Origin of the sequence: Streptomyces halobius (genome assembly GCF_023277745.1) — a bacterium.
GTDB lineage: Bacteria > Actinomycetota > Actinomycetes > Streptomycetales > Streptomycetaceae > Streptomyces > Streptomyces halobius.
In genome coordinates, this window is the sequence record NZ_CP086322.1 from 1,148,642 (window position 1) to 1,606,764 (window position 458,123).

The 458,123-nt window shown below is 68.8% G+C and carries 391 protein-coding genes, 2 tRNA genes and 55 pseudogenes (2 of these 448 running past the window's edge); 231 read left to right on the top strand and 217 right to left on the bottom strand.

Going from position 1 to position 458,123, the window contains the following annotated elements; genetic code table 11:
- Nucleotides 1-172, top strand: the end of a protein-coding gene (locus K9S39_RS05495; RefSeq protein WP_248862235.1) for a hypothetical protein. The gene continues 458 nt to the left of window position 1, outside the view; 172 of the gene's 630 nt are visible here — the last part of the coding sequence; its start codon lies beyond the left edge, outside the window; the stop codon is at nucleotides 170-172.
- A gap of 1,241 nt (nucleotides 173-1,413) precedes the next feature.
- A complete protein-coding gene (gene uppS, locus K9S39_RS05500) occupies nucleotides 1,414-1,914 on the top strand; it encodes a polyprenyl diphosphate synthase (RefSeq protein ID WP_248862236.1) in 501 nt (166 codons plus the stop codon).
- Nucleotides 1,915-2,547: 633 nt separating this feature from the next.
- Here uppS and K9S39_RS05505 read toward each other — a convergent pair.
- Entirely contained in the window at nucleotides 2,548-3,069 is a 522-nt protein-coding gene (locus K9S39_RS05505; RefSeq protein WP_248862237.1) for a hypothetical protein, read from the bottom strand.
- Nucleotides 3,070-3,341: 272 nt separating this feature from the next.
- Between K9S39_RS05505 and K9S39_RS05510 the strand changes: the two genes are divergently transcribed.
- A complete protein-coding gene (locus K9S39_RS05510; RefSeq protein WP_248862238.1) occupies nucleotides 3,342-3,506 on the top strand; it encodes a hypothetical protein in 165 nt (54 codons plus the stop codon).
- Nucleotides 3,507-3,772: 266 nt separating this feature from the next.
- Nucleotides 3,773-4,399, top strand: coding sequence for a transposase family protein (locus tag K9S39_RS05515; RefSeq protein ID WP_248862239.1), 627 nt, complete (start codon nucleotides 3,773-3,775; stop codon nucleotides 4,397-4,399).
- A 143-nt stretch (nucleotides 4,400-4,542) separates the two neighbouring features.
- Here K9S39_RS05515 and K9S39_RS05520 read toward each other — a convergent pair whose 3' ends face one another.
- From K9S39_RS05520 to K9S39_RS05525, 3 genes are all read right to left on the bottom strand, one after another.
- Nucleotides 4,543-4,719: a hypothetical protein gene (locus K9S39_RS05520; RefSeq protein WP_248862240.1), complete on the bottom strand. Its 177-nt coding sequence runs from the start codon at nucleotides 4,717-4,719 to the stop codon at nucleotides 4,543-4,545.
- 104 nt (nucleotides 4,720-4,823) lie between these two features.
- Nucleotides 4,824-4,949 (bottom strand): hypothetical protein, encoded by a 126-nt coding sequence (locus tag K9S39_RS41990; protein WP_283112285.1) that lies wholly within the window; start codon nucleotides 4,947-4,949, stop codon nucleotides 4,824-4,826.
- A 340-nt stretch (nucleotides 4,950-5,289) separates the two neighbouring features.
- Entirely contained in the window at nucleotides 5,290-5,781 is a 492-nt protein-coding gene (locus K9S39_RS05525; protein WP_248862241.1) for a hypothetical protein, read from the bottom strand.
- A gap of 298 nt (nucleotides 5,782-6,079) precedes the next feature.
- Here K9S39_RS05525 and K9S39_RS05530 point away from each other — a divergent pair, with 298 nt between their 5' ends.
- The gene (locus tag K9S39_RS05530; protein WP_248862242.1) at nucleotides 6,080-7,111 is read left to right on the top strand and encodes a hypothetical protein; all 1,032 of its coding nucleotides are present in this window, start codon (nucleotides 6,080-6,082) and stop codon (nucleotides 7,109-7,111) included.
- Between the two features lie 248 nt (nucleotides 7,112-7,359).
- Nucleotides 7,360-7,809 (top strand): annotated as a pseudogene (locus K9S39_RS05535) (transposase); the annotation flags it as partial.
- Between the two features lie 55 nt (nucleotides 7,810-7,864).
- On the opposite strand, the gene K9S39_RS05540 reads toward K9S39_RS05535, so the two are convergent.
- Nucleotides 7,865-8,251, bottom strand: coding sequence for a recombinase family protein (locus K9S39_RS05540; protein WP_248862243.1), 387 nt, complete (start codon nucleotides 8,249-8,251; stop codon nucleotides 7,865-7,867).
- Nucleotides 8,251-8,634, bottom strand: coding sequence for a DUF6415 family natural product biosynthesis protein (locus tag K9S39_RS05545; RefSeq protein WP_248862244.1), 384 nt, complete (start codon nucleotides 8,632-8,634; stop codon nucleotides 8,251-8,253). The genes K9S39_RS05540 and K9S39_RS05545 overlap by 1 nt, the downstream gene beginning before the upstream one ends.
- Nucleotides 8,635-9,207: 573 nt before the next feature.
- On the opposite strand from K9S39_RS05545, the gene K9S39_RS05550 reads away from it, so the two are divergent.
- Nucleotides 9,208-10,440, top strand: a complete 1,233-nt coding sequence (locus K9S39_RS05550) for a helix-turn-helix transcriptional regulator (protein ID WP_248862245.1) — start codon at nucleotides 9,208-9,210, stop codon at nucleotides 10,438-10,440.
- Here K9S39_RS05550 and K9S39_RS05555 read toward each other — a convergent pair.
- From K9S39_RS05555 to K9S39_RS05570, 4 genes are all read right to left on the bottom strand, one after another.
- A complete protein-coding gene (locus K9S39_RS05555) occupies nucleotides 10,421-11,083 on the bottom strand; it encodes an HAD family hydrolase (RefSeq protein WP_248868598.1) in 663 nt (220 codons plus the stop codon). The two genes, K9S39_RS05550 and K9S39_RS05555, sit on opposite strands and share 20 nt — an antisense overlap.
- A gap of 228 nt (nucleotides 11,084-11,311) precedes the next feature.
- Entirely contained in the window at nucleotides 11,312-15,298 is a 3,987-nt protein-coding gene (eccCa, locus tag K9S39_RS05560; protein ID WP_248862246.1) for a type VII secretion protein EccCa, read from the bottom strand.
- A gap of 9 nt (nucleotides 15,299-15,307) precedes the next feature.
- Complete coding sequence (gene mycP, locus K9S39_RS05565) at nucleotides 15,308-16,534, bottom strand: type VII secretion-associated serine protease mycosin (RefSeq protein ID WP_248862247.1); 1,227 nt, start codon at nucleotides 16,532-16,534, stop codon at nucleotides 15,308-15,310.
- Nucleotides 16,535-18,200: 1,666 nt separating this feature from the next.
- A complete protein-coding gene (locus tag K9S39_RS05570) occupies nucleotides 18,201-18,509 on the bottom strand; it encodes a hypothetical protein (protein WP_248862248.1) in 309 nt (102 codons plus the stop codon).
- 445 nt (nucleotides 18,510-18,954) lie between these two features.
- Here K9S39_RS05570 and K9S39_RS05575 point away from each other — a divergent pair, with 445 nt between their 5' ends.
- From K9S39_RS05575 to K9S39_RS05595, 5 genes are all read left to right on the top strand, one after another.
- Complete coding sequence (locus tag K9S39_RS05575; protein ID WP_248862249.1) at nucleotides 18,955-19,455, top strand: hypothetical protein; 501 nt, start codon at nucleotides 18,955-18,957, stop codon at nucleotides 19,453-19,455.
- 21 nt (nucleotides 19,456-19,476) lie between these two features.
- Complete coding sequence (locus K9S39_RS05580; RefSeq protein ID WP_248862250.1) at nucleotides 19,477-21,708, top strand: DUF6571 family protein; 2,232 nt, start codon at nucleotides 19,477-19,479, stop codon at nucleotides 21,706-21,708.
- Nucleotides 21,701-22,294 (top strand): hypothetical protein, encoded by a 594-nt coding sequence (locus K9S39_RS05585; protein ID WP_248862251.1) that lies wholly within the window; start codon nucleotides 21,701-21,703, stop codon nucleotides 22,292-22,294. Before K9S39_RS05580 ends, K9S39_RS05585 begins: the two co-directional genes overlap by 8 nt.
- 51 nt (nucleotides 22,295-22,345) lie before the next feature.
- Nucleotides 22,346-22,807, top strand: a complete 462-nt coding sequence (locus K9S39_RS05590) for a hypothetical protein (RefSeq protein WP_248862252.1) — start codon at nucleotides 22,346-22,348, stop codon at nucleotides 22,805-22,807.
- 456 nt (nucleotides 22,808-23,263) lie between these two features.
- Nucleotides 23,264-23,632: a hypothetical protein gene (locus tag K9S39_RS05595; protein WP_248862253.1), complete on the top strand. Its 369-nt coding sequence runs from the start codon at nucleotides 23,264-23,266 to the stop codon at nucleotides 23,630-23,632.
- A 42-nt stretch (nucleotides 23,633-23,674) separates the two neighbouring features.
- Here the strand turns inward: K9S39_RS05595 and K9S39_RS05600 are convergent, their stop codons facing one another.
- From K9S39_RS05600 to K9S39_RS05610, 3 genes are all read right to left on the bottom strand, one after another.
- Complete coding sequence (locus K9S39_RS05600) at nucleotides 23,675-24,055, bottom strand: DUF6907 domain-containing protein (protein WP_248862254.1); 381 nt, start codon at nucleotides 24,053-24,055, stop codon at nucleotides 23,675-23,677.
- A 174-nt stretch (nucleotides 24,056-24,229) separates the two neighbouring features.
- The gene (locus K9S39_RS05605) at nucleotides 24,230-25,135 is read right to left on the bottom strand and encodes a phosphotransferase family protein (protein WP_248862255.1); all 906 of its coding nucleotides are present in this window, start codon (nucleotides 25,133-25,135) and stop codon (nucleotides 24,230-24,232) included.
- Between the two features lie 32 nt (nucleotides 25,136-25,167).
- Nucleotides 25,168-26,547 (bottom strand): helix-turn-helix domain-containing protein, encoded by a 1,380-nt coding sequence (locus K9S39_RS05610; protein WP_406707871.1) that lies wholly within the window; start codon nucleotides 26,545-26,547, stop codon nucleotides 25,168-25,170.
- 222 nt (nucleotides 26,548-26,769) lie between these two features.
- Here K9S39_RS05610 and K9S39_RS05615 point away from each other — a divergent pair, with 222 nt between their 5' ends.
- Nucleotides 26,770-26,976 carry a hypothetical protein gene (locus K9S39_RS05615; protein WP_248862257.1) on the top strand — a complete coding sequence of 69 codons (207 nt, stop codon included), beginning with the start codon at nucleotides 26,770-26,772 and terminating at the stop codon, nucleotides 26,974-26,976.
- A 696-nt stretch (nucleotides 26,977-27,672) separates the two neighbouring features.
- Nucleotides 27,673-28,242 carry a GntR family transcriptional regulator gene (locus K9S39_RS05620; protein ID WP_248862258.1) on the top strand — a complete coding sequence of 190 codons (570 nt, stop codon included), beginning with the start codon at nucleotides 27,673-27,675 and terminating at the stop codon, nucleotides 28,240-28,242.
- Between the two features lie 284 nt (nucleotides 28,243-28,526).
- Here the strand turns inward: K9S39_RS05620 and K9S39_RS05625 are convergent, their stop codons facing one another.
- Complete coding sequence (locus K9S39_RS05625; protein ID WP_248862259.1) at nucleotides 28,527-29,996, bottom strand: peptide deformylase; 1,470 nt, start codon at nucleotides 29,994-29,996, stop codon at nucleotides 28,527-28,529.
- Between the two features lie 294 nt (nucleotides 29,997-30,290).
- Here K9S39_RS05625 and K9S39_RS05630 point away from each other — a divergent pair, with 294 nt between their 5' ends.
- The 7 genes from K9S39_RS05630 (at nucleotide 30,291) to K9S39_RS05660 (ending at nucleotide 38,331) form a co-directional block, all read left to right on the top strand.
- On the top strand, nucleotides 30,291-31,514 hold the full coding sequence (locus K9S39_RS05630) for a class I SAM-dependent methyltransferase (RefSeq protein WP_248862260.1): 1,224 nt from the start codon (nucleotides 30,291-30,293) through the stop codon (nucleotides 31,512-31,514).
- A 128-nt stretch (nucleotides 31,515-31,642) separates the two neighbouring features.
- Nucleotides 31,643-32,359 carry a uracil-DNA glycosylase family protein gene (locus K9S39_RS05635; protein ID WP_248862261.1) on the top strand — a complete coding sequence of 239 codons (717 nt, stop codon included), beginning with the start codon at nucleotides 31,643-31,645 and terminating at the stop codon, nucleotides 32,357-32,359.
- A gap of 96 nt (nucleotides 32,360-32,455) precedes the next feature.
- Entirely contained in the window at nucleotides 32,456-33,235 is a 780-nt protein-coding gene (locus K9S39_RS05640) for a nucleoside 2-deoxyribosyltransferase (RefSeq protein ID WP_248862262.1), read from the top strand.
- 172 nt (nucleotides 33,236-33,407) lie between these two features.
- Nucleotides 33,408-35,189: an AMP-binding protein gene (locus K9S39_RS05645; protein WP_248862263.1), complete on the top strand. Its 1,782-nt coding sequence runs from the start codon at nucleotides 33,408-33,410 to the stop codon at nucleotides 35,187-35,189.
- Nucleotides 35,186-36,322, top strand: coding sequence for a beta-ketoacyl synthase N-terminal-like domain-containing protein (locus K9S39_RS05650; protein WP_248862264.1), 1,137 nt, complete (start codon nucleotides 35,186-35,188; stop codon nucleotides 36,320-36,322). The genes K9S39_RS05645 and K9S39_RS05650 overlap by 4 nt, the downstream gene beginning before the upstream one ends.
- Complete coding sequence (locus tag K9S39_RS05655; RefSeq protein WP_248862265.1) at nucleotides 36,319-37,290, top strand: beta-ketoacyl synthase N-terminal-like domain-containing protein; 972 nt, start codon at nucleotides 36,319-36,321, stop codon at nucleotides 37,288-37,290. Before K9S39_RS05650 ends, K9S39_RS05655 begins: the two co-directional genes overlap by 4 nt.
- A gap of 39 nt (nucleotides 37,291-37,329) precedes the next feature.
- On the top strand, nucleotides 37,330-38,331 hold the full coding sequence (locus K9S39_RS05660) for a thioesterase domain-containing protein (protein WP_248862266.1): 1,002 nt from the start codon (nucleotides 37,330-37,332) through the stop codon (nucleotides 38,329-38,331).
- Nucleotides 38,332-38,408: 77 nt separating this feature from the next.
- Here K9S39_RS05660 and K9S39_RS05665 read toward each other — a convergent pair whose 3' ends face one another.
- Complete coding sequence (locus tag K9S39_RS05665) at nucleotides 38,409-38,798, bottom strand: hypothetical protein (protein WP_248862267.1); 390 nt, start codon at nucleotides 38,796-38,798, stop codon at nucleotides 38,409-38,411.
- A gap of 529 nt (nucleotides 38,799-39,327) precedes the next feature.
- Between K9S39_RS05665 and K9S39_RS05670 the strand changes: the two genes are divergently transcribed.
- Nucleotides 39,328-40,428 carry a phosphotransferase enzyme family protein gene (locus tag K9S39_RS05670; RefSeq protein WP_248862268.1) on the top strand — a complete coding sequence of 367 codons (1,101 nt, stop codon included), beginning with the start codon at nucleotides 39,328-39,330 and terminating at the stop codon, nucleotides 40,426-40,428.
- Between the two features lie 269 nt (nucleotides 40,429-40,697).
- On the opposite strand, the gene K9S39_RS05675 is transcribed toward K9S39_RS05670, so the two are convergent.
- From K9S39_RS05675 to K9S39_RS05690, 4 genes are all read right to left on the bottom strand, one after another.
- Nucleotides 40,698-40,859, bottom strand: a complete 162-nt coding sequence (locus K9S39_RS05675) for a hypothetical protein (RefSeq protein WP_248862269.1) — start codon at nucleotides 40,857-40,859, stop codon at nucleotides 40,698-40,700.
- Nucleotides 40,860-40,940: 81 nt separating this feature from the next.
- A complete protein-coding gene (locus tag K9S39_RS05680) occupies nucleotides 40,941-41,222 on the bottom strand; it encodes an NUDIX hydrolase (RefSeq protein WP_248862270.1) in 282 nt (93 codons plus the stop codon).
- A gap of 686 nt (nucleotides 41,223-41,908) precedes the next feature.
- Nucleotides 41,909-42,691, bottom strand: coding sequence for an aminoglycoside phosphotransferase family protein (locus tag K9S39_RS05685; RefSeq protein ID WP_248862271.1), 783 nt, complete (start codon nucleotides 42,689-42,691; stop codon nucleotides 41,909-41,911).
- Nucleotides 42,672-43,391, bottom strand: coding sequence for an SGNH/GDSL hydrolase family protein (locus tag K9S39_RS05690; RefSeq protein ID WP_319949627.1), 720 nt, complete (start codon nucleotides 43,389-43,391; stop codon nucleotides 42,672-42,674). The genes K9S39_RS05685 and K9S39_RS05690 overlap by 20 nt, the downstream gene beginning before the upstream one ends.
- 485 nt (nucleotides 43,392-43,876) lie before the next feature.
- On the opposite strand from K9S39_RS05690, the gene K9S39_RS05695 reads away from it, so the two are divergent.
- The 13 genes and pseudogenes from K9S39_RS05695 (at nucleotide 43,877) to K9S39_RS05750 (ending at nucleotide 52,259) form a co-directional block, all read left to right on the top strand.
- Complete coding sequence (locus tag K9S39_RS05695) at nucleotides 43,877-44,233, top strand: helix-turn-helix domain-containing protein (protein ID WP_248862272.1); 357 nt, start codon at nucleotides 43,877-43,879, stop codon at nucleotides 44,231-44,233.
- A gap of 333 nt (nucleotides 44,234-44,566) precedes the next feature.
- Nucleotides 44,567-45,934: a site-specific integrase gene (locus tag K9S39_RS05700; RefSeq protein ID WP_248862273.1), complete on the top strand. Its 1,368-nt coding sequence runs from the start codon at nucleotides 44,567-44,569 to the stop codon at nucleotides 45,932-45,934.
- A gap of 2 nt (nucleotides 45,935-45,936) precedes the next feature.
- Nucleotides 45,937-46,068 (top strand): annotated as a pseudogene (locus K9S39_RS05705) (undecaprenyl-diphosphatase); the annotation flags it as partial.
- Nucleotides 46,069-46,448: 380 nt separating this feature from the next.
- Entirely contained in the window at nucleotides 46,449-46,748 is a 300-nt protein-coding gene (locus K9S39_RS05710; RefSeq protein ID WP_248862274.1) for a hypothetical protein, read from the top strand.
- A 317-nt stretch (nucleotides 46,749-47,065) separates the two neighbouring features.
- Nucleotides 47,066-47,211: pseudogene (locus K9S39_RS05715) on the top strand (substrate-binding domain-containing protein); the annotation flags it as partial.
- A gap of 406 nt (nucleotides 47,212-47,617) precedes the next feature.
- Nucleotides 47,618-47,671, top strand: a pseudogene (locus K9S39_RS42775) (VOC family protein); the annotation flags it as partial.
- Between the two features lie 130 nt (nucleotides 47,672-47,801).
- Nucleotides 47,802-47,963: a VOC family protein gene (locus K9S39_RS42780; protein WP_406707872.1), complete on the top strand. Its 162-nt coding sequence runs from the start codon at nucleotides 47,802-47,804 to the stop codon at nucleotides 47,961-47,963.
- A gap of 180 nt (nucleotides 47,964-48,143) precedes the next feature.
- Nucleotides 48,144-48,329, top strand: a complete 186-nt coding sequence (locus tag K9S39_RS05725; RefSeq protein WP_248862275.1) for a hypothetical protein — start codon at nucleotides 48,144-48,146, stop codon at nucleotides 48,327-48,329.
- Nucleotides 48,330-48,812: 483 nt separating this feature from the next.
- Nucleotides 48,813-49,238 carry an NHL repeat-containing protein gene (locus K9S39_RS05730; protein WP_248862276.1) on the top strand — a complete coding sequence of 142 codons (426 nt, stop codon included), beginning with the start codon at nucleotides 48,813-48,815 and terminating at the stop codon, nucleotides 49,236-49,238.
- Between the two features lie 85 nt (nucleotides 49,239-49,323).
- Complete coding sequence (locus tag K9S39_RS05735; RefSeq protein ID WP_248862277.1) at nucleotides 49,324-49,533, top strand: hypothetical protein; 210 nt, start codon at nucleotides 49,324-49,326, stop codon at nucleotides 49,531-49,533.
- A 398-nt stretch (nucleotides 49,534-49,931) separates the two neighbouring features.
- Nucleotides 49,932-50,213: a hypothetical protein gene (locus K9S39_RS05740; protein ID WP_248862278.1), complete on the top strand. Its 282-nt coding sequence runs from the start codon at nucleotides 49,932-49,934 to the stop codon at nucleotides 50,211-50,213.
- A 625-nt stretch (nucleotides 50,214-50,838) separates the two neighbouring features.
- Nucleotides 50,839-51,774, top strand: a complete 936-nt coding sequence (locus K9S39_RS05745; RefSeq protein ID WP_248862279.1) for a right-handed parallel beta-helix repeat-containing protein — start codon at nucleotides 50,839-50,841, stop codon at nucleotides 51,772-51,774.
- A 138-nt stretch (nucleotides 51,775-51,912) separates the two neighbouring features.
- A pseudogene (locus tag K9S39_RS05750) lies at nucleotides 51,913-52,259 on the top strand (mycothiol transferase).
- Nucleotides 52,260-52,274: 15 nt separating this feature from the next.
- Here the strand turns inward: K9S39_RS05750 and K9S39_RS05755 are convergent.
- Nucleotides 52,275-53,155 (bottom strand): IS5 family transposase gene (locus tag K9S39_RS05755; protein WP_406707873.1). Its coding sequence is split into 2 segments (ribosomal slippage): nucleotides 52,275-52,813 and nucleotides 52,813-53,155, totalling 882 coding nucleotides; the frame shifts between segments, so codons are not numbered across the junction.
- A gap of 303 nt (nucleotides 53,156-53,458) precedes the next feature.
- On the opposite strand from K9S39_RS05755, the gene K9S39_RS05760 reads away from it, so the two are divergent.
- On the top strand, nucleotides 53,459-53,740 hold the full coding sequence (locus K9S39_RS05760; RefSeq protein ID WP_248862281.1) for a hypothetical protein: 282 nt from the start codon (nucleotides 53,459-53,461) through the stop codon (nucleotides 53,738-53,740).
- Between the two features lie 79 nt (nucleotides 53,741-53,819).
- Here K9S39_RS05760 and tpg read toward each other — a convergent pair.
- The 4 genes and pseudogenes from tpg to K9S39_RS05780 form a co-directional block, all read right to left on the bottom strand.
- Nucleotides 53,820-54,378, bottom strand: a pseudogene (tpg, locus tag K9S39_RS05765) (telomere-protecting terminal protein Tpg).
- A 9-nt stretch (nucleotides 54,379-54,387) separates the two neighbouring features.
- The gene (gene tap / locus K9S39_RS05770) at nucleotides 54,388-56,529 is read right to left on the bottom strand and encodes a telomere-associated protein Tap (protein ID WP_248862282.1); all 2,142 of its coding nucleotides are present in this window, start codon (nucleotides 56,527-56,529) and stop codon (nucleotides 54,388-54,390) included.
- Between the two features lie 185 nt (nucleotides 56,530-56,714).
- A complete protein-coding gene (locus K9S39_RS05775) occupies nucleotides 56,715-57,812 on the bottom strand; it encodes a hypothetical protein (RefSeq protein WP_248862283.1) in 1,098 nt (365 codons plus the stop codon).
- Nucleotides 57,727-58,671 carry a phosphotransferase gene (locus K9S39_RS05780; RefSeq protein WP_248862284.1) on the bottom strand — a complete coding sequence of 315 codons (945 nt, stop codon included), beginning with the start codon at nucleotides 58,669-58,671 and terminating at the stop codon, nucleotides 57,727-57,729. Before K9S39_RS05780 ends, K9S39_RS05775 begins: the two co-directional genes overlap by 86 nt.
- 236 nt (nucleotides 58,672-58,907) lie before the next feature.
- On the opposite strand from K9S39_RS05780, the gene K9S39_RS05785 reads away from it, so the two are divergent.
- Nucleotides 58,908-60,119 carry an IS110 family transposase gene (locus tag K9S39_RS05785; protein WP_454894870.1) on the top strand — a complete coding sequence of 404 codons (1,212 nt, stop codon included), beginning with the start codon at nucleotides 58,908-58,910 and terminating at the stop codon, nucleotides 60,117-60,119.
- A gap of 37 nt (nucleotides 60,120-60,156) precedes the next feature.
- Here K9S39_RS05785 and K9S39_RS05790 read toward each other — a convergent pair whose 3' ends face one another.
- Together K9S39_RS05790 and K9S39_RS05795 are read right to left on the bottom strand one after the other, a co-directional pair.
- Complete coding sequence (locus K9S39_RS05790; protein ID WP_248862285.1) at nucleotides 60,157-61,311, bottom strand: hypothetical protein; 1,155 nt, start codon at nucleotides 61,309-61,311, stop codon at nucleotides 60,157-60,159.
- Nucleotides 61,312-61,322: 11 nt separating this feature from the next.
- Nucleotides 61,323-62,006, bottom strand: a complete 684-nt coding sequence (locus tag K9S39_RS05795; RefSeq protein WP_248862286.1) for a histidine phosphatase family protein — start codon at nucleotides 62,004-62,006, stop codon at nucleotides 61,323-61,325.
- A gap of 251 nt (nucleotides 62,007-62,257) precedes the next feature.
- Here K9S39_RS05795 and K9S39_RS05800 point away from each other — a divergent pair, with 251 nt between their 5' ends.
- Complete coding sequence (locus K9S39_RS05800) at nucleotides 62,258-63,127, top strand: helix-turn-helix domain-containing protein (RefSeq protein WP_248862287.1); 870 nt, start codon at nucleotides 62,258-62,260, stop codon at nucleotides 63,125-63,127.
- On the top strand, nucleotides 63,124-63,333 hold the full coding sequence (locus K9S39_RS05805; protein ID WP_248862288.1) for a DUF397 domain-containing protein: 210 nt from the start codon (nucleotides 63,124-63,126) through the stop codon (nucleotides 63,331-63,333). The genes K9S39_RS05800 and K9S39_RS05805 overlap by 4 nt, the downstream gene beginning before the upstream one ends.
- Nucleotides 63,334-64,005: 672 nt before the next feature.
- Here K9S39_RS05805 and K9S39_RS05815 read toward each other — a convergent pair.
- The 3 genes from K9S39_RS05815 to K9S39_RS05825 form a co-directional block, all read right to left on the bottom strand.
- Nucleotides 64,006-64,326 (bottom strand): hypothetical protein, encoded by a 321-nt coding sequence (locus tag K9S39_RS05815; protein WP_248862289.1) that lies wholly within the window; start codon nucleotides 64,324-64,326, stop codon nucleotides 64,006-64,008.
- A gap of 137 nt (nucleotides 64,327-64,463) precedes the next feature.
- Nucleotides 64,464-64,904, bottom strand: a complete 441-nt coding sequence (locus K9S39_RS05820; RefSeq protein ID WP_248862290.1) for a hypothetical protein — start codon at nucleotides 64,902-64,904, stop codon at nucleotides 64,464-64,466.
- A 133-nt stretch (nucleotides 64,905-65,037) separates the two neighbouring features.
- Nucleotides 65,038-65,697 (bottom strand): restriction endonuclease, encoded by a 660-nt coding sequence (locus K9S39_RS05825; protein ID WP_248862291.1) that lies wholly within the window; start codon nucleotides 65,695-65,697, stop codon nucleotides 65,038-65,040.
- Between the two features lie 131 nt (nucleotides 65,698-65,828).
- Here K9S39_RS05825 and K9S39_RS05830 point away from each other — a divergent pair.
- A pseudogene (locus K9S39_RS05830) lies at nucleotides 65,829-66,125 on the top strand (DUF3574 domain-containing protein); the annotation flags it as partial.
- A gap of 41 nt (nucleotides 66,126-66,166) precedes the next feature.
- Here K9S39_RS05830 and K9S39_RS05835 read toward each other — a convergent pair.
- The 3 genes from K9S39_RS05835 to K9S39_RS05845 form a co-directional block, all read right to left on the bottom strand.
- Nucleotides 66,167-67,375, bottom strand: a complete 1,209-nt coding sequence (locus tag K9S39_RS05835) for an alpha/beta hydrolase (RefSeq protein WP_248862292.1) — start codon at nucleotides 67,373-67,375, stop codon at nucleotides 66,167-66,169.
- A 3-nt stretch (nucleotides 67,376-67,378) separates the two neighbouring features.
- Nucleotides 67,379-68,536 carry a baeRF2 domain-containing protein gene (locus K9S39_RS05840; protein ID WP_248862293.1) on the bottom strand — a complete coding sequence of 386 codons (1,158 nt, stop codon included), beginning with the start codon at nucleotides 68,534-68,536 and terminating at the stop codon, nucleotides 67,379-67,381.
- A gap of 102 nt (nucleotides 68,537-68,638) precedes the next feature.
- Nucleotides 68,639-68,878, bottom strand: a complete 240-nt coding sequence (locus K9S39_RS05845; RefSeq protein ID WP_248862294.1) for a PP2C family serine/threonine-protein phosphatase — start codon at nucleotides 68,876-68,878, stop codon at nucleotides 68,639-68,641.
- 129 nt (nucleotides 68,879-69,007) lie between these two features.
- On the opposite strand from K9S39_RS05845, the pseudogene K9S39_RS05850 reads away from it, so the two are divergent.
- A pseudogene (locus K9S39_RS05850) lies at nucleotides 69,008-69,775 on the top strand (transposase); the annotation flags it as partial.
- Nucleotides 69,776-69,819: 44 nt separating this feature from the next.
- Here K9S39_RS05850 and K9S39_RS05855 read toward each other — a convergent pair.
- Nucleotides 69,820-72,492, bottom strand: coding sequence for a YfgM family protein (locus tag K9S39_RS05855; RefSeq protein ID WP_248862295.1), 2,673 nt, complete (start codon nucleotides 72,490-72,492; stop codon nucleotides 69,820-69,822).
- Nucleotides 72,493-72,730: 238 nt separating this feature from the next.
- Here K9S39_RS05855 and K9S39_RS05860 point away from each other — a divergent pair, with 238 nt between their 5' ends.
- The gene (locus tag K9S39_RS05860; RefSeq protein WP_248862296.1) at nucleotides 72,731-73,003 is read left to right on the top strand and encodes a hypothetical protein; all 273 of its coding nucleotides are present in this window, start codon (nucleotides 72,731-72,733) and stop codon (nucleotides 73,001-73,003) included.
- Here the strand turns inward: K9S39_RS05860 and K9S39_RS05865 are convergent.
- The 4 genes from K9S39_RS05865 to K9S39_RS05880 form a co-directional block, all read right to left on the bottom strand.
- Nucleotides 72,961-74,448 (bottom strand): zeta toxin family protein, encoded by a 1,488-nt coding sequence (locus tag K9S39_RS05865; RefSeq protein ID WP_248862297.1) that lies wholly within the window; start codon nucleotides 74,446-74,448, stop codon nucleotides 72,961-72,963. The two genes, K9S39_RS05860 and K9S39_RS05865, sit on opposite strands and share 43 nt — an antisense overlap.
- Before the next feature lie 143 nt (nucleotides 74,449-74,591).
- Nucleotides 74,592-75,734 (bottom strand): Fic family protein, encoded by a 1,143-nt coding sequence (locus K9S39_RS05870; protein WP_248862298.1) that lies wholly within the window; start codon nucleotides 75,732-75,734, stop codon nucleotides 74,592-74,594.
- Between the two features lie 632 nt (nucleotides 75,735-76,366).
- Complete coding sequence (locus K9S39_RS05875) at nucleotides 76,367-76,663, bottom strand: hypothetical protein (RefSeq protein WP_248862299.1); 297 nt, start codon at nucleotides 76,661-76,663, stop codon at nucleotides 76,367-76,369.
- A gap of 333 nt (nucleotides 76,664-76,996) precedes the next feature.
- Entirely contained in the window at nucleotides 76,997-77,068 is a 72-nt protein-coding gene (locus tag K9S39_RS05880) for a DUF6233 domain-containing protein (protein WP_248868601.1), read from the bottom strand.
- Between the two features lie 38 nt (nucleotides 77,069-77,106).
- Between K9S39_RS05880 and K9S39_RS43315 the strand changes: the two are divergent.
- Nucleotides 77,107-77,187 (top strand): annotated as a pseudogene (locus K9S39_RS43315) (nucleotidyl transferase AbiEii/AbiGii toxin family protein); the annotation flags it as partial.
- Between the two features lie 30 nt (nucleotides 77,188-77,217).
- On the opposite strand, the gene K9S39_RS05885 reads toward K9S39_RS43315, so the two are convergent.
- On the bottom strand, nucleotides 77,218-78,492 hold the full coding sequence (locus K9S39_RS05885) for a cation:proton antiporter (protein ID WP_248862300.1): 1,275 nt from the start codon (nucleotides 78,490-78,492) through the stop codon (nucleotides 77,218-77,220).
- A gap of 384 nt (nucleotides 78,493-78,876) precedes the next feature.
- Here K9S39_RS05885 and K9S39_RS05890 point away from each other — a divergent pair.
- Nucleotides 78,877-79,199: pseudogene (locus K9S39_RS05890) on the top strand (helix-turn-helix domain-containing protein); the annotation flags it as partial.
- 390 nt (nucleotides 79,200-79,589) lie between these two features.
- Nucleotides 79,590-79,784 carry a hypothetical protein gene (locus K9S39_RS05900; RefSeq protein WP_248862303.1) on the top strand — a complete coding sequence of 65 codons (195 nt, stop codon included), beginning with the start codon at nucleotides 79,590-79,592 and terminating at the stop codon, nucleotides 79,782-79,784.
- Nucleotides 79,785-79,836: 52 nt separating this feature from the next.
- Here the strand turns inward: K9S39_RS05900 and K9S39_RS05905 are convergent.
- Both K9S39_RS05905 and K9S39_RS05910 read right to left on the bottom strand, forming a co-directional pair.
- Nucleotides 79,837-80,040 (bottom strand): annotated as a pseudogene (locus K9S39_RS05905) (IS6 family transposase); the annotation flags it as partial.
- Between the two features lie 64 nt (nucleotides 80,041-80,104).
- Nucleotides 80,105-80,443 (bottom strand): helix-turn-helix domain-containing protein, encoded by a 339-nt coding sequence (locus tag K9S39_RS05910; RefSeq protein ID WP_248862304.1) that lies wholly within the window; start codon nucleotides 80,441-80,443, stop codon nucleotides 80,105-80,107.
- A 1,169-nt stretch (nucleotides 80,444-81,612) separates the two neighbouring features.
- Between K9S39_RS05910 and K9S39_RS05915 the strand changes: the two genes are divergently transcribed.
- The 5 genes and pseudogenes from K9S39_RS05915 (at nucleotide 81,613) to K9S39_RS05935 (ending at nucleotide 85,821) form a co-directional block, all read left to right on the top strand.
- The gene (locus K9S39_RS05915) at nucleotides 81,613-82,365 is read left to right on the top strand and encodes a TnsA-like heteromeric transposase endonuclease subunit (RefSeq protein ID WP_248862305.1); all 753 of its coding nucleotides are present in this window, start codon (nucleotides 81,613-81,615) and stop codon (nucleotides 82,363-82,365) included.
- A 48-nt stretch (nucleotides 82,366-82,413) separates the two neighbouring features.
- Nucleotides 82,414-83,150, top strand: a pseudogene (locus K9S39_RS05920) (IS5 family transposase); the annotation flags it as partial.
- Nucleotides 83,151-83,210: 60 nt separating this feature from the next.
- Nucleotides 83,211-83,765, top strand: coding sequence for a YcxB family protein (locus K9S39_RS05925; RefSeq protein ID WP_248862306.1), 555 nt, complete (start codon nucleotides 83,211-83,213; stop codon nucleotides 83,763-83,765).
- Nucleotides 83,766-83,876: 111 nt separating this feature from the next.
- A protein-coding gene (locus K9S39_RS05930) for an IS3 family transposase (protein ID WP_248862149.1) occupies nucleotides 83,877-85,057 on the top strand; the annotation gives its coding sequence in 2 pieces (ribosomal slippage) (nucleotides 83,877-84,144 and nucleotides 84,144-85,057; 1,182 coding nt in all).
- A gap of 395 nt (nucleotides 85,058-85,452) precedes the next feature.
- Nucleotides 85,453-85,821, top strand: coding sequence for an ATP-binding protein (locus tag K9S39_RS05935; protein ID WP_248862307.1), 369 nt, complete (start codon nucleotides 85,453-85,455; stop codon nucleotides 85,819-85,821).
- 69 nt (nucleotides 85,822-85,890) lie between these two features.
- Here K9S39_RS05935 and K9S39_RS05940 read toward each other — a convergent pair.
- From K9S39_RS05940 to K9S39_RS05965, 6 genes and pseudogenes are all read right to left on the bottom strand, one after another.
- Nucleotides 85,891-86,153, bottom strand: a pseudogene (locus tag K9S39_RS05940) (SOS response-associated peptidase family protein); the annotation flags it as partial.
- Between the two features lie 84 nt (nucleotides 86,154-86,237).
- Nucleotides 86,238-86,816 carry a Uma2 family endonuclease gene (locus K9S39_RS05945; RefSeq protein ID WP_248862308.1) on the bottom strand — a complete coding sequence of 193 codons (579 nt, stop codon included), beginning with the start codon at nucleotides 86,814-86,816 and terminating at the stop codon, nucleotides 86,238-86,240.
- A 361-nt stretch (nucleotides 86,817-87,177) separates the two neighbouring features.
- The gene (locus K9S39_RS05950) at nucleotides 87,178-87,504 is read right to left on the bottom strand and encodes a DUF6233 domain-containing protein (protein ID WP_248862309.1); all 327 of its coding nucleotides are present in this window, start codon (nucleotides 87,502-87,504) and stop codon (nucleotides 87,178-87,180) included.
- A gap of 372 nt (nucleotides 87,505-87,876) precedes the next feature.
- Nucleotides 87,877-88,548, bottom strand: coding sequence for a hypothetical protein (locus tag K9S39_RS05955; RefSeq protein ID WP_248862310.1), 672 nt, complete (start codon nucleotides 88,546-88,548; stop codon nucleotides 87,877-87,879).
- Between the two features lie 417 nt (nucleotides 88,549-88,965).
- Complete coding sequence (locus K9S39_RS05960; protein ID WP_248862311.1) at nucleotides 88,966-90,498, bottom strand: serine/threonine-protein kinase; 1,533 nt, start codon at nucleotides 90,496-90,498, stop codon at nucleotides 88,966-88,968.
- Nucleotides 90,499-90,601: 103 nt separating this feature from the next.
- The gene (locus K9S39_RS05965) at nucleotides 90,602-90,739 is read right to left on the bottom strand and encodes a hypothetical protein (protein WP_248862312.1); all 138 of its coding nucleotides are present in this window, start codon (nucleotides 90,737-90,739) and stop codon (nucleotides 90,602-90,604) included.
- Between the two features lie 240 nt (nucleotides 90,740-90,979).
- Between K9S39_RS05965 and K9S39_RS05970 the strand changes: the two genes are divergently transcribed.
- From K9S39_RS05970 to K9S39_RS05985, 4 genes and pseudogenes are all read left to right on the top strand, one after another.
- Nucleotides 90,980-91,345, top strand: coding sequence for a hypothetical protein (locus K9S39_RS05970; protein ID WP_248862313.1), 366 nt, complete (start codon nucleotides 90,980-90,982; stop codon nucleotides 91,343-91,345).
- Nucleotides 91,342-92,010 (top strand): annotated as a pseudogene (locus K9S39_RS05975) (nucleotidyl transferase AbiEii/AbiGii toxin family protein). Before K9S39_RS05970 ends, K9S39_RS05975 begins: the two are co-directional and overlap by 4 nt.
- Before the next feature lie 138 nt (nucleotides 92,011-92,148).
- Nucleotides 92,149-92,895 (top strand): annotated as a pseudogene (ku, locus tag K9S39_RS05980) (non-homologous end joining protein Ku); the annotation flags it as partial.
- A 460-nt stretch (nucleotides 92,896-93,355) separates the two neighbouring features.
- A complete protein-coding gene (locus K9S39_RS05985) occupies nucleotides 93,356-94,189 on the top strand; it encodes an RNA polymerase sigma factor (RefSeq protein ID WP_248862314.1) in 834 nt (277 codons plus the stop codon).
- Between the two features lie 172 nt (nucleotides 94,190-94,361).
- Here K9S39_RS05985 and K9S39_RS42785 read toward each other — a convergent pair whose 3' ends face one another.
- Both K9S39_RS42785 and K9S39_RS05995 read right to left on the bottom strand, forming a co-directional pair.
- Nucleotides 94,362-94,568 (bottom strand): hypothetical protein, encoded by a 207-nt coding sequence (locus tag K9S39_RS42785; protein ID WP_406707874.1) that lies wholly within the window; start codon nucleotides 94,566-94,568, stop codon nucleotides 94,362-94,364.
- Nucleotides 94,565-95,956, bottom strand: coding sequence for an IS4 family transposase (locus K9S39_RS05995; protein WP_406707875.1), 1,392 nt, complete (start codon nucleotides 95,954-95,956; stop codon nucleotides 94,565-94,567). Before K9S39_RS05995 ends, K9S39_RS42785 begins: the two co-directional genes overlap by 4 nt.
- A gap of 121 nt (nucleotides 95,957-96,077) precedes the next feature.
- Between K9S39_RS05995 and K9S39_RS42790 the strand changes: the two genes are divergently transcribed.
- From K9S39_RS42790 to K9S39_RS06005, 3 genes and pseudogenes are all read left to right on the top strand, one after another.
- Nucleotides 96,078-96,374, top strand: coding sequence for an integrase core domain-containing protein (locus K9S39_RS42790; RefSeq protein ID WP_406708125.1), 297 nt, complete (start codon nucleotides 96,078-96,080; stop codon nucleotides 96,372-96,374).
- 22 nt (nucleotides 96,375-96,396) lie between these two features.
- Complete coding sequence (locus K9S39_RS06000) at nucleotides 96,397-96,813, top strand: hypothetical protein (protein WP_406707876.1); 417 nt, start codon at nucleotides 96,397-96,399, stop codon at nucleotides 96,811-96,813.
- 23 nt (nucleotides 96,814-96,836) lie between these two features.
- Nucleotides 96,837-97,739, top strand: a pseudogene (locus tag K9S39_RS06005) (IS701 family transposase); the annotation flags it as partial.
- Between the two features lie 208 nt (nucleotides 97,740-97,947).
- On the opposite strand, the gene K9S39_RS06010 reads toward K9S39_RS06005, so the two are convergent.
- Nucleotides 97,948-99,228 carry an IS701 family transposase gene (locus K9S39_RS06010; protein ID WP_248862315.1) on the bottom strand — a complete coding sequence of 427 codons (1,281 nt, stop codon included), beginning with the start codon at nucleotides 99,226-99,228 and terminating at the stop codon, nucleotides 97,948-97,950.
- Nucleotides 99,229-99,438: 210 nt separating this feature from the next.
- Between K9S39_RS06010 and K9S39_RS06015 the strand changes: the two genes are divergently transcribed.
- Nucleotides 99,439-100,137: a hypothetical protein gene (locus tag K9S39_RS06015; RefSeq protein ID WP_248862316.1), complete on the top strand. Its 699-nt coding sequence runs from the start codon at nucleotides 99,439-99,441 to the stop codon at nucleotides 100,135-100,137.
- A gap of 154 nt (nucleotides 100,138-100,291) precedes the next feature.
- On the opposite strand, the gene pqqE is transcribed toward K9S39_RS06015, so the two are convergent.
- The 5 genes from pqqE to pqqA all read right to left on the bottom strand — a co-directional run bounded on the left by pqqE (nucleotide 100,292) and on the right by pqqA (nucleotide 103,709).
- A complete protein-coding gene (pqqE, locus tag K9S39_RS06020; RefSeq protein ID WP_248862317.1) occupies nucleotides 100,292-101,443 on the bottom strand; it encodes a pyrroloquinoline quinone biosynthesis protein PqqE in 1,152 nt (383 codons plus the stop codon).
- Nucleotides 101,440-101,751: a pyrroloquinoline quinone biosynthesis peptide chaperone PqqD gene (gene pqqD, locus K9S39_RS06025; RefSeq protein ID WP_406707877.1), complete on the bottom strand. Its 312-nt coding sequence runs from the start codon at nucleotides 101,749-101,751 to the stop codon at nucleotides 101,440-101,442. Before pqqD ends, pqqE begins: the two co-directional genes overlap by 4 nt.
- Complete coding sequence (gene pqqC / locus K9S39_RS06030; protein ID WP_248868604.1) at nucleotides 101,748-102,464, bottom strand: pyrroloquinoline-quinone synthase PqqC; 717 nt, start codon at nucleotides 102,462-102,464, stop codon at nucleotides 101,748-101,750. Before pqqC ends, pqqD begins: the two co-directional genes overlap by 4 nt.
- A 65-nt stretch (nucleotides 102,465-102,529) precedes the next feature.
- Nucleotides 102,530-103,543: an MBL fold metallo-hydrolase gene (locus K9S39_RS06035; protein ID WP_248862318.1), complete on the bottom strand. Its 1,014-nt coding sequence runs from the start codon at nucleotides 103,541-103,543 to the stop codon at nucleotides 102,530-102,532.
- A gap of 10 nt (nucleotides 103,544-103,553) precedes the next feature.
- Complete coding sequence (gene pqqA / locus K9S39_RS06040; RefSeq protein WP_248868605.1) at nucleotides 103,554-103,709, bottom strand: pyrroloquinoline quinone precursor peptide PqqA; 156 nt, start codon at nucleotides 103,707-103,709, stop codon at nucleotides 103,554-103,556.
- A 734-nt stretch (nucleotides 103,710-104,443) separates the two neighbouring features.
- Here pqqA and K9S39_RS06045 point away from each other — a divergent pair.
- The 6 genes from K9S39_RS06045 to K9S39_RS06070 all read left to right on the top strand — a co-directional run bounded on the left by K9S39_RS06045 (nucleotide 104,444) and on the right by K9S39_RS06070 (nucleotide 107,890).
- Nucleotides 104,444-104,665, top strand: coding sequence for a hypothetical protein (locus tag K9S39_RS06045; protein ID WP_248862319.1), 222 nt, complete (start codon nucleotides 104,444-104,446; stop codon nucleotides 104,663-104,665).
- Between the two features lie 23 nt (nucleotides 104,666-104,688).
- The gene (locus tag K9S39_RS06050) at nucleotides 104,689-105,288 is read left to right on the top strand and encodes a PQQ-dependent sugar dehydrogenase (RefSeq protein ID WP_248868607.1); all 600 of its coding nucleotides are present in this window, start codon (nucleotides 104,689-104,691) and stop codon (nucleotides 105,286-105,288) included.
- Nucleotides 105,285-105,722: a hypothetical protein gene (locus K9S39_RS06055; RefSeq protein ID WP_248862320.1), complete on the top strand. Its 438-nt coding sequence runs from the start codon at nucleotides 105,285-105,287 to the stop codon at nucleotides 105,720-105,722. The genes K9S39_RS06050 and K9S39_RS06055 overlap by 4 nt, the downstream gene beginning before the upstream one ends.
- Complete coding sequence (locus K9S39_RS06060; RefSeq protein WP_248862321.1) at nucleotides 105,719-106,501, top strand: alpha-ketoglutarate-dependent dioxygenase AlkB family protein; 783 nt, start codon at nucleotides 105,719-105,721, stop codon at nucleotides 106,499-106,501. The genes K9S39_RS06055 and K9S39_RS06060 overlap by 4 nt, the downstream gene beginning before the upstream one ends.
- 267 nt (nucleotides 106,502-106,768) lie before the next feature.
- Nucleotides 106,769-106,939 carry a hypothetical protein gene (locus tag K9S39_RS06065; RefSeq protein WP_248862322.1) on the top strand — a complete coding sequence of 57 codons (171 nt, stop codon included), beginning with the start codon at nucleotides 106,769-106,771 and terminating at the stop codon, nucleotides 106,937-106,939.
- 795 nt (nucleotides 106,940-107,734) lie between these two features.
- Entirely contained in the window at nucleotides 107,735-107,890 is a 156-nt protein-coding gene (locus tag K9S39_RS06070) for a hypothetical protein (RefSeq protein WP_248862147.1), read from the top strand.
- A gap of 267 nt (nucleotides 107,891-108,157) precedes the next feature.
- On the opposite strand, the gene K9S39_RS06075 is transcribed toward K9S39_RS06070, so the two are convergent.
- Complete coding sequence (locus K9S39_RS06075) at nucleotides 108,158-108,487, bottom strand: hypothetical protein (RefSeq protein ID WP_248862148.1); 330 nt, start codon at nucleotides 108,485-108,487, stop codon at nucleotides 108,158-108,160.
- Between the two features lie 294 nt (nucleotides 108,488-108,781).
- Here K9S39_RS06075 and K9S39_RS43320 point away from each other — a divergent pair.
- Nucleotides 108,782-110,186, top strand: a pseudogene (locus K9S39_RS43320) (IS701 family transposase).
- Between the two features lie 132 nt (nucleotides 110,187-110,318).
- On the opposite strand, the gene K9S39_RS06085 reads toward K9S39_RS43320, so the two are convergent.
- From K9S39_RS06085 to K9S39_RS06120, 8 genes and pseudogenes are all read right to left on the bottom strand, one after another.
- Nucleotides 110,319-111,596: an IS701 family transposase gene (locus tag K9S39_RS06085; RefSeq protein ID WP_248862323.1), complete on the bottom strand. Its 1,278-nt coding sequence runs from the start codon at nucleotides 111,594-111,596 to the stop codon at nucleotides 110,319-110,321.
- Nucleotides 111,597-111,677: 81 nt separating this feature from the next.
- Nucleotides 111,678-111,893 (bottom strand): annotated as a pseudogene (locus K9S39_RS06090) (IS630 family transposase); the annotation flags it as partial.
- A 74-nt stretch (nucleotides 111,894-111,967) separates the two neighbouring features.
- Nucleotides 111,968-113,773, bottom strand: a complete 1,806-nt coding sequence (locus K9S39_RS06095) for a reverse transcriptase domain-containing protein (RefSeq protein WP_319949533.1) — start codon at nucleotides 113,771-113,773, stop codon at nucleotides 111,968-111,970.
- A 630-nt stretch (nucleotides 113,774-114,403) separates the two neighbouring features.
- Nucleotides 114,404-114,790, bottom strand: a pseudogene (locus tag K9S39_RS06100) (transposase); the annotation flags it as partial.
- Between the two features lie 95 nt (nucleotides 114,791-114,885).
- The gene (locus K9S39_RS06105; protein ID WP_248862324.1) at nucleotides 114,886-115,566 is read right to left on the bottom strand and encodes a group II intron maturase-specific domain-containing protein; all 681 of its coding nucleotides are present in this window, start codon (nucleotides 115,564-115,566) and stop codon (nucleotides 114,886-114,888) included.
- A gap of 33 nt (nucleotides 115,567-115,599) precedes the next feature.
- Nucleotides 115,600-116,157 carry a group II intron maturase-specific domain-containing protein gene (locus K9S39_RS06110; RefSeq protein ID WP_248862325.1) on the bottom strand — a complete coding sequence of 186 codons (558 nt, stop codon included), beginning with the start codon at nucleotides 116,155-116,157 and terminating at the stop codon, nucleotides 115,600-115,602.
- Nucleotides 116,158-116,184: 27 nt separating this feature from the next.
- Complete coding sequence (locus K9S39_RS06115; protein ID WP_248862326.1) at nucleotides 116,185-116,745, bottom strand: reverse transcriptase domain-containing protein; 561 nt, start codon at nucleotides 116,743-116,745, stop codon at nucleotides 116,185-116,187.
- Nucleotides 116,746-117,512: 767 nt separating this feature from the next.
- Complete coding sequence (locus K9S39_RS06120) at nucleotides 117,513-118,181, bottom strand: reverse transcriptase domain-containing protein (RefSeq protein WP_248862327.1); 669 nt, start codon at nucleotides 118,179-118,181, stop codon at nucleotides 117,513-117,515.
- Between the two features lie 131 nt (nucleotides 118,182-118,312).
- Between K9S39_RS06120 and K9S39_RS06125 the strand changes: the two genes are divergently transcribed.
- On the top strand, nucleotides 118,313-119,641 hold the full coding sequence (locus K9S39_RS06125) for an IS4 family transposase (protein ID WP_248862328.1): 1,329 nt from the start codon (nucleotides 118,313-118,315) through the stop codon (nucleotides 119,639-119,641).
- A 926-nt stretch (nucleotides 119,642-120,567) separates the two neighbouring features.
- Here the strand turns inward: K9S39_RS06125 and K9S39_RS06130 are convergent.
- Together K9S39_RS06130 and K9S39_RS06135 are read right to left on the bottom strand one after the other, a co-directional pair.
- Nucleotides 120,568-120,873: a hypothetical protein gene (locus K9S39_RS06130; protein ID WP_248862329.1), complete on the bottom strand. Its 306-nt coding sequence runs from the start codon at nucleotides 120,871-120,873 to the stop codon at nucleotides 120,568-120,570.
- Between the two features lie 64 nt (nucleotides 120,874-120,937).
- Complete coding sequence (locus K9S39_RS06135; RefSeq protein WP_248869225.1) at nucleotides 120,938-121,261, bottom strand: hypothetical protein; 324 nt, start codon at nucleotides 121,259-121,261, stop codon at nucleotides 120,938-120,940.
- Between K9S39_RS06135 and K9S39_RS06140 the strand changes: the two are divergent.
- Nucleotides 121,167-121,427: pseudogene (locus K9S39_RS06140) on the top strand (glycosyltransferase); the annotation flags it as partial. The gene K9S39_RS06135 and the pseudogene K9S39_RS06140 overlap by 95 nt on opposite strands.
- A 148-nt stretch (nucleotides 121,428-121,575) precedes the next feature.
- On the opposite strand, the gene K9S39_RS06145 reads toward K9S39_RS06140, so the two are convergent.
- Nucleotides 121,576-121,770, bottom strand: a complete 195-nt coding sequence (locus tag K9S39_RS06145; RefSeq protein ID WP_248869226.1) for a hypothetical protein — start codon at nucleotides 121,768-121,770, stop codon at nucleotides 121,576-121,578.
- Between the two features lie 163 nt (nucleotides 121,771-121,933).
- Nucleotides 121,934-122,403 (bottom strand): annotated as a pseudogene (locus K9S39_RS06150) (transposase); the annotation flags it as partial.
- 204 nt (nucleotides 122,404-122,607) lie between these two features.
- Between K9S39_RS06150 and K9S39_RS06155 the strand changes: the two are divergent.
- Nucleotides 122,608-123,810 (top strand): IS110 family RNA-guided transposase, encoded by a 1,203-nt coding sequence (locus K9S39_RS06155; RefSeq protein WP_248862330.1) that lies wholly within the window; start codon nucleotides 122,608-122,610, stop codon nucleotides 123,808-123,810.
- Between the two features lie 11 nt (nucleotides 123,811-123,821).
- Here the strand turns inward: K9S39_RS06155 and K9S39_RS42795 are convergent.
- Nucleotides 123,822-124,288: pseudogene (locus K9S39_RS42795) on the bottom strand (helix-turn-helix domain-containing protein); the annotation flags it as partial.
- 149 nt (nucleotides 124,289-124,437) lie between these two features.
- On the opposite strand from K9S39_RS42795, the gene K9S39_RS06170 reads away from it, so the two are divergent.
- Nucleotides 124,438-124,818 carry a CPCC family cysteine-rich protein gene (locus K9S39_RS06170; protein ID WP_248862332.1) on the top strand — a complete coding sequence of 127 codons (381 nt, stop codon included), beginning with the start codon at nucleotides 124,438-124,440 and terminating at the stop codon, nucleotides 124,816-124,818.
- 5 nt (nucleotides 124,819-124,823) lie between these two features.
- Here the strand turns inward: K9S39_RS06170 and K9S39_RS06175 are convergent, their stop codons facing one another.
- From K9S39_RS06175 to K9S39_RS06190, 4 genes are all read right to left on the bottom strand, one after another.
- Nucleotides 124,824-126,002 (bottom strand): tyrosine-type recombinase/integrase, encoded by a 1,179-nt coding sequence (locus K9S39_RS06175; RefSeq protein ID WP_248862333.1) that lies wholly within the window; start codon nucleotides 126,000-126,002, stop codon nucleotides 124,824-124,826.
- Between the two features lie 1,074 nt (nucleotides 126,003-127,076).
- Nucleotides 127,077-128,240, bottom strand: coding sequence for an alpha/beta hydrolase family protein (locus tag K9S39_RS06180; protein ID WP_248862334.1), 1,164 nt, complete (start codon nucleotides 128,238-128,240; stop codon nucleotides 127,077-127,079).
- A gap of 48 nt (nucleotides 128,241-128,288) precedes the next feature.
- The gene (locus K9S39_RS06185; protein WP_248862335.1) at nucleotides 128,289-129,143 is read right to left on the bottom strand and encodes an ABC transporter permease; all 855 of its coding nucleotides are present in this window, start codon (nucleotides 129,141-129,143) and stop codon (nucleotides 128,289-128,291) included.
- Complete coding sequence (locus K9S39_RS06190) at nucleotides 129,140-130,060, bottom strand: ABC transporter ATP-binding protein (RefSeq protein ID WP_248862336.1); 921 nt, start codon at nucleotides 130,058-130,060, stop codon at nucleotides 129,140-129,142. The genes K9S39_RS06185 and K9S39_RS06190 overlap by 4 nt, the downstream gene beginning before the upstream one ends.
- 207 nt (nucleotides 130,061-130,267) lie before the next feature.
- Between K9S39_RS06190 and K9S39_RS06195 the strand changes: the two genes are divergently transcribed.
- From K9S39_RS06195 to K9S39_RS06210, 4 genes and pseudogenes are all read left to right on the top strand, one after another.
- On the top strand, nucleotides 130,268-131,443 hold the full coding sequence (locus K9S39_RS06195) for an ATP-binding protein (RefSeq protein WP_248862337.1): 1,176 nt from the start codon (nucleotides 130,268-130,270) through the stop codon (nucleotides 131,441-131,443).
- Nucleotides 131,440-132,111, top strand: a complete 672-nt coding sequence (locus tag K9S39_RS06200; protein WP_248862338.1) for a response regulator — start codon at nucleotides 131,440-131,442, stop codon at nucleotides 132,109-132,111. The genes K9S39_RS06195 and K9S39_RS06200 overlap by 4 nt, the downstream gene beginning before the upstream one ends.
- 199 nt (nucleotides 132,112-132,310) lie before the next feature.
- Nucleotides 132,311-132,559, top strand: a pseudogene (locus K9S39_RS42800) (hypothetical protein); the annotation flags it as partial.
- A pseudogene (locus K9S39_RS06210) lies at nucleotides 132,543-132,908 on the top strand (sugar phosphate isomerase/epimerase); the annotation flags it as partial. The pseudogenes K9S39_RS42800 and K9S39_RS06210, both read left to right, overlap by 17 nt.
- A gap of 122 nt (nucleotides 132,909-133,030) precedes the next feature.
- Here K9S39_RS06210 and K9S39_RS06215 read toward each other — a convergent pair.
- From K9S39_RS06215 to K9S39_RS06230, 4 genes are all read right to left on the bottom strand, one after another.
- Nucleotides 133,031-134,419: an OFA family MFS transporter gene (locus K9S39_RS06215; RefSeq protein ID WP_248861829.1), complete on the bottom strand. Its 1,389-nt coding sequence runs from the start codon at nucleotides 134,417-134,419 to the stop codon at nucleotides 133,031-133,033.
- Nucleotides 134,420-134,589: 170 nt separating this feature from the next.
- Nucleotides 134,590-136,722: an acetate--CoA ligase family protein gene (locus tag K9S39_RS06220; protein WP_248861830.1), complete on the bottom strand. Its 2,133-nt coding sequence runs from the start codon at nucleotides 136,720-136,722 to the stop codon at nucleotides 134,590-134,592.
- Between the two features lie 3 nt (nucleotides 136,723-136,725).
- Complete coding sequence (gene frc, locus K9S39_RS06225) at nucleotides 136,726-137,955, bottom strand: formyl-CoA transferase (RefSeq protein ID WP_248861831.1); 1,230 nt, start codon at nucleotides 137,953-137,955, stop codon at nucleotides 136,726-136,728.
- Nucleotides 137,956-137,976: 21 nt separating this feature from the next.
- Nucleotides 137,977-139,686, bottom strand: a complete 1,710-nt coding sequence (locus tag K9S39_RS06230) for a thiamine pyrophosphate-binding protein (protein WP_248861832.1) — start codon at nucleotides 139,684-139,686, stop codon at nucleotides 137,977-137,979.
- A 569-nt stretch (nucleotides 139,687-140,255) separates the two neighbouring features.
- Between K9S39_RS06230 and K9S39_RS06235 the strand changes: the two genes are divergently transcribed.
- From K9S39_RS06235 to K9S39_RS06275, 10 genes and pseudogenes are all read left to right on the top strand, one after another.
- Nucleotides 140,256-140,726: a hypothetical protein gene (locus tag K9S39_RS06235; RefSeq protein WP_248861833.1), complete on the top strand. Its 471-nt coding sequence runs from the start codon at nucleotides 140,256-140,258 to the stop codon at nucleotides 140,724-140,726.
- A gap of 13 nt (nucleotides 140,727-140,739) precedes the next feature.
- Nucleotides 140,740-142,149 carry an ATP-grasp domain-containing protein gene (locus tag K9S39_RS42805; RefSeq protein ID WP_248861834.1) on the top strand — a complete coding sequence of 470 codons (1,410 nt, stop codon included), beginning with the start codon at nucleotides 140,740-140,742 and terminating at the stop codon, nucleotides 142,147-142,149.
- On the top strand, nucleotides 142,079-142,801 hold the full coding sequence (locus tag K9S39_RS06245) for a helix-turn-helix domain-containing protein (RefSeq protein ID WP_248861835.1): 723 nt from the start codon (nucleotides 142,079-142,081) through the stop codon (nucleotides 142,799-142,801). Before K9S39_RS42805 ends, K9S39_RS06245 begins: the two co-directional genes overlap by 71 nt.
- Nucleotides 142,798-143,286, top strand: a complete 489-nt coding sequence (locus K9S39_RS06250) for a hypothetical protein (protein ID WP_248861836.1) — start codon at nucleotides 142,798-142,800, stop codon at nucleotides 143,284-143,286. The genes K9S39_RS06245 and K9S39_RS06250 overlap by 4 nt, the downstream gene beginning before the upstream one ends.
- A gap of 369 nt (nucleotides 143,287-143,655) precedes the next feature.
- Nucleotides 143,656-144,612 carry an ATP-binding protein gene (locus tag K9S39_RS06255; protein ID WP_248861837.1) on the top strand — a complete coding sequence of 319 codons (957 nt, stop codon included), beginning with the start codon at nucleotides 143,656-143,658 and terminating at the stop codon, nucleotides 144,610-144,612.
- Entirely contained in the window at nucleotides 144,609-144,977 is a 369-nt protein-coding gene (locus K9S39_RS06260) for a hypothetical protein (protein ID WP_248861838.1), read from the top strand. The genes K9S39_RS06255 and K9S39_RS06260 overlap by 4 nt, the downstream gene beginning before the upstream one ends.
- A 187-nt stretch (nucleotides 144,978-145,164) precedes the next feature.
- The gene (locus K9S39_RS06265) at nucleotides 145,165-145,764 is read left to right on the top strand and encodes an ASCH domain-containing protein (protein WP_406707864.1); all 600 of its coding nucleotides are present in this window, start codon (nucleotides 145,165-145,167) and stop codon (nucleotides 145,762-145,764) included.
- Nucleotides 145,761-145,940 (top strand): annotated as a pseudogene (locus K9S39_RS42810) (WhiB family transcriptional regulator); the annotation flags it as partial. The gene K9S39_RS06265 and the pseudogene K9S39_RS42810, both read left to right, overlap by 4 nt.
- 74 nt (nucleotides 145,941-146,014) lie before the next feature.
- A complete protein-coding gene (locus tag K9S39_RS06270; RefSeq protein WP_248861839.1) occupies nucleotides 146,015-146,308 on the top strand; it encodes a hypothetical protein in 294 nt (97 codons plus the stop codon).
- Between the two features lie 281 nt (nucleotides 146,309-146,589).
- Nucleotides 146,590-146,889 (top strand): annotated as a pseudogene (locus K9S39_RS06275) (hypothetical protein); the annotation flags it as partial.
- On the opposite strand, the pseudogene K9S39_RS06280 reads toward K9S39_RS06275, so the two are convergent.
- The 7 genes and pseudogenes from K9S39_RS06280 to K9S39_RS06310 form a co-directional block, all read right to left on the bottom strand.
- Nucleotides 146,852-147,642: pseudogene (locus tag K9S39_RS06280) on the bottom strand (IS5 family transposase). The pseudogenes K9S39_RS06275 and K9S39_RS06280 sit on opposite strands and share 38 nt — an antisense overlap.
- A gap of 1,288 nt (nucleotides 147,643-148,930) precedes the next feature.
- On the bottom strand, nucleotides 148,931-149,944 hold the full coding sequence (locus tag K9S39_RS06285; RefSeq protein WP_248862339.1) for a protein-L-isoaspartate O-methyltransferase family protein: 1,014 nt from the start codon (nucleotides 149,942-149,944) through the stop codon (nucleotides 148,931-148,933).
- A gap of 14 nt (nucleotides 149,945-149,958) precedes the next feature.
- On the bottom strand, nucleotides 149,959-150,378 hold the full coding sequence (locus K9S39_RS06290; protein ID WP_248862340.1) for a lasso peptide biosynthesis B2 protein: 420 nt from the start codon (nucleotides 150,376-150,378) through the stop codon (nucleotides 149,959-149,961).
- Nucleotides 150,375-150,662: a PqqD family protein gene (locus K9S39_RS06295; RefSeq protein WP_248862341.1), complete on the bottom strand. Its 288-nt coding sequence runs from the start codon at nucleotides 150,660-150,662 to the stop codon at nucleotides 150,375-150,377. Before K9S39_RS06295 ends, K9S39_RS06290 begins: the two co-directional genes overlap by 4 nt.
- The gene (locus tag K9S39_RS06300; protein ID WP_283112286.1) at nucleotides 150,655-152,454 is read right to left on the bottom strand and encodes an albusnodin/ikarugamycin family macrolactam cyclase; all 1,800 of its coding nucleotides are present in this window, start codon (nucleotides 152,452-152,454) and stop codon (nucleotides 150,655-150,657) included. Before K9S39_RS06300 ends, K9S39_RS06295 begins: the two co-directional genes overlap by 8 nt.
- A gap of 76 nt (nucleotides 152,455-152,530) precedes the next feature.
- Nucleotides 152,531-152,677, bottom strand: a complete 147-nt coding sequence (locus K9S39_RS06305) for a hypothetical protein (RefSeq protein WP_248862343.1) — start codon at nucleotides 152,675-152,677, stop codon at nucleotides 152,531-152,533.
- Entirely contained in the window at nucleotides 152,674-153,234 is a 561-nt protein-coding gene (locus tag K9S39_RS06310) for an ATP-binding protein (protein WP_248862344.1), read from the bottom strand. The genes K9S39_RS06305 and K9S39_RS06310 overlap by 4 nt, the downstream gene beginning before the upstream one ends.
- A gap of 188 nt (nucleotides 153,235-153,422) precedes the next feature.
- Between K9S39_RS06310 and K9S39_RS06315 the strand changes: the two genes are divergently transcribed.
- Together K9S39_RS06315 and K9S39_RS06320 are read left to right on the top strand one after the other, a co-directional pair.
- Nucleotides 153,423-154,589 (top strand): helix-turn-helix domain-containing protein, encoded by a 1,167-nt coding sequence (locus K9S39_RS06315; RefSeq protein WP_248862345.1) that lies wholly within the window; start codon nucleotides 153,423-153,425, stop codon nucleotides 154,587-154,589.
- Between the two features lie 11 nt (nucleotides 154,590-154,600).
- Nucleotides 154,601-155,332 (top strand): 5-formyltetrahydrofolate cyclo-ligase, encoded by a 732-nt coding sequence (locus tag K9S39_RS06320; RefSeq protein WP_248862346.1) that lies wholly within the window; start codon nucleotides 154,601-154,603, stop codon nucleotides 155,330-155,332.
- A gap of 77 nt (nucleotides 155,333-155,409) precedes the next feature.
- Here K9S39_RS06320 and K9S39_RS06325 read toward each other — a convergent pair whose 3' ends face one another.
- The 5 genes from K9S39_RS06325 to K9S39_RS06345 form a co-directional block, all read right to left on the bottom strand.
- Complete coding sequence (locus K9S39_RS06325; protein WP_248862347.1) at nucleotides 155,410-157,125, bottom strand: relaxase/mobilization nuclease domain-containing protein; 1,716 nt, start codon at nucleotides 157,123-157,125, stop codon at nucleotides 155,410-155,412.
- Nucleotides 157,125-157,640, bottom strand: a complete 516-nt coding sequence (gene mobC, locus K9S39_RS06330; RefSeq protein ID WP_248862348.1) for a plasmid mobilization relaxosome protein MobC — start codon at nucleotides 157,638-157,640, stop codon at nucleotides 157,125-157,127. The genes K9S39_RS06325 and mobC overlap by 1 nt, the downstream gene beginning before the upstream one ends.
- 250 nt (nucleotides 157,641-157,890) lie before the next feature.
- Nucleotides 157,891-158,787, bottom strand: coding sequence for a DUF2637 domain-containing protein (locus K9S39_RS06335; protein WP_248862349.1), 897 nt, complete (start codon nucleotides 158,785-158,787; stop codon nucleotides 157,891-157,893).
- Between the two features lie 209 nt (nucleotides 158,788-158,996).
- Complete coding sequence (locus K9S39_RS06340) at nucleotides 158,997-160,325, bottom strand: DUF3631 domain-containing protein (RefSeq protein ID WP_248862350.1); 1,329 nt, start codon at nucleotides 160,323-160,325, stop codon at nucleotides 158,997-158,999.
- 266 nt (nucleotides 160,326-160,591) lie between these two features.
- Nucleotides 160,592-160,822, bottom strand: coding sequence for a hypothetical protein (locus tag K9S39_RS06345; RefSeq protein ID WP_248862351.1), 231 nt, complete (start codon nucleotides 160,820-160,822; stop codon nucleotides 160,592-160,594).
- A 97-nt stretch (nucleotides 160,823-160,919) separates the two neighbouring features.
- Here K9S39_RS06345 and K9S39_RS06350 point away from each other — a divergent pair, with 97 nt between their 5' ends.
- Together K9S39_RS06350 and K9S39_RS06355 are read left to right on the top strand one after the other, a co-directional pair.
- Nucleotides 160,920-161,615, top strand: a complete 696-nt coding sequence (locus tag K9S39_RS06350; RefSeq protein WP_248862352.1) for a helix-turn-helix domain-containing protein — start codon at nucleotides 160,920-160,922, stop codon at nucleotides 161,613-161,615.
- Nucleotides 161,612-163,313 (top strand): annotated as a pseudogene (locus tag K9S39_RS06355) (site-specific integrase). The gene K9S39_RS06350 and the pseudogene K9S39_RS06355 overlap by 4 nt, the downstream one beginning before the upstream one ends.
- Nucleotides 163,314-163,393: 80 nt before the next feature.
- Here the strand turns inward: K9S39_RS06355 and K9S39_RS06360 are convergent.
- From K9S39_RS06360 to K9S39_RS06375, 3 genes are all read right to left on the bottom strand, one after another.
- Nucleotides 163,394-163,945 carry a hypothetical protein gene (locus tag K9S39_RS06360; RefSeq protein ID WP_248862353.1) on the bottom strand — a complete coding sequence of 184 codons (552 nt, stop codon included), beginning with the start codon at nucleotides 163,943-163,945 and terminating at the stop codon, nucleotides 163,394-163,396.
- Nucleotides 163,945-164,967 (bottom strand): tyrosine-type recombinase/integrase, encoded by a 1,023-nt coding sequence (locus tag K9S39_RS06365; protein WP_248862354.1) that lies wholly within the window; start codon nucleotides 164,965-164,967, stop codon nucleotides 163,945-163,947. The genes K9S39_RS06360 and K9S39_RS06365 overlap by 1 nt, the downstream gene beginning before the upstream one ends.
- Before the next feature lie 809 nt (nucleotides 164,968-165,776).
- The gene (locus K9S39_RS06375; RefSeq protein WP_248868613.1) at nucleotides 165,777-167,366 is read right to left on the bottom strand and encodes an ISL3 family transposase; all 1,590 of its coding nucleotides are present in this window, start codon (nucleotides 167,364-167,366) and stop codon (nucleotides 165,777-165,779) included.
- A gap of 145 nt (nucleotides 167,367-167,511) precedes the next feature.
- Here K9S39_RS06375 and K9S39_RS06380 point away from each other — a divergent pair.
- The 3 genes and pseudogenes from K9S39_RS06380 to K9S39_RS06390 form a co-directional block, all read left to right on the top strand.
- A pseudogene (locus K9S39_RS06380) lies at nucleotides 167,512-167,679 on the top strand (IS701 family transposase); the annotation flags it as partial.
- A gap of 183 nt (nucleotides 167,680-167,862) precedes the next feature.
- Complete coding sequence (locus tag K9S39_RS06385) at nucleotides 167,863-169,542, top strand: ISAzo13 family transposase (protein WP_248861314.1); 1,680 nt, start codon at nucleotides 167,863-167,865, stop codon at nucleotides 169,540-169,542.
- 31 nt (nucleotides 169,543-169,573) lie between these two features.
- Nucleotides 169,574-169,888, top strand: a pseudogene (locus tag K9S39_RS06390) (NF041680 family putative transposase); the annotation flags it as partial.
- Between the two features lie 454 nt (nucleotides 169,889-170,342).
- Here K9S39_RS06390 and K9S39_RS43325 read toward each other — a convergent pair.
- Nucleotides 170,343-170,502 (bottom strand): annotated as a pseudogene (locus tag K9S39_RS43325) (phosphotransferase); the annotation flags it as partial.
- A gap of 235 nt (nucleotides 170,503-170,737) precedes the next feature.
- On the opposite strand from K9S39_RS43325, the gene K9S39_RS06395 reads away from it, so the two are divergent.
- Together K9S39_RS06395 and car are read left to right on the top strand one after the other, a co-directional pair.
- Nucleotides 170,738-171,097: a hypothetical protein gene (locus K9S39_RS06395; protein ID WP_248862355.1), complete on the top strand. Its 360-nt coding sequence runs from the start codon at nucleotides 170,738-170,740 to the stop codon at nucleotides 171,095-171,097.
- Nucleotides 171,098-172,231: 1,134 nt separating this feature from the next.
- Complete coding sequence (car, locus tag K9S39_RS06400; protein ID WP_248862356.1) at nucleotides 172,232-175,723, top strand: carboxylic acid reductase; 3,492 nt, start codon at nucleotides 172,232-172,234, stop codon at nucleotides 175,721-175,723.
- A gap of 112 nt (nucleotides 175,724-175,835) precedes the next feature.
- On the opposite strand, the pseudogene K9S39_RS43330 reads toward car, so the two are convergent.
- Nucleotides 175,836-177,240: pseudogene (locus K9S39_RS43330) on the bottom strand (IS701 family transposase).
- Nucleotides 177,241-177,366: 126 nt separating this feature from the next.
- Between K9S39_RS43330 and K9S39_RS06410 the strand changes: the two are divergent.
- From K9S39_RS06410 to K9S39_RS06420, 3 genes are all read left to right on the top strand, one after another.
- Nucleotides 177,367-178,605 (top strand): IS4 family transposase, encoded by a 1,239-nt coding sequence (locus tag K9S39_RS06410; protein ID WP_248862357.1) that lies wholly within the window; start codon nucleotides 177,367-177,369, stop codon nucleotides 178,603-178,605.
- A gap of 630 nt (nucleotides 178,606-179,235) precedes the next feature.
- A complete protein-coding gene (locus K9S39_RS06415; RefSeq protein ID WP_248862358.1) occupies nucleotides 179,236-179,694 on the top strand; it encodes a CBS domain-containing protein in 459 nt (152 codons plus the stop codon).
- A 70-nt stretch (nucleotides 179,695-179,764) separates the two neighbouring features.
- Nucleotides 179,765-181,285 carry a potassium/proton antiporter gene (locus K9S39_RS06420; protein WP_248862359.1) on the top strand — a complete coding sequence of 507 codons (1,521 nt, stop codon included), beginning with the start codon at nucleotides 179,765-179,767 and terminating at the stop codon, nucleotides 181,283-181,285.
- A 259-nt stretch (nucleotides 181,286-181,544) separates the two neighbouring features.
- Here K9S39_RS06420 and K9S39_RS06425 read toward each other — a convergent pair whose 3' ends face one another.
- The 6 genes and pseudogenes from K9S39_RS06425 to K9S39_RS42815 form a co-directional block, all read right to left on the bottom strand.
- Complete coding sequence (locus K9S39_RS06425) at nucleotides 181,545-182,792, bottom strand: cation:proton antiporter (RefSeq protein WP_248862360.1); 1,248 nt, start codon at nucleotides 182,790-182,792, stop codon at nucleotides 181,545-181,547.
- Between the two features lie 4 nt (nucleotides 182,793-182,796).
- On the bottom strand, nucleotides 182,797-183,282 hold the full coding sequence (locus K9S39_RS06430) for a cation:proton antiporter regulatory subunit (protein ID WP_248862361.1): 486 nt from the start codon (nucleotides 183,280-183,282) through the stop codon (nucleotides 182,797-182,799).
- Nucleotides 183,283-184,074: 792 nt separating this feature from the next.
- Nucleotides 184,075-185,067, bottom strand: coding sequence for a thioredoxin-disulfide reductase (trxB, locus tag K9S39_RS06435; RefSeq protein WP_248862362.1), 993 nt, complete (start codon nucleotides 185,065-185,067; stop codon nucleotides 184,075-184,077).
- On the bottom strand, nucleotides 185,064-185,483 hold the full coding sequence (locus K9S39_RS06440) for an arsenate reductase ArsC (protein WP_248862363.1): 420 nt from the start codon (nucleotides 185,481-185,483) through the stop codon (nucleotides 185,064-185,066). Before K9S39_RS06440 ends, trxB begins: the two co-directional genes overlap by 4 nt.
- A 56-nt stretch (nucleotides 185,484-185,539) precedes the next feature.
- Nucleotides 185,540-185,716: a low molecular weight phosphatase family protein gene (locus K9S39_RS06445; protein ID WP_248862364.1), complete on the bottom strand. Its 177-nt coding sequence runs from the start codon at nucleotides 185,714-185,716 to the stop codon at nucleotides 185,540-185,542.
- Between the two features lie 107 nt (nucleotides 185,717-185,823).
- A pseudogene (locus K9S39_RS42815) lies at nucleotides 185,824-185,985 on the bottom strand (arsenate reductase ArsC); the annotation flags it as partial.
- Nucleotides 185,986-186,059: 74 nt separating this feature from the next.
- On the opposite strand from K9S39_RS42815, the gene K9S39_RS06455 reads away from it, so the two are divergent.
- The 4 genes from K9S39_RS06455 (at nucleotide 186,060) to K9S39_RS06470 (ending at nucleotide 189,180) form a co-directional block, all read left to right on the top strand.
- Nucleotides 186,060-186,368, top strand: a complete 309-nt coding sequence (locus tag K9S39_RS06455; RefSeq protein WP_248862366.1) for an ArsR/SmtB family transcription factor — start codon at nucleotides 186,060-186,062, stop codon at nucleotides 186,366-186,368.
- Complete coding sequence (gene arsB / locus K9S39_RS06460) at nucleotides 186,365-187,456, top strand: ACR3 family arsenite efflux transporter (RefSeq protein ID WP_248862367.1); 1,092 nt, start codon at nucleotides 186,365-186,367, stop codon at nucleotides 187,454-187,456. The genes K9S39_RS06455 and arsB overlap by 4 nt, the downstream gene beginning before the upstream one ends.
- Nucleotides 187,453-188,505 carry an ArsO family NAD(P)H-dependent flavin-containing monooxygenase gene (locus K9S39_RS06465; protein WP_248862368.1) on the top strand — a complete coding sequence of 351 codons (1,053 nt, stop codon included), beginning with the start codon at nucleotides 187,453-187,455 and terminating at the stop codon, nucleotides 188,503-188,505. Before arsB ends, K9S39_RS06465 begins: the two co-directional genes overlap by 4 nt.
- Before the next feature lie 270 nt (nucleotides 188,506-188,775).
- A complete protein-coding gene (locus K9S39_RS06470; RefSeq protein WP_248862369.1) occupies nucleotides 188,776-189,180 on the top strand; it encodes a MerR family transcriptional regulator in 405 nt (134 codons plus the stop codon).
- A gap of 8 nt (nucleotides 189,181-189,188) precedes the next feature.
- Here K9S39_RS06470 and K9S39_RS06475 read toward each other — a convergent pair whose 3' ends face one another.
- Nucleotides 189,189-189,545: an ArsR/SmtB family transcription factor gene (locus tag K9S39_RS06475; protein ID WP_248862370.1), complete on the bottom strand. Its 357-nt coding sequence runs from the start codon at nucleotides 189,543-189,545 to the stop codon at nucleotides 189,189-189,191.
- A 179-nt stretch (nucleotides 189,546-189,724) separates the two neighbouring features.
- Here K9S39_RS06475 and K9S39_RS06480 point away from each other — a divergent pair, with 179 nt between their 5' ends.
- Nucleotides 189,725-191,083, top strand: a complete 1,359-nt coding sequence (locus K9S39_RS06480; RefSeq protein ID WP_248862371.1) for an NAD(P)-binding domain-containing protein — start codon at nucleotides 189,725-189,727, stop codon at nucleotides 191,081-191,083.
- Nucleotides 191,084-191,118: 35 nt separating this feature from the next.
- Here K9S39_RS06480 and K9S39_RS06485 read toward each other — a convergent pair whose 3' ends face one another.
- From K9S39_RS06485 to K9S39_RS06495, 3 genes are all read right to left on the bottom strand, one after another.
- Nucleotides 191,119-192,111 carry a hypothetical protein gene (locus tag K9S39_RS06485; protein ID WP_248862372.1) on the bottom strand — a complete coding sequence of 331 codons (993 nt, stop codon included), beginning with the start codon at nucleotides 192,109-192,111 and terminating at the stop codon, nucleotides 191,119-191,121.
- A 219-nt stretch (nucleotides 192,112-192,330) separates the two neighbouring features.
- Nucleotides 192,331-193,404: an ATP-binding protein gene (locus K9S39_RS06490; protein ID WP_248862373.1), complete on the bottom strand. Its 1,074-nt coding sequence runs from the start codon at nucleotides 193,402-193,404 to the stop codon at nucleotides 192,331-192,333.
- Nucleotides 193,401-194,024, bottom strand: coding sequence for a Mu transposase C-terminal domain-containing protein (locus K9S39_RS06495; protein ID WP_248862374.1), 624 nt, complete (start codon nucleotides 194,022-194,024; stop codon nucleotides 193,401-193,403). The genes K9S39_RS06490 and K9S39_RS06495 overlap by 4 nt, the downstream gene beginning before the upstream one ends.
- Nucleotides 194,025-194,234: 210 nt before the next feature.
- Between K9S39_RS06495 and K9S39_RS06500 the strand changes: the two genes are divergently transcribed.
- The 3 genes from K9S39_RS06500 to K9S39_RS06510 are packed head-to-tail and all read left to right on the top strand — an operon-like array spanning nucleotide 194,235 to nucleotide 198,609.
- The gene (locus K9S39_RS06500) at nucleotides 194,235-195,386 is read left to right on the top strand and encodes a tyrosine-type recombinase/integrase (protein ID WP_248862375.1); all 1,152 of its coding nucleotides are present in this window, start codon (nucleotides 194,235-194,237) and stop codon (nucleotides 195,384-195,386) included.
- A complete protein-coding gene (locus K9S39_RS06505) occupies nucleotides 195,383-198,025 on the top strand; it encodes a tyrosine-type recombinase/integrase (protein WP_248862168.1) in 2,643 nt (880 codons plus the stop codon). Before K9S39_RS06500 ends, K9S39_RS06505 begins: the two co-directional genes overlap by 4 nt.
- Nucleotides 198,022-198,609, top strand: coding sequence for a DUF6262 family protein (locus K9S39_RS06510; RefSeq protein WP_248862167.1), 588 nt, complete (start codon nucleotides 198,022-198,024; stop codon nucleotides 198,607-198,609). Before K9S39_RS06505 ends, K9S39_RS06510 begins: the two co-directional genes overlap by 4 nt.
- Nucleotides 198,610-198,784: 175 nt before the next feature.
- Here the strand turns inward: K9S39_RS06510 and K9S39_RS06515 are convergent, their stop codons facing one another.
- The 5 genes from K9S39_RS06515 to K9S39_RS06535 all read right to left on the bottom strand — a co-directional run bounded on the left by K9S39_RS06515 (nucleotide 198,785) and on the right by K9S39_RS06535 (nucleotide 203,399).
- Nucleotides 198,785-199,219, bottom strand: coding sequence for a VOC family protein (locus tag K9S39_RS06515; RefSeq protein WP_248862166.1), 435 nt, complete (start codon nucleotides 199,217-199,219; stop codon nucleotides 198,785-198,787).
- Between the two features lie 122 nt (nucleotides 199,220-199,341).
- Nucleotides 199,342-200,724, bottom strand: coding sequence for a hypothetical protein (locus K9S39_RS06520; RefSeq protein ID WP_248862376.1), 1,383 nt, complete (start codon nucleotides 200,722-200,724; stop codon nucleotides 199,342-199,344).
- Nucleotides 200,721-201,482, bottom strand: a complete 762-nt coding sequence (locus K9S39_RS06525; protein WP_248862377.1) for a TnsA-like heteromeric transposase endonuclease subunit — start codon at nucleotides 201,480-201,482, stop codon at nucleotides 200,721-200,723. The genes K9S39_RS06520 and K9S39_RS06525 overlap by 4 nt, the downstream gene beginning before the upstream one ends.
- A gap of 288 nt (nucleotides 201,483-201,770) precedes the next feature.
- The gene (locus tag K9S39_RS06530; RefSeq protein ID WP_248862378.1) at nucleotides 201,771-202,097 is read right to left on the bottom strand and encodes an Lrp/AsnC family transcriptional regulator; all 327 of its coding nucleotides are present in this window, start codon (nucleotides 202,095-202,097) and stop codon (nucleotides 201,771-201,773) included.
- Between the two features lie 198 nt (nucleotides 202,098-202,295).
- The gene (locus K9S39_RS06535; protein WP_248862379.1) at nucleotides 202,296-203,399 is read right to left on the bottom strand and encodes a DNA alkylation repair protein; all 1,104 of its coding nucleotides are present in this window, start codon (nucleotides 203,397-203,399) and stop codon (nucleotides 202,296-202,298) included.
- Between the two features lie 618 nt (nucleotides 203,400-204,017).
- Here K9S39_RS06535 and K9S39_RS06540 point away from each other — a divergent pair.
- Nucleotides 204,018-205,499, top strand: a complete 1,482-nt coding sequence (locus K9S39_RS06540) for an MFS transporter (protein WP_248862380.1) — start codon at nucleotides 204,018-204,020, stop codon at nucleotides 205,497-205,499.
- A 122-nt stretch (nucleotides 205,500-205,621) separates the two neighbouring features.
- Here K9S39_RS06540 and K9S39_RS42820 read toward each other — a convergent pair whose 3' ends face one another.
- Nucleotides 205,622-206,245: an ImmA/IrrE family metallo-endopeptidase gene (locus K9S39_RS42820; RefSeq protein WP_406707878.1), complete on the bottom strand. Its 624-nt coding sequence runs from the start codon at nucleotides 206,243-206,245 to the stop codon at nucleotides 205,622-205,624.
- 57 nt (nucleotides 206,246-206,302) lie between these two features.
- Nucleotides 206,303-206,470: pseudogene (locus tag K9S39_RS42825) on the bottom strand (IS630 family transposase); the annotation flags it as partial.
- Nucleotides 206,471-206,632: 162 nt separating this feature from the next.
- On the opposite strand from K9S39_RS42825, the gene K9S39_RS06550 reads away from it, so the two are divergent.
- From K9S39_RS06550 to K9S39_RS06565, 4 genes are all read left to right on the top strand, one after another.
- Complete coding sequence (locus tag K9S39_RS06550) at nucleotides 206,633-206,860, top strand: transposase (RefSeq protein WP_406708126.1); 228 nt, start codon at nucleotides 206,633-206,635, stop codon at nucleotides 206,858-206,860.
- Between the two features lie 64 nt (nucleotides 206,861-206,924).
- Nucleotides 206,925-207,518, top strand: a complete 594-nt coding sequence (locus K9S39_RS06555; RefSeq protein WP_248862382.1) for a carbonic anhydrase — start codon at nucleotides 206,925-206,927, stop codon at nucleotides 207,516-207,518.
- A gap of 73 nt (nucleotides 207,519-207,591) precedes the next feature.
- Nucleotides 207,592-209,049: a SulP family inorganic anion transporter gene (locus K9S39_RS06560; RefSeq protein ID WP_248862383.1), complete on the top strand. Its 1,458-nt coding sequence runs from the start codon at nucleotides 207,592-207,594 to the stop codon at nucleotides 209,047-209,049.
- 153 nt (nucleotides 209,050-209,202) lie between these two features.
- On the top strand, nucleotides 209,203-209,391 hold the full coding sequence (locus K9S39_RS06565; protein WP_248862384.1) for a hypothetical protein: 189 nt from the start codon (nucleotides 209,203-209,205) through the stop codon (nucleotides 209,389-209,391).
- A gap of 234 nt (nucleotides 209,392-209,625) precedes the next feature.
- On the opposite strand, the pseudogene K9S39_RS06570 reads toward K9S39_RS06565, so the two are convergent.
- A pseudogene (locus K9S39_RS06570) lies at nucleotides 209,626-210,510 on the bottom strand (IS701 family transposase); the annotation flags it as partial.
- A gap of 56 nt (nucleotides 210,511-210,566) precedes the next feature.
- On the opposite strand from K9S39_RS06570, the pseudogene K9S39_RS06575 reads away from it, so the two are divergent.
- Nucleotides 210,567-211,526, top strand: a pseudogene (locus K9S39_RS06575) (ISAzo13 family transposase); the annotation flags it as partial.
- A gap of 17 nt (nucleotides 211,527-211,543) precedes the next feature.
- On the opposite strand, the gene K9S39_RS06580 reads toward K9S39_RS06575, so the two are convergent.
- Nucleotides 211,544-212,902: an IS4 family transposase gene (locus tag K9S39_RS06580; RefSeq protein WP_283112287.1), complete on the bottom strand. Its 1,359-nt coding sequence runs from the start codon at nucleotides 212,900-212,902 to the stop codon at nucleotides 211,544-211,546.
- Nucleotides 212,903-212,972: 70 nt separating this feature from the next.
- On the opposite strand from K9S39_RS06580, the pseudogene K9S39_RS42830 reads away from it, so the two are divergent.
- Nucleotides 212,973-213,556: pseudogene (locus K9S39_RS42830) on the top strand (ISAzo13-like element transposase-related protein); the annotation flags it as partial.
- Here the strand turns inward: K9S39_RS42830 and K9S39_RS06590 are convergent.
- The 11 genes and pseudogenes from K9S39_RS06590 to K9S39_RS42320 all read right to left on the bottom strand — a co-directional run.
- On the bottom strand, nucleotides 213,494-214,813 hold the full coding sequence (locus tag K9S39_RS06590) for an ISL3 family transposase (RefSeq protein WP_248862387.1): 1,320 nt from the start codon (nucleotides 214,811-214,813) through the stop codon (nucleotides 213,494-213,496). The pseudogene K9S39_RS42830 and the gene K9S39_RS06590 overlap by 63 nt on opposite strands.
- 576 nt (nucleotides 214,814-215,389) lie before the next feature.
- Nucleotides 215,390-216,913, bottom strand: a complete 1,524-nt coding sequence (ltrA, locus tag K9S39_RS06595) for a group II intron reverse transcriptase/maturase (protein ID WP_319949534.1) — start codon at nucleotides 216,911-216,913, stop codon at nucleotides 215,390-215,392.
- A 123-nt stretch (nucleotides 216,914-217,036) separates the two neighbouring features.
- The gene (locus K9S39_RS06600) at nucleotides 217,037-218,860 is read right to left on the bottom strand and encodes a reverse transcriptase/maturase family protein (RefSeq protein WP_248861435.1); all 1,824 of its coding nucleotides are present in this window, start codon (nucleotides 218,858-218,860) and stop codon (nucleotides 217,037-217,039) included.
- A gap of 1,090 nt (nucleotides 218,861-219,950) precedes the next feature.
- Nucleotides 219,951-220,265, bottom strand: a pseudogene (locus K9S39_RS43335) (transposase); the annotation flags it as partial.
- Nucleotides 220,266-220,821: 556 nt separating this feature from the next.
- Nucleotides 220,822-221,391, bottom strand: a complete 570-nt coding sequence (locus K9S39_RS06610; RefSeq protein ID WP_248862388.1) for a hypothetical protein — start codon at nucleotides 221,389-221,391, stop codon at nucleotides 220,822-220,824.
- A 2-nt stretch (nucleotides 221,392-221,393) separates the two neighbouring features.
- Nucleotides 221,394-225,269, bottom strand: coding sequence for a polymorphic toxin-type HINT domain-containing protein (locus K9S39_RS06615; protein ID WP_248862389.1), 3,876 nt, complete (start codon nucleotides 225,267-225,269; stop codon nucleotides 221,394-221,396).
- Nucleotides 225,270-225,433: 164 nt separating this feature from the next.
- Nucleotides 225,434-227,470: a glycerophosphodiester phosphodiesterase family protein gene (locus K9S39_RS06620; RefSeq protein ID WP_248862390.1), complete on the bottom strand. Its 2,037-nt coding sequence runs from the start codon at nucleotides 227,468-227,470 to the stop codon at nucleotides 225,434-225,436.
- Between the two features lie 203 nt (nucleotides 227,471-227,673).
- A complete protein-coding gene (locus K9S39_RS06625) occupies nucleotides 227,674-230,790 on the bottom strand; it encodes a LamG-like jellyroll fold domain-containing protein (RefSeq protein WP_248862391.1) in 3,117 nt (1,038 codons plus the stop codon).
- A gap of 529 nt (nucleotides 230,791-231,319) precedes the next feature.
- Nucleotides 231,320-232,229, bottom strand: a pseudogene (cas7e, locus tag K9S39_RS06630) (type I-E CRISPR-associated protein Cas7/Cse4/CasC); the annotation flags it as partial.
- A gap of 107 nt (nucleotides 232,230-232,336) precedes the next feature.
- Nucleotides 232,337-232,741, bottom strand: a complete 405-nt coding sequence (casB, locus tag K9S39_RS06635; protein WP_319949631.1) for a type I-E CRISPR-associated protein Cse2/CasB — start codon at nucleotides 232,739-232,741, stop codon at nucleotides 232,337-232,339.
- A 217-nt stretch (nucleotides 232,742-232,958) separates the two neighbouring features.
- A pseudogene (locus tag K9S39_RS42320) lies at nucleotides 232,959-233,078 on the bottom strand (hypothetical protein); the annotation flags it as partial.
- 462 nt (nucleotides 233,079-233,540) lie between these two features.
- Here K9S39_RS42320 and K9S39_RS06640 point away from each other — a divergent pair.
- A pseudogene (locus K9S39_RS06640) lies at nucleotides 233,541-234,456 on the top strand (NAD(P)-binding protein).
- Nucleotides 234,457-234,783: 327 nt separating this feature from the next.
- On the opposite strand, the gene K9S39_RS06645 reads toward K9S39_RS06640, so the two are convergent.
- Entirely contained in the window at nucleotides 234,784-235,371 is a 588-nt protein-coding gene (locus K9S39_RS06645; RefSeq protein WP_248862392.1) for a hypothetical protein, read from the bottom strand.
- 822 nt (nucleotides 235,372-236,193) lie between these two features.
- Between K9S39_RS06645 and K9S39_RS06650 the strand changes: the two are divergent.
- Nucleotides 236,194-236,873, top strand: a pseudogene (locus tag K9S39_RS06650) (chitinase); the annotation flags it as partial.
- Between the two features lie 65 nt (nucleotides 236,874-236,938).
- On the opposite strand, the gene K9S39_RS06655 reads toward K9S39_RS06650, so the two are convergent.
- The 3 genes and pseudogenes from K9S39_RS06655 to K9S39_RS06665 form a co-directional block, all read right to left on the bottom strand.
- A complete protein-coding gene (locus K9S39_RS06655) occupies nucleotides 236,939-239,962 on the bottom strand; it encodes a helix-turn-helix transcriptional regulator (protein ID WP_248862393.1) in 3,024 nt (1,007 codons plus the stop codon).
- Between the two features lie 478 nt (nucleotides 239,963-240,440).
- Nucleotides 240,441-240,551: pseudogene (locus K9S39_RS42840) on the bottom strand (ATP-binding protein); the annotation flags it as partial.
- A 571-nt stretch (nucleotides 240,552-241,122) separates the two neighbouring features.
- Complete coding sequence (locus K9S39_RS06665) at nucleotides 241,123-242,430, bottom strand: MFS transporter (RefSeq protein ID WP_248862394.1); 1,308 nt, start codon at nucleotides 242,428-242,430, stop codon at nucleotides 241,123-241,125.
- Nucleotides 242,431-242,575: 145 nt separating this feature from the next.
- Here K9S39_RS06665 and K9S39_RS06670 point away from each other — a divergent pair, with 145 nt between their 5' ends.
- The 4 genes from K9S39_RS06670 (at nucleotide 242,576) to K9S39_RS06685 (ending at nucleotide 248,985) form a co-directional block, all read left to right on the top strand.
- The gene (locus K9S39_RS06670) at nucleotides 242,576-243,388 is read left to right on the top strand and encodes a (Fe-S)-binding protein (RefSeq protein WP_248862395.1); all 813 of its coding nucleotides are present in this window, start codon (nucleotides 242,576-242,578) and stop codon (nucleotides 243,386-243,388) included.
- A complete protein-coding gene (locus K9S39_RS06675) occupies nucleotides 243,385-244,881 on the top strand; it encodes a lactate utilization protein B (RefSeq protein WP_248862396.1) in 1,497 nt (498 codons plus the stop codon). Before K9S39_RS06670 ends, K9S39_RS06675 begins: the two co-directional genes overlap by 4 nt.
- A 144-nt stretch (nucleotides 244,882-245,025) precedes the next feature.
- Nucleotides 245,026-245,670, top strand: a complete 645-nt coding sequence (locus tag K9S39_RS06680; RefSeq protein WP_248862397.1) for a LutC/YkgG family protein — start codon at nucleotides 245,026-245,028, stop codon at nucleotides 245,668-245,670.
- Between the two features lie 102 nt (nucleotides 245,671-245,772).
- Complete coding sequence (locus K9S39_RS06685; protein WP_248862398.1) at nucleotides 245,773-248,985, top strand: glycoside hydrolase family 2 TIM barrel-domain containing protein; 3,213 nt, start codon at nucleotides 245,773-245,775, stop codon at nucleotides 248,983-248,985.
- A 208-nt stretch (nucleotides 248,986-249,193) separates the two neighbouring features.
- On the opposite strand, the gene K9S39_RS06690 is transcribed toward K9S39_RS06685, so the two are convergent.
- On the bottom strand, nucleotides 249,194-251,104 hold the full coding sequence (locus K9S39_RS06690; protein WP_248862399.1) for an ABC transporter ATP-binding protein: 1,911 nt from the start codon (nucleotides 251,102-251,104) through the stop codon (nucleotides 249,194-249,196).
- A gap of 125 nt (nucleotides 251,105-251,229) precedes the next feature.
- Here K9S39_RS06690 and K9S39_RS06695 point away from each other — a divergent pair, with 125 nt between their 5' ends.
- Both K9S39_RS06695 and K9S39_RS06700 read left to right on the top strand, forming a co-directional pair.
- Entirely contained in the window at nucleotides 251,230-251,688 is a 459-nt protein-coding gene (locus K9S39_RS06695; RefSeq protein ID WP_248862400.1) for a MarR family winged helix-turn-helix transcriptional regulator, read from the top strand.
- 88 nt (nucleotides 251,689-251,776) lie between these two features.
- Entirely contained in the window at nucleotides 251,777-254,707 is a 2,931-nt protein-coding gene (locus K9S39_RS06700) for an FAD-binding and (Fe-S)-binding domain-containing protein (RefSeq protein ID WP_248862401.1), read from the top strand.
- Nucleotides 254,708-254,724: 17 nt separating this feature from the next.
- Here the strand turns inward: K9S39_RS06700 and K9S39_RS06705 are convergent, their stop codons facing one another.
- Complete coding sequence (locus K9S39_RS06705; RefSeq protein WP_248862402.1) at nucleotides 254,725-256,095, bottom strand: alpha-amylase; 1,371 nt, start codon at nucleotides 256,093-256,095, stop codon at nucleotides 254,725-254,727.
- A gap of 311 nt (nucleotides 256,096-256,406) precedes the next feature.
- Here K9S39_RS06705 and K9S39_RS06710 point away from each other — a divergent pair, with 311 nt between their 5' ends.
- Nucleotides 256,407-257,855: a Gfo/Idh/MocA family protein gene (locus tag K9S39_RS06710; protein ID WP_248862403.1), complete on the top strand. Its 1,449-nt coding sequence runs from the start codon at nucleotides 256,407-256,409 to the stop codon at nucleotides 257,853-257,855.
- 280 nt (nucleotides 257,856-258,135) lie between these two features.
- Here the strand turns inward: K9S39_RS06710 and K9S39_RS06715 are convergent, their stop codons facing one another.
- On the bottom strand, nucleotides 258,136-258,882 hold the full coding sequence (locus K9S39_RS06715; RefSeq protein ID WP_248862404.1) for a L,D-transpeptidase family protein: 747 nt from the start codon (nucleotides 258,880-258,882) through the stop codon (nucleotides 258,136-258,138).
- A 204-nt stretch (nucleotides 258,883-259,086) separates the two neighbouring features.
- Complete coding sequence (locus K9S39_RS06720; protein WP_248862405.1) at nucleotides 259,087-259,878, bottom strand: metal-dependent hydrolase; 792 nt, start codon at nucleotides 259,876-259,878, stop codon at nucleotides 259,087-259,089.
- A 133-nt stretch (nucleotides 259,879-260,011) separates the two neighbouring features.
- Between K9S39_RS06720 and K9S39_RS06725 the strand changes: the two genes are divergently transcribed.
- The 3 genes from K9S39_RS06725 (at nucleotide 260,012) to K9S39_RS06735 (ending at nucleotide 264,840) form a co-directional block, all read left to right on the top strand.
- Nucleotides 260,012-262,525, top strand: a complete 2,514-nt coding sequence (locus tag K9S39_RS06725) for a DEAD/DEAH box helicase (RefSeq protein ID WP_248862406.1) — start codon at nucleotides 260,012-260,014, stop codon at nucleotides 262,523-262,525.
- Nucleotides 262,526-262,577: 52 nt separating this feature from the next.
- The gene (locus tag K9S39_RS06730; protein WP_248862407.1) at nucleotides 262,578-263,495 is read left to right on the top strand and encodes an acyl-CoA thioesterase; all 918 of its coding nucleotides are present in this window, start codon (nucleotides 262,578-262,580) and stop codon (nucleotides 263,493-263,495) included.
- A 994-nt stretch (nucleotides 263,496-264,489) separates the two neighbouring features.
- Complete coding sequence (locus tag K9S39_RS06735; protein ID WP_248862408.1) at nucleotides 264,490-264,840, top strand: four-helix bundle copper-binding protein; 351 nt, start codon at nucleotides 264,490-264,492, stop codon at nucleotides 264,838-264,840.
- Nucleotides 264,841-264,955: 115 nt separating this feature from the next.
- Here the strand turns inward: K9S39_RS06735 and K9S39_RS06740 are convergent, their stop codons facing one another.
- The 4 genes from K9S39_RS06740 to K9S39_RS06755 all read right to left on the bottom strand — a co-directional run bounded on the left by K9S39_RS06740 (nucleotide 264,956) and on the right by K9S39_RS06755 (nucleotide 267,159).
- A complete protein-coding gene (locus K9S39_RS06740) occupies nucleotides 264,956-265,237 on the bottom strand; it encodes a hypothetical protein (protein ID WP_248862409.1) in 282 nt (93 codons plus the stop codon).
- A 17-nt stretch (nucleotides 265,238-265,254) separates the two neighbouring features.
- Nucleotides 265,255-265,413 carry a hypothetical protein gene (locus K9S39_RS06745; RefSeq protein ID WP_248862410.1) on the bottom strand — a complete coding sequence of 53 codons (159 nt, stop codon included), beginning with the start codon at nucleotides 265,411-265,413 and terminating at the stop codon, nucleotides 265,255-265,257.
- A 355-nt stretch (nucleotides 265,414-265,768) separates the two neighbouring features.
- Entirely contained in the window at nucleotides 265,769-266,671 is a 903-nt protein-coding gene (locus K9S39_RS06750; RefSeq protein ID WP_248862411.1) for a DUF6397 family protein, read from the bottom strand.
- A 74-nt stretch (nucleotides 266,672-266,745) separates the two neighbouring features.
- Complete coding sequence (locus K9S39_RS06755; RefSeq protein WP_248862412.1) at nucleotides 266,746-267,159, bottom strand: roadblock/LC7 domain-containing protein; 414 nt, start codon at nucleotides 267,157-267,159, stop codon at nucleotides 266,746-266,748.
- A 166-nt stretch (nucleotides 267,160-267,325) separates the two neighbouring features.
- On the opposite strand from K9S39_RS06755, the gene K9S39_RS06760 reads away from it, so the two are divergent.
- A complete protein-coding gene (locus tag K9S39_RS06760; protein ID WP_248862413.1) occupies nucleotides 267,326-267,754 on the top strand; it encodes a PPOX class F420-dependent oxidoreductase in 429 nt (142 codons plus the stop codon).
- A gap of 62 nt (nucleotides 267,755-267,816) precedes the next feature.
- Here the strand turns inward: K9S39_RS06760 and K9S39_RS06765 are convergent, their stop codons facing one another.
- Nucleotides 267,817-268,431, bottom strand: coding sequence for a GTP-binding protein (locus K9S39_RS06765; protein WP_248862414.1), 615 nt, complete (start codon nucleotides 268,429-268,431; stop codon nucleotides 267,817-267,819).
- A 412-nt stretch (nucleotides 268,432-268,843) separates the two neighbouring features.
- On the opposite strand from K9S39_RS06765, the pseudogene K9S39_RS06770 reads away from it, so the two are divergent.
- The 3 genes and pseudogenes from K9S39_RS06770 to K9S39_RS06780 all read left to right on the top strand — a co-directional run.
- Nucleotides 268,844-269,008: pseudogene (locus K9S39_RS06770) on the top strand (cytosine permease); the annotation flags it as partial.
- A 61-nt stretch (nucleotides 269,009-269,069) separates the two neighbouring features.
- On the top strand, nucleotides 269,070-269,393 hold the full coding sequence (locus tag K9S39_RS06775) for a hypothetical protein (RefSeq protein WP_248869227.1): 324 nt from the start codon (nucleotides 269,070-269,072) through the stop codon (nucleotides 269,391-269,393).
- Nucleotides 269,371-269,982 carry a class I SAM-dependent methyltransferase gene (locus tag K9S39_RS06780; RefSeq protein ID WP_248862415.1) on the top strand — a complete coding sequence of 204 codons (612 nt, stop codon included), beginning with the start codon at nucleotides 269,371-269,373 and terminating at the stop codon, nucleotides 269,980-269,982. The genes K9S39_RS06775 and K9S39_RS06780 overlap by 23 nt, the downstream gene beginning before the upstream one ends.
- Before the next feature lie 24 nt (nucleotides 269,983-270,006).
- Here K9S39_RS06780 and K9S39_RS06785 read toward each other — a convergent pair whose 3' ends face one another.
- Nucleotides 270,007-270,813: an oxygenase MpaB family protein gene (locus K9S39_RS06785; protein ID WP_248862416.1), complete on the bottom strand. Its 807-nt coding sequence runs from the start codon at nucleotides 270,811-270,813 to the stop codon at nucleotides 270,007-270,009.
- Nucleotides 270,814-270,902: 89 nt separating this feature from the next.
- Between K9S39_RS06785 and K9S39_RS06790 the strand changes: the two genes are divergently transcribed.
- The 19 genes and pseudogenes from K9S39_RS06790 (at nucleotide 270,903) to K9S39_RS06870 (ending at nucleotide 278,167) form a co-directional block, all read left to right on the top strand.
- Nucleotides 270,903-271,061, top strand: a complete 159-nt coding sequence (locus K9S39_RS06790; RefSeq protein ID WP_248862417.1) for a hypothetical protein — start codon at nucleotides 270,903-270,905, stop codon at nucleotides 271,059-271,061.
- A complete protein-coding gene (locus K9S39_RS42015) occupies nucleotides 271,058-271,186 on the top strand; it encodes a hypothetical protein (RefSeq protein WP_283112288.1) in 129 nt (42 codons plus the stop codon). Before K9S39_RS06790 ends, K9S39_RS42015 begins: the two co-directional genes overlap by 4 nt.
- Entirely contained in the window at nucleotides 271,186-271,923 is a 738-nt protein-coding gene (locus K9S39_RS42020) for a WhiB family transcriptional regulator (RefSeq protein WP_283112289.1), read from the top strand. Before K9S39_RS42015 ends, K9S39_RS42020 begins: the two co-directional genes overlap by 1 nt.
- Nucleotides 271,920-272,756, top strand: a complete 837-nt coding sequence (locus tag K9S39_RS06800) for a RecB family exonuclease (RefSeq protein ID WP_248862418.1) — start codon at nucleotides 271,920-271,922, stop codon at nucleotides 272,754-272,756. The genes K9S39_RS42020 and K9S39_RS06800 overlap by 4 nt, the downstream gene beginning before the upstream one ends.
- A gap of 132 nt (nucleotides 272,757-272,888) precedes the next feature.
- Nucleotides 272,889-273,068 (top strand): hypothetical protein, encoded by a 180-nt coding sequence (locus tag K9S39_RS06805; protein ID WP_248862419.1) that lies wholly within the window; start codon nucleotides 272,889-272,891, stop codon nucleotides 273,066-273,068.
- Nucleotides 273,068-273,295: a hypothetical protein gene (locus K9S39_RS06810; protein ID WP_248862420.1), complete on the top strand. Its 228-nt coding sequence runs from the start codon at nucleotides 273,068-273,070 to the stop codon at nucleotides 273,293-273,295. Before K9S39_RS06805 ends, K9S39_RS06810 begins: the two co-directional genes overlap by 1 nt.
- 62 nt (nucleotides 273,296-273,357) lie before the next feature.
- The gene (locus K9S39_RS06815) at nucleotides 273,358-274,047 is read left to right on the top strand and encodes a hypothetical protein (RefSeq protein WP_248862421.1); all 690 of its coding nucleotides are present in this window, start codon (nucleotides 273,358-273,360) and stop codon (nucleotides 274,045-274,047) included.
- The gene (locus tag K9S39_RS06820) at nucleotides 274,047-274,364 is read left to right on the top strand and encodes a hypothetical protein (protein ID WP_248862422.1); all 318 of its coding nucleotides are present in this window, start codon (nucleotides 274,047-274,049) and stop codon (nucleotides 274,362-274,364) included. The genes K9S39_RS06815 and K9S39_RS06820 overlap by 1 nt, the downstream gene beginning before the upstream one ends.
- Entirely contained in the window at nucleotides 274,364-274,642 is a 279-nt protein-coding gene (locus tag K9S39_RS06825; protein ID WP_248862423.1) for a hypothetical protein, read from the top strand. The genes K9S39_RS06820 and K9S39_RS06825 overlap by 1 nt, the downstream gene beginning before the upstream one ends.
- Nucleotides 274,643-274,722: 80 nt before the next feature.
- Nucleotides 274,723-275,466, top strand: coding sequence for an AAA family ATPase (locus K9S39_RS06830; protein WP_248862424.1), 744 nt, complete (start codon nucleotides 274,723-274,725; stop codon nucleotides 275,464-275,466).
- The gene (locus K9S39_RS06835; RefSeq protein WP_248862425.1) at nucleotides 275,460-275,738 is read left to right on the top strand and encodes a hypothetical protein; all 279 of its coding nucleotides are present in this window, start codon (nucleotides 275,460-275,462) and stop codon (nucleotides 275,736-275,738) included. The genes K9S39_RS06830 and K9S39_RS06835 overlap by 7 nt, the downstream gene beginning before the upstream one ends.
- Nucleotides 275,735-275,962, top strand: a complete 228-nt coding sequence (locus tag K9S39_RS06840; protein ID WP_248862426.1) for a hypothetical protein — start codon at nucleotides 275,735-275,737, stop codon at nucleotides 275,960-275,962. Before K9S39_RS06835 ends, K9S39_RS06840 begins: the two co-directional genes overlap by 4 nt.
- Entirely contained in the window at nucleotides 275,959-276,372 is a 414-nt protein-coding gene (locus tag K9S39_RS06845) for a PDDEXK family nuclease (RefSeq protein ID WP_248862427.1), read from the top strand. The genes K9S39_RS06840 and K9S39_RS06845 overlap by 4 nt, the downstream gene beginning before the upstream one ends.
- Before the next feature lie 95 nt (nucleotides 276,373-276,467).
- Nucleotides 276,468-276,524, top strand: a pseudogene (locus tag K9S39_RS42845) (hypothetical protein); the annotation flags it as partial.
- A gap of 40 nt (nucleotides 276,525-276,564) precedes the next feature.
- The gene (locus tag K9S39_RS06850; RefSeq protein WP_248862428.1) at nucleotides 276,565-277,206 is read left to right on the top strand and encodes a toprim domain-containing protein; all 642 of its coding nucleotides are present in this window, start codon (nucleotides 276,565-276,567) and stop codon (nucleotides 277,204-277,206) included.
- Nucleotides 277,207-277,217: 11 nt separating this feature from the next.
- On the top strand, nucleotides 277,218-277,457 hold the full coding sequence (locus K9S39_RS06855; protein WP_248862429.1) for a hypothetical protein: 240 nt from the start codon (nucleotides 277,218-277,220) through the stop codon (nucleotides 277,455-277,457).
- Complete coding sequence (locus tag K9S39_RS06860) at nucleotides 277,408-277,725, top strand: hypothetical protein (protein ID WP_248862430.1); 318 nt, start codon at nucleotides 277,408-277,410, stop codon at nucleotides 277,723-277,725. Before K9S39_RS06855 ends, K9S39_RS06860 begins: the two co-directional genes overlap by 50 nt.
- Entirely contained in the window at nucleotides 277,722-277,952 is a 231-nt protein-coding gene (locus K9S39_RS06865) for a hypothetical protein (RefSeq protein WP_248862431.1), read from the top strand. Before K9S39_RS06860 ends, K9S39_RS06865 begins: the two co-directional genes overlap by 4 nt.
- Nucleotides 277,949-278,167 carry a hypothetical protein gene (locus tag K9S39_RS06870; RefSeq protein ID WP_248862432.1) on the top strand — a complete coding sequence of 73 codons (219 nt, stop codon included), beginning with the start codon at nucleotides 277,949-277,951 and terminating at the stop codon, nucleotides 278,165-278,167. The genes K9S39_RS06865 and K9S39_RS06870 overlap by 4 nt, the downstream gene beginning before the upstream one ends.
- A gap of 311 nt (nucleotides 278,168-278,478) precedes the next feature.
- Here the strand turns inward: K9S39_RS06870 and K9S39_RS06875 are convergent, their stop codons facing one another.
- From K9S39_RS06875 to K9S39_RS06980, 22 genes are all read right to left on the bottom strand, one after another.
- Complete coding sequence (locus K9S39_RS06875; RefSeq protein WP_248862433.1) at nucleotides 278,479-278,736, bottom strand: hypothetical protein; 258 nt, start codon at nucleotides 278,734-278,736, stop codon at nucleotides 278,479-278,481.
- Nucleotides 278,737-278,738: 2 nt separating this feature from the next.
- On the bottom strand, nucleotides 278,739-278,972 hold the full coding sequence (locus tag K9S39_RS06880) for a peptidoglycan-binding domain-containing protein (protein ID WP_248862434.1): 234 nt from the start codon (nucleotides 278,970-278,972) through the stop codon (nucleotides 278,739-278,741).
- A complete protein-coding gene (locus K9S39_RS06885) occupies nucleotides 278,969-280,879 on the bottom strand; it encodes a hypothetical protein (protein ID WP_248862435.1) in 1,911 nt (636 codons plus the stop codon). Before K9S39_RS06885 ends, K9S39_RS06880 begins: the two co-directional genes overlap by 4 nt.
- Nucleotides 280,880-280,888: 9 nt before the next feature.
- Nucleotides 280,889-282,019, bottom strand: coding sequence for an H-type lectin domain-containing protein (locus K9S39_RS06890; RefSeq protein ID WP_248862436.1), 1,131 nt, complete (start codon nucleotides 282,017-282,019; stop codon nucleotides 280,889-280,891).
- An 83-nt stretch (nucleotides 282,020-282,102) separates the two neighbouring features.
- Complete coding sequence (locus tag K9S39_RS06895) at nucleotides 282,103-283,011, bottom strand: phage adaptor protein (RefSeq protein WP_248862437.1); 909 nt, start codon at nucleotides 283,009-283,011, stop codon at nucleotides 282,103-282,105.
- Between the two features lie 174 nt (nucleotides 283,012-283,185).
- Nucleotides 283,186-283,467 carry a hypothetical protein gene (locus K9S39_RS06900; RefSeq protein ID WP_248862438.1) on the bottom strand — a complete coding sequence of 94 codons (282 nt, stop codon included), beginning with the start codon at nucleotides 283,465-283,467 and terminating at the stop codon, nucleotides 283,186-283,188.
- The gene (locus K9S39_RS06905) at nucleotides 283,436-283,597 is read right to left on the bottom strand and encodes a hypothetical protein (protein WP_248862439.1); all 162 of its coding nucleotides are present in this window, start codon (nucleotides 283,595-283,597) and stop codon (nucleotides 283,436-283,438) included. Before K9S39_RS06905 ends, K9S39_RS06900 begins: the two co-directional genes overlap by 32 nt.
- An 82-nt stretch (nucleotides 283,598-283,679) precedes the next feature.
- Nucleotides 283,680-283,964, bottom strand: coding sequence for a hypothetical protein (locus K9S39_RS06910; RefSeq protein WP_248862440.1), 285 nt, complete (start codon nucleotides 283,962-283,964; stop codon nucleotides 283,680-283,682).
- A gap of 2 nt (nucleotides 283,965-283,966) precedes the next feature.
- Nucleotides 283,967-284,908: a N4-gp56 family major capsid protein gene (locus K9S39_RS06915; RefSeq protein ID WP_248862441.1), complete on the bottom strand. Its 942-nt coding sequence runs from the start codon at nucleotides 284,906-284,908 to the stop codon at nucleotides 283,967-283,969.
- 86 nt (nucleotides 284,909-284,994) lie between these two features.
- On the bottom strand, nucleotides 284,995-285,537 hold the full coding sequence (locus K9S39_RS06920; RefSeq protein ID WP_248862442.1) for a hypothetical protein: 543 nt from the start codon (nucleotides 285,535-285,537) through the stop codon (nucleotides 284,995-284,997).
- A gap of 141 nt (nucleotides 285,538-285,678) precedes the next feature.
- On the bottom strand, nucleotides 285,679-286,830 hold the full coding sequence (locus tag K9S39_RS06925) for a hypothetical protein (RefSeq protein WP_248862443.1): 1,152 nt from the start codon (nucleotides 286,828-286,830) through the stop codon (nucleotides 285,679-285,681).
- Nucleotides 286,831-286,839: 9 nt separating this feature from the next.
- Nucleotides 286,840-288,135, bottom strand: a complete 1,296-nt coding sequence (locus tag K9S39_RS06930) for a hypothetical protein (protein ID WP_248862444.1) — start codon at nucleotides 288,133-288,135, stop codon at nucleotides 286,840-286,842.
- Complete coding sequence (locus tag K9S39_RS06935) at nucleotides 288,128-289,435, bottom strand: C40 family peptidase (protein ID WP_248862445.1); 1,308 nt, start codon at nucleotides 289,433-289,435, stop codon at nucleotides 288,128-288,130. Before K9S39_RS06935 ends, K9S39_RS06930 begins: the two co-directional genes overlap by 8 nt.
- A gap of 3 nt (nucleotides 289,436-289,438) precedes the next feature.
- The gene (locus K9S39_RS06940) at nucleotides 289,439-290,329 is read right to left on the bottom strand and encodes a hypothetical protein (RefSeq protein ID WP_248862446.1); all 891 of its coding nucleotides are present in this window, start codon (nucleotides 290,327-290,329) and stop codon (nucleotides 289,439-289,441) included.
- Nucleotides 290,329-295,272: an AAA family ATPase gene (locus K9S39_RS06945; protein WP_248862447.1), complete on the bottom strand. Its 4,944-nt coding sequence runs from the start codon at nucleotides 295,270-295,272 to the stop codon at nucleotides 290,329-290,331. The genes K9S39_RS06940 and K9S39_RS06945 overlap by 1 nt, the downstream gene beginning before the upstream one ends.
- 3 nt (nucleotides 295,273-295,275) lie before the next feature.
- The gene (locus tag K9S39_RS06950; RefSeq protein ID WP_248862448.1) at nucleotides 295,276-295,476 is read right to left on the bottom strand and encodes a hypothetical protein; all 201 of its coding nucleotides are present in this window, start codon (nucleotides 295,474-295,476) and stop codon (nucleotides 295,276-295,278) included.
- A gap of 148 nt (nucleotides 295,477-295,624) precedes the next feature.
- Nucleotides 295,625-296,086: a hypothetical protein gene (locus tag K9S39_RS06955; RefSeq protein WP_248862449.1), complete on the bottom strand. Its 462-nt coding sequence runs from the start codon at nucleotides 296,084-296,086 to the stop codon at nucleotides 295,625-295,627.
- A gap of 14 nt (nucleotides 296,087-296,100) precedes the next feature.
- Complete coding sequence (locus K9S39_RS06960; RefSeq protein WP_248862450.1) at nucleotides 296,101-296,313, bottom strand: hypothetical protein; 213 nt, start codon at nucleotides 296,311-296,313, stop codon at nucleotides 296,101-296,103.
- A 3-nt stretch (nucleotides 296,314-296,316) separates the two neighbouring features.
- Entirely contained in the window at nucleotides 296,317-296,595 is a 279-nt protein-coding gene (locus K9S39_RS06965) for a hypothetical protein (protein WP_248862451.1), read from the bottom strand.
- Nucleotides 296,592-298,424, bottom strand: coding sequence for a hypothetical protein (locus tag K9S39_RS06970; protein WP_248862452.1), 1,833 nt, complete (start codon nucleotides 298,422-298,424; stop codon nucleotides 296,592-296,594). Before K9S39_RS06970 ends, K9S39_RS06965 begins: the two co-directional genes overlap by 4 nt.
- Before the next feature lie 33 nt (nucleotides 298,425-298,457).
- A complete protein-coding gene (locus K9S39_RS06975) occupies nucleotides 298,458-299,351 on the bottom strand; it encodes a peptidoglycan recognition protein family protein (protein WP_248862453.1) in 894 nt (297 codons plus the stop codon).
- Nucleotides 299,351-301,342, bottom strand: coding sequence for a hypothetical protein (locus tag K9S39_RS06980; protein ID WP_248862454.1), 1,992 nt, complete (start codon nucleotides 301,340-301,342; stop codon nucleotides 299,351-299,353). Before K9S39_RS06980 ends, K9S39_RS06975 begins: the two co-directional genes overlap by 1 nt.
- A gap of 2,271 nt (nucleotides 301,343-303,613) precedes the next feature.
- Here K9S39_RS06980 and K9S39_RS06985 point away from each other — a divergent pair.
- From K9S39_RS06985 to K9S39_RS07075, 20 genes are all read left to right on the top strand, one after another.
- Complete coding sequence (locus K9S39_RS06985) at nucleotides 303,614-303,886, top strand: hypothetical protein (RefSeq protein WP_248862455.1); 273 nt, start codon at nucleotides 303,614-303,616, stop codon at nucleotides 303,884-303,886.
- 90 nt (nucleotides 303,887-303,976) lie between these two features.
- On the top strand, nucleotides 303,977-304,462 hold the full coding sequence (locus tag K9S39_RS06990; protein ID WP_248862456.1) for a hypothetical protein: 486 nt from the start codon (nucleotides 303,977-303,979) through the stop codon (nucleotides 304,460-304,462).
- A 69-nt stretch (nucleotides 304,463-304,531) separates the two neighbouring features.
- Nucleotides 304,532-304,759 (top strand): hypothetical protein, encoded by a 228-nt coding sequence (locus tag K9S39_RS06995; protein ID WP_248862457.1) that lies wholly within the window; start codon nucleotides 304,532-304,534, stop codon nucleotides 304,757-304,759.
- Between the two features lie 2 nt (nucleotides 304,760-304,761).
- Nucleotides 304,762-304,953, top strand: a complete 192-nt coding sequence (locus K9S39_RS07000) for a hypothetical protein (RefSeq protein ID WP_248862458.1) — start codon at nucleotides 304,762-304,764, stop codon at nucleotides 304,951-304,953.
- 2 nt (nucleotides 304,954-304,955) lie between these two features.
- Nucleotides 304,956-305,300 (top strand): hypothetical protein, encoded by a 345-nt coding sequence (locus K9S39_RS07005; protein ID WP_248862459.1) that lies wholly within the window; start codon nucleotides 304,956-304,958, stop codon nucleotides 305,298-305,300.
- A gap of 86 nt (nucleotides 305,301-305,386) precedes the next feature.
- Complete coding sequence (locus K9S39_RS07010; protein WP_248862460.1) at nucleotides 305,387-305,599, top strand: hypothetical protein; 213 nt, start codon at nucleotides 305,387-305,389, stop codon at nucleotides 305,597-305,599.
- A 126-nt stretch (nucleotides 305,600-305,725) separates the two neighbouring features.
- Nucleotides 305,726-305,977, top strand: coding sequence for a hypothetical protein (locus tag K9S39_RS07015; protein ID WP_248862461.1), 252 nt, complete (start codon nucleotides 305,726-305,728; stop codon nucleotides 305,975-305,977).
- Between the two features lie 2 nt (nucleotides 305,978-305,979).
- The gene (locus tag K9S39_RS07020) at nucleotides 305,980-306,600 is read left to right on the top strand and encodes a hypothetical protein (RefSeq protein WP_248862462.1); all 621 of its coding nucleotides are present in this window, start codon (nucleotides 305,980-305,982) and stop codon (nucleotides 306,598-306,600) included.
- A gap of 86 nt (nucleotides 306,601-306,686) precedes the next feature.
- Nucleotides 306,687-306,818: a hypothetical protein gene (locus K9S39_RS42025; RefSeq protein ID WP_283112290.1), complete on the top strand. Its 132-nt coding sequence runs from the start codon at nucleotides 306,687-306,689 to the stop codon at nucleotides 306,816-306,818.
- A gap of 2 nt (nucleotides 306,819-306,820) precedes the next feature.
- Nucleotides 306,821-307,048 carry a hypothetical protein gene (locus K9S39_RS07025; RefSeq protein ID WP_248862463.1) on the top strand — a complete coding sequence of 76 codons (228 nt, stop codon included), beginning with the start codon at nucleotides 306,821-306,823 and terminating at the stop codon, nucleotides 307,046-307,048.
- A 92-nt stretch (nucleotides 307,049-307,140) separates the two neighbouring features.
- The gene (locus K9S39_RS07030; RefSeq protein ID WP_248862464.1) at nucleotides 307,141-307,569 is read left to right on the top strand and encodes a hypothetical protein; all 429 of its coding nucleotides are present in this window, start codon (nucleotides 307,141-307,143) and stop codon (nucleotides 307,567-307,569) included.
- 70 nt (nucleotides 307,570-307,639) lie between these two features.
- Entirely contained in the window at nucleotides 307,640-307,891 is a 252-nt protein-coding gene (locus K9S39_RS07035) for a DUF7848 domain-containing protein (RefSeq protein ID WP_248862465.1), read from the top strand.
- Nucleotides 307,888-308,088, top strand: coding sequence for a hypothetical protein (locus K9S39_RS07040; protein ID WP_248862466.1), 201 nt, complete (start codon nucleotides 307,888-307,890; stop codon nucleotides 308,086-308,088). Before K9S39_RS07035 ends, K9S39_RS07040 begins: the two co-directional genes overlap by 4 nt.
- A gap of 81 nt (nucleotides 308,089-308,169) precedes the next feature.
- Nucleotides 308,170-308,568 carry a hypothetical protein gene (locus tag K9S39_RS07045; protein ID WP_248862467.1) on the top strand — a complete coding sequence of 133 codons (399 nt, stop codon included), beginning with the start codon at nucleotides 308,170-308,172 and terminating at the stop codon, nucleotides 308,566-308,568.
- A 259-nt stretch (nucleotides 308,569-308,827) separates the two neighbouring features.
- Complete coding sequence (locus K9S39_RS07050; RefSeq protein WP_248862468.1) at nucleotides 308,828-309,196, top strand: hypothetical protein; 369 nt, start codon at nucleotides 308,828-308,830, stop codon at nucleotides 309,194-309,196.
- Nucleotides 309,197-309,258: 62 nt separating this feature from the next.
- Nucleotides 309,259-309,462, top strand: a complete 204-nt coding sequence (locus K9S39_RS07055; RefSeq protein ID WP_248862469.1) for a hypothetical protein — start codon at nucleotides 309,259-309,261, stop codon at nucleotides 309,460-309,462.
- Nucleotides 309,462-309,713, top strand: a complete 252-nt coding sequence (locus K9S39_RS07060; protein ID WP_248862470.1) for a hypothetical protein — start codon at nucleotides 309,462-309,464, stop codon at nucleotides 309,711-309,713. Before K9S39_RS07055 ends, K9S39_RS07060 begins: the two co-directional genes overlap by 1 nt.
- A gap of 199 nt (nucleotides 309,714-309,912) precedes the next feature.
- Complete coding sequence (locus K9S39_RS07065) at nucleotides 309,913-310,500, top strand: hypothetical protein (RefSeq protein WP_248862471.1); 588 nt, start codon at nucleotides 309,913-309,915, stop codon at nucleotides 310,498-310,500.
- Nucleotides 310,497-310,646, top strand: a complete 150-nt coding sequence (locus K9S39_RS07070; RefSeq protein ID WP_248862472.1) for a hypothetical protein — start codon at nucleotides 310,497-310,499, stop codon at nucleotides 310,644-310,646. Before K9S39_RS07065 ends, K9S39_RS07070 begins: the two co-directional genes overlap by 4 nt.
- Before the next feature lie 12 nt (nucleotides 310,647-310,658).
- A complete protein-coding gene (locus K9S39_RS07075; RefSeq protein WP_248862473.1) occupies nucleotides 310,659-310,895 on the top strand; it encodes a hypothetical protein in 237 nt (78 codons plus the stop codon).
- A 65-nt stretch (nucleotides 310,896-310,960) separates the two neighbouring features.
- On the opposite strand, the gene K9S39_RS07080 is transcribed toward K9S39_RS07075, so the two are convergent.
- Both K9S39_RS07080 and K9S39_RS07085 read right to left on the bottom strand, forming a co-directional pair.
- The gene (locus K9S39_RS07080) at nucleotides 310,961-311,158 is read right to left on the bottom strand and encodes a DUF397 domain-containing protein (protein ID WP_248862474.1); all 198 of its coding nucleotides are present in this window, start codon (nucleotides 311,156-311,158) and stop codon (nucleotides 310,961-310,963) included.
- A complete protein-coding gene (locus K9S39_RS07085; RefSeq protein ID WP_248862475.1) occupies nucleotides 311,155-311,991 on the bottom strand; it encodes a helix-turn-helix domain-containing protein in 837 nt (278 codons plus the stop codon). The genes K9S39_RS07080 and K9S39_RS07085 overlap by 4 nt, the downstream gene beginning before the upstream one ends.
- A 1,451-nt stretch (nucleotides 311,992-313,442) precedes the next feature.
- Between K9S39_RS07085 and K9S39_RS07090 the strand changes: the two genes are divergently transcribed.
- The 7 genes from K9S39_RS07090 to K9S39_RS07120 all read left to right on the top strand — a co-directional run bounded on the left by K9S39_RS07090 (nucleotide 313,443) and on the right by K9S39_RS07120 (nucleotide 318,041).
- A tRNA-OTHER gene (locus K9S39_RS07090) sits at nucleotides 313,443-313,518 on the top strand.
- A gap of 130 nt (nucleotides 313,519-313,648) precedes the next feature.
- Nucleotides 313,649-314,494, top strand: coding sequence for a hypothetical protein (locus tag K9S39_RS07095; protein WP_248862476.1), 846 nt, complete (start codon nucleotides 313,649-313,651; stop codon nucleotides 314,492-314,494).
- Nucleotides 314,491-314,721: a hypothetical protein gene (locus K9S39_RS07100; protein ID WP_248862477.1), complete on the top strand. Its 231-nt coding sequence runs from the start codon at nucleotides 314,491-314,493 to the stop codon at nucleotides 314,719-314,721. Before K9S39_RS07095 ends, K9S39_RS07100 begins: the two co-directional genes overlap by 4 nt.
- A 209-nt stretch (nucleotides 314,722-314,930) precedes the next feature.
- Nucleotides 314,931-315,158 carry a helix-turn-helix domain-containing protein gene (locus K9S39_RS07105; RefSeq protein ID WP_248862478.1) on the top strand — a complete coding sequence of 76 codons (228 nt, stop codon included), beginning with the start codon at nucleotides 314,931-314,933 and terminating at the stop codon, nucleotides 315,156-315,158.
- Nucleotides 315,115-315,747: a hypothetical protein gene (locus K9S39_RS07110; protein ID WP_248862479.1), complete on the top strand. Its 633-nt coding sequence runs from the start codon at nucleotides 315,115-315,117 to the stop codon at nucleotides 315,745-315,747. The genes K9S39_RS07105 and K9S39_RS07110 overlap by 44 nt, the downstream gene beginning before the upstream one ends.
- Nucleotides 315,748-315,779: 32 nt before the next feature.
- The gene (locus tag K9S39_RS07115) at nucleotides 315,780-315,947 is read left to right on the top strand and encodes a hypothetical protein (RefSeq protein WP_248862480.1); all 168 of its coding nucleotides are present in this window, start codon (nucleotides 315,780-315,782) and stop codon (nucleotides 315,945-315,947) included.
- A 69-nt stretch (nucleotides 315,948-316,016) separates the two neighbouring features.
- Nucleotides 316,017-318,041: a recombinase family protein gene (locus K9S39_RS07120; protein ID WP_248868617.1), complete on the top strand. Its 2,025-nt coding sequence runs from the start codon at nucleotides 316,017-316,019 to the stop codon at nucleotides 318,039-318,041.
- Here the strand turns inward: K9S39_RS07120 and K9S39_RS07125 are convergent.
- Nucleotides 317,981-318,106, bottom strand: a pseudogene (locus K9S39_RS07125) (oxygenase MpaB family protein); the annotation flags it as partial. The gene K9S39_RS07120 and the pseudogene K9S39_RS07125 sit on opposite strands and share 61 nt — an antisense overlap.
- A 621-nt stretch (nucleotides 318,107-318,727) precedes the next feature.
- Between K9S39_RS07125 and K9S39_RS07130 the strand changes: the two are divergent.
- Nucleotides 318,728-319,510 carry a hypothetical protein gene (locus K9S39_RS07130; RefSeq protein WP_248862481.1) on the top strand — a complete coding sequence of 261 codons (783 nt, stop codon included), beginning with the start codon at nucleotides 318,728-318,730 and terminating at the stop codon, nucleotides 319,508-319,510.
- A 366-nt stretch (nucleotides 319,511-319,876) separates the two neighbouring features.
- Here the strand turns inward: K9S39_RS07130 and K9S39_RS07135 are convergent, their stop codons facing one another.
- Nucleotides 319,877-320,059, bottom strand: coding sequence for a hypothetical protein (locus K9S39_RS07135; protein ID WP_248862482.1), 183 nt, complete (start codon nucleotides 320,057-320,059; stop codon nucleotides 319,877-319,879).
- Nucleotides 320,060-320,217: 158 nt separating this feature from the next.
- Between K9S39_RS07135 and K9S39_RS07140 the strand changes: the two genes are divergently transcribed.
- The 6 genes from K9S39_RS07140 to K9S39_RS07165 all read left to right on the top strand — a co-directional run bounded on the left by K9S39_RS07140 (nucleotide 320,218) and on the right by K9S39_RS07165 (nucleotide 328,741).
- Nucleotides 320,218-323,469, top strand: a complete 3,252-nt coding sequence (locus K9S39_RS07140; RefSeq protein WP_406707881.1) for a DEAD/DEAH box helicase — start codon at nucleotides 320,218-320,220, stop codon at nucleotides 323,467-323,469.
- Nucleotides 323,466-324,755 (top strand): SWIM zinc finger family protein, encoded by a 1,290-nt coding sequence (locus tag K9S39_RS07145; RefSeq protein ID WP_248862484.1) that lies wholly within the window; start codon nucleotides 323,466-323,468, stop codon nucleotides 324,753-324,755. The genes K9S39_RS07140 and K9S39_RS07145 overlap by 4 nt, the downstream gene beginning before the upstream one ends.
- Nucleotides 324,756-325,027: 272 nt before the next feature.
- A complete protein-coding gene (gene mmuM, locus K9S39_RS07150; RefSeq protein WP_248862485.1) occupies nucleotides 325,028-325,948 on the top strand; it encodes a homocysteine S-methyltransferase in 921 nt (306 codons plus the stop codon).
- Between the two features lie 207 nt (nucleotides 325,949-326,155).
- Nucleotides 326,156-326,950, top strand: coding sequence for a basic amino acid ABC transporter substrate-binding protein (locus K9S39_RS07155; protein ID WP_248862486.1), 795 nt, complete (start codon nucleotides 326,156-326,158; stop codon nucleotides 326,948-326,950).
- Nucleotides 326,951-327,053: 103 nt separating this feature from the next.
- Nucleotides 327,054-327,839: an amino acid ABC transporter permease gene (locus K9S39_RS07160; protein WP_248862487.1), complete on the top strand. Its 786-nt coding sequence runs from the start codon at nucleotides 327,054-327,056 to the stop codon at nucleotides 327,837-327,839.
- Nucleotides 327,840-327,898: 59 nt separating this feature from the next.
- The gene (locus K9S39_RS07165) at nucleotides 327,899-328,741 is read left to right on the top strand and encodes an amino acid ABC transporter ATP-binding protein (RefSeq protein ID WP_248868619.1); all 843 of its coding nucleotides are present in this window, start codon (nucleotides 327,899-327,901) and stop codon (nucleotides 328,739-328,741) included.
- Between the two features lie 193 nt (nucleotides 328,742-328,934).
- On the opposite strand, the gene K9S39_RS07170 is transcribed toward K9S39_RS07165, so the two are convergent.
- On the bottom strand, nucleotides 328,935-329,747 hold the full coding sequence (locus tag K9S39_RS07170) for a hypothetical protein (RefSeq protein WP_248862488.1): 813 nt from the start codon (nucleotides 329,745-329,747) through the stop codon (nucleotides 328,935-328,937).
- 135 nt (nucleotides 329,748-329,882) lie between these two features.
- Here K9S39_RS07170 and K9S39_RS07175 point away from each other — a divergent pair, with 135 nt between their 5' ends.
- The 6 genes from K9S39_RS07175 (at nucleotide 329,883) to K9S39_RS07200 (ending at nucleotide 338,328) form a co-directional block, all read left to right on the top strand.
- Nucleotides 329,883-330,848 (top strand): acetylxylan esterase, encoded by a 966-nt coding sequence (locus K9S39_RS07175; protein WP_248862489.1) that lies wholly within the window; start codon nucleotides 329,883-329,885, stop codon nucleotides 330,846-330,848.
- Nucleotides 330,849-331,189: 341 nt separating this feature from the next.
- Nucleotides 331,190-332,617, top strand: coding sequence for a xylulokinase (gene xylB / locus K9S39_RS07180; RefSeq protein ID WP_248862490.1), 1,428 nt, complete (start codon nucleotides 331,190-331,192; stop codon nucleotides 332,615-332,617).
- A gap of 341 nt (nucleotides 332,618-332,958) precedes the next feature.
- Nucleotides 332,959-334,371, top strand: coding sequence for a family 2B encapsulin nanocompartment shell protein (locus K9S39_RS07185; RefSeq protein ID WP_406708127.1), 1,413 nt, complete (start codon nucleotides 332,959-332,961; stop codon nucleotides 334,369-334,371).
- A 193-nt stretch (nucleotides 334,372-334,564) separates the two neighbouring features.
- Nucleotides 334,565-335,980, top strand: a complete 1,416-nt coding sequence (locus K9S39_RS07190; RefSeq protein WP_248862492.1) for a family 2B encapsulin nanocompartment shell protein — start codon at nucleotides 334,565-334,567, stop codon at nucleotides 335,978-335,980.
- Nucleotides 335,981-336,213: 233 nt separating this feature from the next.
- Complete coding sequence (locus K9S39_RS07195; protein WP_248862493.1) at nucleotides 336,214-336,891, top strand: N-acetylmuramoyl-L-alanine amidase; 678 nt, start codon at nucleotides 336,214-336,216, stop codon at nucleotides 336,889-336,891.
- A gap of 243 nt (nucleotides 336,892-337,134) precedes the next feature.
- Nucleotides 337,135-338,328 (top strand): phosphodiester glycosidase family protein, encoded by a 1,194-nt coding sequence (locus K9S39_RS07200; RefSeq protein WP_406708128.1) that lies wholly within the window; start codon nucleotides 337,135-337,137, stop codon nucleotides 338,326-338,328.
- Here K9S39_RS07200 and K9S39_RS07205 read toward each other — a convergent pair.
- A complete protein-coding gene (locus K9S39_RS07205) occupies nucleotides 338,317-339,510 on the bottom strand; it encodes an MFS transporter (protein WP_248862495.1) in 1,194 nt (397 codons plus the stop codon). The genes K9S39_RS07200 and K9S39_RS07205 overlap by 12 nt on opposite strands.
- Entirely contained in the window at nucleotides 339,507-339,701 is a 195-nt protein-coding gene (locus tag K9S39_RS07210) for a hypothetical protein (RefSeq protein WP_248862496.1), read from the bottom strand. The genes K9S39_RS07205 and K9S39_RS07210 overlap by 4 nt, the downstream gene beginning before the upstream one ends.
- Nucleotides 339,702-339,976: 275 nt before the next feature.
- On the opposite strand from K9S39_RS07210, the gene K9S39_RS07215 reads away from it, so the two are divergent.
- From K9S39_RS07215 to K9S39_RS07225, 3 genes are all read left to right on the top strand, one after another.
- Nucleotides 339,977-341,179, top strand: a complete 1,203-nt coding sequence (locus K9S39_RS07215; protein WP_248862497.1) for a L,D-transpeptidase family protein — start codon at nucleotides 339,977-339,979, stop codon at nucleotides 341,177-341,179.
- Between the two features lie 26 nt (nucleotides 341,180-341,205).
- Entirely contained in the window at nucleotides 341,206-344,523 is a 3,318-nt protein-coding gene (gene lysX, locus K9S39_RS07220; RefSeq protein WP_248862498.1) for a bifunctional lysylphosphatidylglycerol synthetase/lysine--tRNA ligase LysX, read from the top strand.
- 138 nt (nucleotides 344,524-344,661) lie between these two features.
- On the top strand, nucleotides 344,662-346,335 hold the full coding sequence (locus K9S39_RS07225) for an IS1182 family transposase (RefSeq protein WP_248862499.1): 1,674 nt from the start codon (nucleotides 344,662-344,664) through the stop codon (nucleotides 346,333-346,335).
- A 47-nt stretch (nucleotides 346,336-346,382) separates the two neighbouring features.
- Here the strand turns inward: K9S39_RS07225 and K9S39_RS07230 are convergent, their stop codons facing one another.
- The 5 genes from K9S39_RS07230 to K9S39_RS07250 are packed head-to-tail and all read right to left on the bottom strand — an operon-like array spanning nucleotide 346,383 to nucleotide 352,612.
- Nucleotides 346,383-347,420, bottom strand: coding sequence for a 2-hydroxyacid dehydrogenase (locus K9S39_RS07230; protein WP_248862500.1), 1,038 nt, complete (start codon nucleotides 347,418-347,420; stop codon nucleotides 346,383-346,385).
- A 41-nt stretch (nucleotides 347,421-347,461) separates the two neighbouring features.
- Nucleotides 347,462-348,088: a histidine phosphatase family protein gene (locus K9S39_RS07235; RefSeq protein WP_248862501.1), complete on the bottom strand. Its 627-nt coding sequence runs from the start codon at nucleotides 348,086-348,088 to the stop codon at nucleotides 347,462-347,464.
- Nucleotides 348,085-349,596: an FGGY-family carbohydrate kinase gene (locus K9S39_RS07240; RefSeq protein ID WP_248862502.1), complete on the bottom strand. Its 1,512-nt coding sequence runs from the start codon at nucleotides 349,594-349,596 to the stop codon at nucleotides 348,085-348,087. Before K9S39_RS07240 ends, K9S39_RS07235 begins: the two co-directional genes overlap by 4 nt.
- A complete protein-coding gene (locus K9S39_RS07245) occupies nucleotides 349,589-351,277 on the bottom strand; it encodes an FGGY-family carbohydrate kinase (RefSeq protein ID WP_248862503.1) in 1,689 nt (562 codons plus the stop codon). Before K9S39_RS07245 ends, K9S39_RS07240 begins: the two co-directional genes overlap by 8 nt.
- A 12-nt stretch (nucleotides 351,278-351,289) precedes the next feature.
- Nucleotides 351,290-352,612: an MFS transporter gene (locus K9S39_RS07250; protein WP_248862504.1), complete on the bottom strand. Its 1,323-nt coding sequence runs from the start codon at nucleotides 352,610-352,612 to the stop codon at nucleotides 351,290-351,292.
- Nucleotides 352,613-352,895: 283 nt separating this feature from the next.
- Here K9S39_RS07250 and K9S39_RS07255 point away from each other — a divergent pair, with 283 nt between their 5' ends.
- Nucleotides 352,896-353,690, top strand: coding sequence for a DeoR/GlpR family DNA-binding transcription regulator (locus tag K9S39_RS07255; protein ID WP_248862505.1), 795 nt, complete (start codon nucleotides 352,896-352,898; stop codon nucleotides 353,688-353,690).
- Between the two features lie 71 nt (nucleotides 353,691-353,761).
- Here the strand turns inward: K9S39_RS07255 and K9S39_RS07260 are convergent, their stop codons facing one another.
- Entirely contained in the window at nucleotides 353,762-354,994 is a 1,233-nt protein-coding gene (locus K9S39_RS07260; RefSeq protein ID WP_248862506.1) for a S1 family peptidase, read from the bottom strand.
- A gap of 118 nt (nucleotides 354,995-355,112) precedes the next feature.
- Between K9S39_RS07260 and K9S39_RS07265 the strand changes: the two genes are divergently transcribed.
- Nucleotides 355,113-355,634 carry a cell wall hydrolase gene (locus K9S39_RS07265; protein ID WP_248862507.1) on the top strand — a complete coding sequence of 174 codons (522 nt, stop codon included), beginning with the start codon at nucleotides 355,113-355,115 and terminating at the stop codon, nucleotides 355,632-355,634.
- A 123-nt stretch (nucleotides 355,635-355,757) separates the two neighbouring features.
- On the opposite strand, the gene K9S39_RS07270 is transcribed toward K9S39_RS07265, so the two are convergent.
- The 6 genes from K9S39_RS07270 to K9S39_RS07295 form a co-directional block, all read right to left on the bottom strand.
- Nucleotides 355,758-357,101: a hypothetical protein gene (locus K9S39_RS07270; RefSeq protein WP_248862508.1), complete on the bottom strand. Its 1,344-nt coding sequence runs from the start codon at nucleotides 357,099-357,101 to the stop codon at nucleotides 355,758-355,760.
- A gap of 190 nt (nucleotides 357,102-357,291) precedes the next feature.
- Complete coding sequence (locus K9S39_RS07275; RefSeq protein ID WP_406707882.1) at nucleotides 357,292-358,503, bottom strand: acyl-CoA dehydrogenase family protein; 1,212 nt, start codon at nucleotides 358,501-358,503, stop codon at nucleotides 357,292-357,294.
- Nucleotides 358,500-359,684, bottom strand: coding sequence for an acyl-CoA dehydrogenase family protein (locus tag K9S39_RS07280; protein ID WP_248862509.1), 1,185 nt, complete (start codon nucleotides 359,682-359,684; stop codon nucleotides 358,500-358,502). Before K9S39_RS07280 ends, K9S39_RS07275 begins: the two co-directional genes overlap by 4 nt.
- On the bottom strand, nucleotides 359,681-360,679 hold the full coding sequence (locus K9S39_RS07285; RefSeq protein ID WP_248862510.1) for an NADPH:quinone oxidoreductase family protein: 999 nt from the start codon (nucleotides 360,677-360,679) through the stop codon (nucleotides 359,681-359,683). The genes K9S39_RS07280 and K9S39_RS07285 overlap by 4 nt, the downstream gene beginning before the upstream one ends.
- A 315-nt stretch (nucleotides 360,680-360,994) precedes the next feature.
- Nucleotides 360,995-361,477, bottom strand: a complete 483-nt coding sequence (locus tag K9S39_RS07290; protein ID WP_248862511.1) for a phosphatase domain-containing protein — start codon at nucleotides 361,475-361,477, stop codon at nucleotides 360,995-360,997.
- Nucleotides 361,478-361,633: 156 nt separating this feature from the next.
- Entirely contained in the window at nucleotides 361,634-362,242 is a 609-nt protein-coding gene (locus K9S39_RS07295; RefSeq protein WP_248862512.1) for a winged helix-turn-helix transcriptional regulator, read from the bottom strand.
- A 136-nt stretch (nucleotides 362,243-362,378) separates the two neighbouring features.
- On the opposite strand from K9S39_RS07295, the gene K9S39_RS07300 reads away from it, so the two are divergent.
- From K9S39_RS07300 to K9S39_RS07325, 6 genes are all read left to right on the top strand, one after another.
- A complete protein-coding gene (locus K9S39_RS07300; protein WP_248862513.1) occupies nucleotides 362,379-363,590 on the top strand; it encodes a pyridoxal phosphate-dependent aminotransferase in 1,212 nt (403 codons plus the stop codon).
- 279 nt (nucleotides 363,591-363,869) lie between these two features.
- Entirely contained in the window at nucleotides 363,870-365,243 is a 1,374-nt protein-coding gene (gene egtA, locus K9S39_RS07305; RefSeq protein WP_248862514.1) for an ergothioneine biosynthesis glutamate--cysteine ligase EgtA, read from the top strand.
- Complete coding sequence (gene egtB, locus K9S39_RS07310; protein ID WP_406707883.1) at nucleotides 365,240-366,562, top strand: ergothioneine biosynthesis protein EgtB; 1,323 nt, start codon at nucleotides 365,240-365,242, stop codon at nucleotides 366,560-366,562. The genes egtA and egtB overlap by 4 nt, the downstream gene beginning before the upstream one ends.
- Nucleotides 366,563-366,599: 37 nt before the next feature.
- A complete protein-coding gene (gene egtC / locus K9S39_RS07315; protein WP_248862515.1) occupies nucleotides 366,600-367,355 on the top strand; it encodes an ergothioneine biosynthesis protein EgtC in 756 nt (251 codons plus the stop codon).
- The gene (gene egtD, locus K9S39_RS07320; protein WP_248862516.1) at nucleotides 367,352-368,314 is read left to right on the top strand and encodes an L-histidine N(alpha)-methyltransferase; all 963 of its coding nucleotides are present in this window, start codon (nucleotides 367,352-367,354) and stop codon (nucleotides 368,312-368,314) included. The genes egtC and egtD overlap by 4 nt, the downstream gene beginning before the upstream one ends.
- Before the next feature lie 404 nt (nucleotides 368,315-368,718).
- Nucleotides 368,719-369,810, top strand: coding sequence for a trypsin-like serine peptidase (locus tag K9S39_RS07325; protein WP_248862517.1), 1,092 nt, complete (start codon nucleotides 368,719-368,721; stop codon nucleotides 369,808-369,810).
- Between the two features lie 41 nt (nucleotides 369,811-369,851).
- On the opposite strand, the gene K9S39_RS07330 is transcribed toward K9S39_RS07325, so the two are convergent.
- Complete coding sequence (locus K9S39_RS07330; protein WP_248862518.1) at nucleotides 369,852-370,886, bottom strand: phosphatidylinositol-specific phospholipase C domain-containing protein; 1,035 nt, start codon at nucleotides 370,884-370,886, stop codon at nucleotides 369,852-369,854.
- A gap of 247 nt (nucleotides 370,887-371,133) precedes the next feature.
- Here K9S39_RS07330 and K9S39_RS07335 point away from each other — a divergent pair, with 247 nt between their 5' ends.
- Nucleotides 371,134-371,649: a DUF2165 domain-containing protein gene (locus tag K9S39_RS07335; RefSeq protein WP_248862519.1), complete on the top strand. Its 516-nt coding sequence runs from the start codon at nucleotides 371,134-371,136 to the stop codon at nucleotides 371,647-371,649.
- 454 nt (nucleotides 371,650-372,103) lie between these two features.
- Here the strand turns inward: K9S39_RS07335 and K9S39_RS07340 are convergent, their stop codons facing one another.
- Nucleotides 372,104-375,295 (bottom strand): cytochrome P450, encoded by a 3,192-nt coding sequence (locus K9S39_RS07340; RefSeq protein WP_248862520.1) that lies wholly within the window; start codon nucleotides 375,293-375,295, stop codon nucleotides 372,104-372,106.
- A gap of 129 nt (nucleotides 375,296-375,424) precedes the next feature.
- Here K9S39_RS07340 and K9S39_RS07345 point away from each other — a divergent pair, with 129 nt between their 5' ends.
- The 4 genes from K9S39_RS07345 (at nucleotide 375,425) to K9S39_RS07360 (ending at nucleotide 378,775) form a co-directional block, all read left to right on the top strand.
- Entirely contained in the window at nucleotides 375,425-376,156 is a 732-nt protein-coding gene (locus K9S39_RS07345) for a PAS domain-containing protein (RefSeq protein ID WP_248862521.1), read from the top strand.
- Nucleotides 376,157-376,372: 216 nt separating this feature from the next.
- Nucleotides 376,373-376,834, top strand: a complete 462-nt coding sequence (locus K9S39_RS07350; RefSeq protein ID WP_248862522.1) for a universal stress protein — start codon at nucleotides 376,373-376,375, stop codon at nucleotides 376,832-376,834.
- 107 nt (nucleotides 376,835-376,941) lie between these two features.
- A complete protein-coding gene (locus K9S39_RS07355) occupies nucleotides 376,942-377,157 on the top strand; it encodes a dodecin (RefSeq protein ID WP_248862523.1) in 216 nt (71 codons plus the stop codon).
- Between the two features lie 139 nt (nucleotides 377,158-377,296).
- Complete coding sequence (locus K9S39_RS07360) at nucleotides 377,297-378,775, top strand: amino acid permease (RefSeq protein ID WP_248862524.1); 1,479 nt, start codon at nucleotides 377,297-377,299, stop codon at nucleotides 378,773-378,775.
- 90 nt (nucleotides 378,776-378,865) lie between these two features.
- Here K9S39_RS07360 and K9S39_RS07365 read toward each other — a convergent pair whose 3' ends face one another.
- Nucleotides 378,866-379,333, bottom strand: coding sequence for a hypothetical protein (locus tag K9S39_RS07365; RefSeq protein WP_248862525.1), 468 nt, complete (start codon nucleotides 379,331-379,333; stop codon nucleotides 378,866-378,868).
- A gap of 432 nt (nucleotides 379,334-379,765) precedes the next feature.
- Between K9S39_RS07365 and K9S39_RS07370 the strand changes: the two genes are divergently transcribed.
- Nucleotides 379,766-382,147, top strand: coding sequence for a GH92 family glycosyl hydrolase (locus K9S39_RS07370; protein WP_248862526.1), 2,382 nt, complete (start codon nucleotides 379,766-379,768; stop codon nucleotides 382,145-382,147).
- A gap of 106 nt (nucleotides 382,148-382,253) precedes the next feature.
- Here the strand turns inward: K9S39_RS07370 and K9S39_RS42850 are convergent.
- From K9S39_RS42850 to K9S39_RS07395, 6 genes and pseudogenes are all read right to left on the bottom strand, one after another.
- A pseudogene (locus K9S39_RS42850) lies at nucleotides 382,254-382,631 on the bottom strand (hypothetical protein); the annotation flags it as partial.
- 383 nt (nucleotides 382,632-383,014) lie between these two features.
- Nucleotides 383,015-384,406, bottom strand: a complete 1,392-nt coding sequence (locus K9S39_RS07375) for an NAD(P)/FAD-dependent oxidoreductase (RefSeq protein ID WP_248862527.1) — start codon at nucleotides 384,404-384,406, stop codon at nucleotides 383,015-383,017.
- Nucleotides 384,403-384,597 carry a ferredoxin gene (locus tag K9S39_RS07380; protein WP_248862528.1) on the bottom strand — a complete coding sequence of 65 codons (195 nt, stop codon included), beginning with the start codon at nucleotides 384,595-384,597 and terminating at the stop codon, nucleotides 384,403-384,405. Before K9S39_RS07380 ends, K9S39_RS07375 begins: the two co-directional genes overlap by 4 nt.
- Before the next feature lie 134 nt (nucleotides 384,598-384,731).
- Nucleotides 384,732-385,952: a cytochrome P450 gene (locus K9S39_RS07385; protein ID WP_248862529.1), complete on the bottom strand. Its 1,221-nt coding sequence runs from the start codon at nucleotides 385,950-385,952 to the stop codon at nucleotides 384,732-384,734.
- 260 nt (nucleotides 385,953-386,212) lie between these two features.
- Nucleotides 386,213-386,830, bottom strand: a complete 618-nt coding sequence (locus K9S39_RS07390) for a TetR/AcrR family transcriptional regulator (RefSeq protein ID WP_248862530.1) — start codon at nucleotides 386,828-386,830, stop codon at nucleotides 386,213-386,215.
- A 107-nt stretch (nucleotides 386,831-386,937) separates the two neighbouring features.
- Nucleotides 386,938-388,101 carry a CapA family protein gene (locus K9S39_RS07395; protein ID WP_248862531.1) on the bottom strand — a complete coding sequence of 388 codons (1,164 nt, stop codon included), beginning with the start codon at nucleotides 388,099-388,101 and terminating at the stop codon, nucleotides 386,938-386,940.
- A gap of 233 nt (nucleotides 388,102-388,334) precedes the next feature.
- Between K9S39_RS07395 and K9S39_RS07400 the strand changes: the two genes are divergently transcribed.
- From K9S39_RS07400 to K9S39_RS07435, 8 genes and pseudogenes are all read left to right on the top strand, one after another.
- On the top strand, nucleotides 388,335-389,306 hold the full coding sequence (locus K9S39_RS07400) for an aminoglycoside phosphotransferase family protein (RefSeq protein WP_248862532.1): 972 nt from the start codon (nucleotides 388,335-388,337) through the stop codon (nucleotides 389,304-389,306).
- Between the two features lie 446 nt (nucleotides 389,307-389,752).
- On the top strand, nucleotides 389,753-390,559 hold the full coding sequence (locus tag K9S39_RS07405; RefSeq protein ID WP_248862533.1) for a triose-phosphate isomerase family protein: 807 nt from the start codon (nucleotides 389,753-389,755) through the stop codon (nucleotides 390,557-390,559).
- Nucleotides 390,560-390,693: 134 nt separating this feature from the next.
- Complete coding sequence (locus K9S39_RS07410) at nucleotides 390,694-391,155, top strand: RpiB/LacA/LacB family sugar-phosphate isomerase (RefSeq protein WP_248862534.1); 462 nt, start codon at nucleotides 390,694-390,696, stop codon at nucleotides 391,153-391,155.
- Between the two features lie 138 nt (nucleotides 391,156-391,293).
- Nucleotides 391,294-391,497, top strand: a complete 204-nt coding sequence (locus K9S39_RS07415) for a hypothetical protein (RefSeq protein WP_248868625.1) — start codon at nucleotides 391,294-391,296, stop codon at nucleotides 391,495-391,497.
- Nucleotides 391,413-391,711 (top strand): annotated as a pseudogene (locus K9S39_RS42330) (transketolase); the annotation flags it as partial. The gene K9S39_RS07415 and the pseudogene K9S39_RS42330, both read left to right, overlap by 85 nt.
- Before the next feature lie 182 nt (nucleotides 391,712-391,893).
- On the top strand, nucleotides 391,894-392,907 hold the full coding sequence (locus tag K9S39_RS07425; protein ID WP_248862535.1) for a zinc-dependent alcohol dehydrogenase family protein: 1,014 nt from the start codon (nucleotides 391,894-391,896) through the stop codon (nucleotides 392,905-392,907).
- A gap of 580 nt (nucleotides 392,908-393,487) precedes the next feature.
- A pseudogene (locus K9S39_RS07430) lies at nucleotides 393,488-393,634 on the top strand (PA14 domain-containing protein); the annotation flags it as partial.
- A gap of 198 nt (nucleotides 393,635-393,832) precedes the next feature.
- Nucleotides 393,833-394,408, top strand: coding sequence for a TIGR03086 family metal-binding protein (locus K9S39_RS07435; RefSeq protein WP_248862536.1), 576 nt, complete (start codon nucleotides 393,833-393,835; stop codon nucleotides 394,406-394,408).
- A gap of 13 nt (nucleotides 394,409-394,421) precedes the next feature.
- On the opposite strand, the gene K9S39_RS07440 is transcribed toward K9S39_RS07435, so the two are convergent.
- Nucleotides 394,422-394,592, bottom strand: a complete 171-nt coding sequence (locus K9S39_RS07440; RefSeq protein ID WP_248869228.1) for a hypothetical protein — start codon at nucleotides 394,590-394,592, stop codon at nucleotides 394,422-394,424.
- A gap of 329 nt (nucleotides 394,593-394,921) precedes the next feature.
- Between K9S39_RS07440 and K9S39_RS07445 the strand changes: the two genes are divergently transcribed.
- A complete protein-coding gene (locus tag K9S39_RS07445) occupies nucleotides 394,922-396,343 on the top strand; it encodes a lipase maturation factor family protein (protein WP_248862537.1) in 1,422 nt (473 codons plus the stop codon).
- Here K9S39_RS07445 and K9S39_RS07450 read toward each other — a convergent pair.
- Nucleotides 396,237-397,325, bottom strand: coding sequence for a tetratricopeptide repeat protein (locus K9S39_RS07450; protein WP_248862538.1), 1,089 nt, complete (start codon nucleotides 397,323-397,325; stop codon nucleotides 396,237-396,239). The genes K9S39_RS07445 and K9S39_RS07450 overlap by 107 nt on opposite strands.
- Before the next feature lie 686 nt (nucleotides 397,326-398,011).
- Here K9S39_RS07450 and K9S39_RS07455 point away from each other — a divergent pair.
- Nucleotides 398,012-399,241 (top strand): lactonase family protein, encoded by a 1,230-nt coding sequence (locus K9S39_RS07455; protein ID WP_248862539.1) that lies wholly within the window; start codon nucleotides 398,012-398,014, stop codon nucleotides 399,239-399,241.
- Between the two features lie 385 nt (nucleotides 399,242-399,626).
- On the opposite strand, the gene K9S39_RS07460 is transcribed toward K9S39_RS07455, so the two are convergent.
- The 3 genes from K9S39_RS07460 to K9S39_RS07470 all read right to left on the bottom strand — a co-directional run bounded on the left by K9S39_RS07460 (nucleotide 399,627) and on the right by K9S39_RS07470 (nucleotide 404,298).
- Nucleotides 399,627-400,859, bottom strand: coding sequence for a GNAT family N-acetyltransferase (locus K9S39_RS07460; RefSeq protein WP_248862541.1), 1,233 nt, complete (start codon nucleotides 400,857-400,859; stop codon nucleotides 399,627-399,629).
- Nucleotides 400,860-401,686: 827 nt separating this feature from the next.
- Nucleotides 401,687-402,376, bottom strand: a complete 690-nt coding sequence (locus K9S39_RS07465) for a LysM peptidoglycan-binding domain-containing protein (RefSeq protein WP_248862542.1) — start codon at nucleotides 402,374-402,376, stop codon at nucleotides 401,687-401,689.
- 1,172 nt (nucleotides 402,377-403,548) lie between these two features.
- Nucleotides 403,549-404,298: a PaaX family transcriptional regulator C-terminal domain-containing protein gene (locus K9S39_RS07470; RefSeq protein ID WP_248862543.1), complete on the bottom strand. Its 750-nt coding sequence runs from the start codon at nucleotides 404,296-404,298 to the stop codon at nucleotides 403,549-403,551.
- 81 nt (nucleotides 404,299-404,379) lie between these two features.
- Here K9S39_RS07470 and K9S39_RS07475 point away from each other — a divergent pair, with 81 nt between their 5' ends.
- From K9S39_RS07475 to K9S39_RS07485, 3 genes are all read left to right on the top strand, one after another.
- Nucleotides 404,380-406,038 (top strand): acyl-CoA dehydrogenase family protein, encoded by a 1,659-nt coding sequence (locus K9S39_RS07475; protein WP_248862544.1) that lies wholly within the window; start codon nucleotides 404,380-404,382, stop codon nucleotides 406,036-406,038.
- The gene (locus K9S39_RS07480; protein ID WP_248862546.1) at nucleotides 406,038-406,790 is read left to right on the top strand and encodes a crotonase/enoyl-CoA hydratase family protein; all 753 of its coding nucleotides are present in this window, start codon (nucleotides 406,038-406,040) and stop codon (nucleotides 406,788-406,790) included. The genes K9S39_RS07475 and K9S39_RS07480 overlap by 1 nt, the downstream gene beginning before the upstream one ends.
- A 248-nt stretch (nucleotides 406,791-407,038) precedes the next feature.
- Nucleotides 407,039-408,274 (top strand): metallophosphoesterase, encoded by a 1,236-nt coding sequence (locus K9S39_RS07485; protein WP_248862547.1) that lies wholly within the window; start codon nucleotides 407,039-407,041, stop codon nucleotides 408,272-408,274.
- 90 nt (nucleotides 408,275-408,364) lie between these two features.
- On the opposite strand, the pseudogene K9S39_RS07490 reads toward K9S39_RS07485, so the two are convergent.
- Nucleotides 408,365-409,878: pseudogene (locus K9S39_RS07490) on the bottom strand (glycoside hydrolase family 30 protein).
- Between the two features lie 418 nt (nucleotides 409,879-410,296).
- Between K9S39_RS07490 and K9S39_RS07495 the strand changes: the two are divergent.
- Nucleotides 410,297-412,438, top strand: a complete 2,142-nt coding sequence (locus K9S39_RS07495) for a SpoIIE family protein phosphatase (protein ID WP_248862548.1) — start codon at nucleotides 410,297-410,299, stop codon at nucleotides 412,436-412,438.
- Between the two features lie 77 nt (nucleotides 412,439-412,515).
- Here the strand turns inward: K9S39_RS07495 and K9S39_RS07500 are convergent, their stop codons facing one another.
- The 5 genes from K9S39_RS07500 to K9S39_RS07520 form a co-directional block, all read right to left on the bottom strand.
- Complete coding sequence (locus tag K9S39_RS07500; RefSeq protein WP_248862549.1) at nucleotides 412,516-413,913, bottom strand: NADP-dependent succinic semialdehyde dehydrogenase; 1,398 nt, start codon at nucleotides 413,911-413,913, stop codon at nucleotides 412,516-412,518.
- 436 nt (nucleotides 413,914-414,349) lie between these two features.
- A complete protein-coding gene (locus K9S39_RS07505; RefSeq protein ID WP_248862550.1) occupies nucleotides 414,350-416,755 on the bottom strand; it encodes a dipeptide ABC transporter ATP-binding protein in 2,406 nt (801 codons plus the stop codon).
- 17 nt (nucleotides 416,756-416,772) lie between these two features.
- The gene (locus tag K9S39_RS07510; RefSeq protein ID WP_406707884.1) at nucleotides 416,773-417,663 is read right to left on the bottom strand and encodes an ABC transporter permease; all 891 of its coding nucleotides are present in this window, start codon (nucleotides 417,661-417,663) and stop codon (nucleotides 416,773-416,775) included.
- The gene (locus K9S39_RS07515) at nucleotides 417,660-418,610 is read right to left on the bottom strand and encodes an ABC transporter permease (RefSeq protein ID WP_248862551.1); all 951 of its coding nucleotides are present in this window, start codon (nucleotides 418,608-418,610) and stop codon (nucleotides 417,660-417,662) included. Before K9S39_RS07515 ends, K9S39_RS07510 begins: the two co-directional genes overlap by 4 nt.
- Nucleotides 418,607-420,415: a peptide ABC transporter substrate-binding protein gene (locus K9S39_RS07520; protein ID WP_248862552.1), complete on the bottom strand. Its 1,809-nt coding sequence runs from the start codon at nucleotides 420,413-420,415 to the stop codon at nucleotides 418,607-418,609. The genes K9S39_RS07515 and K9S39_RS07520 overlap by 4 nt, the downstream gene beginning before the upstream one ends.
- Nucleotides 420,416-420,779: 364 nt before the next feature.
- On the opposite strand from K9S39_RS07520, the gene K9S39_RS07525 reads away from it, so the two are divergent.
- Together K9S39_RS07525 and K9S39_RS07530 are read left to right on the top strand one after the other, a co-directional pair.
- Nucleotides 420,780-421,964 (top strand): ROK family transcriptional regulator, encoded by a 1,185-nt coding sequence (locus tag K9S39_RS07525; protein ID WP_248862553.1) that lies wholly within the window; start codon nucleotides 420,780-420,782, stop codon nucleotides 421,962-421,964.
- Nucleotides 421,961-423,550, top strand: coding sequence for a M81 family metallopeptidase (locus tag K9S39_RS07530; protein ID WP_248862554.1), 1,590 nt, complete (start codon nucleotides 421,961-421,963; stop codon nucleotides 423,548-423,550). The genes K9S39_RS07525 and K9S39_RS07530 overlap by 4 nt, the downstream gene beginning before the upstream one ends.
- A gap of 54 nt (nucleotides 423,551-423,604) precedes the next feature.
- On the opposite strand, the gene K9S39_RS07535 is transcribed toward K9S39_RS07530, so the two are convergent.
- Both K9S39_RS07535 and K9S39_RS07540 read right to left on the bottom strand, forming a co-directional pair.
- Entirely contained in the window at nucleotides 423,605-423,868 is a 264-nt protein-coding gene (locus K9S39_RS07535; protein ID WP_248862555.1) for a hypothetical protein, read from the bottom strand.
- Nucleotides 423,869-424,116: 248 nt separating this feature from the next.
- Nucleotides 424,117-424,860, bottom strand: coding sequence for a hypothetical protein (locus K9S39_RS07540; RefSeq protein WP_248862557.1), 744 nt, complete (start codon nucleotides 424,858-424,860; stop codon nucleotides 424,117-424,119).
- Between the two features lie 631 nt (nucleotides 424,861-425,491).
- Between K9S39_RS07540 and K9S39_RS07545 the strand changes: the two are divergent.
- Nucleotides 425,492-426,248 (top strand): annotated as a pseudogene (locus K9S39_RS07545) (lipase family protein).
- A 284-nt stretch (nucleotides 426,249-426,532) separates the two neighbouring features.
- Here the strand turns inward: K9S39_RS07545 and K9S39_RS07550 are convergent.
- On the bottom strand, nucleotides 426,533-426,922 hold the full coding sequence (locus K9S39_RS07550) for a VOC family protein (protein ID WP_248862559.1): 390 nt from the start codon (nucleotides 426,920-426,922) through the stop codon (nucleotides 426,533-426,535).
- A 204-nt stretch (nucleotides 426,923-427,126) separates the two neighbouring features.
- Nucleotides 427,127-427,602, bottom strand: a pseudogene (locus K9S39_RS07555) (isochorismatase family protein); the annotation flags it as partial.
- Nucleotides 427,603-428,273: 671 nt separating this feature from the next.
- Between K9S39_RS07555 and K9S39_RS07560 the strand changes: the two are divergent.
- Nucleotides 428,274-428,426 carry a hypothetical protein gene (locus K9S39_RS07560; protein ID WP_248862560.1) on the top strand — a complete coding sequence of 51 codons (153 nt, stop codon included), beginning with the start codon at nucleotides 428,274-428,276 and terminating at the stop codon, nucleotides 428,424-428,426.
- Nucleotides 428,427-428,839: 413 nt separating this feature from the next.
- On the opposite strand, the gene K9S39_RS07565 is transcribed toward K9S39_RS07560, so the two are convergent.
- From K9S39_RS07565 to K9S39_RS07580, 4 genes and pseudogenes are all read right to left on the bottom strand, one after another.
- Nucleotides 428,840-430,129: an MFS transporter gene (locus K9S39_RS07565; RefSeq protein ID WP_248862562.1), complete on the bottom strand. Its 1,290-nt coding sequence runs from the start codon at nucleotides 430,127-430,129 to the stop codon at nucleotides 428,840-428,842.
- A gap of 171 nt (nucleotides 430,130-430,300) precedes the next feature.
- Nucleotides 430,301-431,437, bottom strand: coding sequence for an amidohydrolase family protein (locus K9S39_RS07570; protein ID WP_248862563.1), 1,137 nt, complete (start codon nucleotides 431,435-431,437; stop codon nucleotides 430,301-430,303).
- Nucleotides 431,437-432,939: a glutamine synthetase family protein gene (locus tag K9S39_RS07575; protein ID WP_319949538.1), complete on the bottom strand. Its 1,503-nt coding sequence runs from the start codon at nucleotides 432,937-432,939 to the stop codon at nucleotides 431,437-431,439. Before K9S39_RS07575 ends, K9S39_RS07570 begins: the two co-directional genes overlap by 1 nt.
- Nucleotides 432,915-434,977 (bottom strand): annotated as a pseudogene (locus K9S39_RS07580) (SpoIIE family protein phosphatase). Before K9S39_RS07580 ends, K9S39_RS07575 begins: the two are co-directional and overlap by 25 nt.
- A gap of 212 nt (nucleotides 434,978-435,189) precedes the next feature.
- On the opposite strand from K9S39_RS07580, the gene K9S39_RS07585 reads away from it, so the two are divergent.
- From K9S39_RS07585 to K9S39_RS42855, 5 genes and pseudogenes are all read left to right on the top strand, one after another.
- The gene (locus tag K9S39_RS07585) at nucleotides 435,190-435,525 is read left to right on the top strand and encodes a DUF427 domain-containing protein (protein ID WP_248862564.1); all 336 of its coding nucleotides are present in this window, start codon (nucleotides 435,190-435,192) and stop codon (nucleotides 435,523-435,525) included.
- A 124-nt stretch (nucleotides 435,526-435,649) separates the two neighbouring features.
- Nucleotides 435,650-436,645, top strand: a complete 996-nt coding sequence (locus tag K9S39_RS07590; RefSeq protein WP_248862565.1) for a metallophosphoesterase family protein — start codon at nucleotides 435,650-435,652, stop codon at nucleotides 436,643-436,645.
- Nucleotides 436,646-436,797: 152 nt separating this feature from the next.
- A pseudogene (locus K9S39_RS07595) lies at nucleotides 436,798-438,127 on the top strand (MFS transporter).
- Between the two features lie 111 nt (nucleotides 438,128-438,238).
- The gene (locus K9S39_RS07600; protein WP_248862566.1) at nucleotides 438,239-439,327 is read left to right on the top strand and encodes a TolB-like translocation protein; all 1,089 of its coding nucleotides are present in this window, start codon (nucleotides 438,239-438,241) and stop codon (nucleotides 439,325-439,327) included.
- A 76-nt stretch (nucleotides 439,328-439,403) separates the two neighbouring features.
- A pseudogene (locus tag K9S39_RS42855) lies at nucleotides 439,404-439,556 on the top strand (IS5 family transposase); the annotation flags it as partial.
- 560 nt (nucleotides 439,557-440,116) lie between these two features.
- On the opposite strand, the gene K9S39_RS07610 reads toward K9S39_RS42855, so the two are convergent.
- Nucleotides 440,117-440,314 carry a hypothetical protein gene (locus tag K9S39_RS07610; protein WP_248862568.1) on the bottom strand — a complete coding sequence of 66 codons (198 nt, stop codon included), beginning with the start codon at nucleotides 440,312-440,314 and terminating at the stop codon, nucleotides 440,117-440,119.
- A gap of 575 nt (nucleotides 440,315-440,889) precedes the next feature.
- On the opposite strand from K9S39_RS07610, the gene K9S39_RS07615 reads away from it, so the two are divergent.
- Entirely contained in the window at nucleotides 440,890-441,462 is a 573-nt protein-coding gene (locus K9S39_RS07615) for a DUF309 domain-containing protein (protein WP_248868628.1), read from the top strand.
- A gap of 21 nt (nucleotides 441,463-441,483) precedes the next feature.
- On the opposite strand, the gene K9S39_RS07620 is transcribed toward K9S39_RS07615, so the two are convergent.
- The 6 genes from K9S39_RS07620 to K9S39_RS07645 all read right to left on the bottom strand — a co-directional run bounded on the left by K9S39_RS07620 (nucleotide 441,484) and on the right by K9S39_RS07645 (nucleotide 447,860).
- Nucleotides 441,484-442,875 carry a D-alanyl-D-alanine carboxypeptidase family protein gene (locus tag K9S39_RS07620; RefSeq protein ID WP_406707885.1) on the bottom strand — a complete coding sequence of 464 codons (1,392 nt, stop codon included), beginning with the start codon at nucleotides 442,873-442,875 and terminating at the stop codon, nucleotides 441,484-441,486.
- Nucleotides 442,876-443,071: 196 nt separating this feature from the next.
- Nucleotides 443,072-444,316, bottom strand: coding sequence for a cytochrome P450 family protein (locus K9S39_RS07625; protein WP_248862569.1), 1,245 nt, complete (start codon nucleotides 444,314-444,316; stop codon nucleotides 443,072-443,074).
- Nucleotides 444,317-444,510: 194 nt separating this feature from the next.
- Entirely contained in the window at nucleotides 444,511-445,731 is a 1,221-nt protein-coding gene (locus K9S39_RS07630; protein WP_248862570.1) for an MAB_1171c family putative transporter, read from the bottom strand.
- The gene (locus tag K9S39_RS07635) at nucleotides 445,724-446,434 is read right to left on the bottom strand and encodes a hypothetical protein (protein WP_248868632.1); all 711 of its coding nucleotides are present in this window, start codon (nucleotides 446,432-446,434) and stop codon (nucleotides 445,724-445,726) included. Before K9S39_RS07635 ends, K9S39_RS07630 begins: the two co-directional genes overlap by 8 nt.
- Nucleotides 446,424-446,921, bottom strand: coding sequence for a helix-turn-helix domain-containing protein (locus tag K9S39_RS07640; protein ID WP_248862572.1), 498 nt, complete (start codon nucleotides 446,919-446,921; stop codon nucleotides 446,424-446,426). The genes K9S39_RS07635 and K9S39_RS07640 overlap by 11 nt, the downstream gene beginning before the upstream one ends.
- Nucleotides 446,922-447,783: 862 nt before the next feature.
- Nucleotides 447,784-447,860: transfer RNA gene (locus tag K9S39_RS07645), tRNA-Pro, on the bottom strand.
- A 166-nt stretch (nucleotides 447,861-448,026) separates the two neighbouring features.
- Between K9S39_RS07645 and K9S39_RS07650 the strand changes: the two genes are divergently transcribed.
- The 3 genes from K9S39_RS07650 to K9S39_RS07660 all read left to right on the top strand — a co-directional run bounded on the left by K9S39_RS07650 (nucleotide 448,027) and on the right by K9S39_RS07660 (nucleotide 450,165).
- Nucleotides 448,027-448,320, top strand: coding sequence for a YiaA/YiaB family inner membrane protein (locus tag K9S39_RS07650; protein ID WP_248862573.1), 294 nt, complete (start codon nucleotides 448,027-448,029; stop codon nucleotides 448,318-448,320).
- 127 nt (nucleotides 448,321-448,447) lie between these two features.
- On the top strand, nucleotides 448,448-449,170 hold the full coding sequence (locus K9S39_RS07655) for a transketolase (protein WP_248868634.1): 723 nt from the start codon (nucleotides 448,448-448,450) through the stop codon (nucleotides 449,168-449,170).
- Nucleotides 449,171-449,262: 92 nt separating this feature from the next.
- Complete coding sequence (locus K9S39_RS07660) at nucleotides 449,263-450,165, top strand: transketolase family protein (protein ID WP_248868636.1); 903 nt, start codon at nucleotides 449,263-449,265, stop codon at nucleotides 450,163-450,165.
- 404 nt (nucleotides 450,166-450,569) lie between these two features.
- On the opposite strand, the gene K9S39_RS07665 is transcribed toward K9S39_RS07660, so the two are convergent.
- Nucleotides 450,570-451,484 carry an alpha/beta fold hydrolase gene (locus tag K9S39_RS07665; RefSeq protein ID WP_406708129.1) on the bottom strand — a complete coding sequence of 305 codons (915 nt, stop codon included), beginning with the start codon at nucleotides 451,482-451,484 and terminating at the stop codon, nucleotides 450,570-450,572.
- 238 nt (nucleotides 451,485-451,722) lie between these two features.
- Between K9S39_RS07665 and K9S39_RS07670 the strand changes: the two genes are divergently transcribed.
- Nucleotides 451,723-454,968: an amidohydrolase family protein gene (locus K9S39_RS07670; protein WP_406707886.1), complete on the top strand. Its 3,246-nt coding sequence runs from the start codon at nucleotides 451,723-451,725 to the stop codon at nucleotides 454,966-454,968.
- A 307-nt stretch (nucleotides 454,969-455,275) separates the two neighbouring features.
- On the top strand, nucleotides 455,276-456,580 hold the full coding sequence (locus tag K9S39_RS07675; RefSeq protein ID WP_248862576.1) for an acyl-CoA dehydrogenase family protein: 1,305 nt from the start codon (nucleotides 455,276-455,278) through the stop codon (nucleotides 456,578-456,580).
- Nucleotides 456,581-456,623: 43 nt separating this feature from the next.
- Here K9S39_RS07675 and K9S39_RS07680 read toward each other — a convergent pair whose 3' ends face one another.
- The 3 genes in view from K9S39_RS07680 to K9S39_RS07690 are tightly spaced (each overlapping or abutting the next) and all read right to left on the bottom strand, a layout consistent with a single transcriptional unit that may run on beyond the window.
- Entirely contained in the window at nucleotides 456,624-457,265 is a 642-nt protein-coding gene (locus K9S39_RS07680; protein WP_248862577.1) for a GAF domain-containing protein, read from the bottom strand.
- Nucleotides 457,262-457,882: a GTP-binding protein gene (locus K9S39_RS07685; protein WP_248862579.1), complete on the bottom strand. Its 621-nt coding sequence runs from the start codon at nucleotides 457,880-457,882 to the stop codon at nucleotides 457,262-457,264. Before K9S39_RS07685 ends, K9S39_RS07680 begins: the two co-directional genes overlap by 4 nt.
- Nucleotides 457,860-458,123, bottom strand: partial view of a DUF742 domain-containing protein gene (locus K9S39_RS07690; protein WP_248862581.1) — the 3' portion only. The gene runs 141 nt beyond the window's last position; the window shows 264 of its 405 coding nt (coding positions 142-405); its start codon lies beyond the right edge, outside the window; it ends in the stop codon at nucleotides 457,860-457,862. Before K9S39_RS07690 ends, K9S39_RS07685 begins: the two co-directional genes overlap by 23 nt.

Genomic DNA, 458,123 nt, shown 5'->3' on the forward strand with positions numbered 1-458,123 from the left:
CGGCATCACGGGCGGCATCACCGAGGGTTCCATCACCAGTGGTGCCTACGCTGGAGCCGTGTTGGACGGAATCGGGACAGCGCTCGAAGAGGTCCAGGCCAACTGTGTGGAACAAGGGACCTTCGACGGTGCCAGCGGTACAGGCTCGGGATCGGCCACCGGGGCCTCCTGATCCGCCGCCATGGGGCGTGTGCCGGGCGCCGGCGAGCCGACGCCCGGCACCGCCGGCACACGCTTCGGTGCCCAGCGACGCAAACCGGCTGGTGAGGTCAGCAGCGACGTCTTCCTCAAAGAAGGTCTGCCATGCCTGAGGACAGCAGCGTGCGTGCGGCCGACCCAGGGCTGGAGCGGTGCTCTCGTTCTGCTGCTCGTTGACCGGGCCAGGGCTGGATCCGCTCACGGTCTCTGTGACGTTTCTCAGGGGACGGCCAAAGAGGCCGCCGGCGAACGGCCGTCGCGTGGCACGCGCTGCAGTGGCCCTGAGCGGGACTGGACGGCAGGCGCCTGTTGCCGGCCCGTGGCTGGATGACACGGCGGTCGTGGCCATACGGGCGGTCACAGCGGATGATGTGGTGATGGACGCACGGATTCGGGCGGCCTTGCTCGAAGCACTCGCCGACGGGCGACCGATACCGCCTGATGCCTGCAGCCCTGCTGCCCAGGTCCATGGCCGTGGAACGCGAGCGACTGGAAATCGGCTACAGCGGCATCGGCGCGCTGCGCAAGCAGCACAACGGTTCCTGCCAGATCGTGCTGTCGCCGGACGACGTCCATCACGTGGATGTGGAGTTCCACCCCGACAAACGTCCAGGTTCCTATAGGGAGTTGGACGGCCTGGGCCGGGGGGGTACGCGTTCGCCCGTTGCGCCGTGCGCGGCACGATCACTCCTCCGAGAGTGGAGCGGTCAGCGTGGACGGCGGCGGTGTGTACGAGCGGGCGGTCACCGACCGCCGGTCGCAGACGCGTATCGGCCGTGGCCCCCACAGACACGGGCTGGAGCCGACTGGTCGTTCAGCTAGACAACAGCTGGGAGACGGTCGTCCGGCATGTGGAGCACTCGGACATGCGATCCCGCCAGGTGGTGGCACGGCAGACCGCTGCGGTTGCCGCGCCCCGAGGGCACGACGGCCGATGTCGAGGTGGGGTTGACTACCGCGGCGCCGTGGACCTCGAGGTCCAGCCACAACCACAGGGCCCGTACCGGGCGCTGACCGCGCCCGGCACGGGCCCTGTGAACGAACTCCTCGTCAACTGTCGAGGCTCATAGCGTTGTCCTCCCTCATCATGCGGGGTGCACTGTGCGACGGAAGCCATCAGCCACAACCGAATCGATATCACCGGGCAATCCGGCGGTAGCGCCCCACCCCGCGTGGACACCCCGTTCCTCGGCGGATCCCCCCGCTGCCCAGCCGGTGCCGGCACCGCCCCGCCATGTCGCCATCATCATGGACGGCAACGGCCGCTGGGCCACCTCCCGCGGGCTGCCCCGCACAGCGGGCCACACCGTCGGGGAACGGGCTTTGGCGGATGTGGTCGAGGGCGCCACTGAGATCGGCATCCGCTACTTGACGGTATTCGCGTTCTCCACCGAGAACTGGAACCGCCCGCCGGCGGAAGTCCGCTTCCTCATGACGTTCATTCGGCGCATGCTGCGCCCGCGCCGGGACGCACTGCACGCCCAAGGAGTGCGGATTCGTTGGCTGGGGCGCATTTCCGAGTTGCCCCCTGAGCTGGTCACCGAAATTGAGGCAGCGGAGCGGCTGACCGCCGGCAATACCGGACTCACCCTCGCTGTGTGCATCAACTACGGGGGGCGCTCGGAGCTGGTGGACGCGGCGCGCCGCATCGCCGAAGCCGCCGCTGCCAGGAGCCTCGACTGGACATGCCGCGCTGATCGACGCAGCTGCCCATGACGCTGGCCGGTTCGACGCGGCGCTGGACGCGTACCTGGAGGGTTCCGGGTTCTCCCGGCCCGTCGGCATCGCCATCTGATCCACCTCTCCCACCGGCCCCGCCTGCTGCCACGCTGTCGGGCGGGGCCGGCCCATGCCTGGAGCATCTTGTGACGGACACGACCGCTGCACGCGTCGTGCGGCTGACCGAAGACCAGCACGCCTGGCTCACCTCCCCCCTCCCCTCCGGCTGTATCGCGACCCTCCGCACCAGGTGATCAACAAGGGTGTCCCGCAGGAGGTCGTCCGCCGGATCCTTGACCACACCTCGGCCCAGATGACCGCCACTACGCCTCACCCATGTCCGCCCGTAACGAAGAAGACGTCACGTCCCACCCCATGGCCTCCCCTGTAACTCACCTATGTCTTTCGCTATTTGGCATGAAATCGGCAGGACAGGCGTTGGAGATGTCGCGCCTAGCCCTCATGGGTGGGGAGGCACACTAACCACACCCCAAGGCACAAGAAACTGCGACCAGCCATCTGGCGATCCCCACGCAATGGCCCTGTGGTCACGTCCGTGACCACAGAGCCGCGTTCGGTTTCAGGTGCGGTGTTCCTGAGGATTCCAGAGTTTGCTGAACTTGGTTCGGTTCAGGCCGGTGTCGTGCTCATGGTGCCAGTACCAGCGATAGACTTCACGCCGTTCGGCTGGGTGCACTCGGTCGGATCCGCTCCAGCCCCGAATACCCCGCGAAATGTCTCCCCCTTGAATTCACCGGACTTGACGGTTCCTTCCATGAGGACTCCGCCGGTCACGTTCCTGAGGGTCCATTCCACCGTGGATTTCGACTTGTTGTTCCAGAAGATGGTGCCTGTGCCCTTGATCTCGCCGGTGGTACAGCTGAAGCGACCTGATCCCTGGCCTTCCATCCGGCCGGAAGTGATGGCCGGGTTGGAGGTGGTACAAGAGATGCTGGTGATAGTGACCTTCAGCGACTGGTTGTCCATGTCCAGGGCATCGATACCCGGCGTGAAGGTCCCGTTGAGGGCCGAACCGTTGCAGGTGCTCGCGGCATGGGCCGGTGCGGCGGTAACCAGCATCGACAACGCGCCGAGCAGCAAGGTGAGAATGGTCAGGAGTGCTGTACGAGGGCGTAGTCGCGATCGTGCCATCTTGGCCTCCTTACGGGGCGAGCGCAGACATCGGCGATGCCTGCCAACCCGTCACTTCATAAAGACACATGATCCGGTGTACCGTCAACGGTCGGCCGAATATTGCTGGCGAGGCCAATTTAAAACAGGGCGGCATTACTCCTTTCGCACCTTCGATATCCGATTGAATGAACGCACAGCGGAAATTAATTCGAATATCCGTCGCTCGTGTCAGCCACACGGTGGCACCGGCGACGGCCAACTACAGTAGTCACAGTCGTTACGGGATTGTGGTGCGGCGGGCAGATGCGCCGGTCACGGTCAAGCAGGTCTGCGGTGAGCTGGGAATCTCCTTGGAGCCGGCCCGCTCGGAGGCGATGCGTTCGAAGCTGAACCGGCTCGCCGAGCAGGGCTGGCTGCGCAAGCTGGCCGACGGGAAGTTCACCACCACGCGGTGAGCACACTTCGGCAGCAACGGCATGCGGCCCCGACCGTAACGTGCGTGCTCCCGACGGGAGTTGATAGTGCACGTCAAACAGAACCAGCTCCGCCGGGGGAACTGAGACAGTTGTCTACCAGTCCAGCCTGCAGCTGTCCACGGCCACCCTGACCTTCATCGGCGACCTGCTGCGCGGCCATCCGCTCGCGATGGCGCAAGCTCCCGCCCGGACAGATCGCCACGATCCTCCTCGCCGTCCTCCGTCATGACCAGCGGCTTGCCGACATGGCGGGCGACAACCGCATCTCCGCGAGCACGGTGCGCCGCTGGGTGATGGAAGTGATCGACTTGCTCGCCGCGCGGGCCCCGCGCCTTGACCGCGCGCTGAAGAAGGTCACCCGAAAGGGCGGCCACGTCGTCCTGTTCGATGGCACCCTGATCCGAACCCGGCGCCGCACCGGAGCGGACAACCGACGCAACTACAGCGGCAAACACAAGGCCCACGGCCTGCTCTTTCTCGCACTCACCGATGACAAGGGCCGTCTTCTGTGGCTGTCCGCAGCCCGCCCGGGACACTCCTCGGAGATCACCACCGCCCGCTACAACCGGTTCGTCGAGCAGCTACGCGCCCACAAGCTGGGCGCCATCGGCGACCTCGGCTTCACGGGCCTGGACAACGACCCGAACAACCTCGTGGTCATCACCGGTTACAAAGCCGCCCGCACAAAACCGCGCACCCCGGCGAAGAAACAGGTCAACAAGCTGATCGCGTCCGTCCGAGCCGTCTGCGAGCACGCCTTCGCGCACCTGAAGAACTGGAGGACTCTCACCAAGCTCCGCCTGCACGCGCGTCACGCCACCACGCTCCTGAGCGCCCTGCTCGTGCTGACCAACACCGAAGTCTCGCGCTGACAGACGATCTTGATTCCAGACGACCGCTCCTGACCAGCACGAGTACACGAACCGACCCCCCTGCCACCCCCGTGAGCAGCAATTTCAGGTTGAACAAGACTCATTGAGACAGCCGGCCGGGGGTTCGAGGGGCCGGGGCAATGTCAGACGAGACTGATTCCGGCCTGAGCCTTGATGGTCTCCACGGCGTCACTGGTGAGCCAGCGAAGGGGTACGGCCGTCCAGCGGTCGCTACCGGGCTTGCGCATGACGACGGGCTTTCCGTCCTGTGTGACCTCGCACCGCATGAATCCGTGATCGCGCATGAGGTCATCCGCCAAGTGCTCACCGTGGACCATCGCTGCCTACTCCTGTTCGCGGTCCTTGTCGTCCGCCATGGCGCTGTGCACGTCGCCGAAGTGGATGATCCGACCGGGGCGGGAGTTCACGAGAGCTTTCCCGCAGCGATGAGGGTGACGAAGAGAATTACCGTTCCCCATGCGCACAGGAGGAGGATTCCGCCTACGAAAATGCCGTCCTCGTGGATCCGGCGGCGTTCTCTTCCAGTCATCTGCGGGACTCCTTCTTGACGCAGTGACCGCACGGTTTCCGGCCGTCGCGCTCAGCTTTGCTACGGGATGTGACAGATATGACCGGCGCGGGGCACTTGCCGAGGATGTAGCAGCTCGGTACAGAGTGGAAGCGGCCGCCGCTGCTCTTGGCGACGTATACCCGGTCATCTGGACCCGCCCCGCGGGGGGAGCCCGATGCAACGGTCCGGGAACAGGGCGGGGGTTCACTGGCCGGACCGGGAGCGTGGAACACGAGCGTCACACCATGCGTCTGACACTGGTAGGTCCATCGACTCAGCCGCTGCATCTCGTGAGCGATCTCCATAGGGCAGCGCATGGCTACCCCTTCCGGCCGGTGTTCTTGCCCGAATCGGAGCTGCCCGACGACTCTTTGTTCTTGTCGCGGTTCTTCTTGCTCACCTCGTCGGTGGTGCCACTCATCGCTGCCTCCTCGATGATCCTTACGAGTAGCTCAGACTGGGCGTGATCCATCGACGGAGGGATGATCCGGGTAGCCGTCCAGGTGTTCCACAGGACCGCCGAGGGCGTATCCGTGTCGATCCCGGCCGTGTGCAGTGCGGCGTCCAGCGCCTTCGCTACCTCGCGCCCCAGGGTCCCGGGTACCCGTCCGCCGATAGCCTCAACAAGCCTGACGGCGCGGGTGATTGAGAGCGTGGAGAGGCGGATTCGATTGGTGATAACCCCCTCGACCATGTTCTGGGTGATCACAGAGGGTCCAGCATCGAGCCCCACAAGGTCCAGCGCATCATCCAGGCGCTGGCGTACATCCCTCACAGCCTGATGCGGCGTCCGGATCATCGGGGCAGCCATGCGTCGTCACTCCTCGGTTGTGATGTCGATACATGGAGTGAACCGAAGGCGACCAAGATCAGTTGACACAAAAGTGACACAACTGCGCTTTGGGGGAAGGAACTTGTTGGCGCCTACCCCATCCAGCCAGGCAGAGTGACGATATGGACAGCACACGCACGCCGGCCGCAGGCGAGAACATCCAGGTACTACGCAAGGCGCGGGGGCTTGGGCAGGACAGGCTAGCCCGCACTGCGGGCATCTCTGTGTCTCTCTCCGCAAGATCGAGAACGGAGACAGGGCAGCCACGCCGCCCAACGTGGCATCCATCGCCAAGGCCCTTCGCGTCAGTACGGCGAGGATCTATGGGCAGCCGTTCCTGGGGCCGTCCGAGCAGAGTGACCTTCTCGAAGATGTTCGGAACGCTGTCCGGCGTCACACTCTCCCCAAGGAAGAGGTTCCGCCGCTTGACGAGTTGCAAGCAGACCTCCGCAAGGCTGCGGAACTGAGGTCCAACACCAAGTACCTCGAACTTCTGCGGATGCTTCCCAAGCTTCTGGGACAGGCAACCGCCACAGCCATGGCGGCCGGCGGTGACGCGGTTGCCTGGGGGAATGTGGCTGACGTATATGGATGCGCTTACGCCGTTGCCCATCGCCTTGTCCAACCGGACTTGGCTGACATGATTGTGTCTCGCCAGCAATGGGCTGCACGGCAGACCTGGAACCCGGTAGCAGAGGCGGCTACCGCATGGAACGAAGCCGGAACATATCAATCAGCAGGCCAATATGACGACGGGTTGGCAATTATCGATCGGGCTATCACTCAATTCGAACCTGTGATGACTGACGAGATGACCTCCGTTGTCGCACTGGGTTCACTCCACCTTCGTGGAGTAGTGCTTGCTTCCAGGTACAAGGACAAGGCAGTCACAGAAGCGCACTCGCAGAAGGCGAATGCTCTCGCCAAACGACTTCCCAGCGGGGATGTCCTCGCCCACAACCTCACGTTCGGATCTGGCAACGCCGCTCTGTACGATCTCGCCGCGCTCGTTGAATTGGACAAGCCTGATGAGGCTTCCCGGATGGCTCAACCGCTGATCGACACTCCCCCGCGGGGCCTCCGACCTTCGAGGCTGGGCCGACTCTACATCGACACAGCTCGTGCCCGCATGGCGCTCAAGGACTACTCCGGAGCCGAGGAAGCACTAAAGGCGGCCTTCAACGTTGCTCCTCAGATGGCAGAGATACATCCCATGAGCCGGGAGGTTCTTCGAGTTCTGTTCATCCTTCACCAGCGAAGCAGGCCGGATCTGATGGACATGGCGAAGAAGGCCGGCCTGGCTGCCTGACTCTTGCGGCGGCTCTGGCACCGGAGTAGCGCTGTCCAAACGCAGCGAAGGCCCCCTCCAAAGAGGGGGCCTTCTAGGCAGCGTCCGACGGGGCCCGGTGCCGACCAGGCTGGCACCGGACCGCTTGCGGAGCAATGCTCAGTACCTGTGGATCACTCCTGACGGAAGGAGGCGTATCTTCCCGATGGATCGATCGATAGGTCATCGAGCAAGGCCGACATTGCCGCGTCGGTCGGGAAGGCACGCCCGTGCTTGCGGTTGTCAACGAGGACGGCACCACGCCAAGCGGCAGTTCGCTTCTGGATGAGATTGTTCGGGAAGGCGCACGGCGGATGTTGGCCGCTGCGCTGGAGGCCGAAGTCAACGCCGACATAGCTGAGTTAGCTGACGAGCGCGACGACACGGGGCGCCTGCTGGTGGTCCGCAACGGCTATCACCACCCCCGGCAGGTCATCACCACGGCTGGCGTGGTCGAGGTGAAGGCGCCGCGGGTGAACGACAAGCGCGTCGACGAGGCCACCGGCGAGCGCAAGCGGTTCGCCTCCGCGATCCTGCCGCCCTGGTGCCGCAAGTCCCCGAAGATCAGCGAAGTGCTGCCCCTGCCCTGTCTCCATGGCCTGTCCTCCGGCGACTTCGTGCCTGCGTGCGAGGTCCCGGTCGTCCGCGTCATGAGCGTGACCGCTCGTACGGCCCGGCGCCAGGAAGCACCTGGTGGGCATGTCAGGTAGATGACGATGCGTCGATGCTGAGGAGTCACTGGGTCCCCCTGATCCACACAGGACTCTGGATGGGCCGGTCGGACTCGTCGAACGTCGTCACTGTCCAACCGCCGGCCTCGATGACGCGCTGTTGGAGCAGCCGACGGTGTGTGGCGTCGGCTGCCAGCCTCTCCCACGTGTGAATCAGGCACATCACTTCGCGATGTTCCGCCTCAGCCCGCATGGCGCTCAGCAGCGCAGCAAGCTGCGGCCGGTGCGCGCTGAGCGCATCGTCGCCGAGGTCGTACCAATGGCCGGCAAGGGCCCAGCCCCTGCGATCGGCGTAATGGCGGCAGCCCGCCAGCCGCATGCCCAGCTGACGACGGGAGCGACTGGCGCACCGGTCGTAGACGAAGGCCAGCGGGGGTCCGATAGCTCTCATCACCGGGTCTCCGCTGTGTGCCGAGCCAACAGGTACTGACAACCTCGCGCGAGCTGATGCACCTGGACGTGAGCGGCGAGCGCGCCCTGCCCGGGACCCTGCCGGGTAAGTCGCTCGATTGCATCGAGCCGGGCCGTCAGCCGGTGCTCCTCGATGCTGCCGAGTCCCAGATGCCGTGTCGGCTTACGGGCCTCGGGGAGAAGGCGCGCGATGTGTCCACGCAACTCCTCTTCCAACTCGGACAGTTCATCAGCGCAAGGAGAGGCGTCGCGCAGCTCCTGCGCGCGGTCGATCGTGGATTGGATCGTTTCCTCGTCGATCGGGTCAGGTGCCGAGAGGTCGGCAGACATGACAGTCGATGTTTCGATGCGGTCGGTGGTCATGAGCGCATCGCCGCCTCGCCACACGCCTCTTGGAGAGCCGCCTTCAGTGGTTCAGGGGTGGTGATCCAGTTGTTGTCGCCGGGGCAGACACGCCAATGCGGGCCGGGACCCACCACACGGCGAGGCGGCGGGAGGGCGACGGCCCCGCGCGAGAGAATTCGCGTGCTGGTGCAGCCCCATCCATTCGCCGCACCAACAGGCACGAACCAGTACAAAACCCGTTCGTACGGGTCGTCGACCACCGCCCCACACCGTGACCCGAGGGATCTCATCACGGAGAGGCCGATGGTGTGTTCTACGCGAATGGCATCCCAGTTGATGCCGGCGGCGTGAAGCACACAGTCGACGGCTTGCGCAGGGCATACGGCGGGGGTGGGCATAGAGCGGCTCCTGGTCGCACCTTGCTCGACTGAACGTGCGTCAAGAGTTGCCCTGTCACCCACCGATAGCGAGGGCTTCTAAAGGACTTTTCACTGCGTCAAAGCGGACTTCCATGGCGCCATTTGGGTGACGGGTGGCCATAATGAGGACTCTGGAGCGACACTGTCCAGAGACCCCCGATTGAGGTGCAGCATGGTGCGACGTGCAGGAAACACCCGACTCAAGTCCGCCCGCGTGGCCGCTGGTTACCACACCCAGCAGGCATTCGCCGAGGCGCTCGGCGTAGACGTACGCCAAGTACGCCGATGGGAATCTGACACACCACCCTGGCCGCACCCCGACATGCAAGAACGCCTCACGAACCTCACCGGTCAGACCATGGAAGCGCTGGGATTCACCGTCCCCGCCGGCCGCGACCAGCCGTCAGCGCAGCGGAGCGCCGCCGTGCCTCCACGGAGCGGGGTCGGCCATCTACCGGCCGTACCCTCACAGTCCGGCGCAACCATGCAGCCCGCGTCCGTGGCGGCCGACTACGAGAACGTCACCCGCTCCCATCGACACTTGTATTGGTCGGTAGCCCCTACCACCCTCCACCCGGCCGTCGGCGCCCATGCAGACCTCGGCTGCACCCTGCTCGCCGAGACCGCCGGTCGAACCCGCCGCGCTGTGGCGGCCGCCCTCGCCGAGACATGGCTGCTCGCAGGACGCATCGAGTTCTTCGACCTTCGAGAGCCTGACGACGCCGGACCCACGCTGCTTCGCGCCCTTCAAGCCGCTGGTGAGGCGAACGATTCCCTGCTCGGGTCCGCGATCCTCGCCCACAGCGCCTTCATCCCCGGATGGGCAGGCGACCGTGACACCGCGATGGAGCGCATGGTGGCCGCCCGGACCTACGCCCGGCGCGCCCCTGCCCCAGCGGAATTCCTGGCCTGGCTGAACGCCGTCGAAGCAGAGTGCGAGACCAGGTGCGGGAATACGCGCACCGCACTGCACCTGATCGCACACGCCGAAGAAACGCTCGCCCAGTGCTCCGAGCACCCCACCCCGGTATGGATGGACTGGTTCAGTCCCGCGCGACTGGCCGCGTTCAAGGGCAACACCCAGCTCAAGGCCGGCCACCTGCCACAGGCACGCACAACACTCGCTGGCGTACTCGACCAGATGCTGGCAACGGAGGACAAACAACGCACCGTCATCTACGGCGACTTGGCCGCCGTCGAAGCCGCATCCGGACAGCCGCAGGAAGCCTGCCGGTACGCCTGCCTCGCGCTCGACCAGCTGGAGATCACCTGGTACGCGACCGGCATGGACCGCATCCGAGAAGTACGCCGAGCACTCACCCCACACCAACACGACCAGTGTGTGCGAGACCTCGATGAACGCCTTTACGGCTGGGCGACGACCGTCAACGCTCTGTCGCGTTGAACTTCCCAATCGCCTCCGGAAGCTCCGAGAGCGACTCGATGCGGAACGTCGGCAACTCGCGCGCCTCCGGGCTGTTCCACTGGATAGTGGCCCACGGCCCGCGGTGCACAAGAACAGTACGCATCCCGGCAGCCGCACCAGGACGCAGGTCGTTGTCCACACGATCACCGACGTAGAGGATCTCATCCGGCCGGAACGGGACCGCGGCGGCGACGCGGACGAAGAACTCGGGATCCGGCTTACTGGCGCCCCAGTCGTCCGACGTACCGATCAGATCGACGTCCTCCGCGAAGAGGCCGCGCAAGATGCCCCCGGCGCGCACGGTCTGGTTCCCGGCAATCCCAAGCCACAGCCCCTCACTCCGCAGCTGCGCCAACGCCGGACGGACGTCCGCGTACAGGTCCGACTCATCGAAGTACTCCGGCTGCCCCGCAGCAGCGCGCGCCTCACGCTGCTTGTAGAGGTCGAAGCCCGGCTGGAACTCCTGAAACACCTCGCGGTAGTCCCGCCCCTGCGCGATCACTGCCCCGAACATCGCCGCAAAGGTATGCCGCGGCACACCGAGCCAGTCAGCCCACGTGCCGTACTCCCGGGTCTCGTCGACCAGGCACTCACCGACATCGAACACCACAGCACGAATCATGCGAACACCATACTGACCGGCCAAGCCAAGCGGTCACACGCCGTGCTCGCGGAAGCCACACCTCCAGCCCCGCTCCGCTCACCCGAACTCGTCTGAACGACCACCCCATCTCCACGGTCCGGGCTGACTCGTCGGCCAGAGCCTGCCCAAAGGCTGTCCGGCAGGGCTGATCTTTCAGCGGTGGACGGGAAGCAGCCTGGTCCGAGGGGGCACAGCAGGTCCGGTGGCTCAGTCAGGGGCGTACCAGCCGATTTGGATGATGCGGGGGCGCTGCCGGGGAGTGACGAGTTGAGCCCGTCCGGGCGGCATGGCCATGGCCTTGGTGTTGGCTATCAGTGGTCCTTCGTCGGGTTCTCCGGACAGGATGATGCCGGTTGCTCCGAGTTCTTTGAGGCGTCGGGTGACGGGGTCGAAGGATGTGCGGGCTGCGCCGGCGGTGCTGCGGGCGATGATCACGCGGAGACCGATGTCTCGGGCGTAGGGAAGGTATTCGGTCAGCGCTTCGAGGGGGTTGCCAGACGGGAGGGCGACGAGGTCGTAGTCGTCGATGACGATGAAGATCTCGGGGCCGTGCCACCAGTTGCGGGCACGCATCTGCTCGGCGGTGACCTCTCCGGTTGGCATCCGGGCCTGGAGGAGCGGGACGAGGCGGTTGAGGCCGTCTTCGAGGGATGCCGACGCGGGAGCGTAGTGCAGCACATGCTCCTCGGGGAGTTGGCCGTGCAGTGCGCGGCGGTAGTCGCCGACGATCGCCAGGGCTTCATGGGGCTGGTGTCGTTCGGCCAGGCGCTGGGCGAGCAGGCGGACAAGCGCGGTCTTCCCGGACTCGCTTTCCCCGTAGATGACGAGAAGCGGGTCGGTGTCGAAGGTGACGTAGACGGGTGCCAGGGCCGCTTCGTCGAGGCCCACGGCGAAGCCGAGATCGGGGGTTTCGCTTGCCTTGGGGAGGGCATCGGCGTGCAGCCGGTCCGGGAGCATGCGTACAGGCGGGCACACCGGGCCGGACCAGTGGGACGCGATGGCTGCGATCAGCTCGGCGGAGCTCGCGGCGCTGTCTGTGTGCTCGTGGGGGACGTCGGGGCTGTCGGCGTGGGGGAGGGCTGCCACGTAGTGCAGTCCGCCGCGGGCGAGGCCGTGGCCGGGACGGTTCGCGGGGACGTTGCGGGCGCGTTTGCGGTCGTGCTCGGAATCGAGGGGATCGGCCATCCGCAGCTCCAGCCGGGTGCCGAGCTGGTCTTTGAGTGCGGGGCGGATCTCGTTGTAGCGGCCGGCGGCAAGGATGACGTGGATGCCGAAGGCGAGCCCGCGCACGGCCATGGCCTCGATGTCGGGGATCAGCTGCTCGTGCTCCCGTTTGAAGGCGCCCCAGCCATCGATCACCAGGAAGACGTCCCCCCAGAGGTGTTCGGGGTAATGTCCCACGGCCCGCCGTCCCCGGTAGGTGCGGATGGAGTCGATGTGGTGGGCCCGGAAGAACCCCTCCCGTTCATCGAGGATCTCCCGTATCTCGGCGACGGTCCGCCGCGCCTTGGCCCCATCCAGCCGGGAGGCGACGCCCCCGACATGCGGGAGCTCAGCGAGGGTGGACAGGCTGCCGCCGCCGAAGTCCAGGCAGTAGAACTGCACTTCGCGGGGCGTGTGCGTCAGGGCGAAGGACGTGACGAGGGTGCGCAGCAGGGTGGACTTGCCGGAGCGCGGGCCGCCGATGACCGCGGCGTGGCCCTGCGCGCCGGAAAAGTCGTAGTGGAGGATTTCTCGGCGCTGCTCGAAGGGCACATCGGCGATGCCGAGCGGGACGACCAGCGACATCTCCCGCCATTCGGCGGGGTGCAGGCCACGTTTGTCCGTAGTGGTGAGAGCGGGAAGCAGATCGCCGAGGGAAGGCGAATCGTCCAGCGGGGGCAGCCATACCTGCTGGACCGGCGGCCCCTGATCCCTCAGGCGCCCCACCAGGATGTCCAGGACCGAAGGCCCCGTACCGTCGTCTTCATGCGGGGGATTGTCATGGTCGGGAAGGGCCAAGCCGGGGTCGGCGAGGGCGGACTCGGCGGTGAACAGCACCGGTGAAAGGCCGTCTGGGCGCTCGGAGGCAGTGGTGCGCCGGGGGCGGTACGGGCCGGAGACGTACGCGGCCTTGAATTGCGTCGGAGCATCCGTCCCGTGGCTCAGGAGCCCGGCGCCCGGGACGTTGGGCAGGTGGAATGCGTCCGGGGAGCCGAGTGCGATCCGGGATTCTTCAGCGGAGAAGGTCCGCATCACTAGGCGGTAGGACAGGTAGGTGTCCAAGCCGCGCAGGCGGCCTTCTTCCACCCGCTGTGAGGCAAGCAGCAGGTGTACTCCGAGTGAGCGTCCGATGCGTCCGATCTGCAGGAACATGTCGATGAATTCGGGCCTGGCCGTCAGCAGCTCGCTGAACTCGTCCAGGACGATCAGCAGGGTCGGCAACGGCTGAAGCGGGGCACCTGCTGCCCGCGCTCTTTCGTAGGCGCTGATGTTGGCGAAGTTGCCGCTGGCGCGGAGCAGTTCCTGACGGCGGAGGAGTTCGCCGGCGAGGGCGTCTTCCATCCGGTCGACGAGGGTGAGGTCCTCGGCGAGGTTGCTGATGAAGGCGGCTACGTGCGGCAGATCGGCAAGGCCGGCGAAGGTTGCTCCGCCCTTGAAGTCGGCCAGGATGACATTCAGCGTCTCGGAACTGTGGGTTGCGGCAAGGCCGAGGACCAGGGTGCGCAGCAGCTCGGACTTGCCGGACCCGGTAGCACCGACGCACAGGCCATGTGGCCCCATTCCTCCTTGCGACGCTTCCTTCAGGTCGAGGACGACGGGCTTGCCCTCTGCGTCGACCCCGACCGGTACGCGCAGGCGGTCTTGCAGGGCTCGCTGCGTCGAGGGGGGATCGAAGGTGGTGGGGTCGTCGATGCCCATCAGGTCGGTGAATCCGAGATTGCCCACGAGCGGGTCTTCGTCTTCGTCGTCGCTGGTCCTCAGGGGCGCCAGCACGCGAGCCAGTGCCGTGGCTTCGACTGCGGTCAGGGCATCCGGAATGCCGGTGTAGACGGAGCCGGCGTTGGAGATGAGGCTGAGGGCCTTCGGTTCGACAGCCAGGCCCGGCCGGCGATCTAGTCCGTGGGACCTGCGTGTGCGCGTGTGCGGCTGCTGCTCGGCGCCGGCGGTCGATTCGAGCTCGATGACGGTGACGCCCAGATATCCGTCGCGGTCGAAAGGCCAATGAAAGGTCGTCGTGGGATCGGGATCCACAAGGATCACCACGTGGGGTCGGTCCAGAAGGGGCTGGGCGTCCCCCTCCCATCCAGGACGTGTGGAGATGTACCCGTCGAGCCCCTCTTCGAGGGCATCGAAGGAGGGGTACATCAGCAGCCCGGGGCCACGCCGGTTGCCAGCACGGCCCTGGTCGGTGGGGCGGGCGTGCGGCAGCCACTTGATCCAGTCCCACTCCGCGGCCGTACCAGGAGCTGTGACGACTGCGATCCACAGGTCGTCCGGCGAGTGCAGCGCTGCCAGCTGACAGACCACTGTCCGAGCGGTTGCCTGGACGGTGTCGGCATCGCCCCGGATCGTGAGCCGCGGGAACGCGCGCAGGGACAGCGCCAGGGGCAGCTCTTCGAGGTACTCGTACGCTTCTACGAAGCGTTGCAGGGCATGCGCGGACAGCGGCTCCCACTCCTCCGCGGGCCCGGCCTGCGGCACCATGAGCCGGGTCGCCAGGGTCTGTGGACCCAGCCCCACACGCACTTGGGCAAAATCGTCGTCCGTCGGCCGCCGCTCCCACAGTCTCTTGCGTTCAGCGACCACCGCCCACAGCTGCCCCGGCTCGGGGAACGTACGGCACTCGGCCAGGCGCTGAGCGCGTGCCGTCTCCCGCACCGCCTCGCGGGTACGGGCCAGGTACTTGAGGTAGTCCTGACGCGCCTCACGCACACCTGACGCGGCGCCACGCCGAGCACGCACGATCTGGACTACGCCCATGGCCGCGGCGGAGCAGAGCATGATGCCGCCCATGATCTTCATGAACGGCGGTGAGCCAGGCAGGAAGAAATAGACCGCGCTGCTGCCCATGCCCATCATGGGCAGCAGCGTCAGAACAGCAGATTCGCCCTTGCCTTCCGGCAGTGTCGGCGGAGCCTTCAGCTGAAGCTCCGCCGTGGGGTAAGCAGGGGGCGTCGAGCGCGGCGGGCGCTTGATGATAACGGTTGCCAACGGTCCCAGTTACTGCCGGAACGGAGGGCCGGGCTGCTGCTCGCCGAACGGAGAGGGCGGCGGCACGACGGGACGCCGACGCCGGACAACGACCACCGCCACCACGGCCAGAAACCCAAGCACCACTACGCCGACGACACCCCAAATGACATACGACAAAAGGTCCTTGCTGGAAGACGCGCCTGGATCGGCAGGGGACGAAGGATCAGCTGCCGCGTCGGGCGAGGAAGACGACGGAGCGGGCAGCGGACCGTTCTTCGAACCGGCAGGAATGTCCTCGGTCAGGGCACTGTAGGGGCGGATGAAGCCATACCCGTAGTGTTTGTCTGGAAGCTTCGTACCCTTCAAGGACTTCGGCAACTTGGCTGTCTTCACAAGGCGGTTGACGATTTGGCCGGCCGTGAGATCCGGGAACTTCGAACGGAGCAGCGCCGCAGCGGCTGATACGAAGGCTGTGGAATCAGAGGTTCCCGAACCGGTCTGGTACTGATGGTTCAACCCCGCCGTGTAATTATCCACCCCTGGCGCTGCGAGCAAGTTGTTCGAACCATAGTTGGACTTTTCCCAGATCCTGCCTGACACGTCGACGGCACCCACCGAGACCACCCCTGGATAACTCGCAGGATAGTTCGGCTCGTCAACGCCGTCGTTCCCAGCCGCGGCGACCACGATGGCGTCCTTCTGGCGCGCATACTGAACAGCATCTTCTGTGTCTGGGTCTTTGAAGGAGGTGTCCCCTAGGGACAGGTTGATGACTGAGGCGCCGTGGTCAACGGCATAGCGGATGGCTTGTGCGATTTTTTTGGCAGATCGAAATTGCAGTTCGCCGTCCACGTTGACGCGCAGTGGCAGGATCTTCGCAGCGGGAGCAAGCCCTTTGATGCCTGCGACGTTGCCTGGCCCGTGTCCATGGCCTGCGATCAAGGAGGCCATGGCGGTGCCATGAAAATTGTCAGTTTCACGGTCAGCCCGCCCGCTGCCCCAGAGGAAATCTTTGCCGGGCAGCACATTTCCTACGAGATCGGGATGGGTCCCGTCGACGCCAGTGTCGATGACGGCGACGGTTACCCCCTGACCTTTCGATACCTTTTCAACTGAATTCGCATCGAACGCTGACAACGCCCACTGGTGATCGCGAATGGAATCCGCGGCCGCTGGGGGCGCTAGCTGCGCGAGGCTGACCACGCACAGCAGCGCTGCCCCACCTGCCGATCTCATCCATCGCTTGAGTGTCACGCCTTGCCGCTTCCTTCCGAACTGTCCGGCCCTGGCTCGGGGCTTCGCTGTTCTGGCACCTCAGTGTCGTCGTTCCCCTGAGAAGCCGACGCACCGACGACTCCGGGCACAACGTCGCGCTGCGAAACCCACGTGTCCTCATCCTCGACCAAGTAGTCGGGACGCGACGACTGCTTCTTCTTCTCCTCGCGGGCCGATCGCCCGCCAGGCGGCGGCACGGCCATCGGCCCCCGAGCGCGAGACGCTCCTTCCGGACCGCTGTTCAAAGCGCCGCCGCGGCTGCGATGCAGACCGGAGCCGCCTTGCGCGCCCCGCCCCGGAACTGCGGGCTTGCTTGGCTCTCCGACGACACCGCCAGGCCGTCGGGCGAACCCTCCCTGACGGCCACGCGTTCCGCCCTTGCCAGACGAACCCGGACCACCGGCGCCGCCGATTGGCGGTCGACCTGTCTGACCTGGTTGGCCGGGGGCGCCTGGCACTGCGGACTTTCCTGAACCTGCGCGGCCCCCCGGAGGCGTGCTCGGAACGCCCGGTGTGCCGGGGCGTGGCGTTCTGCCACCCAGTGGACCGCGGCCGCCGATCGGCGGCTGAGCACCAGGAGGCATAACTGGCCCACCAGGGCCCGAACCGAAATCGCCGGGATTCCTGCCGATTACCGCGCCGCCAGGGCCTGCGCCGGGAGGATTGGTGGGGTTGGGCACACCGCCACGCACCCCGTCCAACGCCGTACCAGGAAGCGGTGCCTTCGGCGCGGAAGGACGTGTTCCAGGTCCGGCAGAACCGTCCGCAGCGCCGCCCGACCGCCCGGAGCGTGGGGAAGTAACTCCGCCATCCGCAGACGACGAACCGCGAGCTGCCCTCCGACCTCCTGAAACCGGCCCGGTATTCCGGGGACTCGCCACAACTGGAAACATGGCAGCTGCCACATCCGGCGGCGGCACCGTCGTGTCCGGCGCAGCGACAGGCTCACCTGGGTTGGTCTTCCCCGGTCCCCGCATGGTTTGTGCCTTGACGTTGTACGACGCCCCGAGCTTCTCCATGTGCGCGGCTGCCTGCAAGGCGATCTCCCGCCCACGGGAGAGCGTGTCGGCATGCTTCGCCTGTGCCTCGGAAGCGCTCATCCCCTTGGCAATGTCGCGCTTCAGCCCGGTGTCGTCACGGCCGCTGACCCAATCCTCCGCCTTGTCCCATCCATCTTTCAGGCCCGAGATTGTCGCCCCGAGAACGTTCCCGGACTTGCGCTCGCTTTCGGTGTCCTGCAGGGCTGTGACAGCCCTTTGGGCTTCTCGAAGGTCGATCGCGGCAGCCTTCAGCGTGTGCGACGTGTTCTTCGCGTATAGAGAGCCGTTCTTGAGGCTCGTGCTCAAGGTCTTGGCCCGCGCAGCGAAAGCATCCGCAGCGGCTCCGTGCCAGTACTCCAGGACATCTGCCACGGCCTTGTCCAGCAGATCCCGCACACTTCCGTCCGGCGCATCACCGGCCAGCTGATCATGTACGTTCATCCAATGGTCGGCGATTTCATCGACCTTGTCCGGCTGCGCGTCGCGCACCATCGCCTTCAGCGACTCAAGCGTATGACTTGAAAAGTCGGTGCTGTGCCCGCCCCCGCTACCCATCTCAATCCTCCCCCTTGCGCCGACTCACCTACGCGAGACAGTAATTCACCTCAGCGCATAGATTCGCGGACCTCTTGCTCGCGACTGTCGTAGTCATCATGCGCGGTCTTCGTGTTCTTGCCGGCCTCGGCGATCATCTGCTTCAGCTCGGTGACCATGCCGGCGATCTGCTGCTTCATCGTGCCATGCGCATTCCGCAGCCCAGCCTCTTCGTCGAAGCGCTGCCCGAGGTAGCCCTCCGGCAGCTCCGTTTTGTACTCCGCGGTTGCTCCGACCCCGTCCATCGTGTCCACAAGCGCGTTGAGCCGCGTGATGACCTGTTGCAGTGCGCTCAGGTCGACTTGATATTCCTTGGCCATCTGTATCTCCCCCCGGTGTCGCACAAGTGCTGCGCCTGGCGCCTGACGCCACAGCGGACCATGTAACCCTCCAGTAGAAGCCCAGGTCAACCGGCTTCCCGATGGCGGGCACTGCTTCGCAGATCTGTCCTGAACGCGACGCTGATCTGGCTGATGCGAGACGCGGGAAGTCGGCCCACGTGCGAAATCCGGGTGTTCGGCCCACGTGCGAAATCCGGGTGTACAGGGTGGTGGTGTACAGCTTAATCGTGGCCTTGGAGGAAGTGCGGCTCGCCTCGCGTCGCGGCCGACCGTCTTCGGCGGTGCATCCACCGATGTCCCTCGCCCTCATCTGGGCAGCTCGGCCCCAGGTTGAAACAAACCGCTCCGCCAATTTGTCGTGGCCCGTGCAGCGCCATACCCTGGTTGGGTTTGTGTTCGATGGCACCACCATGGGGGGACGTGCATGAGCTACGACCAGGACTGGGACCGCCAGCTCAACCCTTTCCGCTATAAGGCCGACGGCACGCTGACTGATGCTGCCAAGGAACAGAATGTCGCCATGCAGCTCAATTCCGCCAACGGGAGTGGCGCATCGGGCGGGGCCAAGACGTCACCCGGGAGCGGCACGGGGACGACACGCATTGAGGAACCGGCATCGCTGAAGCGAGCAGCACGGGGTGCCAGTGAACTTGCCGGTGACATCAAGACCACCGGGTCGCGGGCGGAGGATTCCACACGGACTGCCGCTCGCGCGCTGAAAGGGGACTCGTGGAACGGCTCGCTGGGGGCTGCCATGGACCACGTGGTCGAGACGTGGCACAGCCAGACCGCTGCCTTGGTCAGCAGATGCCGTTCGCTCCATGACAGATGCGCCGCCACTGCGGACAACTACACGCAGGCTGAGACGGCCAATGCGCAGGCGATGGGTTCACTGCGTTCCGCCGAATCCGGCCGCTTCGGGTAAGCCGACACGGAAGGTCCAGCAGTGCCTACTTACGAGCAGCTTTACAACCTGGATCACGCCAAACTGGCCGAGGCGGCCGAGGCGTGGGGGGAGATGGCTCGGCGATTCACGTCGCTGATTCAAGAGATGTCCGACAGCGTCGAGCGGCCTTTCCGACAAGCCGGATGGCAGAGCTCCGATGGGGCCGCCGCGTCTGCCGGGGACTTTGTGAAGGCGACGGCCCAGGAGATATCCGACGCGAGTACTGAGGCTAGAGCGATCCGGACAGCGCTGGTAGAAGCGCACGCCGGCCTGAAGAAGTGCCAGGAGAGCCTGCACAAGCTGGTCAATGAGGACGCGAAGAAGCAGAAACTGCATGTCAGTGGCACGGGCGAGGTCACCGACACGGACGACAGTGATCCGGAGCTCTTCGAAAACCGGCAGCTGAAGGTGCAGATGTTCGCACTCCGGATCGCCGCCGTCCTCAACGAGGCCGACGAGATCGACGCCAGCGCCACGCGGGCGCTGCGACGTGATGTGGGCAGTGACAAGAGCGACTTCAACTCCAAGGTCGCCACATCCTTGGAATCGGCCGACGCCGACTACGCTGCAGGGCTCATGAAGAAGGGCTCGAAGATGTCTGACGCGGAACTGAGGGAGCTCGACAGAATCCTCGGGCACCACCGCAACGACCCGGCCTTCTCTACAGCCTTCTACAACAAACTGGGCCCCAAGCAAGCACTGAAGCTGTACGGCGATGTGAGCCTGGATACAGATGCAGACGCTGAGCGGAAAGCGCTCATCCAGGACCTGCAACGGAACATGGGTGAGAATCTGGCCACGGCGACTGATCCGGACAACAAACCGCATCTGTCAGACCGCTGGTCGGCTGAATTGCGGAAGGTGGGCGCCGAGCGTATCCACCTTGATCGCAGTATCACCCTCGACATGTTCCAGCCGGGCAAGGAGGGTGTCTACGGTTACCAGCTCATGGGCGGTCTCCTGCGGTACGGCAACTACGATTCGCACTTCCTGACACCGGTCGCCGAGCACGTGACCCAGCTCAATCAGAAGCACCCGGATATGTTCCGCTACAGCTCGCTCGCCATCGACAGGCCGGACTTCGATCCCAGCCACCGCAGGGGCGGCGACAACGATCCGCTGAATGGCGTCATGGAAGCCCTGGGCCACAGCCCCGAAGCAGCCACGGACTACTTCACCGGCCCCATGCATGAGTACAGCGACGACGGCACGCTCAAGGGGCCACTGGACAAAATCGGGGACCGCAGCAGCTACCTCGACTTCCTCACCCACAAGGATCCCGGCGAGATTCCGGGTATGAACACCAACCGCGACGGTTCACCCGACAGCTTCCCCGAATCCTTGGGCCACGCCCTTGAGGCCGCTACCACCAGCCATCCTTACGACGATGCCGACGCCCCGCCCGTCAAACACTCGCCCGAGCAGGCCAAGCTCGTGGAGCAGGTGGTCGACAGGTTCGGCGAGAAGGACGGACCTGGGCTGCTGAACGGCCACGACAGCGCACCGTACAAGGCCATACGGGGCAGCCTCGGCCATATCACCTCGGAGTACATGGGCGACTTCCAGCGGACCCTGTCCGCGCACGGCGATCTGCCCTCGTTCGGCGCTCGTGCCGACCTGGACGCCGACGCCGCGCGCACGTTCATGGGCCAAGTGGGGCAGGACCCGGAGGCATACGCCTCCATCAGCGCCTCCCAGCAGGCCTATACCGCCGTCCAGGTCGACCAGGCCATGAATGCCCACACCGACTCCACCGTGAGCATGGAAGGCCGGGTCTCCAATGCCGTCCACCCCGGCGCGACCATCGCCGGAATTATGAGCCAGGCACGCGCCGAAGCCGCCCACGACACCCACACCGCCGAGGACAAGGAATTCAACGACCGCGTGGACGCGGTGAACAGGGGTGTGAGCAAAGGCATCCTGATAGGCACCGGCTCGCTCCCGGGAAATGTCGCCGGAAACGTGGTGGGCTGGGGCGTGGGAGAAATCCAGGAGCAGGTCGTAAACAGCATCAAACAGGACACCACCACGGACGCGCAGTACGAAGCCGGCCAGCACTACAGCAAGGGAATGCAAGCTGCGCAGATATCGGCGCAGCAGGCCGTAGAACGGGCTGCAGACCGAGGCCATTTCAATCCGTCAACGGTGACGGACCTGAAGAACAGTGCCTCGGACACTGCTATGGATGGGCACACCTCAGGGGCCCAGTGGGAGGACTCTCGTCATGGCTGACCACTTCGACGGGCCCAAGGACCGCACACCGCATGCGACGGCTTGGCGCAGAGCAGCGGCGTCTGCCGCTGTTCTCTCACTTGTCCTGCTCGCTTCTGGTTGCGGAGGCCCTCAAGTCAACTACGCCATACCCAAGGACCTCTGCGGCGTCACCGTGGACCAGAACCTGCTTCGTCCCTTCTTCCCCCCGGGAGACCGGATCCAGTTCGACGGGGAGATCTTCTCCGACGACAACAAGGCCAGGTCCATCTGCCAGTACTACGTGGACGGGAACACCGCTCTCCTGGTGAACGGCACACGGAGCTCGGAGAAAGTAACAGCGGAAGAACTCGTGACGCGCTTCGCCAGCCATGCACACCTCAAGTCCTGGGCGCGGTCCGACGGACGCATCGCGGGCTACGACGGAAGCGTCTTCGGCACCTCCACCTGTTCCGGAACCCCGTCCGACAGCCATGGGCAGCCAGCCCACACTTTCACCCTGGAGATCTCCGTCAACCATTTCACCAGTGCGGAATCGGTGCGCTCCCACCTGCAGAAGCTCATGTCCACGCTCCTTCCCAAGGCAGCTCGTTCACGAGGCTGCTAGATGTCGACGGCTACGCACGTCACACTCCCTAGAAAGCCGAAACGAGTACGCATGACCAGGGAAGACCTGACAGAGCTCACCACGACGTTCTATGTGGCGGCGCCCGAGGGCAAGCCCTGGGGACTCGATGGAGAGCAGTTCGCCATCGGGCTGCGGCAGCTGAGCACCCAGGCCGTGACGGCACCTCTGAGAACATCGCAGGACATGACCGAGCAGCTTGCATTCGACGGCCACTCAACGATGTTCGCGGTGCACGTGGGGGACGTACCGATCGACGGACAGTTCATGGAGGCATCACAGAGCCTCAATATCGGACCCTGCACAGCCGCCGAGGCGGCAGCGTTCATCGAATGGTTCCAGAACCTGCTACCCGAGGGCGCACGCTTGCGCTTCAACAGCGAAAAGGGCGTCGAGAGCGGCGATATGGAGGACTACTGGATCCCGGCCGGTGCCCGGTGCGACGCTATCGCCAAGGAACTGCTCAACCACCTGGACGAGGCAGTCGACGAGTGACGGCCGACGCTCGACCGACCCTGCGCCCGTGGCCTTCTGTTCCGGCCGATGGCGTAGTCGTTGGGGTGGCGCGAGCGATCCAGCGGCGAATGTCGAGCAGGCCAGGGGTTGGCCGGCGGGCTGAGCGCCGAGCATGCAGCACAAGACCTTTCAACAGGAGGCATCCGCAGGGGCCAGCCCGCAAGCGCTGGACCGGGAGACGGGCACTCGGTGGTTGTTCCCGGTGCGATGGGCGTCTGGGGGCCGGTCCGCTTGTCGGTGCCGACCGGCGGCCGTACGGACCTCGCCCCAAGCTCTCCGGTCACTGGCGAGCACCCTAACGGCCGAATCCCGCGCGTAGTCTGCTGTCTGCGCGCCCGGCTCACCGGCCGCGAACGCATGCTCCCGTCCGACTTTCCCCAGACCCGCAGCAACTACCCCGTCTCATAACGCGCTTGACAGCGAAGAGCTGCGGCGGTGACGCTGATGCGGATGGATGCTGCCGTGAATCACGACGCGTTAACGCAAGCGAGCGCAGCTCGAGCCTTGGCATCGGCATGCAGCCAGGTAGGACTGCACTCCGAGAAGGTCGAACTGCTGCGGCTGGGCGAAAACGCGATCTATGCGCTGCCCTCTGAGGGCACTGCTGTTCGGGTGGCCCGCGCCGATACCGAAGACATCAAGGAGAAGGTTGCCAAGGAGCTGGCGATCTCGTGTTGGCTCACTTCTCAAGACTTCCCGGCGCTTCGCCCCCGCGATGACCTACCGCAGCCAGTCCAGGCGGAGGGCAGGCTTGTTACGTTCTGGGAGATCCTACGGGCACAGTGCTGCGAGCTAAGACGTTGACGGCGGTGACGTGGCTGCCCCGCCGCTACCGGTAGGTGAGGATCACGCGGCCGAAGGCAGGCGGTCGCGCCACTGCTCCAGGGCGATAGTCGCCTGCCGCAGGTTGTGGATCAGGGTGTCCAGGTCGCCGGCTGTCGCTACGGGCACATAGTCCTGGGTGGGGACTCGCAGCTCGTTCTCCGTCCCGAGTTCGACTCGCACAGGGCGGCGGCCCTCGTCCGCAGTCATGTAGTCCTCGCTGCACGAGGTCGTGAACGCGAGGTGGATGCGCTTCCCGTTCACCATCGGGGGTAGCGGGACCGTGATCGGAGCGGACTCGTGGATGATCGAGTCGTACTCAGGGTCTTCATCGGCGTGCTCTCCAGCACACCATTCGGGGCAGTTGTCACCCGTCACGGACAGTTTCCAGTCTTGCGCGTTCATGGACCGAATTTTGTCATATGGTCCGAAAAGATCATTTCTGGTGAGGGTCCCGCCCGCCCCGGCACCGAGAGGAATGGCGAGGCGGGGCCAGGCCACAGCGGTGACGTGGCTGGCCCCCGCGCGCCGCTACCGGTAGCCGAGCAACGATGGGATCGCTGATGCTCGCGACCTGCGCTAAAGGATGTTCCATGTGAGTGATGTGTCCTCGCGATGAAGCCCCGTAATCCTGCGATCAATCTCGGCACGGCTCCCCGGAGCGTGGCGGATTTTTCGGGCATTGGTTGTGATCATGCGGAGCTCACGTATGTCGCGAAGTACGGGGAAGTGGGGCCAGAGGGTGACGTCGAAGCCGTAAGTGTCGGCGAATTCCTTGTAGTGACCAGGGCTGTACCCGAATCGCCGGCAATGGATTTCGAGGGTCACGAGGTCCCACTCCGGCTGGCCGATGGCCACCGTGTCCCAGTCGCAGAGAACGGTGTCGTCGCCATCGAACAAGGCGTTCCGATGCTGCGGGTCACCTTGCACTACGCCCGTGGGCAAGACGTATTCAACAGCTCGGAGGGCATTTTCCAAACGGTCTGCACGTTCGGCGAGAAAGTGCTTCGTTTCGTCCGGTAGAGCGGTGATGCTGCGGATCGAGGCCCGGATAGCTCCCAGGTTGTCCATGGCCGGGAGGGCGAATGGAGGGATAGGGAGTGAGTGGAGCGCGTAGAGCGGTTTGGCGATCTGGGCCGCTGATAGGGAGTGCTCCGGTTGGGGGAGATAAGTCCAGTAAGTCACTGCATGCCCGTCGACCTGAACTGGTTGATCGGGCACCGGATGTAGAGGGGCTGTGGGGAACCCGCGATCCATGAGCCACTGGACGAATCTGGCCGTGCGTCGTACGTTCTCGAACTTCGACCCCCGTCGGGCGACCTTGACCACCACCGGCGCAGTACTGAGCTGTACGACGGCGTTGGTGTGGCCGCGCAGGAGCCGGGCACCCGTTGAGTTCAGCCCCACAGCCGAACACGCTTGGTCGAGGACGTGCTGAAGTTCGGCCTCGCCGAACCCACCTGGCAGAAGTGCGGGTGCAGTCATGGCTCAAGGCTGGCCGACGATCGACCTCACTGTCACCTTGAGCCCGTAGGGAGCTCCAGTAATTCGCGTAGGTCCTTTGCGGCTGGCGTGGCCTGGTTCGTGCCAGGTAGCCCCTCGATTACACGGCGCGCTCGCGCCCCCAGAATCGGTGTGCGGTGGGCCTCCGGCACACGCAAGTAGGTGGCCGCAGCGAGCTGGCATGCCTCGGTCGCGCTGTGATCGTGCACGAGGCAGAGAGCGGCTTCCAGACGGAGGAGTGCGGGGTCGATGCCGGTGACCGCAGGGTAGAGGGACAGCGCCTCTTCCTGGACTCTTCGCGCTTGGGAACTCCGGCCCAAAGCCGTGAAGGTGCCGCTGAGATAGAGCAGGAACCGCCGTAGAGGAAAGGCGAATGCGTCCTCCTCCGAGGTATCGGGAAGCTGGTCGAAGATCAGCTGTGCGTCTCTGATGCGCGCCTCGGCGCTGGCCTTGTCTCCCTGCTGAGCCAGAGCCCGTGCTTCAGCAACAGCGGCAAACGCTGCTGTATGGGAGGGCCTATTCCGCGTCATTATGCGAGCCTCGCGAGCGAGCGTGACGGCTGACTCCAGGGGACCGTAGTAGTACGGCAGCATCGCCGCCTGCGCTCGCACACGTGCCCGCAGCTCCAGGACTCCGCTTTCGTCAGACGCGTGCCGCGCGGTGTTGTACCAAGACCGAGAACGCGACAAGTCCCCGAGCTTCATCAGAGAGTCAGCGACGAGGGTGGCCAGTACGGCGGTCATCTCTGCGAGACGAACCTGCACCGAGGCCGGCTGGCGATCTTTGGCCAGGTCCTCCACTTCCTGCAAGTCGAGGAGGAGTTGCTTGAGCATCGGCGCTGGGGATTTGGAGATGTATTCCTGTCGAGCAAGCAGGATTCGCTCCTCGATGAGATCTAACTGCCCGAGACTGACGCTTCCAGCGGCGAGCGTCCGGTCCACGGAGCGACGCACGGTGTCAATGTGGTCGGCGAGGTCTGCCACTGGGTGGGCCTCCGGCAGCGACGAGGCGCGAAGCGACGTCGGCGCCGGGACAGCCTGGGTTGGTGGTCCATCGTCCCCGAGCCCAAGCTCGTACGAGGTGGACCCGTAGTACTCGCACAGCAAGGCGACCATCGCGGGCCTGGGAGTTCGCCCCCCGGTCTCCCACAGGCCAAGCTGATCAGCGTCTGCTCGAAGACGGTTCGGACCACGGCTCTCGCCGAGGCGCCGTAGGTCTTCTCCTGCTTGCTTAAGAGTCAGGCCATGAGCCAGTCGGTAGGCGCGAAGCCGTCTGACAGAGCAGCACTCGCGGATCGCCGCAGCGGTTTGCGGCACAGACCATCCCAGGGCCGCCCCTCGCTGGCGGATGCGCCGAGCGCACGAGGGCTTGTGGACTTCTGAACTGTCAGCCACGGAAACCTCCCTAGGTCGATGGCTCAATGTAGGGGCGAGACCGGAGCGTCGCCACGCTTACCGACGCTTTCCGTCGGTTCTTGAGACAGGACAGTCAACTACCCCCCGATGGACGCCGGTTCCGACAGATACGCCGGTTGAGCCAAAACTCAGGCCCGGCGAACGTTGCCTCCACGAACACTCCAGCCTTTCGTCATTGTCTGCCGAAACGGGGAGGTCGTGATGACCGCCGAACACCAGCGATACCGGCCGAGCGAGGGTGACCGCGCTTACGACACCAAGAGCGGCTGCAACGTCAAGGTGAAGACCGACCCCGGGATCTACGCCCAAGACCGCGTCTGGGTACAGCCCGTCAGAGGGGGTCCGGGATGGCCCGCCAAGTGCGCGGACCTGGAACCCGTGACGCTCAAGGAAGCGAGCGCCGAATGACGACCACGGATTCCATCATCACTGCGGTGATCGTGACTGTCATCGGCTTTCCGACCGTCTACGGACCCGAATGGAGACAGCCATGAAACCCCGTCTGTACAGACGGAGACGGCTTCCTCGCCTTCGCTGGGCCATCCGTCACCCGCGTAAGACCCTCAGGCGGAACCACGCAAAGGCGAATGCCGCGCTCGACCGCGAAGGCTTTGGGCTCTTCCAGATCGTGGGAATCTGCGCGTTCGTTGCCGTGGTCATCGGTTGGCTCACTGTTCAGTACATATCGCTCGCCCACTGATCCGGTTGCCGTGGCCAGCCCACATTCCTGTGCCAACCGGGCACGGCTACACCCGGCAGCCTCACGAACGGTCATCTCCGAGGGGCTCGACCCCCGTCGCCCCAAGGAGGTGACCACCAGTTGGGGCCCCTCCGGCCACCGAGGCCGACGTGTGCCGATAGCGCGGGCGAGCCCGTGGATACGCGACGGAGGGACCGGCGCCGCTGCTACCCCGGGCCGCCGTCACCTGTCCGACGGCGCGAGCAGCGCGCGCCCCGGCCGCCCTCGCTGGGGAGGGGGCGGCCGGCCCGCCGCCCATCGGATTGTCGGCCCCCCCGCAGGGCGAGCGCCGCCAAGCCCAGGAAGAAGACCACGGTATGAATGTCCAAGCACAGAAGCCACGGCCCACGAACAACCCTGCGCCCGTGACAGGAGACGCAGCAGAAACCCTCCGCATGCTCCGCTCGGACACGATGCGCCTGGGAAAGATCGACGGAGCGAAAGCCGCCGCTTCTCCTGCCGCCGTCAGCAACGGATACGACAGCGTCGACCAGTGCGTTCGCAAGTGGCTGCCCCTTGCCACGCGTCGCCGGAAAGCCGCCGAAAGATCACCGGCCGACCAAGCCCGCTGGGACCGCCTCATCGAAGCGGTCACGCGCCCGAGACGGCCATCAGACGTGACGTACGAAGGACTGGTCGTCCTGGTGAGCAGCGCGAGAGAGCTGCTGTGTGCGCTGCGCCGCACACAGCCGCCGTTCGTGTCCGTCGCCGAAGTCGCCGAGCGAATCGATCGCAGGATCAAAGTCGGCCTCTACCCTCCCGGCACCAACCTGTCCCCGAGCAGCATCGCCGCGGACCTGGAGCTCCCGCCCGACAGCGTGACCCTGGCCCTGATCGATCTCGCCGACAGCGGCGCGATCGAGCGGCGGCCGAACGGCCGGGCCCGAGTGCCCAAAACAGATCCCACCGTGCCTCTCCCGGCTGCCGGTGAGTAGGCATGACGCCGGGAGACACCAGCCCGTCGTCGGGACCGCCGGGGAACCGGTGCCGGGACATCGAGCACAAAGGCCGCGGCCGGAGCGGAGACGGCGACCACCGTGACCAGGCCCGCGACGTCCTCGCCGCCCTCGAACGGCCCATCGAGCTGCGACAGGAACTGACCGGCGCCCGGCGACCTTCCGCGCTGCTCGGCGAGCCCAGCTCTGCCCCTTGTGCCCTTCGAGAAGGGGTCATGTCCGACTTCACGCCTGCCACTAAGCTCACCGCGCCACGCTGTTGCTCAGCCGTACGTCCAGCGCTGGCCGGTCCCGCGGTACTCCTCTACAGGGATCGGTTGCACACCCGGTCGCATGCGCTCGCGGTACAGCACGCCGCCCAGGTGGTCGACCTCGTGGTGGACGAGCCGGGACAGGCCGTGGGTGAACCGCGACAGGTGGGTGGAGCCGTCGAGGCTGCTGTGAGCGACGACGATGCTCAGCGGGCGAGGCACGAGTCCTCGGACGTCGAAGAAGCTGAGGCAGCCTTCGTACTGCTCGTCCTCGTCCTCGGAGGCCTCGGCGACGTGGGCGTTCAGCAGCACGATGGGCTCTGTCCCGGCATCGGGTGGGAAGACGACGGCGGCGGAGCGGTCGATCCCGATCTGGGGGGCGGCGATGCCCATGCCCTTGCCGAACGTGTGAAGTTGGCGGACGCGGCCGACTGCGTCCATCAGCGAGGTGATGACCTCCTGGGCCTCTTCAGCCTCGGTGGGCAGGTCGAAGGGACGGGCGGCGCGGGTGAGGACGGGGTCGCCGTCCTGGACGATGCCGGCGTTGGCCATGGCCTGGCTCGCGGACAGGGTGCTCACGGGGTTGTTCGCTTTCTCGTCGGCTGCGTTCTTCAGGCGCCATTCGAGGCGGAAGCGGGCGTGCAGGGGCGGGTCCAGGGTGGCCCAGGAGAAGACGCTGTGCTCGCCTCGTTCCGTGCGCTGTGGTGGTGTGCGCAGTGGGGCGAAGTCGGCGCTCATGGAAGTCTCGGTTCCCCAGACGGACGGTTCACTGTCTCGGGGGAAAGACAGTTCCACAGCCAGACGCCGGGTGGGCAGTCGCACCGCGCGCTGGAACCAGGGACCCCATTTCTCGGCGCCGACGCAGTACGAGTAGGAGATCTCGGCTTCCTGGCCGGGGTAGAGAGGGAAGCGGCTCGTGGGGTTCTGGAACTGGAGCCACACCTCCTTGAACGCGTCCCGGTCGTGTTTGACGGTCCAGCCCATCGGCTCGTCCGCGCAATGCGCCGTGAGCTGGAGCTCTTCCCAGGTCAGAGGGTTGCGGCGGTAGAGGGCGTTGGACCGTTCCGGTTCGGAGGGGTATCGGTCGACGGCGATTCGTACGAGGTAGCGGGTGACGGGCTCGGTGCCGTTGTTGTGCAGGAGCCTGCGCATGCTGAGGTGGAAGCGTCCGTCGTCGTAGCGGAGCGCCGCCTCGTCCTCCAGAACCAGCAGGCCAGTGCCGGACGGCGGGTCGTTCTGCTCGGCCGCCTGCGGGGAAGCGTCGGTGCGCTGCCATGCCCGCCACAGTGCTCCGCCGGCGTCGAGTTCGGTGTCCGCCCGGCGGGCGAGCTGGGAGCTGCCGTGTTCCCGGCCGGCCTCAAGGTGGCTCACGTACGAGGGGTCGATGTTCAGGCGCTGGGCGAGAGCTGCCTTCGACAGGCCCCGCACGCTGCGCCAGTGCGTGAGTTCCGCAGCGAACGTCGCCCGCTCCTCCCTCTCCAAGGTGGCTTTCCTCTCCGAGAGTTGCTGACGATCGTGAGTGAGCGCTCCTCATGGTCGCCTCATCCTGCCCGGTTGAAGCCCAATGGTGCTAGGCAGCGGCCCCGGCGAACCTCCAGGACGGCGTACTCGTCGTCCTCCAACCGTTGCCACGGCGACCTCATCCGAAGTTCACGTTCCGTGTCACCACGAAGGATGCCCCGTGAAGGTGATCACCCGCTTGGTTCTGCAAACCAACAGGAGGCGCAGTGCCGCCGAGGGACAGAGGCCCACATGAGCCCAAACAGTACCTATTGGATGAACTACGTCATTGGCATCGCACAAAGGGCGCCACAATCAGGTCGGCGGGTGGGCGTTGCGCTCGTTTCTGAGCACAACGAGTTGATTTGCTCCGCCTTCGAGGGCGAAGCACGCGGCGCATCCTGGTATCGCATTCTGCGGCGCAGGATGCAAGAACTCGGAGCCTTCAGCGCACACAGCGTATACCTGACGATCAACACCCTGTCCGCGGCCGGGTCGTTTGAGCTCGCCGAGCTCCTGAAGGAAGTGCGCATCGACAGGATCTATATCGGTCTGCCAGACCCCGCGCTGATGAGTTACCTCGACGACGATCCCGTCACTGCACGAGGTCTCATACACCGCTTCCCCGACGATTTGCAGCGCCAGATCCTCGAGCAGAACCGACACTTCTACGCAGCGAGCGAGCAAAATATCGAATGCAACCCCCACTACTCCGCACATCGCATCAGTGAAGCCGTCTCCACCCGGCTAAAGTCAAAGGGTTTCGCGCTTTCCAGGAGTGATGTCAATGCGAACAGGGGGAGGATCGCGCTCGCTTCTCTAATCTGCCAGAGATATGGGATCGAGTGCAAAGATGCTGACCGCGCCGTAAACGACGCACTGTCCGAAGCCTTTGACGCGAAGTACGGCACCTATGACTACGCGTACGACGCTCGTGCCGCCAACTTGAAGTGGACCGACGACTTCATGTCGGTTTACAGGAGCTCGTCCACAAGGTCTCTGTCTACCGTTAACATCCTCAACGTCGGCGTCGGAGCCGGTTACGAAGCAGCAGCTTTGTTTTCAGATTGCCCGCAGATCACCTTCGTTGACATCGCGGAACGTGGACTTACGAATATAAGCGGTCGCATTCCCTCGTCGAGAACCGTCGTCTCCAGCGCCGAAGACCTGTCTGCCCTACCGGAAAACAGTTACGATCTGTATGTCTCCTTGAGGACGTACAACTCGTCGTTCTTCGATACATCCGCAGCGGCGTCAGAGGCGCACAGAGTACTGAAACCCGGCTCGGTCATTATCGTCTCCGTAGCCAACGGATTTCTGTATACTCAGCGGGGCTGCGTTGCGCCAGGACTGATCATCCCCGGCACTGACTTCGTCGACCTCTATCGCGGGATGGACACAGCCAATCTGATTGGCGCGGAGCTCGACTGTGCCGGATTCAAAGATATCCGAATGTTCCCAACAAGCACCGAGATCTACCTGTCAGCTGTCACCACCTAACGTTTCCACCGCCCCTCCAGCCGGCCACGTTCGCGACGTCCCATCAGTTCCGCGGGAAGGCTGAACCGCAGACAGCCGGGCGCGACCGAACTGTTCAGAGCGACCAGCGCGAAGGAAGGACTTCTGCCATGACCGGGCGAACGACTGTTGCCCATCGGATCCTGCAGTTCAACGAGGAACTTGCGGAAACGACGCTTGAACTGCCCCCCGGATTCACGGTCATCAACCCGTTCAACGGCCCCCAGAAGGAGCGTGTCCGCGAGGTCACGACGGCGTTCTACCACAAGTACTACGACGACGATAGGCCGCGCCGTCTGGTACTGGGCAGCTCGCCCGCCCGACGCGGAACGGCCGTGACCGGGGTCCCGTTCGAAGATGCCAAGCTCCTCGAAGACGAAACGGGAGTCGATGTCGACGGCTACGCGGTGAGCCGGCCTTCCGCCGACTTTCTGCACGACGTCATCAGCCGCTACGGGGGCCGCGGCAAGTTCTATGCCGACTTCGTCATGAGCTTTGTGTGTCCCCTTGGCCTGGTGAGAACGAACTCCAAGGGGAAAGAGGTCAACTGCAACTACTACGAGAACAAGAAGCTGCTGGAACTCCTGGGGTCTTTCCTCGTGGACGCCCTGAAACGCCAGCTGGCATTCGGTGTTGACGCCTCGGTGTGCTACTGCATTGGCAGTGGCGAAAACTTCGCATACCTGACGAAGGTGAACGAGGGCCAGCGCTTCTTCCGAAGGATCGTGCCCTTGGAGCACCCGCGTTTCATCACTCAATACAACCGGGATAGAGAGGAAGAGTTTGCCGAGAAGTATCTCAGCGCCTTCCGTGGACAAGGTGATTAGTCGTTGCGTCGTCCGGAACGCTTGCCCACCTCTCAGCTGAATAGACGAAAGTCTTAGATCCGAACGCGCTGGAACGAGAAGAAGGAGAGCAGTACATTGGCGGCAGAAGGCAGGCTCCTGGTCCACTTCAACCCGGAACGCGTGAGCGTCTACCGCTTCCAGGGCGGCGAGTTGAAACTACTCAAAAGGGAGCGGCTCGCGCTCGAAGGCAGCCGCGCGCACGAGGTGCTGGCAGAAAGGGTGGGCGAGTTCTGCGTCGGGCTCACGGAGTTCAGCGACGTCGTTGACAACAAGACCACGCGCCTGCACGCCACCGGGGTCTTTCAGCAGCTCCCGCAACCGGAAGCGGCCGCACTGGTCAACAGCCTCTATGTCGACACTGGCCTCTACTTCAACATAGTCGGGCCTGAGCTGGAGCAGTTCTACCTGGAAACAGGTATGGCCGCGTGCGGGTCGAACGACATGTTGGAGGGCCTGGCCCGTCGGGAATTCCGGAATGTTGTTGTCTGCGGCAGCTTCCAGCAGTCTCTGGGGTACATCGAGGACGTCATAGCCCGTCTGCGCGAAAGCGGTACCGCGGTGCTGAGCCCTCCTTCCACGAGGGTCAAGCCGGAGACCGTGGGTACCGACTTCATCCTCTTCGACTACCAGGATGTTCTGAAGAACGAACGCGATACGTGGCGGCACAAGTACGTGCACATGGACGCGTTCAGGCAAGCCGACGCTGTTGTCGTATGCAACCCCGGCGGTCTCGTCGGAAACGGCACAATCTTCGAGCTCGGCTTCATGTCCGCGCTTTCCAAGAGGGTCATCTTCACGGAGGAGCCCCTGGGCGTTTCTGTCTTGTTCCCCTGTGAGGTCGGACTGGAAGCCTGAGCACTCCCGCTGAGGGCTGCGGCATCCCACCCCGTTCTTGCATCCACGACCGAAACCCAGCGACGTTTCGGCGAACAGGCACAGGCCGGGAGCAGGTCTCCGGCTCACTCTCGCTCTCTGTCTAACCAGATCTCACTTCTCGGCTACGAAGATGCGGAAAGGACCCCAGCCGGTGCGTGATGCAGAACCCATCGATACAGTCCTCGACAGGCTGCGAGAGATCGTGGCGTCTGTCCTCGAAGTCGAGAAGGAGGGCATCGAGTCCAGTGCCCTGTTCTACGAGGAACTCGGGATGAGCTCCCTGGAGAAGGTTGCGATCACGGTCGCGATCGAGCGCGAGTTCGGAGCCCTGGACGCCGAGGAAGCAGCAGCCCTCACCAACCTGGACGGCGCAGCGTCCGTACTCTGCGAGCGTGCGACAAGCCTCCGCGCGGTCGACCTGCTCGACCACCTGGTGGCGGGTCATGTCTCCGCCGGCCGGGGCGAAAGGATCAGCTACCTCGACCCTCAGGCCGGGGAGATCACCTACGCCGCCCTCCTGGAGGCGGCACGTGGGTACGCGGGGGCCCTCAGGGCGGCAGGCGTGCCTGAGGGGGCCCGCGGCCTCCTGGTAGCCGATGACTCCGTGGCGACCGTCGTCGCCGTCCTCGGCCTGTGGTGGCACGGCTGTGTCCCCGTGGTGATCAGCCCGATGCTCACGGACGACGAAGTCCGCTACATCGCCGAGAACTGTGCCGCCGCGATGGTGCACCTTGACGCAGCCCCCGCGCGGCAGCGCGCCCTGGAGGAACTGTTCGGGACGACACCCCAGTTCGCCGGCGCGGACGTCCTCGCCGCTCTGGCCACGGCCGAGCCCGGCCCCGCACGCTGCCCGCAGGACGCCGGGCCCCCGGCCGCCTGGAGTGCAGGGCGTGAGGCGCTCGTGCAGTACACCTCCGGAAGCACCGGCATGCCCAAGGGAGTCCGGCACTCGGCGGGAGCGATCGCGGCCATGGTCGACGGCATCGGCACCGTACTGGCGCTGACTCCCGAGGACACCGTGCTCTCCAGCGCCCGGATGTCCTTCGGCTACGGATTCGGCAATTCCGTCCTGTGCCCTCTGGCGGCCGGCTCCCGCGTTGCGCTCATCAGCGGCACGGCCGACGTCTACTCACTCACCGCCGCTCTGCAACACCACCAACCCACCGTGCTGTTCTCCGTCCCACGGCTGTACGCCGCGCTACTCAACACATCCGAGACGGCGGCGGTCGACTCCGTGCGGCTGTGCGTGTCGGCGGGTGAGAATCTGCCCGCTCCGCTCAGCGAGCGGATCCGCACCGTCTTCCAGGCCGAGCTGCTCAACGGTCTCGGCGCCACCGAGGTGCTCTACACAGTCGTCGGCACCCCGCCGGGAAACGAGCGTCCGGGCACCTTCGGATTACCGCTGCCCGGGATAACCGCGACCATCCGCGCTGCGGACGGCACGCCCGTCGCCGATGGGGAGGAGGGCCGACTCCACATCGCCGGCCCGACCGTCGCCCTCGGCTACATCGGCCGCCCGGAGGCCGCAGCAGCCACCTTCGCCGACGGCGGCGCCTACACCGGCGACATGGTGCGCCGTGCGCCGGACGGCACGTTCACCCATCTCTGCCGCGCCGATGACCTGCTCAACCTGGGCGGCTACAAGGTCGCGCCGGGTGAGATCGAGAACGTCATCCGCGGCGCTGATGGGGTCCAGGACTGCGCGGTGGTCGGCGGCCGCGATGCTGACGGCTTGGAGCAGGCCGTGGCGTACCTGGTGGCCCGGCCGGGACTCGACACGGCCGTGGTGCGGCGCGCGGTGAACGCCGCGATCCGCAGCGGTCTCGCCGCCTACAAGCGGCCCGCCCGTCTGGAGTTCCGCGACGAGCTCCCCACCACGTCGACCGGCAAGCTGGCCGCCTTCAAGCTGCGGAAGGCGGCTACCCAACCGTGACCTGGGACATTACGGGCATGGCCGCCGTCGCCAACATCGGTGCCAGCCCCGAAGAGATATTTGCCGCGCTGTGCGCGGGCCAGGAGAGCCGTACGCCTCTGCGAGCATTCGACCGCGACCAGTACAGGGCGGCATATGCCTACGAGATCGACGACCGGCCCGAGGGCGGTGGCGACATCCCGCGGCGCGCCACCCGCTGGCTCACCACCGTGGTCCGTCAGGCAGTCGCTGACGCGGGCCTGGACGAGGACCTGTCCCAGGTACCCGTGCTCGTCGGGACCACCATGCGCGAGCAGCGCAGCCTCGAACTGTGGTGGCGTGATGACGCGGAAGTCGCCCTCGAAGACCTGTACTTCGGCACCGCTCTGCGGGCGGCCTTCGGAGCGTCCACCACGTACACCTTCGCCAACGCCTGCTCCGCCACGCTGTACGCGCTCGGCATGGCCACCGACATGATCGAGGCCGGCATGGCCGACACGGTCGTCGTCGCCGGCACCGACGCCGTGACCGAGAGCGGCTTCGGCATGCTCGACCGGGTGCAGAACGACATCCCCGACGCGCTGTGCCCTTTCGACGCTTCGCACAAGGGCATGCTGATGGGTGAGGGCGCGGCAGCCGTCGTCGTCCAGCGCGCCAGCACCGGGAGAGGGCTCGTGCACGCCCGGGTGCGCGGTGTGTCCATGAACTGCGACGCCCACCACGCCACCGCGCCCGACCCCGACGGCATCACCCGCGCGGTCCAGGACGCCTACCGCAGGGCCGCGGTACGGGCGCAGGACATCGACCTGGTGATGCTGCACGGCAGCGGCACCCCCCTCAACGACGCGACGGAGTCGAGCGTCCTGCACCGCATCTTCGACGGCTCCGGACCCGGTCCGCGGATGACCGCCATCAAGGCGATGACCGGCCACACCCTGGGCGGTTCGGGACTGCTCAGCCTCGTGATGGCGGTGCTCGCCATGAAGGAAGGGACGGTACCTCCGGTCCTGGGACTCACCGACCCGATCCCCGAGGCCACGGGACTGGGCCTGGTGCAGGGCACCCCCGCAACCGGCGACCTGATCATCGCGCAAGTCGATGCCTTCGGCTTCGGAGGGATCAACGCCGTCGCGATCGTGGAGGCAGCCCGATGAGCACGACGAGCACCGCGCACATGAGGAACCCGAACGTCCGGGAGGTCGCCGTCACGGGCATCGGGCTGGCGCTCCCAGGGGTCGCGACCTACGGCGACCTCCTCGGACCGCTGCCCGGCGAGGGCGGCTTCGACCCGGCAACCGGACTCAGCGGACGCGAGCTGCGCCACAAGGACCGCGCGTCCCGGCTCGCCCTGCGGGCCGCCGAGTTCGCCCTCCACGACGCGGGTCTGACCGACGCCGACGCCACGTTCACGGGCGTGGCCGATGCGACCGCCGTCGTGGTCAGCACCAACTTCGGCAATGCGGACAGCATCTGCGAAGCCACCGACACCATCGCCCGGGAAGGCGTCAGGGGCCTCAGCCCCTTGGGCCTGCCCCAGACCTCAAGCAACGTCATCGCCGGCTGGGTGGCCATCCGCTACGGGCTGCGCGGCCCCAACCTCACCATCTGCAACGGCACCACGAGCGGTCTGGACGCCCTCGCCTGGGCCCGCAACCTCATCGTGGCCGGGCGCGCCGAAGCAGCCGTCGTCGTCGGCGTCGAACCGGCCAACGAGGTGGCGACGAGGCTGCTCGGCGAGCAGTCAACCGACGCGGCGGTCGCGATCGTACTCGAGTCAGCGGACGCAGCCGCTTCCCGTGGCGCGCGGCCGCGCGCCACGATCGCCGGGTACGCACGGGCCCGGGACCTCGCTGCGGCGCTGACCTCCGCCGGAGTGACGGAGGAGAAGTCCGTCGGACTGTGGCTCGTCGACGAGGCGGGTGCCGACGCGTGCCAGCTGCTCGCAGCCACTCGCCAGATCGACCTGGAAGCCCAGCTGGGCCCGCTGTCCGGAGCGCTGGGCGTCCTGCAGTGCGCTGCCGCGGCTGCCCATCTGGAGAGCGACGCCACCACCGGGAACGTGCTCGCCACAGCTGGAGGCCCTCACCACGACGCGGCAGCCGCTCTGCTGCTGACCCCTTGACCGCAGTCGTCCATCCACGTAGGAGCCAGGGGAACACCAATGACCACTGCGTCCGTGAACATCGAGGAGCTCCGCGCTCTGATAGCCGGAGCACTGGAGATCGAACCCGAGGAGGTCACCGACCAGGCGCACTTCACCGACGAACTCGAGATCGACTCGCTGCTGATGCTCGAGATCTCTACCCGCGTGGAGAACGCGTACAACGTCCCGGAGAACACCGTGGTCATCAGCGGTGCCAGGACCCTCGCCGAACTGCACGCCTTCGTCATCTCGAAGCGCGTCGGAGAAACGTCGGCCGACCCGGTCATCCGCCCGAAGCCGCTGAGCGCCCCAGCGGCGCGCCTGTTCCTGTTCCACCACGCCGGCGGCTCACACCTGCTCTACCGAGGCTGGCCGGAACACTTCCCCCAGGACTGGGACCTCTGCCTCCTGGAGGCCCCCGGCCGCGGCCAGCTGCAGACACTCCCGCTGATCGACGACTGCGACCGGCTGGTCGACTACTTCCACAACGCCATCGCTCCCCTGCTCGACCGGCCCTTCGGGTTCTTCGGCCACAGCCTGGGCGCCCTCATCGCCTACCAGCTCACCCGCCGACTCCACCACGAGGGGAGCCCGCTCCCCACCTGGCTGGGTGTGTCCGCCTTCGGCGCCCCGCGAGTCGAGGCCGGCACCGACGACCGCCCTCACCTGATGTCCGACGACGAACTGCGCAGCTGGCTGCGGAACATCGGCGGCAGCACACCGCAGCTCCTCGACAACGACGCCGTCTGGCCCACGTTCGCCCCTGTGTTTCGCAGCGACTTCAAACTCCTGGACACCTGGGCGCCTCCCCACGACCCCGAGCCGCTGCCCGTTCCGCTCTCGGTGTTCGGGGGCCGCCACGACAAGCTGACCGGCGAGGACCGCCTGCTCTCCTGGCAAGCGTTCACCACGCACTTCCGCGGACTCGAGAGGTACGAGGGCGACCACTTCTACGTGATGGACCGCCGGCAGCCTCTCGCTGCCGCCATCACGGCCGCGATGCGTTCCGCCGCTGCATGAGCTCCCTTTCACCACCACGCCACTCGCTGGGTGATCAATCCCAACGGGGTTCCCGCGGAGGGCGCGGCGGCGGGCCCTCAGGCGTCGGGATCGACTTCGGGGTGCGTGAACCGCACAGGCCTGCCCAGCGCCCGGGCGTAGGCGATCTCGGCCCGGGTGCTGTCTCCGATGTAGTCGCCGACCACGAGCACCTCATCAGCGAGCCGGATCTTCGACCGGTGCAGTTCGTCGAGTCGAACCTTCAGCGCCTCAGCCTCGACAGGATCGGACCACAGCGCGTGCGGCGACTTCAGATCGCAACCCGGCTTGACGACAATCCTCCCGGCCTTGGTCTCCCGCAGATCGGCCTCCGCCATCTCGGCCATGAAGCGAGTGGAGCCGCAGATCGCGACGATACGCGGGAAGCCCAGCTGCCTCTTCGCATCGGCGAGCATCTCCTCGGGGGTGATCACTTGCGGGGACGACACTGGTTCCTCCTGGTGGTGCGGCCCGAGGGGTGCCCGCGGAGACGAAAACGAAGGCATCCAAGATCATCTCTTGGCGAACGACGTGGACACCCGCGCGCCCGCACTCTATGCGACGAGCACCCCTACCTGGTGCCGCGCCGCCCGCCGGCCAGCCCTACGCCCCGCCTCTGCGATGCCGAACCGGTCACCCTCACCACGAGAAGCCGGTGTCGGTTACCGCGTTCAACGCCTCGATCAGCCGATTCACGCGGCAGGGCGCTGCGGTGTCGGCTCGACCGGCCGGTCCCCCGCCGGCAGCTGGTGGTGGTGCCGGGTCGGGCTCGGGTACTGCCACAACCCGAACGAGGGTGGCGCAAGCAGATGACCGCATTGACGGAGCGTTGTCCGCCGGCGACCTTGCGGCGCCGCGCTGCACCCGGCGCGGCCCGCCGCAGCTGGCGGCCGCGGTTCATGCCCGCGTCCTGATCGACCCGACCACCTGCCGCCCGCTCAGCATCTGAGCACTTCGCTGCGCTTCGACGAGGAGACCATGTCCACCGCATCTCACCAACCCCCCACCAACCCTGTCGCCGCGCCTTCCACACCCGGCCGCACCGCGGAGGGGGCACAGATCAAGGCGGTCGCCGACACGCTCGTGCTCGCGTACGGGATGCACCCGGTAGACATCACGCGTATCCCGGAGGGCACCGCGACGAACAACTACGCCGTCGTGGACCAGGCGGGCCGGCGGCACTTCGCCAAGGTCTACCGAACTCGGGAGCACTTGGATCTGGAGCGGGCGTCGGTCGAACTGTCCGAGTACTGCGCCGACGGAGGTGTCGCGACCGCGCGGGCAACCCGCACGCGCGAGCACGAACTCATCGCGACCCAAGGCCCCCTGCCGATGTCCCTGTGGTCGTACGTGCCGCACACCGCGACCGCCGAAGGCGGCCTGAGGGGTGCACGGTGGGCAGCCGTCGGCACAGCGATGGGCCGCCTCCACAGTCGGCTCGCCGCTCACCCCGCCGCCGCACCCACCCTGAAACCTGGCGCCGCTGTGTGTGACGTGGCTACCGCACGAGACAGCTATGAGGGTCTGATTCTCGCGTTCCAGAGCAAGCCCAGGCTTGGGGAGTTCGAGGCATGGTCGCTGCAGGCGACGCGTGAACGGCAAGCTCTCTTCGGTGGCGTCGATCGCATCCTCGCTTCGCTTCCACCGCTGACGGTCCAGATCCTGCACGGCGACCTGTCCGGCCCCAACGTCTTGTTGAAGGACGACGATGCTGCCGCGTTCGTGGACTTCCGACCGCCCACACCCTGGTACCTCGCCTGGGAAATCGCCCGTCTGGGCTGTGACCCCAGCAGCGTGCTGGCCAACGGTGTGGAGGGCTGGCTCACCGGATACACCGATCTCACCCTGGCCTACCGGGACGCCAACCCCAAGGCGTCCGTGAACGACCTCGTGTCCTCGCTCCGTGTCGGCTGTGCAGCCGTGCTCTGCTCGACGTTTCCGTTCTCGGCACCAGTGAAGCGTCCGCACATCGTCGATGCCGCACTTGAGTCCTACGGCAGGGCGCGGCACGAGGCCGATCTGATGCTGCTGGACCAGCTACCTGTCTTGGAGGAGGCCCTGCGTGACGCTCTTCGCTGAGTTCATGACTCTCATGGCCACGCAAACCGAAGCCCTGGACAGCGCACCCGACAGTCCGGGCCTGCTGTAGCAGCATGGCAGGCCGGAGGCCTCCATCTGGTGGGCGCGGTAGTGCAGCCAAGGTCGCACGCGGCGAGGTGTCTCGTCGGTGGTGGGCTGGTTGCCGAAGCCGTCGTAGGGACCGGGTGCTGCGCATGCGGAAGGCGCGGCCGCTGCGCCCCAGAGAGCGGAGGTGGCGGCCGCGGCGGGTCAGGAGGACTGGGCGGCGATCATCTGGTGAGCTGGTCCACCCGAAGCAGGTCGTCCGGGCCGATGTGGATCGCGGCGACGTCGGCGAGCCACTGCATCCATACCGGCTCGATGCCGGGCGCAGCCTGGAACTCAACTTCCGTGATGCGCCCCTTGGCGTAGGCGACCGTCCGGTCTGCCAATTCCTGCAGGGCGTCGGGCGTGATCCAGCGGACGTTCTTCGTCTCGCGGGCGCTCGGGGTGAGGTCACCGGTGACGGTGGCCTAGTAGATGGTCCAGTCGTGGCCGGTGCCGCGTGCGCCGGGGAGGCGGCGGCATGGGTTGCCCCGCCAACAGCCGGTGACGTGGGTGAGGCCGGTGACGGTGAGGCCGAGTTCTTCCTCGACCTCGGCGCGGCCCGCGTCCTCGGCGGTCCCGTGGTCGTCGATGTGGCCGGCGGCTGGTGCCGTGCCGGGCGGGAAGGTGGCGCGGTCGAACATCAGGAAACGGCCCTCGTGATCGGTGATGACGATGCCGACCGAGGTGTTGTCGCAGGGGGTCTTCATGGTCTCGCTCCTCGTGGGTCCTGAACGTCACCGGCGCACGGTGGCACGCCCTGCTTCGCGGAAATCCTGCCAGGGCCAGCGCACCTCGTACGTGGACCACTCCATGCTGGCCCGACCTCCCAGGTCCGGCTCGCCGGGGAACGCGGGAGCCGGCGCCGAGGCCGTCGCGCCGAGCTCGGGGTGGGGCAGGGGTCACAGGGTGTCGGCCTCGGGGTGCGGGGCGAAGGACAGGGTTGGGACGGCGTGTGGTCCGCACAGCGGTCGCAGCGTCGTGCCGCTCCCGTACGAACCGCAGGACTTGCCCGAGCTCCCGGTGCGCTGGGTGGACCGCGACGAACTCGCGGTCCTGGACACCCCCGCCAACACCAAGGTCCTCGGAACTCACCTCTTCGACGTCATCGATGCCGCCACACGACCGAACTCCGCAGCCGCAGAGAGGAGCCGTCCGCTTACGGCGTATGCGGATCCACCCACGCCCGGCTACCTCGCCTGGGACATCGCTCGTCTTGGCTGTGACCCCAAGAGCGTGCTGGACGACAGTGCGGAGAGCTGGCTCACCGGATACACCGCGCGGGGGCGACCGTGGCCATGCCCTCATCCTACCCGAGGAACCCGGGGCGGCACCGCGTTCCGCCATCGAATCCGTCGCGGACACGCCCCGTCTGTGAGCTGCGGTGATGGTGAGGTCACAGGCCGGTGAGGATCCGCGCCAACTCGTCAACGAGCACGATGAGTCCCGTACGTTCGGCTCCGTGACGGCCGCGGCGAAACCCGCGTCGGCGGCCGCCGTAGGCGGCCTGGACCGCACTGAGCTGCGCCCACCGCCGTGCGCGTTCCCGATCGAGCTCGGCGGCACTGGTGAAGGCGTCGAGGGTGCGGTCGATTCCCCTGGCCAGGTCCCCCTGCTCGGCGAGGACGACCGACCGGGACTTGGTCAGCGTGCCGCAGTCGTACGCCCGGTCACCCACCCAGCCCTTCGGGTCGACGGCCAACCAGGGCTCTCGGGTACCCGCCAGGATGTTCCGCGCGTTCAGGTCGCCGTGGATGAGGGTGTCCGGCTGGTGGAGCGCGAGCTCGCGAACCGTCGCCGTCGCGGCCTGCACCGTCCAGGACGGCAGAGCGTCGGGGAAGTCCCGGGCGTCCTGACGCAGTTGCTCCTCCCACTCGGCGGCCCGGTCTTGAAGCCGGGGCAGTCCGGCTGGCGCGGGGACGGCGAGGCGACTGCTGACGCTCCCCGCGATCGCCGCCACCTCTTCGCCCTGCGCGGCCTGGGCCAGCGTCGTGAGGTGCGCCCGCTCCAGGAGCATGGCGTACCGGTCATCGTCCCGCTCGTGCAGCAGGACCGCTCCGCGCCCGCCCCAGGCCGAGAGCGCGTCCGGCTCGAACCGATTCTCGGGATGGGTGCCGGGGCGTCCGGCGGTGGCCGACCAGCGCCGGACGCCCGGCGGTTCAGGCGCCGGCCGCGGCAAGCGCGGCGTCGCGCTCCAGGAGCGGGTAGTCGAGGAGCTTGTTGACGATCTGGTGTTCGGCGAGGAGCCGTTCGGCCTGCTGGAGCAGGACAGTGTCGCCGAGCTCGGTCAGGTGTACCCCATCGCTCCACAGGCCGCCCGGGTCCTCGCCGCCGGCGACGGCACCAGCAGGGGCAAGGTGCCGGGCGGCTGCGGTGAAGGGCGTCCAGACGTCCGGGAACTGCGCGCCGTGCGCGGCGGCGGCCGCGCGGGCGGCGTCGTTGTAGAGGGCGAGTTCGGTGTTCATGGCGGCCACGGTGCCGGGGTCCTCGACGGGCCCGAACGGGGTCTCGCTCACGACGATGATCGTGCGGGTGTAGCCGCCGAGCCGGTCGAGCATCGCGTCGAAGTGGCGGGTGTACTCGTCGAGGTCGACCGCCTCCGGCATCCGGTTCTGGAAGCGGCGCCAGACGTCGTTGATCCCCGCGCCGAGGAAGGCCAGGTCGTAGTCGGTGCCGGTGGTGGCCCGGTCGCCTTCGACGATGCGGAGGCCGCTGGTGAGGGGGCGGCGCCGTGCCGGGGCGCAGTCGGAGCGCCACCGCGAAGAGGTGGCGCTCCGGCGTGATGGGGTCTGGATCCGCGACGCCAGAATCGAGTGACCTGCTTCTTGGTCAGAGCCTCGACCGTCCCGGCCCCGATGACTTGGGCCTGGGGCCGCCAGTCGGCCCCAGTTCCTGACCTACGCGCGCACAGGATGCGATCGCATAGGGCCCAAAGGTCTATTCCACGGCGCGCGGTGCCCACCAGCATGCGACCGAGGCTGACATGCATGGCGAGCTACAGACATTCAGGAGCTAAGGGATTCGACAAGATGTCGATAGCGATCGACTGGGCAAGTGAGTGGCGGCTCACCCCAAAGAGCGGAAGATCCTGATTGACGAGTCGATACGCCAGTCGTTAGGCTTTCAGAGTGAGCTTTGATAGGCGAACCGGAGCATCACCCATGAGGACTTGACACACACCAGGAACCGACTCGACATCATCGCTGCAGCACAGCGTCGGCAGTGCCGCAGCTTCAAGGTGCACTCCGCGCTGACACGCAAGGTCCAGCCGTCTACGAGTTCGTACAAGTTCCTGCGCTCGCTTCATGCCCGGGTGCCTCCCAGCTGACGCAGCACCCCAACAGCCCCAGAAGGAAGAGGTGCCATGACTAGCCCCGAAACGAAGCGCACCGGTGCCGAGCGCGAGGCCATGATCGATGCGGCCATACGGGCCCTTGCGCAGGGCGAGGTGACGCTCGACCCGGGGGAAGCGGCCCGCGTCATCGGCTGCGGCGAGAGGTGGCTACGGGATGGGGCCAACCAGCGCGGCTTCCCTCACCACCGCTTCGGCAAATTTCTGCGGTTCAGCCTCCAGGACTGCCGCGAAATCCGGGAGATGAACGCCGAAAAGGGTCGGCCGTCGGCACTGGCCAAGGCCCGCCGCCGCAAGGCCACTCCACGTAAGCCCACTGGCAGCGGCCCGGCTACGCCGGCCACCGTCCGGTTCAAGCCCGCCGCGTGAGGTGATCCCTAAGGGTATGCCGCGACCGGCAGCCTCACCCCGACTCGCTTCTCCCGACCCGCCCTGACGTGAGAAAACTCCCGGACCAGGGCGGGTTTTCCCATGCCCGGCAACCTGCACGTCACCCCAACGCGGCTTCCGTGACTCACCAAGTGATGGTGTGTCCGTTGCGGACGGTCCGAGTCATGGGGGGGTATCCCGGCCGTTCCACGCCAGGCTCCGGGCCGCGTCCAAGGGGTGCATGCCTGATCCCCGCAGTCCCACACCCCGCGACACATCTGCCTCATTCAACTGCCGAACTCTGCCCCTACCGCCCAGAAAGAGAGACACCTGATGCCCTACACCGAGTGGCGCGGCAACTTCTGCCGCGTCCGCTGGAAGACCGGCCGCATCAAGCCGAACGGGAAGCCCGAGTACGACAGCCAGGGTGGCTTCACCGACGAGGAGGTCGCCTACGCGTACGGACTGGACCGGGAATCCGACGTTCGCAACGCGCGCTACATAAGCCGCCGCGACGGAAGCATCCTCATGTCCACCTACTGCCCCAAGTGGCTCAAGACGCAGGACGTCGGGCACCTGCGATGGCGAACGATCGACGGCATCCTGCGCAACCACATCGTGCCCTACTGGGGCGAGACCTCCGTGGGCGACATCAAGGCCTCCGACTACCGCGCATGGAGTCTCCATCTGGACGCCCAGCCCGGTGTCGGTGACGCGTACGCCAGAGAGATTCGGCTCGTGTTCAGCATGATCATGGACGATGCGGTCGATGACAGCCTACGGGCCGAATCACCGGTGAAGAAGAAGTCCCGACGCGGCAAGTACACGAAGAAGCCCCGGGAGAAGAAGCAGGACATGCAGATAAAGGAGGTGCACCAACTTGCCCTCAATGCACTTACCTTCTGGGGCTTCGCCGGTTATGTCTTTTTCCTGACGATGCCGTTCACGGTCATGCGGCCTGCCGAGCTCTACGCTCTGCGCCGCGAGTTCTGCCACCCGAACTGGCCGGCCTCAGACCCCGACCTTGAGCGGCGGAAAGAAGCCCTGGAGCGCTACGGGCCAACGGCACTGCCCGCGTTGCGCGTCCAGTGGCAGTTCCAACGCGAGTTCGGCAAGGGACCGGTGAAGCTCTTCCCGCCAAAATATGAATCCCATCGAAGTCTCTCCCTCCCCGGATTCCTTGCGGAGCTGCACACGGCGCTCCTCGCCACCCATGATCACGAGTACCTGTTCCCGGCCATTGGCGGCGGGCTACTGGCCAACGCAAACTTCAGCTACTCCTACTGGCAGCCGGTCTCGCGCGGTCGACCGGCCTCCGAGGAGTTCGAGAGGGTTCGCCTGGGCCAGCCCCAACTGGTCACCTCCCGCCGTCCCCTTCCGGAGGTCCCTGCGACCGCGTACGCCGGGAAGCGGCTGTACCTGCTTCGTCACGGCGGCAAGGAGTGGTTGGACGAAGATCGACACAGTCGCATCGCCGTGGAGACCCGCATGGGCCACGAGGTCGCCGGCGTGGAAGGTCTCTACTCGCACGTTACCCTGACCATGGAGCAGGAGATTGCCGATTCGCTGCAAACCAGGTGGCTGCGCTTCGTGGCCAGCGAGGGAGAGCACTGGAAGGTGCCATCTCCCACTGCTCTCCCATTCGATCTTGAAGAGTGGTGGAAACAGCAGGTCAAAGCCGCTCAGGACCTCGACGCTTGAACTGGTTCATGAAGTTCATCTCCACCAAGAGCTTTATGCCTTTCGTCATCTACCGCATCGTGCTGGGCATCGTCCTCTTCGTCCTGATCGCGGCCGGTGTGCTGGCCCCGGACGCGGGCGAAACGGCGGGCTGAGGGGCGGTCAGCCCCTGCGTGAGCGGGGTCGGGCGTGGCACCGGGTTCCACTCGCTCCACGAGGCGGTCAGCCCGTGCGTGAGCGGGGGGGCAGGGGCCGGATACGACGGCGTGCGCACGGCGGTGCAGCGGCTGCGCGAGGCCGCCGCGCGGGACAGGATCGAGCTGTCCTCGTCCGCCGAGACCACGGGTAGCCGATGTCCAGCAGCCCCAGCGACGTACCGACTCCCCCGCCGGCCGGTGCCGGCAACGGTCCCGCCGTCTCCCGTCCGGAGTTCGACGCGCTGTTCGCGAGGGCCGTACGTGGGGCCGCTGGGCTCCCGCCGACCGCGGCACCTGGAACCGGGTGACCGCGGACGGCGTACGGCGGGCCACCGCGCTTGCGGTCCGCAACGGTCGTCCCGCTGGGGCGTCCCTGGAGCACGGCGCCCGGACCGGACAACAGCAAACCCGCTCTGCACTACATGTCGGGCTTCGGGGACACCGCGGCTCCGGCCCCTGAACCCACCACCTACAAGGACGTCATCGCCGCCGACTACCACGGCACGGCCGTCAGCCATCTGGACGCGCTGTCCCATATCGCCTATCGCGGACTGCTCTACGACGGCCGCCCGGCGCGCGAACTTGTGGACGCCCACGGTGCCCGCTTCGGTGACGTTGCAGCGCTCGCGCGCTCGTGACAAGAGCCGTGCTGCTCGACCTGCCCGTCGTCCTGGGGGCCGATGGCTGGAACCCGGGCGGGCTGTGCACGCCCGGATTCCAGGGCGGGCTGTGCACGCCGAGGACATCGTGGCCGCGGAACGGGCACTCGACGTCACGATCGGCGAGGGCGATGCGGTGCCGTTCCGGTCCGGGAGCCTCCGCCGCCGCCGGGAGCTGGGGCTGGAATCCCGACGAGGCGAGCGCGGGGCCGCATGTGGACGCCGTGCCCCTGCCGGCCGAGCGCGGCATCGTCCTGCTCGGCGGCGACGGCGACAGTGACGTACGGCCCTCGCCCGACGAATTCAACCGCGCATTCTCCGGCAGGCCAGCCAGCGGGTATGTCGCGCCCGTGCCATCGCCACGGCCGCCAACAGCGGTGCGAAGACGACGTGGGATCCGCCCGGCTACCGCGCGGCGTACCGGAAGATCTGGGGAAGATGAGCGCCCAGAAAAACCCACGGCCTCCGCTCACCTCACCCACCCCACCTCACCAACGTCGCTTCTCCCAGCGCCACTTCGCATCACGCCCGGCCTCCAGCGGCGGCACCGTACGGAATGCCTGGTCGGAGCCCGCCGAACGTATGGCGATGCGCGCCGCCGGACGGAGCCGCGCCCGCCATCCGGCCGGTCGAGCAGCGGCGCGCGTTGCTCGACGGTCCAGTCGGCGAGCGTGGCACGCGTCCGGAGGAGCAGCTCGGATATTGACAGGAACGACGGTAAGGGCGACCACTGACAATGGCGGCACTCAACGGGACAAGGCGGTGGCCGGCCCTACGCTCCCGCCGGTCGTCTGACGAGGGGGGACGTAGTGTCGGCACGACCTCGGTTCTCACTGGCGACGGTGGTCATGGATTGTCGCGACGCGCACGCGCTCGCGGACTTCTACCGGCGGCTGCTGGGGTGGCAAGTGCAACTGAGCGAACCGGACTGGGTACTCCTCAGATGCCCGGACGGCGGTGTAGGGCTGTCGTTCCAGTCCGCCGGACTATCGGCCCCCGGTGTGGCCGGAACGTCCAGAGGAGCAGCAGAAGATGCTGCATCTGGACATCCGGGTCGACGACCTGGAGGCGGCAGGGGCATACGCGATCACGTTGGGGGCGACGCGGGCGGAGACCCAGCCACAGGACGACGTCTGCGTGTTCTTCGATCCGGCCAGCCACCCGTTCTGTCTCTTCCTTCATTCCGCTCCGTAGCCTCCGTTGGAGCGTGTGGGACCGGACACATGCGGACGACGCGACGCGGTCCAGGCGTCGACGGTCCTTGCTGGTCAGTGTGTTGAGACGACGGGGGATGCCTCGCTGGGTACGCGCCGTGGGCGTACGCCGGGCGCACGAGGTGATGCGATGTCAGTGCCTGCCCCTAACATGTCTCACATGTCCCCAACTCCCCTTCCCGCTACGGGTGCGCCCGTTCCTGCCTCTGACGCGAATGAGTCGATTCGGCGCTTCGTGTGCGCCCGGGGCGGCCGGCCGTGGACGACGCAGGACATGACGGAGTACGCGGTGCTGCTGGAGATCTGGACGCTCGCGGTGCGTGCGGAGGTCGTTGAGGCGGCGTAGCACCGGCTTCGGCAGCTGTCGTACCAAGGCCCCGTCAGTCGCCCCTCGTCATTCGGGTGGTCGGCTGACAGGGCCTTCGGATGTCCAGAGATTGCGTCAACCGGGACGTTGAGGTCCGGCGGCCGGGGCACGGATACGGGCAACCCTCGGCCGAAGCGCCGGAGGTCCGCCGGCCACCGGGCAACCTCACGGGTCTGTGATTGCCCGGCCCAAAACCAGCGGCGTACGGCAGGGTACGCGGGCCCGGCCGCCGAATCCAGACTAGCCGTGCGACGTCCGGTGAGTCGGGCGTCTTCCGGCGCCAGCTGGGCCGCGAGGGCCTGTGCCTGGGCGCGGTCCATGCGCATGCCGGGCGGGCGGACACGCCGACCGCCGCGTCGGCGGCCATCAGGCGGGCGTACAACTTCGCCCGTTTCCGCGCCCGTTCGGCGTCGTCGTCCTCCGCGGTCCATCTCCGACCGGAGCGGCCAAAAGCTGCACGCGGTGGATCTCACATCCGGCGCCAGGCGCGAGGTCGCGAGCAAACTGGGCGACATCAACGATGTGGCGCTGGACGGGAACGGCACGCCATACGTCGCCGACTACAGCGGCGGGCGCCTGCTCAGGGTGGACCTGTCCGACGGCTCCCCCCACAAGGTCGCCAGCGTCACAGGCGCGTATGGCGTCGCGCTGGACGGGACGGGCAAGGCCTACATCGCCGACCGGCACAATGGGCACCTGCACGAGGTCGACCTGGCTGACGGGGCATGGCGCGTAGTGGCCACCGGTCTCGGCAAGGCCATGGGCGTCGGGCTGGAACACGGCAACGGCCAGATCTACGTCAGCAATCAGGCCGGTGAACTGTGGCGGATCTCCCAACGTGCTTTCCAGGGCCCCGGCAACGTCGTCAAGGCCCCGACAGAGTCGTAGCGTAGGGCCTCTTTTCGCGGGTGAGCGGGCATGAGTGCCTTGATCATGTGGGCTGTCGAAGCTCAGGTGATCGAAGGGGTTGCCCATGCCCACCTGTGTCAGGGCCTCGCATCCCGGGCTGGAGCGGCTGCACCATGCCGGTGAGACCGGGACCGTCCAGCCCGAGGAGAGCGGGCTGCTACGGCGGCTGGCGACGGTGCCGGATCCCTGTCGGCGGCATGGGGTGCCGCGTGAGTCGACGATCTGTCGGATGCTGGAGCCGGTGGACGGCGACGCGTTCGACGCGGCGGTGTGAGACTGGCTCGCCGAGCAGCAAGACCAACCGGCGGCTCAAGCGACGCAGAGGCTGCGGCCGGCGGTCGCGGTCGACGGGAAGCCCCTGCGCGGGGCCCGCACCGAGGCGGGGCAGGTCCACCTCCTGGCCGCGCTCCGGTCTCCAACGCCTGCTGCTCGCCGAGCGCGAGGGATGCCTCCGCGTGCGCGCGGGCTTCCTCGTAGGACCAGCCGAGGGCGGAGCACTCCGCCCCTGTACACGGTGATCGACCGGGCGTGCTGGGACTCGGGCCTGCAGAACTCCTTGACGGGCGGAGAGCCAGGCGACTCCTCCCCGGGCGGCTCTCCCCCGGGGCACTTCTCGTCACAGGGGTCAGGCCGTCCCGTACGGGGCAGTACGCTACCGGCGGCGCGGAGTACGTGGGAGAGGTCGAGCGCAAGGCGGGTGACGAGGGACGCGTGGCGGACGCGGCCGACTCCTCAGATTCGGGCTCCGGCTCGGCGGCGGCCGTCTCCGCCGGGGCGTCGTCCTCGTGCTCGGCGGTGGGCTCGGCTTCCGTGTCGCTGCCGCGGACCTGGGCGGCGAGCGCGTCGTTCTCCGCGGCGGCCTGCTCGGCCGCCTCGGTGCGCACGGCCTGTTCGGCGCGGATGTCGTTGACGGCGGTCGCGAGCGCCGGAGCTGTTCGAGGTCCCGCGACGTGACGGTGGAGGACGAGGACTTGGCGTCGGAGGCGGCGACCGGGCCCTCCAGGAGCTCGGAGGGCTCGGTGTCGTGGCATGTGGTTATCCGCTGGACAGCCGGTTGGATAGCCGTGGACAGCCGTCCGGTCCGGACAACGTCTGTGGCGAGACGCCAGCAAGTCGGTAGATCGACGGGGTCGGTAGATCGGCAGGCCGATGAGTCGGCAGGTCGGCAGGTCGGCAGGTCGGCAGGTCAATGGAACGTTAGCCGTGAGTTAGGGGCTGTCCGGTGAATCACCCACGACCCACCGGACAGCCCCTAACCCGCCTCTACGCCTGGCTCACCGGCAGACCACTCGCCCGCGCCCGCGTCTCACCCTTCGCAGCGTCCCGAGACCGGTCAGAGCACAACCGCATACCCACAACTGTGATCGCAATACCAGCGGGTCGATTCAGAAAAGGGTTCGGAAGCCACGGCCCTAAGGGCTCCAACGCCCCACATTCCAAGGAGAGACCGCCCCCGCTTGCGTCAGCGCGCTCAGGGCTCCGTCTTTGCGCCCTCGCTCAGGGGGCGCACTTGACATGCCTCCTGACGCAAACTCATGCCACCCGGACTGATGGGCACTCAGCGACTGGAGATACGGGCATGAGAGTTCTGCACACGATCCGGCGCAGCAGGATCGCACAGAGGCTGGGGATCAGGACGGCCCGCCGCACCCCCGACGGTGGCGTCATCCGGCGCATCCGCACCGTACCGGTCCTTGCCGGGGCCTTCGTCCTGGCCACGGGAATGACCGTCTTCGCCCCGACCACCGCACAGGCGGCCGTGGCATGCAATGAGACGGCGCTGGTCGACGCCATCAACACCGCCAACTCCGCCGGTGGGGGCACCGTGGTCCTGACAAAGGACTGTACGTACACCCTCACCACGTCCCATGGCAGCGACGCCGACGGGCCGGACGGACTGCCGATCATCACCACCGCCATCACCCTGTCCGGCAACAACAACATCATCACCCGCTCAACGGCCGTGGGCACCCTCCCCTTCCGCATCGCCAAGGTCGCCTCCACCGGCAGCCTCACCCTCAAGGGGGACATCACCCTCAGCAACGGCCTCGCCGGAACCGACGGCGGCGGCATCCTCAACCACGGCACGGTGACCCTCACCAAAAGCGCCCTCACAGGCAACACCGCCCTGGGCAAAGGCGGCGGCCTGTCCAACACCGACATCAGCGAGCCCGCCACCGGGGCAACGGCGACGTTCACCGGCAGCATCGTGTCCAACAACACCGCCATTGGCCGGGGCGGCGGCATCTACAACGGCCTCCGAAGCACGCTGACGACCACCAGCAGCTTCGTCAACGGGACGAACTCCGGGTCGCAGGGCGGCGGCATCGCCGCCATCGAATCCACCGCGACCACCCTGACCAGCACCCCGATCAGCACCAACCACGCCACCTCCAATGCCGGCGGCGTCTACCGCCTGGGCGGCACGATGACGGTCACCTCCTCCCCGATCTCCGGCAACACCCCCAACAACTGCACCGGCAGCACCCCCGCAGTCCCCAGCTGCACCGACTGACCACACAACCACCAGCCCTCACCAACAGGTAAGAGAACCGGCCGGGCCGCCCGCCCCCGCGGGCGGGCGGCCCGGCTCCCTTGTGTCCAGACAGGACCTGGCTGTTCCCGGTTGGCGGCCTGTGACAGGGGGACGTGTATGGGTCTGACACCGGACGGGCGTCCTATACAGCCCCCGCACGCCGATGAACGCGCCATGCTAGAGAGCTGGTTGGAGTTCACCGTGCGACCCTCGCGTTGAAGTGCACAGGGCTCGACGAACGTCAGTTGCGCCTGGCCTCGGCGGCCCGTCGCCGATGACGCTGTTGGGCCTGGTCCAGCATATGGCGGAGGTCGAACGCAACTGGTTCCCAGCTGGCCTTTCACGTCGGGGACCAGGGAGTTTCCTTGCGCTGGATCCTGATCCACATGATCGAGGAGTACGCGCGCCACAACGGCCACGCGGATCTGCTCCGAGAGCGCATCGACGGTGTCACGGGGGCTTGAGGCATGGCTGGTGAATTATCTCCAGAGCCATAGCCGGATCGCGGCGACAGTCACAGTGCCGTGAAAGACATACGCCCGCTTGTCGAACCGCGTGGCTACGGCCCGGAATGCCTTGAGGGCATTGATGGTGCGCTCGACTTCGTTCCTGCGTTTGTACGCGGCGCGGTCGAAGCCGGGCGGGCGGCCACCGGCGGAGCCGCGGGCCAGGCGGTGTCGGGCCTGGTCCTTCTTCTCTGGGATGGCGTGCGGGATCTGACGTCGTCGCAGGTAGGAGCGTATGCGGCGGGAGGAGTATGCCTTGTCCGCGCTGATCGCGTAGGGTCGAGTGCGGGGGTGCCCGCCGCCCTGACGGGGCACACGGATCCGCTCGACGACGGCCTCGAAGACGGTGCCGTCATGGGTCTGGCCCGGCGTGACGAGCAAGGCCAGCGGGCGGAGTCCGCCCTCGCAGGCGAGATGGATTTTGCTGGTCAGGCCGCCGCGTGAACGCCCGAGTCCCCCGTCCTCACGGTGCTGGGCTGGCACCCCTTTTTTGGACCGTTGGCGGGCGCGGCCTTGCGGGCGCCGGCGGCGTGCTGATGAGCGCGGCAGGAGGTGGAATCCACACCGGTCTGGCTCCAGTCCAGCCGCTCCTCGGCGTCCCCATCGGCCTGGACCGCCGAAAGAATTCGGTCCCAGGTGCCGTCCGCCGACCAGCGCCGATGACGGTCGTGGACGGTCTTCCACTTCCCGAAACGCGCAGGTAGGTCGCGCCACGGCACCCCTGTCCGCTCCCGGAAGTAGATCCCGTTGACCACTTTGCGGTGGCTCTTCCACTGCCCACCACGCTTGCCGTTCGTCGGCAGGTACGGCTCCAGTCGCGCCCACTCCGCCTCGCTCAGATCACCACGTCCCATATCCGCCTGAACGATCAAGAACAGGGCGCCGTTCCAAGATCTACTGACGATTCGTCGGACACGACCTAGTTGCCACCGGCCGGGCGCTGTGGACTGGCCGCTTGCGGCGTGCGAAGCAGGCTTGTTGTCACCAGCGAGGCGCCCTGCTTGTCACTTGCGGTGATTTTGCAGTCAAGTTGTCACCCGCACGGACGCCGAATGGGTCGGTCTCCAGCGCTACCCCTTGGGCATCCTCCGGGCGCTTCGCTTCCTGATGGAGATCACACAGCGTGCGCCCTCGCCGTTGGTGGCTGAGGGTGAGGTATGGACAACTTCTTGCCCACGCTCTTCGGCACCCTTGTCGGTGGCGCGATTGCGATCTTCGGGCAGTGGATCAGCTCGAAACAAGCTGACCGAGCCGCACAAAAGGCCTGGCGTAACGAGTTCGAACGCCAGAACATCCAAGGTGTGCAAGAGGCTATGGCCGATCTCTGGCGGTTTGTGAACGCGGGTAGGCCGGGAGGAGCCCCGTCTGACCAGGGCCAGGCCATGGGCAAGCTCGTACTCCAGAGCAATGCTCATGACCTGTGGATCGGCCTCGGGTAGGACGCGAAGGGCGTACCTTCCCGAGTGATCGACTCCTGGTCATCGAGTAGGCCGCAAGTCCCCGAAGCCCCTCGGCGAATCAGAAGTCCAGTTCGACGTAGTCGATGTCGGTGAACTCCACCAGGAGCCCGTCCGCTCGACGGCCGCGGTCCTTGAAGTAGATCTCCTGCAGGCCCTCGGCGGCGATGTCCCGCAGCTGCTGCTCGGTGGCGCCGGCGGCCTGGGCGTCGAAGATACGGGCCGCGTATGTGGGGGGGCAGGGCCTGGGTGATGAGTCGGATACGGCCGTCGTCGGTGGTACTGGGGGCAGCGGTGAAGCCGAAGCGGGCGCGGGTTTCGATGACGATGCCGCCGGTGGTGGCCGCGCGCTTCTTCGCCTGCTCGCGCACCCGGGGCTGCCACCTCTTGCGGACCTCGCGCTCTATGCGGGCCGCCAGGTCCTTGCGAGGCCGCTTGATCTGCGCCTTGAGGTAGCGCTCAACGGTGCGCTGGGAGACGCCCAGCAGCTCGGCCACGGCCTTCGTGGAGCCCTTGTGCTGCTTGACCAGGAACCGCATCTGCGCCGGCCCGGACTTCGGGATCGGGCGGGTGGCGGTGTTCTGCGCGGCCTTGTCGAGGCTGTCGCCGATGATGCCCATGGCGTGTCCCTACTCTCCGCTGTCGGGGGCGTCGTCGCCCTTGATGTGGCGGGCCGGGTTGATCTGGTCGTCCTCGATGGTCTGGGCGAGCCAGAGGAAGTCGCGAGTGCCTTCGTGCTTGACCATGCCGGGGCTGACGCCGAGGCGGAATCCGCCGGGCAGCGGCTTGCCGTCGGGAGTGTGTGGCATGAAGTCCAGCGGGCTGGGGCCGTGGGAGAGGTAGACGGCGCAGTCGGACAGGATCGCCACCGGGAACAGGTCGGCACGGGCCCACGCCATGAGCTTGCGGTGCTGGTTGGTGCGCGCCTTGCCAATCAACTCCGCCCTGGCGTGCGGGCTCCAGGTCGGGCGTTCCAGGGCCGGCCATCGCTCCCCGAACTTGTGCTTGATGCTCTGGGGGCGCTCGCGCAGCTTGCCGATGCCGCCCTTGACCGTCGACTTGATCGCGGAGAGGACCGCGGCTTGCCCGGGGTCGGCGTCCTTGTGGTGCGCCATGGCGGCGAGGAAGTCGTCCTCGCTCATGCCGGCTTCGACGCCGAGGTCGGCCATGGTGGCCATGTAGGCGTCGCGCAGGTGGGTGTACCAGGCGTCGAAGTAGGCCGCGCTCTCGTAGCGGACGTACGCCTCGGTCGGTTGTACCTGTGCGCCGAGCTCGACGGCGTAGGCGACGGTCGAGGTCGAGTACCAGGCCGGCCCGGTCGGGCGGGTGCCCTTCGGCGTGAAGGGGCTGGGCAGGCGGGGGGCGATCTCGATGTGGGAGAGGTCGACCAGCCAGGAACCGGGCAGCTTCGGATCGAACGCCGGGTTCTTCACGTGAGTGGCCGGACCGGTACCGATCACGAGGCGGTTGGCGGCCGCGGCGAACGCCATGTTGACGTCGATGCCGACCGCATGGGTGTAGCCCTGAGCGCACTCCTCATCGGTCAGCGACCGGAACCAGTCGTACGCCTCCTCATCGATGACCTGGTCGGGCGTGCGCACGTGATGCCGAGGGTAGAGGGCGGCGACCAGCGGGTGCTCGGCCGGCGCCTCCGGCGGTGCGGGATCGATCGGCGCAGTCAGCGCGCCGGGGTTCGGCCCGGACACCCACGCGCCGGTCTCGTCCTTGACCGCGCGGGTCGGCGGGCGCAGCGCGCTCATCAGCTCCAGCCCGCACACGGCGGTCGAGCCGCGCGGGGTGATGACGCGGGTGGCGTACGTGCCGAGCACCGCGGCGACGTCGGCCGGCGGCAGCTGGCCGGTGTCCCCCCAGGAGCGGGTATCGAGGGCGCCCCAGGGCAGGATCGCGAACTGCACGCACTGCCGCTTGCCGCCCTCGGCAGGGCGGTAGATCCGGGGCCACGGGCCGAATCCCCGCTTGGTCAGCTTCCAGTTGGCCTTGGTGAGCTGCTTGATGATCTTGTGGTCCTCAGACAGACGCAGGCCGCGCCGGTCCTCAAGGACGGCCGGGAGCCCGAGGCGTTCGGCAGCCGCGTCAGTGATGACGATCAGCGGGTCGGCGTCCTTGCCGTTGCGGTTGAGCCTTGGAGAACCCAGCTTCGCGTCGGTGAGGGCCCATTCGACCAGCGCGGGGAGCGTCTTGGCCGGGCAGTCCAGAACCAGACCGCCGACGCAGTACGCCGATCCGTCGCCGTCCAGCACCGCCAGCGGACCGTTGGCGAAGCGCGGGTCCACCTCGGCCGCAGGAGATGCCGGCTTCTTCGCCACAGCCTTCTTCGCGGCCGGGCGCCGCGACGTCGAGGGCCTGGTGGCGCGCGCCGAGCGGGCCGGCACCGGAGCGGGATCGACGCCGGGGGCCAGCGGCGGGGTAGCTGGACGGGCGAGGGAGGCAGGGACAGTCGGGGATGGAGCTTCGACTGTCACGGAAGCGGTGGCCTCGGATGGCGGGGCCGGGGTGGTGGCGGGGTGGATCTGGGCGAGGCCCTCCAGCAACCGCAAGTACTTGACCCGCCCCGGCGGCTGCGGGTCGGTGGTGCCGTCTTCCCAGTTGGCGATGGTCTGACGGCCGACGCCCACCGCCGCAGCCACCTGAGCGCGCGAGAGGTCAGCGGCCTTGCGCAGTCGCAGACGCTCGGCCGGCTCCGGCATCCGGGCCGTCAGCCGCGCTTCCTCCAACAGGGCTTCCACGCTGTCGAATTGCTCATCACTCATACACCTAACTTATACGAAGCTAGGCGAAAACTGGAAGTAGATTGGGCATTCATTGGACATATTTTTGCATGCAAGATTGCTCGGTGCACGGTCAGGGTCGGTCCCCGTTCGAGCGCAGTCGCTCACGGCGCGGGGAGGCCGCCACCTGATGGTGACGGCCTCCAGCTGCGGCACTCGGCTGCCGGTCAGCGGGCGAGGTTGGCGAGGAAGGACTCGGCGGCGGACCAGGGCGTCAGCTCGATGCCGAAGGTGCTGTCGTTGTCCGGGCCGTGGACGTGGACCAGCCGGCCGGAGAGGTAGACGACGTCGCCTTCGCGGAAGGCTCCGGTGTATGCGCCCAGGTAGGACCGCATCTGCGTGATCCGCCGGGCGAAGATGTCGGCCTCGTCGATCGTGGAGCCGATGACGGTGTCCACCGCGATGCCGTAGACGGCGGGCGTTGCGAGGCCCTCGGTGTGGTCGGTCACGCGGGCCAGCACGCTGATCGCGCCGACTTCCTGGGCGACCACCCTGGCGAGGGTGCGGTCGCCGTCGGCGCGCAGGGGCTCGCAGTTGATGTGTGCGCCGGCGCCGGTGGTCAGGCCCTGCAGTTTGCGCGCTTCCTGCCGCATCAGGGCGTCGAACGAGCTGCCTGTCATGTACTTCGCCCGCCGGATGTACAGCCGAGTCTGGGCGTCACCCTCGTACGGCTGGATCAGCGCCCGCTCGGCGAACAGGGCCTGGGCGGCTTCGTATCCGCGGGATCCGTAGCAGACCAGGTCGATGTCGGAGCGGGCGTTGCACGCCCCGACCAGGAACGAGCCGGTGACGCCGATGACGTCGGCGGCGCCGGCGTCCACGACCCAGTCGATGATGGCCAGCAGGTCTTTGCTGACCGCCGAGCCGTCCAGCAGTTCCGGGGACTGGTGCAGTGCGGTCAGGGCGCGTCGGCAGGAGTAGTGGGTGACGACGTCCTCGCGGGGCACGCCGGTGATGACGCAGCCGACGGCGGGCGAGTAGACGTAGCACTCGGGCCGGTCGGCTAAGAGGCCGAAGGCTTTGGATACGACGGTGTTTTGCCGGTACGTGCGGCCGAACAGCGTCCGGTCGCCGCGCGAGTCGGGGTAGTACTTCACATACCCCAACCAGTGTGTGCCCGGGTGGACATCGCCGATCACCTTGAAGATGACGCCCGCGCGGTCGAGGAGGTAGTCGCGGTCACGGATGGCCGGGAGCGCTGTGCCGAGCGGCGAAGTCGTCGAGGGTGGGGAAGCGGGCGGGGTCGATTGCTCCGGTGCGCTCATACTGCTCCAGTCCTTCCATGAATAGGTGCCGGCGGTATTGCCACTTGAGGTGCTTGTCGGTGCGCGCGGGGTCGGTGGGCTTCATCAGCGCGAGGAAGAACAAGCCCTTGACCAGGAGGTAAGGGCCCAGATGCTGGCTGAGGGGCTGTCCGGTGGTGGCGCGGGCCGCCTGGTTCAGCGCCTCCAGGTACCGGCGCCGCTGCTCGGGACTGGCCAGGTAGCCCTTGGTGCCGCCCTTGAACGGGATGATCTCCAGGGCCAGGGCGGTGTCGTAGCCGAGCGGCACCAGGCCGTGGTGCTGCCAGTCGATGACGCCGACCGGCAGGACGTTGGGCAGGCCGTAGTCGAGATGTCCGCGCACCATCGGAACGCCGGCGAGCTGGGCCACCGCCCGCTCCAGGGCGGCTCGCACCCGGGGGGTGTCGAGGTCGGGGTTTTCACCCAGGACGTTGTCCGTCCACCCGGCCTCCCGCACCCACGCGCGCAGCGCCTGCGGATCGGAGGTCACCGCGTGCGCGGCCTGGGCCCGCAGCAGCCGGCCCCCGACCTCGGCGGCCAGATCGACCACCGTGTTGGACAGGGTCCGCGTGCCGTCCAGGCTTTCCAGGGCCATGTCGTGCAGCGACCGCTCACCCAGTGACTCCTCCACGACGAAGAGGTGGCCGTCGTCGTTCACGCCATCGGCCAGGACGCGTGGGACCGGGTATCCGAGCTCGGCGAGCTGCTGCTGGTAGGCGGCCTCTGCGGCGAGTGCCTGTCCGCCGGTCCGCCGGTAGCGGGTGCCGTCCTCGGTGACGTACACCGCGCCGCCGGCCGGATCGGCGGTGCGCTTCTTCACGAAGCGCCAGTCATCCATCATCACGTTCCATACCTTTCTTCTTGGGTTCGTTCCGGTCATTCGTAGGATCGGGACACCCAGGGGAGCTGGGTGTGGCTGTCATCTCGTCGCGGATGTTGTGGCTCAAGGAGATTGGCCGCCCGGCTCCCCGCGACGACTCGGCCACTCATTGGGATGCGCGAACTGAATCGCTTGTATGGACACGTCGGCGAGGTCGTCTGCTGGGAACAAGGACACGTACGACTTCGGAGGTGGGCGTGCCTGAACTGTGGGCCGGCACGGATGCGGGCAAGGGCGAGCATCACTGCACGGTGATCGACCAGGACGCCACGGTGTTCCTCACGCGCCGGGTGCCCAACAGCGAGACCGAGCTGCTGGAACTCCTCAGCGACGTCCTGGACCTGGCCGAGGGTGAGCCGGTGACGTGGGCGGTGGACCTCAACGCCGGCGGCGCCGCACTCTGGATCGCCCTGCTGGTCAACCACGAGCAGAGACTGCTCTACATCCCCGGACGCACCGTCCACCACGCCTCCGGCGCGTACCGCGGCAGCGGCAAAACGGACGCGAAGGACGCCTTCGTCATCGCCGACACCGCCCGCATGCGCCGCGACCTGCAGCCCTTGCAGGTAACCAGCGAGATCGCGGTTGACCTGAAGATCCTCACCGCCCGGCGCATGGACCTGTCCGCCGACCGCACACGCGCAATCAACCGGCTCCGTGCCCAGATGCTGGAGTACTTCCCCGCCCTGGAGCGGGCCTTCGACTACAGCACCTCCAAGACCGCGCTCATCCTGCTCACGAAGTACCAGACCCCTGCCGCCCTGCGGTGTATCGGCCGGGCCCGGCTGGCGGCCTGGCTGAAGAACCACGGCGTGCGCACGCTCACCACGGCCAAGAGCGCCGCGGACGCGGCGGTGACCGCGGGCGAGGCCCAGCTCACCACCGTGCCGGGAGAGAAGACCGCGGCCAAGATGGTCCACACGCTGGCCAGGGAGGTGATGGCCCTTGACCAGGACATCGCGGACCTCGAAGCCCTGATCGAAGGCCGGTTTCGCGAGCATCCCGACGCAGACGTGATCACTTCCATGCCCGGCATCGGCGACATGCTCGGCGCCGAGTTCATCGCCGCGACCGGCGGCGACCTGACCGCCTTCGGCAGCCCCGACCGGCTCGCCGGAGTCGCCGGACTCGCCCCCGTCCCACGGGACTCGGGCAAGGTTTCCGGCAACCTGCGCAGGCCTCGCCGCTACAGTCGTCGGCTCCTGCGCATGTTCTACCTCTCCGCCCAGGTCGCCGCGATTCACTGTCCCGAGTCCCAGCGGTTCTACCAGCGCAAACGCGCTGAGGGGAAGAACCACAAACAGGCCGTCCTCGCCCTGGCCAGACGCCGCCTGAACGTGCTCTGGGCCCTCATACGCGACCACCGCACGTTCGAGACCAGCGGACCCCAGCCTGCTGCAGCGGCCTGACGCACTCACAAGGCGTCACTGCCCCGGCTTGACACCATCATTGGGAATCTCCTTCCGGGGGTTCCGTTCCGGAACCGTGTGTGGCTGCGCGGTGGGCGAGGGCGTGAGCCACCGCGCGGGCATCCATGACCCACCGCCGGTCACCGGCCTTGACGCTGTGGCCCAGCTCGGCGAGCACCTCGTCCGCGGGTGTATCGGGCCGCGCGAGGGCGGCGCGGCGAAGGAACTTCAGGAGCGAAGGGAGCCTGGCCGCGGTGATGCCGGCGCGCTCGCGCCACGCGCACAGCGGCAGGTGCCACTCGGTGAACTGCTTTTGCAGCCACGGAGTGACGCGGTGCGCCTCGTACAGCCGCCGCAGCAGGGGCCCGTCGTAAGGGATCCGGCCGTGCAGCGCGTAGCGCAGCTGCATCCCGCCCCGCCGGCGCACCGGGGCGCCGTAGGCGGCGACATGTGCGGCGGCGTTCTGCGTGATGGTCATGACGGGCCGGTCCTCGCCCCGCTGCGCGGCGGTGGCCAGCACGGCCAGGTGCAGACCCAGCCGCGGGTCGAGCACCATGTCGTCCAGCCCGAGTGGGCCGAGGCTGATGCCGTGGGCGCGGGTGCGTGACAGCAGCAGCCGTCGTGGGGCGTTGTGCGCGATGTTCATCAGGTGTGCGGGTGTGCTGGCCCGCATCGCGTGGAAGTCCGCCCGCTCCAGTACGGGCCGGCCTTCGGGCCGGTCATGGACGAGGAGACGCCGGGTGGCCGGGCGGGTGCCGGCGCCGGTGGTGCAGGCCCGGCAGGCGTGGTCGGCCGCGCCGGTCATGTGGTCGCAGGCCAGGCACAGTCGTACCGGCACCCGGGCCAGGGTCAGCGTGCCGTTGGCCAGCAGCTCCTGGCAGACCTGCAGGGCCAGGGCGGCCACCTGCGGTGCGGTGTCGGTCAGGATGCCGGCGGCCGGGGCCGGGCCGGGCGCGTACTTCGCCGTGAGCTCGCGCCGTTCCCACTGGCCGCGCGACAGCGCCCGGGTGCTGGCGGCGGTGCGGTGTCGGATGTCGCCGTCGAGGGTGACGGTGTTCCACAGGTGCGGTGCGGGTTGCGTGCCCGTGAGCTGGTTGAGGGCCTCGGCCAGTCGGATCCCTGCGGCCTTGCCCGGCCGGTCGGCGAGGGTGAAGGGGCCGTTCTGCACGGGCCCGTTGAGGAAAAGCGTCATCTGCGGGCTCCTCAGCAGTCCGGCTCGGCGCCGCCGGCGGCCTCGAAGTGCCCGTCGTGCAGCCGGTAGAGCAGCACCGCCCCATTCGGGGTCTTGCGGCGGCGGGCCTGGTCGACCAGATCGGTGACCGGCCGCCCCTCCAGGAGGGAGCGCAGCGCCAGGATCGCGGTGTGGTGTGTGACGGCCACGACCGCGGCCGCGGTGGATGCGAGCGCGGGCAGCGTGGTGATGAAGCCGTTCGCCCGGCGCAGTACGCCGTCGGCCAGTGATTCGCCGCCTTCGCCCGGCGGGGTCCATAAGTGCTTGCGCAGGCGGCGGTCGTCGGCGCCCTCGGGGTAGGTGGCGAACAGCTCCCGCTTGGTCATGTAGGTGGCGTCGCCGTAGTGCTGTTCGTTCAGCGCCGCGGTCACCTCGCTCGGCAGGCCGGGCAGGGCGAGCGCCGCGGTGTCCTGGGCGCGCCGGTACTGCGAGGTGAGCACGACTGGTGCGGGGCCGACGAGTTGGGGCAGTGTGCGGCGCAGCCACAGGCACTGCTCGAAGCCCCGCGGGGTGAGGCCGACGAGGTCACGGGACAGGGCGTGGGCCGCGGCCCCGGTCCAGGGGCGGGGGTCGCGGTAGAAGGTGGTTTTGCGGGCGTTCTCCGTCGATTCGGCATGACGGACCAGAGCCAGGGTCAGCTCGGTGCGCGGTGCCATACGGGCTCCTTCGATGCCTGGCGCGCAGGCGCGGCGGGGCGTAGGACGTATCTGGCAGAACAGGAGGGCTCCGGCCGTCGCGTTGCGGGGCCGGTCCACTGGAGGTGCTGAGTGGGACGTCTTCAGCATGCCGACCCTCAACAGTAAGGCGCAACCTTGCGCCTTAAGGTTGCGCCTGTCGGTCAATATTGGCATATGACGGGCCAGTTGAGGTCTGTAGAGTCACCGGCGACGAGGAGGAGGAAACCCGGATGTCAGAGGCCCAGCCGACCATGATGCGCCGGCGCCTGGCCGGCGCCCTCAAGACCCTGCGGCACCGCACCGGCCTGAACCTCGACGATGCCGCCGCCCGGATCGGACTTCCCAGCGGAACCACCCTCAGCAAGGTCGAGAACGCCAAACGGCTGGTTGCCGTCACCGCCCTGGACGCGTACTTCACCGCCTACGGCATCGAGGACGGCGACGCCCGCCGCGACGAGATCCGCAAGCTCGCCACGCTCGCCGGCTCCACCCGCCGCACCAACCTCCTGCGCCAGTACGGCGATGCGGTACCCGACCCCTTCGCCGACTACCTCGAACTCGAAGAGCTCGCCGCCCAAGCCGACATCTACGCCTCCCAGGTCATCCCCGGCATCCTCCAGACCCACGCCTACGCCCACGCCGTCATCGACGGCAGCCGCCGCTGGAGAACCGAACGGGAGGTCAAGACGTTCGCCGAACTGCGCATGCAGCGCGCGGCCGTACTGACCCGCGAGACGCCGCTGCCCGTCTGGTGCGTACTCGACGAAGCCGCCCTGCGCCGGGCAATGGGCGGGCCGGCGGTGCTGGCCGAACAGCTCAACCACCTCCTGGCCCTCCACGAACGCCTCCCCCACGTGCAGATCCAGGTGCTGCCGTTCGCCGCCGGAGCGCACCCCGCGATGGACGGAACCCACACGATCTTCCGGTTCGACACCGGCAGTCCCGTCGTCGTGGTGGAGCCCATGACCACCTCGCTCTACCTGGAAGAGGACGCCGACATCGGCCAGTACGACGTCAACTTCAACCACCTGCGCAGCCAGGCCCTCGATACCAAGCGCTCCCGCAATTTCATCCGCGATGTGATCAAGGAGATCCGTTGAGCACCACTGCGAACCCCCGCCCCGAGCCTGCCTGGCGCAAGAGCAGCTACAGCAGCGGAGGCGGCAACTGCGTCGAAGTCGCGTCCGCCGGCCCCGGCACCGTGGCCGTACGCGACTCGAAGAACCCGACCCAGACCCCCTTGTGCTTCTCCAGCACGACGTTCACCGCCTTCCTCCTCATGGTGAACAGCCACACGGAGTTCTAGGCCCCGTCTGAGCGCCGCTGCCTGTGAGGGCAGCGGCGTCGACCGTTTCTGGAGCATGGGCGGGCGCGGGCACAGATGCTGCGTCGTGGAGCCGGTCCAACCGCTCGTACAGCGCGCGGACCAGGCGAACTCTGTTCTGGCAGCACCGCACAGAGTCCTGCAGTGGGGGGCGACAGGCGTCTATGGGGTTCGCGGAGGATCACGCGGAACGGGAGGGCATGGGGCGGCGCCCCGTGCGACGGTTCCCCGGCGGACCGCCGACCGCGCAAGGTGGCAGCAGTGATCAGACCGACACAGGGGCTGAACCGGCCGGCCCCATCAACGGCAGACAGTCCAGCCCCGTCGACGGCAACGGCCCCGACGCCGGGCGGGAGTCGAGACCGTCAGCTACACGAACCTAGCCGCGGGGCACCGGGTAAGTGCACGTGTCACCCAGCACAACGCGTCGCGCAAGAGGAAGTCACTGACAAAAGCCATAAAGCCGCAATTGCCGGGCGCGGGCCTACTGGGCGCGCAAGTCCGGGCGCCGGCGGGCGCTCCCGGCGATGGCGGCCGCGCACCTGGTCCTCGCCGACGCCCGCAAGCTGCCGCTGCCGGACGCGTCGGTGGCTCACACGAGCGTTACGCCGTCCGGTCGCACTGCCGCGTGATGAAGGTGGACGAGCCAGGGCCTCAGCGCGGGCGACGGCTCATCCATCCCTTCTGGCCGCCGGTCGGAGTGCTGATCGGCCGCCGTGCTCCGGGCAGGGATGGGCTGCTGGGGAGATACTTCGGCCTCGGGCTCTGGCCGTACGCCGCTTTCTCCCACTCCGGGTACTGATCGCAGGCTGCAGCAGTGGCCGCCATAGCGTCCGGATGAGCAGACGCGGGAAGGTGGTCCATCCACACCAGGCACCACGCCTCCTGCTCCGGATCAATCGCGCCAGCGCGGGCCGCTGCCCAGAACTGCTGCCGGTAGAGCTGGGGCACCTTCATACCCGGTACGTAGCGCATGATCCGTCCGACCATGCTGGCGCGTCCGGCATGGACACCGCGATCGCATCGGCCCTGAACGGCGTGAACGTCGGCACGGACGTCGTCACGGACTTCTTCTTCGCTCCCATGAGCTCTTCCTCTACAGGAGGGGGCTGCTAGCGGCGGCGGCCGTGACCGGGCAGTCCGGCGGGAATCGCGTACACGCTGGAGCCGCCGCCACCCGTGACGGGCTTCGCCCACCCCTCGGTGGGCGCCGGCGGCACCAGGCGCAGCGGGCCGTCAGCAACGCGACGGGGACGCTCTCGGGCAGCGGGCGTCTCGATCGGTTCTCCGGACAGCGGGCACCCCTGGCCTTCCGGCATGGAGTGGCGGGCGAGCGCGCCCTTGCTCGTGATACGAGCCCAGGTTCCGCACGCGCACTCGTAGCTGTTCACCAGCTCTGAACCGGCCACGACCACGGCCCCGGATTTCGGGCAAGGGCTGGTGCCTTCGGCGTCGTGCTCGTACAGGCGGCCGCTGCGCAGGCTCGCTTTCGTCGGGGTACCGCACTCGGGGCATATGCACTTTTTCGCTGGTGCGAGAACGCGCTTCGGCATGTTCACCCTCCACTGGCTCCGACTTCGCCCGCTCGGTCAACTTCTCATGCCCCAGGCGTTGTTGCGTTCTCCCCCGCGCTGACCCTGCCCACACCTGAGCCTCACGCACTCTGCGCACTACGGAGGTGCCCCGTCAGGCTGGCGGGCGCCGCGCGCCGCCGCCGCTCCCGTTCAGCGGAATCAGCGTCTCCAGATGGGCGTCCTTGACCCAGGAGCCCAGCAAGTCGCGGTGCAGGGCCACGATGTCCTGGCGCACCGCCAGGCCGAGGGCAGCCTTCGTGAACGTGCGGCAGGTGGTGACGAACAGGGCGACGTCCGCGCCGTGCTCAAGGCGGGCGGTGCCGACGAACTTCTGCATGTCCTGCGAGGACACGCTCCGCTCGGGCGCGTACTTCTTGCACTGGACGACCAGTTTGCGACCGTCGGCGAGATAACCGACGACGTCGGCGCCCAGGTCGCCGCTCTTGCCGCTGACGACGACGTCTTGGCAGCCGTCCCGGCGGCACAGATCGGCGACGTACTGCTCGAAGTCCTGCCAGGAGAGCGTGTCGACCTCCGTCATCGACAGCTCCCGCGCCTTCGCTTCCTCCTGCGCCCGCCACTGCCGGTCCTCGCCGACCGCGCGCTGGTGCGCACGCAGGAGGCCCCAGCCGGCCCCGCCCACAACGGAGACGGCGAGTACGGTCACCAGGACGGGCCACACCGATGCCCAGTTCCCGGCCATCCACACCACGGCGATGACCGCCGCCGCGATGCCCCAGCCCTGCAGCTGCCTGCGCGTGCGCTTCCTCATGCGTCGGCGCCGTCGTCGTGCTGCCATCGCTCCCCCACTCCCCACGCTCGTGATCCGCAGTGTGAAAGCCCTGTTCGCCCCCCGGCAAGAGGGCCTGGCCCCGCCCCGGGTGCCACCGTGGTCATTGAGTCTCGAACCGGCCCGACGGGGGCCCGGATGTGACGGAGCAGCAGTTCATGGAATTCATCGACCGCGAGGTGACACCGCGCTTCCCGGACGGCCTCACGGTGCAGGAGGGCCGGGGACAGTGGCGCGACGCCAGCGGCACCATCGAGCGTGAGCGCTCGTACGAACTGATCCTGCTCTACCCCAAGGCCGCGGCTCCCGACCGCGACAAGCAGGTGGAACACATCCGTACCGCCTACATGCGGGCCTACGGGCAAGAGTCCGTGGCCCGTCTCGACGACCGGTTGACGGCTGACTTCTGACGGCCGACTTCTGACGGCCGACGTCTGAGGACGCGGCCCCGTCAGCCGTTGTTCGACGGATTCGCGGGGAAGTAGCGGTCCAGGAACTCGGAGAACACATGACGGGAGACCTGACTGCCCCAGTCGCCCCATCTGAAATCGTAGGCGTGCTCGCCGTACGGGACCGCGAGCAGCCGGTACGGGACGTCGAACTCCCGTAGTTTCGCGGCGAGTCCGGTTGACTGCTGATAGGGCGCGACGTGGTCGCGGGTGCCGTGCATCAGGAGGGTGGGAGGCAGGTCCTTGCGTACGTACGTCACCGGGGACGCCAACTTGTAGTGTTCGGGCACCTGCTGTGGGGTGCCGCCGGTGTAGTCCTCGGCCGCCTTGCGGATGGTGTCCCGCATCGTGGTGTCCTGCCAGCCGCGGGCCACATCGGTGGCCGGGTAGAACGCCGCCACCGCCGCGACTGCCGCGACCGGCGCGTCCGCGGTATCCGGTGTGTCCGCTGCGTCCGGCACGGGGCAGCTCGGCTTGACCCGGTCATCGGCGTAGGCGCCCATCAGGGCGAGGTTGCCGCCCGCCGAGCCGCCCGCCGTCATGATCCGGTCGGGGTCGACCCCGTAGGTCTCGGCGTGCTGCCTGACCCAGCCGATGGCGCACTTCACGTCGGCCGGGGCCTGATTCCAGCGGGGCGGCGGCGCCAGACGGTATTCGATGGCGAAGACCGCGTACCCCTTGTCGTTCAGCCACTTGTGCCACTTGGGCGCCTCGCCGCGGTCACCCGAGACCCAGCCGCCGCCGTGCACCCACACCACGGCCGGGCGGGCCCGCTCCGGTCCGTCCGATGGGAGCTTTACGTCCAGCTTCAGCTCCTGCCCGTCGATGCGGTGGTAGACGACGCTCTTCGACGCGTCCGGCTCACCGGTGTTCGCGCCGTACGTCAGATAGTTGGCGAGGGACAGGTCAGCGCCGTGCCGCTCGGCGGACCGCCAGGCAGCCACGAGCGGAAAGCAGGCGGCGACGGTCGCGACCACACCGACCAGGCCGGTGACGAGAGCGATCCTGCGGACGCCCCGGCGATACAGGACGACGGCGAGAAGCACCCCGAGCAGACCGAGCGGGACCAGATAGAGGCCGAAGTTGCTCACGACGTACGAGAGTCTGACCAGCTGCGGCGGGATACGGAAGGAGGCGATGATCCACGTGAACGCCGCCAGGACCACGGCGAGCAGCAGCGCCACGGCGGCGGTGATCCGGCGGATGATCATACTTTATTCAGGCACGGCTCCGCACCGGTCGCTACCCCGTGTACTCCGACCGGGTACGCCGACCGCGCGGTGCCGCCTCACATCCGCGGTGCCGCCTCCGTCCACCGCAGAATGGCGCCCAGTCCCCCGGCCGGTGCTTCGGCGGGATCGCTCACCACCACGACGTCGGCGCCGTTGGCCACGGCGGAGCGGACCAGGGCGTCGTCCGCGCGTGCCGGGGTGGGACGGGGCTCGCCCAGGTACTGGAGTTCGGGAGCTGCGCACCGCCACTTGGTCGGGGGTCTTACCGACCCAGACGTTCCGGGCGGCGTCCGCGCTGTGCGGGCTGACCAGCAGGGTGTCGATCTGGTGCTCCCTTGCCGCCTCGATCAGGGCCGGAATGCCCTCCGCGGCGTACGGCGTCTCACCGCCCGCGGGCTCGGCCCGGGCACGGAAGCGCCCCGTCACCTCTGCGAGGTGGGCACGCTCGCTGAGGGCCCGCACCTGTGCGATATCCCGGTCAAGGGACGCGGTGTCCGCTCCCGGGGCCCGACCTCCGTGCGCGGTCTCGTACGTCACGTCCCGAAGGAGCGGGGGGAGTTTCTCGTGCACCGACTTGCGCTCACGCGGATCTCCGGCCAGGAGCAGCGCCGCAGCGCCACTCTTCTCGAATACCTCACGGGCCGCTTCGGCGATCTCACGGGCGTTGTGCTCCCAGCTTTCCTCCGCCTTGGACTGGAGGTGACGCTCGGCCCGGTCGTTCCGGCCGGTTCGGTGGGTCGGCCAGTCGACACCGGCAACCGTCCCGGCATCCTCACCGCCACGGCTGCTGTGCAGGGCGAAGTCCGCCCCGCTCTTGTCCACCGTGACGACGAGGCAGACCGGATCGTCGCCGACCGCTTCGAGCAGGGGCGTCAGCCGGGGCACGAGCCCCCATGATGTGGACGGCACCGCGGGCGGCGCGGGAAGCGGGGGATCGAGGGCCACCTCACCATCGGCGGCGAACAACGCGCAGCCGGCCTGCGTCGCCGGCTCTCCGGTGCGCTCCACTGCCAGGGCCTTCTCCAAGAACCACCAGTTGTCGCGCAGGCCGCGGAGGATTTCCCAGACGCCGTCGCCCTCACTGGAGCCTTCCAGAATGGTGCCGTCCTCGTGGCTGTGGCTGATGGTGATCTCGGACATGGGCGTGCCTTCCGTGTTGTGCGTGGGGAGGGGCCAGGGGTCGGTGTCCGGACGCGTCCGCGGACGTGGGGCGGATAGGCCCGGACACCGACCCGGAGTGGGTCAGGGGCGGAGGTCCGCGACGAGGGCGGTGGCGTTGTCCGCGTGGGTCGGGTCGTTGGCGAGGGCCAGCGCGACGGCGGTCTCGGTGAAGTGCGCGGCGGCCTCGCCCGGGTCGCCGGTCAGGTAGTCGGAGAGGTGGTGTCCGGCGTCGTGGTGCGGCTCGTATGCGCCGTCCGAGGCGAGGAGCAGTCGGCAGTTCTCGGCGGGGACGGTGACGGCCTCGATCGCGGGGTGTTGCACCTCCGCCTGGACCTCCTCGTCCGTGTCGGCGGAGCCGAGGCATGAGGTGAGATGGTTCCGGCTGCCGCCCTTCGACCAGAGGAAGCACGGCGGGTAGACGCGGCAGAGGTTGTGGTCTGCGGTGAGGCAGCCGATCGCACCCGCACCGTCAACCGGCTCCGCGCCCAGCTCACCAGCATCTTTCCCGGTCTGGAGCGCGCGCTGGACCTCACCAACACCGGCCCACTCACCCTCCTGACCGGCTACCAGACCCCGGCCGCCATCCGTCGGCTCGGCGCCAAGCGGCTGGAGACATGGCTGCGCAACCGCAAGGTCCGCAGCGCAGACCAGCTCGCCGAGATGGCCATCCAGGCCGCCACCCGCCAGCACACCAGCCTGCCCGGCGAGAAGCTGACCGCCCAACTGGTCCACACGCTGGCCAAGGAGGTGATGGCCCTCAACCAGCAGGTCGCCGAACTCGACAAGGCCATCGAGGCCCGGTTTCGCGACCACCGCACCTTCGAAGCGATCACCAGCATGCCCGGCCTGGGCATCATTCTCGGCGCCGAGTTCCTCGCCGCCACCGGCGGCGACATGACCGTCTTCGGTACCCCCGACCGCCTCGCCAGCTTCGGCGGCGTCGCACCCGTCCCGCGCGACTCCGGCAAGATCAGCGGGAACCTCCGACGCCCACAGCGATACAGCCGTCGCCTCCAACGGGTCTTCTACACCTCCGCGCTGTTCAGCATCCGCAAGAGCGAGGAATCCCGCCGGTTCTACGATCGCAAACGAGCCGAGGGCAAGCGCCACACTCAGGCCGTTCTCGCGCTCGCCCGCCGCCGCGTCAACGTCCTCTGGGCTCTCCTGCGCGACGGACGATGCTATGAGCTCACGCCACCCGTCACCCTCGCTGCTTGACAAACGGCATTAGGAATCGATGGCACGGAACATCCCCCGGCGGGCTACGACGGGGTGTTCAGGTGGGCGCGGCGGGCGGTGACCAGGGCCCGCCACCGTTCGCGGGTGGCGGATGCGCTGTCGAGCCACTGGGTGTGGGTGCCGGGCTCGGGGAGGGGCAGGTCGGCCATGAAGTGGGCGATGTCGGTGCAGTGGGCGTAGCCGCCGGTCGCGGTCGACTCCCGGAGGTGGTCGATGGTGGCGGTCAGATCCTGGTCGGCGCCGAGGACGGCGTGGTGGAAGGCGAGCGCGGTGTCCAGAGACGGGTTGAGCCAGGTAAGTCCGGCGACGGTGAGTTCGGTGCGCAGGGTCTGGGCCCGGTCGGTGACGCCGGGGGAGCCGGCGTCCTGGACGAGGGCGGCGATGTGGGTGATCAGGGTGGTGGCGCGCTGGGCGAGCCCGTCCAGGAGCTGGGTGGCGAGCGCGATCTCGTCGGTGGCGCGGGCGGGATCGGTGAAGGCTACGGCGAGGGTGAGACGGGCCTGGGAGATCGCTTGTTCCCCGGCGTTGCCGTGGTGTTCGGCCTCGGCGCGGGCGGTCTCGTAGGCGGCGAGGGCGCGGGCGATGTCGCCGTGGGCCCACCAGATGTCGCCCAGCACGCGCTGTTGGCGGCCCTCGTATCCGAGGGGCTGCGCGACAGCGAGGGCGGTGGGGAAGTCGCCGTCGATCCGGGCGGCGTCGGCCAGGCCGCGGCGGGCGCGCAGGGCGAGCCGTCCGCCGCCGTCGGCGACCTGCTGCATTCCGTGCCGGGACGCCTCGTTGCGGCCGAGGTCCCGGTTGGCCTTGGCCCGGTAGTACGTGGCCATTTCGGCGAGTTCGCCGGGCAGCAGGCCGCAGTCCAGGACGGCGGTGAGGCGGTCGACGGTGTGCTCGCGGTGTTCGCGCTGGCGGCGGGCCAGGGTGGTCAGGAGCTCGACGAGGGCGTCGGCCGGGCTGTCCAGGGGCGGCTGCGGGCTTCCGGGCTGGTCCGGGGCGGACGGCGCGAGGGGTTCCCAGATGGCGTCGCTGTCGTAGGCGATCGCGGCGTCGGGGAGCCAGCTCAGATCGTCAAGGCGGTGGTCGCGGGCGAGGCGCAGGCCCTGGCGCAGGCAGGCGACGAGCAGAGTACGGCTGAAGGCGCGGCTGGCGGTGGCCCGCCACTGGTCCCCCAGAGCGGCCAGGGCCCTCTCGGCGGCCCGGTGCCAGTCGGCAGGGGTCCATCCGTCGTCGGCGTGGTCGTCGGCGGTGCGCACCGCGGCGCGGATCGCCCCGTGGAGGTGGTAGGGCCAGATCGCGTACGGGTCTTCGGTGACCATGGGCCGCTCGATGAGCTGCCGGGCCGCCGCCTGGTGGGTCAGGCCCGCGGCGCGGGTGGCCAGATCCAGGTCGAAGGCGTCCAGCAGGGAGGCGGAGCGCAGGACATGCCGCTCGTCGGGGGTCAGGTCGGACAGGGTGCGGGCGATGAGGGCCGGGAAGGTGTGGTCGAAGTCGGCCGGTATGGGGGTGCGGCCGGTACGCCGGATCTCCAGGAACCGGGCGACGGCCAGGTCCAGGTGGAGCGGCAGGCCGTGCGACCGCCGGGTGATCACATCGCGGATGTCCGGGCCGATCAGGGGCTGGCCGTCGTGGGTGAGGCGGCGCGCGAGATAGGCGTCGCAGTCCTGGGACGAGAAGTCGCCGAGCAGGTGCTGCCGGCTGCTCTGTCCCAGGTCCCTGGCCGACCGGTCGGCGGGAGCGGCCAGCTGCGGCCAGGCCGCGGGGCCGGTGTAGTCGAGCTGTCCCTGCAGGGAGTCGTCGGCCCAGGCCAGGCGGCTGCGCCCGCTGATGACGAAGAAGCTGTTCGGCATCAGCCAGACGATGCGCTGCAGGAGCCGCTCAAGGTCACGGTGCCGGTCGCCGGTGTCCTCGAAGGTGTCGAGCAGGATGATTGGGACCACGGCCTGCTTCGCCGGCAGCCGGCTGATCTCCCAGGCGAGCAGGTGCGGGTAGTAGGAGAGCGCCTCCAGGTCGGGCTCGGCCTCCAGCAGGGCCTCGGTCCGCGCGCAGCCGGCCAGCGCCTGCGCCCGCTCGCGGCGTTCCCGCAGCGCCCCCACCAGAGCGGTGGTGACCTGGCCGATCGCCGAACCGGCGAGGCCGGGCAGCTGCAGGGCGCCGACCACTTCGCTCACCGCGGCCTGCAGCTGCTGCGGCAGCGCCTTGCCGAACCGGCCCACGAGCCCGGTGCGCCGTACGTACTCCTCCAGCGGCTCACCGGGATGCTGGGCGTCCCAGTAGCGGCGCAGCGCCAGATCGAAGGAGGGCAGGGGGCGGCCGACCGCCGCGGCCAGGGCGAGCCGGATGGTCAGGACGACGCGTTCGAAGTCGAGACCGGCTGACCGGGACAGGTCGATCCGGATGGGCAGGATCCGCTCCCCGGACCAGGCGGGTGCACCCCACTGCGCGGGACGCTGCTCGGCGGAGGCGAGCACCGTCTCGAGCTTGCGCAGCAGGGTCGACTTGCCGACGCCGCCCACCCCGTGGAAGACGGCCACATTGTCGCGGGGGGCTTCCAGATCCTCGACGTCGAAGGCCGGAGAAGCGATGCGCCGCAGATGCTCCTCAAGGGCGGAGGCGACCAGCTCCCACTGGCGCTGGCGGTTGGTGAACGCCTCGCCGGCGTCGATGGGGTCGTTGGAGCTGAACAGCGCACGAAGATCCATGAGTTCCCCCCCGGTTGATCATGTGGGCGCCAATCTATGCCCACCCGGCCCCGGTCGGCAGATGCCTACCGCACACTCGGCCGATTCCGGCCATTGGCGGGCCGTATCCGGGCACTCGCATGGTGGGGTACCGCCATGCGGCGCACGCCCGGGCGTCGGCCTCGCTTTGCCAGGGCGCCCGGACCACCCCGACAATGATCGCTTTTGTTCATCCCTTTCCCGACCCGAGGCGGTTGATGTGAACGACCCGGTATCTGCTTCCCCTGACCCCGCCGATTACGAGACCACCGTCGAGAGGGTGGGGCAGGCCATCGCCTGGTACAGCGAGCGGATCCTGGCGGAACGCCGGTCCGCGGCGCCGGACCCGGACCGCCTGGACCAGCTGATCTCCCGCCACCGGGCGTGCCTTGAGGACCAGGAGCGCCTGGAGGAGGCCGGCCCTGAGGAGCTCGCCCGGATCGCCGCCGCCTACGACGCCCTGCTGACGGAGCTGGAATCGGACGAACAGTGATCCCGGGGCGCCGGGACGAGGGGAGCGGGCAGCGGGAGGGCCGCCGGGGAGACGGGCCTCGGCAGCGGGGGCGACTGCAGGCGCAGCGGCATCAGCGGCCGGGCCAGACGGCTGATCGCCACCAGCTCGTCCCGGTGCTGCGGCAGCACGGCACGCAGCCGGCGCTGGGCGGCCAGGAACTGGGCCGCCTTCTCGGGGGTGTAGGGGCGTGCCTGTTCGGCGGCGAGGGCCTGGGCGGCGGCCGGGGGCCGCTGCCAGCGCCCGTCGGTGCGGTCGTTGCGGTAGACCGCCTGGCCGTCCCGGCCCATCACCGTCACGCAATCGGCCAGGCCGTCCTGCTCGGCGGCCGCCACCGCCGGGGCGAGCACGCCGAAGCGGGCGTCGTGCTCCGAGACGGGGGTGAGGCGGGCCGGCCTGCTGCCATACCGGCTCACCCCGGCGTAGCGGGCGGCGCTGCCCTGGCGGGAGTCCGCCGCGCGCACGGCCAGGACCGCCAGCTCCACCCGGTATCCCGCCTGCCGGTACAGGGCAGCGCTGCTGGTGAACTCGCCGATGCTGTCAGGGGTGATTTCGATGACCACATCGCCGCGGCGTGCGCGCACGAGGGCCTCGGCCTGGGCCTGCCAGGACCGGTAGTCCGCGCGGATCCGCAGCTCGGCGGTCTGCGGTTCGTCCCGCAGCAGCTGCCTAAAGTCGGGATGGGCCACCATGAACCGCTCAGCGGTGATCCGGACGGGGCGGCCGCGCAGGGCCCGGCGGACCATCAGGGCGGTGCGGGTCTTGCCGGCGCCGGGCTGGCCCAGCACGTACACGACGACCGGCCGCTCCTGCGGCGTGACGCCATCCAGCAGGGACGGCGCGACCAACTCGTCGAAGATGAACCGGTGTTCCTCGGCACAGAGCCGGTGATAGTCGACCCCGGGCGGCTCTGGGCGCGCCTGGGCCAGGCGCCTGACCGGCTCGGCGAGGGCGGCGGCCCGCTCGGCGTCCCGCTGCACGGCCAGCCCCCAGCCCTCGGGCAGGTGCCCGTCCGGGGCGGTGCGGTGGGCCCGCCGGTCGGCGTCGGCGAGCTGCCGGCGAAAGAGGCCGGTCTCCTGCGCGGTCCACGGGCGGGCCCGTTCGGCCCGCACCGCCCGGGCCGCCCCGGTGGGGCGGCGCCACTGACCGGCGGGGTCGAGGGTGTTGTCGTACAGGGCGGGTCCCGCCGCCGCGGCGGCGCGCCGCAGGACCACGACCCGGTCCGCCAGGTGTTCGGCCTCGACCGCCTCCAGGGAGGTCAGCAGGCCCGCGGCGCAGCGGTCATGGTTCTCCCAGGAGACGTACCGGACCCGGCCCTCGTCGGCCAGGCGCAGGTAGCGGTCCAGGACGCCGAGCTGGCTCACCGCCTCCGGCACGGCCAGGGCGATGACCTCGACGCGGTAGTCGGCCTGCCGGTAGGCGGCCACGTGCCCAGCAAGGGCCGCGCCCAGTCGGCGGGCGTGGGCACGGCCGGTATCGGAGGCAGGGCGGGCGAACTCACGTACTCCTCCATGAACGGGACGCAGGGTGCGGATCGCGGGATGCGTAAAGACACAGGCGGGCGCGGGTGCTAGGAGGCGTAGGGGTCGGTGATGGTGTGCGGACGCCGGGCGGTGGCCAGCACTTGTTCGGGGAAGCGGGGGCCGGCGATGTAGTGGCGGCCCTTGGTCTGGCCCACCGCGGTCAGCAGCCCGGCCTTCGTCAGCGCCTGCAGGTCCCGCGTGGCCTGCTGGGTGTTGAGGACCTCGGCCTTCTCGTAGCGGGAGCGGCGTACCCGGCCTGCCATCGCCACCTCGTGCAGTGCGGTGATCTGCCGCTCGGTGATGCCGAAGCTGCTCGCGGCGTCCATGAGCTGGACCCAGCAGTCGTTGGAGCGTTCCACACGCCGCTGTACCCGCTGGGTCTGCTGGTGGCAGGCGAGCAGGTTGAACCGGACCCACGGCCCAGTTTCCCGCTCGGGCGAGTAGACGGGGCCGCCGACCTCGCGCAGCACCTTGTAGTACTCCCAGGTGTTGCCCGGCATACCCAGCCACTCCTCGATCGAGGAGAACTCCGGCGCCAGCACACCCCCGCGGGCAATCACCAGGGTCTGCAGCGAGCGGGACATCCGGCCGTTCCCGTCCGACCAGGGGTGGATCTTCACCAGGTTCAGGTGCGCCATCGCCGCCCGCACCAGGACGTGAGCCTCCAGGTCCCCGTCGTTGAGCCAGTCCACCAGCTCGCCCATCAGGTCCGGCAGCCGCTCGGCGTCCGGGCCCTCGTAGTCGGTGGCCAGCTCATCACCGGGAGCGGTGATCCGGATCGCGGTGCGCCGCCACTGTCCGGCCAGCCGCTGCGGGTGGTGGTGGCCCTGGAGCATCCAGTGCAGCGCGTTGAGCAGCTCCTTGCTGTAGCGGAAGTCCGGCACATCGTGCAGGGACTGGATGTAGGTCATGGCCTGCTGGTAGGCGAGCGTCTCGGCCTTGTTCTCCTCGCTGGCATCGACCGCGTCGCGCTCACCGTCCATCAGATCGGCCACGTCCTTGGCGTCGACCCTGTAGCCCTCGATGGTGTTGGACGCGGCGATCGCGCTCGCCGTCAGCGCCTTGCGCAGATCCTGCGTCCACTTCATCGGCGCCTGCTGCACCGCATGGCGCAGCTGGTCCCGCAGCACATCAATCTCGTCCAGGACTCGGCGGTCAGCGATGTCGAGGCTAGGCATCCGATACAGCATGATGGAATCATACACGACTCCTATCATTCGTGCGCCGTGCTGGACGGGCGAGCACACGGCACACCACCCTTTGCTCGAACTGCCCGACTCGGCACCCGCAGCAGCCGAGAAGACGCTGTTGCCGCCCGGCTTGGGGAACCCGTCCGTGTGCCTGGGACATCGCGGGTCCCGGTGCCCTGCGGCCGACGCCTGAATCTCCGCTGCTGGGCTTGACCTGCTCCAGGTCTGGGGAGTTCTGGGCGGCCTTGCCCTTGGCGGCCTGGTGGGCGGTGGGCCTGAACGGCGTCGATGACCTGGCTCCCATACAGAGACCTGCACCACTACGCCCACTCGGCCCACCCGAGCGTGCGCTGGTCCTACCTGCCGGCCCTTGAACGGCACCTGGGCGAACCGCACTTCACGCCGGGCAGCCTGCTCCTCGGCCCCGGATCCGTCGCCGGCCGGCACTTCGCCGCACTCCAAGCCCTCCCCTCTCCCGCACCAGCGCCTCCACCGCGGCCGGTGTCTGCCGCTTGAGCCGACAACGAAAAGCTGCCCGGACCTGACCTCAGGTCCGGGCAGCTTTCTGTATCCGTCGGCTCAGCTCGTCATCCGGCATGTGGTGACGGCCGTACCGACCACGAGCAGGATGATCAGTTCTCGTTCAGGTTCTTGCCGACCAACGCGGTCAGCAGCTCGACGATCTGCGCCTGATTGCGGTCCATCTTCGTCTCAAGGGCTTCGAACTTCGTTTCAAGGGCGTCGAAGCGAGCGTTGACTTTGGTGAAGCCGTCCCGGACCTCACGTCGGAGCGCGGCCTGTCCCTCGATCACGGCCGCGAAGTTGCCGCCCGACTGCACCTGCAGCGCTTCGACGCGGTCTTCGACCGCTTCGACACGGCGGGTCAGTGCATCGAGCTCGTTGTGCGCGATGGGGTCCTCGGCGGCCACGCGGGGCACTCCTGCCAGCTCATGGGAATCAGCGGTCATCAGGGGCTCCACGATATCGCGCTGGCCGACAGCCGGACTCCCCCGTTCGGCCCAGCAGGCCAGCAGGGGGTTGGGGCTCAGCCTCTGTGCTGCGGCTGGGACAGGAGCGAGGTGAGGGCCTTCGAGCTGCTCCCGGACACACTCGCCGAGCTGTTCACCGAGGCCTGGCGGCTGGTCCGCAAGAGAGAGGCCGACGGCCTGACCCGCGGCGGTGTGGGCTGGTTACGCTTGCGGACGGGGCTTCACGCCGGGCCTGGTGAAGAAGCGCAGGTCCCGTTATCCCGCCGTGCGCGATTAGAGAATCCCGAGCTCGGTGTCGGGGCGGCACAGGACGCATGGATCGACGCCCTCGGTGAGGGCGCGCATGGCCTGATCCCGGCTGACGGGGCGACCGCGACGGCTGCATGAACCTGACAGCTCTGCATCGCCGGCTCCTGGCCGACGTCCTCGCTATCGGCACCCCCTACCCGCTGGTGATGCAGGGGCGTTTGATCCGCATCACTGCTGTTTGCGCGTCATATCCCGTCGCGTCGCGGAGGCGTGGCGGCAGTCTGCAGCCGGTCGAGCCGGGCGACGACCGGACCTGCTGTGACGCCATGCAGCACCACCGAGGCGAGCACGGTGAACGTCACTACCGCCCATAGCTCCCGTGCCGGCACCGGGAAGTCGTGCTGTCCCAGACCGTAGGCGAGGTAGTACAGCGAACCGATCCCTCGGATGCCGTAGCCCGCGACAACCCAACGTTCCTTGGCGCCCATGGGGCTCCCGAGCAGCCCGGCCCACCCGGACAACGGCCGGATCACCAGCTGGAGCACCAGCGCGGTGACAGCGCCCTGCCAGGTCAAAGAGGCAAGGCCACCCAGTGCGATGAATGCGCCCATCAAAAACAGCAACGTCGCGGTGAACAGGCGCTCAATCTGTTCCACGAAGTCGTGAAGGATGTTGTGGAAGCCGTGGGCACGTTCGGCCGCCCGGATCGTGCACGCGGTGGTGAACACGGCGAGAAAGCCGTAGCCCCCCATCAGCTCGGTCACCCCGTAGGACAGGAAGGTGGCACCCAGCGCGACGAAGCCGTCCCGGTGTTCGGACATGCGCAACGCTGGCGAGCCAGCGCGGAAGAACAGCCAGCCCAGCAGCCGGCCGACGAGCAACCCGCTCAGCACACCCACGGTGCACTTGAAGGCGACGTCCTCCACCGCCCAGGCGCCGACCCAGGCGGCCGACCAGCCGCTTCCCGCGGCAGCAGCCAGCGCGATAGCCGCGTACGTCAGGGGGAAGGCAAGCCCGTCGTTGAGGCCCGCCTCGCTGGTGAGGGCGAAGCGCACCTCGTCCTCCTCGTGCTCATCTTCGGTGGGCTCACCCACTCGCACCTCTGAGGCGAGCACCGGATCAGTCGGGGCGAGGACGGCGGCCAGCAGCAGGGCGGCTGCCGGCGGCCAGTCCAGCAGCCACCACGCCACAAGGGCGGTGACCACGACGGTCAACACCATCGTGACGCCCAGCAGCCGCCAGGTCGTTCCCCACCGACGCCAGCCGACGGGCCGGTTGAGCGCCAGTCCGGCGCCCATCAGCGCGATGATCACGCCGATCTCGGTGATGTGTTCAGTCAGCCGCCGGTCTTCCACCGGGTCGATCACAGGCAGCGGCAGGGGCAGCAGGTACACGCCGACGCCAGCCACCAAGAAGATCAGGGGCATCGAGAGCGGACGTCCGGCCACCACCCGGGGGAGCACTGCCGCAAGCAGCGCTCCGGCTCCCAACCACGCGAACACCGCATCGGCGATTGTCACTGCGCTGTGCCTGTCCTTTCGCCGCACCGCCCCGTGGCCCCGCGCTCATGCCGTACGGAACCGCAGCCAACTGTCTCCGAAGATCACATGCCCGCATGAAACCGGCGCGATCTTGATCTCAGCCGGCATACCCACTATTTCAGCGGCACAGCACTACGAGACGGACGCCTCCTGCCGACAAATCGGTCAGGTCAGGGCTGCCACGCGTGCGTACTGCACTCGCGTGCTGCACGTCGCGTTGCACCCGTACCCGGCAAGGCCGGCAACGAGGTGAAGGGCCTGGATCCGTGTGGATCCAGGCCCTTCACCATCTCGACTACGGCGGCTTACCGGAGTCCACCAGGATGTCAGTTCTTGCTCGGCTCATTGCCAACCAACGCGGTCGGTCCGCACGCTCTGCGGTCGCGGGGGCCGGTGTCGCTGCCGAGGCTGAGCGAGGCACAGTTCGCGCAGTTGGAGGCGGAGCTGGCCAAGGGGCCGGCCACGCACGGCTGGGAGGACCCAGCGGTGACGCGGGTCAAGACGGTGATCGGGCGGCGTTTCCACCTGGCCTACACGATTCAGGGCGTGCGCAAGCTGCTGGTGCGCAACGGCTGGTCCTGCCAGGTGCCTGCCCGACGAGCCGTGGAGCGGGACGACGAGGCGCTGGCCGGGTGGGTCAAGGAGATATAGCCGTGCGCGGAAGGCTCGCGGCGGCCCGTGGGGCCCCACGCCTGAGTCTGCTGCTGCAACTCGGAGACACCACCGCCTTCGGCCGCGGCGCCACCACCCGGCACACCATCGCCTACGGCGCCAAGATGTTGCAGCGCTTCCCCGTCGACTGGGCCACCGCCGACATCGGTGCGGACGACCTCGACGGCCCTGCCGAGATCATCATGCGACTCCTGACATCGCTGCTCCAGCACCCAAGCGAGCCACCGCAGGACGAAACCCAACTCCGCACCCTCCTCAACCGCTGGCTGGCCCCGGCACTGTCCCGGACAGCAGCGGCCGCGCATCCGCATTCTTGAGGCTCGCCATCCCGAGGAACGCGCCATCGGAGAGGTCGCCGACCGGCTGGCACGGGCCGCAGGGTGCACGCGGCGCCTAGACACTTGGTGTTCACCGACGTCGCCGGCGGCCAGGACGACGAGGCCGAGGACATTGAGGCGGTCCTGTCGCAGATCAAGGCCCACCCCGGAAACGTCAGCCTCAACTCGCTGCTGGACGAGATCTCCAAGCTCAAGCAGGTGCGGGCGCTTGCCGTGCCGGCCGACGCCTTCGCCCGGCGTTGTCACGTTGTTGGGTGGTGATCGCCTGACGGGGTGTCGGGGTGTGGTGGGCCTGTGGTGGGGGCCTTGGGGGTCAGCCCGTGGCGGGCAGGCCGGTGCCGGCGGTGATGTAGTCCCAGACAGTGAAGCGGACGAGCCTCTCGAAGCGGTGGTCGGCGGCGGTCATCAGGTGGCGTCGGGGACGGAAGTGGGGCGAGATGCCGCTGAACGCGGACAGGAACTTCTGGGCCGCGCCGGGTGTCCGGAAGCCTTTCATCGCGCGCTCGCGCTGCCTCGTCCCGGGGCAGCTGTACGCTCCGAGCGCGGGCAGGAAGGTCAGGCGGGCGCGGGCACTCACCACATCAGCCCGCGGTCGTCGGGTTCTCTGATTCGGCGGCGTGGCGGTATTCGGCGTTGATGCGCTGGGCTTCTTCGAGCTGGTCTTCGAGGATGACGATGCGGCAGGCGGCCTCGATGGGGGTGCCCTGGTCGACGAGCTCCCGGGCGCGGGCAGCGATGCGCAGCTGGTAGCGGGAGTAGCGGCGGTGGCCGCCCTCGGAGCGCAGCGGGGCGATGAGGCGGGCTTCTCCGACGGCGCGGAGGAAGCCTTGTGTGGTGCCGAGCATTTCGGCGGCCCGGCCTATGGTGTAGGCGGGGTAGTCGTCGTCGTCGAGACGGCTGAACGAGTCGTCTGCTGTCATTTCACCTCACTGTGTGGAACGCGTGGAGGGGCCCGGATGCCGTATGGCACCCGGGCCCCGAAGGAACTACTACACCATCTGCCGGCCTTGATACTGCGCCGGCCTTCTTGTTCCGCACCGGCTCACGGGGGATGAGGACGTGTGCGGGGATCGCGGTTGCTTGACCGGAGACCACCTCACTATCGATGTCCTGCGGTACCCGGGCTCAGGTTTCCACCCGGGCGATCCTGATGGCGCCTGGCTCCTCCGTTTCTTCCCTCTGGGATCAATCACTGACCTACTGCTGGTACTGCTCTCTTGCGTACTGCTGGTGGTGCAAACTGCTGCGTGGCCTGCGGTAGCGCCACTCTTCGACAGCCAGGCCCGTTGCCCGTCCTGCGTCTGCTCTGGCTTAGAACCCCACTGCCGAACTCCCGGTGCGCGCGCCCGCAGCCGACGCCTTCACCGAGGTGCTGCTCACTTACTTCACTGCTGGGTACTGCGAACTGCACTTGCGGGTACTGCTACTGCGTGAACTGCGGTATTGCTCACGGCGGCCCCTGATGACTGCGGGCCACCCGGTCCGGTCGTCAGTCCCGTCGCCGTCCTGCAACAACCCTGGCTTCGAAACTCCACCACCGCACCGTCCCGCGAACTGCAACTGCGGTTACTGCTGCCCGGCAGTTCATCTCTGCCGGGCCCTGCTGTCTCTCTGGGCTACGAGAGAAACCATAACCACACCACAATCCAATGTCTACTCCGGCCGACATAGATTTCCGTGAGCCATGCGGAGAGATATAGTCGGCCTCGAAAACTGAACAGGTGCGCGGCGGTCCCGCTCCAGCCAGGCTCGCCCTCTCCGACCAGCACCGTTACGCCAGCCTTGACGCCGCGAACACCACAGCCGCCCCGTCTGGACATGTGGATGACCGCTCTGGACACGCGCCATAGCCGGGTGGCTTCGTTCACTTTCAGCAGCAGCGTTTGTAGAGCAGTTTGAGCAGCACTTGTCGATCTTGACGTCCACGGATGTTCATCAACCCGTGAACAACTGACGTCACTGCTCGTGAATAAAGCCAGCCGGGACTGTCCCGTCTCACTCAATCGAGTCGTCTTCTCAACGAACCGAGTCGTTCGGGCTTCTGTCTCAGCGAACCTAGTCGCGCGGTTGATTGCGCTGGGGGTGATGGATGGCTGTACCGGCTGGGATGGATCAGGCAGGGCCGTGCGTAGATTTGTCGTACGTGGACGCGGTACACGGACGCCGTCGGCGACCGCTGCGGGACTGCGTGACGACCCGGTTCGAGGAGGTCGCTCCGGTACGTACGTTCCGCTGGTCGCGCGGTGAGCGTCACTTCCCGGGCTGGTACTGGGCGGCGACGACCGGGCGGCACGTCGGCTTCGAGTCGTGGCTGGAGCGGGACCGGCTACTGCTTATGGACTTCGATCCGAGCGTGGTGGGGATCTGCTCGCAGCCGTTCTGGCTGCACTGGCATGACGGCGAGCGGGAGCGTCGGCATGCCCCGGACTACTTCATCCGCCGCGCGGACGGCTCTGCGGTGGTAGTCGACGTCCGTGCGGACGAGCGGATCGAGTCGAAGGACGCCGAAGGGTTCGAAGTGACGCGCCTGGTTTGCTCTCAAGCTGGGTGGAAGTTCGAGCGGCTGGGGACACCGGATGCGGTGCTGCTGGCGAATGTCCGGTGGCTTTCGCGCTACCGGCACCCACGGTGTCTGCACGACCCTGCCGCGGCCCGACTCCGGGAGATCTTCGCAATCCCGGGCCCGCTGATGGCAGGGGCGGATGCGGCGGGGGACCGGCTGTCGACGCTGCCCGTGCTGTTCCGCCTCCTCTGGCTTCAGGAGCTGACCGCCGAGGACATGACGGTCGAGTTGCTGGGACCGCGCACGATCGTGCACTCGGCCAGCGGAGTCGGCCGGTGACCGCAAAGAGGCGGGTTCCGCCGACGTCCCGGATCGCGGAGTTCCCTGCGGCTGCCGCCGAGCAGGCCCGCTGGTGGGTTGGTGTTCCAGGGCATTCTGTTCGTGCTGCACACGGGGATCGCCTGGGAACACCTTCCGCAGGAACTCGGCTTCGGGTCGGGCATGACCTGCTGGCGCCGGCTGGCCGAGTGGACCGAGGCTGACGTGTGGCCCCGGCTGCACGAGGTCCTCCTCGCGAAGCTGCGCCGCGCGAACGCCCTGGACTTCTCCCGGGCCCCTGTCGACGGCTCTCACGTACGGGCGTTAAAAGGGGCTCCAAGACAGGACGAAGCCCTGTCGACCGGGGCAGGACGGGCAGCAAACACCATCTGATCACCGACGCCACCGGCATCCCGCTCGCCGCCACCTTGACCGGCGGCAACCGCAACGACGTCACCCAGCTCGTCCCCCTACTGGAGGCGGTACCGCCGGTGCGGGGCAAGCGCGGCCGGCCCAGGCGCCGCCCGGATGTGGTGCTGGGTGACCGCGGCTACGACCACGACAAGTACCGCCGCCTCCTCCAGGAACGCGGCGTGAAACCCTTGATCGCCCGCCGGGCCACCGAACACGGCTCCGGACTAGGCACCCAACGATGGGTCGTGGAGCGCGCCTTTGCCCATCTGCACTGGTTCCGCCGCCTGCGAATCCGTTGGGAGATCCGTGACGACATCCACGAAGCCTTCCTCACCCTCGGATGCGCACTCATCTGCTGGAGGCGGCTCGCATCATTGCCACCGACAGGGTGATGCACGGAGCTGGGAAGCCTGGCCAGGGCGGTCCGTCGGGTGCCGCTAGGATCCCGCTCCATGGAGAACGAGGAGCGGGAGTCGGCACCGATATCGGGCGGTGTCGAGCTGGCCTATCTGCCGACCCGGGCCGACATGGCCGAGGCGCTGCACGCACGGTCTGGTTCCCCCGCACCCTGGTGGCGTCTTCCATTGATCGCCGGGCTGATCACGGCGGCCGTTCTCGTGGTTCTCCTGATGCTCGCGGCACCCAAGGGCGTGACCGTGCTGGTGGCCGCAGTCCTGTGCCCAGTGCTCGGGAGCCTCGTGGGCGGGTGGGTGAACCAGCTGTACCGAGTGCGACAGATGACCAGGTACGCGCGTTCCCAGGGCGAGTACACCATGCGGGCGGACGACGACGGCATACACGCCGCCACGGCACTTGTGGAGCTCACGATCCCGTGGGCGTCGTTCCGCCACTACATCGAGACGGCGAGCCTCTTCATACTGGTCATCGACGACACGGTGGGCGGAATGGCCCTGCTGCCGAAGCGCGGACTGCGCGACGGAGCGGACATCGACGGGATACGTGCAGTCGTCTCGCGGCATCTCGCACCGCGTCCGTCCAGCGGCTGATCAGGCGGCGACACCCCGCGTCAGCCCGGGTGCTTGGACTCCGGGCCCTACCCCTTGATCGTGGACACCCTGATCATTGGATCGTGAAGGTCCATAGGACAGGAGTTCCCGTTGGGGATATCGAAGTATTCGCCTGAGTTCCGGGCCGATGCCGTCGCGCTGTACCACGCCAGCCCGGGTGGGACGTACGCGTCGGTGGCCAAGGACGTGGGTGTCAATCACGAGACGCTGCGCACGTGGGTGCGGGACGCCGAGCAGGCCACCCGGCCCGGGGCGGTGGAGGCCACCGCGATGGAGAAGGAGAACCGGCAGCTGCGGGCGCGGGTGAAGGAACTCGAGCTCGAGCGGGAGATCCTGCGGAGGGCCGCGAAGTATTTTGCGGCCGAGACCAGCTGGTGAGCAGCCGCTTCCAGTTCGTCGACGATCACCGTGGCGCCTTCGGCGTCAAGCGGCTGTGCCGGATGCTGAAGGTCTCGCGTTCCGGCTTCTACCGGCACCTGGCCGGCGCGCAAGCGCGGGCCGACCGGGCACGGGGCGATGCCGAGCTCGCCGAGCGGATCACCGAAGTCCACCAGGAGTCCGACGGCACCTACGGGGCCCCGCGCGTCACCGCCGAGCTCCGGGACGGCGGCGAGCGGGTCAATCACAAGCGGGTGGAACGCGTCATGCGGAAGTTCAACATCATCGGGTTCCACCTGCGCAAGAAGGTCCGCACCACCATCCCCGAGCCCTCCGCAACGCCGGTGCCGGACCTCTTGCAGCGCGACTTCACCGCGACCACACCGAACACCCGCTACGTGGGCGACATAACCTACCTCCCTGTGGGCAACGGTCAATTTCTGTATCTGGCAACGGTGTTGGACCTGTGCTCGAAACGGCTGGCGGGCTGGTCGATCGCCGACCACATGCGCACGGAACTGGTCACCGACGCGCTCAAGGCCGCGGCCGCGGCCCGGGGTGCCGACGGCCTGCGCGGGGCAACCTTCCACAGCGACAACGGGGCGCAATACGTCTCGAAGGAGTTCGCCCAGGTCTGCAGCAAGCTCGGCGTGATCAGATCGCGCGGCGCGGTCGGCACGAGCGCGGACAACGCCGCCGCGGAATCCCTGAACGCGACCATGAAACGCGAGACGCTCCAGGGGAGAAAACGGTGGAACGGGGCCCGTGAGGCCCGGCTCGCAGTCTTCCGATGGGCGACTCGCTACAACACCCGCCGACGGCACTCCCGCCTCGGCCAGATCAGCCCGATCACTTACGAACAGCGATCAACTACGCTGGCCACCGCCGCATGACAACCGGTGTCCACGATCAAGGGTGAAGCCCCTCCCGCCGACCTGGAGCCGACTGGGCTCTGTCCAGTTCTAGACAACACATTGTCAGCTGCGGTTGCGGATCATGCTCTCTCATTACCCCAACGGCGCACAGGAGTGACACCCGCATTCCGTTAGGAGTTCTAAGGGGACACGGGGCTGCTCGGCTCAGCCCGTTCCTACCCCGAGACTGTGAGTCTGTCTCAACGAACCCAGTCCATGCGTCTCACCCAACCGAGTCCACACACGTCAGCGGCATGCGGACGACTAACTTCGTTGAGACAGGACAGGGACTCGTGCGGTTGACACACCGCAGGCAGTGCACAAGCACCGCCGGACAGGACCGCGCGTGACGATCCAGAGACCAGGGTGACCTGATGGACACAATGAGCGTCAACGTGGCAACCGTCCGTTCCGCGGTATCCATTGCCGGCGTACGCCAAAGCGCCCGGGATTTCCTCGAAGACCTGGTGCCGCCGGCGAGCGCGGCTGAGGCTGCCGACACCGGGGTCCTTGTTGTCTCGGAGCTCGTCACCAACGCCCTGCGCCACGGCGGCGCCTGCACCCTGGACCTCACCGCGCACCCGGAGAGCATCGAGGTGGCCGTACATGACCGGAGCCTGCAGGCTCCGCGCATGCGCGCCCCCGACCTGAACGGCGGCACCGCAGGCTTCGGCTGGCCCGGCCCCGGGTCGCTTCGCCGCGGAATGCCAGCCACCCACGGCTGGTCACAGGTCCTTTGGTGACGCCGAATGAGGACCAGGGGTGGAATCACGTGAGAACTCGCAGCTCCCCGTGGTGAGAAGTAGCACCGCGACGGTCTCCACCCTCGCATTGATCATCTTCGCGCCGATGCTCAGGCTCCTTGCCCACGACGGCACCAGACCCCAGCGCAGTGGTCGGAGCTGCCGCGTGACCTCGCCGGTATCGCGTTCGACGCGTTCGAGCACCGACCACACATCATTGGTCGGGCCACATTCCAGCTCGGATCCAGCGCCTGGTCGGGGGTCCAGCGCGTGACGTCGAACAGGTCGACCAGATCCTGCGGACAGCGGGTGGAGACATATCGGCCGCACATGCCCCCACGCTGCCAGCCACCGGTCGGCACCCGTGACTCCGCCCGCCGTACAAGGGCGCCACCCCGTCCTGAGGGGGTTGGGTCTCAGCCTCTGTACTGCGGCTGGGCGAGCCCGGCCGGGTCGATCTCGAAGGGGAACGGCTCCTTGATGCGGGTCACGGTGCCCGACAGGGCGGTCGCCGTTTCGACGTACCGGCCGCCGTCCAGCTCGCTGACGATCAGGCGCGGGGCCGGGTCGAACTCCAGGCGCCAGTAGTGCGGGACCGCTGCCTCGGCGTAGAGCAGGGGCTTGAGCTTGCGGTCCATGGTCTTGTTGCCGGGTGAGACGAGCTCGACGACCAGCTGCACGGCATCGGCGTCGATGCTGACGCCGTCCTCGGCGGTCGCGCCCGCGTCGGCGACGACGATGTCCGGCACGACCAGGCCGGACGGCAGGAGGACGTTGATGGCCTCCAGCACTTCCACCGGAGCGCGGGCAGCACGGGCGGCCGCGTCCAGAGCGACGTGGAGCCGGAAGCTGGCGCGCTGGTGGCGCAGGCCTGGGGCGGGGGACATCACGAGTGACTCCCCCAGCAGTTCGTAGCGGACGGTCCGGTCTTCGGGCAGGGCCAGGACGTCCTGGACGGTCCAGGGCCCGTGGTGCGTAAAGCTGGCAACGCTCATCCCTTCACCTCCATCACGTACTGACAGTCTGGCCTGCCACGACGGCCAGTGTCTCCTGTCCCACCTCCGGCATTCCCGTTGGCGGCTTCCCAGCCCCCGGCAGAGCTACGACCGCCACCCGAGGGCCAGGGCGAAGCGCCTCTGATCGGCGCGCAGCTGAGCGCAGACAGGAGCGAGGTGAGGGCCTTCGAGCTGCTCCCGGACACACTCGCCGAGCTGTTCACCGAGGCCTGGCGGCTGGTCCGCAAGAGGAGAGGCCGACGGCCTGACCCGCGGCGGTGTGGGCTGGTTACGCTTGCGGACGGGGCTTCACGCCGGGCCTGGTGAAGAAGCGCAGGTCCCGTTATCCCGCCGTGCGCGATTAGAGAATCCCGAGCTCGGTGTCGGGGCGGCACAGGACGCATGGATCGACGCCCTCGGTGAGGGCGCGCATGGCCTGATCCCGGCTGACGGGGCGACCGCGACGGCCAGCGCTTCGGCAGCCGCCTACGTGTACAGCGATGGGGTGCGCCCCGTGCCCGATGCTGAGCTGCACAACCCAATCCGGCGGCGGTGGCGGTGTGGCCCGCGCCTGCTGCGCGGCGCGCTGCTCGGCGACGCTGATCTGCTCCCGGACGCGTTCGAGGCTGATTTCGAGCCACGTCTCCAGGACACGGAGGCGACTCACATCCGGCGGTAGGTCGTTCACAAAACGACCTCCACCTTCGGCGCGCCGACAGCGAGGGGCAGCCGACTCGTCCATCGCTACGCCGCGGGCTCTTCCGGTGATCGGCGCCGTGGTGCTGCCCTCGGAGCAGCAGCATTCGCTGCAACAGCAGGGCCTCGGGCTGCAGGACGCTGCACCGGCCGCGGCTGCACGGCGAGGCCGGCCTTGCTACCCGTGCAGCAGCCGTGTGCCGCGTGGCCGGCCCGCGCCGACGGCTCTGCTGACATCTGAGAGTCTCACGTCGCACTCCGTCGACCTGGGAAAACGGGGTGTGTGCCTCACAGCAGCAGCGGTTACAGGACGGTGCCGTGCAAGGCGTGGCGGTCACCGTAACGGCGTAGCGGCAAGCGTCGTTCAGGAGTCCGGCGGTACGGCCTCCGGGTCGCTCTGCGGGGCGTAGGTCTTCATTGCGGTGTCTGTCATGAGTGCCGAGATCCGGCGCCATTCCTGGTGTTGGACTTCGGCAATCCGGAGCCATTGCTCGGCTCGGTAGCTGTCCAGTGCTTGCCCGGCGACGTCACGCTGGTGTTCTTGGGCGTCCTGAGCGGCACGAGTGACGTCCTGGACGGTCATCCCGGTGGCTTGCGCCTGGACCCGGGCGCGGTGGAAGCGAGCGGTGCCGGGGGCGATGCGGACGGGCTCTTCGAGGGGGCGCAGCCAGACGGCGGGCAGCGCGGTGTAGGTGACGGTGGCGTCGAGGATGGCCTCGTTGCCGTCGGTGTCGGTGATGAAGCCGTCGATCTCGTACGCGGGGCCGGCGGGGAGCTCCAGGAGCTCGGCCTGCTCTGCAGTGAGGCGCAGGGTGGCCCGGTTGGTGGTGAGGGCCTCGTAGCCGTCGACTGTGGCGGCTTCGGGGGCGATGTCGGTGACGGTGATGTCGAAGCGGTCGCCGCGGCGCTGGTGCAGCCGCATGTCGGCGGCGAACCCCGTGCGGGTGCGGGGATGGCGGGTGCGGAGGGCCGGCGGCAGACGCTGCGGGACCTTCACCTGGTAGGTCTCGCCGATCCGAATGTCCTGGACACGCATGCGGGCCTCCTGAGCCCCCCTCCAGTCTCCTGCAGGCCGTTCTGGGCGTCATCGCGCGAACCTGCGCGGCGTCCAACGGCGGCCGGGCTGGTTCGGCGATGACGCCCTGGTCCTCGTCGTGCTCGCTCACCCTCCATCGTGCCCGGCGTCGGTGGGCCGGACCGGAGTCGCGCGGGGTGGTACGGAGGTCGACCCTACGACGTGCGTGGGAGACGGGCGGGGCTACAAGGCAGAGCTGGTCTTGAGGAGGGAGGAGTCCCGCACCAGGAAGATCAACCTGTGGTTCGCGCCCGGCCTCCGCGACGGCGCGAGTCCGAAGCCGCACAAGGCGAAACGACTGGATTCGCTTGGTTCCGACGTGATCCGACTGGCGCCATCGAGCCCTGCAATGGATGGCCCCTCTGCCCCCTCGGACGCTCATTCACCCCAGGCTTCGGCGTCGCTCTTACCGTGACCGTATCGGGCGAGGGCTTCTCTCAGCGCGGCCCGCTGCTGGTCCGTCATCGGCCCGAGGACACAGACAGGGACCATCTTATTGCGGACGAGTGCCGCTCCCAGGAACGGCCACCCTGCCGTATGGTCTACAGCCAAGCGCCAATTACCCTTCGTGAACTTGACGTGGAGTCCGGCGCTGCACCGATAGAGGCCGCCCGTGTCCTTTCCGACGACGTCGTCGATGGCGAACGTCTGTATCTGGTCCCATCGGTATTCACGCCGGTCGGGGCCGTGGGTGGTCCTGATGCCCGGCGGCCCGATCTGCAGGGACCAGGCAGTCTTGTTGAACCTCACGACGAGAAGGGATAGGAGCGCAAAAACTCCGATGAGGCCGAACACCGCACTCCACAACTCGTCAGGCACCGTGATGAAGAAGCCCACGAGCGCCACAGCCAACGCGGCCGTCGAGCACTTGACCAAGATGACTGGTCGACTGTTGGCGTAGGCAGACAGGGGCTCTTTTCCCGTCCATGAGATGGTGAACGGGCCGTTCGAGCCGGACGGTTGCTGCGTTCCGTCCAGCGGGAGCGTACCTGGTGGAGGCGGCTGCACCGCCGTGGTCTGCCGGTCCGAATGTGGGGGGACCCTGCTCGGCTCGGCGGTTGTGGGGATGCGGTCGAGTTGTCTCAGTGCCTGGGAAAGGCTGGCCGCATTCGGGTACCGCTTGTCGGGGTCTTTGTGCAGCAGGGTGAGCACGAGGTCGTCCCAGGCGGATGGGACGCTCGTGGAGACCGAGCTGGGGGCGGGTGGCTCCTGGGTGAGGTGTGCCGAGAGGTAGCCCACGGTGTCGGGAGCCTGGAACGGAAGCCGGCCTGTAATCAGCTCATAGAGGAGGCAGCCGAGCGCGTACAGGTCGCTGCGCGGTTCCGGGAAGCCACGTGCCTGTTCGGGGGCCATGTACGGGGGTGTGCCCAGGATGAAGCCGGTCTGGGTGAGGCGGTCCGCGGTCGCGTAGGGGTCGGCCGCCCGCGCGACGCCGAAATCGAGGACCTTCACGGCCCCGGACGGCGTGATGAGGATGTTGGAGGGCTTGATGTCCCGGTGCATGACTCCGGCCTCGTGCGCGTCGGCCAGGGCGTCACATATCTGCGCGCCCCAACGGGCCGCGTCCGGCAGGGTGACAGCGCCGCGGGGGCGCAGCTTCGTGTCCAGGCCCTCGCCTCGGACCAGCTCCATCACCAGAAACGGAACCCTGTTGTCCGCCGTGCCGGTCTCACCGAGGTCGTGGATGGTCACGATATTGGGGTGCTGCAGCTGGGCGGTGATCCGTGCCTCGCGAAGGAACCGGTCGCGTGCCTCGTCGCCGCGGCTTCCGCTGCCGGTAAGCAGGGAGATCACCTTGACTGCGACGGGTCGACCCAGTGTCTCGTCCTGCGCCTCCCATACGTGCCCCATTCCGCCCTCGCCGATCTGTCGCACCAACCGGTAACGGCCCCCGAGGAGCTGGTCTCGCACTGTCCGCCTCCCCCGTTTCGATCAACTCCGCCTACCGCCGGCGAACCGGCACCCCGGGATCATGACGCGACCGCGAGCGCAGCGCACGATACGCAGTACCGTGTCAAACGGCAGAGGTGTTCGCCAAGAAGGCCCGAGCGTCCAGAATCTCCGCCTCACCGACCACCCGGTCGTCGATACGGAACCGCTCCTGTCGCTGCTCCTTGTCGCGCCGCGGCTTCCTCACCTTGAACCGTCCCATCGCGGGTCCCCCTCCATATGTGGTCGGCCCAGCCTCAGACAGGCGACGGCAACGGCACAAGAGCGCCTCGCGCCATCCCGCCCGCCTCCGGCGCGGTACCACCGCGAGTGCTACGGGCACCGCGTGATGGCCACCGCGCTGGCCAGGTCGGTCCTACGTGTGAGCCACCTGAGCCGACGCGAGCACAGCGGATACGGCCCACCGGTACCCGCCAGCACCTCGGCAGGGGATAATCGCTCCATGGCCTCGCAGTCCTCCCCCACCGCCGCACCGTCCGCCACGGACGTGCTGCGCCAGCGGTACGCCGACCGCCTGCCTGCCTCCCTCGACGACCTCACCGGCCCTACCCACGGCCGCGTCGAGCTGCCGCTGCACATCGCCTGGTCCGGCCTGCGCACCTACAACCTGGACCAGCCACGCCAGCGCATGAGCTACTACCGCACCGCACTGGCCGAAGGGCAGCGCGACGACCTGACCGCGCTGCTCAACAAAGGCATGCTGGTCTCGCTGTGGCCAGTGCTGCGCACGCTGGTCAGCCGGCACATCCGAGAGGTGTGGGAAGCGGCCTTCCCCGCTCTGGCCAGCAGGACCTCCGCAGCCGCGTGAACCTCAGCGCACTCCACCGCCGGCTCCTGGCCGACGTCCTCGCCATCGGCACCCCCTACCCCCTGGTCATCACCGGCGGCTACGCCGTACAGGCCCACGGACTGGTCAACCGCCTCAGCCAGGACCTCGACGTCGCCACCGAGAACCCCGCACCCATGGCCGACATCGCCCGCACCCTCCAGCAGGGCCTGTCCCAGCGAGGCTGGCACGTCACGGTGATCAGCACCGACCCGCTCTCCGCCCGCCTCGTCGCCACCGACGCCGACGGCGCAGCCTGCGAAGTCGACATCCTCAAGGAAAACCTGTGGTCGCCGCCACGCGAAACCGACTACGGCCCGGTCCTCGCACTCGACGACGTCATCGGCACCAAGGTCCGAGCCCTGGCCGACCGCGGCGCCGTCCGCGACCTCATCGACGTCCAAGCCGCCGCCGAACACCGAACCCACCCGGAACTCGAACAGCTCGGCCAGCGCCACGGACGCGACGACTTCCGCCTCGACGACCTGCGCGACCGTCTGGCCAGGCGCCGAGTGGTACGACGACGAGGAATTCACCGCCTACGGCCTCACCGATGACGCCATCACCGAACTCAGAACTGGGCCCAGCAATGGGCCAGCGACCTCGACGAACGGCTGGCACGAGAAACCGGCGAGTACGAAAACTGACCCGCCCGACCGGCGCGGCCGGCGGCTGGTCGGCACCCACGCCGCCAGCTGCAGCATGCGTCTGCCGCCCGGACCAGGCGGGGGCGAGGACAAGTGGTTCGAGGTGCGATCAGCCAGTGCGGGCGGTGCGATGGGATCATGGCGCAGACCATCGCAAAGCGGACGATCACCTGGGGCCTGGTGACCATCCCGGTGACTGTGCATGCCGCGACCGCCCCGCATCCCGTCCCGCTCCACCAGGTCCACACACGGTGCGGCGGCGGCCGGATCCGGCTGCGACGCGTCTGCGAACGAGAGGGCGTCGACGTCCCCTACGACCAGGTAGCCCGAGGCTTCGACGCCGGCGACGGGCGCGTTGTGGTGCTATCCGAGGAGGACCTCGCCGACCTTCCGCTGCCGACTTCACCCCGCGCTATCGAGGTACTCGCCTTCGTGGCAGCGGATCGGATCGACCCTCTGCTGCTGCATAAGCCCTACTACCTCGGCAGCGACCCCGCCACGGCGCGTCCGTACGCCCTCCTTCGCGACGCCATGCACGAGAGCGGCCTGGCCGCCGTCGTCAGGGTGGCCTTGCGCAACCGTGACTCCCTCGCCCTGCTCCAGGCGCGCGGCGAGACCATCGCGATGCAGACGCTTCTTTGGCCTGACGAACTGCGGAGCAGCGAGGACATCACCGTGCCGCGCACGGAGCCGCCGCGTCGCCAGGAGCTGCAGATGGCCCGCACCCTGATGGACACCGTCAGCGAGGACTTCCGCCTGGAAGACGAGCACGACGTCTACCGGGCCGCCCTCGAACAGGTCGTCGCCGCCCGCCTCGAAGGGCTTGAGCCACCGCACGCACCCGCTCCGGTCGAAGGCGGGCCCATAGACCTGATGGCTGCCCTGGAGGAGTCCGTACGGGCCGCGCGGTCACGCCGCGGGAGCGAACAAGTAGGCACCCGGGAGACGGAACAGCCCGACTGGGCCCGAGGTCACCGGCGACTCGCTGACCGGTATGTTGTCGTCGACCAAGGGCGCCGCGCACCTCGTGGTGACGCTGCTGGTCCAGGACCACACAGCCGATGCTGTGCACGCCGGAGCAACAGGCGCAGCTGGACGCGAACGCGACCGCGCCGTAAAGCCTGACCGGCATCGCGTTCAGCCACCAGCACGGCGTGGTCCTCGCCGACCTGCCCCATCACCGGATCGTGTGCCAGCTGGGACAACGGAGGTCGCGGCGTACGTCCTGCCGTGATGCGCGCCGCCTGCCGGTCGGCCCTGGCCGGTCACACCGTCCGGGGCGGGAGCGTCTAAGTCACTGAAAGATGTGGCGGGCCGGGCACGGATGAGGGAGAGCAGGACAGTCGTGAAGCGTGCGGGAACAGGTGAGACGGCCGAGGACGTGACGGCGGCCGTGGGCGGCGACCGGGCGGCTTTGGAGCGGGTGGTCCGTGCGGTGCAGCCGGAAGTGTTCCGGCTGGCCGTGCGGTTCTTCGGTGATCCCCGTGATGCCGAGGACGCGGCCCAGGAGGCGCTGATCCAGGTGGTCACCCGGCTGGACCGGTTCCGGGCCGAGAGCGCCTTCTCCACCTGGGTGTACCGGGTGGCGACCAACAAGTTTCTGTCCATCGCCCGTACCCGGGGCGAGCGGCAGGCACTGAGCTTCACCGATTTCGACACCGAGCTCTCCCGCCTGCCACAGTCCCCTCTGGCGACACCGCATCCTGACGTCGAGGAGCAGCTGCTGATCGAGGAGGTCAAGGTCGGCTGCACGCTCGCGATGCTGCTCTGCCTGGATCGTGAGCACCGGATGACCTACATCCTCGGCGAGATCATGGAACTGGACCATGCGACCGCGGCGGAGATTCTCGGCATCACGCCGGCCGCGTACCGCAAGCGTCTGCAGCGTGCCCGGGAGCGGATCACCCACCTGATGCGCGCTCGGTGCGGGCTGTTCGACAGGGCCAACGCCTGCCGCTGCCGGAAGCGGGTGAACACGGCGGTCGGCCGCGGCTGTGTGGACCCCCATGACCTCGTGTTCGCCACCTCGGCGCAGCAGGCCCGGGAGTTTCCCGAAGTACTCACCGAGATCCGCCGCCTGGAGCACGCCGAACGCGCCGGTGCGATCTACCGATCGCACCCGGAAGCACGCTCCCACGTCGACCTGGCCGGCTTCGTCGACGGCCTGTTCCCCGCCTAATGGGAGCTACGGGGCCGGGGAATGCTCGGTTCCGTAGCCGCCAGCAGGTGAGCACTATCGCCGCCGGAAGCAGTCGAGTTCTGGTGTCAGACCGTGCCCCTGCTGGTGGTCGGGAGGCCAGACCGCTGATGGGGTGGCGTGCCCGCCCCGCGGGGCGTGAGCACTGGATCCATTAGGCCGCGCGCCGTGCCTTCCGCAGGCTACGACGCGCAACGAGAACACACTTGGGGAGGGTTTGTTGCTGCTGATCGGTGACGACTGGGCCGAAGACCACCACGACGTCGAGCTCCAGGACGAGGCCGGCCGCAAGCTGGCCACCGCGAACCTGCCCGAAGGAGTCGCCGGCATCGCCAGGCTCCACGAACTCATCGCCCGTCACGGCGGTGAGCTGGATCCTGGGGGAACCGCGATGTCCACGGAAGCGATGTCCTGGCTGACAGCGGGGCGGGGGTCGGCCGGGTTGCCGGGGTAGCGCGTCATAGGGCACTTCACCTTTCGGGCGCTGACGCGCGGGCGCCGGGCCGGAAGCAGGGCTGCGAGTACAGCTCGGCCGATCCGGCCGGAGTGCCCGATGCCGTCGTTCGCGGACAGAATGCCTCGCGCCGCGGTGAGCTGGTCCCGCGCCGCTTCGAGAGCCACGGTGAAGCTCGCGCGGTCGGGGTCGACGCCCGGGACGGACTCGGCCGCCTCGACCATGGCCCTGCGGAGAACCTGGTAGAACGCCAGGACCGCCCACAGTTCCTGCTCCAGCCCGGAGGGGTCGCAAGAACGCAGGACCCGCCCGCGCAGAAGCGTGTGCCGCAACGAGTAGAAGGCCGATTCGATCTCCCACCGCTCATGGTAGAGCTGCACGAGTACGGACGCGGGGTCGCTGCCGGGTTCGAGGAGTGTGGTGACCAGACGGTAACGGTCGTGCACGCGATCGCCGTTGCGCAAGGTCACGGTGATGTCCGCCTCGATGACCCGGAGCCTGAGCCCGCCCAGCAGGGTGAGATAGGAGCCGTCGGCGAGGACCTCCAGGACGACGGGCTTGCGGTGCGGGCCAAGACGGGCCAGCAGCTGAGCGCCGCTGCGGGCGACGGCCGCGTAGAAATTGTTCCCGTCAAAGCCCCGGTCGGCCAGCAGGAGCATCTTCGGCGACAAGAGATGCATGAGCTCGGCGGCATGAGTCGGCTCACCGACACCGGTGGGGCCGAAGACCGCCCCGAGCAGGCCCCGCGTACCGGTCTCGACCAGGGCCGTCAACCGCAGGGCCGGATAACCCGAAATGCCCCACCGATGCTTGGACTTACTGAACAGACTTCGAATCCGTGGCTGGTCAGGGGCCTTGAGCGAGCTGCAGCCGTCGAAAACGACCGTGCGCCAGGAACGGTAACAGGTGCCCCTCGTGGCCGGTCGGGCGAGCGGTCCGGACACCGCCTCGAACAGCGCCTTCAAGGGTGCCGGCCCCAGACGGCGGCGCAGATCACGCAGTGCCTTCTCCGACGGCCGGTGCAGAGCCAGCCCGTCGAGGCCGGCGACGAGCTTGTCCCATACGCGTGCGTATCCCAGCGCCGGATACATCGCCAGGGCCAACAGGAAGTAGATGCCGACCCGTGACGGGAGATGCCGCAGACGACGATGGCCCGTACGGGTCTCCTCCAAGACGGCGTCGGCCAGCTCGAACGGCACATGCTGGGTCAGCTCGCCAAGGTGTCCGGGCGCGAAGGAACCAGCCGCGCAGGTGATGGTTTCGGTGAACGTGGTGGTGGCACACTGATCGGGCAACGGGACCTCTCGGGCAGGAAGACCTTGGACGGCTTCTCTGCCTAACGAAGGTCCCGTTGTCACGTCCGCAGCCTCACCAGCCGCCGATTTGACGATGCCGCATCTCGCTTAACTACGCGGCATTGCCGACTACCCCGAACGATTCGACTCCCTGGCCCACGCCCGCGAATGGTTCGACGCCTTCATCTCCTACTACAACCACGAACACCGGCACTCGGGCATCGGATGGCACACGCCAGCCAGCGTCCACTTCGGCACCGCCGAGGAGGCCCGCGACCAAAGAGCCGTCACCCTGGCCGCGGCATACACCCGCCACCCCGAACGCTTCGGCCGCCGCCCCACACCACCCGAAATACCCCAGCAGGCGTGGATCAACGACCCCGCCAAACGCAGGGAACCCACACCACAGATCTCATAGCATCACAAACGTCTCACTGGACTTGAAATCTTCCGCCACGATGCTCACCGATCCGGCCCTGACCGGCATGCCACGGCCCGCCTTCGAACACCTCGTCACAGCCTCGGAGCCGTACTGGGATGCCCTGGCCGAGGCGGCCTTCCAACGGCGCTTCCACCGCCCGCGCAGCTACCTCCACCCGCAATCCAGCAGCCTGGACCACTACCACCGCCTCCTGGCAGCCCTCTTACGCCGCCGCCGAGCGATCACCAGCACCTTCCTGGCCCAACTGCTGGGAGTCGGCCGCACCAACCTGTCCAACCAGTTCCAGGACGGCCACCGACTCCTGGACCTGCACCGCGTAGTCGTCACACCGCTCCCCGGACCACCCGCCCGCACCGTGGAACAGATCCGAGCCCGCTTGACTCCCGACGAAGACCACCGAGCAGACCAACCCTGACAGTTATTCAGATACAAGTCCCGGGCAAGGTCGCCAACTGCCAGGCAGGCGTGTCACTTCATCTCGCCTCTGACCATGCCTCGGCCGCGGTCGACTGGCGCCTGTTCCTGCCGCGGACGTGGGACCCAGCCTCGCCGGAGGCCGATCCCGCCAAGGTCGCCCGGCGCGCGCGGTGCGGCATCCCCGATGACGTCGGGCATGTCGAGAAGTGGCAGCTCGCCCTGGACATGATCGACGAGACACGGTCCTGGGGCCTGGAAATCCCCCTCGCCGTCGCGGACGGCGGATACGGGGACACCGCCGCCTTCCGGCTCGGGCTTGAGGAACGCGGCCTGCACTACGTGGTGGGTATCTCCACCACGGTTACTGCCCAGCCGGGCGATGCAACACCGCACACTCCGCCCTACAACGGGACCGGACGCCCACCGGTGGCGAAGTATCCCGAGGCAGCCAGGAAGGTGAAACAGCTGGTCATCGACGCCGGACGTGTGGCGGCCAGACCTGTCCAGTGGCGTGAGGGATCCCGGCCCGGCACCGGCCGAAGCGGCCTCAAACGCATGTACTCCCGGTTCACGGCTCTGCGAATCCGGCCCGCCGGACGCGAGATCCGCCGCACCACACAGGGGCCCGAGCTGCCCGTGTGCTGGCTGCTGGCCGAATGGCCCGCGAAGGAGGCCGAGCCGGTCCAGTTCTGGCTCTCGAACCTGCCCGCCGACACCCCGCTGACCACACTCGTGCGGCTGGCGAAGATCAGATGGCGGATCGAGCACGACTACCGGGAGATGAAACAGGCCCTGGGGCTTGCCCACTTCGAAGGCCGCACCTGGAACGGCTGGCACCACCACGTCACCCTCGTCTCCGCCGCCCACGCCTTCTGCACCCTCCAGCGACTGGCCAGAGCCCCAAAAGAAACGGCGCCGGCCTGAGCCTCTACCAGGTAGTCCGCGAGTTACAGACGCTCCTCGCGGTCTGGGCCGGCGCCTGCCCCACCTGTCACCGCGACATACTCACAGCCACACCAACCTGACCAAGCCCTACTAGTAGGACTCCGTTAGGTCTGTCTCGATCTTGGTGTCATGTGTGTCCTGGTGGGCAGGCGTTGTTGGCAGGTGGTGCAGATGCCGGTCCAGCACCTCAAGACGTCCTGGAGGGCGTCGAGTACTTGGTAGAGGGTGAGACCGGCGTGGGCACTTTTGGGGCCAGGCGCTGTTCGGTGAGGAAGGCGTGGGCGGCGGTGACGAGGGTGACGTGGTGGTGCCAGCCGGGCCAGGAACGGCCTTCGAAGTGGTCCAGGCCCAGGCCGTGCTTGAGTTCGCGGTAGTCGTGCTCGATGCGCCAGCGGACCTTGGCCAGGCGGACCAGGTCAGCGATGGGTGTGTGCGCCGGTAGGCTGGACAGCCAGTAATTTGTGGGTTCCTCGCTGTCTTCGGGCCATTCGATCAGCAGCCAGCAGTCGGGCAGGATTCCGTCCCACCAGCCCTGTTCGGCTGAGGCGGCGGCTCGGATGGGGCGTTCGACTGCCTTGCCGGCCGGGCGTACACGCACGGCGGCGAAGCGGGAACGTAACTCCCCTCGCGAGCCTTGCCGCCACGTCACGGGGGTGAAGGCATCCGGCCCAAGGCCTGAGGCGAGAGCTGCCACGGACGGTGCGGGTTCCCGGTATCGGGGCTGGGGCCGGCAGCCGACGGTCCCGTTGCGGCGTGGGGTCACGGGTTTCGCGTCGAAGGGGCGGGCGGTCACATCAGCGCGGACGGCCAGCACGTAGGCGAGTTGGCGGTCGGACAGAGCCGCCCGCAGGTGCGCGTTGGTGCCGTAGGCGGCGTCGGCCACCACGACTGGTGGTGTCATGCCCCAGGTGGCGAGCGTGTCGAGCATGTCCAGAGCCAGGCGCCATTTCTCGCGGTGTGTGACCTCGGGCGGGATGCGGGTCCTGGCCCGCCGATCGGTGTCCCAAGCCCACTCCTTGGGCAGGAACAGGCGCCATTGCAGCGGGCAGGAGGCGGTGTCGGTTGCGGCATGGACGCTGACCGCGACCTGGCAGTTCGCCCGTTTCCCCAACGCTCCGCAGTACTGCGGAGCCACCCCGACCGACATCCGGCCGTCCTTGGGCACCGACACGTCGTCGATCACCCAGGCGGTCGGGCCGATCAGTGGCAGCATCCGCTCGGCGATCCGCCGCTGCACCGGCACGGGATCCCACGTGGACTGGTTCACGAACTGCTGCAGGTTCTGCTCGTTGCCGTCCGGCAGCCGCAAAGCCATGGCCTGGACGGACTTGCGGCGACCCTCCAGCATCAGACCCCGCAGATAGCAGTCGCCCTTGGCCCGCTGGTCCTTGCGCGGTACTGAGGCGAACACATCCTCCACGAACAACGCCAACTTCGCCCGAACCCGGTTCACTTCAAGTGCATCCACACACCCAACATGCTCCTGATCTAGCACAACAGGAAGACCTAACGGAGTCCTACTAGGGGCTGTCCGGTGAATCACCCACGACCCACCGGACAGCCCCTAGTGGATCACCGCGGTCCCGGCCAGGCTGATGCATGTGGCGCTCACGGAGATGAGTGCCACGAACGCCACACTCAGAACCGCTGTGCAGCAGCGGGCATACGAGGGGATCCCATGTCCTGGAACACGCCCACCGGCACCGAAGCCACCGCCCATGGCGATGCCGCCAACGCCAACGCCGGTGCCTCCGCGTCCCGTTCCGTCTTCCGGCGTGTGCGCCGGATCGCCGCGGCTTCGCTGATCGCCGTCGCCGCGCTCTCGCTCACCGCCTGTCAGAGCGGTGAGGACGGCGCCAAGGCGACCAAGGTCTCGTCGAGCCCGGACTCCACGGACATGGGCTCGTCGTCCGGCGGTGAGACGGTGACGCCGGGCGAGAACGGGGGCTCGGACGGCGGCAAGCAGTCGGACGCCGGTACGGAGGGCAGCACGGGCGGCGGCTCGGCATCGAACACCGGGAAGGGCGGCGCCGGTGCGGGATCCGGCTCGGCGACCGGTTCCGGTTCCGCACACAAAGGGAAGGGCGTGAACGGCACGTTCAACGGCGTCCTCAACTACCTGGCGCCCGGCAAGCTGACGGTGTCCCCGAAGTCCGGGGCCGAGCAGGCGTTCTTCGTCAGTGAGGAGACGAAAACCCTGGGTGCCGCCGGAATCTGCGCGTCCAACGGCAATGTCACGGTGGACGACAACGGCTACGGAACCTCACCGTGCACCGAGGCACAGCTGGAGAAGGCGGCCAAGATGAACTCCGTCGAGGTCCGCGTCACCCTCCAGGGCGGCATCGCCACGAAGATCGTGGAGCACTACCACCAGTGACCGTTCGGAGCGTTCGCTCCGCCGAGCACCGCTCACCGAGCCGCTCACGGCTCGCACCCGAGCAGCCGCCGTCGCGGACTTCCCCGGCCGCGACGGCAGCCCCATACCTACCGCCGTGCTCCCTCAGCCCACGTACTCGACCAGGGATTCCGTGTCAGGTTGTTCGGTCATGCGGTCGCCGCCTCGGTGCGGCGAGTGGCCTGCGAGGGTGTCCGAGTCCCCCCGGCGCCCGTTCGGACGGGGCGTCCACCAGGTCGCGTACGAGGGCGTGCTCCGGGGACAGCCGGCAGGCCGGGTCGGTGGCCGTGGCATCGCCGGTGAGCGCGTACGCCTGGCAGCGGCAGCCGCCGAAGTCCCTCTCACGCAGCTCACAGCTGCGGCACGGATCGCGCATCCAGTCCGTGCCCCGGTAGCGGTTGAAGGCCCGGGAGTGGTCCCAGATCCATGCCAGCCGATGGTCACGGACATTGGGCGCATCGAGGCCGGGAATCGAGGCGGCCGCCGGGCAGGGGAGGGTCGTGCCATCGGGAGTGATGGTGAGCGAGAGGGCGCCCCAACCGCCCATACAGGGCTTGGCGTTGCCCTCGAAGTAGTCGGGGACGACCCAGATCAACTCGATCCGTCCCTCGGTCCGGCCGGCGAGCTCGGCGCGTCGTCGCTGTACGGTCCGCTGCGCGCGGGTGAGCTGTTCGCGGGACGGCAGCAGGGCGGCGCGGTTGTACAGTGCCCACCCGTAGAACTGGGTGTTGGCGAGTTCGATGCGGTCCGCGCCCCAGGCCGGTCCGAGATCGATGAGGTCGTCCAGCGCGTCGAGGTTGTGGCGGTGCAGTACGACGTTGAGTCCGAGCGGCAGCCCGGCATCCCGTACCAGGGCGGCGGCCCGCTCCTTGTCGGCGAAGGAGCGGCGCCCGGCGATCAGGTCGTTGGCGCCCGGGTCGGCGTGCTGGACGGACAGCTGCACACTGCGCAGACCGGCGTCGACGAGCCGGCCGAGCCGGGCCCGGCTGAGACCGACGCCGCTGGTGATGAGCTGGGTGTGGATGCCTGCGCCGTCGGCGGCCGCGACGATCGCCGCCACGTCGGGGCGAAGGAGGGGTTCACCGCCGGAGAGATGCGCGCTGACCACCCCTAGGTCGGCGGCCTGACGCAGTGCGTCCGTCCACTGGGTGGTCGTCAACTCCGCTGATTTGCGGGCCAGTTCGAGCGGGTTGGAGCAGTAGGGGCAGTGCAGTGGGCAGCCGTGGGTGAGTTCGGCGAGGAGGGCCCAGGGGCGGGGTGGTGCGGTGGCCGGCCGGGCCGCCGTCATCGCAGCCAGCCTTCCTCCCGGATCCGGGCGAGGAATTCCGGCACCTCGTCCGCCACCGGCGCACCCGGATACCGGCACATCAACTCCGCGACGATGTCCGATACTTCGCGCTGCCCGTCACACAGACGCAGCACGGTGCCGGCATTGCCCACGAGCACCACGACACGTTCCGGCAGAAGCAGCAGGTCGGTGTCGCGCACCCGGTCGTAGCGCAGGTGGACGGCGGGGGCGAGGGCGGGGCACCAGCGCGATGGAGCCATGTCCTTGAAGGAGGGAGCCGCGTCCTTGGCGGTCGGCCTGCCGTTCACGTCCGCTCCCCTCGCTCGACCGCGTCCAGCAGGGACCACAGCACATCGCACTTGAAGGCGAGCGCGGCGACCGCCGATTCCTGCTCCTCCTCGGTGCGCGCCCAGTCCAGGACCAGCGCGAGCGCCTCCTTGCTGTCCCGCCGGCCCTGGTTCTGCCGACCACGGAAGTAGGCGAGGCCCTCGGCGTCGATCCAGCGGTAGTGCTTTTCGAACGCGTCGATCCGGGTGCGCATGATGTCGGGTGCGGACAGTTCGGTGAGCGAGGCGGCGACCGCCTCCAGAGGCGAGCGCAGCCGGCAGAAGTTGACATAGCCGTCGACGGCGAGCCGTACACCGGGCAGCACGCCCGCCTCGTCCATCAGCAGCGACCGGCCGAGTCCGGCCGCCTCGCCGAGCCGCAGCCAGCGCTCGATGCCGCCCTCGCCCTCCTCCCGCCCGTCGTGGTCCTGGATCCGGCGCAGCCACATCCGGCGCAGCTCCGGCGTGGGCAGCTTCGCGGTGATCAGGGCGTCCTTGATGGGGATATGGCGCTGGTAGTGGAACCGGTTACGGATCCAGAGGCGCAGTTCCCATGGGGTCAACTCTCCCTTGTGCATACGGATGTTGAAGGGGTGGCGGTCGTGGTAGCGGTCGCGCGCCACGGCCCGCAGCCGCTCCTCGAACGGTGGGCTTGACGAGGTATCCGTCCGCGGGCTTGACGAGGTTTTCGTCAGCTGGTTCGAAGTGGTTTTCGTCCGCGGGCTTGAAGAGGTATGCGTCAGCTGACTCGATCGCCTGCTCATAGGGAAATCTCCATCCCTTCCACGGCCACCGCCAGACCCAGTTCGGCCAGTCGCCTGTGCTGCGGCGCGTCGGGATCGACGAGGGGGTTGGTGTTGTTGAGGTGGGTGTAGAAGCAGCGGGCGGCGAGCGGGGCGAGTCGCCGGGCGGTGCCTTCGGGCCCGTCGATGGGCAGATGGCCCATGCCCGTGGCCGTACGGGCGGAGAATCCGCTGCGGCATGGTTCGTCGTCGTCCCAGAAGGTGCCGTCGAGCAGGACACAGTCGGCATCGGCCAGCGCTTGCTGGAAGCCGTCGGGCCAGGCGGCAAGCGCGGGCGCGTAGACGACGGTGCCTCCGGTACGGCGGTCGTGCAGCCGTACCGCGACGACCCATGGTTCGGTGGCCGATGGGTCGACCGCCGGTGGGTCGAGCGCCGGTGGGTCGATGGTCCCCGGGGCGGTGGCCTGCGGGGCACCACCCGCCATGATGACGTGATCAGCCGGGCTACGGTCGGCCGGGAAACCATCGCTGCCGATCGCGTAGCGGGGCCGTTTCGCGGAAACGGGCACGGCGCTGATCTCGACGTCCGACCCGTCACACAGCTGCACCGGCCGTGCCCCCAACTCCCGCCATACAAGCGTGGCGTACGGCATGAGGAGGTCGTCCAGGTGCGCCCGGTCGCGCAATGCGGCGCGGACCGGTCCGGTGGCGAGCACCTCGATGCGGTCGCCCTCACGGAGCCGTGCGATGCCGAGGGTGTGGTCGAGTTCGGCGTCCGTGAGCACCAGTCCCGCCACCGGTGTACGCCGTGCCGCTGGGCCCGGACGCAGGGCGGGGGTGCTTTCCATCTGGTCGGCGATATCAGGGGTGGCGTTGATCAGATACCAGTGGTCGTCCTCGGCTCGTACGGCGAGCGAGGCGTGGCGCCGACGCCATTCGGGGTGTGTGCGTGCCCCGGAGCACCCGGGGCACGCACAGTTCCATTGGGGCACTCCGCCACCAGCCGCGGTGCCGAGCACCTTGCACAGCATGGCGGGCCGGTCAGCGTGCGGACAGGGAGTACGCGGTGACCTCCAGTGCGGTCTCGACCACCGTGTAGTCCGGAGTGCGCCAGGTCGCCTGCTCGCCATACCGGGCCGGGGAGTGGGTGGCGCGCGAGCGCTGAGGGCGCCGGCTGGCCTGCCGGCTCTGCTGCATGCCGTCGTGCACACCGTTCACGGCGTTGATGTAGTTCACGGCGTTGATGTCGGTGATGTTGTTCATATCGCTCATCTAGGGGTCCAGCCCTTCTCGTGGGTGCTGTGGCCGTGGCAGTGCCTGACTGTGCCGGTACCTGACTGTGGCAATGCCTGGCTGTGGCAGTAGGTCTCTGGATCGGCGCTGGGTGGTTACGGTCCTGTCGTCACGGCTTTGGCCGCGCTTGCACGGTGCACGTCTGGCATTCGTCTGACGGACATGACTCGCACACCGGCCGCCGCATCACTCGAATGCCGTCGACGCCCCCACCCCGGCCATCGCTCAATCGACCGTCATGGAGACATCGACGGCGACACCGACGCCGACGGACGCATGACCGGCCGTCGTTCGTCGCTGCACTGCGGAGGGAGCGCCTCTTACCCGTGCGAGCGCGTTCCGGTCGCGTCGCCGAGCCGTCAACGTTCCCAGTTGGCGGCGGCCGTTGGCGGATCATTGAGCAGGGTGCCGCTTTGCAGAATCCTCAGCCACGGCGTCACGGTCAATGGGCAGAGCGAAATTCATCAACTCCCCCTGCTCCAAAGGGAAATCCCCCCGCGATCCCTTGACCCCATCCCACAGGCGCAGTACCTTCCCGCCGAACCAACAGGAAACTTTCCTGTCAGCCCGGCGCCGCTGATGCTCACGAGGGAGTGCCATGCCCCGTCACGCCGCCTGACCGGAGGACCCCCATGCGCATGCGCACCAGATCCCCACGCCACGTCACGCCGGCCATGGTGGCCGCATCCGCCCTCGCCGCCGGCCTGCTCATATCGGCCGCCGGGTCCGGCGGCGCCGCCGACGCGACACACCGCAGCACATCCCGCCCCACATCCCACACCGCAGCGGGCGGCGCCCTCGCCTCCGAACCCGGCACACCCCGCACCGTCTCGTCGGGCTGGTCATCCCCTGGGGCCTGAGCTGGCTGCCGGACGGCTCGGCCCTGCTCACCGAACGCGACTCGTTCACCGTCCACACCCTCACGCAGGACGGTACGAAGAAAGAAGTCGGCAAGGTACCCAACGTCGTCACCACGGGCGGCGAGGGCGGACTGCTGAGCATCGCCGTATCGCCGTCCTGGCAGACCGACCACCATGTGTACGTGATGCACTCCGCCAAGGAAGGCAATCGGATCGCACGGATGACGTTCGACGGCGGCGAACTCGGCGACTACAAAGTCGTGGTCGACGGCATCAAGAAGAACAGGTACCACAACGGCGGACGCATCAAATTCGGCCCCGACGGCTACCTCTACGCCACGACGGGCGACGCCCAGGACGAGGACCTGGCCCAGGACACCAGCTCGCTCAACGGCAAGATCCTCCGCATGACCCCCGACGGCAAGCCGGCCCCCGGCAACCCTTTCGGCAACCTGGTCCACTCCTACGGTCACCGCAATCCGCAGGGCATCACCTGGGACGCCCAAGGACGCCTGTGGGATGGGGGGTTGGGTGCCAGAACGTACGACGAGCTGAACCTCATCGAGCCCGGCAAGAACTACGGCTGGCCCACGTGCGAGGCGAGTGTTCCACGGACGGGATGACCAATCCCAAGCGCCAGTGGCCGGTCAGTGAAGCCTCACCCAGCGGGGTGGCCTACGCCGACGGTGCGATCTACATGGCCGCGCTCCGCGGCGAACGCCTGTGGCGCATTCCCGTCGACGGCTCGAACACGGGCACCCCTGAGGCGTACTACACCAACGACTACGGGCGACTGCGTACGGTCGAGTCCGTACCCGGCAAGAACTCGCTGTGGCTGACCACCACCAACGCGGACAACAACGGCGACGGGGGACCCGGTTCGGACAAGGTGTTCCACATCGATCTCAAGTCAGGCCCTGGCGGCCCAGTCCTCCTCCCCATGGCACGCTGGAAGAACAGCACTCCACCGACCCCCTGGACCGGCAGACAAGAACGGGACCGGCAGGCAGACAAGAAGCAGGCAAGACCGAAAGACCAAGGTCGAGAAGCGCAATGAGCACGCCACTCCCCGGCTTCGAGAGCTTCGGGCAGCCCGACGGATGCGGGCCGCCTGACAGCTCCGACCGGCACGACGGCAAAGGGAACGCCGACGAGCCTGGGGCCTCCGGCGACGCCGGGACCCGCGCCACAGCGCCCCGCGGCCGCCGGGAACTCGCTCCCGGCGCCGTCCACGTCCCCGACTGGCTCACCCTGGCACAGCAGCGCGAACTGGTCGCGGCCTGTCGCGGCTGGGCACGCGGCCCGGTCCCGATCCGGCACACCAGGCTCCCCCGGGGCGGTGTGATGTCCGTCCAGACGGTGTGCATCGGATGGCACTGGCAGCCGTACGCGTACACCCGCACCGCCGACGACGTCAACGGTGCCCCGGTCGCCGAATTCCCTCACTGGATGGTCGAGTTGGGCCGCAGAGCACTGGTCGAGGCATATCAGGACCCGTCCGCGGGCGAGGCCTACACACCGGACACCGCGCTGATCAATTTCTACGACGACCAGGCCAAGCTCGGCATGCACCAGGACAAGGAGGAGCGGTCCAGCGCGCCGGTGGTCTCCCTCAGCATCGGCGACAGCTGCGTCTTCCGGTTCGGCAATACGGAGACCCGCACCAAACCGTACACCGACATCGAGCTGGCGTCCGGCGATCTCTTCGTCTTCGGCGGACCGTCCCGGTTCGCGTATCACGGGGTGCCCAGGGTCCACCCGGGCACCTGCGACCCCGCGTCCGGCCTGACCAGCGGGCGCCTCAACATCACGATGCGGGTCACCGGCCTCGCCTGAAGCGCAACCGACGCCGGTTCTGTCGCGAAGGCGGAGGAACCCTCGGGCTGGCAGAACACCGAGCTGCGCCATGTCCCCGGGATTCGTGCGAGCAATCACGAGGCGGCGTTCCACTTCGGCGGGAAGGGAGGTAAGCGCAGCAAGGAGCCAGCCGAGCCCGTCGTACTCGCCGGCATTACCTACACCGGCGACGGCCGGTACGAGATATGGAATCAAGACACGCGTGACGTGCTGATGACGTGCTCGCTCCAGACCCACATCTGGTGGATGCCTGCAAGGACGGTGGCGCCGGAGCCCGAGGTCGCGACCATCGAGCCGACGGCGGCTATCGTGGGCGATGGCCTCGGTCAGCCGGTGCATCACGTGCGGACCGGGGAGTTGGTCGGCTACCTCACCCCCGAGAAGTTCTTCCCGATTGACCAAGTGGAGAAGCGTTGAATAACGAGCTGGCATGCCTGGATGCCCGGCACAGTGGATGTGCCGGGGAGGTGCTGTACCGCGAGAGCCTGAGCGGCACCGGTACCGCGATCCCCAGGTGCGACCAGCACCAGGCCCTCGCGGAGGCACGCGCCGAGAATGGCCGTCGAATCCAACCCGGCTGAGCAGCTCGTAAGCCTCTCGATGAACTCATCGAGATCCTTCGGGACGCCCCTAAGACTGGAGGAGGGCCGAAGTGGGATGAGCGGAACGCCCTCGACATCAGCAATAGCTACCGCAAGAACATCATTCAGAAGGGTCCCCGATTCGGAGACGTTGCGCTTTAAACGCAGAAAGGCGCTCTCCCCGGCCATACGGCCGGGGAGAGCGCTGAATGGTGCTGGGCATGCCGCTGAAGCGCCCCGATTCGTTCGGGGCGAGGTCCGCCGTTCGGCCTACTTTGAGCATCGCGCGGCAGTACCGCTCTATCCGGACGCCGGACTGCGGTGAGGACTGGCCCCATGGGCCCGGCACACCCCTGGTCGCCCTCGGGACCGGGCTCAACAGCACCAGGCCCCCTAGATGGCATACACCAGGTGGTATCTGCCGCACGCCGATGGATCATGGAGGTACGGCTTCTCTCCAGCCGCCCGCGGCCTGAGATGGGGTTCCGCCCAAGCTCACGGGACGGACGAGAGCAACAGGCACGCAGCATGGCTCGGAGCGTCCTCCGTGACGTCCCGGCAAGGAACGCCTGGACGTCACGGCAGACCGAAGCCTGATTCACCACCGAAACAGCCCAAAGGAAGGAACACCGTGACACGTATCAGACTGGCCGCCGGAGCCCTTGCCGCCGCAGCGCTGCTGACAATCTTCGGCGGAGGCGTCGCCAACGCCGCACCCTCAGACAACTACGGCGTTGGCCACTGCAGGGCGGGGGGGATGTTCGGAGACTGCTACGGCGTCTCGTGATCTGCCCGGCAGGCATGTAGCCAAGCCGCTTGTGGTCGTCTTCACTTACCAGTCTTGGCAGGTGAAGACGGCCGCACCGGGGCGGGAACGACCCGGCGAGGGCCATGAGCATCTGCTGACGCTCCGCCACCGCTGAAACATCAAACGCGACTGGCGGACGGCACGCCGTGTCGGCCGGCTCGCGGCCGACCAAGTCTCCGGTCACCGTGTGCGCTAGTTCGGGCTTGGCGCGCAGGTATTCATGGACGACGGAGACCGGATCGACCCTCACGGTTCCCGGACCTTCACCAGGGCGCCCTTGAGGATGTGGCGGCCCGGATGGCGCCGGCCGCCCTTGTCACGCCAGCCATACTCCACCAGTAGCGGGTGGCGGTCGGCCTGGACGAGCGCGTAGACGGTGCCGTTGCTGCGGGAGGTGTCGATCGACAGGGAGCGGGAGTACATGTTCCAGGAGCCCTTGCGATTCTTGGGCGCGTCCTTGCGGGCGATGGACGCGATCTTCGATGCCACCCCTGCGGCCAGCTTTTCCGAAGCCCGGGAGGAGACCAGCTCGTTGAGGGCAGATTCGTAGAGGTCGAGGTGGAAGTTCGCTGCCATCAGTGCTCGACCCTCCACGCCCGGACCCGGACGTGCCGTAGGGACCCCTGCCCCCATCTCATCGGCACGCCGTCCACCTCGTACGTCTGGCCATTCCACGCGATACGGTCCGCGGATTCGACGCGAGCGCCCCAGGGCAGGTAGGCCACCAAGCGCTCCTGTGCGGTCTCTCGTTCGGGACTGCGGACCTCGAAGGAACGGTCCGGTTGGACACTAGCGGTGGTTTGTTGACGGCGGTTCGGGTCGGTAGTAGGCCAGTTGGTGGGAACTCCGCTCGCTGTCCCGGGGGTTGTGATGACCAAGCGTGTGCCGTGTCCGCCCGCGCCGGGGCCGTTGAAAGCCTATGCCGCCCGCTTCGATGACCTGTTTTCCACGTTGGCACAGCGCCGGGGGTTCCGCGAGTACCTCGCTGGACTGCTGCTGCCGAGGGACCGGAACAAGACGCTGACCTGCCTGGCCGGTACGGAGCCGGTGGCCGGTGCCCAGCACCGGGCGGTCCAGCGGCTGCAGTTCTTCCTGTCCGAGTCGACCTGGGACCACGAGAAGGTCAACGCCCGCCGTGTGGAACTGCTGCTGGCCGATCCAGCCACGGCCACGCACTCGGGCGGGGTGCTGGTCATCGACGACTCCGGCGACCGCAAGGACGGGAGTGCGACCGCACACGTCGGCAAGCAGTACCTGGGCTCGGTCGGGAAAATCGACCGCGGCGTCGTCACCGTGACCACCTGCTGGGCGGACGAACGCGTCTACTACCCCCTGCACGCCGTGCCCTACACCCCCGCCCACCACTTCCCGAAGGGGAAGAACGACCCCGACTTCCCGCACGAAACTCCAGATCGGAGCCGACCTGGCCCGGAAGGCGAAGGAGTCGGGGGTGTCTTTGCGGGCGGTGGCCGCCGACTGTGCCTACGGCGACCAGGACGCCTTCCGCGGGGAACTGTCGGCCGCAGGGCTGCCGTTCGTGATGGCGCTCAAACCCCGGCGGGGAGCCTGGGCCTACGGCGACGAGGCGTACACGCCCGTCGACGCCGCCCGCGACCTGGCCTGGCACGGACCGGACCGCCCCGGCGACTGGACGGCGGTGACCCGCACCTTCCGCGACGGGCACACCACTACGTGGTGGGCCGCCGACGCGCAGCTGGGCTGGTGGGGTCCGCACGGCACCACCCGGCTGGTGGTGGCCACGACCGATCCGGCCACGCTGCCCGCGCAGTCCACCTGGTACCTGGCCACCAACCTGCCCCGGCCAGGATCGCCACGCGAGAGGGGCAGCTGTCACCCGGCCGCCGATCTCACCGAAGTCGTGCGGATCTACGGACTGCTGCACTGGGTCGAGCAGAGCTACAAGCAGGTCAAGGACGAGCTCGGATGGGCTGACTTCCAGGTCCGCTCCGATGTCGCCATCCGCCGCCACCAGACCCTCGTCACCTGCGCGTTCAGCTTCTGCTGGGACACCTGGTTCACCCCGCCCCCACCCGTCGCCCATGAGGCGGAGCCGGCTCCTGGCCGGCCAGAGAGGGGGCACCCCACCGCCCCACCAGCCCCAGCCGGCCTGCTGGCCCCACGCCATCCGGGCCGTCCGTGGCTGGCTGACGCCCTGGGCCACGCTGCAACGCTACTGGCGGGCATGGTCAACGAAACCCCCTCCCACCGCACTCCAGTCCCTCATCAACGCCCTCGGCGCAGGCAGACCACTTGATCTCTACCGCCCGGTCTAACAAACCACCGCTAGTAGGGCTCCGTTAGGTCGGTGTGGGTCTTGGCGGGCGGCGTCTGCCTGATCGTCTGGGCAGGGGGCGGTGGCAGGTGGTGCAGGTGCCGGTCCAGCAGTTCAGCAGGGTCTGGAGGGCGTCCAGGACCTGGTAGAGCGTGAGGCCGGTGTGCGGGCTTTTGGGGAGAGCCGCTGTTCGGTGAGGAAGGCGTGGGCGGCGGTGACCAGGGTGACGTGGTGGTGCCAGCCGTTCCAGGAACGTCCCTCGAAGTGGTCCAGGCCCAGGCCGTGCTTGAGTTCCCGGTAGTCGTGCTCGATGCGCCAGCGGATCTTAGCCAGGCGGACCAGTTCGGCGAGCGGGGTGTCCTCGGGCAGGTTGGACAGCCAGTAGTCGGTCGGCGCTGCGGCGCCTTCGGGCCACTCGACCAGCAAGGTGACCTCGGGCAGGACACCGTCCCAAGAGCCGTGCCCGGCGACGGCGGCGGACTGGGTCAGACGACGGACCCGCACTCCGGCCGGCCGGACCCGCAGGGCCAGGAAGCGTGAACGCATTGGTCCGCGTGAGCCTTCACGCCAGGTAACGTCGGTGAAAGCCTGCCGTCCATGGCTGGTGGCGAGTGCGGCTACTGGGGGCGGCTTGTCGCGGTAGCGGGGCTGCGGTTTGCGGCCGTTGCCGGACCACGGCGGTGCGGTGGGCACCGCATCGTGCGGGTGGACGGTCACATCCGAGCGGATGGCGACGACGTACTTGATGCCGCGGCCCTCCAGGCCGTCGCGGAAGTCGGCGTTTTGGCCGTAGCCGGCGTCGGCCACCACCACCGGCGGCGCCAGGCCCCACCCGGCCAGCTCGTCCAGGATGTTCAGGGCCAGGCGCCACTTCTCCTGGTGCCCGATGTCCTCGGGGATCCCCGTCTTGTGCCGCCGGTCGGCGTCTGCGGCCCACTCTTCGGGCACGAACAGGCGCCACTGCAGCGGGCACGACGCGGTGTCGGTGACTGCGTGCATGCTCACCGCGACCTGGCAGTTGGCCTGCTTGCCCAGTGCACCGCAGTACTGGTGGGCGACCGCCACCGACATCCGGCCGTCCTTGGGGAACGACACGTCATCGACTGCCCAGGCATCCGGGCCGATCAGCGGCACCATCCGCTGCGCGATCCGTCGCCGCACCGGCACCGGATCCCAGGTGGACTGGTTCACGAACTGCTGCAGGTTCTGCTCGTTGCCGTCCGGCAGCCGCTCAGCCATCGGCTGGATCGACTTGCGCCGCCCGTCCAGCATCAATCCCCGCAGATAGCAGTCCCCCTTCGCCCGCTGATCCTTCCGCGGCACCGATGCGAACACATCCGCCACAAACGCTGATAACCCCGCCCGCAAACCCTGAACCTGCCGCACGTCCATCCGACCAACATGCTCCCCCCGAACTTGATCGGGAAGACCTAACGGAGCCCTACTAGTGTGATGCGCCAGAAATTCTGAGTGTTAGTTGGTGCTGGTTGGGCTGCTGGGTGGGGTGATCCTGGCGAGGTAGTCGGCGAGGGACTTGAGGATCTCGTCGGCGGTCTTGGTCCAGGTGAAGGGTCTGGGGTTCTCGTTCCAGGTGTCGATCCAGTCACGGATGTCGTTCTCGAGGGCCTTAACGGAGGTGTGGACGCCACGGCGGATGAGTTTGTCCGTCAGCAGGGCGAACCACCGCTCGTCGGGTAGGACCGCTGCATTGCTGCAGCGGTCCCCCCTCAGAACCGGCCGTGCTCGATCTCCGAGCAACCGGCTCAAGCAAGCCCCTTGGGCTCGCGGGCGGACAGAAGCGCTGGTCTCCGGCTTGTGCCGGTGGCCAGCCGTCGATGGCAGTGGGTGTGGATCAGGCGTGGGGCGGCGGTTTTGTCCGGCTTGCCGTTGCCCGCGTCGGCGGTGATCGCGTGTTTGCGGATCGCCGTGCGGGTGACCTTGAGCCACTGTTCCCACTGTTCGGGGCTTTGCGGCTCGTGGTCGGCGTGCAGCAGCAGCCCTCCGCAGAGTGGGCAACGGCCGTCCTGCTTCTGCAACAGATGCAAGGTGCCTTTGCCCAGCGGGAGTTTGCCGCGGCGGCGCCGCTTGGCCCAGAAGTCGGCCAGGGCGGGATCGTCGGTTGACGCCCTCCCCGGCACCATCCGGTGCCGGACGATCGGCGTCCAGGCGAACTTGTAGAGGTAGAAACCGCTGGTGCGGTCCCCGAACACCCACGCGTCCTGCCTGAACGGGTTGAACATGCCGAAGTACCGGGCGGTCACCCAGCGCACCGGCTTGTTCGGGTGGGAGAACTTGGCCCACTTGTAAGCCAGTCTCCACACGTAGACGTCCAGCGAGTTGAACGCCCGCTTGGACACCCCGATCCGGTAATAGGCAGCCCACCCCTTGATGATCGGGTTGAGCTTGGCGATCACCGCGTCGGCGTTGGCCCCTCGCAGGCCCAGCACCTCGGTGGCGAGCCGTTCCCGGATCCGCCGCAGGGCCTCGTTGCTCGGCTTGGTCAGCAACTTGCCGCGATAGCGTCGGATGTTGAACCCCAGAAAGTCACAGCCTTCATCGAGGTGGACGATGCGCGTCTTGTCCTCGTTGAAGGCCAATCCCCGGGGCGCGAGCCATGCAGCCAGCCGCGCCTTGACCTGCTCAGCCTGTTCCCGTGAATGGCACAGGGCAAGGAGGTCATCGGCGTAGACGACCAGAACCGGGGAGTCGCGTGCCAGGATCGCGGCATCACTGCCGAGAGTCTGGTAGCGGACTCCAGCGGCCTTCCCCATTCCGTGCAAGGCAATGTTCAGCAGCGTGGGACTGATCACGCCACCCTGCGGAGTTCCCTCCACTGTGGGCGTGAACCAACCCTTCTCGACCACACCTGCCTTCAGCCATCCGGCAATCATTCCCCTCCCGGGGAATGAGCCCAATGACGCGAGTAGGTGATCGTGGTCGATTCGGTCGAATGCCGCTTTCAGATCGGCGTCGAGCACCCACAGGCGTTTGGCGTTCTTGCCGCTCGCCGTCGTGTGGATGGCAACGATCGCGTCATGACAGCCGCGGCCTGGACGAAAGCCATAGACTTTCGGCTCCATCCGCGCCTCCCATTCGGGTTCCAGTGCATTCAGCGTCAGAGCTTGAAGGCATCTGTCGGCGATCACGAGAATTCCGAGTGGGCGCTGTTTTCCATTCGCCTTGGCTATATACACCCGCTTGACGGGTTTGGGTTTCCACGGGGCCGCGTCATGCTGGACCCAGTCGGCCAACTCGGCCTTTCCCTGGGGCAGCAGGACGATTTTCCCGTCGATGCCCGCCGTCTTGCGGCCAGCGTTGATCTCCGTGACCCGCCGCACACTCGCGAGTGTGTTGGAGCGGGAGCGGAGCATCAGCTTCTGCAGGTTCCTGACCTTGGCCAGGTCTCCTGCCTGCGATGCCGTGAAGATGCGCTGCCGAAGCCGCCGTACGTTGTCCTCGACCTTCCGCCAGTCGATTGACGGCCAGTCGGTGATCTCGTCCTCCGGTCCGTTCGCCATGCCGGCGGCGGCCACTGCGGCGTGCGCCATCGCGGCCGTGTGTGTCGTCATGGCGTCCAACTTGCCCTTCGGTTCCGGTGTCTCCGGTCATCGTTTCTCCACAGGCTCACCAGACCCACGTCAGCACCCTTTCAGGTCGGGGCATCGGCCCCTATCCGGCCAGTTATGCGGGAGCCACCGACGGAGGTGTCGGTGCATGGTCCCCGGTTTCCTGCTGCCTTTCGGCGACCGGCATTCGCTTGCTGGGTCTTCCTGCACCCGCTGGAGAGTTGGGCCTCCCTTGCGGTTGGCTTACCAAGCCAAAACGGCATGGCCTGGACTCCATCGGGGTTGTCACGTTCCGCATGAGAGAGATGCTGCCGGGGAGGGCGCCCTCTGCACCCCGGGGACGGCGGTGCACTCCCGACTGGCCAAGTTTCTCCAGTCGGCGCCTGCCGCTTTCCAACGGCCAGTCCCTATCTCCCGCTGGAGCAACCCATCGGCGAGAGTGATCATGACGAGGCATCATCAAGGGTTCATTCGCATTCGCCCGTCCGGCATTTCCCAGCCTGTAACCCCGGATGGAACGATGGTCCTTGGGCATTTCCCCAGGCTTCGCACCCCGCGATTACTCACGACGCACGCTGGGGCGGGAACGAGCCCTGTGCACTGGCTCGGGTCCTACACCTTCGACATCAGTCGAACCTCCTTGGTGATTTCCACTCTTCTCAAGCGACTTTCGTGTCGCACGACCTGGTTGATCCATGAGGAGCCGGTCGGCGTGAAGTGCACGTGGAAGCGGGGGTGCCGGGCGAGCCATTGCTGGATCTCGGAAGTCTTGTGGGTGACGTGGTTGTCGCATACCAGGTGCACGTCGAGTCCGGCGGGCACAGCCTTGTCTATCGTGACCAGGAACTTCTTGAACTCGGTGGCCCGGTGGCGGCGGTGGAGTTCGCCGATGACGGTGCCATCGGCGATGTTGAACGCGGCGAACAGGCTGGTGATGCCGTGCCGCAGGTAGTCATGGGTACGCCGCTCGGGCATGCCCGGCATCATCGGCAGCACCGGCTGCGAGCGGTCCAGCGCCTGGGTGAGTCGGCGGCGGGAGTTTCACCCGCCGCCGCTCTCAGAACCGTGCGTAAACCTCGCGGCTTACACGGCTCCCATCGTCCGGTCATTCACGGTCATGGCTTGACGAACTTCCAGTGGGCGAAGAGCCCTGGGAACAGCCGGGCATGTCGGCGCAAAGCCTCCCGCGCTCGTGCTCGTTTCCGTTTGAACCGCTTGTACTTGCGGACAACCCACCGCACCAGGTAGTCGTTGATGCGGTTGAGGCTGAACCTCAACGCGGACGGATGGAACCGCGCGAAGTAGTTGATCCAGCCCCAGACGATCGGATTGATCTCCCGGGCGAGTCCTTCCAGGGTCGTCTCACTACGCAAGTGCAGCCGCCACCGGCGGATCTGCACCCGTATCCGCTTCGCGGTTTCGTCGCTGATAGCCGGGCTGAAGCCGAAGAAGTAATCTCCGTACTTCGTCCGGAGTTTCCGCGCTCGAAACCCGTACCCCAGGAACGTGAATGAGGTGTGCTCAGCCGAGCCACGCCTGTTCCGATCCCGGCAGTACACAACGCGGGTCTTGTCCGGATGCAACTCCAGCCCCCCGCAATCGGCCAGCCGACCGGCGATAGCCTCACGCACCTGATGCGCCTGGGCTTCGTTGCGGCAGTGAACCACCACATCATCGCAATAACGCTCGAACCGGACGGTGGGATATTCCCGTGCCATCCACGTGTCGAGTAGGGTCGGGGACTGGCGCGGTGGATAAATCTCCGTCTCCAGTCCCCGCCGCTTCAAACCGGACATGCGGTTCTCCCGCATCCGGCTTTCCGACATCGTTCACCGCTGGGCATGCGCCGTTGCCCCGTGCCACTTTCCGGCAAGGCGGAAGACCCCGAGCCGACTGATCCACCCGTAGTTGTAGCGGGCGGCCCAATTCCGGCCCGAGAGTCCATGTTTGTCGCTGGTGAAGATCGCCAGCCGCTCGTGGACGTACTGGTCCACCGCTACGAACTTCCGCGCAGAATTTCCTTTACGGAAGTACCCGGCCCATCCCCGGAGCACGGGGTTGAGCTCGGCCACCACGGCAGCCACCGGCCGCTCGGTCCGAGAGCGCGAGGTAGCCGTGCGGACCTTGTCCCGCAGTACCTTCAACGCCCGTTGCGAGGGCCACCGGTACAGGTAGAACCTGCCCCGCCACTTCCACGACTCCACTTTCCGGTGGTGGAAGCCGAGGAACTCGAAGCCCTGCCCGCCCCGGGTGAGGCAGGTGATGCCGGACTTCTCCGGATGCAACCGCATCCCGAGCTGTCCCAGCACTCTCGCCGCCAACTGCTGGGCCTGCTCGGCCCGTTGTCTGGTCGGCGACAGGACCACGAAGTCATCGCAATACCTCACCAGCACTCCCAGCCGGCAGCCCTCGTCCTACCATGCCTCATCGAGGACGTGCAGAGCGATGTTCGCCAGCAGTGGAGAGATTGGTGAGCCTTGCGGGGTTCCCGCCCCGGTCGGGGAGGTCACCCCGCCTTCCAGCACTCCCATCCGCAGCCACGACCGGATCAGCTTCAGCATCGGCCGGTCCACCACGCGCCTCGCCAACTGAGCGACGAGTGCGTCGTGCCCGATCGTCCCGAAACAGTCCCGGATATCGGCCTCGAAAACCCACTCCCGACCTTGGTTCGCCGCAGCGCGCACAGCATCGCACGCGTCGATCGCGGACCGTTTCGGCCGGAATCCGTAGCTCGCCTCGGTGAACCCGGCCTCGAAGACCGGTTCGAGAACCAGCTTCGCGGCCGTCATCACCACCCGGTCCGCCACGGTGGGAATCGACAGCGGCCGGAACTCCCCCGGCCGCCCCGGCTTGGGAATCTGGACCCGCCGCAGCACCGACGGACGATACGTATACGTCCGCAGTCGTTCCGCCAGGTCCTGGAGGAATGCATCCACCCCCGAGGCCGCTACCGCGTCGACGGTCACGCCATCCACGCCAGGGGCTCCCCGGTTCGTGCACACGACCGACCATGCCCGCCACAAGACGTCCATGCGGTGGACGTGGCCATACAGGGCATGGAACCGCCGTTCGGGTTCTTGCTTGGCACAGCGGTAAAGCGTCCACTGCAAGGCTCGGACCTTGTCCAGAGGACGGCCATCCAGTCGTGCGACGCCTTCCTCCCGACGGATGGAACTAGCCGAAACGGCACTCATCCGGGCCCCTCCCTGTCCGCGAATCGCATCGATGAAGCAGGGGCCCTTCGCTCCCAACGGGTTGTGTTGTCCCGCCGATCACCACTACTACGACCCCCTCCGACTGCCTCTCGGCAACCCGCCATTTCCCGGTTCCGCCGGTTATAGGCAGGCCACACTCCCGGGCCGCATGCCCGGGGCCGAGTAGGCCCTCTCCAGTTCCCAGGACAACCTTCCGACCGTTCCACGCCCCTTACGCCGAGAGGTTCTTCAGCGCCCGCTCCAGGTTCCCGGACGCCTTCCATGGCCTTCGCCCTACGCATACGGGCTCGGCACCTCCTTGGCCCACCCGACCGGGCGGGGTTTGCATATCGACGCTGCAGGCTTCACTTGATGTTGCGGACCGGTCGGTCGCACGCCCCCGAAAGACGCTTGTCACTCCACTTCGACGCCGTCCTCTCGAACGACGCCGGGAGTCAGCTACCGGGGACCCTGGCGTCTCCCCGGACCGGACTTCCACCGGCTGGCTGCCCTGAACTTGGCGTCCGGTTACATCCCCTCCCTCGCTTTCAAGCTGGAACGATGCCCGAACTCCTGGACGTACAGGCGTAATGCATGAAGAGGTTGGCCAGCACAGGTGAAACCGCCGAGCCCTGGGGACTCCCGCGACCGCGGGCTTGCAGACTGCCGTCCGGCCGCTGGAGCGGGGCTTTGAGCCACCGCTCCACATACAGCAGGACCCACCGCAAGTCGGTGTGGTGCGCGACAGTCTTGAGGACAAAGTCATGATCAAGGTTGTCGAAGAACCCCCGGATGTCGAGATCGATCACCCAGTCCGTCTTCCAACACCTCTCCCGGCACACCGCAACCGCATCCAGTGCACTGCGACGGGGCCGGTAGCCATAGGAGTCCGGGTGGAACACCGGTTCCACCAAAGGCTCCAGCACCATGGCCACCGCCGTCTGTGCGATTCTGTCCGCGACCGTGGGCACACCGAGAACCCTGACTCCGCCTCCTGGCTTGTCGATCTCCACCATTTTGACCGGCGGCGGGAAATAGCAGCCCGACGAAAGACGATTCCACAGCTTGTAGAGGTTGCCTTTTAGGGCAGCCTCAAACTGCTCGATCGACTCACCGTCAACGCCCGCCGCTCCCTTGTTGGCCTTGACCCTCAAGTACGCCTCGAAAACAAGGTGTTTCGAGATCTCAAATGACTTCGGCCCGCTCGTCCGGCTCATCCCGGGAACTCCGGTTGACCGCCAAACAGACCCGGACGACCCGTCCCCTCAATGCCGTTGCTTGAAGGATGCAAGGGTCTCGGTGACGCAGCGGACTGGTGATCGTTGAGACGGGCGTGGCTCATCCATGGGTGGGATTGTCGGATCAGGTGCGGCTGGGTGCGTTGACGCGGTGGGTGACGCCTGAGCTGGTGGACGAGGTGGTGGCCGCGCAGGGGCGGCGCGACAAGAGAGTGGGGGCGCTGCCCGCTGGGCTCATGGTGCATTTCGTGCTCGGGCTGGCCCTGTTCCATCAGGACTCCTACGACGATGTCGCGGAGAACATGGTCAGCGCGATCCCGGAACTGGGCGGGACGATTCCCAACAAGTCGTCGTTCACCCGGGCCCGCCAGCGGCTGGGACCGCAGGTCTTGGAGGTGGTGTTCCGCAGAGTGTCCGGGCCACTGGCCGCGGAGGGGCTCGCGGAATCGTTCTACCGGGGACTGCGGGTGGCCGCGGTGGATGGGTTCTATCTGGACGCCCCGGACACGGCGGCAAACCGGGCTGCGTTCGGCGGGCAAGTCACGGCGGACGGCAGCCCGCTGGCCTACCCGCAGGTCCGGGTGGTCGCTCTGTCCGAGGTCGGTACGCATGCGGTGCTCGACGCGCGGGTCGGCGGCCTGGTCGACAGCGAGCAGGGGCTGGCCGCGCCGCTGGCGGCCCGCGCCCGCGGCATACTCGTGATCATGGACCGAGGGTTCGTCGGGGTCAGCCTCTGGTCGGAGTTCACCGGCGCCGGCGCGCACCTGCTAATCCGGGCCAAGGCGAACAACGCGCGCACTCCCATCGAGCACCTACCCGATGGCACCTATCTCGCGAAGATCTGGAAGTGGGTAGGCAAGCGCCGGACCCACAGCGTGACCGTACGTGTCGTGGAGTACCAGGTCGACGGCGGGGAGACGATCCGGCTGCTGACCGACCTCCTCGACCCCGCCGAGGCCCCGGCCGACGAGCTCGCAGCCCTGTATCACGACAGGTGGGAGGCGGAACTGCTGAACCGCCAGCTCAAGACCTACCAGCGCGGCTCCCAGCAGATCCTGCGCTCCGCGGAACCGGACCTGGTACGCCAGGAAGTCTGGGCCCACCTGACCGTCCATCACTGCCTGTCCCGGCTCATCACCGAGATCGCCGGCCGACACAAGATCGATCCGGACCGGATCTCGTTCGTCAAGGTTCTCAAGGCCGTGCGCCGCAGCGTCATCCAGAACACCACGAACACCCCAGCCAAACTCGGGAAGTTCCTGGCATCTCTCGCGTCCAAGCTACCGAAACTTGACATCGGCCCTCGACGCGACCGCGCGGCGGACCGGATCGTCAAACGCCTCAAACTCAAGTACGCCGACCCGCCCAAGGGCTGGACACGGCAACCGACCCGCCGCACCCCACCCAAGATCATCACCCTCCTCCCCAGACTCGTTTAGAGATTCAAGCAACGGCATTGCCCCACCCCTTGCTCCACCCCCACTGCGATACGCAAAGGCTTCTCAGCTACTACGGGCGAGTCCGCCAGCGAACCCCGCGACGGTACTCAGCCTCTTGCGGTATTTGCCGCTTGAGGTTCTCCCTCTCGCCGCCCATCAACTCAGCGGCAGTATCGGGGCACGTCTTCACATGTTCCATACGAAAGCCCGGACCGGGATCATGCTGCCTATGCGCCGGACACCACCTGGACAGTAAACGGGTATCCTCCAGGCTCATCCCGGGATCGTGGTGCTACCCCGGTTTTGATGCCGTCTAAACTGTTTTCGACGCGTCAACGACAGAGGGCCAAAACCCATCGCTCATCTTCCCGGTCCCCACCTGACGCGATCTCGCCACGCCTTTTCCCACGACGTTCTCCACAACGGTCTTCAGCCAATGCAGATGTGTGCGGTTTGACGCCATCCCCCGCAGGACGACGCCGGAGGGCCAACCACCCTTCATCTCTCGCACAGCACCGCATCAAGAAGCTCCTGGGGCTGCGACGAGGTCCGGCGCCTGGCCCAGCGGGAAAAGGTCTCACGCTCCGTCATCGGTCAGCACCAGCTCGGCCTTCGGCCGCCCCGTCCTCGCCATCCAGCCATCATGCCGAACGCCACCGACTTACGCAGCGAATCTCCAACTCAGGACACTAGTACTGCAACCGTGCTTGAGGTGACGAGGCGGCAGTCTGCTCGTTGGGCTGGGCATGGGTGGGGGGTGTTGATGCAGCCCGGTGGGCTGACCCGCTGGTAATTGATCGTGACCCTGTACTCCTGGACCAGACGCCTGTGGATCACCCTGCCCTTGAGCAGGGTCTCCGACCTGAGCATCTCATCGATCAGCGCGGGGCGGAGGTGCTGCGGGGAGCAGAGGCCATGGCCAAAGCTTATGCGTCAACGACTCGATTCTGGAAACTGCCCAACAGGTTCTTTTCGACGTCCTTTACTGTCTTCAAGTTCTCTACCTTGTTCGTCACTTTGCTTACGTGGCCAAGAACCTCCCGTTCCTGCTCCTGCGCGGATGCGGTGGTGGTCGTGAGAACGAAGGGAATTGCGGCGAGTGCCGTCACGGCGATGGTGCGCTTGCACTGCTTGCTCATGTCCGGTTTCAACGAGCCCGCGGGCAGCCCGGTACGGCCCGTCACCCGTCCGCGCAGTGCGGTCACTTCAATAGCCGGGCGGGCGTCGGTCACGACGCCCCCGGGGCACGTGACCAGCGCGCCCCCTTCTGGGAAGCGCGAGCAGGCGGGCTGGAGCTTACGGGTAGCGGCCGGCGGCCATGGCAGGTTGGGGGTCGGTGAGGGTGAGGCCGCGGGGCGGGACTGCGCCCAGTTCATGACGATGCTCTGCGGCCAGTGGATCTTGCGGTGGCCTCAGGCTGGCCAGCCGACGGCGTACTTCGCCACCAACGGCGCGGCGGCATCCACGACCGGGGTCGGCCACGGCTGGGCCGACGCCCCAGCGGGGGATGGACAACGTCGGCTTCATGCCGAACCCGCTGCCGTTCATCCCCGACTCCGCCTCGGACCGCTCCAGCAAGGTCGTGGCCAGCATCGGCCGGCTGCACGAGGAGAAGGGCATAGACCTGCTCCTGGAGGCATGGGCGAAGGTCGCGCCGCAGCACCTAGACTGGACGCTGCGGATCTACGGCTCCGGTGAGGAGGCCGAGGCACTGCGCAAGCAGGCGGCCGAGCTGGAGGTGGCCGACTCGGTCGAGTGGCCGGGGAGCTGCGGGAGAGTGCCGTCTTCGCTGAGTTCGCGCGGTGAGGGCTTCCCGCTCGCTCCCATGGAGGCGATGGCCGCCGCCGCATCTGATCCGACAATCCCACCCATGGATGAGCCACGCCCGTCTCAACGATCACCAGTCCGCTGCGTCACCGAGACCCTTGCATCCTTCAAGCAACGGCATTGCGGGGCCGGGTCGTCGCGGAGCCCTTCACCCGGGTGGCGAACACCCCGCACTCGGGGCAGGCCCGTGCCTGCTCATCGGCGGTGATCAGGTGCACCCGGCGGGTGCCGTCCTCCAGCCGCTCCACCCGCGCGACGGCCAGGCCGTCCAGGTCGAGCAGCGACGTCGTATCGTTGTCCAAGCCCGTGGTTTCTGGGTGATCGTTCTGCGTCGAGAACAGAAATGATCACTCATGGCCACGGGCATCCTGCTGCCAGGGCGCCCCCCCCACCACCCGTGATCCTCACGCAACGTGACAGCCAGTCAGTCCACTCGGGACGACACACCGCTCAAGTTCGAAGACCCCGTTTGACGTGTGCCCACACCGCCTCGACGGGGTTGAGGTCGGGCGCGTAGGCGGGCAGCAGGAACACCGTCAGCCACTCGCGCTGGGCGATCAACTCCCGTATGGCGTGAGAGACATGGGTGTTCAGCCGGTCCCACACCAGCACGATCGGCGCCTTGACCAGCTGGTGCACGCCGTCGATCAGCGCGACGAAGTCGCGTTCGCTCATGCTGCGGCGCTTGCCGGCTCCCGCCCGGTGGGTGCGCAGGCGGTGGCACAGCCGGGTGCGGGACCCGGGCCGCATCGCGATCAGCCCGGCCACCGACAGCCGCCCCGAGCGCCGCCCGCTGACCGTCACGACCGGGGTGACGCCACGCCGGCCCCACGTGCGTCCTCGGGGCGGCCGACGGGTGAAGCCTGCCTCGTCCTCGAAGCAGATGCAGCCGCCGCAGGCCGCCCGGGCTCTTCTACCTCCGCCCAGGTCGCCTCCGTAAGTTGTTGGGCGGCCCGGGAGGGCCGGGTGTGGCCCAGGTTGCCTTGCCTGTAGTGGCTCGGAAGGAGTGGCCGCCCGGCTTTCCGGGGCGCCCTGGCTGCTGATTGAGATGTGCGCGCCTTGTGCGGTCGCTGATTACGGAGATGACAGCGGGGTGTTCCTCGGGCCGACAGCATGATGTTGGAGACGAGGAGGGGCGCGTGCGCAAGGAACGGGACCGGGTCTGGGCCGGCATCGACGCCGGCAAGGCTCATCACTGGGCCGCAGTGGTCGACGAGACCGGAGCCACCTTGTGGTCGAAGAAGATCGACAACGACGAGTCTGCCATCCTGGCTGCGCTCGGCGAGATCCTGGCCCTGGCCGACGATGTCCACTGGGCGGTGGACATCTCCGGCACGGCCTCCGCGTTGCTGCTGGCCCTGCTCGCAGCTCACGGCCAGCGGGCCGTCTACGTGCCCGGCCGCACGGTCAACCGGATGTCCGGCGCCTACCGGGGCGAGGCCAAGACGGACGCCCGCGACGCCTACGTCATCGCTGAGACCGCCCGCCACCGCAACGACTTCACCGCGATCGACGTGCCGGCCCAGCTGGCCGCCGACCTCGCTTTGCTCACCGCCCACCGCTCCGACCTGGTGGCCGATCGGGTAAGGATGATCAATCGGCTGCGCGACGTGCTGACCGGCGTCTTCCCCGCGCTGGAGCGGGCTTTCGACTACTCGGCGCACAAGGGTGCGCTGGTGCTCCTGACCGGCTACCAGACTCCTGCCGCCATCCGGCGCCGCGGCCGGGCCCGGCTGACGGCCTGGCTAGCCAACCGCAGCGTCCGGAGTGCCGATACGGTCGCCGCCACCGCCCTGGAAGCCGCTCAGGCCCAGCAGACCGCGCTGCCCGGCGAGGACATCGCCGCCCAGATCGTCGCCGACTTGGCGGCGCAGATCCTGGCCTTGGACGACCGGCTCAACCGGATCGACAAACAGATTCGCGAGACCTTCCGCAGTCACCCGCAGGCCGAGATCATCGAGTCCCTGCCCGGGATGGGGCCAATACTCGGAGCGGAGTTCGTCGTGGCGGCGGGCGATATGTCTGCCTACGCGGACGCCGGGCACCTGGCCTCGGCAGCCGGGCTCGTGCCCGTTCCCCGCGACTCCGGCCGACGGACCGGCAACCTTCACCGGCCCAAGCGCTACAGCCGTCGCCTACGCCGGGTGTTCTATCTGTCGGCGCAGACCAGCATCATCCGCGACGGCCCGAACCGGGACTTCTACCTCAAGAAGCGCGGCGAGGGCTGCAAACACGTTCAAGCTGTCATCGCCCTCGCCCGACGCCGGGCCGGGGTGCTCTGGGCACTCCTGCGTGACGGACGGCTCTTCACCCCCGCCCCGCCGGTCGCGCAAGCGGCTTGACTTCGTCATTGAGACTCCTTCCACAAGGTCACGGCCTGCTCGTCGCGCTCGGCCACCCGCCGTGCGGGCACCTGCGGGCTGAATCCGAGCCGGTGCATCAGCCTGGTGGCACCCGAGACGCTGTAGGAGACGTGGAACTTCCGCCCGATCAGCGTGGCCACCCGCGCGGCCGTCCACACCTGGTCCTCCACCCAGCCATGCGCGGCCGGCCCTGCTCCAGGTACCCGGCCAGCTTCTCCAGACAGCGCGACGACAGACGGCACCGCGACCCGCTCGGACCACGCGAGGCCAGGGCCTGCACACCGCCTTCCCGCCATATCCGGTACCACTGGTAGGCCGACTTCCGGCTCACCCGCAGCCGTTGCGCCACCTCCGGCGGCTTGACCCCCTCATCGAACAGCTCGGCCGCCTGCATGCGTACCGTCTCCCGGCGCTGACGTCCCGCAGCGGTGAGCCCGCCGCCATCCGCATACCTCACCCACCACGAAGTACAACCAACACCCCAGCCCCATCAGGGGAACCAGGAAAGATCACCCTGACGAGCCGAAGTCAGTAATATGCGGGTCTCACTGTCAAGGCCGCGAAACTCACTGGGGCGTCAAGATGTGGTGAGGCAAGATGACGGCCGTGATCCACTACCCCTGCGTGTGCTGCGGCCATCTGACTCTGGGTGAGCCACTCGGATCCTTTGAGATCTGTTCGGTTTGCTTCTGGGAGGACGATCGCGTGCAGTTGCGCTGGCCTGACTGGGCTGGCGGAGCGAATCGGCCGTCGTTGATCGAGGCCCAGAAGAACTTCAAGGAGTTCGGGGCCTCCGAGGAACGATTCGTGACCAAGGTCCGGCCGCCTCGGGACGACGAGCCGCTGGACCAGAATTGGCGCCCCATCGACCGGGATCGGGACCACTTCGAACCTCGCGGCAGGCAGGAGGCGCCGTGGCCCGTCGACTGCACGGCCCTGTACTGGTGGCGCCATCGCGATACCGGATTCTGGCGCCGCGGCAGCTGAGGCGGTCAGCTGGCTTGCTCGTCAAGGCGGGTCAGTAGCCCGTCGAAGATCTGCTCGCGTGCGACCTGGCCCTTGGCCGCCGCGTCGTCCCGCTGACGCTCTAGGGTCGGGCGGAACTCGATCGTGGTGACGAAGAACGTGCATGATTCGCAGATCGACTCGAAGTGGCAGTCCATCTCGACCGGGCGAGCGCAGTAGCCGTTGCCGAGCATCCGACGGTGCATTTCCCGGCGGAGCTTGCCCATCTCCGAACCCTCGGCGTCGGCCGGCAGCTGACGCGGAGCGTCGTAGAGGGCCTCGACCTTCTCCGAGACGGCGAAGTACTCGTCCGCGACAGTCCGGTCGGCGATCCGCGCGTAAACACGCGTCATGGACAACGATCGGTGACCGAGCAGTGCGGCGATGGCCTCCAGGGACATGCCCCGGTTGATCGCCTGGGTGGCCAGAGTATGTCTGAGCTGGTGCGGGGTGACCCGGCCGAGACCGGCCCGCTCTGCGGCCCTGCGGACGGCCGTCTCGATGCGAGATGCATTGACCGGACGGCCGTGATCGGTGAACAGCAGGTTCGAACGCAGGCCCTCGGGCCGATGCAGCAGCCAGTCATCCAGCAGCGTCTTCAGCTGTGGATGCAAGGGGACGTAGCGGTCGGTGTGCATCATGCCGACCGGGACGCGAAGCCAGTAGGCGGAGCCGATCTGCACCACCGCGTCGACGGTGAGGCCGAGCATTTCGCTGCGGCGCATCCCGGTGCGAGCGAGGATCTCGATCGTCAGCCGGGCGAACGGATCAGTGTCCTGGCGGGCGGCGGCCAGCAACTTGGCGGCTGCGGCGTCGTCGAGGAATCGGGGCAGCGGCTCGTCCGCGATCGGGAAGTCGCTGTCGAATACCAGCTGGCGGGGCGGCCGGTCGGCGGCGTCCCACTCGTCCAGGCGGCGGAAGAAGCCGCGCAGTTTGCTCAGCCGGTCGCGGACGGTGTGCCGGTGCAGCGGACCGCCGCGAGCGGCCAGCCGCTCCAGCAGCCATTGCCGATAGCGTTCGACGTGCCGGCGCTTGAGCTGGGCGACACACGTCACCGCCGCGTCTTCGACGGCCACCAGCAGGGCGAACTCCCGCAGCGTCAGCTCGGCGTTCTTCACCGTGCCCGGCCGCAGCGTCCCCGCGATCTGCTCCAGGTAGTGCTGCATCGTGGATGCCATTGTGGGTGCGACACGTGACCACTCGGCGGCGCGGATGTCGGCTCGATCCGGGTGACGTCGGCGCGGGAGCTGGTCGGACAACTCGCAGTGGAAGTGGGATCGAATCCATGATCGAGAGTGTTCGTGCCTGCCGGGTGGTGCTGTTCTTGCAGGTCAGCGCCACCCGGCCTGATGCTGAGTCCGGCGTCCGACACCTCGTGTTCCACCGTCCGCTCACGCATCGCTCACGCATGACAGACGGCTGACCAGGCATATGACGCGCGGTGGCCTATGAGTGGGCGTCACAGGTTTGGCAGCGGCGGGTGGCCACTCGGTCGATGTTGCCCTGTGTGGCCCGCAACGGCTCGGACTCCGATATACGGGACCAAGTATCAGGATCGGGGCCGGCTACCCAGCCGAACTTCGGGGCGGAGATCTCGCTGTCGGAAAGGTGGAAGCAGCCGGGAAGATGGGCGTTCCCAACGGGCGACACAATGATGGCGCTGGGCGGCTGTCCAGGTCGGAGGGTCCGTGGCGGTATACGTCCATGCGCGATGCCAGGGACAGAGCCATCGGGCGGGCAGGCGCACCCCGCCCCGATAATGAGGTCACAACGTTCGCAGCGTTGGGCAGTCAAGGGTGGTCGTCCTTCCCGAGCCGGATGGCCAGCTCGTCATCTACGTCCTGCGACATGAGGACCATTGACGTCAGACCACCATCGCATCCGATCTTCGTCCCGGTCCGGCGAATGACGTAGGCGTCGAGAGGCTGCGCCCGCGATACACCGCTGGATTCCCGGCAAGAAGCGGGGCACAACCAGTCACGGGCCGCGGGACGTGGATCAACCCCGCGCTCTGAGCTTGGGAATCACCAGGGCTGTGGGGCGTCGCCGCAGGTCGGCGGGTCGTAGTGCTGTCAGGCGCGGCCTGTCGGGGCCGCAGTCTGCACCGCGGTTGTCTGTGGCTGACCGCCTCTCGTGGTGCCGCAGTGGCGCGATGCGGACAAATGCCGCCATGGTCGAGCTTTGGGGGCCGTCAGTGTCGTGGGCACGGGAACGGGCTGGCTTCCAGGCAAACCCGTCCATTACGGCTGATGGAACTTTGCTTCCGGGAACTTCGGTGATGGTCCGTTCAGCAAGGGAACATCCCGTCCGCGCAGGTGTGCATCGACGAATGCGGCGATGTAGGCGCGGGTGAGGGTATCGGCACGATCACCGTCGAGTTTTTGGAGCGGAACACCGAACTGCTTGGACAGGGCTGCCAGGTCGCTGAAGGACAGGTGCTCCGTCCCGTCGACGCTCAGCCACCGCTTCCAGCCGGTGAGTTGGGTCCAGGTCTTGTCCCAGGTGGAGTCGGGGCCGCCGGGCACGTGGCTGGGCTTGCCCAGCATCAGGAAGGGCCGGTGCACGGGCAGGCCGTTGCGGTACCGGAAGTTGCCGTCCATATTGACCGCGGCCTTCACTCGCGTGTCCCGCAGCGCGGCCGGGATCGTGCTGAAGCCTCCGGCCGAGTGTCCGACCATGGCAGTCCGATTGGTGTCGATAGCCGTGCCGCCCTTCCATGCCGGGCGTTTGCCGGTGAGTGCGTCGAGCACGAACGAGACGTCCGCGGCACGGACGTCTCCCACGTTCTGATCGTCCGGGGCGTCGCATACCAGGCAGGAGGTGGTGTGCCCGTCGGGAAAGGTGATGCCGTGGGCCTCGTAGTTGTGTCCGATCGCGGCGACGGCGTAGCCGCGGCTGGCCAATTCCTCGGCCAGCCCCGTCAGCGTGGCGCGCGGCATTCCGTAGCCCGGCGACAGAAGGACCAGGGGCAGTCCGCCGCGGGGCCTGACCGGCTCGGCGTCGACGGTGGAATGGGTTGCCACCGTGCTCAGCACGTCCGGCGGCAGCGGAATTCCGGTGGCTCCCAGGTACGCCTTGGACTCTTCAGCGGTCATGTACGGAGCGGGTGTGCCCGAGGGCTTCTTGGCCGGATACCAGAGGGAGACCATCAGTTCCCGCTTCTCCTTCGGTACCCACGGATCGGCTCTGTTCTCGTCCACCAGGTGCAGGGTGGTCATTCCTGTCCGGTGTCCGCCGGTGGGCTCGGGCAATGCGGGCTTGGTCCGGGCCGAGGACACTGATGGGGTATCGGCATGGGCGGGGGCGAAAAGGGTGGCCGTGCCGAGGAGAGTGAGGGCGGCTGACGCCGCGAGCAGCAGTCTGCGCTTCATTGGTGTCTTCCTGCCATGGGTTTCTTCTGTCATGGGTTTCCTCCTGCCGCAGGGCGCGATTTGCGCATCCCGCAGGCACGTTCAGACGTCGCGGTGCCGCACGACGACCACGGCGAGTGCGACGGCGATCAGCGGCCAGAGCGCGTACACAATCCAGGAGCCGGGGACCGTGGCGGTGAACATGTGGGATTCGGTATCCGGCTGCCAGTTCTGGACCAGGCGCTTCCAGGCGCTGATCACCATCGCGTGGTTGAGGTCGGCGGACCAGCGCTCGCTCTGCGAGAAGAGCGTGGGCAGCATCAGCAGCGTGAAGACGCTGGTGACCATGGTCGCGGCGCTGTGCCGGATCAGGACGCCGAGGCCCAGGCCGACCAGTGCGCAGACCGGGGCCAGCAGCGCGGATGCCACCAGCGCCCGGAACACCCCGGGATGGGTGATCGGGACCCCGGCGTGCCGCCCGTTCAAGATGGCCTGGGAGATCAGGAAGGAACCGGTGGAGATGACCGTGCCGACCGCGGTCCACAGCGCGGCGGTGACGACCGCCTTGGCCAGCACCACCGAGCCGCGGACAGGGACGGCCACGGTGGTGGTGCGGATCAGGCCGCTGCTGTACTCGCTCACGACGGTGAGGGCACCGATGCTGCCGACGACGAGCATTAGCGTCCAGTAGCCGCCCGGCGGATAGGCGTCGAAGGGCAGGAAGTCGTGGGGCTGCCGCGTGCTCGGGCCGGCGCCCGCGAAGTTGTTGTAGTCCGCCAGCGCCGCCGCGGCGGCGGACCCGATGACGAACAGGATGGTGAGTGTGATCGTCCACGAGGTGGAGCGCAGGGACCGCATCTTGATCCACTCGGAGGCGAGCAGGTCGCGGAAGCGGGCGGGCGGCTCGGCAAGGGGCGCGGCTGAGGTGGTCGGGGTGACGGAGGTGAGTGTGGTCATCGGGGCTGTCCTGCCAGGTATTCGACGCTGTCGGCGGTGAGTTCCATGAAGGCCGCCTCCAATGAGGCGGTGCGGGTGGTCAGCTCGTTCAGCAGGATCTGGTTCTCGGAGGCGAGCGCTGCGATCCGGTCCGCCGGGAGCCCGGTGACGGCGAGCTTCTCGGCTCCCGCCGAGCCCTCCGGCTCGACCGACGCGCCCGCGGCGGTCAGCACCGCTGCCAGCTCGGCGGCCTGCGGTGTGCCGACCACGACGCTGAGGCGGGTGCCGCGGGCTGCGAAGTCCCGTACCGACTCGGCGGCGATGAGGCGGCCCCGGCCGATGACGACGAGCTGGTCGGCGGTGTTCTCCATCTCCGACATCAGGTGGCTGGAGAGGAAGACCGTGCGACCCTCGGCCGCCAGGCGCCGGAAGAGGCGGCGCATCCAGAGCACGCCCTCCGGGTCCATGCCGTTGACCGGCTCGTCGAACATCAGCACGGGCGGGTCGCCGAGCAGTGCGGTGGCGATCCCCAGCCGCTGCTTCATGCCGAGCGAGAACCCGCCGATGCGGCGGGTCGCCGCCTCGGCCAGCCCCACCTCCTGCAGTACCTCGTCCACTCGGCGCAGCGGGAGGCCGTTGCTGCGGGCCAGGGCGGACAAGTGGGCTGCGGCGCTGCGTCCGCCGTGGACCTGGTTGGCGTCGAGGAGGGCGCCGACGTGCCGCAGTCCGCGCGGGTGGCTGCGGAAGGGGACGCCGCTTACGGTGGCGGTGCCGCCGGTGGGCGCGTCCAGGCCGAGGATCATCCGCAGGGTGGTGGTCTTGCCGGCTCCGTTGGGGCCGAGGAATCCGGTGACCTGGCCCGGCCGCACGGTGAAGGACAGATGGTCGACGGCGGTCTTGCTGCCGTAGCGCTTGGTGAGTTCCTTGACTTCGATCACAGGGGTAACGCTGCCGGGAGGCGCCCGTCCGGTCATGGGGCCGTGGGCGGCAATCGCGCGGCCGGGTTAGCCCGCGGGCGTACGTCCCCGGGCCGATGCCGCGCGAGTGGCAGCTGGTTAGTGTCGCGGCATGGACGCCACACCGACCACACCGTTGCCTGCGCGCGTTGCGCATTGCGGCCGCCCACTCGAAAGGGCACACCGCCGATGACGAGAACAAAGGTCATGGCCTGGGCGGGGGGTGTCCTGTACCTCTTCATGCTGGGTCTGCTGGTGGGGGGTGCGACGCGGGCTTCGGGCACGGTCCACGCGGTCGGGTCACTGCTGGCTGTGAGCCTGCTCGCCGGTGTGCTGCGACGGACGCCGCTGCTGGCTCTGGCGATGACGCTCTTCGGCTCCACCGCCGTGGTGGTGGGCACCCCGGGCTCCGTCCACGCGAGCCTGGCGGTGTCGTATCAGGGTCAGTTTCTGTCGTATCTGGCGGCGGACCTCGTCCTGAGCTTCATTGTCGCCACCTGCACGCGGCGAGCTTCGATCGTCGCCGGGGCCGTATCTTTCGTCGCGCAGCTCTTGGTTATCGGCGTCTTCGCGCACGGGGACAACCTGACCGTCAACGGCGTGATCGCCCTCTTGGCGATGGCCGCATCCTGCATGGTCGGTCTGCTCAGTCGCGAGCGCCGCGAGCACGCGGTGGCGCTGCGTTCGCAGGAGGTGGCCGAGGCCGTGACCGCCGAACGGCTGCGGATCGCACGGGAGCTGCACGACATGGTCGCGCACAGCATCGGCATCATTGCCATCCAGGCCGGGGTGGGCAGCCGGGTCATCCAGACGCAGCCTGCGGAGGCACGCGAGGCACTGCGAGCCATCGAGGCCACCAGCAGAGAGACCCTGTCGGGCCTTCGGCGCACACTGGTGGCGCTCCGTCAGGCTGACCTGGGCGCGGCGGCCTCGGGGCAGGCGCCGCTGGCACCCTCGCCGGGTCTGGCGGACATCGAACGGCTGGCGGCGGCGACGGCGGACGCGGGGGTACGCGTCGACGTACGCCGCAGCGGGGAGCAGCGCCCTTTGCCGGCCGACATCGACCTGTCCGCCTACCGGATCGTGCAGGAGGCGCTGACCAACGTGGTCCGCCACGCGGGCACCGGGCGCTGCCAGGTGGCCATCGACTACGGGGACGAGGAGCTGTCCGTGGAGGTCGTCGACGACGGGCGCGGCGCCATCGAGAACGGCTCGGCCCACGGCTTCGGCCTCGTAGGCATGCGGGAGCGGGTCGGCCTGCTGCACGGCCAACTCAGCGCTGAGCCGCGTCCCGAGGGCGGCTTCCGGGTAGCCGCGCGGCTGCCGCTGCCCGAACCCGTCGGGGTTCCGGTGGAGGCCCGATGACCGACAGTCCCGTACGTGTCCTGCTCGCCGACGACCAGCCATTGGTGCGGTCCGGTCTGCGCGTGATCATGGCCGATCACCCCGACCTGGAGGTCATCGGTGAAGCCGCCACCGGCGCCGAGGCGGTCCAACTGGTCAGAGATGTCAGCCCCGACGTCGTGGTGATGGATATCCGGATGCCCGGCATGGACGGGATCGAGGCCACTCGCCTGATCACCGACGGTCCGGCAACGACCCGCGTCCTCGTCCTGACCACCTTCGACGAGGACGACCACATCTACGGCGCGCTCCGGGCCGGCGCGAGCGGCTTCGTGGTCAAGGACATGGCCCTGGACGACATCCTCGCGGCGATCCGCGTGGTCGCCGCCGGCGACGCACTGATCGCGCCGGGTGTGACACGCCGTCTGATCGCGGACTTCGTCGAGCGCCCCGGGGCTGCCCCGGAGCGCTCCCCACGTCCGGTCGAGGGCATCACCGAACGGGAACGGGAAGTCCTGACCCTGGTCGGACGCGGCCGGACGAACACCGAGATCGCGGAGGACCTCTTCATCACGGTGGCCACCGCCAAGTCGCACGTGTCACGGCTGTTCACCAAACTGGGCGCCCGGGACCGGGTCCAGCTCGTGATCACCGCCTATGAGATGGGGCTGGTCACGCCGTCTCGCTGAGCGCGTGCCTGGACAACAACCAAGGCCCAGGTCTCTGACCTGGGCCTCAACTATGGAGCGGTGACGGGAATCGAACCCGCGCTCTGAGAAGCCGTTGCCTTTCCGGACTTGAGGACTGCGTTTTCGCTGGTCGGGCATAGGGTCGGCGATCCCGTGGGAGTGGTGGGCTGTCGTGTCGTCGCTCCGGTGGAGGTTGTGGATGCCGTCAGTCGTGGGGCTGCTGGAACAGCGCGAGCTCGCCGCTCGCCGTCGGGTGGACGAGCTGCGGGAGGAGGCTGACCGGGTCCAGGCCGAGCTGGCCCTGGCCGAGCAGGACTGGAAGGAATGGGCCATCGCCCGCTCGCGGGTGGGTGAGGTGCTGGCCCCTGCGGACGAGACCAAGCATGGCCACGACCAGGCCGGCCGGACAGCACCGACCACCGGCGGACAGGCCGAGCAGACGCCACCTGGAGATGGACATCTACTGGGCGTACGCAGGACAGTTCCGCTTCTCCAAGCGAGTCGACGGCACCCCCGCCCCCTTCGACCCGCTCGACTACGTACTCAAGCAGCCGCACCGCTACCCGCTGTTCCACGTCAAGGACGGCGAACACGACGAGAGTGCCCGGGACGGCTACCGGATGGTCGACGTCGGCGACGGCGACATCGACTACAAGAACTTCATCTCGAAGGTCACGCGCCGGACCGAGACCGGCCGCCGGTACCACCATTGGCAGGCCGAGCGCGACAACCCGGAGGAGTCGTTCACCTTCGCCCGTAAGTCGAGCGAGCACCTCCACTCGCTGCGCGACCGATGACACCCCTACGGGAGCGTCGAGTTCGGTGGCCGTCGCCACATAGGTAGGGAGCGATAGCGAAGGGACCGTCCGGGTCAGTCCCGGACGGTCCCTTCGTATGTGTCGCGCTCGCGGTCAGCGCGTCACACGGCATCCCGGCTGATGGGCTGCGGGTTGGGCTTGATGCCCTTGGACCTGGGCCTGCCGGGCTGGGTGAGAAACAGCGCCACGAACCCGGCGAGCAGCGAAGTGGAACCGGCCAGGGTGAACGCCCCGGTGTGGCCCCAGTTGCTCACGACCAGAGCGCCGAGCCCGGACCCGAAGAGCCCCGAGACCAGCTTGGAGCTGTAGACCAGACCGTAGTTGGAGGCGTTGTTGTTCTCACCGAAGTAGTCCGACGTCATGGCCGCGAACATCGGGAAGATGGCGCCTCCGCCGAATCCGGAAATGCTGGAGAACAGCAGGAACAGCGGCAGGCTCGCCATGCCCGCGGACCACAGAATGCCGTACTGGGAAAGGCCCAGGACGATACAGACGAAGATCAGGCACTGCTTGCGTCCATAGCGATCCGACAGCCAGCCGATGACGCCTCGTCCCGTGCCGTTGACGATGGCCTTGAGGGACATGGCGGTGGCCACGATGCCGCCCGCGAAGCCGGCCTCCTGGCCGATCTCCACCTGGAAGGCGATACCGAAGATATTCACGCCCGAGGTGCACAGCAGACAGAACCACATCAGCGCGACCCGACCTGTCTGCCAGGCTTCCTTGGGGGTGTACTGCTTCACGGCGGGAGGGTTCTTCAACAGGGCGCGCCGAGCCCGCGGGTCGTCCGGCGGACGCAGCGGGTCCACATCGGCCGGCCACCAGTTCTTCGGCGGATCCCTGAAGAAGAACCCGGCGACGGCCACCATCGCCGCGAGGAAGACGCCGACGGCGACAAGGACCCACCGGAAGTTCGTCAGATCCATGTAACCGGTGAAGATGAACACGAACGGCACGGAGCCATAGGCGAAGCCGCCGTTGACGAAGCCGGTCTTACCGCCCTTCCGCTCCGGATACCACTTGCCGACCATGTTCACGCAGGTCGCGTACACCATGCCGGCGCCCATACCGCTGAACATGCCGAAGCCCAGATAGGCGACGATCACATGCGGCGCGTACGCCAATGAGAGATAGCCCAGCAGTGTGCCGAGCGCGCCGTACATCATCGCCCAGCGGGCCGGAAGCCTTCCGCTTTCGCGCAGCTTGCCCGCAGGGAAGGCGACCGCCGCCTGGAAGAAGACCCACACCCCGAGCATCCAGAAGATGTGCAGACTGCTCCAGTGATGCGCGGTGTGCAGGGTTTCCTCGGCGGAGGCGAATGCGTACTCGGCCGAGCTGATGCCCATCATGCCCACCCACGGCAGGATGACCATCCACTTGCGCTTGCGGCCCATGATGTCGACGTCGGTCTCGCCGACCCGATACATACGACCGTTGCTGTCCGTCAGTTCCCGATAGGGAACGGATGTTGGTATATCGGTGGTTGCCACGTTTCCTTAGCACCCCTTGCGTCGTAAGACCTGGCCAGCGCCCCCTGTCCAATTCCTTTCGTGTGCGCTCGGGTCCCTGGGGGCGGCCGGCGCGCACCGCCGGCCGCCCCCTTCGCCTCACCCCCTCATCGACCACCGCCGAGCGGTCCGTCGCGACAGGCCCGGTGCGTTCACAGCAGCTTCGCCGCCCGTGCCCAGCGGTACTTGGCGCAGAGGACCGCGACGGGCCGCTCGGTCGTGTACGGGTACGCCACGACGCCTCGCTCGAAGAGATAGGAGCACGCCTCTTCGACCTCGACGTCGCCCGCGAGCGAGGCCACCACCGGCTTCTCGATGCCCCGCTCCCGGAATTCGGCCACTACGCGCGCGGTGAGCTCGGCGAACACCATTGGTGGGGTGACGATGGTGTGCCAGTAGCCAAGGACCAGGGAGTGGATCCGCGGGTCCTCCAGGCCGAGCCGGATCGTCGCCTCGTACGTCGACGGCGGCTCCCCACCCGTGATGTCCACCGGGTTCCCCGCCGCCCCAAAGGGAGGGATGAACTTCCGGAAGGCGGCGTCCAGATCCCCCGGAATCTCCATCAGGGAGAGGCCGTTGTCGGTCACCGCGTCCGAGAGGAGCACACCGGAACCACCGGCACCGGTGATGATGACGACGTTGTCGCCCTTCGGGGTGGGCAGTACCGGCAGGGCACGCGCGTACTCCAGCATCTCGTGGAGCCCGGGCGCCCGGATCACACCGGCCTGCCGGAGGATGTCGTCGTACACGGCGTCGTCGCCCGCGAGGGCCCCCGTATGCGACCCGGCGGCCTTGGCGCCCGCCGCGGTGCGTCCCGCCTTCAGCACCACCACGGGCTTCTTCGGCACGGTCTCCCGGGCCGCGGCCACAAAGGCCCTGCCGTCCTTGAGATCCTCCAGGTGCATGGCGATGCACTGGGTGTTGGGGTCCTCATCGAACCAGGTCAGCAGATCGTCCTCGTCCAGGTCCGACTTGTTGCCGAGCCCGACGATCGCGGAGACGCCCGTCTTCGTGGCGCGTGCGAAGCCGAGGATCGCCATGCCGATGCCGCCCGACTGGGATGTGAGCGCCACCCCGCCCTTGACGTCGTACGGCGTGCAGAAGGTGGCGCAGAGATCCTGCCAGGTCGAGTAGTAGCCGTAGATGTTCGGGCCAAGGATGCGTACGCCGTACCGCTCACCAATGGCCACGATCTCGGCCTGCAGCTGGTGTTCGCCGGTCTCCGCGAACCCGGAGGGGATGAGCACCGCGTTGGGAATCCCCTTGCGTCCCACCTCCTCGAGTGCCGAGGCCACGAACTTGGCGGGGATCGCGAAGACCGCCACATCCACCTCACCGGGAACGTCCGTGGCACTCTTGTACGCCTTGCGGCCGAGAATGTCATCGGCCTTGGGGTTCACGGGATGGATCTCTCCCGAGAAGCCGCCGACGATGAGGTTGCGCATAACCGAATTGCCGATCTTGCCCTGCTCGTTGGAGGCCCCGATCACGGCGACCGAGCGCGGCTGCATCAGCCGGCGCATGGACCGGAGGATCTCAGTGCGGCTGTAGGTGCGCCGCTCCTGCGCCGGTTCCGAGGAGAGAATCACGCGGATGTCCGCCGCAAGCGCGCCCTCCGGTGTGGCGATCACCGGGTTGAGGTCCACCTCGGCGATCTCCGGGAAGTCGGTGACCAGTTCGGAGATCCGGCGGATCTGCTCGGCGAGCGCCCGCCGGTCCACCGCGGGAGCCCCGCGCACACCGCGCAGGATCTCGGCCGCCCGGATCGAGTCGAGCATCGAGAGCGCCTCGTCCGCGTCGACCGGCGCGAGCCGGAAGGTCACGTCCTTGAGTACTTCCACGAGTACGCCGCCGAGGCCGAAGGCCACCACCTTCCCGAAGGTCGGATCGGTGACCGCACCGACGATGACCTCCTGGCCGGAGGGCAGGAGCTGCTGCACCTGCACCCCCTCGATCCGGGCCCCGGGGGCGTAGGCGCGCGCGTTGTCGATGATGGAGTGGAAAGCGGCCCGCACATCCGTGGCGCCCTGCACCCCGACCACGACTCCACCGGCATCGGTCTTGTGCAGGATGTCCGGGGAGACGATCTTGAGGACGACGGGCCCGTCGAAGCGGGCCGCGTGCGCGACCGCCTGGTCGACATCGCCGGCCAGTTCCTCACCGGGCACGGCGATGCCGTACGCGTCCGCGATCACTTTGCCCTCGGGCGCGGTGAGCGCGGTGCGGCCATCGGCCCGTACGGCATCGAGCAGCGTCCGCACCGTCCGCGAGCGGTCCTCTGCCATCACTCAGATCACTCCGTTCGACTTGAGCAGGCGCAGCTCCTCGTCACCGAGGCCGAGCTCGCCGACATACACCTCTTCGTTGTGCTCACCGAGCAGCGGCGAGCTGGACACGTCCACGGGGGAGTCGGAGAGCTTGAGCGGGCTGCCGACCGTGGTGAACTCGCCGCGCTCCGGGTGGGGCACCTTCACGACCATCTCGTTGGCGGCGAGCGAGGCGTCCTCGACGATCTCCTTCGTCGACAGGATCGGGCCGCATGGGATGTTGCGGGAGTTGAGCTGTTCCAGGACTTCCCACTTCGGGAGCGTCGACGACCACTCCTCGATCAGCTGGAACATCTTGCCGAGCTTGGGCAGCCGGGACTCGGGGGTCGCCCACTCGGGGTCCTCGGCCAGTTCGGGCCGGCCGATCAGCTCCGAAAGGGGCTTCCAGCCGACCGGTTGGACGATGACGTACACATAGTCGTTCGGGCCGCCCGGTGCGCACTTCACCGCCCAGCCGGGCTGACCGCCGCCGGACGCGTTTCCCGAACGGGGAACTTCATCGCCGAAGTCCTCGTTGGGATATTCAGCGAGCGGGCCATGGGCCAGGCGCTGCTGATCGCGCAGCTTCACCCGACAGAGGTTGAGCACAGCATGCTGCATGGCCACATTGACCCGCTGACCACGCCCGGTGTTCTCCCGCTGGAACAGCGCCGCGAGAATCCCCGCCACGGCGTGGATGCCCGTGCCCGAGTCCCCGATCTGCGCCCCGGTGGCCAGCGGTGGCCCGTCCTCGAAGCCCGTGGTCGACATCGACCCGCCCATGGCCTGCGCCACGACCTCGTAGGCCTTGAAGTTGGTGTACGGACCTTCCCCAAAACCCTTGATGGAGGCATAGACGATACGCGGATTGATCTCCTGGATGCGTTCCCAGGTGAACCCCATCCGGTCCACGGCTCCCGGGCCGAAGTTCTCGACCATGACGTCCGAGCGCCGGATCAGCTCGGTGAGGATCTCCTTGCCGCGTTCGGTCTTGGTGTTGAGGGTGATGCTCCGCTTGTTGCAGTTGAGCATCGTGAAGTAGAGCGAGTCGACGTCCGGCAGATCGCGCAGCTGCTTGCGGGTGATGTCACCGGTCGGTGCCTCGAGCTTGACGACATCCGCGCCGAGCCAGGCGAGCAGCTGGGTCGCGGAGGGCCCTGACTGGACGTGCGTCATATCGAGGACGCGAATGCCTTCGAGAGCCTTGGTCATGGCAGTCACCTCAGCGATCCCTTACTTGTACATGGTCTGGTTCATGGTTCCGGGGGCGTACGCGTCCGGGTCGACCCAGACGTTGATGAGCGACGGCTTGCCCGACTCCCGGGCGCGCTGCAGTGCGGGACCGATATCGGCGGGGTCGCGGACCTCCTCGCCGTAACCGCCGAGCATTTGGGCGAACTTGTCGTAGTGGACATCGCCGAGGGTGTTGCCGACGCGTTCGCGCTCATCGCCGTACTTGGCCTTCTGGCCGTAACGGATCTGGTTCATGGACGAGTTGTTGCCGACGATCCCGACGAAGGGGAGGTTGTAGCGGACGAGAGTTTCGAAGTCCCAGCCGGTCAGGCTGAAGGCGCCGTCGCCGAAGAGCGCCACGACCTCCTTGTCCGGCCGTGCCTGCTTGGCGGCCAGGACGAAGGGGATGCCGACGCCGAGGGTGCCGAGGGGGCCGGGGTCCATCCAGTGGCCGGGTGCCTTGGGCTGTACGACCTGACCGGAGAAGGTGACGATGTCGCCGCCGTCGCCGATATAGATCGAGTCCTCGGTGAGGAAGTCGTTGATCTCGGTGACCAGGCGGTACGGATGAATGGGGGAGGCGTCCGAACGCAGGTTGGGCAGTCGCTTCTCGATGGCGGTCTGTTCGACGGCGCGCAGCTCGTCCAGCCATTCCTTGCGCTTGGAGGCACCTCCGTTACTGAGTCCATTAGAAACGTGTCCCGATGCGGCTTCGGTCACGGACTTCAGGATCAGTCCGGCATCGCCCACGATTCCCAGGTCGATGTCCCGGTTCCTGCCCACGGTCCGGTAGTCCAGGTCGATCTGCACCACGGTCGCGTCCGGCGAGAGGCGCTTGCCGTATCCCATCCGGAAGTCGAAAGGAGTACCGACGATCACGATCACATCAGCGTTGGAGAAGGCGTACCGCCGGGACAGTTGGAAGTGATGCGGGTCGCCGGGCGGCAGGGTGCCGCGTCCGGCCCCGTTCATATAGGCGGGCACATTCAGGGTGCGGACCAGCTGGGTGGCCGCCTCGGTGCCGCGTGTTGTCCATACCTGGCTGCCGAGCAGGATGGCCGGCTTCTCGGCGTGCACAAGGAGGTCGGCGAGCTTCTCGATGGCCTCGGGGTCACCGGCGGTGCGGGTGGAGGCACGGTAGTGCCCGGACTGCGGTACGCGTGCCTGCTCCACCGGCACCTTGGCGTCGAGGACATCGCGCGGAATCTCCAGGAAGGAGGGCCCGGGAGCGCCGTGGTAGCACTCGCGGAACGCCATGGAGACCATGTCCGCGGCGCGCGCCGTGTCCGGCACGGTCGAGGCGAACTTGGTGATGGGCGTCATCATGTCGACGTGCGGCAGGTCCTGGAGTGAGCCCATCTTGTGCTGGGTGTGGGCGCCTTGGCCGCCGATGAGCAGCATGGGTGATTCGGCGCGGAAGGCGTTGGCGACGCCGGTGACGGCATCGGTGGTGCCCGGGCCCGCGGTGACGACGGCACATCCGGGCTTGCCGGTGATGCGGGCGTAACCGTCGGCGGCGTGGGCGGCGACCTGTTCGTGGCGTACGTCGACGACTTCGATGCCTTCGTCGACGCAGCCGTCGTAGATATCGATGATGTGGCCGCCGCACAGGGTGTAGATGACCTCTACCCCCTCGGCCTTGAGGGCCTTGGCGACCAGATGCCCACCGGAGATGAGGCCTTGGTTCTTTTCGCTGCTGTCGTCGGGCATGGCGAAGTCCTGTCCCTTCGTAGGGGAGTTGGAGTGCTCTCACGAGGTGCTCTTCGGGTGCTGCGCTCGGGTGTTGCTGCTGGTCTCGGGGGCGCTCGGGTGGCGTCTCGACAGATTGCATACAGTCGACGAATACTGTATGAACCTTGTTATCCCGCACTGGCGGGATGCGGCTGGGGCAGGGCTTGACACCACCCCTGCGCCTGAGTCGGCATCATCGACAGTCAGTGCGACCGCGATGCCGGTGCAGGAATTTGTCACAGCGCGATAAACCTTAGGAAATTTAGAGGGCGTTCGGTGATGCTTTTGCTCATCCGGTTTAACGGCCCTGAGTATCCACCCGGTCACGGAATGTTGACAGTTACCGGTGGTCACCCCAACAAAAGCCGCGGCGCAAATACCGCCGCCGGGAGATTTCATCGAAATTCGGTTCACCCATCCCGCTGCCCCCACCGGGAGGTTCGATGTCCGCACCCCGTTTGCAGAGCCGGCACGCGCACCGCGCCCGGCCCTCGCCGCCCGGGCCCCGTCCCCGGTGCCCGAGAGAGAAACCCGGCCCGCCGCCACGGGTGCCGGACCGGGCACCGGGCGGCGGCTTCACCCGAACCCCCCTGCTCCGTCCGGCACTTCCGGCGGCGCTGCTGCTCTTCCTCGCCGTCACCCTGCACTCCGGCGCGATGAACACCACCATGGTCTTCCTGGACTTCGGCGCCGGCGTGCTGGCGCTGGTCTCGCTGTCCGTCACGGTGCTGTGGGGCCTGGCCGCCACCGACCGCATGGTGCTGCACACGGGCCACCGGCTGCTCGCCCAGGCCGTGCACCGCGGCACCGGCGTCGCCGGGCTGGGCTTCCTCGGCCTGCACATCTGGGTGAAGGTCGCCGAGGGGCACACCGGCACCCTGTCCGCCGCGGTGCCGTTCACCGACGGCGCCCGCCCGGTCCTCATCGGCCTCGGCACGCTCGCCGCGTATGTCTTCCTCGCCGTCGCGGTGACCGGCGCCCCCGGTGAGTGGTGTCCAGGGGGCGTGCGGCACTTTTGAGTCAGGAGCCGAGATGGACCTGTTCGAGTACCAGGCAAGGGAACTCTTCGAGGAATACGGTGTGTTGGTGCCGAAGGCTGCGGTGGCGGACTCGGCCAAGGCGGCACGCACGATCGCGGAACGGCTCGGCGGCCATGTGGTCGTCAAGGCCCAGGTGAAGACCGGCGGCCGCGGCAAGGCAGGCGAAGTCAAACTCGCCGCCGACCCGGCCGCCGCCGAACTGACCGCCCGCCAGATCCTGGGCATGGACATCAAGGGCCACACCGTCCATCAGGTGATGCTGGCCCAACCCGTGGACATCGACACCGAGTTCTATGTCTCCTACGTCCTCGACCGTGCGGCCGGCCGCTTCCTGACGAACGCGGGCTTCGACCTTGCCCGGCTCCTCGCTGTCGAAGACGCCGGTCTCGTGCTCGCGCTGCGGCTCCGGGGCCCGGGGCGGCTCCCCGCCGTTGGTGTAGAGGGTCGCGCGCTCGGTGTTCTGGGTGACCCAATGGCGCCAGTCGGCAGGATCGCCGTCACGACGCTCGACGGCGGCGATAAGCCCGCCCAGTCCGACGCGAAGGCGTCCCCGAGCCCGTCGTCCGGCAGCACCTCGGCGCCGCCGACCACCGGCAAGGAGTACACCCCGGCCACCGCCCCCCGCATTCCGCTGCTCAAGGCTAAGTCGAACGCCGAGGGGATCGGAACCGGCTTCGAGCACTCCGACCTCGGCGCGACGTCGGCCGCCGTCTCCTACTGGGAGGACCTCGACCTCCTGGACGACGTGATCGCCCGCCGACAGTGGACCGCCATCGCCGCCAAGGACTCCCCCGGCACCATCGTATATCGGCATCCAGAACCACGGATCCGAGGACCAGGTCTCCTTCCGCGACATCCGCGTGAAGGAACTGCCTGCTCCGGCCACTTCGCCCACAGCGGGCGACTGATCGGCGGCGGGCGGGGGACGCCGGATCTCCGCCCGCCGTCTTGCCCTGTCTCTTCCCCCTTCCTCTCTCTTCTGGAGGCAGCCGTGTCCACATCTGTGCCCGCCGCATCCGCTTCGGCTGTGGCCTCGGCGTCGGCCTCGGCTCTTGGGCCCTCACTCGGAGTCTGGCTGATCGGCGCACGGGGTTCCGTCGCCACCACGGTCGTGGCGGGATGCGCGGCGGTGGCCGCGGGTCTGCATCCGGCAACAGGCATGGTGACCGAGACACCCCCCTTCACGGACTCCGGCCTGACCCCGCTGAATTCACTGATCTTCGGGGGCCACGACACGGTCAGCTGCCCCCTGCCCAAACGTGCCGAGAACCTGGAGGCAGGCGGCGTACTGCCGCACGGCCTCACCCCGGCCGATTGCCCACGGCTTCACCTTGCGCAATATCGAACAGGCCGCTCGCATCGCCATCGTCCTGGACCGCTGGAACGAGGGCGACGCCGATGAGCGGTACGACGCCGTGCTCTACGCCATCACCGAGCACCTCCTCACCACCGACACCCCGCCGACCGCCCGCGATCTGGTCCGCATCGGGCTGCGCGCCTCCAACCGGCACGTCGAGACCGAGATGCACCACCGCGGCTACGACCCGCGCAACCTCGCCGCTGGGTCCGGTGCGCTGCCCGGGTTCCTGCGCTACTGGCAGCACACCGGCCGCGTCCCGTGGGACGAACGACTCGTCGAAGCTGTAGCCCTGGCGCAGATCTGGCCGCTGCTCACCCCGCTGCAGCAGCAAGCTGTCACCGCGCTCGCCCTCACCGGCGACCACCAGGCCGCCGCGGACAGCCTCGGCGTCGGGATGCCGACCCACGCCGCGCGCCTCCACAAAGCCCGCCTCGCGGTCGCCGCCCTGTGGCACGAGCACGAGACGCCGCGGCGTCCGGCCCGCGACAAGCGGGTGCTGGCCCGCTCCGGCCACTACCGCGGGCGCCGCCTCCTGACCGAGCAGGACCTGGAAGCGCTCCGCGACCGGCGCGCCGAGGGCGCGACGCTACGCGAACTGGCCGCTGAAACCGGCTACTCGGCCGGCGCACTGTGCAACCTGCTGCGCGGCAAACGTCGTCCCGCGGCTGCCGTCGTCGGGGGTGAGGCAGTGTGACCACCGCAGCCGAGACCCCGGCTCAGGAGTACGACCGGCTCTCCTACGAGTACCGCCGCCTCCTCAATCTGCCGGACCGCAGCCCCGAACAAGAAGCCCGCCTGCAGCAGGTGTACGCCCGGCTGCGCGCGATCCGCGCCACACCGCCGGACGGCTACACCCTGCCCACCGCGGCAGCGCAGCTCGTAGCCCACGCCGAAGCACACGGCTGGCAGGCCCTCGTTCACTGGCCGGCGCCGGGCTACGACGGCGACGTGTCCGTGCACCTGAAGATCGGCCGCCGCGCTGCGCCCGGCGAGCTTGAGTACGCACGCAGCGACATGTGGATCTACGAGCTCACCTGGCACTCCCGCGACTGCCCGCCCGGAAAGCTCCGCCTCTTCGGCCGGATCTTGGCCCGCACCCCGCAGAACCCGGCAACGCACGAGGCGCCATCGGTGCGCGCGGTGCGGGAGGTGATCGCTGCGCATCCCGAACCGGCATAGCCGACCCGGCCGGATGGCGGAACAGGCAGACGCCGTCGCCTTGAAAGCGACCGCCCCACGGCGCGCGGGCGCGCACCGTCGACATACACCTCGATGAGGAGACGCTCACAGGAACCGTGCGCCGAGCAGGCGCCGAGGCAGGGACATTCACCCTCAAGCCGATCGAACAGGACCAGCCAGCCGACACCGAGTCAACAGCTCCCGACCACGTAGCCCACGGCTCCACCATGCGCGACCTCGATCGCGCCGCACGTGCCCAGACACCGCAGCACCACGCGGCACCCACGACGTACTGCTCAACGGCGCCTACCTGTAGCCGACCCAACCCACTCCCTTCACTTCCGCCCTCAACCCGCAAGGAGATCCCCTATGACCTCGCCGATTTCGCTGTGCCCGCAGTTGCCGGAGAACGCGCTGATCGTGCTGATCGGCGCCTCCGGGGCCGGTAAGACGACGCTGGCCAGTACCTGGCCCGCCTCTCAGGTCCTCTCGCTGGACACCCTGCGCGGTTGGGTGAGCGACGACGAAGGGTGCCAGGAAGCCACCACCGACGCCGTCGATGCCCTCCACTGGCTCGTGGACCGCAGGATGGCCCGCCGCCTCAACACGGTCATCGACGCCAACGTGAGCAGCGACGCCAGGGACCCGCTGATCGCCGCCGCCAAGCGCCACGGCATGCCTGCCATTGCGGTGATCGTGGCGACATCGGAAGACGTGTGCCTGGCGCGCCAGATCCCGCGCCCGGACAACCGAACCGTTCCCGGTGACACGGTCCGCGCGCAGTACAAGCAGATGGTCCACTCGATCCAGTCGCTGCGGGCGCAGGGCTTCAACGAGGCCTTCTTCGCTGGGGGCCTCAACCGCCTGGAGCCGTTCCTTCGGCGCCTGAGCGAGGCCCGCGAAGCCGACCTCGGGCTGGACGGCGGTGACGGCCGGGGGGACCTGCTCCTGGTCCGCCGCGTCTTCGGCCCCGAGATCCTTCCCATGTGGCAGTGGAAGGACGGCTCCGACGTCGCGGGCGGCGACCGGGTCGCGGAGATCCGCCTCGGACAGCTGTACCTCACCCTCGCCCTGCGCACGAACGTCGACGGCGAGGGCGACGTCGGCTTCGACGTCATGGTGCCCTGCCCGTTCGACCCGGAGTGCTGCGGCTACGCGTGGGCGCCGGCCTACAGCATCAGCTGCCTCCACCGGGCGCTCACCGGCGAGTTGAACACCAGCGAGGACATCGTCTGCACCGTGCATGGCGGCTTCGATGACGTTGACCAGGAGGCCGACGACCACGCCCTGCAGGCGCTCCACGAAACCGTCGGGAGCGTGCGATGACCTTCCGTGAAACCGGCGCTATCCCTGGTTGGACGGACTGGCAGCTCGCCCGCGAAGCCCTGCACCACGCCGGGTTATCCGACGGCGAGCAGCGCATCGCCAAGCTGTCCACCGAAGAGGAGGTCCGCCGGGTCAACAACTTCCTGGCCGCCGGACGTCACGACACCGACCGCTTGACCGCCATCGAGACCAGGCTGAAGGCCGTCCCCGACGGCTGGCGGCAGCGGGTCTGCGACCCCGGTCTCATCGAGGACGCCGACGGCCAGCCCATCGCCATCCTCGGCACCAGCGGCGACGTACGGATCCCCCTCGGGGAGTTCCTCGCCTCTGCCCCGCCGACACCGAGTGGCTCGCTCAGCAACTAAGGCGGGCATGGGCGCAACTGGACAAGCTGCGCGACCGGATCGACGCCGCCGGCAGCCTCATGGACACCAACTACGTCGCCACCGCCATCGACTACGTCCGCGGCTCGCGGGAGACGCAATGACGCCCCAGCCGCTACCAGCTCGACACCTGGCAGCCGATCGAGGCACTCCTGGAAGGCGGCTCCCAATGACCACACGCCTCGCCCCGTACCCGCCGTTGACCGGCAGCGAGCCCTGCGGTCAGCCGCACGCCGACCACTCCCCCGCCACCGTGCCGTCCACCAACGGCCGGCGCGCCGGACGGCCAGGCACCAAAAAGCCTCGGAGCCGCCGCGTGACACCGAAGCTCTCCGCCCCGGACTCCATCCGCGGCATCGCCATCAAGCAACCCTGGACGGCCTGCATCCTCCACGGCGACAAACGCGTGGAAAACCGGCCCCGCGCATGGGCGTCCGGTTGGCGCCTGCTGCACGCCGGAGCCGAGATCGACCGCGCCGCGCTGCGCGACCCGCTCGTGGCTCGCAGGATCCGCGGGCACGAGCTACGCACCCGCGCGGTCCTCGGCATCGTCCGCATCACTGGCGCCCACACCGACACCGGCGAGGCGTGCAGCCCCTGGGCGCACCCCGAGCGCTTCCACCTGGACCTGGACGACGTCCACGCGCTGCCGCTGCCGGTGCCCTGCGGCGGACAGCTCGGGCCGTGGCGCGTACCGCTCGCGGTCTTCGATCAGGTCCTTGTCCAGCTGCCCGACCTTGCCCCACTCCTCACGGAGGCCCCGTCATGAGCGGTCTGCGTACCGGCACCCCGAACACCCCGTCCGTGGTCGCCGACAACCGGATTCCCTTCCCCCGTACCGACACCCCGACCCGTTGCCAGGACCACCCGAAGCTGTTCGCCATCGAGGACGTCACCGACCGCACCGAGCGAGAGAAGGCCCTCGCCAAGGCCAAGCTCGCCTGCTCCGGCTGCCCGATCGTCACCGGCTGCCTCAAGTGGGCCCTGGCCAACAAGGAGATGACCCAACCGGCGTGTGGGTGGCGACCACTGCCCGGCAGCGGACCACCCTGCGCAAGAGCCTTGAACGGCGCCTCGGGGCCGACTGGGTCGGCGTCGTCGCCGAAGAGGACCGCCGCCAGCAAGAGAAACAGCGCGCGGCCCGTCTCGCCCCGCCCACCGTCCGCGACCAGGTGATGGCCCGCCTGGAGCTGGAGCTCATCCCCACCCGGCCCGCCCCGTACGAGCCGTGGAGGGAACCGATGACCCCGGCCCGGCAGGTGCACAACATGGCGATCCCCAAGGCCGCGCTGTCCACCAAGGCGGCCGCGTAGCGATGTTCAGCGACTGGCAGCAGGCCCTCGAAGCCGAGGGCCTGCCTCTCACCCGTCCCGTGGTGGGCGGCACCACGGGGCCGCCCACCACCCCACTCCTCAAGGAGACCGAATCACCATGACCGCATTCACCGAAGCCCACCCTGGCCAGACCTTCACGCTGTCCGGCACCACCGAGGAAGGCTTCGACACGCTGTACGGCATCCCGGCCATCGCGCTGGGCGAGGACTGCGACCGCCTCATGGCGTTAGGCCATATCACCGACCGCGCCGTCCTCGCTGTCAGCGGCAGGGCCGGCGAAGCCGAAGTCGCAGGTGCCGGTGTGGTGCGAGGGACTGGCCTGGTCGGCGCTGTCGGTGGACTACCAGCGCATCCTGCGACTCCTCGCGGACCGGCACCGCCTTGGTCAAGGCCCCTTGACCTGCCAGGAGATGGCCGCCTTGTTCGGCCTGGACGTGGCGCCGGCCAAGGTGGAGGCACTGCGGTCGAAGGCGACGCGGCTGGTGGCCCGCGGCTGGCTTGCCGAGCCAGCGCCGGGCCGGTTCACCCTCGCGCAGCATGGGGCCGGGCCAAGCGGCGGTCATGAGCAGGATCATCGACCAGTAGACCATCGCCTCGGCGCTGGTGGTGCGGCGTTCGAAGTCACGGACCAGGCGGCGACTGCGCATCAGGTGGGCGAAGAACCGCTCGACGATCCACCGCTTGGGCAGCACCACGAAACCGCGCATGTCGTCGCTGCGTTTGACGATCGCCAGGACCAGGGCGAACGCGGCCAGGCAGTGCTCGACGAGGCTGCCGGTGTAGCCGCCGTCGGCCCAGATGAGGGCCAGGCGGTGATGCGCGTCGGTCACCTGCCTGAGCAGGACCTGGGCGGCGGTGCGGTCGCCGGTGTCCGCGGCGGTGACCATCACCGCGAGCAGCAGGCCGAGGGTGTCGACCACGACGTGCCGCTTGCGCCCGTTGACCAGCTTGCCGCCGTCAAAGCCACGGCTCTCCGACCCGACGACGGCATCTGCCTTGACCGACTGCGAGTCGATCACCCCGGCCGTCGGTTCCGTATCCCGACCCAGCTTCTCGCGGACCTGTCCGCGCAGCCGGTCGTGGAACTCCTTGACCAGGCCATGGTCACGCCAGCGGCGGAAGAACGCGTATACCCGGTCCCACGGCGGGAAATCCCCGGGCATCGACCGCCACTTGATGCCGTTGTCCACCAGGTAGCGGATCGCATCGAGCATCGCCCGGTGGCAGTACGCCTCCGGCCGGCCGCCACGACCACGCAGCCAGCCCGGCACCGGCAGCAGCGGCCGGGCCACGGCCCACTCCGCGTCCGTCATGTCCGAGGGATACCGCCGAACACGTTCCGGGTGATCAGCCGCATTCCCGAACCGGTGAGCGACACAATCACACGTCGGTGCAGCCGAGTTGAACCGCACCGGCGCGAGCACGTACAACTGCCGCAACAGGGTCTCCTGGATCTCGGTTGGCTTCGCAACCCCGAGCTACCAAGAGGCCCTGTTCTCATGCCCGCGGCCAGCTGCGATCACCCGATCGAGACTCCCGTTCGACCCACATCCCTCAAGATCGGAACGACAACAGCTACTGAGCTTGGGAAGCTGCGATCATTTGCGGCTGGTTTGGGCGCTGATCTGGGCGAACGGCTGGTTCACGGCCTCGTCGGACGCTGCTGCCTTCTCACCGTGATTCCCCGCTGTTCCCCGCTCGTTCTGGTGCACTTGTGGTGCAGCCCGCGTCACCAGACTGCTTCATCAGAGGCCCTTTCTACGCCCTGGCGCGAGGTCGTGCTCACGCTCACTGCGCTCGCCACGGTTCCACGTGATGACACCTTTCCTGCTGGGTGTAGCCCCCGGGAACGTCCGCGCTAACGGAATTCCAGAAGGGCTTGGACTCGCGGAAGTGCCCGCCCCCGTGTGCCACTGGACTCCGGGATAGGCGCGGCGCAGAGACCGGAGAGCGGCTGAGGCAAGGCCGCAGCGCGTGTAGCCCTCATAGGAGTGAGGCGATTCCACCCAGCCGATCTCGCACAGATCGCAGACCACGTACTCGACCTCGAAAGCCAGGTCGGATCCGAAGTATGCCGCTCGGATGCGCCAACCTATCCGCTCATAGGCCCCAGCTGGCCGGTCGACCCAGGGTCGCGGCGGGGTGGCGGTCCGGTCGAATCGGTAGAACTCGGGGTAAGCCCATCGGCGGAGCCGGTCGCGCCAGGTCGGCTTGTCGGGCCACTCCCGTACCCAATGCACGTAGTCAGCGAGCTGCGCCACGGCACGGATCGCCGTTTCCCGCTCTGTCACGGGATCTCCTTCCGTGTCTCTGGACTTGCCGTCGGTCATGGTCAGTCGCGGGGGCTGTTGCACAGCACGGCGTGTGACTACGTTGTGAAGCCCCAACACGCTTTCCAAATGTTCGTCCGACTGTCCGGGAGTGGCCAGGGGCGTCCTGACCTGTAGTGGAGCGGTTGCTGGGAAGGCTTGTGAACGGTGCTGGACGAGCGTGAATGCAACCAAAACTGCAACCACGGAAGCGGCTGTTCGCGCTGGTCAGGCTGCGACCGGAGCGCAGGCACCGAACCTGCGCTCTGCGCAGCGGGGCGTGAGTCGCGATCTAGGAGCGACTGACCCGAGCTTGCCAGACGTCGGTGTCGCGGGTGAGCCGTGCTGGGAGTTCGTGGGTGCGGGGGGACCCCGCTTCCCGCCACTGGTGGATCAAAGCGTGGAGGACTTCGAGGGCCGAGGACTCGATGTGGTCGGCGATGAGGTGCTCGTCGGTGGCGATGGCCACGTGAGCGGTGCCGTTCGGGGAGAGGGAGCCGAGGCCGATGCCGGTGCCGTGGTCGATGGTCGCTTCGAGCAGGCCGGCGGGTTCGGTGGCGATGAGCCAGTTCTTTAGGTGGAAGTAGTCGGCGTGCTGTGCGGGTGTGGGCTCGGTGTGGGACGCGTCGCGCAGAGCGGCGAGGAGGCGTTCGATGGTGCTGGGATCCTGATCGCTGAGGGGCGTGAGTGAGCAGTCGGGCTGCTGTGTATCGACAGCGCGGGAGGCGGTGTCCGCGGGGGCGGGGGCGACCATGGGGGTGTATCCGCCGTGGTGGATCTCGACTTGGTGTGGCTGGTGCTTGTCGTCGACCGTAATGCGGGCGATCGCGTAGGCGCCCGGCAGGTCAGCGATGCGTACGCCGCTGAGGAGGGTGCCCCCGGGCTTCAGTTGCTGGAGCCAGGCGTCGGGGATGGCCGGTGGGGTGGTGCCGACGAGGATGCGGTCGTACGGGCCGTTCTGCGGATATCCGAGGAGACCGTCGCCGACAACCACGGCGACCTGGTGGCCGTACTCGGCGTAGAGCGCCTCGGCCCGCCTGGCGAGGGCGGGATCGATCTCGACGGCCGTGACTCGTCCTTCGGGGCCGGCCAGTTGGGCGAGGAGTGCGGCGGAGAGGCCGGAGCCGATGCCGATGTCCATGACGTTCGCACCTGGGTGGACGTCGAGCATGCGCAGGTGGCGGTGGGTGACAGCGGCAGGTGTGCAGGGGCGTACGGCCCGGCCGTCGACGCCGTGGAACTGCTCGGCCGGGACAGCGTGGATGGCCTGGTCGAGGGCTTGATCGGTGGGGGTGGTGTTGGGCATCGAGTGGTCCTTGGTCAGGTGCGGAGGGTGACGTGGAAGGGGCGGTCGGAGGTGTTCGTTTCCCCGACGGGCTGGGTGTCCGCTTCGATCCAGGCGTGTGACTCGCATGGGGCGAAGCGGCAGCCTATGCACCAGTCCACGGCCTTGCCGTGGAGCGTCGAGGCGAGGAAGGCGGCCAGGGACATCTCCAGGCAGGCGGCGCGGCCTGGGAAGAACCGGCTGGCCCAGTCGCGTGCGGCGACCACTCGCCCGGCTTCCGTGGCGGTCGCGGGGCGGCGGGTGCAGCGTTTGGCGATACGGGCGACGGCGAGGGTGGCCCGTAGCGGTGCCGTGTGCACCAAGGCGGTGGCCAGGGCGAGTGCGGCAACGGCCACGAAACGGTCGGGCAAGGGTGGCCGGGAGGTTCGGGCGGGTACGGCCATGGGGATGCTCAACGGTGCCACCTCCTACGGGCGGGGTCGCGCAGCATACGGCGGTCGAGGAGCTGCTGGGCGAGGGCTCGCATATCGGTGCGTACCCGGTTCGGGTCAGCGCCGAAGAGGGCCGACACATGATCGGCGGCCTCGTCGACGGTCGCGCCCGCGGCAAGGTAGCGCCACCACAGAGCGCCGGAGAAGGTGAGCGCGTACCACCGCCCCTTGCCGCGCAGGTCGAGCAACATGCCTCCGCGCTCGGTGATGGTGGCGCGCACCGTGGGCGCCGGCCGGAGATCAGACATGTGAGACCTCCGTTGTTTCGCTGGTGGTGGCGCGGGAGCGGTGCTGGCGCAGCCAGAGTTCGGCGGCGATGAGCGCTTCGAGGGCCGCGAGCTTCCCGGGCACGCCGGCAGCCAGGCGGTCCAGTTCGGCACAGGCGGCGGAGGCATCGATCCAGCCTTCGGCAGCCAGTTCGCTGGTGGTGAGGAGGTCGCGCAGGGCCGTGACGTGGTGGCGCAGGCCGGTGTAGGCGTTTCCGTCGTAGGCGCCCTTGGTGCGCCGTTGTAGGAGCCAGTCAGGTACGAGTCCGTGGAGCGCGGCGCCGAGCAGCGGCTTCTGGAGTGTGGTGCTGGCTCGGGAGGAGGTTGGTATGGCCATCGCGGCGCGGACGACGGCGTTGTCGAGGTAGGGAGCGTGGTGCGGCAGCCCCTGAGCGTGGGCCTGGTTGCGCAACTCCGCCTCGTAGGTGCCGAACTCGCGCAGCTCGGCCCAGGCGCGGTGGCGGCTGGTGTGGCTCGGTTGGACCGTGCAGTGTTCGGCTGCGATGGCGGCGCGCGTCGAGAGGGCGTGGCGGGCCTGTGGGGTCAGCCAGCTGTGGAGCCCGGAGGCCCGGACCCAGTGGAGCCGGGCCGGGTGCTCCGGCTTCGCCTTGGCCGGGTCGGTGGTGATTTCGTGGGCGAGTTGCCGGAGGACCGCGGCGTGGGTGGTGCGCGAGAGGCGGACGGCCGCCGCCACGACGGCGTACATCGGCAGGTGGCGCAGACGGGCACGGGCCAGCGAGTGGCTGATCAAGGCCGAGATGTCACGCGCTTGTGCCAGGTCGGCGAGGTAGTACGGGGAGGTGGCGAGCAGGGTGTCGGCGCCGGACCCGGTGAGATGGGTATCGCTTCCGTGGCCGATGCAGGGGCGCTGGTACGCGGCGCGCATGCGCCATCGGGCGGCATCGGGGAACGGCTGGTCGGTTGCGGGAGCGTCCAGTAGCCCGGCGAAGAAGAGGCCCTCGGCGTCGGTCACGAGCTCGTGGTGCAGGCCCGGCTGGCCCGTGGCCGCCCGCTGGGCGTAGGCGACGTCCTCGTTGGTGCTGGTGGCGTCCGCGTCGGTGACGGCGAGGACTTCAGCGCCTGCGATGCCGGTTGCCAGCAGTACCAGCGAGGTGGAGTCGAGGCCGCCGGAGAAGTCGGCGGTCAGCTTGCGGGCTGCCGCAGCTCGGCTGGTGACCGCGGTGATAAGTGCTTCGCGGAGCTCTGCGGCGGCCTCGGCGAAGTGGAGCGTTCGAGGCTTCTCGTACTCCTCGACCGAGTGCTGGCCGTCGCGGTGGATGACGAGTGCGTGGCCTCCGGCCAGTCGACGTACGCCCTGGAACGCGCTTCCGTTGCCTGTGACCTCGGGCACGGTGGCACATACGAGGCGCGCGATCACCGAGGCGTGGTCCACTCTCGCGCCGATCCGGAGGGCAAGGGTTTGCGCCGACGTAGACCAGTGTGTGCGGTCTGGTGTCTCGGCGAAGTACACCGGCCGTGTTCCAGCCACGTCGGTGATGACCGCTGTTGTATCTCCGTCGTCTGCCACGGCCCAGTAGCTTCCGGGCCAGGTGGTGAGTGCGGACCACTGGCCGGAGCGGGCGGCGTGGAGTCCGTCGCGCAGCTGCCTGTCCGTGGCGTAGCAGTTGCCCACGACGGCCATCCGTACCGGTCCGTCGCTGACGACGCGATGCGTGGTGCCGACTGATGTGCCCCGCACGACTGGGGCGCGAGGGTCGGACCAAAGCGCCGACGAATCTGCCGACCACTGTCCTGGGCTGCTCAGATGGAACATGCCTTCCCTTTCTGGATGGCCGTCGGGTGCTGGGCAGATGCGGCCTACGCTTCCGCCCAGCACCCGGCAGGTGGGCCTACTCGAAATAGCGGCCCTTGTCGGCGCTGTCCTCGGCGTACTTGCCAAGCGTCACCTTCGACACCACGTCCAGCGCGATCAGCTGGGGAGCGGTGTAGCCCTCATGGACCTCGTTGTGCTTCTCTTTCCTGAGCTGCTCGTTCATTCGTACTTCCCTTCGTTGTTGGGATGGGCAGCCGCCTCCACGTGCTCTCGGTGGAACGCGTGCTGAGGCGGACATCTGGAGCCGACACGGTGGTCACGGGCCGGAACGTGCCGGAGGCCATCGATGGACGCCGGTGACCAGAACGGGGAGGAGACCTTGAACTCGGCCCATACGACCTTGTGTTGTCCCACCGCTTCGCTGCCCCAGTCGTCGGCGACGTCCGACACGAGGAGAAGACCTCTTCCGGTGTCGCTGTCGTCGTCCGGCGCACAGCGCCTCGGCATGCCGGGCCCGTTGTCGTGAACTTCCACGCGCAGGAGGCGGCCATCGAGCGTGATCCCTACGCGGAATCCCTTCGCACCCTCGCTGGCGTGCGCCAGAGCGTTGGTGGCGAGTTCCGATACGCACAGACGGACGTCATCGACCCGGTCCGAGATACCCCAGCCGGCGAGTGTGTCCCTCGCGAACTCCCGTGCTGCACGTACTGACACAGCGGTGTGACCGAATGCCTGCTGCCGCGGCAGCGGTTGCCATGCGGCACGTGGTTCCGATGCCATGACGTCTCCGTCTCGGTGGAAGTCCCACTTCCGGGCGGTGGACCCCACAGAACCGCCACCCAGGGCCGTGAACCAGAGCAGAATGGCCGCACGAACGAGGCATCCATGACGCACAGCTGGGCATGACCTGCGATGTCCTGCGGTCTATCTGGTGCGGAAATCGCCCTCTACATCGGGGAGTCGCTCCTATGGCGCTCAAACGTCACGGCTTCGTGCGCCATCGTCGCGCAGTGGGCTTCACGCAGGAGAGCCTGGCTGAGGCGCTGAACGTGGAGCGGTCCACCGTCTCGCGTTGGGAATCGGGCACGTCGGCTCCGCAGCCGTACATGCGGCCGCGCCTCGCTACCGTCCTGCAGGTGAGCACTGAGGATCTGAGCGAGCTCCTCGTGTTGGCGTCGGAGGAAGAGGCGCCGGCCACCGAGCGGACCCAGTACGCGATGCGGTACCCGTCACGAGTGGACCTCGTCACGATCGCCGAGCTCCGGGGCGGCATGCAGACGCTCGCAGAGCGCTATGACCGGATGCCCTCCGCCACCCTGCTCGCCCAAGCGGGGCAGCACGTCAGCCAGGTCGCGTTCCTCGCCGGCGAAGCACCAGCGGGCCGCGTACAGCGCGAGATGCGCGTCCTCCAGGCCGACGCCGCCACCTTCATGGGACAACTGGTCTGGGACGCTTCACAACGGCACGACCACGCGACCGCGCGGTCGTACTACGCGCAGAGCGTCAATGTGGCGCGGCATCTGCGCGACCGGACCGCAGAGGGTCACGCTCTCTTACGTACGTGCTACGTAGCTCTCTATGGCGCCAACGACTACCGCGAAGGGCTCAGCCTCGCGCTGGAAACGGCTCGTACGACGCGGTACACAAGTCACGTACTGACCGGTCTTGCCATGCTGCATGCCGCCGAAGCCCATGCCTTCCTCGGAGAGGGCCGCGAATGCGAGCGCGCGCTGGCCGGTGCGGAGAGGCATCTGGAACAGGCCCACAGCGCGGATGCCGCCTATGATCTCCTCTCTCCCACGCATTTCGGACGGATGGCGGGCTCCTGCTACCTCACCCTCGGCGACTACCGCAGGGCCCAACGGCTTCTTGAGATGACTGCGGTGGAGTTGCAGGACCGGCGCAAGTCCCGTGCGATCGTCTTGGGCAATCTCGCACTGTCCTGGATCCGCAGCGGAGAGCTCGATGCCGCGCTGGCCACCTTCAACGATGCCGTAAACGAACTGCACGGCACGCGCGGAGGTGGTGGGATGAACGTCGTCTTCCGCGCTGCCCGCGAGCTGCGTCCCTGGCGGAGCGAGCCGGCGGTGCAGGAGGCGCAGGACCGGCTGATGGCTCTGATGGAAGCGGCGTGAAGGGAACCGGCATGCCCACACAGGTGGATCAGGAAAAGCAGCAGGTGCGCGAGCGTGTATGGGACCTGCTCGATAAGGCCGACGCAGTCCACGATGCATCGGTCCATGGCCGTATCCCGAACTTCAAGGGCGCTGATCGAGCTGCGGGCCGGCTGGCGAGCCTGCCGCAGTGGCACTCTGCTCACGTCATCAAAGCGGTACCGGACAAGGCCCAGCTCCCGGTGCGCGCCCGTGCGCTCGCTGAAGGCAAGACCGTGTTCATGGCCGTGCCCAAGCTCGCCGATCCACGCCCCTTCTACCTGCTGGATCCGGCGGCACTGACGGTTCCACCCGCCGAAGCGGCGTCGAGCAAGGTCGCCGCCTCCATCGCTCCCAAGGTCGATGTCGAGTCTCTGCGCTCTGTCGATCTGGTGGTGGTCGGAAGCGTCGCGGTCAACCGGGCAGGCGTACGCATCGGCAAGGGCGCCGGCTACTCGGACCTCGAATTCGCCTTCCTGATGGAGGCCGGACTCATCAGCCCGGAGACGGTTGTCGTGACCACCGTCCACGCGCTGCAGGTACTGGACGAGGAGCTTCCTGCCACGGGGCACGACTTCGGCGTGGATCTGATCGTCACGCCCGACGAGATCATCACCTGCCGCGACCCGCACCGCCCGACGGGACTGGTGTGGGAGCACCTGGACGCGAAGAAGATCGCTTCCATCCCGGTCCTGGCCACTCGCGCCCCTTCCGCTGGGCGCTGAGCTGGTGGGCGCCGGCGAACAGTCCCTGCCGAGGCCAATAGCCCCGGCAGGGACGGACTCAGGCCAGGTGCTCGGCCTCAGCGACGCCGATGCCGCGCGCCCGCAGGCCCAAACTGGTGCGGGGGAAGTGGCTCGGGTTGGGCAGGGCGTGCAGCTCGGATCCCAGTGGTGCTTTGGGCTTGGGCGGCCAGGGCCTGGGCGCTGGGGGCCGGCCTTGCGCTGAGGCGTTGGACGCGCCAGGCGAGGGTCCGCGCTGGTGAATAGGTGTCGTCCAGTGTCCGCTGGTCGGCTGCCTGTTGGAGGAGCCTGGCGGGTATATGCCCTGCGGCTTCCGCCTCTGCGAGCGCGGTGGCCAGAGCGCCCCACGCGGGGTCGTCGAGGACCCGCTGAGCATGGGCGGGGACGGCCTCCCATATCTGGCGGGCGAACCCGTCGACCGTCTGCTGGGGCGGCTTGCGCTGGGCCATGGCAACCAGGGGAGCGGCAGCCGCCTGGTCGTACGCGGTCTGCAGGTGTACGAGGGTCTCGTGTGCGGCGATGACCTGCTGGTCGTGCTGGCGTTGTTGGTGCCAGCGGGCGGCGGCGATGACGACGAGGACGGCCGCGTCGAGGAACATCGCGAGGACAGCGCCGTCGCCCGTGACGGGATGAGAGCGCATGGTGCGGACGGCTCCGCGCAGGGCACGTGCATGCTGGTCGTTGTTGCGGATGCGGGAGCGGGTGGCGCGCTCGAAGGCGATGGCGGCGTGCTGGAGCTGGGGCCGGATGTCTTTAGGTGCGAGGCGGGGCAGTGCGTCGAGTGCTTCTCCGAAGGCGGCGAGGTGCGCCTGGGCGGCTTCGTCGTCACCCTGGTCGAGGTGGTGGGGGATGCGTTCGGCGGCGGCGGTGGCCTGGTGCCAGGGGTTGGGCCTGCGCGGGCCCGGTTGCTGGTCGGTGGGCTGGAGATCAGTGACGGCCAGGCGCTGTTGAATTTTGGGGAGGGACAGGTCCGGGGCGAGTTCGGAGCCGGAGAACCAGATGGGCTCGCCTGCGGCGTTGGTGTCGCCTTCGAGGGCGACCTTGTAGCCGCGCAGGTCGCCGGAGGGGAAGTGCTGGACCTCGATGCGGACGCTGCCCAGGTCGGTGAGCAGGCGGAGGAACTCCTCGGTGCTGGCGGCGACCGCCACGGAGGTGCGGACGGTGGTGCGCAGGCGTTCGCGTGCGGTCTGCTGCTGGCCTGCGCGGCGGGCCTTTTCCTGTTCGGCTCGGGTGGGGCGTTTGGCTGCGGTGCGGTCGCCGCGTACAACCTGGAACAGTCCGTATTCCTCCTCGATGGCGGCCAGTTCCTTGTCCGCGGTGAGGTAGTCGTTCCAGTGCCGTGCCGTGCGCAGGTCGCCGCGGACTTTGGTGGCGGCGATGTGGATGTGGTCCGGTGCGTGGCGCACCGCGACCCAGCGGCAGCCGTCCGGGTCGCCTCCGGGCGCGATGCCGGTGGCTGCAACGACGCGGCGGGCGATGTCGGCCCACTCCTCGTCGCTGAGGATGCGGTCGGTCTTGGCAGCGCGGATCGAGCAGTGCCACATGTGCTTCTCGGGTGCACGGCCGAGCCGCCTTGCCTGTTTGACGTGTAGGTCGAGGTCGGCCACGAGGAGCTTCTTAGTGGCGGCGAAGTCGTCAGCGCGTCCGGGGTCGGGGGCGAAGCCGTCCCAGGAGGCGACCAGGTGCGGGTCGGTGTGGTCCTTGGCCTTCTTCGTGTCGAACAGGTACCGGACCAGGCCCGCGGTGTCCTTGCCGCTGCTGATCTTCGCGATCATCAGGCCGCCTTCTTCGCCACGGCCTGGTTCGCCGCCGCCGCGATGTGGCCGACTGCGGTGCCGACCGCGGTCACGGTGTGCTCGGCCTGGGCCAAAGTGGCGGTATCCCCAGGGTGTGGATCGCCGCCGGAGTTGAGCTTCTTGGCGATCTGGTTGATGTTGTGGCCGATCTGGGCGACCTGGCGGCGCAGGGTGTTGAGCTCGTCGATGTAGTCGTCGAGTTGGGTGCGCTGGCCGGGCAGGGTGAGATCACCGTGGACGTGAGCCATGACGACGGCGCCGACGTAGTGGGCGCCGGCGATGTTCAGTGACCGGGCCGCGGCGAGGATCTTGGTTTTCTCGTCGACGCTGTAGCGCACGTCGACGCGTTCTTTGCGCCGCACGTCTTCGCGCTTGCGACGGCGGGCGACACGGTGCACGGCGGCGGCGTCGGAGGCACGCGGCAGCGACACAGCGCTGGCGTCGACGGGCTGTTCCCCCTCGGGCACCCCCTGGTGCCCGAACGCCTCCGCCACCCCCCGGGGCGGAGGCTTCCCCGTGGGGTCGGCCCTTGGACGGTCCAGCGGGATACCTTGCTGCGCTGTTCAGGGCGGTGGTCATCTCCAGCTGGGGGGTGAGGAGTTCGCGTTGCGGGTCGTGCATGGGTTGGTTCTCCGAGGGTGCTGGTGTCGGGTGCTTCGCTGTGCGCGGCCCCCGTGTCCCCGCGCTTGTCTGTACGGGGACACGGGGTGAGCCAGGATGGCGCGATCAGTGCGATCGCAGGGGTCAGGCGGTGCCGACGGGGGCTGTGTCGAGTTCCCTCTGCCGCTGGGAGGCGGCTTCGTCGAGTTCGGCCTGAAGGATGTCCTTGATCTTGTCCGCCTCCGTCCTGCCGATGGTCAGGTCTCTGCTACGGAACGTGGCTTCGATGTGGCGGCGCGAGGCGCGGCCCTTGCGCCCCAGTGGCGCGGTGCGCGCGATGGCGAGTCGTTCGGGAGAGATTTCGCTGGGCTCGTGACCCTGCGGTTCGGCGGAGGATTGCGGGGCCTCAGCCACTTCGGCGGTGTCCGAAGCCACGTCGGCAGAATCCCGCGCCACGTCGGCGGGGCCGTGAGCCACGTCAGCGGCAGTTGGCTCCGGTGCGGCGGGAGCATCGTCAACGGGGGCAGGGGTCTCGGCACCGTCGGAGCCGTTGTGGCTGTGACTGGCGAGGTTGTAGCGCTCTGTGGCGTCGGGCTCCTGGGGCCGAGGAGTGGGGTGGCGGTGGATGACGATGTAGAGGTGGACAGCGCCGGCCAAGGCGAGTGGGGCGATGGCCGACAGAGCGCCGACGGTGACGTCGTCGAGCCGGAGGCCGTCGCCTGGGCGGGCCTGCTGGTTGAGGCGGACGGCGTGCAGGGCGTTGGCCCAGATGCTCGTGACGGTGGCCGCACCGACGAGCGCCCATACGTACGCGCGGGAGAGCGTCGGGGCGGTGCGCAGCATGAGCAGGGCGCCGACGCCGATGGCGATGAACCCGTCGATCACGAGCGGGAAGGCGTAGGTGAGCAGTCCGCGGATGTGGATGGCGACGGCCATCTGCCGCAGGGCGTCGTAGGAGAGGGCGAAGGCGAACAAGGCGAGCAGAGCGATGCCGGCGCGGATCGCGTCGGTGCCGCGTATGGCGGTGGTGGGGGCGGGCAAGCGGAGGCACTCCAGGTGGGATTGGGGCGGCGGCCACGGCGCAGGGGCAAGCGAGGGGGCCGCCGTGAGGGTGGCGTCTCGTACCACTCGTTGCGTGCCTGGTCAGGGCAGGTACGAGTGGGGTGGTGATGTCGACTCGACTCGTTGCGGGCCGTTCACTCGTCCCCGCGCTGACCTGCGCGGGGACGGGTGCGACGAGTCGAGGAGGGTCAGGCTGCGACACCGAGGAGAGGCTCAGCCACCGGCTGGGCCGGCCCGACTGGAGGCTTCGGCGCGGGGCAGTAGCGGGCCCAGGCGTCGAGGAATTGGTTGCGCGCGAAGCCCTTGGCCTGGGTGCCGTCGGGGAAGCGGCGGTTGGCCGAGCTGATGCCGTAGGGCTTGAGCAGCAGCTGCAGAGCGCGGGCGGTCAGGCCGTTGGGGCCGTACTCGGCCCACGGCGCTTCCTTATCCGCGTTGAGGTGCTCCAGCAGGCGCTTTGTGCCCAGCACCGCTGGATCGTTCTCGGCGGCGAAGGCCCGGCGGATGCCGACCAGGAGGCGGGTCCGCGTCCCGCCCTCCTCGTCCTGTCCCGCCTCGTAGTCGGTCATGATGCGGCAGGCGGTGCGGGCGAGCGCGGGCCATTCGCCTCCGGCGAGGTCGGCGACGATCACCAGGGGTTCCCAGGTGTCCGCCGCGCGGTCCTCGACCGGCATGACCGGCTCCATCTCCATCGCCTGCGCATGCAGCGGCGGCAGCCAGGCGGCGAGCCGGTCGCGGATCGCGTGCAGGGCGGGGGTGTCCCGGCTGGTGCGGAAGTGCGCCACCTTCTCGCCCGCCGCCCGGCGGCGCATCCGGATGACCACCGACCGGTCCATGATCGTGTCGGGCAGGTCGTCGATCCCCGCGAGCGCGGCCATGGCGAAGGTGGGGAACTCCTGCACCTTGTGCTCGGGCCCGGACACGCGCAAGGTCGGCCGGTTGCGCTGATGCCCGGCATTCAGCAGGCCGCGCACCTCCTCGTTCTTCTCCGCCGCTTTGGCAGTGCCGAAGAGGGTGTCGGCCTCGTCGACCAGGAGGGTCGGCGGGTCCTCCTCGGTGATCGAGCGGAAGATCGCCGCCGCGCTGGCGTTGACCGTGATCAGGCGGTTGTGCACGGTCTCAAGCGCCACCTCCAGCAGCCGCGACTTACCGCACCGCTTCTCCGGAGCGACCACCGCCAGACGCGGCGCGTGCTGCCACGCGTGCTGCAGGTGCGTGGCCGCAACCCACAGCGTCACCGCCGTGAGGGCCTCCTCGCTCGGCAGCACCACGTACCGCTTGAGCTGCGCCCGCAGATCAGCCAGCACCAGGGCGCCTTCGGCCGGCTCCCTGTTGGGTACCTCCTCGGACCCGACCGGCGGCGCCTGCTCCTCGGTGCCGTGGGAGCGGTCACCGTGGTCGTCGTTCGCCTCCTCGGCTCCCTCGCCACGCAGGTGCGCGCCGGGCTGACCGGGGACGGCCGACGTGGGCCAGACCGCATTGGAGGGTGCGGAATAGGGCTCGGGTGTGGCAGGTTGCATCAGGCAGCTCCTCGTCTGGCGGTGGCGGGCTCGCACGCCCTTGCCGCCGGGTTGGTTCACTTCAAGCCGTGCAGGGGAGTTGTGAGGGCCTCCGGCGTCGCACCGCCGGGGGCCCGCTTTGTTCCCCGGGGGAACGCCGGGGTTGTTCCCTGGAGGAACACCTGGGGCGTGCCCTGAGGGAACACGGACAGTACGTCCACGCCTGTCCACAGTCCAGCGTTTCTGTGTCAGCTCAGCGCAGAAGCGTCTGCTACGGACGCGTCCCCTCATGCGGCCAGGCCCAGCAACTCGAGCAGGTCGGCGGTCACGACCCGGTACGCCTTACCCAGGCGCAGCACCTTGCACGGGTACTGGCCGCGCTTCGCCAGGGCGTAGCCCTTGCTCCGCCCCAGCCCCAGTGCCCGGTTGCCGGTGTCCAGGTCAACAGCGGCAGGCAGGGCCAGCAGCTCCTCCCGGGTCATGCCCTTCGGCGGGCTGGTGATCTCGTCGTCGCGCATGCGGCGCTCCATCCATAGCTGAGCCCTCGGCGAACACGGTGATCGCGTCCGTCTCCAGGCATGAAAACAACTCTCTGACCAGAGATATTGTGTCTACATGACACAACGCGATTTCGATGATGGATTCCATGACGAATACGAAGACGAGGACGACGTCCCGGCATGGGCCGACCAGGTGCAGGCCACCGTGGCCGCCGAGGTCCGGCGCCGAAGGAAGGAATTGCGCATGAGCGCCCAGGACCTGGCCGACGCCTGCGCGGAGATCGGGTACCCGATCCCCCGCAACGTGATCGCCAACATGGAGTCCGGCCGCCGCGCCGTAATCCCCCTCGTTGAGGTCATGGTCCTCGCCAAGGCCCTGCGCATCCCGCCGGTCTGCCTTCTCTACCCGATCGGATACGTCGACCAGGTCCACCAACTCCCCTTCCAGGCGCCGGTATCGCCCGGGGAGGCGATGGCCTGGTTCACCGGCAACACCGATGACCGTGACACGAAGAACTCCATGCTCAGCCGCTTCCGCGCCCACGCCCGCGATCAACGCGCTGCCCTGGCAGCCCTGGAAGGCGAGAAACGCGAACGCTGGAACGCGGAGACTGCCGCCACCTCCGCCGAACGGGACGAGGCCCAGCTCGACCAAGCCGACTACGCCGAAATGGCCGTACTTGCCAAGTACCGGCTCCGCCAACTCCGCATCGCCATCCGCGAAGGCGGCGCCACACCACCCCACCTTCCCACCGCACTGGCCGACGTGGACCCTCTCGTCGGCAACACCACTGAGGAGGACAGCCTTTGAAGGGCTCCACCCACCGCCGTTGCTACTGCCGCGACGCTCACACCGGCAAGCCGCTTGGCAAGAACTGCCCCAGGCTCTCCACCCGTAAGCACGGCTCGTACTCCATACGCCAGGAACTCCCGCCCCGCGAGGACGGCACCCGCCGCTCCTTCAGTCGCGCCGGCTACGAGAGTCAAGGCCGCCCAGGCCGACCTGGACCACATACGCGCGCTCCTCGGGCTCGCCGAATCCGACGACCCCGAGGGGCTGGCACAGATCGCCGAACTGTTGGAGAAGGCGGCTGACGAGAAGGCACCTCTGCCGAACGTCGAAGAGACCCGCCGCCGTCTCAGCCACGGCCTGGACTTGACCAGCCGACTCACCGTCGGCGAGTGGCTCGACATGTGGCTGGCGGGCAAGAAGGGGCGGCAGAGCGCCATCAGCCGCGACGAGAGCAACATCCGCCTCCACCTCAAACCGCGGATCGGGCACATCCGGCTGGACCGTCTCCGCGTCAGCCACCTGTCGGAGATGTTCGAAGCCATCGCCGAGGCCAACGTCGAGATCATCGAGGGAAATACCGCCCGCCGCAGGGCGATTGAGGACCTTGCCCAGACCCCCTGGAAGGGGCGCGAACACCGCGCCCACCGCAAGGTGCTGAAGGCTGCCATCGCCGAGATGGAGCCCTTCCGCCGCATCGTCACTCCGGCCACGCGCCAGCGCATCCGCTCCACGCTGCGGGCCGCACTGAACGCCGCGATCGCCCAGCAGCTGATCACCTTCAACCCGGCTGCCCACGTCGAGCTGGAGGCGGGCAAGCGCCCCAAGGCGCTGGTGTGGACCGAAGAGCGCATCCTCCACTGGAAGCGCACCGGCGAGAAGCCCTCGCCCGTGATGGTCTGGACGCCGGAGCACACCGGACTCTTCCTCGACCACGTCGCGGAGGACCGCCTCTACGCACTCTGGCACCTGATCGCCTTCCGCGGGCTGCGGCGAGGCGAGGCGTGCGGGCAGAGGTGGACCGACACGCACCTCGCCGACGGCCGCATCACCGTTGCCAAGCAACTCGTCGTGAGCGGCTGGGAGGTGTATGAGGACGATCCCAAGACCGACGCGGGCGCGCGGACCATCGCGCTCGACTCGGACACGGTTCGCGCCCTCCAGCGGCACCGCGTCCAGCAGGACAAGGACCGCGAGGAGTGGGGCAGCGCCTGGGTGGAGACCGGCCGCGTCTTCGCCAAGGAGAACGGCGAGATGCTCCACCCTGCCAATGTCACCCGCCGTTTCATCGAGCTGTGCGAGGAGATCGGCCTCCCGCCGATCCGGCTCCATGATCTGCGCCACGGCGCGGCGACGCTCGCCCACGCGGCCGGGGCCGACCTGAAGGACATCCAGGAGATGCTCGGCCACTCCTCGATCGCCATCACGGCGGACACCTACACGAGCTTGCTGCCGGAGACCGACCGGGCAATCGCCGAGGCCGCGGCCCGCCTCGTCCCTCGCGCACGCCGGGCGGAGCAGGCCGCCGAGGCCGAGGCGAACCCCGAAGCGGACGAGGAATCCCAAGCCGAATCCGTAGCGGACGGTGCCGAGGAATCCGGCACCGAGCAGATACCCGTTGATGCCGAAGTATCCACAGCCCAGCCGGGCCCTGGTGCCCCATCCGCTCACGCACCGCGCACGCAAACGGCCCCGGACGAAGAGTCCGAGGCCGGTTGACGCGCCCCCCTGGGGAGAAATCCCAGGTCAGCGCGGTGTAGCAAGAGCCCCCTGTCGGATTCGAACCGACGACCTTCGCTTTACAAGAGCGTCGCTTCAAGGTTGAACAGAGACGTCGACAGGGCCTTGACCCCGCGATTGGGAATGCGACGGGCTGCCTCCAGCAGCAGATCGCGGCCCTGGTCCCAGTCTGTCTGCTGCAACTCGTGCGGCTGCTTGCCGAAGAGGGCCACGAAGTGGCCCAGCAGATTGAACTGGGACATGGCCAGATAGTCGCGGAAACCGAGTGTCCGGGCCGTCTCCATGAACCGCAGGTGCAGTTCCGGCTTTGTCCTGGCCAGCACGATGCCTAGCCGTGGGCGCCGCGCGACCAGGTAGTCCGCGCCGGGCTGCAGACGTCCGGTGACTGAGAGCCAGCTGATGAATCGGTGCGTCTCATGGTTGAACGCGAGTTGACGCTCGAGCGGAAGGCGGCAGAAGTCCTCTAGATCGGGCACTGCGGCGAGCAGTGCGCGAGCACCCCAGCGGACCCTGTGGTCGGTGTTCATTCCCTGCCCGGCCCGGTGGGCGAGGTAGTACTCGACCAGGTCGGGGCGCACGATCGGCAGGGCCGCGGCTCTGGCCCGGCGCATCAGGACTCCACCCTGTCTGCGTCGATGGCGGCGCTTGCCTGGAGGTATTGCTCGACGAGCCAGCTGTTCGCCAGGTGGATGTAGATCCTGGTCGATTCGATGGAGCGGTGTCCGGCCTGGGCCTGTACCGCTTCCAGGGCCATGCCCGCCTCCCGCAGCCGGGTCAGACAGGTGTGACGGAGCTGGTGGCAGGTCAGCCGCGGCAGTCCCGTCCGTCTGCGGACACCGTCGAGAATTTCGTCCAGACCGTCGGAGGACAGAGGCCGGCCGCGGGTCGGCCCCCGCAGCACAACGAACAGCTGATCGTGATCGACGGCAGGTCGCTCCTGGTCCAGATAGTCCCCGACGGCGGTGAAGAACTGCGCAGAGATCGGTATCAGGCGTTGATGCCCGCCCTTGCCTTCGCTGATGAACACCCGACGTTCTCCCGGCGAGAGGTCTCCCAGCCGCAAGCCGAGTACTTCGCAGCGGCGCAGGCCGCCCAGCAGCATCGCGAGCACCATGGCCCGGTCCCGTGCGGTGTTCAGTGTGCCGAGCACCGCCTCGACCTCGTCCGGGCCAAGGACACGCGGCAGAGTGCGGGGCGTCCGCAACAACGGTGCCCCGCGATTTCCGCCTCGTCGGCGGTTGGCCAGCCCCGTCGGCACCGGGTTGCGCTTGACGGCCAGGTCATCGCGGGTCATCAGGTAGCCGAACAGCCCCGAGACACTGGCGAGTCGACGCTTGATGGTCCGTGCCGACAGACCCGCTTCACCGTCCTCGAGGCGGACGACCTTCGGTCCTCGCCGCGGCTTCTTCTGCGCGGTGATGAACGCGAAGACGTCGGCGGTGACGACATCTGTCGGCTCCTTGGGCACCGCCGAGAAGAAGATCTTCAGGTCGTAGGCGGTGGCCAGCAGCGTGTTCGGCCGGCAGCGAGCCGCCACGAACTCCAGGTAGTCGTCGACCAACGCGTGACCCAGCGATGCCGCAGGGTTCCCTGCGGCATCGACACCTCGTACCAGCTCCGGCTGCCAGGCCATCCGAGCTCCTCGACGGGAGCGACCATCCTGGCCGGGAACACGAGATCGCGGAAGAGTCGTCACCCACATAACCGCCGAAGTGGGCGAAGGCCCGGCGGTGGCAGTCGAAGAAAGTCTGCAGGTCCTGGCTGGTGGTGAAGCAGCAAAACGGGTCGCGAGAGTACGACAGCGTCATGTGGAAGGAGTAGACCTTCGGGATGCCCATGTGGGCGAGGATCTTGCCCTCGTCGCCCCAGTCCACTTGCGCCTGGGCTCCGGGGATGACCTCGAAGCGGCGGTGCATGCCCGCCAGTTCCTTCGGCGTGATGCCCAGTTCCTCCGCGATCCGAGGCCGGGCTTCCTGGACGTAGAGCTTCACACGCTGGTAGTTGCCGGTGAAACCGTACTCCTGGGCGAGACGCTCGTGGATGACCGCGGCCTTCATCAGGATCTCGGCCCGCAGCATCGAGTCGACCAGCGGAGCGAACTCGTCGATCACCCTCGCCCGCACCCGCCCGTTCGGCGACCGGCGCGGAGGCGATGCGGGCCCGTCGGCAGACAAGTACTTGCTGACCGTCCGCCAGTTCAGCCCGGTCTCCTTGGCGACCTCCGACAGGCTCATCGCCCCAGACTCGACCAAGCCACGAAAACGCCGGAGTTCCAGCAAACGCTCCGGGTCCAAGACCACGGTCCACCCCCCCTCTGCACCCCTGGACAGGACAAGCAGCAGAGTGCCGGGCACCAGCCCTCAACACATCAAGAACTCTGCACGTTCATCCGTACGCGGCTCTGCACGTTCACGGCTCTGGCAAGATTTTCGTAGCTTGAGATCATCTCGGTGGTGTCATGGTCGACCGGTCCGCATAGCGGCGTCGGAGGTGGGCGATCAGGACGACACGGTGGCGGAGGAGTGGGACGCTGGCACGTCCTGCCATCAGTCGTTTCTGGAGTTTGACGTCCGTGATGCGGCCCTCGTTGACGCCGGAATTGTGGATGGTGGCGATCCCTCGGGCGACGGCGCGCTGGTCTTCGCGCAGGGCTCCGGCGATACCGGCAAGCGGTGCCAGTCCGCTGCGGGACAGCTCGTCGAGCCAGCCCGGAAGGGGTGTGGCGTCGCGGTTGTCGAGCATGGCGGCGAACCGTCGGACCAGGTCGTGGGTGTGCCGAAGTTCCGGGCAGTGGTCGATCAGCCGGTGCAGGCGGTGGGTGACGTGGAGATGGCGGCGGTCCGGATCGGTGATGATCCAGCGGGCGGCCTCGCGCGGAGACGGTGGACGCTCGCGGGGTTGACCCAGAGGCAGTCCGCGTCGCAGGGGTGCGAGGGCCATCTTCACGCGCTGGTAGTGCCCGAGGTAGCCCTTGTTGCGGAGTTCCTCGTGGAGGACCATCGCGTTGTGTTCCCCCTCGTCCCAGCGTTGTTGCAGGTAGTCGCGGTAGGGGTCCAGGGTGGAGGGCTTGCGGGGCGGCCGCCGCATTACCTCCTGCCAGGTGCGGGCGCGGGCGTACTTGCGCACCGTGCGGCGGTCCAGGCCGAGCTCCCGGGACACGGCACTGTAGGTCCGGCCGGTGTCGGTCAGGGCATGCACGGCCTCGAACAGCCTTCTGGCGTGGCGCCCGGCTCGGGTGCCCGCTGCGGCGTCCTCGGCGGTCTCCTCAGCCGGCGCCGGTTCGGCCTCTTCGGCCGGCGGGAGGGCTTGGGGCAGGCAGCCGCGGTGGGCGGCGGCGACGTCCTGGACGCGGCGGGACAGGCCCTGCCAGAGATGAAAACGGTCGCTGACCTGCACAGCCTTGGGGGCTCCGTCGGCGATGCCCTGCCGATAGGTCAGCGACCCATCGCGGCAGACGACCTCAACACCGGGATGCTCACGGAGCCACCGGCTGAGCTGCTCAGCATCCCGCCCTTCCCACAGCGTGACCGGGAGCCGGGTGGTGGCATCGACCAGGAGGGTTCCGTACGTATCGCCGTAGAGGGCGAAGTCGTCCACGCCCAGGACCCGCGGTGTGGCGTGGGGCGGCAGCGGCATCCGCATCAGCTGCGACAGCACAGTGCACCGCGACAGTGTGACGTTCAAGACACGCAGCATCCGGGCCCCGCCCCGGCCCGCCAACAGCACGCCCACCGCTTCAACCAGCTGCTGGAGCAGGGGCGTGCGCCGCTGATAGTGCACCGTCAGGCCCGGCACCTGCTCGGCGAACGTCACCTTGCCGCATGTGGAGTTCTCGCAGTACAGACGACGCACGCTCAGCTCGATTAGCACCGGGCGGCCGCCCAGCGACGCGTCGGCGAGTCGTCTGACGTAGCGGCTGTGACACCACCCGCTCGGTGTCCCACAGCCCGTACAAGCCGCGGGAACAAGCGATCGCGTACGCGCATGGACAACCATCACAGGTCCGGAATCCTCGACCGAGGAGACCAGCACAGCCGCCAAGTGCGGTAACAAGTCTGAAAGTTCAACTGAGCACGCTCAAAGGCTGCCCGCTATGCGGGCCGGTCGACCATGACACCACCGAGATGATCTCGGGCTACGAAAATCTTGCCAGAGCCATTTCAGCTCGTACGCCGACAACGACTACCAAGTCCGCCGCTATCCCGGCTGGCACCGCCACATCACCCTGGCCATGGCCGCACACGCCTGCCTGACCGTCCTGCGAGCCCGTGAACTCTCTGCCGGAAAAGTAGAAACGGATCCTCCCAGCTCATCGGCCTCAGCCTCGCCGAGATCAGACGCCTGATCACCCGCCTCACCGACCGCCGACCCACACCCGTCGACCACATCCTTCACTGGACACACTGGCGCCGAAAGCGACAACACCAGGCCCGCATCAGTCACTACACACGACGCGGACACAGCCCATAGAACTGCCCAGCCATCAACACAAACACCGTTTTCCCGGTGTTCCTGTCGTTGGTGTGGTATGCGCATACCGAGCGAGGTTCGTGACCAACTTTCCCTGAGATTCGGAGTGTTGTTCCCTCATCTGAATGAGCGGCAGCAGCGGCTGGCGCTGGCTACCGAGGCCCGGCTGCTGGGGCACGGTGGGGTCCGGGCCGTCGCTTGTGCCGCGGGGGTGAGCGAGACGACGGTGCGGAAAGGAGTCTTCGAGCTGGAGGGTGGTGAGGACCCACTGCCCGATGGCCGGGTGCGCCGCGACGGCGGCGGTCGCAAGAGCGCCGAGGAGCTTGACCGTCTGCTCGTTCCGGCTCTGCTGGCGCTGGTGGAGCCGGATGAGCGGGGCGATCCGATGTCGCCGCTGCGGTGGACGACCAAGTCGCTGCGGTGTCTGGCCGGGGAGCTGACTCGGCAGGGCCATGCTGTGTCGGCGCCGACCGTGGGCCGGCTGCTGCGGGAGAACGGTTTCAGCCTGCAGGCCAACGCGAAGACCCTGGAGGGAGCCCAGCACCCGAATCGGGATGCGCAGTTCCGGTATATCAACGACCAGGTCAGGGACCATCAGGCGGGCGGCGAGCCGGTGGTCAGCGTGGATACGAAAAAGAAGGAAGTCGTCGGCCAGTTCAAGAACGCGGGCCGCGAGTGGCGGCCGACGGGCCGGCCGGTGCGGGTCGGTACCCATGACTTCCCCGATCAGGAGCTCGGCAGGGCCGCCCCGTACGGGATCTACGACATCACTTCGAACACCGGCTGGGTCAGCGTCGGCTGTGACCACGACACCGCTGCCTTCGCGGTCGAGTCGATCCGCCGCTGGTGGAACGGGCGAGGACGCCTCGACTACCCCGGCGCTACCCGGCTGCTGATCATCGCCGACGCCGGTGGCTCCAACGGCTACCGCACCCGGGCCTGGAAGACCGAACTCGCGGCCTTCGCCGCCGAGACGGGCCTGGCCGTCACTGTCTGTCACATGCCTCCGGGCACGTCGAAATGGAACAAGGTGGAGCACCGGCTGTTCTCCGCGATCACGATGAACTGGCGCGGCCGTCCGCTGACCAGCTATGAGGTCGTCGTGCAGAGCATCGCCGCGACCACCACACGCACCGGGCTCACCGTCCACGCCGAACTGGACCCCGGCCGCTACCCCACCGGTGTGAAGGTCAGCGACGCCGAGATGAACGCGGTGCCGCTGACCGGCCACGCCTTCCACGGGGAGTGGAACTACACCGTGCACCCCCGCCTCACCGAGCCGGCGAGCCTCAGCGGGCCGACCGTCGGCCTCGACCGTGGGGCCCTGTCGCACCCCGCCCTGACGGGCATGACCAGCACCACACTGACCGAGCTGACCACGGCCCTGGCCGCCCCCTGGCAGGCACTGCACGCCCCGGACCACACCACCCGACGCGACGGCGGCACACGTCGCCGGGCCCCGGGAGGCGGCCGCAAAGCCAAACTGAACCTGGCCGACCGCGTCCTGGCTACCGCGCTGCAGCAACACCTCGCCCTGCCGCCCACCGCGCTCGCCCGCCTGTTCACCGTCAGCAAGGACACCATCCGCGAGGCCACCGGCGAGATCAGACAGCTGATGGTCCAGCACGGGCACTCCCTCGGGCCCGCAGCGGCGCACCTGAGCACCCTCACCGGCCTCCTCGTCTACGCCACGGCGCACGGCGTCACTCTCACGCCACAAGCAAAACCCACACCTTGATTCTTTACGGTCCCTAACTTCGCGGCATTGCATCATCTCCGCCCACACCCAGCTCCGGCTCGCCCACCCGCTCGTCCAGGACCTGCGGCGCCCTTGGGAGAAACCGGCCCCGCCTGCACGGCTCGCCCCGGCCCGGGTTCGGCGGGGGTTCAGGAACATCCGTCCGACGGCGGCCTCCCCGGCGGGGGCACCGAAACCCTCCCGGCCCGGCCCCGGCCGACCGCCGGGGACCATGAACCGGCGACGGGCTACCCGCCATGACGTGGGCAGAGTCCTCGCCACCGGCCAACTGTTCCAGAGGCCTACCCATCACAAGGTCGGCACGAAGCCCCGGCGGACTGGTTAAAAGACAAGCGTACGTCCAGCAGTCCGGACGTCACCGCAGCTCAGAAGGGGCGTGAACGATGTAACCGGACGACAAGCTCAGGGTTGCCAGCCGGTGCAAGTCCGGCCCGGGGAGATGCCAGGGTCCCCGGTAGCTGACTCCCGGCGTCGCTCGAAAGGGTGGCGTCGAAGTGGAGTGACAAGCGCCCTTCGGGGGCGTGCAACCGGCCAGTCCGCAACATGAAGTGAAGCCTGCAGCGCCGTCATTTAACCCCCGCCCGCGGGCGGGCCAAGGAGGAGCCGAGCCTGTGCTTGAAAGGCGAAGGCCATGGAAGGCGATCTTGGACCTGGAGCGGTCGCCGAAGAACCTCCCGGCGTAAGGGGCGTGGAATGGTCGGACGGTTGCCCTGGGAACTGGAGAGAGCCTCCTCGGCCCCGCGCATGCGGCGCGGGAAGCGTGGCCTGCCTATAACCGGCGGAACCGGGGGTCAGCACCGGGAGCGGCAGGCGCGGGGCCAGCACGGGTAGCCACCGCCGCTCCTTGAGCTGGAGCTCCGGAGTGGGGTCCATGCGCTGCATGCGCACGGCCAACTCGTCCCCGAGGCGCCACATTTGGTTGCCCCAGCCGCCCACAATCCAAATGTCAAGATTCACATCTCGCTGGATGGATTCCGTGGAGCCAGCCCCGCCGAACAATTCATCAACGCCTATAAAAATGGCAGCGGCACCAATTGGTTCGCGACGGAACGGGAGATGTACCACGTCGGCAAGGCTGTGCGAGTTGGGGACCGCCCCTGGGATGGCATCACATTCTATCGACATGGGGCCGAGGTGAAGGTCCCTGAGCCAGATTTTCTTTTCGGAGGGTGACATGGAAAAAATCGTAGAGTGGGGGCGCGAGTTTCAGGTTTGGCAGTATTCCGTTAGTCACTCCACGCTGCTACTACGTAGCGTCAATGTGGAAGGATTCGACACCCGGCTGGATGTCGCCTTCATGGCGGTCGAGTTGATGCATTTGCGCCCTTACTACAGCCATCTGGAAATCAGTGAGGCGCACAGCGAGGAGAGGGAGCGAATCCTGGGATCTCATTCGTCCACGAAAGCGGCAGGAACGCTCTATCTCCTCAATGGGGGCAAGGGTTACGTTTTGGCTCGGCGATGCTCATGGCATGAGGATCTTGGAGATCACCATACCCCCTCAAAATTCGGCCCACTTCGAGGTACGGAGTAGACCTTTTTGTGAAATTCTGAAACCTGCACCAAGGTTCTCTCAGTGAACGTGTAGGAGAACAACCCCGATCGTCCACAGGACGGATATACCGGTCACGAACCCGATGACAAGCAAAATGACTCCGAGAACGATCACAGGGTGCTCCCGACGCAGCCTGGCCGGCACCGTCACCGTTCCGCGTGGCGAGGCCCGTGGCCCGGGGTCGTGCCACTGAGCGGCGGAGGTCCCTTCGACCGGGACGCGACCAGCGGACCCAGCGCCCCTCAAGGACCTTGCCTGGGGTCTGGCCGGCCGCGGCGTGGCGGTGCTGCGCAATGACAAGATGACCTTCACATACGCGACGGAGGTGGCCGCCGCGGACGACTTCACGATGACACGCGAGTACGTCCCCTACGCGGCTGCCGCTGTCCGTCTGCTCCAGGGGAGCCTCGCGTCGCTTCCAGCCGGGTGTTCGTCGCCGGGCACAGCATGGGTGGCAAGGTCGCCCCACGGGTCGCCGAGACCGAGCCGTCCGTCGCGGGCGTCGTGATCCTGGCGGGTGACGCCGAGCCCATGCACCGGGCGGCCGTCCGGGTCGTAAGCCACCTTGCCGCCCTCGACCCCGGCCCGCACTCCGAGGCGGCCCTCGCGAAGATCACCCGTCAGGCCACGACCGTCGAGACCGCTCTGTCACCCCGTACGCCCCGAGAGAACTGCCCTTCGGCCTTCCTGCCTCGTACTGGCTGGACCTGCGTTCCTGCGCCCCAGCCGCCCGCCGACCACCACGACCACGAGCAGCACCACCGCGACGACCACCACCCGCCGGAACCCGCCGAGCAGCAACCTGTTGCCACCACTACGACCAGCAGCACCCTGCAGCCGCCGGAGGCCCCGCCCACGGCTCCCCTCGCACCACGCCCCGTATACGTGAGAAAACGGGCTGTGGCTGCACAGCAGCACCGGTGCCATAGGACGGATATCACACCGTCATCACTGCTGGTGCCACCTACCGGCTGTATAGTTGGTTGGTATATACACTTAATCGAGAGGCAGGCCCTCGGGGTGCGTGAGTAGTGGTGACTGGCGAAAAGCTGGTGATGGGTGATGAGTTGGAAGCCTGAGGTCAAGGGTGGCGTGTCCGCGCGAGTGGAGCGTGTGACCGCCGAGTTGTCTGTTCACGACCGGCAGTTCCGGGACGCCCGGCCGCGGGAAGCGGTCAGTGCCGTGGCGCGGGAGCCGGGGCTGCGATGGGCGCAGACGGTGGCGGCGATCATGGAGTGGTACGCCGATCGGCCCGCTCTGGGTGAGCGGGCGACAGAGGTGGTGACCGACCCGGTGTCGGGCCGTACCTCGCTGCGGCTGTTGCCGGAGTTCGAGACGATCAGTTATCGCGAGCTGTGGGCGGGTGTGCGAGCGGTCGCGGCGGAATGGCACCAGGATGGGCAGTGTCCGCTTCGTGCGGGTGATTTCGTCGCTCTGCTCGGGTTCACCAGCAGCGACTACACGATGCTTGATCTGGCGTGTGGGTATCTCGGTGCGGTCGCTGTGCCGCTGCAGTCCAGCGCTGCGCTTGCTCAGTTGACGCCGGTCGTCGAGGAGACCGGGCCTCGTGTCCTCGCGGCGAGCATCGAATACCTGGACACTGCCGTCGACTTGGCGCTGTCGGGTGCGCAGACGCCGCGGGTGGTGGTGTTCGACTACCGCCCGGAGGCCGATGACCAGCGGGAGAAGTTCGAGGCGGCGCGCAGGCGGTTGGCCGAGGCCGGTGTCACCGCGCTTGACTCGCTTGCGGCGGTGCTCGAACGAGGACGCGTGTCGCCGCCCGCGCCGATGTTCACCCCTGGTGCGGATGAGGACCCGCTGAGCCTGCTCATCTATACCTCCGGAAGTACGGGCACGCCGAAGGGCGCCATGTACACCGACCGGATGGTGCGGAAGCTGTGGTCCGGGTCCCTGTTCCGGTTCGAGTCGGGCGACCTGCCCGCGATCGGGATCAACTACATGCCGTTGAGTCACATCGCCGGGCGCTCTTCACTGTTCGGGACGCTCGGTCGTGGCGGCATCAGCTACTTCACGGCCAAGAGCGATCTGTCCACGCTGTTCGAGGACATCGGTCTGGTCCGGCCGACCGAACTGCTCCTGGTGCCGCGGATCTGCGACATGCTGTTCCAGGAGTACCAGAGTGGGCGCGACCGGCGCGCCGCTGACTTCGACGACGAGAACGCGCTGGACGCGGCGGTGAAGGCGGATCTGCGAGAGCGCCGTCTGGGTGGACGCGTGCTGGAAGTCACCTGTGGCAGCGCGCCCCTTTCTGCCGACATGGCGGCGTTCGTCGAGTCCAGTCTGGATCTGCGGCTGCACGATGGCTACGGCTCGACCGAGGCCGGAGGAATCCTGTTCGACACGCAGATGTTGCGGCCGCCGGTACTCGATTACAAGCTTGTCGATGTTCCCGAGCTTGGCTATTTTCGCACCGATTCGCCGTATCCGCGGGGCGAGCTTCTGGTCAAGACGGAAAACATCTTTCCCGGGTACTACAAACGGCCCGAGGTGACGGCCGAGGTCTTCGATGAGGACGGCTATTACAAGACCGGTGATGTCATGGCCGAGATCGCGCCGGATCAGCTCGTCTACGTCGACCGCCGCAATAATGTGCTCAAGCTGTCGCAGGGCGAGTTCGTCGCCGTCTCACGCCTGGAGGCCATCTTCGTCACCAGCCCGCTCATCCGGCAGATCTTTGTCTACGGCAGCAGCGAACGCGCTTACCTGCTAGCGGTGATCGTGCCGACCGAGGAAGCCGCCCAGCGGGCTGGAAACTCCGCCGAGCTCAAAGCATCGCTCAGTGAGTCGCTGCAGCACGTCGCGAAGCGGGCCGAGCTGAATTCCTACGAGATTCCCCGTGATTTTCTGATCGAGACCAAACCGTTCACCACCGAGAACGGCCTACTCTCGGATGCGCGGAAATTGTTGCGCCCGCGGCTGAAAGAACGCTACGGCGACCGCCTCGAACAGCTCTACAGCGAACTCGCCGAAAGACAGGCCGACGAACTGCGCACACTCCGCCGCAGCGGCGCCGAGGCGCCGGTGCTCGCAACGGTCAGCCGCGCCGCGCAGGCGCTGCTGGGCTCCTCGAGCGCCGACCTGGACGCCACCACCCATTTCACCGAGCTCGGCGGCGACTCCCTGTCCGCACTGTCGTTCTCCAACCTGCTGCGGGAGATCTTCGACATCGAGGTCCCGGTCGGGGTCATCATCAGCCCGGCAAACGATTTGCGCCAGATCGCGAACTACATCGAAGCCCAGCGCGCACCCGGGGCGAAACGGCCCGCGTTCGCGACCGTGCACGGCCAGGACAGCACCGAAATCCATGCAGGCGACCTGCGACTGGACAAGTTCATCGACACTGGCGTGATCGCCGCTGCCAAGACGCTGCCGCGCCCCAGCGGTGGCACCCCGCACACCGTGCTGCTGACCGGCGCGAACGGTTATCTCGGCCGTTTCCTGTGCCTGGACTGGCTGCAACGGCTTGCCGAGACCGGCGGCACACTGATCTGCATCGTCCGGGGCACTGACGCGACCGCGGCCCGCACACGGCTCGACGCGGCATTCGACAGCGGCGACGCGGAACTGATACGGCACTACCAGGAACTGGCCGCCGAACACCTGGAAGTCCTTGCCGGCGATATCGGCGAACCCAACCTCGGCCTGGACGAGAAGACCTGGAACCGGCTGGCCGAAAACGTCGACCTGATCATGCACCCGGCCGCGTTGGTCAACCACGTCCTGCCCTACAACCAGGTGTTCGGACCCAACGTCGTCGGCACCGCCGAGCTGATCCGGATGGCCATCACCAGCAAGATCAAACCGTTCACCCATCTCTCGACCGTAGGCGTGGTGGCGCAGCTCGACCCGTCAGCCCTCGACGAGGACACCGATATCCGCGTCCTCAGCCCCACCCGCACGCTCGACGGCACATACGCCAACGGCTACGGGACAAGTAAATGGGCCGGCGAAGTGCTCCTGCGGGAAGCGCACGAGGCGTGCGGCCTGCCCGTCACCGTCTTCCGATCGGACATGATCCTCGCGCACAGCCGCTACACCGGGCAGCTCAACGTCCCGGACATGTTCACCCGCCTACTGCTCAGTCTCATCACGACCGGGATCGCGCCCCGTTCCTTCTACCGCACCGACGCCCAAGGGAACCGGCCACGGGCGCACTATGAGGGGCTGCCGGTCGATTTCACCGCCGAGGCCGTCGCCAAACTCGGCGCGCACAACACCAGCGGATACCGGACGTTCAACACACTCAACCCCTACGACGACGGTATCTCGCTGGACGTGTTCGTCGACTGGCTCAACCAAGCCGGATACCCGGTACAGCGCATCGACAACTACCAGGACTGGTTCGCCCGGTTCGACACCGCCATCCGCGCACTGCCCGAAACCCAGCGACAGCACTCGCTCCTGCCGCTGCTGCACTCCGTCCAGCAGCCCAGCGAGCCGATCCCCGGCTCCGCCATTCCGGCCGAGCGGTTCCACACCGCGGTACGGGACGCCAAGATCGGTGCCGACAAAGACATCCCGCATCTATCTGCCGCGCTCATCGGCAAATACGCCACTGACCTGCAACAGCTCGGCTTGCTGTGATCCCCATGAGCACCCTGTTATCCAGGGAGCCCTTGCAGCCGTCAGACACATATGGCAAGTAGGGCTGGAGGCCACGTGCCTAGCGGTGGTTTGTTAGACCGGGCAGTAGAGGTCAAGTGGTCTGCCTGTGCCGACGGCGTTGATCAGGGATTGGAGTGTGGCGGGAGGGGGTTTCGTTGACCATGCCCGCCAGTAGCGTTGCAGCGTGGCCCAGGGCGTCAGCCAGCCACGGACGGCCCGGATGGCGTGGGGCCAGCAGGCCGGCTGGGGCTGGTGGGGCGGTGGGGTGCCCCCTCTCTGGCCGGCCAGGAGCCGGCTCCTCCTCATGGGCGACGGGTGGGGGTGGGGTGAACCAGGTGTCCCAGCAGAAGCTGAACGCGCAGGTGACGAGGGTCTGGTGGCGGCGGATGGCGACATCGGAGCGGACCTGGAAGTCAGCCCATCCGAGCTCGTCCTTGACCTGCTTGTAGCTCTGCTCGACCCAGTGCCGCAGTCCGTAGATCCGCACGACTTCGGTGAGGTCGGCGGCCGGGTGACGGCTGCCGCTCTCGCGTGTCGATCCCGGCCGGGGCAGGTTGGTGGCCAGGTACCAGGTGGACTGCGCGGGCAGCGTGGCCGGGTCGGTGGTGGCGATCACCAGCCGGGTGGTGCTGTCCGGGCCCCACCAGCCCAGCTGGGCATCGGCGGCCCACCACCTGGTGGTGTGTCCGTCGCGGAAGGTGCGGGTCACCGCCGTCCAGTCGCCGGGGCGGTCCGGTCCGTGCCAGGCCAGGTCGCGGGCGGCGTCGACGGGCGTGTACGCCTCGTCGCCGTAGGCCCAGGCTCCCCGCCGGGGTTTGAGCGCCATCACGAACGGCAGCCCTGCGGCCGACAGTTCCCCGCGGAAGGCGTCCTGGTCGCCGTAGGCACAGTCGGCGGCCACCGCCCGCAAAGACACCCCCGACTCCTTCGCCTTCCGGGCCAGGTCGGCTCCGATCTGGAGTTTCGTGCGGGAAGTCGGGGTCGTTCTTCCCCTTCGGGAAGTGGTGGGCGGGGGTGTAGGGCACGGCGTGCAGGGGGTAGTAGACGCGCTCGTCCGCCCAGCAGGTGGTCACGGTGACGACGCCGCGGTCGATTTTCCCGACCGAGCCCAGGTACTGCTTGCCGACGTGCGCGGTCGCACTCCCGTCCTTGCGGTCACCGGAGTCGTCGACGACCAGCACCCCGCCCGAGTGCGGGGCCGTGGCTGGATCGGCCAGCAGCAGCTCCACACGGCGGGCGTTGACCTTCTCATGGTCCCAGGTCGACTCGGACAGGAAGAACTGCAGCCGCTGGACCGCCCGATGCTGAGCGCCGGCCACCGGCTCCGTACCGGCCAGGCAGGTCAGCGTCTTGTTCCGGTCCCTCGGCAGCAGCAGCCCTACGAGGTACTCGCGGAACCCCCGGCGCTGTGCCAACGTGGAAAACAGGTCATCGAAGCGGGCGGCATAAGCTTCCAACGGCCCCGGCGCGGGCGGACACGGCACACGCTTGGTCATCACAACCCCCCGGACAGTGGGCGGAGTTCCCACCAACTGGCCTACTACCGACCCGAACCGCCGTCAACAAACCACCGCTAGGCCCAATACCGGTGACTTTGAGGTTTTCGGGTCGTTGAGTGGGGTGTGCCAAGGCCCGGACAGGTGAAGTCGTCGGCGGACGAGCGGTTGTCGGACCGGATCGCGCTTGGGGTGCTGACCCGCGCGTTTCCGCCGGAGCTGGTGGATGAAGTGGTCGCGGGGTGCGGCCGGGTCGAGCAGCGGCATCGGCTGCTCCCGGCCCGGGTGGTGGTCTATTTCGTGCTCGCGATGTGCCTGTTTTCCGGTCAGGGCTATGAGGAGGTCGCCAGGCTGATCACCCACAGGCTGGAGCGGATGGGCCGGTGGAAGACGTGGCGGGTGCCGACCACCGCGGCGATCGGCCGGGCCCGGCTGCGGCTGGGCCCGGAACCGCTCAAGGCCCTGTTCGCCCGGGTATGCAGGCCCGTGGCCACCGAAGAGACGGCCGGTTCCTGGTATCGGGGCCGGCGGCTGGTCGCGGTGGACGGCACCACATTCGATGTGCCTGACACCCAGGCCAATGCCGCTTTCTTCGGCCGCCCCGGGGTGGGCCGCGGAGGAGAGAAGAGCGCCTACCCGCAGGCACGGGTGGCCGCCCTCGTCGAGTGCGGCACCCACGCCGTCTTCGCGGCCGAGGCCGGGCCTTTGGCCGTGCACGAAACCGAGCTGGCCCAGCGCCTGTTCGGCTCACTGACGCCCGGAATGCTGGTCCTGGCCGACCGGGGCTTTCACAGCTTCGACCTGTGGCGGGCCGCCGCCGCGACCGGTGCCGACCTGCTGTGGCGCGTCAAGAGCGACGCGGTTCTGCCCGTGCGGACTCTGCTGGAGGACGGTTCTTACCTCTCACAGATCGTCGCCGCCCGCGACAGAAACCGCCGCGCGGATCCGGCCCACGTCCGCGTCATCGAGTACACCCTCGGTCCCGAAGGCGGCGCCACGACGGTCTACCGGCTGATCACCACGATCCTGGCCCCCAAGGCCGCGTCCGCCACCTCACTGGCCGCGCTCTACGCCCAGCGGTGGGAGATCGAGAACACCCTGGACGAGATCAAGACCCACCAAGGCGGATCCCGCCTCGTCCTGCGCTCCCAGCACCCGGCCGGGATCGAGCAGGAGATCTTCGGCTTCCTGCTGGTGCATCACGCACTGCGGGACCTCATGCACCAGGCCGCCCAGCACTCCGGCCAGGACCCCGACCGGATCTCCTTCACCCGCACCCTGCGCGTCATCCGCCGCCACGTCACCGACCAGGCGGCGTTTTCCCCCCTCCCGGCTGGCCCGGGCCCTGACCGCGGCCCTGCATGAGATCCGCGAACGCCCCCTGCCGCCCCGGCGGTTGCGCTCCAGCCCCCGCGTCATCAAACGCAAAATGTCCAATTGGAAGCTCAAGCGCACCGAGCATCGCAACCCGCCCCCACCGGACGCTCCCCGTCTGACGCTGGTCGGACCAACCAAGACCCGGCCAACCCGCCGGAAAACAAACTAAATCACCGGTATTGGTACTAGGCCTGGTCTGTGCAATTCGATCTTGCATTTCCCATCGGCTGGTATCGCAAGTGTGGGTTCGCATTTCCGCAGTCCCTCGCACGCCTCCGATCTGCTGTGCTTGGCCATGTCTCAGTCGGGGACAGCAGGGTTTTGTCTCACGATCTTGCCCCTTGAGGTCTGTCCACCGCTGTGTACGCCCCAGACGGTGGCAGCGAGGTGATGATCCGTCCTGGATGACGTCCGCTCCAAGTTGGAGCTTGTTGCTGACCAACGACAGCGAGGTCATCGATAGCGACTGGCTTCCGTGTGGATGTCCGTTTGTGCGGGGAGGGCGGCGGTAGGGTCCGGGGTGGTATGTCGGGAATCTGTTTGGCGGTCGTGGTCAGCTGGCTGTTGCGTTGGCCAGGGCTGGCGTACTTGCGGCGCCGATGACGCAAGGGGACGCGTATGCGTGCGGGCGATCTGGCGGAGCCGTATCCGGCGGTGTGTACGGACGACGACGCCATGGACGCGGCTCGTTTGTTCGTGGAGCGGCGGTTGCCGGCGCTGTTGGTGCTCGATCGCGATGGGCGGCCGTACGCGATCGTGCCTGGTTCGCAGCTGCTGAAGGTCATGGTGCCCGACTTTGTGCTGCGAGATACGTCTCTGGCCAGAACCTTCGTGGAGGGGGATGTGCAGACGCTGTCGGAGGCGCTGGCCGGGCTCTCGGTAGCGCAGTGGCTGCCGGGGCCACGTGTCCTGCCGACGGTGGTCGGACTGAGTGCCGACGTCTTGGAGGTTGCTGCGCTGATGGTGACGACGCGTACCCCGTTGGTGGCCGTTGTCGAGTCGGACGGGGAGCGGACACGGACGACGGGCGCGATCAGCGCGGCTCGGTTGATGGAGCATTTCCTGGACCAGCCGTGAGATGTACCAGTGTGACCGAGCGCGGCATGTCGCTGGTGCACCGCGCGTATAGGGGTGCTGGGGCGGTCTGGTGACGCTGCAGGAGCTGTATCTGGCCCTGCTGGTCGGCGGCGCGGTGCTGCTGGCCAGCATCGCCGCGGCCCGCATGGCGCACCGGATCGGGCTGCCCGGTCTGCTGCTGTTCCTCGCCGTTGGCGTGATCCTCGGTGAGGACGTCCTCGGTCTGGAGTTCGATGACGCGGGGCTGGCCCAGTCCCTCGGCATCGCGGCTCTGGCGGTGATCCTCGTCGAGGGCGGTCTGACCACGCAGTGGACGGACGTCCGGCGGCTGCTGCTGCCTGCCGGGGTGCTGGCGACGGTGGGTGTGGCCGTGTCGGTGATGGTCACCGCGGCCGGGGCGCACTGGCTTCTGGGGATGGACTGGCATCTGGCGCTGTTGCTGGGTGCGATCGTCTCGTCCACGGATGCGGCGGCGGTTTTCGCGGTACTGCGGGCGCTGCCGCTGCCGCAGAAGGTGTCGGGGCTGCTGGAGGCCGAATCGGGGTTCAACGACGCGCCCACCATCATCCTGGTGCTGGTCTTCAGCACCGCGGCCGAGGACCTGCCCGATGCGGCGCACATCGTCGGCAACGTCGTGTACCAGCTCGGCGTGGGCGGTGCCTTGGGGCTGGCCATGGGGCGCCTTGGTGTCGCTGCCCTGCGGCACATCGCGCTGCCGGCCACGGGCCTGTATCCGCTGGCGACGGTGGGCTTCGGCATCATCGCGTTCGCCGCCGCCGGCGCCGTGAACGCCAGCGGCATCATCGCCGCCTACCTCGCCGCGCTCGTCCTGGGCAACGCCAAGTTGCCGCATCGCGCTGCAATCCGCTCCTTCGCAGAGGGAACGGGCTGGCTGGCCCAGATCGGCCTGTTCGTCATGCTCGGCCTCCTGGTGACCCCAAGGGAGCTGCCCTCCGCCGTCCTCCCGGCCGTCGCGGTCGGGCTCGTTCTCGTGCTCGCGGCCCGGCCCGTCTCCGTGCTCGCCTGCCTGCTGCCGTTCCGGCTGCCGTGGCGCGAGCAGGCGTTCATCTCCTGGGCCGGACTGCGCGGCGCGGTCCCGATCGTGCTGGCCACCTTCCCCATCGTCGAAGGGGTCAGCGGCGCCATCGACGTGCTGAACATCGTCTTCGTCCTGGTGGTCCTGTTCACCCTGCTCCAGGGCCCCAGCCTGCCCGCCGTCGCGCGCAGGCTCGGCCTGGTCCGTCCTGATGCCCTGCGGGAGGTCCAGGTCGAGACGGCCCCACTGGACGTGCTGGATGCGGACCTGCTCACCGTCATCATCCCGCCCGGTTCACGGCTCAAAGGGGTGGCCGTCTTCGAACTGCGCCTGCCGCCGCCGACCATGCTCACCTTGATCGTCCGGGGCGGCGTCACCATCGTCCCGCGTCAGGACACGGTGCTGCGTACGGGGGACGAGCTGTTGCTGATCACGACACCGAAGGTGCGGGAGGCCGCCGAACGACGGCTGCGTGCCGTCGGCCGCCGTGGCAAACTCGCCCGCTGGTTCGGTGAGCAAGGCGATCCGGGGCCCACCGGCCGGGTCACCGGCTGAGGGGTCAGCGGGTCCGTCCGCGTCGTCGGACGGCGATCCGCCAGGCCGGATACAGGATGCTCACCGGCCACAACGTGATCAGCAGGATGAGTGTCAGGGCACTGGAGGCGGGATGCCCCGCGGTGTCCCGCCGCCATCCCTCGTCGCGGACCAGGAGGCGCGGCAGGCTTCCGGTGAAGCCGACGACGCCGAGGTAGACGGCCAGGGCGGCGAGCAGAAGGAGTCTCCCGGTCCGTGGACGCCGCCCAGGCGTCGTCGGTCATGCCCGGCGGGCCGTGCCGTCGTCCACCGGCTCCAGTGCCTCCGGGAGGGCTTCCGTCTTCGTGGCCCGGGCTGCGGGAGGCTGCTTGCGGCGCCCGGTCAGGCGGGTGGCGAGGGGTTCGGTGTAGCGGGCGGTGAGCGGGCCGATGATGACCAGCACCAGCACGTAGGCGGTGGCGAGCGGGCCGAGGGAGGGTTCGATGCCGGCGGTGACGGCGAGTCCGGCGATGACGATGGAGAACTCACCACGGGCGACCAGCGTGCCGCCGGCCCGCCACCGGCCCTTGGCGGAGATCCCGGCGCGCTTCGCCGCCCAGTACCCGGTGGCGATCTTCGTGCAGGCGGTGACCACCGCCAGGGCAAGTGCCGGGAGGAGGACGGGCGGGATGCTGGCGGGGTCGGTGTGCAGCCCGAAGAAGACGAAGAACACCGCCGCGAACAAGTCCCGCAAGGGGCTGAGCAGGTTGTGCGCGCCCTCGGCGACCTCCCCGGACAAGGCGATGCCCACCAGGAACGCGCCAACAGCTGCGGACACCTGAAGCTGCTGGGCTATGCCTGCGACAAGCAGCGTCAGGCCCAGCACCACGAGCAGCAGCTTCTCCGGGTCGTCGCTGGAGACGAAACGGGAGATGACCCGTCCGTACCGGAGAGCGACGAACAGCACCAGTCCGGCGACACCCAGGGCGATCGCCAGGGTGAGGCTTCCGGCGGCCAGGCTCACTCCGGCCAGGAGAGCGGTGATGATGGGCAGGTAAACGGCCATGGCGAGGTCTTCGAGGACCAGGATGCTCAGGATCACCGGGGTTTCGCGGTTGCCGAGCCGCCCGAGGTCGCCCATGACCTTGGCGATGACGCCGGAGGAGGAGATCCAGGTGACCCCGGCCAGGACCACGGTGGCCACCGGGCCCCAGCCGAGCAGCAGGGCCATCGCCGCGCCCGGCAGGGCGTTCAGGGCGGCGTCGAGGAGCCCGGCCGGGTACTGGGTCTTGAGGTTGGAGACCAGATCGCTGGCGGTGTATTCCAGGCCGAGCATCAGCAGGAGCAGGACGACGCCGATCTCGGCGCCGATGGCGACGAACTCCTCACTCGTACCGAGCGGCAGCAGACCGCCCTCACCGAAGGCGAGCCCGGCCAGTAGGTAGAGAGGGATCGGAGAGAAGTGAAAACGTCCGGCGAAGCGGCCCAGGAGTCCCAGGCTGAGGATGATCGCGCCGAATTCGATCAGAAAGACAGCGGACGAGTGCACCGGATCAGTCCCGTCCCAGGATCGTGGCGGCAGCCTCCACGCCCTCGCGGGTGCCGATCACGATGAGGATGTCCCCGCCGGCCAGCCGGAATTCGGGCCCGGGAGACGGAATCGCCTCGGCCCGGCGCAGCACCGCCACGATGGACACTCCGGTCTCCGTGCGCATCCGGGTATCACCCAGCACCCGGCCGTTCCAGTACGAGACGGAGGACAGCTCAATGCACTCAGCGACCAGACCGAGATCGGTGGTCGACAGCAGATTAGGGCTGTGGTGCGAGGGCATCAGCGCGTCGATCAGCGCCGCTGTCTCACCGGCGGTGAGCTTCACCGACAGCGCGCACTCATCCGGATCGTCGTTGCGGTAGGCGTTGAGGGTGCGTCCCCCGTCGCGGTGGGCGACCACCGACAGACGGCGGTGCTCGCGGGTGGTGAGGTCGTAGCGGGCCCCGATCCCAGGGAGCGGTGTACTGCTCAGGCGTGGAACGGGCACGGCGGTCCCCCTGATGGGTGGTGTCGATGCGGGCGGGCAGAGGCACGCTCCGGTGCCGTCCGACGCCACCCTACCGATTCACATTGGCCCACCCTGCGTTGGTTCGGCAGCGCGCTCCTGTGCTGGCAGGGACGATCAGGCGCCGTCGTACACCCAAGCCAGCCAGTCTGCCGGTACTCCTCCACCGGGATCGACCCAGCAGACCCGACAGGAACGGCTTGGAGCCCAAGGGCGATGGGTGGGGAGCGGAGGCGCGCAGACAGCAAGTTCAAAATCGCTCGCTCAGGCCGGCGATGAACGCATCCGATGGTTCCGCAAACGCGCTGCCCCGTCTTCGAGTCCTTTGCGTCGTCGTGCGACTTCTTCCTTCATGAGGTCGTCGGTACGGCTGCTGTGCCAGATGGTGCCTTCCCACTCACGTATCCGTATGGCAGCACCTCTAACGCACACCCCGTCCAGCTAACCCCGCCCCTCTCCGCAAGGCCACTCTTCAACCCGCAAGATCCCCCGCAAAGTGAAGCTTCAATCCGCAGCCTTCAACGTCACCGGACAACACCTGTCCGGTGCGGTTGAAGGCTGCACCCGTCGGCGGTCGTGACCAGCGAGGTGAAGGTCCGCCTGCACGATCGGCGCCGCGGTTGTCCAGACCTACTTTGCATCTTCGGCGACCGACCGCTGCCTGCCGCGAAAACAGCGTGAGCATGCCGCAAGTTCAATTCCCTGAGACCGCGACGTAACGGCAGGCTGCTCGTGCCTCCCGTCGTTATGCGCCGGGAGGCACGAGCAGAACGGCTACCGGTCAGTGGTGGTCAGTTGCGGCTCGCGTGCGTGTGCACTGTGCTCGCCGTCAACCAGGGCAGCCAGGTACCGCTCGGCGTCGAGGGCGGCGGAGCAGCCAGTGCCGGCGGCGGTGATGGCCTGGCGGTAGGTGTGGTCCACCACGTCGCCTGCGGCGAATACACCGGGGAGGTTCGTGCGGGTCGAGGGCGCCGTCACCTTCAGGTAGTTGTCGTCGTCGGTATCGAGCTGACCGGCGAACAGTTCGGTGCGCGGGTCGTGGCCGATCGCGACGAACAGGCCCGTCACGGGCAGTTGGGAGGTCTCGCCGGTCTTGGCGTTGCGCAGGGTCAGGCCGGAGAGCTTGCCGCCGTCGTCGTGGATTTCGGCGACCTCGCTGTCCCAGGCGAAGCGGATCTTCGGGTCGGCGAAGGCTCGCTCTTGCATTGCCTTGGATGCGCGCAGGGTGCCACGGCGGTGGACGATGGTGACGGACTTGGCGAAGCGGGAGAGGAAGGTGGCTTCTTCCAGAGCGGTGTCGCCGCCGCCGATCACGGCGATCTCGTGGTCGCGGAAGAAGAATCCGTCGCAGGTGGCGCAGTACGAGACGCCACGGCCGGAGAGCGCGTCCTCATTCGGCAGGCCGAGCTTACGGTGCTGGGAGCCGGTGGTGACTATGACGGCCCTGGCGCGGTGGACGGTGCCCGCCGAGTCGGTGACCGTCTTGATCTCACCGGTCAGGTCCACGGCGGTGACGTCGTCCGGGATGAGTTCGGCGCCGAAGCGTTCGGCCTGGGCCCGCATGTTGTCCATGAGGTCGGGGCCTTGGATGCCGTCGGCGAAGCCGGGGAAGTTCTCAACCTCGGTGGTGGTCATCAGCGCGCCGCCTGCGGTCACCGCTCCCTCGAAGACCAGCGGCTTGAGGCTGGCGCGGGCGGTGTAGAGGGCTGCGGTGTAGCCGGCGGGGCCAGAGCCGATGATGATGACGTCACGGATGTCGTCGGTCACTTGGCTGCCTCCGCGTCGATCTCGGCGATCAGAGCCTCAATGCGGGTCTTGATCTCGTCGCGGATGGGCCGGACGGACTCGACGCCCTTGCCTGCGGGGTCTTCCAGGGCCCAGTCGAGGTACTTCTTGCCGGGGAAGATCGGGCAGGCGTCGCCGCAGCCCATGGTGATGACGTAGTCGGACGCCTGGACGGCCTCGGTAGTCAGGACCTTCGGCGACTGGTCGGCGATGTCGATGCCGACCTCCTTCATCGCCTCGACCGCGGAGGGGTTGACCTGGTCGGCGGGCAGGGAGCCTGCGGAGCGGACCTCGATGCGGTCGCCGGCGAGGTGGGAGAGGAATCCGGCGGCCATCTGCGAGCGGCCGGCGTTGTGGACGCAGACGAACAGCACGGACGCGGCGGTGGTGGAGGACATCAGTTCTTCCTTCACGAGGGATCAGTGGAGATCAATTGGGGTCGGGCAGTGGTGGTTCAGGAGTCGGGCAGGGTGCCCAGCAGGGAGCGGATGTGGGCGTCTAAGGCATCGCGGATGTCCCGTACGACGGCGATGGGGGCGCCGTCGGGGTCGGGGACGGGCCAGTCCAGGTAGCGGCGGCCGGACACGACGGGGCAGGCGTCGCCGCATCCCATCCGGCGTTGTGGCTGCACACGAACAGCACCCGTGGTAGGCCCGCGCCGGGAGCCCCCTCGACGTGGGCGAGGGCCTCCAGCCGCTCGGCCGCGAACCGCTCAGCCAGCACCACCAGGTGTGCGCGTACCCGGGCGTGCTCGGCGAGCAGGCGGTAGGAGTCCGCGAGGAGCCCCTGCACGGTCTCTACGCAGAAGCGACCGGAGTGCTGTGAGGCGAGGCGGGCGGCCCCGGTGGCGAGGCGTTCGTCGGGAAGGGCAGGAGGTGGGGAGGCGGAAGCGGGGGACATGAGAACCCCTTCGATGGGCCCTACGGGTCAGCCGGGACTGGTGTCATCCTCGGATGATGTGAGAGTATCAGTCCATGATGACGTCAGTCGACACTGATCTGATCCGGGTTCTGGCCGACCCGCTCAGGCTGAAGATCGTGAATCTGCTCGCCCACGAGACGCTGTGCACCACGCACTTGGTCGAGGAGACCGGGGCTAAGCAGACCAACCTCTCCAACCATCTTCGGGTGCTGCGGGAGGCGGGTGTGGTGGAGACCGAGCCCTGCGGCCGGTTCACCTACTACAAGCTGCGGCCCGACGTCATCGCCGCCCTCGCCGGTCAGTTCACCGAGCTGGCCGAGCACGCCCGTACCGCCGTCGACCGGAAGAGGTCCTGCCCGTGACCCGCACCGAAGCCCCCGCGACGACGGAAGAAGCTTCCGTCGTCGCCAAGCTCTCCACACTCGACCGCTTCCTCGCGGTGTGGATCCTGATCGCCATGGGGCTCGGACTGGGCCTGGGCCGCGTCATCCCCGGCCTGAACGACGCCCTGGCCAAGGTGGAGATCGGCGGGATCTCGCTGCCGATCGCGGTTGGCCTGCTGATCATGATGTATCCGGTGCTGGCCAAGGTCCGCTACGACAAGCTCGACGCGGTCACCGGCGACCGCAAGCTGATGGTGTCGTCGCTGGTCATCAACTGGGTGCTCGGTCCGGCGGTGATGTTCGCGCTGGCCTGGATCTTCCTGCCGGACCTGCCCGAGTACCGCACCGGCCTGATCATCGTCGGTCTGGCCCGCTGCATCGCGATGGTGATCATCTGGAACGACCTGGCCTGCGGCGACCGCGAAGCCGCCGCCGTGCTCGTCGCCCTGAACTCGGTCTTCCAGGTCATCGCCTTCGGTCTGCTGGGCTGGTTCTACCTCGATCTGCTGCCGGGCTGGCTGGGCCTCGGCGACGGTGAGCACCTCGACATCTCCATGTGGAAAATCGCCCTCAACGTCGTCATCTTCCTCGGCGTACCGCTCCTCGCCGGCTTCCTCACCCGCCGCATCGGCGAGAAGAAGCTCGGCCGGGACGGCTACGAGGCGAAGTTCCTGCCGAAGATCGGGCCGTGGGCGCTCTACGGTCTGCTGTTCACGATCGTGATTCTCTTCGCCCTCCAGGGGAAGACGATCACCTCGCAGCCGCTCGACGTCGCCCGGATCGCGGTGCCCCTGCTCGCCTACTTCGCGATCATGTGGTTCGGCACCTTCGCCCTGGGCAAGGTCATCGGCCTCGCGTACGACCGCACCGCGACCCTCGCCTTCACGGCCGCCGGGAACAACTTCGAGCTCGCCATCGCCGTCGCCATCGCCACCTTCGGCGTCACCTCCGGCCAGGCCCTCTCCGGAGTCGTCGGCCCCCTCATCGAGGTCCCCGTCCTGGTCGCGCTGGTGTACGTGTCCCTGGCCTGGCGTAAGAAGTTCACGGTCGCGCAACTCGGTTCATGACATCACGCACGGACGTGGTGGTGGTCGGCGGCGGCCAAGCAGGGCTCGCCGCCGGCTACCACCTGCGCCGCCTCGGCCTCGACTTCGTCATCCTCGACGCCCAAGCCGAGGCGGGCGGTGCCTGGCGCCATACTTGGGACTCGCTGAAGCTGTTCTCCCCGGCCGCGTACTCCTCGCTGCCCGGCCGCCTCATGCCGCCTCAGACAGGACAGACGTACCCGGACGCCGGGCACGTCGTGGACTACCTGACCGACTACGAGCGCCGCTACGAACTGCCCCTCGTCCGGGCCGCCACCGTGCGCGGCGTGCACCGGGACGGCGAGCGGCTGCGGGTGGACAGCGAGGCCGGCACCTGGCAGGCACGGTTCGTGATCAGCGCCACCGGCACCTGGTGGCGGCCGTTCCTGCCCGCCGTCCCCGGACGCGATGTCTTCGGCGGACGGCAACTGCACACGGTCAACTACCGACGCCCCCAAGACTTCGAAGGCCAGCGCGTGGTCGTGGTCGGCGGTGGCAACTCCGGCGCGCAGATAGCCGCCGACCTGGCCGGGCACGCGGAACTGACCTGGGTGACCCAGCGGCCACCGCGCTTCCTGCCCGACGACATCGACGGCCGCGCCCTGTTCGACGTAGCGACGGCGCGCCGCCGCGCGCTCGACAGCGGCGAGGCGGATGTCGGCGGAGTGGCCTCGCTGGGCGACATCGTCGCCGTACCTCCCGTACGAGCCGCCCGCGACGCGGGACTCCTCAAGGCCGAGCCCATGTTCACCCACCTCGCGCTGCTCGGCCCCGTGTGGGCCGATGGCACGAGCATTGAGGCCGACGCGGTCATCTGGTGCACAGGTTTCCGCCCGGCCCTCTCCCATCTTGTGCCGCTCGGCCTCCGTGACCAGCGCGGACACATCCCTACCGATGGCACCCGCGCCCTCGACGAGCCGCGGCTGCATCTGCTGGGCTACGGGGACTGGACCGGCCCTGCCTCCGCCACGCTGATCGGGGTGGGCCGCCCGGCCCGCGAGGCGGCACGCCAGATCGCCGAGCTGCTGTGAGCTCGTCCTCTCCGACCGCTCTATGCGGCTTTGATCATCGTCTTGCCGCAGCAACACGTCGGATTCTGCTGACCGGAGCAGGTCGCCGGGGCGCGCCCTTGGTCAACGTCAGCTCGCACCCGCAGTCCTCATCGGGGCAGCGATAGACCTCGCCCTCACGCAGCGGCATCGCGCTCACCTCCCTGTTTCGTGTTCTGGTTCCGTCTCGACCGACGCTAGAACCTGGCCCCGGGGGCCAGGTCAACACTGGACGGAAGGAGGACGCAGAACATGATCCAGCAGCTGACCATCGGGCAGGCCACGCGGGCGGCCCGGGTGACCCGCAAGGCGGTACGCGTGTACGAAGCCAAGGGGCTGCTGCCCCCGGCCGGTCGCAGCACGGCCGGCTACCGGCTCTATGACGACACCGACGTGGAGCGGCTCACCTTCATTCGCCGCGCCCGCACCCTCGGCCTGCACCTGGACGACATCCGCGAAGTGCTGGCCATCCACGCCGGCGGCATCCCCCCGTGCGTCACGGTCAGGGACAAGCTGGACGCTCGCGTCGCCGAGATCGACAAAGCCGTCGCCGACCTGCTCGCCCTGCGCAGGACCCTGGTCGAGACCCGCCACCGGGCCGAAGAATGCGTTGACGAACTGCCCGTCACCGTGTGTTCGATCATCGAAGGCCCGTAAGAGCAAGCTCACCGGGAGATGAGCAGCTGCCCCATCGCGGCCAGCACGGACGGCTCCACCCGGTAGTACACCCACGTTCCGCGCCGCTCAGACGTCAGCAGCCCGGCCTCCTTGAGCTTCTTCAGGTGGTGGGAGACGGTCGGTTGGGAGACGCCCACGTCGGAGATGTCGCACACACATGCCTCGCCGCCCTCGTGCGAGGCCACCGCGGAGAACAGCCGCAGCCGCACCGGGTCGCCGAGCGCCTTGAACATCCGCGCGGCCGTCTCGGCCTCGTCCGCCGTCATGGGGCGCTCGGTCAGCGGCGGGCAGCACGGCGCCACGGCCTCACCAGTGGGTTCCAACAGCGGCAGGACCTTCGACATGCATCTATGTTGACACATGTCGAATCAGTAAGGGGCGGTTGGTCTGTGCGACGACATCGAGGGCGGTCCGCAGCTCCAGCTTGTTACGATCGATGTCTATGTTGACGTCTATCGAAGTAGTTGCCATGCTGGCCGCGCAAGACATTGACAGATGTCGAAACAAAAACGGGAGGTCCCTCGTGAACGCGCCCACTGCCGTCCTGCCCACCGTGGTGATCGGCGCCGGTCCCATCGGCCTGGCATCCGCCGCCCACCTCATCGAGCGCGGCATCGAACCGCTCGTCCTGGAAGCCGGCCCCAGCGCGGGAAGCGCCGTACGCGAATGGAGCCACGTACGGCTGTTCTCCCCCTGGGCCGAGGTCGTCGACCCGGCCGCCGAGAAGCTCCTTGCCCCCACCGGCTGGACCCGACCCGACGGCGCCACCTACCCCTCCGGCGGCGACTGGGCCGAGTACTACCTCCAGCCGCTGGCCGACGCCCTCGGCGACAGGGTCCGCTTCGGCACCCGCGTCACCGGCGTCTCCCGCGCCGGACGCGACCGCGTCGTCGACGCAGGCCGCGAGGACCAACCCTTCACCGTCTACGTGCACAACGCCGACGGCACCGAGGAGCGCATCACGGCCCGCGCCGTCATCGACGCCTCCGGCACCTGGACCACCCCCGGCCCACTGGGCGGCGACGGACTCCCCGCCCTCGGCGAGCGCACCGCCGCCGACCGCATCTCCTACCGCGTCCCCGACCTCAACGACCCCGCCGTACGCGCCCGCTACGCCGGCAAGCGCACCGCCGTCATCGGCTCCGGCGCCTCCGCCTTCACCGCCCTCGCCTCCCTCGCCGACCTCGCCAAGGACGCCCCCGGCACCCACGCCGTCTGGATCCTGCGGCGCGGCATCAGCGGCAGCACCTTCGGCGGCGGCGAAGCCGACCAGCTCCCCGCCCGCGGCGCCCTCGGCCTGCGCGCCAAGGCCGCCGTGGAAGCCGGCCACGCCTCCGCTGTCACCGGCTTCCGCACCTCCGCCGTCGAACGCGACGGCGAGCAGCTGGTCCTGGTCGCTGAGGATGGCAGCAGCCTTGACGCGGTTGAGGAGGTCATCGTGCTCACCGGCTTCCGGCCCGACCTGACCTTCCTGTCCGAGGTCCGCCTCGGCCTCGACGAGCGCCTCCAGGCTCCCACCGAGCTGGCCCCGCTGATCGACCCCAACGTCCACTCCTGCGGCACTGTCTACCCCCACGGCGTGGGCGAGCTCTCCCACCCCGAGAAGGGCATGTACCTGGTAGGCATGAAGTCCTACGGCCGAGCCCCGACGTTCCTGGCCATGACCGGCTACGAGCAGGTCCGCTCCATCGCCGCCGCCTTGGCGGGCGATCAGGAGGCGGCCGAGCGCGTCGAACTAACCCTGCCGGAGACGGGAGTGTGTGGCGGCGCTGGCCTCTTCGACGAGCCCGAGGCCGACCAGGCCGACGGCGGAGGCTGCTGCGCGGCCCCGGCCGCCCTCCAGATCGGCCTCGGTGCCCCTGCCTCCTCGGGTGGCTGCTGACCGGCGCCGCCAGGCCGAACTCGTGCCCCGAAGTCCTACTCCGCGTCGGCTGGGACTGGGCTTTCTGAGCCAGCATTTTCCGTGGTCTGGTACAGGGGCGCTGGTGCGTGTGCGAGTTCTTGGCGATTGCGTGCGATCTGCTCCTTCATGAGGTCGTCCATGCGTCCGCTGTGCCAGATGGTGCCCTCCCACTTCACGTATTCCGGTACCCCGCTGCGGAGGAGGGCGGGCTTGAGGTGGCTGTGGAAGAGGAGAGTGCGGCCCTGGTTCCGCCGACTTCGGCTGAACCACTTCGCGCTGTTCTCGTGCCGGGCGAGCCGGTTCGCGGCGAGGCCGGGGAGGTTGCCGCGGACCCGGCCGGGCCTGTAGGCCGTCAAGGGTCGGCCGGGCGGGTGCCAGGAGTCGGCGAGGGCCCAGTGGGCGACGGCGTCGCCGCCGCGGTCGGGTTCGTTGTAGGGGTAGGTGACCCGCTTGCTGACCTCCGCGAAGAACCGAGCCTGTTCGGCGTCGGTGCCGCCGGCCATCCGCCGCCAGTGGGGGGAGGCGATCAGCGGCGCCAGGGTGACGGCCTCGGGATAGACCACGGCGAACAGCCGGGACGTGCTGTAGGCGGTGTAGTCCTTCTTCTCGGGATCGAACGGGATGAGGTGGTGGACACGGTCGTCCCAGGTGTTCCAGACGCCGAACACGTTGGTTGACGGGCGCCCGTCGCCGAACCAGATGTGGGCGCAGAGCATCAGGGCGGTCAGCACCGCGTCGTAGGTGGCGGCCCAGCCGTAGCGCCGCAAGATGAGCAGGTGACACCGCTGAGCGTCGATGATCTCCGGGAACCGAGTGAGATCAACGGCGGGGTGGTCGATGTCGGGTGGCCCGATCCAGGTGCCGTGCCGCAGACAGACGTAGGCGTGGTGCGGAAGGAGCCGGACCACCCGGCCGCCGGGGTGGCGGGCGTCGCAGAGGTGGCAGCCGGTCTGCGGCTGGTGGCGGAACATCTCCCAGTCCGGTGGCGGGTCACGCAGTTCCGGCATCGCCCCGGCCAGGGCATGGCCGCTGCGGCCGGTCAGCGCGGCGAGCCGTTCGGGGACGACGACGCGGCGGGCGGCGCCTGGCCGCTCGGGCTCGGTGACCTGGAACCACAGGCCGTTGACGTCCAGGCCGTGGAGGGCGGCCAGGCGGCCGACATAGGAAGGGGGGATCTCGTGCCGGGCGGGCGGGCGGAACGGGGTCGGGCAGCGTGCGGGGGAGCATCAGGCCGCGCTCCTCCGCCGCCCGGTTGTCTTGGCCGGGGTGGTGAGCTGCTCGGCGGCGAAGTCGATCGGGACGAGATCCAGCAGCTCTTCGGTGATGGCTTCGCTGCCGTCCTCGATGCCCAGCACGGCGGCGCCGCGGATGAGCTGGGACAAGCTGCCGATCATGCCGCCGGTGCGGTGGAAGAGGTAGTCGTTCATCGCGGTGAGCGTGCCCGGCGCGTGCTCGTGGAGGTGGAGTGTTGACTCCAGGGTGCCGACCAGGCCCCGCCATGCTTCCTTGTCCGCGGCGGTAGCGTAAGAGAACGGGGCGGCGGGGATGACGACGAAGCGTCCGGCGATCTGCCGACCGCGGGTGCCGGCGAACAGTCCCTGGCTCTCGATGTCGATGCCCGCGTAGGCGAACGTGGCGGGCAGGCGCTCGGCGAAGTACTTCAGCTGGTCGGAGGCTTCCGCCCCGGCACGGCTGCCCAGGTTGAGGTTGTGCAGCTCGTCCACCAGGACCAGATCGACGTGGACGTGGGCGGCGGTGGCGCAGACGGCGTCGACGATGTCGGTGTGAGTGGCCCGGGGTGGGAAGGACAGCCCGAAGAAGCGGGCGAACTCCGTTGCGAGCATCTTCGGTGTGGCCGCGGGCGGGACGGTGACGTAGCAGACCGGCAGCCGGGTGCGGTCGTGCGGGTGGCGCTTGCGGGTGGCCAGCTCGTGCGCGCGGCCCAGCTGGGTGAGCGCGGTCGTCTTGCCCGTGCCGGAGGCGCCGGAGAGAATCACGCCGCGGCGGGCGGAGACCTGGTGCCGGTTGAGCTGAATCAGCAGCCGGGCGGTGGAGATGACCTTCCGGATCGTCGGGGTGTTCACCAGCGGCAGGTCCGCGTGGTACTCCCGCCGCCGATCATCCACCCGGGCCCGTTCCCGCCCGGTCAGGGCGGCCCGCTCGGCGGCGGGCAGCAGTTTCGGCGGGATGGTTTCGTGCGCGACGTAGCGGCGCCAGCCTTCCTTGGTGGTCAGCGGGGAGTCCGGCGGTGCCTGCTCGCCGGTGTCCGTCTGCGGCGTCCTGGTCGCGGGCGTGCTCATAGCCACCTTTCGGCTTCGGCGTGGGCGTCGAAGACCCCGAAGGGCACCACCTCTGCGGACGGTGACGCCGCCGTGGAGTCAGGTTCACGGTCGGGCATGTTGTCGATCTCGGGTGCCGCAGCGGGCGCAGCGAGAGCGGCGGCGGTGCGGGTGCGGCCGATGACCCGGGCGGAGCGGATGTCCGGTCCGTGCTCAGCCCGGGTCAGCAGCGCGTCCAGGACCCGGGCGACGGCGGCCTCGTTGGAATCGTCCAGACCGGCCGCGGCGGCCAGGCGGCGGGCGTGGTCCCAGGTGAAGTCCGCGAAGGGGGCGTTCACCAGCGGCAGGTGCACCCATGGCGCGGTGATCCAGCCGCCGGTGGTGCGGACGAAGACGCGAGAGATGTCGTAGGGGTCGTAGTGCACCTCCCAGAGTCCCCGCTTGGCCACGTGGCCGGAGTGCTGCCGCCGCCACGGCCCGAGCTCGGGCGCGTCGTAGGTGCGGTGAGCGATGCGGATGCCGTAGTCGTTGATGGCCCGCCAGGCCACCGGCAGCAGCTCCAGGTAGTCCTCCCCGCGCAGCACCAGCGGCAGGTAACCGGCCGCCGCGACCAGGGAGGCGTACTTGTCGTTCGGCGACATCGCCTTCCCCGGCCTAAACGGGTCGCGCAGGGCGTCGTGCGGCCGCATCTGCCACCCGGCTTTACCGACCGTAGTTTGTGCTGTTCGTGATGTCCGTTCGAGCCTGTGGCGTGAACGTCATGGGCTTGTTTACCGACCGGGTTCAGGACGTTCGTCATGTTCTGGAGTCGGTACGGAGGACGAGTGGTACGGCACCTTGTGGTCGGGGACTTGAGGGTCCAGCGGATCGAGCGGAAGAGCGGATGGAGGTCATGGACCATCGTCTGGCCGGAGGGCACACTCCACGCCGAGGCGGACCGGTTCCTGCGCGTCCATGACGGCTCGGGCACACAGAAGACCTACGCGTACTACCTGGTCGATCATCTCCGGTGGCTGGAGCGCGAGTGCCTGGCCTTCGACACAGTCCAACTGCGCGACCTGGAACGGTACATGGGCATCGTCGGCGCCGAGGTCCATATGCCGCTCGGGGAACCGTGGCGGGTGGGCAAGCGCCCCTACGGCCGGTCCGCGCTGTCGACCGCGGCATCCTGCCTGAAGGGCTTCTACCTGCACCAAGCCTCCCTCGGCGTCAACGTGGGCCTCGGTGAGAAGCTCGACGGCACACGGCTGCCGTCGCGGGTGGACCGGCGCCGGTCGTTCCTCGGGCACGTGAAGTCCGCGATGCCGGCCAACCCGCTCGCGCCGAAGGGGCCGCACCGCCGGCACCCGAAGATGCTGCCCGACGGGGCGAGGGAGAAGCTGCTGGAGACGGTGAACTCGGCCCGGGACCGGATGGTGGTGACCTGGCTGGCCGACGGTGGCCTGCGGATCGGCGAACTCTGCGGGCTGCACCTGGTCGACCTGCACCTGCGCGAGAACGCGGCCTGCGGCGAGTGCCGCGCCCCTCATCTGCACGTCTGTCACCGGCCCGGTAATCCGAACCGGGCCGAGGCCAAGACCAAGCACTCCTGGCGGGTCGAGCACGGCACGGTTACCGGCGGACTGATCAAGCGGGTCAGTCCGGCGATGGTGCACTCCTACTTCGAGTACCTCACCAGCGAGTACCCGCGCGAAGCCGGACACGGCATGCTCCTGGTCCAGTTGCACGGCGCCTGCGCCGGACAGCCGTGGGCGCCGGTCGGGGCCCGGCGGATGCTCGGCCGGGCCGGGAAACGCGCCGAGCTCGGGCTGGTGAAACCCCACGCCTTCCGGCATTCGTTCACGTCCGCGGTCCTCGACGCCGCCGACGGCAACCTGCTGATCGCCCGGGATGCCGGCGGCTGGGCCTCGGCCGCCACCGTCGACGAGGTCTACGGACACGTCGACATCCACGACCCTGCCTTCGACTCCGCTCTACGCGCGGTCTGGGGTGAGACGCGGTGACCGAGACAGCTCTGACCCCGGTGCGGGACGCCCGGGAGGGACGGGATCGATTCGAGATCATGACCGCGCTGGTCAACTCACCGTCCTTCGATCCAGTGTTCCGCTCGGAGATCGTCGAGATCACACCGGACCACCCTGTCTACCGATGGGTCTGCCTGGTCACCGATTGCGAGCGGCCGAGGGCGGGCCGGGGAGATCTCTGCGGCGCCCACGAGGTTGCATGGCGGCGGCTGCGCGCTGAGCAGTCCCGGGCGGACTTCCTACGCACCGCTGACCTGGTCGGGCACGGCGAGGAACTGCGTGAGCGACCGTGCCGGCTCTGCCCCGAGCGGCCGGCACGCCAGTTGACCTTGGAGTTGTGTCACCACCACCAGTTCAGCTGGTATCACTACCGCGACCGGCACGGAGACGCCGCCGACTTCGACACCTGGCTGGCCAAGCAGCTGTCTCGGCCCGGATATGGACGCTGCAAAGCCGTGGTCTGTCCTGACCTGGCGGAATCGCCCCTGGGGCTCTGCTATCGGCACCACCGGCGCTATCGCAGAGAGGGGCGGCCGGGCGGGGCCGTGCTGCCAGCGCAGTGGGGCAATCGCTACGAGCGGGTCGGTTCGCCGGTGCCGGTCGTCTACGACAACGAATCGGACTTCCGGCGGTGGTGCTCAAGGACAGCACCAGTATCCCGACCTGGTCAGATCAACCTCCGCGGTCTGCACCCGCTCCTGAGAGCCGAGATTCAGTGGGGACTGTTCGTCCACGCCCGTGGATCGGGAAGGCGCTGGGAGCTCACACAGATCCAGAGCCTGGCGGACTACTGCCGCGAGCACGGATTTCACTCACTCACCGACCTGACTGCCGACAGCCTGGACCCGGACGAGGAAGGTAGTCGGCTGGCCACAGCCGGCCGGGATGCCTCCTACCTCGCCCGGATCCTCATCGACCTGCTCACCCCGCTTTATGTGACGCCGGAGCAGACCCGCGAGCAGGGCTACCTGAACACCGAGCACTTCGGCCGCAGGCTGAACAACCGGTCGACACGCATCGACCTGACCCCGATATCTCAGCGATGGCTCCGCGACCTGGCCTGGGATCATTTCGCCGCGATACTGCGGTCCCCGAGCTGTCCGCGCTCAGGCCACACCTTCGACGGCACCCGGCGAGCCTGCACCGAGCTCAGCGCCTTCCTGGAGATCCACGCCCCCGGCGGCGGTCACGACCCAAGGCTGCTTCGGCCGCACCACGTCCACGACTTCGCCGCCGACCAACGACTCCGCGAACTGGACGGGCTGCCGTCCCTGGGAGTGAAAGGCCTGCACGGCAAACCGTCCGTCGTGACCGCCTACACCCGCCAGATGGTCTTCACCCGCACCCGGCGAATCCTCCTGGAAGCTCTGGAATCCGGCGAAGCCGAACGGCTCGGCCTCGACCGGGGTTTCGTCACCGCCATGCCCTCTTCGGGCAGGATCGTCACCCGGACACGGACCCCCTTCTCCGACGAAGTCGCCCGAGCCCTCGCCGCGGAGACGAACCTGCAGACGCTCGCCGCCTGCCACGACCCGGCCGACCGCGGACTCCGAGACGCCTGGGAGACCATCATCGTCACCGGACGGCGCTGCAGCGAGGTGATCAAACTTCGTCTGGACTGCCTGGGCCGCTACGGCGGGCTCCCCATGCTCTGGCACGACCAAACGAAGGTCGGCAACTACGACGCCGCGATCCGCATACCTGAACAGCTCCACCAGCGGCTGGAAGCCCGACAGCGCAAGACCCTGGCCTTGTTCGCCACTCGCCACAACCGCCCGCCGACCCTGGAGGAACGCGCCCAACTGCCGCTGTTTCCCAGCAACCAGCGCAACAGCGACAGCCGTCGGCCCCTGTCCTACCAGTGGTTCCACCGGGGCTTCAAAGCATGGATCAACGATCTCGACATAGGCCGGTGGGTGCCCCACCAAGCCCGGCACTCGCTGGCCACCAGCCTGCTGCGAGCCGGAGCGAGCCTGACCCACATCCGCCGCTACCTCGGTCAGGTCTCCGAGCGCATGGCCGAGCATTACGTCCATCTCGCCCAGTCCGACCTGGAGAGCGTGCTCCAGCACGTCTGGGTGGCCGGCCCCGGAGCCGCCAACCCCGGCGAAATCCTCACCGACGACCTCACTCCGCTCACCCGAGAGCATGCCATGGCCCTCGCGATCGACCTTGGTCGCCGCAGCACTCCTGCCGAGGGCGGCTTCTGCACCTTCCAGCCCGTCGTCGACGGCGGCGACTGCCCCTGGAGCCTCAACTGCCACTCCTGCGACAAGTTCGTTCTGTCCGGCGCCGACCTGCTCTACTGGCGTCGCAAGCGTGAGCAGTGGCGGCTGCTGGCCGAGGGCGCCCCGGACGACGCCACCGCCGACTACCTCCACCGCTACTTCGAGCCGACCGCCCGCGCCATCGACGGCCTGGAGAAGGCCCTGGCCGGCCTTGGCCTTCTTGACGACGCCCTCGCCCTGGACCTGCGCAAACCCCAGGATTACTTCCGCCGCGTGTGGTCCACCGCCTTCCGTGCAGCCGACCTCGCTGCCGCGGGCACCGAGGAGGAAAACGAGTACAGCGATACATGCACAGCCGAGGACACCGACCCCGAACAGGACGTCGCATGAACAACGTCCCCGAATCCCGCACTGCCGCTGCCCTGGCAGCCCGCCGCAGCAAGACCGAGGCGGCCCTCCTGCGGGTCCACGAGTCCATCGCCCGGCTCCAACGGGAGAAGGCTCAGGTCAGCGTCGCTGCTGTCGCCCGGCGGGCGAACGTCTCACGCACCTTCCTCTATGACAACTCCGAGGCCCGGGCCGCCGTCGCCGCAGCGATGGCCAAGGCAGGTGACCGCCGGACCCGCATGCTCACCGCACAGGACGACGAGCGCGAGGCGACCTGGCGCGAGCGCGCGCTGAACGCCGAGGACGCGCTCAAGGCCGCCCAGGTCGAGATCCTCACCCAGCGCACCCGCATCGGTGAACTACTCGGCCAGATAAGGTACTTGCAAGCCGAGTGGACCGAGGAAGCCATCCAGCGGATCACCACCGAAAACACCACACTCAAACAAAAGGTCCGCCAGCTGACCGCTGACAACCGCACCCTCGACGAGCGACTCAAAGCCGCCCGCTCCAACCTCCGCTTCCAGGACCGGCGCGTCGCTGACCTCGAAGCCCAGATCGCCAACCCCTCGCAGGGAGTTCAGCAGTGACGCGATAGTTCCGGGAAACGCGCCTGACGGCACGACTCGGTCCGGCGAGTTCGGCCGCCTACAGCGGCCGGACTCCCGAGCTGCCACCACGGGGCGTCGACGGATTGTTGACGGTGACAGCGGCGCTCGGCCAGCCAAGGCAGAGGCCGGGGAACGTCCCCGACCTCTGCCAGCCTCAGGCCGAGGCTGCGGCGACGCAGAACTCGTTGCCCTCTGGGTCGGCCATCACAACGTGGTGCCCGTCGAACTCCTGCCGGACGGCCCCGCCCGCCTTCACCAGCCGCTCAGACTCAGCCTTGATCCGCGCCCACCGCTCACCGGCACTGCCGTGTCCCGGCACCCGAACGTCGATATGAAGCCGGTTCTTCGCCGTCTTCGGTTCGGAGACCTTGAGGATGGAGAGGCGGGGGCCGACGCCGTCGGGATCGCAGAGCCACGCCCCGTCGTCCTCGGATTCGTCCTCCGGCAGGTCAAACTGCGCGAGCCACTCCTCGCGGGTTTTGAAGGGAGCAGGCGGCGGCTCGTCGATATAGCCCAGTGCCGTCTTCCAGAAATCGGCGAGGAGTTGTGCGTCCGCGCAATCGAGGGTCAGATCGATTTTGGCTGCCATGACAGGACCGTACTGCACACCTCTGACAGCTACCGCCGTCACCAGTGCTCGTGATCACCCGAAGAACGTTGACCGACCGTCGTGGACATGTAGTCTGTGAATCGTCGCAGTTCAGAGCCGGTTCACGAGCTTCTGCGGTCGGTAAACCCGGCCAGTAGCCATTCCTCCAGCAGTTCCTGGAGTTCGGGGATCGTCCAGACCGCGGCCTGCTCGACACGCTCGCCGCGGCGGGTCACGTCCCGGCCGGTGTAACCGGCCAGGTGCTGGCAGAACAGCGTGTTGATCGCGGAGAATGTGGCCTCCACGATCGCCTTGTCCGTCGGCGTGCGCGGACGCGCCCGCTGGACAGAGATGCCCAGCCGTTCGCAGGCCCGGATGAAGGTGTCGGAGATGAACACCTTCCCGCCGTCGATGACCACGGTGTCCGGCACGATCACCGGCTTCGCGGCGGCCTGTTCCATCCGCGCGTCGATGCCGAGAAGCTGCCGGTGCGGCATCCGCGACGACGCTATCCGCAACCTTGCGGACCAGCCCGGTCGCATCGGCTCCGGGACCACCATGCGCGCCAGCAGCAGCGAGGCGTCCACCGCCTTGGTGCCCACCGGCCGCAGCACCGCCGCGCAGATCGTGCGGGTGGCGACATCGACCGCGATCGTCAGATCGGCTCGCGCGGTCACCCCCGAGTCCAGGACCACCATCACGTCCAGCAGGGTGGAGTCGATCTGTACCTGTTCTCCGGGCCGGTCCGCGAACGTCGGAGTGAACGGCCCCGTCGGCCGGTTGGCCTTCTGCCGCCGCGTGACCGCCGAACCGAAGGTGTGTCGCCCGGTAGAAAGAGCATCGATGAGGCGGTAGAAGGTGTTCCGGCTCGGCAGGGGCACCACCCCTTCGCCGTGGGCGTCCTCCACCAGTTTCACCACCCGCCGGATCACCCGCGACCGCGTACCGGTCGAGACCTGCGTCTGGTCGTCCAGCACCTGGCGGACCGCCGCCACCAACCGCGCATCCGCCCGTCCGGTCGCTTCCCTCAGCCGCACCAGCCGCTGATCGACCAGCCCCCATAACCCTTGCCGGGCGTAGCGGGACCGCTTGTCCATCACCGTGCGCAGGCTCACTCCCAGTTCGTCGGCCTTGGCCTGGGCCCGCTCCACCACGGTCCGCGAGATGGGGTCGTACTCGCTCCGCGCGACAGTGCCCGGCTCGGCGCCGGGCGGCAGCCCGGTCTCCACCTCCACCACGTGTCGCTGCCACTGAACCGCCGCCGCCCGCGCCGACTCCGGCAGCGTCTCCAGCAGCCCGAACGGCTCCATCACCGGCAGCGGCTCCGCGCCGGTAACAGCGAAGTCCGGCGCCGCCATCAAGTACGAGGCCAACACCACCGACTCCGCCCCGCCAGCCGACCGCAGCCGCACCGCCGTCCCAGCCAGAGCTACCACCTGATGCTCGCCGCCGTCGAAGCTCACCCAGTCGCCCGGGCGCAGCACCGAGCCCCCACCCGCCGTCATCGGCTCGCCCCCGGCGAGACCAGCGAGCCGGTGTGCAGCGGCACCGAGACATCCACCGCCAACTCGTGCGACCACAGCAGATGGAACAGCACCGGCAGCACCGCCAGCGGCTTACCCGCCGCCGCGGCGCCCTCCATCAGCGGCAGCGGCTCGGCGAACACCTCCCGCAGCGGCGAAGCGGCTGGCTCCACCCGGTGCCGGAGGTGCCGATAGCCCGCCAGCCACCGAACGTTCCGCACCACGACCGGGTCCGGGGCGCCCAGCAGCCGGAACTCCCACCCCACCACGGCGCAGGCCGCCTCCGTCGCCTCGAACTTCGCGCGGTCCCGGGGGCCGCGCCGTTCGGCCGGGCGGCAATCGATGACCACGGCCGTCCCGTCATCGCGGCGGGCGAAGTAGTCCGGCGCGTGCGAGACCGGCCGGCTGCTGGCCGCCGACCAGAACAGCCAGAACGGTTGCGAGGAGATGCCCACCACCGCCGGATCGAAGTCCAGCAGCATGACCTGGTCCCGCTCCAGCCAGGACTCGTACCCGATGTGCCCGCCCGTCGTCGCCGACCACCACAGGCCCGGCAGGTTCCGTTGTCGGCGGTACGACGCGAAGGCGCGTACGGGAAGGGCGTGCTCGAACGGCACGGCCCACGCGTCCGCCAGCGAGCGTCGTAACTCCGAACCGTCCAGGGCGACGTACGCGACCTCGAACCCGGACGTCGGCGGCCCGGTGGAACCGCCCGGCAGCGCCTCTAACGCATGCACCACGTCCGGCTAACCCCCACCCCTCGATGCAAGGTCACGCTGACCTATGCGAAGCCTGATGCAGCTTAGAGCTGACATATGCAGAGTCAACTGTCCCGTCGCGTTTCACGTTCCCGCCAGGCACTTCGTTGACCAGGGGATAGGCAAGATGCGGTGAACGTGACGGCTTGCGGAATCCCAGGAGGCGTTGTCGTCGGCATCGGTCCGGGCCCAGTCGTCCCAGTTTTCGTTGTCGGTGGGCGGTACCGCGTGCAAGGCCCCGTTTTCTTACAGCTCTACGGAAGGGGACGTCTATCGGGTTGCGGGGCGGTAAGTGAGGCGTTTGACTTCGCGGAGGATCGGGGCGGTCTCGACGGATTCCACTCCGGGCAGGGTGCCGATGCGGTGGTTGAGGTACTGAAAGAGCTCCTGGGTGTCGTGGAACATGCCGGTGGCGACCACGTGGGAGGCACCGGTGGTGGCGGCCACGAAGGGGATCTCCGGGTGGTCGGCAAGGGCGGTACCGACCGCGCCGAGCTGGCCGGGAGCGATGCACAGCCAGAACCGGACCAGGACGTGGAAGCCAAGGTATTCGGGGGTTCTTGGCGAGTTCGGCCATGAGCTGCGTGTCCACGGCATCCGGTACCGATGCCTCGACGGTTGCCTCCTCGTGGGCTCGTAGAGAGCTACTGTCACCTTGCGGAAGCTTCGGGAGGACAGGGCCGTGACCGACGAACAGGTACGTCACGCCCGCGACTTGCTCGCCCGCCCGGAGAACAGCGTCACCTCGATCGCGCCGCTGCTCGGTGTCTCCCACAACACCATCGTTCAGCAGGCTCAGGCTGGGCCTTGCGATGTTTCGGCGGCGGTGATGTGGACCTCGGTCGCGCCGAGGACGCGTCCGTTGACCTGGACCTCGATGCGGTGCGGGCCAGGGTGGATCGTGCGGACCGAGAGGCTCTCGAACCGGTGCCGGCGTGAGAAGGGGACCGCCTGGCCCGCGGGGAGGTCCCGGGCGGTCAGCTTGAACACCTTGCCCGCTTTGGGGCCGCGAACCCCTTGGTAGTGGACTATGTAGTCGATCGCCGCTCTCGTCGCGTCGGTGGCGTGCAGCGTGAAGGTGACGGTGGTCGCCTCCTCGATGGGGATGGTGGAGGGCGAGCAGGCGAGGTCTGTGATCTCGATCGGAGCATGGTGATCGAACCCGAGAACCGCGAGAGCCTCCGGGTGTCCTCGCTTGACGAGTGTCCGCAGGCCGTGGCGTACGACGAAATCGCCCTGCGTGCTGCCGCGCAACCATCGCCGGGCGGTGACGAGGACGAGGTCGGGGTGGTCCTTGCTGATGTCGTTGAGGTGGTTCGCCACGGAACGGCGCACGTAAAGGGACTCGTCGTTGACGAGAGGCTCCAGGAGCGCCAGCGCGGGAGCGGAGTCGGCGACGAACCGCGAGAGCTGCGATGCCCAGGGCAGCCGCGGGCGCGTACCCTCCGAGACGAGCCGCCGGACGTGTTCGTCCGGGTCGGTGGTCCACGCCCTGAGCTGGTCCATCGTGACCTCGTAGTGGGCTTCGACGAACGGGCGGATAGCGAACTCGGCGGTGTAGCGGGAAGTGAGCGCGGCCAGCAGCGGCAGCGCGACATCGGGCCGGTCCAGCATCGCCGAGGCGACGTAGGCGTTCACGGGCATGGAAGCCCACCCCGTAAGACCCCCGCTGTCGAGGGCACCACGGACCACTCGGCCCGCTTCCTCGGGGGACGTCGGCATCGTCGCCGCGAGGGCACGGGCGATCCAGTCGATACGGGCCTTCAGCTCCAGGTCACCGATACCGGTGCCCGCGAGCTGCTCGAACGCCGTCCGGTCGAACGAGGCCGAGGCACCCGCGAGGTCACCCGCGAGACGCCCGATGAGCTCCGGCGACAGTTCATCTTTGAAATCGGCCATCTCAACGCCCGCCCACGGTCACGTCGAGGCCCCCGACCACTCGCCCCGTACGGCTCTCGGCCGGCGGGAGAAGGGGCTCGATGCGCTCCCACTGTTCGTTCGGGAGCGGTGTGAATCTCGACCTGGGCATCATGGTTTCGAGTCTGCCACCGACCACTGACACACGGCCGGTACCTCAGGCGCTCTGAGCTGCGACGACAACCCGCTTCGCGCAGCCTGCCGGGCTCGGACAAAGGACCGTTTCCGACACCGGAGGCTGAGCGTTGCGGCCGGGCAGGGGGCGGGGCCGTTCTGGTGTGCGGCGTGGCGTGGGGGTGTTGTATCGTGTTTGAGTTCCTGTCCCGAGGTTTCGGTGGCAGTGACCGGACTTCCTGTTCCTTCTGTGTCGATCTTGGGGTGACGTCTTATTAACCAGGCCATGTAGTCGTCCGTGTTCCCCGCGTGCTGTGTTGTCGCACGTGTCCGGGGGTGGACGTCGCGCTGGCCTGAGTTGCGTCACCCATCCCCGCAGTTTTCTTCCCGGGTGCAGCTCTGCCGTCTGCCCCGGGTTTCGTGTTTTCCGGCCCCGGTGCGGCTGTCGGCAGGGCTCCCCGATTCCTTTGGATCAGGAGTTCCCGTTTGTCTTCCTCCGCGCTCGGCAACGAGCCAGAGCACACCACCACCCAGACCCCGGCCCACCCATCATCTGGACCCTCGAAGATGGCCATGGGGGCCTGGATCGCCCTGCTGGTGCTGCTGACCGCCGAGCTGATGAACATGCTCGACCAGTCGGTCGTCCTGACCGCCCTGCCCGCGATCCAGGAGTCGACCGGGGCCGGACCGGTCGCGGTGCAGTGGCTGACCACCGCCTATTCCCTGCCTGTCGCCGTCGGGCTGATCACCGGCGGACGGCTCGGTGACATCTACGGCCGCCGCAGGATCCTGCTCATCGGCACCGTCGTGTTCACCGCCGCCTCGCTGCTGTGCGGTCTGGCCACCGGCCCGGGTGTGCTGATCGGCGCCCGTCTGCTCCAGGGCGTCGGCGTGGCCGTGATGATCCCGCAGGTCCTGGCGACCATGCACGTCACCTTCGAAGGCCGGAACCGCAGCAAGGCGTTCGGCCTGTACGGGGCCGTCCTGGCCATCGCCAACGTCCTGGGCCCGGTCCTGGGCGGCGTGCTCACCCAGGCCGACCTGTTCGGGCTGTCCTGGCGGCCGATCTTCCTGGTCAACGTGCCCGTCGGGCTGGCGGTACTCCTCCTGGGACGCAAGTTCATCCCCGAGTCGACCGTCCGCAAGGCCGACCGGCTCGACCTGGTCGGCATGCTGCTGTCCGGCCTGGCCATCGTCCTGGTCCTCTTCCCGCTCACCGAGGGCCACGCCCACGGATGGCCGCTGTGGTGCTTCGTCATGCTCGCCGTCGGCGTCCTTGTCCTCGGTGTCTTCCTGCGCCACCAGCGGCGCAGGCAGGGCAATGCCCCGCTGGTGACTCTGTCCCTCTTCCGGGTCAGGCAGTTCTCCGGGGGTATGGCCGCGGACCTGCTGCACGGCCTGCTGTGCGGCCTGTTCTTCATGACCTGGACGCTGTACCTGCAGCGTGGACTGGGCTTGAGCCCGCTTGAGGCGGCCGTGGCCTTCGTGCTGCTCTCCGTGGGAGAACTGGGCGGCGCGACGATCGCGGCGAAGACGGCCGGGCGTTTCGCCCGCCGTCTGCCGCAGGCCGGAGCCCTCATCGCGATCGCTGCGATGGTCGCCTACGGGCTCCAGATCGGCAGTCACCAGGCCGACCTGACCCTGCTGGCGATGACCGCTCCGGTGGTGCTGATCGGCTTCGGCCTGGGCATGGTCTCCGGCCCGCTCGCCGATTTGTCGCTGGCCAGGGTCCCGCACGAGGACGCCGGCTCGGCCTCGGGCTTGTTCAACACCGCCATTCACCTGGGCATCGCGCTGGGCACCGCGCTGACCGCCGTGGTGTTCTTCGCCATCACCGGCGGCTCTCCCGACGGCGCGGTCAACCGCGACGCGTTCGTCACCGTGCTGTGGTGGATCGGGAGCCTCCTCGCCCTGATGTGGGCCCTGATGTTCTGCCTGCCCAAGCGGACCAACAACCAGGCCGACTGAGCAACCTCCCGCGGCGGCCGCTCCTGCGCTCTGGGCGTCGCCGCCCTCGCCCCCTTCGGTCGATCCCGGGCCGGTCACAGAACGACAGTCCTACTCGCTTGAAGGCTCCCACCACGACATCTTTATGAACCAGGAGCCCCTGGGCTGATCGTCGTCGGCCAGCGTGGCGGATCGTCTGTGCGAACGGCGGTCAACTCCGCGACGGAGTCGACGGGAAGCCCGCGGGCTCGAAGATGAGCCACGGCTTTGGGCAGCAGGTAGCTGCGTTCAACAGAAGTAGCTCCAGGCTGCTCGTAGGGGGCCCTTTCGTCCCCGAGTCTCTCGATGGTGGATCTGTGGGACCACTCAGGCATGAGTTCCAGGTCATGGAGGCGGTGGAGAACGGCTGATGTGGGAACGCCCCAGGCGCTGGATGCTGCGGCCAGGCGTTCGGGAGTGGCTGTGCGGAGCATCGCGGCGACGACGGCAGTGCGGGGCATGAGGAACGCAGAGGCGAACTGGATGGCCGCAGTGCGCGAGTCACGGTGGCCTGGCCGACTGTGGCCAAGGACGAGTTGCCCGAGTTCGTGCGCCAGGTGCTGCCGTGCCTGTTCGCCGTCGAGATGGGATGGGAGGAAGACGAATGGTGTCCCGGACTGGCGTGTGGAGAACGATCCAACGTCTCCGCAGTCGGTCGGGAGAGCAAAGATGCGGATGCCGTTTGCTTCGAGGAGCGGCGTCAGCGCCCCACTGGGGGCGTCGCCCATCTGCCAGTGGGCCCGCAGGGCCTCGGCGGCGTGCTCGGGGTCGAGCTGTGGCCATTAGATGATGTAGCGGCGGATCATGCTGCCCTGCTCCTTGTGGCTGGCGTGGTCGGTGCCGTCGAGGGTGAAGTAGCGCAGGGCGGTGAATTGGGCCTCGATGCGGTTCAGCCAGGAGCTGTTGGTCGGCGTGTAGGCGAACTCGACGTTGTTGGCCGCTGCCCAGTCGCCGGGCCCTACCCCTTGATCGTGGACACCCTGATCATTGGATCGTGAAGGTCCATAGGACAGGAGTTCCCGTTGGGGATACAGCTCAGGTTCAAGGGGTCGTTGCAACACCGCTGTTCTGTAGCGAGAGTAGGTGATCGTTGAGGGCTTCTGCGGGAGTTCGGCATCCGGCTATCGGTCGGCCGCACCGGGCAGTGCTGGGACAACGCGCTTGCCGAGTCGTTCTTCGCCACCATCAAGCGAGAATTGCTCGGCACCGCCACCTGGCCCAGCAGGGCCGCCGCCCGCACCGCGATCTTTGATTTCATCGAGGGCTGGTACAACTTGCACCGACTACACAGCAGCCTCGGCTACCGCAGTCCCGTCGAATACGAGACCGCACTCGCAGCCTGACCACCACACCAATGGTGTCCGTCAAAGCGGAACAAGCTCACGTGGGCGCAGGAGAAAGGCCACCATGAAGTCCCTGGTTGACAACGCACGTTCCTTCACGACGCACGTGGCCGAGCGTGCTGAGGAGTTCCGCACCCTTGAGGCCGGGCAGAGCCCCGAGGTCCTCTTCATCACCTGTTCCGACTCGCGCGTGGTGCCGGCCCTCATCACCGGCGCCCGGCCGGGCGAACTGTTCGAGCTGCGGACAGCGGGCAACATCGTTCCCGAGTACAGCAGCGACCACCCCTCCAGCGAAACGGCCACCATCGAATACGCAGTGCGGGTGCTGGGCGTCCGCGACGTCATCGTGTGCGGCCACTCCCACTGCGGCGCCGTCAACGCCCTGGTAAGCGGGGACGACCTCTCCGCCATCCCGGCCGTACAGGGCTGGCTGGAGCGCGCAGCCTCCCGGCCCGAGACGACAACACCCTCTTCCCCGGACCTCGCTGAGGCAGTCCAGCGCCACGCGGTCGCCCAGCTAGAGCGGCTGCACACCCACCCCTGCATCGCGGAACGCGTCGAGGCGGGCACCTTGGCGGTGCACGCCTGGTACTACGAGGTGCACACCGGAGCAGTGAAGCAGTACGGGCCGGACGACCAGTCTTTCCGGCCGCTGTGACCCGCATCCGCCCGCCTCACGGGCCGCCGAGTACCTCTCCCCTTCCGCTTCCGCTGTGCGAGGAACTCCACTGATGCTCTCCACCCTCAAAAAGCCCGCCCATCTGCGGCGTGATGTCCTGGCCTCCCTCGTCGTCTTCCTGGTCGCCCTGCCCTTGTGCGTGGGAATCGCCGTAGCCTCCGGAGTGCCAGCCGAACTCGGCCTGATCACCGGTATTGTCGGCGGCCTGGTCGTCGGCTTCCTGCCCGGCAGCAGCCTCCAGGTCAGCGGCCCGGCCGCCGGGTTGACCGTCCTGGTCTTCGAAGCCGTCCAGGAATTCGGCCTCGGCGTTCTGGGAGCCATCGTCCTGCTCGCCGGCCTGGTCCAACTCGTCCTGGGAGCCCTGCGGTTCGGCCGCTTCTTCCGCGCGATCACGATCGCCGTAGTCCAGGGCATGCTCGCCGGCATCGGCCTCGTTCTGATCTTCGGCCAGCTCTACACCATGGCCGACGTCAAGCAGCCCCGCTCCGGACTCGACAAGATCGCGGGACTGCCGCACCTGGCCACCGAGATCGCCACCTCCAGCGCAGCCCTGACCGCGTTCGCCATCGGGGCAGCCACCATCGCCGTGCTCGTCCTATGGAAGAAACTCCCCGCTCAGGCCCAGACGGTGCCCGCGCCGCTGGCCGCGGTCGCCCTGGTCACAGCCGTTACAGCCGTGGCCGGCTGGTCCGTCCCCCGCGTCGAAGTCCAAGGGCTGCTGTCGGCTGTCCAGCCGCCGGGGATGTCCGACTTCGCTTCGCTGGGCAGCCTCGCCGCCCTGGGCACGGTAATCGCCTTCGCTCTCATCGCCTCGGCCGAAAGCCTCTTCAGCGCCACCGCCGTCGACCGCATGCACGACGGCCCACGCACCGACTACGACAAGGAACTGATGGCCCAGGGCGTGGGCAACACCATCTGCGGCGTCCTCGGCGCCCTGCCGCTGACAGCTGTCATCGTGCGCAGCTCCGCCAACGTCCAGGCCGGAGCCGAGACGAAGCTCTCCCGCATCCTGCACGGCCTGTGGCTCGTGCTCTTCGCCGCCCTCCTGCCTGCCGCGATCGGCATCATCCCCTTGGCCGCGCTCGCGGGGGTCCTCGTCCACGCCGGCTGCAAACTCGTCCCCGTCAAGGACCTTGTGCCCCTGTGGCGCGAACACCGCGGCGAAGCCGTCGTCCTCGCCGTCACCGCGATCGCCATCATCACCACCAACCTGTTCGAAGGCGTCCTCCTCGGCATCGTCCTCGCCGTGGTCAAATGCGCCTGGGAAACCTCCCACGTCCACCTCGACGTCCATGAGACGACCGACGGCCGGCTCCTCGTCACCCTCACCGGGTCCGCCACCTTCCTCCGGCTGCCCCGCATGCTCGAAACCCTCGAAGCGCTCCCCCACGACCGGCCCGTCGAACTCGACCTCTCCGAGGCGCGCCACCTCGACCACACCTGCCGCATCACACTGGAGAACTGGGCACAACAACGGGGAACCACCATCGAGATGCTCACGAAAGCCTGACGGCCACTCACCTCGAACGTGTGAACTGCGACAGCTCACCCTCACAGCAGACGCGCAAGACTCATCCACTGCTGCCCTCACCCGACGTCGGGCAAGGGCAGCACACCCCGACACTCCCGCACCGCGGCACGGTAACGCTCGAAGGAGGCATCGGTGTTCGATCGCAGGGCAGAAGCAGAAATGCGGCTGTACTCAGAACAGCTGGCCACGGAACTCGCCCTGAAAAAGCATCATGGAGAGGCGAGCGACAACAACACCGACACCCAAACACCTCCCCCGGCCGAGGAAGAGCACGCAACCACTGAAACGACAGCCATCATCACCGGCGCCGAGGCCCCATGACTCACCCATGACCGGGCGCAAGCTGTTTGACATCAGCGCGACCGACAAGTACCGGTAAACAACTGCCCTTTAGTACTCCAGTTGCAGTTTGCTATTCCTGCTGGTCAGGGATCTGTTTCTGAGTGTAGCGAGCTGACTGGCAGTCAGATGGCGGGAGTTCGTGACCGGCGGTGCGGCGCTTGTAGTGGCAGTGTCTGGCGGTGGCCTGGTGACGGCGGCGCCAGCAGGACCACCTCAGTGCCTGATCGGTGTGATGCCGGTGGTGGTGTGCTGCCCTGGGGCGGCAAGCTGCCAGAAGTCTGCGGATTTCTGCCAGCGTGAGGGACGCGAGGGATGATCCGTTTCTGCGGCCCCCCTTTCCGTCCCGGCCTGAACCGCCATGGCTGCCAGGAAGGCGTGGGCGAGCATGGCCAGGGTGATGTGCCGGTACCAGGCGGGGTAACGGCGGACTTCGTACTGGTCCAGGCCGCACTCGTTCTTCGCGCTCTGGAAGCACGACTCGACGGCCCAGCGGCTGCCGGCGACTTCGACCAGCTTGCCGACGCTGGTGCCGGTGGGAGCGTGGGCCAGGTAGTAGGCGACCTCCTCAGGACGCGCGATGCTGCGGCGGGCCAACACCCAGCGCCGGTGGGCCGGTTCGTCGCCGTCGAAGAACGGGACGGCCGGCAACTGGGCAGCTGCCCAGTCGTAGAGGCGAGGACCCTTGGCGCCGTCACCGCACGAGAGCCGCTCCCATGCCTCGTCGGGGGCCTCGCCGATGAGCTGGTCGATGCGCCAGCACCCGGCCAGCGACTTGACCTGCTGCGATTTCGGGACCGCGACGACGTATCCGAGCCCGGCCTCCTCGAGCATGCGGCGGAAGTGCCAGTCCTGGCCGTAGAGGGCATCGGCGGTCACCCACGCGATAGGCAGCGGTGACGACAGGGCCCGGGCGATCAGGACCCGGGCCAGCTCGGTCTTGGTGGCGAAACCACGCTCGTCGGGCACCTTCGCCGCCCGGCACCGCTCCCGGTCGGACGTCCAGGACTTCGGCAGGTACAGCTCCCGGTCCACCAACGTCCGCCCCCGCGAGGACGCGTACGCGGCGAACACCGCGACCTGGCAGTTCTCAGTACGTCCCGGGGCCTGTATTTCAATTACTGCTCGGTGCTCGGGTGTTGGCGGGACAATGGGGTGTGACTGCGCGTACGGCCGCTCGGGCTTCAGTTGTGGCCTTGAGGGCGAAGTTCGATCAGTTCCTTCCCCATCTCGATGAGCGGCGCCGTCGGATCTACCTGGCCAGCGAGGCCGCCGCGCTTGGCCACGGCGGGATCACGCTGGTGGCGGCCGCTTCTGGCGCCAGTGCGGCCACCATCGCACGCGGGATCGCCGAGCTGTCCGGGCACCCTTTGCCAGCCGGGCGGATCCGGGCTCCAGGAGCCGGCCGTAAGCCGGTGACGGTCACCGACCCCGGTCTGCTGCCCGCGCTTGAAGCTCTGATCGAGCCGCACACCCGGGGCGATCCGGTCTCGCCGTTGCGCTGGACCACGCTCTCGCTACGGTCCCTGGCCTCGACGCTGACCACTTAGGGCCACCCGGTCAGCGCGGCGACCGTTGGGCGCCTGCTGCACACCCTGGGATACAGCCTGCAGAGCACCGCCAAGACCACGGAAGGTGCCAGTCATCCGGACCGGGATGCTCAGTTCACGCACATCAACGCCACTGCCGCGGCCTTCCTCGAAGACAACCAGCCGGTGATCAGCGTGGACACCAAGGCCAAAGAGTGGCTCGGCAACCGCGACCGACCTGGCCGCACCTGGCGGCCAGGTAAGAACCCCATCCGTGTGGACTGCCACACGTTCACCACCAGCAACCAGCCCGTGGTCATCCCCTACGGGATCTACGACATCGCTCGCAACACCGGCTGGGTCAACGTCGGGACCGACCACGACACGGGCGAGTTCGCGGTGGAATCCATCCGCCGCTGGTGGCAGCAGCGCGGACGGAAGGACCACCCAGACGCCGGTCGGCTGCTGATCACCGCCGACTGCGGTGGTTCCAACGACCCCCGCCGCTGGACATGGAAGAAGCACCTCGCCGCCTTCGCCCTGGAAAGCGGACTGGAGATCACGGTCTGCCACTTCCCACCCGGAACACAATGCCGTTGCTTGACTCACTGAACTATCGCGGGCTGCAACGTGAAGACCTTGGCTGCGACCCGCCGTGTTGGCCGCCGGTCCCGGGTGTTGATCCGGTAGGAGAGCTTCGAGGAGTACTTCGAGTCTGGACGCTTCAGGTGCCGGTCCGCCTCGCGCAGGCGCCTGGCTCCGCTGTCGAGCTTCCGATGCACCTTCTCCGCCAGCACGGCCAGAAACTCCTTGATCTTCGTGGGCGTGTCCGAGCACTGGCGGACCACGCTGCGCCGCACGTGTTTGAGGACCTTGACGAACGAGACCCGGTCCGGATTGATCCCGTTGTCGTCAGCCAGACCTAAGATGACCTGCGTGAGGCAGTGGTGCACGGCCAGATGCGCCCAGACCTCCTGACGCACCAGATCCGGGTCGCCCGAGCGCAGGACCTCGGCCGGCCCGCGCTGGAACGTCTTGATCTGCCGGAACGCCGACTCCGCCTCCCACCTCGCATGGTAGAGCCCTGCCAACTCCGCCGCCGGATAAGCAACCGGGTCCAGCAGGTCAGTCAACAGCCTGACCACCTCGCCGCCGTCGACGCGGTACTCGACCACCCGGACCAGCACCCCGCCGGGATGCGCGCCTGTCTGCCCGGCCAGGTTCATCCTCGCCATATAGGTGCCGTCAGGCAGATGCTCGACCGGACGAGCCGCAACGCTCGACCGGGCCCGGATCAGCAGATGCGCCCCGGCCCCGGTGTACGCCTTCCACAGCGCCACCCCGGGAAAGCACCGGTCCATGATGACCAGCATCCCGGCAGCCGAGCCGGCCATTTTGACCGCCAACTCCGGCTCGCCGCCGCTGAACCCGCCCACCGCCGCGTCGATCTGCGCGTACGTGCCGCACTCGGTCAGCGTCACCACCCGCGCCTGCGGGAACCCCGCGGGCTGGCCGTTCTTGACCGGGCCGCCGAACACGGCCCGGTTGGTCGTCGTATCCGGCGCATCCAGCACGAACCCGTCCACCGCAGCCAGACGCATCCCACGATAGAAGGCGCTCTCCAAACCAACAGGAGCCAACGGGCCGGCCAGCTCGCGGAACACGGTTTCCAAGACCAGCGGTCCCAGGCGCCTGCGCGCCCGCGTGAACGAGGACTTGTTGGGGATACTCCCGCTCAACTCCGCAATATCACCGACCAGTTGCTCCGCCACGTCGTCGTAGGAGTCCTGCTGGAACAGGGCCAGGGCGAGCGTGAAGTAGACCATGAACCCGGCCGGCAGGGCGCCGGACTTCTTGTCGCGAACCCCGCATTTCTCCAGCACGTCGGCGACGAGCTCCGGGGTCACCCATCGGGTCACCACCCCCAGCCGCACATGATCGGATAATCCCACCCATGGATGCATGCCGGGCTCAACGACCGCGCTCCTGCAACGTCACCGCGAACTGCTTGCCACACTCAAGCAACGGCATTGACCCGGAACATCGAAATGGAACAAGATCGAACACCGGATGTTCTCCCACATCACCGCGAACTGGCGCGGCAGGCCCCTGACCAGCTACCAGGTCGTCATCGAGACCATCGCCGCCACGACCACTCGCACCGGGCTCAGAGTCGGAGCCGAACTCGACACCGGCTGGTATGACCTGGGCACCACAGTCCTACCCGCCGAGTTCCATGCTCTGCCCATCACACCCCATGCCTTCCACGGCGACTGGAACTACACCCTGGCACCGGTCGCACCCCGGCTCCCCGAACCGACCCCGAACCGACAACGGATCGATCCCACCCTGACCGCGATGCTCACCGACCCGGCCCTGACCGGCATGTCACGCTCCGATTTCGACCACCTGGTCGCCATCTCGGAACCGTACTGGGACGCCCTGGCCGAGGCGGCATTCCAACGACGCTTCCACCGCCCACGCAGCTACCTCCACCCGCAGACCAGCAGCCTCGACCACTACCACCGCCTACTGACCGCCCTGTTACGGGGTCTTCAAAGTTGAGTGGTGCGGAGGTGTCCGCGGGCTCGGCGTGTGGTGACGCAGTGTGTCCGTAGTCGTTGGTTGTCGGCATTGCGGAAGCCGAACGCGTTGCGGGCGACGAGCTTGATCACGCGGTTGATGCCCTCGCTCTTGGCGTTGCTGTGCCCGGTGTCGATGAACGCTTCGATCTCCGGCCACCAGCGGTCGACGGTGACGGCGAGCTGCCTCACCTCGGGGATGTCGGAGTCCGCGCACCAGGTGAGGAACTTCCAGCGAGCGTGGCCGACTTGATGGCGGTCGGCGCCAGTGCGGGCGAGCGCGAGGAGGTTGCGGAGGTTCTCCTTGGCGATCCACGCCGTCAGCAGGATCTGGCCGATCCTTCCCTCGCCCAGCAGTGCGTTCCACATCGTGGCGAACTGCTCGTCGGTGAGATCCTCTCGGTTGCGCAGCAGGCGCCGTCTGGCTTTCCACTCCGGGTCACTGGCGCGTCCGCGCCGGCCGCGGGTCTCGGCGGTGGTGCGGCGCCTGACCGTGGACAGCATCTTGTTGGCGAGCTGGACGACGTGGAAGTGATCGACCACGACGGTGGCGTGCGGGAGACCGGTGCGGACGGCGGCGCGGTAGGTGGTGGACATGTCGATGGCCACGTACTCGATGTTATTTCTCCAGGCCAGCGGGGTGGTTGCGAGCCAGGCGAGCACATCGGCGACGGTGCGGCCCTCGACCTGGCTGAGCAGGCCGCCGGCGCCGAGCGCGTCGACGAACCCCGTGTGCCACCGATCGCGCGTCAGCATCCATTTGCCCGTGGCGGGGTCCTGTTCCCAGCGCGGCCGTCCGCGCCGGGTCTCGTCGATGCCCAGCACCTTCACCTCGGGCAGCGGCGCCTGGGTGACCTCGTGTGCGGCGGTGCGGAAGGCGTCCATCACGGTGGGCCAGGACAGGTGCAGGTCACGGGCGGCCTGGATGACGGTGGAGGCGGCGTCGCGTATCCGCCGCCCGGCGGCACCGCGCAGCCGCATGGTGATCCGCGCGCCAGCCGGTAGCTGCGGGATCTGCTCGGTGAAGGACCGGCGCGGGCAGTCGGGCTCCCGGCACCACCAGCGGCGTTTGTGCCAGCGGAACTCCAGCCCGCTCCCGCCGTACGGCAGATCGCGGGGCCGGGTCGTCGCGGAGCCCTTCACCCGGGTGGCGAACACCCCGCACTCGGGGCAGGCCCGTGCCTGCTCATCGGCGGTGATCAGGTGCACCCGGCGGGTGCCGTCCTCCAGCCGCTCCACCCGCGCGACGGCCAGGCCGTCCAGGTCGAGCAGCGACGTCGTATCGTTGTCCAAGCCCGTGGTTTCTGGGTGATCGTTCTGCGTCGAGAACAGAAATGATCACTCATGGCCACGGGCATCCTGCTGCCAGGGCACCCCCCCCCACCACCCGTGATCCTCACGCAACGTGACAGCCAGTCAGTCCAGTCGGGACGACACACCGCTCAAGTTCGAAGACCCCTGTTACGCCGCCGCAGAGCCGTCACCAGCACACTTCTGGCCCAGCTCCTGAAAGTCGGCCGCACCAACCTGTCCAACCAGTTCCAAGACGGCCACCGTCTCCTGGACCTGCACCGCGTCGCGGTCACGCCGCTACCCGGGCCCCCCGGCCCGCACCCTCGCCCAACTACAAGCCCGCCTACCGTCACGCGACGACACCTGCACAGATCAACCCTGACAGTTATTCAGACACAGGCCCCCGCGGTGCCTGAGTACTGCCGTTGCACCCCGGCCGAGGTGGTGCCCTTCTTGAGGAGTTGGGTCGGGGACGGGACGCCGTGCACCTTCTCGGGTGCCGGTCTTCCCATCCCCGCCCGCCGAACCGGACGTGCCCGTTGGCCGAGCATCCGGCTCTCCACGCGATCCGATGAATCAGGCGAGGTATTCACTGACCTGGCCGACGAAGGCCACATCGTCGTGGTTGATCCGGCGGAAACGCGCCCCGCCCGGATCGACCTCATCGATGTTGTATGGCGTGCTGATCTTCGCTCCGCGGAAGCGGTAACGCTCGACCTTCATCTTCGCCGGGTTGTAGAGGGTGACCCCACCCTCTGCGATGCTGTCCGCTGCAAAGTAACGGCGGCGCATCTGTTTCCAGGTCATACGAGGGTGCTTGCGACGAATCCAGAGATTCATCCTCCGCCACGCGTACCAGCCGAGATACGAGAACGTTCTCTTCGAAACGCCGTAGCGGAAGTAAGCCGCCCAGCCCCGAAGGACCGGGTTGACCGTCCGCAGCACCTCCTTCAACGAGAGCGAGGTTGTGCCTCGCCCTGTCAGTTTCTTGATCTTGTGCATCGCCGATGCCAAGGCTTGCTTGGCCGGAATGGTGAGCACAACACGACGGCCGCCGCCCCAGAACCTGCGCTGGATGTGGAAGCCCAAGAAGACGAACCCGTCGTCGATGTGGGTGATGCGGGTCTTCTCGTCCGAGAGGGTCATCTTCATTCTGCTGGCCAGCAGTTCACCGATCTCCGCCTTCAGCGCCTCAGCGTCATCCCTCGTGCCATGAACAAGCACCACGAAGTCGTCCGCATAACGCACCAGCCGGAAGTTCGGCAGACCCTTGCGACGTCGATGCTGCCGACGCCACGCCGGGGTCATCTCGGTCTCCCAGATCCGCGAGAAATGCCGGTCCAGGACAGTGAGATAGATGTTAGCCAGCAGCGGGGAAACAACTCCTCCTTGCGGAGTACCCGTAAGGGACTCCGCGAACCCGCCCTGCAATTCGACAACCCCAGCCCGCAGAAACACGCTGACCAGCCGCAGAACCTTGCGGTCCTTGATGCGCTCGGCCACCAAGTTCATCAGAACATGGTGATCGACATTGTCGAAGCAAGCCTTGATGTCGCCCTCGATGACCCACTCGTAGTTTGACGGCTTGCTGGTGCAGTGGTGGATTTCGGCGATGGCATCCTGAGCCCGCCGGCCAGGCCGATACCCGTAACTGGACGGGTAGAAATCGACCTCGAAGATCGGCTCCAGAACCAGCTTGAGGGCCATCTGCGCCACCCGGTCACGCAGAGTCGGGATACCCAGGTAACGGACCTTGCCGTTCTTCTTCGGGATCACCGCCTGCTTGACCGGAAGCGCCGTGAAGGACCCGTCTTTGAGGGAGGAGCGCAGCTCCTCCAGAAACGGAATCACTCCGTGACGTTCCTCGACGTGATAACGGGTTAACCCGTCCACGCCTGCTGTCCTGGCACCCCGGTTGCCGGACACCCGTTCCCAGGCCACCAGCAATGTGGCCCGGTCACAGACCAAGTTGAATACATCCTTGAACCGTCGATGCGGCTCATTCCTTGCCCATCGGTGCAGCTTGAGCTGATGATCGAGTACCCGCCGCTCGGCCGCCATACTGCCCGGCCAAGATATCGGCGGTGCGTCGTTGTTCAACAACGTTCCTCCCCGACAGCAGCTCTGCTGCTATCACGCTGTCGCCGTGAAGTAGGCCGCCGGCGAGGTGCCCCAGCGGGGTCCTTTTCCGACGGCCCCTTCCCGAACCGGGCATGCGACTTATCACCGCACCCGGCTCTCCAGTGCCCAATTCCGCGAGCCCTGCCGGTCGGTGCGTCCATTGTGGATTTCACCGTGGCAGTCGCGGCAGACTACGAGGGTCTTGCGGCGACGTGATGCCATCCGCTGTGCCCACTCAGGCTGTTCAGCCTGATCCCGGGTAGGGAGATCTTCCAAACGTCGAATGTGATGCACTTCGACGTCTGTATGCGCTCGGCAGAGCTCGCAGCGACTGGACATGAGCCGGTCGATGAGCTCCGCTGGTCGCTGTCTCCATACAGCCGGGAGTTCGTCTCTGAGGATTACCCTCGTGGTCCTGCGCGCCAGAGGTACCCCGCCCCAACGGGCGACCAGCGGTCTCTTTCCGGCACGTTCGACTGTGACCTGTAGCCCTCTGCGAGGACCTCCAGGAGTTTGCCAAGTCGCCCGGAAACGGTTCCAGATCTTATTGACGCTGAGCTTGTTCTTGTGCCCCAGCGTCTTGCCCAGAGACCGTTCCATGACGTACCTCAGCGAGCCGAGGCGGTGCCGGTTGTAGGCCAGCTGGTAATACTCTGCGATTCCCCGGAACTCCGCCTGGTACCGCGCCACGATCTGAAAGTTCGAGTCGTGGACACGTTCCAGTTTGGCGGCCGGTTTGCCGCGTCGCATGTAGGGCTTGCGCTTGGCGCGCACGACATCCATTGGCACCTTCAAGCCGATCTGTCCGTTGATGGACCTATGGCCGTGTCGGTTGCGTTTGGCGTCGTTGTGGTGGACCACGATCTCGTAGCCGAGGAAACGAGCGGCTCGTGTCCGCCCATGGGTGATCAAGGTCTTCCGATCAGAGAGTTCCAGCTTCAAATGATTCCGCAGGAATCTCCCGATCAGTCCCTTGATGTTCTCGGCTTCCTGCCTCGTCCCGGAGAATCCGAGCAGCCAATCGTCCGCATAGCGGACGTAGTGCAGCCGCCGGAAACCTGAATCGTTTGGGTCACGCGAGGGAAGTCGTTGCAGCTGATGGCGCAACTGCCGTGCTTCCTCCCGCCGTCCGCGCTTCTCCAGTTTCCAAGCTGCCTTGTGTATCCGCATGTACGGCAGATACGGCTTGCGTCGGGCGCCCCGGTTGAAGACAGGCAAGAGCGTTGTCTCGACGTACTTGTCCAAGCGGTCCAGGTAGATGTTGGAGAGCAGTGGGCTCAGAACACCCCCTTGTGGCGCACCACTCAGTGTTTCGTGATAGCGCCATTCCTCCAAGTATCCAGCCTGGAATAGCCCGTCGATCAACCGTAGAAAACGGTTGTCGTGAATGTCTTCGGCTAAGATGGAGCGCAGTACCCCATGATCCAGCCGGTCGAAACACTGGGAGATGTCTCCCTCGACGAACCACGTTACCCCGCCCCACGACTCGGAAACTTCCGCGAGTGCTGTGTGACAGCCCTTCCCTGGCCTGAAACCATGGGACCGATCGGAGAACTGCGGCTCGTAATACGCCTCCAGCAGAGAGCGGATCACTTCTTGCAGCAGCTTGTCCGACCACGAAGGCAGACCCAGAGGCCGGCGCTTCCCTGGTGTTCCTTTCTTCTCGATGTATACGCGCCGAACCGGGGTCCACCGATACCGCTCATGTCGCAAAGCATCGATGATCGTCTGAATTTTCTTCAGACTCATACCATCCACGGTCTCTTGGTTAGAACCGGGTGTCATAGAGCCATCGTTGCGGTAGATCTTGCCGTAGGCCCGCAAATACAACTCCGGGTTGAACAGGTGCCGGTACAGTCTCTCCAGTGGAAATCCTCTCTTGCCGCGTTCGTGGATGATCTCCATCAGGGCTTCGGCTCTCTGCATTACGCGTACCTTGCCTCTCCGGATATCGTGGACACCTGTGCCACTTGGCCCTGTAAGCGGCTCTCCCGCTCTCCTCGGTGGGGCGTTACTCCCACGACTACTATTGACACCCCGTCACCATAGGGCTCGCGCCCCTTAGGTGATCCCGAATTCCTCTTGCATTGGACGTATCGAGCGTGACGTAGGCGGCCTGTCCGTTCCCTTGAGTGAGCTCGTTGCTCACCGTCCACCAGCCGGAAGGGTTGGGGCGAAGCAAAGGGGATTCGCCTGATGCTGATGACTCCGCTCCGGGCGTTGTATGTCGGAGGATGCACATTTCCATCCCTGGGAACTTGGCTTCAAACAGTTTGGTCTTCGCCATATCACACGGACTTTGCGCGGCAGCGCCATAAACGCCTTCACAACGCTCCACGCTTTCCCGCCATGCTGTTGTCCCCTCGCGCTTTCGCGTCCAGGTAAGGCGGGTAGTCCAGAGGCTTCTCCTTCCGAACCTCTACTCTCTGCGAGAGTGATCCAACGCCGAGTTAGACGGCGCAACTTCGCCATGTGCGGACCTCTCGTCCGCTCCGACTACTACGGGGCCTCCGCCCCATCCCGCACCTTCGACGGACGACGCATCTATCCCACAGCTCCGAATGGCTTTCGGATCGCGGGAGCGATGCGGGATGGTTCCCGTGTTCACGGTGAATCGATCGATCAGTCCGGCATCCAGCTTTGCCCCGGCAGCATCGCCACGGTTACGCCGCAGGCTTTCGCCGTGGCCTCCCCACCGACACGCCAAGTCAGCTACGGAGTCATCCTGCCAAATCGGCAGACTGTGCACTGCAACCCGGCCCATATCCACCAGATTTGAGCCGGTGCCACGCTTACGGAGCTTTACCACTGATTCCTCTCGTATGCCCTCTGATCTCGCTCGCCGGACCCGGCCCGTCTGGCAGTTCCGAGCCGTCCCGGCTTTGTCAGCGCTGCTTCCCGCCCTTCCCGGCGTCTCCCGGGTCGGACTGCGCTCAGCTCCCACCAGGCTGCTGCGACAGCCTGGCGAGGAGGTCTTGCACCTCCTTCGATTCACCGCGCCTCACGGCGCACCAGCGCCTCGTGGCGCACAGCCCGTCTCATCGATGATCAGAACACCGCCAGGCTCGCCGAGGCGTTCGGCGGTGTATGCCTGCACATCGTCGCGGATCTCGTCCGCGTTCCAGCGGGCCCGGTTGAGGAGGTTCTGGAGCCCATGAGGTGTGCCGTGACCTGCATGTTCAGCCAGCTGCCAGCTGTTCTTCCGCCCCACCGGACCGAGCAGGGCCCGCACGTAGTCCCGCATCCGCCGCCGCAGATCAGCCCGGCCGAACCGGTGACCAACCCGCAGCAGCACCTCCTCAAGCTCCCCGGCCCACACCTCGGGCTGCACATCATCTTGCACGATCAGCACAACAGCGATCACACTCAGCCGGTCACGAACCCCCGCCACCTGACTACCCGTCAGCTCGCTACACTCAGAAGCAGATCCCTGACCAGCAGGAATAGCAAACTGCAACTGGAGTACTAGCTGCCACTCACGCAGCCGCAGGGCCTCGACGGCAGTGGAGAATCCGGGGCTCACGGGAGCCACGGTCACGGGCAATCACCTCTCTGACCTGGGATTTCCGGGAAGGTCGTCTACGTTGACATGCCCCTGCACACGTTGACCAGTCATTCGTGGATCTTTCCCGTCTGCCCCCAGCGAACTGCTGTCAGTTGCCGATGTACAGCACATGCTCGGCCTCCACTGGGAAAGATCTCGACCTCGACGGAGCGTCCGCTGACGTTGTCGTCACTGTTGCGGTCAAACGGCCGTAGGGCCCCGCAGGAGATCACTCCGGCGGGGCCCATTTCTCAACCTTTCTCTAGGAATTACATTACCAAGGAATTGGAAGAGCCAAACTCTGCGATTCCTGGATGCACCGAACTGCGCGCCCCGACACAATCTATCCGCACGAAGGAGTGGCGCTCGCCGGGATCTTATATGCGGCCGCAAGGCTCTTATCGAAGATCACGAGTAGAGCGTCGGGCATATACGTGAATCCCTCACCATCAGCCTCGCCCAGTGCAATTACTAGATTCGACTCGTTAGAGAACCTGAAGCTGTAGGCCCAAGGCATCTCTGGGCATCCCTCGTTAGGGATGTGCCAAGCGATATCGATGCTCACAATCGACACACCCAGGAGCCCCTCCCAATCGACGTGGTCAGTCACATCGATGGGATCCCCGGGAAGGCTTTCGCTCCCCTCTCCGGAACTCCTGAATTCAATCGCCATGCCTTCGTTGACGCCATCCATCGCCCAGGACAGAACCAGCGTGGCCCCGCTCTCCATGCCTAGCTCAACGGCCATGTCGACTTCGTGAGCACGATCTTCCCTATGCCCTTCGGGCCAGCCCTCCCCCCGCAGCGCCACGTAGCGAACCGTTCTCACGGCCTCACCCACGACAGCCTTCCGGAGTTCAGCGAGCTCAGCACCGCCATGAGCCAGAGCGGCCCACGGGTTGATCACCAACATTTCTAATACCGCCCAAAGTACTGGAACTGGCCATTGGCATCGAAGGTCGCCCCGATCCCGCGTCCCCCAGCCGGGTCCGGCATGATGTACCGCGTCCCGCCAGGGAAGTTGCCAGAGGTCACAGGCGACGTAGTCGTCTTCGGGTTGGTCAGAATTTCGTCCAACAGTTTCTGGCCAGCAGATTTCAGCTGCTTCCCTGGAACCACGGGAAGATCCCCTCGGTTCATATGCTTCTGGTATTCACGTGCCGCATGAGTCGTCTTCCCCTTGGCCGGACGCATCCCGCTCTTCGAAAGAGCATCCAAATCGGGGCATCCACCGGAATTGTGAACCAGGACCGGAGTGGACCCGGCCAGCACATAGTACGTGTGCAGATCGGCGACCGTCAGGTTATAGACGCGCTGGTTGGGGGCGGTCCATGTCTTGGTGGCAGTGATCTGCGGTGTGGTCCCGTCGCTGCTCCGCAGATGCATGCCATGCCTGAGCTGCGCGGCTCCGGTCCAAGCACCGTTGCCGTCCGTGGTCCAGAAGGGATGTTTATCGGTAGCGACCACCCTGCCGCCCGAGCTGCCAACCGTGATGTCTACGAGATCCTTCTTGCCGTCGCCGACGATGGCCGCTTGGACAGGCTTGGCCTCGGTCTGGCCGGACAACGGGTCGGTGGCGATTACCTGGTCACCGGCTCGAATTTTCTCGATAGGTTTGGTCCGGTGGTCTGCGGTCAGCACCCGGGTGCCCGGTGCAAAGCTGTTCTTCTTGCACGGCTTGGCCTTCTTCAGCCACTTCACCTTGAGGGCGTTGAGCGCGAGGTCCTTGAGGCATTTCGGGGACTTCGTGCGGGCGCATGCCTCGATCTCGTCCAAGCCGATGTACCAGGCGATCATCCGGTCGAGGGTGGTGCTTGTGGTGCAGCCCATTCCGCCGGCGCCGTCGCCACCGCACACGAGGATCATTTCGCCGGGCTTGAGGTCCTTGATGTCTCCGCTTTTGAATAGCCCGCGCCGGTACTCGGTGAACCGCTTCTCCACGGCTGCACGAAGTTCGTCGTCCGAGATCGGCTTGCTGGCTTCGCGGATTTCCTTCTTCATCTGGTCCTGCAGTTCGGCGACCAGCTTGTCCGCCGCGGTGACCAGCGCCTCAGTCTCTGCCTTGGCCGCCGCGACAGCGTCCTTGTCGGCGGCTTCGGCGGAGAGACCCGCCTGGTACGCGGACATATTGGCTTGAGCGGAGTAGCCGTAGGCGCGCGCTGCGGAGCGTTCGGCCTGCTGTGCGGAGACGTCCGCCGCCCGAGCGTCCTTCTGGGCAGATGCGGCGGCGGCACGAGCCGTCTTGGCGGACTTGGCGGCCTGATCGGCGGACTTTGCCGCCCGGTCGGCGGCCTTGTCGGCGCGCTGGGCGTCCTTGGCGGCCTGCTCTGCGGATGCCTTTGCCGCGTTGGCCCACTTGATGGCTTCCTTCGCCTTGTCGCGGGCGTGCGCGGCGGCCTTCTGGGCCTCGGCGGCGTCCTTGTGCGCGAGGGCCGCCGACTTGTCCGCTCCTGCCAGGAGTGCGTCGATCTCGGCGATGTGGGCGGCGGCGTTGGCATCGCGCTGCTGTGCCTTGTACTGCCCGTATGCGAGGAAGGACCGCAGCCCGGACGCCGGGCCGGACAGAGCCGCCTGCGCTGCCGCCTTGACCTCGGGACCGCCCTTGGCCATGACCTGGGCGGCCGTGACCCGGTCGTCGGCTTCCTGGGCCTTGTGCTGTCCCGTCTCCAGAAACTCCTGGAGGTCGGCCGAGTTCCCGTCAAGCGCCTTGTTGGCCGCCGCCTTTACACCCGGTCCGCCCTTGGCCATGATCTGCGCGACCGCGACACGGTCGTCGGATTCCTTGCCCGGGTAGGCACGGGTCCGCAGGAACTCCCGGACCTTGTCGATCGGCTGGCCGAGCGCGTCCACGGCAGCCTGCTGCTGGGCCGGCTTGTCGGCGGTGGCGGCGATGTGGGCCACGCTGGCGCGGTCGTCCTGCTCCAGGGCGAGACCCAGCCGGGTGTCTACGAACTCGGACACACCTTCGTCGGTTCCCGCCAGCGTGGCCTCGGCCGCAGTGCGAACCCAGGTCCCACCGGTGGCGAGGAGGCTGACCGCAAGCTGCTTGCCCTTGGCCACCTTCACCTTGGGGTCCGTCGCCGCGGTGGCGTCCTTCCAGAGCGTCCGTGCCTCAGTATTGAGCTGCTGAATCCGGCCCGCTTCCCATTCGGCGACGGCGACCCGGGAATCCTCAGCCTTCTTGGCCTCCTCGGCCGCGAGGATGTTCTCCTCTTCCTGCTCGGCCAGACGCTCGGCGTCGACCTTGCGGGCCAGCGTCACGACGGACTTGGCGCTGTTGACGGCCTTCTGTGTGTCGTCGGCGGCCTTGGTGGCGGCGTTGGCCGCATCGCTGGATGCCTTGGCGGCATCCACGGCCTTGCCTGCTTCGGCGGCGGCCTTGTCCGCCGCCTTGGCCGCTGCCCTGGCGTGCTTCGCGGCGTCCCTGGCGGCGTCCCGCGAGCGGCGTGCGGCCGCCGCGGCCTGGTTGGCATTGGCCTGGGCGGCGTTGGCCGCCCGCGTGGCCTGGCCGGCGAGCCTCTTCGCCTGGGCCGCCGCCGCCTTCGCCTCGTTGGCCTTGCCGCCTGCCTGGCCCGCCCATTGGCTGGCCTCGGCGGCCGAAGCCGCTGCGGCGGCCGCGTTGGCACCGGAGCGGGCCGCCGCACCGGCCGCCGCGGCGGCCTGGTCGGAGGCGATGCTGGCCTGATCGGCCGCGTCCGCCGCCTTCTCAGCGCCCTTCGCGACGTCCCGTGCCTTCTCCGCGGCCGCGCGTGCCGCCTTGGCCCGGGAAGCGTCGGTCGCCGCGGCCGCGGCAGCGGAGTGGGCCGATGACGCCGCGCCTCCGGCCCGGCTGGCCGCGTAGGCCGCCTGTGCCGCGGCACCGGCCGCCATCCGGGCCGCCTTGTTGGCGCCTGCGGCAGCCGAGACCGCGGTACGTGCCGACCATGCCGCCCTGTTGGCCGCGCCCGCGGCGTCGCGTGCCGCTGCTGATGCCTTGTTGGCCGAGTGTGCGGTCTTCTTGGCCTCGGCGGCCGCGGTCTGCGCGGCCTTCTTGGCCCGGCCCGTGGCCTTCTCCGCCCTGGCGGACTCCTCCTTGGCCTCCCGGGTCAGCTTCTTGGCCCGCTTCTGGGCGTGGTCGGCGAGGTCGGCCAACTGGGAGACGCTGAGGGTCTCCTGGTCGCGTGCCGACGCGACCTGCCAGCCGTCGTCGAGGAAGTCCTGGATGTCCTCGGCGGTGCCGTCCAGTGCCTGCTGGGCCGCCTTCTTCACATTCGGGCCGCCCGCGGTCATCAACTGCGAGACCTGGACCCGATTGTCGTCCTCTTGCGGTTTGAACTGACCCTGGTTGATGAACTTAACCCAGTCGTCAGGCGTTCCGTCCAGCACCTTGTTGGCTGCGTCCTTGACGCCAGGACCGCCCGCGGCCATGATCTGCGCGACCTCGACGCGCAGGTCCTTGTCGTAGGAGTTGACGAACCCTCCGTCCAAGAACGCCTGCAGTTCAGAGACCCCGCCGTCCAGGGCACTGTTGGCCGCCTCACGGACCCCCGGCCCGCCGATGGCCATGACCTGTGCGACCTGCACGCGCAGGTCCTGTTCATGCGCCCTCGGCAGGTCCTCGGCCATGAAGGATTCGATGTCGTCGTCCGAGCCCACCAGGGCGGCCTCCGCGGCCCGCCTGACTCCTGGTCCTCCCTCCGCCCATGCCGCCAAGACGTCGGATCTGTCGTACTTCACCAGTGATTCGTCGACGGCCGCGGCAGGACTTATGTCCATGCCCGCGACCAGTGCCAGGCCCACGAGCGTGGTCACGGTGCCACGCCAGACCGGCGAGAATCTTGACCTGATGGCCAACTACTTTCTCCTTTACCACATTGATGGGCTGGACTTCCGTCTCGTCCAGCCGAGGAAACCGAGGAAGCCGAAAAAGCCAAGCGAGTTAGAGAGCTGTGGCTTGTGCCAGGGCTACGGCGCGCTTACTCCGCACACCGGGATTCCTTCCACCGAAGGAACTCGTCCGGGCGGTTGGTGATCATGCCGTCGATGCCCCACGACGTCGCGGCCTGCCATTCGCTTTCACGGTCGACCGTCCAGGCGAAGGTCTCGACACCGGCCGCCCTGAGCCGGTTCACCGTGTCGGGCTGGGCCGCGAGCCCCTTGAAGTTCACCGCGTAGGCGCTGAGGGAGAACGCGCGGGCCGTCGCCACGGGGTCCGCGTCGAGCTTGGAACGGAGCAGCGCGACCTTGAACTTGTACGGCGAGGCGGCCGCGTACCGCACCACGTCCTCGTCGAAGGACTGCACCATCGTGCGTTCGGTCATCCCGGCCTCGGCGACGAGCCTGAGAGCGTGGGCGACGCTCTCGGGTGTCTGCGACCCCTTGATCTCAAGCAGCATCCGGGCGGAACGGACCTTGGGCGAGGCCAGCACCTGCTCCAGGGTGGGAACGTGCCCGCCGCCCTTCACCGTCAGCTTCGCGATCTCCGCCGCGGTGAGCTGATCGATGCGTCCCGTGCCGTCGGTCATCCTGTCCACGGTCGCGTCGTGCATGATGACCGGCTGGCCGTCCTTGGTGATCTGCACATCGGTTTCCACCCACTCCGCACCGCGGTCAATCGCCGTCTCCAGCGAGGCGACCGTGTTCTCCGGGGCGATTGTGGGCGCTCCACGGTGCCCGACGGTGACCGTCCGGGAGCAGAAGGCGGGAGTGCCTTCCGTCGAGATGCGGATGTCGTCGATGGTCGCGGCGGCGTTCTCCTGCCAGGCGCCCTTGTAGAAGAGGCGGCCGATCTGGAGCCCGCCCTGAGCCCGCCACGGGGTCGTGAACTTCGTCGACTGCTGCAGCTTGCCGCCGACGGACAGCGACAGGGACTGCTTGGCCGCATCGTACGAACCCGTGAGGTGGGTCCACGTGCCCGCCTTAGCGGTGTCCTTGCTCATCGCGCGGACGATCTTCGTGCCGTCGGTGTCGGTGGCGTGGCGGTTGAAGACCCACTTGTCGAAGTACTTCGAGTAGTAGAGCTGGAAACCGCTGGCGTGGTCACCCGCCTGGGACAGGAACGTGTAGTTGCGCTCCTTGTTGTCCAGCTTCACCCAAGCCGACACCGTGAACGACTTCGTCGTGTCCACCACCGGTCCGGCCGTCGCCGCATACGCCGTGGACCCGTTCAGGTGCAGCGCGCCGCCGGACTTACCGGCGACGCCCAACTTGGCGCCTGAACCGGCCAAGGTCGCGACCGGGCCCGCGGCGTTACCGCCGCTGACGTGTGCGCTGCCCGCCTTCTCATCGAGACGAAAGGTGGCCAACCCCTGCATATATGCAGGCATTTCGCCCTTGTGGAGGGCGGTGACATCGGCCGCTGTCGCAGCCGACTGCGCGACCTGGATGTCGTCGACGGCCGCGGCGGCGTTCTCCTGCCAGGCGCCCTTGTAGAAGAGGCGGCCGATCTGGAGCCCGCCCTGAGCCCGCCACGGGGTCGTGAACTTCGTCGACTGCTGCAGCTTGCCGCCGACGGACAGCGACAGGGACTGCTTGGCCGCATCGTACGAACCCGTGAGGTGGGTCCACGTGCCCGCCTTAGCGGTGTCCTTGCTCATCGCGCGGACGATCTTCGTGCCGTCGGTGTCGGTGGCGTGGCGGTTGAAGACCCACTTGTCGAAGTACTTCGAGTAGTAGAGCTGGAAACCGCTGGCGTGGTCACCCGCCTGGGACAGGAACGTGTAGTTGCGCTCCTTGTTGTCCAGCTTCACCCAAGCCGACACCGTGAACGACTTCGTCGTGTCCACCACCGGTCCGGCCGTCGCCCCGTACGCCGTCGCCCCGTTCAGCCGCAGCGCACTGCCGGACTTACCGGCAGCACCCAACTCGGCGCCACCGCCCAGCTCAGCGGCGAACTCCCTGGGAGCGCCTCCCGACAGATGCCGCGAACCAGCGGCCTCGTCCAGGGAGAAACTCGCCTTTTCGGCAAGTGCGGTTCCCTCGCCGACAGCGGGTCGCGGATCGGTTGCCGTCACAGCCTGTGGAGCCGATGCCCACAGGGTTGTCGCCGCCAGCGTCGCTATCAAGGGCAGCGTCAATCTGCCACGCGGATGCATTCTTGGTCCTCACTTGCAAAACAATCAAACGCACGAAGAAGGGACATGTGCGCAGCACGAATCAAGGCCCGGCCCGGCGTGTCCGCCGGGCCGGACCCGGTGAAGAGGCGACTCAGTGCTTGCTAGTTCTTGACGCGGATGCCGTCATTGACGATGTCGTTCGCACCGACGGCCCGGTCCCAGACGCGGACGTTGTCGATGGCTGCGGCGGCGTTCTCCTGCCAGGCGCTCTTGTAGAAGAGGCGGCCGATCTGGAATCCGCCCTGAGCCCGCCAGGGGGTGGTGAAGGCGGCCGTGGCCTGGGACTTGCCGTTGACGAACAGCTCGACCTTCTTGGTCTCGCCGTTGTAGACACCGGCCAAGTGGGTCCAGACACCCGCCTCAGCAGTCTCCTTGCTCATCGCGCGGACAATCTTCGTGCCGTCGGTGTCGGTGGCATGGCGGTTGAAGACCCACTTGTCGAAGTACTTCGAGTAGTAGAGCTGGAAACCGCTGGCGTGGTCACCCGCCTGGGACAGGAACGTGTAGTTGCGCTCCTTGTTGTCCAGCTTCACCCAAGCCGACACCGTGAACGACTTCGTCGTGTCCACCACCGGTCCGGCCGTCGCCGCATACGCCGTCGATCCGTCGAGGTGCAGCGCGCTGCCGAGCTTTCCGGAGACGCCCAACTTGGCGCCTGAACCGGCCATGGTCGCGACCGAGCCTGCGGCGTTACCGCCGCTGACGCGTGCGCTGCCCGTCTTCTCGTCCAGGGAGAAGGTGCCCAACTCCTGCAGGTGGGACGGGATGTCACCGTTCTGGAGGGCGGTGGTGTCGGTGGACGTGGCCGCGGACTGGACGACGCGGACGTCGTCGATGGTCGCAGCGGCGTTCTCCTGCCAGGCGCCCTTATAGAAGAGGCGGCCGATCTGGAATCCACCCTGAGCCCGCCACGGGGTAGTGAAGGCGGCCGTGGCCTGGGACTTGCCGTTGACGAACAGCTCGACCTTCTTGGTCTCGCCGTTGTAGACACCGGCCAAGTGGGTCCAGACACCCGCCTCAGCAGTCTCCTTGCTCATCGCGCGGACAATCTTCGTGTCATCCGTGTCGGTGGCATGGCGGTTGAAGACCCACTTGTCGAAGTACTTCGAGTAGTAGAGCTGGAAACCGCTGGCGTGGTCACCCGCCTGGGACAGGAACGTGTAGTTGCGCTCCTTGTTGTCCAGCTTCACCCAAGCCGACACCGTGAACGACTTCGTCGTGTCCACCACCGGTCCGGCCGTCGCCCCGTACGCCGTCGCCCCGTTCAGACGCAGCGCGCCGCCGGACTTACCGGCGACGCCCAACTCGGCGCCGCCGCCCAGCTTCGCGGCGAGCTCCCCGGGAACGCCCCCCGACACGCGCTGTGCACCGGCTGCCTCATCCAGCGGGAAGGAAGCCAACTCCTGCAGGTGCGCGGGCAGGTGCCCCTTGTGCAGAGCGGTGGTGTCGGTGGACGTGGCCGCGGACTGGACGACGCGGACGTCGTCGATGGTCGCAGCGGCGTTCTCCTGCCAGGCGCCCTTATAGAAGAGGCGGCCGATCTGGAATCCACCCTGAGCCCGCCACGGGGTAGTGAAGGCGGCCGCGGCCTGGGACTTGCCGTTGACGAACAGCTCGACCTTCCTGGTCTCGCCGTTGTAGACACCGGCCAAGTGGGCCCAGACACCCGCCTCAGCAGTCTCCTTGCTCATCGCGCGGACAATCTTCGTGTCATCCGTGTCGGTGGCATGGCGGTTGAAGACCCACTTGTCGAAGTACTTCGAGTAGTAGAGCTGGAAACCGCTGGCGTGGTCACCCGCCTGGGACAGGAACGTGTAGTTGCGCTCCTTGTTGTCCAGCTTCACCCAAGCCGACACCGTGAACGACTTCGTCGTGTCCACCACCGGTCCGGCCGTCGCCGCATACGCCGTGGACCCGTTCAGGTGCAGCGCGCCGCCGGACTTACCGACAGCACCCAACTCGGCGCCGCCGCCCAGCCCCGCAGAAGCCTCCTCGGCCGCATGCCCTGACACCTGCCGTGCACCAGCGGCCTCATCCAGGGTGAAGCGTTCCTTGCTGGTGGAGGAGGCGCCGTCGAGCCAGTTCGTGATGTTGTCGACACGGGCCGCGCTCGCGCTCTTGCCCTTCCCGGGCTTCCCCAGGCAGGTGCCGTGATCGGAGCGGCTCTGCACCGCCGTGATGCTCCCGTCGCCGTCGAGCACCGGACCACCGGCGTCACCCTTGCAGACCTGACCGCCTGTCAGGCCCACCGTAGTGTCGGTGGACTTGGCCTGCGTCGTCTTGCTGTGATGCGGGCTGTTGGGCACCCACGCGGTGTCCGTACGGCCGTATCCGGCGGCAACCAGCGAGGCCCCGTCGGCGGACGCGCCACCCGCGAGCGTGGCCGGTGTGATCTTGGTGACCGGAATGGCAAGCCGGGCCAGCACCACGTCCCGGTCCGGGCGCGGCGCGATGTAGTCGATCTTCGTCGGGGCCTGTCCGGCGAAGGTGACCGTGGCGTTGCCCTTCGGCGCACCCTCGGCCGGTGCGGACGTGGCCGGCTCGTCGGTGAAGCAGCTGGCGGCGGTGAGCACCCAGCTCTTGTCGACGAGGGAGGCACTGCAGCCCCGCCCGCCCTTGAGCCCCGGCTGGTTCACGGTGACACGGGCGAGCCACGGACGGTCGGGATCTCCGGACGGTGCCTTGACCGCCTTGCCCTGACCGACGCTCAGTTCGAGCAGCGTGGAGGAGTTCTTCGGGTCGGAGCCCTCGCCCAGCTCCTGCCACTTGCCCGGTTCGAGGTCGACCTTCTCGACCTTCTCGCCCTTGGTCTTGGGGCCCGCGCTGCGCACCGTCGCCGTGACGTCATCGCGGGCTTCGGACTTGGCCAGGTAGGTCTGCTCAACCTCCATGGACAGATAGCCCACCGGCCCGGAGACGGCGAAGCACGTGTTCACGTCCTTGGTAACGCGGCTGTTGATCCGGATCAGATCACCGCCGGACTTGCAGTCCGCCACGGTGATGTGGCCGTCCCCCGAGAGGAGCTTCAGTCCCTTCTCAGCCAGCACCTTGTCCCGGTCCGGATACGAGAAGTCCTCGACCACCGAATCCAGTCCGTCACCGGACGCGCCGGACGCGTGCGCCGCACCGGCCAGCGGGCCGGTGCACCAGAGGGAGACACCGAACGCGGCCGTCAGCGTCATGGCCACTGGCCGCCCGAGCGTGCCGTGCCATCTCATACATGAACTCCCGAATATCTAGAACCACTGATAGAACGTCACGCCCCGAAGGGCCTCGTGACAGATAGGGCCGGGCGCCTGCGAAAAGGGGAGCGCCCGGTTCCGGCCGTACTTCTGAGCCCGCTCACGGGCATCAACTAGGTTGCTTCTGCGGGCGGGTGAGTATCTGACGGCAACCGCGCCGTCGGCAGCAGAACGGTTACGTCTGCGTACGGAGACGCCTTCCACATGCCCCACCCCAAGAACTGGCAACTCGGAAAATCCCTCAAAAAATATGAACTGCCTAAGAAACCTATGAGGAGATCATGAGGATATCTAGATGACAAACAGCATTAAATGGACATATGAGGCATGACTGTTGTGGGGTGACGCACGGTTGTACCGCCGGAGATCTCGATCATGCAACGACCGCAGTTGTAAACGTGCGGTGCGAGAAAGGCTGGGGGCGAGCCGGAGCTGACGGCGGCTCAGCCGACCAGCTGGGCCCCGCAGCCACTCCTCGACCTCGCCCACGTGCGCGGCCGCCGCTCGCGGAGACCAGATTCACCGGCTGGTCCGTGCGGAGGGTGAGGAGCACCAGGTGCGGCAGAGTGCGGTGGGCGAAGGAGTTCTGGTGACCGGTGGGCATGGAGCGGGTGAAGGCATCGACGAACCGGATGACCGTGTCGCACGTGTCCTCGGTGGAACCGAGGTTGTCACGCAGCTGGTGTACGCCGAGGACGGCGTAGCGGTAGAGGGTGGAGGAGTTGAACTCGACGGTGCCGATCATGCCCGCGCCGTGGTCCTCGGTGTTCTCGTCGTCCACCGCGGTGCAGTAGTCGAACTCCGTGCGCACGGCATGGGTGGAGAGGGCATGTGCGACTTGGACAGCGGCGTCCACGTTGAGGGCGGGCAGGTCGGCGACCATGCGGCCGAAGAGCGCGACCTCCGCCGGGTGGCCGGTCGAGAGGGTGGCGACCACCGGGAGCTTGCCGACCTCTGCTTTGAGGTCCGCGTCGGGCAAGGCGGCCAGTTCCGCGGCACGGCCGTTCAGCAGCTTGACGATCTCGTCGAGCTGGCGCTTGCCGAAGAAGAGGAGGTAGGCGGACTGCTCCTCCTTCTTGGACGACTTGGTGATCCCGAGGGGTTCCAGCAGGGTAGCGGTCAGACGGTCGGCCTGGGCGGCTTCAAGTCCCGCACCGCCCTCGGTGACCGGCAGGGTGAGCCGCTCGGAGAGCAGCGCGGCGATCCGCTTGGTCCGCGTCGCGCGGTCGGCCGGCTCGACGGCCTTGGCGAACTCGGTGCGGGTGGCCCGCTTCCACGCCTGGGAGGAGACCCGGGCACGGCGGGCGCCGCCGTAGAGCGCCTGCTTCGGAGTGCCGGAGTCGTCCCGGTTGGCGTTGGACCGGGGGCAGACTCTGCAGGATGTGGACCTCGACGAACAGGGTGGGCTGAGTCACGAACGGGCTCCTCGGTGACATGAGGCGTCGCCCAGCGGCGACACACGTAGCTGGATAAGGCAGGGTGATGCAGCGCCGGACGAGGAAACGGCTGTCCGGCGCCGATGTCAGGAGTTCTTGAATGTGGGCTCGATGCGGAAGTCGCGGTCCCAGCGGTCACGGAAACGGCCCTGGGCGTTCGGCCGCTTGGGGGCGTCCCAGGTCCGAAGAGCGGCGCGCAGAAGGTCGTAGTCGAGTCCGATTTCGGCGCGGGAGAGCAAGGTGACCAAGCCCCGCAAGTGCATCGCGAGCTCGCCGCTGTCGATCGAGGTGAGGAGTGCGCCGAACCGGCGTTCCAGTGCTTCCTCTCCGCTGCCGGTCTTCGCCAGCAGCAGGCGCGCGGCGGTGCCGGGGGTATGGCCGGCGACATGCATCGTCCGTTTGCGGCCCTGCTGGTGGCGCCCGAAGAGGGTGAGTACGGCGTGCTCGGCGATCAGGTCTCGGGGGGCGCCCTGTCCGTCCAGTACCCGGATCCTCTCCGGAGGGTCGTTCCCGCACCCGCGGGGGTAGTTCCTGCCTGGTGTTCCTGGGTGAGTTGGCGGCGCAGTTCGCCGGGGGCGGCGTCCAGGAGCGGTTGAGGCCGGCCTTCTGCCTCACCCGTCTCCCAGGTGCGGCTGACGTGCCGCGCACTGAACGCGTCATCCCCGAGACGTTGAGGTCCTCGATCGCGACCAGTGCGAACCGCGTGGCGAGCTGCTTGGTCACCACGTGCAGCGCTGTATCCCGGCGTACCGCGACCTCGTGATGCAGCTGGCCGACACGCTGTCGCGCCTTGGCCCGGCGAGCCGAAGACCTGACCCGGGGGCACATCGTACGAGCGCACAGGTCGGGCTCCTATGCGACGAGCGCTTCGTCAAGGTCAAGACCGCAGCCCGGGGCGCGGCAGTCCTCGCCGACAACGCCCGCCGCCGCCTCCGCAAGACCCAACCACCTCCGCAAGCGGGTTCCCTGCTTCCCGACGCCGGTCATGCCCGGTCCTCGACATCGACTCACGGTGCGCATCCGCGCGGAGGCGCTCCGCCCCCTCGGACTCCACGCCGACCAGCCCGCCTCGAAGGCCGTCGGCCCGTCCCGGCCGGATTGGTGGTACGCGTCGGCGGCGCGGACCACCGAGTGGCCCGCCCGGAGCGACGGACGTAACCCCGGAGTGACCACGGGTGACCCTCGAGCGAAGGAGATGCCCCCGGACATGAGGACAAGGGGACATGAGGACAAGGGGACATGAGGGCAAGGGCCGGGAAGACATCGCCCCCTCCCCGAGTTAGTAGAAACATGAACCATATCGGCGGGGTGGGCGAGGTCGAGGTCGTGGTGATCGGTGCGGGGCAGGCGGGCCTGGCCGCGGCCTTTCATCTGCGGCGGCTCGGTTACACGCCGGACCGGGATTTCGTCGTCCTCGATCACTCACCGCGGCCCGGCGGTGCCTGGCAGTTCCGATGGCCCACGCTGACGTACGACAAGGTGCACGGCATGCATGCGCTGCCGGGCATGCAGCTGACCGACGCCGATCCGCGGCGCCCGTCGTCCGAGGTGATCGGCGAGTACTTCGCGACCTACGAGCGTACCTTCGGGCTCCGGGTGCACCGGCCGGTCACGCCGGCCGCCCGACTTCCGGGAGGGCCCGTTCGGTGCGGAGCAGGGCCGGGCCGCGGTCGCCCTCGTCGAGCAGCGGGTCCGGGAGGGGCTGCCGCCGCGGAGCGTGGTGAGTGTGACCGGGCTACCGATGACCGAGGCGATCCGGCAGGCCCGCGAGACCGGCGTCCTGACACGGCTGCCGCTCTTCGACCGGGTCACGCCCACCGGCGTGGTGTGGGCGGACGGGCGCGCCGTCGACGCCGACACGATCCTCTACGGGACCGGTTTCCGCGCCGCCATCGACCATCTCGCCCCGCTGAAGCTGCGCGAGCCGGGCGGCGGCATCCGTATGGCGGGTACCCGAGCACTGCGCGACGCGCGGGTGCACCTCGTCGGCTACGGGCCGTCGGCGAGCACCATCGGCGCCAGCCGGGCGGGACGGGCCGCGGTCCGCGAGATCCGTCAACTGCTCGCCGAGGGGGCATCGCACGAAGCAGCAGGGAGCACGGAACCGCGCAGCGAGGAGCTACACATCGTAGGGCCACGGAGCCAGGCATCCAGCGCTCGTAGCACCGATGACCAACCCGACCGAGTCCGCCGAGCCTGGCTGTGACGTCCAACGGTAGTTGGCCGGTCCAAGCCACGGAACCACGGCCGAGGGCCGGTACTCAACCGCACCTGGCCACCTTGGTCCCACCTTGGTCAGGGGTAGTTGGCCGTTCTGGGCCGTGGAATCCGCGCCTCCAGCGAAATGTGGACATGCCGTGACCGCCGGTCGAGGAGAAGGAGCTCGACCGGCGGTCACTTCCGCCAGTGCCTTCCCGGGAACGCCGGGATTTTTGCAGGTGGGTTTGCGGCTGCCACCGGAGCCATCAGGGAACGGGAGGCCTCCAGTGAGGGCGCCTGTGATCAGGCGTTCCCGCGGAGAGACAGGGGGCGCTCAGTCGATGCGGATCGGGTTGGTGCCTGTGGGGCCGTAGCCACACATTGTTGGCGCCATGACGTGTGCTGGGCTGCTCCAGCCGGCGCACCGGTAGCTGGAGTGGCCGTACCAGTCGTGGCCGAACTCGTGTGCGGCGAGCAGTGCTTGGTCGTTGACGCCGCCCATGTACAGCGCGATGCGCCGGCCCTGTCCCCAGTTGCAGCCGACGATCCTGCCGCCCCCGCCGCAGTCGGTGATATAGGTGTCCCGGCATTCCACCGGGGTGTCGTTGTTCGAGGTTTCCTCCAGGTTGGCCCAGGCGGACGCGCCCCGAGCGATGGCCGCGGCGTACGGCCGGCAGGAAGCCGTGAGGTAGTAGCTGCGGTCGGTGGGGACATCCCAGCCGCCCTGAGGGGGTTCTTTGGTCTGCGGCTTCGCTGCCGCGAGTTCGGCCGCCGTTATACCGTGCCCCTCCGCCGCGACATCGACGGCCGCGACAGGCTGAGGTTGGGGGGAGGGGGCGGCTTGGGCGCCAGGTCCCAGCAGCCCGGCGGCCACAGTTACCACTGCTACGAGAACGGATCTCAGGAGCTGCTTTCTTCGCATGCTTCTTCTCCTGTTGTGGGGGGTTGCGCCAACGAAAGTTCGCCGACGACCGCGTCGCTTGGTATGGGCCAACGACGCTGTCCGGTCCCAGAGTTCGCAGAAGTACGGGCGGAGAACAATCCGGGAATCGGTAGGTAGGGGTACGCATGAAATTCGGCGTGGCGGCGTCCGGGGCGGGGCCGGCCCGCGTTCCGTGGTGTGCGGACCGATGGGCTCCAGGGCATCGTCGGCGCCCTGCCGTTCCGGCAGGCGCCGACCGGCTCGGGGGCGACGGACACCTGATGGTTCTCTGCGCCGACCCGTGGCGTCGGCCCGCACGTCGTCCAGCGGGGGATCGACACCTCCACCGTGGAAGGCCGGACGAGGTTCACCCCCGACCTCGATCGTCGGCACCTCGTCCCGAAGAGCCCGCTCCCGTTCCCCGGCACGACCACGCGCCGTGACACGAGCGGGAACCGGCCCGGAGTCGTACATGCCCCACGGGAACTCACCCAGGGGCGGTGGTGTCGCCCCTACTGCCCCGACTGCCCCGGGCTCCCGTTATTCGGTCCGGACCCATTGACTGCATTGGTACACACCAATAGCCTCCGAGCGTGTGATTGTCATGTCACGACGAAGAGGCTCATGAACGACGGGCGGCAGTCGTGCGGACACGCCGCCCGCCCCCTCCGGAGTCGACACTTGAGGGAGTCCCCTGGAGATCCCCCACCGGCAGACGCTTTCCGAGACGGGCCACAACAGCGCTCGCATGCCTGGTCATGCCACTCGCTGCCCTGGCCACTCCGGCGCAGGCGGCCGACGCGACCGCGAGACCGCCATCGCCACCCCGCGTGGGACAGCCAGTCCACCATCAAGGCGATCCGCGCGGCCGTCGGCGACTTCGTGCCATCCATCGGCGGCTGGAGCGGCAACAAGCTCGGCCCCAACTGCTCCACCCCGCAGGCCCTTGCGGGCGCGTACCAGAAAGTCATCGACGCCTACGGCCTCAAGGCGATCGACGTCGACATCGAGAACACCGACGAGTTCGAGAGCCCGATGGTCCAGGACCGCATCCTCGGCGCCCTGAAGATCGTCAAGCAGAACAACCCGGGCATCAGGACGATCCTCACCTTCCCGACGCTCGACACCGGCCCCAACTCCTGGGGGAAGCCGCCTCATCGAGCGGGCCGACGCCCTCCAGGCGGATGTCGACAACTTCACGGTCATGCCGTTCGACTTCGGCGGCCACGCCGACATGTACGGCAGCACCGTGCAAGCCACCGAGGGCCTGAAGGCCAACCTCAAGTCCGTCCACGGCTGGTCCGACGCACAGGCCTACGCCGCGATCGGCATCTCGGGATGAACGGCAACAGCGACACGGGCGAGGTCACCACTCCCCAGACATGGACCCGGATCCGCGACTGGGCCGATTCCACCGCATCGGCCGCTTCGCCTTCTGGTCGGTCGACCGCGACCGCCCCAACTGGGATTTCACCTCCATCACTGCCGGCTTCACCGGCTGACCACCTCGCCCATCCCTCAAGCGACATGACGGCGCTCCCGGACCACATCCGGTCCGGGAGCGCCGTCATGTCCCTCGGGGTCTGACCGCAGGCCCGCCAATGGGCCGTGCCGGCAACGGAACGCCGCGTCCAAGGGACGCTCGATCAGCTCGGTCAGATGCCGCTCGGCCGGGTGCCGTAACGCCGGCACTGTTCGCCTCTACCGGGGCGGCGTGCCACATGCGGGTGACCTCGGCCCGTGAGCTGACGTTGAGCTTGCACAGCACCTTGGCGACATGGTGTTCGACGGTGCGCGGGGAGAGGAACAGCACGTCGGCGATCTCCCGGTTGGTGTGCCCGAGCGCGACCAGCCGGGCGACCTCGCCCTCCCGGGGCGAGAGCTGGTCGCCGTAGCCGCGGCGACCGCGGCGGGACGGCAGCGGGATGTTCTGGCCGCGCAGCACACGGCGGCAGCGGGCGGCGTCGCGGATGGCGCCGAGCTCGGTGAACCGATCCGCTGCCACGGCGAGTTGGCCCGCGGCGCCGCTGTCGCCCGCGGTGAGGCGGCAGCGGGCGGCCGCCTCACCGGCGCGGGCGGCGGAGTAGGGCTGCGGCAGGACAGCGTATGCCCTGCGGGCCGCCTCGAAGGCCGCGGCGGCCTCCTCGGTACGTCCGCGGCCGGCCGCCAGGATGCCGCGACAGGCCGGCAGGGCAGCCGCGGCCAGCGGCGCGTCCCGACCGGCGATGCCCTCGGCCAGTGCGTCCGCAACCTGCTCCGCATCCGGCAGGCGGCCGCTGCGCACCAGCGCTGCCACCGCCATCGGTGCCAGGTCGCCGGCCCAGGACCAGATGCCCTTGCGGCGGATCCTGGCGATGCCGCGCTCGGCCTCGGTCCGTGCCCTGGCCGTCTCACCCCGGGCCTGAAGCAGGCGGGCCATGGCGCCGGAGGCGGTGGCCAGTATCGGCGCCGGTGTGTTCGCGGGGTCGGCGAGGCCGGCGGCCTGAAGTTCTGTGGCGGCCTCGTCCCACTCACCGAGCGTGGAGGCTAGCAGTCCCAGAACGAGGTGGGCGTCGGCCGCGATGCCCGAGACACCCTGCACCACGTCCAGGATGTGCCGGGCCCGCTCTGCCAGGCCCTGCCAGCGGCCCTCGTACCAGTCCAGGCGCAGCGCGGTGCCTTCCACGATACCTTCGAAGAACGCGGCTCCGCACTCGGCGGCCAACTGCCGCGCTTGCCTGCGGAAGCAATGCGCTGCCCGGTAGTGGCCGAGGCAGACGGCGGCGTCCGCGAAGTTGCCGCAGGCGCGTGCGACTTGGCGGCGGTCGGTGCCGGGCCCGGCCGTGCCGATGAGCCGCTCCGCCTGCGCCCAGGCCGTCGGGTCGCCCGAGCACATCGTCAGCGTCAGATGGTTGGCCCGTACGGCGGTGCACACCGACGGGTCGGGCTCCTGGGCCGCCAGCCTCTCGGCCTGCTCGATCCAGCGCTCGTAGACGTGGTACGGGTGGTCGCCCCAGCCGGGCATGGCCAGGGAGGCCATGCCGCGGGCCGCGAGGGCGGGGCGCTCGCGCAGCTCCTCGACCGCCAGTTCGGTGACGATCCGGCCCTCTTCGTACCGGCCGGCCTGGTTGTGGAGCAGCAAACCCAGATTGAGTCGGATCTCGCCGCGTATGCCGTCGGGTATGTGCCGGTCCCGCACGATGCCGCGCAGCAGTGCGGTGGCCCGGCGGTGGGTGAGCCCGACCACCGCGTCCCGGCTGAGCTCGACCGCGATGCGGGCACATTCCAGTCGGCCGAGGCGGCCGTCGGACAGCAGCTCCTCCAGCACTCCCACGGCGAGCGCCGGGTCGCCCGTCTCACGCGCCGAGGAGGCCGCCGCTTCGCCGTAACCCTGCCATTGCGTGAGTTCTCCGGCCTGACGGGCGTGGTACGCGAGCTGCACCAGGGGCTGCGGGTCCTGCGTGGCCAGGGCGCACATCGCCTGCCGGTGCAGCCGGTGCCGGTCGGGGCCCGGCAGGCTCGAGTGGACGGCTTGCTGGGCGAGGGCGTACCGGAATCCGTACCGGTCCTCGCCCCACTCGTGCAGTACGCCGGCCAGCAGCGCCTCCCGTACGGCCGCCGAGACCTCCGCCGCCGCGGGCCCTCCTGCCGTCCCGCGCATGACGGCGGCGATCAGCGCCTCGCTGGCGGGGACGCGGAGCACGCAGGCGGCATGCACGGCGGCCGCGGCCATGGGCGAGAGCACGCTCATACGGTCGGCAATCGCCTCCTGCAGCAGCGTAGGCACCGCCATCGCCTCCAACGCCTCGCGCTCCGCCAGCTGTTCGCGCCGTGCGTCCTCGGGCAGCGCGCGGACGAACTCCTCCACCACGAACGGGATGCCCGCGGTCCGCCGGTGCAACTCGGCGGCGAGGGTCGCGGAGGCCCTCGTCGAGGCACCGGTGAGGGCGGTGAACATCGCGCTCACGGCGTGCACGTCCAGGGGGTCAAGCGGGATGACCACAGCGGTGGTCCCGGGCGGGTGGCGATATGCCCGTCCGAACGGCAGTCCGGTGCCCGGCAGTTCCTCGCGGCGGTAGCTGAGCACCACCGACAGTGCGTCCGGCGGGTCGTCCACGAGGAATCGCAGCAGGTCCCGGGTGCCGTCGTCCGCCCAGTGCAGATCCTCGACGACCATCGCGGTCTCGCCCAGCGCATCGAGCAGCGCGCGCACGGCACGGAACAGCCGGTGCCGGTCGGCCTGCGGATCGTGCAGCGGCTCGGGGGCGGGCGGCAGCTGGTCGGCGAGTTCCGGCAGATACGGGCGCAAGGCGCCGCAGACCGGACTGAGTGCGGCGGGCAGCCCGCCGGCCAGGTGGCGCAGCAGGTCGAAGACCGGCCCGTACGGAAAGGGTTCGCGCAGTGGACGGCAGCTGCCCACAAGGATGCGGCGGCTGCGTACGGAGGGGTGGCGCAGGGCCTCGCGGATCAGCCGGGTCTTGCCGATTCCGGCCTCCCCCTCGACCAGGGCCACCGACGGCGGGTGCGTCACCGCTTCCGCCAGGGAGTGCAACTCGCCCGTCCGGCCGACCAGAACAGGCGATTCCAATGTGTGCAGGAGGGAGACGGTCATGGGTGACTCCGGCCGGTGGGGGGTCCGCGGTGCGCACGAGGGCGGGGTACGGGCGCGTCACCACGGCGACAGCGTGAAGTGTTGCCTGCGGACGTGTCCCTAGCAAGTCCGTGGCAGCGGGCTCGACTGGTTCGGTTGGTTCGGTGGCAGGAGCTGTGCCGTCTGGCGCGGGGCATGAGCCGTACCCGAGCGACCTGTCGGATGAAGCCTGGGAGCTGATCCGGCGACGGCGTCGACCTCGGCCACCGCACCAAACTCGCCTGGAACAGCCCGGAGGAGTGGATCTGGTCGGCAGAGCCGGTCCATGAACCGCTGATCTCCAAGGCGCCCCTCACCCGCGCCCAGGCCAAGCGCCAAGCGCGCAGCACGGACACGCACCGTGAGCGAGAGCCCCGCCCCACCGACCGCAGCTACGTCCTGCGCGGTCTGATCCGCTGCGCCATGTGCCACCGCGAAATGCAAGGCACCTCAACAAGGAGCGGGCACCGCCGAAGCAGTCGACGCCCACGACGAACGGGATGCCGCGGTGCTCGAAGTAGTTGATGGCCGCGAAGCTGTCGGCGAGCCGTCCGGTGTCGGCGAGCACCACCACGACGACAACCAGCAGGCTGAGCGCGGTGAGCGGGACGTCGTTGCGGATCGGGCTGCCGGTGACGCCGAAGTCGAGTACGACGAGAAAGGTCAGGCACGGTGTGGCCGCCATGCCGCCACGTGTCCGATGCACCCCGCAAAAGGGAAGAAGAGGCCGCCAGACGGGGCGGTTCGGATTTCCATCACCAGTTCGGACTTCAAGCGTTTACACGGCCGAAAACGAACGAGAGAACGAATGTTCACTAGAAGGCGTGATCGATACCGGAGGGGCTTTTGCGAGCACACCGCGTCAGGCGATGCTTACGGGGCGCAAGCGGCGGGCTGCAGACCGTGGCGGCGCCCCCGGTCGACATCCCTTGCTGGGCCGGGGAGTTGGTCCCACATCGCATGACTTTCTCAAGGAGAGAAACCGGATGAACATCGTCACCAGCCTGCTTGCCGGAGTCGTCGAATTCCTGGGTTGGCTCGTCTGACGCGTATCGCAGCACAAAGGCGCCGCTCCTCCCCGTCCCGGGAGGGGCGGCGCCTTCCGTGTTCTCCGGCCCGGCTACTTGTCCAGGTTCTCCCGGCTACCTGTCCAGCTTCTGCCGCGCCGTCTCCGGCAGCGTCAGATAGACACAGAACGACACCAGGCACAGCACGGCGACGTACCAGGGGAACAGCCCGGCGTGCCCGGCCTGTTTGAACCACGTGCCGACATACGGGGCGGTACCGCCGAAGAGGGCGACGGTGAGGGAGTACGGGAAGCCGATACCCGCGGCCCGCACCCGCGCCGGGAACACCTCTGCGTTCACGGCCGCGGCGACCGCCGTGTATCCGGTCAGCAGCACCATGCCCGCGCACTGCACCAGCAGCAGCGAAACAAATGCGTCGGTGACCAGGTGCAGCAGCGGCACCACCAGCACGGCGAAGCCCAGCGCGAAGCCGAGCAGCAGCGGCTTGCGGCCGATACGGTCCGAGAGCATGCCGCCCAGCGGCTGAAGCAGGGCGAAGAAGGCGAGCGAGAGGGTGCCGACGATGAGCGAATCGCCCTTGTCGAACCCCACGTTGACCTGCGCGAAAGTGGGCAGGTAGGTGGTCCATGTGTAGTAGGCGAGGGTGCCGCCCGCCGTGATGCCGCAGATCAGCAGGGACTGGCGGGGGTAGCGGCGCAACGCCTCGAAGAGGCCGGGGCGCGCGGCCGCCTGCTGCTCGTTGCTGCGCGTTTCCTGCGCACCTCGCCGGACCCACAGCCCGACCAGGCTCAGCAGCGCCCCCACCAGGAACGTCACCCGCCAACCCCACTCCCCCATCTGGCCGTCGCTGAGCAGCGCCGCGAGCAGCGCCGCCGTCCCGGAGGCCAGCAGCTGGCCGATGGTCGTCGAGACGTACTGGAAGCTGGAGTACAGCCCACGCCGGCCGGGGCCCGCCGATTCGACGAGGAACGTCGTGGACGCCGCGAACTCGCCGCCCACCGAAAGGCCCTGCACCAGGCGGGCGATGACCAGCACGAGCGGGGCCAGCACTCCGGCGGTGGCATAGGTGGGGGTGAGCGCGACGAGCAGACTGCCCGCGCCCATCAGCAGGATGGTGAGGGTCAGCGCGGCGCGGCGGCCGCGCCGGTCCGCGATCGCGCCCATCAGCAAACCGCCGACCGGCCGCATGAAGAAGCCCACCGCGAAGACCGCGAAGGAGGACAGCAGCGGCACCATGGAGTTGCCGGTGCCCTTGGGGAAGACCTGGTCGGCGAAGTAGACCGCCAGGAACGAGTACGCGTACCAGTCGTACCACTCCACGGCGTTGCCGACCGAGGCGGCGGCCAGCTGCCGCAGTCGCGATGCCGGCCGGGCGCCGTCGGGCAGCCGGTCCGGTCCGGCCAGGGGTTCCGCACTCGACATGGTCCTCCGCTCCGGTTCTTCTCCTGGGCCTGCTGCTGGGGCAGGATGATCCAACAGGTGATCATGACCCGGTGAGGTGGCCGGCCGCCAGGGGGTGTCGTCAGACTCCTCCTGGGTCCCGCGGTGGCCGAAAGGAGATGGCAACGTGCGTGTAGCACTGTTCGTCACCTGCATCAATGACGCGCTGAGGCCACGGACGGGGCGGGCGGTGGTCACCCTCCTGGAACGGCTCGGGGTGGCGGTCGACTTTCCCGCGGAGCAGACCTGCTGTGGTCAGCCGCAGTTCAACACCGGCTACCGGCATGCGACCGAGCCGCTGGTGCGCCGCTTCGACCGGGCGTTCCGGGACTACGAATATGTGGTGACCCCGTCCGGATCGTGCACGGCGATGGTGCGTGACAACTACCCGCGGATCGGGGCGAAGGCGGCGGCGGAGGGGCGCGGCCCGGAGCTCACGGGCATCGCGGCGGCCGCGGTGCCGAAGACGTACGAGCTGACCGAGTTTCTGGTGGATGTGCTGAAGGTGACCGATGTCGGGGCGTACTACCCGCACACCGTCACCTATCACCCGACCTGTCATGGTCTGCGGATGCTGGGGCTGGGCGACCGTCCCCGGCGGCTTCTGGAGCAGGTCGAGGGCCTGGAGCTGCGTGAGCTGCCCGGCGCCGAGGAGTGCTGCGGTTTCGGCGGCACCTTCGCGGTGAAGAACCCGGCGGTCTCGGCGGCGATGGGCGCCGACAAGGTCCGCAATGTGACGGCGACCGGCGCCGAGGCGGTCTGCACCGTCGACAACTCCTGTCTGCTGCACATCGGCGGCTCCCTCTCCCGGCAGGGCTCGCCGGTCCGCCCGGTCCATATCGCCGAGATCCTGGCCAGTACGGAGGCAGACGCGCAAGCACCTGTGGAAGCCGACACGAAAGCCCCTGCGGCATCCGGTACGGAAGGGAGCCCCCGGTGAGCGTCACGTATCTGGGCATGCCCGCGTTCCCCGAGGCCGCGGCCGCCTCCACCCGTGACCCCCGGCTGCGTGCCAATCTCACCCACGCCACCCACACCATCCGCGACAAACGGGCCAAGGCCGTCACCGAGTTGGCCGACTGGGGTCGGCTGCGGGCCGCCGGCGCCGCCGTCAAGGACCGTACGCTGCGCCATCTCGACCACTACCTGGAGCAGTTGGAGGCCGCGGTCACCGACGCGGGCGGGCAGGTCCATTGGGCGGCGGACGCCGTCGAGGCCAACCGGATCGTCACCCGGCTGGTGCGGGCGACCGGCGAGACGGAGGTCGTCAAGGTCAAGTCGATGGCGACGCAGGAGATCGGACTGAACGAGGCGCTGGCCGAGGCCGGGATCCATGCGTATGAGACGGATCTCGCCGAGCTGATCGTGCAGCTCGGCGACGATCTGCCGTCGCACATCCTGGTGCCGGCGATCCACCGCGACCGCGCCGAGATCCGGGACATCTTCCGCCGGGAGATGGGGCATTGGGGCCGTCCGGCGCCCGAGGGACTGTCCGACTCCCCCGCCGAGCTGGCCGAGGCCGCCCGGCTGCATCTGCGGGAGAAGTTCCTGTCCGCCAAGGTCGGGATCTCCGGCGCCAACTTCATGGTCGCCGAGTCCGGCACGCTGGTCGTCGTCGAGTCCGAGGGCAACGGCCGGATGTGCCTGACCCTGCCCGAGACCCTGATCTCCGTCGTCGGCATCGAGAAGGTGGTGCCGACCTGGCGGGATCTGGAGGTCTTTCTCCAGCTGCTGCCACGCTCGTCGACGGCCGAGCGGATGAACCCGTACACCTCGACCTGGACGGGGACGACGGACGGCGACGGTCCACGGACCTTCCACCTCGTCCTGCTCGACAACGGGCGGACCGACACCCTGGCCGACACCGTCGGACGGCAGGCGCTGCGCTGTATCCGCTGCTCGGCGTGTCTGAACGTCTGCCCGGTGTACGAGCGGGCCGGCGGGCATGCCTACGGGTCACCCTATCCCGGCCCGATCGGCGCCATCCTCACTCCTCAACTCCGCGGCGTGGAAGGCTCGTTGGAGGCTTCGCTGCCCTACGCCTCGTCCCTGTGCGGAGCCTGCTACGAGGTGTGCCCGGTCGCGATCGACATCCCCGAGGTGCTGGTGCACCTGCGGGAGCGGGTGGTGGAGGGCGGTCCGGTGACCCGGGGCGGCGTCCGTACCGTCCTCAAGTCGGCCAAGGGGCACGCCGCGGAGCGGGCCGCGATGCGCGCCGCCGGCTGGGTCTTCGGCCACCCCCGCGCGCTCCGCGCCGGGATGCGCCTGACGTCCCGCACCCGCCGGCTCCATCCACGACGGCTGCCGGGTCCGGGGCGAGCATGGTCGGACACCCGCGATCTGCCGGCGGTGCCCGCGGAGTCCTTCCGCGACTGGTGGCGGCGCACCCGTGGCACCTCGTCGGGTTCCAAGCAGCGAGGGGACGGCGAATGAGCGAGCGAACCGAACGGACCAGGTGCGCGTCTCGCGAGTGCGAGGCCGAGCGAAGCGATGTTTCGGCGTGAGCGAGCGCAGTGAGCGAACCATTGAAAGGTGCGCGCCCCGCGAGTGCGAGGCCGAGCGAAGCGAGGTTTCGGCATGAGCGGCCGGGACGTGGTGTTGGCGCGGGTGCGCCGGGCGTTGCAGGACGTACCGCGCGGTGAAGGGCCAAAGGACCCGCCGGTCCCGCGCGACTATCTGCGGGTGCATGGCTCGCGTACGCCCGCCGAGTCGGTGAACCTTCTCGCGGAGAATCTCGTGGACTATCGGGCGATCGTGCACCGTTCGGAGCCCGGCGAGCTGGACATGCTGATCATGCGGCTGCTGGCCGAGCGGGGCGCGGAAACCGTCCTCGTGCCGCCCGGGCTGCCGCCGTCCTGGATGGCGGCCGCCGACCCCGTGCGCATCCACGACCGCGCGGCGTCCACACCACGCGAACTCGACGCCGTGGACAGCGTCGTCACCGGCTGCGCGCTGGCCATCGCCGAGACCGGCACCCTCGTCCTGGACGGCGGACACGCTCAGGGGCGGCGCCGGATCACCCTCGTCCCCGACCACCACATCTGTGTCGTCCGCGTCCCCGAGCAGGTCGTGGACTCGGTGCCGCAGGCGCTGGAGCGGCTGGCCCCGGCACGCCCGCTGACCTGGATCTCCGGCCCGTCCGCCACCAGCGATATCGAACTCGGCCGGGTGGAGGGGGTGCATGGGCCGCGCAGGCTGGAAGTGATTCTGCTGGCGGGGTGAAGTCCTGTGGCAGGGCTGCGAGTTGGCGTGTCGGGGGCTTGCCTTGCGTGCAGTTCTGTTCGATCCTGCTCCTTATTGTTGCCTTACGTTCGGAGCTGTCGCATGAACGCACGCCGTCGTGTAAGTCGCCGGTCGTTCCTCGTCACCAGCACCGCGCTCGCGGGCTGGGCGGCCTTCTCCGCACAGAAGCAGGCCTTCGCGGCGGAGGCCGCCGACGACGATGGAGGGAATGCCCGGCCGCAGGTCTTCCAGGTGAACCGCGAGGCAGCACGCGCCCGCCTCATCCCGTTCCACGACATCCGATCGGCGCTGACGGGGTCCGTCACCGACTCCCCCTACTACCGCTCCCTGAACGGCAGTTGGCGTTTCCACTGGTCGAAGAACCCCGATGAGCGGCCGACCGATTTCCACCGGGACGGCTACGACGACAGCGGCTGGGACCGCATCCCCGTGCCCTCCAACTGGGAGATCGAGGGCTATCCCGAGCCGGTCTACCTCAACGTCACATATCCGTGGATCGGCTATGAGACGCCCGAGCCGCCGCAGGTCCCGAAGGGTTTCAACCCGGTCGGCTCGTACCGCCGCGTTTTCACCGTGCCCGTGGGCTGGGCCGACCGCCGCACCCTGATCTCGTTCCAGGGCGTGAAGTCCGCGTTCTTCGTCTGGGTCAACGGTGAACGGGTCGGCTACAGCGAGGACAGTTACACCCCCGCCGAGTTCGATGTCACCGACCGCCTCCGGCCCGGCGAGAACACTCTGGCGGTCGAGGTCTACCGCTGGTCCGACGGCAGCTGGCTGGAGGACCAGGACATGATCGACCTGTCCGGGATCTTCCGCGACGTCTACCTCTACGCCATCCCCCGGGTGCACCTCCAGGACCTGCACATCCGCACCGACCTGGACGGCGCGCGGCGGGACGCCGAGCTGACGGTGACGGCCACGGTCCGCGACCGGGGCACGGGCACCGTCCGGGACGGGGGCAGCGCGGCCGGAGCCGGGGAGCACCGGCTGACCGCGACCCTGTACGACGCCGACGGCGAGCCGGTGCTGCCGGAGCCGCTCACCGCCACCGTCTCCCCCGCCTCCGGCAGGGACTCCACCGTCGCCCCGAGGACCACGGTCGAGGCGCCCGCGCTGTGGTCGGCGGAGGCCCCCCACCTCTACACGCTGGTGGTCACCCTCACCGACCCGGACGGCCGTACCGTCGACATCCAGCGCACCCGCGTCGGCTTCCGCAGCATCGTCCACGGCCCCGGCACGTTCACCGTGAACGGCGAACCGGTCGTCTTCCGCGGCGTCAACCGCCACGAGTCCGACCCTGACCACGGCCAGGCCGTCACCGCGGAGCGGATGCTGCAGGACATCCGCATCATGAAGCGGCACAACATCAACGCCGTCCGCACCTCGCACTACCCCAACCATCCGCACTGGCTGGACCTGTGCGACGAGTACGGCCTCTACGTCGTCGACGAGGCCAACCTGGAGTCGCACGGGGTCCGCGACCGGCTGCCGGCGAGCCTGCCGGAGTGGACCGACGCCTGTCGGGACCGGATGCGCTCGATGGTCGAGCGGGACAAGAACCACCCCTGCGTCGTGGTCTGGTCGCTGGGCAACGAGGCAGGCCAGGGCGGCAACTTCCGGGCGATGGCGGACTGGACGCGGCGGCGCGACCCGTCCCGCCCGGTGCACTACGAGGGCATGAACGACGTCGCCGACCTGCACAGCGAGATGTACACCAAGCCGGACGAGGTCGAGGCGTACGGGAAGTCCGGCAACCCCAAACCCTTCATGCTGTGCGAATACGCGCACTCCATGGGCAACAGCACCGGCAACTTCCAGGAGTACTGGGACGTCTTCGAGCGGTACCCCAACCTGCACGGCGGCTTCATCTGGGACTTCGTCGACCAGGCGATCCGCCGCCCGGTCCCGGGCAACCCGCAGCGCACCTATCTCTCCTACGGCGGCGACTGGAAACCCGGCTACCCCACCGACGGCAACTTCTGCTGCAACGGGATCGTCTCCTCGGACCGGGTGCCGCACCCGGCGATCCACGAGGTCAAGAAGGTGTACCAGGCCGTGCGGATGACGGCGGCCGACCCCGCCGTCAGCATGATCAAGGTCGCCAACCGGCAGCAGTTCCTGGATCTGGACGCCTATGAGCTGCGCTGGGAGGTCACCCGGGACGGCGAGCGGATCCAGCACGGCACCCTGCCCGCACCGCAGGCGGCCCCCGGCGCCGACGCCACGGTGCGGGTGCCGGTGAAACGGCCCCGGCACCCCGAGCCCGGGGCCGCGTACTGGCTCAATCTCTCCTTCGTCCTGCGCCGCGCCACCTCATGGGCGGACGCCGGACACAGCGTCGCCGCCGAACAGTTCACCCTGCCCTGGCACACACCGGCCCCGGCCGGCCCCGCGCCCGGCACCCTCCCACCGCTCACCGTCACCGAGACCGACAAGACCGTGACGATCAGCGGCCGCGACATCGAACTCGTCCTGGACAAGGCCGCCGGCACCCTGACGTCCTACCGGCACCGCGGCCGCGCCCTGCTCTCCGGCGGCCCGGTGCCCAACTTCTGGCGCGGCCCCACCGACAACGACCTCGGCCGCGGCGCCCAGAACTCCCTGCGCACCTGGCGCGAGGCGGGCGCCAAGCGCTCCACGACCCGGGTGCGGACGACCCAGCCGTCCGCCTCCGAGGTGATCATCGAGGTCGCCGCCACGCTGCCCACCGCCCCCGCCACCTCCCGGTGGGACACCGTCCTCGCCCTCCGCGGCGACGGCGAGGTACGCGTCAAGCACACCCTCCGGCCGGGCACCGGGCTGCCCGACCTGCCGATGGTCGGCGCCCTGCTCACCCTCCCCGCCGGCCTGAACACCTTCGACTGGTACGGGCGCGGCCCGCACGAGAACTACTGGGACCGGCACACCGCCGCGTTCGTCGGACGCTACCGCACCCCGGTCGACGCCCAGTTCGGCCCGTACGTCCGCCCTCAGCAGACCGGCAATGTCACCGATGTGCGCACCGCGTCGCTGACCGACCGGGACGGTTTCGGCCTGCGGGTCCGCGCCGAACCCGGCACGGACGCACCGCTGTTGGAGCTGAGTGCGCTGCCCTACACGCCCATGGACCTGGACGGCCCCCGGCATCCGTACGAGCTGAAGCGACGCGACGGGACCCAGCTGGGGATCAACCACCGGCAGATGGGCGTGGGCGGGAATGACTCGTGGGGAGCGCCGCCGCTGGAGAAGTATCTGCTGCACGCGGGCCGGACTTACCGCTACGCGTATCGGTTGGCGCCCACTGAGGCGGGATGAGCCAGGCGCCCGGGAAGCCCCGTCACACCCGGGAAGTCCCGTCACGGGAATGACCCCCCACGCCCCCGCCGCGTTGTGGCCTGCAAGGGGGGCGCACACCCCCTAAGGATCCATTCGGGACCTTGGGCACGGCGACCGAGACCTTGGGTGCGGCGGCCGCCCCGACCACCGAACTGGCCGCCGCGCCCCGACCCTACCCGTCGGTCACTTACCGCGTCATCACCTGATCGTCGGCCAGGGTGAGGGATGCGTCACGACCGGCCGGCGGTAGCGCGGACGCCTCGTGCCCGTCGCCGTCGACACGGCGTACGCCGTCCCCCTCACCCGGCGGCGCCGTGCGCGCATCGCGCCGTACCAATGCCGCATAACGCCCATCCGCGGCAAGGAGCTCCTCGTGCGTCCCGCGCTCGGCGATCCGTCCGGCGTCCAGGACCACGATCTGGTCGGCGTCGCGGACCGTGGAGAGGCGGTGCGCGATGGTGAGTGTGGTGCGGCCCTCGGAGAGCGCGTCGATGGCCTGCTGCACGGCGTGCTCCGTGCGGGTGTCCAGTGCGCTGGTGGCCTCGTCCAGGACGAGTACGGGCGGATCGCGCAAGATGGTGCGGGCGATGGCCAGCCGCTGTTTCTCGCCGCCGGAGAAGCGGTAGCCGCGCTCGCCGACCAGGGTGTCGTAGCCGTCGGGGAGGGCGGCTATGTGGTCGTGGATCTGGGCGGCCTCGGCGGCCCGTCGGATCTCGTCGTCGGTCGCGTCCGGCTTGGCGAAGCGGAGGTTGTCGGCGACCGAGGCGTGGAAGAGGTAGGTCTCCTGGGAGACCACGCCGACCGAGCGGGCGAGGGTGTCGAAGTCGAGGTCGCGGACGTCCTCGCCGTCGAGGGTGACCCGGCCCTCGGTCACGTCGTACAGCCGGGGCACCAGATAGCTCAGGGTGCTCTTGCCGCTGCCGGTGGGGCCGACGACGGCGAGGCTGCCGCCGGCCGGGATGGTCAGGTCGATGTCCCGGAGGGTGTGCGGTGCCTCGGGGTCGTAGCCGAACGTCACGTTCTCGAAGCGGATCTCGCCGCGCGGGGTGTCGAGACGTACCGGGTCGGCGGGCTCGGTGATGGCGACCGGCAGATCGAGGTACTCGAAGATGCGCTGGAAGAGCGCGAGGGAGGTCTGTATCTGTACGCCGGTGGACAGCAGCGACACTGTCGGGCGCAGCAGGCCCTGCTGGAGGGTCACAAAGGCGACCAGGGTGCCTATCGAGAAGGTGGGCCCGCCGAGTTGGAGGACCAGACCGGCCGCCCAGTAGATCAGTGCGGGCATGGCGGCCATGACGATGCCGATGGTGGCCATCCGCCAGCGTCCGGCCATGTTGGCGCGGATCTCCAGGTCGGCCAGGCGCTCGGACTCGGTGGCGAAGGTGGCGGTCAGGGAGTCGGCGCGGCCCATCGTGCGGCCGAGCAGGATGCCGCTGACCGACAGGGATTCGGTGACCATCGCGGACATCGACGCCATCTGTTTCTGCCGCTGGGTGGTGATGCGCTTGCGTTCGTTGCCGACGCGGCGGCTGATCCAGACGAAGAGGGGGAGCAGGAGGAGGGAGACGACGGTCAGCCGCCAGTCGAGGGCGATCATCGCGACGACGGTGGCGACGACGGAGGTCAGGTTGGAGACCAGGGAGGTCGCGGTGGAGGTGACCGTCGCCTGCATCCCGCCGATGTCGTTGGCGATCCGGGACTGGACCTCGCCGGTGCGGGTGCGGGTGAAGAACGCCAGCGGCATCCGCTGCAGCTTGGCGTAGACGGCGGTGCGCAGATCGTGCATCACGCGCTGGCCCACGGTCGTGCTCAGCAGGGTCTGCAGTACGCCGAAGACGCTGGTGGTGACGGCGGTGACGATCATGCCGAGGGCGAGCAGGGTGAGCAGTCCGGTGCGCCGTTCGGGGATCGCCACGTCGAGGATCTCGCGCAGCAGGAACGGGGAGGCGACGGAGACCAGGGAGGACGCCGCGACCAGGAGGCCGACGAGGGCCAGCCGGCCGCGGTAGGGGTGGAAGAGGCGGAGGATCCGCCGCAGCTGGACCGGCTGTTCGGGGTCCTTCGGCGGAGGGGTCCATTGGGGTTCGTCGTGGTGCATGGGCTCCTTCGAGGGGGTGGGGAGGGGCCGGGCGCGGGGCGCCGGGCCACGGAGGTTCAGGATTCAGGAGCTTAGCTCATTGTTACCTATGTTCACAATGAGCCGTGTCCTGTTACCCTCGCCCCATGCCCTCCCCCGAGCCGACGGTCAGCACCGCCAATCTCGCCGAGCAGCTGGTACGGCTGACCCGGCGGATGCACCGCGCACAGAAGCACCACCTGGAGCACCTGGACATCGCCTGCACACCCGCGCAGTCCCGGCTGCTGCGGATCGTCGGCCACTACCGCGACACCCCGCCACGGATGGCGGATATCGCCGAGCGGCTGGAGGTGGTGCCGCGCGCGGTGACGACACTGGTGGACGCGCTGGAGGCGAACGGCGCGGTGCGCAGGGTGCCCGATCCGGCCAACCGGCGGGTGGTACGGATCGAGCTCACCGACACCGGCCGGTCCACACTCCGCGCACTGCGCAGCGCGCGCCGGGCCGCCGCAGAGGACATCCTGGCTCCACTGACCGCCGAACAGCGCGAGGTGCTCGGCGGTCTGCTGTCCACCCTGGTCGACGAGCCGGGTCCGCAGCACTGAGCCTGCGCCGTCCGGCCACCGGGCAGGGTGGGGACAGTCGTTGCCGGTCCGTTGAACCGGCGCCGAGCCGACCGGAGGAGTGGCCGATATGCCCCTGTTGGAGCCGAAGCCCGACGCCCTGCGGCCCACCGCCACCACCGGCCCGGCACCCGACCGGGTCACCGACCGGCGGGCGTCCGGCACACCGGAGCCGCTGCGCGGCGATCTGATCGCCCTGCTCGGCGCGGACAAGGTACTGCACACCGTCTCCGACCTGGTCCGCTATGCCTCCGACGCCAGCCCGTACCGCTTTGTGCCGCAGGTCGTGGTGCTGGCCGAGGACATCGACGACATCTCCGCGGTCTTCTCCTACGCGCATGACAAGGGCCGGAACGTCGTCTTCCGGGCCGCCGGAACCTCGCTCAACGGCCAGGCGCAGGGCGAGGACATCCTGGTGGACGTCCGCCGGCACTGGGCCGGGATCGAGGTGCTCGACGACGGCGCCCGCGCCCGTATCCGGCCGGGCACGACGGTGCTGCGGGCCAATGCCGGCCTGGCCCGTCACGGCCGGCTGCTGGGCCCCGATCCGGCCAGCGCCATCGCCTGCACCCTGGGCGGCGTGGTCGCCAACAACTCCTCCGGGATGACGGCCGGCATCACCCGCAACTCCTACCGGACACTGGCGTCGCTCACTTTCGTGCTGCCCTCCGGCACGATCGTGGACACCGCCGCCCCCGACGCGGACGCGAGGCTGGCGCGGACCGAGCCCGCGCTCTGCGCCGGCCTGCTCGCGCTCAAGGCCGAGATCGAGGCGGATCCGCGGCTGGTGGCCAGGATCCGTGCCAAGCACGAGATCAAGAACACCAACGGCTACCGCCTGGACGCCTTTCTCGACGGCACCACACCCGTGCAGATCCTGCGCGGGCTGATGGTCGGCTCCGAAGGCACCCTCGGTTTCATCGCCGAGACCGTCTTCGACACCCTGCCGCTGGACCGGCACACCTCCAGCGCACTGCTCTGCTTCCCCACGCTGCGTGCCGCGGCCGCCGCCGTACCGCGGTTCAACGAGGCCGGCGCGCGGGCCGTGGAGCTGATGGACGGCAATACGCTGCGCGCTTCGGTACGGGTGGCCGGTGTCCCGGCCGACTGGGCGGAGCTGCCCAAGGAGACCACCGCCCTGCTGGTGGAGTTCCGGGCGCCGGACGAGGCCGCACAGCAGGCGTACGAGGAGGCGGCGGCGCGGGTGCTGGAGGACCTGGAACTGGTCGCGCCGGTCCCGTCGATCACCAACGTCTTCACCCGGGACGCAGGGACCATCGGCGGCTACTGGAAGGCCCGCAAGGCGTTCATCACCGCCGTCGGCGGCTCCCGGCCGTCCGGAACGACGCTGCTCACCGAGGACTTCGCGGTGCCTCCGTCCCGCCTCGCGGACGCCTGCGCCGCCCTGCTGGAGCTCCAGACCCGGCACGGCTTCGACGCCGCGGTCGCCGGGCACGCCGCGCACGGCAATCTGCACTTCCTGCTGGCCTTCGACGCGGCGACGCCCGCGGACGTGGAGCGCTATGCCGCCTTCATGGACGCGTTCTGCCGACTGACCGTCGAGGAGTTCGACGGCTCTCTCAAGGCGGAGCACGCGACCGGCCGGAACATCGCACCGTTCCTGGAGCTCGAATGGGGGCCGCGGGCAACGGAGTTGATGTGGCGGATCAAGGAGCTCATCGACCCGCACGGCATCCTGGCCCCCCGCGTACTGCTCAACCGCGACCCCAAGGGGCATCTGCGGGGCCTCAAGACCATCCCCGGGATCGAGGCCATCGCCGATCCGTGCATCGAATGCGGCTTCTGCGAACCGACCTGCCCCAGCGAGGACCTGACCACCACACCGCGCCAACGGATCGTGCTGCGCCGCGAGATGATGCGCCAGCCGTCCCGCTCACCCGTGACCGAGGAGCTGCTGGCCGCGTACGGCTATGACGCGGTGGACACCTGCGCCGGCGACTCCACCTGCAAACTGGCCTGCCCGGTGGGCATCGACACCGGCGCGATGATGAAGGACTTCCGACACCGACGGCACTCACCGCGCGAGGAGTGGACGGCGGCACAGACGGCCCGGCGGTTCAGGGCAGTCGAGCGGTCGGCGCGGCTGGCGGTGGCGGCCGCGGACCGGATCGGCGACCGGCTGCCGGCGTCGCTGACCGTCGCCGCCCGCAAGGCCGTACGCCCCGACCTGGTGCCGGAGTGGCTGCCGCGGATTCCCGGCGCGGCGGCCCGTACGCTGCCGCCCACACGGAGGGCGGGCGCGGTCGCCGTCTACTACCCGGCGTGCGTCAACCGGATCTTCGGTGAACCGGCCGGGTATCACGGACCGTCCCTGCCCGAGGCCGTCGTGGCGGTGTCGCGGCGGGCCGGGCGGCCGGTGTGGATCCCGCCCGATGTGTCCGGGACGTGCTGTGCCACGATCTGGCATTCCAAGGGCTATCAGCGCGGCACCACCGTGATGGCGAACCGCATCGTGGAAGCTGCCTGGGGCTGGACGGCCGGCGGCCGGCTGCCGCTGGTCGTGGACGCCTCCTCCTGCACCCTGGGCATCGCCCACGAGGTCGTGCCGTATCTGACGCCCTTCCACCGCGCACTGCACGCCGAGCTGACGGTCGTCGACTCCCCCGTCTGGGCCGCACGGGAACTGCTGCCGCGCGTGGAGATCCTGCGCACCCTCGACTCGGCGGTGCTCCATCCCACCTGCTCCATGGGGCACTTGGGGGACGAGGAGCAGCTCCGCGAGGTCGCCGAGGCATGTGCGCGGGAGGTGGTGGTCCCGGACGACGCGGGCTGCTGCGCGTTCGCCGGCGACCGCGGGATGCTCCACAGGGAGCTGACGGAGTCGGCCACCGCCAAGGAGGCGGCCGAGGTCACCTCCCGGCACTTCGACGCGCATCTGTCCGCGAACCGGATGTGTGAGGTCGGGATGGATCATGCGACGGAGGGCCGAGGGTATTACTCGGCCCTCCTGGCGCTGGAGCGGGCCACGCGGCCGGCTTAGCCGTGGACGGCCACGCGTCAGCGGGCGATGTGCAGCGCCACCGCGCCCTTCGCCGGAACGGTCAGCTCCGCCTTGCCGTCGTCTGCGACCGTGACCGTGTGGCCGTCACACGAGGACGGCGCGGCCGCGATCACATTGCAGTACGTCCCGCCGGGCAGCGAGGTCGCGAACGTCTGCTTCAGCTCGCCGTCGCCGTTGTTGAGGGCGACGAATCCGGCGTTCCCACGGCCGAAGGCGATCGCGCTGCCGTCGTTGTCCCACCAATCGGTCAGCCCGGCCGACCCCACCGCGTTGCGGAAACCGACCATCCCGGTGATCTCCTGTGTGGCGTGCTGGTCGGTCCAGCCGTCGGAGCCGCTGGGCGGACCCGCGTCCTTGTCGGACCACTCGTAGCCGGAGTAGACGTTCGGTGAGCCGTAGGGCGAGGCCAGCATGAAGACATTGGCGAGGGTGTAGGCCGCGCCGTCCTTGTAGCTCAACGTCGAACCGTTGCGCTCGGTGTCCCAGTTGTCGACGAAGGTACGGGCCTTGTCGCCGGGGAGCTTGCCGTCGGCGATGGACTTGAGCTGGGCGAGGTCGCCGCCCTGGAAGGCGCTCTTGAGGTGCCCGCCGTAGCGGAATTCGTCGACGTCGCCGATGCCGGTGTACTCCTCGGGCTGAACCGCTTCGCCGGACCCGTGGATGACCTCCTGCACCCAGTGCCCCGGGTCGCTCATCTTGCCCTTGATGGCGGCGAGGTCGGTGGCGGAGATGTGCTTGGCGGCGTCTATCCGGAAGCCGTCCACGCCCAGGGAGCGGAGATCGTCCAGGTACCCGGCGATGGTGGTGCGGACCGCGTCGCTGCCGGTGTCGAGGTCGGCCAGGCCCACCAGTTCGCAGTTCTGGACGTCGTCCCGGTTGCCGTAGTCGGAGATGTCCTTGCGGCAGCCGTGAAAGTCCTGGTCCTGGTAGGAGCCGGGGTAGTGGTACTTGGTGTACCGCGTGCCGCCGGTGCCCGTACCGGACGCGGCCGCCATGTGGTTGATGACGGCGTCGGCGATGACCTTGACGCCCGCACCGTGACAGGCTTTCACCATCGAGGCGAAGGCGTCCCGGTCGCCCAGCCGCCCGGCGATCCGGTAGCTGACGGGCTGGTACGACGTCCACCACTGGCCGCCCTGGATGTGCTCGGATGCGGGTGAGACCTCCACATACCCGTAGCCGGCCGGGCCCAGCTGATCGGTGCACGCCGTGGCGACATCCGCGTACTGCCACTCGAACAGCGTGGCGGTGACGGTCCTTTCACCCGGTGGTGTGGCCTGTGAGGACCAGGGCGCGAGGGTGGCGAGGCCGGCCGCGGCCAGCACTCCGGCCAGCGCCCCGCCCAGCACACGGGAACGTTGCTGCATCTTGCGGCTCCTTCAGCATCGGGCACGGCACGCCTGCCGCACCCACGAGAGCAGCCACGCGCCGGGCCGCCGTGGGGGGATTTCCGCGTCGGAGCCTGCCGTTCACATGTGAACACGTCAAGACGTGCCGCAAGACTTTTCAGCATCTTGCGAAATATGCTGCGTACGGCGGGTCGACACCGCCCCGAAGAGTCCAAGTACGCCACACCAAGAGTCCAATTGGCCCCCTTGTGCCTCATACCACTCAACCGTCAGGGTCCTGACCGAGATGGGCACAGCCCCCGCACACCATCCGCTCTCCTGGAGGACCGATGAACGAGGCACATCCGCAGGACCACGGCTCTGACCGCGACCCCGACGCGGCGGGCCCGAGCCGCCGTTCGGTGCTGTGGACCGCCGGCGCGGCGGGCGCCGGGCTGGGGCTCGGCGGGCTCGGAGCCGGACATGCCGCGGCGGCCACGCCCGAGACGGCGCACGGAACGGCGGCCGGCGCCGCCGCGGCTCCCGAGGCCAAGGGCAAGACCATGATCGGGGTACCGTTCGAGCCGCGCAGCACCGTACGCGTCGGCATCATCGGCCTCGGCAACCGCGGCGGCAGCATGATCGACCTGTTCCTCGCGGTGCCGGGGACGCGCGTCGTCGCGCTCTGCGACCCGATGCAGGAGAAGACGGCACAGGCCGCCAAGAAGGTCATCGACGCCGGGCAGCCCGCGCCCGCCCTCTACACCAACGGCGACCATGACTTCGAGAACCTCTGCGAGCGCGGCGACCTCGACTTCATCTACGTGGCCACGCCCTGGGACTGGCACTTCGACATGGCCAAGGCCGCGATGCTCAACGGCAAGCACGTCGGCGTGGAATGCCCCCTCGCGCTGCGCCTGGACCAGCTGTGGAAGCTGGTCGACCTCTCCGAACACACCCGCAGACACTGCCTCCAACTGGAGAACGTCTGTTACGGCCGCAACGAGATGCGGGTGCTGCGGATGGCCCACGCCGGCCTGTTCGGCGATCTGCTGCACGGTGCCGGCGCGTACAACCACGACCTGCGCGGGCTGATGTTCGACCCGGACTACTACGAAGGCCCCTGGCGGCGGCTGTGGCACACCCGACTGCGCGGCGATCTGTACCCGAACCACGGCTTCGGCCCGGTCGCCAACTACATGGACGTCAACCGCGGCGACCGCGCCGTACGGATCTCCAGCTTCGGCACCCCGGCGCTGGGGCTTGCCGCGTACCGCAAGGAGCACATGCCGCCGAACGACCCGAGCTGGAAGGAGTCCTATATCGAGAGCGACCGGACGATCAGCCTCGTCCAGACCGCCGAGGGCCGGGTGATCCGCCTGGAGCACGATGTCTCCACCCCGCACCCCTACAGCCGCATCAACAGCCTCGGCGGCACCAAGGGCGTCTTCGAGGACTTTCCGGAGCGGATCTATATCGAGCCCGACCACACCAATGACGAATGGGGCGACTTCGCTCGGTACGCGGACTGGGACCACTGGCTCTGGAAGGACCACCCCAAGCCGCCCGGCGGCCACAACGGCATGGACTACATGCTGGTCTTCCGGCTGACGCAGTGCATCCGGCTCGGCCTCGTACCGGACTTCGACGTCTACGACGCGGCGACCTGGAGCGCGCCGGTGCCGCTCAGCGACCTCTCGATCAAGGCGAAGGGCGCTCCGCAGGAGTTTCCCGACTTCACCCGGGGGCTGTGGAAGAAGGAGCGGCCGGGGATGGATTCGGAGAAGCCGGAGGAGTAGCGGCTGGAGTAAGGGCACGGAGCGGTGGGGATCTGGGGCGGGGTATCGGTGTGCGGCCGGTGATTCCGGGGCCCGGCGGGTGGTGGGGCGGGCCGGGCCCCGCGCGAGGCGGTCGCGGACAGCGCGAGGAACGCGGAGCCCGTGGGAGGTGGCGGGCGGATACCCGCCCCGCGCCTCGGGCCACAGACGTCCGGCGAGGGCACTGAGGAGCAGGGCGAGCCGACCGTACCGCTCGGCGCGGTCTCGATCGGCAGGCCCCCGGCTTTCTCCGCTTCTCCGCTCAGCCGGAAAGGCGCGCCTTGTCCCCCATCACCACGACGGGGTGCCGCGCCGGATCAAGGGCGCGCAGCAGTGCCACCATCCCGGCTCTGGAGACGCTGACGCAGCCGGAGGTCCCGCTGCCGTGGTCCAGGTGCAGCCAGATACCGCCGCCCTTGGCCTGCCCCTCGGGACGTGTCGGGTCCAGCGGGGACGTGCCCTTGACGCGGTTGTAGTTGACGGCGACGACATGGTCGAAGTCATGGCGGGTGCTCTTGGGCCAGTACGGGGGCGGAGTGAACGCCGCCGAGTGGGTGTAGGGCAGCTTGGTCCCGGGGTTCGCGAGGACGCCCCCGGCGTCGGTCAGCCCGAACACACCGACCGGGCTGCGCTTGTCGCCCTCGCGATGGTCCGCGGTCCAGCCGCGGCGACCGTTGTGCGCGGCCCAACTCCCCTTGGGTTCCCAGCCCTTGGCGCCCTTTTCGTACAGCATGACGGTGGCATCCGGGGAATCCGGGCCCTGGCCGTAGACCGCCACGACCTGCCGCGAATCGGCCGGGATCTTCGACCGCAGGGTGGCACCGACCTGCGGGATGTTCCTGAGGTGCGTGGTGGTCGACGCCCCACCGTCCGGGCCGCCGGGACGCTCCCCCTTCCCCTCGCCATCGTCACTGCCCCCCTCGCTCGCACTGCCCCTGCACCCCGCCACCAGGACCAGCCCCGCCGCTGCCACTGCCGCCGCCCGCGTCGCTCTGCCCGCTCTCCGCATGGGCCCATGGTCGCACCGCCGCCCCGACAACCGTCCCCCGCACGCCTGTTGCCTGCATGTCCCACACGAATGGCCCGGTGCGGGCGTCTGCAAGGGAAGCCAGTGCTCTGCGTCGCGTCCGGCGAGACGTCCCAGGGTGCCCAGGTGCCCCGAGGCGCCGCTGCGGGCGGGGGCCTCGGCCGGCCGGGGGCCGCGGCATGCCGGTCAGATGAAGTCGAGGGCACCCAGGCCGCCGATGCCGCCGAGCAGCATGAAGACCGGCATCAGGACCTTGAGCTCCACCCAGCTGCCGGCCTTGAAGCGCATGGCCTTGGGCGGGCCGACCGGATACCAGCGCTTGCGGCCTATCGGGATCGGCCACAGGACCGGGCAGCCCGAGACGGTCAGCGCATCGCCGAGGTCGTGGACCAGCGCACCGAGCACGATCGGCAGGCCCAGCCAGAGGTATTCCTGTCCCGGTTCGGTGAACAGCCAGCCCGCACCGTTGCCCGGCTGGTCGAGTACGCCGGCCAGGATCCAGGCCGAGGCCGCGCCCAGCAGCCACACCAGCACATCGCTGGAGACCCGCGCCGCCCGCCACAGCAGGCCCTCGATGGCGAGCACCATGTGGACGAAGAGGATCCCGAGCACCGCCCAGCGGCCGCCCCGGCTCGCCAGCAGGGCCATACCGGCACCGACCAGCACGGCCCACACCCAGGTATGGGTAAGGGTGCGGTGCCCTCCCCCGCGATGGGTGTCGCCCCGCATCTTGGTGGCCTTGTAGACCGCGTGCGAGAGGTTGTCGACCACCTCGCACAGCATCCGCGACAGCGGGCCGAAGGCTCGCGAGATCGTGGCCGACTTGTGGTCGAGGTCGGGAGCGAGCGCCGCTCCGGCGCAGATCAGAGCGCCGCAGACGATCACCGGCCAGGGCATCGGATGCCCGGCGGCAGCAGCGGCCGCGCCCACCCCCAGCCAGGCAGCGGCCCCGGACAGCGAGTGCGCCGGTCCCATCATGGTCGTTCCCCACCCCTTGGTTTCTTGGTTCTCGCGATTCTGACGCCCGGTCGGCGACACAGCGTAGCGTTTGATGATCTCCCTCCGACCCTCCGGTTCCCGGATACGGGGGGAAGGAAGGCAGTATGGGGGCGTGACCCTCATCGATCATCTGCCGAACGACGCCGACCCCGATGCCCTCTTCGAAGCCTTCTCGGGCTGGGCCGAGCAACAGGGCATCGCGCTCTACCCCGCCCAGGAGGAGGCGCTGATCGAGGTGGTCTCCGGGGCGAACGTCGTCCTGTCCACCCCCACCGGTTCCGGCAAGAGCCTGGTGGCGGCCGGTGCGCACTTCACCGCCCTCGCCAATGACCAGGTCACCTTCTACACCGCGCCGATCAAGGCCCTGGTGTCGGAGAAGTTCTTCGATCTGTGCAAGCTCTTCGGCACCGAGAACGTCGGCATGCTCACCGGTGACGCGTCCGTCAACGCGGACGCGCCGGTCATCTGCTGCACCGCGGAGGTGCTCGCTTCGATAGCGCTGCGCGACGGCAAGCACGCCGACATCGGCCAGGTCGTGATGGACGAGTTCCATTTCTACGCCGAGCCGGACCGCGGCTGGGCCTGGCAGATTCCGCTGCTGGAACTGCCGCAGGCGCAGTTCGTCCTGATGTCGGCGACGCTCGGCGACATGTCGCGGTTCGAGGAGGACCTGACCCGGCGCACCGGCAGGCCGACGGCGGTGGTGCGCTCCGCGACCCGGCCCGTTCCGCTGTCGTACGAATACCGCACGACGCCGCTGACGGAGACCCTGACCGAGCTGCTGGAGACCCACCAGTCCCCCGTCTACATCGTCCATTTCACCCAGGCCGCCGCCGTGGAGCGGGCCCAGGCGCTGATGAGCATCAACATGTGCACGCGCGCCGAGAAGGACGAGATCGCCAAGCTCATCGGGAACTTCCGGTTCACCACCAAGTTCGGCAGGAACCTGTCGCGTTACGTGCGCCATGGCATCGGCGTGCACCACGCCGGCATGCTGCCGAAATACCGCCGACTCGTCGAAAAGCTGGCGCAGGCGGGCCTGTTGAAGGTCATCTGCGGTACGGACACGCTCGGTGTGGGCGTCAACGTCCCCATCCGCACGGTGTTGTTCACCGCGCTGACGAAGTACGACGGGACCCGGGTGCGGACGCTGCGGGCGCGGGAGTTCCATCAGATCGCGGGCCGCGCCGGCCGGGCCGGCTTCGACACCGCGGGCTTTGTCGTCGCGCAGGCCCCCGAGCATGTGGTGGAGAACGCGAAGGCGCTGGCGAAGGCGGGCGACGACCCCAAGAAGCGCCGCAAGGTCGTGCGCAAGAAGGCGCCGGAGGGGTTCGTCAACTGGGGCGAGAACACCTTCGAGAAGCTCATCGCCTCCGATCCCGAGCCGCTGACCTCCCGCTTCCGGGTGACCCACGCGATGTTGCTGTCCGTGATCGCGCGGCCCGGCGACGCCTTCCAGGCGATGCGCCGGCTGCTTGAGGACAATCACGAACCACGCCGGAACCAGCTGCGGCACATCCGGCGGGCCATCGCGATCTACCGGTCGCTGCTGGACGGGGGGATCGTCGAGCGGCTGGAGGAGCCGGACGCGGAGGGGCGGATCGTCCGGCTGACCGTCGATCTTCAGCAGGACTTCGCGCTCAACCAGCCGCTGTCCACGTTCGCACTGGCCGCGTTCGATCTGCTCGACCCCGAGTCGCCGTCCTACGCGCTGGACATGGTCTCGGTCGTGGAGTCCACCCTGGACGACCCGCGGCAGATCCTGGCCGCACAGCAGAACAAGGCCCGGGGCGAGGCGGTCGCCCAGATGAAGGCCGACGGCGTCGAGTACGAGGAGCGCATGGAGCGCCTCATGGACGTCGAGTACCCCAAGCCGCTGGACGAGTTGCTCTCCCACGCCTACGGCCTGTACCGCAGGAGTCATCCGTGGGTCGGCGACCATCCGCTGTCGCCGAAGTCCGTCATCCGCGATATGTACGAACGCGCCATGACCTTCAGCGAGTTCGTTTCCTTCTACGAGCTGGCCCGCACCGAGGGCATTGTGCTGCGCTACCTGGCGAGCGCGTACAAGGCGCTGGATCACACCGTGCCGGACGATCTGAAGTCCGAGGACTTCCAGGACATCGTCGCCTGGCTCGGCGAGATGGTCCGCCAGGTCGACTCCAGCCTGCTGGACGAGTGGGAAAAGCTCGCCAATCCCGAGGAGGAGACGGCCGAGGAGGCCATGGAGCACGCGGACGAGGTCAAGCCGGTCACCACCAACCTCCGTGCCTTCCGTGTGCTGGTGCGCAACGCGATGTTCCGCCGGGTGGAGCTGGCGGCGCTGGACAAGGTGGAGGAGCTCGGCGAGATGGATGCCGACTCCGGCTGGGACGCGGATGCCTGGGGCGACGCGATGGACGCCTACTGGGACGAATACGACGATCTGGGCACCGGTCCGGACGCGCGCGGCCCGAAGCTTCTGCAGATCGAGGAGGATCCCGAGCACGGACTGTGGAAGGTGCGGCAGACTTTCGCCGACCCGAACGGTGATCACGACTGGGGCATCTCCGCGGAGGTGGACCTGGCCGCTTCCGACGAGGAGGGACGTGCGGTGGTACGCGTCACCGACGTGGGCCAGAGGTGAGGAGACGGCCTCGGCCGAGGCCGTCGAGGGATGCGACGGAGGGCCGCCGGTCATGACGAATCCGGCCGAGAAGCTGGTCGATCTGCTGGACCTCGAACAGATCGAGGTGAACATCTTCCGCGGCCGCAGTCCGCAGGAATCCTTGCAGCGGGTCTTCGGCGGGCAGGTGGCGGGCCAGGCTCTGGTGGCCGCCGGGCGGACCACGGAAGGGGACCGCCCGGTCCACTCGCTGCACGCGTACTTTCTGCGGCCCGGCCGGCCCGGGGTGCCGATCGTGTACCAGGTCGAGCGGGTCCGCGACGGACGCTCCTTCACCACCCGCCGGGTCGTCGCCGTCCAGCAGGGACGCACGATCTTCAATCTGACCGCCTCCTTTCACAAGCCGGAACCCGGCTTCGATCATCAGCTGCCGATGCGCCGGGCGGTGCCCGGCCCGGAGGACCTGCCGACGGTCGTCGACGAGGTCCGCGAGCACTTGGGCGGGCTGCCCGAGGCGCTGGAGCGGATGGCGCGCAGGCAGCCGTTCGACATCCGCTACGTCGACCGGCTGCGCTGGACACCGGACGAGGTCGAGGGTGCGGAGCCGCGCAGCGCCGTATGGATGCGCGCGGTCGGGCCGCTGGGCGACGATCCGCTGGTGCACACCTGCGCACTGACCTACGCCAGCGATATGACCCTGCTCGACGCGGTCCGCATCCCGATCGAGCCCCTGTGGGGGCCACGCGGGTTCGACATGGCGTCCCTCGACCATGCGATGTGGTTCCACCGTCCTTTCCGCGCGGACGAGTGGTTCCTCTACGACCAGGAGTCGCCGATCGCCACCGGCGGCCGGGGCCTGGCCCAGGGGCGGATCTACGACCGGGAGGGCAGACTCCTGGTCTCGGTCGTCCAGGAGGGGCTTCTACGTCCCTATGGTCCACGTCACATGGACGGAACCAACGGCGACGCCACTCCAGGGGTGACCACCTAAGAGCCCTCGGGCGCGGTGCAACGCTCCCAGGGTCTACGGACACCAGGAGCTGAAGCCTCCCAGTGCGCGTTCATTACACCCCATGCCCGGGACGTCGTGATCGTCCCGAACTCCGCCGCCCGACACCGGGGCCTGTCCTTCACGGTGCGCGGCATCCTCGTTCACCTGCTCTCTCCCCGACGGCGCCAGGGAAGACGTGCGGACCCTCGCGGACCGGAACCCGGGCGTGGGCCGGCGGGGTGTCTCCGAGGCCGTCCAGGAGCCGGAGGACGCCGGGTACTACTCCCGCCGGACCATCCGTGATCCGGAGACAGGACCGCCAGAGCGTCCGGCAGGCTGACCTTCCGGGCCAAGCGCTCCCTGTGGAGATCCGTTTCCCGCTCCGCCGCCCGGTCGGCCACCGTCTGGTACTCCTCCGGCGTCTCGGCCGCCTTCAGGGCCTCCGCCGTCTCCCTCGCCTTGACCGGTATCGGGCCGCCTGGTCGCGGGCCGCCTTGAGCTCGGCTCGGAGGGTGCCGGCTTCCAGCTCCTGGCCGTCGCCTTGGCCCTCCGCCTCCGGTGTGCCCTCCCGGCTCCCCTGTTTGTCGTCCGGCAGAACATGTTCTGACTCGGAGTCGGTCGGGGTCTCGGTGGGCCCGCTTGGCCAGGAGCTTGTATTCCTCCGTGGCACTTCGGGCGATGTAGGGCCCGTCGTGCTCGCCGCGCATGTACCGGTCTATTCGGTCCAGCCGCTCACGGTCCGAGCGGAGCCGGGAGAACCCCAGCTCCGCTCGTTTTCGTCGGGGAGACGGTGCTGTCGGTCATGTGCTCCCTTCCGAAGCGTAGTCAGGTTCATATAGATCACCTCGTTTCCGCCTTCGGCCTCTTGCTCCCAAGACGCGGCGTGTGGGGGAGATGGGGCAGAGCGTCACCCATCCACCACTCCCAAGAGGCGGCCAGTGCAAAGTGCGTGTCGGCTGGAGGAGCTTACCCACGACTGGAACCGGAGGCACCCATGACACAGATGGCAGAGATGTCCCAGCAGATGCGGCAGTGCATCGACATGTGCCACGAGGCGCACACCATGTGCGGGCAAACCATGCAGCACGCTCTCGCGAAGGGCGGGCCGATGGTGGAGCGCCAAACGATGATGGCGCTCATGGACTGCGCGGACATGTGTTCCATGTGCGCGGACATGTGTATGCGGCAGTCACGCATGGCATCGGAGATGAGCAAGATGTGCGCGGAAGCATGCCGTGCGGCCGCCGACACGTGTTCGAGGTTCGATGACCCGCAGATGAGAACCTGCGCGGAGATGACAAGGAAGTGCGCCGACATGTGCGAACAGGTGGCCATGGCCCGCTAGCCAAGCGCCCTCCCGAATCTCGGTAGAAGTACACGGCCCGCGAGCTTTCGGAGGGCCGTGTCTTGCCGGATTCGATGAGTCGATGTCGCGCCAAGTCGGCCAGCGGCGTGGCCGCCTACGCGTCGATCTTGTGGGCGGACTCCCGGTTGGCCTTTCCGAAGGACAGGCCGTAACGGTTCGGCCGACGCCGGGTGTTCAGCACGTGCCGTCGCAGCGTGCGACCAAGGAGGAACGTTTCTTCGAGGCGTCGCACCTGGCCGTTCTCCACGGCCGACACCAGCCACTCATTGGCCAAGATCAGCTCCTGGAGGCCGCCGCGCATGTCGCAGCCCACCGCAGATTGGGGACCGGCCTTGATAACCAGGCGGTCCCGGTAGTCCTCCGACCACGCGTCCACGTAGCTCTCCCAGAGCGCTACGTGGACGCGTGGAACGCCTGAACGTCGTACCGCTCCATGGCGTTACGGACCGCGCCGTCCACGGCCCGGCGGTCAACCTCCCAACCATCACCGACCGGGCCGTCGGGCCGCTCCCACACGCCCAGGGAAACGATCAGGCGATCCCGCACGCGCATGGCCACCAGGGCCGTGGCGTCGTCAGTTCGCCCGCCATAGAAAACCCGAGGGTCACGGCGTCACCATCCTCCCGGCGGCCATCCGTCGCGCACGCGTCCCAGTCCTCCGGGCTGGCCTTGTCGTAGTCGGGCCTGACCACATCGCGGTAGCCGGATGCTATGTCCTTCCACACCCGCCGGACGCGTAGGCCCTCGCGCTTCGCCCACCCCCGGCCGAGCGCCTCTTGCGCATCCGTGGACAGCTCCGCCCGGTGCCCGCACACCCTGCTGGATTTACGGACGTACAGATCCGCCCAGGCATCCGGGTCGTCATCTCATATCCGGTTGTTCCGCCATCTCCGGATCCCCGCCTTTCCTACTTTCTGGCCGGAAAACGTACGGCAGGAGGCGTCAGCCCCTCCCAGGAGGGGCTGTTCAGGAAGCTCCGCGACTGACGCGGACCGGCCGGCCGCGGCGCGGCGGCTTTCCGCGGGCGCCCGGGATCGTCGCGGCGGGCCGCTTCGAGCTCCCGGGAGAGATTGACGCGGTACCACATCACCTCGTCGAACTCCTCGGCCGTCAGCACCCGCTCGAAGGACTCCCGTGCGGCGGGTGTCGCGGTGATCACCGTGGCGAGGACGGGCCTGAGGGCGCGCAGCACGGATCGCTCCAGTGGATTCTCAGCGACCGAGGCCAGCTCCTCCGGCGGCAGTACGGCGGCGATCGCCGCCGCCTTCTCCCAGCGGTCCTCCGTCTGCCCCATGAGCTGGGCGACCCGGCGGCCGCGCCACTGCCGGGCGCGCCAGTCCTGTCCGTCGTCGAGCATCACCCGCATCGCGGCGGGGGTGTGGCCCCGCATCAGCTCGGGCTCCCGGTCCGCGAAGTCGGCTGCCTCGGCGGCGAGATAGAGCCAGACCACCGCGCCGTAGCGATTCACATAGAACCTGACGGGACCGATGCAGCCGGCCCGGCTCAGCCGCAGGAACCGGCCCGGACCGATACCCATGAGCCCGGCGGCCTCGGTCGTGCCGACGGTGCGGATGCGTTCGCGGAGGGTGTCGGGAAAGCCCGGCTCGGCCTGGAGCCGGGCCACTTCCTCCGCCGGAACGCGACGCCGGCCGAGCGGACCGGCGGCTCCCGGCCGGCCGTCCGGCCCGGCCGGGATGGTCCGTACTTCCCCGAGCTGGGTGGCGAGCTCGAACTCGCCGGTCCTCAGCTCCAGTTCACGGGCGGCTCGTCCTGCCGCGAGCGCCTGCTGCCCGTCACACATCACTGTCATGTCTGTTCCCCCGCAACTCGGCCGATCACTGACAGTGATGACTGTAGTCGCGGGGTGTGACAGCGCGTCAACCCTCACCTCAGGGCCTGTGGATAACTTGCCGGCTGCCGGGCCGCGACGCCCAAATGCTCGCCGACGCGATTGACGAGCAGCGTCATCTCGTAGGCGACCTGCCCCATGTCGGCGTCGGCGCCGGCCAGCACGCACAGGCAGCTGCCGTCGCCCGCGGCCGTCACGAACAACACCCCGTCATCGAACTCGATCATGGTCTGGCGCACCCGCCCGGCTCTGAAATGGAGCCCGGAGCCCTTCGCCAGGCTGTGCAGCCCCGAGGCGACCGCCGCGAGATGCTCGGCGTCCTCCCGCTCCAGTCCCTGGCTCACACCGGTCACCAGCCCGTCGTTGGACAGCACCAGCGCGTGCCGCACCTTCTCCATCCGTTTGGTCAAGTCGTCCAGCAGCCAGTCGAGTCCGCTGCTCAATGCCATGCCGGTCCCTCCCCGTATACCCATCCGCGCCGTCGGCCGGACAGTGGTCCGCAGTCCGTCCGCGACTACCGTGCCAGCCTGTCCCACCTCCGCCATCTCGGCAAGCGGCCCGGCAGCCCGGCGTGCCAGCGCGTGCCCGATCGCGCCGGACGGCGAGGATGGCGGCATGGCACGAAAGATGACCGAGAACGAGTGGCAGACGTTCCTCTCCGAGGGCACTCGCACCGGCAAGCTGTCGACGGTACGGTCCGACGGCAGCCCGCACATCGCGCCGGTGTGCTTCCTGATGGACGGCGACGACCTGGTTTTCACCACCGGCAAGGGCTCCGTGAAGGGCCGTAATATCGCCCGCGACGGCAGAGTGGCGCTGTGCGTCGACGACGAGCGGCCGCCCTACTCCTTCGTGGTCGTCCACGGCACGGCGGAGACCGGCGACGATCTCCCCGAACTGCGCCACTGGGCGACCCGGATCGCGGCCCGCTACGTGGGCGAGGACCGCGCGGAGGAATTCGGCGCCCGCAACGGCGTTCCGGGAGAAATGGTGGTGCGGATCCGCGTCGACAAGGTCATCGCCGTGGCGGAGCTGGCGGACTGAGAGGCGCGCGGGCGCGGCCGTACGCCGTCGGCGCCCCTGGGGACAATCCGGCTGACACTGCGTCAGCCCACCGAGTCCAGCGGCCGGGTGGTGTGCCGTCGCCCGGCGTGCTCGATCAGGCGTATCAGCACGTCCTTGCCCGAGTCGCGGTCCCGCGCGTCGCACAGCATCACCGGGGTGCCACGGTCCAGGTCGAGTGCGCGGGCCACCTCGTCCGCGCCGTAGGGCCGCGCGTCCGCGAAGCAGTTGACGGCCACCAGGAACGGGACGGCGTGGCGCTCGAAGTAGTCCACCGCCGGGAAGCAGTCCTGCAGCCGCCGGGTGTCGGCCAGCACCACGGCGCCCAGAGCGCCCTCCGACAGGTCGTCCCACAGGAACCAGAAGCGGTCCTGTCCCGGAGTGCCGAAGAGATAGAGCGAGAGTCCCGCCCTTATGGTGATGCGGCCAAAGTCCATCGCCACTGTGGTGGTGCCCTTCCGGCCCACCCCATCGGTGTCATCCACCGATTCGCCCGCCTCGCTGAGCCCTTCCTCGGTGCGTAGCGGGCGGATCTCGCTGACCGACCCCACCAGGGTCGTCTTGCCCGCTCCGAAGCCGCCCGCGACTAAGATCTTCAGGGCCAACTCGGTGCCGGGGCCCGGGACCGCGCCCTCCGTGGCCCCTTGTGCGACGTTCATCGGCCGTTTCCTCCAGGGTGCAGGTTCCGTTGCGTCAGGGGGTGTTCGGATCCATGGCTCGGCACAGGGGAACCCCCGGCGGCAGAGCGCCGTCCGGAATCCATGGCGAGGACCGTACCGTCGACTGATCGGTAGTGCCTCGATTTCGTCAAAGGCGCGCAAGACCCGATCAAGAAGCCCCACCGTGCCTCGCTGGCAGGGAGGTTGGGATATGCGCCGGCGTGCGCACACCACGGACGGTCCGCTCGCGATCGAACACACTCATCGTACGCATGTTCCTCGCGCTGTCATATCTGCGGGAGATCACGAGCTCATGACGCAGCAGGCGCAGGAGTGAACGGTCCACGCACCGGCGCGAACACCTCGGCCGACTCCGCTGTCCCTGTTGTCGCTCGCCTACGGCAGCTCTCTCATGGGGCTCGGGCTCGGCCCGTGGGAGGCCCTCGCCTCCGGGGCCATCGGCTATGTGCTCTCGTTCGTCCTGGTGGTACTGATCTCGGTCGCCGACGCGCGCACGGGTGCGCCCACCATGGCCATCGGCTGGGCCTCCTTCGGGCGGCGGGGCAACAAGCCGCCCACGCTGTTCAGCTACGTCTCCGGCGTCGCCTGGGAGACCGTGCCGGTCGCCCTCGCCTCACTTGGCGGCCACCTGGTTCCTGGTGCCGTATCTGCTCACCGCCATCGGGGACTTCACCTCCGGGGCCATCATGGACATCTACAGCCCGGGCATGTCGATGCTGGCTCCGGGCGTCCCGATCCGCCGGCATCTCGCAGTCCTGGTGGACGGTGTACCGATGGGCTTCGGCAGCCGGTACGTACGAGCGCCGCGCACGGCACGCCGGCGCCGTGAATCGCGGTGTCGTGGTGGCCTCGTCGTCGAGGGCACCCTCTACGCTGCCCTCGCCCCCTGGCCGACCGTTCCGCCCCCGAAGGAGCCCGATGACCGACGACAACGCCCGTGAGCCCCACGACGTCCGCGCGTTCTTCGGGGCGCGCGCCGCCAACTGGGACGCCAAGTTCCCCGAAGACGCGCCCGCGTTCGCCAAAGGCGTCGCCGAACTGGGCCTCCAGGAAGGCGACCGGGTCCTGGACGCCGGCTGTGGCACAGGGCGCGCGCTGCCCGGGCTACGGGAGGCGGTGGGAGCGCGCGGGACGGTGCTGGGTGCCGATCTCACACCCGAGATGCTGCAGACGGCCGTACGGGCCGGGCACGAACGCTGCGCGGCGCTGCTGCTCGCGGATGTCATGCGACTGCCGCTGCGCGACGCCGTCCTGGACGCCGTCTTCGCCGCCGGGCTCATCACCCACCTGGCCGACCCGGCAGCGGGCATGGCAGAACTGGCCAGAGTCGTACGCCCCGGTGGCCGGCTGGCCCTCTTCCACCCCATCGGGCGGGCCGCCCTCGCCGCACGCAAGGGACGCCCGCTCACCCCCGACGACCTCCGGGCGGAGCCGAATCTGCGGCCTCTCCTGGCCGACAGCGGCTGGGATCTGGTCCGGTACGTGGACGAGGACTCCCGCTACCTGGCGCTGGCGGTCCGCCAGGGGTGAGGCGCCGGGGTGAGGTCTGCTCTGTCAGGACGCCTCCGGGCCCTTCGTATGCGGAACCGGGCAGCCGCCCACGCGGCGGGCGGCGGGGAAGGTGCCCAGGTCGGCGACGCGGAAGCCGTTCGGATAGCCCTTGATCTCGGGGTTCTGCCGGGCGTAGTGCGGGGTGCGGCGGGGCGGCAGCAGCCGTACGGCCTTGGCACGTAGCCGCAGGGCGGTGTGCACGGCAGTCCGGACCGCCGGTTTCGGCCGCTCGTAACGGAAGGCGTCGAGCAGCGCGTCGTCCAGCAGGGCCCTGCTCGCCCCGCGCACCACCGGGGCGAGCGGCCCGTACCAGCTCGCCATCAGGTCCAAGGTGGCGTCCGAGACCCGCCGCGCGTCCTCGTCCCAGCCGAAGTGCGCCTCCTCGTAGTCGTCCAGGCAGCGCTCGAAGTCCTGGTAGGTCAGCGGGAGTTCGGTGATTCCCATGTGGCGGCCCAACGTGCGGTAGTAGGCGGCGATGGCGCGGGTCTCGTGCTCGCTCAGCCGCCGCCACCCGTACTGGTCGAGCCAGCGCTTGGGCACCACCACGAAGGTGCACAGGACATACCGCATGTCTTCGTTGCCGATGTCATAGCTGCGGTGCATCTGATTGATGCGGCGGATTGCCGTTCGGCCGTCCTCGCCGTCAAAACCGTGCTCCAGGACAGCGTCCAGGAGGAGCGCCGTGTCGTCGTAGCGCTTTTGCGTACGGTCCGTAAGCTCGGCGGTTTCGGCCAGCAGGCGGCCGATGCTCGGCACGGCGTAGGTGCGGTAGAGCGCGAGTTCCAGCGGGCACGTATCCCCAGGTGCCATCCGTTTTCAAATTACGTTGGTCGCTTGACCAGCACAGATACACCAAGAGCCTCCGGCCGATGCCGGGGGCTCTTCGCATTGGAGAGGACATGGCCAAAGAGGACTGGCAGCGCGAGCTGCTGCACGACATAGCCGGTCACGAGGAGTTGTACGACGTCCTCCTCCGGCACCTAGAAGCCGCGTACAAGCGCGGCGTCATGGCCGAGCGCAGTCGCGCCGGATACCGACAACCGAAGGACCACGGATGAGCCGCCATAGGAGACTGACGTGGCTCAAGAAGATCGACTGGTGGGGAGCCGCCACCGTCCTGATCATGACGCTGATCGGCGGCTTCCTCGGCATCACCCTCGCCCTCCATTGGTGGGAGGGGTGATGCTGGTCGATACCGAGAGGCGATGGGCGAATCGGAAGGACCGGGCGTGCCGGGGAGTGGACACCAAGGTCTTCTTCCCCGACTCCGGCCCGGCCGGCCACGTCCCCTCGACCGCGACGAGCGAGCTCTGGGCCGCCGCCAAGGACATCTGCCAGAACTGTCCGGTACTGGAGGAGTGTCGACGCGACACCCTTGGCGAGGACTACGGCGTCTGGGGTGGTCTTGATGAACGAGAGCGCCGTCGTCTGCGCCAGGCCCTGATCAGGGAGGGCAGGCGCTGGCCCAAGGACAAGCGCCTGGAGTGGGGCAAGTTCCTGCATGACCTGCGCACCCCGTCCGGTGCCCCTCACTACACCCGCAAGGTGCGCATGGACTGGTCCCAGATCCGCCACCTGACCGGCGTCCCGTCCGTCCTGGGGCAGGAGCTGGTAGCCGAATACGAGGAGCATCTGGCGGCTGTCAAGGCCGAACGTAAGACCAAGGTCGTGGACCGCCCGCTCCCCGAGCGGACCGAGCTCCCCTTCCCTGCCAAGCGCGGGAAGCGGGATCTATGGGTCCGTCACAACGGTGTGGTGACAGACGCCTTCTACAAGGGCGAGTCGTCCGACGGTCGATGGATCTTCGTCCACATCGGCGTCGGTCGCGGTCACGCGCTGAAGTGGATCAAAGCCAAGGACGTCAGGTTCCACCGGGACGTCCCGCGCTACGTCATTTCCGACAAAGAGAGGGCGGCGTGAACGAACCCCCGACGCATCTCTCGCACAGCTCGCGAGAGACCCTCCTGAGATGCGCGAAGGCGTACTTCCTCTCGCGCATCGCCAAGGCCCCCAGCAGGCCCGCACTGTGGCTCGCTGGGGGCTCTGCCGTTCACGAGGTGACCGAGCTGTGGGACCGCGAACAGGTCGCCGACCTGGAAGCGACCTGGAGCATTCACTTCGACCGCCAACTGAAGGAGATGCGCGACAAGGAGCCCAACGAGAACGCCTGGCGCTGGTCCAAGACTGAGCCCATCGAGACCTGGCGGTCCATTGGGCTCCAGTTCGTCCAGACGTACGTCTCCTGGCGCGAACGAGCGCAGTGGGAGATCTGGACCACACCGGAGGGCGAGCCAGCCATCGAGCTGGACGTGTCTGGTCTCTTGCCTGGCTGTCCGGTGGAGATCAAGGGTTACGTGGATCGGGTCTTCCATGACCCGGTCTTCGACAAGCTCTGGGTGCTGGACCTGAAGTCCGGCAAGAGGCCGCCGAAGTCCGCCGACCAGTTCGCCACGTACGCCGCGCTGATCGAGGTCAAGTACGGCGTGAAGATCACCGACGGCGTGGCCTTCATGAACCGCCAAGGCACCCTCGGCAAGCCCTTCAACCTGAGCGAGCACACGCCCGAGTCGATCGGCAAGGTCTACGGCGAGGCGTGGGAACTGATCGAGACCGGAGAGTTCCCCGCGAACGGCTTCGACAGGGAGTGCTTCATCTGCGATGTCAGTGCCGCGTGCTACGCGAAGCGCGGCCCGCTGGCAGCCCAGTACGACCCTAACCATCCCGATCACCCCGACCATCAGTACCCGTTCTGATGATCGAGGTCTCACTGATCATCTTCTCTCTCACCTTGGGCGCCCTGTGGGGCGCCCTTGTGCTTGAGGAGTGGAACCACAACCGAACCAAGGGGCGCCACCGGCGCCCTCGATGGAGGAAGAGGCGGATGTATGAGTCTCGCACTCGCGGCGCTGACCCTGGCGCTACTCCTCACCCACCTGGCCACGCAGAGCGTGGCCTTTCTCGTTCTAGAGCGCAGCTCCGAGGAGGGCGAGCGGGAGGACGCGGCGCAGCGAGGACTGGTGCTGGACGAACTAGAGCCGCACGAGCGGCCCGAAGAGGAGGACTGATGGCCGCCGTACCCCTGCCGCCGCTGCCGCGGGAGCCCTTACAGGTGCAATGCACCACGTGCGAAAAGGTCTACATCTTCGACGTGAGCCCCGAGGACTTCTTCGACTTCAAGCGAGGCAAGTTCGCGCAGGATGCGTTCCCGTATCTCACGAATGACGAGCGCGAACTGATGATCTCCCGCACCTGCGGAGGCTGCTTCGACGCGATGTTCCCCGAGACCGACTGACGCCTCACAAACGAATCACCAAGCCGGGCAACTGCCCGGCTTTTCGCATGCAAGGAGCACGAATGACCGAGACCACCCCTGCCCCAGTCGAGTCGGACGAGGACTGGAGCCAGGTCGAGCAGGACGCGCAGGCGGTCTACCCGGAGACCCCTCTGAATCCGCACAACCACCTGTTCACCATCTCGATGGACAGTCGCGGCCCGATGATCGTGGTCCGAGCCAACTCTGCACAGGAGATCAACGATCGCTTCCAGGAGCTGGAGGACGCGGGCACGACGACCATGCTCGCGTCCATCTACAGCCACCTGAAGGCCGAGATGACCTTGGCCCAGGGCGCGGGCCCGGTAACCCCGGTCCCGGCCCCCCAGGGGCCGCCTGCGCCCGCCCCGCCGGCTCCGAACGGCGGGGTGAACTACAACCCGCAAGTGCCTCCGCCGGGCGTTCCTGGGACGGCTCCGGCCGCCTGGCAGAACGTCGGGGCCCCGACCCCGCCAGCGCCTGCTCAGCAGCAGTGGGGCAACAACGGCGGCGGCCAGAACGGCAACAGCCGTAACGGACCCAAGCCGCGGCCGACCGACTGGCCGCAGGTCTACAAGATCACCGTGCCCCGCGGAGACGACTCCTTCAAGAACTACCGGGAGCAGAACCAGCAGTTCTTCAAGGGCAAGATCCGCTTCGCAGGCAACGGCCAGTACTGGGTTGCCGGTGATGTAGTCCAGTCGCTGGGCAACTGGAACCCGGTGCCGGCCTGATGAGCGAGGTCGTGACGTACGTCCTCCTGCCGCACGGTCGGGAGCGGGTGGACTCCATCCGGTCCCTCCAGACCGAGACGCGCGGCCTGGTCGGCCGCGAGTGGCTGCTCTCTTTGATGTTCGACCCCAACCCGGTCTACGGCCTCCGGGCCGAAGTCGACGACCCGCTGGCGGTCGTCAACGTCCTGCACCGCGTGGACTGGGAGCACGCCCCGCTCCTGGTGTACAGATCTGTTACCGACGATTCCTGGTCATTCCTGCGCATCGTCCGCCGAGCGGGCAGCCTCTGGGGTGACGAGGGAGAGGGGGTGGATTAGTGGACACACTCAAGGACTGGGCCAACATCGCGGTGGCCTTCGCCATCGCGTTCCCGGCCCTGACGATCGCCATCATCGCGGTGGCGGGCGGGAAGTCCGAGGACGCCAAGATGGTCGAGCGGGTCATCAAGGATCGAGCGGAGCGGCCCGAACGTGAACGCATCGCCGCTCAGCAGGTGAAGCAGGCGCGGCTCGCCGTCAAGGAGCAGGAGCAGGCGGCACGACGGCCCGCCCTGCGCTTGAGCATCGAAGAGCGGCATAGGGCACGTAGGTGCTGACCCTTAGCCGCTTCGTGGGGCGGGGGGTAGTCGGCGATGAGCCGCTGCCCCCCGCTTTCACGTCCTGGACTGATCGCAAGATGTTCCTGCGCCGGGCCTCGGTGCATCTCTTCTCCGGCATGGCCGGGTCCTTCAAGACGATGGTGGTGCTCAACCTCGTCGCGAAGATGGGCGTCTCCACGCTCGCCTTCTCCAACGACTCCGACGACCTGACAGTGGCGTCCCGTCTCCTCGGGATCGCCACGGGCAAGGACACCGAGGAGCTGGAGTCATGGATCGCCCAGCATCCGGAAGAGGCTGGGCAGTCCCTGAGCCGCTACGACTTCCTCAGATGGGTCTTCGCACCGAATCCTTCGCCGGATGACTTGTGGCTGGAGCTGTACGCGTACCACGAGGTGGAGGGCCGCTGGCCCGAGCTTCTGGTCGTGGACATCCTGTCCAACATCGGCGCGGATTTCGGCGACGAATGGGCCACGCTGCGTGAGGTCATGCGGCAAGCCAACGTGATCGCTCGCGAGACCCGGGCCGCAGTGCTGCTCGTGCACCACTGCACCGACGGCTCCAGGAACAAGGTTCCCACCCGGGGCGAGGTACTCGGCAAGATCTCCGCCTTGCCGGTGCTGATGGTCAACTTCGGCGTGGATGAGCAGGGCGACCTGTGGGCCGCCTGCGTGAAGAACCGATTCGGTAAGTCCGACAAGGACGCCAAGCACCCCTTCCGCATGCAGGTCGAGCCTGCCTGCGCCCGGGTGTCGGACTACGTACACATACCCAGCTCGCTGAGCTATGGCGGCTGGGGGCAAGGAGAGGATCAGGGATGGTAGAGATCCAGTTCGAGGAACCCCCGGCTGTCCCGGGAGCCGTGCGGCGACCGCGTGGAGAGCACGCGGAGATCGCCGCGGAGCTGCGCAAGGCGCCGGGCCAGTGGGCGCTGGTCGGCCTTCAGCCGACCGCCAAGAGCGCCGGGAGCGTGAGCTACGCCATCCGTACGGCCAAGCTGCTGGCCTACGACCCGCCTGGGTCCTTCGAAGCCGTCGCTCGCACCGTGGACGGCGAACACCGCCTGTACGTCCGCTTCATGGGGGACGCGCGGTGAGCGACCACCACAACCTGCCGCTCCTCGGTCACGACTTGCCGATCTACAAGGTCGTCGACCCGGACGATGTCCCCTGGAACAAGGCCAAGGTCTTCAAAGAAGGCGAGTACTGGACGTGGCAGCACGTCTGTCCGCGGCAGTCCATTCCGGCCAACGGCTACCCACACATGACCCACGAGAGCGCCATGGCCTTCGCCTGGCAGCACGTCAGGAACTGCCTGTGAGCAGCAAGAGCAAGAACAAGGGCACGGCCGCCGAACGCGAGGCTGTGAAGTATCTGCGTGAGTACTGGCCCGCCGCCGAGCGGCGGGCCCTGGCCGGCAGCAAGGACAAGGGCGACGTCGCCGGCATCCCCGGCGTCGTCGGCGAGGTCAAAGCCGCCGTCAAGATCGAGCTGGCTAAGTGGCAGCGCGAGACGTTGACCGAGATGGCCAACGCCGAGGCGGACAACTGCTTCCTGGTCGTCAAGACCCCGTACAAGCCGGTGACGAAATGGGGCTTCTGGATGCCAGCCTACCAAGTCGGCCTGGAGGACATGCGGTTCACGAAGCTGGAGGAGTGCCGATGGGTTCGGATGGACTTCGACCTCGGGCGGGACGTTCTTCGGCAGATGATCAGCGTTCTTGGCCTCTAGGCCCCGTTCTTGCTCATTACGGCGTTGACTTGAGCGAGGCCCGCTGGGGCGAGCAGCAGGTCTGTTGCCCCGTCCATGGAGAGAGACGCCCTTCGATGCGTATCAACGCTGAGAAGGGCGTCTTCTTCTGTCACGCCTGCCAGGCGAAAGGCACGGCGATCAACCTGGTGATGCTGATGGAGGGTTGTGGTCGTGCAGACGCTCTCCGCCGAACAGAGGCGATTCTTCGAGCAAGCGGTGTCGACCTACCAGAGCAATCTGACAAGCGATACCAGCGTCCAGGCGTATCTGATGGGAAGGGGGTTCGGGCCGGCGGAAGCCGCTACGTTCCGCCTGGGCGTCGTGCGGCGGCATCTGGTCGGGCATGAGGGCTTCGCGGGGAGGCTCGCCATCCCCTACCTCACGCCCACGGGCGTGGTGAACATCCGCTTCCGCTGCCTGCGACAGCACGACTGCGCCTCCGAGGACTGCCCCAAATACCTGGGCATGGACGGTGCGGAAAACCGCCTCTACAACGTCCTGGACCTGAAGAAGCCCGGCCGCGCCATCTGCGTTGCCGAGGGCGAGCTGGACGCAGCCACGCTCTCGATGGCCGGACTCCCGGCCGTTGGGGTGCCGGGCGTGGAGTCCTGGCAGGACCACTGGGGTCGCTGCCTGGAGGACTTCGATCAGATCTACACCTTCGCCGACGGCGACAAGGCGGGTCGTCGCTTCGCCAAGTTCCTGGCCAAGGAGGTCAGAGCCCGCCCCGTGCGGATACCGGCGGGCGAAGACTGCAATTCGATCTACGTCAAGGAAGGGCCAAATGGCCTTCGAAAGCTCATCAGCGAGTAAGGAGAGGACCGATGGCGGAGACGCCGACCGAGATTGACGCCCGGCAACTGATCAGGGCCGGGCTGGAGAAGCTGCTCGATGACCCCGACTACGACCGTACGCACGACGACCTGATCGGCGTATGCGAGATCGAACTCCAGCGGCTGTACGACCGCTGGCTGACCGAGAACTGGGACTACAGGCGAGAGGAGGCGATCCCCGGTGGCGCTGAAGCTGAAGAGCAGGACGCCCGTGAAGTTCGAGCTGAGTGACGATCTGGTCGAGACGAGCGTAGTGCTCTCGGAGCAGGACTCCGAGGAGACGCTTGTGGCGAAATTGAAGCGGATCGTCGCCCTCGTGGAGGGCGAGCCGAGGCCGGAGCCCGTGGGGGCTTCGCCGGACACTTGGCCCTACCCGAAAAGGCCAGAGCCTCAGGCTGAGGCTGTCACCACCAACGGCTGGAAGAGGTACGCCAAGCCGGACCCGCCCGAGCGCTGGACGGGCGAGGTCGAGCTGATCGAGGACGGAGGTGAGGTGTGAGCGCCCGGGACGACCTGATCAACATCTTTGAGGGGCATCCCACCGAGGCCGATCACGAGAGCATCGGCGAGTTCATCGACGCCTACGCCCACGAGCTGGCGGAGAAGATCGCGGAGAAGATCAGGGCAGCGAAGGTGCCCAACCCGGTCGGCGAGGCCGAGGAGCACGTGAACTACGTTCTGGACGATCTTGCAAACCGGATCGCCCCCGGAAGGGAGCAGGAATGAAGGACCGTGAATGGTGGTGCGTCGCGGCCAAGGACGGGGCCAGGACGTACCCGGACGAGTTGGGGAACTACGAGTTCCCCAACATTGAGACCGCGGAAGCGGTGGTCGCGAAGTTCGCCCCGACCGTCGACGGGCTGGTGCTCATGCGCGGCACCGTGAAGATCGTCAAGGTCTTCGAGCGCAGCATCACAATCACGGAGACCGTGGTCTCCTAAATCGGCCGACGGTGTGCCACCATGGGGGGCGTCGGCTTCCTCTCCAGGGGTCTTGGGGCTGATCCCCCCGCCGGACTGATCATCCGGAACAGGGACCTCGAAGCCGCCCCCGGCGGGCCCTCTCCCTTGGCTGCCCGCCGGGGCCCCCAGCTCCCCGGTGCGCAGCGCCCGGGTGCTCCAGGATCGAACGCGCCGTGGAAACCCTGTCCACGCGGAGGATGAAGGAAAGCCCCTGAGTTGCGGTTCAGGGGCCTTCCTTTGCCTGTCACCAAGGAAGGCGCTGCTGCCTGTTCTCAGAGGGGGCAGCCACCCTACTCTGTCCCGCTGACATCCTGCTGGGCCGCGCGCACCGCTGCCTTGATCCGGGCATCCAGCACACCGTTGGTGTTCTCGTGGATCTCGCCCAGGACCCGGTCCTGCTGCTTGAGGTGGCTCATCAGGAACGCCGCACCCAGGACGGGGCCCACCAGGGCCACGTATTCGGCGGTGGCCTGGTCCTTCAGGGCCAGCGCCACGTAGCCGACCACGGAGATGGCGAACACCGCCACCTGCACCATCTTGTCGTTCATCTTTATTCCTTCAGAGACGGGGGCCGCAGACGGTCCAGACGCTCCGCTGTGGCCCGATCGAGGCATCCCGTGACCGGGAGTCCGAACACGTACTGGACGCCCCGCAGGCCGGCCTGTGTGGCCGCATCCATCTCGCCGGTGACGTCCAGGTTCAAGGCGCGCTGGGCCGTGCGTACGGCCTCGCGCTCGGCCTCGCTGACCGGGCGGAAGATGTCCCGCGGCAGCCACTCACTCATGCCGTGATCACATCCGCGATGGTCCGCAGCTTCACGTACAGGTAGCCGCCGTAGTTGGTGCCGTTCAGGCCCGGATTCGCCTTCTGTTCGAACTGGTATTCGTCGATCAGGACGAGATAGGACAGGCCGTTGTAGAGATCCTGGAACTGCACGGCGTCCCCGGCCTGAGCCAGCTCCTCGAAGCCCTCCAGGCGGGCCCTGGTGCGACCCTCGAAGCCCACCAACTGGCCATGGACGTCCTTCTCCTTGTCGAAGCAGGCCAGCGGGATCGTGAAGATCCGCTGCTTGACCTCGCCCGGCAGGGCCTTGAACTGCCAGCCGTTGACCTCCGGACCGGTGGCCGTATCCACCGTGGACCGATTGAAGGTCAGCTTGAGCTGGATCCATTCCACGGCCGTGGCCGGCGACTGGAGGAGCACATTCTCGATCTGGGCGGAGCCGCCCTGAGAGATCGTGATAACGGACGTCTCGCCCCCGCCGGGGTCGATGATGCTCGCCGTGAGCGAACCCGCCAGGTCGTCCGGCGTCTTCACGCTCAAGAACTTGAAGATCTTCTTGATCAGCGTGTTGTAACGCACGCGACCCGTGGTGAAGGTACCGCTGGTCTCCAGCTCACCGGCACTCTCCAGGTACGAGCCGGAGGCACGCACGGTGAAGACCATCCGGTCGGAGTTGCCGAAGTTGGTGACCGAGTCGACCTCGCCGGAGACGCCGGACTGGAGGTCGGTGGCGTAGGCGAAGCGGATGCCCGGAGTGACATCCCCGGTCTGGATCGGCTGGCCGAGGTCGACCCGGTACAGACCGCTGCTGCCGTCGATGGAGTTCTCGGCAGCCACGAAGAAGAACCGGTCAAAGGCCGCGATGGAGCGGACGGGCCCCTCGGTGGCGAACAGCAGCGGGCCGTACGCGATGTCGCCGTTGTCGTCGATCTGGCCGACACGGAACCCTCTGTTCGTGCCGATGCCCACGAAGGTGCCGAGGTAGCCCAGCAGGCTGTGCACGACCTCGCCATGCGGCAGCTGGGCAGTGAGCACGCCACCGGTGGTGAGCGTCGGCACGTCGCCGGTGGCGTCCAGCTCGAACTTGTAGATGGAGGACTGCGAGCCGGCAAAGCCGCTCGCATAGATGGCGTTGGTGCCCTCGGCGAAGTCCGTCCATGTCCAGGCAGAGTTCAGATGGGTGAAGCGCAGGGTCTTCACCCCGGCTGCGTCCGCCTCATAGACCTGATGGTCCAGGGCGATCATGATGCGGCCCTTGACCCAGCGCACCAGGGCGTTCGTAGTGCCTGTAGCCGTCCAGGCGGCACCATTACCCGTACCTGCGCCCTTGTAGACGTTGTTCAGGTCGGCGACGTAGTAGTTCGTGCCGTCGCTCGCCAGGGACCGGATCGTCTCCACGCCGCCCCACGTGATGGTCGTGCCATCCGAGGACTTCAGGGTCGTGGCGACGCCCGACCAGTAGCTGTCGGTCCCGGCGTTGTCCCAGCCGAGCACGAAGTGCGGGTTGACGGTGGCATCGGCGATGTCCACTGCCGTGGAGCGCAGCATCGTGAGCGAGCCGTTGACCCACGGGTTCACGCCGACGGATTCGCCGAACCGGATGGCGAACTCGTTGCTGACGTCCGGGTCCTGGTAGAGCAGGCCGGCGCCGCCCACGAAGGTCGACTGCGACCTCAGCCACCAGTCGGCGAGCGACTGCTCGCCTGGATTGCGCGAGTTGTCGAACTGCTCCCTTTGGGTCTGCGCCAGCTCGCGCGTCATCGGACGCTCGTCGCTGATGGCAGTCAGGAACGGGATGCCGCCAATGGCGACGTCATAGCGGACGTCCTTCAGGGCGTAGGTGGCAGCACCGGCGACCGTTCGCCCCGAGAAGGGGAACGGGAGCCGGGTGACGATGCTGCCTGCCATATCAGCTCCTCACTCCGTGTCGGAGATCGCAATCCAGTCGAAGTTGGTGGCTGCATCGGTGTCACGCCAGCAGTTGATCGTGAAGCCGGTGGCGGACTCCCCCGCGATGGCCCAACGGATATTGGAGTTGTTCAGGTCCGTGCTCACGCTGTTCGGCGTGGCAGTGATCCGAGGCGTCCCGGCCATGGCGGTGGTGAACGTCACGGCCACAGAGGTCTGAGCCGGGGATGCACCTGGAGTTGGGGTCTGGGCCCGCCCGGCACGCATGTTGGCGGCCAGGAACGTGTCGTCAGTCTTGAGGGTGTTGGCCGCGGAGCGATAGAGGTTGGTGTCGACGGTATTCGTGCCATCGCCCCAAAACGTCTTACCGTCGGCGTTGACGAGCAGCCGCGAGGCGGCGTCACCGACCAGGCGCACCGAGACGGCGTTGTCGCCAACAACGGACCGGTAGACGCGGAAAAGGTCATTGGTCGCCAGCACATCGACGGCGTCCCGGAACAGCTCGACATCTTGAGGGTTAGTGCCATCACCCCAGAGCACCTTGCCGTCGGCGGCTATCAACAGCCGGGAGGCTACGTCACCTGTAACACGGACCGAATGCGCGTTCTCGCCAACAGCAGACCGGAAGACGCGAAAGGTGTCCTTGGTGGCCAGCACATCGACGTCATTCCGGAACAGCTCGACATCGACAGGATTGGTGCCGTCCCCCCAGGCGGTCCCGCCGTCAGCGATTACCGCGTACCGCGGATTGGCATCTCCCGCGACCCGACCACGAATGATCGCGTTGCCCACCGCTCCACCCTCGAACTCCGGGGAGTCGTTGAAGAGGATGTTCGAGGTGAAGGTCTTGCTGGAGATGGTCTGAGTGTCGGAGGTGCCCACAATGTCGCCGGTCAGGCCATGCACGGCCCCGGTGGCATCCTCATGGGTGCGGAAATCCGTCGCGTCCTGCGCGTTGTAGACGTGCCGCACCACAGCGCCCAGACTGTGGCTCTGGGCGCTGGTGCCGCCGAAGGCGCGCTCGATCGTCAGCGTGGTGCCGGAGGCGGCGGTGACCTTCACCAGCTCCTCGGTGGTCCCCTCCCAGTCCACGGCGAGGATGTAGGGGAAGGACGCCGGGAATCCGGTGGTGGCGTCCACCGTCATGCTTGTGGCGCTGTTGGAGATGGAGCCGGACAGGGCCGTCTCGACGGCCGTGTTGCTGTAGAAGAACGCGTTGGCCATCAGGACCCCTGGAAGGTCGCGAAGTTCGGAATGTCGTGGAACATGCGCCGCCGCTCCTCCTCCAGGCGCTGGTAGTACAGCGCCTGGTAGTACTGGGCCGTCTTGACCGCCGACTGCGGCGGCACCAGAACCGCCCGCTCGGTGGCCTCGATGGCCTGCTGCTGGAGCCGGGCCGACTCGGCCGCGGGCAGCAGGCGGGCGCAGGTGCCCCACACCACGACATCGCTGACCCGGTCCGGGAAGCCGGTCACGGTCGCGAAGTCGTCAGCTCCGGCGCTGAGCACGGTCGGCTCCTTGGCGTAGACGACCCGGACCTTCTGGCCTGGGACCACGCCGTCGAGCTGTTGAAGGCTCTTGCCGGTAGGGAAGTCGCTCGTGGCGGCCCTGGGGTTGAACCGCCAGTTCGGCAGCGGCTGCCAGACCTTGGTCGGGCCGATCAGCTCGCCGGTGACGTACCAGACGTCCGCCACGTCGGCGGGCAGTTCGTACTCGAACTGCACCGCGACCCGCGTCAGTTCGGTGGTGTCGAAGACGACCAGATCCGGATACAGGGCCAGGATCGTGTCGTTGATGGCCTCCTTGACCCGCGCCCGGGGATAGGCCGGCGAGGAGGTCACCAGAGAGTTCACGGCGTGCGCCGCGGCCGTGGTGCCCTCCGCTCCGCGGCCGTTGGCCAGGCCCATCACCGAGACCACGCCCGTGGTCCGGTCGAAGGTCTTGACCAGGATCAGCTCATCGTCGATCTCCACCAGGCCACGGCTGAGGTTGTCCACCGTGTCGGTGTCCACCGTGAACGAGGTGTCGCCGGAGGTCATGGCAACAGCCAGCTCACCAAGGGCCTCCTGGTCCTTGGTGTAGCCCCGGAGCTGCTGACGCACGCGCGTGACGAGTTGATCGAAAGTAGGCATGTCAGGCCGCCAGGACTACGGCGGTAACGGTCGGGGAGCCCGTTACGCGCACGTCCCGGGCGTAGAGACGAGCGCCGGTGACGTCGCGCGAGGTGCCCGCGCCTATTCCGGTGGCTGCATTGAGGGAGGCGAAAAGAGTGCCCGTTGGCACCGTTGCAACTTCCTGAGAAGCCATCACGCCTCCAGCGGTTCGGCCTTGGAGAAGTCACGGCCGTAGGCGGCCCCGGCTTCATCCGAGAGGCGCCTGGCCTCTTCGATCTTGCGCATCCGGGTCCCGCCGGGCCGGATGCCTTCCTTGCGCGCCTTGCGGTACGCCTCCAGCTCGCCGTCCCACTTCTTCTGGGCGGTGGCGTCGCCGCCACCGATGCCGCAGTAGGCGACGCGCAGGTGCGCGGCGCGGGCGCATTCGCCCCAGGTCCGGTGACTACCGGGTGCGGGGCAGCCAGTTCGGCACACGGTGGAACTCCTGCTCCTGCTTGCCCTCGGCGCGCGAGGGCAGGACGGCGGAGCGCTTGAGGATCTCCGCCTCGTCCTGGTTGGTCAGCTGCTTGTTGCCGGCGCCGCCGGTCGGCTCGGGGTTCTTCATCGGTAGCCACCGCCCTTGGGCTTGGCGGGCTTCTTCTTGGCCATGGCCTTCTCCTCGGCCTTGCTGTAGGGCTTGCCAGGCATCAGGTGATCTCCTCGAAGTTGGCTTCGGTGACGCCGATGTCCGCCTCAACCAGCGCGTCCTTGGTGGCCTGAGAGACCACGTACTCATGGCCGCCCATGTAGACGACGTCTGCCGTGTCGATCTCGCCGCCGACGCCCTGAGTGGGGAAACGGACGGCGGTGTAGACGCCGCCGTTGTTCAGGATCGTGATCCCCCGATCCAGGGTGACTCGGACGAACAGGGGGTCCCCCCACGACGCCGGACCTTCGGCGACGGCCGGCGTCGTGAAGAGGAAGTCAGCCACGATCAGGCGCTGTCGATCGTGCTGGTGGTCTCGACGCGGATCAGCGCTTCCTCGCGGTAGCGCTTCCAACCGGCCACGCCATACCAGCCCAGTGGCCGGAACCGAGCCAGCTTGTCGACCACGGGACCGGCCACGACGTGGAACTCCTCGCCGACGGCCTCAGCCAACGCCTGCTGGCCGCAGAAGTAGCTGCGGAAGCGCCGCACGGTGTTGTCGCCGGTGCCAGCATCGACGGCGTTGAAGCAACGCGGGGACTCGATGTAGAACGCGCCCTCGTAGACGCCGAGCTCACCGGCCCAGATGTTCCCGACTGCCGAGTAGTTGTGCGGCTCACGCCACCCCGCAGCGCCAGTCTCCGCACGAAGGTCGTGCGAGACCTCCGGGTGAATGGCACAGCCGTACAGATAGTCACGCTTGGGCACCGCCAGCTGCGTCCGCAGCTTCGCCACGGCCAGGCGAGCGATGGACGAGTCGAAGTCGTCGGTGGCCGTCATCGAGGTGGCCAGCGTGGCGCCGTCGGAGTTGGTGATGTAACTGACCGTGCCGCCGAGCTTTTGGATCAGGTTCGACCCGCCGCGGATCTCGGTCTGCACCACTGTGTCGATGGAGGTCGCCGCGTTGTAGGCGATCATGTTCGCAATCGCCGGGTCGACGTCGGTCAGGGAGAACAGCTGGAGCTTCCGGGTGCGGAGCACCGGGTTGCCGTACTCGTTCAGCACGATGCTGACCGTGGTCGGGTTGCCGATGGCGACCGCGTCCGGGTCGACGGTCTCGGTGAGCGTCGCGGTCTGCTCGTCGAGATCGACGAAGATCTCCAGCGTGACCGTGGAGCCGGGCGACGTCATGTCGACCGGTCGCTTGTCCGCGAAGGCGCGGAACAGGGGCTGGGAGCGAAGCTCGAACTCGAAGCGCTTGTCGTATGCCGTCTGGACGGCATTGGACATCGCTGCAATGTCGGTAAAGCTATTAACCATGGCCTCTCACCCCCCTATGCGGGGATGCCGAAGGGATCGGGGGAGAGGGTGAGGACTCAGCGGTTCCAGTCGTACCGGTTTCCGTTGGCCGCCATGATCTTGGCGAACTCGTCAGGACCCGCCTGCTTCAGGCGGTTCACCAGCTCGACTTCGGTCCCCTGCGGAGCCGCGGCACCCGAGGTACCGGCTTCCTGCATGAGCCGCATCTGTTCCTGACCCTCAGCCGGAACGGTTGAGGCCGGAGGACCCTGCGGAGGCTGCTCCTCGCCATTGCCTGCGCCACCCTCGCTGGGGGCGGACGGCAGCTTGGCCAGCGCATCGCCGTGGACCTTCAGCCAGTCGTCCAGCTGCTCGGGCTCGCCCTGGTACAGCGTCGCTGCGCCGGGGGCGTAACCCTTGGCCTTGAACTGTTCGACCAGCGCGTTCTGGCGATCCTTGGACCGGAGGGCTTTCAGCTCCTCCTCCATGGACTTCATCTGCTTGGAGGCGTTGGCCATGTAGTCGCGGAACCACTTGGGTCCCTGCTGCTGGGCCTGCTGCTCCTCAGACGCCGAGCTATCGCCCGGGTCGCCGTAATAGCCGAGGTCGTACTCGCTCACTGCCACTCCCGTATCTCTTCGCGGCCAGCTCACCCGCCGGGGACTCGGGTTCGCGCTCCACTGCCGGACTTCGCCTGAGATGGGGCCGGTCGGTCCATCTGGAGCGGAATGTACTTCCACTTGTCCAAAATGGCGAATTTATCAGGTCTGCCTGTACGGCTGGGACAAGCCGCCCGCAGAGGCGCCCTGACGGCCGCGGAACAGGGCCCGCTCCTGCGAGGCGAGGCGCTTGCGCTTCTCGGTTACCGATTCCGCGGTGAACGGCGTACCGCCGGGCGCCAGGCCCGGCTCGAATACATCCCGCTCAGCCTCTTCCTGAGTCCAGGTCAGTCCGAAACGGCGGGCGATGGCCTGCATCGGCTGGAAGGTCTCGGCCAACTGCGCGTAGCCGGCCTGCGCCTGCTCGCGCGTGACGCCCTCGGTCGCGAACGCCTCGGCGTAAATCGAGGGGCGGAAGCCGCGCTGAATGGCCGCGGCACCGATCTCGGCGGCGGTGGCCTGCTTCTGAAGGATCGGCAGGGCTCTGTTGCGGTCCAGGAAGTAGGCCACGAGGTGGCTCTGGTCCACCCCGTACATCCGGCGAAGCGCGTCCTTGAAGGCCGGGTTGGCCTGGGTGGTGGCCGCCACGGCCAGGTCCACCCGGCCCTTGATCTCTGTCGGCGAGACGTCGCCGGCAATCCAGTTCGTGAAGTCGGCTGGGTTGTCGTAGAAGCCCTTGGGCAGCCCAGCGTTGCTCAGGATCTGCCGGTAAGCGGACTCCGTCGCCAGGTACTCCGCCGGGCTCAGGACGGCGACCCCCGCCTTACGGCGGGCCTCGTTGCCTGCGAAACGCTGCTTGTACTCCGGGGTGTCCTGAAGCAGCAGGGCGATCGTGTCGGCCCCGTACCCCTCCTCGATGTACTGGAAGATCTTGCCGGACAGGCTGCCCAGGCCCATCTGGGTGAACATGGCGTTCAGCGCGTGATAGGCGTTGCGGTGCTCGCCTTTGAGGAGCTTGTCCCACTGACCGGCGGTCTCGTACACCCGCCTCTGGGCGAATGCCTGCCCCTCCTCTGCGGCATCCAGTGCCCTCCGGATGGCGCTGACCCGCCGGGCGTAGTAAGTCCTGGTCGACGCCTTGAGGCCCCTCTTCCTGAGGGCCTTCTGGTAGTCCGCGAGTGTCGCCTCGTACCTGTCGCTCAGCATCTTCCGTTTGGCCAGTTCGGCCCTGGACCTGGCGATGTCCTGGGAGCGGTCCGGCGGGTCCGGAGTGATGTCCTCCTGGAACTCCGGCGGGATGTACGGCGTTGTCATCGGACCCTCCTAGTACGCCATTCCGAAATCACGCAGCACCTGATGGGCTACGCCGAAGGCCGCCTCGCGGGCATTGTTGGTCTTCTTCCAGAGCGGGTCCTTGCGGACAATCCGCTCGAACTCCCACAAAGGGAAGTTGGCCCCGGCATGCCCGCCCGCCATGGCGTTGTAGACGAAGTTGTTGGACAGGTCGATGTCGGTCTCGGGGATCTCCAGGATCTCCGAGACGCTCTTGATGTACGGCGCGGCCAGGTCCAGCGCGTTCATGCCTGCCTTGATCTGCGCGGCGTACGCCTTGTAGGTGGCGGCGGCCTGCCGCCGGATCTTGTTCTCCTGGTTCTGGAGCGTGGAAGTGCCCTTCGCGATCTTCCGAGCCTGTGTCGCGTACCAGCTCGTGCTGTACTTCACGCCGTTGAGGTAGGCCAGTTCGTGCAGCGCGTCGAACGCCTCGCCGGCCTCGCCGAGCATCTTGCCGCCGTGGACCTTGACCTTCGAGCCCAGCCAGTCCTTGAGCCGGGCGTCGTTCCAGCCCAGCGCCAGGTCGTAGTAGACCGCATCCCGGTACAGCCAGCCCGGCATCTTGCCCACGTCGACGCCGACCTGGGCGGCCAGACGCCGGATCTTGGCGCGGGAGTTGGAGCGGTTCTGCTTCCAGGTGGCCGGGTCGGTCTGCTTGAGCGTGACGTACTTGCGCAGGGTGGAGGACTGCCGCCTCCACCACCTGGTGGTCTTCAGCGCGGCCGTGAAGCGGTTCGCGCTCCAGCTGCCCGCCACGGCCTTGCCGAACAGGCGCCGCAGCTCCTTGCTGGAGTTGATCAGTCGCATGGACAGGCCGTACTGCTCTGCTCGCTCGCTCTTGGTCAATTTCGGCCTCGCTGCTGCTACCTGGTAGGTCGATCCGCGCCCGCTGTATGGAGTGGTGCTGCCCCCGGGGTAGCGGGAGGCGCGGTTGATCACCGAGTTGACGTACTGGTAGACGGGCGGATGGCCGTAGGTCTTGCGCCAGTTCGGCTGACCCGAGTACCACATGGACGCCGCCCCGCGGGCGCCGTACCGGTCGTAGTAACCGCCCAGCACGCCCCGTACGACCGCGTCCTGGGCGGCTCGGTTGTTGAGGAACTGCTGCGGGGTGAGGCGTCGGCCGTAGTGCTTTACCGTCCACGGGCCCACGTTGGGCGCCAGCACCTGGTAGCGGCCGTAGGCGCGTCCGTAGGGTGTGGGCGGACCGACAGCCCGGTAGTTGCCGCCCGACTCCTGCTGCGTGAGGCTCCACAGGAACGCCTCGAAGGCCGGCCCACTAGCCACGACTCACCTCCGGGGCGAGCCCCATGTCCGCGAGCACTTGACGGCCGACCTGCATGGCCTGGTTGATGGCCGTCGGAGCCTGCTTCCAGCGGGGGTCCTTACGGACCAGGACCCGGAAGTCGGTGAGGTTCATCGGCGACGGATTGCCCTTGTCGTCCCGCCGACCCATCGCGTCCTTCACCTGCGGGGTGAACAGGTCGATGTCGGTATCCGGGATGCCCAGCTCCTCGGACATCATCTGGATGTAGGGCTGCGCGATGTCGCGCACCGAGGCACCGGCCTCGATCTGCTCCACGAAGGCCGGGTAGGCCCCAGCCGCCTGCTGGCGGATCTCGGTCTGCACGTCCTCCATCGAGCTGACGCCCTTGACGACGTACTGGGCATAGTTCTTGACCGCCTGCTCCGAGACACGCACGCCCGCGTCGTAGGCCATCCCGGCGATCTGCTTGGCCGCGGTGCCCGCCATGCCCAGCAGCGAATGATTTTCGGTGAATTTGATGTATCCACCAAGGAAGCTCTGGAGCTTCTCCTCGTTCCAGGCGTAGGCCAGGCTGTCGCGAGCGGCCTTGTCCAGCTGCCTGTTCGTCAGGATCGCGCCCAGCTTGACCGCAGCCTGCTGGATCATCACCCGCTGAGCCGAGAGCTGCGCCTTGAAGGTAGCCGGGTCAGTCTTGGCCAGAACCTGCGCCTCACGGGCGCTCTTACTGCTCTCGCGCCACCACTTCGTGCTCTTCAGGGACCCAGTGAACCGGTCGGCGGTCCACTGCTCCCTGGTCGCCTCCTTGAGCAGCTTCATCAACTCCGGCTCGCTCTTGAAGAAGGCGTAGCTCATGCCGTAGCGCTCGGCCAGCTCAGTGGACTCCAACTTGGGCTGGGCAACATCCAGGCCGTCCATGGAGACGGCGCCACCGCCGGTAACGCCCTGGACGCGCCGCCCGCCCATCCAGCGGTCCTGGTAGTAGGAGTCGGCCAGCGAGGAGATCTTGACCGACTGGCCCGGCCGTGGGGCGTGGATGAACTTCCCGCTCCCCAGGTAGATGCCGACGTGATCGGGGCCCTGGCGCTTGCGGTCGGTGTCGAAGAAGACCAGGTCACCGGCGTACAGCTTGTCTATGGGCACGCTGTGTCCCGTGTTGATCTGGTCGTACGTCACGCGTGGCAGCGCGATGCCGTGCTGGAGGAAGACCTGTTGCACCAGGCCGGAGCAGTCCACGCCCCTGGTCAGGCTATTTCCGCCCCAGACGTACTTTGTGCCCAGCGCCTGGCGGGCGCTGTTGACAATCTCGGCTGCCGTGGGCATGGCCTACTCCCCCAGCTCCGGAGCGCCCCAGATCGCGTTCTCCAGGGCGTTCTGGTAGGTCGTCGCGGCCTGCACCACGCCGTACTCCTCAGTGCCCTTCACGCGCTGCTCAGCCAGGAAACCCTTGGCCGCAGCGTCGAAGCCGCCCTCGCTCGTGGAGGTCTGCCCGAGCGCCTCACCGGTGGTCGGGTCGTATTCGGTCGTCGTGGTGGTCATGATCGGCGACTTCGCCTCGGCGGCATGCAGGGCGTCGGCGAAGCGCGCCAGCTCGCCCTTGCCGGGGTCCCGGCCCATCAAGTCCTGAAAGGCGCGCGTAGCGACGGCTGCGGCCGTGGCCGGGTCGGAGAAGTCGACGGTCTTCTGGGTCGTGGTCTTAAACCGTGGACCGATATAGCGGCGCTCGCCGGTCAGGGCGTTGACTTCGAAGTCCGGGTTGGACGGGTCGGGCTGCCAGGCAGCCCCTGGCCCGCCCTTGGACTTCACGTAGCCGGAGAGGATGTCCCAGGGCGAGACCTTGTTCTTCTTGTTCTTGCCGAAGTAGCTGGCTTCTTTCACCAGCTCGCGCCAGATCCGGCCGCCCTCCACCTCCCCGCCGTCAGCGGGGATCAGTCCGGCGATCTTGGCCTGCGCGATGAAGTCCTTGCGCTTCTTCTCGTTCCAGTTGTTGTACTCGACCTCGGCGTCCTCGCCGTCGACCCACCGGTTTCCCGAGCGCAGGGGCGCCACCTGACCAGAGCCAAGGTGGGGGGCGCTGGGCTGCTTGATCCGGCCCATGTAGACCGGGCCGGCGTAACGGGACCTCGCCCCGCCACCGCCACCACCCTCGCCCTGAATGGCCTCGATGTAGGGCTTGAGCCAGTCCGGGGGCTCCTCGCTCTTCTTTGCCAGCGCCATCAGACCGCAGCCTCCTCTTCCTCTGCCAGCGTCATCAGCTCGACCTCTTCGTCTATATCGACCCCGAGGTCCCGCGAGAGATAGCGGCTGTGCAGGTCCCCGAAGTCAGTGTTCTTCTCCGTGAGGCTGCCGACAAAGCCGGTCCATGCCCGGCGCAGGTCGGTGTTCGCCCTGGCTCCGAGCGTCTTGAAGGGGCGCTGCTTCAGCGTCTCGACGAAGTACTTCCGACCCTCCAGGTACATGAGGAGGTGGCGCATGTCGCCGCGCTCGGGATCCTTCTTCAAGACGCCCGCCGCGACCTTCCCTAGCCTGGGGATCATGCGGTCGTACTTCTTCGCATCGAGGCTGTAGTAGTCCTCGCTCCACTGCTCGTTGTAGTTCGGGTTCTCCTCGCCCTTCGGCATGGTGGGGTCGCCTAGCGCCATGACGAGCGCCTTCTTCACTAGCGCCAGCCTCTCGGCCCCCTCAGCCTCCAAGCTGGGCAGGTTTTGCTTCACCAGCTCGTGATTGATCCAGTTCATCACCTGGCTGAACTTCGCCCAGCCCTTACGTCGCTCGTTCTCCTCGATCGCCTCCTCCGCCGACAAGCGTCGCCGCTGGCTCTCGGCGTCGCCCGGCACGAGCGGAGTGTTGAGCTGGTAGGCGTACGCCTCCGGCGAGAACGGCCCGTTGCCCTCGGGGCCGATGATGAGCGGCCCCAGCTCTGGGAACTCCGCCAGGACGTCGGCGTACTCCTTGGACAGCTCCACGGCCTTCCTGGTGGCCTGGATGCCTGCCACGTTCTTGGACATGGACTGGGCGAAGAGGAAGTACTCCTCGCCGAACCGGTTCAAGAACTCCTGGTCGGCGGTCTTGGGGTTCGCCCGCTGAAGGTTCCGATACTGGTCCCGCCAGAACTGATAGGCGTCCCGTTTCTTGGTCGCCATCGGCTGAAGGAAGGCTGAGCCGGCCGAGAAGAACCAGTAGTTCCGAGTCCGATCGGCGATCTCCTGCGGGGTGAGCATCGGCTTGCCATGCTCTTCGTGCTCGAAGATGGCTCGTTGCAGGATCTGCATCTTGACCTGCTGGTACCGGTGATCCGAGGTGTCGAAGGCCGTCAGGAAGTTCCGCACCGTCGCCGGTGCCACAGCGCGCAGCGCCCGGCCCGGCAGAGTCCCGTCGGTGGCCGGACCGAACGGCAGGACGCCCAGATGCCTCGCCACCTCGGCCTGCTCGGGCATGTCCTTCACGAACTCGTTGACCGGGATCTGCACGATCGGGCCGAAGCCGGGCGAGTACCACGGGTCTCCCTGCGTGACGACGTTCATCGAGTTCTGCGAGAGTGTGAAGTTGCCGCTGGAGCGCTCCACGCCGAACATGACGCCGATCGGCGAGTCGATCAGCCAGTCCGGCATGCGGCCGACGATCCAGCGGTCCGCCTTCGGTGCGAGCTTCTTCACCGCCTTGCCGGTCTTGGGATCGATCGTGACGACCGTCCCGTCCGGGAAGATCCGGTTGCCCTCCTGATCCTGAAGGTGTCCCATGTAAGCAGGGGCGTTGTAGAAGTTGGCCGCGTAACCGACGGTCTCCGGCTTGTCCGCAATCACCCGACCCCAACGCTGGAAAGACTCGGCAGTCGCAGAGAAGAACGGCATGGCGAACCGCAGGGCGGCAGCCGCATCGCTGCGGTGCGCGATGTCGAAGACCAGGCGCTTCATGTCACGCTCGGCCAGCCGACGGGACGCCTCGGTGATCTGGTCGACGTCTTTAACCGTGACCTTCGCGCCCTGAAGCTCGCGCTGAGCCGTGATCGTCTTCAGGTGGCCCTCGTAGAGCTGATTGAACAGCGGGTGCCGGGAGAAGGTTTTCGAGGGCTGCGTGACGAACCACTTGTACCAAAACTGCATGATCCGGTCCACGGTTTGCAGCTGCACCAGCGGCACATTGCCCACATTGGCCATGTGGACCACCGGGCGGTGCGTGACCTTCGGGATCGCCTTCGTCAGGGACTCCGGGGATACCCCCTCAGGAGTGAGCGCCTGGGCGCGGATCTCCGGCAGCGGCAGGTACTCGTCCACCTCGAAGCGCCCCTTGGCCACAACCTCCTCAGGGGTGCTGCTGTTCTCCCGACCGAGCCGCTTCCAGTACGCCTTGCCCTCAGGGGTGGCCTTCAGCCACTGCACGACCTCCTCCTCAGGGCGGCCAGCCACGAGCATGCGCTGCATCTTGTCCTGGGCGATCTGCGCGTTGATCGCGTGCGTCCACGCATCCGCATGCTTGACCGGATCATCGACCGCCGAGATCGGACGGGCGCCGTGGTCGAAGCTGCGCATCAAGTTGGCATGCATCAGGTCCTTCGGCGTACGGAAGAGCTGGTCGTACGCCGTGTCCGGGCTGATGCGCTTCATGAAGTAGTCACCGCGCTGACCGCCGAAGGCGGCCGGGAAGACCACATCCCCGACCTTGACGGCATTGGCGCCCTGAAAGACTTTCTGCTGCTTCTGGAGTGCCTCGTCCGCAGCCCTGGCCGAGAGGTTATGGAAGTGCTCCAGCGTGGCGGCCCTCAGTTCCAGATCGCGCAAGCGGATGTTCTTGTCCGGCCAGACCGTCTTCTCCGCGCGAGCGCGGGCGCGGGCCAGCTCGTTCCGCTTGGACTGTACGAACCGCTCCACCGCCCGCCGCTGAGCGGGCGTGGCGTCGGCCGGGAGGTTCTCCAGCCGCACCTCCGCCTTACCCAGGCGGTTCTCCGCCTGAAGAAGGTCACGCCGCCGCATGGCCCTCTCGGCCGCCATCCGGCCGCCGAGCTTGCGCATCTCTGGCTCAATCAGTTTCAACTCGCCCTTGGCGTACTCCATCTCCTGGACATGCATCTTCTCCTTCAGCTGGTTGAAGGTGCGCTGCTCGCGGTGCGCGAGATTGGTCACCGCGTTCTTTACGCCATACCCAGCGCGCAGCGCCATGGCGGCCGTGCCCAGACGCGCCCACTGGCTCGCGAGATCGTCGCCGACGGTCCGCGGGATGTAGCCCACCCGGAAGAGAGTGGCCCACTTCCACAGGTGATTCAGGTAGTCGCCGGCCGAGAGGATCCAGTCCGGGTTGCCGGCGTGGGACGCCCGGATGGCCTTCAGTGCGCTGGCATGCCGCGACAGGACCCGGTTGAACTGCTCCAGGTCCGGCAGGACATGACTCTGCATGATCCGGGTGACCGTGTGCGGGGCGACCTTGACACCGCCCTCCGCATCGAAGACGTCCACCCGTAGTGGCGGAGCGCCTTCACGCGGCATCGCCGCAGCGCTGAACTGCTGCATGCGGTCGACCTCGCCGAGGAGCTTCTGCCGCTGCGCCTCGTAAATCTCCAGCCCGATCTTGGCTGTGAGCCCATGCTTGGCCGCGATGGCGCCGGTCGCCATGCGGTTCATGTGCTCCAGGAAGTCCTTGCGCTCGGCTTCGGAGGTCGTCTTCAGGTACTGGTTGAGCATGTCGCCGCGCTGCTTGGCCTTCAGGCCGGGGATGCGGGCCAGCTGCGCGCGCAGCTCCGTGATATTCGCGGCGTCGGCGAATGCGCCCTGATCCAGGGCCATGTAGCCGCTGGGGTGGGCGTTCTTCATCATCCGCACCACCGTCACGGGCGTGCTGAAGAAGTCGCTCACGCCCCACAGGCGTGTCTTGACGAAGCCCGACTCGACTTCGCGTGTCGCCGGTCGACCCGTTGCCGGGTCTATCCGGCCGATCATCGGTGTGGTGGTGGCCTTGAACTGCCGACGCACCTTGCCGCCGCGGGCAGGTCGGGCCAGGTACTGGAGTTGTGCCTCGGTGCGCTGCTCCGCGCGCGCGAAAGACCAGCGCGAGAGGCGGATCTCGTCGATCTCGTCCGCGTGCTGAAGGATCTGCTCGTAGCGTTGCACCATCGCCGTGTCCGCGGCGATGGCCTCGTTCAGCCGATCGATCTCTTTCTCTGCCAGCGCTGCCATGCGCGGATCGCGAGCGCCCGCATAGCGGGCGTGCATGACGTCGATGGCCGCCAGACGCGAGGTATCGGACTCCATGCGGGCACGCGCGAGAGCATTGGAGTTCTTCAGCTGCCGCATGGCGCGCACGTCGCCCATGCCGGTCCGGGCGAAGAGGAACCGCTCCTCCCGACCCCTGAGGACGGAGTTGATCGCCCCCATGCGCGGGCCAATCGTCTTCATCGCGAAGTCCGTGTTGTTGACCAACGTCCCGTTGTCGGCGTTCTTCTGAAGGAAGTCGATCAGCTGCCCGAAGCGCGAGCTGTTGACGATCTTGTCGATCTCCTCCGGCGACCAGCCGCCCGCAGGGCGGCGCTTGACCGTTTTGGCCGCACGTACGCCACCAGCGACCTTGCCGCCGACGATCAGCGGGTCGGCGAACCATGCCAGCGCGAAGTCGCCGACACCCGTGCCGTACTTGTAGAGCCACGAGTCTTCGCGCATCTGCTCCACGAACTCGCTGCCTATTGCGGGCATGCCCGCTTCCTTGAGGAACCGCTGCTGCTCGTCTTCGGGCAGGTCCTCGAAGCCGGCCGGTAGTTGCCCGGCCGGGGGCTTGTAGTAGACCGGCGGCGACTCGATCGCCTTGATGCGTTCCTCGTCGCTGAGGCCGAACGCCTGGGTCGGCGAAATGTGCTCAGCTGCGCGCCAGGCTCGGGACCACTGTGCGGCCGAGAGAGGATTCCACTCTTCCTCGCGCATAATCGCGCCATGCAGGATCGTCGTGGACAGCGGCTGGCTGATGTAGTTGTCCCGGACGTACTTCCACCCCTGGAAGAACGACTCCATGGAGTGGGTGAGAGCCAGACCCCCGGGGGTACTCTCCTCTTCCTGAAGGACCGCTTGGCTGTCCTTCCACTCCACCTCGGTGTGGAGAGGGTTGAGCCCTCCAAGCCGGTCGAGGTCGTTGAAGAAGTTGGAGACGTCGTCCAGGAGGCCGGTGAACCAGTTACCCATGGCTCACCCCAGTCCTTCGAAGGAAGGCTCCTCCGGCGGGTACAGCTCGATCTCGGCCTCAGTACCGATCATGGAGGCCGCCAGGCCATACCCGGCGTACCCGGCCTGGGTGGGCAGCCCGTTCAGGGCCATATCGACCGCGAGGGCCGGGGCGCCGGGGAAGGCCATGTAGTAATTGCCCATGGCCTCGAACCACTCCTCCATCAGCGCACCCCCGACCGCTTCAACAGGTAGAAGACCGCGGGGATAGTGACGTCGAACTCCTCGGCGATGGCCTTCAGCGTCATACCGTGTTTGCGCATGACGCGGATCTTCGTCAGGTCAGTTGGAGTCAACTTCTTTGCCGGCACCGCTATCCCGCCTGACTCTTGATGAACCGAACAAGATTACGGGTCGCCTTCGACGCCCCCGGCACATTGGCCATCCGCTCCAGCGCGGGCAGGTAGGTGATCAGCGTCTCCATATCCGCGTCCTGCTGCGGGGTCAGCCCCAGCGCCTCCAGGCCGGGGCCGGCGCCCAGCTCCGCGCCGGCAGTCACCGGCGTGCCCGGCTCGCCCGACGGCTCGCCGAAACCGGTCAGGCCCTCCAGGTCGACCCCGGGGGCCATCTCTTCGCCGCCCGGCGACTCGGCGAGTGGAGCAGCTTGCTGGAGCCGTTCCAGCTCCACGCCCTCGCCGTACGCCCCGCCGGTGGGTGTACGGACAGGCTGACCGGGGCCGCCGTCCGTGCGGCGGGCAAGGGGGCCTGGGCCGCTGACCGGCGCCGGGTTAGCCGGACGCCGGTAGCCGCCCCGTCCTTCCGTTGGCGTGGTCATCGGCCGTCAGCCCCTCAATGCACCGGGTTCTTGTTCGCCGGGTTCAGCGTGGTGTGGCCCGGCTTGAGCGAGGTCGACTCCCAGGACTGCCCGATGTTGTCGGCGGCAGCGGAGCGCGGGTTGGTCTTGGATTCCGACGTCATGGGCTGCTGGGTGTGTGGCATCTCCATGCCGCCCTGGAGGTGCTGCTGCGGCTTCTCGCCGCTGTGGAAGTCGTTGTCGTGCATGACTTACTTCTCCTTCCGGCTCTTGGCCGTGCGGTGGTCGTCGCAGTACTTGGGCTTGGGGCCCTTGCCCTGCGGACGCTTGGGGTTGGCGCACTCGCCGAACGTGCAGCGGTCGACGGGAACGGGCAGGTCGGCCAGATTGTCGGCTTCGGCAACCTCGGGCACCTCCGCCGCGCGAGGCGGGGGCTCCGGCGCACGTTCGGCCTTCTTCGCCTTACAGCCGAGCCAATGGGTCGGCGTGCCGTCGGCCTGCGGCTCCCGACCGCAGTGCTTGCAACTCATGCGGGTACCGATCGCTTGACGGAGGCGGACAGGTTCGGCCGGCCGGAGCTGGTGAGTCCGGCCAAGAGCGTCTGAAGGTCAGGTCGGCCGCCCGGGCCGAGCTGGGCCTGGCCGGGCGCAATACCGCCCGGCAGGCCGGTCGACGGGTTGATTCCGAAGGGCACCCCGGGTTCACCACCCTCGCCAGCGCCCGGGGTGCCCGGGGGAGCGGCGGCCGAGGCGGGCTCAGGCTGCGGCTCCGGCTGGAAGGCTTTCAGGATCGCCTCGTGCATCGGCATCTTCTCGCGCAGCTCGATGATCGAGGCGGCCTTGGTGAGGATCATCGTCGGATCCATGCCCTGCTGCGCCATGATTCCGGCCGAGCTGAGCAAGGCGAAGATGCCCTGCTTGAGCGCGTCGGTGGTCTGCTCCTTGTCCACCTCGGCCTGGAGCTGAGCAACATCCACATCCATCGGGAGCTGACGCTGGACGAAGTCGCGCGGCACCAGCTGGTCGCCGCGGAGCTGAAGCAGGAAGACCAGCGCCTGATTAGGGTTCATCCCCGAGGCGAAGCCGTAGCTCACGCTGACGCGATAGTTGCCCTTGATGTCCTTGGCGGGGGTGTAGCTCTCCTTGAATGGCGTCCCGTTGATGACGCCGGTGATCTCCTTGAAGGCATCCGGCCAGAACTTCTCGTCCATCTCGAAGGCCAGCTCAAGCGCCTGCTCCAGAGCGTGGCCGATCATGAGCTGACCGGTGGCGATCTGCACGTCGTAGCCGCCGTTGAGGGCGTCCACGCCCTTGCCGGTGATGATCGAGGCGTCCACATCGCCGGTGGCGCTAGCCGGCGTGCGTGTGCCACGCATGACCTCCTGGGAGAGGATCGCATCCTGCTGCCAGGCCGCCTGCGGCAGGTCGGTGCCGACCCTGCGGATCTTCTCCGGGCTGTTGGTCCGGATGACCTGGTCGTCGCCGAAGCCGATCTTCTGGACGTCGGTCGGCACGGCCAACGGGGCCCTGACCGTCTGCTGCGTGGCCTGAAGGGCCAGCATGGCCATGCGGTTGTGCGCGAGCATCGGCCAGACCACGTCGTCGTACTGGCCGCGGTCCTGGTCGTCGTAGGACGGCTTGAGCGCGATGGCCACCGGGACCTTGCCGAAGCGGTTCGGCATGTCCATCAGGACAAGGTTCTTGCGCTCCGGCATGTAGAGGACGTAGGAGTCCTTGTCGCAGTACTTGATGACCTCAAGCTCAGCGTCCGGCGAGGTCTGCTTGTCCCACGGGGACTCCGGCCGGCCCATGATGGCGGCGGCGTGCTCGGGGAACTTGTCCGCGAGCTTCCAGGCCGCCTCACGCCAGACCTTGGTGTAGCTGACGACTCGACCCGCCAGGTCGAACTGCGGGTAGGTCTTCATCGGGTTGTCGAAGCGCAGCCTCGGCGCGCCGGCCTCGAAGTCCGGCTCCACGACGATCGGCATCGAGCCGTACGTCAGGTACCAGTCGCAGCCCTGCGGCATCCGCGCCTTGAGCGCGGAGTTGATGATGTAGCTGTAGGCGATCTTCGTCCGGCGGGCGATGCGCTTCTTGGCCCGCTCGGAAGACTCCCGGCCTTCACCCGAGGCGCAGTTGATGCTCGGCAGCGGCGCCAGGTTCTCCGCCAGCTGCCGCGCGCTCGCGTCGATGAGGTTGGCGACGATCGGGCGCGGCCACGCGTCCGGCATCGTGCCGGGGGCGATCTGGTCGATCTTCTGCGCGCGAGCGTCGTAGATCGTCTGGTGTCGCTGATCCCGGTCGACGGCATCACGGCGCAGCGCTTCGACTCGCCGAGAGACCTTCGATATATCTGCCATGACACCTCCTCACCTAAGAATGTAAGGCAAACTCTACGATTCCATCCTCGCGGCGAGAACATCTGCCACCTTCTCCGCGACTGCCTGCATCTGCGTGTCGGTCAGGCCGGTCGTCTCCAGCGCGTCGACCTTTGCGGTGAGCGCATCGACCCGCTTGAGGATCTCGGTGAAGGCGTACTTGGTGGTGTAGGTCGGGTTGTCCGCCGGGGCTCCGGGGATCACGATCAGGCCGTCTCTGTTCAGGACCGCCGTGGCGATCTTGTCTGCGTCGGCGTTGGTGATGGCCATACTGTCCTCCTGTTCAGGCCCCCAGCTGCCCGCGGGCAGCGCCAGGCACGCCGCGACATCGCGGCGGAAGGTCTTCATGTCGATGCCGCGGGGATCGACCTTGCCGGGCTGCCATTCCTTGTGCGCGATGACCGACTTGGCGGTCCAGCCGTACTCACGCAGCACGGCCGCGGCAGCCTTGACCATGGCGACGTACTGCACGCGCGGCCACGGGTCCTCGCCATCGCCGAGGTTCTCGCACTCGAACCCGTAGAACCTCGCGTTCCCGTCGGTGTTGGCCTGGTTGTCCGGCGGCGGGTAGTCGCCGTAGCTCTCGTTGATGACGGCTCGCAGCACATCGCTGTCGCCGAGCCCGGCATGGTTCGAGCGGCCGGCCGAGGTGAGCCACACCGTGCCGGACTTGGTGATGCAGCCCTGGGAGAGCGGCCCCGGCAGCGAGGAGTGGCCGTTGTAGATCAGGGCCACGACGTCCGTCCCCGGACCGGTCACGGTGTGATGCATCATCACGCCGTTGATGGGGCCGAAGGCCCCCGTCGATGGCGGTCGGCGATGGGTCTCCCAGTCCCGATACTCACGGACCGAACAGCCCTCGCGGACCAGGGTCGCCTTGAGGCGGCTCGCACTCAGTGGGTCAGCCATTACCAGCGCAACCTCCCGTCCCAACCGGACACCGCGCCCTGCTGGAGCGCGAAGTCGATGTCCACGACCATCTGGTGGGACCGATCGACCTCGGAGGTGAACTCCGAGGCGTCCAGGTGGAAACCCGAGAAGTCGCTCATCACCAGCTCGCGGCAGCGGATCTCGGCGAACCACAGGGCCATCACCGTGTCGGTCAGGCCCTTGCTCTCGGGGAACCAGCTGCACAGCTGCTCGACCAAAGCCCGCACGGACTCGGACTGGGTCTGCGAGGGCAGCCGGATCAAGTTCCGCCCGTCCTTCCAGCCCTCGAAGAGCGTGGCCATGGAGGCCACGCCGAAATCGGAGTCCCACTTCTTCTGGTCTGTGTGGTGCGCGGTCATCAGGCAGCCGCGCATGTTCAGGTACGAGCGGATGTCCGCGTCCTGGACGATCGAGCCCTGGTAGGCGTTCTTCTCCACGCGCCACTCGGAGATGCCGTAGCGCTCGGTCAAGCGCTTGATCTCGGCACGCATCTCATGCGGCGGCATGGCGCGCTTGTTGATCACGTCCAGCAGCCAGCGCACGCCGGTCTGACGGTCCAGACCGATGACGACCATGGCGGTGTAGCCGGCCGCGGCAGGGTCAAGGCCAGCGACGACCAGCAGGCCGTCCATGCCGTAGGTCCGATGGTCGCTCTGCCCGGCGAACATCCTCCCCGGATACCTCGCCCGGTCCACGCACCCCTGGACGTCCTCCATCGCGAAGATCGCGTCGTCGGCCACCTGGTCCTGCATGTAGACGAGCGACCAGTTCCTGGGACTCATTTTCCGGCGCTTCTTCGCCAGGGCCGGCCCGTCCCACATCGGCCACAGACCCTCCTCGTCCTGACTGACGAGCTTGCGAGCCCTCACCGTCACCGGAGGCCGGTTGGTCCTCGGCCACAGGGTTACCCAGTCCTTCGGGTCGTCCGCGTACTCCAGGACGGCCGGCTGCGTCAGGTACGTCCACGGGCTCTCGCCCTCCGCGTAGTACTGCGGTTTCAAGATCTCGCTGTAGAGATCCACGGTCTCCATGCGCGTGCCGATCAGCAGCATGCGCCCGCCGGCGTCCGCGACGCGGGAGCCCACCTGGTTCTGAATCCAGGTGATCTGCGACTCGAACTGCTGGTGGTTGGTGTGGTCTACGCAGTCGTCCATGATCGCCAGATCACAGCGCGAGCCGTAGATGTGACCGCCGATACCCACGGCCTGAACCGTGGGGTCCTTCTCGCCCGAGTCCCGGCCGGCCACGTAGATCTTGTCGGCAGTCCAGGCCGCCGATCCCTCGGCGAAGCCTCCGGGCGGCGCGAACGCCTGCTGGAGGTCGGTGTAGGCGTCCGAGGCCGCCAAGCGCTCCTTGATGCTCAGCAAGAACTTCTTCGCCATGTCCTGCGTCTTGCTGATCAGCAAGACGCGGACGTTGGGGTCCTGCACGATGCGCCAGACCACGTAGTTGACCGTGAGCGCGGTCGATTTCGCGTGCTCGGGCGGAGTGTTGACCAGGATCTGGTCCTCATCCCCGCGCACGAAGCGCTGACGGGGATGCAGGTCCCGGGGCTCACAGCCCTCCAGCAGGTCGTACCACTGCAAGTGATGCCAGAACAGCCGGGTGTTCAGGTACTTCTGACAGAACTCCGGAAAGTCCGGCACGACCTCGCGGTTGCCCGCGACCCGCTCCAGCTTGGCCTGGAGAGCCTTGTCGATCAGAGACCGGAAGTCGACATCCGTCTTGCGGTAATAGTCGTACGCCTTGCGCGAGCGGTTCGCCCGCCGGCACCCCTCCTCGATCGTCCCGCCCATGCGGACGGTCGCGAGGATGATCTGCTTGCACTCCTTCGAGGAGCGCTCGTCGCTGCGCCGGTCCCGGGTCTTCAGGGGCGGCAAGTCGCCCTGGATTAGCTTGACCACCGCCACCTCCCGCCGGCGGGCCCCCAGGGGGCCGTTCAGCGGGGCAAGGTACGTGCGCCAGCGCATTTTCACTAATCCTGCTAGCAGTCCAGGATGCGCGAACCTCAACCATGCTTGAGTTTTGTTTTTTGCAGAACCATCAGGTCTTCTATGCATGCCGAGTTGAGCACGCTCCTCGGTCACCGAATCTGAAATTCGATGCAGGCCGTCAGAGGGCGCCGCATAAGCGCGCCCGGATTCGGCCGGGCGCAACCACGAGTAGAGGGACGTCCGGAGGCCGGAGCGCCGTGGCGGACCAACGAAGACGACTGAGGCACATGTCGTGATCCCCTACACAAGCCGCGCTGGCCAGGAGTAACGCCCTGAGCCCTTCCCTGTCAGGGGCTCCCCTGCCCACGCGCCGCCAGCGCGTGGGACCGGCCGCGGCCGGCAGCCGCGGAACCAGACCGGCGCCTCGCCGGCGGCACCAAGCCGCTATCGGCGAGAATGGCGCCGGAAAGGGCCCGGAGGGCCCAGAGGGCGGCCGACACAAGCCGCCCCAGTACCAGGGGGTTTGCCAGAGATGGATGGTCGGAGACCATCCCATCCCATCGGCCCCAGGTTTAAAAACCTGGAGTCAGACCTGCTCATGACCATGGAATCGCAGGCCAAACAGGGGTTACAGCCCCTGTTTGAGCCGATGGGATGGTGTCGAGTCGACACCCTCACCTGCATCGATGTGCAGGTTCTGGTGTCGCCGACATGGTGTGACCTAGCGGGTCACACCTAGTACATGGTCAGCCGAGCCTTACAGGCTCACGGGCTGACCCATGGTCCGGCCGCAACAGGTCAGGCGGCCGGACCTAGTAGGGGGCGCAGCTCTTCGAGCTGCTGCCCTGCTGGCTCGTGTGCAGGGGCTTGCGCCCCTGATACTCGCTCCGGCCGTCTAGGCAGAGCGCAGCTCTGCCGCACTGGCCACCCGTCCCCTTGAGGGGACGAGGCGGAAGAGGGGGGCAGTGTCGGCCCGTATAGGCGGCGGGCCGACCATGGGCCGCGCCATGGCGAGCGCGGCCCCTGACGCGCGTACGCGCGCGAGAGCGCCGCTCCCTCTTACGCGCCGCCGCATCTTCCGTCACACACGCCCCATCTACCCCATCGATGTATCGACATGACACGCAGTCATATGACGCATGCGTATCACCTCTGACCTGCTGTTACGCCCTACGTCTGATATCAGCCACTCTCCATAACCTGCACACGCAGATGACCAGCTTGTGAACGAGTCGGATTCCCGACTTCAGACCTAGCCCGTCTGCTCATCAAGCGACTGAGTGTCGCCTAACTAGCCTCGCTGAACAGGTAACTTGGTAGATCATTCACACTTTACTTTCTCTTTACTATTGAGTCTCTTGACCGGAAATCCGACCAGGAGGAGTGTTGAAAGCGTTCCACCCCGGCTTCACCGGGGAGCGGACGGGAGAGCCGAGAGGCTGAAACGGACCGCGTGGGGCCTGAGAACTGAACAGCGGAGTCCGCAGGGATAGCGCGGGATCAGACCGCGTGGCAGGTGGCTAGGTCGAGGGACCGGGGCCATACCGCACGCAACAGGTGATCACCTCACGCCAGGGCAGGCGTGGGCCGTCGTACGGGCCCTTCCCTTTCGGGACACATGTGGTAGTCGGTGCACACGTCGACTACGCGGCATGCACAGTTCAGCTACGCACACCGCAAGCGATCCACACCCGTACCCAGGGTCTTGACCACTCCGCACCCTCCAAACGGCCCTGATGGGCCGTGAGGGGCGTTCGAGGGTCCGAGGGCAGACGGGCGCGAGGACCGGGCGCGTAGAGCCACTGACAGACACGTAAGGGCAGCACATACGCGGCACAGACGTGCGATGGCACAGGAGTTGGGAGCCTACGGGCACCAATACGCGGCATGAGCTAGATGGCGGGGTAACGGCCCACCATGGCGACGATTGCCAGTGCATCAGCCGGAAAAGTCGGCGGTCGCCACCACGTCCCGCACAGGGACGGAACGTCATATTCACACGCCGCACCACTCTTTGCTGCACCTGCGAACCGTGAGCCATGCGCAGTGATGCGTGTGGGGCGGGCTAGTGATCCGTCGCCTTGAGCGACGGGAGCGCATGTGGCGCTATCCGGCACGCCGTTCGTCATGCGGGCAGGGCTGATCTCCCTGCCCGTTTGATGATCGCTCACACGAGCGTCATAGGGGGGTGCGTATTGGAGAGCGGTGATCCGGACCTGATCCGGGCCTGTCCGTGGGCCGAACTTTGGAGACGAGCCCATGGAGCGCACCCCCTGCCCATCACATGATCCTTTCGGGAGGGGAATCATGATCAACACCGATGGCTGGATGGTTGTAAACGAGGTCACGGGCGATGCACCGATCAAGGGCGACACCGTGACCAGCTTCCGGGGCGAGGAATGGCGGCTGGATGCCATCTCGCGCCTGCCCGAGGGCAACAGCATGGGCCGTGTCCTGGTGTCGCGTGAATGCCCGGAGTGTCGAGGCAAAGAGCACGTCGTGTCGTGGCACCGAGACGAACGCGAACAGCGCGAGTTTCTCCCGTCCGTGTTCGACCTCGTGATCACGGAGGACCACTGACCCAGTGACCGACTTGGCGCCCGCCCCCACCGGGCGCCTTGTCGGCCCCGACTGGGAGGGCCGGTCAGTCCCTTGGAGAGGGGAATGATCATGAACAACGAATACGGGCACAGCATCCTGTGCGCATGGCCGTACCGGCCCTGTGCGGCCCTGTGTGGCGTCGCCACGGAGCGCACGTCGCCCAAGTTCAGTTCCGCTCTGGCCGAGCGTCTGTGGACGTTCACGTTGGAGTCTGGCCAGGATGACGACCTGGGTGACGAGTCCTTCGGATGGTTCGACCTGTTCAAGGGCGAGAACGCCATCCTCATGACCGACGATCAGGGGTTCGTCGACACGGTGGAGTTCGTAGGGACCGTGACAGGCGCATGGGCCGGAATCGAGACGGCTTGGCATGCGCATCACGTGCGCACGGTCGTCGATGCGCTGGACACGTCGGAGTGCGACGAGCTGTTCAGCATCGTCAACGTGAACAAGATCTATACGGCCGACGGCCTGCCGGACATGGACGAGATCGCCGAGCACATCAACGTGCACCGCGAGTGCTGGCAGCGCAACGCATGGACATTGGAGGTCTGACGCACCATCACGGGCCCGGCTTGATCACCGGGCCCGCACTGCTTCGCAACCCTGGAGAGGGAGACCATCATGACCGAGCGCAGCAACAACTACCCCACCGGCGACCCGTCCGGAATGTCGTTCATCGCGAACCGATGGACGTTCACGGGTCCGCAGGGATACCGCGTTGTGTTCGATGGCGACGGGTACACCGTCCTGTCATACAACGGGGCGGAAGAACGCCCGGTACCTCACGGGCGGGGGCTGTCCGAGGACGACGCGCACGCGTTGGCCGCGCGGCTGTCCGGGAGGGGCTGACCGTGACCAACACGAGCGAGCGTTACGACGTGTGGATCTTCGGCCGTTTGCCGAAGTACGTCCCACGCGGTGGTGTCGCGTCGATCACCAGTGGACTCACGCTGGAAGAGGCACGCGCGTACCGCGACAAGAACACCGACGCGAACCACTACGGCCTGATCTACGTCGCGGGCACCCGTCGGCGGGTGAGCTGACCATGATCAACACCGAAGAGCTGCCCGCGATCACGCACGTGTGGTCGTCGTTCGGACACACCTTCCTGAGCACGGGCGAGTACGACAGTGATGGCAATCCGTATGAGAAGTGCCTGACCTGCGGCGCCCAGTACGTGTGTAGTCGGCGGGAAGACGACCCGTCCGGCGGCGACTATCAGGCCAGTAACGGCGACGACCCCACCGAATGCACGGGGCGCACCGACCTGTACCACGGTGAGGCGCCCTGTCAGGCGGACTACGGCCACCCGTGCGCGGCGGCCGAAGACGGGCCGTGCGAGCACGAAGCGCACACACACGAGTGCAATTGCCTGTACTGCACTGGCTGATTCTCTGTTGGCCCAGACTGCCTCACGCCCTGACGTCCCCACCGGGGGTGTGAGGCTTCCTGGTCTTGCAGAGGGGAGAACTGACCATGACGACACACACGAGCGGCCCTGACTATCGCGCGGAAGCGGTCCGGGCGCTGGTCGAGAAACTGAACGCCGGTGAGGACCGGAACCGTCCGCAGCGATGGGAGCCGGTCATTCCGCACGACACCGTGATCACGGTGTTCCCTGGCTACGTGATCCAGTTCGGTGATGGGTTCAGGCGTGATCGCTGGTACTACCTGAAATCCGGAACCTGACTCCCTGTCGGATCAGCTTGCCCGGCACCTTCCCCATGGGGTGTCGGGCTTCCTGGTCTTGCAGTGAGACCACGGCCGGCGACTGATCCTCGCCGGCCGCAGGACTTCCCTTGGAGAGGGGAGATCATGACCGAAAAGATCCCCGAGCCGCAGCTCGGCGAAATCGTACTGGGCGGCATCCTGGCCGCCCTTGAGGTTGTCGAGGAGTGGCGCGACAGTCAACCCCACGTTGTGGACTATCGCATCGAGGACGGTCTATACGGGCTTCAGCTGGCCCGTAAGGCGTTGTCGCACTACCAGATGGGCACGCAATACCCCGAGTGGGAGGCAGCCCGTAAGCGCTTCGTCGCAACCCTTCGCAACGAAGGTGGCGAGTGATCATGGCGAAGCGACTGGCTACGCGTTCATGGCAGGCTCGTGAGGCTCTGGCGCGGCGTGAGCCGTACAACACGTACGGCGCTATGCGCGCGGAAGAGGGCGGCTCATGGAGTGCCGGGCGGCTCCCCGAACCGTGGCGTGAGCGCTACTTGAACGCCTACCGAGACAACAGGATCACCTACACCGTGCTGTCGTATCACACCCCCATTGCGTGGGTGCTGGACGACGGAGAGGTGATCGTGCCGGACGTGAAACACAGCCGCACCACGACCCGTCACCAGGACCTGCTGTACGCGCTGGGACGGTCGTCCGACCAGTTCGCCAGGGAGGCACAGGAGGAGCGTCAGACGGCCCGTCAGCGGGCCGCAGAGCGACGAGCAGAGCGACGCGAGCGGCCGACCACGGTCACGTCCTTGCCAACACGGCCGACGGCCGTCAAGGCGGAGTCAGCAGAGCCATACGACCCGTACGCGGATCGGCCCTCCCGTAATCCGGTCGTGGCGCTGCGGCCGGTACCGAGGTCCTCCGGTGAGGCTGCCATCTATTCGGTCGAGTACCTGCACAAGCGCGAGAGCGCGTACGGCACGGAGCCGGACCGGTGGCGCCAGTTGCCCGTTGAGTGACCCGGTGACCGACTTGGCGCCCGTCCCCACCGGGCGCCTTGTCGGCTCCAACCGGGGCCGATTGATCCCTGGAGAGGGAGATCATCATGGAGACCATCATCACGATCTTGATCGTGAGCGTGATCGTCTACGCGCTCGGCTTCGGCAAGGGCCGCAGTGCGGGCCAGACGGACAACGTCACCCGCGCGGTGGCGGACCTGCTGAGCAGGGGGCGTTGATCATGGCTGAGCGCTGCCTGGCCGAGTACACCACCGTCCCTGGTCGCTTCCAGTGCATCAGCGACCCGGTGTTTCACTTCCGGTGGGTTGTGAACCCTTCAGGCTTGCCGAATAGCGGCAAGCACTGGGAGTCGTGGAGCTGCGCGCAGCACGCTGCGCGGATCATCCGCTTCGCCACAGCCATGCGGGGCCTGGTCGGCTCCGTCAGCGTCGAGCTGCATACCGATTGACCCGCTGTCGGGCCATCGGGTGCCCGCCCCCCACCGGGCGCCCTCTTGGCCCCGCAAGGGGGAGGACCGACGCCCTTGGAGAGGGGATCGTCATGCGTATCGCTACTGCCATCACGCTGGTTGAGCAGCTGACCTACAAACCGGGGTGGGCGTTCACGGCCACGGACCACAGCAACAGGTTCGAAGGCGTGATCAAGATCCGGGTGGACTACCCGGCCCGCAACTCCGCTCGGGACCAAGCTGAGGCTGGATACCCGGAGGAGATCGTCACCTATGCGGAGTTCCCCATCCTGGTGGGGGACTGCGGCGACGGCCTGCGCCTGTACCGGCGCCTGCTGGCCTCGATCGTAGAGATCGAGACGCACGAGGCGCGCGAGTTCCTGCGGCTGCCCGAGAGCAACTGGGCGCCGTTCCACCCGCACAGGATCGACGGCATGCGGAATTGGGCTGCCATGGCGCACGATCCGGACGCGGCGGTGATGCAGGGACTGTCGAGGGATCTTCAGTTCGGCATCGCGTAGCAGCATCGAGGGGCCCGGCCGATCACCGGGCCCTCTCTCATCTGATCACCCATTGGAGAGGGGATTGATCATGAGCAACGAGATCACTCCGGCGAACCTGCCGGACATCGGGTCCAATGAACCCGTCGTCACGTTTGTGATGCTGGAGTGCCGCACCTGCGGCGAGCACTCCGGCTGGGTCCGGTCGGACGATCAGATGGCGCCTGCCTGGGACGGCGGCCATTTCACGTCCACCGGTCACACCAGGTTCTACCTGTGGTCGGTTACCCGGAACACGGCCCAGGTGTCCACGTTCAAGGCGCGGAAGCGGGGCAAGCGATGAACCCCCTGGAACTGCGCTACGCGCTGTACGTCTTCCTGTCGGGCCTGAGCCAGCCTGCGGCGATCAAGTGGGCTGTTCTGATCAGCCCTGAGCCAGGCGAGCCCGTGGCAATCGAAGTCGGCGTGGACGACGAATACAGCACGCCCCCGATGGTCCGGAAGTACCGGATCATCATCGAAGAGGTCGCCAACTCCTGACCCTGCCGGGCCCAAGCCGGCCGCACGGTGCCCCCAGCACCGTGCGGCCTCTTGGCCTTACAAGGAGAGGAGAGGGCCGACATGGAGAGGAACAACCTGCCCAAAGAGCCGGAGGCGCTATGGGCGTTGCTGGCCGACGTGCTCAACGCGCTTGAGGACGCGGGTGAGTCCCCGACACTGGAAGGCTGGGACACAGAGGGCCGGGACGTAGACGACCGCACATACCTGCCGGGCATTCGTCGCCAGCCTGAAGACGGACACTGCTGGCACCGCAGGATCACATGGAATGCCGACAATTCCACCCGTTGGGTGGCGACCGAGGGCGGCACATGGGAATGGCCTGAGACTGAGCGGACGGCAAGGCTCAACGAGCTGGCCAAGGTGGCCAAGGAGATCAAGAGGGCCGGCGACGGCTCCCTACTCCGCAACCCCGAGCGGGTGTTCCGCATGGTCAGCGACCTTGCGGAGCAGGCGACATGAGCAAGCTGACCGGCAAGGAGCCGAAGCACTGGCACGACGGGGACGGTAGGCACCGCATGCCGGACCCGCGCACGCTCGGGGTTGCCCCGAGCCGGTCAAGGCCGCGTTCGCCCTCATCGCGGTGAACGAGGAGCAGAACACCAAACTCCGCATGCTGATCGCTGCCTTCCGGCAAGCGCAGGCCGACGGACGCTGAACCACGGGCCCCGGGACTGATCCCCCGGGGCCCCGTCATCGCGATCAAGGAGAGGAATCGACGATGAGCAGCATTCCACCCGAGATCAACCGTGAGATGCGCGGGCACACCTTCTACCCGACCGAGGCAGACAGCATCCCGCCTTTGTATGCGCAAGACAGCAAAGGCAAGGACGCCATCGCGTACGTCCACTACTTCGGGCCCGCTCTGGATGCGTACGTGACCGAGTACGACCCCAAGACGGGCGAGGCGTTCGGTTGGGTCATGCTCAACAACGACCTGCCGAACGCCGAACTGGGCTACATCGACTTGCCCGCGTACGAGTCGTACTCGTACAAGGCCATCTGGCCTTTCGCCGAGCGGGATCTGCATTTCGATCCCAAGCCTCTGCGCGAGTGCATCGCCGAAGTCGAGCGCCGGTTCGGCGCCTGACTCCAAGCTCCAGGCCCCCGGCTGATCACCGGGGGTCTGTTCATCACCAAGGAGAGGAAACCATGACCAAGACCGAAGCTGAACAGCACAGGCTCGAACTCGCCAAACGCACCTGGAAGAGTCTCGCGACGCTGCTCAACATCATGGATGAGCTGGACCTTAACCCCACCCTGCCGGAGGGCTACATGGGTGACCGCATCGTCGGCAACCTCGGATCCGTCCGCCGGGACGAGAACGGCCGGAAGTGGATCGCGGTGACCCAGTGATGGACTTGGACAAGCTCAACCCCGATGCACTCGCCGAGTGCGGCGACGACGAGCTAGACGAGCGCGAAGCCGTCCAGCCGGTCACGGAAATGATGATCTACAAATACGTAGTCGGCTCCGAGCTGCCCTCGGAGAGCGCTCATCCGTTCGCCACGTGGTTGTACCAGGTCTGGTACCAATTCAACGAGGACGGCGAACTCACCAACGGCAAGCTGATCGCCGGACCGCTCTCCCACTGGCGCGGCCAGTGACCCCACATACGCCCGACTAGACCCCCCGGTCGGGCACGGGCCCCCTGTCACCTGGGAGGAGGGCAGGGGGCCCTCTCACGTCCGTACAGCCTCGTGACCCGCGCGCTCCTGCCCTTTCCCCTCTCCGCAGTTGAGCGCGCGGGTCTCGTGGCCGCTACGGGCGGCCGGATCAAGGTCATGATCGACTGGAGAGGAAGCCATGACCGACACAGAGAACCGGCAGATGCTGCCGGAGGTCGCCGCCTACATCGAGGCGCGCGACAAGGCCGAGGAGACGTACAAGGCCGCCGGGAAGGAGATCGGGGCTAAGTACTCGGCCGCTTTCGGCGGCCTCGACTACCACTCCGAGGAGAGCAAGGAGCAGCGCAAGGCGCACCGTCAGGAGCGGGACGCGGCCTGGGAGCAGCGCCACATCGCCATCAACGAGGCGTGGAACGCGATGAAGCAGTCCAGCGACCCGCTGGTCCGTTTCATCGCCGAACACTGCAAGGAGTATCAGGGCGAGGCCATCGAGGCCCTGAAGGCCCTCCCGGCTACGGCCGACGAGCTGGACGAGCTGGCGGAGGACTGGAACTGGTGCCGTATCTGGGATCAGTTCCGGGCGCAGGCCGTCGAGGCCGGCGTGTTCCCGGGGGTCACACCCCTGAGCGCTGCCCGGAAGGCTGTGCTGGAGTGGGCCGACAACTACATCAGCCTGAGCCGGTCCAACCGCCGGAAGATCAACCAGCTGCTGGATGACCTTGTCGCCGAAGCCAAGGGCGAGAAGAGCAGCGAGGCCGCAGCATGATCGAGCTGACCTACATCAAGGCCAAGGAGTTGCCGAGCGAAGCCCTTGCCGACAAGGGTGTGGACTTCGTCTACGCCCAGCCGTATGACGACCGGATTGGCTGCTACTACGCCCACGTTGTGGGCGAGGAGTGCGTGCCCGGCTGAATCGTGGGCCACGTGCTCCACAAGGCGGGCGTACCGCTGTCCGAGTTCCAGAAGCCTGGCCGGGAGGGCATCAACGCTGACGACCTGCTGTATCGCCTGCATATGGCCGAGGTTCTCACCTACGAGGGGAGGGCCATCGCGCTGCTGAGGGTGGCGCAGAACCGCCAGGACGCGGGGGTGTCCTGGGGGCAAGCCGTGCGCGAAGCCGTCACATCCGTGGAGTCCGCTCCGGGCCCGCGCGAGGCGTAACCCGAGCCGCCCACCCCGCCGGTGCCGGCTCCACCCGGCGGGGTGGGTGCTTCAGCAACACCGGTTCAGGTGCTGAACTGCCCGCCCTTGACTGCGGCGACGAACGAAGACCAGCCGTCCGCCGAGAAGACCAGTGCCGGGCCGTGCGGGTCCTTGCTGTCCCGGACGGGGACGGCGCCGGGGATATTGGCGGCAACCTCGATGCAGTTACCGCCGTTGCTGCTGTAGGAGGACTTGACCCAGCGGGGGGAGTCGGTTGTCACGGTGCGCCCTTTCGTAACTTGCTGATCATGGCCACTGATGCCGCCTGCGACAACGCTTCGGCCTGCAACTGATGGTATGCCGTCAGCAGGGACACCACGGCAGTACCTTCGCGCTCCAAGTGCCCTCGCGCCTGCGACTCGGCATACGCGACCACGGACCGGTCGGCCAGGGTAAGGAGGTTCACCGGCAGGTTGAACGAGCGCCGCGCTCCTATCGCAAAGGGGGACACCTGTAGTACCCAGTTGGGAAGAGAGGCGACTTCGACCAACCGCCGTAGCTGGCCTTCCATGACCTCGCCACCGCCGACCTCATGACGGAGACAGCTCTCATCCATCACCACAAGCACCATGGGAGGGCGGGGTCGCACCAGGGCGGCTTGCCTCTCCGCGAGGAAGGCGACCCGCTCCTCCGCCTGTTCGGATGTGATGGCCCCGCGCTTCACGTCACCATCCGCCACCGTCCGCGCGTACTCAGGGGTCTGCAACAGGCCAGGGATCAGCCCGATCTCAAACAGCCGAATTTCTACTGCCCGGCCCTCGTACCCGACGTACTCCGGAAAGCCCTCCAGCAGGCTGCCGTGCCGGATCTCGCGCCACTGACGCTCGAACGAATCTGCTGCGCCCTCAAGACCGAAGACGCGGTCTGCACTGCGCGAGAACCGGAGAGTCGGAGGTTTCCGACCATTTTCGACGGCCGAAACATGCACGCTGGAATATTCCGCGCGCTCGGCAAGATCGTCTTGAGTCCATCCGCGCGCCTCCCGCAAGCTGCGCAAACGCGCTCCGTAGGCCGCCTCAGGGGAGGCGTCCGGGTTCAACTCGTTGCGATTCAACGGGCGTTCACGACCTTCCGTCCACAAGTGACAGGTTGAATGGTCCCCGACTGTAGACCACGCTGATGCTCCCCGGTAGTGGAAGCGCTACGGAGAGGAGCGGCAGCGATGACGTATCGGAAGGGGACTTGGGTATGGGACTCAGGCTCAGGCAGTGGTCGCGTCGGCGAGGCGCAAGCAGCCAGCAGGCTGCGGCTGGCCACGGCGAAGGAGCGGTCTGAGGCTGGCGTCAGGGCGACGGCATGAACGCGTCGCCTGGACCTGAACAGATCGTCGACGGCCCTGTGGTGCCCCGGTACATGGACGCTCCCGAGTTGCGGAACCCGGACGTGCCACAGGTGCGGTTCGGCCTGCGTGGGGCGGTCGTCTACATGCCCCCCGGCGCGGACGTACCCGCATGCAACGACTCTTGCCGCCTCTGCCGCGAGAAGGGGCGGCAGTAAGCGCCCGGCCCGGCCACGTAGTCAGCCCCCCCGTGGACGTGGCCTGCGGCCGGGGAACCCGCACAACTCCGAGACGGCTCCCGAGGCTGATCCGGCGTGTGTGGAAGGGCCCGCCCGGACTGAGAGGACCAGTCCGGGCGGGCCCGCAACACCCCAAGGCCCCCGGCGTTTTGATGACGGCGCCGGGCGCGCCCCTCGCGGTCTGAAGTAAGCCACGAGGGGCGCAACTCAAAGGGCCGTCCGGGATCCTTCCACTCCGTTCCCGGGCGGCCCGGACTATCGCTACGGTGAGTGCATGAACAGTCACGAAGGTGATCACATCACGCGGATTCTTAAGGCTGTTGCGAAGGGGCGAGACGGTCAGACCGTTCTGTGTGATCGCTGTAAGCGGCCCCTTCAATTCACGGCGCGAGAGCGCACTGCAAGTGGCGGACAACAATCAATCGTCGCCGTGAACAGCCATTGTCCAAACCCCCGATGCTCCGATGTGGGGGACCTGCACCAGCGACCAGAGGAGTAACCCATGGCGTGCCTTAGCCTCCTTGATCCCACAGAGACAGAGCGCGATCACAACACCGTTCCATCGATGGGAGGAGCGTGTCCGGTGTGTGGTTCAAGCAACACCTACAACGAAATGGACGAAAACGGTCAAACGTGGGTGGTGTGCTTGGAACCGGGCTGTGGTGCGCGTAGCCAGTGAGCACGTTGGCGGCCGGGGGCCCTCCCTGCGCCTGAGCGGCGAGTAGAGCCCCAAACGGCCCCGCCCTGGCCTTCCCCACGGCGGTAGCCCCCACAGATCGAAGCCCTTCGGCATCCATGCCGGGGGCTTCGTCATTAGCGCCCTGCCCTTGTGGGGCGGGATGGGCGTCGGCTCCGCCGCGAACGGAGCCCCGGGCCGGCCTGGCACCACCGGGGACGCGCAATGGTGCCGAGGCGGGGGCGGAACTGTGGACCCCACGGCGAGCCCGACGTGGCTCGATAGGGGACCTAAGCCGCCCCCGCTCTCAACCCCTCGTAGCCCAACGATAGAGGCTGGCCCACTTAAAAGGGCTGATCAGTGCGGGTCCGAATCCCGTCGAGGGGACGGGCGCCTCCCGGAGAGGGGAGGCGCATCTCATGGAGAGGAAGCCGATCATGCAACTGAAGGACGCGACATGACAGAGTTCGACAGGGATAGGCCGAAGGCCGACGAAATGATCCCCGAGAATGACCCAATGCCTCTGCCCAGCGAGTCAGGGATCTACGAGGTCACGCCCGGGATGGCCAGCTCATGGTTCTCCTTCCGGGCCACCCACCCGAAGCTGCGCTCGTTCAGCAAGAGCACCGCAGCTCGGTATCAGGCCGACATGGAGGCGGGGCGGTGGCGCGAGGCCACCCCTGAAGGTCTCATCTTCGACACCTCGGGCTACGTCATCTCGGCGCAGCACCGGCTCCGGGCGCAAGCCAACGCGGGCGTCACGCTGAAGTGGCGCATCTTCGTGAACGAGCCCCGCGACATCGCTCCGTACCTGGAACAGGCCCGGCGACGGACCGCTGGTGACCTGATTCAGGTCAAGTACCGCACGCAGCTCGGCGCTGGCGCCCGGCACCTGGCCGCGCTCGCCGACGGCGACCGCTGGGGCCTGCCCCGCTACAACAAGGTCTCCGTGGTCGAGGTGGTGGATACCTACGAAAAGTGGCCCGAGCTGGGCTGGTTCATCGCCGACGTCGCAAGGGTCCAGACCGACGCCGGCGTCCCGGCCGGGCCGCACGCAGCTGTGCTCGCGCAGGCGGCCCGCACCGGACATCGAGACAAGATCCCGGAGTGGCTGCGAGGAATCAGGACCGGCGAGAACCTGAGCGGCGGGGACCCGCGGCTTCATCTCGCACGACGGTTCCGTAACGGCCTTCAGAGCCTGAGCCAGGTCAACAAGCGGGACTACTCCTACGCCGTGATCGCCAAGGCGTGGAACGACTACACCACCGACGTGTCGATGACCATGCTCACCTTCCGGGTGGGCGAGCCCCTGCCGAAGGTGCAGGGCTTCGACTTCAACCCGCACAGGAAGGAAGCCGCATGACTTCGCTGACCCGATTGCGGTTCTGGCAGAAGAGGGCGGGACAGCTGCTGGACGACCGTCAGGCGGTCGACGACAACATCCTGGTGGCCATCGCCCAAATGAAGAAGGAGGGCTTGTCCAACGCGTCGGTGGCGGGCATGTTCGGCACCTCGCCCTCCGGCATCGCCGCCAAGGCGACCAAGGGTGAGGAGATCATCGTCGAACGGAAGAGCAGGAAGTCCACATAGATACAGTGTGTGATGGATGAGGTAACTCATCCTTTGCGCTGTCCTTACAGTCCACCTGCACGCCCTACTGGCCCGGATTCGGTTATGTTTTGGCAAGTCTTCTCCGCCTGGTAATTGGATCGTGATCCAGGGCGGACACTAGACCTGCTGCTGCCAACCGACTTCGTCATTGAGGGACCCTCACCGTGCCGCCACGAAAGAAGATCGAAATGTCCGACGACGTGCGCGAAGCGTTGGAGGAAGACCTGCTCATGTCCTACAAGGGCGCCCGCAGCGCCTGGGAGGACTTCAAGGTCACGGCGCATCTGGCCAACCGGGCAGGGCTGACCCACCAGGAGATCGCCGACTTGCTGGACGTCGGCAAGACCACAGCAGGAGATTGGTGCCGGGAGGGTGAACAAGCGCGAACTGGCCGCCGTGGCGGCCGTGCTGGGTGATCAGCAGAACGAATGTCGGACGGCTGAAGAGGTCGCCGCACTCGCCATCGAAGCGCTGGACGAGACCAGATCACGCTCCCACCGCCTCGCGGTGGTCGGCCAGATTCGGTTCGGGCCCCAGGAGATGACCCACACGGTCATCCTGGGGCCCTTCTCGTCCCGCGGGGTGCTGGACAACCGAGAGAAGTTCCTCAAGGCCGTACAGGGCGGCACAGCCGCCCGGGACGCAGGCCAGCACTTGGCCTGGGACGCCAAGACCGGCACCGGCACGGGGCGGTTCATGCTCGTGCCGGCGTTCACGAAGCCACGGGACGCCTGGGACTTCTACCGGCCCAGCGGGCACGGCGAGGAGACCAAGCAGCTCACCAGCAAGATGCTGCTGGAGGGCGGGTGGCGCGAGGCCAAAGGCGCCGCGGCCCTCAGGGCCGAGCTGGAGGCATGGCAGCCCGGCCTGTGGGCCGAGCAGCACGCGTACGAGCCAGCATGCGTCTGCGGCGCGGGCGAGCGCACCCTGGCCGCCGCCAAATCACTGAAGGGTAAGCACGGCGTACCCACGGGCCGCTGCCAGCGGCACCCGGATGCCGCATAACCCCCGCCCTTGTGGGGCGGAATGGAGGACCCATGCAGGACGGCAAAGTCATACCGGCCGAGGAGGCTGGCGCCTGGCTCAGGAAGAACAAGCCCGAGATTGATATCAGATGGACCGTCAACGAAGAGCACGACGAGGACACTTACCGCCGTCTGCTGAAACTGCTGTTCTCGCCCCGGCCGGACAGCCGGGCAGCATAATGCCGCCACATGGGCGACCCCGGCGGTGCTACGGCACCCCGGGGGTTGGCCAGTAGCGAAGGAACTGACATGACACAGGCTCTCACGAGCACGCTGCGAGCCGTCGACTACCTTCGAGTGTCGACCGAGCAGCAGAAGCAAGGCTACGGCATCAGCTATAGCGCCAAGAAGACCGCGAAATACATCGAGCGCAAGGGTTGGGCTCACGTCGGCACCTTCAAGGACGAGGGAGTCCAAGGCTCCCTGTCCTGGCAGGAGCGGGAAGACGCCCAGAAGCTGATGAAGCTGGCCCGGCAGGAGCCGAAGCCCTTCGACGTGGTGACAGTCCACGAGACGCGGGCCATCGGCCGCACGGACCGCGCCTTCTATCGCTGGGTATGGGAGCTGCAAGACCTCGGAATCTTTGTCGCCATCGCCGACAAGGACATCGACAACACCACCGAGGATGGCGAAGCCGCCATGCGCGAGGAGGCGAACTACGCCTTCAAGGAGTACACGCGCATCCGGGTACGCACCCAGAACGGCATCCAGGAGAAGGCGGAGGAAGGCGGGCACCCGGGAGGCGCCACGCCGTATGGCTGGCGCATCGAGAACCAGGGCAAGAAGGGCGAGTCCCGCCTGGTCCTCGACACCTGCCCGGCGGACGAGCACTGCACCGCGACCCATGAAACGGACGTGCTCGGACGGGCCTGGCACCTGATCGTGCTGGAGCACAAGAACCGCCGCCAGGCGGCCATGACTCTCAACGCCGAAGGCTTCCGGACTCGCTCGGGGAAGCTCTGGACCGAGGGCAACCTGGGACGCAAGCTTCAGTCTCGGGCCGTTCAGGAGGCCCGCATGATCTACCGCAACCCGGAGACCGCGGGGAAGAGCAACGGCACGAAGCTCGGCATGGACGGCCAGCCAGCCAACGGCCAGACCGTGGTCATCGACCTACCTCGCCTGTTCAGTGAGGCGGAAGTGGCCCGCCTGAACAAGGCCCTGGCCCGCAATTCACGGTCCCGGCGGCCCGCCTCCGAAGGGGGCATCCATCCGCTCTCCAAGCGCGTCTTTGGCGCGTGCGGGAAGTACTACACGGGGCTGGACCGGTGCGACCGGCCGGGCCGGATGTACCGGTGCACAGGGAAGACCGAGGCATACCCCGGCGCCCAAGTGTGCAACTGCTCGCAGGTGGACGCGGATGCGCTCGAAGAGCGCGTCTGGGCGGAGGTGCGCAGCATGCTCGAAGACCCTGATCGCCTGACCCGCATGGCGCATGACTGGCTGGACCTGGCGACCGGCCAGAAGGTCAACCACGCCGAGCGCATCGCCGACCTGGACAAGAAGATCGAGGCTCAGGACGACGCCATTGCCGCGATGATGGTCCTCGCCGCCAAGCAGAGGAAGTCTCCCGAAGCCGTCGCCAAGGCGACGAAGACTCTGGAGGACGAGCGTGAGGAGCTTGTCAGGCTGCGCGCCGAGGCCGCAGCTTGGCAGCAGGAGTCCGAGCTTGCCGAGCGGCGAGCCCACGATCTTCAGGCTTTGGCCGACATGGCGCGGACGCGCATGGCGCACATGACGCCAGAGGAGAAGGCCGAGGTCTGTGACCTGCTCGACCTGAAGGTCACCATGACCGGACCCGTGCCGAAAAAGGTGCGGGCAGACGACACTCTCAGTGCCTGGTTCCGGGAGCGAGGCCGGCCGGTGCCGGTCCTGGATGACGCGGCATGGGAGAAGGTGCGGGGCATCTTCGAGGGCGCCGATGTGCGCAACCGGCGTGATCGCCTGCCGCACCGCATGGTGCTGGAAGCGGTGCTCATGAAGGCCCGTACCGGCCTGCCATGGAAGGAGTTGCCAACCGAGTACGGCAAGACAACCGGGCTGACCACTCGCTACCAGCGCTGGATGGCTTCAGGGCTCTTCGAGGAGGCCATGGAGGCTCTGGTCGACTGCGAGGGCACTCCCCTGCCGAGTCAGTATCCACTGCCTCCACTGGTGGTGGAGGGCAAGATCGATCCCAGGCTCCTCATCCGAGTTCCTGAAGCACCTCAGCAGGCGGTCACGAGCGCTCGGGTGATGTCCCAGGGGAATTCGTGGGTCGCGGTGATGCGGTAGATCCGCAGGAAGTCGCGCTCCGGATCGAGCCGCCGGATCTCCCTCAGCCAGTCATAGCGCCGCACCTGACATCCGTCCCTTCGATCGCCGAAGTCCCGACACTAAGCGCTTCAGCTGCTCTTCAACTAGGTGACCGGCGGCACGGCAGGGCGTCGGCATGGCCGGATTCCCGCCCCCGGGTCGGCTCTCCCGGAGGTCCGCCGCGCCGCCCGGGAGCCCCGCTCCGCCGACGGGCCGCGGCCCCGTAGCGGTCGGTCGTCGTCGGGTCCCGCACGGACAGCGCCTGCTTGACGGGCGCCCCGGTGCGTTCGGCGAGTGAAAGCCGGTCCCGGACCTCGCGCCAAGTACGCGGGCGGTGCCCCGGCCCGTACCGCAGCAGCCGCCGTGGAAGGTCAGTCCGGAGCGCAGCACGGTGCCGAGCGCGCGCCGGCCCGCGACATCCCGCCGCTTGGGGACCGCCGGATCGGCGCCGGCGTTGATCAGCTTGCCCCGGCACTGCGGGCAGCGGCCGCCCTCCGATGACCGCGCGTACGACGTCTTCCTGTACACGACCCGGCAGTCCAGGCATACGAAGTGCACCCGGCTGCTGTAGATACACACGAGCGCAGGGTAGGGCTGGTGACAAGCTCGTCCCGAGCCAATTAAGGTGCGCCGACGTACTCCGGATGGATCGGATGGAGGCCCGTGTGCCCACGACGGAGAGCGCCGACGACGACCAGTTGTTCGTGCTGACGGCGGTGCTGCTCACACCCGCGCAGTTTCCCAGCGTGCTGGGCGATGACTACCCCGAAGTGTGTGCGGGCCTCGGTCTCGAACCGTACGCGGAGGGTTACGGGCTGGTCCTCGGTCAGGACGGCGCCGGCGCGCGCTGGACGGTGGCGACGGAGGACGTGTCACTGGTGGCCTGCGCGATCGCGGCCTGGGACTGTGGAATGGAGTACGACCTCTCGCCCGGGGAGAGCAGCATCGTCGCCGCCCTCCCGGGCTGGCCGCTCGCCCTCGCCGTGTCGGCCCCGGATGTGCCGGCGCCGCACGACCCGGAGCCGCGGGACGGGGATCCGGCGCCGCTCGTGCCACCGGATGCCGGGGAGTGGGGGCCCGCCCAACGGCGGCTCGGCGCGGACGACATTGCGATGCAGTGGGTGGCGTGGCGTGAGCAGGTGGACGACGAGGTCACCTTCGTCGATGCGGGCGAACAGCCGCACCAGGGGGTGCGGCGGGTGCTGGAGGAGGCACGCGGTTATGTGGCCGATCCGCCGCCGCCCGGCCGGGTGCGGTCGTCGTTCGCGGCGGGCGAGGCCCGTACGCTGCGCGTCGACGGGCCGGGGTGGAGCATGGTCGCCCGCACCGACGACATCGCCTTCGTGCTGCTGGACGAGGAGCCCCGCGAGGTGCATCCGGTGGGCCGTGGGCCCGAACTGCCGGGTCTGCTGACGTCGTTGGACAAGCTGGCGGCACGCCCCGTCTGAAGCCTGCGGCGGGCGGCGGCAGCTGCTCGGGCAGCCTTGTCGGAGCAGCTCGGACGGCCATTGTCAGACCCGTGTGACGGACTTGTTCACGATCGCTTGAACACGGCACACGGGAGGCGTTCATGCGGGTGAACGGTGTGGGACAGGACGAGGCGGAGGCTTCGGCGGAGGGGCTCCTGGGCCGGCGAGGATGCGCTTACGGCGTCAGACCGAGGGGGAGTCCCTGGACCTCTTACGGGACCCGGCGACCAGCCGTGCTCTGCGGGCAGACCGCACCCCGGCCGCAGCTCTCCGTCCGGCGGCCCCCGGCTTCATCGGGCAGGCACGACGCCCCGGGCCCCCGCGCGCGGCGGGGGCCCCGCGGATTCAGCGGCCGATCTGCTTGCGGCTGGCCCGGCGCAGCCGGCGTCGTTGGGAGGGGTCGAGCGTCAGATACGCGACGGCCGGGACCCCGACCATGACCAATACGGCCGCCCAGAAAGGCAGCAGCCACAGCAGGATCACTCCCACCGCGACGCCGCCGATCGCGACCTTCGCCTGTGTGGACATCCTTCACGCCCCTTCCGCGGCGGATGCCGCGCTCTGTGTATTCCATTGAACGCTGTCTTCGCGCCCCAGGTTCCCTCGGGGGGCCTCGACTTCCCGCGTCTTCCTGTATCCTCGGCGCTCCAGGCGTCAGTAGTCAAACTTGAGGAGTCCTCGGCCCAGTGGCTTTTCTCCCCGCGGCCCCGTCCGCTCACCTCTCCGAGCTCTCCCGCTGCGCAGCGGTTTTCCTGCCGTCGGATCCGCCACGAGCCGGGCGGGTCGCGTTCTGGCGCCCCGATGGTGAGCCCGTCCCGGGCGCGACCGGCGGGGGCGGAGCCGCGCCGGACGGTCCTGTGCCGGACGGGCCTCTGCCGGATTCGCCGGCTCCGGACTCCTCGGTTCCGCGCTCATCGGTTCCGTACCCGCCGAGCCCGGACGCGCTGCCGACAGTGGGTGACCTGCCCGTCGCCGTGCCCGACGAGGACGGCGAGATCTCCGTCTGCCCCGTACCCGCCGTGATCCTGCCCGTCTCCGACGCGGTGCCCGTCCTCACCCGTGCGCGGGCCGCCCGTGACGCCGATCCGGCGGCGGCCTTCTGGGGCGCCGCGTCCGTGCTGGCGCTGCAGCTCGCCGCCCGGGGCCGGCTGCTGCCCGGTCTGTCCCCGGCCGATCATGATGCCTGGCGCATGGGCCCGCTCGACCCGAGCGACATCGAGCGGCTGCGCGACCTCGCCGCCGCGATGCCGCCCTACGCGCACGCCACCCCGCTCCCCGGCGCCGACCCGCTGGAACTGCCCGAGCCCGAGCGCCATGTACGGGCGTTCCTCGACGCGGTGGCCGACGGGCTGCCCCGCTCCCCCGCCGCGGCGCTGGCCACCGGCGCGCCCCCCTTCGCGGCGGCCGCCCCGCAGCGCATCCCGGAACAACGCGCCTGGGCCGCGGATGTCGCCGCGGGGCATGACGCGGGCGTACGGATCTCGCTGCGCGTGGAAGTGCACGGGGCGGACGGGCCGAGCGGCCCGGACGGACTGCCGGACGCGGGCGGCTCCCAAGCCGCCTCCGACGGCACGGCCGCCCGCAACGGAACCATCGATCCCTACGGCACCGCCGAAGCGGACAGCACGGCAGCCGAGGCCGCCGCGCCTGCCACACCCATCTCCCCTGCCCCTCCCATCTCCCCCACCTCTCCCGACTCCCCCATCACCTTCACCGCCGTCCTCCAGCTGCACAGCCTCACCGATCCGACGCTGGTCGCCGATGTCGCCGAGGTATGGGCCGGGACGTCACCCGCGGGGCAGGCGTTCGGCCCCCGGGCGCGGATGGACACGCTGCTGACGCTCCGGCGGGCCGCCGCGGCCTGGGCGCCGCTCACCCCGCTGCTGTCCGCGGCGGTGCCGGACGCGCTGGAACTCGCCGACGAGGAGATCGCCGAACTGCTCGGCCCGGCCTCCCGGGCTCTGGCCGCCGCGGGCGTCCACGTCCACTGGCCCAAGGAGCTGGCGCGCAAGCTGACCAGCCGGGCCGTCGTCGGACCGCCCGACCCGATGGACGGAACGGAGTCCGGGCTGCCGTCGCTGCTGTCCGCGGACGCGCTGCTCTCGTTCAGCTGGCGGTTCGCGGTGGGCGACGAGGAGATCGACCGGGCGGAGCTGGACCGGCTGGCCGAGTCCGGCCGACCGCTGGTGCGACTGCGTGACCAGTGGGTGCTGGTCGATCCGGAGGCGTTGCGCGCCGCCCGGGACCGCCAGGACCGTAAGATCACGCCGGTCGACGCGCTGAGCGCCGCGCTCACCGGCACGGTCGAGGACGACGACGGCCAACGGGCGGAGGTACAGGCCTCCGGCTGGCTGGCCCGGCTCCGGGACCGGCTCGCCGACCCGGAAGGAGACAGGGAGGAGCGCAGGGACACCACATCCATCGAGCAGCCCGCGGCGCTCACCGCGACGCTGCGCGACTACCAGCTGCGCGGGCTCAACTGGCTGCACCGGATGACCTCGCTGGGCCTGGGCGGCTGTCTCGCCGACGACATGGGCCTCGGCAAGACCATCACACTCATCTCCCTGCATCTGCACCGGCAGGGCGATCCCGATTCCGCCGGCCCCACGCTTGTCGTCTGCCCCACGTCTCTCATGGGCAACTGGCAACGGGAGATCGAGAGATTCGCCCCCGGCACACCGGTGCGTCGCTTCCATGCCGGGCGGCGCAGCCTGGCCGATGTGGCGGACGGCGCATTCGTGCTCACCACCTACGGCACGATGCGCCTGGACGCCGCGAAGCTGGCCGAGGCCGGCTGGGGGCTGGTCGTCGCCGACGAGGCGCAGCACGTCAAGAATCCGTTCTCGGCGACCGCCGAAGCGCTGCGCACCATCCCCGCCAAGGCCCGGGTGGCGCTGACCGGCACCCCGGTGGAGAACAACCTGTCCGAGTTGTGGGCGATCCTGGACTGGACGACGCCGGGGCTGCTGGGCCCCCTGGGCCGGTTCCGGTCACGCTACGCACAAGCCATCGAGGGCGGTGCGGCGGCGTCCCCCGAGGCGGCCTCGGCGGCCGAACGGCTGACCCGGCTGGTGCGGCCGTTTCTGCTGCGCCGCCGTAAGTCCGATCCGGGAATCGCGCCGGAGCTGCCGCCCAAGACGGAAACGGACCGTGCGGTGGCGCTGACCAAGGAGCAGGCCGGACTGTACGAGGCCGTGGTGCGCGAGGGGCTCAGCGAGATCTCCGGAACGGACGGTTTCGCCCGCCGTGGGCTGGTCGTCAAGTTGCTCACCTCGCTCAAACAGATCTGCAACCACCCCGCGCAGTATCTGAAGGAGGGCTGTCTGGAAGACGGTCCGGAACCCACCTCGGAGGGCGGTCCGGGCGGCCTCCCGGGAGACCAGCGGGCCACCCCGCGGACCTCCGGGCGTTCGGGGAAGGTCGAGTTGCTGGACGAACTGCTCGACACCATCCTCGCCGAGGGCGCGAGCGTGCTGGTGTTCACGCAGTACGTACAGATGGGGCGGCTGCTGGAGGCGCATCTGGCGGCGCGCGGGGTGTCCACGCAATTCCTGCACGGCGGCACACCGGTGGCCCGTCGTGAGGATATGGTGCGGCGGTTCCAGGACGGCGAGGTGCCGGTGTTCCTGCTGTCGCTCAAGGCGGCCGGTACGGGGCTGAACCTGACCCGGGCCGCGCATGTCGTGCACTTCGACCGCTGGTGGAATCCGGCCGTCGAGGCGCAGGCCACCGACCGTGCCTACCGCATCGGGCAGACCCAGCCGGTACAGGTCCACCGCATGGTCACGGAGGGCACGATCGAGGACCGGATCGCCGAAATGCTCTCCCGGAAGCAGCAGTTGGCGGATGCGGTACTGGGCTCGGGCGAGGCCGCGCTGACCGAACTCACCGACGCCGAGCTGGCGGACCTGGTCGCACTGCGAGGGAGCGAACGATGAACACCTGGAAAGACAGTACCCCCGAGCGGACCTTCGCCGCGCTGCCCGCCGCCCGTGGCCGGGCGTTCGCGCGGAGCTGGTGGGGGCAGGCGTGGCTCAAGGCGCTGGAGGACACCGCGCTGGACGGCGCGCAGCTGAAGCTGGGGCGTCGGCATGCGCGCGCCGGTGCGGTGGGCGCGGTATCGGTGCGCCCCGGGCGCATTACCGCGGTCCTACAGGACCGCGACCACACACGGCACCGCTCCGACGTGCTGTTGCAGCAGCTCGGCGCGGCGGACTGGGACCGTTTCCTGGACCTGGTCGCGGACCGGGCGGGGCATATCGCGGCGCTGCTGGACCGCGACATGCCGCCGGTCCTCGTAGCGGACGCGGCAGAATCCGGGATCGAACTCCTGCCGGGAATCGGCGACTTGGAGTCGGAGTGCAGCTGTGAGGCGTGGGACCACTGCGCCCATTCGGCCGCGCTCTGCTATCAGTTCGCCCGTCTGTTGGACCAAGACCCCTTCGTGCTGCTGCTGTTGCGCGGACTCGGTGAACAGGAACTGCTCGACGAGCTGCAGGCGCGGAGCGCATCCCGGGCCGAGCCGCCGGTGAGCGCCCCGCCAACGGGCGAGGAGTCGGCGGCGCACGCGGGAGTTCCGGCCGACGAAGCGTACGCGGCGCGCGACATCCTGCCGCCGTTGCCCACTCCACCACCCCCCGTCGAGACGCCGGGCGAGCCGCCGGTCCTCAGCGGCGGCACCCCGCCCGCGCCTGGAGTGGAGGTGGCCGCGCTGGAGTTCCTCATAGCCGACGCGGCAGCGCGCGCCCAGCGGCTGCTGGCGGACGCGCTCTCCACCTGGCATCCGGACAATCCGCCGCCCCCCGCGCTGACGGCCGCTCAGGACGCGGTGCGGCTGGCGGCGGCAGCACCCGGGGCGGCCATATCCGAGCGCCTGGCGGCCGGTTCGGGGCGCGACGCCCGGAGCCTGACGCTGGCTGTACGGGCCTGGGAACTGGGCGGCACGGCCGGGCTCGCGGTCCTGGAGGAGGACTGGACCCCGGAGCCGGCGGCACTGGCGCGCGCGACCGACCGGCTCGCGGCCGCCTGGGAGGACGGCGAGACCCGGCCACGGCTGCGCGCCACCCGCAACCGGTGGACGGTGGTCGGCGGCGATGCCCAGCTCCGCTATGGCCGGGACGGCCGCTGGTGGCCGTACCGCAAGGAACACAGCCAGTGGACGCCCGCCGGACCGGCCACGGACGATCCGGCGGGGGCACTCGCCGCGCTGTCCGCGGAGGACTGAGTCAGAGCGGCAACAGCAACCGGGAAGCCTCAGGGGTGATCCAGGATTGCCGGGTGGCATGCCCCGCCACCCGGCAGTCCTCCCTAGCTGGCTGCACGGCATACCGGCGCTACGATCCTGATCAGGCCGGTCATCCGGACCGCCCACGAACACCCGGACCGCCCACGGACACCCGGGCAGCCCACAGGCACGGGGGCAGCCCACCGGGCCCGCCGAGCATCCGGACCGTCCTCCGGCCCTCCCGGCTCCGTACCACTGAGAGGCTCCGCACCATGGCCAGCACGTCCCCGACGTTCGCCGAGGCCCTCGCCGCGGGACCGGTCGTCCTCGACGGCGGGCTGTCCAACCAGTTGGAGTCCGCCGGGCACGACCTGAGCGACGCACTCTGGTCGGCCCGGCTGCTCGCCGAGGAACCGGAGGCCGTCGTCCTGGCGCATCTCGCGTACTACGAGGCCGGTGCGCAGGTCGCGATCACGTCCAGCTACCAGGCGACGTTCGAGGGGTTCGCGCGGCGCGGCATCGGCGCCGAGGAGGCCGCGCCGCTGCTGCGTCGCAGTGTGGAGCTGGCGCGCGACGCGGCCCGGCGGGCGCTGGCGGGCGGGGTGACCGGGCCGCTGTACGTCGCCGCGTCGGCGGGTCCGTACGGGGCGATGCTGGCGGACGGTTCCGAATACCGCGGCCGCTACGGGCTGTCGGTGGACGCGTTGGAGCGCTTCCACCGTCCGCGTCTGGAGGTGCTGGCCGCCGCCCGGCCCGATGTGCTGGCGCTGGAGACGGTGCCGGACGCCGACGAGGCCCGAGCGCTGCTGCGCGCGGTGCGCGGACTGGGGGTCCCGGCCTATCTGTCGTACAGCGTCGCGGGAGGCCGTACTCGGGCCGGACAGCCGCTTGAGGAGGCGTTCGCGCTCTCGGCGGACGCGGACGAGGTGATCGCGGTCGGTGTGAACTGCTGCGCGCCGGACGACGCGGACGCCGCGGTCGAGGTCGCGGCGCGGGTCACCGGCAAGCCGGTGGTGGTGTATCCGAACAGCGGGGAGAGCTGGGACTCCGAGGCGCGGGAGTGGTGCGGCAGCCCGGCGTTCAGCGCGGAACGGGTCGCCGCGTGGGCCACGGCCGGCGCCCGGCTCATCGGGGGGTGCTGCCGGGTGGGCCCGGACGCGATCGCCAAGCTGGCGGGCGCCCTCGGGCGATGAGCGCGCGGTCGTCCCTCGGCCGCTGAGTGACGACGGCGGGCCTCGGCCGCCGGCGCCGGCAACGCCCCATCCACCCCCCGCGCGGGCCGGAGGCGTTACACAGACGCAACCCGCGTAGCGGCGACATTCGCCCTGGCCGATGGCAGTATGCAGGCCATCTCGCAGCACCCATGGCTTGACTGATTCTCGTCCCGCTCTGGAGGACCCGTGTCCGCTCGCTCCTCGTTGCCTGTCATAGCCGCCTTCGCGGCCGTCGCCGTTCTGGCGGGGTGCAGCAGCACCAAGTCCGACGGGAAGAAGAGTTCCGGCCTGGAACTGGTCTCCCCCGGGACGCTCAAGACCTGCACCCACCTTCCGTATGCGCCGTTCCAGGTGAAGAAGGAAGGCAAGGTCGTCGGGTTCGATGTGGACCTGGTGGATCTGGTGGCGAAGGATCTCGGGGTCGAGCAGGAGATCGTCAATACCCCCTTCGAAGGCATCGAGACCGGCCAGGACTTCAAGATCCGCAAATGCGATCTGGCCGCGGCGGGCATGACCATCACGCCGAAGCGGGACAAGGTGATGGATTTCTCGGATCCCTACTTCGACGCCACCCAGGCGCTGCTGACGAAGAAGGGCAAGCCCTTCAAGAAGATCGAGGACCTCAAGGGCAAGAGGCTCGGTTACCAGAAGGCCACGACCGGTGGGATCCACGCCAAGGAGCACGGCGAGGGCGTGGATCTGGTCGAGTTCGAGGACCTGGGGCTGCTGCTGACCGCCGTGAAGTCCGGCCAGGTCGACGCCGGAATCAACGACAATGGTGTGCTCTTCGACTATGTGAAGCAGAACCCGGACACCGAGGTGACCGCGGAGTTCCAGACCGGTGAGCAGTACGGCATCGGCGTCCGCACCGGCAATGACGCACTGCGCAAGAAGATCAACGCGGTCATCAAGAAGGCGAAGTCCGACGGAAGCTACGACCGGATCTACAAGAAGTGGTTCGGCACCACCCCGAAGAGCTGACCCGCCACGTCAACGCAAGGCTCCGCGGAACGTTGCGCGCAACACTGCCGCGCAACGTTCCGCAACAGTGAAGCAGCAAGGAAATCGGAGAAGGCCGGCCCTCATGCCCCTGTCCAAACGACGGCGCGCGCGGATCATCCGCGGCGCGCAATACGGCGTCCTGGTCGTCGCCGTGGTGATATTCGCGCTGGCCGCCGACTGGCACCAGCTGCGTGTGGCGTTCTTCGACGTCACCGTCGCGAAGGCCCTGTTCCCGGACATCATCACCACCGCGCTGGTCAACACCGTCCTCTACACCCTGCTCGGCTTCGGTTTCGGTCTCGCGCTCGGACTGGTGCTGGCGCTGATGCGGCTGTCGTCGGTGCCGCCGTACCGCTGGATCGCCGTCACCTATATCGAGTTCTTCCGCGGTATTCCGGCGCTGCTGGTGTTCATCGCGCTCGGCTTCGGTGTGCCGCTGGCCTTCGAAGTGGCGCTCGACATGAACGTCACGGTGATGCTGTCGCTCGGTCTGGTGGGCGCCGCGTATATGGCGGAGACCATCCGGGCGGGTATTCAGGCCGTCCCCAAGGGCCAGACGGAGGCGGCCCGTTCGCTGGGAATGTCGCACGGCCGGGCGATGATCTCGATCGTCATTCCGCAGGCGTTCCGGATCGTACTGCCACCGCTGACCAACGAACTGATCCTGCTGACGAAGGATTCCTCTCTCGTCTATCTGCTGGGTCTCTCACTCGGCCAGTTCGAGCTGGCCAACTTCGGCCGGGACGCGCTCAATGAGCACAAGAGCCTGACCCCGATCCTGATCGCCGGACTGCTCTATCTCGTGATCACCCTCCCGCTCGGCCAGCTGGTCCGGCGGCTTGAGGCCCGTACGGCGAAGGCCAGGTGACCGGAATGACGCAGGACAAGACCCAGGACAAGGCCGTGGACAAGTCCGTGAACGAGGCCATGGCGAAGAAAACAGCCAAGGACGCGGCTCCGGAGAATTCCGGGGGCGCCGAGGCGATCGATGTGCAGGGGCTGCACAAAGCGTTCGGCGAACTGGAAGTACTGCGCGGTATCGACTTCTCAGTGGCGCGCGGAGAAGTGGTGTGCGTCATCGGGCCTTCGGGCTCCGGCAAGTCGACGCTGCTGCGCTGTGTGAATCTGCTGGAGGAGCCGAGCGCGGGCCGGGTCATGGTGGCCGACACCGAGGTCACGGACCCGGATGTGGACATCGATCTGGTCCGGCGCCGGATCGGCATGGTCTTCCAGTCCTTCAACCTCTTTCCGCATCTGACCGTGCTGGAGAATCTGACGATCGCCCAGCGGCGGGTGCTGCGGCGGAACCGCTCGGAGGCGGAGCGCATCGCGCGCGTCAATCTCGAACGGGTGGGCATGAGCGAGAAGGAGGCGTCCTATCCGGCGCAGCTTTCGGGAGGCCAGCAGCAGCGGGTGGCCATCGCCCGTGCGCTGTCCATGGACCCGGAACTGATGCTCTTCGACGAGCCGACCTCCGCACTGGACCCGGAACTGGTCGGCGACGTGCTGGCGGTGATGCGGTCACTGGCGGACGAGGGCATGACGATGCTCGTCGTCACACATGAGATGAGCTTCGCGCGGGAGGTCGCCGACCGGGTGGTCTTCATGGACGGCGGGGTCATCGTCGAGGAGGGCAGCCCGGAGCGGGTGGTGGGCGATCCGCAGCACGAGCGGACCCGGACGTTTCTGGCGCGGGTGCTGGATCCGGCGGCCGCCGAGGTCGGCGAGGTCGCCGACACGGGGCGGGCGGGCACACGCGTCGACCGCTGAGCGGCGGGCGGGGCGGCGTAACCAGCGACACCACGTCGGCATGACGAGAAAACACGGGTGAATGACGGACGGCCCTGACGCCTTCGGCGCTCAGGGCCGTCTCACCGACAGGGCCGTCTCACCGACAGCGGACCACCGCCGACGGGCATCGCCGCCCGGCCGGTGACGCCCCGCCCGTTCACGCCCGCCCGACTCAGGAAAGCGGCTTGGTGAGCTTCTTGGTGCCGGTCCGGTTCCCCATCAGGCTGCAGCTGACGGTCTTGATGCCCATCTTGTAGCCCCTGATGTTGGGGAACTGGACGTAGGTGCCCTCGGCGGTGCCGGCGGGCTGCCTGCGCGCCTTGCTCTCCAGTTCGTCCTTGCACAGCGACGACGCCTCCGCCTTGATGGCGGAGCTGGTCGTGAAGCCGGAGCCCAGGCGGTGGATGGTGACGACCTCGGCGTCGTGCGGGCCGTTGCAGGAGGCCCGGTCATTGTTGCCGACGCCGCCCGCCGGGCGATCGAAGCAGTCCCCCACCTTCAGCTGGAAGAAGGGGATCTTGCTGCTCGTGGGCGACGGGGTGCTGGTGAAACCGGTGTCGGTCGGCGTCGCGGACGGTGTGGCGGAGGCGCTGTCGGACGGTGTGGCGCTGCGGGAACCGGAGGGGTGCGCGCGGACCTTCTCCTCGTCACCGCCGTTGGCCATCACGACGGCGACGATGACGGCGGCCACCACGAGCACACCGCCGCCGATGATCGCCGCGATGGTCTTGCCGTTGCCACCGCCACCGGGTGGGCCGCCCGGCTGCTGCCAGCCGCCGGGGCCCCCCGGGCCGGGGGGACCGTAGCCACCGCCCGCCGGCGGGCCGTAGCCACCGGGCTGGCCACCGGCCGGCGGACCGTAGCCGCCCTGGCCGTAACCGCCCTGGCCTTGGACGCCTTGGCCATAGCCGCCGGCCGGCGGGCCGTAGCCGCCCGGGGTGTGGTTGGGCGGCTGGTTCTGCGGCGGAGGCGGCGGGTAGCTCATGGCAGCAATGATCGCTTCTTTACGAGGTTTTGAGGGACACGGTGACCAACCTGGAACAATTTCCGTCTGAGACATTCGGCCCGTGGGCACGGTTGGCGACAGTCGGCAAGCCACCCTACGGCCCGGAGGTTCTGTGTGTTCACCGACCTGCCCCTGGACGAACTGCACAGCTACCGGCCCCCGCTTCCCGAACCGGACGGATTCGACGCATTCTGGAAGCGCACCCTTGCCGAGGCCCGTGCCCATGACCTCGACGCCCGCTTCCAGGAGACCGACGCGGGGCTGACGCTGCTGCACAGCTACGATGTGGAGTTCTCCGGCTTCGGCGGGCACCGTATCCGCGGCTGGTTCCTGATCCCGCGGCAGGCTGCCGGGCCGCTCCCCTGCGTGGTGCAGTACCTCGGCTACGGAGGCGGGCGACTGCTGCCGCACGACTGGCTGCTGTGGCCCTCCGCGGGCTACGCGACGCTGGTCATGGACACCCGTGGGCAGAGCGGCCCGGACCGGCCCGGTGACACCCCCGATCCGGTCGGCTCCAGCAATCCGGGCGTCCCCGGCAAAATGACCCAGGGTCTGCTGAACCCGGACGACTATTACTACCGGCGGCTGTTCACGGATGCCGTCCGCGCCGTGGAAGCGGCGCGCGGGCACCCCTCGGTGGACGCCGCGCGGATCGTGGTCGCGGGCCGCAGCCAGGGCGGCAGCGCCGCGCTCGCGATGACGGGCCTGGCCCCCGATGTGGCGGGCGCGCTGATCGATGTGCCGTTCCTGACGCATGTCCGGCGCGCCATCGACATCACGGACGCGGGCCCGTACGGCGAGCTGTCCCGCTACTTCGCGGGCGAACGCACACACATCGAGACCGCGTTACGGACGCTGGACCACTTCGACGGCCTGAACTTCGCGGTCCGCGCGAGTGCCCCGGCGCTCTTCGGTACGGCGCTGCGCGACGACGTGGTACCGCCGTCCACCGGATTCGCCGCGTTCCACCACTACGCGGGCGAGAAGGAGCTCAAGGTGTGGCGGTACAACGGCCATGAGGGGGGTGGCGGCCAACAGCGGGTGGCGGAGGTGGCGTTCTTGCGCGGATTGTTCGGCTGACCGATTCCCCCCATGGTCGCCCCGGCGCCGTGGTCAGCCGGCCTGGGACACCTCCCGGCGGTAGCCGGGAGAGACCTGCTCCATGTCGCTCGATGGGACCCAAACCCCGATATCCTTAAGGGCCGTAATATCGTCTGCACCCTCCACGCGCGCCTGGCCTTCACACCAGATACCGGCGCGGCCGCCTTCGCGACGCCTCCGCATTTCGTCAGGCACACTATTTTCGCCAGGCACACCTTTTTCATCAGGGCGCTTGACGAATTCTGCCCACGGCCAAACTAATATGCGGCGCACACCGGGGAACCCCCTGGAAGCACCGGCCCGGCAAGGGAGAGAGCACGATGGGCGCACAGTCGGAGGGACCGCTCGTCGTCGGCGTGGACAGCTCCACCCAGTCCACCAAGACGCTGGTCGTGGACGCGGAGACCGGTGTGGTCATCGCCCGGGGCCAGGCGCCGCACACCGTGAGCGGCGACGGCAAGGAGAGCGACCCGGAGCAGTGGTGGCGGGCGCTGGGCGAGGCGCTGCGGCAGTGCGGCAACGCGGCGCGGCAGGTTTCCGCGCTGTCCGTCGCCGGTCAGCAGCACGGCCTGGTCACGCTCGACGCCGTCGGAGAGGTGGTACGTCCGGCGCTGCTGTGGAACGACGTCCGGTCCACGCCCCAAAGCGAGCGGCTGACCGAGGAGTTGGGCGGCACGAAAGCCTGGGCGGACCGGGTCGGAGTCGTGCCGAGGCCGGCCTTCACGGTCGCCAAGTGGGCCTGGTTGCGGGCGAACGAGCCGACCGCGGCCGCCGCCACCAGGGCGGTGCGGCTGCCGCACGACTACCTCACCCAGCGGCTGACCGGCCAGAGCGTCACCGACCGTGGCGATGCCTCGGGGACGGGCTGGTGGGCGTCGTCCACCGAGTCCTACGACGCCGGGATCCTGGAGCACGTCGGGCTGGCCCCGGAGGCGCTGCCGCGGGTGGCGCTCCCCGGGGAGGCCGCCGGCACCGTACGCACCGAAGAACTGCCGCTGCCCCATGGCGCGCTGGTGGCCGCCGGGACCGGCGACAACATGGCGGCCGCGCTCGGCCTGGGTCTGCGCCCCGGGCAGCCGGTGGTGAGCCTGGGGACGTCGGGGACGGTGTACGCGGTCGCCACGCAGCGGCCCACCGATCCGACCGGTGTCGTCGCGGGGTTCGCCGACGCGCGGGGCGACTGGCTGCCGCTCGCCTGCACCCTGAACTGCACGCTGGCGGTGGACCGGGTGGCGGCGCTGCTGGGGCGCGACCGGGAGGCCGTCGAGCCCGGTGGCAGCGCGGTGATGCTGCCCTTCCTCGATGGCGAACGCACCCCGAATCTGCCGCGCGCCTCGGGGCTGGTGCACGGGCTGCGGCATGACACCACAGCCGGTCAGCTGCTCCAAGCGGCTTATGACGGCGCCGTGTTCGCCCTGTTGCAAGCGCTGGACCGAGTGCTGGACGGGGACGCCACGACCACTACGCCGCTGCTGCTGATCGGCGGTGGCGCCAAGGGCCGGGCCTGGCGGGAGACCGTACGACGGCTGTCCGGGCGGCCGATGGTGGTGCCGGATGCGCAGGAGCTGGTAGCGCTTGGCGCGGCGGCGCAGGCGGCCGGGCTGCTGCTGGGCGAGGATCCGGCGGCGGTGGCACGGCGCTGGGGGACGGCACGCGGGGCGGAGTACGAGGCGCGCGAGCGGGACGGCGCGGCCTGGGAGCGGCTGGCGGCGACGCTCGCCGACGGCGAGGTGTTGCTGCGGGGGTGAGAGGCGGGAGGCTCACCTCCGAGGGGGCGTCAGCCGAGTGTCCCGGCCCGCCCATTGGTCACGGTATCGCGACCGGGCGCCGACGGACCGCCACACGGGCGGCGTATTCGGCGCTGCGGATCCTTCTGGACAATCCCGTTCCGGCCGGCGCCCCGACACACTCTCCCCTTTTCCGGATCCGCTAAACCTTTCCATGGAAAAGGATTTCCAAGCCACTCGTTCGAGCGATTGTGCCGATAAAAACAGCACCACTACCTTCGACTTGGCGGGCTGCCGACGAACTCCCCTTGAATGGGACATCGGACCGATCGCGTCGCCCCCTTCGAAGAGTTAGGTGGAGCATTATGACGATTGCCGACCAAACGTTGAACGAAAGCGCGGAAGGCACCCCCAATTCGAGCCTGAGTACCACCGCCGCACGGAATTTGGCGACCACCACCAAAACCGTTCCGCAGATGCAGGGCATCACCTCCCGCTGGCTGCTGCGGCTGCTGCCCTGGGTGCAGGTCTCCGGTGGTACGTACCGGGTGAACCGCCGGCTGGCGCACACCGTCGGCGACGGGCGCATCGATTTCGATATCACCGGCACCGACGTCTCGATCATTCCCGATGAGCTGCGGGAGCTCCCCGCGCTGCGGGACTTCACCGATACCGAGGTGCTCGGAGCGCTGGGCGAACGCTTCACCCAGCAGGAATACGCCCCTGGCGAGCTGATCGCGGAGGCCGGCAGCCCCGGGGACCGGCTGGTGCTGATCGCACACGGCCGGGTCGACCGTATCGGCACCGGCAAATACGGCGACGAGACCGCGCTGGAAGCGCTGGCCGGCGGCGACCACCTCGGTGACGAGTCGCTCACCAGCGCCGATGCCACCTGGGAGTTCAGCTACCGCGCGGTGACGAGGGTGACCGTCATGGCGCTGCCCCGGGCGGCCGCGCAGGAGGTCATCGGCCGCTCGCCGGAGCTCCAGGAGCATCTCGCGGCGGCCGCGCGCGGCCCCGCGCACCCGACCAACGCGAGCGGCGAATCGGCGGTCTCGGTCGCCTCCGGGCACCACGGCGAACCGCCCCTGCCCAGCACCTTCGTCGACTACGAGCTGGCTCCGCGGGAGTATGAACTCAGCGTCGCGCAGACCGTGTTGCGCACCCACACCCGGGTCGGCGATCTCTACAACGACCCGATGAACCAGGTCGAGGAACAGCTCCGGCTGACCATCCAGGCGCTGCGCGAGCGCCAGGAACACGAGATGATCAACAACCGCGAGTTCGGACTGCTGCACAATGCCGACCTCAAACAGCGCATCCACACCCGCAGCGGTCCGCCCACCCCCGACGACCTCGACGACCTGCTCGCGACCGTCTGGAAGGACCCGGGCTTTCTGCTCGCCCATCCGCAGACGATCGCCGCGATCGGCCGGGAGTGCAATTCCCGTGGGCTGTACCCGACGGCGGTCGATTTCATGGGACATTCGCTGCCGTCGTGGCGCGGGGTGCCCATCTTCCCGTGCAGTAAAATCCCGGTGACAAAGGAGCGGACGAGCTCCATTCTGCTGCTGCGTACCGGCGAGGAGAAACAGGGCGTCGTCGGTCTGCACCGCAGCGGAATTCCTGATGAATATGAGCCGGGCCTCTCGGTGCGTTTCATGGGAGTTGACGACCGGGCCATCGTCAACTACCTGGTCAGCACCTACTACTCGGCCGCGATTCTCGTGCCCGACGCGCTGGGCGTCCTAGAAGACGTGGAAATCGGGCACTGAACAGACCGGACACTGAAAACACACCTAGGTACTGAACAGACCGGACGCTGAACAGCCCTGGTACGCAACAGACCGGGCGCTGAACGATGTGCCGAAGGGAAAGCGCCGCATCATGCGGCCCTGTGAACTCCCCGAGTTCTCCGTACGCACGCACACCCCTCACAGCACCTACCAGAACAGGTGAGCCTTCTTCATGACCACATCGGTGGACCCGACGTCCGTCCCGCACCCCTCCGAGATCCAGCAGAACCGTTCCAGCCTGGACACCACGGCGGCGCGGAATCTGGCGACCACGACCAAGACCGTCCCGCAGATGCAGGGCATCTCGTCCCGCTGGCTGCTGCGCGTCCTGCCCTGGACGCAGGTCTCCGGCGGTACCTACCGGGTCAACCGCCGGCTTACCCATACGCTCGGCGACGGCAGGGTGGAGTTCGTCACGCAGGGCACCGAAGTCCGGGTGATCCCCGCCGAGTTGCGGGAGATGGCACCGCTGCGCGGCTTCGCCGACGCCCCGACCCTGGAGGCGCTGGCCGGCCGGTTCGTCCAGCAGGAGTTCGCGCCGGGCGATCTCCTCGCCGAGAAGGGCCGCCCCGCGGACCGGGTCATCCTGATCGCGCACGGCAAGCTGGACCGGCTCGGTACCGGCAAGTACGGCGATGAGACGGTCCTGGGGGTACTGGCCGACGGTGACGCACTCGGTGACGCGGTGCTGCTGACGGCGGACGCGGAGTGGGAGCACTCGGTACGGGCGTCGACCCGGGTGACCGCCCTGGTGCTGCCGCGCGGCCAGTACGAGGAGGTGCTGGCCCAGTCGGAGGCGCTGCGCGACCATGTCGAGGAGTTCCGTACGGCGCTGGTCCCGGCGCAGAACAAACACGGTGAGGCGGCCATCGAACTGGCCGCGGGGCATGTCGGCGAGCCGGAGCTGCCGGGCACGTTCGTCGACTACGAGCGGGCGCCGCGGGAGTACGAACTGAGCGTCGCGCAGACCGTGTTGAAGATTCACTCGCGGGTCGCGGACCTCTACAACGACCCGATGAACCAGCTGGATCAGCAGCTGCGGCTGACCGTGGAGGCGCTGCGCGAGCGCCAGGAGCACGAGATGATCAACAACCGCGAGTTCGGACTGCTGCACAATGCCGACCTCAAACAGCGCATCCATACCCGCAGCGGTCCGCCCACCCCCGACGACCTCGACGAGCTGATCTCCCGGCGCCGTAAGACCCAGGTGCTGCTGGCGCACCCGCGCACCATCGCGGCGATCGGGAGGGAATGGAGCGCCCGCGGGATCTATCCGACGGGTGCGGAGCTCAGCGGTACGGACGTCCGCGCGTGGCGGGGCATTCCGCTGCTGCCGTGCAACAAGATCCCGATCAACCCGGACCAGACCAGCTCGATCCTCGCGATGCGTCTGGGCGAGGAGAATCAGGGGGTCGTCGGGCTGCATCAGACCGGCATCCCGGACGAGTACCAGCCGGGGCTTTCGGTGCGCTTCATGGGCATCAACGAACAGGCCGTCATCAAGTACCTGGTCAGCGCCTATTACTCGGCGGCGGTGCTGGTGCCGGACGCGCTGGGCATTCTGGAGGACGTGGAGATCGGTCACTGACACGGCGTCGGGTCCACCCGGGTGACGCGCCCCTGAGGCCCAAGGGCATGGGTGCGACACCTGGGTGACGCCCAATCAGGTATTGCGGACTTCTGACCTGGCGGTTCTGTCTTTGGTCTGCCCATGGGCAGTTCAGCGCCGCCCTTGGCAGGGCATGTCCTGTTTACGCATGATGAATACATCACATGTGCGTGACATGTACGCGACCCGCTCGGTCCTTGTCAGGAGTTCACATGGAGCACGACCGCCCCTCCCCGGCCCGACGACGTCTGCTCACCGGCGCTGCCGCGCTCGCCGCGGCCGCCGCACTCCCTCCGTTCACGGCGGCCACCGCACGCGCGGCAGCGCCGCCGCCCCCACGCCCGCCGGACGACACCACTCCGGACCCCGACCCGCAGGGCGGCGGCGCCGACTATCCCCCCTGCCACTGGGTGCCCGCCGACCCCGCCAACTTCACCGCGGCAAACCGCCCGACGCAGTATCAGGTCGACCTGGTCGTGATGCATGTGACCCAGGAGACCTACGACGACACCATCCGGCTCTTCCAGGACCCGAACCACAAGGCGGCCGCGCACTATGTCGTACGGTCCGCCGACGGCTATATCGCGCGCTGCGTGAGCGAACGGAATGTCGCCTGGCACGCCGGAAGCTGGGACCACAACACCCGCAGCATCGGCATCGAGCACGAGGGCTGGATCGACGATCCGAAGTGGTTCACCGATGTGCTCTACGAGCAGTCCGCGCTGCTGACCGCGGCGATCTGCGACCGCTACGGCATCCCCAAGGACCGGGAGCACATCATCGGCCATGTCGAGGTGCCCGGTACCGACCACACCGATCCCGGCGAACACTGGGACTGGGCCCGCTATATGGACCTGGTCGAGGCGGCGTCCCGGCGCACCGCCAAATGACGTGGCGGGCCGTGCCGATGACATGGTGCGCCGTACAGATGGCGTCGCGCGCGGTGCGGATGGCGTGATGCGCCGTACCGCGCTCAAATGCCGCCCGTTCGGCGAGTGTGCACGCTCATGACATCTCCGGGTCATCGCGGGCGTCTCCGGCACCCAGGGATCATTGACGCGACGTCAGGAGGGCTCGTGAAACAGCGGTTCGGTCGGGTCCGCGCGTTCCTCACCGTGCTGGTGGCGTGGGGCATGCTGCTCGGCGGCGGGGTGGCCGATGCCGCGCGGGCCACCGCCGCGGGCGGCGCCCTCCGTCTCTCGGATGCCGTGGCGCTGGCGCCCGGTGTGAAGTACGGCGAATTCCGGGTGCCGGTGAAGCGCGGCACGGCGCACGGGCATCTGCTGACGGTCGATCTCACCGATCCACGCGTCGCGGTGAATCTGCTGCATCCGGGGGCGGTCGGTGCTCGGTCGCCGGTGTCCCAACTGGCGCATGTGCGGGGCGCGGTGGGCGCGGTGAACGGCGACTTCTTCCATATCAGCGAGACCCAGCACCCGGGCGTGGAGGCGACCGGCGCCCCGGTCGGCCCGGCGGTCGCGGCCGGGCGGGAGCTGAAGGGTGCGGTGCCGGACGGGCAGCGCTTCGGCCCGGTGATGCCGCCCGGCGCGAGCACCGAGGACGTCATCGGCGTCGGCCACGACCGCCGGGCGCGGCTGGACCGGCTCACGCTGCGCGGTGCGGTGCGGACCGCGCAGGGGACGCTGCCGCTGCGCGGGCTCAACCAGTACGCGCTGCCCGTGAACGGCGTCGGGGCGTACACCGCGCGGTGGGGCGGCACATCCCGGGTACGGGCGACCTGCGGTACGGACACCGACCGGGCCGCGCCGTGCAGTGCGGAGACCGCGGAGGTGACGGTGCGGCACGGGCGGGTGGTGGCGCGTGCGGAGCGGCCGGGCAGGGGCGGGGTCGCCGCGGGGAGTGTGGTGCTGGTGGGACGGGAGGAAGGGGCGCGGCAGCTGCGCAAGCTGCGTCTCGGGGATCGGGTGAGTGTGGGCCATCGTCTCGTGGGCCGAGGTCCCGGGCCGCTGCGGTTCGCGGTCGGCGGCTTCCCGATCGTGCGGAACGACCGGCCGGTGGACGGGCTGGACTCGGTGACTCCGGCGGTGCGGACCGCCGCGGGGACCGGGGGCGGGGGCCGGGTGCTGTATCTGATGGCGCTGGACGGGGCGGCGGACCGGGCCCGCCTGACGGTACGTGAACTGGCCGTGGTGATGGACCGGTTGGGGGCGCGGGACGCGGTCAATCTGGACGGCGGCGGGTCCTCGACGCTGGTCACCCGCGATCCGCGCGACCTGTCCGGCCCCAGGGTCGTCGTGCGCAACCATCCTTCGGGCGGCGCGGAACGCCCGGTGCCCAATGCGATCGGGGTGTTCTCACTGGGGTGAGTCCGGTGTCCGGGTGGTGTCGGCGTCCGTGGTGCGCATCCGGCCGAAGGCGTAGACGCAGCCGGCCAGCGCGAGGTCGGAGAGCAGCATGAAGCCGACGGCGTAGGAGCCCTTGCCGCTGTAGACGGCGCCCATGACGAGCGGGGGTACGAAGCCGCCGAGGCCGCCCATGGCACCGACGATGCCGGTGACGCTGCCGATCCGGTGCTGTGGGGTCACCCGTGGGACCAGGGCGAAGACCGAGCCGGATGCGGCACCGAGGCCGGCCGCCATGCCCAGGAAATCGACGGTGCCCAGCGGGTGGAGCAACGGGTCCAGGGCCTGGACGACGGCGAGCAGCGCCACCAGGCCGAGCGCCCCGGCGGTGACGACGGCCGGGTGCACCCGGTCCGAGCACCAGCCGCCGATGGGCCGGAAGAGGACAGTGACCAGCGCGAATCCGGCGGCCTTGGTGCCGGCGTCGGTGGCGTCGAGGCCGTACCAGGTCTGCAGATAGGTCGGCAGGTAGACGCCGAACGCGACGATGCCGCCGAAGCCGATCGCGTACAGCGCGGCCAGTTCCCAGGTGACGGGACGCCGGCCGGCCACGGCAAGACCTGTGGTGACGGAGGTCTGCGGGACGGGCCGGTCGGGAGCGTCGGTGATCATCAGCGCGGCGAGCATCGCGAAGACGGCGAGCACCATGGCGACGACGAGATACGGCAGGTTCTCGTCGTACGCGTGGATACGGGGCGTCAGATGGCCGGAGAGGGCGACGCCGCCCATGCCCATGCCGAAGACCCCCAGGGCAAGGCCCCTGCGGCCGGGCCGGAACCAGCCGTTGACGAGCGGGATGCCGATGGCGAACGTGGTGCCGCCGAGGCCGAGCAGAAAGCCGGCGGCGAGCAGTGTGGGGTAGTGGTGGCGGGCGGGGATGAGCAGCAGCACCGGCACGATGGTGAGCGCGGAGACCAGGGGGAACATCACCCGGGCGCCGAACCGGTCGGTGAGCGCGCCGACCGGTACCTGGCCCAGCGAGCCGGCCAGCACCGGCGCGGCGACCAGCACCACCTCTTCGACCCCGGTCAGGCCGAGGTCGGTGGTGAAGGCGTCGCCGAGGGGGGCGATGAGGTTCCACGCCCAGAAGGTGAGGGTGAGGCCGAGGGTGGCGAGAACGAGGTTCCGGTAGGCGGCCACCGTCACGGGCGCACACTGCTCACCACATCCGCAGCGCCGGAGAGGCCGTTGTGGATCTCCGGGGCGAGGCTGCTGCTCGCCAGGTAGAAGCCGAGCAGCCCGCAGACCAGGGCGTGCGAGAACTTGAGTTTTCCGCTGCGCAGGAAGATAGCCGTCAAGATCGTCAGCAGGAGCACGATTGAGATCGAAATAGCCATGGGACACCTCCTCGACCGCCGCCCGAACGGACGGCAATGGGTGGCCAGTTTGGCGCATTTCGGATATGCCAGGTTCGATGCCGGATGCTCCGACCGGGTGATGACTGCGGGTTACCGCGCGGGCTTTTCGGGGTGCCCGTCCAGGGCCTCCGACCCCCTCACCCTCATGGCGGCGTGACGTGTATCACATCACTCCCTGCAACGGAGCACTCCGATCGGCCGTCTTAGCGGCCGACATCGCCGCCGATCCCCACCGCTGACGGAAAGCCCCGCACATGAGCCTGCCCCCCGCCCCCGGCCGCCCGCGGCCGTCCCGCGTCGCCCGCGCGCTGATCCCACTGATCGGCCTGATCGCACTCACCGCGTGCGGCGGCAGCGCGGCGTCGGCATCCAAGGGCGACCCGGTGCAGGTGGGACTGGGCGCGGCGAAGGGCACCAAGACGGTGCAGGCCGGTGACAAGCTCAAGGTGACCGCGCGTGGCGGGGTGCTCACCGATGTGACGGTGACCGACCCAATGGGCCGTCTGCTGCCCGGCGGGCTCGGGGACGGCGGCACCGTCTGGACCTCCAGCGCGAAGACCACGCCGGACACCAAGTACTCGGTGGTCGCCCGGACGAAGAACGCCCGGGGCGGCACGTTCGACGTCAAGGAATCGCTGATCACGGCGAAGGCGGACAAGCTCAACAAGCTGGTGCTCAACCCCGGCTCGCAGGGAGCCACCGTCGGCATCGCCCAGCCCATCATGATCACCTTCGACTTCCCGGTGACCGACAAGGCCGCGGTGGAGAACCATCTCAAGGTCACCACCAGCAACCACACGACCGGATCATGGGGCTGGGTGAAGGACCACAGTGGCAAGGACCGCATCGACTGGCGGCCCAAGGAGTACTGGAAGCCCGGCACCACCGTCACACTGCGGGCCGAGCTGAACGGGGTGGACTCCGGCGGCGGCCGCTACTTCGCCAAGGACTACGACCTGACCTTCGGCATCGGCAGAAGCCAGGTGGTGAAGGTCGACCTGGATGCCAAGCGTCTGTCGTTCGTGGAGAACGGCGAGAAGATCCGGAGCATTCCCGTCTCGGCCGGGAAGCCGGACGCCGAGCACGCGACATGGACCGGGACCTTCCCGCTGATGGCGAAGGAGGGCACGATCACCATGAACTCCAAGACCGTGGGCCTCGGCGAGCCGTACGACAAGACGGTCCGCGACGCGATGAAGCTCACGGACTCCGGGACCTACGCGCACGCCGCGCCCTGGAACGCGAGCGACATGGGCCGGATCAACGCCAGCTCGGGCTGCATCGGCATGACCGATTCGGACGCGGACTGGCTGTACGGCAAGATCCGGGTAGGTGATCCCTTCGAGATCACCGGATCCTCCGTACGAGGGAGAGCTGACCTGTCCAACGGGATCGGAGACTGGATGGTCGACTGGTCCCGGTGGCTGCGAAACAGCGCCCTCTCGTCGAGCAGCTGACCCCTTTCAGAGCCTAATGTGACGGAATGAGCACCGTGCAGGACCAGGATCAACTCACCGGGTGGCAGCGCTTCAAGCGCCGCGTGCCCAATGGCTTCGCCATCATCTTCAGCGTACTGGGGCTGTTCTGCGCCCTCACGGCGCTGATCGGGCCCTTGCGGCGCGGGCTCCGCCCGGCGATCTACTGGCTGGACACCCTCACCATCCCGGTGGCGCCGAACTTCGCCTACGCGGCGTTCCTCCTCCTGCTGGCCGCGGCGATGACCGCGCGCAAACGGGTCGCCCTGTGGTGCGCCGTGGCCTACATGGTGCTGGTCACGCTGGCGGACGCGCTGTTCCTGGCGGCCGGATACTGGGAGTTCGCGTTCTCCCTGGTCCTGTGCACCGGAGCGCTGGTACTGCTGCTCGTCTCGCACCGCGAGTTCTACGCGATCACCCGGCGCGGCGCGTTCCTGCGGGCCGCGGGGGTGCTGGCCACCGGACTGGTGGCGGCCGTACTGATCGGCTGGGGCCTGGTCTCGCTCATCCCCGGGACGCTGGAGTCCGGCGCCGCGAACCGGCTGCTGTGGGCCGCCAACCGCGTCTGCGGCGGGCTGGTCGGCGGCCGGATCATCGAGGGCCATCCGCCGCACTGGATCAGCACCGTCCTCGGTCTGCTCGGCGCGCTGGCGCTGCTCAACGCCGCGGCCGCGCTGTTCCGTTCGCAGCGGATGGAGGCCGCGCTGCACGGCGACGAGGAGTCCCGGATCCGGGCCCTGCTGGCCCGTTACGGCAGCCAGGACTCGCTGGGCTACTTCGCCACCCGCCGGGACAAGGCCGTGGTCTTCTCCCCCAGCGGCAAGGCCGCCGTCACCTACCGCGTCGAGGCCGGCGTCTGCCTGGCCAGCGGTGACCCGGTCGGCGACCGGGAGGCGTGGACGCCGGCCATCGAGGCATGGCTGGAGGTCGCCGGACGGTACGGCTGGCAGCCCGCCGTCATGGGCGCCAGCGAGGACGGCGCCAAGGCGTTCGCGCGCAGCGGTCTCGGCGCGCTGCAGCTCGGCGACGAAGCGATCCTGCACGTCAAGGACTTCGAGCTGGACGGCCGCGACATGCGGGTGACGCGGCAGGCCGTCAACCGCGTCAGGCGCACCGGCGCCACCTTCCGGGTCCGCCGGCACGCGGCGCTCACCGACGCGGAGATGCAGGAGGTCATCCACCGGGCGGACGCCTGGCGGGACACCGAGACCGAGCGCGGCTTCTCGATGGCCCTGGACCGGCTCGGCGACCCGGCGGACGGGGACTGTCTGCTGGCCGAGGCGTTCGACGGCGACGGCAACATGATCGCGCTGCTGTCCTTCGTCCCGTGGGGCGAGGACGGCATCTCGCTGGACGTCATGCGCCGTGACCGCACCGCGCCCAACGGCGTCATGGAGTTCATGGTCGCCGAGCTGTGCGCGCAGGCCGGGTCGTTCGGAGTGCGCCGGATCTCGCTGAACTTCGCGGTCTTCCGGTCGGCCTTCGAGGAGGGCGCCCGGATCGGTGCGGGCCCGGTGCTGAAGTTCTGGCGCAGGCTGCTGCTGTTCTTCTCCAAGTGGTGGCAGCTGGAGGCCCTCTACCGGTCCAACGCGAAGTACGACCCCGAGTGGTACCCGCGGTTCCTGTGCTACGCGGACGCCGGCGCGCTCGCCCGGATCGCCCTGGGCTCCGGCATCGCCGAGGGCTTCGTGGCCGTACCGAGCCTGGGCAAGCTGTGGGGCAAGGGCCACAAGAAAAAGGTGCTGGCCCCGGCGAGCACCGCGGGTCTGCCGTCGCTGGACGAACTCGGCCTGGTGCAGGCGGCACCGGCCACCGAGGAGGAGCGGCGGAAGCAGGAGCTGGCCGCGCTGCCCGAGCAGGTGCGGGTACGCCATCACAAGCTGGAGCGGCTGCGCGAGAACGGCACCGACCCGTATCCGGTGGGCGTGGAGCGTACGCACACCCTGGGCGGGGTCCGCGACGCGTACCCGGACCCGGCTCCCAGTGCGCGTACCGGCACGTCCGTCAGGGTCGCCGGGCGGGTGCTGCTCACCCGGGACCACGGCGGGGTGCTCTTCGCGGTGCTGCGGGACTGGTCGGGCGATCTGCAGATCGCGCTGACCCGGGACGGCAGCGGCGCGGAGACGCTGGACCGGTTCGCCGCGGACATCGACCTGGGCGACCATGTCGAGGCCGAGGGCGAGGTCGGCGCCAGCGATCGCGGTGAGCTGACGGTGTTCGTGTCGCAGTGGCGGCTGACGGCCAAGTGCCTGCGTCCGCTGCCGGACAAGCGGCGCGGTCTGTCCGATCCGGAGGCCAAGGTCCGTCAGCGGTATGTGGATCTGGTCGTCTCGCCGGACGCACGGGACACCGTGCGGGCGCGCAGCACGGCCGTGCAGGCGCTGCGGCAGGGGCTGATCGACCGCGGCTACCTCGAGGTCGAGACGCCGATGCTGCAGCAGATCCACGGCGGCGCCAACGCCCGGCCGTTCCATACCCACATCAACGCCTACGACCTCGATCTGTATCTCCGTATCGCGCCGGAGCTGTACCTCAAGCGGCTGTGCGTGGGCGGTATGGAGAAGGTCTTCGAGATGGGCCGGACCTTCCGCAACGAGGGCATCTCGTACAAGCACAACCCCGAGTTCACGATGCTGGAGGCGTACCAGACGTTCGCCGACTACGACGTGATGCTCGATCTGACCCGGGAGCTGATCCAGGGGGCGGCGGTCGCGGCGTTCGGCAGTGCCACGGCGCGCAAGGCGGACGCCGACGGGCGGCTGGTCGAGCACGACATCTCGGGCATCTGGCCGGTCAAGACCGTCTATGGCGCGATCTCGGACGCGCTGGGCGAGGAGGTCGACGCGGACACCGAGCCGGAGGTGCTGCGGCGGCTGTGCAACGCGTCGTCGGTGCCGGTGAAGCCGGAGATGGGGCGCGGGGACATCGTCCTGGAGATGTACGAGCGGCTGGTCGAGGAGAAGACCACGCTGCCGACGTTCTACAAGGACTTCCCGACCGATGTCTCGCCGCTGACCCGTCAGCACCGCAAGGACCCGCGGCTCGCCGAGCGCTGGGACCTGGTCGCGTTCGGCACGGAACTGGGCACCGCCTACTCGGAGTTGACCGACCCGGTGGAGCAGCGGCGGCGGCTGACCGCGCAGTCGCTGCTGGCGGCGGGCGGTGATCCGGAGGCGATGGAGCTGGACGAGGATTTCCTCCAGGCCCTGGAGTACGCGATGCCGCCCACGGGTGGGCTGGGTATCGGCGTGGACCGGCTGGTGATGTTCCTGACGGGTCTGTCCATCCGGGAGACGCTGCCGTTCCCGCTGGTCCGGCGGCGGTGACCAACGCGGTACGGGACGGCCCCGCACTCACCTCGGGTGACGCTGTTGGTTACAGTAATTCGGGGCCTCGCGTGACGTCGGTTCGCAAGATCTGGTTGTGGTCTTGAGAACCGACGTTGTCGTATGGGGAGGGTGTCGGTGTCGATGCGGCCGAGTGGGCCGGGTGAGATCCCGGCGGAGACGGTGCGGGTAGCGCGGGCGGCGTTTCCCAAGGGGAGCCTGGCGATCCGGGGCCGGGACGAGCTGGGGCCGTTGTTCGGTGATGAGCAGTTCGCGGATCTCTTCCCAGCACGGGGGAAACCTGCCTGGTCGCCGGGCCGGCTGGCGTTGGTGCTGGTGTTGCAGTTCGTCGAGGGGCTCACCGACCGGCAGGCCACGGAAGCGGTGCGAGCACGGATCGACTTCAAATACGCCCTGGGGCTGGATCTTGCGGATCCCGGCTTCGACTTCTCGGTGCTGTCGGAGTTCCGGGACCGCCTGATCGACGAAGATGCCGGACAACGGGTGTTGGACGGCATCCTCGTTGCCGCCCGTGACAAGGGACTGCTCACGGGCGGAGGCAAGGCCCGGACCGACTCCACACATGTCCTGTCCTCGACACGGGAGCTGTGCTGGCTGGAGATGGTCTCCGAGACGCTGCGTGCGGCCCTGAACACCCTCGCTCCTACCGCTCCCGAGTGGCTGGCGCAGATCGCAGATCCGAACTGGTTCAAGCACTACGTCAGCCGCGCCGAAGACTCCCGGTTCCCCAAGGCCCGCACCAAGCGGGAAGAGATCGGCCGTCGCATCGGGATGGACGGGACGCGGCTGCTGGAGGCCGTCTTCGGGCCCGACGCGCCTCCCGGACTGCGTGCAGTGCATCGGGTGGAGGTTCTGCGGCAGGTGTGGGTGCAGCAGTTCCACCAGGTGGACGGCGCGGTGAGTCGGCGGGACCCGAAAGACCGGCCGCCAGGCGCGACACGCTTAGTCACTCCCTATGACACCGAGGCGCGCAGCAGCGTGAAGCGCGACACTTTCTGGGACGGGTACAAGGTGCACCTCACCGAAACCTGCGGCGGCGACGCCCCAAATCTGATCACACATGTCGCCACCACCGACTCCACTGTCGCCGACTTCGATCTGGTCCCGGCGATCCACACTGACCTGGCTCAGCGCCGTCTGCTTCCCGACGAGCACCTGGTCGATGCCGGCTACGTCACTTCCCAGCACATCGTGACGGCACGCCGCGATCACGGCGTGGACCTTGTTGGCCCGGTCCTGTCCAGCACTGGTTGGCAGGAAAGGTCCAAGACGGGCTTTCCCGTCAGCGCGTTCGCCATCGACTGGGATCGCCAGAAGGTGACCTGCCCAGGCGGGAAGACCAACACCCGTTGGGCGAGAGAACCGATCCGGAACAAAGTCGAGATCCGCGTGCAGTTCTCGAAAGCCGACTGCCGGCCCTGCCCTGTCAAGGAATCGTGCACTCGCGGACCGCGCCGCAGACTGACGATCCAGGAGCAGGATGTCCATGAGGCTGTGCGCCAGCGCCGGACCGAGCAGCAGGACGCGCGCTGGCAAGAGCGATACCAACTCCGCGCTGGCGTTGAGGGCACCATTTCCCAAGGTGTCCATCGCTGTGGCCTGCGCAGATCGCGCTACCGCGGACTGGCCAAAACAAGCCTCCAGCATCAACTAACTGGCGCCGCGATCAACCTCGCGCGCATCGATGCCCACCTGGCCCACAGACCTCCGGCCCCCACCCGGACCAGCCACTTCGCAATGCTTCGCCCCGCCGACCAAGCGATCGGCGGGGCGAAGCAGGCCCCGAATTAACCAACAGTGTCAATCGAATCGGTGCGGGGCCGCTTCGTGTCCGTCGCTCAGCGCAGGACTTCGGGGTTGGCGCAGTGGACCAGGGGTTCGCCGCGCAGGTAGCGGCCGACTTCCGCGGCGGCCAGGTGCGCGGCCTTGTGTGCCACCTGTTGGCTGCCGCCCGCGATATGCGGGGTGAGGACCGCACCGGGCGCGGTCAGCAGCCGGGAGCCGGCCGGCAGCGGCTCTTCCGGGAAGACGTCGAAGCCGGCGCCGGACAGCCGGCCGTCCTCCAGGGCGTCACAGACCGCGTCGTAGTCCAGCAGGGCGCCCCGGGCGCAGTTGACGAGGACGGAGCCGCGGGGCATGGCGGCGAGCTGTGCGCGGCCGATCATGCCCGTGGTCTCCTCGGTCACCCGGGCGTGCAGCGAGACGATGCGGGAGCGGCGGAGCAGTGCGTCGAGGGAGACCTGTTCGGCGATGCCCGCCAGCGCCTCCGGCCGCACATAAGGGTCGTGGACCAGGACCTCGGCGCCCATGGCCACCAGGACCTTGGCCACCCGGCTGCCGATGGCGCCGAAGCCGATCAGCCCGACGGTGGCGCCGTCGATCTCGATGCCGCAGTTGTCGTAGTCGTAGTAGTCGCCGCGCCAGACGCCGCGCCGGAGGTCGGTGTGGGTGTCGCCGACGCCGCGGGCGGCGGCGAGCATCAGGGTGAGGGTGTGTTCCGCGGTGGCGGTGGCATTGCGGCCGGGCGCGTAGCAGACGGCGACGCCATGCCGGGTGGCGGCCTCGACGTTGGCGTTGACCGGCCCGCCGCGGCTGGTGCAGAACAGTTTCAGGTCGGGGCAGTGGGCGAGGATCCGTTCGGTGAGCGGGCCGTGCTCGGTGACACAGATCTCGATGCCCTGGAGGGCGTCGATCATTTCGTCCTCGGTGCCGGACGCCTCGATGACCTCGGCCACCGGGCCGAACGGCGTGTGCGGCCAGGGGAATTGGTGCTCGCGCACCTTCAGCGGCAGGCCCCCGGCGGCCTTGCGGACGGCCTCGGTGAACAGGCTCGGGCGGATGAAGTGGTTGCCGGCGGCGAGGACGGGGGTGGTCATCGGGGGTTTCTCCAGAAGTGACGTGGATGTGGTGCGGGTGGTCAGGGGAAGGCCGGGGCGGCGGTCGGCGCCGGCGTGTTGAGGCGCAGCAGCGCGGTCTGGCCGTTCTGGACGCGGATCTCGGTCAGGGCGCCGTTGTGGAGTTCCGGGAAGACCCGGCGGTAGTCGGCGAGCGGGATGTGCAGGAGGTGGCACAGCAGGACGCGGAGGAGGGTGGAGTGGGCGATCAGCAGGACCCGGCCGTGCGGGTGTGCGCGGGTGATGTCGGCCAGGCAGGCGGCGGCGCGTCCGGCGGCCCGGCGCGGGTCCTCGCCGCCGGGGAGATGGTGCTCGACCGGGTCGGTGAGAAAGGCGTCCAGCTGCCGCGGGAAGCTGCGGCGCATCTCGTCCCTGGTCAGGCCCTCGCCCTGGCCGAAGTCCAGCTCGTAGAGGCGCTCGTCGACGTGGGGGGTGAGGCCGCAGGCGTCGGCGGCGGGGCCGGCGGTGAGCCGGGCGCGGGAGAGCGGTGAGGTCCAGATGGCGGTGAGGCCGACGGTGGCGGCCCAGTCGGCCAGTGCCGCGGCCTGCTCGTGGCCGAGGTCGGTGAGCGGCACATCGGTGCGGCCGGCGTAGCGGTTCTCCGCATGCCACACGGTCTCGCCGTGGCGTACGAGGATGAAGTCGGTCACTGCGCGGCCCTCCTGCAGGCGTGGTCGGCCACGGTCTGGTCGAGCCAGCCACGGCGGGTGAGTTCGTCGATGAAGCGGAGGTAGACGGGGAGGTAGCGGGCGGTGCGGTCGGGGGCGGGGTGGAGCTCCTCGGCGATCCGGACCATGGCGGCGGCCGCTTCCCGGAGCCCGGCGCCGGAGGATGTGGCGGCGAGCACGGCCATGCCGATGGCGCCCTCGGCCTGGTCCGGGAGGCGTACGGAGCGGCCGAGCACATCGGCACGGAGCCGGCACCAGTAGGCGTTGCGGGCACCGCCGCCGGTGAAGGTGAGCGGTCCGTCGACGGGGGCGCCGATGTGGTCGAGATAGTCGAAGCAGAGCCGTTCGAGGCAGGCGACGCCGAGCAGATAGGCGTGGAACTCGGCGGCTCGGGTGGGGAGTTGTCCCAGGATGAAGGGTTCGGCTTCGGGGGCGCGGAAGGGGAAGCGTTCGCCGCCGGTGGAGACCAGGGGGTAGGCGACCGCGTCCGGGTCCAGGGCCGCGGCCTGCTCGGTGAGCACATCCACGTTTTCGCTGTGGAAATACTGGGAGATCACGCCCGCGCCGCTGCTGGAGGCGCCGCCGGGCAGCCAGTTGCCGTCCGGCGAGCGGTGGCAGTACACCACGCCGGCCGGGTCGCGGACGAGGTGCGTGCTGCTGCCCTTGAAGACGAGGGTGGTGCCCAGGACGGAGTTCCAGGCGCCCGGGGTGAGGGCGCCGGCGCCGATCTGGGCGGCGCAGCCATCGGTCATCCCGGCGACGAGGGTGGTGCCCTCGGGGATGCCGGTGGCCTCGGCGGCGTCGGCGCACACCGTGCCGAGCACCGTGCCGGGGCGTACGACATCGGGCAACAGGCTCTCGGACACGCCGAGTTCGGCCATCACCTTGTGCGGCCAGCTCTCCTCGATCAGGTGGTAGCCGGTCTTGAGGGCGTGGCTGGCGTCGCTGGGGACCTGGTGCCCGGCGAGCCGCCAGGTGATCAGGTCGACCTGGTGCAGCAGCCGGTCTCCGCGGTGGGTGGTGGCCGGTTCGTGGTCGAGGAGCCAACGGAGTTTGGGCAGTGCCCAGGACGGTTGCATGGTGCGGTAGCCCAGCTCCTGCCAGACCTCGGCCCCGGCGTCGTTGACGGCCGCGGCCTGGTCGATGGCGCGGCCGTCGTCGTACATCAGGCCGGGGGTGAGCGGGGTGCCGGCGGGGTCGGCGAGGAGGATCGTCCCGGAGGTGCCGTCGACGGCCAGTCCGCGGATCCGCCGGGTGTCGATGCCGTGCAGGGCTTCCTGGCAGGCGCCGGCCAGCGCGGTCCACCACTCCTCCGGGTCCTGCTCATGACACTTGCCCTGGCGGCGGCTGGTGAGCGGGCGGGAGGCGGAGGCGAGGACCTGGCCGGTGCCGTCGACGGCGACACAGCGGGCGCTCTGGGTGCCGAGATCGAGGCCGAGCCAGGTGCCGTCGAGGGTGGGGGTGCGGCTGGGCGTGTGCGGGTCAGACACGGGTGCCTCCAGGGGCGGTGGTGGTGGGGGCGCTGGGGCCGGTGGTGACGGCGGTGCCGTCGGTCGGGCGGACGGGGCCGGTGGCCGGGAGGGCGGTGCCGGCGGGCTGCCGGGGGATGCCGTCGTCCGTGCCGGAAGGCGGCCCGGATGCCGTGCCGGCTCGTGCCGCAGGGGGTGTCGTCGAACTCCCCCGCCAGACGGCGCCGCCCCGCCGGCCGGCCTCTCGGGCGAGTGCCCGCCGACCCAGGAAGTCCTCGTAGAGCGCCGCGTAGAACTCCGCGCGCTCCGGGTCCGGCTCCCAACTGCTCCGCATCCGGACGTACTTGGCGGCGGCGCTGTGCATGCTGCTCTCCGCGCCGGTGCGGACCAGGCCGGTGAGGAACGCCCCTTTGGCGCCGAGTTCGGTGTCCCCCGCGCGGGCGGTCGGCACCCCGGTCGCATCGGCGATCAGCGCGCACCAGGCGTCGCTGTTGGCGCCGCCGCCGCACAGCCGCAGCTCGGTGATGTCCGTACGGGCGGCGGCCAGCGAGTCGCGCAGGACCAGCGAGAGCCCGTCGAAGACGGCGCGGGCCATATCGGCGCGCGAGTGCTCCAGGGACAGACCCCAGAAGGAGCCACGCGCGCGCGGGTCGAGGAACGGCGCGCGCTCGCCCGCCGGGGAGAGATACGGCAGGAACAGCAGCCCGTGGGCGCCCGGCTCCGACCGGAACGCCAGATGCGCCAGCTCCGGCGGGCCGACCAGCCCCAGCATGTCCGCAGCCCAGCCGAGGACCTCGGCGCCGTTGAGGGTCGGGAAGGCGCGCAGCACCCGTTCCCGGCCGCGGTAGGCGATGTTGACGCCGGACGGTTCGCCGCTGGTGTCGATCTCGGTGCGGACGATCTCGGTGCACAGGGTCGTGCCGAGGATGCCGCACGCCTGGCCGGGGTTGACCACCCCGACGCCGCGGGCGGTGGCGGCGATGTCGTAGGGAGCCATCACCACGGGCAGCCCGGCCGGCAGTCCCAGCTGGGCCGACGCGTCGGCGGTGAGCTCGGCGATCCGCTCCGACTCGCCCAGCACGGTCGGCAGCAGCCGCGCGTATCCGCGCAGGCCGAAGAGGTCGAGGAGGTGCGGGTCGTAGTCGCCGGTGGCGTGGTCGAGGAACGGGGCGGAGGCGTCGGATTCGTCGGTGGCACGGACGCCGGTGAGACGGAGGAAGAGCCAGCCGGCGGCGGTGAGCGAGGTGCTGGAGCGCGCCAGCCGGTCCGGGTCGTGCACGGCGAGCCAGCTCCAGAGCGCGTTGGGCATCCCGGTGCAGGTCAGCGAGCCGTTCCGACGGAAGGCAGCTGCCAGGACGCCGTCGTGCTGCCAGGCCGTGACCTGGTCCCCGGCCCGGCCGTCGGACCACAGGATGGCCGGTCCGGTGGGGCGGCCCCGGTCGTCGACGAGCCAGGCGCCGTCCCCCTGGGCGGTGAAGGACACCAGCCAGACGGGGTCGGCCCGCCCCGCCATGTCGGCCAGGACGGCGCGGACGGTGCGGACCACGGCGTGCCACACGGCGTCCATGTCCTGTTCGGCCCAGCCGGGGTGCGGCCGGAGGACCTCGGTGGCCTGCCGGGACACCGCGATCTCGGTGCCCTGGTCGTCGAAGACCACCGACTTGATCATCGTGGTGCCGACATCAACGGTCAGTACGGACATCAGGGGGTCCTTTCACGCCGGGGCCGAGGCGGCGGTGGTCTCGGTGCCCGGCCGGGCGCCGGTGGCGTCCGCGTCCGCTGTCGCTTCCGCCTTACTCGCATCGTCCGGCAGCTTCAGGAAGAGGGCCAGCACGGTGCTCACCGCGTACATCCCCGCGAAGATCCACACGACGCCTTCGACGCCGAGCGGCCCGACGAAGGCCGCGACGACGGCGGGACCGACGAAGGTGCTGGCACCCGCGCCCAGGTTGAGCGCGGCCAGCGCCTGTCCCTTGTGCTTCGGCTCCAAGGAGGGCATCAGCGCGGACAGCGGGACGTATCCCGCCAGCGTAGCTCCGTAGCAGGCGGCGACCACAAGGGCCAGCGGGAAGTTGGCGCCCGCCGCGTCCGGGACGTAGAAGAGCAGCAGCGTGCTCAGGGTGCAGCCGGCGCCGCCGAACCAGGCGATGGTGTGCCGCCAGCCGAGCCGGTCGCCGATCCATCCGCACAGCAGGTTGGCGAAGATATTGGTCGCGAACATCGCGCTGAGCAGATGCAGCCACTGGGTGAGGCCGAAGCCGACGGTCCTGGTGAAGTGGATCGGCATGATCACGAAGAAGCCGAACTGCGAGGCCGTGTTGATGACGCGGACCAGCGCGCCGACGCCGACCCGGGGGTTGCGCCACAGGATCGTGACACTGCCGAGGAGCGTGGCGAACGGCCCCTCGCCGTCGGCCTGCGGCCGCTTGCCGCCACGGTCGTCCCGCACGAGCAGCAGGGCGATCAGACCACCCACCGCCACCAGCACCAGCGCCGCCCACAGTGTGGCGTACGCGCCGATGTACGGGATCAGCCCGCCGGCGACGAGCGAGCCGAGCGTCGGCAGCCCGCCGGTGAACGCGAACCAGAACCATCCCATGGCCGTGCTGAGCCGTGCGCGCGGCGCCACCCCGGCGATCCAGACCAGGAACCCGTAGGCGAACAGCGGATAGCCCAGGCCGCGCAGTCCGTAGCCGAGCAGCATCAACGGATAGCTGGTCGCGGGGATGGCCGCGACCAGGAAGACGAGCTGGAAGACGCCCCAGATGCCCAGGCCGGTCCACATGACGCGGCGCGGGCCCCACAGGTCGGACAGGGCACCGGAGAGCCAGGCGGCGAGGGCCGCCGCGACGCCGTAGACGGTGAAGAGCACCGCGACCCGGGAATCCGCCATCCCCTGGTCGATCAGGTACGGGGAGAGATAGCCGGACTCGACCCCGTCTCCGATCATGAAGAGCAGGAGTCCGAAGTAACCCCAGGCGAGGGTGGGTGGCATGCCCAGACGTGTGATCAGCGAACGCGGAGGAAGGTTCGTCATCGAAACTCCTCTTTCGGCGGCGGCAGGCGGGATGGCTGCAGCGAGCGAACCGCCTGGCCAAAAGGGGCGTCAATGGTGGCCGGAAATCTTCGCATGAGGGCCACGACCTGCCATGTTGCGTCGCGCGGCGCCCGCGCGTAAACGCCCTGTCGCAGCCGTGTGAACGCCGTACCCACCGCACGCGCTACGTTAAAGTCCATGCGAACATAACGCGGCCAGTTCACACGCCCTGCGGTGTGACGCAGGGCCGGGGACACCGACGGACCCATGAGGGAGCGGCGCGATGGACCGGGTCGAGGCCCAGGAGGAACGGCGGCGGCGGATACGGGACAGCGTCATCGCCCGTGGTTTCGTCCGCACCGCGGATCTCGCCGAGGAGTTCGGCATCAGCCTGATGACCGCGCACCGCGATCTGGACGCCCTTCAGGCGCAGGGCTGGCTGCGCAAGGTGCGCGGCGGCGCGACGGGGCTGCCGTCGGCGCAGTTCCACGGCAGTGTCGCCGAACGCATGGCCACCATGGCGCAGACCAAGCAACTGCTGGCGCGGGCCGCGGCGACGCTGCTGGTCCCCGGGCAGACGGTGCTGCTCGACGACAGCACGACCTGTCTGCTGCTGGCGCACGAGGCCGCGCATCACACCCCGCTGACCGTCATCACCAACTCGCTCCCGGCGATCACGACCCTGTCGAAGGAGCCCGGCATCTCGCTGATCACACTGGGCGGCGCGTACTTCCCGGCGTATGACGCGTTCATGGGACTGCACACCGCGGACGCGGTACGGGCCTTTCGCGCCGATGTCCTGTTCCTGTCCACCACGGCCGTCACCAACGGCCGCTGCTATCACACCTCACCGGAAACGGTGCAGGTCAAGTGGGCGATGATGGAGAGCGCGGCACGCAGCGTACTGGTCGCGGACCACACCAAGTTCACCAAGGACGGGCTCTACGCGCTCGCGCCGCTGACCGACTTCGATCTGCTGATCGTCGACGACGGGCTGCCGGCCGAGCAGATCCGGGCGGTGCGCGCGGGCGGCACGGAGGTGATGGCGGTGCCGGGGCGCGGGTCCTCGAACGCCTGAGGCCGGTCCGGGGGCAGCCCGTAGCGGCCCTGGTGCTTCCGGGCCGCGCGGGTGACCTGCCCGCGGCCCGCTCACGAACCGACCGTCATCAATCTCAAGTTCCACTTGTCCAAGGGCTCGTGGACCGGCTGGAAGACGGTGACGGTGTCCTTGGAGCCGCTGTCGCAGGTGTTGCTGCCGCCGCCGGAATGCGTGCCGATGGCCTTCGGGGCACGGAGCTCGGTCACGTACGAGCCACCCGAGTCCCCGGGCGCGGAGCAGGCGTTGGTGTACGACAGCCCCTCGACGACGACCGTGCCGTAGTCCACCGTCTGGTCGGTGGCGGTGATCTCGCCGCAGTGCCAGCCGGTGGCCTCCCCGGAGTGGCAGACGGACATTCCCATCAGGCCGTCCTGCGAGCCGGTCACGGCGACCGGGGAGCCGCCTTCGGCCGCCACGTCCGGGCTCAGGGTCCAGTCCGCCCCCTCCACCCCGACGAAGCCGAAGTCGCCCTCGCGCCCGTTGACGCTGTGCCGCCCGCCCGGGTTGGAGGTGCCCAGACGGCTGCCGTCCTTGCCGTACGCGTGCTGATCCGCGTCATTGGTGCAGTGTCCGGCCGTCAGAAACCCTTTGTGGCCGCCCGGTCCGGTCACCGAGAAGCCGATGGAGCACAGGCCCTCGGTTCCGGGCGCCCACTTGTCGCCGCCGATGACCCGCCCGCCCTGCTGACGCAGCGACTGGTCGTTGTGCTCGACGCGTACGGGGATGCGCGAGCGCTTACCGAGGTCGCGTACGGCGCGCTCGAAGGCGTCGGTCCTGGCGGTGCGGGCCTTGCGGTTGACACGGACGACGACGCCGTTGTTGCGGACGTCCACGCCCCAGCCGGTGACGCCGGGCACCCCGTCACCGGCCCGGTTCGAGATCCGCCGCACCAGCGTGGTGAGCTGGGCGCGGCTGTGCGGGACCGTCTTGGGCATCGCCCCGGCGTTCCGTACCCGCCGCGCGTCGTCGTCGCCGGTGACCGCGACGACGAGCTTGCCGGCCGCCTTGTCGAACCACATTCCGGCGGGCGGCCGGCTGAGCACCCGGCGCACGGCGACCGCCGTGCGCTGCGCCTCCGCCTCCTGGATGATCCGGCTGCGCGCCTGGTCCGGCGTCAGCCCGAGGTCCCGGCGCATCGCGTCGAGCATGCCGCGTGACGACGGCTGGGGTGGGGTCGGATCGGACTGCGGCACAGCGTGTGCCGGGCTGAGCGGGCTGGTGGCCGCCATGACGGCGGCCACCGTGGCGCCCCAGAGAACTGCCTTCGGAAAGCGGCGTCGCATCGGGGATCTCCTCGCGGTGTCGGGAACACGTCGTGTCCGGCCTGAGTCGCATCCGGCCTGTTGAGCGTCCTCGACCTCGATGCGTGCGGCACGAGGAGATCCCCGCCATCATGATCCGGTGACGTCCGACAGCAGCTGCCAAGTCCCGCCCCGTGTCTGCCCATACGCGCTCACCGGCCTTCCGGAGGTGCTCCGCAACGTCCCCTACTCGGGCGCCCGCCATCCGGGAGCGGGGACACCTGAATGCCCGGACGGCGGGACCGACGGGCCGGTCTCCGCGCTGGCGGGCGGCGCGAACTGCCAGCGCTACGCCTACGCCGTGCTCCGCCACTTCGGCCTGCTGGTCCCGCCGTTGCGCTCGGCGGAGCTGTGGGCGGACGACCGGGCCACCCGGCGCGCCGACCGGCCGCGGCCGCTGGACCTGGTGCTCTTCGACGGCGGCCCGGTCGATGGCCGCCCTCCGGGGTACGGCGCGCATGTGGGCGTCCACCTGGGCCCGGACCAGGTGCTGCATCTGTGCCGCGAGGTGGGCCGCCCGGCCGTGTGGACCTATGCCGACTTCGCGGCGCGCCCCCGCTATGCCCGTTTTCTGGGCGCCAAGCGTGCGGTCGGGACGGTCGGTACCGGGGCGGCCGGGTAGCCGGTCAGCGGGCGGCCCGGTGGCGCTGAGGGGCGGCCGGGTGGCGGTCGGCCGACGGCCGGCCAGCGGTCAGTGGGCGGCCGGGTGGCGCTCAACGGGCGGCCTGCTGGTGGTCAGCCGGCCTCAGAAGCCCCCGCCGAATCCCCCGTCCCCGCCGAAGCCACCGGCGTCGAAGCCGCCCCCGTCCCCGAAACCGCCGCCGAAGTCATCGGGGTTGAAGTCGGAGCCGGAGACGTCGCCGCCGGGGCCGCCGAAGTCGGCACCGTAGGCCGGGGAGGTCATCATCATGTTGCCGAGCATGGTGCCGATGAGCAGGCCGGGGAGCAGGCCGCCGCCGAAGTAGCCGCCGACCCAGGGGCCGTAGGCCGGGCCCGCGTCCCAGTAGGGGCGGTCGCCGGTCTCGGTCCTGACCGTACGGGCCATCGGCTCCATGCCCTCGTCCAGGCGGGTCTTGTCCGCGGCGCAGACCGGCACGGTGCGCTCCGCACCACCGGGCGGCGCCCACTGGACGTCGACGACGGACGGGCCGTGCCGGGGGTCGAAGAAGCAGGGCAGCCGGCGTTCGGGCAGCGGCTCGCCCGCGCGGCGGGCGGCGAGCGTGGCGAGCGAGAACCGTCCGTCCTCCAGGGCCTCGGTCACGGCCCGGACCTCACCGGGGTGCTCCGCCGCCGCCATGGCCGACTTGGCGTTCTCGTACGCGTCCAGCGCATGGCTGTAGTCCGCACGCATCGCGTCGTCGGCGCCGGGCTCGCCGGGGCTGAAGTCCAGCCGGTCCAGCTCCTCGCCGAAGGCGGTGATGTCCTCGTCGACGACGACCCGCAGGTCCTCCAGCGCGGCGCGCTCTTCGGCCTCCAGCCGCTTGCGGTTGCGGCGGGCGATCGCGTAGGCGCCGCCGCCACCGACGACGACCAGCGCACCGAGGCCTACCGCGGTGCCGACGTCGAAGCCGCCGGCGCCGGCGTCCCAGGCGGTGGGGGCACGGCCGTTGGCCTGGGTGCCGGCCGAGTCGACGAAGCTGTTCAGGCGCTCGGTGACCGTCGGGTACTGGGAGCGCTTGACCGCTCCGACCAGGTTGTCGACGGCGCTGCGCGACATCACGGCGGGGTCGGCGCCCGCGTTGAAGCCCTTGCCGAGCTCAACGGCGTAGACACCGCTGATGCCGACCTTGGTGCGCAGATCCTGCAGCAGCGTCTCGGGCTGGAACTCGGGGGCCTTCGGCAGCACCGCGACGAAGACCGGCTTGTCGGCGTCCTTGATCTTCTTGGCCAGGGCGTCCGCCTCGGCCTGGGAGAACCGGTCCGCGGCCCGCGGGTCGACGTAGACCGGGCCCTGCTTCAGGGCCGCCGCGGCCTCGTCGAGACCGTCGGCGGCATGAGCACCCGGCGCCAACGCGGTGACCATCGCCAGCATGACGGCCATCAGCAGCAGTACCGGTCCGAACAGCGCACGACGGATTGCGGTCTTCATGCCTACGACGCTACCCGAACGGGCGTATTTCTGGACATCCCCTGTCATATGGCGGGCGGTGCCGGGCGAGAGGCCAGGACGGGCGCGGTGAGTGTCCCCCGCGCCCGCCTGCCGGCTCGCCGCCGTGTCCCACCGGACCACGGGCCCGCCTGCCGACTCGCCCTCGCCCGACCGGTCGGGCGGTCCGGCGCTACGGCGCGGCCAGCGCCACGAGGTCCGCAAGTGCCTCCCGGTGCCGCCCCGGCGTGCCGAGGGCGAGTTCATCGCTCTTGGCCCGCTTGAGGAACAGATGCGCCGGGTGTTCCCAGGTCATACCGATGCCGCCGTGCAGCTGGAGGCACTCCTCCGCGGCCCGCACCGCGACCGGGGCGCAGTACGCCTGAGCGACGGCCACCGCCACCGCGGTGTCGGGGCTCTCCGTGGCCAGCGCGTCGGCGGCGTTACGGGCGGCCGCGCGGGCCGAGGCGACGTCCAGCCAGAGGGCCGCCATCCGGTGTTTGAGCGCCTGGAACGAGCCGACGGGGCGGCCGAACTGGGTGCGCTCCGACGTATGGCGAACGGTTTCGGCCAGGCACCATTCGGCCACGCCGAGCTGTTCCGAGGCGAGCAGCCCGGCGCCGGTCAGCAGGGCCCGTTCGACGGCGGCGCGGGCGCGGCCCCCGGTGGCCAGGAGGCGGCCAGGGGCACCGTCGAAGGTGAGGTGGCCGAGGGGGCGGGTGAGGTCGAGGGGGATGAAGGGATCGGTGCGTACGCCGTCCGCCGCCGCGTCGACCGCGTAGAGGGCCGGGCCGTCGGGCCCCTGGGCCGGTACGAGCAGGGTCTCAGCGGCGGCCGCGTCCGCCACCGAGGTCACCCGGCCGACCAAGGCGCCGTCCCCCGCCGCGCGTACGGAGCCGAAACCCGTCCCGCCGGCCACCGGCCCATCGGCCGCCGCGCCCGGTGCGGTGGCCAGCGGGAGTGCGAGCACACCGACCGTCCCTCCCCCGGCGAGGGCACCGAGCAGCGCCGCGACCTCCGGCTCGGCCACGTCGCAGCCGAGCAGCGCGGCCACCGCGACAACGGCGCTGGTCAGATAGGGGACGGGCGCGACACAGCGGCCCAGTTCCTCCAGGACGACGGCCGCTTCGCGGGCGCTCGCGCCCTGTCCGCCGAGCTTCTCCGGGACCAGCAGCCCGGCGCCGCCGATGTCCGTGGCGAGCGAGCGCCACAGGCGGGCGTCATACGGGGCGTCCGACTCCAGACGGGCGAGTACGGTGGCCGGATCGCTGCGGTCGGCGAGCAGCGACCGTACGGCGTCGCGCAGCGCCTCCTCGTGGTCGGAGTACAGCAGGTCGGGCTCAGGGTCGGGAGCGGGCGCCGGGGCGCTCCGCCGGGGTGTCCCACCGGTCATCGGGGCGGTCATCGGGGGAGGTCCTTCCACGCGACGTCCTTGTCGGTGCGCGGCTCGGGCGGCAGGCCCAGCACACGTTCGGCGACGATGTTGAGCAGCACTTCCGAGGTGCCTCCCTCGATGGAGTTCCCCTTGGCGCGCAGATAGCGGTAGCCGGCCTCGCGTCCCGTGAAGTCGACGCCTTCGGGACGGCGCAGCGTCCAGTCGTCGTACGTCAGGCCGCCCTCGGCGAGGAACTCCACCTCCCAGCCGCTGATCTCCTGGGCGAGGCGGGCGAAGGCCAGCTTCATCCCGCTGCCCTCCGGTCCCGGCTGGCCCTGGGACAGCTGCTGGCGCAGCCGCTCCCCGGTGAGCCGGGCGGCCTCGGCGTCCACCCACAGTTTCAGCAGCCGCTGGTGCAGATCGTGGGTGCGCAGTTCGGGCCGGGCGCGCCAGTTCTCGGCGGCGACGCCGATCATTCCGCCCTCGCGGGGGATGCGGGCGCCGCCGATGGCGACCCGCTCGTTCATCAGCGTGGTCTGCGCGACCCGCCAGCCCTCGCCGACCTCGCCGACGCGGTGCGCGTCCGGGATCGCGACGCCGGTCAGGAAGACCTCGTTGAACTCGGCCTCACCGGTGATCTGCCGCAGCGGTCTGACCTCGACGCCCGGGTCGGTCATATCGCAGACGAAGTAGGTGATCCCGCGGTGTTTGGGCAAGCCGGGGTCGGTGCGGGCGATCAGGATCGCCCAGCGGGCCTGGTGCGCGCTGGACGTCCAGACCTTCTGTCCGTCCACCACCCAGTTTCCGGCCGCGTCACGCACCGCGCGGGTGGCCAGCGCCGCCAGGTCCGATCCGGCGCCGGGCTCGCTGAACAGCTGGCACCACACCTCCTCTCCGGTCCACAGAGGGCGCAGGAAACGCCGCTTCTGCTCCTCGGTGCCGTACCGCAGGATGGTCGGGGCGGCCATGCCGAGGCCGATGCCGATGCGTCGGGGGTCGTTGTCGGGGGCGCCGGCGGCCGCCAGTTCCTCGTCCACGACCGCTTGCAGGGCGCGCGGCGCGTCCAGCCCGCCGAGTCCCTCCGGGAAGTGGACCCAGGCGAGTCCGGCGTCGAAGCGGGCGCGCAGGAAGTCCAGCGGCCCGGTGTCCGCGGCAGGGTGCGCGGCGAGCAGTTCGGCGGTGCGTCGCCGCAGGTCGGCGGCGTCGGTCATCGCGCCGCCTCCGCTCCGGGGAGCACGACGAGCCGTCCGGTGGTCGTGCCGTCGGCCACCCGCTGCACGGCCTCGGCGGCGCCGTCCAGCGGCACCCGCCCGCCGATGAGCGGCTTGATCACGCCCTGTGCGGCGAGCTTGCCGAGCTCTTCGTGGCAGGCGTCGACCGCGGCCGGGTCCTGGGCGTTGTAGAGGCCCCAGTGCAGGCCCAGGACCGCGTAGTTCTTCACCAGGGCATGGTTGAGGGCGGGGGTGGGAACGACACCGCTCGCGAAGCCGACGACGATGATCCGGCCCTCGAAGGCGATGCATTTGACGGACTTGGCGTAGGCGTCGCCGCCCACCGGGTCGTAGACGACGTCCGCACCGCGCCCGCCGGTGGCGTCCTTCACGCCCGCGATGATGTCGTCGGTGCGCCGGTCGAGGACGACATCGCAGCCCAGTTCGCGGGCGATGCGGACCTTGTCCGCGCCGCCGGCCACCCCGATGACCCGCGCGCCGGCGGCCTTGCCGAGCTGCACGGCGGCACTGCCGACACCGCCGGCCGCGGCGTGCACCAGCAGGGTCTCCCCCGCCTGCAGACGGGCCCTGCGGTGCAGTCCGAACCAGCCGGTCTGGTAGCCGATGTGCAAGGCCGCGGCCTCGGCGTCGTCCAGCGCCTCCGGGGCCGGGCGTACGGTCGCCGCGTCGACGGCCACCAGTTCCGCGAACCCGCCGTCGGGCAGCGGGGGCTGGGCGAGCACACGCGCGCCGGTCTCACCGGCCGCGTCCTCCCCCACCGCCAGCACCTCGCCACAGATCTCCACACCCGGGGTGAACGGCAGCGGCGGCCGCACCTGGTACTGGCCGCGGCACAGCAGCGCGTCCGGGAAGTTGACATCGGCGGCCCGTACCCGCAGCAGCAGCTGCCCGGGGCCCGGCTGCGGATCCGGCACCTCTTCCAGCCGCATCACCGCACGCGGCTCGCCGTTCTCGTGTACGCGCCATGCCTTCACCTGGTGCCTCCACAGACCTCGGATGTACGGGTGGCGCGGGAAGCCCGGCGGCCGCCGCGGCTCCGTCGCCGTCGCGCCACTCGACATACTAAGCGGTCGGTATGCCCGATGGAACAGCTCTGCGCCCGGCGGAACAGCTCACGGAAAGGTCTCCGGCGTCCTGCCGCCTGCTCAGCGCCCCGGCCTCCGCCGAACGGACCGGCCGGCGGACTCGGCGCCGTGCAGCGGCTGACCTGTACGGGTCAGGGCGTCCGACGGGGCGCTTGAACCGCTTCGGAGACGCCTACCTACCCGTGCCCGCGTACGGGCCCCTGCCTACGTACGCCCCTCCACCCCCTGAGCCCCCTTCATCGCCTCGGACGACATCGCCCACCTCGCCCGTATGACGGGAAATCCGGCCTTCTCGCATGCGTCGCAGACGAGTTCATCGTCATCGACGACTTTTCGGACCTTACGACCCTCGGCCATGCGGTGCAGTATCTCCAGCTTGGTGTGCCGGGCCGGGCGCCGGTCGCTGTCGGGGCGCATCCACAACCGGCCTTTCGGCAGGCCGTGTCGGGCGAGCCAGGCAAGGGTGTCGCGGCGGCAGCGCTCGGGGCGGCCGGTGAGGTAGACGACCTCGCAGTCCTCGGCGCTGCTCAGCGCGAGGGCCACCCCCTCGGCTAGCGGCGGGTCGTCGGGGGCCGCCGCGAAGAAGGCCCGCCAGTCGCGTGGGGTGCGTTCGAGCAGATGCTGCCGGTGACCGGAGTCGGCGAGGGTGCCGTCCAGGTCGAAGACCGCCAAGGGGAGTGTCGTCATGCCGCGTTCATCCCGTTCTCTCCATTCCGGACAATCCCTGTCGCCCAGTCACCACCGAAGCCCGTCACCACCGAAGCGAGAATTGAACAACCCCCCACCCAGCGCAACCACCTCCGCGAGGGGGGCGCCTCCCGGCGTCAGCTGGGGGGCGCCGGCTTAGGCGCACAGGGGGGCGACCGCGATTCGGCCCGATTCGATGCCCTGTGCGAGGGAGATGCGATCGTACGCGACATCGGCGCAGGTCGTGGTGTCCATCCGGAGGCGGACGTCCGGGCGTTCGGCCGGGCCGTCGGCGTAGCCGGGGCCGTCCGGCCCGAGCGTGATGTGGAACTCGCCTTCGTCCAGGGAGATCTGGACGACATCGACGTCGCCGGAGAAGTGGCGGGCGAGCCGCGCCAGGAGGGGTACGGCGAACCAGTGGGCCCGCAGGGCGTCCGTCGGGCGCTTCTCCCCCAGGGCGGGCGCGCCCCAGTCGGCGAGGGCGGAGAGTGCGGGCAGCAGGGCGCGGCCGCGCGGGGTGAGTTCGTAGACGGAGGCGGTGCCGCGCGCGGCGAGCCGGCGGCGGGTGACGAGGCCGTCCCGTTCCATGTCCTTGAGGCGGGAGGCGAGCATGTCGGTGCTGACGCCCGGCAGGTCGGCATGGAGTTCGGTGTAGCGCCGGGAACCGCCCAGGAGTTCCCGGACGATCAGGAGCGTCCAGCGGTCCCCCACGGCGTCCAGGGCGCGGGCGACGGCGCAGTACTGGTCATAACTTCGGCGCGGCATGGCGTCAGCATAGACAGGCAGTGGTTGGACTTTCCAAGTGGGCGCTTGGTAAAACCAAGTACGTTGTGATGTGTGACCAGTGATGAGGACGAGGGCCGCCGCGCCGTGCGGTGAGCCGGGACCGGGAGGCCGCCGCATGCAGTTCAAGCAGTCGAGCAAGATGGCCGACGTCTGCTACGAGATCCGTGGGCCGGTGATCGAGCAGGCGGACGCGCTGGAGGAGGCGGGCCACAGCGTGCTGCGGCTGAACACCGGCAATCCCGCGCTGTTCGGCTTCGAGGCGCCCGAAGAGATCCTGCAGGACGTTATCCGCAATCTGTCCCGCGCCCACGGCTACACCGAGTCCCGCGGCATCCTCTCCGCCCGTCGCGCGGTGGCCCAGCACTACCAGCAGAACGGGCTCCCGGATGTCGACGTCGACGACGTCCATCTGGGCAACGGCGTCTCCGAGCTCGTCTCGATGGCGGTGCAGGCGCTGCTGGACGACGGCGATGAGGTGCTGATTCCCGCCCCGGACTTCCCGCTCTGGACGGCGGTCACCACGCTCGCCGGCGGCAAGGCCGTGCACTACCTCTGCGACGAGTCCGCGGACTGGCTGCCGGATCTCGACGACCTCGCCTCGAAGATCACCGACCGCACCCGGGCGATGGTGATCATCAACCCCAACAACCCGACCGGCGCCGTCTATCCGCGTGAACTTCTGGACGGCATGCTCGATCTCGCCCGGCGCCACCAGCTGATGGTGTTCGCGGACGAGATCTACGACCGGATCCTGTACGACGACGAGGTCCACCACCACGCCGCGGTGCTCGCCCCGGACCTGGTGTGCCTGACGTTCAGCGGTCTGTCCAAGGCGTACCGCGTGGCCGGATTCCGCTCCGGCTGGCTCGTCGTCTCCGGTCCCAAGGAGCACGCCGCGGACTATCTGGAGGGGCTGGGCACCCTCGCCTCCATGCGGCTGTGCCCGAACGCGCCCGCGCAGTACGCCATTCAGGCGGCGCTGGGCGGCCGGCAGAGCATCAAGGACCTCGTCCTGCCGGGCGGCCGGCTGCGCGAGCAGCGCGACCGGGCATGGCAGCGGCTGAACGAGATCCCGGGCGTCTCCTGCGTCAAACCCAAGGGCGCGCTGTACGCGTTCCCCCGGCTGGACCCCGCGGTGCACAAGATCCACGACGACGAGAAGTTCGTGCTCGACCTGCTGTTGCGGGAGAAGATCCAGGTCGTCCAGGGCACCGGCTTCAACTGGCCGCGCCCGGACCACTTCCGCATCCTCACCCTCCCGCACGCCGATGACCTCGATGCGGCGATCAGCCGGATCGGACGGTTCCTGGCGGGCTATCGGCAGTGACGGGCTTCCCGGTCACCCGAACAGTCGCACGACTTCCCCGCGACGCCTCCCTCGTCCGCCGGGCCGGTCCTAGGCCCGGGCGGCGGGCGGGAAGGCCGCCCCGTCGCCGGACAGGCGCCGCGGACCCGTTCTCCGGCCCCCTCCACGGGCCCGCCCGCCTCGCCCCGCGAGTGCCCGTACGCGGCCCTCGACGCCACCGACGCCCCCTTGAGCGCACTGCCCACACCCGCTTAGGTGGAGGGCGGCAATCCCGCCGCCCCCCGAGTGGAGAGGGAAGCAATGCCCGCACGCCCTGCGACAACGGAAGCGGAACTGGAAGCTCACCTACGCGGAATCTGCTTCAAGACCGGACCGCCACGCCGCATCGGCGTCGAGATCGAATGGCTGGTGCACGACGCGCGCAACCCCCGATGTCCGGTCGAACCGACTCGGCTGCACGCCGCGGCCACCGCACTGCGCGCCCTCCCCCTCACGTCCCTCCTCACCTTCGAACCCGGCGGCCAGCTGGAGCTCAGCTCGCTGCCCGCCACCTCCCTCAGCGCCTGCATCGAGGCCGTCACGGCCGATCTCGCGCTGATCCGGCCCGCCATGCTCGCCATGGGCCTGGGCATGGCCGGTCACGGTCACAACCCCTGGCACGCGCCCCGCCGCGTGCTGACCCATCCCCGCTACAACGCCATGGAGGCGTACTTCGACCGCTGGGGCGCGGCCGGGCGGTCCATGATGTGCGGCACCGCGTCCGTGCAGGTGTGTGTGGACGCCGGGTACGAGGAGCCGGGACCGCTCGGGCTCGGGCGGCGCTGGCTGCTGGCCCATCTGCTGGGGGCGGTGCTGACCGCGGCGTTCGCCAACTCGCCGACGAGCGAGGGCTGTCCGACGGGCTACCGGACCACCCGCCAGGTCGTGTGGTCCCAGCTCGATCCGGAGCGTACGCTCGCCCCGCCCCAGGGGCCGGACCCACGGGGCGCCTGGGCCCGCTACGTTCTGGACGCCCCGGTGATGTGCATCCGCTCCGAGGACGGCCCGTGGGACGCCCCGGAGGGCCTCACCTTCCGCCAATGGTTCCGTACGGGCGGGCCCCCCAGACCGCCCACCCAGGAGGACCTCGACTACCACGTCACCACGCTCTTCCCGCCCGTACGGCCACGCGGCCATCTGGAGCTGCGCATGATCGACGCGCAGGCGGGCGACTCCGGCTGGATCGTGCCCCTGGCCGTCACGGCCGCGCTGTTCGACGACCCGGAGGCCGCCGAGCGAGCCTATCGCGCCGTCAAACCGCTCGCGGAGACGGCCGGTTCGCGTCCCGCACCGCGCAATCCGCTGTGGCGGCGCGCGGCACGCGGGGCGCTGACGGACCCGGAGCTGCACACCGCGGCGGTGGCCTGCTTCGCCGCCGCGCAGGAAGCCCTGCCCCGGCTCGGCGCCTCTCCCGATGTGCGCGCGGCCGTCGCGGACTTCACCGAGCGCTATGTGGCCCGCGGCCGCTGTCCCGCGGACGATCACCTCGACGCCCTGTACGCGGCGGATACGGCCGACATGCCCCCGGAGACGCCCCTGGAGACACGCTTACGGACACCCCCGGACCGCACCCACCCCACGGCCCCGGCCCAGCCCCCCGTCAGCGAGCTCGCCTTCCGGAAGGACAGCCAGTGACCATGGATCCCGAGTCGCTCCGGGAGCGCGCGGCCTCGGCGCTGCTCGCCGCCCGCGACCGTACCCGCCTGCTGACCACCTGCGTCGAGGAACCCGATCTCGTCGCACAGCACTCCCCGCTCATGTCACCGCTGGTGTGGGACCTGGCGCACATCGGCAACCAGGAGGAGCAGTGGCTGCTGCGCACCGTCGGCGGCCGCGACGCGCTGCGCCCGGACATCGACTCCGTCTACGACGCCTTCGAGCACCCACGCGCCGAACGCCCCTCGCTGCCGCTGCTGCCCCCCGCCGAGGCACACGGCTATGTCTCCGACGTCCGCGACCGGGTGCTGGACATCCTGGAGCACACCCCGCTGCGCGGCGGCCCGCTGCTCGACTCCGGCTTCGCCTTCGGCATGATCGCGCAGCACGAGCAGCAGCACGACGAGACCATGCTCATCACGCACCAGCTGCGCCGGGGGCCCGCCGTGCTCACCGAGGCGGAGCCGTTGATCGCTCCTGAGGATGACATCCTCCCGTCCGAAGTCCTCGTCCCCGGCGGCCCGTTCACCATGGGCTCCTCGGCCGAGCCCTGGGCGCTGGACAACGAACGGCCCGCGCACCGACGCCTGGTGCGCTCCTTCCTCATCGACACCACACCGGTCAGCAACGGCGCCTACCAGCGGTTCATCGAGGACGGCGGGTACGACGACCCGCGCTGGTGGGCGGCGGACGGCTGGGCGTACGTCCGGGAACACGGGCTGCGCGCACCGCTGTTCTGGCGGCACGAGGGCAGCCAGTGGCTGCGCCGCCGGTTCGGGGTGACCGAGGCGGTGCCGCCCGACGAACCGGTACTGCATGTCAGCTGGTACGAGGCGGACGCGTACGCCCGCTGGGCGGGCCGGCGGCTGCCGACCGAGGCCGAGTGGGAGAAGGCCGCCCGGCACGATCCGGCCGACGGGCGGGCGATGCGCTACCCATGGGGCGACGAGGACCCGACGCCGGCGCACGCCAACCTCGGCCAGCGGCACCTGCGCCCCGCGCCCATCGGCAGCTATCCGGACGGCCAGTCACCGCTCGGCGTACGGCAGTTGATCGGCGACGTATGGGAGTGGACGGCCAGCGACTTCCTGCCGTATCCGGGGTTCGTCGCGTTCCCCTACCGGGAGTACTCGGAGGTGTTCTTCGGCGACCGGTACAAGGTGCTGCGCGGCGGCTCCTTCGCGGTCGACCCGGTCGCGTGCCGGGGCACGTTCCGCAACTGGGATCTGCCGGTCCGGCGGCAGATCTTCTCCGGGTTCCGCACCGCCCGGGACGCCGACCCGGCGGCGGGCGTATGACCCCGACCGACCTCCTTTACCGGGGGGCCCGCAACTGATGTGCCGTCACATTGCCTACCTTGGACCGGAGATACCCTTCGGCCAGGTGATCCTCGGCCCGCCGGACGGTCTGTACCGGCAGTCGTGGGCACCGCGCCGTCAGGTGTACGGCACGGTCAACGCGGACGGCTTCGGCGTCGGCTGGTACGCGCCGGGCGACCCGGTGCCCGCCCGGTACCGCAGGGCCGGGCCGATCTGGGCCGACGATCTGCTGCCCGACCTGGCACGAGTGGTGCGCACCGGCGCGCTGCTCGCCGCCGTACGCGATGCCACCGAGGCGGACGCGGACGCCGAGGCGGCGGCCGCGCCGTTCGCCGCCGGCCGCTATCTGTTCAGCCACAACGGCGCGGTGACCGGCTGGCCGGACTCGCTGGCGCCGCTGGCCGCCGCTCTCCCTCCGCAGGAGCTGCTGCGGCTGCAGGCCCGCTGCGACACGGCGTTCCTGTGGGCGCTGGTCCAGCACCGGCTGGCGCTCGGCGACGACCCGGGCACGGCGCTGGCCGGCACCGTCACGGCGGTGGCCGGTGCCGCCCCGGGATCGCGGCTCAACCTGCTGCTCACCGACGGCACCACCATCGCCGCCACCGCCTACGGCGACACGCTGTGCCACCTGGCCGTTCCCGGAGGCGGCAGGGTCGTCGCCTCCGAGCCGTACGACGATTCCCCCCACTGGACCGACGTCCCCGACGGCACCCTGCTCGTCGCCACCCGTACGGACATCCACCTCACCCCGCTCAAGGAGCCCGCTGCGTGAGCCCCCTCACCATCACCCGCACCCTGCCCGTCGACGCCACCGCCGCCGCGCTGCGCGCCGATGTCGCCGACGGCCTGTCCCGTACACCCAAACAGCTGCCGCCCAAGTGGTTCTACGACGCCCGCGGCAGCGAGCTGTTCGAAGAGATCACCAGACTGCCCGAGTACTACCCCACCCGCGCCGAGCGGGAGATCCTGCTCACCCGCTCCGCGCATGTCGCGGCGGCCACCGGGGCCCGTACCCTCGTCGAGCTGGGCTCCGGCTCGTCCGACAAGACCCGCCATCTCATCGGCGCGCTGACCGGCCTGCACACCTATCTCCCCATCGACGTCAGCGAATCCGCGCTGACCGCGGCGGGCGAGGCACTGCTCGCCGAGCACCCCGCACTGACCGTGCACGCACTGGTCGCCGACTTCCAGCAGGGCATCGCGCTGCCCACGACGCCCGGTCCGCGCCTGCTCGCGTTCCTCGGCGGCACCCTCGGCAATCTGCTCCCCGAGGAGCGGGCCGCCTTCCTGCGCTCCGTCCACGCCATGCTCGCCCCGGGAGACGCCCTGCTCCTGGGCACCGACCTGGTCAAGGACGAGTCGACGCTCGTCACCGCGTACGACGACGCCCAGGGCGTGACCGCCGCCTTCAACAAGAACGTCCTCCACGTCATCAACCGCGAGCTGGACGGTGACTTCGACCCGGAGGACTTCGACCACGTCGCCCTGTGGAACGCCGAGCAGGAGTGGATCGAGATGCGTCTGCGGGCCCGTACGGACCTGACGGCCAAGATCCCCGCGGTGGACCTGGCGGTGTCCTTCACCCAGGGCGAGGAGGTACGGACGGAGGTCTCCGCCAAGTTCCGCGAGGACGGTGTGCGTGCCGAACTGGCGGCTGCTGGGCTGGTATTGAGCCAGTGGTGGACGGACAGCGCGGAACGCTTCGCGCTGTCGCTGTCGTTCCGCGTCTGACTCAGCCGCACCTGACGAAGTTGCATCTGGAGGGGGCGGGCCGGGGCTCGGATCGGGCGGTTGGCCCGTACCGTTGCCCTCTCGCCCCTCGCCCCGGGAGCCAACCCGTCGCCCCGTAGCGTCAGCCTCTCGTCCCTCGTCCCAGGGGCCGACGCGTCGCCCCGTAAAACCTCACCACTACGCCCGCCCACCCCCCGAAGGGGGGTGGGCGGCGGGGAAAAAACAACAGGGGTGGGTGGGCGGCGAGGTAAAGGGGACGCCGGTTTCGGTGACTCCGGTCATGATCCGCCGTGGCACCGAACCCCGGTGGCCGATCGTGCATCAGACTGGGTGAAATGTCTGGTCCGGCGCCTCCCCGGCCGTCCGACGGGGAGGCGCCGGCTGATGCGGCGAGGCGGCAACTGGTGGAGACGAGCGAACACCATCCCGTACCGGCGGAGGGCGCGGACGACGCGGGCGGGCCGGCCGGGGACCGGGAACCGGACGAACCGCCGTGCCAGGACGGACCGGCCTGTACGGGACACCGCCGGGCCGGTGTTCCGCTGCGCGTGACGCTGGCGCTCACGCTTCTCACGGTCGTCACGGGCGGTGCGGCGCTGGCGCTCCGGTCCGGGCCGGGTGATCCGTCTCTGGCGCCCGGGGACGCCGCCAGGGGGACGTACAGCGCCGACCGGGCGGCGGGTGACGCGGCGGCCGCGTCGGTGCTCGCCGGAGGCTACACGGAGCGGCCAGGGCCCCCGGGGACGACGCTCCACAGCGGCGCGTCCGCCTCGCCGCCCGCCTCCCGGCCCCCCGTCGCCGCCCCGGCGGCCCCCGCTCCCCCCATCGGCGCCCTCTTCTCCCCCGCGCCCGATGCCGGCCCCGACGACGCCCCGACGCACCACTGCACCGCGAGCGTGGTGCACTCCCCGGCGGGGGACCTCGTCGCCACCGCCGCGCACTGTGTGCACGACGGCGGCTTCCGCACCCGGCTGGTGTTCGCACCCGGCCTGCACGACGGGATCGCGCCGTACGGCCTGTGGGTGCCCACCCGGATCGATGTCGACCCGCGCTGGATCAGCGACCAGGACCCCGACCATGACGTGGCGTTCCTCAGGGTGCGCAGGGCCGGCCGGGAGGACCGGCGGATCGAGGCCCTGACCGGTGCCGAACGGATCCGGTTCCACGCGCCGGCCGGGCGCCCGGCGCAGCTGACCGGCTATCCCCTCGACCGGGACACGCCGGTCAGCTGCCGGCACACGGCGGACGCGGAAGGGCCGTCCCAGTTCCGCTTTCCCTGCGCCGGATTCCCGGACGGCACGAGCGGCGGGCCGCTGCTCACCGACCTCGATCCGGCCACCGGCACCGGCTCGCTGATCGGTGTGATCGGTGGACTGGACGGTGGTGGCGACGACAACACGTCGTACAGCAGCAGGTTCGACGAGGACATTGCCGCGCTCTACCGGCGAGCGACGACGGCACAGCTGTGGCGCGGCCGCGCGCCACGGCTCCCGTAGCGTCGCTCCGGGGCCTGCCCCGGCCGCCGCGGCACGCCGTGTCAGGCCCCGCGCCGTACCACCGTCTGCAGCACGGGCGGCAGCGCATACCAGTCGGCCGTCGCGAAACTCGCGTGCGCCGCGGCGAGTTGACGGACGCGGGCCAGCGCCTCCGCCTCCGTCGGGTGGGTGCCGTCGATCACCGGCGGGACCTTGTGCGCGTCCGTCATGACCAGGAGGTAGTGGCGGGTGTCGTACCAGGCGGCGTCGATGCTGCCGTTCAGGTAGGTGGCGGCGTCGCCGTCGAATACCACGAACCAGGGGCGCAGCGCGGGGTCGGTGTAGCGCTCGCGCGGGTCGCCCGCGGCCGCGCCGTGCACCGCCGGGAACGCCGTTGCCTGCGCCAGCTTTCCCTGCCGGGCAAGGTTCTTGAGATGGGTGGCGTACTCCACGTCGGTCCACAGCTTGTCGAACGGGTTGTCCTCCTCGACGGTGCCGGGTATCAGCTCGAACAGGAACTTGCCGGCGAGTTCGGAGCGCGCGGGCCAGGCGCCGGCCCGCGCCGCCTCGTCCGGTGTGGCGTGGCCCGCGGTCAGGTCCCCGGGGCCGTAGACCGCGTCGCCGAGCTTCTGCCGCACCAGGGCGTCGAACTCGGCGGGTCCACGGCCGCCCTTGGCGTGGAAACCGTCCTTCATCTCGACCTTGACCATGATCGGCCGGTGGCCGGGGTTGGCGTCGTGCCAGGCCTTCATGTCGGCGAGGCAGCCGCCGAGGTCCTGGTCACGGTCCTTGGCGCGGAGTTCCGCGACGGTCGAGGCACCCACGCAGTTGTTGTCGTTCCCGAGCGGGGTGCTGTGCGAGACCCGCCAGGACGAGCCGAACCCGTTGGCCCAGACGTCGATTTCGACGAGCGCGGCACCGGAGTCCAATGCGTCGGCGAAATAGGAATACTTGTCCTTTTCGTAGGCGTTGTGAACGCCCACGGACGTGCTGGTGTCGTATGTCGTGACGGCCGGCTCGGCCCCCGCCGGTCCGGTCGCCGCGATCACCGCCGCAGTCGCGACAGCGATCGTCCCCACGCACCGCGTCTTCTTCATGTTCCCCGCTTCCCAGGATTCTTCGGCCGTTCGGCCACTCGTTCCATCGGTCATACGGTCGAGTGGGCAGCAGCGTACGGGAGTTGCCCCCGGCGGGAACCAGGGGGCGGGGTGCGGGGTGGCCGACAGCAAGGCGGAAGATGTCCCGGATCGGTCACCACAGGTTGACGACAGCGCCGGTGAAGGACCGATGGCAGGGCGTTGAAAAACCCGATGAGAGGGTTGACAAGAGTTGATGGGAGAGTCGATGACCAGCAAGAGACCGGCAAGCAAGGGTCCGGCCACGGGGCTGCCACTCGCGGCGGCCGTGCTCACGGGGACGGTCGCGCTCTATATCGCGCTCGTCGCCTTCGGCAATATCACCGACTTCGACACCAATCGGGAGTTCGTCCGCCACGTCCTGGCCATGGACACCACATTCAAGGACGACGACCTGATGTGGCGCGCCGTCACCTCACGCTCGCTGCAGGACACCGCTTATCTGGCGATCATCACCTGGGAGGTGCTGGCCGCGGTGGTGCTGGTCGCGGCCACCGGATTGTGGGCGGTCGGCCTACGGAACGGGAACCGCACCGCCCGCGCTCGGCAGGTGGCCACCGTGGGGCTGCTGATGGTGCTGTTGCTCTTCGGGGCGGGATTCCTGGCCATCGGTGGCGAGTGGTTCGCGATGTGGCAGTCCGAGGACTGGAACGGGGTGGAGGCGGCGACCCGGAACTTCACCGTTGCGGGGATCGCTCTGCTGGTGACGCTGCGCTCTGCCTGAGCCGACATGGTTGCTCGCCGTTTTCGGCTTCCCGCCGCAGGGGGTTTCGCCTGCGGCGGGCCTGAGCCGACGTTATCGGCTGTCCCGCCATCGCACCTGCGGTGGGCTGTTGCCGCTGCGCGGGGCTGTTCGGCAGCGGTGCCGGACCTCCGGACTCCGTCCTGCGGACCGGCACCTCCCGAAGGGGTGGGGAAGAAGACCGGTAGGGGTACACGTAGCCGGTCATGTACACCTTGTGGACGTGACCACAGGCACCCGACAGACGACATGTGCCCCCACCGGCCTCTTTCCCCCACCGTCGGGAGGATGGGGGTACCTCCCATGCCCTTCAGGCTATGGGGGAGGGCCGCAGGACGGAGTCCCAAGGCCCGTCACCGCACCCGAAAACCCCACGCCCGCCGCAGGCGCAACCCCCACGGCGGGACAGCCGAAAACGGCGAGCAACCCAGCCGGCCTAAGCCGAGCGCAGCGCACCCCCACTCGCTGCGTACACGTCCTCCATGTAGCGCCCTGACGCAGTCAGTTCCCGCAACCACCTCTCCGACTCCTGCGCCGAAGCCCCCGTGCGCGCCCCGTGCAGCTCCCGGAAGGCGGCCCGGACGCCGGGCGCCATCCGGCTGCCGTCGCCGCAGACGTACACCCGCGCCCCGGCCTGTAGCAGTTCCCACACCTCGTCGGCCTCAGCGGCGATGCGGTGCTGGACGAAGCGGTGGCCGTGCTCGGGGCGGGCGCTGAAGACGGGCCGTACGGAGACGGCCCCGGCCGCTTCGGCGGCCGCGAGTTCCGTGGCGTGCAGGAAGTCCGCGGTGCGGTCGTCGCAGCCGAAGTAGAGCCGCGCGGGGGCGGTCTGGCCTGCGGCGACGCGGTCGGCGACGGCACCGCGGAAGGGGGCGAGCCCGGTGCCTGCCGCGACCATGATGACGGGCGTGGTGTCGGCCGGGTCGAGTCGGAACGCCGCGCGGCAGGGCTGGACACGGGCCAGCAGGGTGTCGCCGGGCCGCAGCGTGTGCAGATAGGTCGAGCCGGTGCCGCCGGGCAGCAGCGAGACCATCAGATCGGCGTGCCGGGGGTCGTCGGCGGGCGACGACGAGAGGGAGTAGTGCCGGATGCGCAGTGGCGGCAGCAGTTCCAGGATCGTGGGCCAGGGCAGTGCGCCGCGCAGCGCCGGGTGTGCCTCGATCAGTTCGATCAGGGTGCACGGGTCGTCCTCGGCGATGGTCTCCAGGGCCAGGCGCTCGGGCGGGCAGGGATTGTGCGCGGCGAGTACCGCGCGCTGCCGGGGTGTTGGCCGGCTTCCCAACTCCAGGTGACGAGTGAGGAGTTGGCGTACGGACAGGGGTCGGTCGACGGGGAGGGTGTCGCGGCCGGGGTGTGCTGAGTGCAGCGCGAGAACGGTGTCCAGGTCGACGCCGAGGGCGCTCGCCGCACGCTCGACGGCGGCCGGGGTGTTGGCCGGCAGTACCGCCAGATGGTCGGCGGTGCGGTAGCTGACGCTCTCGGGCAGTGCGATCCGCAGGAAGCGCTTGGGCCGTGGCCGGCCCGGTGCCGTGAGGTCGGATGCCTCGGTGACGGTCATCGGGACGAGGTCGTGCCGGGCGGCCAGTGCGTCCAGCGGCCCGCCGGCGACCTCTGTAACGGTGTAACAGGTCTCCTCGACGGCCGGAGCGCTCGCGCCGGCGCCGGCCGGATCGCCGTACCGCGTCAGCAGCTGGGTGCGCAGTGCGGCGGTGAACTCCTGCACGGTGCCGCTGAGATCGCCGGAGGCGTCGGCCTCGGCGCGCGGCAGCAGCCGCCGCGCACCCAGCGCGTCGAGCCGGTCGTCGATGAGGGTCGGCACCTGCTGGTAGGTCGCGGGCCAGTTGCGGTCGCCGACGCCCAGGACGGCGTACGGCACCTGAGCGGCGGCGCCGTCGGGCGCGGTGTTGAGCCAACGGACGAAGGCGGCCGCGTCATCGGTGGGCTGACCGTTGTAGGAGGCGGCGACGATGACGACGGGCCGGTCGCCGGGCAGCCCGCCGGCCTGCGCGTCCAGGGGTGCCACATCGGTGGCGAAGCCCAGGCCGGCCGCCTCGTCGGCGATCCGCTCGGCGAACTCGCGGCAGGTGCCGTAGTTGGTGCCGTGCAGCAGGAGCAGTCCGGTCCCCTGCGGGACGCGGGTCGGCAGACCGTCGTCCGCCGCCGGGGCGGCGGCGGTCGCGCTGCCGGGGAGTACGGCGAGCGCGGCGCGGGTCGCGGCCCGGTCCTCGGGTGTCCGCGCGGCCAGGGTGAGCGTGAACCCGTCGGGCTTGAGGGTGAGCGTCTCCTTGATGCGCAGCCGGTAGTCGGTGTGGTCGATCAGCCGGTAGCGGTGCACCAGGAGGGCGAGCAGCATGGTCGCCTCGTGCAGCGCGAACTGCCGCCCGATACAGGCGCGTTCACCGGTCCCGAACGGTTTGTACGCATGCGGCGAGCGGGCCGCCTCGGCCTCCGGGCTGAAGCGGGACGGGTCGAACAGCCCGGGGTTGTCGCCCCAGGACGGGTCGCGGTGCAGCATCGGTGTGAGCACCGTGATCAGATCCCCCGCCCGCACGGGGTAGCGGCCGCCGAGCAGGGTGTCCGCACGGGCCTGGCGGGTGAAGGCGGCGGCCGTCGGCCACAGCCGGAGCGCCTCGTTGAGGACCTGCCGGGTGAACGGAAGCCGCCCGATGTCCTCGAAGGACGGGGCGGGGTCGGGGTCGTCGCCCCACAGTTCGTCGGCCTCACGCTGGGCCATCCGCAGCGCGACCGGGTCCTTGAGCAGGTGGTACAGCGCGAAGGAGAGGGCCCCCGAGGTGGTCTCGTGACCGGCGATCAGGAAGGTGATGACCTGGTTGCGGATATTGGCGAGGTCGAGGGTGGGGCCGTCGCCGGCGCCTCCCCCTTCCGTCGCGCCGAGCATCAGGCCCAGCAGATCGTCGTCGCCGGTCTCGCCGCTCGCGGTCCTGGCGGCGATGACCTCGTCGACGACGGACGCGAGGTAGTCCGCGTCGACGCGGAACGCGGCGTCCTCCTCGGAGTGGTCGGCGCCGGGCTTACGGGCGAACTTGGTCATGCTCCACTGGAGGCAGCGCACCATCGACTCGACGAACGGATGCGGGGTGTCGCGGGCGAACGACTCGAAGTCGAAGCCGAAACCGGCCAGCCCGATGGTGTCCAGCGTCATCCGGGTCATGTCGTCCGCGACATCCAGGGATGTGCCGTCGGCCACCCGTCGGTCCCAGCCGGCCATGACCCGGCGGGCGACCTTGAGCATCGCCGGGTGATAGGTGCGCATCGAGCCGAGCGCGAAGGCGGGCATCAGGACCTTGTGCGCCTTGGCCCAGTTCGGCTCGTCGTTGTAGGCGGTGAACAGACCGTCACCGGCGAACTCCCGGACGTCCTCCAGAACCACCGACACCCCCTTGGCGAAGCGGCTCTCGTCGGCGATTTCGGTGACCAGCTCCAGCGAGGAGACGAACAGCGTCTCCCGGTCGTTGAGCTTTCGCCTGAACAACGGGCCGTGGACCCGTGCGAGGTCCATGGCCTGCTGGATGGGTGTCGTGGTGAGACCCGCCGCCGAGATGTCGGCGACCGGTATGCCGTTGTCAGCGGCGGGTTCATCGGTGCGGAGCGCGATGGTGTCGATCATGCCTCCAGCGTGACCGGCCCGGTGCATGGGTCTGTACCGGACAACTGCATGATTGTGCAGTGGATTTTCGCGGCCGGATCTTGCGGACGCACGGGAAATAGGGCACTGGACGACGGGGATGCCGAGGGCATGGCGGACGGTACGGCGGGCGAGGGCGCGGCGGGCGCGAGCAGGGCGCGGGGGGCGGCAGGGCCGGTGGGTCCTCCTGGTGGGGACGGGCCGGGCGGCCCTCCCGACCCCGCCGGCCCGTACGCCGCCGGCCCCTGGCGCAACTACTTCCTGATCCTGCTGGACCGCATCCCCACCCCGATCGCGGTGTGCCACGCCGACGGCGAGGTGCTGATCGCCAATCCGGCGATGGCCGCGCAGTGGGGCGCGGCCCCCGGCCGGCTGCGCGGCCGTAATCTGCTGGATCTGTTCCGGCCACGGGCGAAAGAACAGCTCCACCGGATCGCCGAGGCGGTACGGCTGGGGCACCGGTCCCGCTATCCCGTGGAGGTGCACTGGCGGTCCGCCTCCGACGGGTCGGAGCGGGAGGGGGAGCTGACGGTGGATCCGGTCGGTGACCCTTCGGTACGGCCGCCCGCGCTGCTGGCGCTGCTGCGGGTCCGCGACACCGCACCGCCGCCCGCGCCGCGTGACACGGCCAGCCCCGTGGAGGCCCGGATCCTGGCGCTGGCCGCCGGGGGCGCGACCACGGCCTCGATCGGCACGGCACTGGGGCTGACGGTGGACGGCGTCAACTACCACCTGACCCGGCTGGCCCGCCGCTGGCGGGTGCAGGGCCGTACCGCGCTGGTCGCCAGGGCGTACGTCCTGGGCGTGCTGGCACCGGACCGCTGGCCGCCGGCTCCCGCCTGAGCGGCCGACGCCGGACACGGCCGGATCCATCCGCCCGGAAGGACGCCGGCGGGCAGGTACGCGGGGTGCACAGGCACCCAGGAGCCCGTTCGCCGAAGTCGGGCCCGCGCTCCCGGCGGGCACGCGGGCACGCGAGAGCCATTTGCCGAAGTCCGGCTCGCCCTCCCGACGGGTGCGCGGGCCCGCGCGTACCCGGCCAGGACTAACCTCCCAGGTATGGAGGAGAACGCAGCCGCGCAGTTCGAGCGCGGAACGGACGGCCCGAAGGTCATCGTCGTCGGCGTCGACGGCTCCGACTCGTCGTGGCGCGCCGCCGCGTACGCGGCCGGGCTGGCCAGGCGCCAGGCGTCGAAGCTCGTCCTGGTCTACGTCCAGCCGGTGCTGCCGGCCGGAGCGACGATGGGCGCCCCCGTCGTGGACACGACACAGGAGGTCGCCGATGAGCTGATCGCCGAGTTCCGGCAGGCGACGGAGCGGCTGCAGGGGATCTACGAAGTGCGCTGGGAGTTCCACACCCTGCGCGGGGACCCGTACAACGGGCTGGTGCAGATGGCCGATGAGCTGAAGGCCGACGCGGTGGTGGTCGGCGCCTCGGAGTCGGCCGGGCACCGCATCATGGGGTCGGTCGCGGTCCGCCTGGTCAAGGCCGGACGCTGGCCGGTCACCGTCGTCCCGTAGGTGTGTCCCCCGGGATGCCCGCCCGCCGCTCCGCTGGTGGGGCCCGCCGCCCTGAGGCACGGTGGAAGGTGGACGGGCGGAGCGCCGCCCTGGCGAGGGGAGACACCGTGACCGACCGCACCTACCGCGTGACCGAGATCGTGGGCACGTCCCAGCAGAGCATGGACGCCGCGATCCGCAATGGCATCGAGCGCGCGTCGGATACGCTGCGCTACCTGGACTGGTTCGAGGTCACCCAGATCCGCGGGCATCTCGTCGACGGCGAAATCGATCACTATCAAGTCGGCCTGAAGGTCGGATTCCGGCTGGAGGATGTCGGGTGAGGCGTTTCCGGCCCTGGCATATCCCGGAACTCGTTCATATTTTCTAGGGAGTCGCCTTCCGGAAGCAGCCGCCAAAGGGTCATGATGATCCGCCGTCGGACGAACGACGGAGCGTACGAAACGTACGAAGGGATCACCCATGCGGCTGCGCGCGGGACAGGGCGTATTACGCCGGAAGCCGATCGAACACATCGAGGAGCCGGAAGGCGCGGCGAGCCAGCAGCTCACCCGGGTGCTCGGGCTGTGGCAACTGACCGCCATCGGCGTCGGCGGCATCATCGGCGCGGGCATCTTCACCCTCGCGGGCACCGTCGCGAACGGGAAGGCGGGCCCCGCGGTCCTGCTCTCCTTCCTCATCGCAGGCGTGGCGAGCGCCGCGGCGGCCTTTTCTTACGCCGAATTCGCCGGGCTGATCCCGAAGGCGGGGTCGGCCTACACCTATGGCTACGCGGTCCTCGGCGAACTGGCCGGCTGGTTCATCGGCTGGGATCTGCTGCTGGAGTACACCGCGATCGTGGCGGTGGTCGCGATCGGCATCTCCGGGTACTTCAACTTTCTGCTCGGCGAGCTGGGCGCCGAACTGCCCGCCTGGATGCTGGGCGCGCCGGGAACCGGTGACGGCCACCGGGTGGACCTCTTCGCGGCGTTGCTCTGCCTGTTGATCGCGTATCTGCTGACCCTGGGCATCAAGAACGCCGCGCGTTTCGAGACGGTCGTGGTGGTCCTGAAGGTCCTGGTGGTCCTGCTGGTGATCGGGGTCGGCTTCTTCCACATCAAGTCCGGGAACTACGAGCCGTTCTTCCCGTTCGGGGTGACCGGTGCGTTCACCGGCGCGGCGACCGTGTTCTTCGCGGTCTTCGGCTATGACGCGATGAGCACCGCGGCCGAGGAGTCCAAGGACGCCCAGCGCCATATGCCGAAGGCGATCGTGTACTCGCTGGCGATCTCGATGGTGCTGTACGTGCTGGCCTGCCTGGTCCTGACGGGTATGCAGAACTACACGGACATCGACCCGGAGAGCGGCTTCTCGTCGGCGTTCAAGTCGGTGGGCCTGAGCGGCCTCGCGGATGTCATCGCGGTCGGCGCGATCATCGGCATCCTGACCGTCATGTTCACCTTCATGCTCGGTGTGACCCGGGTGTGGTTCTCGATGAGCCGGGACGGGCTGCTGCCGAAGTGGTTCGCCAAGACCAGCCCCAAGCGGCATGTGCCGACCCGGGTGACCTGGATCGTCGGCGCCGCCTCGGCCGTGATCGCGGGGTTCCTGCCGATCGCCGAGGCCGCCGAACTGACCAACATCGGCATTCTGCTGGCGTTCGTGGTCGTCTGCATCGCGGTGATCGTGCTCCGCTACAAGCGGCCCGAACTGCCGCGGTCGTTCCGTACACCGGGGATGCCGGTGGTGCCGGCAATCGGTGTGTGCTTCTCGATCTGGCTGATCACGTTCCTGCAGTGGCAGACCTGGGTGCGCTTCGCGCTGTGGTTCGCCGTCGGCCTGGTCGTCTACTTCGCGTACTCCTACCGGCGCTCCGAAATGGCCAAGGCGGAGCGTGAGAACGCGGACGCGGGGGACGCGGACGCGGGGGACGCGGACGCGGGGGACGCCGAGGGACGGTAGTGGCTGCGGGGCGGCGCCGTTCGCTCACGCGCGCTCTCAGGCGCCGCCCTCTGAATCAGGACCTCGGCTCTCCTGCTTCCCGACAGCGCGTCAGAACACGAACGGGCCCGGGGACTGTGCGGAGGTGGCCTCGCACGTCACCGTGGTACCGAGCACCACGACCTGGAGCGAGGTGGCCTCCAGGCTGTCGCCCGCGGCGACGGTGCCGCTGAGCGGCCCGGTGGAGACTGCGCTGCCGGCCGGGATCGCCGGGTTGGCGCTGCCGCTGAACTCCGTCGTCCCGGAGCCGTTCTTGGTGAGCGTGAGCGTGGAGGTGACCGAGTTCGCGGCGATGTCGATGGGCGAGGTGATGGCCGAGGTGGACACGTCGATGGTCGCGGCCGTCCCGTCCTGGGCCGCGGTGAGCGTCGCCGTACCCGAGCCGTAGCTGCCGCAGTCGAAGGAGAGGGTCGCGGTGTCCGGTGTCACCGCTGCGGCGGCCGGCGCCATGCCGAGGGTGCCCGCCAAGGCTATGCCGATGCCGAGTACCGTGCCGGTTCCGAGCGTGCCGTGTCTCATGGGGGTACCGCCTTCGTGAGGGGGGTTGCAGGCCCGTGGGCACCGGCTTGCCGAGCACGATCGAGGGGGCGGGCGACCACGCGGGGGCCGCGGCTCGGACCCCGTGCCGACCATGGATCAGGTAGCGGTCCGGTGGGACCTGTGGTGACCTGACGGCCGGTCAGCGACCTGAATCGCTGACCATTGAGACACGCGGCCCTGAAGAGAGCAAGTCGGACGCCGCATGATTTTTGGCGCCCCACTCCCTCCGTCAGGGACTCGCGGCGCGATCGGCGCGCCGCCCCTTGACGCGCACCTGACCTACACCAAGAATGAGCGCGTTCTGACAACGTTGTCTGCTGTGATCGGCTGTCGTCGGCTGTGATGGACTGTCGTCTCCCGCTGTCGGCCGTTGTCACCCGCCGTCGGCTCACGCACACCGGAGGCCCGCCCATGCCATGGCTCAGACGCACCCGGTCGCGCACCGCGGGCGTGATGCTGGCCGCCGCGCTCATCGGCGGAGCGCTCACCGCCCCCGCCGCGCGGGCGGACTCGCCCGGCGGTCCGCTCACCGACCTGGTCAACCCGTTCATCGGCAGCCGGAACGAGGGCAACACCTACCCGGGTGCCGCGGTCCCGTTCGGCATGGTGCAGCTCTCCCCCGACACCGGCCACACCACCGGCTACGGCTACGACGACGACCGCATCCGAGGCTTCAGCTCGGTGCACATCTCCGGTGTCGGCTGCGGACTCGGCGGTGATCTGCCGGTGCTGCCCACCACCGGCGACATCACCGAGACCGACTATGCGAAGTACGCGGCCCGCTACAGCCATGACGTCGAGTCGGCCCGCCCCGGCTACTACCGGGTGGGCCTGGCGTCGTACGGCGGAATCACCGCCGAGCTCACCGCGACCGCCCGTACCGGCAAGCAGCGCTACACCTTCCCGGCCACCGACAAGGCCAATGTGCTGCTCAACACCGGCCAGTCACTGCACAAAACGGTCTCCACACGGGTCGAGGTGCTGGATTCGCGCACCATCCGTACCGCCATCACCGGCCGGGGCTTCTGTCAGGACACCAGGCCGTACACGGTCTACACGATCACCCGCTTCGACCGGCCGTTCACGTCGTACGGGACCTGGGACGGCGACACGGTGACGCCCGGGTCCAAGGACTCCACGGCCACCGGACGGCACGGTGCCTATGCCCGTTTCGACACCCGCGAGGACCGTACGGTCGAGGCGACCACCGCCCTCAGTTACGTGGACGCGGCCGGCGCGGCCCGCAATCTGCGTGCCGAGGGCGGCCGTTCCTTCGAGCGTACGAAGGCCGCCGCGAACGCCGCCTGGGAGCGGCGGCTGAACCTGGTGCGGACACAGGGCGGCGACAAGACGCTGCGCCGGACCTTCTACTCCTCGCTCTACCGGTCGTTCCTCGCGCCGAATATCGGCAGTGATGTGGACGGGCGCTACACGGGCTGGGACCAGAAGATCCACCGGGCCGAGGGCTTCACCTACTACCAGAACTGGTCACTGTGGGACACCTACCGCACGCAGGCGCAGCTGCTGGCCCTGCTCGCGCCGCGCGAGTCCCGCGATATGGCGCTGTCGGTGCTGCGGATCGACAAGGAGGGCGGCTGGCTGCCCAAGTGGGGCTACGGCACGGTCGAGACGAACATCATGACCGGCGATCCGGTCACGCCGTTCCTCACCAATGCCTATCAGCAAGGATTGTTGAGGGGGCATGAGGAGGAGGCGTACGCGGCGCTGAAGAAGAACGCCGACGGGGTGCCGCCGCCCGATTCACCCGCTGTCGGGCGGGAGGCCAACCTCCAATATATGAAGCACGGTTTCGTCCCGTACATCAAGGGCCGTGAGCATGCGAAACCCGGGGACTCCGACTTCGACCACGGGGCTTCGGCGACCCTCGAATACGCCCTGTCGGATGCCATGCTGGCGCAGATGGCCCGCGATCTGGGACATACGGCGGACGCCGACCGGTATGCGGCCCGTGCGCAGAACTACCGCACCATCTTCGACCGTTCGACGGGGTTCTCCCGGGCCCGCGACGAGAAGGGCGCCTTCACCGGACCCGCCGATCCGGCCGAGAGCGAGGGTTTCCACGAGGGCACGTCCTGGCAGTACCAGTGGCTGGTGCCACAGGATCTGCCGGGGATGCTGAAGCTGATCGGCGGCAAGGACAGGGCTGATGAGCGGCTCGACTCCTTCTTCGCCTACGAGCAGTTGCGGAAGGATCCGGAGAAGACGGCGCGTGAGGTGTGGGTCAACGGCCCGTACGACTACTACAACGCGGACAAGTACAACCCGCAGAACGAGCCCGATCTGATCGCCCCGTACACCTACCTCTCCACCGGCCGGCCCTGGAAGACGACGGACGTGGTGCATGCGGCACTGACCCTCTTCACCGACACCCCCTCGGGTATGACCGGGAACGACGATCTGGGCACCATGTCGGCCTGGATGGTGCTCTCCTCGATCGGGGTGTTCCCCGTGCAGCCGGGGACCGACAGCTGGGGGCTGAGCACACCGGTCTTCGACCGCGTGGACCTGACGCTTGATCAGCACTTCTACCCCTCCGGGCGCTTCACCCTCACCGCACCCGGTACGTCGGACGTCGACCACTACCTCCAGTCCGTCAGCCTGGACGGTACCCATTGGGACCGGACGTATCTGACCACCGACGATCTCCGCTCGGGCCGCGAACTGGCCTTCTCCGTGGGCCCGAAGCCGTCCGGCTGGGGCACCGGCGACGGAGCCGCGCCACCGCCGGTGGGTTCGTCAGCCGGAGAGCAGCAGCCCGACGGCCGGAGCTGAGATCACCGGCGCGGAGATCAGCGCGGCGGCGGCCCATCCCCGGTGGGCCGATCGACACAGTGGCGGCAGCCACCTGCCACTGACCCGAGAGCTCACGGTTCGTCGGCAGCTTCGCGCCTGGCTCCAGGTCGCCCGACAGGATCCGCTCCCGGAAGTGATCCGTGATCTTCGGAACGTTTTCTGATTGGCCATTACCCGTTCTCCTCACGGGAGTTGGGTCCTGACGTCGCTCGGCACACCAGTGCACTGGGAACCGTGGCGGAGGACCTGCCCAGGACCTCCCATCGAGCTGCCGCCGGACGGCTTGCTCTTGGAGGGCGATCCGGTCACCGGCTGCAAAGTGTGCAGCGCGCTGGACCTCCGGCGCCGGGAAGCACAGGCGCGAAGTGACAGGGCGGCTGCCTGTGCTGCCGCCCGGGAGATCCGGAACCACAGGCGTGGGCACGTCGGAGGCGCGATGTGAACCCGCCGGAGTTGTTCGCACCGGACGCCACCGGCGGGCTCAACGCCGGCGGATCCGAGGGGGGTGGACGGGGTTCGCCGGGCGACTGGATGTGCGCTCCGGAGTGGTGTCCATCCCGCAGGAGGCGAAGGTGTGTGCCGCCGTGCCCGTTCCCGTGCACCACATGCCGTGCGACCGGTCGGCAATGGGCGTCCGGCCGCCGGGCACCAGTGGGCAGCATGGCTCACGCGGCCGGCCATCCCTCGCGTGGCCCCTGCGAGCGAGGACTTGCCCGATCCGGACATCCCCGGTGAACGTGACCAGCGCGTTCCTCGGGATGTCCGCATCGATACCGCGGAGGCTGTGCTCACGGGCGCCGCGTACCCGTACGTACGAGCCGGTCATGTCTCCCCGATCCGGCCCCCTCAGCCGGAGCCCGTGGCCGTCCGGATCCGGTCGCGTGCCTCCTCCCAGGGGACGGGCGTGGCGATCACCGCACGCAGCGCACGGACCTGGCGGGGCGGCAGACCGATGGCCAGGACGCCGGTGGCGGTGCCGTCCCGGCCGTAGAGGGCGACGGCCCGGCGCGCGTCGCGGTCCAGGACGGTGGTCTCCGTCCGGTCGGCGCCCGCGGTCAGCCCGTACGCCTGCATCTTGATGTCGTACTGGTCGGACCAGAAGTACGGCACGGGCGCGAAGGGCCGGCGGTCCGGCGCGGGGATGTCGATGCCCTCGCCGGCGAGCTCGGCGAGCAGATTGCGGGCGGCGGCCATCCCCTGCTCGGTGGCGTTCATCCGGTGCTCGAACCGGAGCGGCCGGCCGTGGACCGGATGGTCCCAGCGGGCCACGTCGCCCGCGGCGTAGATGCCGGGGGCGGCGGCGCAGTACGCGTCGCAGCGCAGCCCGTCGACGGTGTCCAGGGACGGGTCGGTCAACCAGCGGACGGCGGGTTCGGAGCCGATGGCGAGCAGCACGAGGTCGGCGGGCAGCCGGGTCCCGTCGGCCAGCCGGACGCCGGTGACCCTGTCGCCCGCCGTCTCGAAGCCGTTCGCCGTCTTGAAACCGTTTCCCGTCTCGAAGCCGTTTCCCGTCTCGAAGCCGTTCACCGTCTCGAAACCGTCCACCACGCCGGTCCGCAACCGCACGCTACGGGCCCGGTGTTCCTCGGCGAGCAACCCGCCGATCTCGGCGCCGACGGTACCGGCCATCGGTACCGTGGCACGTCCCACAAGGGTCACCTCATGCCCCAACCCCCGTGCCACCGCAGCCGCTTCACATCCCAGTACGCCGTTGCCCACGATCACCAGGCGCCGCCCGCCGTCGGCCAGCCGGGCACGCAGGGCCAGCGCGTCGTCCAGGGTGCGCAGGGTGTGCACGCCGGCGAGGTGTTCGGCGCCGGGGAGGGTGCGGGCGGTGACGCCGGTCGCGATGATCACGCCGGCGCAGGCGAGACTCCCCCGCTCTCGACCTTGCTCAAGCGGGGGGATCCCCACGCCGTCGACGAGGGTGAGGGTGCGGGTGGCCGCGTCGAGGCCGGTCGCCCGGGTGCCGAGCCGCAGGTCGAGCCCGAGCGGATCGAGCTGGTCGGTGGTGCGCAGCAGCAGGCGGTCCGGCTCCCATGCGCCGAGCAGCAGCTGCTTGGACAACGGCGGCCGGTCGTACGGGAGATGGGGTTCGTCGCCGATGAGGACGAGCGGGCCGTCCCAGCCGGAACGGCGCAGCGTCTCGGCGGCGGCGAGCCCGGCCGCCGAGGCTCCGACGACGGCTATGGGCCGGGGGGCTTCGGCCGGGGGCGCCCCCATGCCGTGCTCGCTCATGCCTGGATCTCGATGGCGGCGGCCGGGCAGATGGCGGCGGCCTCGCGGACCGCGTCGTGCTGTTCGGCGGGCGGGGCGTCGTCGAGGAGCACGACGATGCCGTCCTCGTCGCGCTGGTCGAAGACCTCGGGGGCGATCAGTACGCACTGGCCGGCGGCGCAGCACTTGTCGGTGTCAAGGGTGATCTTCATGACGGAACTCCGTGGGTTGGTGGAGGGTGGCCTCAACGGTGGCTCGGGTGTGCCATCCGGTGGCCTGGGTGCGTCACCTGGTGGCCGGGGTGCCACCAGGTGGCTTGGGACTGTCATCAGGTGGCCCAGGTGTGTCACCAGGTGACGGGCAGGGCGTGACATCCGTAGATCGTCATATCGGTACGGAACGGAATCTCCTCGACCGGCACCGTCGGCCGCATCGTGGGGAAGCGCCGCAGCAACGTCGCGATGACGACCTGGAGTTCGACACGGGCCAGCGCCTGGCCGAGGCACTGGTGGACGCCGTAGCCGAAGGCGACATGGTGCTGGGCGTTGGGGCGGCGGACGTCGAGGCGGTCGGGTTCGGCGAACACGCGCTCGTCGCGGTTGGCGGACGCCACGGCCACCACGACGCCCTCACCCGCCCGGATGAGGTGCCCGTCGATCTCGACGTCGGCGGTGGCGACCCGGCGCGGTCCGTTGCGGATGATGCTGTGGTAGCGCAGCAGTTCCTCGACGGCGCCGCGGATCAGACCGGGCTCCTGGCGCAGCCGCTCTGCGGTCTCCGGGTCGCGCATCAGGGTCAGTGCGCTCAGGCCGATCATATTGGCGGTGGTCTCGTGACCGGCGATCAGCAGCAGGGCGGCGAAGGCGGTCACGTCGTCGTGGGTGATCTCGCCGGTCCGCTGCTGTTCGACGATCAGCCGCCCGAGGATGTCATCGCCGGGAGCGGCTTCCTTCGCGGTGACCAACCGGTCGAGGTAGTCCCGGAGTTCGACGCGGGCGGCCTCGCGTTCGTCGTCGGGGATGGTACGGGAGAGGAGCGTGCCGGTGAGCCGCTGGAAGACGTCGTGGTCGTCGTACGGGACGCCGAGCAGCAGGCTGATGACCAGCGAAGGGACGGGCAGTGCCAGCGCCTCGACGAGGTCGACCCCGCCCTGCTCGTGCCCCTCGGCACGCTCCATCGCGTCGCAGAGTTCGTCGGTGAGGCGCTGGATCCCGGGACGCAGCGCCTCGACCCGCTTGACCATGAACTCCCGGGTGACCATCCGGCGCAGCCGGGTGTGCTCGGGCGGGTCCCGGCGGATGAAGCCGCGGTTCGCGTTCGGGGCACCGCCGGTCATACCGCTGAGCGGGTAACCGTGGACGGTGGTGTCGGAGCTGAAGCGCGGGTCGCCGAGGATCGCCCGGATGTCGCCGTAGCGGGTGGCCAGCCAGGCCCAACTGCCATCCGGAAGGGAGACCTTGGAGATCGGCTCGGTGGTGCGCAGGGCCGCGAATGCGGTGGGGGGTTCGAAGGGGCAGCCGTTCGGGGGCTGCACGGGAAGGGGCGCCGGGGCGGCGGAAACAGTCATCTCGCTCATCTCGCTTCGTGCGCGCACGTCGGCAAGGGCGTGCGCCATGAGTCGAACGTTCGCCTAACAGTCGTAAACTTACATGCGTAATGCATGGGCATGTGCAGCGGGGGTGGCTGCTGGCAGTTCTTCGGGGAGCGCGGGCTCTTGTCAGGGCGTCAGACTCGCTCAGGGGTGCGGCTCGCAGGGCGTAGGCCCAGCGCTCCAGCCCAGGGGCTGAGGCGGCGTCAGGACTTGAGGCCTTCCTCAGGGTGTGCGGCTCAGCGCTCCAGCAACAGCCGCAGGATTTCGTCCACGAACCGGTCCAGCCGGCGGGCGTCCTTCGGGCTCGGCATGACCTGCCAGAGCATGACGCGCCCGTGCACCGACGACCACAGCACATACGGCGCCTCGGCGCGCGAACCGCGTACCGTCCAGCCGGCCTCTTCGCAGGCCGTCAGCGCGTCGTTCCAGCCGCGCACCAGCATTCCGGCCGGGTGTCCGGCCAACCGCTCGGGGCCGACCGGGGTCTGCCGGGTCTCGTGGAGCAGGCGGTACGTGGCGGGGTGCGCGACGGCGTAGCGGCAGTAGGCGCGCAGCTGGGCGCGCAGCCGTGCCACCGGGTCGTCGTCGGCCTGCTCGGCAGCGGCGGCCATCGCCTGCCCCAGCCGCTCGTAGCTGATCTCCAGGGTGGCCCACACCAGCTCGGTCTTGTCGGCGAAGTGGCGGTAGATGCTCGGGGCGGCGACGCCGGCGGCCCGCGCCACCGCGCGCAGCGACAGCGCGTCCTCGCTGCCGACCTCCTCCAGGAGGCGCTCGGTGGCCCGCAGGAGTTCCTCCCGCAGACGCTCGCCCTGCCCACGCGGATTGCGGGGCCGGGCGGCCGCCCTCTCGCTCACTGCCTCCGGTCCTTCCCTGGCCTGGCCGATGTACTGCCCACCAGGGTTTCACACCGGGACGCGGGGCGTACGCGAGCATCGGAGCGGTCGGTCTGCCGCCCGTCCTCTCACCTCCCCATCTTCAGGCCGTCGGCCGCGGCGCCCCGGCTGAGGACCGCCTTGCTGATCGCGTCGCGGATGTCCGCGTGGCCGCGTGTCCGGGCGAGATTGAGCATCCGCACCGGCGGTCCCTGCAGGGCGAGCTGCGGAATGTACTCGGCCTTGGTGACCTGCCAGCGCCCGCCGTGCCGGGCAGGCGGTTCGAAGTGGAAACGGGCGATGGTGCCCCAGTTGCCCGCCGGTTTCTTCATACGGCCGGAGATATGGGCGCCGAGCCCGTAGGCGACCCAGGTGCCGTTGACCTTCTCGTACGGCTGCGGGGTGTGCGCGTGGGTGCCGAGGAGCAGGTCGATGTCCGGGCGGCCTTCGGTCTGCGAGGCGGTGAGGGCCTCGGCGAGTCTGATCTGCTGCGCGTTGGGGGCGGTCCGGTACTCGGTGCCCCAGTGCGCGCTGACGACCACCACATCGGCACCGGCCCGGCGGGCCGCCCGCGCATCGGCGATGATCTTCTTCTTGTCGAGCAGATTCACCGTCCAGGGCGCGGACGCCGGGCGCTGGGCACCATTGGTGCCGTAGGTGTACGAGAGGTGGGCCACCTTCGCTCCGCTGCGGGCCAGTACCCGCGCCGAGCGGGCGGCCTCGGTGGCGCTGCGGGCCGAGCCGACATGCCGCAGCCCGACCGTCTCCAGCGCCCGCAGGGTGCGGTGCACACCCGGGAGGCCACGGTCCAGCACATGGTTGCTGGCGGTGGAGCAGGAGTCGTAACCGGTCGCCTTCAGAGCGGACGCGAGCTGCGGCGGGGCCTGGAAGACGGGATAGCCGGCGAAGGGGCCGGACAACTGTCCGAGCGGTGCGCCGAGATGACACACCGCCATGTCGGCGTCGTGGATGACCGGCTTCACCCCGGCCAGCATCGGCCGGAAGTCGTAGCCCATACCCTTCGCGTCCCGCCGCGCCGTGCCGAGGACGTCCGGGACGGACGGGATGATCTCTCCGGAGGCGACCAGGGTGAACGGCCGCTGGGGGGAGGGCTCGACCACGGGGGCGCCGCCGTGGCCGCGCGGCTTGGATTCCGAGTGCGGGGGCGGGGTGCTCTCCGCGCCGCCGCAGCTCACGGCCAGCGCGGCGAGCAGGACCACCGCCGCATACCGTTTGTGCTTGTACGCGCTCATCCCCGACACATATCAACAGACTTATGCAGGAAAACGCCCGAGTAGGCGGGTGTGTCCGCGCTCTCCCCCGTACGGACCCACGGCTGTGGAAGTGCACGGCGTCGAGGAATCACCGTGCCGCGCAGCCTTCACCGTGCCACCGAGCCGTCACCGGCCGCCGAGCCACAGTGTCGCGGAATCGGAGCGGCCCGCACAGCGCCCCGAGCCCGGGCCTCCTCGTCTAGGCTGCCGGGATGACGCCCACCCTGCCCGACGACGACCGCTTCCCCGACGCGCTGCCCGTAGTCGAGACGATGCGCCGGACCCCCTCCGGGCGGGCCTGGCTCGACCGGCTTCCGGGGATCGTCCGGGAGATCGAGGAGCGGTGGGAACTGCGGCTCGGCGCCCCGTTCCACGGCGGCAGCTGCTCTTGGGTGGCGCCGGCTACGGGGCCGGGTGACGGATCGACGCTTTCGGCGCGCAGCGGGTGGGCGGTACTCAAGGTGACCTGGCCGCACCGCGAGGCCGACGGCGAGGCACCGGCGCTGCGGGCCTGGAACGGCAACGGGGCGGTACGGCTCCACCGGTGGGACCGTGAGCACAGCGCGCTGCTGATCGAACGCTGCGACCCGGGCACGACGCTCGACGACTCCCCCTTGCCGCCCGCCGAGCGGCTCACCGTCGCCGCCGGACTGCTGCGTGACCTTTGGGCCGCGCCCACACCGCCCGACGAACAGCTGGAGCACGTCGGCACGGTCTGCGCCGAATGGGCCGACCTGCTCCAGGAGCGGATGATCCGGCTGCGGCCCGGTTACGACCCCGGTCTGGTCACGCGCGGCGCCGAGCTGCTGCGTACGCTGCCGACGACGGCCGCCCGCGAGGTCGTGGTGCACGGTGACTTCAACCCCGGCAATGTGCTGGCGTCGAAGCGCCGTCCGTGGCTGGCCATCGACCCCAAACCAATGGTCGGCGACCCGGCGTACGACCCATGGCCGTTGCTGGCGCAGATCGACGATCCCTTCGGGCACCCGGATCCGCGGCCGGTGCTCCGCGAGCGGTACGCGCTGGTCGCCGACGTGCTGGGCGAGGATCCGGCACGCCTGATGGCCTGGGCGGTGGCGCGCGGGGTGGAGTGCGCGCTGTGGTGCGCGGACCACGACGAAGTCGAGGACGGGGCGGAGCTGTTGGCGGAGGCCCGGGTGCTGGCGGAGCTGGCCGGGCTGTGAGCCGGGGGTGAGCCGGGCGCCGAGAGCGGCCGGCCGGTCGCTTCGCCGTCACGGCGAGGGTCATACGGCGGCCTCGGCGCGCCGGGCCGCGGCTGTCGCCGACGCGTCGTAGTCGGCGGCGACGCTGCGCACCCGGCACATCGCCCTCGATGTGCCGGGTGCGCAGCGGCAGGATCTCCGCCGGGCGGGACGGGCGCGACGGCCCTTTCGGACGGCCGCCACGTTTCCAGCCACCCTCCGACGGGTCGATTGCCTCCGAGGCCATACGTCGAGGCCATCCCCGCCAAGGTCATACGTCCGACGTCCCTCCCGGATCCGGCCGGTGACGGAGGTGGAACAGCTCTCGCGCCATCCACAGAAATCACACAGATCTCGTGGAATTAACAATTCTCCTGCCTTGGCCTGAGAACTTCACATGTGATTTTGTTTTAAGTATCATGAATGACGTGATCCCTGAAAACTCGACGTCCGCAGCGGACCACCGTCCGATGATCGGCGTCTCGCTGAAGCTCCACTTCGGGCTGGCGCGGACCCGGGACTGGCTCGCGGAGGTGGCGGCGCTCGACGATGCGCTGGCCGCGCTCCCCCGTCCCGTCGACCTCTTCGTGCTGCCGTCCTTCCCGGCGCTGGCGGACGCCCGCGAGCTGCTCTCCGGCACCGGAATCGCCTTCGGCGCACAGGATGTGCACTGGGCGGAGAGCGGCGCCTGGACCGGTGAGGTGTCCGCCGGGATGCTCGCCGAGGCGGGCGCACGGTATGTGGAGGTCGGCCATGCCGAGCGCCGCCGGTACTTCGGGGAGACGGATGAGACCGTCACCGCCAAGACCCGGGCGGCCACCCACGCCGGCCTCGTTCCCGTGATCTGTGCGGGCGAGCGGCGTGCCGAGGATCTCGACGCGGCCGTCGACGAAACGCTGACCCAGGTACGGGCCGCGCTGTCCGGTGCCGTACCGGACAGCGAGGTCGTCATCGCGTACGAGCCGGTCTGGGCGATCGGCGCCCGCGCACCGGCGCCGGCCCGGCACGTCCGGGCGGTGGCCGGTGCCATCCGCGGCTGTCTGCGCGACCACGACGTACGCGGGCGGCTGATCTACGGCGGCACCGCGGGCCCCGGCACCTACGGCGCGCTGGCCGGCGCCGTCGACGGACTGTTCCTGGGCCGGCTGGCCCACGACACCGAGGGCCTGCGCAAGGTCCTCGGTGAAATCTCCGGGACCGCCGGCGAAGAGATCTCCGGGTCCGCCGGCGGCTGACGGCCGGCCCCGGCAACGCCCCGGACGTCAACGCCACCCCGACCGACGCCGACCGCCCCCAGCCCCAGGAACCCCAGGACCCCAGGCCCAGCGGCCCCGGCCCCACAAGCCCCACAGCCCCGAGGGAGACCACCGTGCAGCACACCCACCGCATCGCCATCGGTGCCGACGACGCCGGGATCGTCATGAAGGACGCGATGATCGCCTACCTCACCGAGCACGGCCACCCGGTCACCGACATGAGCGCCACGGCCACCGAGGACTACCCGGACGTCGCCGAGCGGGTCGCACGGAGCGTGGCCCGCGGCGAACACGAGCGTGCCGTCCTCATCTGTGGCACCGGCATCGGCATGGCGATCGCCGCCAACAAGGTCCCCGGCATCCGTGCCGCCCAGATCCCCGACAGCTACAGCGCCGAACGCGCCCGCAAGTCCAACGACGCGCAGATCGCCTGCTTCGGCAATCGCACGATGGGAGTGGAGGCCGCGCTGGTCTGTCTGCAGCACTGGCTGATGTCCGACTTCGCGGGCGGCGGTTCCGCCCCCAAGGTCGAAAAGATCAAGCAGGTCGAGTCGCGCAATCTGCGCGCGGCCTGACTCCGTCGCCCGGAAGGAAGCCGATCCACGGTGAGCACGACAGTCCCCGCATCCGCCGGGTCCCCCGCACCGGCCTCCCCCGCCTTCGTCTGGAGCGAGACGGACCGCCGGGCGGTCGACACCGCCCGGGTGCTGGCGATGGATGCCGTGCAGCGGGCCGGGCACGGTCACCCCGGTACCGCGATGGCCCTGGCCCCGGTCGGGTATCTGCTGCACCAGCATCCGATGCGCCATGCCCCGGGCGATCCCCACCGCCGCCGGCCGGCAATCCGCTGCCGGCCGCCGATCCGTACGGCCGCACCGTCCACTACGGCATCCGTGAACACGCCATGGGCGCCGTGATGAACGGCATCGTGCTGCACGGCAACACCCGGATCTACGGGGCACGTTCCTGGTCTTCTCCGACTACATGCGACCCGTCGTCCAGATGGCCGCCCTGATGCGGCTGCCGGTGACCTACATCTGGACGCACGACTCCATCGGCGTCGGCGAGGACGGGCCCACCCACCAGCCCGTCGAACAACTCGCCGCCCTCCGGGCGATCCCCGGTCTCAATGGCGACCGGGGACACTGCGTCTCCCCGGAGCACTACGGCGCCTCCGCCTCCGAACTCTTCGAGGAGTACGGCATCACCGCCGACGCGATAGCCGAGGCGGCCCGCGCGACACGGACCCCCTCCACCTCTCCCGCTCCCCCACCGTCTCCCTCCTCCCCCTCTCCCGAAAGGCGGTAACAACCATGCGCGCAGTCGTCGTCGAGGAACCGAACCGGCTGTCCGTGACCACCGTCGCGGACCCGACGCCCGGCCCCGACGAGGTCGTCGTCAAGGTCACCGCCGCCGGGCTGTGCGGCACCGATGTGCACATGCTGGCGGGAGAGTTCGGGCCGACCCGCTACCCCGTCATCCCGGGGCATGAGTTCTCCGGCGAGATCGTCGCCGTGGGCACGGAGGTGACGGGCTTCGCGGAGGGCGACGCGGTGGCCGCCGACCCCGCGATCTACTGCGGCTCCTGTCACTTCTGTGCCATCGGCCGCGGCAACCTCTGTGAACAGTGGGGCACCATCGGCATCACCGTCGACGGCGCCTGCGCCGAATACGTCAAGGTGCCGGCCGGCAACTGCTACCGGCTGCCGGAGACCGTACAGCTCGCGCACGCCCCGCTCATCGAGCCGCTGTCGACCATCGTGCACGGCTTCGACCTCGTCGGCCCGCGGCTCGGCGACAACTTCCTGATCTACGGCGCGGGCACCATGGGCCTGCTCTACCTCCAGGTCGCCCAGCACTCCGGTGCCGCCTCGGTCTCGGTCGTCGACATCAACGAGGACCGGCTGGCGGTGGCCCGGAAGCTCGGCGCCGACACCGTCGCCACCAGCGCCGATGCCCTGACCGCCGGCCATCCGCGCGGCTGGGAAGTCGTCACCGACTGCACCGGCAACATCCGGGCCATCGAGGACGCCCTGACCCGGCCCATCCGCGGCGGCACCTTCCAGCAGTTCGGCTGCGCCCCCGACCAGGATCTGGCCCGCTTCTCCCCGTTCCGCATCTACAACGACGAGATCCGGATCGTCGGCAGCATGGCCATCCTGCACAGCTACGGCCGTGCCGTGGAACTGCTGGCCAGGGGCGCCATCGACGCCGACACCATGATCACGCACCGCTTCGGCCTCGACGAGTACGCGACCGCGCTGGAGACCTTCAAGAAGGGGGCCGGCCGTAAGCTGCAGATCGTCCCTCACGGCCGGATGTCGTGACAGCGGCCGTCCGCTGCGCTGTGCTCGGGCCGGCTTGGTTGCCCCACCGTTCTTCGGCCGTCCGGCCGTGGGGGGCGCCTGCGGCGGGCCTGGGCCCCACGTTGTCGGCTGTCCCGCCGTGGGGGGCGCCTGCGGCGGACCTGAGCCGATGTTTTGGCTGTCCCGCCGTGGGGGTGTTTCGCCGTTGCGCCTGCGGCGGGCGTGGGTTTTCGGGTGCGGTGACGGGCCTCCGGACTCCGTCCTGCGGCCCTCCCCCATAGCCTGAAGGGCATGGGAGGTACCCCCATCCTCCCGACGGTGGGGGAAAGAGGCCGGTGGGGGCACATGTCGTCTGTCGGGTGCCTGTGGTCACGTCCACGAGGTGTACATGACCGGCTACGTGTCACCCCACCGGTCTTCTTCCCCACCCCCTCGGGAGGCGCTGGACCGCAGGACGGCGTCCGGAGGTCCGGCACCGCTGCCGAACAGCCCCGCGCAGCGGCAACAGCCCACCGCAGGTGCAACGGCGGGACAGCCAAGGATGTCGGCTCACGCAAAGGGGAATCTGCGGGACCACTCGTCGTTCGACAAGCGGTGCGACATCCTCGCCGACCACTTCAGCACCCGTTGGACCGGCAGCATTCAGCCACGCCTCGACGAGACGTACACCTTCACCACCGTCTCCGACGACACTGTGCGGCTGTGGATCGACGGCAAGCCGGTGATCGACAGTGCCACGCCGCACGGCCTGTGGCCAGCCCCCAGCAGATCGTGCCGCGGCGGCAGTTGTACCGACTGGCAGTGCGTAGTGGAAAGAAGTGAAAAATCGCCGTGCAGGATTGGGCCGATCGAGTCATCGAGGCCGGTCCGGGCATCGCCACGGTAGCGGGAGGGCCGCCGTGCGTCGGGACGCCGTTGTCAGTGCCCGCTCCTATCCTCGGAGAGCATGAGCAAAGTCGAGATCCTGCGCACTCATGGCGAAGCCCTCGCGCTCTTCGGGAGCCGCGTCCATGCCGTTCGCGACGACCAGTGGGACGCCCCCACGCCCTGCACGGACTGGTCGGTGCGGGATCTGGTGAACCATCTGACGGCCGAGCAACTGTGGGTGCCCCGCCTGGTGCGGGACGGCGCGACGGTCGCGGAGGTGGGCACGGACCTCGACGGGGACCAGCTCGGCGTCGTTCCGGCAGCGGTCTGGGACCGTGCGGCGGTCGCTGCCGTGGCGGCGTTCGCCGAGCCCGGTGCGCTGGATCGTACGGTGCATCTGTCCTACGGCCCCAGCCCGGCCGCGGCGTACTGCACCCAGATGATGACCGATGCGGTGGTGCACGCCTGGGATCTGTCGCGGGCGATCGGCGCCGATGAGCGGCTGCCGGGCCATCTGGCGACGGCGGCGCTGCTCGAGGTGGAGCCGTACGCCGCGGAGCTCGGTGAGTCGGGGCTGTTCGCCGCGCCGGTGGAGCCCCCGGCGGATGCCGACGATCTCACCAGGCTGCTGTGCCTGCTGGGCCGTCGGCCCTGATCAGACGGTCCCGTCAGTCGATGCCGCGGATGATGTACGGCTCGGCGGGGTCATCATCGTAGCCGGCGAGACGCACCGGGGCGCAGCGGCCCCAGACCTCCAAGTTGCGGACTTCCTGGATGCGGCCTTGCCGATCGCCCTGCTTCGAGCGGGGCTGCTTGTACTGAGCTTTGCGCACTGCCACCACGCACTCCTTCTTCGAGGTATTGGTCTCCGACGCGGTGGCGCCTCATTCACAAACCGGGAGGTCAGCCAGGGTTTGTGGCGTTCCCGCGACGGGGCCAATGGTGTTGGCGTCTCCCAGAAAGGTCGTCCGTCGTCCTCCAGGGTATCGACGTCGTTCACTGCGCGCTCGACTTTTTCCGGCGATAACGTCATGTCGGCGGAAGGCGGGAAACCAGCCTCTTCCTGCGACGGGAGTGATGTACGGGGCCCGGCCCTCCGCCGTGGATCAGCCTTCGCCGCCGCGCGTCATTCATCCGGGTGGAGGGCCGCGGTGCTACCCATGGGCGAGTGGAATGGTTCGCAGACACCAACTACTGGCTCGGCCGGCTCGTCTTCCAGCGGATGCTGGCCGTCCTCTATCTGATCGCGTTCATCGCGGCGCTCCGGCAGTTCCGGGCGCTCATCGGTGCGCGCGGGATGCTGCCGGTGCCCGCGTTCGTGGCACAGGTGCCGTTCCGCGCCTCGCCCTCGGTGTTCCACTGGCACTACTCCGACCGGTTCTTCGCCACCTGGTCGTGGTGCGGGGTGCTGCTGGCGGCCGCGGTCGCGGCGGGGGCCGCGGATGCCGTGCCGCTGTGGGCGTCGACGGTGATGTGGGCGGCTCTGTGGGTGCTGTATCTCTCCATCGTGAACGTGGGGCAGACGTGGTACAGCTTCGGCTGGGAGTCGCTGCTGCTGGAGTCGGGCTTTCTGGCCGTCTTCCTCGGCAACGCCGAGACCGCTCCCCCGGTGCTGGTGATGTGGCTGCTGCGCTGGGTGCTGTTCCGGGTGGAGTTCGGGGCCGGGCTGATCAAGATCCGCGGCGACAGCTGCTGGCGGGATCTGACCTGTCTGCATTACCACCACGAGACGCAGCCGATGCCGGGCCCGCTGAGCTGGTTCTTCCACCATCTTCCCAAGCCGCTGCACAAGGTCGAGGTGGCGGCCAACCATGTCGCCCAACTCGCCCTACCGCCCCTGCTGTTCACTCCGCAGCCGGTGGCGGGCTGGGCCGCGTCCGCGATGGTCGTCACCCAGCTGTGGCTGGTTCTGTCCGGCAACTTCGCCTGGCTGAACTGGGTGACCATCGCGCTCGCCCTGTCGGCCGCCGCCCCCCTGTGGGCGGACCACGCACCGCTTCCCGGGCCCCCGGTGTGGTTCGAGGTCCTGGTCATCGCGGCCACCGTGCTCGTCGTCGGGCTCAGCTACTGGCCGGCGCGCAATCTGCTGTCCCGGCAGCAGATGATGAACACGTCGTACGAGTCGCTGCATCTGGTCAACTCCTACGGCGCGTTCGGCACCATCACCCGGGTCCGGCGGGAGATCGTGCTGGAGGGTACGGCGGACGCGGTGAACGGGCCCGACACCACCTGGCACGCCTACGAGTTCCACGGCAAGCCGGGTGACGTACGACAGCTGCCGCGCCAGTTCGCCCCGTATCACCTGCGGCTGGACTGGCTGATGTGGTTCGCGGCGCTGTCGCCTGCCTATGCGCGCTCGTGGTTCCTGCCGTTCGTGGAACGGCTGTTGGAGAACGACCGTGACACGCTGCGGCTGCTGCGGGTCAATCCGTTCCCCGATGTTCCGCCGGCGCGGGTGCGGGCCCGGATCTTCCGATACCGCTTCACGACCTGGCGGGAACTGCGGGAGACCGGAGCGTGGTGGCAACGGAGCGAGGTGCGGGAGTTTCTGCCGCCGATGGCGCTGTCACCTCTGCGCGAAAGGCAATGACCATGTCCCGGGCGTGCCGCAGCCCGATACGGGTGAAGCCCCGTTCCAGTTCGGCGAGTTCGGCGAGCGTCTCCTGCGGGTCGCTGCCGAGGCGGGCGCGGGACTTGACCAGGCCCAGCCGGGACAGGGCGACGCCGCGCGGTTCCCGCATCTCGGTGAACTCGCGCAGCGCGAGGGCGTAGGTCTCGCGGGCCTCCGCGTAGCGCCCGGCGCGGTACTGCACATTGCCGCGCATCTTGTGGTTGTAGGCGAGCGCGCTGGCCAGGTCCATGGTGCGGCAGATGACCTCCGCCTCGGACAGCAGGGCCAGCGCCCGGTCCGGTTCGCCCCGTACGGAGAGGATGTCGGCTATCCCGCGCAGCGACCAGGCGCGGCCACGGGCGTCGTCACCGTCGGCGGCTATGCGGGCGGACTCCTCGAAGAGCTCCAGGGCCTTACCATAATCCCCGCTATTGCGGTGCATCTGGGCAATACCGGACATGGCCCAGACCATGTGCCGGACCTCGCCGTGCGCCCGGCCCTGTTCGAGCAGCTGCTCGTGGAGTTCGGCGACCGCGGCGTAGTCGCCCTGTATGCGCCCGGTCTCGGCGAGGCCGGCGAGCGCGTAGCCGTGGGCGAGGCGGTCACCGCTGCCGGCGGCCAGCGTGGCGGCGTGCGTGAGCAGGCGGCGGGCCAGCGGCAGCGTCCCGCACTGGCGGGCGAGAGTGCCGCCGCTCCAGAGCGCCCAGGACATGGCGGCCGCGTCACCGGCCGTGCGGGCGCTGCGGTAGCTCTCGCGCCAGGCGGCGCCGGCGTCGTCCACCCGGCCCAGCCGCCGGTTGGCCTCGGCGACCGCCAGCGCGGCGCGTGCCCGTTCCAGTGCGGTGCCCGCGCGGGAACGGGCACGGTTCGCCGTCGCCAGCACCTCCTCGTACGAGGAGTTCACACCCAGCGCCGAGCCCAGCTCGCCCTGGTACTCCGGGGCGAATGCCTTGCCGTACATATATCCGTGGCCTCTCGATCTCTTTTGTGCTTGATCAAGAAGCTACGAGTCGTCCGGGGTCCGGCGAATCCGTCCACGTACGGGTCGTCGCGTACGACCTGAGTGCTACGGAGGGGGTGATGGTCATCAACGGGATGTAGGGGTCCGTCGGGGCGGTGGGGGCTTTCGAGTCGGTGGAGTCCTGCTCGTCGGTGGGAGCCTGTCGAGGGGTGCGGGTCCGTCGGTCCGGGGCTGTTGGTGCGTCGGTCCGGGGCTGTCGGTGCGGGGTTGTCGGGTGTCGGAGGGGGCCGGGGGCGGGGGTGTGCTCTCAGGCGTGGTGTGGCGGAGCTTTGGCCGCGGTCTCGCCCGTCGCCTCACCTGCCGCCTCCTCTCCTGCCGCCCGCTCGGCTGCCTTGCGTGGTGCCTTTTATTTTCGGCAACGATTACGCAGCGTGATTGATTCCCTGTTCTGTTACTTTGTGTGAGCATTGGGTGGCAGGTGCGCCCCCACCGTGCGCCGCCGCGCCCCCGCCGCCCGGACATTGCTGTTGCGTGCGGAACGGGCCACCCTGGCTGGCACGTACGAGATCGCCCCACACGTACGAGATCGCCCCACGAGATCGCCGAACGCCGAGGTGTCGCATGAGCGCAGCACGGAGGACAGGGTGAGCGCAGCACGGAGGAGAGGGACGGAGTCGAGGACGGGGATGACGTCGTCGGCAGGGCGCGGGCGCGGGACAGGTGTCAGCCGGACGGGTGTGAGCCGTCGCCGCTTCGTCGGTGGGGTCGCGGCCGGTCTGACGGCGGCGGCCGGCACCGCGCTGTTCACCGCCGGGGACCCGCCCTCCGCGCAGGCCGGGCACCACCCCGAGCGCCAACCCCGCCCCCCGCGCACCGCCCGGCCACTGTTCCTCGGGACGTACACCTCCGAAGAGGGCGGCGGCACCGGCATCGGCCTCGGCAGCTACCACCCCGCGACCGGCCGGATCACCGCCACCGGCACCGTGGCGGGTGTCGCCGATCCCTCCTACCTGGCCCTCGCCCCGTCCGGCCGTACGCTCTACGCGGTCAACGAGCAGGAGCAGGGCACGGTCACCGCTCTTGCACTGCCGCCGGACGGCGCGCCGCCCACGGTGCTGGGGAGCCGGCCCACCGGCGGCGCCGGGCCCTGTCATCTCTCGGTGCATCCCAGCGGACGCTGGCTGCTCAGCGCCAACTATCTGTCCGGCAGCGTGGCCGTGCATCCCATCGACCAGGACAGCGGCGCCTTGGGTGAGCCTACGGATCTGGTCGTCCACTCCAGCCCGCCGCCCGGTCCCGGGCAGGACGGGCCGCACGCCCACCAGGTCATCACCAGCCCGGACGGCGGCCATCTGCTGGCCGTCGATCTCGGCAACGACACCGTGTATACGTATCGGCTGGACGCGTCGGCCGGGAAGCTCACCCGGGTGTCGTACGCGACACTGCGCCCCGGGGCCGGGCCCCGGCATCTGACCTTCCACCCTTCGGGCGCCTTCGCCTACTTGGCGAACGAGGTCGACAACACCCTGGTGGTCTGCGGTTATGCCCCGGGCAGCGGGCGGCTGACGCCCGGCGAACCGCAGCCCACCGGGACGGGCGACGGCACCAGCTATCCGGCGCAGGTGCTGGTCACCCGGGACGGCGGCTTCGCGTATCTCGCCAATCGGGGCCACAACAGCCTCACCCGTTACGCCGTGGAGGCGGGCGGGGCGCGGCTGCGGCTGCTGGACACGGTGCCGGTGGGTGGCGACTTCCCCCGGCAGATCGCGTTCTCACCGGACGAGCGGCTGCTGTTCGCGGCGAACCAGAAGTCGGGGGCGGTGACGGTGTTCTCGGTGAACGCGGGCACGGGGGCGCTTGAGCGCGTGGGCGAGTCGTTCGCGGCCCCGATGCCGGTGTGTGTACTGCCCATGTGAGGTCTCGGTGATCGCGGCCTGGATTTTGTTCCCCGATGCCGTCTTCCCCTTCCTCATCAACTCCTGCGGCGTCATTGCCCTGTTCGTCTATCCGGCGATGGCCGTCGCCGAGGCGCGGATGCGGCGGACGCTGGAACGCGCGGAGCCGGCGTCGCAGCTGACGCTGAGGATGTGGCTGTTTCCCTGGAGGAGTTGGCCCCGGACTCCTATCGGACTCCAGCACCTCACCGACCCGCGCATGAACGAGGCCGCGTGGCGGGCGCTCGATCTGCTGCGTGCCTACGCCGCCCGGGACCGCGCCACGATTGTCGAGTACCTCGCACTTGGAGGGCGACCAGCTTGTAGCCCGGCTAACGAGACTTGTGCAGGGTCGGCGAGCGCACGGTCAGAACCAGTGCAGGCAGTGCGGGGAGCGCTCGCCGCGGAGGAGGGCGTCAGCGAGGGTGGCCGCGCCCGGGCGGTGGGCCCGGATGTGTCCGGCACGCACGAGCGTGCTCGGGGCGGTGCCGCCGAGGTAGACCGAGCCCAGGTCGCTCACGTCCAGGGACAGGTCGGGCGCCCGGTCCGTCGGGACGCAGTCTGCCTTGCTGTCCTGAACGGTCAGCAGGTAACGGCCGTGCTCGCCGAGGAACGGGTCCTCGACGTCGAGCACGAGCTCGCCGTCCATGAACCAGCCGCGCGCGGTCAGAGCACGCGGGACGTCCAGCAGCCGCACCCAGAGCCAGTCGGTGTCGCCGCTCACCTCGCCGGCGCGGAAGTCCGCGAACTGCCAGCGCAGCGGGTGCTCGGGCGGGACGTGCTGGAACACGACCTGAGAGACCAGGTCGTGTCCGAGTACGAACCGGGCCAGGGCCGTGAAGACGGCGTCGTCGGTGGCGATGGTCTCGTCGACCGTCACGGTCCCGGGCTCGCCGATCGAGTAGCTGGCGTACCCGTCCGGGACGCCGTCGGCGTCACGGTGAACGGCGACGTAGCGCGGCGCCGGCGAGATCGGGGGCTGCCCCGCGCGCAAGGCCCACCAGCGGTGCGGCCGGGACAGCGCGCCGGGCTGGGCGCGGCGATACCGGTCGTAGACCGCTTCCAGAATCTCTCCGCACTCGGCACGACGCAGCACCTCGACCGAGTCGTTGTCCGAGCCGGTCGCTGGTGCGTCGGCCACTCCGCGCGCCCGGGGAACGGCGAGGGCGGCCTGGTGGCGCGGCACCGTCAGCCGCGCCGTGTAGGTCGCCGGTCCGTAGCCGAACCTTCCGTAGATCGGGGCCTCAGAGGCCAGCAGCACGGAGAGGAACTCCCCGCGGGCCCGCAACTCGGCGAGCTGATGCCGCATCATCGCGCTGAGCACGCCCTGGCGCCGGTGCGAGGGCAGGACGCCGACGGCGGTCACCCCGGCGGCCGGGACGAGGGTCTCACCGGGCAGGGTGAGCTCGAAGGAGTGCGCGGCGGCGGTGCCGACGGTCCGCCCGTCGGCCGTCACGGCGAGCAGGCAGCGGTCCATTTCGAGCGCCGACCACCAGAGCCCGCCGCCCTCGATCGGGGTTTCCGGGAAGCGCCCGAACGCGGTATGGACTGTGTCGACGAAGACGTCAAGGTCCTCATCGGTCGCGGAACGAATCTCCATGCCGCCGCTGCCTCCTCGGAATACCGGCACCACGACTCGTGGTGTCTGGCCACAGTGCAGCGTTGCCCCGTGGCCAGGGCAAGCGGATTACGGCCGGGCCCGCGGCCGGTCACGGCTCAGCCTCGTCCCAGCCCGGCCCGGGCGACGAAGAACGGCCTGGACTCCGCCCGCGCCCGCGGCCGAGTCGGCGGCCGGCGCCCCGTCGTGGACGCCGACAAACGGACGCGTGCTCCTCGCCCGCCGTGCCGAAGGCCAGTCGATCCGCGAAATCGCCGCCGGAGTCGGCGTCTCAGTCGGGGTCGTACACACGACTCTCAACCCCACCGACAGCTGAGACGGCTACTTTGCACCCTGGGTCAGGGATAGGAGTTCGGGGCCGAGTTGGGTGTCTCCCCGGCTGAGTCGGGTGACCGTCGCGCTGATGGTTTTGGTGATGGGCGCGATGGCGTTTCTTCCGGACCGCCGCTCGCAGTTCTGGCCGGGCCGGCTGACGGTGGCGGTCATCTGACCGCGTACGAGATACGGCGGCCGCGTACGAGATACGGCGGCGGGTGTGAGCGCGCGGCAGGCCGTCCGAGGCGCTGCGGACGGCCTGCCTGCCCACCACTCCCCACGGTGGCTCATCCCCCCTCCGGACGAGCCACTGGCCCGGGAATCAGCGGAGAATTTACTGCGAATTCAGCTTGCAGAGCAGCTGCTGGAACTGCTTCGAGAGCAGCTGGGAGAACAGCTGGCAGCACAGTTGAATTGTGCGGCGGGATTCTCCTTGGGTGGGGTGAGAAAAACGCGGGTATTCCGGTTGCGCTCGGCGGCGCCGCCGATGGCGCTCAGTTGCCGCCGGGGTGCCGTACGGTCAGTCGCATGCCGGGGAAAATGAGGTCCGGATTCGGGCCGATCACCCCACGGTTCAGCCGGTACAGTTCCTGCCAGCGCCAGCCGAATGCGCTCGCGATGCCGCTCACCGTGTCGCCGGTGTTGACGACGACGGAGTCACCGGTTTTCCGGTGCGGCCGCGGCTTGTAGCGCTTTTCCTGAATGTGCGGACGCTGGACCCGTGGGGTGGTCCGGCGGGACGGTGTGGTGACACGCGGGGTGGTCCGCCGCGGGGTGGCGGTGCGCGGCATGCTGCCCGAGTGGAGGCCGAGCCGGGCCGCGCAGGCGGGCCAGGCGCCCCATCCCTGCCGGGCCAGCACCCGTTCGCCGACCCGGATCTGCTGCTCCCTGGTCGCCCGCGACGCACGTGTCCCGTAGACACCGCCGCCGAAGGAGCGCCAGGTGCGGTGGGCGAACTGCAGCCCGCCCGAGAAACCGTTTCCTGTGTCGATGTGCCAGCGCCCGCCGCTCTCGCAGCCGGCCAGGCGGTCCCATGTCCCGCCGCTCACGGCTTCGGCCGATCCCTCGGCCGCCAGGCTCAGCGCACCGACCGCCAGCAGGACGGTCGCCGCGGTGACGCTGCGGACCCCCCGGACCGGGAATTCACTGCGGACATTCGATTCCGACACCTTCGGAAATGTCATGTGCTTGCTCCCGTCGTTCGCCGCTCAGTTCCCTGGCGGCTGTTGAGGAAACGTGACGCCTTTCGGTGCATCGTGTTCGCATTGCCCTGTTGATGACTTTCAGCAGATTTCCAGCTGCATCCCTGACGCTTTCCTTCTGCCTTCTTTCTGATTTCTCGCTCTTCTCTTGTTGCCGTGCACCGGCTCTGTCTGACGCGCATTGCCGGCACACTGCCGTTACTTATCGCTTCTTGCCAGTCGTGTCACGAATTCCTGGAGGCGTCATGAATTCGACGAGGAAGAGACAACCACGGCCGGAGTTCGCGTCGGCAGAGCGCGCGGTAGCGCCTTCGCAGCGCGGCTTGCCCCCTTGCCGGCGGAGCGGGTGCCGATCTCTCCGCATGGCGCACCCTCGGACGGGGAGGGGCGCACCCCCCGTGCCCCGGATGCAGCGGCCCCCGGGACATATCGAGCATGTGACCGATCCCGGGGCGTCCGCCGAGCGCATCCGCCGGACTCGGAGCACATGCGCGGCAGGGGCCGCACGCACCGCGCACGGCCCCCGTCGGACGGTGCAACGGACCACGCCGAACGGAGGGTTTGGGGCAGGCCGGTGAGAAGGGTGGGGTCAGGGTGACGGGGTGGAGACCGGCGGCCGGGCCGGTGGCCGGCCCGGTGGGGGCGCAAGGTATGACGGACGCGGCGAACTCGTACCGGCCGGGGACGGATGCGGCGTGCGCCCGCGGGGCGCGAACCGATCGGGGCGCGCAACCGGATCGATTTCCCGGCGCCGTTGGGGTGGACGGTGACGGATGTGGCGCCTGGGCCGACGGTGAGGGTGAGCCGGTTGTAGTCCGTGGCATCCGGGTGCAGCGGCCAACGGCAGGTGAGAGTGAGGGTGTTGGGGGCGTGGGGTTGTTTGAGGTTGCTGGGAGATGGCGTGGGGGTCTTCGGCAGGCTCGGTGTGTGCGCGGCGGGGCGGCGGTCGCGTCGGAGGCGGCGAGCGGAGCGGGCGCGTCGGACGGTGCGGGCGCACGGGTCACGGCGTCCGCACCGCCCTTCGGCTCATCGGCCGTGCCGCCGTCCTCCGTGTCCGTACGAGCCGCCACGCCGCAGTGCGCCCTCTTCGATGCCCGCCCGGAGGGACGGCCCGCTCACCGCCTTCGGCGATCTCGCGGATCGGGCGACGGCGCTCACCCCGCGCTGGTGGGCGCCACATACTGCCGTAGCAGATTGCGCAGTTCGTCCTCGAATGCGTCGTAGCGGAGCCGGAGTTCGGCACCCGGCCAGCTCCGTGGCAGCAGCAGCCGCGGGAGCAGTGGGTCGGTGAGGAGGTGACGGAGCACGGCCGCCGAGACCGTGAAGCGTTCGGCGGGCGTACCGGCCCGGTCCAGCGCGGCCATCAGGGCGCGGGCCCGCGCCGACCAGCCGTCCAGGTCCCACAGCCGACCGGCGAGCGCGGCCGGATCGCCGTCCGGGGTGCCGGTGAGGAGGGTGCACTGTTCGGTGACGACGGCCGGGCGGGTCCGGTCCAGGTTTGCGGGGCGCAGCCAGCTGCCCTCACGGAGTTCGGCCAGTCGCAGGGCGGCCATGGCCTGCCGCAGCGCGGTGCGTTCGCCGGCCGGCCGGCGTTCGGCGGTGACCACGGCGATTTCCCAGTCACCGTTCCAGCGGCGGGTCCTGGGTGACCGGCTCTCGTCCTGCCGGAATTGCCGCTCCAGCAGCCGGTCGGTAAGTCCGTAGGCCCCTTCGCGCTGCTGGAGGTCGCCCGCCGCCACCATCCGGGAGAGTGCGACGCGGACGGCGCCTTCGGCAATGCCGAAGAGTTCGCCGATGCGTACCAGGGCGCGTGCGGACAACTGCGGTGGATGGTGCCCGAGAAGAGTGCTCAGCACGATGGAACGGGCTGTGAGCGGCCGCAGCGCAAGGGTGTCGTCGTTCATATGTGCCCGCAATTCTAGCCAGGGCAAGAACGCGGGTGTTACATGCTTTCCACAGTTGACGGTAAAACGTAACATCGCGCTATGACCGTTACCCATGAAGTCGTGAATCAGGCCCCGCCGCTGACCGGATTCAGCACCGCGGACGAGCCGGCTCTGCTGGAGGCACTGCGCCGGGAAGGCGCCGAGTGGGGCGAGCGGGAGGTATCCGAGCTGGGCGCGCTGGCCGGCTCGGCGACGGTGCAGGACCAAGCCCGCTGGGCGGAAGAGCAGCCGCCCCGGCTGCACACTCATGACCGTTTCGGGCACCGCGTCGACGAGGTCGCATTCCATCCGGCCTGGCACTCGCTGATGACCGTCGCGGTGGAGCAGGGCCTGCACGCCGCGCCCTGGGCCGACAGCCGACCCGGCGCGCATCTCGTCCGCGCCGCCAAGTTCTACGCCTGGTCGCAGGCCGAGCCGGGCCACGGCTGTCCCATCTCGATGACCTACGCCGCCGTCCCGGCGCTCCGCGCCGCACCGGACCTGGCCGCACAGTACGAGCCGCTGCTCACCGCCCGTACGTACGACTTCGGGCTGCGCGCACCGCTGACCAAGTCCGGTCTGATCGCGGGCATGTCGATGACGGAGAAGCAGGGCGGCAGCGACGTACGGGCCAACACCACGCGCGCGGTGCCGGCAGGCGACGGGACGTACCGGATCACCGGCCACAAGTGGTTCACCTCGGCGCCGATGAGCGATGTGTTCCTGGCGCTGGCGCAGACCGAGGAGGGGCTGACCTGCTTCCTGCTGCCGCGCGTACTGCCGGACGGTACGCGTAACGGCCTGCACCTGATGCGCCTCAAGGACAAGCTCGGCAACCGTTCCAACGCCTCCTCCGAGATCGAGTACGACGGGGCGGTGGCCTGGCCGGTCGGCGAGCCGGGCCGCGGGGTGCGGACCATCGTCGAGATGGTGAACATGACCCGGCTGGACTGTGTGCTCGGCTCGGCGGCCGGGATGCGGGCGGGGCTGCGGCAGGCGCTGCATCACACCGCGCACCGGCGGGCCTTCGGGCGGGAGCTGGACCGGCAGCCGCTGATGCGCTCGGTGCTCGCCGATCTCGCGATCGAGTCCGAGGCGGCGACGCTGCTGGGGATGCGGCTGGCGGCGGCGGTGGACCGGTCGCAGGCCGGGGACGCCGAGGAGGCGGCACTGCGGCGGCTGGGGCTGGCGGTCGGCAAGTACTGGGTGTGCAAGCGGGGCAGTACGCATGCGGCGGAGGCTCTGGAGTGCCTGGGCGGCAACGGCTATGTCGAGGAGTCGGGCATGCCGCGGCTCTACCGGGAGGCGCCCCTGCTGTCCATCTGGGAGGGCTCGGGGAATGTCGCCGCGCTCGACCTGCTGCGGGCGCTGGGCAAAGAGCCTGCCTCTCTGGACACGTTCTTCGCCGAGGTGACGGCCGCCGCGGGCGCGGACCGGCGCCTGGACGCGGCGGTGGACGGGGTCCGCAAGATGCTGGGCGGGCTGGCCGATCCGGAGCAGGCGCAGCTGATGGCACGGTCGCTGGCGGAGCGGATGGCGCTGGTGCTTCAGGGGGCGCTGCTGGTGCGGTACAGCCATCCGGCGGTCGCCGACGCGTTCTGCGCCTCGCGGCTGGGCGGGGAGTGGGGCCATGCCTTCGGCACGCTGCCCACGGGCGTCGATCTGACGTCGGTCCTGGAACGTGCCCGGCCGAAGTCGACGGATGCGGGCGGGGCCTGATGTCCGTACGGGTGGAGCGTGCGGGGCCGGTGACGACGGTGGTGCTGTCCCGGCCTGCGGTCCGTAATGCCGTGGACGGTGCGACCGCTGCTCAACTTGCCGATGCATTCCGTGGATTCGATGCGGATGACGGCGCGAGCGTCGCGGTGCTGTGGGGCGAGGGCGGGACGTTCTGCGCGGGGGCCGATCTCAAGGCGGCCGGCACGGAGCGCGGCAACCGCGTCGCACCGGACGGGGACGGGCCGATGGGGCCGACCCGGATGCGGCTGGGCAAGCCGGTGATCGCGGCGGTCGCCGGCCATGCGGTCGCCGGCGGACTGGAGCTGGCGCTCTGGTGCGATCTGCGGGTCGTGGAGGAGAGCTCGGTCTTCGGTGTGTTCTGCCGTCGGTGGGGAGTGCCGCTGATCGACGGCGGTACGGTGCGGCTGCCCCGGCTGATCGGCACGGGCCGGGCGATGGACCTGATCCTGACGGGGCGCCCGGTGACGGCTCCGGAGGCACTGGACATCGGGCTGGCCAACCGCGTGGTGCCGGACGGGACGGCGCGCGCGGAGGCGGAGCGGCTGGCGGCGGAGATCGCCCGCTTCCCGCAGGCGTGTCTGCGCAGCGACCGCGCGTCCGTGCTGGCCCAGGAGGGAAGGGAACAGCGGGCCGCGATGGCTGATGAACTCCGGTATGGGGGAGGGTCGTTGGCGGAGGGGCTGGAGGGGGCGGCCCGGTTCGCGGCTGGGGCGGGGCGGCACGGGGTGTAGTTCCGGCGGCGGGGGCAGTGCCGGCGGCGGGGCCGTGTCGTGCGTCGCGGTGGGGTGGGGTGGGGGTGGGGTGGGGCAGTCGGTCGGGACGGGGTCCGCGGACAAACCGGGCCTTCCCTCACCCCCTGACGCCGCCCGGAAGCGCGTAGTTACCGGCGCGTATACCGAGTGGTGGTGATCTCCATACGTCCACTCCGGGTTCATCAAACCGTCACCGCATCCCCTGACGGCCGTGAGAGAAACCAGGCATGTGTGATGACGAACTGATCCCGCCGCGGGCGGACATGACCGAGGAACAGTGGGTGCGGGACCACTCGGAGACGGCGGCCGGGGGCCCGCCGATGCGCACCACGGGGCGGGTACCGCGGTTTGTGAACCGGCGGACGCTGCTGGGCGGCGCGGTGGCCGGGGCGGCGCTGGCGGCCCTGCCGTGGGGCGCGGAGGTGCCCGCCTCGGCCGGCGCGGCCCCCCGTCCGGGCGCGCCCGATGCCTTCCCCTTTCCCCAGCACCCCAACGGGAACGGCGAGTTCAGCGTCTTGATCACGGGTGACGCGGGGACCGGCGACGAGGCGCAGTACGCGGTGGCGGCCGCCGCGCGGGATGTCTGCCGGGCCGAGCAGGTGGGTCTCGCGGTCGGCCTGGGCGACAACATCTACGAGAACGGCCCTGAGTCCGACGATGACTCGGAATTCCAGGACAAATTCGAGAAGCCGAACACCGGGATCGATGTGCCGTGGCTGATGGTCCTGGGCAATCACGACTGCTCGGGGCTGATACCCGGCAGCGGCGGCGACCCGTCCCGCGGTGACCGCGAGGTCGCCTATGCAAAGACCTCCCGGCGCTGGTACATGCCGAGCCGCTACTACAGCGTGCCGCTGCCGGCCGCCGATCCGCTGGTGGAGTTCTTCGCGATCGACAGCATTCCGTGGTCCTCGTACGTCGCCCAGGTCGACCCGTACTACCAGTGGGACGGCCCGTACATGCGGGAGCAACGGAGCTGGCTGGACGGTGCGCTGAAGGCGTCGCGGGCGCGCTGGAAGATCGTCATCAGCCATCATCCGTATCTCAACAACGGCAAGCACGGCAGCGCCGGTTCCTACGACGGTTTCGAGGTCGGGCACTACACCAGCGGCGTGCACCTCAAGGAGATGTACGAGCAGGTGGTGTGCGGGCGGGCGGACCTGATTCTGTCCGGTCACGACCACACCCTGCAGGTGCTGGAGCCGACGGCGCGTACCGGCGGCACGCGGCAGGTGGTGTGCGGGGCGTCGGCGAAGACGGGGGACGGCAAGGCGCACTTCTCTCATCCGGCGGCCTGGCAGAACCTCTCCGACAACGGGTTCATGGTGCTGAAGGTGGCCGGCGCGCGACTGACCATCGCCGCGTACACGGTCGATGTCGCGACGCGGAAGGCGACCTTGGCACACCGGACGCGGCATACGACGCCGGTCGCGGCCGGGGACCGTGCGGGGGCGCATGTCTGAGGACGGCGGCGGTCCCGGGGCGAGGCCCGTCCCGGGACCTTTCACCGACGCCTCATGGGTCTTTCGCAACCCGCTGGTCTGCGCGTCCTCTCACTGTGGTCTCCCTGTCGCGTTGTCGCCGGTGGGCTCTCCGTCCCAGGTGAAGGTGGCCGCGGCGCCGGCCGGCAGATCGTAGGAGGTGTGCTCGCCGCCCCAGTCGATGGAGGCCTTCTGGGTGCCGGCGGTGTCGTTGTAGACGATCAGCGCCTTGGAACCGTCGGGATTCTTCCAGGCGACGTTGGGGACGCGGGTGGACTCGGTGGAGGCGATGCGCCGGGCTCCGGGCCGTACGAACTTGGTGAGGTGGCCCATCGTGTAGTACTCGACGGTGTAGTCGACCGTGCCGTGTTCGCGATCGCCGTTGTGGACGGTGATCAGGCCGGTGCAGCCGTCACAACCGCCGTGGTGCGGGCCGCCGTTCTGGTCCACGGCGAGGGACCACTTGAGCCAGCTCCGGCCCCAATTGCGGGTGTAGTCGACGAGGTTGCGCATGTCCTCCCGCTGCTGGTTGGCGATCCACCGGCCCCCGGAGTGCTCGGTGTCGTATGCGGCGAGGTCCGGGTACTGGTGATGCACCCGGGTCTGCTCGGCGACCTCGCCGCTGTAGCCGTGCCAGGCCACGCCGCCGAAGTTGGGGTGGTGGCGGATGGCCGGGTCGTCGACGACGGGCGCGCCGAGGCTGCGGTAGGTGTCCCAGTTCCAGTCCAGTGCGAGCACCTTGGTGGACAGTCCGGCCTTCCGGAGGGCGGGCAGCAGGTCGTGCTTGGTGAAGTAGGCCAGGCCCGAGCCGTTCCACTGCATGGACGGGTAGCCGGGGCAGCAGTTGGGTTCGTTCTGGGCGGTGACGTAGTCGACGGGCACGCCCCGGTCCCGGTACGCGCGCAGGTATTTCACGAAGTAGCGGGCGTAGGTGCCGTAGTACTTCGCCTGGAGCCGGCCCTGGTCGAGGCGGTCGTTGTCCTTCATCCAGGCGGGGGCGCTCCACGGCGAGGCCATGACCGTGAGGTCGGGGTTGAGTCTGCGGGCGTGGGCGGTCAGCGGAAGGACGTCGGCGAGATCGTGCTGGACGGAGAAGTGCTTGAGGTGCGGGTCGGTCCGCCCGGCGGGCATGTCGTCGTAGGTGTAGCCGAAGCGGGCGAGGTCGGAGGCGCCCATGGGGTTGCGGAGGAAGCTGAGGCCGATGCCCTTGTCGGGGTCGAAGAGCTTCTCCATCGTGCGGTCGCGGGTGGCGTCGCCGAGTGTGCCACTGCTGTTCATCAGCCAGCCGGCGGTGTCGGTGAAGGCCGCGCCGCCGCCCTCGAACGTCTGGTACGTCGTCGACTCGTCGACGGTGATCGTGCCTCCGCCGCCCGGCCGGAAGCGGATGGGGGCTGCTTCTCCAGGCCCTTGACGACATGCCGGCCTCCGGGGTCGGAGGTGGTGGTCAGGTGGACCTGGACCTCGGTTCGGGCGGTGGGGTCCGGCCCGGCCGGCGGACCGGTGACCGCGGCCCAGAGGAGCACGCAGGCGGCCACGACCGCGCCGGCCAGGCCGCTGAGGGCCTGGCGGACTCTTCGCGACGTCATGTGGGGGGTTGCCTTTCTTCGGCGTGCTGCCGACGGCTAGGCCATGGTTCGGGGCTTGAACGTGCCGCGTCAAGAGTCGTGCAGATACGGGAGTTGGTTCGGGGTTGGTCCAGACTAAGTCGCGTGACGCCTTCACCCTGTGAAGCGGCTTGGGGAGACGGGGCCTTGGTGGGACAAGCTCTGCGGGCGCCCGTCACCCGTCCTCCGTAACGCCCGGCGGCCGTCGCGGCACCGGACATGCGGGCCTTTGGGGCCGCGCCTAAGGTGAGCGCATGGCCGCGTTCCGGTGGATATCGGCCCCGGTCCACGGCCCGCGACCGAGGGCACAGGGCGTGCCCTCCGGCGGCAGGACACAGCCCCCGTCCTCCGCTGCCCCACCGACCGTGGCGGGTGCGACGACGGGGCGGAGGCAGCGCGCGTGACCAGGCAGACCGGACCGCCGGATCACGACGGCTACGACCCCCGCGCCCATCTGCAGCCCCGCCGGGTCGAGGAGTCCGCGCCCGGCGTGTCGCACCATGAGCCCCTCGGCCTGCGCGAACGGCTCTCGCTCAACCGGATGGGCACCTTCGACTGGGATCTGGACACCGGGTACATGACCCTGGACCCCGGCGCGCTGGCGGTGTTCGATCTGCGCCCGGAGGAGTACGACGGTGCGCCGATGTCCCTGATCTCCCGGGTGCCGGGGGAGGAAGGGCTGCGGCTGGACGCGGCGCTCTCCCAGGCGCTGCAGGACGGCAGCTCGTCCTACGGTGCGTACTTCCGTGTCCGGCGCCGTGACGGGACCATGCGCTGGACGCACTCCCAGGGCCGGATCCTGCATGACGACGGCGGGCTGCCGTACCGGGTCATCGGCATCGTCCGGGAGGCGTCCAGCGAGCTGGCGGACTCCGCGCTGCTGCGCTCGGTCCGGCAGGAGCGGCAGCGGCAGACGGTGATGGTGCAGCAGATCACGGCCGCGCTGGCCCGCGCGCTGTCCGTCGAGGATGTGACCCGGGTGCTCACCGGGACCGGCGGCGCCCGGCGGTTCGGCGCGGACGGGCTGGTCCTGGGACTGGTCGAGGGCGGACGGTTCGAGGTCATCGCGGCCACCGGGCTGGAGGGCGAGGTGCCCGAGGAGCTGATGAGCTCCCGGCTGGACGACACTCTGCCGCTGTCGGACGCGGCGAGCTCGCGGCGGCCCTCCTTCCTGGGCACCCGGGGCGAGCTGATCGCCCGCTATCCGCGGCTGCGCCACTACAGTCGGGCGCTCCCGGCGGGCAGCTCCGCCTTTCTGCCGCTGATCGCGCAGGACACCGTCATCGGGGCGCTGGGGCTGTTCAACGCCGAGCCGTCGGTGCCGTCGACGGAGGCGAAGAACCTGGCGCTGGCGCTGGCCGGTGTCGTCGCGCAGTCGGTGCAGCGGGCCACCCTCTTCGACCAGGAGCGGGAGTTCGCGACGGGGCTGCAGGAGACGATGCTGCCGCGTCGGGTCCCGGCCATCACCGGCGGTGAGGTCGCCGTCCGCTACCACCCGGCGAGCGTCGGACGGGACGTCGGCGGCGACTGGTACGACGTGGTCCCGCTGCCTCAGGGGCGCACCGGGCTCGTGGTGGGCGATGTGCAGGGCCATGACACTCATGCGGCCGCCGTCATGGGCCAGTTGCGGATCGCCCTGCGCGCGTACGCCAGCGAGGGGCACACTCCGGAGACGGTGCTGGTGCGGGCCTCCCGCTTCCTGGCGGAGCTGGAGACCGAACGGTTCGCGACCTGTACGTATGTGCAGGCCGATCTGGAGTCGGGCGCACTGCACGTGGCACGGGCCGGCCATCTCGGTCCGATGGTCAGCGACGGGTCCGGGCACATCGACTGGCCCCGGATCCGCGGCGGGCTGCCGCTGGGCCTGGCCACGGCCTTCGGCCACGACCACTTCCCGGAGACGCAGCTGTTCCTCGAACCGGGGTCGACGCTGCTGCTGTGCACCGACGGCCTGGTGGAGCAGCCCGGACGGGACATCTCCGCGGGCATCGACGCGCTGTCCGCGGCGGTCCGGGAGGGGCCCCCGGAGCTGGACGCGCTCGCCGACCGGCTCTCGGGCCAGCTGTGGGCGGCGCCCGGCTCGGAGGACGACATGGCGCTTCTGCTGCTGCACCGGCTGCCGCAGCGCGGTGCCGCCGTCACGCCCCGGCTGCGGCTGCACGTCCACCAGGCCGACCCGGCGGGGGCCGCGGAGGTCCGCTCGGCGCTGCGCCGCACCCTGGACCAGTGGCGGGCGGGCGAGGTCGCGCACAACATCGAGGTCGCCGCGTCCGAGCTGATCGCCAACGCGCTGACGCACACCGAGAGCGGCGCCCTGGTCACCGTGGAGCTGCTGCCCGGCAACCTGCGGCGGATCCGGCTGGAGGTCGAGGACCGCTCCAGCCAGTGGCCCCGGCGCCGCAGCCCCGGCGAGACCGCCACGTCCGGTCGGGGCCTGCTCCTGGTGGACGCCCTCGCGGACCGCTGGGGCGCGGAGCCGCGGGGGTCGGGGAAGGCGCTGTGGTGCGAGTTCACGGTGGCGCGGTCGCGGGGCCGGACGTGACCGTTCCGTTCAGCCCCCGCCCCTTGTCTTCCGTGCCTTTCCCTTCAGCCCCTTCCCTCCAGTCCCCGGGGCTCCCTTCAGCCCTCGGGGCCGTACCACACCGTCGTCATATTGCAGAACTCCCGGATGCCGTGCCCGGACAGCTCCCGTCCGTAGCCGGAGCGCTTGGCGCCGCCGAACGGCAGGCCGGGGTGCGAAGCGGTCATCCCGTTGAAGTAGACACCGCCGGCCTGCAAGTCCCGTGCGACACGGGCCTGTTCGTCCGCGTCGTGGGTCCAGGCGTTGGAACTGAGTCCGAACGGCGTGTCGTTGGCGACCTTCACCGCCTCGTCCAGGTCCGCCACGCGGTAGAGCGTGGCGACCGGGCCGAACGCCTCCTCGTGGTGGATACGCATCTCACGGGTGATGCCGTCGAGCACCGTCGGCTCGTAGAACCAGCCGGAGCTGTGGGCGGGCGGGCGACGGCCGCCGCACAGCGCCCGCGCGCCCCGGTGCACCGCGTCGTCGACCAGCTCCTCCAGGTCGGAGCGGCCCTGCTTGCTGGAGAGCGGCCCGATGTCGGTGTTCTCGTCCATCGGGTCACCGACCGCCAGCGCGGCCATCCCCGCGGTGAACCGCTCGGCGAACGCGTCATAGACATCGGTGTGGACAATGAAGCGCTTGGCCGCGATACAGGACTGGCCGTTGTTCTGGACCCGTGCGGTGACGCCGACGCGGGCGGCCTTGTCGAGGTCGGCCGACGGCAGTACGAGGAAGGGGTCGCTGCCGCCGAGTTCGAGGACGGTCTTCTTGACCTCGTCACCGGCGATGGAGGCGACGGAGCGGCCGGCGCCCTCGCTGCCGGTCAGCGTCGCGGCGGCGACACGCGGATCGCGCAGGATCTCCTCGACGGCGCCGGACCCGATCAGCAGGGTCTGGAAACAGCCCTCGGGAAAGCCCGCTCTGCGGAAGAGTTCGTCCAGGTAGAGCGCGGTCTGCGGGACGTTCGACGCATGCTTGAGCAGTCCGGTGTTGCCCGCCATCAGGGCGGGTGCGGCGAACCGCACGACCTGCCAGAGCGGGAAGTTCCACGGCATCACCGCGAGGACGGTGCCCATCGGGCGGTAGCGCACCACGGCGCGCGCCGCGCCGGAGTCCTGGACATCTGCGGGGTCGGGCTGCTCGTCGGCGAGGAGTTCCTCGGCGTGGGTCGCGTACCAGCGCATGGTCTTGGCGCATTTCGCGGCCTCCGCGCGGGCAGCGGCCAGCGTTTTTCCCATCTCGGTGGTCATGGTGCGGGCGATGCTGTCCCGGTCGGCGTCGAGCAGGTCGGCGGCCTTGAGCAGCCGCTCGGCCCGGTAGGCGAAGGACGTGTCGCGATACTGCTCGAAGGCTTGCTCGGCCCGGATCAGGTGGTCTTCGATCTCGCCCGCGTTGAGCGCGTCGAAGGTCTTCAGGGTCTCACCGGTGGTCGGGTTGACCGTGGCGATGGCCATGGTCATCACCTCCTTCGGTGGTGCGGACGGCCCCTACTCGGTGAGGGGTGAGGGGGCCGGGGACGGTTCGGGCACCGGGTCCGGGTCGGGGCCGGGCGGACGCGGGACCGGAGACGGTTCCGGTTCCCCGGGACCGGGCGGTTCGGGCACCGGCGGCGGACCGGGAGGCGGCTCCGGGACAGGGCCGGGAGGGGGGCCTCCCGGGTCCGGGGGCGGTACGGGCTGTGGATCGCGGTCCAGGGCGCGGTCACTGCGGGTGAACGGTTGCCGCTGCACTGGGGGCCTCCAGATCGAGACGGCTGGTGACACATGGACCCCCGTACCCGAGTCTGGCCCGTCCATGGCCTCGGCGCACTATCGATTTCCGGGCGGGTCCGGCAGGCGATGTCCGGGCGGGTCCGGCAGGCGATGTCCGGGCGGGTCCGGCGGGCGCGGCTCACCCGGCCGACTCCGCGGTGAGCGGGAAGTGGCAGGCCACCCGGTGGCCGGGCGTCTCCGGCTCGGCCGGTGGGGGTTCGGTGGTTCCGCACAGCTCGGTGGCGGCCGGGCAGCGGGTGCGGAAGCGGCACCCGGAGGGCGGGGTGGCGGCGGAGGGGGTCTCGCCGGTGAGCGGGGCGCCGGCCCGGGTGGCGTCCGGATCGGGGACGTTGACCGTGTCCAGCAGCCCTCGGGTGTAGGGGTGCAGCGGGCGGGCGAAGACCCGCTCGGCGGGGCCGGTCTCGACCAGTTTGCCGAGGTACATCACACCGACCGAGTCCGCGAGGTGCCGCACCACCGCCAGGTCGTGCGAGATGAACAGATAGGTGAGTCCCTTGTCCCGCTGCAGATCGCGCATGAGGTTGAGGATCTGTGCCTGGACGGATACGTCGAGCGCGGAGACCGGTTCATCGGCGACGATCAGGGACGGCGCCGGCGCGAGGGCGCGGGCCAGGGCGAGACGCTGGCGCTGGCCGCCGGAGAACTCGTGCGGATAGCGGTCCACCGCGCCTCGCGGCAGTCCGACGTCGTCCAACAGGCCGGCGATGCGTCGCCGCTGCTCCGCCGTGTCGCCGAGGCCCTGGATGGCGAGCGGTTCGCGCAGTACGGCGCCCACCCGCATCCGGGGGTCCATGGCCGCGTAGGAGTCCTGGAACATCAGCTGCACCTCGCGCCGATGCGTGCGGAGTTCCCGCTTGGTGAGGGTGCTGATGTCGCGGCCGGCGAAGTGAACGGTGCCGCCCGTGGGTGCCTCCAGGCCGACGACCATCCGGGCGACGGTGGACTTGCCGCAGCCGGACTCCCCCACGATGCCGAAGGTCTCCCCGCGCCGCACCGTGAGCGAGACCCCGGCCACCGCGCTGACCTGCGCAGCGGCGCCCTTCCGGCGGACGAAGGGGCCACCGCGCAGCGGATAGGACTTGCTGACGCCGACCAGTCGCAGCACCGTTTCGTCCGTACGGACCGGGGGCGTGGCGGGTGCGGGCGGGCGGACCTCGGCGATCGCGTCGGCGCCGGGTGCCGGATCGACGGGGTGGAAGCAGGCGAAGTCATGGGTGGTGCCAGTGCACCTGCCGTCTGGTCCTCCAGCGCCTCTGGCGCCACCGGGGCCGATCCCCGCTTTCCCGGCACGTCCCGCCCCGACGCCCGCTCCCCCGCCACCATCGCCGTGCCCGTCGCCGTCGCCCGTCAGCTCCGGCTCCGTCGCGCGGCAGATGTCGGTGACGAACCCGCAGCGTGGGGCGAAGCGGCAGCCCACGGGACGGGTGACGAGGGACGGCGGCAGGCCGGGGACGGTGAACAGCGAGTGGCGCCCCTTGGTGCCGTACTCTGCGGCATCGGTAGCGCCTGTGGTGTCACCGGTGGCCGGGGCGCCGTCCACCGGTCCCCGGGGGAATGCGGGGAGGGCCGCGAGCAGGGCCTGGGTGTAGCGGTGCCGCGGGGCGGCGAACAGCGGCCGTACGGGGGCACGCTCGGCGATCCGCCCGCCGTACATCACCGCCACCCGGTCGACCCGGCGGGCGATCACCCCGAGGTCGTGGGTGACCAGGATCATCGCCATGCCGAGGCGCTCGCGCAGCTCGTCGATGAGTTCCAGGATCTGGTGCCGGGTGGTGACGTCGAGGGCGGTGGTCGGCTCGTCGGCGATCAGCAGCCGGGGTTCGCAGACCAGCGCCATGGCGATCGCGACGCGCTGCCGCATACCGCCGCTGAGCTGATGGGGATGCTGCTTCATCCGCTCGCCGGGGCGCGGCATACCGACCAGGCGCAGGGTCTCCTCGGCCTTCGCCCAGGCTTCGGCCCTGGTCGACTCCGTGTGCAGCAGAAGGGGTTCGGCGACCTGGGCGCCGATGGTGAGGGTCGGGTTGAGGGAGGTCAGCGGGTCCTGGAAGACCGTGCCGATGGTGTTGCCGCGGATGTCGCGAAGTACCGGTTCGGGGGCGGCGGCGAGGTCCGTTCCGTCGAAGAGGACGCGACCGCCGGTGATCCTGCCGCCGTTCGGGAGCAGGCCGAGGACGGCGAGCGCGGTCATCGTCTTGCCGCAGCCGGATTCGCCGACGATGCCGAGCGCTTCCCCGGGGGCGAGGTCGAGGTCGACGCCGTCGAGGGCATGGACGGTGCGGCCGCGGCCGGTGATCTCGACACGCAGGTCGTCAAGGGTCAGGAGCGGGTCGGTGATGGAGCCGGTCGTCGAGTCGGTGACCGAGCTGGTCGCCGAGTCGGTCGTCGAGCCGTTCGTCGAGTCGGTCATGGGGCCTCGGTTCTTGTTCAGGGCCGCGGGTTCCTCGTCAGGGCCTCGGTTCTCGTTCAGCCGTGCGTCGGTGCTCGTGCCTCGGCGCTCGTTGAGCCGTGCGTCGGTGCTCATGCCTCCGTGCTCGTACGTCAGCGCTTGTTCAGCCGTACGTCGAAGGCATCCCGCAGCCCGTCCCCGATGACGTTGAAGGCGGCGACGACCAGCACGATCGCGAGGCCCGGCGGGAAGATCAGCCACCAGTGGCCGACCTGGGTGTAGGTGAGGCCGGCGGAGAGCATGGAGCCCCAGTCGGCGGCGGGCGGCGGGATGGACAGGCCCAGGAAGGACAGATAGGCGACGTAGAGGATGGCGTCGGCGATCTGGAAGGTGGCGTTGACGATGACGGTGCCGATGGCGTTGGGGAGGATGTGCCGGAACACCGCCCGGCCACCGCCACCCCCCATCAGCCGCATCGCGTGGAGGTAGTCGCGGCTGCGCAGCGCGAGCGCCTCGCCGCGGATGAGCCGGGCCGGGGAGAGCCAGGCCACGGAGGCGATGATCAGGATGAGCAGGGGCTTGCTGGGGGTGACGATCGCGGCGACCACGACGAGCAGGAAGAGCGCCGGGATGGCGAGCGCGGCGTCGGTGATCCGCATCATCGCGGCGTCGGCCCAGCCGCCGAAGTAGCCCGCGACCGCGCCGTAGGCCGTCCCGAAGAGAGTGGCCAACAACCCGGCGGCCAGGCCGACTTCGAGTGAGGTGCGGCCGCCGTGCATCAGCCGGCCGAGCAGGTCGTAGCCGAGGTCGGTGGTGCCGAGCGGGTGGTCGCCTCCGGGGGCGAGGCCGGCCTGGGAGAGGTCGGTGTGGATCTGGTCGGTGGGGTGGAGCAGCGGCCCCAGGTAGCAGAAGGCGAGCAGTCCGAGGAGCAGCAGCGCGCCGGTGAGGGCGAGCTTGTTGCGGGCGAAGACGGCGAGGGTGCGGCGGACCGGTCCCGGTGTGGTGAGGCCGTCGTCGGCGGTGGGGACATCGATGGCGGTCACGTCACGCTCCTGATGCGCGGGTCGAGGAGGGCGTAGGCGATGTCGGTGAGCAGCGAGCCGAGGACGGTGGCGACGCCGACGACGAGGGTGACGCCGAGCAGGACCGGGAAGTCCGAGCTCTGGGCCGCGTTCCAGAACAGCAGCCCCATTCCTGGATAGTTGAACAACGACTCGACGACGAGCGTGCCGCTGAAGAGGGTGGGGAGGTGGAGCCCGAGGAGGGTGGCCAGCGGGATGAGGGCGTTCCGCAGGACGTGTCGGGCCATGATCCGCGCGTTGGACTGGCCTTTGGCGCGCGCTGTGCGGACGTATTCCTCGCTGAGGTTGTCCAGGACGGCGGAGCGCATATAGCGGCTGAAGGCGGCGATGATGCCGAGCGCGGCGGTAACGACGGGCAGTACGAGAGCGGGCGGGTCGGTGAGGATGCCGCCGACGGTGTCGGCCTGAGGTGCTTCGGCGGGGAAGAGCTGCAGCTGCTGGCTGAAGACGAGGATGAGGACCAGGCCGAGGAAGAACACCGGGGTGGCGTAGGCGAGGAAGGCCGCGGCGGTCAGCAGGTAGTCGGCGGCCCTGCCGCGGCGTACGGCCTGGAGGATGCCGAGCGGGACGGCCGACAGGGCGGCGAGGGCGAGGGCCAGGCCCGCGAGCAGGGCGGTCTTCGGGAGCCGTTCGCCGAGCAGCGAGGCGACGGTCCGGTTGAGTCGGTACGACTCGCCGAGGTCACCGGAGAGCAGCCGGCCGAGGTATATGACGTACTGCTCGGGCGGTGAACGGTCGTATCCCTGCTGGTGGTTGAAGTGGGCGATGGCTTCGGGGGTGGCCTGGACGCCGAGGATGGCGCGGGCCGGGCCGCCGGGGAGCAGGTGCAGCAGGACGAAGACGATGACGGAGACGAGCAGCAGCACGACGGCGGCCTGGCCGAGGCGCTTGACGAGGAAGTGGATCATTTGCCGACGCCTCCCCTCTTGGCCTCCTTGACGAAATACCAGTCCTGGGGCGCGAGGCTGAGCGTCGGGTTCTGGTCGATGCCGCGCAGGTCATTGCGAATGGCGGAGACTTGATAGGCGGGGTTGGGGGTCCACAGCACGGGCAGCTGACGGGCGACCTCGCGGGCGTAGTCGCGCAGTGCGGACGGGTCGTCGGAGTATTCGGTGTCGCGGATCAGCCGGTCGGTGCGCGGGTCGGACCAATTGCCCATATTCGAGGGGGCGCCGGTGGCGAAGAGCTTCTCCCCGCTGGGGTCGGGCGGGAAATACCAACTGCCCTGAGTGCCGAAGAAGCCGAGCTGCCATTCCGCGCAGGCAGGTTCGGACTTCTTGCAGGGGACGGTGGTGCCCAGCACCGTGTTGAGTGGCTGCTGTCGGATGTCGAGGGTGATGCCGGCCTTGCCGAATTCGGATTTGATGACCTGCATGGTGTGGGAGGTCTCGGTCGAGCCGGACTGGGAGAGCAGCGAGAACCGTAATTCCCGGCCTCCTTTGATGCCCGCGCCGCATTCCCGCATACCGGTACCGGGTCGTACGCAGCGCAGTCCACCGCCCCGGTCGGCCCACCCGTGCGCGGCGAGCAGCGCTTTCGCCTTCTTCGGGTCGTAGGGGTATGGGGCACCCTCCAGGAGACCGGCGGGGACCGGGCCGAGGGTGGGCGCGGCGCTGCCGTGCCAGATCACCCGGGAGATGGCGGGCTGGTCGATGAGGTGCTGAAGTGCCTGACGCAGATAGGTCTGGCGCAGCAGGGGCCCGGCCGTGGGGTGGTGGAAGTTGAGGACGATATAGGTGATCGCCCAGCCCTCCCACGGGTCGATGCGATAACCCATCTCCTTGAACTTCGCGGACTGCGCCATGACGGACGGCGGAATGTAGCCGTAGTCGACACCGCCGGCGCGCAGCACATTGAATTCGGAGTCGGCGGTGGTGAAGGGTTTGAGGATGACGCGGTCGAGGTGGGGTTTGTCCGGTCCCCGGTACTCTTTGTTGGGGATCAGGGACACCTGTCCCGAAGTGTTCCACTCCTCGATCGTCCAGGGCCCGTTGACAGTCTTCCACAGCGGATCGGTGGCGAATTTCGAGAATTGTCTGGCGTGCCGCATCAGCCGGGCGAAGGTTTCTTTCGGACCTTGGTGGCGGGGGTTCCAGGCATGGGCGGGAAGGGCGACGAAGTCCTGGAGTTCGTTGGCGGTGAACCATGCCGGGTTGTATGCGCGGTCGAGGCGGAGACGGAAGGTGCGGTCGTCGACGGTCTCGAACGCCTTGACGTCTTCCGGCATCAGCTTGGGTGAATAACCGGCCCACTCCTGCTTGTTGTGCTTGATGAGATCGAACCAGAACTTCACATCGCGGGTGGTGACGGGGGTGCCGTCGGACCATGCGTAGCCCTTCTTCAGCGTGATGCTCACGGTCTTGTTGCCGTCGCTGTAGCGGGGCTGTTCGGCGAGACCGCGCGGCGATTCCATGGTCAGCGTGTCGCCCTTTTGCTCGGGCTGGTAAAGCGGCAGGAACAGCAGGTTCTGAATGGCGCTGTTGTACGTGGCCAGATAGCCGGGAGCACCGATGGGGAAGATCCAGTTGGGGGTGGCCGCGGGCGGCAGGGCCATGGTGGCGGTGCCGCCGTCGACGGGGATGCCGCCGGTGGGCCCAAGGTTGGTGACAACGTTGCCACGCGGGCTGCAGCCGACCAGTGCGAAGGTGCCGAGCAGGACCGCGGCCAGGATGCGCCTCCGGGGCCCGCGGAGTCGTGTGCGGCGCGGGGCCATGCTGCCTCCCGGGTTCGGCCGGTCGAAGAATGCGAGCAAAGTACGGACGGGCGTGAAAGGAAGTCAAGAGGCCGGGGGATGCGGTTCGGCCGTTGGCGGGGCCGGTTCAACGCCGGTTCAGGGACCGCTTGAGAGGCCGGTCCGGAGTCCGGTTCAGGGGCTTGGCGAAGGAGATGAACTGAGTTCTACTGTCAGCGAGTTGACCCCATGCTTCGTTCGGCGATCAAAGCAAGTGACGCCCGTTCCATATCCCCTGTCCCGTATCCAGCGGAAGCCATACGAACCCGGACACGGCCTCCACCACGCCCGCACCGAACCCGGTTACCGACCCCACACCACGCCCGTACCGAGCCGAAAGGCCCCCATGACCGCCTCCGACGAGCTGCCCGGCTCCGCCGCGCACGTCCTCGAACTCGTCGCCAGCGGCTCCGCCACCTCCCGCGCGGACCTCGTACGGGAACTGGGGCTGGCCGCCTCCACCGTCTCCACCCGCGTCCAGGAACTGGTCGACGCCGGGCTGCTGACCGAGTCCGGGGAGGGCGCCTCGCGCGGCGGCCGTCGGCCGCGGCTGCTGCGGATCGCGACCCAAGGGGCCGTCGCGCTCGCCGCCGACCTGGGCAGCCATCACATCCGTACCGGCGCCGTGGGGCCGACCGGCAGCACCTGCTTCGATGTCGACGAGCACGCCTTCGATCTGACCGCCGGACCCGAACCCGCCCTGGACGCGCTGGCCGAGCGGCTGGCGGAGCTGGCCGAGCGGCAGCGCGCGGCCGGCCGGACCGTCCGCGGCGTCGGCATCGGCTTTCCCGGCCCGGTGGACACCGACGGCGGACGGATCATCGCCCCGTCCCGGATGCCCGGCTGGCATCTCTTCGCGCTGCGCGACCGGCTCACCGACCGCCTCGGCCTGCCGGTGCTGCTCGACAACGACGCCAATATGCTGGCGCTGGGTGAACATCGCGCCGCCCACCGGAAGCTGCGTCATCTCGTCGTCGTCAAGGCGGGCCGCGGCATCGGCTCCGGCGTCATCAGCCACGGCCGGCTCTACCGCGGGGCCCGTGGCTCGGCGGGCGACATCAGCCATGTCCGGGTGGACGCTGCCGCCGAGCGCCCCTGTTCGTGCGGCAACATCGGCTGCCTGGAGACGGTGGCGAGCGGCGCCGCCATCGCCGCCGCGCTACGCGCCCAGGGCATCGCCGCCGACTCCGCCACCGACATCCTCCGCCTCGTCGAGAACGGCGAACCGTATGCCACCACCCTCGTACGGCAGGCCGGCCGGGACATCGGCGCGGTGCTCGCCGTCGTCGTGAACTTCTTCAACCCAGAGGCGGTGATTCTCGGCGGCGCGCTCTCCGGCGCGGAACCCCTGGTCGCCGCGGTGCGCGGGATGCTCTACGAGCGCTGCCTGCCGATGGCGACCCGCGAACTCACCATCGACGCCGCGGCCTTCGGCCCGGACGCGGGTCTGCTCGGCGCGGGGCATGCCGCACTGCGCGAGCTCGCGGCGGGAGACGGGCTGCGCTTCCCGGCCGGAAAGCGAGCCCCATGACCACCACCCCCGAAGCCACCCCAGAAGCCACCCCGGAGGCGGCCCCCAACCGCCGCCTCCGCATCGGTATCGGCGGTATGGCCGTCGAGTCCAGCCAGTTCTGCCCGCACCGCTCGACGTACGACGACTTCCGCGTCACCCGGGGCGACGCGCTGCTGGCCCGCTACGCCTGGACCCGGCCGGACAGCGATCTGGCGGAGCTGGTCGAGTGGGTGCCGCTGGTGCACGCCGTCGCGCTGCCCGGCGGCCCCGTCGAGCGGACCGCATACGACCGCATCAAGTCCGAACTCGGCCACTTGCTAAGCGAGTCCGGCCCGCTGGACGGCCTGGTTTACGACATCCATGGCGCGATGAGCGTGGTCGGCATGGACGACGCGGAGGCCGATCTGACCGACGCCGTACGTGCCGCGACCGGCCCCGACACCCTCATCTCGGCCGCCATGGACCTGCACGGAAATGTGTCCCGCCGCTTCGCCGAACGCCTGGATCTGCTCACCGCGCACCGTCTGGCCCCGCACGAGGACGCCTGGGAGACCCGGGAACGGGCCGCCCGTAAGCTCGTCGAGCGGCTGGTCTCCGGGAAGGGCCGCCCGCACCGCGCCTGGGTGCAGATCCCCGTCCTCCTCCCCGGTGAGAAGACCAGCACCCGGCTGGAGCCGGCCAAGTCGCTGTACGGACGGCTGGCGTCGGTGGAGGCGCTCGACGGGATCGTGGACGCGGCGATCTGGGTGGGCTATGCCTGGGCCGATGAGAAGCGCTGCCGGGCCGCCGTCGTAGTCACCGGGGACGGCCCCGAACCCGCCCTTGTCCAGGCCGAGTCGCTGGCCCGGGAGTACTGGGACGCACGCCGCGACTTCGTCTTCGTCGGCCCGACCGGCGACGCGGACAGCTGTATCGCCCGCGCCGTCGCCTCCCCCGCCCGCCCCTTCCTGATCAGCGACTCCGGCGACAACCCGACAGCGGGTGGCGCCGGTGATCTGGCGTATATGCTCGGCCGGCTGCTGGCCCACGAGGCGCTGGCCGACGGCCGGGTCACCGCGCTGCATCCGGGCATCACCGACCCGAAGGCCGTTGCCGCCTGCTTCGACGCGGGGGTGGGGGCGGAGGTCGCACTCACCGTGGGCGGCCACGTCAGCGCGGGCACCGGCCCGCACGCCGCGCCGTACGAACTGGCCGGCACCGTCACCGCCCTGGCAGGCCCGGACGTCGCCGGCTCCGGTGCGTCACGCGACAATCCGGCCTACGACAGCGGCCGGACCGCGGCCGTCACCCACGGCGGTGTGACCGTGGTGCTCACGGAGCACCGCAAGCCGTTCCACACCCGCGCGGACTTCGGGGTGCTGGATCCGCTCGCGTACGACCTGGTCGTCGTCAAGATCGGCTATCTGGAGCCGGAGCTGTACGCGATGGCCGCGGACTGGCTGCTCGCGCTCACCCCGGGCGGGGTGGACCAGGACCTGCTGCGGCTGGGCCATCACAGGGTGCTGCGGCCGCTGTACCCGTTCGACGACGAGGGCTTCGAGGAGCCGGACCTTACGCCCGTACTTCTCCAGCCCGTCAGCCGCCCCCGACGGCCGCCCCGCTAGAGCCCGTCCGACGGGGCAGGCCGCTTCCGCGTTGCCCCTCCCGGACAGTCCGCATCACCCGCCCATGAGGGTGCCGAGCAGCCCCTTAGGGGAAGAGGAGCTGTCAGACCCCGTCCCGGCCTCGCCGCCCGGCCCCTGTGATCCCTTGCCCACAGAGGAGCCGGAGACGTCCTCCCCGAAGCCCGTACCGGAGCCGGACCCGAAACCCGTACCGGAGCTGGAGAAGCCCGGGGAGTGATCAGCGGCGGCGATGCCCGCGCCGCCGAGCAGGGCGGCGGTGGCCAGGGTCACCGCGGAGAGCGTGGTCCGGATACGCATGAATCCTCCTCAAAGCCAGACAGTGATCAATCTCTGTCCTTCCCCTCACCGTGCCCGCGATATGACGTGAGCCCAAAGATCACCCCACTGGACTCTTGCGCAGCCTGGTCTCTTCGCCGCCTGCCGGTCCTCGTGGCGCACAGGGCAAGGCGGACACGAGCCATCGGGCAGGTCCTAGCTAGGGGTGTTCACGCAGGGGTGTTCACGCAGGGGTACTCGCCTAAGGGGGTTGGCCTAGGGATGTCCCCCTAAGCCTCAATCCTCCGGCGCCGCCCCACACGGGCCTCGCCGACGGTGGCGGGTGTGATCCACCCGGCCGACACCACCAGCTTCCAGTCGACGGGGCGGATCTCCAGCAGCCCGGCCGCCTCGTCCGACCTCACCAGCCGGTCGCCGGCCACCCGCTGGCACAGCACCTCGTCGGCCGCGAGCACCTGAAGCCCCTCCAGCGGATACCGCCCGCCGGGCCCTGCCGTGATCCGGTCCTCACCGGCGGCCTTCTCCAGCTCGCCACGCGTCCAGCCGATGTGCTCGGCCGCCTCATCCGGCGGCAGGCTCACCGCGCACCACGCCTGCCACTGCGCACTCGATCGGGCCTCGCGCTCCAGCCGCTCGGCGACGATGCCGGCTAGCACCTCCTTCCCGGCCGCCGACAGGGTCTTCGCGTCGCGGACCGAGTACAGCTCGTGTCCCGAGTACTCACCGACGACGCGCAGGAAGCCGCGCCCGGCCAGCTCCGGTACATCGCCGGCGACGATGGCGAGGTCGGTCGCCGGCGCCAGGACCTCCTCGGCCATCCGGCGCGTACCGAGCCCTTCCCGGTGGGCGATCGCCTCTCGCAGTTCCCCGACACGGCCGGCGAGTTCGTCGGCCACTGTGCGGCTCCACCCCTTCGAGCAGGTCCGCTGGGGGACGATCCCGAGTTCCTGGCCGCGGGTGACCATCCACGGCTCGTTTTCCAGTTCGGCCGCCAGCTGTCCGCGGTTGACCACCGCCGGCCTGCTGCCCGCTGCCAATGCCCCGCCACCGGGGTCCCCTCCGCCCGGAGGTCGGTCACGTCCACGGTCGCGGTCCACACGGTCGCCCCAGGCCCCGGCACTTCCGCCGGCACATCGTCCGCGTCCCGGTCCGAGTCGAAGATCACGCGCAATGCGCTGAAGACGGTGTGCGCGTCCTCGGTCGCGCAGCTGTCGACCTCCACCATGACCTCGGCCGAGGGGTGTTCCGCGTGTTTCTCCTGCCCCGTGCGCCTTCCTGTGCCGGGCGCCTCTCCTGTCCCGTGCGTGTTCCCTGTCCCGCGTGCTTCTCCTGTTCCGCGCTGTTCACTGTGGGGCCTTCCTCTGGGAGCCGAACGCTTCCAGACTCGCCCGCCGGCCCGGTGTGTGCGACCTGAGACTCGAACGAGTGGTTTGAACGGACGCAAGGCCACAATGCACCCCACAGAAACTACTCTGTGTAGCCAGAACCCGCGCGGAGTGAACGCTCTGTAAGAACGGGCTTGTGGCGGCCGCCCGAACTGCCGCCCCCACACCACCGCCACTGCCACCTACGGGAGAGCTTCCGTTGACCAGTACCGTCATCGACCACCACGCCACCGGCTACAGCCTCGACCACGCACTGAGCATGGCCCGTGCCGCCGAACTCGCCTACAAGGACGAGAAGACCGTCGAAGCCACGGCCCACGAGTGGGGTTTCGACCGAGTGCGCCACCACCACACCACGTTCCGTCCGCCGTTCCCGCTGGAGGACACCCAGGCGTACACCCTCGCCGGGAACGACATGATCATCACCGCCTTCCGGGGGACGGAGCCCGCGCAGCTGCGCGACTGGCTGTCCGACGCCACCACGCCGCCCTGGCCGGGCCCCGGCGGCAAGGGGTTCGTCCACTACGGCTTCGCTGAGGCACTGGACAGCATTTGGCCACAGGTCCTTGCCGCTATCCAGGAGTTCCGCGACAACAACCAGACGGTGGTTCACGGGCCACAGCCTCGGCGGGGCGCTGGCGATGCTCGCCGGTGCCCGGCTGCATTTCGAAGAGCCGAACCTGACGGCCGACGGCATCTACACCTTCGGCCAGCCCCGCACCTGCGACCGGCTACTGGCGCGGGAGTTCGACGCGGCCTTCACCAACCGCCTGTACCGCTTCGCGAACAACAACGACATCGTGCCCCAACTCCCGCCGGAGCCGGCGTTCCACCACGTCGCCGCCCTGCGGTACATCGACTCCAAGGGCGCCGTGCACGATGCCATGCCGGTCGTCAGCGGCCTGTTCGACCGTGCCAAGGGACTCACCGCCGACGCGTTCGCACCGGCTTCCGACGGCATCCGCGACCACCTCATGAAGGCGTACATCAAGGCGTTGGAGAAGGCCAGCGGCTGACGAGCGGTAGGGAGCCAACCGGCCCGCCCCGGGGGCCGTCCGCCGGCACTGGGGAGCGAGGCCGGGTGGAAGGGGGTGCCCCGGGCGGCAGGGGTTGCCCAGGGATGGGTGGCGGCGTGCTGATCCGGCGGTGGGGCGATCCGGCGTCGCGCCGATCTGGCGTCGTGCCAATCAGGCGGCAGGCAACTGGCGGAGTCGGAGGTGGAGGCGGTGGGTGGGTTGGGGGGAGGGCCCCCGGGGGAGGAGCACAAGGGAGAAATGGCGGGCCCCGACCCTCGTCGGCTTCAGATCGGCCGCGTCAGGTTGACCGCGTTGCCGTCCGGGTCCTGGATGTGGGCGACCCGCTGGCCCCACGGCATGTCGTTCGGCGGACCGAGCACCGTGCCGCCCAGGGGCGCCACCCGTTCCAGGAGAGCGTCCACGTCCTTGACGGTGATGCTGAGCAGGATGCGCGTCGGGCTGCCGGTCTCGGCTTTCTCGTCCGCCACGATGCCGAGATCGCCGTCGCCGACCCGAAGCCCCACGAAGAACACCGGGCCCTCTTCGGGGACGCGGCTGGTCTGCTCGGCGCCAAGAAGGTCGGCGTAGAAGCGCTGCAGACGATCGAGGTCGGGGGTGACGATGATCGGCTGGACGGTGGCGGGGGCATCGGCGGAGGGGGTGGTGGCCGGCATTTCTGTCCTCCTGGGGTGAGGTCGGTTGCGGTGGGCCCGGCTGTTTCCGGTCGTTCTTTGCAGAGATAGGACCTCACCCAAGTGGCTGACTCATCGGTCGGGAGGCGGCGTGTTTTCCGGAGGGGCCACTTGTGGCAGATGGCCTACCTCTCGGTACGTGCCCTCGCCCACCTCCGTACGTCCCCTCACGGACACGCAGCCGCTTCAGGGCAGCGTGGCTCCTTCGACGGTATGCGCGTACGCCTGCGCCTGCGGCGTGAGCGCGGAGCCCGGCCGGTCGGACGGGGCGGTGAACGTGACGTCGGCCGCCCTCGCCACGATTTCGACCTCGTCACCGAGGGCCCACTCGGCGGCCCGGGAGGACATGGCGGCCGGGACCGTCTCACTGATGCCGGGGCTGCCGGAATGTCGTACGTGGCGTGGCCGTCGTGCGACAGGACGACACGGAAGCCCGGCGCCAGAGCCGTGCGCGCGGTCGCGGCGACACACATCTCGGACAGCACACCGCAGACGGCCAGCGCCTGGACGCCGTCACCGGTGAGCAGGGGGCCCAGCGGGGTGTCCTCGAAGCCGTCGTCGTCCGTCTTGCGGACCACGGTCTCCCGGGGGCCGGGCTCGATGGGCAGATGGAGATGCCAGCCGGGAGTGTCCGGCTCATCGACGGCTCCGGCCAGGGGCCCGGATTTGCCGTCGGCGATGGCCTGTTCGACGGTCGCGTGCTGCCGGTGCTGAGCTTCGGCCTCGGTGAGCGGGGCGGGGTTGTCGGTGAAGACGGGGTGGTAGCACCAGGCGGGGAACAGCTCGCCCTGCTCGCCCACGACGGCGGGCTTGGCCAGGTCGCGGACCCGTCGCACGATCAGGCGCGCGGTGACCTGCTCGGCCTTCTTCCGTCCGGTGAAGGCGGTGTAGGCGGGGATCTCGGCGATATCGGCGTCGTAGATCATCTCGCCGGTGTCCGGGTCCACCACCCCGGTGGGGTAGTTGATCTGCTGCCAGGCGTCGTCTGCGATACCGGCGATGGCCGCGTGGATGGAGGGATTGATGCCCGTGACGACGGAGAAGCGGGCTCCACGGCGTCGGCAGGCGACGATGACGTCGGCGTTGTAGAACGTGGAGTCGCCGCGCACCAACAGCGTGCCGGTGCAGCCGGTTTCGCGGGCGGTGGTGATGGCCTCGGCGATCGGCTTCGGTGCCCCGCGCACATCGGCTGACCGGCCCTGCCGCAGCCTGACGGCGGCGATGCCGGACGTGCGGTGGGGGTGGAGACGGTGGCCAGCAGAGGATGCAGGGTGCGTATCCCCTTGAATCTGCCGACCTGTGCACCTTGTTTCGTGCGGCCGTAGACCCGTTTGTGGGTGGAGTCGACGTCCACAAAGGCCAGGTCGGCGGATCCGGGCAGCAGCGGGGTGCGCACGGCCAGGCGGGCGAGGAACTGCCGGTGGGCAGCGTGGAGCTGGAGGGTGTGGCCATGGGTGAACGAGCGCAGGAACGTGCCCAGCGTTGACGGCGCACGGATACCGGAGAACAAGACCGGCATCGCCCCGTGCCGCAGCAAGGCGGCGTCATCGATGCTGTCCGCCCCAGCGCACATCGCCGCCACCAGCGACATCACCTTCGCCACCGGATTCGCCCCGCCACCGTTGTCCGCCCCCTTGATCCGGACTGCCTGTTCCACCAGATCCGGCAGGCCGGCTTTCTCAGCGAGGCGGATCACCGGGACCAGCCCAGCGTCCGCGACCAGATTCGGCTCATCGAACACAGCGTGGACCGCCGCGGGCGTATGGGAAACTTGCATCTCGGAAGTGCCTTGCCGATCGTGCGTGCTGGAAGCCTGAAGAACTCCCATCATCGCAGGTCACAAGGCACTTCTCTGTTTTCCCAGACGTTATCCACAGACAACGAACCAGTGGATCGAGGCTAAGGCCGCGGATCCCGCGCGTCATACCGGGCGAACGCCCGCCGCCCGGCCCCGAGGCCCGTCACCACCAGGATGCAGGCCACGCCGCCGCCCACCACCGCGGTGGCCGGGGACGTCAGGTCGGCCGCGGATCCGGCGAGGAAGTCGCCGAGGCGTGGGCCGCCCGCGACCACCACGATGAAGACACCCTGGAGACGGCCACGCATCTTGTCGGGCGCCGCGGCCTGGAGCATGGTGCTGCGGAAGACCATCGAGACGGTGTCGGCACAGCCGGCGACGGCGAGGAAGAACAGGCCCAGCCACAGGTGCCGGGAGAGCCCGAAGCAGGCGACGGCCGCGCCCCAGGAGGCCACCGCGAGCAGGATGGCCAGGCCGTGTCGGCGGATCCCGCCGAGCCAGCCGGAGAACAGCCCGCCCAGGACCGCGCCCACGGCGGGCGCGGCGACCAGCAGCCCGACGGTCTTGGCGTCCCCGGCGAACCAGAGCACGGCGATCGCGGGGAACAGCGCGCGGGGGTGGGCGAGCACCATCGCCGCCAGGTCGGAGAAGAACGTCATACGGAGGTTGGGGCGGGTGGCGAGGAAGCGCAGGCCGTCGAGGACGGAGGCCCGGCGCCGTGGTCCGTCGTCCTGTTCGGGGCGCATGGCGGGCAGTCGCCACATGGCGTAGAGGGAGGCGCTGAAGGCCGCCACGTCGATGAGATACGCGGCCTGGTAGCCCCAGAGGCCGACGATGACGCCGCCCAGCATGGGGCCGCCCATCAGACCGAGGTTGCTGGTGAGGGAGTTGAGGGCGTTGGCGGCGGGCAGCTGCTCGGCCGGCAGCAGCCGGGGGATCATCGACGTGCGGGCCGGGGAGTTCATCGCGAAGCAGACGGCCTGCAGGGCGACGACGCTGTAGAGCAGCCAGACGCGGTGGTGGCCGGCCAGCGCTGCGGTGGCCAGCACGAGGGACATCACGGTCGCGCCCATGGCGCTGAACAGGCCCAGTTTGCGGCGGTCGACGGTGTCGGCGATGGCGCCGCCGTACAGCCCGAAGACGACCAGCGGGACGAGGGAGCACAGGCCCACCACGCCGACGGAGAAGGTGGAGCCGGTGATCGCGTAGACCTGGAGCGAGACCGCGAGGGCGGTCATCTGCTGGCCCATCCAGGAGATGGTGTTGCCGCACCACAGGCGGCGGTAGTCCGGGGAGCTGCGCAGCGGGGTCAGATCGGCGAATATCCGGGAGCGCGGGGGTATTTCGCCTTTTCCGGGGGCTGGTGTGCCGGAGGTCGTTGCAGGGGCCACGCGGCGCAGTAAAGCACGCCGTGGGTGGTGTGGTGGACGGGAGGGCGGAAGAGGTGCTCGGGTGGTGTGCCCCTTACCGGGCTTCGTCCCCTACCCGGCCCCTGTGACCTGGGTTGCCCCTTACCCTGACCCGCCCCCGTACGCAGCCCGTGCCCGGCCCGTACCGGGCCGTCAGCAGCCCGGGAGCCCGTACACCCGGCGTGCGTTGTCCGCCGCGATCATGGCGCCGACCCGCTGGGCGTCCTCTGCCGACCAGTCCCCGTCGGCGGTCCATTCGCCGAGCACGGCGGTCAGCGCGGTGCGGAAGAGGGCGCTGCCGACGGTGTACAGCTCCGGGAGGCCGTAGGCGTCGGTGGAGAAGAGGAGCTTGCCGAAGGGGGTGAGTTCCAGGAATTCGGCGAGTACGGCTGCGGCGCGCGGGCCGGTGTGGGTGAGCGCCAGGCCGAAGTCGGCGTAGACGTGGGGGTGGACGGCTGCGAGGTAGGCGGCCTGGCGGTGGTACGGGTAGCAGTGCAGCAGCACGAGGTCGGTGCCGGTGTCGGCGGTGGCCCGGACGAGGCCGGTGAGCAGTGCCGGGTCGGCGTGGTCGAGGCGCAGGTCGGGGTCGCCGAAACCGGTGTGCAACTGGAGGGGGCGGCCGGTGGCGACGGCCAGCCAGATCAGGTGGCGCAGCAGGACGGGGTCGGTGAGGCGGGGCGGGCCGGCGGCCAGCCAGTCGCGGGCGGCGGTGTGGACGGCGTCGGAGGCGGGCGGCCGGGGGTCGAGGGCGAGTCCGTGGCGGTAGGCGGCGACGGATTTGAAGGCGATGGCGGTGTGTGCCGCGTCCCGTACGGCGTGGTCGAGGGTGTCGGTGAATTCCTCGGCGTCGCGGGAGCCGGCCGCGACGCGTTCGGCCAGTGTCTCCAGGCGGACGATCTCGTATCCGGTGGCGCCGCCCGCTTCGGCGGTCTCGGCGGGCCCGGTGAGGTCGCCGGGGAGACCGGTGTCGAGGAGGTAGGTGCCGATGCCGGTGGCGCCCAGCAGGCGGCGTCGGGTCTCGTCCGGGCCGAGTTCGCGGCGGCGTCGCAGGTACTCGTCCGGCGGGCAGTGGGCGGGCAGGCCGAGCGGCGGCGGGCACCAGCGGCGTACCGCGAAACCGGCCTGGGTGTCGAAGAAGGTGGTGCCGGCCGCGGGCGGGCGGTCGGATTCGGTGAGGTACGCGGCGAACGTCCCGGGGTCCGGCTCACGGCGGAGCACGCCGTGGCAGTGGTGGTCCACCAGGGGCGGGAGGCCGTCGTCGGGGCCGGGCCCGGGGGCGTTCGCGGTCATCACCAGCGCCAGCGGGTGGCGGCGGCGATCTCGTCGGCGTCGCTCTCGGCGAAGCGGGCCTCCTCGGCGCGCCGGACCGCGATGATCGCGCCGTGCAGCACCTTGCCCAGTGCTTCGTGCAGCGGGGCCGACTTCTCCAGCCGGTCGGTGGCCTCGGTGAGGGTGGCGGGCAGCCGGACGATGCCGCGCCGGGCACGTTCGCGGACGCCGAGGAGGCCGGGGTCGCCGCGCTCCGGGGCGGGCAGCTGGGCCCGGGTCTCGACGCCGTGCAGTCCGGCGGCGATGACCGCGCCGACGGCGAGGTAGGGATTGGCGGCCGCGTCGAAGGTCTTGACCTCGGCCTGGCCGCCGTCCGGGTCGTCGGGGGCACCGGTGATCAGTCGTAGGGCCGCTTCGCGGTTCTCCAGGCCCCAGCACTGGTAGACGCCGGCCCAGTGGGAGGGCTGGAGCCGCAGATAGCTGGCGGGCGAGGGGCAGCCGATGGCGAGGAGGGCGGGCAGCGCGCCCAGGATGCCGCCGAGAAAGGCCACCGCGTCGGGCGCCAGGCCCCATTCGGTGTCCGGGACGCGGTGCAGGCTCTGTCCGTCGCGGTACAGGCCGAGGTGGAGGTGGCAGCCGTTGCCGACCTGTCCGGCGACGACGGAGGGGGCGAAGGAGGCGCGCAGGCCGTGCCGGGCGGAGACGGCGCGGATGGTCTCGCGGACCAGCGCCGCGTCGTCCGCGGCGCGTACCGGGTCGCCCGGTGCGGTGGTGACCTCGAACTGGCCGGGCGCGTACTCGGGGTGGACCTGCAGGACGTCGATGCCCTGGAGCGCCAGCGCTTCGGTGATGTCGCGGAGGTAGTCGGAGAGTTCGACGATGCGGGTCATGCCGTACGCGGGGCCCGCGCAGGGGTGGTCGAGGGGCTCGAAGGCGCCCTCGGCGGCGGGGGTCAAGGTGGCCGGGGCGCGGGTGACCACCCACTCGGTTTCGAAGCCCATGCTCAGGTCGAGCCCGGCCGCGGCGGCCCGCTCGGCCATCCGGCGGGCGAACAGCCGCTGGCAGGCGGGGTGCGGCCGGCCCTCCTGGTCGTAGCGGTCCACCGGGGCCCAGGCCCAGCCGGGTTGCGCGGCGAGGGGGGTGATCCGGTCCAGGTCGGGGAAGAGACGGAGGTCGCCGTCGGGCCCGCCGAGATCTTCGGATTCGGTCATCGCGTCATCGGAGGTGTAGACGTCGAAGCAGGGCGACATCCCCACGCCCCGTTCCACGGCGTGCGGCAGGCGCGGAGCCGGAATGGCCTTGACGCGTGCGATGCCCGCGTTGTCCACCCACGTCAGGGCCACATTCCGGACGCCCTCCGCGTCCAGTCGCGCCGCCAACTGGCGGGCGTCTCCGCACTGTTCCGCAGCCCGCGATCCCATAGTGCCGTCCTCACTTGGCCGTGCCGATCTCTCGGCGCCCGATCCCCGCTGTCTCCGGTGGGCCAGGGCCTCTCCGGTCAGGGGCAGTTGAACTCGCACCATACGCACTTTCCGCCGCCGCGAGGTTCCACACCCCACACATCCGCCAGCCGGTCCACGAGCAGCAGTCCGCGGCCGGAGCCCCCGGGCCTCGCCCGGTTCGCGGCGTCTGGGCAGGCTGCTGTTGCGGTCCTCGACCTCCAGCCGCAGGCGGCGTTCGGCGCTGTGCGGCATCCGGATGTCGACCACCGCCTCGCCATCGGTGTGCAGCAGGGCGTTGGTGATCAGCTCGTCGGTGACCAGTTCGATCTCCTCGGAACGCTCGCGGGCGCCCCAGGCGCGTACCGCGGCCCGGATCATGTGCCGGGCGGCGGACAGGGCTTCGGGGTCGGCGGGGGCGATGTGCTGCCGGAACCGTCCGACGGTGTCGCGCTCGGGGACGCCGAGGCGGCGCAGCAGGAGGAGCGCCATATCGTCCTCGCCGGTCCGCCCGTCGGCCGCTTCGCAGAGGCAGTCGGCAAGTTGCTGGACGTCATAGGGGCCTTCGCGGATTTCCCGGGCCAGGTTCCGCAGGGCGTCGTCGAGGTCGAGGCCGGGTTCCTCGACGAGGCCGTCGGTGCACAGCAGCAGGGTGTCGCCGGGGGCGAGGTGGACGGTGGTGACGGGGTAGTCGAGCCGCCGGAACTCGGAGGAGATGCCGAGCGGCAGCCCGCCCGCCACCGGCAGCCGGCGGCAGATCCCTTCCGCGTGCCGGAGCAGGGGGTCGATATGGCCGGCGCGGACGAACCGGGCCACGCCGGTGGTCAGGTCCGCGTCGACATAGATGCAGGTGGCGAAGCGGTCGGTCTCCAGCTCGTTGAGGAAGGCGGAGGCCCGGCCCATGACGGTGGCGGGGGCGTGCCCTTCGGCGGCGTAGGCGCGCAGCACGATCCGCAGCTGGCCCATGAGGGCAGCGGCCTGGGTGTCATGGCCCTGGACGTCGCCGATGACGGCGGCGACCCGGCCGTCGGGCAGCGGGATCACGTCGTACCAGTCGCCGCCGATGTCCCGGCCCATCCGTCCGGAGCGGTAGCGGACCGCGATCCGGGCGTCCGGGACGCCGGGGATCCGGCGGGGCAGCATGGCCTGCTGGAGGCCGGCGGCTATCTCGTGCTCCTGGTCGTGGAGCATGGCGCGGGCCAGGCTCTGCGCGATGCTGCCGAGCGCGACCAGGACGTTGCGCTCCTGGGCGCGGAAGTCGCTCTCCCGCTCGAAGAACAGCCCGATCACGCCGATCGGGCGGCCCTGGGCGATCAGCGGCAGGTACGCGGCGGAGTTGATGTTCAGCGGTTCGATGGCCGGCCACAGCCGTGGCCGGCCGAGTCGGAATTCGTGACGGGTGCGGACGTAGCGCGGGGCGAGGGTGCGGACGACCTCGCTCATGGGGAATTCGTCGCCGACCCGGGTGAATTCCAGGTCGGGTACAAAGCTGCCCGCCTTGCCCTCGGAGGCCGGCCGGATCCGGCCGGCCTCGACGAGGCCGACGATGACGTTCTCCGCGCCCAGCCGGCTCAGGCCCTGCTCGTCGGTGAGGACGCTGATCACCTCGCCCACGGTTCTGGCGTGCGCGAGGGCGGCGGTGGTGCGCTCGACGAGGCTGGTGTGCCGGCTGCGCTCCTCGTCGACCGCGAGCCGCTCGGCCGCCTGGGTGTACTCGCCGCTGGCGTCGCGGACCACGCCGATGATGCGGCGGGGCCGGCCGGTCCCGTCGCGGCGGATGCTGCCCCGGGCATGGGTCCAGCGCAGCTCGCCGTTGCGGAGACGTACGCGGAAGCAGATGCCGTAGGAGTGGCTGCCGTCCTTGAGGGATTCGGGCGACCAGGGCGTCCAGACGGGCGGCCTCGGTGGACGGTACGCGGCAGCCGAGGGTCTCCGGGCGGTCGTCGTACTCGCCCGGCAGCAGGTCGAACACCTCCAGGGCGGGTGGGTCCATATGCATCAGCCCGCTGTCGAGGCCCCAGTCGAAGCCACCCATGCCGTTGAGGGCAAGGGTGAGGTCCGGGTGGGCGGGCCAGTCGTCCGGCACCGACATGGTGGGCTGCTGCGCTGCCCGGTCAGCCATGTCGTCACTTTGCCATATTCACCCGGACTGCGGCGTGTCTGCGCGGGTCACCGACGACGCCGGTGGCATCACGCACCATGCCCGGCAGGCAGCGGGCTGGGGCGGCCTTCGCGTTTCCGCCCGCCACGCCCCTACAACAAGGCCCTCCTGGCCGCTCCCGGTGCGACCCTGGAGCGGACAGCCCGTCCATCACCCACTTCCGGGAAGTGACCATGACCGCCCCCCACGGCCACCGCATCGAGATCGAAGAAGGCACGGAGCACGTCCGCGTCGTCGTCGACGGCCGGCTGCTCGCCGACAGCCGCCGCCCCCTGCTCCTCTCCGAGACCGGCTATCCGGTGCGCTACTACCTCCCGCCCGAGGACGTACGCACCGACCTCCTCACCCCCTCCGACACCCACACCCTCTGCCCGTTCAAGGGCACCGCCTCCTACTGGTCACTTTCCGACGGCCCGGAGGACATCGCCTGGGCCTACCCTGAGCCGCACCCCGAGGTGGCCCGGATCAAGGACCATCTCTGCTTCTACGAGGCCGAGTTGGCCGAGTAGCGTCGGCCGCGGGACACCGATTGGAAAGTTTCCTAACAGTAAATCCTCCGCCTCCTTGACGCGTACATGTTCGAGCGCCAGGATTCCTCGGGACGGCTCCCCCACGCCGACACAGGAGACGGATATGACGTCCACCCCCAGCGCTCAGCAGCCCGCGAAGCCCGAGCGTCCTCGGAGGTCCAGGAAGTCCCTGCTGGGCACCCCCCGGTTCGGGATACCCGCCGCCGCGGGCGCGGCGCTCGCGCTCGTCGGCGGCGTCGCGCTGTGGTCGACCGCCGACCGCGCGGACGCCGCCCCCGACCGCGCGCCGGGCGCGCACACCGCCGGGTTCACGGCCGTCGCCGCAGGCGACATCGCCGAGAAATGCACCGCGAGCAACAGCGCCTGCGAGCACCCCAAGACCGCGGCGCTGGTGAAGAAGATCAACCCGGCGTTCGTGCTCACCATGGGCGACAACCAGTACGACGACGCGCGGCTCAAGGACTTCGAGCGCTATTACGACAAGACCTGGGGCACGTTCAAGGACAAGACGCATCCCTCCGCCGGCAACCACGAGACCTATGACCCGGACGGTGAACTGGCCGGCTACAAGGCCTACTTCGGTGACGTCGCCTACCCCGAGGGCAAGAGCTACTACAGCTTCGACCATGACAACTGGCACTTCATCGCGCTGGACTCCAACAGCCTGGACTCCGCACAGCTCGACTGGCTGAGGTCCGACCTCGCCGCCAACTCCAAGAAGTGCGTGGCCGCTTACTGGCACCACCCGCTCTTCTCCTCCGGCGAGCACGGCAACGACCCGGTCAGCCGGCCGGTCTGGAAGCTGCTCCACGACGCCGAGGCCGAACTGGTCCTCAACGGCCACGACCACCACTACGAGCGCTTCGCCCCACAGGCCCCGGACGGCAAGGCCGACAAGGCCGGGCTGGTCGAACTCCTCGCCGGGATGGGCGGCGCCGACCCGTACCAGATCGAGGAGGTCCAGCCGAACAGCGAGAAGCGGCTGACCGACACCTTCGGCGTGGTGAAACTGAACTTCACCGACAACGGCTTCTCCTGGGACCTGGTCGGTACGGACGGCAGCACGAAGGACAGCAGCCCGTCCTACGAGTGCCACTGAGCTCGGCGGGGGCCGGGCGGGGACCACGACCGATCCACAGACCTGATGACGGACCTGATACCGGACTTCATGACGCACTTCATGACGGACCTGATGTCGGACCCTATGCCGGAGCTGATGCCAGATCTGCCCTCTGACGACGGTTCTGATTGATGTATCTCGCGACCACGGACGCGGCCGCAGCGGCGGCGAAGGTGACGCGCGGCCGCGTCGGCGGGCCGGTTCTCGCCCTCGGCGCGGTCAGCCTTGTCACCGATATCTCCTCGGAGATGGTCACCGCGGTGCTGCCGCTCTATATTCGTCCTCCAGCTGGGGCTGTCACCACTGCAGTTCGGCTTCCTCGACGGCCTCTATAACGGCGTTACAGCGATCGTGCGACTGCTGGGCGGACACGCGGCCGACCGGGGCGGGCGGCACAAACTCGTCGCCGGAACCGGCTACGCGCTGTCCGCGCTGTCCCGCCTCGGGCTGCTGTGCGCGGGCGGCGGCACCGTCGGCATCGGCGCCTCACTCGCCGCGGACCGCATCGGCAAGGGCGTACGCACCGCCCCGCGCGATGCGCTGATCTCGCTCAGCGCTCCGCCGGACGCGCTCGGCCGGGCGTTCGGCGTGCACCGGGCGATGGACACCACCGGCGCCCTCCTCGGGCCGCTCGTCGCGTTCGCGCTGCTGTGGGCCACCGCCGACGCTTACGACGCGGTGTTCGTCGTCAGCTTCTGCTTCGGCCTGCTCGGCGTGCTGATGATGATCGCCTTCGTACCGGGGCGAGCCGCGTTGCCCACACACCACCAGGCACCGGCCACGGTACCCCGCCCGCGCGCGCGACTCCTGACCCCGTTACGCGATCCCGCCTACCGGCGCATCTTCATTGCCGCGGCACTGCTGGGCGCGGCAACCATCGGCGACTCATTCCTCTACCTGCTGCTGCAGCGCCGGCTGGACTTCGCGGTGAGCTGGTTCCTGCTGCTGCCGCTGGGCTCCGCCGCGGTCTATCTGCTGCTGGCGGTGCCCGCCGGCCGGCTCGGCGACCGCATCGGCCGTCGGGTGCCGTTCCTGTGCGGGCATGCCACGCTGCTCACCGGCTATGTACTGCTGCTGACGACGGATGCCGGCCCGGTTCTCCTGGTGGGCGTACTGCTGCTGCTCGGCGTGTTCTACGGGGCCACCGACGGCGTACTGATGGCACTCGCCGGGCCGGTACTGCCTGCCGCCCGGCGGGCAAGCGGGATGGCACTGCTCCAGACGGGGCAGGCGCTGTGCCGGCTCCTGGCAGCCGCCGGTTTCGGGGCCGCGTGGACGCTGTGGGGCACCCGTCCCGCGCTGATCGCCGCCGTTGCCGCACTGGCGATGGCACTGGGGGCGGCGGTCTTCCTCCTCCCCCGATCGGCCGGGCTGACCGGGCCAGTCGGGCCGGCCGGCCCGGTCAGCCCGGTCGGCTCCATCGGCCCGGCCGGCCCGGAAGGGAAGCCACCCCCCACATGAATCCGGCCAATCCAACCAATCCGCGATCCAACTGATCCGGCCAATCCAGCGGATTCACCGAAGGACGCGACTCAGGAAGCGTCGGAGAAGGCGTCGAAGGGAGTCTCACCCGTGCCCCCGCCCACGTCCCGGCGGTCCTCCCCCGCCTCCCTCGCCTCCTTCGCTTCCCTCACTCCCCTCTCCCTGCGCGCCCGGGTCGTCGCGGTGGCGGTCGCCGGTGCGGTGCTCGCCACCGTCGCCGTCGTCTACACCGTGGGCGCCGCCCGGCGCGCCGAACCGGCCGACGCCCGCTCGGCTTTCGGGATCGACCACGGCCGCCTGTACTTCCGCAGCACGGGTGCCGGGGCCGGCCGGGTCGCCCGACTGCCCGCCCCGGACTCCCGGCCCGGAACCGCCGCCCGCACCTCGGCCCGCCCTCCGGGGCCGGACCACCGCACCACCGGCGGCCCCTCCTGTGAGCGCTTCTACGCGGCGGCAGGCACCGGCCTGTGCCTGCAACGCCGTCCCGGTATCCCGCCCAAGTCCTACGCCGTCGTCCTGGACCGCCGACTGCGCGAGAAGCGGCGTATCGCGCTCACCGGCATCCCCAACCGGGCCCGGGTCTCGGCCTCCGGCCGGATGCTGTCATGGACGATGTTCGCCACCGGGGACTCGTACGCCACCACGTCGTTCTCCACCCGCACCTCGATCCTGGACACCCGCACCGGCTACCTCGTCAAGAACATGGAGGAAATCCCGCTCACCCTCCACGGACGCCGCTATCACTCCCCCGACGTCAACTACTGGGGCGTCACCTTCGCCCATGACGACAACCGCTTCTACGCCACCGTCTCGACAAAGGGGAAGAGCTACCTCGTCCAGGGCGATATGCGGAAATGGGCCGCACGCGCTCTGCGCGAGAACGTCGAATGCCCCTCCCTCTCCCCCGACAACACCCGCCTCGCCTTCAAAAAGCGGGGCCGCGACGGCGCCGCCCCCTGGCGGCTCCATGTCCTGGATCTGCGCACACTGCGCGAGCACCCACTCGCCGAAACGCGCAGCGTGGACGACCAAGCCGCCTGGCTGGACGACCACACACTCGCCTACGCCCTGCCGGGGCACGACGGCCGGGCCAGCGACATCTGGACCGTCCCGGCGGACGGCAGCGGGTCCCCGTCCCTGCGCGTGCCTGATGCTTCCTCACCTGCGCGCGTCCCTTGAGAGGGCGTCCGATCCCGGTGGTTGGTGTTTTGGGATGTTCGTGTGACTGTCGGTGTTGACTGTCGTTGCACGGAGTGTGAGTGCTCGCCGTCCGTACCGCGGTGATCTTTCCGATGCCCGGTGGGCGTTGACCGAACCGGTCTTCACCGCCTGGCGGACCGCCCGGACCGGGCCCGGCACGGCGGCCCGGGTGCACGACCTGCGCGAGATCGTGAACGCGATCTTCTACGACCAGCTTGCCGTCTCATACCGAAGCGTGGGCAAGGTCCGGGGCGACGGCGGCTACCAGGGCTCCGTCATCGACCACGGGGCCCGCCTGGGCATCGACGTCGAGGTGGTGAAGTGTCCGTCGCGCTCCGGGTTCCAGCCCCAGCGCAAACGCTGCGTGAGTGAGCGCACGTTCGGCTGGCTGATGCAACATCGCCGCCTGACCCGCGACGACGAAACCCTGCCCCAACGCTCCCGAGCCATGATCCACTGGGCCATGTCGCACACCATGAACCGCGCGCCGACCAGCGAATCCACACCGACCTGGCGAACCCGAACCAGCAAAACGGTCACCACGACCTAAACCGAGATCAGTCTGGCCCCCTGCAGGCCGCCACGCGGCGGGCCTGGGCGTCATTCCCGTGGCGAGCGCCCGGCGTTTCCCACGGCGGGCTGCCCGGATTTTCCACGGGCGGGGCGGTCGGCATCTCCACGGCGGGGCGCGGCCACAGGGCCCCGGGCACGTCGCTTTGTCTCGCCGCTCCACCGCGTGGCTCCATCGCGTCGCTTCACGGCGTCGCTTCACCGTGTGGCTTGACCGCGTCGCTTCATCGAGTCACCGGTGTCATCGGGGTCGTCGGCGTTCTCGGCAACACCGTCGTCATCGGCGCCATCGTCGTCATCGGCGCCATCGGCGTCATCGGCGCCATCGGCGTTGTCAGTGGCGGGTGGCACCATCGATCGCATGACGCCGTCGATTACCGAATCCTGGGTCCGCATGGAGAGAGGGCTCGCCGCGTACGCGCCGGTCACGGCCCGCCGAGCGGGCCGCGATCGCCGCAGCCGAGGAGGCCATAGGCCGGCTCCTGCCGGCCGCGCTGGTGGAATCCTGCTCCGGGACGACGGTACGGGCCCGCGCGTTCTGCTGCCGCCGTTCTGGATGCTCATGAGCACCAGGGCAAGGATGGCACGGCACCACATCACATGACGCTGCGAGCCCGGCGCACGAAATCGCGTGGCGGTACGAGTCCGAGCACGGCACGACGATTCAGGACGGCGATTCAGGCACGGCATGGCGCGGCGACGCGCGGGCGCAGCACACGGCGCACAATCGAAGGGTGAGCGATGCGGAGGACATGGAGGATATGAACGAGCGGTCCGGCGAGCGGGGCAGCAGCGGCGGCTTCGACGGCTCGGGCGGTGATCCGGCCTACTGGCTGGACCAGGTGTGTGACACCTGCGGCCGGATCCGCGAACGGCCCGGCAGCGCCGTGTGCGAACAGTGCGGTGCCAGGGCCGACACCGCACCGGCACGCACCGGGCCCACGTCGGCTCCCTCACCCGCGTCGGCTTCCTTGCCCACGTCGGCTCCCCCGTCCACACAGCCGTCCGCACCGGGCCGTCGCCGCGCTCCGCGCCGGGACCGTGACGAGCAGGGCCGGGCCCGCAGCGCCCGGCCGCGCGACGGGCTCGGGCGCCCGCTGCCGTACGGCTCCCCGGGCGTGGCCCGGCAGCCGGAGGGCGTTCCCCGTAGGCCGTCGGAGTCGCTCGCCGAGGCGCAGCGGCTGCTCGACGCCGGGATGCCGTTCCATGCGCACGAGGTGCTGGAGGACGCCTGGAAGGCCGCGCCGGAGCAGGAGCGCGAGTTGTGGCGCGGGCTCGCCCAGCTCGCCGTGGGCCTCACTCATGCCGCGCGCGGCAATCCCACCGGTGCCGCGGCGCTGCTGAAGCGGGGCACGGCCGCCATCGCGCCGTACGCGGACGCCGCCCCGTACGGGATCCGCGTCACCGGACTGGCGGAGTGGGCCCGGGAGCTGACGGAGCGTATGGGCGAGCATCCGGGCGAACCGGTCTCCGCGGCCGCCATGGCGCCCCGGTTGTGCTCCGTCGGCGGGGAGGCCGGCTCCGGCCCTGTCGCCGAGGGGTGACGCGCGCGGCCGCGCCGTTCGCTACGAGGTCCGGTCCCCTGGCGCCCCACGGCGGTTCCGCCCGGCTCGGAGCCGCCAGGCGAGCAGGCCGCCACCGGCGCCGAGCAGGGCGGAGCCGATGCCGGTACACGCGGCGATGGCGGGGCGATAGTAGGCGCCGTCCCGGGCACCGGCCTGGGCGGTGCCCGGGACGGCACGGACGGCGTTCGCGGCCCCGGTGGTGTGACCGGTCCGCACCCCATGGCCGGTCCGTACAGCCTGGCGGCTCCGCCCCGTCCCGGTGATCCCTCCGGTCCCGGTGATTCCCCCGGCCTTGGTGATCCATCTGGCCCTGGTGCTCCCCCCGGCCCCGGTCGTCCACCCCGCCCTGGTCACCCCCGGGGTCCTGCCGGCCCGCGCGGCCACCGTGCGGGGCTTGTCGTGGTGGGCCTGGGTGGCGGGCACGGTACGCAAGCTGGGCAGTGTGTCGACCGGGCGGGCCGTGTCGATGTTCCGGAAGCCCCAGTTGAGCAGCGAACGGGCTTCCTTGTAGACGGCGTTGGTCTCCCCCGACCGCGGGTTCATCACGGTGACCAGCAGGGTGCGGCCGTCCCGCCGGGCGGCGGCGATCAGGGTGTTTCCGGCCTTGGTGGTGTAGCCGGTCTTGACGCCGATGATGCCCGGGTAGCGGGGCACGCCGTGCGAGCCGGTGAGCAGGCGATTGGTGTTCTCGATCTTGGCTCCGCCCTTGCTGGGGAACCGTGCGCGGGCGGTGCGGCAGTAGCGCGCGAAGTCCTCGTCGGCGAGCCCGGCGCGGGCGAAGACGGTCAGGTCGTACGCCGAGGACACCTGACCGGGCGCGTCGTACCCGTCCGGGGACTTCACGGTCGTATCGCGCGCCCCCAGCTCACGGGCCTTCTTCTGCATCTCGCGCGCGGTCTCCTCCCAGCCGCCGTTCATCGAGGCCAGCACATGGACGGCGTCGTTGCCGGAGGGCAGGAAGACGCCGCGCCACAGGTCGCCGACGGTGTACCGGTGGCCCTGCTGGACGCCGACGAGGCTGCTGCCGACGCCGATGCCTTCGAGATCGGCGGCCTTGACCCGGTGGACGGCACCGGCCGAGAACTTCGGCAGGACGGTGACCGCGAACAGCGTCTTGATGGTGCTGGCCGGGGCGAGTCTGCGGTGTGGCTTCTTGGCGGCGAGGATGTCCCCGGTGTCCGCGTCGGCCACCGTCCAGGAGAGGGCGGACAGCCCACGGGGCGACCGCGGCGCGCCGGGCGTGGCGGTCGTCGCCATGTCGGCCGCTGCGAGCAGCGTGCCTGTCGGCCGGTCCGGACGAGCGGCGGCCGGCGGGGACATCAGCGAGACACCGGCCACCGCGATCACCGCTGCCGCACCGGCCTTCTTGGACACACGCGCGTCAATTGCCATGCCGTCACGCTAAGAACGGCCCCCAGACCCCGCAGCGCGGGTGCGCCAGTCGGCCCAAGGAGGCCGCCGCGCGCTTGTGTGTCGCAGGTGCAAAGAAGGCCCGCCCGGTGCGACGGGGGATGCACACCGGGCGGGCTCAACACCTTTGTACCGCATTCGGCAGCGGTTGCGCGTCAAAAACTTGTTCGTGTGCCGATTACCAGGTCACGGGGAGCGAAATCAGGCCACGCGAACGCAGCGCCCGCCGGTGTCGCAACTCCTCACGCGGGATGTCCAGCCGCAGCCCCGGGAAGCGGCCGATGAGCGCGCCGAGCGCGGTCTCGGCCTCCATACGGGCCAGCGGTGCGCCGAGGCAGTGGTGGATGCCGTGCCCCAGCGCGAGGTGCCCGGAGAGGTCACGGCCGCGGTCCAGCGTGTCGGGATCGGAGAACCGGCCCGGGTCGCGGTTCGCGGACGCGATCGAGAGCAGCACGCTGTCCCCGGCGGGGATCCGTACGCCGCCGATCTCCACATCCTCCTTGGGGAAGCGGCGGATCGCCAGCGGCGCGGGACCGTCGTACCGGAGGAACTCCTCCACGGCGGGCCGCAGTTCGGCCGGATTACGACGCAACGCGGCGAGCTGCTCGGGGTGGTCGATCAGTGTCAGGGTGGCGTTGCCGATGAGGTGGACGGTGTTCTCGTAGCCGGCGAAGAGGATCAGGAAGGCGAGCGAGGTCAGCTCGTCCTCGGTGAGCCGGTCGCCGCCGGGCTGCGCGCCGGAGGGCCGGTCCGCCGCGCCCGGCTCGTCCCGTACCGCGATCAGGTCCGAGAGCAGATCGTCGCCGGGCTCCGCGCGCTTTGCCGCGATCAGGCGGGTGTAGAACTCCAGCATCGATCCGATCGCCTCCTTCATCAGGTGCGGCCGGCCGGGGTCCGGTGTGATGAGGGCGTCCGACCAGACCAGGAAGTCCCGGCGGTCGTTCTGCGGGATGCCGAGCAGATCGCAGATCACGGTGATCGGCAGCGGTCCCGCGTAGTCGGCGATCAGGTCCGCGCGGCCGCGCTCGGCCATGGCGTCCAGCAGCTCGTCCGCGAGCCGGCGTACGGGCTCGCGCAGTGCGTCGACCCGCCCCGGGGTGAAGGCTTTGACCACCAGGCGGCGTACCCGGGTGTGGTCCGGCGGGTCCATGTTCAGCAGGTTGGCGTCCAGCGCGGGCGGCAGTGCGAAGCCGCGGAAACCGCCGGGCGCGGCATGCCGCTTGTCCAGGGAGAGCCGCGGATCGGCGAGCGCGTGGCGGACGTCGTCGTAACGGGCGACCAGCCAGGCGGGGTTCCCGTCCGTGCCGGTGATCCGGTGTACGGGTCCCGCCTCGCGCAGAGCGGCGTAGGCGGCGTAGGGATCGTCGAGGAGGGGGGTCACGTCGATGGGGGCATCGGGGCCGGTCTCGGCGGTGTTCTGCATGAAGTCCGACTGTAGACGGCGCGCGCCGGACGGGTGGTCGGGCGGTCTGTCGGACGGTCTGTCTGGCGGACCGCGTGGTCCCCGGGCCGTCCGGTTGTCACGCGGGCGGCATCGGCCCTCACGGGCCGATGCCGCCCTTGTGGCGCGGATAGCCCGGACCCCCGTGCCGGGCCACCGCGTCTGGATGCCGCCGGTCAGCTGCGGGACACCGAGCTGCGCTGTCTCAGCTCGGTGAGCACCGTCTCGACCAGCGGCGAGTGGTAGACATCCGCGACCAGCGCCAAATGCTCGTATTCCTCGGCGAGTTCGTCCGGCTGAGCACTGCCTGCGACCACCACGCTGTCGGCGGCGTGGGCGGGCGCATGGCCCACCGCGTGGTTCTCCAGCCCACGGCGGAGCGCGACCGCCTCGGCGACGGCCGCCAGCTGCCGGTCGTCCAGCGAGACCGCCCGGGCCCGCTCCCGCGCGATGTCGACGGCGTCGGACTCCACATGGCGGCGGATGCCACGCTGGACGTCGCGTATCTCGGCCATCTGACGGTTGGCCCGCCACTCCAGGTCGGCGAGCGGCCACCGTACGGACCAGGACGGCCGTTCCATCGTGACCTCGGGGGTCTGCTCGGTGACGGTCCGCCAGAGCGGGGAGAGACGGCGCAGCCGGCGCCAGGCGGCGACCCGTGGGCCGGCGGCCGGCAGGGCGAATCCGGTGAGGACGAGGATCGCCGCGACGGAGGCGCTCATCGGGGCCACTCCGTTGGAGAGCCAGAGCGCTTCATGGCCCGCCCAGGACAGGACGAAGCCGATCACCTTGCACGCGCAGTAGACCAGGCCGAGCCAGCAGCCCACGGCCAGCACCCGGAGGCCGTGCCCCAGCCAGGACCGGCCGAGCTGTGCGGCGTAGCGGGGGCAGAGCGTGCCGAGGCCCGCCAGGCTCGATCCGAAGATGGCCAAATACAGCACCAGGAACAGCATGACTCCGGGGGAGTCGGTGTAGGCGGTGCTGAAGTCCCGGGGATGCTCGACGGCGTCCGGCCGGCCGACGGCGAAGCCGGCTATCGCCACCGCCCACAGCGCGGCCACACCCGCGACCGTGGCGCGTGCCTTGCTCCGGGCGCGGGCCCGGGCGGTGTCCCCCTCACCGGCCGTCCATCGCAGCAGCAACACCAGTGCGCCCGCGGCGAACACCACGACGGAGGAGTAGAGGAAGACCATGGCGAGGTTGGCCACGCCGACCAGCCGGTCGAACCCGCGGTAGAGGCCGGGCGCGGAGAAGAGGAAGACCGTCGCCACACCGCCGGTCATCACACAGGCGAGTCCCAGGTCGGTGTTGCCGCGGTCACGGAACCAGGCGACGGCCTTGTAGCCGACGAGCACCCAGGCGACGGCCGCGAAGCACAGGTAGATGACGTCAAACACGCGGCCCCCCGCCGCCGTCCGCCCTGGTGACGCCACCGCTCGCGCCGATCTCCTCGGCGTCCCCGGGCAGGCCTTCCTGCTGGCGCCGGATGTGCTGCAGTGCGGGGCCGAGGGCCGCCGCCAGTTCCGCCGCCTGCCCCTCCAGGGGGAATTCGCGCTCCCCGGCCGACGGCACGACCCGTTCCATCAGCAGTGTGCCCAGCACCTCGGTCTCCCGTTCGGCGAGGTTGTCATAGCCGTGGTGCCGGGCGAAGCCCATCGTCAGGCCCATCCGCCGCATCGCGGTGGCGGCGTCGACCGACGGCGTCCACATCCGCAGCGCGTCCTCGGTAATGGCCGGATCCTGACCATGCCCCAGCAGGAGGTGGCTGAGCTCGTGCAGCACGATATGCGCCTGATGCCATGGCGATGTCTTGAGCTCGAAGAAGACCCAGTAGCCGTCATCCGTGGCGGCGGTCATGCCCGAGACCACACCGCCCAGGCTCATCGGCACCATGTGGACCGGCCGCCCCACCCGTGTGGCAACGATGTCGCACATCCCCCGCAGATCGGTCGAGGCGGGCAGCTCCAGCTCCCTGATGAGCTGCTTGCACCGCCTGCGTATCCGCCCCACTCGCATGCTCGTCCCGTCCTCGGCTCCGGTACGCCGCCACGTGTAGAAGATCCGATCGCGTTCCGCTGTCGGTAACAGGTCACCCACCATGCTGATCACCGCCCGGGTCACCCTGCTCCGGTCGATCGGCCGGCAGATTCATCTGCTGCCGGAACTGGGAGATGATCGTCGTCAGGCTGTCCTGCACCTCCGGCGGAAGCCCGACGGAGCGCAGCGCGATGGCGCGTACCCGCTGGTCCCGCATGGCGGCGAGAAAGCGGACTTCTTCCTCCACACGCGCGGCCTGCGGCTGCGAGAGATCGCCCAGCAGATAACCGACGGGAACGGCAAAGAACTTGGCAAGCGCGCGCAGCAGCTCCGGACTCGGATTGGTACGCCTGCCATTGCGCAGCATCGACAGATACTGCTCGGTGACCTTCACCCCGCCGTACTCCGCCGCCCCGCCGCTGATTTCTTCGGCAACAAAGGAGTTGGTGTACGGGGCCCCGGGCGGATGCATGTTGGCGAAGAGATGATTCAGCCGCTCCGCGAGCACACTGCCCGCCCCCTTGGACCGACCGTCGCCCCCCACTGCCATGCCACCGTCCCTTGAACGCGTACCACTGCTACGGACTGCTCCGCCCCCGGCGATTCCAACGGCGCGACAGCCCCCCATATTCCCCGGAATTGCCGGGGGCGCCACGGGTTTTCACCGGCCCCCAGGCTCCGCCACCGCATCGCCACCCGAACGGCAGGGCCCAACAAGCAAGACCCAACGAGCAGTTAAGGCCACCGGGGCCGCTATGTCCATCCTGTCATGCGGGAACACGCTGCACCAGTCCACATACGGTCAGTGAGGATCGCCCGACCTCCCCCGACTTAACCGGGAGTTGAGCGCACTCGTCGAGGCGGTCGCCGACCCCGCAGAAAACGCGCAAACCTGTGGGCGACTGACGGGCACCAGCCCTGATGGCGTGGTTTATTCATTAGTGTCCCAATAGACCGATGCGCTCCGAGAGATCGCGGAAACACCTTTTCAGCTGTTCGTTCGTCGCGTACGGGGAAGTCGCCGCCCGGCTCACCCAGGAGGCCCCAGGACGTTTCCGTACGAGGAGCCATTCAGCGGAAGTACGAGGGCCGAGAACCGGCTGTTGCGCGTGAGGCGACGATGACCGGCGAGGGCCGGCTCCGCCTTGTGCACTCTGACGCAGGGGCGTGGACGACGGCGGCAAGAGCGGACGCATTCCCATCAGTCGCCCGAGAAGGAGCACGCTCTCGCACCCCATACGCCGCTCGCCGTGCAGGTACAGGCGCTCCACCGCCCGGAGGCGGAATCCGACGAGGGGAAGATCTACAACCTCACAGGCATCGCGATCAAGGAGAAAGGCGTGTCACGACGCCGGAGCATGACCGGAGGCCGCTTCCTCCTGCGAGGAAACGGCCTCCGACCTGCAAAACGCTGGTCGGGACGACAGGATTTGAACCTGCGACCCCTTGACCCCCAGTCAAGTGCGCTACCAAGCTGCGCCACGTCCCGATGCGGGCCCTGGCCGGGAGGTTCCCCGGCTGACCGCGCAAGAGAACAATACCGCATGTCAGAGGGTGGGTGTTGCCATATTCCGGCGCGGTGCGACGGTCGGGCCCCGGCCGGAATGAGTACCCGTACTCATGCGCCCGCGTCACGGTGCCGCCACGCTACGCGCATGACTACTCCATCGATTCAGCGGCCGACGACCACGGCGTTCTTTGTGCAGGCCGCGATCTCGTTCGGGCTGTCGCTGGCGGCACTGATGATCGGGATCCTGAAGCTGCCGGTGGGGCCCTGGGAGCGCGGGTTTCTCGCACTCGGCCTGATCTTCGTGGTGTCCTCGGCATTCACCCTGGCCAAGTGCGTACGCGACCGCCAGGAGGTCGCGGAGGTGACGAACCGGGTGGACAAGGCCCGGATCGACAAGATCCTCATCGAGCAGGACGTGTTCAAGCCGGGGCAGGTCTGACTCCGGGGCGAGGGCCCAGAGCTCCCGCGGTTCCCCGCTTGACCTAAAGCATGCTTGAGGTTGCAGTCTCTGTCGCATGACGAACGCGACGACGGACACCACCACGGGCACGGCCAGGGACACGGGCATGGGTACGGGCATGGGCGCGCCCACGGCGGACACGTCCACCTCTCCCGGATTCCATGAACTGCCGGGCCTGATGGGCCTGATGACGGGCGATGAGAAGCACGGCCCGGCCGCCACCTCCACCCTCGACGCGCTCTGGGTCCTCTACGACCGGGTGCTGCGGGCCTCCCCCGCCACCGTCGCCGACCCGGAGCGGGACCGGTTTCTGCTCTCCAAGGGGCACGGCCCCATGGCCTACTACGCGGTGCTCGCCGCGAAGGGCTTCTTCCCCGTCGACTGGCTCCCCGGCTTCGGCGCGTACAACTCCCCGCTCGGGCACCACCCCGACCGGGTGCTGGTGCCCGGTGCCGAGATCGGCAGCGGATCGCTGGGGCACGGGCTGCCGCTGGCCGTCGGCACCGCGCTCGGGCTGCGGGCGCAAGGACGCACCGGACCGGCCGTCTGGGTGCTGATCGGCGACGCCGAGCTCGACGAAGGCAGCAACCACGAGGCACTTGCCTACGCCGGCGCCACCGGGCTGGAGCGGCTGCATACCCTCGTCATCGACAACTCCTCCGCCACACACGGATGGCGCGGCGGTATCGCCTCCCGCTTCGAGGCCGCGGGCTGGTCCGCGACGACTGTCGACGGCCGCGACCACCAGGCGCTGTACGAGGCGTTCAGCGCGCCGCACCCGGGCCGTCCGCACGGGGTGGTGGCGCGCGTCGAACCCAAGGACGCATGACGGGCCCCGTCATTCCCCCTTACTCCGACTCCCCGCATTCCGATTACTCCAACACCCCTTATTCCGACCAAGACTTCGAGAGGGTTTCCATGATGGACACCATGCGTGAGCGGTTCGCCTCGGTCACCTCGCGGCTGCTGGACGAGGACCCGCGGCTCGCGGTCGTACTCGCCGAGATCGGCAAGGACGGCTTCACCGACGCGGCACAACGGCATCCGGAGCGGGTGGTGAATGTCGGCATCAGGGAACAGCTGCTGGTCGGAGTGGGCGGTGGGCTGGCGCTCACCGGGCTGCGCCCGATCATGCACACCTTCGCCAGCTTCCTCGTGGAGCGCCCCTTCGAGCAGGTGAAACTGGACTTCGGCCACCAGGGCGTGGGAGGGGTGCTGGTGAGTGCCGGCGGCTCGTACGACTGGCCGAGCGGCGGCTTCACCCATATGGCGCCCGGCGATGTCGGCCTGCTCGACACGCTGGACGGCTGGACCGTGCATGTTCCCGGCCATCCGGATGAGGCGGAGATCCTGCTGCGGCAGGCCGCCGCGGCCGGCGACGACAAGGTGTATGTACGGCTGTCGGTGCAGGCCAACGAGGCACCGCGGCCGGTGGACGGGGCCCGCTTCCGGACCTTGCGGGAGGGGCGCCAGGGGGTCGTGGTGGCGGTCGGGCCGATGCTGGACCCGGTGCTCGCCGCGACCGAGGGGCTGGATGTGACGGTGCTGTACGCGACGACCGTGCGCCCCTTCGACGCCGAGACGCTGCGGGCGGCTACCGGGGCGGCCGGGGAAGCGGATGTGGTGACCGTGGAGCCGTATCACGCGGGGACCTCGACGCGTTTTGTGAACGAGGCGCTGCTGGACCGGTCGCACCGGGTGCTGGGACTCGGCGTCAGCCGCCAGGAACTGCGCCGCTACGGGCAGCTCGACGAGCATCTGGCGGGGCATGGCCTCGATCCGCACAGCCTGCGCGAGCGCATTACCGGATTCCTGGGCCGGTAGTACCGGTAGAACCGGTGAGGCCGGTGAGGCCGGTGAGGCGGCGGGAGTCCGCCCACCGTGGCTCACGACCGTCAACGGACTTCTCTCTTCCGGCGTTTGGGGCAGCACGCGTCCGCGAACCTGGCGCGGGGGTGGCCGGCTGTCGGGCGTCGGCGAGAGCGCGTAGACCGCATACATCGCGTACACCGCATACATCGCGCACGCCGCGCACAGCACGTACGCCGCGTACATGAGGACATCGCCGACGGTGACCATGCTCCCGACGGTAACGGCCCCCACTGACAACGGCCCCACTGACAACGGCCGCCCGGACCGCTCGGACCGCACCGGACCAGCGCCAGGAAGCCGGCGCCAGGGAACTCGCCGAGGGGAACCCGGCGCCGCGGAACTCGATGCCAGGAGATTCAGATGCGCTTGTCCAGCCACGCCAGCAGGTCGTTCTGGACCTCGTCGCGATGAGTCTCGTTGATGATCTCGTGGCGGGCGTCCGGATAGGCGGTCCAGGTGAGGTCGCGGGTGCCGAGATAGCGGAAGTCCTCCAGCAGTTCGTAGACCAGGGTCATCCGCTGATGGCAGGGGTCCTGATCGCCGACGGCGATGTGGACGGGCAGTCCGCGCGGCATGCGGGCGAGGTTGCCGGGGTCGTTGATCTTGCGGATGGCCCGTACCCAGTCGACGGCCAGGCCCGCGCAGAACGGGAATCCGCAGTCCTCGTCGGCGACATAGCGGTCCACTTCGGCCGCGTCGCGGGAGAGCCATTCGAAGCCGGTGCGGTGGGTGAAGGCGTCGTTGAAGGCGCTGAAGGTACGGGGGATGAAGGCGGACAGGTGGGTGCGGCCGTGGGCGGCGACCTCCGCCTCCAGTTCGGCGACGGAGGTGTCGAGCTCCACGCCCGGCAGCGTGCGGAAGGTCCCGGTGAGGATCAGTCCGGCGAGGTCCGCACCGTATTCCTGGGCGTAGTCGCGGGCCAGCATCGAGCCCATGCTGTGACCGAGGAGGACCAGCGGGATGCCGGGGTGGGCGGCGGCCGCGTGGTCCCCGATGGCCTTGAGGTCGGCGACGATGGCCCGCCAGGCGTCCTCGCCGACCACACCGCGGCCTCCGGTGGAGGCGGCGGTGGCGCCGTGACCCCGGTGGTCGGAGGCGATGACGCCATAGCCATGTCCGGCGAGGAAGCGCGCGAAGCGGTCGTAGCGCCGGCCGTGTTCCGCGGCGCCGTGGGCGATCTGGACGAGGGCGCGCGGCCTGCCGGACGACGGGAGCCAGCTGTAGGTGGCGATGCGGGCGCCGTCGGGGGCCTGGTGGAAGTCCGGCTGCATGGGCTGCGGGGTGTCGGCCATGGCGTCATCTCCTGAACGGTGGGGCGGTTGCTGACGAAGTGTCGCGGCGGACGGCGGTCCGCGATCACGGTCCCCGGGTGTCCCGCCCACTCTCTCCCTCCTCGCGCCGGAGCGCCAAGGGGCGCGCGAGCAGGATTGCCCGCGCACGTACCCGTCGTGACACGATCAGGCGTTCGTTTCCGGCTCTGTGCCGCAACCCCCTGCACCAGGAGGAAAGTTGGACACCACGGATCATATAGCGGGCCCGTCCCCCAGCCCCTCGTCCCCTGCCCCGGCCTCCCCCATCGCCGCGTCCCCCCACCTGACGTCCCTGACCCGTCGCAGATTTCTGCAGGGCACGGCTTCGGCCGCCGCCGCGGCAGGGCTGGCCGGAGTCGCCGTCCCCGAGGCGTCAGCACTGCCCGCCGCCGCGGCGTCCGGCGCTGCGCTCTCCTTCACCGCCGCCACCAACGGCGCCGGCAGCCTCGCCCCGTCCGGCGACCGGCTGATCGCCGAGATACAGAACGTCCTGTGGTCACTGCCGCGCGCGGGCGGCGACGCGGTCGCCCTGACCCCGCCCGACCTGGAACCCACCCGGCCGGTGTACTCCCCCGACGGCCGCCGGATCGCCGTCTGCGCCTACCGGGGCGGCAACTTCCATCTGTGGACGCTGCGTACCGACGGCTCGGATCTGCGGCAGCTGACCGACGGGCCGTGGGACGACCGCGGCCCCGCCTGGTCGCCGGACGGGACCCGGATCGCGTTCGCCTCGGAGCGGGGCGGTGATGCGGTGGCCGGCGGCCCGTACCGGATCTGGGTGCTGGAGGTCCGGACCAGGCGGCTGACCCGGGTGACCGGGCTGCCCGGTCAGGACGGGCCCCATCAGGAGGGGGCCTGGGAGGACTTCGACCCCTGCTGGTCGCCGGACGGTTCCCGGATCACGTTCGTGCGCGGCACGGTGGCGGACGGCGCGCTGCTCTCCCGTACGGTCGCGTCGGTGCCCGCCGACGGCGGCGGCGCGGTGCGCACCGAGCACACCGAGGCGGCGGACGCCAAGGTGATGACGCCGGCCCTCTCCCCCGCCGGCCGGCTCGCCTATCTGCGCACCACCGACCGTCCGGGCCCCACCTGCACCCTTGTCGTGGACGGTGCGCCGCTCGCGGTCGAGGGGGATGTGGAGCCGGTGCCGCCGCGCTGGGTCTCGCGGGACGCGTTACTGCTGACGGTCGGGGGGCAGTTCCGGATCGTCGAGGCCGATGCGCCCGGACGGGCCGAGACCATTCCGTTCACCGCGAAGCTGCCGCTGGACCGTTCCGAGTACCGCGTCAAGGACTATGACTTCGAGCGGACGGGTGCGCGGCCGGTGCGCGGCGTGCATCTGCCCGCGCTCTCCCCGGACGGCCGCAAGGTCGCCTTTGCCGCACTCAACTCGCTCTGGCTGGCCCCGACTTCGGGTGGTGGTGCGCCGCGCCGGATCGTGCACGCCGCCGCCACCCGCTATGTCTCCGCGCCGAGCTGGTCCCGGGACGGCCGCTGGCTGGTGTACGCGGACGACCGGGACGGGCTGTTCGCGGTGCGCCGCCGCGATCTCGCCTCCGGTGAGGAGACGGCGCTGGCGACCGGCGGGCGGGTGCAGCCGGCGCTGTCGCCCGAGGGCGGGCGGCTGGCCGCGCTCGATATGTCGGGGAATCTCGTCGTACGGACGCTGGCCGACGGCACGGAGCGGGTGCTGGCCGCCCCGATGGGCGGTGGCGGGCTGCCGGGGCGCCCCAGCTGGTCGCCGGACGGCCGCTATCTGGCGTTCTGCGACCGCAACCGCCTCAACCTCCGTTTCCGTGAGGGCTACAACGTCATCCGGGTCGTCGACACCGAGACCGGGGAGTCCCGGCTGCACGCGCTCGCCGAGCATGTCTCGCTCGCCGACCGCTATGACTCCGGGCCCGTCTGGTCGCCAGACGGGCGGTGGATGGCGGTGATCGCCGAGTCCGCGCTGTGGGTGCTGCCGGTGCGGCCCGACGGCACGCCGGACGGTGCGCCCCGCCGGCTGACCGACGAGTGCGCCGACCACCCGTCGTGGTCCGGTGACTCCCGCACGCTGCTGTATCTGTCGGCCGGAAAGCTGCGGTTGACCGGGGTGTCCGGCGGGGCGGCCCGGACCGTGCCGCTGTCCCTCGCGCACCGCGGGTCGCGCGCCCGGGACACCGTCGTCCATGCGGGCCGGTTCTGGGACGGCAGCGGTGACGAGGTGCGGGAGGACGTCGATGTGGTGGTGCAGGACGGGCGGATCACCGCCGTCGAACCGCACCGGCCGGGCCGCTCCGGTACCGTCCTCAGGGTGGACGCCTCCCGGCGGACCGTGCTACCCGGCCTGTGGGACGCGCACACCCACCCGTGGCAGATCACGTACGGCGGCCGGCAGACGGCTCTGCAGCTCGCCTACGGCATCACCACCGCGGTCTCCTGCGGCGGCTTCTCCTACGAGCAGGCACGCCTCCGGGAGGCCGTCGCGGCCGGTGTGCTCGCCGGGCCGCGGCTGCTGACCTGCGGGGAGCTGCTGGACGGCGGGCGGGTCGCCTACAGCATGGGGCGGGCGCACCGGACGCGTGCCGGGCTGCGCCGTTCGCTGGCGCGCGGCGCGGCCCTGGACTGGGACTTCGTCAAGACGTATGTACGGGCGCCGGGCTGGGTCATGCAGGAGGCGGCCCGCTTCGCACACGAACGGCTCGGGGTCCGGGCGGGCAGCCATCTGCTCACCCCGGGGATACAGGCGGGGCAGGACCTGACGTCACATCTGCAGGCAACCCAGCGGCTGGAGTTCGGGCGTGCGGTGTCCGGCTCGGGGCACGCGTACCAGGATGTCGAGGAGGTCTACACAAGCACCGATTTCCATCTCCTCGCGACGCCTTTCTCGGCGTCGGCACTGCTCGGTGACGATCCGGCGCTGGCCGACGACGCCCGCGTGGGGACACTGATGCCCCCCTGGGACGCGGCTCTCGTACGGGAGGAAGCCGGGCACCGTCCCACGCCCCTCCAACTGGCCGACATCCGGACCGAGGTCGCCATATACCGGCGGGTGCTGGGCGGCGGCGGACTGGTCGCGCTGGGCACCGACCAGCCGTTGACGCCGGTGGGCCTGGGCCTGCACCTGTGTCTGCGCGCGCTGCACCGGAACGGTCTCAGCGTCAGCCAGACCCTGCGCACCGCGACCGCGCTGCCCGCGAAGGTGTTCGGTGCGGAGCGGGACCTGGGAACCTTGGAAGTCGGCAAGCTCGCCGATATGACGCTGGTGGACGGCGACCCGTTCACCGACTTCGACTCGCTGGTGCGGACACCGGCCGTGCTGCGCGGCGGTCGGCTCTTCGAACAGCGGGAGCTGGTCGGCTCCTTCCCCGCACCGCCCGGCCGCGCCCTGCGGTCCGCCGTCGACTGGCTGGAGGTGGGCCGGCGACAGCGCCGCGACTCCTGCTGCGACAGCGGTCACTGACCGGCCGCCTCGGGGTGGCACGGGGCCGGCGCGGTTCCCGTGACGAACCCGGGAACCGCGCGGCCCCGCACCGAAAGGACGTGCGAAGCGCCGTGGATCACGGGGTGGTGAGGAGCCGGTCAGTGCTTCAACCCGCCGTTAAACACCCTCCGTTGATGTTTTGCACGGTCCGCAGCAGGTATGCCAACGGGTATTGCACGCAGTAAGCGCCGGATCACTTTCCGAAATGCCACTGCGGACGGCATCGCCGGTGGCGTCCGCGAGGCGGGGACGAACAAGCGCGGGGAAGATCGGAGGAGGGCTCGTCGTGCATCGCTATTTCACCGACCAGCGACATGAAACACTCCGGCATCGGGTCCGGGACTTCGCCGAACGCGAGGTCCGCCCCCGGGTCCCGGAGATGGAGACGAGCCGTTCCGTCTGCCATGACCTTTCGCGGCTGATCGCCCGTCAGGGATGGATCGGCGCGACCGTGCACCGCGCCTATGGCGGCATGGGTGCCGGCCATGTCGCCAAGACCCTGATCATCGAGGAGCTCTCGCGGGTGAGCGCCGCGATGGGCGCGATGGTGCAGGCATCACAGCTGGGCGTCGCGAAGATCGTCCACTTCGGGAACGAGGAGCAGAAGAAGACCTGGCTGCCGGCCATCGCCTCCGGCGACTGCCTGCCCACCATAGCCGTCACCGAACCACGGTCCGGCGGCCATGTGCTGGGCATGGAGAGCACCGCGGTCCGCGACGGCGACGACTACCTCCTCAACGGCCGCAAGATCTTCGTCGGCAACAGTCATGTCGGTGATCTGCACGGTGTGGTCGTCCGCACCGGCGAGGGCTCCAAGGGACTGTCGGCGTTCCTCGTGGAGTCCGGCAGCCCCGGCTTCCGCGTCGGCGAACAGAAGCCCGCCATGGGGCTGCACGGCTTCAGCTTCGGCGAGCTCTTCTTCGACGACTGCCGGGTCCCGGCGGCGAATCTGCTCGGCCGCGAGGGTGACGGGCTGTCCGTGGCGTACTCCTCCAGCGTGCTGTACGGACGGCCCAATCTGACGGCTGTCTCGCTGGGCATCCATCAGGCCGTGCTGGACGAGACCACGAGGTTCTGTGCCGAGCGGCAGCGCTACGGCAGACCGCTGGCCGACCTGAGCAACATCAAGCTCAAGCTCGGGCGCATCCAGTCACGTCTGCTGCTCGCCCGGTTGTCCGCGTACCACGCGGTGCATCTGCTGGACCAGGGCCTGCCGTGCGACGCGGAACTGATGAACGCCAAGCTGGTCAATGTGGAGTCGGCGCTGGAGTCGGCGCAGGATGCGATGGACATACACGCCGCATGCGGGCTGTTCACGGACCGGCCGGTGGAACGCTTCCTCCGGGACGCGCACCATATCTTCGCCCCGGCCGGCACCTCCGACATCCAGTTGCTGCGCCTGGGCGAGCTGGCCCTGGGCCAGGCGAAGGGCGAGTGGTCCAGCCGGCTCGCGGAGCTGCTGCGGCTGGAGCCGTGCGAACGGCCCGAGGAGGACGACGTGGGCACCCCGGAGGAGGCGGGCGTCGCCGTGCCGGACCGGCGCACCGGCCCCTCCGCGGGGCGGCGCTCCTGGTTCGCGCCCTTCAGGTGAGCGACGGATCAGGACCTTCAGGTGAGCGACGGATCAGGGCGCATCAGACGCCGGATGCTTCAGATCCGGTTGCATCGGATCCGGATTCACCGTTCTGCCGCATCTCCATCCGGTGGATCCGCTCGACGAGTTCGGCGGCCTTCCCCTTGATCACCGCCAGCCCCTCCCGCCCCCAGGGACGCGGTTCGAGGTCCACGACACAGATCGTGCCCAGCGCCATGCCCGTACGGTCGATCAGCGGCGCGCCGAGGTAGGAGCGGATGCCGATCTCGTCGACGACGGGGTTGCCCGCGAACCGGGGGTAGTCGCAGACGTCCTCCAGGACCAGGGCCTTGCGGCGGACCACGACATGGGGACAGTAGCCGTGATCGCGGGCCATCACCCGCCCCGGCTGAGCGCTGGGAGGCGCCGGCCCCAGCTCGACGGCCCGGTCCTGGGCGGGCGCGTAGAGCCCGGCGAAGTACTGTCGGTGCTCGTCGATGAAGTTGACCATCGCGTAGGGCGCCCGGGTCGTCCGCGCCAGTTCACGCGCGAACGCGTCGAACGCGGGCAGCGGGGAGTCACCGATACCCAGGGCGCGCAGCCGGGCGACGCGCGCCGGGGCCTCGTCGTCCTGGGGTGTGAGCAGCAGATGGCGCGTCGGGTCGTAGGACGTGTACGGGAGGCGGGAGACGGGGTGGTTCATGGCAGCTCCGGGGACGCGGCGAGGGCGGGGGTGAGCAGATGCCGGACGAGGGACACCAGGGTGTGGGTGGCCGAGCTGCACTGGCGGGCGTCGCAGAGCACGACCGGGATCTCCGGTTCGAGGTCTATGGCGACGCGGACCTCGTCCGGTTCGTAGTGGTAGGAGCCGTCGAACTCGTTGACGGCGACGATGAACTGGATACCGCGCCGTTCGAAGAAGTCGACGGCGGCGAAGCACTGGTCCAGGCGGCGGGTGTCGGCGAGGATGACCGCGCCGAGCGCGCCGTGGGACAACTCGTCCCACATGAACCAGAAGCGTTCCTGGCCCGGTGTCCCGAAGAGGTAGAGGACGTGGTCGGGGCTGAGGGTGATTCGCCCGAAGTCCATGGCGACGGTGGTGGTGTTCTTGTCCTCGACGCCCGCCAGATCGTCGGTGCCGATGCTGATCTGGGTGAGGAGCTCCTCCGTGCTGAGCGGTTCGATCTCGCTGACCGCTCCGACGAAGGTCGTCTTGCCGACCCCGAAGCCGCCCGCGACCAGGATCTTGAGCGCGGTCGGGAAGAGGTCGGGCGAGGGATCTCCAGGGGCCTGGGGGTCACAGTCGTTTGCGAAGTCCATTCAACACCGCCTCAAGGAGGGCTCGGTCGGTACGGGACGCGGGCCCTGCCGCAACGGCCGCGGGGGCGCGCGCGGTGAGCGCGCCCCAGTCGACGAGGTCGGCGAGGAGCACCTTGGTGACCGCGGCGGGCAGCCGTATGTGGGCGGCGATCTCGGCCACCGAGACCGGCTTCCCGCACAGTGCCAATACCTGGGCGTAGTCCGGGCCTTGGCAGGAGGCCGGCCGCCGTCCGGTGGCCAT

Bases quoted from the DNA above. Each gene is read 5' to 3' on its own strand.
- K9S39_RS07035 (WP_248862465.1), top strand. From the start codon at position 307,640: ATGAGCAACGAGATCACTCCGGCGAACCTGCCGGACATCGGGTCCAAT.
- K9S39_RS06185 (WP_248862335.1), bottom strand. From the start codon at position 129,143: ATGACCACACTCACCTCCGTCACCCCGACCACCTCAGCCGCGCCCCTT.
- K9S39_RS06955 (WP_248862449.1), bottom strand. From the start codon at position 296,086: ATGACCACGCCAACGGAAGGACGGGGCGGCTACCGGCGTCCGGCTAAC.
- K9S39_RS05655 (WP_248862265.1), top strand. From the start codon at position 36,319: ATGAGCACGACGAGCACCGCGCACATGAGGAACCCGAACGTCCGGGAG.
- K9S39_RS06485 (WP_248862372.1), bottom strand. From the start codon at position 192,111: ATGCCGGAACTGCGTGACCCGCCACCGGACTGGGAGATGTTCCGCCAC.
- K9S39_RS05540 (WP_248862243.1), bottom strand. From the start codon at position 8,251: ATGAGAGCTATCGGACCCCCGCTGGCCTTCGTCTACGACCGGTGCGCC.
- K9S39_RS06680 (WP_248862397.1), top strand. From the start codon at position 245,026: ATGAGCGGCCGGGACGTGGTGTTGGCGCGGGTGCGCCGGGCGTTGCAG.
- K9S39_RS42015 (WP_283112288.1), top strand. From the start codon at position 271,058: ATGAGCCGCCATAGGAGACTGACGTGGCTCAAGAAGATCGACTGGTGG.
- K9S39_RS06750 (WP_248862411.1), bottom strand. From the start codon at position 266,671: ATGACAGTGATGTGTGACGGGCAGCAGGCGCTCGCGGCAGGACGAGCC.
- K9S39_RS07370 (WP_248862526.1), top strand. From the start codon at position 379,766: ATGCCATGGCTCAGACGCACCCGGTCGCGCACCGCGGGCGTGATGCTG.
- K9S39_RS07395 (WP_248862531.1), bottom strand. From the start codon at position 388,101: ATGAGCGCGTACAAGCACAAACGGTATGCGGCGGTGGTCCTGCTCGCC.
- K9S39_RS06255 (WP_248861837.1), top strand. From the start codon at position 143,656: ATGACCTCGCCGATTTCGCTGTGCCCGCAGTTGCCGGAGAACGCGCTG.
- K9S39_RS05590 (WP_248862252.1), top strand. From the start codon at position 22,346: ATGACCAGGGAAGACCTGACAGAGCTCACCACGACGTTCTATGTGGCG.
- egtA (WP_248862514.1), top strand. From the start codon at position 363,870: ATGCCCGCACGCCCTGCGACAACGGAAGCGGAACTGGAAGCTCACCTA.
- K9S39_RS05910 (WP_248862304.1), bottom strand. From the start codon at position 80,443: ATGACAGCAGACGACTCGTTCAGCCGTCTCGACGACGACGACTACCCC.
- K9S39_RS05795 (WP_248862286.1), bottom strand. From the start codon at position 62,006: ATGGCACCGCGCACCGAGCTGACCCTGGCTCTGGTCCGTCATGCCGAA.
- K9S39_RS07485 (WP_248862547.1), top strand. From the start codon at position 407,039: ATGTGTGATGACGAACTGATCCCGCCGCGGGCGGACATGACCGAGGAA.
- K9S39_RS06880 (WP_248862434.1), bottom strand. From the start codon at position 278,972: ATGAGTGAGTGGCTGCCGCGGGACATCTTCCGCCCGGTCAGCGAGGCC.
- K9S39_RS07145 (WP_248862484.1), top strand. From the start codon at position 323,466: ATGAACACCTGGAAAGACAGTACCCCCGAGCGGACCTTCGCCGCGCTG.
- K9S39_RS06970 (WP_248862452.1), bottom strand. From the start codon at position 298,424: ATGGCAGATATATCGAAGGTCTCTCGGCGAGTCGAAGCGCTGCGCCGT.
- K9S39_RS05555 (WP_248868598.1), bottom strand. From the start codon at position 11,083: ATGATTCGTGCTGTGGTGTTCGATGTCGGTGAGTGCCTGGTCGACGAG.
- K9S39_RS06395 (WP_248862355.1), top strand. From the start codon at position 170,738: ATGGAAAAAATCGTAGAGTGGGGGCGCGAGTTTCAGGTTTGGCAGTAT.
- K9S39_RS07120 (WP_248868617.1), top strand. From the start codon at position 316,017: ATGACACAGGCTCTCACGAGCACGCTGCGAGCCGTCGACTACCTTCGA.
- K9S39_RS07515 (WP_248862551.1), bottom strand. From the start codon at position 418,610: ATGATCCACTTCCTCGTCAAGCGCCTCGGCCAGGCCGCCGTCGTGCTG.
- K9S39_RS06555 (WP_248862382.1), top strand. From the start codon at position 206,925: ATGAAGTCCCTGGTTGACAACGCACGTTCCTTCACGACGCACGTGGCC.
- K9S39_RS42025 (WP_283112290.1), top strand. From the start codon at position 306,687: ATGGAGACCATCATCACGATCTTGATCGTGAGCGTGATCGTCTACGCG.
- K9S39_RS05815 (WP_248862289.1), bottom strand. From the start codon at position 64,326: ATGCGCTACGTACCGGGTATGAAGGTGCCCCAGCTCTACCGGCAGCAG.
- K9S39_RS07010 (WP_248862460.1), top strand. From the start codon at position 305,387: ATGACGACACACACGAGCGGCCCTGACTATCGCGCGGAAGCGGTCCGG.
- K9S39_RS06690 (WP_248862399.1), bottom strand. From the start codon at position 251,104: ATGCACCACGACGAACCCCAATGGACCCCTCCGCCGAAGGACCCCGAA.
- K9S39_RS06935 (WP_248862445.1), bottom strand. From the start codon at position 289,435: ATGCCCACGGCAGCCGAGATTGTCAACAGCGCCCGCCAGGCGCTGGGC.
- K9S39_RS07050 (WP_248862468.1), top strand. From the start codon at position 308,828: ATGAGCAGCATTCCACCCGAGATCAACCGTGAGATGCGCGGGCACACC.
- K9S39_RS06820 (WP_248862422.1), top strand. From the start codon at position 274,047: ATGAGCGAGGTCGTGACGTACGTCCTCCTGCCGCACGGTCGGGAGCGG.
- K9S39_RS07505 (WP_248862550.1), bottom strand. From the start codon at position 416,755: ATGAGCACCGACGCACGGCTCAACGAGCGCCGAGGCACGAGCACCGAC.
- K9S39_RS05790 (WP_248862285.1), bottom strand. From the start codon at position 61,311: ATGACGCTTTTCCTCAACGGGCCCGTGCAGAACGGCCCCTTCACCCTC.
- K9S39_RS05660 (WP_248862266.1), top strand. From the start codon at position 37,330: ATGACCACTGCGTCCGTGAACATCGAGGAGCTCCGCGCTCTGATAGCC.
- K9S39_RS07245 (WP_248862503.1), bottom strand. From the start codon at position 351,277: ATGTCCGTACTGACCGTTGATGTCGGCACCACGATGATCAAGTCGGTG.
- K9S39_RS05680 (WP_248862270.1), bottom strand. From the start codon at position 41,222: ATGAAGACCCCCTGCGACAACACCTCGGTCGGCATCGTCATCACCGAT.
- K9S39_RS06925 (WP_248862443.1), bottom strand. From the start codon at position 286,830: ATGACAACGCCGTACATCCCGCCGGAGTTCCAGGAGGACATCACTCCG.
- K9S39_RS06625 (WP_248862391.1), bottom strand. From the start codon at position 230,790: ATGAGATGGCACGGCACGCTCGGGCGGCCAGTGGCCATGACGCTGACG.
- K9S39_RS06310 (WP_248862344.1), bottom strand. From the start codon at position 153,234: ATGGCATCGGAACCACGTGCCGCATGGCAACCGCTGCCGCGGCAGCAG.
- K9S39_RS07640 (WP_248862572.1), bottom strand. From the start codon at position 446,921: ATGGCAGTGGGGGGCGACGGTCGGTCCAAGGGGGCGGGCAGTGTGCTC.
- K9S39_RS07455 (WP_248862539.1), top strand. From the start codon at position 398,012: ATGACGTCGTCGGCAGGGCGCGGGCGCGGGACAGGTGTCAGCCGGACG.
- K9S39_RS06560 (WP_248862383.1), top strand. From the start codon at position 207,592: ATGCTCTCCACCCTCAAAAAGCCCGCCCATCTGCGGCGTGATGTCCTG.
- K9S39_RS05955 (WP_248862310.1), bottom strand. From the start codon at position 88,548: ATGCGTGTCCAGGACATTCGGATCGGCGAGACCTACCAGGTGAAGGTC.
- K9S39_RS07335 (WP_248862519.1), top strand. From the start codon at position 371,134: ATGACCAGCAAGAGACCGGCAAGCAAGGGTCCGGCCACGGGGCTGCCA.
- K9S39_RS07450 (WP_248862538.1), bottom strand. From the start codon at position 397,325: ATGTACGGCAAGGCATTCGCCCCGGAGTACCAGGGCGAGCTGGGCTCG.
- K9S39_RS06715 (WP_248862404.1), bottom strand. From the start codon at position 258,882: ATGCGGAGAGCGGGCAGAGCGACGCGGGCGGCGGCAGTGGCAGCGGCG.
- K9S39_RS06835 (WP_248862425.1), top strand. From the start codon at position 275,460: ATGGTAGAGATCCAGTTCGAGGAACCCCCGGCTGTCCCGGGAGCCGTG.
- K9S39_RS06830 (WP_248862424.1), top strand. From the start codon at position 274,723: ATGTTCCTGCGCCGGGCCTCGGTGCATCTCTTCTCCGGCATGGCCGGG.
- K9S39_RS05725 (WP_248862275.1), top strand. From the start codon at position 48,144: ATGTCCCCAACTCCCCTTCCCGCTACGGGTGCGCCCGTTCCTGCCTCT.
- K9S39_RS06960 (WP_248862450.1), bottom strand. From the start codon at position 296,313: ATGCACGACAACGACTTCCACAGCGGCGAGAAGCCGCAGCAGCACCTC.
- K9S39_RS06415 (WP_248862358.1), top strand. From the start codon at position 179,236: ATGCGTGCGGGCGATCTGGCGGAGCCGTATCCGGCGGTGTGTACGGAC.
- K9S39_RS06645 (WP_248862392.1), bottom strand. From the start codon at position 235,371: ATGCGAAGAAAGCAGCTCCTGAGATCCGTTCTCGTAGCAGTGGTAACT.
- K9S39_RS07270 (WP_248862508.1), bottom strand. From the start codon at position 357,101: ATGAAGACCGCAATCCGTCGTGCGCTGTTCGGACCGGTACTGCTGCTG.
- K9S39_RS07380 (WP_248862528.1), bottom strand. From the start codon at position 384,597: ATGAAGATCACCCTTGACACCGACAAGTGCTGCGCCGCCGGCCAGTGC.
- K9S39_RS07045 (WP_248862467.1), top strand. From the start codon at position 308,170: ATGGAGAGGAACAACCTGCCCAAAGAGCCGGAGGCGCTATGGGCGTTG.
- K9S39_RS07500 (WP_248862549.1), bottom strand. From the start codon at position 413,913: ATGGCCATCGCCACGGTCAACCCGACCACCGGTGAGACCCTGAAGACC.
- K9S39_RS06175 (WP_248862333.1), bottom strand. From the start codon at position 126,002: ATGCAGCACTACCTGGAGCAGATCGCGGGGACGCTGCGGCCGGGCACG.
- K9S39_RS06580 (WP_283112287.1), bottom strand. From the start codon at position 212,902: ATGCATCCATGGGTGGGATTATCCGATCATGTGCGGCTGGGGGTGGTG.
- K9S39_RS07475 (WP_248862544.1), top strand. From the start codon at position 404,380: ATGACCGTTACCCATGAAGTCGTGAATCAGGCCCCGCCGCTGACCGGA.
- K9S39_RS07665 (WP_406708129.1), bottom strand. From the start codon at position 451,484: ATGCAGCCGGACTTCCACCAGGCCCCCGACGGCGCCCGCATCGCCACC.
- K9S39_RS06135 (WP_248869225.1), bottom strand. From the start codon at position 121,261: ATGCCCTTCTCCTCGTGCAGCCGGCCGATGCTGGCCACGACCTTGCTG.
- K9S39_RS05775 (WP_248862283.1), bottom strand. From the start codon at position 57,812: ATGAGCGCACCGGAGCAATCGACCCCGCCCGCTTCCCCACCCTCGACG.
- K9S39_RS07340 (WP_248862520.1), bottom strand. From the start codon at position 375,295: ATGATCGACACCATCGCGCTCCGCACCGATGAACCCGCCGCTGACAAC.
- K9S39_RS06220 (WP_248861830.1), bottom strand. From the start codon at position 136,722: ATGGCAGAGGACCGCTCGCGGACGGTGCGGACGCTGCTCGATGCCGTA.
- K9S39_RS06710 (WP_248862403.1), top strand. From the start codon at position 256,407: ATGAACGAGGCACATCCGCAGGACCACGGCTCTGACCGCGACCCCGAC.
- K9S39_RS06885 (WP_248862435.1), bottom strand. From the start codon at position 280,879: ATGGCAGGCAGCATCGTCACCCGGCTCCCGTTCCCCTTCTCGGGGCGA.
- K9S39_RS07435 (WP_248862536.1), top strand. From the start codon at position 393,833: ATGAGCAAAGTCGAGATCCTGCGCACTCATGGCGAAGCCCTCGCGCTC.
- K9S39_RS07480 (WP_248862546.1), top strand. From the start codon at position 406,038: ATGTCCGTACGGGTGGAGCGTGCGGGGCCGGTGACGACGGTGGTGCTG.
- K9S39_RS06340 (WP_248862350.1), bottom strand. From the start codon at position 160,325: ATGCAACCTGCCACACCCGAGCCCTATTCCGCACCCTCCAATGCGGTC.
- K9S39_RS05550 (WP_248862245.1), top strand. From the start codon at position 9,208: ATGGTGCGACGTGCAGGAAACACCCGACTCAAGTCCGCCCGCGTGGCC.
- K9S39_RS07255 (WP_248862505.1), top strand. From the start codon at position 352,896: ATGGACCGGGTCGAGGCCCAGGAGGAACGGCGGCGGCGGATACGGGAC.
- K9S39_RS07655 (WP_248868634.1), top strand. From the start codon at position 448,448: ATGGGTACGGGCATGGGCGCGCCCACGGCGGACACGTCCACCTCTCCC.
- K9S39_RS07350 (WP_248862522.1), top strand. From the start codon at position 376,373: ATGGAGGAGAACGCAGCCGCGCAGTTCGAGCGCGGAACGGACGGCCCG.
- K9S39_RS07025 (WP_248862463.1), top strand. From the start codon at position 306,821: ATGGCTGAGCGCTGCCTGGCCGAGTACACCACCGTCCCTGGTCGCTTC.
- lysX (WP_248862498.1), top strand. From the start codon at position 341,206: ATGAGCACCGTGCAGGACCAGGATCAACTCACCGGGTGGCAGCGCTTC.
- K9S39_RS05745 (WP_248862279.1), top strand. From the start codon at position 50,839: ATGAGAGTTCTGCACACGATCCGGCGCAGCAGGATCGCACAGAGGCTG.
- egtC (WP_248862515.1), top strand. From the start codon at position 366,600: ATGTGCCGTCACATTGCCTACCTTGGACCGGAGATACCCTTCGGCCAG.
- K9S39_RS07590 (WP_248862565.1), top strand. From the start codon at position 435,650: ATGACGTCCACCCCCAGCGCTCAGCAGCCCGCGAAGCCCGAGCGTCCT.
- K9S39_RS07005 (WP_248862459.1), top strand. From the start codon at position 304,956: ATGATCAACACCGAAGAGCTGCCCGCGATCACGCACGTGTGGTCGTCG.
- K9S39_RS06520 (WP_248862376.1), bottom strand. From the start codon at position 200,724: ATGACGGCGGGTGGGGGCTCGGTGCTGCGCCCGGGCGACTGGGTGAGC.
- K9S39_RS06785 (WP_248862416.1), bottom strand. From the start codon at position 270,813: ATGGCACCTGGGGATACGTGCCCGCTGGAACTCGCGCTCTACCGCACC.
- K9S39_RS05545 (WP_248862244.1), bottom strand. From the start codon at position 8,634: ATGACCACCGACCGCATCGAAACATCGACTGTCATGTCTGCCGACCTC.
- K9S39_RS07585 (WP_248862564.1), top strand. From the start codon at position 435,190: ATGACCGCCCCCCACGGCCACCGCATCGAGATCGAAGAAGGCACGGAG.
- K9S39_RS06700 (WP_248862401.1), top strand. From the start codon at position 251,777: ATGCCCCTGTTGGAGCCGAAGCCCGACGCCCTGCGGCCCACCGCCACC.
- K9S39_RS07550 (WP_248862559.1), bottom strand. From the start codon at position 426,922: ATGCCGGCCACCACCCCCTCCGCCGATGCCCCCGCCACCGTCCAGCCG.
- mmuM (WP_248862485.1), top strand. From the start codon at position 325,028: ATGGCCAGCACGTCCCCGACGTTCGCCGAGGCCCTCGCCGCGGGACCG.
- K9S39_RS06695 (WP_248862400.1), top strand. From the start codon at position 251,230: ATGCCCTCCCCCGAGCCGACGGTCAGCACCGCCAATCTCGCCGAGCAG.
- K9S39_RS07365 (WP_248862525.1), bottom strand. From the start codon at position 379,333: ATGAGACACGGCACGCTCGGAACCGGCACGGTACTCGGCATCGGCATA.
- K9S39_RS07425 (WP_248862535.1), top strand. From the start codon at position 391,894: ATGCGCGCAGTCGTCGTCGAGGAACCGAACCGGCTGTCCGTGACCACC.
- K9S39_RS07065 (WP_248862471.1), top strand. From the start codon at position 309,913: ATGACCGACACAGAGAACCGGCAGATGCTGCCGGAGGTCGCCGCCTAC.
- K9S39_RS06075 (WP_248862148.1), bottom strand. From the start codon at position 108,487: ATGGCAGCGAACTTCCACCTCGACCTCTACGAATCTGCCCTCAACGAG.
- K9S39_RS06780 (WP_248862415.1), top strand. From the start codon at position 269,371: ATGACCGACGACAACGCCCGTGAGCCCCACGACGTCCGCGCGTTCTTC.
- K9S39_RS06465 (WP_248862368.1), top strand. From the start codon at position 187,453: ATGACATCACGCACGGACGTGGTGGTGGTCGGCGGCGGCCAAGCAGGG.
- K9S39_RS05820 (WP_248862290.1), bottom strand. From the start codon at position 64,904: ATGCCGAAGCGCGTTCTCGCACCAGCGAAAAAGTGCATATGCCCCGAG.
- K9S39_RS05970 (WP_248862313.1), top strand. From the start codon at position 90,980: ATGGCCTCGCAGTCCTCCCCCACCGCCGCACCGTCCGCCACGGACGTG.
- K9S39_RS06045 (WP_248862319.1), top strand. From the start codon at position 104,444: ATGCGCACCAGATCCCCACGCCACGTCACGCCGGCCATGGTGGCCGCA.
- K9S39_RS05800 (WP_248862287.1), top strand. From the start codon at position 62,258: ATGTCAGAGGCCCAGCCGACCATGATGCGCCGGCGCCTGGCCGGCGCC.
- K9S39_RS07415 (WP_248868625.1), top strand. From the start codon at position 391,294: ATGGATGCCGTGCAGCGGGCCGGGCACGGTCACCCCGGTACCGCGATG.
- K9S39_RS06350 (WP_248862352.1), top strand. From the start codon at position 160,920: ATGACACAACGCGATTTCGATGATGGATTCCATGACGAATACGAAGAC.
- K9S39_RS42020 (WP_283112289.1), top strand. From the start codon at position 271,186: ATGCTGGTCGATACCGAGAGGCGATGGGCGAATCGGAAGGACCGGGCG.
- K9S39_RS06060 (WP_248862321.1), top strand. From the start codon at position 105,719: ATGAGCACGCCACTCCCCGGCTTCGAGAGCTTCGGGCAGCCCGACGGA.
- K9S39_RS07620 (WP_406707885.1), bottom strand. From the start codon at position 442,875: ATGGCAATTGACGCGCGTGTGTCCAAGAAGGCCGGTGCGGCAGCGGTG.
- K9S39_RS06055 (WP_248862320.1), top strand. From the start codon at position 105,285: ATGACCAATCCCAAGCGCCAGTGGCCGGTCAGTGAAGCCTCACCCAGC.
- K9S39_RS07660 (WP_248868636.1), top strand. From the start codon at position 449,263: ATGGACACCATGCGTGAGCGGTTCGCCTCGGTCACCTCGCGGCTGCTG.
- K9S39_RS06985 (WP_248862455.1), top strand. From the start codon at position 303,614: ATGATCAACACCGATGGCTGGATGGTTGTAAACGAGGTCACGGGCGAT.
- K9S39_RS05835 (WP_248862292.1), bottom strand. From the start codon at position 67,375: ATGATCATCCGCCGGATCACCGCCGCCGTGGCGCTGCTGCTCGCCGTG.
- pqqE (WP_248862317.1), bottom strand. From the start codon at position 101,443: ATGACGGCGGCCCGGCCGGCCACCGCACCACCCCGCCCCTGGGCCCTC.
- K9S39_RS06990 (WP_248862456.1), top strand. From the start codon at position 303,977: ATGAACAACGAATACGGGCACAGCATCCTGTGCGCATGGCCGTACCGG.
- K9S39_RS06720 (WP_248862405.1), bottom strand. From the start codon at position 259,878: ATGATGGGACCGGCGCACTCGCTGTCCGGGGCCGCTGCCTGGCTGGGG.
- K9S39_RS05635 (WP_248862261.1), top strand. From the start codon at position 31,643: ATGACCGGGCGAACGACTGTTGCCCATCGGATCCTGCAGTTCAACGAG.
- pqqA (WP_248868605.1), bottom strand. From the start codon at position 103,709: ATGCAGCAGAGCCGGCAGGCCAGCCGGCGCCCTCAGCGCTCGCGCGCC.
- K9S39_RS06475 (WP_248862370.1), bottom strand. From the start codon at position 189,545: ATGTCGAAGGTCCTGCCGCTGTTGGAACCCACTGGTGAGGCCGTGGCG.
- K9S39_RS06515 (WP_248862166.1), bottom strand. From the start codon at position 199,219: ATGGCAGCCAAAATCGATCTGACCCTCGATTGCGCGGACGCACAACTC.
- K9S39_RS05525 (WP_248862241.1), bottom strand. From the start codon at position 5,781: ATGGCTGCCCCGATGATCCGGACGCCGCATCAGGCTGTGAGGGATGTA.
- K9S39_RS07400 (WP_248862532.1), top strand. From the start codon at position 388,335: ATGACGCCCACCCTGCCCGACGACGACCGCTTCCCCGACGCGCTGCCC.
- K9S39_RS07375 (WP_248862527.1), bottom strand. From the start codon at position 384,406: ATGAGCGAGCACGGCATGGGGGCGCCCCCGGCCGAAGCCCCCCGGCCC.
- K9S39_RS06470 (WP_248862369.1), top strand. From the start codon at position 188,776: ATGATCCAGCAGCTGACCATCGGGCAGGCCACGCGGGCGGCCCGGGTG.
- K9S39_RS07040 (WP_248862466.1), top strand. From the start codon at position 307,888: ATGAACCCCCTGGAACTGCGCTACGCGCTGTACGTCTTCCTGTCGGGC.
- K9S39_RS06305 (WP_248862343.1), bottom strand. From the start codon at position 152,677: ATGAACGAGCAGCTCAGGAAAGAGAAGCACAACGAGGTCCATGAGGGC.
- K9S39_RS05670 (WP_248862268.1), top strand. From the start codon at position 39,328: ATGTCCACCGCATCTCACCAACCCCCCACCAACCCTGTCGCCGCGCCT.
- K9S39_RS07095 (WP_248862476.1), top strand. From the start codon at position 313,649: ATGCCTCTGCCCAGCGAGTCAGGGATCTACGAGGTCACGCCCGGGATG.
- K9S39_RS07250 (WP_248862504.1), bottom strand. From the start codon at position 352,612: ATGACGAACCTTCCTCCGCGTTCGCTGATCACACGTCTGGGCATGCCA.
- K9S39_RS05695 (WP_248862272.1), top strand. From the start codon at position 43,877: ATGACTAGCCCCGAAACGAAGCGCACCGGTGCCGAGCGCGAGGCCATG.
- K9S39_RS05925 (WP_248862306.1), top strand. From the start codon at position 83,211: ATGGAGAACGAGGAGCGGGAGTCGGCACCGATATCGGGCGGTGTCGAG.
- K9S39_RS07275 (WP_406707882.1), bottom strand. From the start codon at position 358,503: ATGACCGCCCCGATGACCGGTGGGACACCCCGGCGGAGCGCCCCGGCG.
- K9S39_RS07105 (WP_248862478.1), top strand. From the start codon at position 314,931: ATGTCCGACGACGTGCGCGAAGCGTTGGAGGAAGACCTGCTCATGTCC.
- K9S39_RS05870 (WP_248862298.1), bottom strand. From the start codon at position 75,734: ATGCTGTATCGGATGCCTAGCCTCGACATCGCTGACCGCCGAGTCCTG.
- K9S39_RS07280 (WP_248862509.1), bottom strand. From the start codon at position 359,684: ATGACCGACGCCGCCGACCTGCGGCGACGCACCGCCGAACTGCTCGCC.
- K9S39_RS07570 (WP_248862563.1), bottom strand. From the start codon at position 431,437: ATGACCGCGAACGCCCCCGGGCCCGGCCCCGACGACGGCCTCCCGCCC.
- K9S39_RS06760 (WP_248862413.1), top strand. From the start codon at position 267,326: ATGGCACGAAAGATGACCGAGAACGAGTGGCAGACGTTCCTCTCCGAG.
- K9S39_RS07020 (WP_248862462.1), top strand. From the start codon at position 305,980: ATGGCGAAGCGACTGGCTACGCGTTCATGGCAGGCTCGTGAGGCTCTG.
- K9S39_RS05615 (WP_248862257.1), top strand. From the start codon at position 26,770: ATGACCGCCGAACACCAGCGATACCGGCCGAGCGAGGGTGACCGCGCT.
- K9S39_RS06950 (WP_248862448.1), bottom strand. From the start codon at position 295,476: ATGGAGGAGTGGTTCGAGGCCATGGGCAATTACTACATGGCCTTCCCC.
- K9S39_RS06940 (WP_248862446.1), bottom strand. From the start codon at position 290,329: ATGGCGCTGGCAAAGAAGAGCGAGGAGCCCCCGGACTGGCTCAAGCCC.
- K9S39_RS06980 (WP_248862454.1), bottom strand. From the start codon at position 301,342: ATGCGCTGGCGCACGTACCTTGCCCCGCTGAACGGCCCCCTGGGGGCC.
- K9S39_RS06360 (WP_248862353.1), bottom strand. From the start codon at position 163,945: ATGCGCCGGGCCAGAGCCGCGGCCCTGCCGATCGTGCGCCCCGACCTG.
- K9S39_RS07650 (WP_248862573.1), top strand. From the start codon at position 448,027: ATGACTACTCCATCGATTCAGCGGCCGACGACCACGGCGTTCTTTGTG.
- K9S39_RS42805 (WP_248861834.1), top strand. From the start codon at position 140,740: ATGGACCTGTTCGAGTACCAGGCAAGGGAACTCTTCGAGGAATACGGT.
- K9S39_RS06320 (WP_248862346.1), top strand. From the start codon at position 154,601: ATGCCCACACAGGTGGATCAGGAAAAGCAGCAGGTGCGCGAGCGTGTA.
- K9S39_RS05935 (WP_248862307.1), top strand. From the start codon at position 85,453: ATGGACACAATGAGCGTCAACGTGGCAACCGTCCGTTCCGCGGTATCC.
- K9S39_RS06655 (WP_248862393.1), bottom strand. From the start codon at position 239,962: ATGACCGTCTCCCTCCTGCACACATTGGAATCGCCTGTTCTGGTCGGC.
- K9S39_RS05735 (WP_248862277.1), top strand. From the start codon at position 49,324: ATGCCCACCTGTGTCAGGGCCTCGCATCCCGGGCTGGAGCGGCTGCAC.
- K9S39_RS06035 (WP_248862318.1), bottom strand. From the start codon at position 103,543: ATGCTGTGCAAGGTGCTCGGCACCGCGGCTGGTGGCGGAGTGCCCCAA.
- K9S39_RS06265 (WP_406707864.1), top strand. From the start codon at position 145,165: ATGACCACACGCCTCGCCCCGTACCCGCCGTTGACCGGCAGCGAGCCC.
- K9S39_RS42820 (WP_406707878.1), bottom strand. From the start codon at position 206,245: ATGGGCGACGCCCCCAGTGGGGCGCTGACGCCGCTCCTCGAAGCAAAC.
- K9S39_RS06870 (WP_248862432.1), top strand. From the start codon at position 277,949: ATGAAGGACCGTGAATGGTGGTGCGTCGCGGCCAAGGACGGGGCCAGG.
- K9S39_RS06705 (WP_248862402.1), bottom strand. From the start codon at position 256,095: ATGCAGCAACGTTCCCGTGTGCTGGGCGGGGCGCTGGCCGGAGTGCTG.
- K9S39_RS05585 (WP_248862251.1), top strand. From the start codon at position 21,701: ATGGCTGACCACTTCGACGGGCCCAAGGACCGCACACCGCATGCGACG.
- K9S39_RS07230 (WP_248862500.1), bottom strand. From the start codon at position 347,420: ATGACCACCCCCGTCCTCGCCGCCGGCAACCACTTCATCCGCCCGAGC.
- K9S39_RS06735 (WP_248862408.1), top strand. From the start codon at position 264,490: ATGACACAGATGGCAGAGATGTCCCAGCAGATGCGGCAGTGCATCGAC.
- K9S39_RS05945 (WP_248862308.1), bottom strand. From the start codon at position 86,816: ATGAGCGTTGCCAGCTTTACGCACCACGGGCCCTGGACCGTCCAGGAC.
- K9S39_RS07295 (WP_248862512.1), bottom strand. From the start codon at position 362,242: ATGCCGCGCCGAAGTTATGACCAGTACTGCGCCGTCGCCCGCGCCCTG.
- K9S39_RS06105 (WP_248862324.1), bottom strand. From the start codon at position 115,566: ATGTCCGGTTTGAAGCGGCGGGGACTGGAGACGGAGATTTATCCACCG.
- K9S39_RS07680 (WP_248862577.1), bottom strand. From the start codon at position 457,265: ATGAACCACCCCGTCTCCCGCCTCCCGTACACGTCCTACGACCCGACG.
- K9S39_RS06815 (WP_248862421.1), top strand. From the start codon at position 273,358: ATGACCGAGACCACCCCTGCCCCAGTCGAGTCGGACGAGGACTGGAGC.
- K9S39_RS05505 (WP_248862237.1), bottom strand. From the start codon at position 3,069: ATGGCACGATCGCGACTACGCCCTCGTACAGCACTCCTGACCATTCTC.
- K9S39_RS06915 (WP_248862441.1), bottom strand. From the start codon at position 284,908: ATGTCCAATGCCGTCCAGACGGCATACGACAAGCGCTTCGAGTTCGAG.
- K9S39_RS06765 (WP_248862414.1), bottom strand. From the start codon at position 268,431: ATGAACGTCGCACAAGGGGCCACGGAGGGCGCGGTCCCGGGCCCCGGC.
- tap (WP_248862282.1), bottom strand. From the start codon at position 56,529: ATGAGTGATGAGCAATTCGACAGCGTGGAAGCCCTGTTGGAGGAAGCG.
- K9S39_RS06285 (WP_248862339.1), bottom strand. From the start codon at position 149,944: ATGCCCAACACCACCCCCACCGATCAAGCCCTCGACCAGGCCATCCAC.
- K9S39_RS06745 (WP_248862410.1), bottom strand. From the start codon at position 265,413: ATGCGCGTGCGGGATCGCCTGATCGTTTCCCTGGGCGTGTGGGAGCGG.
- K9S39_RS07115 (WP_248862480.1), top strand. From the start codon at position 315,780: ATGCAGGACGGCAAAGTCATACCGGCCGAGGAGGCTGGCGCCTGGCTC.
- K9S39_RS07330 (WP_248862518.1), bottom strand. From the start codon at position 370,886: ATGAAGAAGACGCGGTGCGTGGGGACGATCGCTGTCGCGACTGCGGCG.
- K9S39_RS05700 (WP_248862273.1), top strand. From the start codon at position 44,567: ATGCCCTACACCGAGTGGCGCGGCAACTTCTGCCGCGTCCGCTGGAAG.
- K9S39_RS06975 (WP_248862453.1), bottom strand. From the start codon at position 299,351: ATGGCTGACCCACTGAGTGCGAGCCGCCTCAAGGCGACCCTGGTCCGC.
- K9S39_RS07290 (WP_248862511.1), bottom strand. From the start codon at position 361,477: ATGACGACACTCCCCTTGGCGGTCTTCGACCTGGACGGCACCCTCGCC.
- K9S39_RS06665 (WP_248862394.1), bottom strand. From the start codon at position 242,430: ATGTCGAGTGCGGAACCCCTGGCCGGACCGGACCGGCTGCCCGACGGC.
- K9S39_RS07190 (WP_248862492.1), top strand. From the start codon at position 334,565: ATGACCACATCGGTGGACCCGACGTCCGTCCCGCACCCCTCCGAGATC.
- K9S39_RS07360 (WP_248862524.1), top strand. From the start codon at position 377,297: ATGCGGCTGCGCGCGGGACAGGGCGTATTACGCCGGAAGCCGATCGAA.
- frc (WP_248861831.1), bottom strand. From the start codon at position 137,955: ATGACCAAGGCTCTCGAAGGCATTCGCGTCCTCGATATGACGCACGTC.
- K9S39_RS06065 (WP_248862322.1), top strand. From the start codon at position 106,769: ATGCCTGCAAGGACGGTGGCGCCGGAGCCCGAGGTCGCGACCATCGAG.
- K9S39_RS05780 (WP_248862284.1), bottom strand. From the start codon at position 58,671: ATGATGGATGACTGGCGCTTCGTGAAGAAGCGCACCGCCGATCCGGCC.
- K9S39_RS06945 (WP_248862447.1), bottom strand. From the start codon at position 295,272: ATGGGTAACTGGTTCACCGGCCTCCTGGACGACGTCTCCAACTTCTTC.
- xylB (WP_248862490.1), top strand. From the start codon at position 331,190: ATGGGCGCACAGTCGGAGGGACCGCTCGTCGTCGGCGTGGACAGCTCC.
- K9S39_RS07520 (WP_248862552.1), bottom strand. From the start codon at position 420,415: ATGGCCCCGCGCCGCACACGACTCCGCGGGCCCCGGAGGCGCATCCTG.
- K9S39_RS07470 (WP_248862543.1), bottom strand. From the start codon at position 404,298: ATGAACGACGACACCCTTGCGCTGCGGCCGCTCACAGCCCGTTCCATC.
- K9S39_RS06965 (WP_248862451.1), bottom strand. From the start codon at position 296,595: ATGAGTTGCAAGCACTGCGGTCGGGAGCCGCAGGCCGACGGCACGCCG.
- K9S39_RS06325 (WP_248862347.1), bottom strand. From the start codon at position 157,125: ATGATCGCGAAGATCAGCAGCGGCAAGGACACCGCGGGCCTGGTCCGG.
- K9S39_RS42780 (WP_406707872.1), top strand. From the start codon at position 47,802: ATGCTGCATCTGGACATCCGGGTCGACGACCTGGAGGCGGCAGGGGCA.
- K9S39_RS07385 (WP_248862529.1), bottom strand. From the start codon at position 385,952: ATGACTGTTTCCGCCGCCCCGGCGCCCCTTCCCGTGCAGCCCCCGAAC.
- K9S39_RS07170 (WP_248862488.1), bottom strand. From the start codon at position 329,747: ATGAGCTACCCGCCGCCTCCGCCGCAGAACCAGCCGCCCAACCACACC.
- K9S39_RS41990 (WP_283112285.1), bottom strand. From the start codon at position 4,949: ATGACTGGAAGAGAACGCCGCCGGATCCACGAGGACGGCATTTTCGTA.
- K9S39_RS06300 (WP_283112286.1), bottom strand. From the start codon at position 152,454: ATGTTCCATCTGAGCAGCCCAGGACAGTGGTCGGCAGATTCGTCGGCG.
- K9S39_RS05630 (WP_248862260.1), top strand. From the start codon at position 30,291: ATGAACTACGTCATTGGCATCGCACAAAGGGCGCCACAATCAGGTCGG.
- K9S39_RS07635 (WP_248868632.1), bottom strand. From the start codon at position 446,434: ATGGTGGGTGACCTGTTACCGACAGCGGAACGCGATCGGATCTTCTAC.
- K9S39_RS06875 (WP_248862433.1), bottom strand. From the start codon at position 278,736: ATGAACGACAAGATGGTGCAGGTGGCGGTGTTCGCCATCTCCGTGGTC.
- K9S39_RS05570 (WP_248862248.1), bottom strand. From the start codon at position 18,509: ATGGCCAAGGAATATCAAGTCGACCTGAGCGCACTGCAACAGGTCATC.
- K9S39_RS07260 (WP_248862506.1), bottom strand. From the start codon at position 354,994: ATGCGACGCCGCTTTCCGAAGGCAGTTCTCTGGGGCGCCACGGTGGCC.
- K9S39_RS07685 (WP_248862579.1), bottom strand. From the start codon at position 457,882: ATGGACTTCGCAAACGACTGTGACCCCCAGGCCCCTGGAGATCCCTCG.
- K9S39_RS07625 (WP_248862569.1), bottom strand. From the start codon at position 444,316: ATGCAGAACACCGCCGAGACCGGCCCCGATGCCCCCATCGACGTGACC.
- K9S39_RS06755 (WP_248862412.1), bottom strand. From the start codon at position 267,159: ATGGCATTGAGCAGCGGACTCGACTGGCTGCTGGACGACTTGACCAAA.
- K9S39_RS07575 (WP_319949538.1), bottom strand. From the start codon at position 432,939: ATGGTGCGAGTTCAACTGCCCCTGACCGGAGAGGCCCTGGCCCACCGG.
- K9S39_RS06685 (WP_248862398.1), top strand. From the start codon at position 245,773: ATGAACGCACGCCGTCGTGTAAGTCGCCGGTCGTTCCTCGTCACCAGC.
- K9S39_RS06790 (WP_248862417.1), top strand. From the start codon at position 270,903: ATGGCCAAAGAGGACTGGCAGCGCGAGCTGCTGCACGACATAGCCGGT.
- K9S39_RS07100 (WP_248862477.1), top strand. From the start codon at position 314,491: ATGACTTCGCTGACCCGATTGCGGTTCTGGCAGAAGAGGGCGGGACAG.
- K9S39_RS05855 (WP_248862295.1), bottom strand. From the start codon at position 72,492: ATGGATCTTCGTGCGCTGTTCAGCTCCAACGACCCCATCGACGCCGGC.
- K9S39_RS05915 (WP_248862305.1), top strand. From the start codon at position 81,613: ATGGCTGTACCGGCTGGGATGGATCAGGCAGGGCCGTGCGTAGATTTG.
- K9S39_RS06095 (WP_319949533.1), bottom strand. From the start codon at position 113,773: ATGACGACACACACGGCCGCGATGGCGCACGCCGCAGTGGCCGCCGCC.
- K9S39_RS06365 (WP_248862354.1), bottom strand. From the start codon at position 164,967: ATGGCCTGGCAGCCGGAGCTGGTACGAGGTGTCGATGCCGCAGGGAAC.
- K9S39_RS07460 (WP_248862541.1), bottom strand. From the start codon at position 400,859: ATGGAGATTCGTTCCGCGACCGATGAGGACCTTGACGTCTTCGTCGAC.
- K9S39_RS06295 (WP_248862341.1), bottom strand. From the start codon at position 150,662: ATGTCTGATCTCCGGCCGGCGCCCACGGTGCGCGCCACCATCACCGAG.
- K9S39_RS06530 (WP_248862378.1), bottom strand. From the start codon at position 202,097: ATGCCGTGGACACGCAGCTCATGGCCGAACTCGCCAAGAACCCCCGAA.
- K9S39_RS06535 (WP_248862379.1), bottom strand. From the start codon at position 203,399: ATGGCCGATTTCAAAGATGAACTGTCGCCGGAGCTCATCGGGCGTCTC.
- K9S39_RS06260 (WP_248861838.1), top strand. From the start codon at position 144,609: ATGACCTTCCGTGAAACCGGCGCTATCCCTGGTTGGACGGACTGGCAG.
- K9S39_RS07135 (WP_248862482.1), bottom strand. From the start codon at position 320,059: ATGTCCACACAGGCGAAGGTCGCGATCGGCGGCGTCGCGGTGGGAGTG.
- K9S39_RS07200 (WP_406708128.1), top strand. From the start codon at position 337,135: ATGCTGCTCGGCGGCGGGGTGGCCGATGCCGCGCGGGCCACCGCCGCG.
- K9S39_RS07300 (WP_248862513.1), top strand. From the start codon at position 362,379: ATGCAGTTCAAGCAGTCGAGCAAGATGGCCGACGTCTGCTACGAGATC.
- K9S39_RS06895 (WP_248862437.1), bottom strand. From the start codon at position 283,011: ATGCCTACTTTCGATCAACTCGTCACGCGCGTGCGTCAGCAGCTCCGG.
- K9S39_RS06905 (WP_248862439.1), bottom strand. From the start codon at position 283,597: ATGAAGAACCCCGAGCCGACCGGCGGCGCCGGCAACAAGCAGCTGACC.
- K9S39_RS06200 (WP_248862338.1), top strand. From the start codon at position 131,440: ATGACCGACAGTCCCGTACGTGTCCTGCTCGCCGACGACCAGCCATTG.
- K9S39_RS07610 (WP_248862568.1), bottom strand. From the start codon at position 440,314: ATGCGGACCCAGGATTCGGTAATCGACGGCGTCATGCGATCGATGGTG.
- K9S39_RS06490 (WP_248862373.1), bottom strand. From the start codon at position 193,404: ATGAGCACGCCCGCGACCAGGACGCCGCAGACGGACACCGGCGAGCAG.
- K9S39_RS05600 (WP_248862254.1), bottom strand. From the start codon at position 24,055: ATGAACGCGCAAGACTGGAAACTGTCCGTGACGGGTGACAACTGCCCC.
- K9S39_RS06315 (WP_248862345.1), top strand. From the start codon at position 153,423: ATGGCGCTCAAACGTCACGGCTTCGTGCGCCATCGTCGCGCAGTGGGC.
- K9S39_RS06600 (WP_248861435.1), bottom strand. From the start codon at position 218,860: ATGCAGAGAGCCGAAGCCCTGATGGAGATCATCCACGAACGCGGCAAG.
- K9S39_RS06015 (WP_248862316.1), top strand. From the start codon at position 99,439: ATGTCCTGGAACACGCCCACCGGCACCGAAGCCACCGCCCATGGCGAT.
- K9S39_RS05825 (WP_248862291.1), bottom strand. From the start codon at position 65,697: ATGAGGAAGCGCACGCGCAGGCAGCTGCAGGGCTGGGGCATCGCGGCG.
- K9S39_RS06995 (WP_248862457.1), top strand. From the start codon at position 304,532: ATGACCGAGCGCAGCAACAACTACCCCACCGGCGACCCGTCCGGAATG.
- K9S39_RS06345 (WP_248862351.1), bottom strand. From the start codon at position 160,822: ATGCGCGACGACGAGATCACCAGCCCGCCGAAGGGCATGACCCGGGAG.
- K9S39_RS05840 (WP_248862293.1), bottom strand. From the start codon at position 68,536: ATGTCCGAGATCACCATCAGCCACAGCCACGAGGACGGCACCATTCTG.
- K9S39_RS07215 (WP_248862497.1), top strand. From the start codon at position 339,977: ATGAGCCTGCCCCCCGCCCCCGGCCGCCCGCGGCCGTCCCGCGTCGCC.
- K9S39_RS05965 (WP_248862312.1), bottom strand. From the start codon at position 90,739: ATGGGACGGTTCAAGGTGAGGAAGCCGCGGCGCGACAAGGAGCAGCGA.
- K9S39_RS06730 (WP_248862407.1), top strand. From the start codon at position 262,578: ATGACGAATCCGGCCGAGAAGCTGGTCGATCTGCTGGACCTCGAACAG.
- K9S39_RS05515 (WP_248862239.1), top strand. From the start codon at position 3,773: ATGGCGGGCGACAACCGCATCTCCGCGAGCACGGTGCGCCGCTGGGTG.
- K9S39_RS05575 (WP_248862249.1), top strand. From the start codon at position 18,955: ATGAGCTACGACCAGGACTGGGACCGCCAGCTCAACCCTTTCCGCTAT.
- K9S39_RS06385 (WP_248861314.1), top strand. From the start codon at position 167,863: ATGCGCATACCGAGCGAGGTTCGTGACCAACTTTCCCTGAGATTCGGA.
- K9S39_RS07015 (WP_248862461.1), top strand. From the start codon at position 305,726: ATGACCGAAAAGATCCCCGAGCCGCAGCTCGGCGAAATCGTACTGGGC.
- K9S39_RS07070 (WP_248862472.1), top strand. From the start codon at position 310,497: ATGATCGAGCTGACCTACATCAAGGCCAAGGAGTTGCCGAGCGAAGCC.
- K9S39_RS06610 (WP_248862388.1), bottom strand. From the start codon at position 221,391: ATGTTGGTGATCAACCCGTGGGCCGCTCTGGCTCATGGCGGTGCTGAG.
- K9S39_RS07210 (WP_248862496.1), bottom strand. From the start codon at position 339,701: ATGGCTATTTCGATCTCAATCGTGCTCCTGCTGACGATCTTGACGGCT.
- K9S39_RS07060 (WP_248862470.1), top strand. From the start codon at position 309,462: ATGGACTTGGACAAGCTCAACCCCGATGCACTCGCCGAGTGCGGCGAC.
- K9S39_RS07530 (WP_248862554.1), top strand. From the start codon at position 421,961: ATGACCACCACCCCCGAAGCCACCCCAGAAGCCACCCCGGAGGCGGCC.
- K9S39_RS07465 (WP_248862542.1), bottom strand. From the start codon at position 402,376: ATGACATTTCCGAAGGTGTCGGAATCGAATGTCCGCAGTGAATTCCCG.
- K9S39_RS07030 (WP_248862464.1), top strand. From the start codon at position 307,141: ATGCGTATCGCTACTGCCATCACGCTGGTTGAGCAGCTGACCTACAAA.
- K9S39_RS05605 (WP_248862255.1), bottom strand. From the start codon at position 25,135: ATGACTGCACCCGCACTTCTGCCAGGTGGGTTCGGCGAGGCCGAACTT.
- K9S39_RS07195 (WP_248862493.1), top strand. From the start codon at position 336,214: ATGGAGCACGACCGCCCCTCCCCGGCCCGACGACGTCTGCTCACCGGC.
- K9S39_RS06440 (WP_248862363.1), bottom strand. From the start codon at position 185,483: ATGTCCTCCACCACCGCCGCGTCCGTGCTGTTCGTCTGCGTCCACAAC.
- K9S39_RS07535 (WP_248862555.1), bottom strand. From the start codon at position 423,868: ATGCGTATCCGGACCACGCTCTCCGCGGTGACCCTGGCCACCGCCGCC.
- K9S39_RS06510 (WP_248862167.1), top strand. From the start codon at position 198,022: ATGAACAACGTCCCCGAATCCCGCACTGCCGCTGCCCTGGCAGCCCGC.
- K9S39_RS06180 (WP_248862334.1), bottom strand. From the start codon at position 128,240: ATGACAGAAGAAACCCATGGCAGGAAGACACCAATGAAGCGCAGACTG.
- K9S39_RS07525 (WP_248862553.1), top strand. From the start codon at position 420,780: ATGACCGCCTCCGACGAGCTGCCCGGCTCCGCCGCGCACGTCCTCGAA.
- K9S39_RS06120 (WP_248862327.1), bottom strand. From the start codon at position 118,181: ATGAGCCGGACGAGCGGGCCGAAGTCATTTGAGATCTCGAAACACCTT.
- K9S39_RS06805 (WP_248862419.1), top strand. From the start codon at position 272,889: ATGAGTCTCGCACTCGCGGCGCTGACCCTGGCGCTACTCCTCACCCAC.
- K9S39_RS05760 (WP_248862281.1), top strand. From the start codon at position 53,459: ATGGACAACTTCTTGCCCACGCTCTTCGGCACCCTTGTCGGTGGCGCG.
- K9S39_RS06085 (WP_248862323.1), bottom strand. From the start codon at position 111,596: ATGGACGTGCGGCAGGTTCAGGGTTTGCGGGCGGGGTTATCAGCGTTT.
- K9S39_RS06230 (WP_248861832.1), bottom strand. From the start codon at position 139,686: ATGCCCGACGACAGCAGCGAAAAGAACCAAGGCCTCATCTCCGGTGGG.
- K9S39_RS06495 (WP_248862374.1), bottom strand. From the start codon at position 194,024: ATGTCGCCGAACGACAAGTACGCCTCCCTGGTCGCGGCGGCCGGTTAC.
- K9S39_RS07160 (WP_248862487.1), top strand. From the start codon at position 327,054: ATGCCCCTGTCCAAACGACGGCGCGCGCGGATCATCCGCGGCGCGCAA.
- K9S39_RS06855 (WP_248862429.1), top strand. From the start codon at position 277,218: ATGGCGGAGACGCCGACCGAGATTGACGCCCGGCAACTGATCAGGGCC.
- K9S39_RS07055 (WP_248862469.1), top strand. From the start codon at position 309,259: ATGACCAAGACCGAAGCTGAACAGCACAGGCTCGAACTCGCCAAACGC.
- K9S39_RS07165 (WP_248868619.1), top strand. From the start codon at position 327,899: ATGGCGAAGAAAACAGCCAAGGACGCGGCTCCGGAGAATTCCGGGGGC.
- K9S39_RS06810 (WP_248862420.1), top strand. From the start codon at position 273,068: ATGGCCGCCGTACCCCTGCCGCCGCTGCCGCGGGAGCCCTTACAGGTG.
- K9S39_RS07345 (WP_248862521.1), top strand. From the start codon at position 375,425: ATGGCGGACGGTACGGCGGGCGAGGGCGCGGCGGGCGCGAGCAGGGCG.
- K9S39_RS06455 (WP_248862366.1), top strand. From the start codon at position 186,060: ATGATGACGTCAGTCGACACTGATCTGATCCGGGTTCTGGCCGACCCG.
- K9S39_RS06195 (WP_248862337.1), top strand. From the start codon at position 130,268: ATGACGAGAACAAAGGTCATGGCCTGGGCGGGGGGTGTCCTGTACCTC.